The 461,373-nt window shown below is 55.5% G+C and carries 403 protein-coding genes, 17 tRNA genes, 1 pseudogene and 1 riboswitch (2 of these 422 cut by a window edge); of the genes and pseudogenes, 263 read left to right on the top strand and 158 right to left on the bottom strand.

Annotated elements, in window-relative coordinates; genetic code table 11:
• From EYR88_RS05255 to EYR88_RS05240, 4 genes are all read right to left on the bottom strand, one after another.
• On the bottom strand, positions 1-848 hold the 5' portion of the coding sequence (locus EYR88_RS05255) for an amino acid ABC transporter permease (RefSeq protein WP_131088646.1). Its footprint begins 67 nt before the window's first position; 848 of the gene's 915 nt are visible here — the first part of the coding sequence; the start codon lies at positions 846-848; its stop codon lies off the left edge, out of view.
• A complete protein-coding gene (locus EYR88_RS05250; protein WP_131088645.1) occupies positions 845-1,522 on the bottom strand; it encodes an ABC transporter permease subunit in 678 nt (225 codons plus the stop codon). Before EYR88_RS05250 ends, EYR88_RS05255 begins: the two co-directional genes overlap by 4 nt.
• A gap of 138 nt (positions 1,523-1,660) precedes the next feature.
• On the bottom strand, positions 1,661-2,488 hold the full coding sequence (locus tag EYR88_RS05245; protein WP_131088644.1) for a glutamate ABC transporter substrate-binding protein: 828 nt from the start codon (positions 2,486-2,488) through the stop codon (positions 1,661-1,663).
• Positions 2,489-2,519: 31 nt separating this feature from the next.
• Positions 2,520-3,251 (bottom strand): amino acid ABC transporter ATP-binding protein, encoded by a 732-nt coding sequence (locus EYR88_RS05240; RefSeq protein WP_207306504.1) that lies wholly within the window; start codon positions 3,249-3,251, stop codon positions 2,520-2,522.
• A 177-nt stretch (positions 3,252-3,428) separates the two neighbouring features.
• Between EYR88_RS05240 and EYR88_RS05235 the strand changes: the two genes are divergently transcribed.
• The 3 genes from EYR88_RS05235 to EYR88_RS05225 all read left to right on the top strand — a co-directional run bounded on the left by EYR88_RS05235 (position 3,429) and on the right by EYR88_RS05225 (position 4,849).
• A complete protein-coding gene (locus tag EYR88_RS05235; protein WP_131088642.1) occupies positions 3,429-4,205 on the top strand; it encodes a TIGR00730 family Rossman fold protein in 777 nt (258 codons plus the stop codon).
• A gap of 8 nt (positions 4,206-4,213) precedes the next feature.
• On the top strand, positions 4,214-4,558 hold the full coding sequence (locus EYR88_RS05230; protein WP_131088641.1) for a DivIVA domain-containing protein: 345 nt from the start codon (positions 4,214-4,216) through the stop codon (positions 4,556-4,558).
• 123 nt (positions 4,559-4,681) lie between these two features.
• The gene (locus EYR88_RS05225; protein WP_131088640.1) at positions 4,682-4,849 is read left to right on the top strand and encodes a DUF3117 domain-containing protein; all 168 of its coding nucleotides are present in this window, start codon (positions 4,682-4,684) and stop codon (positions 4,847-4,849) included.
• Between the two features lie 67 nt (positions 4,850-4,916).
• Here EYR88_RS05225 and EYR88_RS05220 read toward each other — a convergent pair whose 3' ends face one another.
• Positions 4,917-5,582: a class I SAM-dependent methyltransferase gene (locus EYR88_RS05220; RefSeq protein ID WP_131088639.1), complete on the bottom strand. Its 666-nt coding sequence runs from the start codon at positions 5,580-5,582 to the stop codon at positions 4,917-4,919.
• 140 nt (positions 5,583-5,722) lie between these two features.
• Between EYR88_RS05220 and sigE the strand changes: the two genes are divergently transcribed.
• Together sigE and EYR88_RS05210 are read left to right on the top strand one after the other, a co-directional pair.
• Entirely contained in the window at positions 5,723-6,340 is a 618-nt protein-coding gene (gene sigE, locus EYR88_RS05215; RefSeq protein ID WP_262197348.1) for an RNA polymerase sigma factor SigE, read from the top strand.
• Between the two features lie 78 nt (positions 6,341-6,418).
• Complete coding sequence (locus EYR88_RS05210; RefSeq protein WP_131088638.1) at positions 6,419-6,823, top strand: sec-independent translocase; 405 nt, start codon at positions 6,419-6,421, stop codon at positions 6,821-6,823.
• A 9-nt stretch (positions 6,824-6,832) separates the two neighbouring features.
• Here the strand turns inward: EYR88_RS05210 and EYR88_RS05205 are convergent, their stop codons facing one another.
• From EYR88_RS05205 to EYR88_RS05195, 3 genes are read right to left on the bottom strand one after another with little or no spacing between them, the layout of a single operon-like run.
• Entirely contained in the window at positions 6,833-7,936 is a 1,104-nt protein-coding gene (locus EYR88_RS05205) for an Mrp/NBP35 family ATP-binding protein (RefSeq protein WP_131088637.1), read from the bottom strand.
• On the bottom strand, positions 7,933-8,547 hold the full coding sequence (locus EYR88_RS05200) for a DUF1003 domain-containing protein (RefSeq protein ID WP_131088636.1): 615 nt from the start codon (positions 8,545-8,547) through the stop codon (positions 7,933-7,935). The genes EYR88_RS05205 and EYR88_RS05200 overlap by 4 nt, the downstream gene beginning before the upstream one ends.
• A gap of 42 nt (positions 8,548-8,589) precedes the next feature.
• On the bottom strand, positions 8,590-9,840 hold the full coding sequence (locus EYR88_RS05195; RefSeq protein ID WP_131088635.1) for a CBS domain-containing protein: 1,251 nt from the start codon (positions 9,838-9,840) through the stop codon (positions 8,590-8,592).
• Positions 9,841-9,972: 132 nt separating this feature from the next.
• Here EYR88_RS05195 and EYR88_RS05190 point away from each other — a divergent pair, with 132 nt between their 5' ends.
• Positions 9,973-10,857, top strand: coding sequence for a general stress protein (locus EYR88_RS05190; protein WP_207306463.1), 885 nt, complete (start codon positions 9,973-9,975; stop codon positions 10,855-10,857).
• 89 nt (positions 10,858-10,946) lie between these two features.
• Here EYR88_RS05190 and EYR88_RS05185 read toward each other — a convergent pair whose 3' ends face one another.
• Positions 10,947-12,494, bottom strand: coding sequence for an aminopeptidase P family protein (locus EYR88_RS05185; RefSeq protein ID WP_131088634.1), 1,548 nt, complete (start codon positions 12,492-12,494; stop codon positions 10,947-10,949).
• 65 nt (positions 12,495-12,559) lie between these two features.
• On the opposite strand from EYR88_RS05185, the gene EYR88_RS05180 reads away from it, so the two are divergent.
• Complete coding sequence (locus EYR88_RS05180) at positions 12,560-13,405, top strand: PHP domain-containing protein (protein ID WP_131088633.1); 846 nt, start codon at positions 12,560-12,562, stop codon at positions 13,403-13,405.
• Here the strand turns inward: EYR88_RS05180 and EYR88_RS05175 are convergent.
• The 6 genes from EYR88_RS05175 to EYR88_RS05150 all read right to left on the bottom strand — a co-directional run bounded on the left by EYR88_RS05175 (position 13,390) and on the right by EYR88_RS05150 (position 20,191).
• Positions 13,390-14,214 carry a site-specific DNA-methyltransferase gene (locus EYR88_RS05175; RefSeq protein WP_242632539.1) on the bottom strand — a complete coding sequence of 275 codons (825 nt, stop codon included), beginning with the start codon at positions 14,212-14,214 and terminating at the stop codon, positions 13,390-13,392. The genes EYR88_RS05180 and EYR88_RS05175 overlap by 16 nt on opposite strands.
• A gap of 138 nt (positions 14,215-14,352) precedes the next feature.
• Positions 14,353-15,978 (bottom strand): DEAD/DEAH box helicase, encoded by a 1,626-nt coding sequence (locus tag EYR88_RS05170; protein ID WP_131088631.1) that lies wholly within the window; start codon positions 15,976-15,978, stop codon positions 14,353-14,355.
• Positions 15,979-16,230: 252 nt separating this feature from the next.
• Entirely contained in the window at positions 16,231-17,682 is a 1,452-nt protein-coding gene (locus EYR88_RS05165; protein WP_131088630.1) for an RNB domain-containing ribonuclease, read from the bottom strand.
• A 121-nt stretch (positions 17,683-17,803) separates the two neighbouring features.
• The gene (locus tag EYR88_RS05160; protein WP_131088629.1) at positions 17,804-18,025 is read right to left on the bottom strand and encodes a DUF3107 domain-containing protein; all 222 of its coding nucleotides are present in this window, start codon (positions 18,023-18,025) and stop codon (positions 17,804-17,806) included.
• Between the two features lie 64 nt (positions 18,026-18,089).
• Entirely contained in the window at positions 18,090-18,713 is a 624-nt protein-coding gene (locus EYR88_RS05155) for a TetR/AcrR family transcriptional regulator (protein WP_131088628.1), read from the bottom strand.
• Positions 18,714-18,850: 137 nt separating this feature from the next.
• The gene (locus tag EYR88_RS05150; RefSeq protein WP_131088627.1) at positions 18,851-20,191 is read right to left on the bottom strand and encodes a glutamyl-tRNA reductase; all 1,341 of its coding nucleotides are present in this window, start codon (positions 20,189-20,191) and stop codon (positions 18,851-18,853) included.
• Positions 20,192-20,337: 146 nt separating this feature from the next.
• On the opposite strand from EYR88_RS05150, the gene hemE reads away from it, so the two are divergent.
• The 8 genes from hemE (at position 20,338) to hemL (ending at position 29,150) form a co-directional block, all read left to right on the top strand.
• Entirely contained in the window at positions 20,338-21,393 is a 1,056-nt protein-coding gene (hemE, locus tag EYR88_RS05145) for a uroporphyrinogen decarboxylase (protein WP_131088626.1), read from the top strand.
• A 97-nt stretch (positions 21,394-21,490) separates the two neighbouring features.
• Positions 21,491-23,047, top strand: a complete 1,557-nt coding sequence (hemG, locus tag EYR88_RS05140) for a protoporphyrinogen oxidase (RefSeq protein WP_165477280.1) — start codon at positions 21,491-21,493, stop codon at positions 23,045-23,047.
• A gap of 97 nt (positions 23,048-23,144) precedes the next feature.
• Complete coding sequence (hemQ, locus tag EYR88_RS05135) at positions 23,145-23,831, top strand: hydrogen peroxide-dependent heme synthase (RefSeq protein WP_131089795.1); 687 nt, start codon at positions 23,145-23,147, stop codon at positions 23,829-23,831.
• Complete coding sequence (locus tag EYR88_RS05130; RefSeq protein WP_131088624.1) at positions 23,828-25,033, top strand: ferrochelatase; 1,206 nt, start codon at positions 23,828-23,830, stop codon at positions 25,031-25,033. Before hemQ ends, EYR88_RS05130 begins: the two co-directional genes overlap by 4 nt.
• Complete coding sequence (gene hemC, locus EYR88_RS05125) at positions 25,030-26,004, top strand: hydroxymethylbilane synthase (RefSeq protein ID WP_131088623.1); 975 nt, start codon at positions 25,030-25,032, stop codon at positions 26,002-26,004. The genes EYR88_RS05130 and hemC overlap by 4 nt, the downstream gene beginning before the upstream one ends.
• 10 nt (positions 26,005-26,014) lie before the next feature.
• The gene (locus tag EYR88_RS05120; protein ID WP_131088622.1) at positions 26,015-26,833 is read left to right on the top strand and encodes a uroporphyrinogen-III synthase; all 819 of its coding nucleotides are present in this window, start codon (positions 26,015-26,017) and stop codon (positions 26,831-26,833) included.
• A 20-nt stretch (positions 26,834-26,853) separates the two neighbouring features.
• Positions 26,854-27,837 carry a porphobilinogen synthase gene (gene hemB, locus EYR88_RS05115; RefSeq protein WP_131088621.1) on the top strand — a complete coding sequence of 328 codons (984 nt, stop codon included), beginning with the start codon at positions 26,854-26,856 and terminating at the stop codon, positions 27,835-27,837.
• 5 nt (positions 27,838-27,842) lie between these two features.
• Positions 27,843-29,150, top strand: a complete 1,308-nt coding sequence (hemL, locus tag EYR88_RS05110; protein ID WP_131088620.1) for a glutamate-1-semialdehyde 2,1-aminomutase — start codon at positions 27,843-27,845, stop codon at positions 29,148-29,150.
• A 187-nt stretch (positions 29,151-29,337) separates the two neighbouring features.
• Here the strand turns inward: hemL and EYR88_RS05105 are convergent, their stop codons facing one another.
• The 4 genes from EYR88_RS05105 to EYR88_RS05090 form a co-directional block, all read right to left on the bottom strand.
• Entirely contained in the window at positions 29,338-30,186 is an 849-nt protein-coding gene (locus EYR88_RS05105; RefSeq protein ID WP_131088619.1) for a MetQ/NlpA family ABC transporter substrate-binding protein, read from the bottom strand.
• A 111-nt stretch (positions 30,187-30,297) separates the two neighbouring features.
• Complete coding sequence (locus tag EYR88_RS05100) at positions 30,298-30,963, bottom strand: methionine ABC transporter permease (protein ID WP_131088618.1); 666 nt, start codon at positions 30,961-30,963, stop codon at positions 30,298-30,300.
• Between the two features lie 3 nt (positions 30,964-30,966).
• Complete coding sequence (locus EYR88_RS05095) at positions 30,967-31,959, bottom strand: ATP-binding cassette domain-containing protein (protein WP_131088617.1); 993 nt, start codon at positions 31,957-31,959, stop codon at positions 30,967-30,969.
• Positions 31,960-32,205: 246 nt separating this feature from the next.
• Positions 32,206-32,889 (bottom strand): 3'-5' exonuclease, encoded by a 684-nt coding sequence (locus EYR88_RS05090; protein ID WP_131088616.1) that lies wholly within the window; start codon positions 32,887-32,889, stop codon positions 32,206-32,208.
• 88 nt (positions 32,890-32,977) lie between these two features.
• Here EYR88_RS05090 and EYR88_RS05085 point away from each other — a divergent pair, with 88 nt between their 5' ends.
• The 3 genes from EYR88_RS05085 to EYR88_RS05075 are packed head-to-tail and all read left to right on the top strand — an operon-like array spanning position 32,978 to position 39,890.
• Positions 32,978-33,367 (top strand): MGMT family protein, encoded by a 390-nt coding sequence (locus EYR88_RS05085; protein WP_131088615.1) that lies wholly within the window; start codon positions 32,978-32,980, stop codon positions 33,365-33,367.
• A 2-nt stretch (positions 33,368-33,369) separates the two neighbouring features.
• Positions 33,370-36,576 carry an ATP-dependent DNA helicase gene (locus tag EYR88_RS05080; RefSeq protein WP_131088614.1) on the top strand — a complete coding sequence of 1,069 codons (3,207 nt, stop codon included), beginning with the start codon at positions 33,370-33,372 and terminating at the stop codon, positions 36,574-36,576.
• Positions 36,573-39,890, top strand: coding sequence for an ATP-dependent DNA helicase (locus tag EYR88_RS05075; protein WP_131088613.1), 3,318 nt, complete (start codon positions 36,573-36,575; stop codon positions 39,888-39,890). Before EYR88_RS05080 ends, EYR88_RS05075 begins: the two co-directional genes overlap by 4 nt.
• A gap of 32 nt (positions 39,891-39,922) precedes the next feature.
• On the opposite strand, the gene EYR88_RS05070 is transcribed toward EYR88_RS05075, so the two are convergent.
• A complete protein-coding gene (locus EYR88_RS05070) occupies positions 39,923-41,290 on the bottom strand; it encodes a phosphotransferase (RefSeq protein WP_131088612.1) in 1,368 nt (455 codons plus the stop codon).
• 301 nt (positions 41,291-41,591) lie between these two features.
• Here EYR88_RS05070 and nudC point away from each other — a divergent pair, with 301 nt between their 5' ends.
• The 3 genes from nudC to EYR88_RS05050 all read left to right on the top strand — a co-directional run bounded on the left by nudC (position 41,592) and on the right by EYR88_RS05050 (position 45,202).
• A complete protein-coding gene (nudC, locus tag EYR88_RS05060) occupies positions 41,592-42,386 on the top strand; it encodes an NAD(+) diphosphatase (RefSeq protein ID WP_165477279.1) in 795 nt (264 codons plus the stop codon).
• A complete protein-coding gene (locus tag EYR88_RS05055) occupies positions 42,383-44,506 on the top strand; it encodes an ATP-dependent DNA helicase UvrD2 (protein ID WP_131088610.1) in 2,124 nt (707 codons plus the stop codon). The genes nudC and EYR88_RS05055 overlap by 4 nt, the downstream gene beginning before the upstream one ends.
• Positions 44,507-44,590: 84 nt before the next feature.
• Positions 44,591-45,202 carry a M48 family metallopeptidase gene (locus EYR88_RS05050; protein WP_131088609.1) on the top strand — a complete coding sequence of 204 codons (612 nt, stop codon included), beginning with the start codon at positions 44,591-44,593 and terminating at the stop codon, positions 45,200-45,202.
• Between the two features lie 65 nt (positions 45,203-45,267).
• Here the strand turns inward: EYR88_RS05050 and EYR88_RS05045 are convergent, their stop codons facing one another.
• Complete coding sequence (locus EYR88_RS05045; RefSeq protein WP_131088608.1) at positions 45,268-46,701, bottom strand: zinc-dependent metalloprotease; 1,434 nt, start codon at positions 46,699-46,701, stop codon at positions 45,268-45,270.
• A 180-nt stretch (positions 46,702-46,881) separates the two neighbouring features.
• Between EYR88_RS05045 and EYR88_RS05040 the strand changes: the two genes are divergently transcribed.
• The 5 genes from EYR88_RS05040 (at position 46,882) to EYR88_RS05020 (ending at position 51,773) form a co-directional block, all read left to right on the top strand.
• Positions 46,882-47,997 carry a S16 family serine protease gene (locus tag EYR88_RS05040; RefSeq protein WP_131088607.1) on the top strand — a complete coding sequence of 372 codons (1,116 nt, stop codon included), beginning with the start codon at positions 46,882-46,884 and terminating at the stop codon, positions 47,995-47,997.
• Between the two features lie 220 nt (positions 47,998-48,217).
• A complete protein-coding gene (locus EYR88_RS05035) occupies positions 48,218-51,163 on the top strand; it encodes a UPF0182 family protein (protein ID WP_242632455.1) in 2,946 nt (981 codons plus the stop codon).
• A 61-nt stretch (positions 51,164-51,224) separates the two neighbouring features.
• A tRNA-Met gene (locus EYR88_RS05030) sits at positions 51,225-51,298 on the top strand.
• A gap of 154 nt (positions 51,299-51,452) precedes the next feature.
• Positions 51,453-51,526: transfer RNA gene (locus tag EYR88_RS05025), tRNA-Met, on the top strand.
• Between the two features lie 173 nt (positions 51,527-51,699).
• Positions 51,700-51,773, top strand: a tRNA-Met gene (locus EYR88_RS05020).
• A 109-nt stretch (positions 51,774-51,882) separates the two neighbouring features.
• Here the strand turns inward: EYR88_RS05020 and EYR88_RS05015 are convergent.
• Positions 51,883-52,614 (bottom strand): PspA/IM30 family protein, encoded by a 732-nt coding sequence (locus EYR88_RS05015; RefSeq protein WP_131088605.1) that lies wholly within the window; start codon positions 52,612-52,614, stop codon positions 51,883-51,885.
• A gap of 69 nt (positions 52,615-52,683) precedes the next feature.
• Positions 52,684-54,750 (bottom strand): TPM domain-containing protein, encoded by a 2,067-nt coding sequence (locus EYR88_RS16350; RefSeq protein ID WP_278184782.1) that lies wholly within the window; start codon positions 54,748-54,750, stop codon positions 52,684-52,686.
• 260 nt (positions 54,751-55,010) lie between these two features.
• Between EYR88_RS16350 and EYR88_RS05005 the strand changes: the two genes are divergently transcribed.
• The 4 genes from EYR88_RS05005 (at position 55,011) to EYR88_RS04990 (ending at position 59,299) form a co-directional block, all read left to right on the top strand.
• The gene (locus EYR88_RS05005) at positions 55,011-56,573 is read left to right on the top strand and encodes a trypsin-like peptidase domain-containing protein (protein WP_131088604.1); all 1,563 of its coding nucleotides are present in this window, start codon (positions 55,011-55,013) and stop codon (positions 56,571-56,573) included.
• A 189-nt stretch (positions 56,574-56,762) separates the two neighbouring features.
• Positions 56,763-57,584: an electron transfer flavoprotein subunit beta/FixA family protein gene (locus EYR88_RS05000; RefSeq protein ID WP_207306462.1), complete on the top strand. Its 822-nt coding sequence runs from the start codon at positions 56,763-56,765 to the stop codon at positions 57,582-57,584.
• Positions 57,585-57,596: 12 nt separating this feature from the next.
• Positions 57,597-58,541, top strand: a complete 945-nt coding sequence (locus tag EYR88_RS04995) for an electron transfer flavoprotein subunit alpha/FixB family protein (protein WP_131088603.1) — start codon at positions 57,597-57,599, stop codon at positions 58,539-58,541.
• Positions 58,538-59,299, top strand: a complete 762-nt coding sequence (locus tag EYR88_RS04990) for a PIG-L deacetylase family protein (protein WP_131088602.1) — start codon at positions 58,538-58,540, stop codon at positions 59,297-59,299. The genes EYR88_RS04995 and EYR88_RS04990 overlap by 4 nt, the downstream gene beginning before the upstream one ends.
• 111 nt (positions 59,300-59,410) lie before the next feature.
• On the opposite strand, the gene EYR88_RS04985 is transcribed toward EYR88_RS04990, so the two are convergent.
• The 3 genes from EYR88_RS04985 to EYR88_RS04975 form a co-directional block, all read right to left on the bottom strand.
• Positions 59,411-60,037, bottom strand: a complete 627-nt coding sequence (locus tag EYR88_RS04985; RefSeq protein ID WP_131088601.1) for an anti-sigma factor — start codon at positions 60,035-60,037, stop codon at positions 59,411-59,413.
• 63 nt (positions 60,038-60,100) lie between these two features.
• The gene (locus EYR88_RS04980) at positions 60,101-60,562 is read right to left on the bottom strand and encodes a tRNA (cytidine(34)-2'-O)-methyltransferase (RefSeq protein WP_131088600.1); all 462 of its coding nucleotides are present in this window, start codon (positions 60,560-60,562) and stop codon (positions 60,101-60,103) included.
• Between the two features lie 44 nt (positions 60,563-60,606).
• Positions 60,607-61,506, bottom strand: coding sequence for a J domain-containing protein (locus EYR88_RS04975; protein ID WP_165477277.1), 900 nt, complete (start codon positions 61,504-61,506; stop codon positions 60,607-60,609).
• Between the two features lie 114 nt (positions 61,507-61,620).
• Between EYR88_RS04975 and EYR88_RS04970 the strand changes: the two genes are divergently transcribed.
• The gene (locus EYR88_RS04970) at positions 61,621-62,523 is read left to right on the top strand and encodes a diacylglycerol kinase family protein (protein ID WP_165477276.1); all 903 of its coding nucleotides are present in this window, start codon (positions 61,621-61,623) and stop codon (positions 62,521-62,523) included.
• On the opposite strand, the gene EYR88_RS04965 is transcribed toward EYR88_RS04970, so the two are convergent.
• Together EYR88_RS04965 and folP are read right to left on the bottom strand one after the other, a co-directional pair.
• Complete coding sequence (locus EYR88_RS04965) at positions 62,507-63,250, bottom strand: dihydrofolate reductase family protein (protein WP_131088597.1); 744 nt, start codon at positions 63,248-63,250, stop codon at positions 62,507-62,509. The two genes, EYR88_RS04970 and EYR88_RS04965, sit on opposite strands and share 17 nt — an antisense overlap.
• A 14-nt stretch (positions 63,251-63,264) precedes the next feature.
• Positions 63,265-64,191: a dihydropteroate synthase gene (gene folP, locus EYR88_RS04960; RefSeq protein ID WP_131088596.1), complete on the bottom strand. Its 927-nt coding sequence runs from the start codon at positions 64,189-64,191 to the stop codon at positions 63,265-63,267.
• Between the two features lie 113 nt (positions 64,192-64,304).
• Between folP and EYR88_RS04955 the strand changes: the two genes are divergently transcribed.
• Genes EYR88_RS04955 through mnmA form a run of 3 tightly spaced genes read left to right on the top strand, consistent with a single transcriptional unit; the run spans position 64,305 to position 67,512 of the window.
• Positions 64,305-65,123, top strand: a complete 819-nt coding sequence (locus EYR88_RS04955; RefSeq protein ID WP_131088595.1) for a hypothetical protein — start codon at positions 64,305-64,307, stop codon at positions 65,121-65,123.
• A gap of 20 nt (positions 65,124-65,143) precedes the next feature.
• Entirely contained in the window at positions 65,144-66,379 is a 1,236-nt protein-coding gene (locus tag EYR88_RS04950; RefSeq protein ID WP_131088594.1) for a cysteine desulfurase family protein, read from the top strand.
• Positions 66,376-67,512 (top strand): tRNA 2-thiouridine(34) synthase MnmA, encoded by a 1,137-nt coding sequence (mnmA, locus tag EYR88_RS04945; RefSeq protein WP_131088593.1) that lies wholly within the window; start codon positions 66,376-66,378, stop codon positions 67,510-67,512. Before EYR88_RS04950 ends, mnmA begins: the two co-directional genes overlap by 4 nt.
• A 109-nt stretch (positions 67,513-67,621) precedes the next feature.
• On the opposite strand, the gene EYR88_RS04940 is transcribed toward mnmA, so the two are convergent.
• Positions 67,622-67,981, bottom strand: coding sequence for a hypothetical protein (locus EYR88_RS04940; protein WP_131088592.1), 360 nt, complete (start codon positions 67,979-67,981; stop codon positions 67,622-67,624).
• Positions 67,982-68,208: 227 nt separating this feature from the next.
• On the opposite strand from EYR88_RS04940, the gene EYR88_RS04935 reads away from it, so the two are divergent.
• From EYR88_RS04935 to secA, 13 genes are all read left to right on the top strand, one after another.
• A complete protein-coding gene (locus tag EYR88_RS04935) occupies positions 68,209-69,837 on the top strand; it encodes an ABC transporter substrate-binding protein (RefSeq protein ID WP_131088591.1) in 1,629 nt (542 codons plus the stop codon).
• 142 nt (positions 69,838-69,979) lie between these two features.
• The gene (locus tag EYR88_RS04930) at positions 69,980-71,068 is read left to right on the top strand and encodes an ABC transporter permease (RefSeq protein ID WP_131088590.1); all 1,089 of its coding nucleotides are present in this window, start codon (positions 69,980-69,982) and stop codon (positions 71,066-71,068) included.
• A 2-nt stretch (positions 71,069-71,070) separates the two neighbouring features.
• Entirely contained in the window at positions 71,071-72,057 is a 987-nt protein-coding gene (locus EYR88_RS04925) for an ABC transporter permease (protein WP_131088589.1), read from the top strand.
• Entirely contained in the window at positions 72,054-73,751 is a 1,698-nt protein-coding gene (locus EYR88_RS04920) for an ABC transporter ATP-binding protein (RefSeq protein ID WP_131088588.1), read from the top strand. The genes EYR88_RS04925 and EYR88_RS04920 overlap by 4 nt, the downstream gene beginning before the upstream one ends.
• Positions 73,752-73,849: 98 nt before the next feature.
• Positions 73,850-74,221 carry a chorismate mutase gene (locus EYR88_RS04915; RefSeq protein ID WP_131088587.1) on the top strand — a complete coding sequence of 124 codons (372 nt, stop codon included), beginning with the start codon at positions 73,850-73,852 and terminating at the stop codon, positions 74,219-74,221.
• Positions 74,214-75,272 (top strand): hypothetical protein, encoded by a 1,059-nt coding sequence (locus tag EYR88_RS04910; RefSeq protein WP_131088586.1) that lies wholly within the window; start codon positions 74,214-74,216, stop codon positions 75,270-75,272. The genes EYR88_RS04915 and EYR88_RS04910 overlap by 8 nt, the downstream gene beginning before the upstream one ends.
• Positions 75,273-75,407: 135 nt before the next feature.
• Positions 75,408-76,088, top strand: a complete 681-nt coding sequence (gene mtrA, locus EYR88_RS04905; protein WP_131088585.1) for an MtrAB system response regulator MtrA — start codon at positions 75,408-75,410, stop codon at positions 76,086-76,088.
• The gene (gene mtrB, locus EYR88_RS04900) at positions 76,085-77,893 is read left to right on the top strand and encodes an MtrAB system histidine kinase MtrB (RefSeq protein ID WP_131088584.1); all 1,809 of its coding nucleotides are present in this window, start codon (positions 76,085-76,087) and stop codon (positions 77,891-77,893) included. The genes mtrA and mtrB overlap by 4 nt, the downstream gene beginning before the upstream one ends.
• Positions 77,893-79,596, top strand: a complete 1,704-nt coding sequence (locus EYR88_RS04895) for an LpqB family beta-propeller domain-containing protein (RefSeq protein WP_131088583.1) — start codon at positions 77,893-77,895, stop codon at positions 79,594-79,596. Before mtrB ends, EYR88_RS04895 begins: the two co-directional genes overlap by 1 nt.
• 288 nt (positions 79,597-79,884) lie before the next feature.
• Positions 79,885-80,454, top strand: coding sequence for a ComF family protein (locus tag EYR88_RS04890; RefSeq protein ID WP_131088582.1), 570 nt, complete (start codon positions 79,885-79,887; stop codon positions 80,452-80,454).
• Positions 80,455-80,622: 168 nt separating this feature from the next.
• Positions 80,623-81,318: a ribosome-associated translation inhibitor RaiA gene (raiA, locus tag EYR88_RS04885; protein WP_131088581.1), complete on the top strand. Its 696-nt coding sequence runs from the start codon at positions 80,623-80,625 to the stop codon at positions 81,316-81,318.
• Positions 81,319-81,342: 24 nt separating this feature from the next.
• The gene (locus tag EYR88_RS04880) at positions 81,343-82,518 is read left to right on the top strand and encodes a crosslink repair DNA glycosylase YcaQ family protein (protein WP_131088580.1); all 1,176 of its coding nucleotides are present in this window, start codon (positions 81,343-81,345) and stop codon (positions 82,516-82,518) included.
• A 133-nt stretch (positions 82,519-82,651) separates the two neighbouring features.
• Positions 82,652-85,300, top strand: a complete 2,649-nt coding sequence (secA, locus tag EYR88_RS04875; RefSeq protein ID WP_131088579.1) for a preprotein translocase subunit SecA — start codon at positions 82,652-82,654, stop codon at positions 85,298-85,300.
• Here secA and EYR88_RS04870 read toward each other — a convergent pair.
• Together EYR88_RS04870 and EYR88_RS04865 are read right to left on the bottom strand one after the other, a co-directional pair.
• Complete coding sequence (locus EYR88_RS04870; RefSeq protein ID WP_131088578.1) at positions 85,297-85,824, bottom strand: Rv3235 family protein; 528 nt, start codon at positions 85,822-85,824, stop codon at positions 85,297-85,299. The genes secA and EYR88_RS04870 overlap by 4 nt on opposite strands.
• Before the next feature lie 45 nt (positions 85,825-85,869).
• A complete protein-coding gene (locus EYR88_RS04865) occupies positions 85,870-86,589 on the bottom strand; it encodes a LysM peptidoglycan-binding domain-containing protein (protein ID WP_131088577.1) in 720 nt (239 codons plus the stop codon).
• Between the two features lie 122 nt (positions 86,590-86,711).
• Between EYR88_RS04865 and EYR88_RS04860 the strand changes: the two genes are divergently transcribed.
• The 5 genes from EYR88_RS04860 (at position 86,712) to EYR88_RS04840 (ending at position 95,686) form a co-directional block, all read left to right on the top strand.
• A complete protein-coding gene (locus EYR88_RS04860; RefSeq protein ID WP_131088576.1) occupies positions 86,712-87,272 on the top strand; it encodes a hypothetical protein in 561 nt (186 codons plus the stop codon).
• Positions 87,273-87,363: 91 nt separating this feature from the next.
• A complete protein-coding gene (locus tag EYR88_RS04855; RefSeq protein ID WP_131088575.1) occupies positions 87,364-88,026 on the top strand; it encodes an SAF domain-containing protein in 663 nt (220 codons plus the stop codon).
• A complete protein-coding gene (locus tag EYR88_RS04850) occupies positions 88,023-89,294 on the top strand; it encodes an AAA family ATPase (protein ID WP_131088574.1) in 1,272 nt (423 codons plus the stop codon). The genes EYR88_RS04855 and EYR88_RS04850 overlap by 4 nt, the downstream gene beginning before the upstream one ends.
• 86 nt (positions 89,295-89,380) lie before the next feature.
• The gene (locus tag EYR88_RS04845) at positions 89,381-94,189 is read left to right on the top strand and encodes an NAD-glutamate dehydrogenase (protein WP_242632454.1); all 4,809 of its coding nucleotides are present in this window, start codon (positions 89,381-89,383) and stop codon (positions 94,187-94,189) included.
• 9 nt (positions 94,190-94,198) lie between these two features.
• Positions 94,199-95,686 (top strand): PAS domain-containing sensor histidine kinase, encoded by a 1,488-nt coding sequence (locus EYR88_RS04840; RefSeq protein ID WP_131088573.1) that lies wholly within the window; start codon positions 94,199-94,201, stop codon positions 95,684-95,686.
• 76 nt (positions 95,687-95,762) lie between these two features.
• On the opposite strand, the gene EYR88_RS04835 is transcribed toward EYR88_RS04840, so the two are convergent.
• Positions 95,763-97,481: a LysM peptidoglycan-binding domain-containing protein gene (locus EYR88_RS04835; RefSeq protein WP_165477275.1), complete on the bottom strand. Its 1,719-nt coding sequence runs from the start codon at positions 97,479-97,481 to the stop codon at positions 95,763-95,765.
• A gap of 206 nt (positions 97,482-97,687) precedes the next feature.
• Here EYR88_RS04835 and EYR88_RS04830 point away from each other — a divergent pair, with 206 nt between their 5' ends.
• Positions 97,688-98,041, top strand: a complete 354-nt coding sequence (locus EYR88_RS04830; protein ID WP_131088571.1) for an Rv2175c family DNA-binding protein — start codon at positions 97,688-97,690, stop codon at positions 98,039-98,041.
• Between the two features lie 108 nt (positions 98,042-98,149).
• Here EYR88_RS04830 and EYR88_RS04825 read toward each other — a convergent pair whose 3' ends face one another.
• Complete coding sequence (locus EYR88_RS04825; RefSeq protein ID WP_131088570.1) at positions 98,150-99,256, bottom strand: polyprenyl synthetase family protein; 1,107 nt, start codon at positions 99,254-99,256, stop codon at positions 98,150-98,152.
• 162 nt (positions 99,257-99,418) lie between these two features.
• On the opposite strand from EYR88_RS04825, the gene dinB reads away from it, so the two are divergent.
• The 24 genes from dinB (at position 99,419) to nrdR (ending at position 127,795) form a co-directional block, all read left to right on the top strand.
• Positions 99,419-100,585, top strand: coding sequence for a DNA polymerase IV (dinB, locus tag EYR88_RS04820; protein ID WP_131088569.1), 1,167 nt, complete (start codon positions 99,419-99,421; stop codon positions 100,583-100,585).
• A gap of 181 nt (positions 100,586-100,766) precedes the next feature.
• A complete protein-coding gene (locus tag EYR88_RS04815) occupies positions 100,767-101,150 on the top strand; it encodes a DUF3040 domain-containing protein (protein WP_131088568.1) in 384 nt (127 codons plus the stop codon).
• A 532-nt stretch (positions 101,151-101,682) separates the two neighbouring features.
• Entirely contained in the window at positions 101,683-102,096 is a 414-nt protein-coding gene (mraZ, locus tag EYR88_RS04810; protein ID WP_131088567.1) for a division/cell wall cluster transcriptional repressor MraZ, read from the top strand.
• A 172-nt stretch (positions 102,097-102,268) separates the two neighbouring features.
• Positions 102,269-103,261, top strand: coding sequence for a 16S rRNA (cytosine(1402)-N(4))-methyltransferase RsmH (gene rsmH / locus EYR88_RS04805; RefSeq protein ID WP_131088566.1), 993 nt, complete (start codon positions 102,269-102,271; stop codon positions 103,259-103,261).
• Position 103,262: 1 nt separating this feature from the next.
• Positions 103,263-104,042 carry a hypothetical protein gene (locus EYR88_RS04800; protein ID WP_131088565.1) on the top strand — a complete coding sequence of 260 codons (780 nt, stop codon included), beginning with the start codon at positions 103,263-103,265 and terminating at the stop codon, positions 104,040-104,042.
• Between the two features lie 73 nt (positions 104,043-104,115).
• Positions 104,116-105,930, top strand: coding sequence for a penicillin-binding protein 2 (locus EYR88_RS04795; protein ID WP_242632453.1), 1,815 nt, complete (start codon positions 104,116-104,118; stop codon positions 105,928-105,930).
• Complete coding sequence (locus EYR88_RS04790; protein WP_131088564.1) at positions 105,924-107,516, top strand: UDP-N-acetylmuramoyl-L-alanyl-D-glutamate--2,6-diaminopimelate ligase; 1,593 nt, start codon at positions 105,924-105,926, stop codon at positions 107,514-107,516. Before EYR88_RS04795 ends, EYR88_RS04790 begins: the two co-directional genes overlap by 7 nt.
• 50 nt (positions 107,517-107,566) lie before the next feature.
• Entirely contained in the window at positions 107,567-109,024 is a 1,458-nt protein-coding gene (gene murF / locus EYR88_RS04785) for a UDP-N-acetylmuramoyl-tripeptide--D-alanyl-D-alanine ligase (RefSeq protein WP_131088563.1), read from the top strand.
• Positions 109,021-110,124 carry a phospho-N-acetylmuramoyl-pentapeptide-transferase gene (mraY, locus tag EYR88_RS04780; protein ID WP_131088562.1) on the top strand — a complete coding sequence of 368 codons (1,104 nt, stop codon included), beginning with the start codon at positions 109,021-109,023 and terminating at the stop codon, positions 110,122-110,124. Before murF ends, mraY begins: the two co-directional genes overlap by 4 nt.
• Positions 110,106-111,650 (top strand): UDP-N-acetylmuramoyl-L-alanine--D-glutamate ligase, encoded by a 1,545-nt coding sequence (gene murD, locus EYR88_RS04775; protein WP_131088561.1) that lies wholly within the window; start codon positions 110,106-110,108, stop codon positions 111,648-111,650. Before mraY ends, murD begins: the two co-directional genes overlap by 19 nt.
• Positions 111,651-111,693: 43 nt before the next feature.
• Entirely contained in the window at positions 111,694-112,944 is a 1,251-nt protein-coding gene (locus EYR88_RS04770) for a putative peptidoglycan glycosyltransferase FtsW (RefSeq protein WP_131088560.1), read from the top strand.
• Positions 112,945-113,035: 91 nt separating this feature from the next.
• Positions 113,036-114,157 carry an undecaprenyldiphospho-muramoylpentapeptide beta-N-acetylglucosaminyltransferase gene (gene murG / locus EYR88_RS04765; protein ID WP_131088559.1) on the top strand — a complete coding sequence of 374 codons (1,122 nt, stop codon included), beginning with the start codon at positions 113,036-113,038 and terminating at the stop codon, positions 114,155-114,157.
• Positions 114,158-114,161: 4 nt separating this feature from the next.
• Positions 114,162-115,559: a UDP-N-acetylmuramate--L-alanine ligase gene (gene murC, locus EYR88_RS04760; RefSeq protein WP_131088558.1), complete on the top strand. Its 1,398-nt coding sequence runs from the start codon at positions 114,162-114,164 to the stop codon at positions 115,557-115,559.
• Between the two features lie 61 nt (positions 115,560-115,620).
• Positions 115,621-116,355, top strand: coding sequence for an FtsQ-type POTRA domain-containing protein (locus EYR88_RS04755; RefSeq protein ID WP_131088557.1), 735 nt, complete (start codon positions 115,621-115,623; stop codon positions 116,353-116,355).
• Between the two features lie 219 nt (positions 116,356-116,574).
• Positions 116,575-117,768 (top strand): cell division protein FtsZ, encoded by a 1,194-nt coding sequence (gene ftsZ / locus EYR88_RS04750; protein WP_131088556.1) that lies wholly within the window; start codon positions 116,575-116,577, stop codon positions 117,766-117,768.
• Between the two features lie 20 nt (positions 117,769-117,788).
• Entirely contained in the window at positions 117,789-118,511 is a 723-nt protein-coding gene (locus tag EYR88_RS04745; protein ID WP_131088555.1) for a polyphenol oxidase family protein, read from the top strand.
• Positions 118,512-118,636: 125 nt separating this feature from the next.
• Positions 118,637-119,191 (top strand): cell division protein SepF, encoded by a 555-nt coding sequence (gene sepF / locus EYR88_RS04740; RefSeq protein WP_131088554.1) that lies wholly within the window; start codon positions 118,637-118,639, stop codon positions 119,189-119,191.
• 22 nt (positions 119,192-119,213) lie between these two features.
• On the top strand, positions 119,214-119,510 hold the full coding sequence (locus EYR88_RS04735; protein ID WP_131088553.1) for a YggT family protein: 297 nt from the start codon (positions 119,214-119,216) through the stop codon (positions 119,508-119,510).
• 229 nt (positions 119,511-119,739) lie between these two features.
• On the top strand, positions 119,740-120,507 hold the full coding sequence (locus EYR88_RS04730) for a DivIVA domain-containing protein (protein WP_131088552.1): 768 nt from the start codon (positions 119,740-119,742) through the stop codon (positions 120,505-120,507).
• A gap of 109 nt (positions 120,508-120,616) precedes the next feature.
• On the top strand, positions 120,617-121,186 hold the full coding sequence (lspA, locus tag EYR88_RS04725) for a signal peptidase II (protein ID WP_242632452.1): 570 nt from the start codon (positions 120,617-120,619) through the stop codon (positions 121,184-121,186).
• Positions 121,183-122,127: an RluA family pseudouridine synthase gene (locus tag EYR88_RS04720; RefSeq protein WP_131088551.1), complete on the top strand. Its 945-nt coding sequence runs from the start codon at positions 121,183-121,185 to the stop codon at positions 122,125-122,127. The genes lspA and EYR88_RS04720 overlap by 4 nt, the downstream gene beginning before the upstream one ends.
• Positions 122,128-122,238: 111 nt before the next feature.
• Positions 122,239-125,802 (top strand): DNA polymerase III subunit alpha, encoded by a 3,564-nt coding sequence (gene dnaE / locus EYR88_RS04715; protein ID WP_131088550.1) that lies wholly within the window; start codon positions 122,239-122,241, stop codon positions 125,800-125,802.
• 69 nt (positions 125,803-125,871) lie between these two features.
• Positions 125,872-127,224, top strand: coding sequence for a histidinol dehydrogenase (gene hisD / locus EYR88_RS04710; protein ID WP_131088549.1), 1,353 nt, complete (start codon positions 125,872-125,874; stop codon positions 127,222-127,224).
• Between the two features lie 82 nt (positions 127,225-127,306).
• Complete coding sequence (nrdR, locus tag EYR88_RS04705; RefSeq protein WP_131088548.1) at positions 127,307-127,795, top strand: transcriptional regulator NrdR; 489 nt, start codon at positions 127,307-127,309, stop codon at positions 127,793-127,795.
• Positions 127,796-127,875: 80 nt separating this feature from the next.
• Here nrdR and map read toward each other — a convergent pair whose 3' ends face one another.
• Positions 127,876-128,751 (bottom strand): type I methionyl aminopeptidase, encoded by an 876-nt coding sequence (map, locus tag EYR88_RS04700; protein WP_131088547.1) that lies wholly within the window; start codon positions 128,749-128,751, stop codon positions 127,876-127,878.
• Positions 128,752-128,885: 134 nt separating this feature from the next.
• Between map and EYR88_RS04695 the strand changes: the two genes are divergently transcribed.
• On the top strand, positions 128,886-129,080 hold the full coding sequence (locus EYR88_RS04695; RefSeq protein WP_131088546.1) for an SPOR domain-containing protein: 195 nt from the start codon (positions 128,886-128,888) through the stop codon (positions 129,078-129,080).
• Between the two features lie 123 nt (positions 129,081-129,203).
• Here EYR88_RS04695 and panB read toward each other — a convergent pair whose 3' ends face one another.
• On the bottom strand, positions 129,204-130,040 hold the full coding sequence (gene panB, locus EYR88_RS04690) for a 3-methyl-2-oxobutanoate hydroxymethyltransferase (protein ID WP_131088545.1): 837 nt from the start codon (positions 130,038-130,040) through the stop codon (positions 129,204-129,206).
• 137 nt (positions 130,041-130,177) lie between these two features.
• On the opposite strand from panB, the gene glnA (EYR88_RS04685) reads away from it, so the two are divergent.
• From glnA (EYR88_RS04685) to EYR88_RS04675, 3 genes are read left to right on the top strand one after another with little or no spacing between them, the layout of a single operon-like run.
• Positions 130,178-131,518, top strand: coding sequence for a type I glutamate--ammonia ligase (gene glnA, locus EYR88_RS04685; RefSeq protein WP_131088544.1), 1,341 nt, complete (start codon positions 130,178-130,180; stop codon positions 131,516-131,518).
• 53 nt (positions 131,519-131,571) lie between these two features.
• Positions 131,572-134,598 (top strand): bifunctional [glutamine synthetase] adenylyltransferase/[glutamine synthetase]-adenylyl-L-tyrosine phosphorylase, encoded by a 3,027-nt coding sequence (locus EYR88_RS04680; protein WP_131088543.1) that lies wholly within the window; start codon positions 131,572-131,574, stop codon positions 134,596-134,598.
• 6 nt (positions 134,599-134,604) lie between these two features.
• On the top strand, positions 134,605-135,096 hold the full coding sequence (locus EYR88_RS04675; RefSeq protein ID WP_131088542.1) for a DUF1990 domain-containing protein: 492 nt from the start codon (positions 134,605-134,607) through the stop codon (positions 135,094-135,096).
• A 33-nt stretch (positions 135,097-135,129) separates the two neighbouring features.
• Here the strand turns inward: EYR88_RS04675 and EYR88_RS04670 are convergent, their stop codons facing one another.
• On the bottom strand, positions 135,130-135,504 hold the full coding sequence (locus EYR88_RS04670; RefSeq protein WP_131088541.1) for a hypothetical protein: 375 nt from the start codon (positions 135,502-135,504) through the stop codon (positions 135,130-135,132).
• A 94-nt stretch (positions 135,505-135,598) separates the two neighbouring features.
• Positions 135,599-137,023, bottom strand: a complete 1,425-nt coding sequence (glnA, locus tag EYR88_RS04665; protein ID WP_131088540.1) for a type I glutamate--ammonia ligase — start codon at positions 137,021-137,023, stop codon at positions 135,599-135,601.
• Between the two features lie 285 nt (positions 137,024-137,308).
• Here glnA (EYR88_RS04665) and EYR88_RS04660 point away from each other — a divergent pair, with 285 nt between their 5' ends.
• On the top strand, positions 137,309-137,746 hold the full coding sequence (locus EYR88_RS04660; protein WP_131088539.1) for an RDD family protein: 438 nt from the start codon (positions 137,309-137,311) through the stop codon (positions 137,744-137,746).
• Positions 137,747-137,820: 74 nt separating this feature from the next.
• Here the strand turns inward: EYR88_RS04660 and EYR88_RS04655 are convergent, their stop codons facing one another.
• The 3 genes and pseudogenes from EYR88_RS04655 to lipB form a co-directional block, all read right to left on the bottom strand.
• On the bottom strand, positions 137,821-138,573 hold the full coding sequence (locus EYR88_RS04655) for a DUF4191 domain-containing protein (RefSeq protein ID WP_131088538.1): 753 nt from the start codon (positions 138,571-138,573) through the stop codon (positions 137,821-137,823).
• Between the two features lie 169 nt (positions 138,574-138,742).
• A complete protein-coding gene (gene lipA / locus EYR88_RS04650) occupies positions 138,743-139,741 on the bottom strand; it encodes a lipoyl synthase (protein WP_131088537.1) in 999 nt (332 codons plus the stop codon).
• Positions 139,742-139,773: 32 nt separating this feature from the next.
• Positions 139,774-140,427 (bottom strand): annotated as a pseudogene (gene lipB, locus EYR88_RS04645) (lipoyl(octanoyl) transferase LipB); the annotation flags it as partial.
• 12 nt (positions 140,428-140,439) lie between these two features.
• On the opposite strand from lipB, the gene EYR88_RS04640 reads away from it, so the two are divergent.
• Positions 140,440-142,038 (top strand): protein kinase, encoded by a 1,599-nt coding sequence (locus EYR88_RS04640; protein ID WP_131088535.1) that lies wholly within the window; start codon positions 140,440-140,442, stop codon positions 142,036-142,038.
• Positions 142,039-142,114: 76 nt separating this feature from the next.
• Here the strand turns inward: EYR88_RS04640 and EYR88_RS04635 are convergent, their stop codons facing one another.
• The 4 genes from EYR88_RS04635 to EYR88_RS04620 form a co-directional block, all read right to left on the bottom strand.
• Positions 142,115-142,465 carry a hypothetical protein gene (locus tag EYR88_RS04635; protein WP_131088534.1) on the bottom strand — a complete coding sequence of 117 codons (351 nt, stop codon included), beginning with the start codon at positions 142,463-142,465 and terminating at the stop codon, positions 142,115-142,117.
• A gap of 106 nt (positions 142,466-142,571) precedes the next feature.
• Complete coding sequence (sucB, locus tag EYR88_RS04630) at positions 142,572-144,302, bottom strand: 2-oxoglutarate dehydrogenase, E2 component, dihydrolipoamide succinyltransferase (RefSeq protein WP_131088533.1); 1,731 nt, start codon at positions 144,300-144,302, stop codon at positions 142,572-142,574.
• Between the two features lie 116 nt (positions 144,303-144,418).
• Positions 144,419-145,798 (bottom strand): dihydrolipoyl dehydrogenase, encoded by a 1,380-nt coding sequence (gene lpdA, locus EYR88_RS04625; protein ID WP_131088532.1) that lies wholly within the window; start codon positions 145,796-145,798, stop codon positions 144,419-144,421.
• A 285-nt stretch (positions 145,799-146,083) separates the two neighbouring features.
• Positions 146,084-147,595, bottom strand: coding sequence for a leucyl aminopeptidase (locus tag EYR88_RS04620; RefSeq protein WP_131088531.1), 1,512 nt, complete (start codon positions 147,593-147,595; stop codon positions 146,084-146,086).
• A gap of 259 nt (positions 147,596-147,854) precedes the next feature.
• Here EYR88_RS04620 and EYR88_RS04615 point away from each other — a divergent pair, with 259 nt between their 5' ends.
• The 4 genes from EYR88_RS04615 to EYR88_RS04600 all read left to right on the top strand — a co-directional run bounded on the left by EYR88_RS04615 (position 147,855) and on the right by EYR88_RS04600 (position 152,727).
• Entirely contained in the window at positions 147,855-148,817 is a 963-nt protein-coding gene (locus EYR88_RS04615) for a PAC2 family protein (protein WP_131088530.1), read from the top strand.
• Complete coding sequence (locus EYR88_RS04610) at positions 148,814-150,076, top strand: MFS transporter (protein WP_131088529.1); 1,263 nt, start codon at positions 148,814-148,816, stop codon at positions 150,074-150,076. The genes EYR88_RS04615 and EYR88_RS04610 overlap by 4 nt, the downstream gene beginning before the upstream one ends.
• Before the next feature lie 83 nt (positions 150,077-150,159).
• Positions 150,160-151,263 (top strand): DUF4192 family protein, encoded by a 1,104-nt coding sequence (locus EYR88_RS04605; RefSeq protein WP_131088528.1) that lies wholly within the window; start codon positions 150,160-150,162, stop codon positions 151,261-151,263.
• Positions 151,264-151,515: 252 nt separating this feature from the next.
• On the top strand, positions 151,516-152,727 hold the full coding sequence (locus EYR88_RS04600) for an RNA polymerase sigma factor (RefSeq protein ID WP_131088527.1): 1,212 nt from the start codon (positions 151,516-151,518) through the stop codon (positions 152,725-152,727).
• A 116-nt stretch (positions 152,728-152,843) separates the two neighbouring features.
• On the opposite strand, the gene EYR88_RS04595 is transcribed toward EYR88_RS04600, so the two are convergent.
• Positions 152,844-153,068: a hypothetical protein gene (locus EYR88_RS04595; RefSeq protein ID WP_131088526.1), complete on the bottom strand. Its 225-nt coding sequence runs from the start codon at positions 153,066-153,068 to the stop codon at positions 152,844-152,846.
• A 221-nt stretch (positions 153,069-153,289) separates the two neighbouring features.
• Here EYR88_RS04595 and EYR88_RS04590 point away from each other — a divergent pair, with 221 nt between their 5' ends.
• Positions 153,290-155,398: a DNA topoisomerase IV subunit B gene (locus EYR88_RS04590; protein WP_131088525.1), complete on the top strand. Its 2,109-nt coding sequence runs from the start codon at positions 153,290-153,292 to the stop codon at positions 155,396-155,398.
• An 88-nt stretch (positions 155,399-155,486) separates the two neighbouring features.
• On the opposite strand, the gene EYR88_RS04585 is transcribed toward EYR88_RS04590, so the two are convergent.
• Positions 155,487-156,449 (bottom strand): M56 family metallopeptidase, encoded by a 963-nt coding sequence (locus EYR88_RS04585; protein ID WP_131088524.1) that lies wholly within the window; start codon positions 156,447-156,449, stop codon positions 155,487-155,489.
• 23 nt (positions 156,450-156,472) lie between these two features.
• Positions 156,473-156,844, bottom strand: a complete 372-nt coding sequence (locus tag EYR88_RS04580) for a BlaI/MecI/CopY family transcriptional regulator (RefSeq protein WP_131088523.1) — start codon at positions 156,842-156,844, stop codon at positions 156,473-156,475.
• Positions 156,845-157,193: 349 nt separating this feature from the next.
• On the opposite strand from EYR88_RS04580, the gene EYR88_RS04575 reads away from it, so the two are divergent.
• Genes EYR88_RS04575 through cydC form a run of 3 tightly spaced genes read left to right on the top strand, consistent with a single transcriptional unit; the run spans position 157,194 to position 163,173 of the window.
• A complete protein-coding gene (locus EYR88_RS04575) occupies positions 157,194-158,786 on the top strand; it encodes a cytochrome ubiquinol oxidase subunit I (RefSeq protein WP_131088522.1) in 1,593 nt (530 codons plus the stop codon).
• Positions 158,787-158,809: 23 nt separating this feature from the next.
• On the top strand, positions 158,810-159,835 hold the full coding sequence (gene cydB / locus EYR88_RS04570; protein ID WP_131088521.1) for a cytochrome d ubiquinol oxidase subunit II: 1,026 nt from the start codon (positions 158,810-158,812) through the stop codon (positions 159,833-159,835).
• Between the two features lie 26 nt (positions 159,836-159,861).
• Complete coding sequence (gene cydC / locus EYR88_RS04565; protein ID WP_131088520.1) at positions 159,862-163,173, top strand: thiol reductant ABC exporter subunit CydC; 3,312 nt, start codon at positions 159,862-159,864, stop codon at positions 163,171-163,173.
• 84 nt (positions 163,174-163,257) lie between these two features.
• Here cydC and EYR88_RS04560 read toward each other — a convergent pair whose 3' ends face one another.
• Complete coding sequence (locus EYR88_RS04560) at positions 163,258-165,870, bottom strand: DNA topoisomerase IV subunit A (protein WP_131088519.1); 2,613 nt, start codon at positions 165,868-165,870, stop codon at positions 163,258-163,260.
• Positions 165,871-165,968: 98 nt separating this feature from the next.
• Here EYR88_RS04560 and EYR88_RS04555 point away from each other — a divergent pair, with 98 nt between their 5' ends.
• The 3 genes from EYR88_RS04555 to EYR88_RS04545 are packed head-to-tail and all read left to right on the top strand — an operon-like array spanning position 165,969 to position 170,454.
• A complete protein-coding gene (locus EYR88_RS04555) occupies positions 165,969-168,629 on the top strand; it encodes a GNAT family N-acetyltransferase (RefSeq protein WP_131088518.1) in 2,661 nt (886 codons plus the stop codon).
• 50 nt (positions 168,630-168,679) lie between these two features.
• Positions 168,680-169,267, top strand: a complete 588-nt coding sequence (locus tag EYR88_RS04550; protein ID WP_131088517.1) for a DUF5998 family protein — start codon at positions 168,680-168,682, stop codon at positions 169,265-169,267.
• 20 nt (positions 169,268-169,287) lie between these two features.
• Positions 169,288-170,454, top strand: coding sequence for a nucleotide pyrophosphatase/phosphodiesterase family protein (locus tag EYR88_RS04545; protein ID WP_131088516.1), 1,167 nt, complete (start codon positions 169,288-169,290; stop codon positions 170,452-170,454).
• A 77-nt stretch (positions 170,455-170,531) separates the two neighbouring features.
• Here EYR88_RS04545 and sepH read toward each other — a convergent pair whose 3' ends face one another.
• Positions 170,532-171,590, bottom strand: a complete 1,059-nt coding sequence (gene sepH / locus EYR88_RS04540; protein ID WP_131088515.1) for a septation protein SepH — start codon at positions 171,588-171,590, stop codon at positions 170,532-170,534.
• 260 nt (positions 171,591-171,850) lie between these two features.
• Between sepH and EYR88_RS04535 the strand changes: the two genes are divergently transcribed.
• Entirely contained in the window at positions 171,851-172,150 is a 300-nt protein-coding gene (locus EYR88_RS04535; RefSeq protein WP_131088514.1) for a DUF4193 family protein, read from the top strand.
• Positions 172,151-172,234: 84 nt separating this feature from the next.
• On the opposite strand, the gene EYR88_RS04530 is transcribed toward EYR88_RS04535, so the two are convergent.
• Positions 172,235-172,771, bottom strand: a complete 537-nt coding sequence (locus tag EYR88_RS04530; protein ID WP_131088513.1) for a DUF3093 domain-containing protein — start codon at positions 172,769-172,771, stop codon at positions 172,235-172,237.
• A 141-nt stretch (positions 172,772-172,912) separates the two neighbouring features.
• Between EYR88_RS04530 and dut the strand changes: the two genes are divergently transcribed.
• The 4 genes from dut (at position 172,913) to EYR88_RS04510 (ending at position 175,296) form a co-directional block, all read left to right on the top strand.
• Positions 172,913-173,368 (top strand): dUTP diphosphatase, encoded by a 456-nt coding sequence (gene dut, locus EYR88_RS04525; RefSeq protein ID WP_131088512.1) that lies wholly within the window; start codon positions 172,913-172,915, stop codon positions 173,366-173,368.
• Positions 173,369-173,409: 41 nt separating this feature from the next.
• A complete protein-coding gene (locus tag EYR88_RS04520) occupies positions 173,410-174,126 on the top strand; it encodes a DUF3710 domain-containing protein (protein WP_131088511.1) in 717 nt (238 codons plus the stop codon).
• A gap of 2 nt (positions 174,127-174,128) precedes the next feature.
• Entirely contained in the window at positions 174,129-174,503 is a 375-nt protein-coding gene (locus EYR88_RS04515) for a hypothetical protein (protein ID WP_131088510.1), read from the top strand.
• A 64-nt stretch (positions 174,504-174,567) separates the two neighbouring features.
• Entirely contained in the window at positions 174,568-175,296 is a 729-nt protein-coding gene (locus tag EYR88_RS04510; RefSeq protein WP_131088509.1) for a DUF3159 domain-containing protein, read from the top strand.
• Here EYR88_RS04510 and EYR88_RS04505 read toward each other — a convergent pair.
• Together EYR88_RS04505 and EYR88_RS04500 are read right to left on the bottom strand one after the other, a co-directional pair.
• Entirely contained in the window at positions 175,293-175,958 is a 666-nt protein-coding gene (locus EYR88_RS04505; RefSeq protein ID WP_131088508.1) for a TrkA family potassium uptake protein, read from the bottom strand. The genes EYR88_RS04510 and EYR88_RS04505 overlap by 4 nt on opposite strands.
• Positions 175,959-175,972: 14 nt before the next feature.
• Positions 175,973-176,650, bottom strand: coding sequence for a TrkA family potassium uptake protein (locus EYR88_RS04500; RefSeq protein WP_131088507.1), 678 nt, complete (start codon positions 176,648-176,650; stop codon positions 175,973-175,975).
• A 144-nt stretch (positions 176,651-176,794) separates the two neighbouring features.
• On the opposite strand from EYR88_RS04500, the gene EYR88_RS04495 reads away from it, so the two are divergent.
• The 3 genes from EYR88_RS04495 to acnA all read left to right on the top strand — a co-directional run bounded on the left by EYR88_RS04495 (position 176,795) and on the right by acnA (position 183,038).
• On the top strand, positions 176,795-178,789 hold the full coding sequence (locus EYR88_RS04495; protein ID WP_131088506.1) for an APC family permease: 1,995 nt from the start codon (positions 176,795-176,797) through the stop codon (positions 178,787-178,789).
• A gap of 26 nt (positions 178,790-178,815) precedes the next feature.
• A complete protein-coding gene (locus EYR88_RS04490) occupies positions 178,816-180,138 on the top strand; it encodes a class I SAM-dependent RNA methyltransferase (protein ID WP_131088505.1) in 1,323 nt (440 codons plus the stop codon).
• Positions 180,139-180,329: 191 nt separating this feature from the next.
• Positions 180,330-183,038: an aconitate hydratase AcnA gene (gene acnA / locus EYR88_RS04485; protein ID WP_131088504.1), complete on the top strand. Its 2,709-nt coding sequence runs from the start codon at positions 180,330-180,332 to the stop codon at positions 183,036-183,038.
• A gap of 93 nt (positions 183,039-183,131) precedes the next feature.
• On the opposite strand, the gene EYR88_RS04480 is transcribed toward acnA, so the two are convergent.
• Positions 183,132-183,746 (bottom strand): class I SAM-dependent methyltransferase, encoded by a 615-nt coding sequence (locus EYR88_RS04480; RefSeq protein ID WP_165477274.1) that lies wholly within the window; start codon positions 183,744-183,746, stop codon positions 183,132-183,134.
• Positions 183,747-183,826: 80 nt separating this feature from the next.
• On the opposite strand from EYR88_RS04480, the gene EYR88_RS04475 reads away from it, so the two are divergent.
• From EYR88_RS04475 to EYR88_RS04445, 7 genes are all read left to right on the top strand, one after another.
• Positions 183,827-184,366: a GNAT family N-acetyltransferase gene (locus EYR88_RS04475; RefSeq protein WP_131088502.1), complete on the top strand. Its 540-nt coding sequence runs from the start codon at positions 183,827-183,829 to the stop codon at positions 184,364-184,366.
• 196 nt (positions 184,367-184,562) lie between these two features.
• On the top strand, positions 184,563-186,530 hold the full coding sequence (dxs, locus tag EYR88_RS04470; protein WP_131088501.1) for a 1-deoxy-D-xylulose-5-phosphate synthase: 1,968 nt from the start codon (positions 184,563-184,565) through the stop codon (positions 186,528-186,530).
• Complete coding sequence (locus EYR88_RS04465; RefSeq protein WP_131088500.1) at positions 186,527-187,117, top strand: DUF402 domain-containing protein; 591 nt, start codon at positions 186,527-186,529, stop codon at positions 187,115-187,117. The genes dxs and EYR88_RS04465 overlap by 4 nt, the downstream gene beginning before the upstream one ends.
• A 41-nt stretch (positions 187,118-187,158) precedes the next feature.
• On the top strand, positions 187,159-187,728 hold the full coding sequence (locus EYR88_RS04460) for a hypothetical protein (protein WP_131088499.1): 570 nt from the start codon (positions 187,159-187,161) through the stop codon (positions 187,726-187,728).
• Positions 187,729-188,223, top strand: coding sequence for a GNAT family N-acetyltransferase (locus EYR88_RS04455; protein WP_131088498.1), 495 nt, complete (start codon positions 187,729-187,731; stop codon positions 188,221-188,223).
• Positions 188,224-188,237: 14 nt separating this feature from the next.
• Positions 188,238-188,573 carry a hypothetical protein gene (locus EYR88_RS04450; RefSeq protein ID WP_131088497.1) on the top strand — a complete coding sequence of 112 codons (336 nt, stop codon included), beginning with the start codon at positions 188,238-188,240 and terminating at the stop codon, positions 188,571-188,573.
• Positions 188,570-188,887, top strand: a complete 318-nt coding sequence (locus EYR88_RS04445) for a hypothetical protein (RefSeq protein WP_131088496.1) — start codon at positions 188,570-188,572, stop codon at positions 188,885-188,887. The genes EYR88_RS04450 and EYR88_RS04445 overlap by 4 nt, the downstream gene beginning before the upstream one ends.
• A gap of 85 nt (positions 188,888-188,972) precedes the next feature.
• Here EYR88_RS04445 and argG read toward each other — a convergent pair whose 3' ends face one another.
• Complete coding sequence (argG, locus tag EYR88_RS04440; protein ID WP_131088495.1) at positions 188,973-190,400, bottom strand: argininosuccinate synthase; 1,428 nt, start codon at positions 190,398-190,400, stop codon at positions 188,973-188,975.
• A 132-nt stretch (positions 190,401-190,532) separates the two neighbouring features.
• Here argG and EYR88_RS04435 point away from each other — a divergent pair, with 132 nt between their 5' ends.
• Positions 190,533-191,507, top strand: a complete 975-nt coding sequence (locus tag EYR88_RS04435) for an aldo/keto reductase (protein WP_131089788.1) — start codon at positions 190,533-190,535, stop codon at positions 191,505-191,507.
• A gap of 91 nt (positions 191,508-191,598) precedes the next feature.
• Here the strand turns inward: EYR88_RS04435 and EYR88_RS04430 are convergent, their stop codons facing one another.
• From EYR88_RS04430 to msrB, 9 genes are all read right to left on the bottom strand, one after another.
• The gene (locus EYR88_RS04430; protein WP_131088494.1) at positions 191,599-192,072 is read right to left on the bottom strand and encodes a Rieske (2Fe-2S) protein; all 474 of its coding nucleotides are present in this window, start codon (positions 192,070-192,072) and stop codon (positions 191,599-191,601) included.
• A 118-nt stretch (positions 192,073-192,190) separates the two neighbouring features.
• Entirely contained in the window at positions 192,191-194,314 is a 2,124-nt protein-coding gene (locus tag EYR88_RS04425) for a 3-hydroxyacyl-CoA dehydrogenase NAD-binding domain-containing protein (RefSeq protein WP_131088493.1), read from the bottom strand.
• A 10-nt stretch (positions 194,315-194,324) separates the two neighbouring features.
• The gene (locus EYR88_RS04420) at positions 194,325-195,575 is read right to left on the bottom strand and encodes an acetyl-CoA C-acyltransferase (RefSeq protein ID WP_207306460.1); all 1,251 of its coding nucleotides are present in this window, start codon (positions 195,573-195,575) and stop codon (positions 194,325-194,327) included.
• A 123-nt stretch (positions 195,576-195,698) separates the two neighbouring features.
• Positions 195,699-196,949: an HRDC domain-containing protein gene (locus tag EYR88_RS04415; protein WP_131088492.1), complete on the bottom strand. Its 1,251-nt coding sequence runs from the start codon at positions 196,947-196,949 to the stop codon at positions 195,699-195,701.
• Between the two features lie 50 nt (positions 196,950-196,999).
• Complete coding sequence (locus tag EYR88_RS04410; protein WP_131088491.1) at positions 197,000-197,638, bottom strand: DUF3000 domain-containing protein; 639 nt, start codon at positions 197,636-197,638, stop codon at positions 197,000-197,002.
• 60 nt (positions 197,639-197,698) lie between these two features.
• Positions 197,699-198,760: a low specificity L-threonine aldolase gene (locus EYR88_RS04405; RefSeq protein WP_131088490.1), complete on the bottom strand. Its 1,062-nt coding sequence runs from the start codon at positions 198,758-198,760 to the stop codon at positions 197,699-197,701.
• Between the two features lie 90 nt (positions 198,761-198,850).
• Positions 198,851-199,555 carry an SDR family oxidoreductase gene (locus EYR88_RS04400; protein ID WP_242632451.1) on the bottom strand — a complete coding sequence of 235 codons (705 nt, stop codon included), beginning with the start codon at positions 199,553-199,555 and terminating at the stop codon, positions 198,851-198,853.
• A 24-nt stretch (positions 199,556-199,579) separates the two neighbouring features.
• Positions 199,580-200,965 (bottom strand): DUF6421 family protein, encoded by a 1,386-nt coding sequence (locus EYR88_RS04395; protein WP_131088489.1) that lies wholly within the window; start codon positions 200,963-200,965, stop codon positions 199,580-199,582.
• Positions 200,966-201,123: 158 nt separating this feature from the next.
• Positions 201,124-201,561 carry a peptide-methionine (R)-S-oxide reductase MsrB gene (gene msrB / locus EYR88_RS04390; RefSeq protein WP_131088488.1) on the bottom strand — a complete coding sequence of 146 codons (438 nt, stop codon included), beginning with the start codon at positions 201,559-201,561 and terminating at the stop codon, positions 201,124-201,126.
• A 62-nt stretch (positions 201,562-201,623) separates the two neighbouring features.
• Here msrB and EYR88_RS04385 point away from each other — a divergent pair, with 62 nt between their 5' ends.
• The gene (locus tag EYR88_RS04385) at positions 201,624-202,847 is read left to right on the top strand and encodes an alpha/beta fold hydrolase (RefSeq protein ID WP_131088487.1); all 1,224 of its coding nucleotides are present in this window, start codon (positions 201,624-201,626) and stop codon (positions 202,845-202,847) included.
• 89 nt (positions 202,848-202,936) lie between these two features.
• Here EYR88_RS04385 and ybaK read toward each other — a convergent pair whose 3' ends face one another.
• Genes ybaK through EYR88_RS04370 form a run of 3 tightly spaced genes read right to left on the bottom strand, consistent with a single transcriptional unit; the run spans position 202,937 to position 204,846 of the window.
• Positions 202,937-203,440 carry a Cys-tRNA(Pro) deacylase gene (ybaK, locus tag EYR88_RS04380; RefSeq protein WP_131088486.1) on the bottom strand — a complete coding sequence of 168 codons (504 nt, stop codon included), beginning with the start codon at positions 203,438-203,440 and terminating at the stop codon, positions 202,937-202,939.
• 54 nt (positions 203,441-203,494) lie between these two features.
• Positions 203,495-203,935: a SufE family protein gene (locus tag EYR88_RS04375; protein WP_131088485.1), complete on the bottom strand. Its 441-nt coding sequence runs from the start codon at positions 203,933-203,935 to the stop codon at positions 203,495-203,497.
• Positions 203,932-204,846, bottom strand: coding sequence for a sulfurtransferase (locus EYR88_RS04370; protein WP_131088484.1), 915 nt, complete (start codon positions 204,844-204,846; stop codon positions 203,932-203,934). Before EYR88_RS04370 ends, EYR88_RS04375 begins: the two co-directional genes overlap by 4 nt.
• Positions 204,847-205,060: 214 nt before the next feature.
• Here EYR88_RS04370 and zapE point away from each other — a divergent pair, with 214 nt between their 5' ends.
• Complete coding sequence (gene zapE / locus EYR88_RS04365; protein ID WP_131088483.1) at positions 205,061-206,101, top strand: cell division protein ZapE; 1,041 nt, start codon at positions 205,061-205,063, stop codon at positions 206,099-206,101.
• A 24-nt stretch (positions 206,102-206,125) separates the two neighbouring features.
• On the opposite strand, the gene EYR88_RS04360 is transcribed toward zapE, so the two are convergent.
• The 9 genes from EYR88_RS04360 to EYR88_RS04320 form a co-directional block, all read right to left on the bottom strand.
• The gene (locus EYR88_RS04360; protein ID WP_131088482.1) at positions 206,126-207,310 is read right to left on the bottom strand and encodes a benzoate/H(+) symporter BenE family transporter; all 1,185 of its coding nucleotides are present in this window, start codon (positions 207,308-207,310) and stop codon (positions 206,126-206,128) included.
• Between the two features lie 132 nt (positions 207,311-207,442).
• Positions 207,443-207,664 carry an antitoxin gene (locus EYR88_RS04355; RefSeq protein ID WP_131088481.1) on the bottom strand — a complete coding sequence of 74 codons (222 nt, stop codon included), beginning with the start codon at positions 207,662-207,664 and terminating at the stop codon, positions 207,443-207,445.
• A gap of 163 nt (positions 207,665-207,827) precedes the next feature.
• Positions 207,828-207,903, bottom strand: a tRNA-Gly gene (locus EYR88_RS04350).
• Between the two features lie 18 nt (positions 207,904-207,921).
• A tRNA-Gly gene (locus EYR88_RS04345) sits at positions 207,922-207,997 on the bottom strand.
• Between the two features lie 23 nt (positions 207,998-208,020).
• Positions 208,021-208,092 (bottom strand) — tRNA-Val (locus EYR88_RS04340).
• A gap of 52 nt (positions 208,093-208,144) precedes the next feature.
• Positions 208,145-208,217: transfer RNA gene (locus EYR88_RS04335), tRNA-Gly, on the bottom strand.
• A gap of 48 nt (positions 208,218-208,265) precedes the next feature.
• Positions 208,266-208,337 (bottom strand) — tRNA-Val (locus EYR88_RS04330).
• A 26-nt stretch (positions 208,338-208,363) separates the two neighbouring features.
• Positions 208,364-208,434 (bottom strand) — tRNA-Cys (locus tag EYR88_RS04325).
• 54 nt (positions 208,435-208,488) lie between these two features.
• Positions 208,489-208,561: transfer RNA gene (locus EYR88_RS04320), tRNA-Gly, on the bottom strand.
• A 192-nt stretch (positions 208,562-208,753) separates the two neighbouring features.
• Between EYR88_RS04320 and EYR88_RS04315 the strand changes: the two genes are divergently transcribed.
• The 13 genes from EYR88_RS04315 (at position 208,754) to hisF (ending at position 219,981) form a co-directional block, all read left to right on the top strand.
• Complete coding sequence (locus tag EYR88_RS04315) at positions 208,754-209,596, top strand: PD-(D/E)XK nuclease family protein (protein WP_242632450.1); 843 nt, start codon at positions 208,754-208,756, stop codon at positions 209,594-209,596.
• 93 nt (positions 209,597-209,689) lie between these two features.
• Positions 209,690-210,253, top strand: a complete 564-nt coding sequence (def, locus tag EYR88_RS04310) for a peptide deformylase (RefSeq protein WP_131088480.1) — start codon at positions 209,690-209,692, stop codon at positions 210,251-210,253.
• A 3-nt stretch (positions 210,254-210,256) separates the two neighbouring features.
• A complete protein-coding gene (fmt, locus tag EYR88_RS04305; protein ID WP_131088479.1) occupies positions 210,257-211,189 on the top strand; it encodes a methionyl-tRNA formyltransferase in 933 nt (310 codons plus the stop codon).
• Positions 211,186-212,712: a transcription antitermination factor NusB gene (locus EYR88_RS04300; RefSeq protein ID WP_131088478.1), complete on the top strand. Its 1,527-nt coding sequence runs from the start codon at positions 211,186-211,188 to the stop codon at positions 212,710-212,712. The genes fmt and EYR88_RS04300 overlap by 4 nt, the downstream gene beginning before the upstream one ends.
• Positions 212,713-212,737: 25 nt before the next feature.
• Complete coding sequence (gene rpe / locus EYR88_RS04295; RefSeq protein WP_131088477.1) at positions 212,738-213,400, top strand: ribulose-phosphate 3-epimerase; 663 nt, start codon at positions 212,738-212,740, stop codon at positions 213,398-213,400.
• Positions 213,401-213,441: 41 nt separating this feature from the next.
• Positions 213,442-213,579, top strand: a riboswitch (FMN riboswitch).
• A 115-nt stretch (positions 213,580-213,694) separates the two neighbouring features.
• Positions 213,695-214,396: a nicotinamide riboside transporter PnuC gene (gene pnuC, locus EYR88_RS04290; RefSeq protein WP_131089784.1), complete on the top strand. Its 702-nt coding sequence runs from the start codon at positions 213,695-213,697 to the stop codon at positions 214,394-214,396.
• Positions 214,397-214,408: 12 nt separating this feature from the next.
• Positions 214,409-215,446, top strand: coding sequence for a bifunctional diaminohydroxyphosphoribosylaminopyrimidine deaminase/5-amino-6-(5-phosphoribosylamino)uracil reductase RibD (gene ribD, locus EYR88_RS04285; RefSeq protein WP_131088476.1), 1,038 nt, complete (start codon positions 214,409-214,411; stop codon positions 215,444-215,446).
• A 32-nt stretch (positions 215,447-215,478) separates the two neighbouring features.
• A complete protein-coding gene (locus EYR88_RS04280; RefSeq protein WP_131088475.1) occupies positions 215,479-216,102 on the top strand; it encodes a riboflavin synthase in 624 nt (207 codons plus the stop codon).
• On the top strand, positions 216,102-217,349 hold the full coding sequence (ribB, locus tag EYR88_RS04275; protein WP_131088474.1) for a 3,4-dihydroxy-2-butanone-4-phosphate synthase: 1,248 nt from the start codon (positions 216,102-216,104) through the stop codon (positions 217,347-217,349). Before EYR88_RS04280 ends, ribB begins: the two co-directional genes overlap by 1 nt.
• A 27-nt stretch (positions 217,350-217,376) precedes the next feature.
• Positions 217,377-217,868 carry a 6,7-dimethyl-8-ribityllumazine synthase gene (gene ribH, locus EYR88_RS04270; RefSeq protein WP_131088473.1) on the top strand — a complete coding sequence of 164 codons (492 nt, stop codon included), beginning with the start codon at positions 217,377-217,379 and terminating at the stop codon, positions 217,866-217,868.
• A gap of 71 nt (positions 217,869-217,939) precedes the next feature.
• Entirely contained in the window at positions 217,940-218,203 is a 264-nt protein-coding gene (locus tag EYR88_RS04265) for a phosphoribosyl-ATP diphosphatase (RefSeq protein WP_131088472.1), read from the top strand.
• A 138-nt stretch (positions 218,204-218,341) separates the two neighbouring features.
• Positions 218,342-219,190: an ATP phosphoribosyltransferase gene (gene hisG, locus EYR88_RS04260; protein ID WP_131088471.1), complete on the top strand. Its 849-nt coding sequence runs from the start codon at positions 218,342-218,344 to the stop codon at positions 219,188-219,190.
• Between the two features lie 20 nt (positions 219,191-219,210).
• Positions 219,211-219,981 (top strand): imidazole glycerol phosphate synthase subunit HisF, encoded by a 771-nt coding sequence (gene hisF / locus EYR88_RS04255; RefSeq protein ID WP_131088470.1) that lies wholly within the window; start codon positions 219,211-219,213, stop codon positions 219,979-219,981.
• 55 nt (positions 219,982-220,036) lie between these two features.
• Here hisF and EYR88_RS04250 read toward each other — a convergent pair whose 3' ends face one another.
• From EYR88_RS04250 to EYR88_RS04240, 3 genes are all read right to left on the bottom strand, one after another.
• Entirely contained in the window at positions 220,037-220,873 is an 837-nt protein-coding gene (locus tag EYR88_RS04250; RefSeq protein ID WP_131088469.1) for a hypothetical protein, read from the bottom strand.
• A gap of 86 nt (positions 220,874-220,959) precedes the next feature.
• Entirely contained in the window at positions 220,960-221,604 is a 645-nt protein-coding gene (locus tag EYR88_RS04245; protein WP_131088468.1) for a DUF6318 family protein, read from the bottom strand.
• 766 nt (positions 221,605-222,370) lie between these two features.
• Positions 222,371-223,030: a TIGR03085 family metal-binding protein gene (locus EYR88_RS04240; protein WP_131088467.1), complete on the bottom strand. Its 660-nt coding sequence runs from the start codon at positions 223,028-223,030 to the stop codon at positions 222,371-222,373.
• A 116-nt stretch (positions 223,031-223,146) separates the two neighbouring features.
• On the opposite strand from EYR88_RS04240, the gene hisI reads away from it, so the two are divergent.
• The 11 genes from hisI to pyk all read left to right on the top strand — a co-directional run bounded on the left by hisI (position 223,147) and on the right by pyk (position 238,499).
• A complete protein-coding gene (gene hisI, locus EYR88_RS04235; protein ID WP_131088466.1) occupies positions 223,147-223,548 on the top strand; it encodes a phosphoribosyl-AMP cyclohydrolase in 402 nt (133 codons plus the stop codon).
• Positions 223,549-223,582: 34 nt separating this feature from the next.
• Positions 223,583-225,154, top strand: a complete 1,572-nt coding sequence (locus EYR88_RS04230; protein WP_131088465.1) for an anthranilate synthase component I — start codon at positions 223,583-223,585, stop codon at positions 225,152-225,154.
• Positions 225,151-225,744 (top strand): Trp biosynthesis-associated membrane protein, encoded by a 594-nt coding sequence (locus EYR88_RS04225; RefSeq protein WP_131088464.1) that lies wholly within the window; start codon positions 225,151-225,153, stop codon positions 225,742-225,744. The genes EYR88_RS04230 and EYR88_RS04225 overlap by 4 nt, the downstream gene beginning before the upstream one ends.
• Positions 225,745-225,898: 154 nt before the next feature.
• Positions 225,899-226,147 (top strand): HGxxPAAW family protein, encoded by a 249-nt coding sequence (locus EYR88_RS04220; protein WP_131088463.1) that lies wholly within the window; start codon positions 225,899-225,901, stop codon positions 226,145-226,147.
• 1 nt (position 226,148) lies between these two features.
• Positions 226,149-226,970, top strand: a complete 822-nt coding sequence (trpC, locus tag EYR88_RS04215) for an indole-3-glycerol phosphate synthase TrpC (RefSeq protein ID WP_131088462.1) — start codon at positions 226,149-226,151, stop codon at positions 226,968-226,970.
• 106 nt (positions 226,971-227,076) lie between these two features.
• On the top strand, positions 227,077-228,423 hold the full coding sequence (gene trpB, locus EYR88_RS04210) for a tryptophan synthase subunit beta (RefSeq protein WP_131088461.1): 1,347 nt from the start codon (positions 227,077-227,079) through the stop codon (positions 228,421-228,423).
• Positions 228,424-229,206, top strand: coding sequence for a tryptophan synthase subunit alpha (trpA, locus tag EYR88_RS04205; RefSeq protein WP_131088460.1), 783 nt, complete (start codon positions 228,424-228,426; stop codon positions 229,204-229,206). It begins immediately after the preceding gene.
• Entirely contained in the window at positions 229,206-230,210 is a 1,005-nt protein-coding gene (lgt, locus tag EYR88_RS04200; RefSeq protein ID WP_131088459.1) for a prolipoprotein diacylglyceryl transferase, read from the top strand. The genes trpA and lgt overlap by 1 nt, the downstream gene beginning before the upstream one ends.
• Positions 230,211-230,826: 616 nt before the next feature.
• A complete protein-coding gene (gene gltB / locus EYR88_RS04195) occupies positions 230,827-235,440 on the top strand; it encodes a glutamate synthase large subunit (protein WP_131089783.1) in 4,614 nt (1,537 codons plus the stop codon).
• Positions 235,433-236,902: a glutamate synthase subunit beta gene (locus EYR88_RS04190; RefSeq protein WP_131088458.1), complete on the top strand. Its 1,470-nt coding sequence runs from the start codon at positions 235,433-235,435 to the stop codon at positions 236,900-236,902. The genes gltB and EYR88_RS04190 overlap by 8 nt, the downstream gene beginning before the upstream one ends.
• Before the next feature lie 85 nt (positions 236,903-236,987).
• Positions 236,988-238,499: a pyruvate kinase gene (pyk, locus tag EYR88_RS04185; RefSeq protein WP_131088457.1), complete on the top strand. Its 1,512-nt coding sequence runs from the start codon at positions 236,988-236,990 to the stop codon at positions 238,497-238,499.
• A gap of 183 nt (positions 238,500-238,682) precedes the next feature.
• On the opposite strand, the gene EYR88_RS04180 is transcribed toward pyk, so the two are convergent.
• Positions 238,683-238,767, bottom strand: a tRNA-Leu gene (locus tag EYR88_RS04180).
• Positions 238,768-238,956: 189 nt separating this feature from the next.
• Between EYR88_RS04180 and EYR88_RS04175 the strand changes: the two genes are divergently transcribed.
• The 4 genes from EYR88_RS04175 (at position 238,957) to EYR88_RS04160 (ending at position 242,000) form a co-directional block, all read left to right on the top strand.
• Positions 238,957-239,574: a response regulator gene (locus tag EYR88_RS04175; protein WP_131088456.1), complete on the top strand. Its 618-nt coding sequence runs from the start codon at positions 238,957-238,959 to the stop codon at positions 239,572-239,574.
• Between the two features lie 306 nt (positions 239,575-239,880).
• Positions 239,881-241,113 carry an inorganic phosphate transporter gene (locus EYR88_RS04170; protein WP_131088455.1) on the top strand — a complete coding sequence of 411 codons (1,233 nt, stop codon included), beginning with the start codon at positions 239,881-239,883 and terminating at the stop codon, positions 241,111-241,113.
• Positions 241,110-241,358 carry a hypothetical protein gene (locus tag EYR88_RS04165; RefSeq protein ID WP_131088454.1) on the top strand — a complete coding sequence of 83 codons (249 nt, stop codon included), beginning with the start codon at positions 241,110-241,112 and terminating at the stop codon, positions 241,356-241,358. Before EYR88_RS04170 ends, EYR88_RS04165 begins: the two co-directional genes overlap by 4 nt.
• Before the next feature lie 96 nt (positions 241,359-241,454).
• Positions 241,455-242,000, top strand: coding sequence for a dihydrofolate reductase family protein (locus EYR88_RS04160; RefSeq protein WP_131088453.1), 546 nt, complete (start codon positions 241,455-241,457; stop codon positions 241,998-242,000).
• Here the strand turns inward: EYR88_RS04160 and EYR88_RS04155 are convergent.
• The gene (locus EYR88_RS04155; protein ID WP_242632449.1) at positions 241,997-242,356 is read right to left on the bottom strand and encodes a hotdog fold thioesterase; all 360 of its coding nucleotides are present in this window, start codon (positions 242,354-242,356) and stop codon (positions 241,997-241,999) included. The genes EYR88_RS04160 and EYR88_RS04155 overlap by 4 nt on opposite strands.
• A 211-nt stretch (positions 242,357-242,567) precedes the next feature.
• Here EYR88_RS04155 and polA point away from each other — a divergent pair, with 211 nt between their 5' ends.
• The 3 genes from polA to rpsA all read left to right on the top strand — a co-directional run bounded on the left by polA (position 242,568) and on the right by rpsA (position 248,335).
• Positions 242,568-245,180 (top strand): DNA polymerase I, encoded by a 2,613-nt coding sequence (polA, locus tag EYR88_RS04150; RefSeq protein ID WP_242632537.1) that lies wholly within the window; start codon positions 242,568-242,570, stop codon positions 245,178-245,180.
• Positions 245,181-245,325: 145 nt separating this feature from the next.
• The gene (locus tag EYR88_RS04145) at positions 245,326-246,642 is read left to right on the top strand and encodes a GNAT family N-acetyltransferase (protein ID WP_131088450.1); all 1,317 of its coding nucleotides are present in this window, start codon (positions 245,326-245,328) and stop codon (positions 246,640-246,642) included.
• 217 nt (positions 246,643-246,859) lie between these two features.
• Complete coding sequence (rpsA, locus tag EYR88_RS04140) at positions 246,860-248,335, top strand: 30S ribosomal protein S1 (protein WP_131088449.1); 1,476 nt, start codon at positions 246,860-246,862, stop codon at positions 248,333-248,335.
• Positions 248,336-248,661: 326 nt separating this feature from the next.
• Here rpsA and EYR88_RS04135 read toward each other — a convergent pair whose 3' ends face one another.
• The 3 genes from EYR88_RS04135 to EYR88_RS04125 form a co-directional block, all read right to left on the bottom strand.
• The gene (locus tag EYR88_RS04135; RefSeq protein ID WP_165477273.1) at positions 248,662-250,404 is read right to left on the bottom strand and encodes an HNH endonuclease signature motif containing protein; all 1,743 of its coding nucleotides are present in this window, start codon (positions 250,402-250,404) and stop codon (positions 248,662-248,664) included.
• 63 nt (positions 250,405-250,467) lie between these two features.
• Positions 250,468-251,637: a methyltransferase gene (locus EYR88_RS04130; protein WP_242632448.1), complete on the bottom strand. Its 1,170-nt coding sequence runs from the start codon at positions 251,635-251,637 to the stop codon at positions 250,468-250,470.
• Positions 251,634-252,335 (bottom strand): YigZ family protein, encoded by a 702-nt coding sequence (locus EYR88_RS04125; RefSeq protein WP_242632447.1) that lies wholly within the window; start codon positions 252,333-252,335, stop codon positions 251,634-251,636. Before EYR88_RS04125 ends, EYR88_RS04130 begins: the two co-directional genes overlap by 4 nt.
• Here EYR88_RS04125 and coaE point away from each other — a divergent pair.
• From coaE to EYR88_RS04100, 5 genes are all read left to right on the top strand, one after another.
• Positions 252,334-252,918, top strand: coding sequence for a dephospho-CoA kinase (coaE, locus tag EYR88_RS04120; protein WP_131088447.1), 585 nt, complete (start codon positions 252,334-252,336; stop codon positions 252,916-252,918). The two genes, EYR88_RS04125 and coaE, sit on opposite strands and share 2 nt — an antisense overlap.
• 15 nt (positions 252,919-252,933) lie before the next feature.
• Positions 252,934-253,182: a hypothetical protein gene (locus tag EYR88_RS04115; RefSeq protein WP_131088446.1), complete on the top strand. Its 249-nt coding sequence runs from the start codon at positions 252,934-252,936 to the stop codon at positions 253,180-253,182.
• A gap of 74 nt (positions 253,183-253,256) precedes the next feature.
• Positions 253,257-255,344, top strand: a complete 2,088-nt coding sequence (gene uvrB / locus EYR88_RS04110; protein WP_131088445.1) for an excinuclease ABC subunit UvrB — start codon at positions 253,257-253,259, stop codon at positions 255,342-255,344.
• 243 nt (positions 255,345-255,587) lie between these two features.
• On the top strand, positions 255,588-256,625 hold the full coding sequence (locus EYR88_RS04105) for a TerC/Alx family metal homeostasis membrane protein (RefSeq protein WP_131088444.1): 1,038 nt from the start codon (positions 255,588-255,590) through the stop codon (positions 256,623-256,625).
• Between the two features lie 97 nt (positions 256,626-256,722).
• Positions 256,723-257,175 carry a MarR family transcriptional regulator gene (locus EYR88_RS04100; RefSeq protein WP_165477272.1) on the top strand — a complete coding sequence of 151 codons (453 nt, stop codon included), beginning with the start codon at positions 256,723-256,725 and terminating at the stop codon, positions 257,173-257,175.
• A 131-nt stretch (positions 257,176-257,306) separates the two neighbouring features.
• Here EYR88_RS04100 and EYR88_RS04095 read toward each other — a convergent pair whose 3' ends face one another.
• Positions 257,307-258,593, bottom strand: coding sequence for an alpha/beta fold hydrolase (locus tag EYR88_RS04095; protein ID WP_131088442.1), 1,287 nt, complete (start codon positions 258,591-258,593; stop codon positions 257,307-257,309).
• 2 nt (positions 258,594-258,595) lie between these two features.
• Entirely contained in the window at positions 258,596-259,081 is a 486-nt protein-coding gene (locus EYR88_RS04090; protein WP_207306459.1) for a GNAT family N-acetyltransferase, read from the bottom strand.
• A gap of 62 nt (positions 259,082-259,143) precedes the next feature.
• On the opposite strand from EYR88_RS04090, the gene EYR88_RS04085 reads away from it, so the two are divergent.
• Positions 259,144-259,896, top strand: coding sequence for a metal-dependent hydrolase (locus EYR88_RS04085; RefSeq protein ID WP_131088441.1), 753 nt, complete (start codon positions 259,144-259,146; stop codon positions 259,894-259,896).
• Here EYR88_RS04085 and EYR88_RS15990 read toward each other — a convergent pair.
• From EYR88_RS15990 to EYR88_RS04075, 3 genes are all read right to left on the bottom strand, one after another.
• Complete coding sequence (locus EYR88_RS15990; protein WP_165477271.1) at positions 259,893-260,048, bottom strand: hypothetical protein; 156 nt, start codon at positions 260,046-260,048, stop codon at positions 259,893-259,895. The genes EYR88_RS04085 and EYR88_RS15990 overlap by 4 nt on opposite strands.
• A 71-nt stretch (positions 260,049-260,119) precedes the next feature.
• Positions 260,120-260,530 carry an NUDIX domain-containing protein gene (locus EYR88_RS04080; protein WP_242632446.1) on the bottom strand — a complete coding sequence of 137 codons (411 nt, stop codon included), beginning with the start codon at positions 260,528-260,530 and terminating at the stop codon, positions 260,120-260,122.
• A gap of 6 nt (positions 260,531-260,536) precedes the next feature.
• Positions 260,537-263,068: a DEAD/DEAH box helicase gene (locus EYR88_RS04075; RefSeq protein WP_131088440.1), complete on the bottom strand. Its 2,532-nt coding sequence runs from the start codon at positions 263,066-263,068 to the stop codon at positions 260,537-260,539.
• 76 nt (positions 263,069-263,144) lie between these two features.
• Between EYR88_RS04075 and EYR88_RS04070 the strand changes: the two genes are divergently transcribed.
• The gene (locus EYR88_RS04070; protein WP_131088439.1) at positions 263,145-263,939 is read left to right on the top strand and encodes a methyltransferase domain-containing protein; all 795 of its coding nucleotides are present in this window, start codon (positions 263,145-263,147) and stop codon (positions 263,937-263,939) included.
• Here the strand turns inward: EYR88_RS04070 and EYR88_RS04065 are convergent.
• Together EYR88_RS04065 and EYR88_RS04060 are read right to left on the bottom strand one after the other, a co-directional pair.
• Complete coding sequence (locus EYR88_RS04065; protein WP_131088438.1) at positions 263,921-264,571, bottom strand: phosphatase PAP2 family protein; 651 nt, start codon at positions 264,569-264,571, stop codon at positions 263,921-263,923. The genes EYR88_RS04070 and EYR88_RS04065 overlap by 19 nt on opposite strands.
• Before the next feature lie 108 nt (positions 264,572-264,679).
• Positions 264,680-265,333 carry an MBL fold metallo-hydrolase gene (locus tag EYR88_RS04060; RefSeq protein ID WP_131088437.1) on the bottom strand — a complete coding sequence of 218 codons (654 nt, stop codon included), beginning with the start codon at positions 265,331-265,333 and terminating at the stop codon, positions 264,680-264,682.
• Positions 265,334-265,427: 94 nt separating this feature from the next.
• Here EYR88_RS04060 and EYR88_RS04055 point away from each other — a divergent pair, with 94 nt between their 5' ends.
• The 15 genes from EYR88_RS04055 (at position 265,428) to secG (ending at position 281,113) form a co-directional block, all read left to right on the top strand.
• Positions 265,428-265,805, top strand: a complete 378-nt coding sequence (locus EYR88_RS04055; RefSeq protein ID WP_131088436.1) for a GntR family transcriptional regulator — start codon at positions 265,428-265,430, stop codon at positions 265,803-265,805.
• 177 nt (positions 265,806-265,982) lie between these two features.
• On the top strand, positions 265,983-266,414 hold the full coding sequence (locus tag EYR88_RS04050) for a hypothetical protein (RefSeq protein WP_131088435.1): 432 nt from the start codon (positions 265,983-265,985) through the stop codon (positions 266,412-266,414).
• 27 nt (positions 266,415-266,441) lie between these two features.
• A complete protein-coding gene (locus EYR88_RS04045) occupies positions 266,442-266,981 on the top strand; it encodes a hypothetical protein (protein WP_131088434.1) in 540 nt (179 codons plus the stop codon).
• A 689-nt stretch (positions 266,982-267,670) separates the two neighbouring features.
• Positions 267,671-270,541: an excinuclease ABC subunit UvrA gene (gene uvrA / locus EYR88_RS04040; RefSeq protein ID WP_131088433.1), complete on the top strand. Its 2,871-nt coding sequence runs from the start codon at positions 267,671-267,673 to the stop codon at positions 270,539-270,541.
• Positions 270,542-270,628: 87 nt separating this feature from the next.
• Positions 270,629-271,333: an HAD hydrolase-like protein gene (locus EYR88_RS04035; protein WP_131088432.1), complete on the top strand. Its 705-nt coding sequence runs from the start codon at positions 270,629-270,631 to the stop codon at positions 271,331-271,333.
• Positions 271,334-272,005, top strand: coding sequence for a lysophospholipid acyltransferase family protein (locus EYR88_RS04030; RefSeq protein ID WP_131088431.1), 672 nt, complete (start codon positions 271,334-271,336; stop codon positions 272,003-272,005).
• A gap of 3 nt (positions 272,006-272,008) precedes the next feature.
• The gene (gene uvrC, locus EYR88_RS04025) at positions 272,009-273,955 is read left to right on the top strand and encodes an excinuclease ABC subunit UvrC (RefSeq protein ID WP_131088430.1); all 1,947 of its coding nucleotides are present in this window, start codon (positions 272,009-272,011) and stop codon (positions 273,953-273,955) included.
• Between the two features lie 9 nt (positions 273,956-273,964).
• On the top strand, positions 273,965-274,858 hold the full coding sequence (rapZ, locus tag EYR88_RS04020; RefSeq protein ID WP_131088429.1) for an RNase adapter RapZ: 894 nt from the start codon (positions 273,965-273,967) through the stop codon (positions 274,856-274,858).
• A 4-nt stretch (positions 274,859-274,862) separates the two neighbouring features.
• Entirely contained in the window at positions 274,863-275,885 is a 1,023-nt protein-coding gene (yvcK, locus tag EYR88_RS04015) for a uridine diphosphate-N-acetylglucosamine-binding protein YvcK (RefSeq protein ID WP_131088428.1), read from the top strand.
• Positions 275,886-275,912: 27 nt separating this feature from the next.
• On the top strand, positions 275,913-276,893 hold the full coding sequence (whiA, locus tag EYR88_RS04010) for a DNA-binding protein WhiA (RefSeq protein ID WP_131088427.1): 981 nt from the start codon (positions 275,913-275,915) through the stop codon (positions 276,891-276,893).
• A 61-nt stretch (positions 276,894-276,954) separates the two neighbouring features.
• Positions 276,955-277,584 (top strand): superoxide dismutase, encoded by a 630-nt coding sequence (locus tag EYR88_RS04005; RefSeq protein ID WP_131088426.1) that lies wholly within the window; start codon positions 276,955-276,957, stop codon positions 277,582-277,584.
• 182 nt (positions 277,585-277,766) lie between these two features.
• On the top strand, positions 277,767-278,774 hold the full coding sequence (gene gap / locus EYR88_RS04000) for a type I glyceraldehyde-3-phosphate dehydrogenase (protein ID WP_131088425.1): 1,008 nt from the start codon (positions 277,767-277,769) through the stop codon (positions 278,772-278,774).
• A 16-nt stretch (positions 278,775-278,790) separates the two neighbouring features.
• A complete protein-coding gene (locus EYR88_RS03995; protein ID WP_131088424.1) occupies positions 278,791-280,020 on the top strand; it encodes a phosphoglycerate kinase in 1,230 nt (409 codons plus the stop codon).
• A 3-nt stretch (positions 280,021-280,023) separates the two neighbouring features.
• Positions 280,024-280,839 carry a triose-phosphate isomerase gene (gene tpiA / locus EYR88_RS03990; RefSeq protein WP_131088423.1) on the top strand — a complete coding sequence of 272 codons (816 nt, stop codon included), beginning with the start codon at positions 280,024-280,026 and terminating at the stop codon, positions 280,837-280,839.
• Between the two features lie 22 nt (positions 280,840-280,861).
• A complete protein-coding gene (gene secG / locus EYR88_RS03985; protein WP_131088422.1) occupies positions 280,862-281,113 on the top strand; it encodes a preprotein translocase subunit SecG in 252 nt (83 codons plus the stop codon).
• 80 nt (positions 281,114-281,193) lie between these two features.
• Here secG and glgX read toward each other — a convergent pair whose 3' ends face one another.
• The 16 genes from glgX to tkt form a co-directional block, all read right to left on the bottom strand.
• Positions 281,194-283,296 carry a glycogen debranching protein GlgX gene (gene glgX, locus EYR88_RS03980; RefSeq protein WP_131088421.1) on the bottom strand — a complete coding sequence of 701 codons (2,103 nt, stop codon included), beginning with the start codon at positions 283,294-283,296 and terminating at the stop codon, positions 281,194-281,196.
• Entirely contained in the window at positions 283,293-284,741 is a 1,449-nt protein-coding gene (glgA, locus tag EYR88_RS03975; RefSeq protein WP_131088420.1) for a glycogen synthase GlgA, read from the bottom strand. Before glgA ends, glgX begins: the two co-directional genes overlap by 4 nt.
• 6 nt (positions 284,742-284,747) lie before the next feature.
• On the bottom strand, positions 284,748-286,082 hold the full coding sequence (gene glgC, locus EYR88_RS03970) for a glucose-1-phosphate adenylyltransferase (protein ID WP_131088419.1): 1,335 nt from the start codon (positions 286,080-286,082) through the stop codon (positions 284,748-284,750).
• Positions 286,079-288,271, bottom strand: a complete 2,193-nt coding sequence (glgB, locus tag EYR88_RS03965; protein ID WP_242632445.1) for a 1,4-alpha-glucan branching protein GlgB — start codon at positions 288,269-288,271, stop codon at positions 286,079-286,081. Before glgB ends, glgC begins: the two co-directional genes overlap by 4 nt.
• 110 nt (positions 288,272-288,381) lie before the next feature.
• Entirely contained in the window at positions 288,382-290,820 is a 2,439-nt protein-coding gene (locus tag EYR88_RS03960) for a glycogen/starch/alpha-glucan phosphorylase (protein ID WP_131088418.1), read from the bottom strand.
• A gap of 522 nt (positions 290,821-291,342) precedes the next feature.
• The gene (locus EYR88_RS03955; RefSeq protein WP_131088417.1) at positions 291,343-291,774 is read right to left on the bottom strand and encodes a hypothetical protein; all 432 of its coding nucleotides are present in this window, start codon (positions 291,772-291,774) and stop codon (positions 291,343-291,345) included.
• Between the two features lie 471 nt (positions 291,775-292,245).
• Entirely contained in the window at positions 292,246-293,055 is an 810-nt protein-coding gene (locus tag EYR88_RS03950; RefSeq protein ID WP_242632444.1) for a TrkA family potassium uptake protein, read from the bottom strand.
• A gap of 4 nt (positions 293,056-293,059) precedes the next feature.
• A complete protein-coding gene (locus EYR88_RS03945; RefSeq protein ID WP_315973672.1) occupies positions 293,060-293,803 on the bottom strand; it encodes a potassium transporter TrkG in 744 nt (247 codons plus the stop codon).
• A gap of 76 nt (positions 293,804-293,879) precedes the next feature.
• Complete coding sequence (locus EYR88_RS16345; RefSeq protein WP_262197560.1) at positions 293,880-294,161, bottom strand: hypothetical protein; 282 nt, start codon at positions 294,159-294,161, stop codon at positions 293,880-293,882.
• 411 nt (positions 294,162-294,572) lie between these two features.
• Positions 294,573-295,538, bottom strand: a complete 966-nt coding sequence (locus tag EYR88_RS03940; protein WP_131088416.1) for an FAD-dependent oxidoreductase — start codon at positions 295,536-295,538, stop codon at positions 294,573-294,575.
• A gap of 84 nt (positions 295,539-295,622) precedes the next feature.
• Positions 295,623-296,363 carry a 6-phosphogluconolactonase gene (gene pgl / locus EYR88_RS03935; RefSeq protein ID WP_131088415.1) on the bottom strand — a complete coding sequence of 247 codons (741 nt, stop codon included), beginning with the start codon at positions 296,361-296,363 and terminating at the stop codon, positions 295,623-295,625.
• The gene (locus EYR88_RS03930) at positions 296,353-297,294 is read right to left on the bottom strand and encodes a glucose-6-phosphate dehydrogenase assembly protein OpcA (protein ID WP_131089777.1); all 942 of its coding nucleotides are present in this window, start codon (positions 297,292-297,294) and stop codon (positions 296,353-296,355) included. The genes pgl and EYR88_RS03930 overlap by 11 nt, the downstream gene beginning before the upstream one ends.
• Positions 297,291-298,811 (bottom strand): glucose-6-phosphate dehydrogenase, encoded by a 1,521-nt coding sequence (gene zwf, locus EYR88_RS03925; protein ID WP_131088414.1) that lies wholly within the window; start codon positions 298,809-298,811, stop codon positions 297,291-297,293. Before zwf ends, EYR88_RS03930 begins: the two co-directional genes overlap by 4 nt.
• Before the next feature lie 7 nt (positions 298,812-298,818).
• On the bottom strand, positions 298,819-300,393 hold the full coding sequence (locus EYR88_RS03920) for a glucose-6-phosphate isomerase (RefSeq protein ID WP_131088413.1): 1,575 nt from the start codon (positions 300,391-300,393) through the stop codon (positions 298,819-298,821).
• On the bottom strand, positions 300,394-301,497 hold the full coding sequence (tal, locus tag EYR88_RS03915) for a transaldolase (protein WP_131088412.1): 1,104 nt from the start codon (positions 301,495-301,497) through the stop codon (positions 300,394-300,396).
• A 16-nt stretch (positions 301,498-301,513) separates the two neighbouring features.
• The gene (gene tkt / locus EYR88_RS03910; protein ID WP_131088411.1) at positions 301,514-303,628 is read right to left on the bottom strand and encodes a transketolase; all 2,115 of its coding nucleotides are present in this window, start codon (positions 303,626-303,628) and stop codon (positions 301,514-301,516) included.
• 753 nt (positions 303,629-304,381) lie between these two features.
• On the opposite strand from tkt, the gene EYR88_RS03905 reads away from it, so the two are divergent.
• The 3 genes from EYR88_RS03905 (at position 304,382) to EYR88_RS03895 (ending at position 306,796) form a co-directional block, all read left to right on the top strand.
• The gene (locus EYR88_RS03905; protein ID WP_131088410.1) at positions 304,382-305,329 is read left to right on the top strand and encodes a heme o synthase; all 948 of its coding nucleotides are present in this window, start codon (positions 304,382-304,384) and stop codon (positions 305,327-305,329) included.
• A 185-nt stretch (positions 305,330-305,514) separates the two neighbouring features.
• The gene (locus tag EYR88_RS03900; protein WP_131088409.1) at positions 305,515-305,865 is read left to right on the top strand and encodes a PadR family transcriptional regulator; all 351 of its coding nucleotides are present in this window, start codon (positions 305,515-305,517) and stop codon (positions 305,863-305,865) included.
• Entirely contained in the window at positions 305,849-306,796 is a 948-nt protein-coding gene (locus tag EYR88_RS03895) for a DUF1700 domain-containing protein (RefSeq protein WP_131088408.1), read from the top strand. The genes EYR88_RS03900 and EYR88_RS03895 overlap by 17 nt, the downstream gene beginning before the upstream one ends.
• Before the next feature lie 84 nt (positions 306,797-306,880).
• Here the strand turns inward: EYR88_RS03895 and EYR88_RS03890 are convergent, their stop codons facing one another.
• From EYR88_RS03890 to EYR88_RS03880, 3 genes are read right to left on the bottom strand one after another with little or no spacing between them, the layout of a single operon-like run.
• A complete protein-coding gene (locus EYR88_RS03890; protein ID WP_131088407.1) occupies positions 306,881-307,819 on the bottom strand; it encodes a COX15/CtaA family protein in 939 nt (312 codons plus the stop codon).
• A gap of 31 nt (positions 307,820-307,850) precedes the next feature.
• Positions 307,851-308,612: an ABC transporter permease gene (locus EYR88_RS03885; protein WP_131088406.1), complete on the bottom strand. Its 762-nt coding sequence runs from the start codon at positions 308,610-308,612 to the stop codon at positions 307,851-307,853.
• A complete protein-coding gene (locus tag EYR88_RS03880; RefSeq protein WP_131088405.1) occupies positions 308,609-309,565 on the bottom strand; it encodes an ABC transporter ATP-binding protein in 957 nt (318 codons plus the stop codon). The genes EYR88_RS03885 and EYR88_RS03880 overlap by 4 nt, the downstream gene beginning before the upstream one ends.
• Before the next feature lie 190 nt (positions 309,566-309,755).
• Between EYR88_RS03880 and EYR88_RS03875 the strand changes: the two genes are divergently transcribed.
• The 5 genes from EYR88_RS03875 (at position 309,756) to EYR88_RS03855 (ending at position 314,456) form a co-directional block, all read left to right on the top strand.
• Positions 309,756-310,541 (top strand): metalloregulator ArsR/SmtB family transcription factor, encoded by a 786-nt coding sequence (locus tag EYR88_RS03875; protein ID WP_131088404.1) that lies wholly within the window; start codon positions 309,756-309,758, stop codon positions 310,539-310,541.
• The gene (gene sufB / locus EYR88_RS03870; RefSeq protein WP_131088403.1) at positions 310,538-311,998 is read left to right on the top strand and encodes a Fe-S cluster assembly protein SufB; all 1,461 of its coding nucleotides are present in this window, start codon (positions 310,538-310,540) and stop codon (positions 311,996-311,998) included. The genes EYR88_RS03875 and sufB overlap by 4 nt, the downstream gene beginning before the upstream one ends.
• Before the next feature lie 2 nt (positions 311,999-312,000).
• Positions 312,001-313,281 carry a Fe-S cluster assembly protein SufD gene (gene sufD, locus EYR88_RS03865; RefSeq protein WP_131088402.1) on the top strand — a complete coding sequence of 427 codons (1,281 nt, stop codon included), beginning with the start codon at positions 312,001-312,003 and terminating at the stop codon, positions 313,279-313,281.
• 61 nt (positions 313,282-313,342) lie between these two features.
• Positions 313,343-314,101, top strand: a complete 759-nt coding sequence (gene sufC / locus EYR88_RS03860) for a Fe-S cluster assembly ATPase SufC (protein ID WP_131088401.1) — start codon at positions 313,343-313,345, stop codon at positions 314,099-314,101.
• A gap of 10 nt (positions 314,102-314,111) precedes the next feature.
• A complete protein-coding gene (locus EYR88_RS03855) occupies positions 314,112-314,456 on the top strand; it encodes a metal-sulfur cluster assembly factor (protein WP_131088400.1) in 345 nt (114 codons plus the stop codon).
• A 120-nt stretch (positions 314,457-314,576) separates the two neighbouring features.
• Here EYR88_RS03855 and EYR88_RS03850 read toward each other — a convergent pair whose 3' ends face one another.
• The 6 genes from EYR88_RS03850 to EYR88_RS03825 all read right to left on the bottom strand — a co-directional run bounded on the left by EYR88_RS03850 (position 314,577) and on the right by EYR88_RS03825 (position 319,965).
• Complete coding sequence (locus tag EYR88_RS03850) at positions 314,577-315,740, bottom strand: thiolase family protein (protein WP_131088399.1); 1,164 nt, start codon at positions 315,738-315,740, stop codon at positions 314,577-314,579.
• A complete protein-coding gene (locus EYR88_RS03845; RefSeq protein ID WP_131088398.1) occupies positions 315,737-317,173 on the bottom strand; it encodes a class I adenylate-forming enzyme family protein in 1,437 nt (478 codons plus the stop codon). The genes EYR88_RS03850 and EYR88_RS03845 overlap by 4 nt, the downstream gene beginning before the upstream one ends.
• 3 nt (positions 317,174-317,176) lie before the next feature.
• Complete coding sequence (locus EYR88_RS03840; protein WP_131088397.1) at positions 317,177-317,755, bottom strand: biotin transporter BioY; 579 nt, start codon at positions 317,753-317,755, stop codon at positions 317,177-317,179.
• A 46-nt stretch (positions 317,756-317,801) separates the two neighbouring features.
• The gene (locus tag EYR88_RS03835; RefSeq protein WP_165477270.1) at positions 317,802-318,407 is read right to left on the bottom strand and encodes an energy-coupling factor transporter transmembrane component T; all 606 of its coding nucleotides are present in this window, start codon (positions 318,405-318,407) and stop codon (positions 317,802-317,804) included.
• On the bottom strand, positions 318,404-319,093 hold the full coding sequence (locus EYR88_RS03830; protein WP_131088395.1) for an ABC transporter ATP-binding protein: 690 nt from the start codon (positions 319,091-319,093) through the stop codon (positions 318,404-318,406). Before EYR88_RS03830 ends, EYR88_RS03835 begins: the two co-directional genes overlap by 4 nt.
• 149 nt (positions 319,094-319,242) lie before the next feature.
• Positions 319,243-319,965: a LysE family translocator gene (locus tag EYR88_RS03825; RefSeq protein WP_131088394.1), complete on the bottom strand. Its 723-nt coding sequence runs from the start codon at positions 319,963-319,965 to the stop codon at positions 319,243-319,245.
• Between the two features lie 156 nt (positions 319,966-320,121).
• Between EYR88_RS03825 and EYR88_RS03820 the strand changes: the two genes are divergently transcribed.
• Entirely contained in the window at positions 320,122-320,568 is a 447-nt protein-coding gene (locus EYR88_RS03820) for an Lrp/AsnC family transcriptional regulator (protein ID WP_131088393.1), read from the top strand.
• Positions 320,569-320,582: 14 nt separating this feature from the next.
• Here the strand turns inward: EYR88_RS03820 and EYR88_RS03815 are convergent, their stop codons facing one another.
• Positions 320,583-321,782, bottom strand: a complete 1,200-nt coding sequence (locus EYR88_RS03815) for an MFS transporter (protein WP_131088392.1) — start codon at positions 321,780-321,782, stop codon at positions 320,583-320,585.
• 390 nt (positions 321,783-322,172) lie between these two features.
• A tRNA-Arg gene (locus EYR88_RS03810) sits at positions 322,173-322,246 on the bottom strand.
• A gap of 358 nt (positions 322,247-322,604) precedes the next feature.
• Here EYR88_RS03810 and EYR88_RS03805 point away from each other — a divergent pair.
• Both EYR88_RS03805 and ettA read left to right on the top strand, forming a co-directional pair.
• Positions 322,605-323,054 (top strand): single-stranded DNA-binding protein, encoded by a 450-nt coding sequence (locus EYR88_RS03805; RefSeq protein ID WP_165477269.1) that lies wholly within the window; start codon positions 322,605-322,607, stop codon positions 323,052-323,054.
• Between the two features lie 113 nt (positions 323,055-323,167).
• A complete protein-coding gene (ettA, locus tag EYR88_RS03800; RefSeq protein ID WP_131088390.1) occupies positions 323,168-324,850 on the top strand; it encodes an energy-dependent translational throttle protein EttA in 1,683 nt (560 codons plus the stop codon).
• Between the two features lie 71 nt (positions 324,851-324,921).
• Here the strand turns inward: ettA and EYR88_RS03795 are convergent, their stop codons facing one another.
• Positions 324,922-325,428, bottom strand: a complete 507-nt coding sequence (locus tag EYR88_RS03795; RefSeq protein ID WP_131088389.1) for a flavin reductase family protein — start codon at positions 325,426-325,428, stop codon at positions 324,922-324,924.
• 136 nt (positions 325,429-325,564) lie between these two features.
• Here EYR88_RS03795 and soxR point away from each other — a divergent pair, with 136 nt between their 5' ends.
• Positions 325,565-326,068, top strand: coding sequence for a redox-sensitive transcriptional activator SoxR (gene soxR / locus EYR88_RS03790; RefSeq protein ID WP_131088388.1), 504 nt, complete (start codon positions 325,565-325,567; stop codon positions 326,066-326,068).
• 47 nt (positions 326,069-326,115) lie between these two features.
• Positions 326,116-327,852 (top strand): 2Fe-2S iron-sulfur cluster-binding protein, encoded by a 1,737-nt coding sequence (locus EYR88_RS03785; protein WP_131088387.1) that lies wholly within the window; start codon positions 326,116-326,118, stop codon positions 327,850-327,852.
• A gap of 16 nt (positions 327,853-327,868) precedes the next feature.
• Here EYR88_RS03785 and EYR88_RS03780 read toward each other — a convergent pair whose 3' ends face one another.
• A complete protein-coding gene (locus EYR88_RS03780; RefSeq protein ID WP_131088386.1) occupies positions 327,869-328,762 on the bottom strand; it encodes an acyl-CoA thioesterase II in 894 nt (297 codons plus the stop codon).
• 174 nt (positions 328,763-328,936) lie between these two features.
• Between EYR88_RS03780 and EYR88_RS03775 the strand changes: the two genes are divergently transcribed.
• On the top strand, positions 328,937-329,596 hold the full coding sequence (locus tag EYR88_RS03775; RefSeq protein ID WP_131088385.1) for a hypothetical protein: 660 nt from the start codon (positions 328,937-328,939) through the stop codon (positions 329,594-329,596).
• A 70-nt stretch (positions 329,597-329,666) separates the two neighbouring features.
• Here EYR88_RS03775 and EYR88_RS03770 read toward each other — a convergent pair whose 3' ends face one another.
• From EYR88_RS03770 to pepN, 3 genes are all read right to left on the bottom strand, one after another.
• Positions 329,667-330,167, bottom strand: a complete 501-nt coding sequence (locus EYR88_RS03770; RefSeq protein WP_347559254.1) for a globin — start codon at positions 330,165-330,167, stop codon at positions 329,667-329,669.
• Between the two features lie 9 nt (positions 330,168-330,176).
• Positions 330,177-330,653, bottom strand: coding sequence for an OsmC family protein (locus EYR88_RS03765; protein ID WP_131088384.1), 477 nt, complete (start codon positions 330,651-330,653; stop codon positions 330,177-330,179).
• A gap of 91 nt (positions 330,654-330,744) precedes the next feature.
• Positions 330,745-333,285: an aminopeptidase N gene (pepN, locus tag EYR88_RS03760; RefSeq protein WP_131088383.1), complete on the bottom strand. Its 2,541-nt coding sequence runs from the start codon at positions 333,283-333,285 to the stop codon at positions 330,745-330,747.
• Between the two features lie 286 nt (positions 333,286-333,571).
• On the opposite strand from pepN, the gene EYR88_RS03755 reads away from it, so the two are divergent.
• The 13 genes from EYR88_RS03755 (at position 333,572) to EYR88_RS03695 (ending at position 344,088) form a co-directional block, all read left to right on the top strand.
• Entirely contained in the window at positions 333,572-334,045 is a 474-nt protein-coding gene (locus EYR88_RS03755) for a ribose-5-phosphate isomerase (RefSeq protein ID WP_131088382.1), read from the top strand.
• Positions 334,046-334,047: 2 nt separating this feature from the next.
• Positions 334,048-335,028 (top strand): DNA glycosylase, encoded by a 981-nt coding sequence (locus EYR88_RS03750; RefSeq protein ID WP_131088381.1) that lies wholly within the window; start codon positions 334,048-334,050, stop codon positions 335,026-335,028.
• A gap of 175 nt (positions 335,029-335,203) precedes the next feature.
• A tRNA-Gly gene (locus EYR88_RS03745) sits at positions 335,204-335,274 on the top strand.
• A gap of 578 nt (positions 335,275-335,852) precedes the next feature.
• Positions 335,853-335,927 (top strand) — tRNA-Pro (locus EYR88_RS03740).
• A 142-nt stretch (positions 335,928-336,069) separates the two neighbouring features.
• A tRNA-Pro gene (locus tag EYR88_RS03735) sits at positions 336,070-336,144 on the top strand.
• Positions 336,145-336,301: 157 nt separating this feature from the next.
• A tRNA-Pro gene (locus tag EYR88_RS03730) sits at positions 336,302-336,376 on the top strand.
• Positions 336,377-336,463: 87 nt separating this feature from the next.
• Complete coding sequence (gene tig, locus EYR88_RS03725; RefSeq protein WP_131088380.1) at positions 336,464-337,798, top strand: trigger factor; 1,335 nt, start codon at positions 336,464-336,466, stop codon at positions 337,796-337,798.
• 246 nt (positions 337,799-338,044) lie between these two features.
• Positions 338,045-338,641, top strand: coding sequence for an ATP-dependent Clp protease proteolytic subunit (locus EYR88_RS03720; RefSeq protein ID WP_131089775.1), 597 nt, complete (start codon positions 338,045-338,047; stop codon positions 338,639-338,641).
• Positions 338,642-338,687: 46 nt separating this feature from the next.
• On the top strand, positions 338,688-339,347 hold the full coding sequence (locus EYR88_RS03715; RefSeq protein ID WP_131088379.1) for an ATP-dependent Clp protease proteolytic subunit: 660 nt from the start codon (positions 338,688-338,690) through the stop codon (positions 339,345-339,347).
• Positions 339,348-339,515: 168 nt separating this feature from the next.
• The gene (clpX, locus tag EYR88_RS03710; RefSeq protein ID WP_131088378.1) at positions 339,516-340,808 is read left to right on the top strand and encodes an ATP-dependent Clp protease ATP-binding subunit ClpX; all 1,293 of its coding nucleotides are present in this window, start codon (positions 339,516-339,518) and stop codon (positions 340,806-340,808) included.
• Positions 340,809-340,856: 48 nt separating this feature from the next.
• Positions 340,857-341,465 (top strand): DsbA family protein, encoded by a 609-nt coding sequence (locus EYR88_RS03705; RefSeq protein ID WP_131088377.1) that lies wholly within the window; start codon positions 340,857-340,859, stop codon positions 341,463-341,465.
• A gap of 232 nt (positions 341,466-341,697) precedes the next feature.
• Positions 341,698-342,582 carry a hypothetical protein gene (locus tag EYR88_RS03700; protein ID WP_131088376.1) on the top strand — a complete coding sequence of 295 codons (885 nt, stop codon included), beginning with the start codon at positions 341,698-341,700 and terminating at the stop codon, positions 342,580-342,582.
• A 498-nt stretch (positions 342,583-343,080) separates the two neighbouring features.
• Entirely contained in the window at positions 343,081-344,088 is a 1,008-nt protein-coding gene (locus EYR88_RS03695; protein ID WP_131088375.1) for a hypothetical protein, read from the top strand.
• Positions 344,089-344,409: 321 nt separating this feature from the next.
• Here the strand turns inward: EYR88_RS03695 and valS are convergent, their stop codons facing one another.
• Positions 344,410-347,028, bottom strand: coding sequence for a valine--tRNA ligase (gene valS, locus EYR88_RS03690; RefSeq protein ID WP_131088374.1), 2,619 nt, complete (start codon positions 347,026-347,028; stop codon positions 344,410-344,412).
• Between the two features lie 244 nt (positions 347,029-347,272).
• Here valS and EYR88_RS03685 point away from each other — a divergent pair, with 244 nt between their 5' ends.
• From EYR88_RS03685 to EYR88_RS03635, 11 genes are all read left to right on the top strand, one after another.
• Positions 347,273-348,034, top strand: coding sequence for an SDR family oxidoreductase (locus EYR88_RS03685; protein ID WP_131088373.1), 762 nt, complete (start codon positions 347,273-347,275; stop codon positions 348,032-348,034).
• Between the two features lie 36 nt (positions 348,035-348,070).
• Positions 348,071-348,811 carry a CbiX/SirB N-terminal domain-containing protein gene (locus tag EYR88_RS03680; protein ID WP_131088372.1) on the top strand — a complete coding sequence of 247 codons (741 nt, stop codon included), beginning with the start codon at positions 348,071-348,073 and terminating at the stop codon, positions 348,809-348,811.
• 67 nt (positions 348,812-348,878) lie between these two features.
• On the top strand, positions 348,879-350,579 hold the full coding sequence (locus EYR88_RS03675) for a nitrite/sulfite reductase (protein WP_131088371.1): 1,701 nt from the start codon (positions 348,879-348,881) through the stop codon (positions 350,577-350,579).
• Entirely contained in the window at positions 350,576-351,298 is a 723-nt protein-coding gene (locus tag EYR88_RS03670; protein ID WP_131088370.1) for a phosphoadenylyl-sulfate reductase, read from the top strand. Before EYR88_RS03675 ends, EYR88_RS03670 begins: the two co-directional genes overlap by 4 nt.
• A gap of 10 nt (positions 351,299-351,308) precedes the next feature.
• Positions 351,309-352,232: a sulfate adenylyltransferase subunit CysD gene (gene cysD, locus EYR88_RS03665; protein ID WP_131088369.1), complete on the top strand. Its 924-nt coding sequence runs from the start codon at positions 351,309-351,311 to the stop codon at positions 352,230-352,232.
• Position 352,233: 1 nt separating this feature from the next.
• Positions 352,234-353,529, top strand: a complete 1,296-nt coding sequence (locus tag EYR88_RS03660) for a GTP-binding protein (protein ID WP_131088368.1) — start codon at positions 352,234-352,236, stop codon at positions 353,527-353,529.
• Positions 353,516-354,613: an ABC transporter substrate-binding protein gene (locus EYR88_RS03655; RefSeq protein ID WP_131088367.1), complete on the top strand. Its 1,098-nt coding sequence runs from the start codon at positions 353,516-353,518 to the stop codon at positions 354,611-354,613. Before EYR88_RS03660 ends, EYR88_RS03655 begins: the two co-directional genes overlap by 14 nt.
• On the top strand, positions 354,613-355,356 hold the full coding sequence (locus tag EYR88_RS03650; protein WP_131088366.1) for an ABC transporter ATP-binding protein: 744 nt from the start codon (positions 354,613-354,615) through the stop codon (positions 355,354-355,356). Before EYR88_RS03655 ends, EYR88_RS03650 begins: the two co-directional genes overlap by 1 nt.
• The gene (locus EYR88_RS03645; RefSeq protein ID WP_131088365.1) at positions 355,328-356,185 is read left to right on the top strand and encodes an ABC transporter permease; all 858 of its coding nucleotides are present in this window, start codon (positions 355,328-355,330) and stop codon (positions 356,183-356,185) included. The genes EYR88_RS03650 and EYR88_RS03645 overlap by 29 nt, the downstream gene beginning before the upstream one ends.
• Complete coding sequence (gene cobA / locus EYR88_RS03640) at positions 356,178-356,957, top strand: uroporphyrinogen-III C-methyltransferase (RefSeq protein ID WP_131088364.1); 780 nt, start codon at positions 356,178-356,180, stop codon at positions 356,955-356,957. Before EYR88_RS03645 ends, cobA begins: the two co-directional genes overlap by 8 nt.
• A 17-nt stretch (positions 356,958-356,974) precedes the next feature.
• Entirely contained in the window at positions 356,975-358,429 is a 1,455-nt protein-coding gene (locus tag EYR88_RS03635) for an FAD-dependent oxidoreductase (protein ID WP_131088363.1), read from the top strand.
• Positions 358,430-358,523: 94 nt separating this feature from the next.
• Here the strand turns inward: EYR88_RS03635 and EYR88_RS16340 are convergent, their stop codons facing one another.
• From EYR88_RS16340 to helR, 7 genes are all read right to left on the bottom strand, one after another.
• Positions 358,524-359,522: an exonuclease domain-containing protein gene (locus EYR88_RS16340; RefSeq protein ID WP_278184781.1), complete on the bottom strand. Its 999-nt coding sequence runs from the start codon at positions 359,520-359,522 to the stop codon at positions 358,524-358,526.
• Positions 359,498-359,758 (bottom strand): 3'-5' exonuclease, encoded by a 261-nt coding sequence (locus EYR88_RS16335; RefSeq protein ID WP_278184780.1) that lies wholly within the window; start codon positions 359,756-359,758, stop codon positions 359,498-359,500. Before EYR88_RS16335 ends, EYR88_RS16340 begins: the two co-directional genes overlap by 25 nt.
• A 142-nt stretch (positions 359,759-359,900) precedes the next feature.
• Complete coding sequence (locus tag EYR88_RS03625; protein WP_131088362.1) at positions 359,901-360,344, bottom strand: DUF2871 domain-containing protein; 444 nt, start codon at positions 360,342-360,344, stop codon at positions 359,901-359,903.
• Positions 360,337-362,433, bottom strand: coding sequence for an MMPL family transporter (locus EYR88_RS03620; RefSeq protein ID WP_131088361.1), 2,097 nt, complete (start codon positions 362,431-362,433; stop codon positions 360,337-360,339). Before EYR88_RS03620 ends, EYR88_RS03625 begins: the two co-directional genes overlap by 8 nt.
• Before the next feature lie 111 nt (positions 362,434-362,544).
• Positions 362,545-363,162, bottom strand: coding sequence for a response regulator transcription factor (locus EYR88_RS03615; protein ID WP_131088360.1), 618 nt, complete (start codon positions 363,160-363,162; stop codon positions 362,545-362,547).
• On the bottom strand, positions 363,159-364,406 hold the full coding sequence (locus EYR88_RS03610) for a sensor histidine kinase (RefSeq protein ID WP_131088359.1): 1,248 nt from the start codon (positions 364,404-364,406) through the stop codon (positions 363,159-363,161). Before EYR88_RS03610 ends, EYR88_RS03615 begins: the two co-directional genes overlap by 4 nt.
• A 29-nt stretch (positions 364,407-364,435) precedes the next feature.
• Positions 364,436-366,580 (bottom strand): RNA polymerase recycling motor ATPase HelR, encoded by a 2,145-nt coding sequence (gene helR, locus EYR88_RS03605; protein ID WP_131088358.1) that lies wholly within the window; start codon positions 366,578-366,580, stop codon positions 364,436-364,438.
• 451 nt (positions 366,581-367,031) lie between these two features.
• On the opposite strand from helR, the gene ileS reads away from it, so the two are divergent.
• The 4 genes from ileS to ndk are packed head-to-tail and all read left to right on the top strand — an operon-like array spanning position 367,032 to position 372,534.
• Positions 367,032-370,292: an isoleucine--tRNA ligase gene (ileS, locus tag EYR88_RS03600; protein WP_131088357.1), complete on the top strand. Its 3,261-nt coding sequence runs from the start codon at positions 367,032-367,034 to the stop codon at positions 370,290-370,292.
• A gap of 56 nt (positions 370,293-370,348) precedes the next feature.
• A complete protein-coding gene (locus EYR88_RS03595) occupies positions 370,349-371,644 on the top strand; it encodes a folylpolyglutamate synthase/dihydrofolate synthase family protein (protein WP_131089774.1) in 1,296 nt (431 codons plus the stop codon).
• Positions 371,644-372,078, top strand: coding sequence for a DUF4233 domain-containing protein (locus EYR88_RS03590; protein WP_131088356.1), 435 nt, complete (start codon positions 371,644-371,646; stop codon positions 372,076-372,078). Before EYR88_RS03595 ends, EYR88_RS03590 begins: the two co-directional genes overlap by 1 nt.
• 39 nt (positions 372,079-372,117) lie before the next feature.
• Positions 372,118-372,534: a nucleoside-diphosphate kinase gene (ndk, locus tag EYR88_RS03585; RefSeq protein WP_131088355.1), complete on the top strand. Its 417-nt coding sequence runs from the start codon at positions 372,118-372,120 to the stop codon at positions 372,532-372,534.
• Between the two features lie 62 nt (positions 372,535-372,596).
• Here the strand turns inward: ndk and EYR88_RS15985 are convergent, their stop codons facing one another.
• The 4 genes from EYR88_RS15985 to EYR88_RS03570 all read right to left on the bottom strand — a co-directional run bounded on the left by EYR88_RS15985 (position 372,597) and on the right by EYR88_RS03570 (position 376,018).
• Entirely contained in the window at positions 372,597-372,764 is a 168-nt protein-coding gene (locus EYR88_RS15985; RefSeq protein ID WP_165477267.1) for a hypothetical protein, read from the bottom strand.
• Positions 372,765-373,069: 305 nt separating this feature from the next.
• Complete coding sequence (locus EYR88_RS03580) at positions 373,070-374,353, bottom strand: AI-2E family transporter (RefSeq protein WP_131088354.1); 1,284 nt, start codon at positions 374,351-374,353, stop codon at positions 373,070-373,072.
• Between the two features lie 265 nt (positions 374,354-374,618).
• Positions 374,619-375,203, bottom strand: a complete 585-nt coding sequence (locus EYR88_RS03575; protein ID WP_131088353.1) for a GNAT family protein — start codon at positions 375,201-375,203, stop codon at positions 374,619-374,621.
• Between the two features lie 191 nt (positions 375,204-375,394).
• Positions 375,395-376,018: a vitamin K epoxide reductase family protein gene (locus EYR88_RS03570; protein WP_131088352.1), complete on the bottom strand. Its 624-nt coding sequence runs from the start codon at positions 376,016-376,018 to the stop codon at positions 375,395-375,397.
• A 602-nt stretch (positions 376,019-376,620) separates the two neighbouring features.
• Here EYR88_RS03570 and EYR88_RS03565 point away from each other — a divergent pair.
• The 13 genes from EYR88_RS03565 (at position 376,621) to EYR88_RS03505 (ending at position 392,523) form a co-directional block, all read left to right on the top strand.
• Positions 376,621-379,494, top strand: a complete 2,874-nt coding sequence (locus EYR88_RS03565) for an Rne/Rng family ribonuclease (protein WP_131089773.1) — start codon at positions 376,621-376,623, stop codon at positions 379,492-379,494.
• Positions 379,495-379,722: 228 nt separating this feature from the next.
• On the top strand, positions 379,723-380,031 hold the full coding sequence (gene rplU / locus EYR88_RS03560; protein WP_013349163.1) for a 50S ribosomal protein L21: 309 nt from the start codon (positions 379,723-379,725) through the stop codon (positions 380,029-380,031).
• Between the two features lie 48 nt (positions 380,032-380,079).
• Entirely contained in the window at positions 380,080-380,334 is a 255-nt protein-coding gene (rpmA, locus tag EYR88_RS03555; protein WP_022875303.1) for a 50S ribosomal protein L27, read from the top strand.
• 125 nt (positions 380,335-380,459) lie between these two features.
• Positions 380,460-382,049: a GTPase ObgE gene (obgE, locus tag EYR88_RS03550; protein WP_131088351.1), complete on the top strand. Its 1,590-nt coding sequence runs from the start codon at positions 380,460-380,462 to the stop codon at positions 382,047-382,049.
• Positions 382,050-382,052: 3 nt separating this feature from the next.
• Positions 382,053-383,210 carry a glutamate 5-kinase gene (gene proB, locus EYR88_RS03545; protein ID WP_131088350.1) on the top strand — a complete coding sequence of 386 codons (1,158 nt, stop codon included), beginning with the start codon at positions 382,053-382,055 and terminating at the stop codon, positions 383,208-383,210.
• Positions 383,211-383,220: 10 nt separating this feature from the next.
• Positions 383,221-384,513 carry a glutamate-5-semialdehyde dehydrogenase gene (locus EYR88_RS03540; protein ID WP_242632443.1) on the top strand — a complete coding sequence of 431 codons (1,293 nt, stop codon included), beginning with the start codon at positions 383,221-383,223 and terminating at the stop codon, positions 384,511-384,513.
• A 118-nt stretch (positions 384,514-384,631) separates the two neighbouring features.
• Complete coding sequence (locus EYR88_RS03535; RefSeq protein WP_131088348.1) at positions 384,632-384,844, top strand: hypothetical protein; 213 nt, start codon at positions 384,632-384,634, stop codon at positions 384,842-384,844.
• A 2-nt stretch (positions 384,845-384,846) separates the two neighbouring features.
• On the top strand, positions 384,847-385,452 hold the full coding sequence (gene nadD / locus EYR88_RS03530; protein ID WP_131088347.1) for a nicotinate-nucleotide adenylyltransferase: 606 nt from the start codon (positions 384,847-384,849) through the stop codon (positions 385,450-385,452).
• Between the two features lie 81 nt (positions 385,453-385,533).
• Complete coding sequence (locus tag EYR88_RS15980; RefSeq protein ID WP_165477266.1) at positions 385,534-387,174, top strand: hypothetical protein; 1,641 nt, start codon at positions 385,534-385,536, stop codon at positions 387,172-387,174.
• Between the two features lie 57 nt (positions 387,175-387,231).
• On the top strand, positions 387,232-387,612 hold the full coding sequence (rsfS, locus tag EYR88_RS03520; RefSeq protein ID WP_131088346.1) for a ribosome silencing factor: 381 nt from the start codon (positions 387,232-387,234) through the stop codon (positions 387,610-387,612).
• Between the two features lie 71 nt (positions 387,613-387,683).
• Positions 387,684-387,759, top strand: a tRNA-Ala gene (locus EYR88_RS03515).
• 416 nt (positions 387,760-388,175) lie between these two features.
• Positions 388,176-388,355, top strand: coding sequence for a hypothetical protein (locus tag EYR88_RS03510; RefSeq protein WP_131088345.1), 180 nt, complete (start codon positions 388,176-388,178; stop codon positions 388,353-388,355).
• A gap of 385 nt (positions 388,356-388,740) precedes the next feature.
• On the top strand, positions 388,741-392,523 hold the full coding sequence (locus tag EYR88_RS03505; RefSeq protein ID WP_131088344.1) for a hypothetical protein: 3,783 nt from the start codon (positions 388,741-388,743) through the stop codon (positions 392,521-392,523).
• Here EYR88_RS03505 and EYR88_RS16190 read toward each other — a convergent pair.
• Positions 392,520-392,957 (bottom strand): helix-turn-helix domain-containing protein, encoded by a 438-nt coding sequence (locus EYR88_RS16190; protein ID WP_242632442.1) that lies wholly within the window; start codon positions 392,955-392,957, stop codon positions 392,520-392,522. The genes EYR88_RS03505 and EYR88_RS16190 overlap by 4 nt on opposite strands.
• A 218-nt stretch (positions 392,958-393,175) precedes the next feature.
• Between EYR88_RS16190 and EYR88_RS03495 the strand changes: the two genes are divergently transcribed.
• The 3 genes from EYR88_RS03495 to EYR88_RS03485 are packed head-to-tail and all read left to right on the top strand — an operon-like array spanning position 393,176 to position 395,618.
• Positions 393,176-394,267: a magnesium and cobalt transport protein CorA gene (locus EYR88_RS03495; RefSeq protein WP_131088343.1), complete on the top strand. Its 1,092-nt coding sequence runs from the start codon at positions 393,176-393,178 to the stop codon at positions 394,265-394,267.
• A gap of 28 nt (positions 394,268-394,295) precedes the next feature.
• Positions 394,296-394,913 (top strand): GyrI-like domain-containing protein, encoded by a 618-nt coding sequence (locus EYR88_RS03490; RefSeq protein ID WP_131088342.1) that lies wholly within the window; start codon positions 394,296-394,298, stop codon positions 394,911-394,913.
• Positions 394,914-394,937: 24 nt separating this feature from the next.
• Positions 394,938-395,618, top strand: coding sequence for a DNA alkylation repair protein (locus EYR88_RS03485; protein ID WP_131088341.1), 681 nt, complete (start codon positions 394,938-394,940; stop codon positions 395,616-395,618).
• A gap of 50 nt (positions 395,619-395,668) precedes the next feature.
• Here EYR88_RS03485 and EYR88_RS03480 read toward each other — a convergent pair whose 3' ends face one another.
• The 3 genes from EYR88_RS03480 to EYR88_RS03470 form a co-directional block, all read right to left on the bottom strand.
• Positions 395,669-397,054, bottom strand: coding sequence for an amino acid permease (locus EYR88_RS03480; protein ID WP_131088340.1), 1,386 nt, complete (start codon positions 397,052-397,054; stop codon positions 395,669-395,671).
• On the bottom strand, positions 397,051-398,124 hold the full coding sequence (hisC, locus tag EYR88_RS03475; RefSeq protein ID WP_131088339.1) for a histidinol-phosphate transaminase: 1,074 nt from the start codon (positions 398,122-398,124) through the stop codon (positions 397,051-397,053). Before hisC ends, EYR88_RS03480 begins: the two co-directional genes overlap by 4 nt.
• A 212-nt stretch (positions 398,125-398,336) precedes the next feature.
• A complete protein-coding gene (locus tag EYR88_RS03470) occupies positions 398,337-398,843 on the bottom strand; it encodes an Lrp/AsnC family transcriptional regulator (protein WP_131088338.1) in 507 nt (168 codons plus the stop codon).
• A 136-nt stretch (positions 398,844-398,979) separates the two neighbouring features.
• Between EYR88_RS03470 and EYR88_RS03465 the strand changes: the two genes are divergently transcribed.
• The 3 genes from EYR88_RS03465 (at position 398,980) to EYR88_RS03455 (ending at position 401,427) form a co-directional block, all read left to right on the top strand.
• On the top strand, positions 398,980-399,828 hold the full coding sequence (locus EYR88_RS03465) for an SDR family NAD(P)-dependent oxidoreductase (protein ID WP_131088337.1): 849 nt from the start codon (positions 398,980-398,982) through the stop codon (positions 399,826-399,828).
• Between the two features lie 63 nt (positions 399,829-399,891).
• Entirely contained in the window at positions 399,892-400,767 is an 876-nt protein-coding gene (locus EYR88_RS03460; RefSeq protein WP_131088336.1) for a VOC family protein, read from the top strand.
• Between the two features lie 24 nt (positions 400,768-400,791).
• Complete coding sequence (locus EYR88_RS03455; protein WP_131088335.1) at positions 400,792-401,427, top strand: pentapeptide repeat-containing protein; 636 nt, start codon at positions 400,792-400,794, stop codon at positions 401,425-401,427.
• Here the strand turns inward: EYR88_RS03455 and EYR88_RS03450 are convergent.
• Positions 401,420-402,337 carry a LysR family transcriptional regulator gene (locus EYR88_RS03450; RefSeq protein ID WP_131088334.1) on the bottom strand — a complete coding sequence of 306 codons (918 nt, stop codon included), beginning with the start codon at positions 402,335-402,337 and terminating at the stop codon, positions 401,420-401,422. The two genes, EYR88_RS03455 and EYR88_RS03450, sit on opposite strands and share 8 nt — an antisense overlap.
• A gap of 77 nt (positions 402,338-402,414) precedes the next feature.
• Between EYR88_RS03450 and EYR88_RS03445 the strand changes: the two genes are divergently transcribed.
• From EYR88_RS03445 to EYR88_RS03410, 8 genes are all read left to right on the top strand, one after another.
• Entirely contained in the window at positions 402,415-404,139 is a 1,725-nt protein-coding gene (locus EYR88_RS03445) for an FAD-binding protein (protein ID WP_131088333.1), read from the top strand.
• A gap of 320 nt (positions 404,140-404,459) precedes the next feature.
• Complete coding sequence (locus tag EYR88_RS03440) at positions 404,460-404,762, top strand: urease subunit gamma (RefSeq protein WP_131088332.1); 303 nt, start codon at positions 404,460-404,462, stop codon at positions 404,760-404,762.
• A 26-nt stretch (positions 404,763-404,788) separates the two neighbouring features.
• Positions 404,789-405,151: an urease subunit beta gene (locus EYR88_RS03435; protein ID WP_131088331.1), complete on the top strand. Its 363-nt coding sequence runs from the start codon at positions 404,789-404,791 to the stop codon at positions 405,149-405,151.
• Between the two features lie 2 nt (positions 405,152-405,153).
• Positions 405,154-406,866 (top strand): urease subunit alpha, encoded by a 1,713-nt coding sequence (ureC, locus tag EYR88_RS03430; RefSeq protein WP_131088330.1) that lies wholly within the window; start codon positions 405,154-405,156, stop codon positions 406,864-406,866.
• Positions 406,867-406,903: 37 nt separating this feature from the next.
• A complete protein-coding gene (ureE, locus tag EYR88_RS03425; RefSeq protein ID WP_131088329.1) occupies positions 406,904-407,377 on the top strand; it encodes an urease accessory protein UreE in 474 nt (157 codons plus the stop codon).
• Entirely contained in the window at positions 407,358-408,053 is a 696-nt protein-coding gene (locus EYR88_RS03420) for an urease accessory protein UreF (protein ID WP_131088328.1), read from the top strand. The genes ureE and EYR88_RS03420 overlap by 20 nt, the downstream gene beginning before the upstream one ends.
• A gap of 53 nt (positions 408,054-408,106) precedes the next feature.
• Positions 408,107-408,718, top strand: coding sequence for an urease accessory protein UreG (gene ureG / locus EYR88_RS03415; protein ID WP_131088327.1), 612 nt, complete (start codon positions 408,107-408,109; stop codon positions 408,716-408,718).
• Positions 408,718-409,560 (top strand): urease accessory protein UreD, encoded by an 843-nt coding sequence (locus tag EYR88_RS03410; protein WP_242632441.1) that lies wholly within the window; start codon positions 408,718-408,720, stop codon positions 409,558-409,560. The genes ureG and EYR88_RS03410 overlap by 1 nt, the downstream gene beginning before the upstream one ends.
• Positions 409,561-409,564: 4 nt before the next feature.
• On the opposite strand, the gene EYR88_RS03405 is transcribed toward EYR88_RS03410, so the two are convergent.
• From EYR88_RS03405 to EYR88_RS03390, 4 genes are read right to left on the bottom strand one after another with little or no spacing between them, the layout of a single operon-like run.
• The gene (locus tag EYR88_RS03405; RefSeq protein WP_131088326.1) at positions 409,565-410,242 is read right to left on the bottom strand and encodes an ATP-binding cassette domain-containing protein; all 678 of its coding nucleotides are present in this window, start codon (positions 410,240-410,242) and stop codon (positions 409,565-409,567) included.
• Complete coding sequence (locus EYR88_RS03400) at positions 410,239-411,792, bottom strand: ABC transporter permease subunit (protein ID WP_131088325.1); 1,554 nt, start codon at positions 411,790-411,792, stop codon at positions 410,239-410,241. Before EYR88_RS03400 ends, EYR88_RS03405 begins: the two co-directional genes overlap by 4 nt.
• Positions 411,785-412,765, bottom strand: coding sequence for an ABC transporter permease (locus tag EYR88_RS03395; RefSeq protein ID WP_131088324.1), 981 nt, complete (start codon positions 412,763-412,765; stop codon positions 411,785-411,787). The genes EYR88_RS03400 and EYR88_RS03395 overlap by 8 nt, the downstream gene beginning before the upstream one ends.
• 2 nt (positions 412,766-412,767) lie before the next feature.
• Entirely contained in the window at positions 412,768-414,378 is a 1,611-nt protein-coding gene (locus tag EYR88_RS03390) for an ABC transporter substrate-binding protein (protein WP_242632440.1), read from the bottom strand.
• A 116-nt stretch (positions 414,379-414,494) separates the two neighbouring features.
• On the opposite strand from EYR88_RS03390, the gene EYR88_RS03385 reads away from it, so the two are divergent.
• On the top strand, positions 414,495-414,845 hold the full coding sequence (locus EYR88_RS03385; RefSeq protein ID WP_131088322.1) for a winged helix-turn-helix transcriptional regulator: 351 nt from the start codon (positions 414,495-414,497) through the stop codon (positions 414,843-414,845).
• A 112-nt stretch (positions 414,846-414,957) separates the two neighbouring features.
• Here EYR88_RS03385 and EYR88_RS03380 read toward each other — a convergent pair whose 3' ends face one another.
• Positions 414,958-416,640: an ATP-binding cassette domain-containing protein gene (locus EYR88_RS03380; protein ID WP_131088321.1), complete on the bottom strand. Its 1,683-nt coding sequence runs from the start codon at positions 416,638-416,640 to the stop codon at positions 414,958-414,960.
• A gap of 50 nt (positions 416,641-416,690) precedes the next feature.
• On the bottom strand, positions 416,691-417,539 hold the full coding sequence (locus tag EYR88_RS03375; RefSeq protein WP_131088320.1) for a 3-hydroxyacyl-CoA dehydrogenase: 849 nt from the start codon (positions 417,537-417,539) through the stop codon (positions 416,691-416,693).
• 176 nt (positions 417,540-417,715) lie between these two features.
• Between EYR88_RS03375 and EYR88_RS03370 the strand changes: the two genes are divergently transcribed.
• Positions 417,716-420,034 (top strand): esterase-like activity of phytase family protein, encoded by a 2,319-nt coding sequence (locus EYR88_RS03370; RefSeq protein WP_131088319.1) that lies wholly within the window; start codon positions 417,716-417,718, stop codon positions 420,032-420,034.
• A gap of 199 nt (positions 420,035-420,233) precedes the next feature.
• Here the strand turns inward: EYR88_RS03370 and EYR88_RS03365 are convergent, their stop codons facing one another.
• Positions 420,234-420,584: a hypothetical protein gene (locus tag EYR88_RS03365; protein ID WP_131088318.1), complete on the bottom strand. Its 351-nt coding sequence runs from the start codon at positions 420,582-420,584 to the stop codon at positions 420,234-420,236.
• A gap of 82 nt (positions 420,585-420,666) precedes the next feature.
• Positions 420,667-421,446 carry a hypothetical protein gene (locus EYR88_RS03360; RefSeq protein WP_131088317.1) on the bottom strand — a complete coding sequence of 260 codons (780 nt, stop codon included), beginning with the start codon at positions 421,444-421,446 and terminating at the stop codon, positions 420,667-420,669.
• A gap of 59 nt (positions 421,447-421,505) precedes the next feature.
• Between EYR88_RS03360 and EYR88_RS03355 the strand changes: the two genes are divergently transcribed.
• Positions 421,506-422,570: a PLP-dependent cysteine synthase family protein gene (locus EYR88_RS03355; RefSeq protein ID WP_131088316.1), complete on the top strand. Its 1,065-nt coding sequence runs from the start codon at positions 421,506-421,508 to the stop codon at positions 422,568-422,570.
• A 23-nt stretch (positions 422,571-422,593) separates the two neighbouring features.
• Here EYR88_RS03355 and EYR88_RS03350 read toward each other — a convergent pair whose 3' ends face one another.
• Positions 422,594-422,953 carry a cupin domain-containing protein gene (locus tag EYR88_RS03350; protein WP_131088315.1) on the bottom strand — a complete coding sequence of 120 codons (360 nt, stop codon included), beginning with the start codon at positions 422,951-422,953 and terminating at the stop codon, positions 422,594-422,596.
• 251 nt (positions 422,954-423,204) lie between these two features.
• Between EYR88_RS03350 and poxB the strand changes: the two genes are divergently transcribed.
• The 7 genes from poxB to EYR88_RS03315 all read left to right on the top strand — a co-directional run bounded on the left by poxB (position 423,205) and on the right by EYR88_RS03315 (position 431,833).
• Positions 423,205-424,929 (top strand): ubiquinone-dependent pyruvate dehydrogenase, encoded by a 1,725-nt coding sequence (gene poxB / locus EYR88_RS03345; RefSeq protein WP_131088314.1) that lies wholly within the window; start codon positions 423,205-423,207, stop codon positions 424,927-424,929.
• 74 nt (positions 424,930-425,003) lie between these two features.
• Positions 425,004-425,738, top strand: a complete 735-nt coding sequence (locus tag EYR88_RS03340) for a YggS family pyridoxal phosphate-dependent enzyme (protein WP_131088313.1) — start codon at positions 425,004-425,006, stop codon at positions 425,736-425,738.
• A gap of 556 nt (positions 425,739-426,294) precedes the next feature.
• Complete coding sequence (nrdH, locus tag EYR88_RS03335) at positions 426,295-426,525, top strand: glutaredoxin-like protein NrdH (RefSeq protein ID WP_131088312.1); 231 nt, start codon at positions 426,295-426,297, stop codon at positions 426,523-426,525.
• A gap of 42 nt (positions 426,526-426,567) precedes the next feature.
• A complete protein-coding gene (nrdI, locus tag EYR88_RS03330) occupies positions 426,568-427,053 on the top strand; it encodes a class Ib ribonucleoside-diphosphate reductase assembly flavoprotein NrdI (RefSeq protein ID WP_131089769.1) in 486 nt (161 codons plus the stop codon).
• The gene (nrdE, locus tag EYR88_RS03325) at positions 427,050-429,188 is read left to right on the top strand and encodes a class 1b ribonucleoside-diphosphate reductase subunit alpha (protein WP_131088311.1); all 2,139 of its coding nucleotides are present in this window, start codon (positions 427,050-427,052) and stop codon (positions 429,186-429,188) included. Before nrdI ends, nrdE begins: the two co-directional genes overlap by 4 nt.
• Positions 429,189-429,401: 213 nt before the next feature.
• Positions 429,402-430,376 (top strand): class 1b ribonucleoside-diphosphate reductase subunit beta, encoded by a 975-nt coding sequence (gene nrdF, locus EYR88_RS03320; protein ID WP_131088310.1) that lies wholly within the window; start codon positions 429,402-429,404, stop codon positions 430,374-430,376.
• Positions 430,377-430,612: 236 nt separating this feature from the next.
• Positions 430,613-431,833: an FAD-dependent oxidoreductase gene (locus EYR88_RS03315; protein WP_131088309.1), complete on the top strand. Its 1,221-nt coding sequence runs from the start codon at positions 430,613-430,615 to the stop codon at positions 431,831-431,833.
• A gap of 77 nt (positions 431,834-431,910) precedes the next feature.
• On the opposite strand, the gene EYR88_RS03310 is transcribed toward EYR88_RS03315, so the two are convergent.
• Entirely contained in the window at positions 431,911-432,114 is a 204-nt protein-coding gene (locus EYR88_RS03310; RefSeq protein WP_013349123.1) for a cold-shock protein, read from the bottom strand.
• A gap of 644 nt (positions 432,115-432,758) precedes the next feature.
• Positions 432,759-433,667: an NAD(P)/FAD-dependent oxidoreductase gene (locus tag EYR88_RS03305; protein ID WP_131088308.1), complete on the bottom strand. Its 909-nt coding sequence runs from the start codon at positions 433,665-433,667 to the stop codon at positions 432,759-432,761.
• A 77-nt stretch (positions 433,668-433,744) separates the two neighbouring features.
• Here EYR88_RS03305 and EYR88_RS03300 point away from each other — a divergent pair, with 77 nt between their 5' ends.
• Together EYR88_RS03300 and EYR88_RS03295 are read left to right on the top strand one after the other, a co-directional pair.
• Positions 433,745-434,320: an XRE family transcriptional regulator gene (locus tag EYR88_RS03300; protein WP_131088307.1), complete on the top strand. Its 576-nt coding sequence runs from the start codon at positions 433,745-433,747 to the stop codon at positions 434,318-434,320.
• 70 nt (positions 434,321-434,390) lie between these two features.
• Positions 434,391-435,209, top strand: coding sequence for a thioesterase family protein (locus EYR88_RS03295; RefSeq protein WP_131088306.1), 819 nt, complete (start codon positions 434,391-434,393; stop codon positions 435,207-435,209).
• 7 nt (positions 435,210-435,216) lie between these two features.
• Here EYR88_RS03295 and EYR88_RS03290 read toward each other — a convergent pair whose 3' ends face one another.
• Positions 435,217-435,822 carry a uridine kinase gene (locus EYR88_RS03290; RefSeq protein WP_131088305.1) on the bottom strand — a complete coding sequence of 202 codons (606 nt, stop codon included), beginning with the start codon at positions 435,820-435,822 and terminating at the stop codon, positions 435,217-435,219.
• A gap of 95 nt (positions 435,823-435,917) precedes the next feature.
• On the opposite strand from EYR88_RS03290, the gene EYR88_RS03285 reads away from it, so the two are divergent.
• Entirely contained in the window at positions 435,918-436,655 is a 738-nt protein-coding gene (locus EYR88_RS03285; RefSeq protein WP_131088304.1) for a lipoate--protein ligase family protein, read from the top strand.
• Between the two features lie 89 nt (positions 436,656-436,744).
• Here EYR88_RS03285 and EYR88_RS03280 read toward each other — a convergent pair whose 3' ends face one another.
• Complete coding sequence (locus EYR88_RS03280) at positions 436,745-437,023, bottom strand: mycoredoxin (RefSeq protein WP_131088303.1); 279 nt, start codon at positions 437,021-437,023, stop codon at positions 436,745-436,747.
• A gap of 123 nt (positions 437,024-437,146) precedes the next feature.
• Here EYR88_RS03280 and EYR88_RS03275 point away from each other — a divergent pair, with 123 nt between their 5' ends.
• Positions 437,147-437,875 carry an SOS response-associated peptidase gene (locus EYR88_RS03275; RefSeq protein WP_131088302.1) on the top strand — a complete coding sequence of 243 codons (729 nt, stop codon included), beginning with the start codon at positions 437,147-437,149 and terminating at the stop codon, positions 437,873-437,875.
• 100 nt (positions 437,876-437,975) lie between these two features.
• Here EYR88_RS03275 and EYR88_RS03270 read toward each other — a convergent pair whose 3' ends face one another.
• Together EYR88_RS03270 and EYR88_RS03265 are read right to left on the bottom strand one after the other, a co-directional pair.
• Positions 437,976-438,605, bottom strand: a complete 630-nt coding sequence (locus EYR88_RS03270; RefSeq protein ID WP_131088301.1) for an MBL fold metallo-hydrolase — start codon at positions 438,603-438,605, stop codon at positions 437,976-437,978.
• Complete coding sequence (locus EYR88_RS03265; protein WP_131088300.1) at positions 438,605-439,690, bottom strand: S-(hydroxymethyl)mycothiol dehydrogenase; 1,086 nt, start codon at positions 439,688-439,690, stop codon at positions 438,605-438,607. The genes EYR88_RS03270 and EYR88_RS03265 overlap by 1 nt, the downstream gene beginning before the upstream one ends.
• A gap of 306 nt (positions 439,691-439,996) precedes the next feature.
• Between EYR88_RS03265 and EYR88_RS03260 the strand changes: the two genes are divergently transcribed.
• Entirely contained in the window at positions 439,997-440,305 is a 309-nt protein-coding gene (locus EYR88_RS03260; RefSeq protein WP_347559253.1) for a DUF6504 family protein, read from the top strand.
• 37 nt (positions 440,306-440,342) lie between these two features.
• Positions 440,343-443,798: a DNA polymerase III subunit alpha gene (dnaE, locus tag EYR88_RS03255; RefSeq protein ID WP_131088298.1), complete on the top strand. Its 3,456-nt coding sequence runs from the start codon at positions 440,343-440,345 to the stop codon at positions 443,796-443,798.
• On the opposite strand, the gene EYR88_RS03250 is transcribed toward dnaE (EYR88_RS03255), so the two are convergent.
• Complete coding sequence (locus EYR88_RS03250; RefSeq protein WP_131088297.1) at positions 443,799-444,239, bottom strand: VOC family protein; 441 nt, start codon at positions 444,237-444,239, stop codon at positions 443,799-443,801. It abuts the gene before it with no gap.
• 323 nt (positions 444,240-444,562) lie between these two features.
• Here EYR88_RS03250 and thrS point away from each other — a divergent pair, with 323 nt between their 5' ends.
• The 5 genes from thrS to EYR88_RS03225 all read left to right on the top strand — a co-directional run bounded on the left by thrS (position 444,563) and on the right by EYR88_RS03225 (position 450,416).
• Positions 444,563-446,578 (top strand): threonine--tRNA ligase, encoded by a 2,016-nt coding sequence (gene thrS, locus EYR88_RS03245; RefSeq protein ID WP_131088296.1) that lies wholly within the window; start codon positions 444,563-444,565, stop codon positions 446,576-446,578.
• Between the two features lie 32 nt (positions 446,579-446,610).
• Complete coding sequence (locus EYR88_RS03240) at positions 446,611-447,174, top strand: HIT domain-containing protein (protein WP_131088295.1); 564 nt, start codon at positions 446,611-446,613, stop codon at positions 447,172-447,174.
• Positions 447,175-447,498: 324 nt separating this feature from the next.
• Positions 447,499-448,401 carry a pyridoxal 5'-phosphate synthase lyase subunit PdxS gene (pdxS, locus tag EYR88_RS03235; RefSeq protein ID WP_131088294.1) on the top strand — a complete coding sequence of 301 codons (903 nt, stop codon included), beginning with the start codon at positions 447,499-447,501 and terminating at the stop codon, positions 448,399-448,401.
• Positions 448,402-448,781: 380 nt separating this feature from the next.
• Positions 448,782-449,711 (top strand): TauD/TfdA family dioxygenase, encoded by a 930-nt coding sequence (locus tag EYR88_RS03230; RefSeq protein WP_131088293.1) that lies wholly within the window; start codon positions 448,782-448,784, stop codon positions 449,709-449,711.
• A gap of 144 nt (positions 449,712-449,855) precedes the next feature.
• Positions 449,856-450,416: a dihydrofolate reductase family protein gene (locus EYR88_RS03225; protein WP_131088292.1), complete on the top strand. Its 561-nt coding sequence runs from the start codon at positions 449,856-449,858 to the stop codon at positions 450,414-450,416.
• 81 nt (positions 450,417-450,497) lie between these two features.
• Here the strand turns inward: EYR88_RS03225 and EYR88_RS03220 are convergent, their stop codons facing one another.
• A complete protein-coding gene (locus EYR88_RS03220) occupies positions 450,498-451,262 on the bottom strand; it encodes a GNAT family N-acetyltransferase (protein WP_131088291.1) in 765 nt (254 codons plus the stop codon).
• Complete coding sequence (locus EYR88_RS03215; protein WP_347559252.1) at positions 451,262-453,259, bottom strand: M3 family metallopeptidase; 1,998 nt, start codon at positions 453,257-453,259, stop codon at positions 451,262-451,264. Before EYR88_RS03215 ends, EYR88_RS03220 begins: the two co-directional genes overlap by 1 nt.
• A 91-nt stretch (positions 453,260-453,350) precedes the next feature.
• On the opposite strand from EYR88_RS03215, the gene EYR88_RS03210 reads away from it, so the two are divergent.
• Positions 453,351-454,562, top strand: a complete 1,212-nt coding sequence (locus tag EYR88_RS03210) for a CapA family protein (protein ID WP_131088289.1) — start codon at positions 453,351-453,353, stop codon at positions 454,560-454,562.
• A 1-nt stretch (position 454,563) separates the two neighbouring features.
• Here EYR88_RS03210 and EYR88_RS03205 read toward each other — a convergent pair whose 3' ends face one another.
• The gene (locus EYR88_RS03205; protein WP_131088288.1) at positions 454,564-455,199 is read right to left on the bottom strand and encodes a DUF6226 family protein; all 636 of its coding nucleotides are present in this window, start codon (positions 455,197-455,199) and stop codon (positions 454,564-454,566) included.
• A 248-nt stretch (positions 455,200-455,447) separates the two neighbouring features.
• On the opposite strand from EYR88_RS03205, the gene pdxT reads away from it, so the two are divergent.
• The 7 genes from pdxT to secD all read left to right on the top strand — a co-directional run.
• Complete coding sequence (pdxT, locus tag EYR88_RS03200) at positions 455,448-456,059, top strand: pyridoxal 5'-phosphate synthase glutaminase subunit PdxT (protein ID WP_131088287.1); 612 nt, start codon at positions 455,448-455,450, stop codon at positions 456,057-456,059.
• A 3-nt stretch (positions 456,060-456,062) separates the two neighbouring features.
• Complete coding sequence (locus tag EYR88_RS03195; RefSeq protein WP_131088286.1) at positions 456,063-456,821, top strand: YebC/PmpR family DNA-binding transcriptional regulator; 759 nt, start codon at positions 456,063-456,065, stop codon at positions 456,819-456,821.
• Positions 456,822-456,824: 3 nt separating this feature from the next.
• On the top strand, positions 456,825-457,424 hold the full coding sequence (gene ruvC, locus EYR88_RS03190; RefSeq protein ID WP_131088285.1) for a crossover junction endodeoxyribonuclease RuvC: 600 nt from the start codon (positions 456,825-456,827) through the stop codon (positions 457,422-457,424).
• Positions 457,425-457,516: 92 nt separating this feature from the next.
• The gene (gene ruvA / locus EYR88_RS03185; protein ID WP_131088284.1) at positions 457,517-458,134 is read left to right on the top strand and encodes a Holliday junction branch migration protein RuvA; all 618 of its coding nucleotides are present in this window, start codon (positions 457,517-457,519) and stop codon (positions 458,132-458,134) included.
• A gap of 21 nt (positions 458,135-458,155) precedes the next feature.
• A complete protein-coding gene (gene ruvB / locus EYR88_RS03180; RefSeq protein ID WP_131088283.1) occupies positions 458,156-459,208 on the top strand; it encodes a Holliday junction branch migration DNA helicase RuvB in 1,053 nt (350 codons plus the stop codon).
• Between the two features lie 186 nt (positions 459,209-459,394).
• Positions 459,395-459,820 (top strand): preprotein translocase subunit YajC, encoded by a 426-nt coding sequence (gene yajC, locus EYR88_RS03175; RefSeq protein WP_131088282.1) that lies wholly within the window; start codon positions 459,395-459,397, stop codon positions 459,818-459,820.
• 59 nt (positions 459,821-459,879) lie between these two features.
• A protein-coding gene (gene secD, locus EYR88_RS03170) for a protein translocase subunit SecD (protein WP_131088281.1) crosses the window boundary here: on the top strand, positions 459,880-461,373 show its 5' portion. It continues 240 nt past the right edge of the window; the window shows 1,494 of its 1,734 coding nt (coding positions 1-1,494); its start codon is at positions 459,880-459,882; its stop codon lies beyond the right edge, outside the window.

The following is a 461,373-nucleotide window of genomic DNA, read 5'->3' as shown; positions in this document are numbered from 1 at the left end:
GGTGCACCAACCAATTCAGCAGGGGCATCCTTGGACTTCTTGACGCGACTGCTCAAACGCTTCGAAACCATCTCTGCGATCTTGCTCAAGGTGAAGTTGATCAAGATGAAGATGACCGCAGTAACGATCAAAGCCTGCAAGACGTTGCCATTAGGCGAGGAATAGGTGCGGGCGAAGAACAACAGCTCGTTGAAGCTGATGATGTAGCCAAGAGCCGAGTCCTTCAGGATCACGACAAACTGACCGATCAACGCTGGCAACATAGCCACCAGAGCCTGCGGAATCTCGATGTGACGCAACGACATGCCACGGGTCAAACCGATAGCGATGCCGGCCTCACGCTGCCCCTTAGGCAGGTTGTGAACACCGGAGCGAACCAGCTCGGCGACAACGGAGCCGTTGTAGAAGACCAGTGCGGCCACTACAGCCCACAACGCAGTATCGCCAGGTAGCTCCAGGGAGCGTGCGAAGAAGACGTTGAAGAACACGATCATCAGCAGCACTGGAACAGCGCGGAAGAATTCCACGATGACAGTACAGAAACCATTGATGAGTTTGTTCTGCGAGAGTCGACCTACACCGAAGACCAGACCAAAAATCACCGAACCGATGATGCCCAGGATGGCTGCCTTCAGGGTGTTGACCAGACCGGGCAACAGGTAGTTCTTCCAGGTGCTTGCCTGAACGAAGTCATCCCACTGCTCAGGCTTCATCTGGCCCTTACCAGCGAGGCCAAAGAAGATCCAAGCCACAACGCCCAACGCGATGATCGCGCCGACGATGTTGATCATCAGGATTCGGCGACGTGCTTTCGGACCGGGTGTATCAAAAAGAATTGATGCGCTCATCGTGCCACCGCCAACTTCTTAGATAGCCAGGTTGTTACTAGGCCAACTGGGATCACGATGATCACAAAGCCAATGGCGAAGGTAAGGAAGATCGGGATGACGATATCGGCACGGAACTCAATCATCGACTTCATTACCGAAGAGGACTCGGTAGCCACAGAACCAACGGCAGCCACAGTGGAGTTCTTGATCAGAGCGATCAGGGTGTTACCCAACGGGACAATAGCGCCGCGGAACGCCTGAGGAAGGATGATCAAGCGAGCTGCTGGCATGAAGCCTAGACCAATAGCGCGGGCCGCTTCTGCCTGTCCTAGCGGAACAGTATTCACACCAGAGCGGATAGCTTCACAGACGAACGCTGCGTGATACACCGCTAGACCGAGGACCGAGAGTCGAAAGAAGTTCGCTTGGAAATCTCCACCAAGGGTGAAGCCCAACTGGCCGTACAGTGCCAACACGGCGAACAAGATGATGATGGTCAGCGGGGTATTACGAACCAAGTTGACGTAGCTGGAGCCGATGGCTCGGAAGCTTGCCACGGGGGAGATGCGAAGCAACGCCAGGACGGTTCCAAGTACTAACGCTCCAATTGCTGCCCAGAACGTTAGTTGGATATTGACCCAGAATGCTCCGGGGATGTTGTACTCAGTGAATATGGATAAATAATTCTCCACTGTCAGCCTCTGTCTCGATGGCCAGTGAGGCGGCCAAGCGGCTATGGGAACGATGGACTGAAAAGTCGGTCATCGGAAAAACAAGAATGCCGCGGGGGCCAAGACAAATTGGCTTGGCCCCCGCCGCATCTGGTGCGCTTATGCGCAGGTGTCTGCGAGCTTTGGTGGATTAGTCTTCGAGTTTGGCTTGTAGCCGGTGCCCTCGGTGTTCTTATCCAGCGCCTTCTGCCAGTCACCGGAATCAATCATCTTGGTGATCGCTTCGTTGATGGCCTTGCACTTGTCGGTGCCATCAGGCAGGCCAACTCCGTACTTCTCTTCGGAGAATGGCTTTCCAACAACCTTGAACTTGCCCTTGTAAGCAGGCTGTGCGGCCAAACCTGCAAGGATGATGTCATCGGTGGTAACTGCATCGATGGTTCCACCACTCATCTGAGTGACACATTCTGCGTAGCCCGGAAGCTCCTGCAGGTTGGTGCCTTCAGCGTAGTTGTCCTTGACCTTCTTAGCCGAAGTGGAACCGGTGACCGAGCAAAGGTTCTTGCCGTTCAGTGCCTCAGGGCCGTTGATGTCAGAGTCAGAAGCAACCAACAGATCCTGGCCTGCAACGAAGTACGGACCAGCGAAGTCGATGACCTTGTTGCGCTCATCGGTGATCGAGTAGGTTGCGAAGATCATGTCAACCTGGTTGTTCTGCAACATGGTTTCGCGGTTGGCCGAAGGAGCTGAAACGAACTCAACCTTGTCCTCGGCGTAGCCCAATTCATTGGCTACGTACTTGGCAACGTCGACGTCGAAGCCGGTGTAGTTGTCACCATCCTTGAAGCCGAGGCCTGGCTGGTCAAACTTGATGCCGATGCGGATCTTGTCGCCGTCAGCTTCGCTGTCCGAGCCACCACACGAGGTTAGGGCCAGAGCTGCGATAGCTGCCATTGCGGCGACTTTACCCAAACGAGACTTACGCATAATTTCTCCTAATTGGATGCGGGTGATGAAATTAGTGGTTGGTGATGAGCTTGCCGAGGAAGTCCTTGGCACGGTCTGACTGTGGATTGGTGAAGAACTCTTCAGGAGTTGCTTGCTCCACGATCTGACCATCGGCCATGAAGATGACTCGGTCAGCGGCCTTACGAGCGAAGCCCATCTCGTGGGTGACCACGAGCATCGTCATGCCTTCCTTGGCCAGTCCCACCATGGTGTCCAGAACTTCGTTAATCATTTCTGGGTCCAGGGCGCTGGTTGGCTCATCAAAGAGCATGACCTTTGGCTTCATAGCTAGTGCGCGGGCGATTGCCACACGCTGCTGCTGTCCACCGGAAAGCTGAGCTGGAAGCTTGTCCGCCTGGTTGGCCACGCCAACTCGATCAAGTAGCTGCATGGCCAAATCCTTGGCAGCAACCTTTTTCATGCCCTTGACTCGAATCGGGCCGAGCGTCACGTTTTCAAGAATCGATTTGTGGGCGAACAGATTGAAGGACTGGAAAACCATTCCGACATCTGCGCGTAGCTTGGCCAGTGCCTTGCCTTCGGAGGGAAGGGTCTGACCGTCAATCTTGATGGTGCCTTCGTCGATTGTTTCCAATCGGTTGATGGCACGGCACAACGTTGATTTACCGGAACCCGAAGGGCCGAGAATGACAACAACCTCGCCCTTGGTCACGCTGAGGTTGATGTTGTTGAGCACGTGCAACGAACCGTAGTGCTTGTTAACCCCAGTCAGCTGGACGATAGCGTCCGAGGTAGCCGACTGAGCCTGATGATCGCTGTTCATGCAATAGACATTACTGGATGTGACGCGTCCAACGCGCCACATCGAACAAGTCACATCTAGATGTTACAAAACTGTCACTTAGCCGGTACATCGACACGGTCTGGGTTGCTAGTGAATAACAGATAGAGTGAAGACATGGTTCATCAGCGAAAGAGTGAAAAGAACGCTCGCGAAGGGCAAAAACGCCACATCGAATCGAGCTGGCCTGGCAAGCGTCCCGAGGATCAGCTTGACCACTATCTCTTGGAGAGCCCACAAGAAGATGTAACGCATACCGACGTCTGGCGCGTTCTGCGTATTCAAGCTGAATTCGTTAATGGCTTCGGAACCCTCGCGGGCACCGGACCGGCGATTGCCGTCTTCGGCTCGGCTCGCACCGATCCAAAGAGCCCGTACTACAAGATGGCACACCATATTGGAACGCGTCTGGCGCAGGAAGGCATTACCACCATCACGGGTGGAGGCCCCGGCGCCATGGAGGCAGCCAATAAGGGTGCTGCGGATAATGATGGCATCTCTATTGGGCTTGGCATCGAGTTGCCCTTTGAGACAGGTCTAAATTCCTCGGTGAATAAGGGACTGAACTTCCGCTACTTCTTCGTGCGCAAAACGATGTTCGTTAAATACTCCCAAGGCTTCATTGTCTTGCCCGGTGGTTTTGGAACCTTGGATGAACTGTTTGAAGCATTGACCTTGGTGCAAACCCAAAAAATCACCAGCTTCCCAATCGTCCTGGTCGGAACTGAGTACTGGGGCGGCTTGGTTGATTGGTTGACCAATACCGTTGCTGTTGAGCGGGCAATCTCGCCTAAGGACTTGAACCTCTTTACGGTCACTGATGACCCTGATGAGGCTGTTGATTTGGTGCTGAACGCCGGCAAGAAAAAGACTGATTCGAAAGACGCACTCTAGGGGAGTCCATGCCGTTCCTATTGATCCTCATTGCGCTGTTACTTATTGGTGCAGTGGCTTTGTTGCTTTCGAGCCAACGTAAAAAGCTTGGCGTTGGACGTCATTTTGAAGCTACGGGTGAACCGATTGTGGGGCTCACGGAGCATCAGGCATCGTTGCCACCGGTGCTGCTTCCAGAGAACCCGCGTGCTGAACACATTGAAAAAGTTCGCTTTTCGCTCGGGTTGCGTGGCTACCGTTGCGATCAAGTGGATGAGGTTCTCGACGTGCTCGCAACCGAAATTACTAGCCTCGAAAATACGATTCGTGACCTTGAGTCACGGCGTGTGATTAGCGACACGAGCGAAAATTAGTAATAATAGATGATAAGAGTCCCAACTCAGCCGGGAATCTTGGCAGAGTATGGACAAGGCAAGCGGTAGTGCGTGACGCAAAAGCACGTTGCGCGCGTTAGCCCAGACGAAGGGAACAGCTTAATGGCTGCAATGAAGCCACGCACCGGTGACGGAGCAATGGAAGTTGTCAAAGAGGGCCGGAGCCTGATCCTACGCCTGCCAATTGATGGTGGCGGACGACTGGTCGTTGAGCTGAATAACGCTGAAGCGGCCGAGCTGCGCGATTGCCTGCTCAAAGTCACTGACTAGACTTCCCTGATCGCCACGAGGCGATGGCACTCGAGGACCGACAATATTGTCGGTCCTTTTGGCTTACCTAGCGAGACTTGGAAATTGGTTGTGGCAGAACAGTAGCCACGAACAATCCCTGTTCGCTAGGGAATAGATGGGTCTGCAAACGTGGATCTTCGCGAAGCATCCGCAACGCATCGCGGGTCATCACCGTTGAGGTACGGCGAACAGCTGGCTTCGCTAGACGATGCTCATCAAAAGCGTTGTTCAGAATAATGACTCCGCCAACACCAACGATGCGTTTGGCCTCAGCAACATATTCCAGCAGTAAGTCTGCGCCAGCATCGATCAGCACCAAATCGTACGCATGATCGGCCAAGCGTGAGAGAACATTTTCAGCACGCTCGTTGATGATCCTGGCACGTGCCGACGGAATGCCCGACTCGCGTAGCCCCTGACGCATGGCATTGGCGTGCTCCAAGTCGGATTCAATGGCCGTCAACGTCAGTGAGGGGCCTACGGCTTCAAGCATGGCCAGCGAGGCGACTCCAACACCCGAACCAATTTCAACCGCGTTGCGAGGCCTACGCAAGGTGCACAACAGCTGCAACATGGAACGCCCAGCAGGATCGATGCACCGCACTCCCAGATCCTCTGCCCGTTCGCGAACCTGCGCCACATGCTCTGGCTCGCTGACGTGGTTCTGAGAGTAGGTCCAGCTCGCAAAGAGTTCTGGATTCATCGAAGGCATGGGTAGTGGTCCTCAATAGCGTTGTCTGATAATGGACACTTCTAATCGTACCCAGCGCGCGGAGCGAAGTTGTTCAACTTGATGGTTCTCCCGCAGGGGATTCTTAGCTTCAGCTCAGCTTGTCGACACATACTTGAAGAGTGAACAATGCACCAAGTGATTCAATCTCTGCTACCCCGGCACCGGAAACCACCACGCCTACATGGGACCAAATGGTCCAAGAACATGGCGAACAGGTTTTCCGACTGGCCTACCGCCTTACCGGTAACCGCCATGACGCAGAAGACCTCTCCCAAGAAGCATTCGTTCGCGCCTTCAAGGCGTTGGATAAGTACACTCCTGGAACCATGGGTGGTTGGTTGCACCGTATCACCACCAACATCTTCCTAGATCAGGCCCGCCGCAAGAGCAAGATCCGCTTTGATAGCTTTGCCGAAGGTGCTGAAGAACGTCTGCCGGGTAACGTGATTACCCCAGAACGCTACTTTGAATACAACAATCTCGACGTGGATGTGCAAGAAGCCTTGCGTTCTCTCTCACCAGAATTCCGTGCAGCCATCGTTTTATGTGACATGGAAGGCTTCTCTTACGAGGAAGTCTCACGCATTCTGGATGTGAAGCTGGGAACTGTGCGTTCACGTATCCATCGCGGTAGGGCCATGCTTCGAGATGCCCTTGCACACCGCAATCCGGCAAACCGTACGCCAAAGTCTTTGTCACTGCCAAAGCTTCCACGAGGTTTGCGTCCAGCGAATTAGTCTGTGCTGCTGGCAGGGCGCTTGGTTATATGGCGCGGTGACTTCGTGAGTTTGTCTGAGACAAGGTAATCTTTTTACGTGGATCTTTTTGGAATCAATGGTAGCGAGTTTATTATTCTCGCAGTGCTCGCGGTAGTCATTCTTGGCCCCGAAAAGTTGCCTGAATACGCCAAAAAGCTTGCCAATTTGGTCAAAGAAGTGCGGCGCATGGCCAACGGTGCCAAAGAGCAACTGCGTGAAGAGGTCGGCGATGAAGTCGCCGACATTGACTGGAAAAAGCTGGATCCTCGTCAGTACGACCCACGGCGCATCATCAAAGAAGCTCTCATCGATGAGTTTGATGACGCAGTAAACCTAGCCAAGGAAAAGCCGAACACCCCGGTCGCAGCAGCTCCGGTGCGAACGGCTATTGCACCTCAGACTCAGAAGCAAGCTCCACTGGCTGCAAATGAAGCAGCTCCCTTTGATCCACAGGCCACCTAAGGCTTCGAGCTAGAACGACATTGGCAGCGATCGCCCGGCTAGTCCGCGCGGTCGCTGTACTAGTTTGTTGACCAAATCATTCAGGGCTGTAGCCGCTGGTGCTTGGGCGTGGCTGAGCACCACTGGCTTGCCTTGGTCAGAACCCAGACGTACCGATTCCTCCAAGGGAATTTGCGCCAACAAATCAACGTCGTAACCCAACTGACTGGTCAGTGACTGGCTAAGCTTCGCGCCACCACCGGAGCCAAATACTTCCATGCGCGTGCCATCTGGCAACTGCAGGAAGCTCATGTTTTCGACAACACCGATCACCTTTTGATTAGTCTGCAAGGCAATGGTTCCCGCGCGCTCAGCAACCTCGGTGGCGGTGGACTGCGGAGTGGTGATAACCAACAGCTCACTGTTAGGCAAAAGCTGCGAAACAGAGATTGCCATGTCCCCGGTGCCGGGAGGCAAATCCAAGAACAAGTAGTCTAGGTCGCCGAAGTACACATCGGACAGGAACTGTTCCAAGGCACGGTGAAGCATTGGACCACGCCAAATAACAGGCTGGTTCGAATCCAAAAACATGCCGATAGAAATGACTTTCACACCGTGAGCTACCGGCGGCAGGATCATGTCATCCATCCGGGTAGGGTTCTGCGTAATCCCCATCAAAGAGGGGATAGAGAAGCCATGAATATCAGCATCAATCAGGCCGACCTTTAAACCCTGAGAGGCCAACTGTGTTGCAAGGTTTGCGGTGATTGAGGACTTTCCAACGCCTCCCTTGCCGCTGGCTACGGCGATAACTCGGGTCAGTGACTGCGGATCAGAAAAGGGGGTGCGTCGACTAGCTAGGCGCTCGCGCAAGTCTGCACGCTGCTGCGGATCCATGACGCCGAGGGTGACGTTAACGTCCTGAACTCCAGGCACGGTGAGTAACGCGGAGCTTACTTCTTGCTCAATGGTGGAACGCATCGGGCAGCCTTCGATGGTCAACAAGATGGTGACCTCTGCTGTGCTGCCCACAAGCTGAGCGCTTTGTACCATATCAAGCTCGGTGATGGGACGACGTAACTCTGGGTCGTTGACCTTCGCTAGGGCCGCAAGAAGTTCTGGCGAATTGCTCACTTGCTGTTGTTCTTCCGATTCTGTGACTGTGGGGCGTTGACCGAATCCATTAGTCCGGTCTGTGGGGAGGAACTCTTGCCGCTGCCCTTTTTCTTAGCGCGCAGGTGCAACTCTTCGCCTTCGGTGGTTTCGAGCAGTTCTTCTAGGACGTTGCGAAGTTCTGAACGCACATAGTCACGGGTTGCGACGTCGCGAAGAGCCAGACGCAACGAAGCCAGCTCGCGGGTGAGGTACTCGGTGTCGTAGAGGTTGCGCTCTGCACGGGCGCGGTCTTCAGACAAGGACACACGGTCACGGTCATCCTGGCGGTTCTGAGCCAACAGCAGCAGGGGAGCGGCGTAGGAAGCCTGCAAGGAGAGCATCAGCGTCAACGCGGTGAAACCGATCGTTGAGTCATCAAAGCGCCAACTTTGTGGCGCCACGGAGTTCCAAATCAGCCAGAAGGCACAGAACACCGTCATGTACAGCAAGAACTGAGGCGTACCCATAAAGCGGGCAAATTTCTCAGTGACAGAACCGAAAAGATCCGGGTTAGGGGAGAATTTCGGCCAGAATCGTTGTCGTGCTGCTAGTGGGGTGTCCAGGCCATTAGTTTTACGCTGCTCAGCCATAGCTGGAACTCCTCTGCTGATCTGTCTGTTGATGGTGCTCGTTTAGTCCTGAGAGCGCCAATCATCGGGAAGGATGTGATCCAAAATGTCATCGACGGTGATGGCTCCAACGAGCCGGCCCTCTTTATTGGTCACACCCACACTGGTGAGGTTATACGTGGCTAAATGCCTGACGACTTCCGAGATATCGGCGAGATCCGACATGGATTCAAGCTCAGTATCAAGGATGTCGCCCAATGGTTCGGGTGGTGCTGCGCGCAAGAGCGCCTGAATGTGAACCTGTCCCAAATATCGTCCAGTGGGAGTCTCCAGGGGAGGGCGCACCACATACACAGTGGAAGCCAACGCGGGACTCAGCTCTTCTAAACGGACGGAGGCCAGAGCTTCAGCCACAGTCGACTCCGGAGTCAAGATGACTGGAACGGGGGTCATGACCGAACCGGCAGTACCTTCGGGGTAGGCCAACAGACGGCGAACGTCCTTCGCTTCATCCTCGTTCATCAGATCCAAGAGCTGATGTTTGGTTTCCTCAGAAACACCGGCCAACAAGTCGGCTGCGTCGTCAGGGTCCATCTCTTCAAGCACATCTGCAGCGCGTTCAAGGCCGAGGGCTGAAAGGATCTCAACCTGCTCACGGTCTGGCAATTCCTGAAGCACGTCCGCAAGGCGCTCATCTTGCAGGTGCGCAGCAATTTCTAGACGACGCTTTTCATTCATTTCATGAAGAGCGTCGGCGAAGTCAGCGGGTTTCATCTCATCGTGGGTGGCCACGAAGGTGTCTGCTGACTGTGGTTCTTCTTGGGAGCCGTGACGCAGGTCCTGCCAGGAAACTAGTACCTTGTCACGCTTGCGCGAGCGTAGGCCCAGCAGTGAAGACGTAGGTACGCCGCGCTGTACGTAGTATTCATTGATTTCCCAATCCCCACGACGGGTCTGGGCCAATCCAATATCTTCAATAACACCGCGACCGGATCCATCAACAAAGGTGATGGTGCGGTCAAACATTTCGGCGACAACAAGGATTTCTTGGCCACGCTGTTGGAAGCGGCGCATATTTACCAGACCAGAACAAATCACCTGGTTGGCTTCCATCGACTGGATGCGAGTCATCGGTACAAAGACTCGACGTTTGCCGGGTACCTCGACCACCAGACCAACACAAGCAGCGGCCTTCTGCGGGCCGCGGGAAACGACGACAACATCGCGTAATCGGCCCAAGCGGTCGCCCAAGGGGTCGAAGACATCAAGCCCGAGAAGTCGGGCGACGAAGATTTTAGACACTGGTGCGCTCACCTCTCTAGACTATCGTGTCCCACTGGTCATCGCGGTGTGCAAAGCCACAGGATAGCCACTGTTTCTTTCACCGTCAGCGATAGTTACTTCACAACTAGGCAGGCTCACAGTAAACCTGTGCACAATATAGATATGACCTCGCCTCATAGAGTAAATTCGATCAGCCCCAACGGTTTGCCTCGCGGAGAACTGCTTGGACGTTACACCAGCTACCTCGACGCGCAGAAGCTCGTTGATTACTTAGCAGACAATGATTTTCCCGTTGCTTCGGTGAGCATTGTCGGTAATGACGTACGTACTGTCGAGCGAGTGACCGCGAAGCTTTCTTACCCAAAGGTGGCGCTTGCTGGTGCCGCCCAGGGTGGCATGATGGGCCTGTTTGTCGGCCTGCTACTTTCGCTATTCGGCGGCGGCGGAAACGGTCTTTACCAGATCCTTTCCTCCATCGGTCTGGGCATGGCCATCTGGATGGTGGCCGGTGTGGTGAGCTACTCAACTCGTCGCGGAAAGCGCGATTTTGCCTCCTCCAGCCAGTTTGTCGCTACCAGCTTTGACGTGGTGGTGGACTTCGAGCAGGCACAAGCCGCTCGCGCACTGGCTTCGAAACTTCCTATGCGTCCGCAACAGGGTAACGCGCAGCAGCCAGGGGCACAGCAGCCTGGCGCGCAGCAAGCACCCGGCACGCACCACGCACCAACCCAGGTTCAGCAGCAGGCGCCGGTGGCTACTACTACCCAGCCAAACCCAACGCAGGCTCCAGATACCGCAGAAGCAACTGATGCACGCAAGGGTCAGTTCCCGGACTTGCCTGATGGACGCCCACGCTACGGTGTGCGGGTGAACGAGCCAAAGTCAGCGGCGGCCGAAGAGCCTGCCACCAAGCCGGCCGAAGATTCATCAGCACAGAATAAGTCTTCTGAAGCCGAGAACGATGAAGATCTTTCAGCGGTTGAACCGACGATCAATCCTTCACAAGGTTCGCAGCACCGGGCCAAGGACGACGAGTCGGAAGCCTAAAAACTTAGAACAAAAACACTGAAGGTCTCGGTGTCATTGCTCATTGCAATGACATCGAGACCTTCAGTTTTAAGCATTGTCTGCCTAGATTAGCCGCGCAGCTTGGCCATCCATGACTCAACGTCCTCTGGGTTTCGAGGCAAAGCAGCGCTCAAGTTCTCGGCACCATCAGCGGTGACAAGAATGTCGTCTTCAATGCGCACACCCAAACCGCGGAACTCTTCAGGGATCGCAAGATCCTCGTCCTTGAAGTACAGGCCAGGTTCGATGGTGAAGACCATGCCTTCCTTGAGTTCTGCGTCCAGGTACAGCTCGGCGCGAGCCTGAGCACAGTCGTGAACGTCTAGCCCCAAGTGGTGGCTGGTGCCGTGTGGCATCCAACGACGGTGATGCTGACCTTCTTGGCTCATGGCTTCTTCTACCGAGACAGGCAAGATGCCCCACTCTGAGAGACGTTCGGCCAGAACACGGGTGGCGATCAAATGCAGATCGCGGAACTTCAGACCTGGCTTGACCGCAGCAAACGCTGCATCGGCGGCATCTAGAACGGCCTGGTAAACCTTGCGCTGAACCTCGGTGTACTGACCGGACACTGGCAACGAGCGGGTGATGTCTGCGGTGTACAGGGATTCTGCTTCGACACCTGCATCCAGCAACAGAACTTCGCCTGGTGAGACGGTACCGGTGTTGCGGATCCAGTGCAGGATCGTGGCGTTATTGCCCGAGGCTGCGATGGTGTCGTAGCCCAGTTCATTGCCTTCAAGGCGAGCACGTGCAAAGAACGCACCTTCAACAACGCGCTCACCACGCTCGTGCTCAATAGCCTTATCCAAGTTGCGTACAACATCTTCAAAACCATTGATGGTCGCTGCAACTGAACCGCGCAATTCAGTGATTTCGTGCTCATCCTTGATCAGACGAATTTCAGAGACAAACTCGGAAAGCTCGGTATCTAGGGCATCGCTGGCCTCTAGATCCTGTGCAGTGTTCATCCGTGAAGTGTCAACGAGAGCATCCATGTTCATGTCGACTTCGCGGACCAAACGAATGCGGATACCACCAAGCGCCTGCGGGCCAGCATTCTTGGTGACGGCCATTTCTAGCTGTTCCAGGGAATCGGTTGGCAAGCCGGTGCGTGCGGAGAGGGAAGACAGCGTTGGGCGCGGACCGACCCAGAACTCGCCGGAGCGGGAGTTCAGGTAGAAGTCGGTGGTGTCGCGCCCAGCCATCGGGGCGAAGTACAAAGTGGAAACGTGATTGCTGCCGTGCTCGCCAGCACCGTCATCGGTTGGTTCCATAACCAAAACTGCATCTGGTTCATGGTCAACACCGAGACCGGTCAGGTGAGCAAAGGCCGAATGTGGGCGGAAGCGGTAATCGGTGTCATTGGAGCGGACCTTCAATGGGCCGGCAGGAATGACAAGACGCTCACCAACAAAGTTTTCCGAAAGCTTGGCACGGCGGGCCACAGCGAACGGTGCAGCTGCATCCTGTTCTGGTAGCTGCGACGTGTCAGTTGCCCACGAGGAGGCCATGAATTCTTGGAATGCCTTGGACGTTGGACGCTGGGAACGGTTGTTCACTCGGTCTTCCAACGGCTGATTTGTGCCTGTGGCAGATGATTCTTGATTGGTCATAATCCAAGTGTGTCACCAACTCAGCTTTCCCAGCAAAGAATCAGCGCAAGGGATAATCTAGGAATATGCGAATTGACCTGCACACCCACTCCAACGTGTCAGACGGAACTCAAACTCCTTCCGATTTGATCCGTTCTTCTGCCACCGCTGGACTAGATGTGGTGGCGTTGACCGACCATGATCAAACCACTGGTTGGGCGCCGGCTGCCGAAACGGCAAAGGAACTGGGGGTCGGTTTCATTCCTGGCATGGAAATTACCTGCCAGGACCCCAACGGGATTAGCGTGCATTTGCTTAGTTATTTGCATGACCCCACCTATCAGCCACTGCTAGACGAGCTGGAATTATCGCGTAACGCTCGCATCATTCGTGCGCAGCGCATTGTTGAACGTCTGGCTGAGGACTACCCGGTGAGTTGGGATTTGGTCAGTGAGCATTGCCAACCGGGCGCAACCATTGGCCGTCCGCATATTGCTGATGCTCTGGTCTCTGCAGGGGTGTCAGAGAATCGCAATGAGGCCTTCGCTAATATCTTGTCTTCGCGTTCCAAATACTATGTTACCCACCCCGCAGTACGTCCGGCCGAAGCGGTCAAACTTGTCCGTGAAGCCGGGGGAGTCCCCGTGTTTGCCCACCCGAAAGCCTCGCTGCGTGGACGGACCGTACCCAACTCAACGTTCCACGAAATGATCGACGCCGGTCTGGGTGGGGTGGAAATTCATCACCGAGACAACAGTGAAGAAGGCAAGGAATGGTTGCTTGACCTTGCTGCCAAAAAGAACTTGATCATCACCGGTTCCTCGGATTATCACGGAACCGGGAAACTAAACCGGCTCGGTGAGAATGTCACCGAGCCGGAAATGTTGCAACGTATTATTCAGGAAAGCAGTGGAACTCAGGCCTCGGTATAGGTAGTCGACTCGGGCAAGCGTGAACGCATCACGTCGATTGCTTCCGAATTCTGATCTACCAAGACAAACTTTCGTCCCAGCTTTGCAGCTACCGCTCCGGTCGTTCCAGAACCGGCAAAGAAGTCCAATACCCAGTCGCCTGGGCGTGAAGATGCCGAAACTACTCGACGCAAAATACCTTCAGGCTTTTGTGTTGGGTATCCGGTTTTTTCCTTGCCTGTTGGCGAAACGATGGTGTGCCACCAAACGTCGGTAGGCAGCTTGCCCAAAGCTCGCTTTTCGGGAGTGACCAAGCCGGGAGCCATGTACGGTTCACGGTCTACTTCTGAAGAATCAAAGTGATACTTCTTTGGATCCTTCACATACACCAAAATGGTGTCATGCTTAGCCGGCCAACGGTTCTTGGCGCGGGCTCCGTAATCGTAGGCCCATATGATTTCGTTCAAGAAGCTGTCGCGACCAAAAATCTCATCGAGTAGAACCTTGACGTAGTGGACCTCGCGGTAGTCGAGGTGCACATACAAGGTGCCATCTTGGGTGAGCAGACGGTGCGCCTGACGAAGCCTTGGCTCAATGAAGCTGAGGTAATCGTCAAAGGTGTCCTGGTAAGAACGCGCAGCACCAAGTTCGGTGCTGTAGGCACGACCTTGGAAACCGGTGCGGTCACCTTCACCTTCGGCAGCACGAACCATCGTGCGCTGGGCACGAGTCTGTTTACGTCCGGTGTTAAATGGCGGATCCACGTAGATCAAGGTGAAGCTTTCATCTGGCAAAGCCGAGAGAATGCTTAGATTGTCGCCGTGGTACACGGTATTGGCTGACGCCGGAGCTGACGATGATGAATCATCATCAGCTCCGGTTTCAGGTATTGCTGATTCTTCGGGTTGAGCAAGCACCGCTGGCTTAGGTTCCTTTCGGAAGAACGAACGAACTGGTGGGACTTGAAACTAGTCCTGTCCACCTGCATCGGTGCTACGGGTACGACGACGCGAACGGCGGCGTGGTTCCTGTGCTGATGCATCCGTGCCGGCCTCAGCTGAAGCATTTGGCTGGTGCGATTCGCGATGCCGCTCGTTCTCACGTGCTGGACGGTCCTGCTTGCCCTTGGAGTGGCCGTGGCGTGAATTCTCCTGCTCGCCAACGGCTTCCTGACCGGCGCGCTGTTCGGTCTTCTGACCGTTGACGGTGCGGGTACGGGAGCGCGAGTTGTTGCGACGGCGAGGAGTGCGCTGTGAATCTTCACGACGCTCCGAACCTTCGCCCTCTGCAGGGGCAGCCTTCTTTGCGCGTGGCAAACGGCCCTTGGTTCCCTTAGGAATGTCCAGATCCGTGAAGAAGTGAGGGGAAGACGAGTAGGTCTCCACTGGCTCTGGAACGTTCAGTCCCAGTGCCTTGTTGATCAAGGACCAACGAGGAACCGAATCCCAGTCAACAAAAGTTACCGCGGTGCCGGTGTTGCCAGCACGGCCGGTACGACCAACACGGTGAAGGTAAGTGTTCTCGTCATCTGGGCACTGCAAGTTGACCACGTGGGTGACGTCATCAACGTCGATACCGCGGGCAGCAACATCGGTAGCAACCAGAATTTCAATCTTGCCTGAACGGAACGCCTTCAGCGCCTGTTCGCGAGCACCCTGACCAAGGTCACCATGCAAAGAACCGGCATTAAAGCCACGGTCTACCAGCTCATCAGAAAGTCGAGCAGCCGAACGCTTAGTCTGCGTGAAGATGATGGACTTGCCACGGCCTTCAGCCTGAAGCAGGCGGGCCACCATCTCGTCCTTGTCCATGTTGTGTGCGCGGTAGACCAGCTGACGGATGTTGCGCTTGGTCAGCGAATCGTCGTCTCCTGGATCCTGGGCACGAATATGTGTTGGACGGGTCATGTAGCGCCGTGCCATGGTGATCACAGCGCCCGGCATGGTGGCCGAGAACAGCATTGCCTGGCGTACCGGAGGCAAGGCAGCCAAGATGCGCTCTACGTCGGGCAGGAAGCCAAGGTCCAGCATTTCGTCGGCCTCATCCAAGACAACGGTGCGAACCTGCTTGAGGTTCAGCACGCGCTGACGGTTCAGGTCAATAAGGCGACCTGGGGTACCAACAATCACGTCGGTGCCGGCCTTCAGAGCATTGATCTGCTCTTCGTAGGGGCGACCGCCATAGATGGTGGTGATGGAGATGTTGGAGTGCTTTGATGCCTGTGCGAGGTCGGCGCCAACCTGGATAGCCAGTTCACGAGTTGGGGCAACGATCAGTGCCTGCGGGGCACCTGGGAATTCAAGATTATCGTAGCCTTTGTCGCCTGCACGGATCACGCGCTGCAATGCAGGGATACCAAAGCCAAGGGTCTTACCGGTACCGGTCTTTGCCTGGCCAATGATGTCATTTCCGCCCAGAGCCACCGGAAGGGTCAGCGACTGGATGGGGAAGGGATACTCGATCCCGGCTTCCGAAAGGGAAGCGACAATGTCTGAACGGACCTTGAGGTCTGCAAAGTTCTGCTTTGCTGGCTCTTCGATGGTCTGTGGGTCTTGTGGTTCGGCAGCTTCTGCCGTCAGAGTCGTGTCAGTCACGATATTAATATTCTCGTTTCATGTGGGCCCAGCTCCGGAGTGATTCCTCGGCATTTTCTGCCGTGGGTTCATCGTGCTGTGCTATTCCAGCGGAGCCGATCGCGTCGTTTCGCTTAGGAGAATCTCATTCACCTAGGGAATGGTGACCGCTGGGAAGCCACCAAGATACTGTTTTATTTCTCAGCCCATTGCGATCGGGCATCCTATTTTCTAATAGCCCAAGCATAACGGGTTCTAGTCAAAAACCTTGGGTTAGGAGTTTTGGGCCACGATTTCAAAGCTAATCTTTCGCTGTGTGGGATCAGCCTGGATCAACTTTGCGGTGACCAAAGTTCCCGGTTCGCCGTCTCCGGTGAAACTACCGGTGACCGGCAATTGCACTAGCTGTAGTTGTCCTTCGGCAGATTTCCCTTCGCCGCCGCGTGCACTTTGCACCACGATGGCTTGGAATTCTTCTCCAATACGGTTTTGTAGAAGTACTGCTTCCATCAGATCCAGCGCAGCCTTGTTGACCTTGTTGGCCGAAGCGGAGCTTGATTGCATCAGTTCTGGAAGCTGGTCCAGAGCGGTTTTCAGCTCATCAGGAATGCTCTGATTTGAGGTCAGCAAGCTGCAGGTGAGCAGTACAAAGCGGTCCACCAAGCGTCGCAGCGGTGCGGTGGTATGTGCGTAGGGCGCAGCCAAAGCGGCCTGAACGAGGTCGGTTTCGGGCTGACCATTAATAACTTGGTAGTCGGCCCCACGGAACAGTGATGCTGCGCGGTGCATAATCACCAGTTGTTGTGGGTCGCTGACATCTAGGGTGTGCAGGTATTGGCCATAGCTGATGCTCTGATCCCATGGATGACCTAGGAGCTGGGTTTGTGTGCGGAAGTCCGCTAACGCTTTGTCCTCGGGGGCAGACATGGTGCGAAGGATTCCGACGCCGGCATCGAGCATCAGCCGGGCTGCGGCAATGCCAGTCAACAAGGAGATCTGGGCGTTGTGATCTTCCAAAGGCAGAGGAACTCGGCTCACCAGCTTGTAGCCATCGTCCGTCGCCTCGACTTCTTGATCAGGCAGGGTCAGTGATGCGCCGCCGCGTAGCTGTTCCTGCTTGGTGCGCAGGGCGCCAATTTCGGCCAGTAACTCTAGCTGTTCGTTCCCGGAAGATTCGTCGAGGCTCTTTTGGGCGGAAACGTAGTCCAACTGCGCGCGGGATCTGATGCGTACCCGGCTCAGCTCAATCTCGCCAAGCGCGCCCTGAGTATCAAGGGTTATTCTCCAGTGGAAGGCGGGGCGAACCTGATCAGGTAATAATGAGCCTTGATCTTCAGAGATCAATGGTGGATGCAAAGAGATCTTACGGTGAGGAAGATAGTAAGTCTGTCCACGTTGGCGTGCTACCTCATCGAGCTTGCTGCCCAATTTAACAAACGCCGGTACATCCGCGATGGCATAGTTCACCACGTAGCCAGCTTCGTTCTTTTCCAGATACATTGCCTGGTCTAGATCCGTGGCACCTTCGGGGTCGATGGTGAAAAATGGCATGTCGGTGGCGTCGCGCTCTGGCAGTTCCAAGTCGGCCACGGCCGTCTCGGCTGCAGTGAGTGTCTGCTGATCAAAGGGCGCGGGAACTTCAAACTCGGTTTCAATTCCGAGCAACAGCTCGGCCAAGTCTTTGGTCGGTACTGGACGTGGGCTGCGGATACGTGGTTGAGTCACCCCTTAGCATTATCACAACACAGTGAACTAAGACACTATTTCGAAAAAAATGGCCGGTGTCCCGTCAACGGGAAACCAGCCATTCTTCGACAGGCGTCAAGCGCCTTGAATAATTTGTGTTCTACTGACCGAAGCCGACGCGGCGAACTTCTTCTGGGCCGATCTCAACGTAAGCGATGCCAGCAGAAGGCAGCAAAACCTCGCGGCCCTTTGGATCCTTAAGTGCCAAGACGGTGCCATCGGCGATGGCCTTAGCGACCTGCTCGTTCACTTCTGCGTTGCTGAGCTCGGATTCAAGTACAACTTCGCGGGCTACATTCTGAATGCCAATGCGGATTTCCATGATTGTCGCTGATCCTCTCAAACGATTTAGGTGTCCCGTATGGGTCCTCTGAAGACTAATTTAGCTAGTTTTCTTTGGGGAACTGTGAAATTCCGCGCCAAGCTAAACGCGAGATGAGATCTACGGCGGTTTCTTGGTCCACCGCATCATCGGTGGAAGCCCAATAACGAGCAGAAACTTGCGATAGGCCAGCCAGGGCTCGACCGGCAAGCAGGCCTTCAGCCTCGCTCATGTCGGTGTCCTGCACAACAACGCGGGCGATAGACGCAGCGAGCTTATTGTTGAAGCGTTCGATACGTCCGGCAATCAGCTGATCAGACAATACATCGGATTCAAAAATGAGACGGTAGGCCTGAGATTCGCCCTTGATGTAGCTGTAGTACGTGTTGATGGTGGCAAACACGCGCTGACGGTTATCGGTGGTGGAGCTGATGGCTTCTTCGAGCTTCTTGCTGAAGTCGGCTAAGTGAGAATCCAACAAAGCTAGGTAGAGCTCGCGCTTACCGGGGAAGTGTTGGTACAGCACTGGTTTGGATACGAGTGCCACTTCAGCGATTTCGTCCATGGAAGCGCCATGGTAACCGTGGGCAACAAAAACTTGATGGGCGGCCTGCAATAGCTGTCGGCGCCGTGCTTCACGGGGCATCCGCTGGGAGCGGGCACCTTTGCTATTTTCAAGTTCCGTCATGTCGAATCCGGCCTTTCCAGCTGCTGCGCGATGCACCGCCGATTCAATCTGGAAATTGAGCGCAGTGATCTACTTGGAAGTAGTATTCCATGCTTTGACTTGGAATGCAGAACTGTAAATCAAGAAACGAGGATTAATTATGCGGATTTTGATTCTTCGGTGACCGGGCAACTCGCAACCGGGCTCGCGGTACTTCGGACCGGCGGTACCTCAGCCAGTGGACTAACCTGTGGCTCGGATAGCTCTAATCCGTACAGGGTCTCCAACGCTGAGACGTATTCGTCGGTGCGTCCTTCGCCAGCTAATTCGCGGGCTCGTACGGTCGGAACATGCAGAAGCTGGCGGACCATACGACGCATTGCCATCTCTACTTCTTCAGCAGCTGCAGTACAACCATGCTGTGCGCGAACCTTGGCGATTTCCTGATCAAGGACGGCCTTGGTGTGCTGGCGCAGGGCCACAATCGCGAAATCTGCTTCACGCTCACGCTGAGCTGTAGCAAATTCGGTCGTGGCTTTCTTTACGATGCGACTAGCGGCGTGTACAGCCATAGCCTGCTCGGTGGGAGCAGCCATGCGGACCGATTCAAGGGTAATCAGTTCTGCGTCTGCCAGCTCAACCAAAGTTGGATCAAAGTCATGAGTTAGAGCCATGTCGATAGCGATCAACGGATGGTTTTTCACACGTAATGTTTCTAGCTCTGCACGCGAGATCTGGTGTCCGCCACCGGAACAACCAACAATCACGTCGGCTTCACGCAGTGCCTGGGGCAGAAGTTCATCGCTGAGCGGGAATCCTCCACGCTTAGCCGTGAAGTCAGCGGCACGGCCCGAATGCGAGTAAACAGAAACGCGCTTAACGCCACGTTCCTTCAGTAGAGCCATGGTTGCTCCGGCGTATGAACCGGTGCCGAAAAGCACAACGTCCTGTTCGGACCAATCGCGATCTCCGGACATCAGCTCTTCAGCTAGATCCAGTGCCACCGATACTACGGACTTGCCCTGAGTTCCCAGATCCGTATTCGAGCCGACATCCTTGGCTGCTCGGGTTGCGTTCTGGAACAAGCGGTTGAGGTTGCTTGTGGTGGTCTTTTCGGTTTGCGCTTGGGTCAGCGCTCGACGCACCTGGCCGGCGATTTCGCGTTCGCCAACAACGGCCGAGTCCAAGCCAGCGCCCACGGAGAAGAGGTGCTCAATGACCGGTTCACCTTCCAAGCTGGTCAGGTGGCGGGCCAAGAAGTCGGGGGAGAGGCTAGTGCTTTCTGCCAGTGCGTTCACCAGGTGATCGGTGGCGTCATCCACGTGGGATACGTCCGCATACACCTCGAAACGGTTGCAGGTTGCTAGAACGACGGCACCATTGATGGCCGCCGAACCGTTAACGGAGGCAGCTGCCAGCCCGTCGGCCGAAGCGCTAATTTGCGCGACGGTCTCAAGATCGAGCTGCGAATGCGAAGCGACAAGAGATAAGAAAACCACAGTGTCCCCAGAATAGGACGGAACGACCGAGCAAACAACGCAGGCGTGCCTAAATCGGGCCCTTTGGGTGGGTTAGGTTGCTCACCTTCGGCTGCTTGCGGACCTCCCGAATGGGCTTTAATCTCAAGACTTGGCAGAATTAGAGTATGACCCTGTCGCAGAACCATCCGATGCTCGATGGACGTACCCAAGATTCCGCTTTGATCCAAGCTTTGACGGGCAAAACTCCGTCGCACCATCCAGTGTGGTTCATGCGCCAAGCGGGGCGTTCCCTGCCGGAATACCTGAAGTTGCGTGAAGGCGTGAGCATGCTTGATTCATGCCTGGACCCAGCAATGGCCAGCGAAATCACCCTGCAACCGGTACGCCGACACAAGGTTGACGCCGGAATCTTCTTCTCCGATATTGTCATCCCACTGCGCTTGGCTGGAATCGGTGTAGACATCGTGCCAGGCGTTGGCCCGGTACTAGATACTCCTATCCGCACCGCGGAACAGGTCGCAGCACTTCCAGAACTCACCGAAGAGTCCTTGGAACCAATTCGTGAAGCTGTGCGCCTGACCGTTGCTGAATTAGGCTCCACGCCATTGATCGGTTTTGCCGGCGCACCATTTACCGTGGCCGCCTACATGGTTGAAGGCAAGCCAAGCCGCGACCACTTGGGTCCACGCACCATGATGCATTCAGAACCAGAAGTGTGGGAAGGACTCATGCGTTGGGCTGCCGACGCTTCAGGCAAGTTCTTGCGTGCACAGGTTGAAGCCGGGGCTTCTGCGGCTCAGCTATTTGATTCGTGGGCAGGTTCCTTGTCATTGCCTGACTATGAAAAGTTCGTCGCGCCTTATTCGTCGCAGGCTTTGGATTTCGTTCGTGACTTGGGTGTGCCATTGATTCACTTCGGCACCGGCACCGGGGAACTGCTAAGCGCTATGCGCGATATTGGCGTTGACACCGTGGGCGTGGATTACCGCATTCCACTGGATACCGCGATCGAACGGTTGGGCCAAGGCGTTTCGGTTCAGGGCAATATCGACCCTGCACTGCTGACCGCTCCATGGGAAGTGCTTGAAGCGCACGTGCGTGAAGTTGTTGAAGCTGGAAAGCAGGCCCGTGGACACGTAGTGAACCTGGGCCATGGTGTTCCGCCAACTACGGATCCAACTGTGCTGAGCAAAGTGGTAGAGCTCATTCACTCGCTGTAATTCAACGGGTCTAAGCTGGGAGTAGTGCCTTGGGCTTGTGCGTAATCCCGGTCCAAGGCAACCGCTTCAATGTGTGAAGGTAGAAGGTGCTAAGTACGTGAGCAAGGAATCATCGCCAGCTTCTGTAGAGCGTTCAGAGATCTCTTCGCAGTCGCCTGCCCACGCTTTGCGGTTGCTAGAAAAAGTACGCAAAGCCAATGAAACCCGACATAACAAACGCACTGCCACCGATGAGGCTAAGCCGAAGGCAGCACACGCGGTAGTTATCGGCGGTGGCATCGCAGGCCTGGTCGCTGCCCGAGATCTTCGTCAAACCGGATACGCAGTTACCGTCTTAGAAGCCAATGACAGCTTTGGCGGCAGCATGCGAACCACCGACGTAGCCGGACTGAAAATTGATGCCGGCGCAGAATCCTTTGCGGTACGTCAGGGTACGGTTGCCGCCTACCTAGATGAATTGGACCTGAGTGAAAAAATCGCTCAGACCTCGGGCCAGTCAGCCTGGTTGATTCAGGGGGACGAGCAAGAGATCGTGGCACACCCAATGCCTGCCACTGCCCTACTTGGCATCCCTGCGGATGTACGCACCGATGCTGTGCGCAACATTATTGGTCGCGCCGGCACAGTCCGTGCGGCTGCTGACCTGATCACGCCAATGAGCAAAAAGTGGGCTACCCAAAAACTTTCAGTGGCTGAAGTAGTGCGCACCCGTATGGGGCAAGCGGTTTTGGACCTGCTGGTCTCGCCGGTGATTAATGGCGTGTACTCCACCGACCCGGCTCAGATCTCTATTGACGCTGCCGCCCCTGGCCTGCGCCAAGCGATGCAGGAAACCGGATCGTTGGCCCGCGCGGTAGCTAAATTGCAGGCTTCAGCTCCTGCAGGTTCACGCGTGGGCGGACTTGAGGGTGGAATGTTTACCCTCGTTGAGTCACTCGTGAAGCAACTAGAAGACTCCGGGGCAACACTGGTTCGTAATTCGCCAGTCACTGCCGTCAGTTACGACGCTCATGCCCAGATCCCCTATACGGTAACTAGCCTTGGCCAAGAAATTCAGGCAGAGCGGGTCGTCATTGCCACACCGGCTGCACCTGCCTTAGAGCTGATTAACCCGCTGCTGGCTTCCGAGGCACAAATTAGTGCTGAGGACACGTCCAATTCCATTGCGCTAGCAATTTTGGTGGTGGACAAGCCTGAACTGGATGATGCACCGCGTGGTTCGGGAGTGCTGGTCAATAAGAACGCTCCACTGACCGCCAAAGCGCTGACCCATTCCACTGCGAAGTGGCCTTGGCTCGCAAATGAAGCTGGCCCTGGAACCCACGTGGTTCGACTGTCCTTCGGTCGTATCGGTGAGTCTGAGCCAGTGGTTGAATCCGGCAATGACGAAGCATTGATCGAGTTAGCTATCAAAGACGCTTCAAAGATTCTCGGTGTTCAATTGCATCGGGATGATGTCTTAGGAAGTTTCGTCTCGCGCTTCAGCGACATGGTGCCTTTGCAAGGTGAAGCCGCAGTGCAGCGTCGAGTCGACCTTGAACAAGCGCTGGCACCATTGGTCGGGCTTGATGTGGTTGGTGCCTGGATTTCCGGTACGGGCCTAGCCCGAGTGATCTCTCAAGCACGCCGCGCGGTGGCCATCAGCGCCCGCTAAGACTTCAGCAAGAATTTTGGATTCATCATCCATGAAAAGATCCGCAGAACAAGGAGAACATCACGTGAGCAACGCACCCGAGCACAATTCGCCCGTCATGAACGAACGCACGAATGCGGGAGAAAACCCAACTTTCTTCTACACGCTCTGGACCATCTTTAAGCGTTCCGAAATCGTTGAGCGCAGCGAAGGCGCAGCAACCGAGTTTGATGCGCTGATCGCAGAGCTGGCCACCGAAGGTGCCATCGTGCGAGGCATCTACGACGTCTCGGCCATGCGCGAAGACGCTGACATCATGGTGTGGGTCCACGGCCCATCTGCCGAGCTGCTTCAGGCTTCGCTGCGCAAGATCCGTCGCTCCGCGCTGCTGGAAGGCACAAAAATTGTGTACTCCACCATGGCTGTGCACCGCGAAGCAGAATTTGCTAAGAACCACTCTCCAGCTTTCGCCCGCGGCATCCGCGCCAAGGAATGGATGACGGTTTACCCGTTTGTTCGTTCCACCGACTGGTACACCATGGACCCAGCCGAACGTGGCAAAATGCTTCGTGACCACGGCATCCTAGGCCGCGAATTCCCTAACGTTCTGGCCAACACCGTCGCTGCGTTCTCCTTCGGTGACTACGAGTGGCAGATTTGCCTCGAAGCCGATGACATGATCGACCTTGTCGATATGATGCGTCACCTGCGCTACACCGAAGCCCGTCACCACGTACGTGAAGAAACCCCGTTCTACACCGGACGGAAGATCTCTGCTGCCGACGTGCTTGAGGTATTAAAGTGAGCCAGAGTTTTGATCCGCGCCAGGGATTCGACCAGAACGGTCAGATGATTCCTAAAGCGTATGATGCTTTGCTACTCGCCTCCTTTGGTGGGCCAGAAGGCCAAGACGATGTGCTGCCATTTTTGCGCAACGTCACCGGAGGCCGAGGTATCCCGGATGAACGCCTTGAAGAGGTGGCAGTTCACTACCGCAAAAATGGTGGTGTCTCACCGATCAACGGACAAAACCGTGAGTTGAAGGCCGCGCTGGAAGCCGAGCTGGCATCCCGTGGCATCAACCTGCCGGTGTACTGGGGTAACCGTAACTGGCACCCGTTTGTAAACGACACCTTGCAACAGCTGGCCGACGATGGTCACCGCAAAGTTCTGATGCTCGGCACCGGCGCCTACTCAGGGTACTCGGCCTGCCGACAGTACCGCGAAGACCTTGGCATGGGGCTGCTGGCCACGGGCCTAGACGGCGTGGTTGAAGTTGATAAGATCCGTCAGTTCTTTGATACTCCCGCTTTTGTTGAGCCTTTTGTTCAGAGCTTGCGGATTTCTTTGGCTAAGGTTCAGGCCCAGCTTGCTGAGGCTGGAAAAACTGACAAGCCAGTGAAGATCGTTTTTGTCACCCACTCCATTCCGATGGGGGATGCGCAGGCTGCTGGTCCGAAAGAAATTCGCGAAGCAAACAGCGAAAATCTCTACACCGCGCAGCACCGGGCCGTCGCGCAGTACATTCTTTCCCAGGTTGAAGAAGCCAAGGGATTGGACTACTCGTTGGTGTACCAGTCTCGTTCGGGTGCGCCGCACATGCCGTGGCTGGAACCGGATATCAATGACGCACTGGAAGAGGATGCTGCTGCCGGTGTCGGCGGTGTTGTTGTTGTACCGATCGGTTTTATCTCTGATCATATGGAAGTGCTTTGGGATCTAGATACCGAAGCCAAGGACACCTGCGCTCAGCTGGGTCTGGCCTTTGATCGTGTGGCCACCCCGGGTACCCAGCAACCTTTTGTTTCCGGTTTGGTTGACCTGATTGAAGAGCGTCTGCTCGGCGAAGATGGCAAGGCACGCCGGGCTGGTCGTGCCTCGGTGGTTCAGGGCGGTCCATGGTTTGATGTCTGCCGCCCAGGCTGCTGCGAAAAGCGGGCCTTGGACGGAACGCTGCGGCCAACTATTGCCGCCGTTGACTCTGAAGTTGGAGTGCCACAATCATGAGCGAATCGTTCCGAGTAGGTACTCGCGGTAGTGCGTTGGCCACCACCCAGACCGGTTGGGCTGCGCAGAAGCTCGCCGAAATTTCTGGTCTTGAAGTGCAGACCGTTCTGGTGAAAACCGAGGGTGACGTAGTGACCGGATCGCTGGCAACCCTTGGTGGTACCGGCGTCTTTGCCGCCGCTTTGCGCCAACGTCTACTGGATTCCGGATGCGACCTAGCCGTCCACTCACTCAAGGACTTGCCGACAGCGCAACCTGAAGGCTTGGTTCTGGCCTGCATCCCGGCCCGTGAAGATGTTCGAGACGCACTGTGCTCCCATGACTCACTGGGCTTGGATGATTTGCCGCAGGGCGCCAAGGTAGGCACCGGTTCTCCACGCCGAGCAGCCCAGCTCTTGGCCTACCGTAGCGACCTGCAGATTGTTGATATCCGCGGTAACGTCCCTACCCGTTTGGGTCGGGTCAAAGGCATCGGCGAGACCTTGGATGACGGCAGCGTTGGCCGAAGCACCCAGGGTGATTTGGATGCGGTCATTTTGGCCGCCGCCGGAATGCGTCGACTCGGGCTGGAAAGCTACATCACCGAGTACCTAGATCCCTCGATCATGTTGCCTGCCCCGGGCCAGGGTGCTTTGGCACTGGAAGTGCGTACCACCGGTAGCGGCCACCAAGCCTTGGATCAGGCCCTGGAATCATTTGATGATCTTCATACCCGAATGCAGGTTGTCGCCGAACGTTCCTTGCTTTCCACGCTAGAAGCAGGATGCGCCGCACCCATTGGCGCGCTGGCGCAGGTGGATGGTGCCGAGCTGGTGCTCGAAGCGGTGGCCTGCAACCCCGATGGATCTGAAGTGATGCGCCGTAGCGCTCGTACTTCCGCCGACTCCATCAACTCCGCTGTGCAGCTTGGCCGAGACCTGGCCGAATCCATGATTGCTGACGGCGCTGCCGTCGTTGCCGGTTTGGCCTGAACACCCGCTCATGACCTATCACGCCCTAATCCTGCGTAACCCGGCACGAGCCGAAGCTACGGTGCAGGAATTTGACCAGCTGGGTATCGCTTCGTGGTGTGCCCAGCTGATCGATACTATCTGGCCAACAGATCGTACGGAGCTAGTGCGCATGAGCGAGCAACTGCTTGCCGGTAAGTATCAGTGGTTGGTTGTTACCAGCCTGAATACGGTGCGAGTTGTTGATCAATTGATCGGGGAGCAGCGCTTACCGGCAAGTCTGCGTATCGCTTCGGTGGGTGAAAAAACCAGCCTTGCCATTAGCGAGCTCTGGGGGCGAGAAGTAGATTTTCAGCCCACACTGCAGTCAGCGGCAGGGATGCGAGACGAATGGCAGCCTGAAACTGATGCACACCTGTGCTACCCGCATGGGGACTTGGCCAGCCCCACCTTGGCGGACGCGCTTGCCTTGCTACCAGTGAGCGTGGATGAATTTGAAGCCTACCGCAGCGTCGCCGCGGGCAGCGGGGGAGTACCGGTAGATTCATCGGTGCCTACCCAGTCGCTGAATATTCTGCAGGCTGAGGCGATCAGTGAGAAACTGGAACTGATGGATCTGGTCGTTTTCTCGGCTCCCTCGGTGGCAAAACGCTTCGCAGAACTTGTTGCTGGCCCGCTGCCGCAAAGGATGCGAACCATTGCCATCGGTCAGCCCACGGCCAAGGCTATGGCCCGAGCATCCATCCCGGTGCATGCGATCGCCACCCAGCCGACCCCGCGTGGCCTAGCCGACGCGGCCAAAGATTTGCTGCTGCTCAACGGTACGACCGAAGCTGCAGATAGTAAGTAGTCAAGACAGAAAGTAGAGCTATGGGTTTCCCTGAGCACCGTCCTCGCCGATTGCGGCAGAATCCAGCCATGCGCCGTTTGGTGGCTGAAAATGAGCTGTCCGCTCGACAGCTGATTTTGCCAGCCTTCGTCCGTGAAGGATTTAGCAAGCCAAACGAAATCAGCTCCATGCCCGGCGTTGTTCAGCACTCCATGGACTCGCTGAAGGCTGCTGCCAATGACGCGGCAGAACGCGGCCTGGGTGGAATTATGCTCTTTGGCATCCCTGAAGAACGCGACGAAACCGGATCTGCCGGAATCGACCCACAGGGGATCTTGAATCAGGGTATTGCTGCGGTCCGCGCCGAGGTTGGCGACGAACTATTGGTCATGTCCGATGTGTGCCTGGATGAGTTCACCTCGCACGGCCACTGCGGTGTCCTTGATGCCAATGGCCAGGTGGACAACGATGCAACGTTGGACATTTACGCGCAGATGGCCCTGGCGCAGGCCGAGGCCGGTGCCCACATTTTGGCTCCATCGGGCATGATGGACGGTCAGATCGGTGTGATCCGCCAGGCCCTTGATCTAGCCGGACGCCAGAACATCGCGCTGTTGGCCTACAGTGCCAAGTACGCCAGCGCTTTTTACGGTCCATTCCGTGAAGCCGTAGACTCCCAGCTGGTTGGTGACCGCCGTACCTACCAGATGGACAGCGCCAACCGAAGCGAAGCCGTCATCGAGGCAGAGCTGGACATCGCCGAGGGCGCTGACATGATCATGGTCAAGCCAGCCATGAGCTACTTGGATATCGTGCGCGACATTGCAGATTTCTCCCCAGTGCCGGTCTCCGCTTACCAAATTTCCGGTGAGTACGCGATGATCGAAGCCGCCGCTGCCAATGGGTGGATCGATCGCAGGGGCGCGGTTCTTGAGTCCTTGCTTTCCATCAAGCGTGCCGGTGCCCAACAGATTCTCACATACTATGCAGCCGAAGTTGCCGGCTGGCTTAAGGAAGGTAAGTAAGACTGATGTCTAACTCAGAACAGCTCTTCGCCGAGGCCCGCGAGGTCATGCCTGGTGGCGTGAACTCGCCAGTACGCGCCTTCGGTTCAGTCGGCGGTATTCCACCATTTATGGTTGGCGCCAAGGGTGCTTACCTCACCGATGCAGATGGCAAGGAATATGTTGACCTGGTTTGCTCGTGGGGCCCAGCCTTGCTCGGCCACTCGCACCCAGAGATCCAAGCTGCGGTACACGCCGCCGTTGATCGTGGTCTGTCCTTTGGCGCGTCCACTCCGGATGAGGCCAAGCTCGGTCAGCTGATCAAGTCACGGATGGGCGGTGTAGACCGTGTGCGCATGGTTTCTACCGGTACCGAGGCCACCATGACCGCGGTTCGTTTGGCTCGTGGCTACACCGGTCGTGACCTGATCATCAAGTTCTCCGGTTGCTACCACGGACACCTGGACGGCCTGCTGGCTGATGCAGGTTCCGGACTGGCTACCTTGGCGTTGCCAGGTTCCGCTGGGGTTACCGCGGCCACCGCCGCAGAAACCCTGGTGCTGCCATACAACGATCGCACCGCCATTGAAGCTGCGTTCGCTGAGCATGGTGCCAATATCGCTGCGGTCATTACCGAATCAGCTCCATGCAACATGGGTGTGGTGACCCCTGAAGAGGGCTTCAACAAGTTTCTGAAGGAAACCACCGCCAAGCATGGCGCACTGCTCATCGTTGATGAAGTGCTCACCGGTTTCCGTGCTTCTTCCTCGGGCTACTGGGGCTTGACCGGAAAGGTCGAGGGCTGGACCGCAGACCTCTACACCTTCGGTAAGGTTATCGGCGGTGGCCTTCCTACTGCTGCGCTCGGCGGTCGTGCCGACGTCATGGACTACTTGGCGCCACTGGGTCCGGTGTACCAGGCTGGCACGCTCTCGGGCAACCCTGTAGCTATGGCTGCTGGTATCGCACAGTTGAGCAATGCGACCGAAGAGGTCTACGCGCACCTGACCAAGCAGTCTGATGCATTGCAGGCAGCTATCACCGAGGCGTTCAACGCCGAGGGCCTGAACCACTCGATCCAGCGTGCCGGAACGTTGTTCTCGGTTGCGTTCGGCACGGCCGAAAACGGCGTGCACAACTACGCTGATGCACAGGCCCAGGAAGTCTTCCGCTACGCGCCGTTCTTCCACTCCATGCTTGACTCAGGCGTTTACCTGCCACCAAGTGTCTTCGAAGCATGGTTCGTCTCGGCAGCTCACGATGATGCTGCAATGGAGAAGATCTTTGCAGCCCTTCCAGCAGCAGCCAAGGCTGCTGCCGAGGCGAAGGCCTAAACAAGAGTAATAGATCCCGGGGCAGGCGGAACCATATTTTCTGGTGCCGCCTGCCCCGGGCTTTCTTGTGCCCTGAAATCTTCTGATTATAGATTCTTCCGGAACGCAAAACAGCCCGAGTTCCGTGAGGAACTCGGGCTGTGGAATGCTTCGAACTAGGAGCGGTGCTCCTATTCAAAAGTGGAGATTAGAAAGCTGGGATGACGCTGCCGTCGGTCCAAGTCTTCTTGATGTAGGCGCGAACTTCATCGGAGTGCAAAAGCTCTTCAAGCTTCTTGATGGCGGCGGTGTCTTCGCCTTCACGCCAGGTCAGGAAGTTAGCGTTTGGGTTGTTGTCGCCGGATTCCTGAGCTAGCATCTCATCCTTGTTCAGCTTTGCCTGAACGATGAAGTTACCGTTGATCACAGCAACGCCAATGGACTTGTCGCTCTTGTAGTACTGAACTACCTGCTCAGCGTTGGCATCCTTGAGCTTGAGAGACAGAGGGTTCTTTTCCTTGTCGTCCTGGACGGTGAGGATTGAATCGTCATCAGCGATGTTCTTGAGCAGGCCAGCCGTTTCCAGAACACGCATGCCGCGGATCTGGTTTACTGGGTCGTTGTTCAGCAGAACGGTGGTGCCCTCGGTAACTTCCTTAGGATCCTTGAACTGCTTCGAGAAGACGGTCATTGGCTCTACGTGGATACCGGCACCGTGGGCGAACTTGTAGCCCTTTTCTTCGGTTTCAGTCTTCAGGTATGCCTCGGTCTGGAAGTAGTTGGCGTCCAGCGATCCATCTTCTAGCGAAGTGTTAGGCAGAACATAATCGTCGTATTCAACGACGTCCAGGTCGATGCCAGCATCCTTGGCTAGGTTCTCATCAACGAAGCGAAGAATGTCAGCCTGTGGAACTGGGCTGGCGCCTACCTTGATGGTGACAGGCTTTGCTGGGTCCAAGGTTGCATTCGCATCAGCTGATGGTGAGCTGCTACCGCAAGCGGTGAGTGCAAATGCGGTGGCAATGCCGGTGATTGCAAGTGTGAGCTTTTTACGCATAACTTGTCTTCCTTTGAGTTGGAGCCGTGGGGCTCGGTTGCGAGTGAGGATTGCCGTGTCATGACATAGTCCACGGCTCCACCGGTAGACCGATGGAAGTCTTTATTTGTTTTAGCGGTGATCGACTTTGCGGGCAATCAAGTCGCCAACGATCTGCACAAGCTGCACCATGATGACGATAACGATGATCGTGGTGATCATGATTGGCATGTTGTAGCGGGTGTAGCCGTAGGTGTAAGCCATGCGACCCAAACCGCCACCGCCGACCAAACCGGCCATTGCAGAGTAACCAATCAGCGTCACTACGGTTGTTGTAACCGCTGCGATGATGCCTGGCATGGCTTCGGGAACCAGTACCTTGCGGATGGTCTGCATTTTTGTAGAACCCATGACCAGCGCTGCATCAACCTTGCCGGAGGAAACGTCGCGAAGGGCGGTTTCCACTAGACGGGCGAAGAACGGAATAGTACCGATGGTCAGTGAAACCGAGGCAGCGATTGGGCCAATCGAGGTGCCAACCACCAAGGCGGAGAACGGAATCAAGGACACCATGAGAATGGCGAATGGAATCGAGCGGGTGATGTTGATGATGATTCCGGAAAGTACGACGTTCATCCAGCGAATTGGAGTCAATCCGCCCTTGCCAGTGACGTGAAGCAGAATGCCGAGAACTAGGCCAATAACGATGGTGATGACACCGGAGATAACAACCATCTCAAGCGTTTCAACGGTGGCGGTGCCCATGGCCTTGAGGACTGTTGGAGTAAAGAAATCCATGATCTACTTGGCTCCTTTCACGGTTACGGCGATGCCGTTGGAGGTCAAATGGTTCACGATGGCGTCCAAGTCCGCATCAGCGTTCAACTGCAAGCGCAGGTGCGCGTACTGCTGTTCACCAAGCTGCTCTACAGAACCGGCCAACACGTTTACATCAGTGTTGAACTGGCGAGCTACAGAAGAAATGACGGGCTCAGTGGCCTGCTGACCGGTGTAGAGCAGGTCCAGTACTGGGCCGGAACCTTCTGCGCGTGGTGCATCGCCTGGAAGTGGTAGCAACGTCGAGGCGAGGTTTCCGGTGGCGTTGGTGATGACCTGCTCAATGGAGCCGGTTTCAACAATCTTGCCGCGTTCTAGCAACGAGACAGAATCACAGGCCTGCTTTACCACGTGCATTTCGTGGGTGATGATCAGAACGGTGATGTTCAAACGGTCGCGGAGTTCTTTGACCAGTTCAAGAATCTCATCCGTAGTCTTAGGATCCAGTGCGCTCGTTGGCTCATCGCAGAGCAAAACGTCGGGGTCGGTCGTCAGGGCGCGGGCAATACCTACACGCTGGCGCTGACCGCCGGAAAGCTGTGATGGGTACGCCTTAGCGAACTGAGTCAAACCAACTAGTTCCAGTAGTTCAGCTACCTTGGCAGCAACCTGGTCCTTGGGGGTTCCAACCAATTCCAGTGGGTAGGCAACGTTTTGCTCGGTCGTGCGCGAGTCAAAAAGATTGGCGTGCTGGAAGACCATGCCGATGCGACGGCGAGCATTGCGCAGCTCGTTTGAACTGACGTTGGTCAGTTCTTGTCCGTTGACAGCTACGGTGCCAGAGGTTGGTTGGTCAAGCAGGGTCAAACAGCGAACAAGGGTGGACTTGCCAGCCCCTGAATGTCCGACGATGCCATGAATCTTCCCGGTGGGGACTTCAAGGCTGACACCATCAAGGGCAACAACATCTTTGCTGCCCTGCTGGTAGACCTTGCGCAGGTCACTAACTGTGATCACTAGGCGGGTTCCTTCAGTTCTCAAATGGGTAGAGAGAGTACCCTCCATTCAACCACCATCGAACTAAATCGCCCGAATAGGGCCGAAAATCGCCTCAAGATTCTTAGTCGAGAGTCATAAAGGTTGACATCTCGAAGATTGTTCTTCAAATTGTGACAGAAGATGAACTATTGACTTCCGCGGAATGACGCATCGGCACCTAAGGTATCTGTGACATCAGGCATAGGCGCTTGTCTTGTGTGTGAGTTACCTCTCCATGATGGGCCACGCACCGTCCACAACGGCTTCAGGCTTGGTCTTGCGCAAGTAAGTTTGGAAGCTTTCCGCCTGCTCGCGAGCCCAACCAATTTGCCATCCGTGAAGAACCTGCGGCTCGACGTGCAGCTGCGGGTAGCGCTCACCGATCTGTCGGGCCACCTCTACACAGGCAACCGCGTCAGCCAAGGAAGTGTGCGCGTTTTCTAGAACAACACCATAGAACTCGCAGGCCGCGCTCAACGTGCGCTTGCCCTTGCGGAACTTATCGACCTGCTTATCAATGATGAACGGGTCAATCACGTTGCCCGGGAAGAACGGTGGCAGATCATGACGCAGGGCCTCATTGTAAAGAACCGAAAAATCATAGGACGCGTTAAACGCGACGATCGGTGACTGCTCGGAGGCGAAAGACAACAGCTGGATGATTTCTTGAACAGACTGCTTGGCTGGTGCACCCTCAGCGCGAGCCTTTTCGGTGGAAATACCGTGAACCGCAGTTGCAGCTTCCGGGATCTCGACTTCAGGATTAACTAACCACTCACGACGGTTAACCACATTGCTCTGTGCATCTAAGAGCACCACTGATGCTGTAACGATCCGTGCGGTGTTTGTATCAACGCCGGTAGTTTCCAAGTCAAAGCCAATTGCAAGGCCCTTGTGCCATTCATTCATAGGCACAACGCTACAGGCTGAGAAGGACACAGCGGCGGCCACACGCGCATGTTGTGGATCAACGGCAGCTAGTTGGCAGAATAGGACTATGAATGAAGCTGGAGTTCAGGAACCAATCGAATATGGCCAGGCCGTCCATCAGCTGGCCCGATTGATTCCCGCGGGTGCAGTTCTGAGCTACGGCGATGTGGCCGAGCTGCTCGGCAGTGGTGGGCCTCGCCAGGTAGGCAAGGCGATGGCGCTGGCCCCTGGCGGAACGCCTTGGTGGCGTGTTTTGAGGGCTAACGGAAGTATCGCTGATCCGTTGATGCCTGTTGCGCTGGAACATTGGAATGAAGAAAAGCTGGCGCTTCCAGAGAAAAAAGTGGATATGAATAAGTTCCGGTGGAACCCAACCCCCGCTGCCTGGGATGAAATAGATATCCTCAGATCGTCGTTGGGCAACCCCAAAATGTCGGAAATGGATGATGAACTGTAACCATGGACGATGCACGAAGCGAACTTATGGCAGATCCCGAAAACATTGTGGATCAGCTTCAATTGGTGCGTACCCCGGTCTTAGTTACTGGTGCACCCGGTACGGGCAAAACTCGTGCGCTGATCGGCACCGCTGTTGCCCATCTGGATGCCGGCTTGGACCCGCAGTCCCTACTGATTATCGCGCCAACCCGTATGACGGCCGCTTCAATCCGTGATGAGCTAAGCCGACGTGCTGAACAGACCTTTACCGAACCGGTTGTTCGTTCATGGTCCTCCTACGCTTTTGATCTCATTAGACGCGCAAGAGTGGAAGGGCTATTGCCGTTCCTAGAGCGTCCGCCAAGATTGCTCTCTGGTCCCGAGCAGGACACCTTGATTGGGAACTTGCTTGAGGGACATTCCCAAGGACTGACTCTTGGACCGCAGTGGCCCGAGGAACTAGAACTAGCCGTTGAGACTCGTGGATTCCGCAAAGAGGTCCGTGAATTTTTTGACCGAGTCTCAGAACTTGGACTAGAACCTGCCGACGTTGAGCGCTTAGGTGAACAAGCTCAGCGGCCTGAATGGCTGGCAGCTGCAGGTTTTTATCAGGAATACAGGGATCTTCTAGATCTGGGAAGTGCCGAGGCTTTTGACCCGGCAGGGCTAATCACCCGCGCTGCCGAAATTCTTGAAGATAACCAGTCGTTCCTTCATGCCGAACAAGATCGGCTCCAATTGGTGTTGGTAGATGACTTGCAAGAAGCAACACTGTCACAGCATCGGCTTCTAGCGCTTCTGGGCAAGGACCGGGCATTAGTTGCGTTTGCCGCGCCCGACAGCGTAGTTCAGGGATTTCGTGGTGCACGCACCGATGAATTGCATCGATTTGAACAGAACTACACCAGCTCTACAACAGTCACCTATATTGAACTGACCCACGGATATCGAATGTCTGCCCTGATCACGCAGGCTTGGCAACGAATTGTACGTCGTGTACCCGTAGCCGCTGGCAGTCGTGGGCGAACGATTGAGCCACCGCAGAGTAGCGCCACCGATGTCTGTGTTGCCTTGACCTTTGAAAACTCAACGCTGGAAGAACGCTTCATCGCCCAGCGCATCGTTCAGCTCAACCTCTTTGAAAACCGCAGTCTCTCCGAGATGGCAATTGTTGTCCGTAACGGTTCCCAAGTCCGTTCCTTTAGCCGTTTCCTAGAAGGACAGGGAATCTCGGTCCAAATCCCACCGGCAGAGATTCCGCTTAAGGACGAGGGGGCGGTCCGTCCGCTACTGGACCTACTAGAACTGGCTCACAACAACTCCGTTGCTGACGATCCGTTGCTGATGCAAAACCTGCTGTTATCGCGTTACGGCATGAGCACGGCACTGGAAATCAGACGCCTGCGCCAGCTGCTACGCCAGCGCGAAGCCGCCAACGGTGGACGGCGTTCAAGCCAAGAGTTGCTTGAAGCCTGCCTCCAAGAACCAGAGCTGGCAGCTGAGCTAGGCAAGCCGGCCTTCGGACTTCAACGTCTGCTGAAAATGTACACAGCGCTAAATACCGAACTAGCGTCAGGCACCGCAACTCCCGAAACTGCGTTGTGGTCCATGTGGGAAGCCTCCGGTCGAGCCCAAGCATGGCGCGACGAAGCACTTGGTACAGGGAACTCAGCGCGTAGAGCAGACCACGACCTCGACGCCGTACTCTCGCTATTCCAAGCAGCAGAGCGATTTGTGGATCAGCTGCCAGGCGCCAGCGTGCCGCAATTTATTGACCACATCCTGAACCAGGATCTGCCGATGGACTCCTTGGCTACCCGCGCCGCGGGCGGCAACACGGTGACCGTGCTGACCACCGCTGCTGCCGCGGGCAGGCAATGGCCAGTGGTGTTTATCCCCGGTCTGCAAGAGGGGTCGTGGCCTAACCTGCGTTTGCGTGGTGAGTTATTAGGATCCAACGCCCTCGCAGACGCTGCCGAACATGGGGTCGGTTTCCTTACCACCCGCACACCCACACATTTGGTCCGCCAAATTCGCAATGACGAGTTGCGCAGCTTCAGCAACGCAGTTTCGCGAGCTTCAGAACAATTGATTTGCACGGCTGTCGATAACGAAGACAGTCAACCATCTTCCTTCCTCGACCTAGTTGAACCACCGGGGCCCGACGGACGGGAACCCACATCGGTGCCGCGTATCCGTTCGCTGTCCACACTGGTGGCCCAGCTACGCAAGAGCGCTGAACAAAGCAAGGCCGCACTGCTCGGTGCGATTGCTGCCCCAGAGGGAACTGACCCCCAAGCCCAGTACCAAGACGCGGTACAAGTTTTAGCGTTGTTGGCCGGAACCCAACAGCCTGTACGTGGCGCACGTCCAGATCACTGGTGGGGACTACGCCCGTTGTCTTCCAGCGCACCGGTGGTGCCAGAAGATCAGCCGCGCCGTGTCTCGCCGTCCAAAGTTGAAACCCTGGTTAAATCACCGCTTAACTGGTTTGTGCAAAGCGCCGGCGGCACAGCAGCACACGACTTTGCCGCATCACTCGGTACCCTCATCCACTCCATTGCAGAAGAGCACCCAGACGCCAGCGGACACGAATATCAACAAATCCTTGAGCAGCGTTGGCCAGAACTTGAAAAGCTCGATAACTGGGAAGGGCAACGAGACTTTGACCGCGCTAGCGACATGCTCAAGAAATTTGCCCAGTACTGCATTTCCATGCGGCAAGAAGGTAGAGAACTGGTGGCACGGGAGATGCCGTTCCAAATTGAAGTACCAACGCAAGATGGCACAGCGGTGCAGCTGCGAGGCATCATCGACCGTGTCGAGGCAGATTCGAACGGAAAAGTAACGGTCGTTGACCTGAAAACCGGATCGATGGCACCAAGCAAAAATGACACCTTGGAACATCCGCAGTTAGGCGTGTACCAAACAGCAATCCAGCTCGGGGCCCTACAAGAAAACCCGGACACTCAAGAGTTGTCCAACCAGCCTGCGGGAGCTTCATTGGTCTACGTCGGCACCAAAACCAAAAGTCCCACCATTCGAGAACAACCTTCCCTTGATGGCGAAGACTGGGCGAAAACCTTGATCCTTGAGGCCGCCGAGCTCATGGGGCACAGCGAGTTCATTACTCGCCACGTTGCAGGTGCCGCAGGAATCCTCGGCAACTGCACCCTGCCCGAAGTCTGCCCCCTCTGCGCCGAAGGACGACAGGTCACCGAACCATGAGCAACATCAAATACACCCCCGAAGAATTGTCCCTAGCCTTAGGCGAGAAGTTCCCACCCACTGGGCAGCAGGCTGAAATTATTGCTGCCCCGTTGGAGCCCATGCTGGTCATCGCCGGCGCAGGCTCAGGCAAGACCAAAACCATGGCGGACAAAGTTGTCTGGTTGGTCGCCAACCAGTTGGTGCGTCCCGAGCAAATTCTCGGCGTCACGTTCACCCGCAAGGCTGCCGGGGAACTCTCCGTTCGTATCCGCGCAAAAATTGCGCAGTTGGTAGCTACTGGACTGCTCAGCGAAGAAGAAACTCGAGACTTCCTTGACCCAGCCGTTTCCACCTATCACTCCTATGCCAACACCCTGGTACAGGATCACGGATTGCGTCTTGGACTAGAAGAAGACAGCGCACTACTTGGCGCAGCACAGTCCTGGCAGCTGGGGCATACAGTCCTTGAAAAGTACACGGGGGACTACCACCACCTCAATAGCGCCACGAGCACTCTGATCGACGCCATTGTTTCCTTCAGCTCCGAAGCTTCGGAGCACTTGGTCACCGCACCTGAAGCTCATCAATGGATTGATGATCTGGTTCTAAGATTGCGCGCTCTGCCGATGGACGCCGAAAAGGACAAGGCGCCGACTCAGGTAGCACTCAAACTCATCGACAAGCTTGCCTCCCGCGCCACTATTGCAGAGCTTGCCGAGGAATACACGCGCGAAAAGAAAAAGCTCGGGGTGATGGACTACGGGGATCTAGTCGCTCACGCAGCACGGATTGCCCAGGAGGTCCCTGCCGCTGCGCTCGCCGAAAGGGCTAGCCACAAGGTTGTCCTGCTCGACGAATTCCAAGATACTTCCCATGCCCAAATGGTGCTGTTCTCGCAGCTTTATGGCAAGGGACATCCGGTCACTGCGGTGGGGGACCCTAACCAATCAATTTATGGTTTCCGTGGAGCTAGCGCCGGTCAGCTTTTTAGATTCCCAGAAACATTCCCCATTGTTCGCGGTGAAGAGCACCAAATTGCCCACGTGAAGCATCTGACGATTGCTTGGCGCAATACCGTCAACGTGCTTTCTGCTGCTAACCAAATCACTGCCGGTGGATCGCCACACACCGGCCCGGTCACCGTTAAGCCATTGGAACCCTCTGCCTTTGCGCAGCCTGGTCGAGTCATTCTCAATCGTTGCGCGACAGTTCGCCAAGAAGCTGAAGCCATTGCTGATCAGATCATCTCGGAATCAAGAAAAGCCGTAGATGAGCCCAAAACGAGCGCAGTACTTTCGCGTAATCGAAGTCAGTTGAGCATTATGGGTGAGGTCCTCGCTGAGCGGGGTATCGCCTATCAGCTGGTGGGCCTATCTGGACTATTGAGCACCCCCGAGGTTACGGATCTGGTTGCATGCTTGCACGTACTGGTAGACCCGTTACGTTCGGACAAGCTCATGAGGCTACTTTCAGGGGCTAGATGGCGTATTGGAACTGCTGATCTGGCAGCCTTTGCTGACTGGTCACGTCAATTAGAACGACGCAGAGCCAAGGGACTTAGGCCAGCGGAAGTCTCTGACGAAGCAACTGGAGCACAGGAGATCGTCGAAGAGTCAGCGCGTGCTGAACTTAATGACGCAGCTAGCCTCATTGAAGCGTTGGACTTCCTTCCTGCCGAGGGATGGCAGAGCGCCGATGGTCGTAGCTTGAGCGCCGAAGGTCGATTACGGCTTACCTCGCTAAAAGAAGAACTAGCTGCCTTGAGATTGATAGCCAACGATGACTTGGAAACCCTCATCCGTGAGGCCGAACGGGCCATGAATCTAGATATTGAGGTGGCCGTACGTCCGTGGGTTGATCTAGCTTCAGCGCGGGCAAACCTGGACGCATTTGCTGACGTAGTCCGTGATTATTCTCGGAATGCACCCCGCGTGGAGCTGGCAGGATTCCTGTTGTGGCTAGAACAAGCCGCTGAGAAAGAAAAGGGACTGCCGCTTCCGAGTGAAGACGCTGACCCGCTCGCCGTCCAGTTGCTCACCGTGCATGCTTCGAAGGGCCTGGAATGGGACATCGTGGCCGTCATGTCCCTGAATGACGGTGTCTTCCCAGGAGCCAAATCAGATCGCTGGACTAGCGGTGACAAGGCTCTACCGTGGGAGCTGCGCGGTGACGCCAAGGATCTGCCTCAATGGGATACGGACCAACCAGCACTGAAGGAATTGCTGGAAGCAGAGTCCATTTTTAAAGACAAAGTTGAGGACCACCACGTAGCTGAAGAGCGGCGCTTGGCCTACGTAGCGGTAACGCGTGCTAAATCATTGCTCATCTGCAGTAGCAGCATTTGGACTGCCACACGAAGCAAGCCGACCGAACCGTCGCAGTTCTTTTCGGCTTTAGTCCCGTTGGCCGAAGGTAACGATCCCAAGGCAGAAATTGGTGTCTGGGTTAAGGACGAAGACGCTCCGGAACAAAATCCCAGCAGACTGACACCCTTGGAAGCCTTATGGCCTTACGATCCGTTGGAAGGACCACAGATTACCGGCGGTATGAACCGCACCGAATTCCCTTACTCGCGCCGCGAAGTCATGCAGGAAATTGCTCAAGACGTGCTCAAGGAAAGCGAGCAGTCCCAGTTGCTGACCGAAGAGGGGCAACAATGGGCGGATGAAGCGCGCAGGCTGCTTGCCCAGCGTGAATTCCTGTCCAATCGCGAACGGCGAGTTGAAGCACCCGAGCACGTCCGGGCCTCGCTATTTGTTGAGTTGGCTGAAGACCCGGTTTCGGTTTTGGAAAATCTCAGGCGCCCGGTACCGCGGCGTCCGGGACTTGCAGCGCGCCGAGGAACTGCCTTCCACGCGTGGATTGAGGAGTTCTACGAAAAGACTTCTATGTTGGATCTCGGCGAGATTGTCGAGCCCGCGGATGACTATCTTGACCAGGCTCTGGACTTGGAGTCCATGAAAGAGGCATTCCTGGCCAGCGAATGGTCGCAACTTCAACCGGCCTATGTGGAAGTACCCTTGGAAACCCGTGTCGGTCCGGTGGCCGTTCGAGGCAGGATCGACGCGGTGTTCCAGATGGAAGACGGCACGTGGTTGCTACTCGATTGGAAAACTGGGCGAGTTCCGCATGGGAAGGACCTGAAGAGCAAACTAGTTCAGCTGGCGGTGTACCGACTCGGCTGGTCCCGTCTTCACGGCATCGCATTAGAAGATATCAAGGCTGCGTTCTACTACGTAGCCGCCGGGATGACCATTCGTGCAGAACACCTCTCGGACGAAGCTGAACTCGAAGCGATGATCACCAACGCATTCGAGCAGCTCGACCGCTAGAGCCTGGCGACGCCAGAAGTGTCTTTGAAAGACTACTTCTTGGCGTCGTCTGGCAGTTCTGGTTCTTCTTCTTCTTCGACTGGCTCAAGCTTGGAGACGCGTGGAGCTACACCAGAGTCTTTAGACTCTTGATCTTCCTCCGGCTTGCTTTCTTTGGAGACTGACTCGGATTCACTCTTATCAGTGTCCTTTGCCGACGACTCAACAGCTGGTTTCGAAGCTGCTACCCCAGCACCAGTACCTTCAGCTGCCGGCTTCGCGAGACCCGTCGGCTGTGAAGTAGTGGCCTGATCTTCTGAATCCGAGAGCGCTGAGACCTTAGAAGTATTAATTCGTGGAGTTGTCGTGTCGTTGATGGCCACCGGAGCAGGAACCGATTCTTCTTCAGTCGAAGAATCCTGGACCTGCAGAGCTGGCTTCGCAACTTCAGCCGCAGGCTCCGCAGCAAGGGGACGTGGAGCTTCAACTACCGAAAGTGGCTGGCCACCGAACTCGGCGATGTTGTGATCCAATTCGCGAAGCATTTCGTCTGCTTCAGCAATGCGCTCAGGATCCTTGGAATCCAACGACTTCACTAGCCACTGAGCCAACGCAAATTCGGCGGCTAAAGCAGCACGACGCATGATGTGTGGATCTGCAGCCTTGCCGCGAGCTTCCATGTATGAGGAAAATACTCGGTCAGTAAAGCTCTGGTCTTCGATGGCAGACAACCATGCAAAATCATCGGCAGGGTCACCAACATGCAAATCAGTCCACCCCTTGACGGCGGTGATGCTGGAATGCGAAATCTGTAGTTGTTCCTCGTCAAATGCACCGTGCACAACGGCAGAATTGAAGCGCCAAAGCGCAACGTCTTCCATCGCGTGTTCCCAACGACGCAATAGACCGCTCGGAACCTTGCCGGTAGCAGCTGCGGTGTCTAATTCGTTGAGCTTGCGCTGTCGAATCTCATCAGCGGTGTAGGTGGGTAGGCCAGCAACTTCAACAGCTTCGTCTGGAATCTGATGTATTGCTGCCATGCACTGGCCCAGGGCCTTGGCTAGGTTGCTGCCCTTATCGACCAGCTCATCAAGTGTTGGCACACGTCCGGGCATGTCTTTGTAGACGAAGGTGCGCAGCGTGCCCTGACGGACGGTACCGGCCACCGAGGGAAGCGCAAATGGCAACGACGTACGAACTTTGGCAGAGAAGGCCCGTAAAGCGGAAAGTTCCGCTTCCAAGCGCATGCTTGCTTCATCGTGTTTTGGGGAGCGGACGCGCCAGCGGTGCTTTGCCGCATCGACAATCAGCGCTGAATCAAAATCTTCTGCGTCGTCTGACAGCGCCGCGAAACCAACCGGAGCTAATCCGGGTACGGCGGCTGTTGCAATTGCGGCGAGTTCCATGGCAGAGCGTTTCACATGTTCCACCGTATGCGAGATCGTGACCTTAGCGCTTGAATGACGCACAGAATATGGTGGGATTCACCGCGAACGTTCAGAGTCGAGGGTGATTCTTCTCCATCGTGGCTATCCACACCCGGTTTGAAGTAGGTCAGGTGCAAGGCAAGTGGACTAGATTAGAAGTATGGCCTTGGCAGACAAGTATCGAACTCCTTTAACCGGACTACCTTTTGCAAGTTCGCTCATTGAGCGTCCATTGACAGAACAACCGAATCCGGATCTTCTACGGGAAAAGCTTGCAACAGGCTCGACCAAAGTCATGCTGATCTCTGAGCGAGGCGCCGCAGCAGAGGGAGAAGAGCTCTTTTTCCTCGCCGGCCCTAGCTATGAACCTACCGAGTCAGAGCGTCTGGTCTATCTGGGCACTGCGCAATCAACGGACTATGTGCTTGCCATCGTTGATTCACAAGAACACGCGGACCTTGGCATCGAAAAGTGGTTCACCCTGCGCGAAGCCTTCACCATTCTTCCAACGCTACAAGCTGAGTTACTCGTTGAAGCCCAGGCAATCACCAACTGGATGCGTTCGGAACGGTACTGCCCTAAGTGTGGTTCCGAGGTGCAGTCTTCGAACTCGGGTTGGGGTCAGACCTGTGTTCAACATGCCCATGAATTATTTCCCCGCACTGATCCTGCAATCATCGCTTCGGTGATTGATAGTGAAGATCGTCTGCTTCTTGGCTCCAACGCGAACTTCAAATCCAAAATGTATTCGGTGCTCGCTGGTTTTGTTGAAGCAGGGGAGTCACTGGAATCTGCAGTACACCGCGAAATCTTTGAAGAATCCGGAGTACTAGTTGGCGACGTAGCCTACCGAGGTTCACAGCCTTGGCCATTGCCTCGATCCTTGATGCTTGGATTCGCTGCCGAAGCACTCAGCGAAGAACTGGTTCCTGACGGTGCCGAAATCAAGGACTTGCGCTGGTTCACCCGAGCTGAACTACGCGAAGATTTGGAATCGGGAACAATTGACATACCTCGTGGCGTTTCAATTGCACACGCGTTGATCCGTAGTTGGTACGGCGAACCCCTTCCGGAGGCCCTGAGCAAGTGACAGAATACGACGTTCCACCAGCACAAGATTTGCTGGCTGGACTGGACGCTGAACAACGGCAAGCAGCTGAGAGCCTCAGCGGTCCTTTGTGTATTCTGGCGGGCGCAGGAACGGGTAAAACCCGTGCGATTACCCACCGTATTGCCCATGGAGTGCACACCGGGATCTACAACCCGACGAGCGTCCTGGCATTAACATTCACCACGCGGGCCGCTGCCGAAATGCGCACCCGATTGCGTCAGCTCGGTGCATCAGGGGTACAGACGAGAACTTTCCACGCCGCCGCCTTGCGACAGCTGCAGTACTTCTGGCCCCAGGCCATCGGTGGAACCTTGCCGAACCTGGTTGAGCACAAAGCACCCATGATTGCTGAGGCAGCGCGAAGACTGCGCATTTCCAGCGACAGGGCCATGGTGCGAGACCTCGCCTCAGAAATTGAGTGGGCAAAAGTCTCTATGCATACACCTGAGAGCTATGCCAAGATTGCTTCCACCCGCGAGATGCCCAACGGTCTAGAACCGGTGAGTATGGCACGAATTTTCCAGACCTACGAGGAACTCAAAGACGATCGCGGAGTCATTGACTTTGAAGACGTCTTGCTCCTGACCATTGCCATACTTGAAGACAACGAGAAAGTCGCAGCCAACGTACGCCAGCAGTATAGGCACTTTGTTGTTGATGAGTATCAGGACGTTTCGCCGTTGCAACAGCGACTTCTTGACCTGTGGCTCGGCGAGCGAAACGAACTATGCGTGGTGGGTGATGCGTCGCAGACGATCTACTCATTCACTGGCGCCCGCCCGGACTTCCTACTGAATTTCGGCACTCGTTTCCCTGAAGCAAAAGTCGTCAAACTTGTTCGGGATTACCGCTCAACTCCCGAGGTGGTCAACCTCGCGAACAAGGTCCTATCCACTCGCCGAGTCGAATCCAACGTTCCAGACCGGAACGTAACTTGGCCTGAGCCGTTGGAACTGATCGCCCAGCGTGATCACGGAGTTGCCCCTGAATTCTTTGAATGTAGCGACGACGAAAACGAAGCCGAAGAAGTCGCTCAGCGTATCAAAAAGCTGCTCAGCGATGGACAAGACATTTCTGAAATTGCCATTCTGTACCGGACCAATGGGCAATCTCAGGCTTTTGAACAGGCACTGAGTGCACATTCCATTCCGTTTGTGATGCGTGGAGCTGAACGGTTCTTCTCCAGGCGAGAAGTAAAAGAGGGCATGCTCGCCTTGCGTGCTGCGCTGAGCGTGGCTGCAGATACCCCCGTTCCTCAGATGGTCCGTGACATCCTTTCATCTCATGGCTACTTAGCTACTGCACCAAGCGGAGGAACCGGGGCTGTACGCCAGCGGTGGGAATCGCTATCGGCCCTAGTTCGATTGGCCGATGAAGTAGTGGCCCTGAAAGCAGCGCAGGAGACCGAAGCTACTTTGCATGACGTGGTCAAAGAGTTGGAAGATCGTGCCGCGATTCAGCATGCACCGACTTTGGACGGCGTCACCCTAGCCTCGTTCCACGCCGCCAAAGGCTTGGAGTGGGACGCGGTGTTCCTTGTTGGTCTCAGTGAAGGTCTGGTACCGATTTCCTATGCGAAAGACCAGGCCGGCTACGACGAAGAGCGCCGACTGCTCTACGTGGGAATCACCCGTGCTCGCATCCACCTGTTCCTCTCGTGGTCGTTGGCCCGTACGCCGGGCGGCCGAGCTCACCGTTATCCCTCACGTTTTCTAGACGGCATCAAATCGGTTCGTCAGGCGAGCAGCAGGCAACAAAGCACTTACAAAAGACGCGAACAAAAGGTCACGCCCGCGGTGTGCACCAATTGCGGTACCTTCTTGACCAGCGCCAAAGAACGAAAGCTCAAACGCTGTGCTTCTTGCCCTGCGGCCTATGACGAAGCGCTATTTGATAGCTTGCGTGGTTGGCGTTCAGAGGTAGCACATTCCAATTCGGTACCCGCCTTTGTCATCTTCACGGATGCCACGCTCATGGCGATTGCCGAACACCAGCCGGACTCGCTGCAGGGCCTTTCCAAAATTGCTGGTGTGGGCCGCAGTAAGTTGGATCGCTACGGAGAAGCAGTTATTGCTGTTCTGGAATCTCATCGCAGTTAAAATTAGCTTTGGGCCGCATCGCGCAGTGCAAGGGCACAGCATGTAGTTTGGCACCCACGATTGATGTAAAAGGAGCAAGGTTAGTTGCCCGCTTATCCAAGCACCGTTGAATTCGTTGCAGCGGATAACATCCCAGTTCAAATCGTTCGGTCCAAAAAACGACGAAAAACTATTTCCTCGTACTGGCGTGAAAACAAGCTTGTAGTCCAAGTTCCTGCGACACTCGACGAGAAAACCGAACGCTCTTTTGTCGACGAGATGCTGAAGAAATACCGTCAGAAACAGCAGAAAAAAGAACTCGGACAATCCGACTCGGCGTTGGAACAGCGTGCCGCCGAGCTAGATCAGTTCTACTTTGACGGAGCCGCTGCAGCTCAATCTGTCCGGTGGGTTACCAACCAAAACAAGCGTTGGGGTTCGGCATCCTATGCACAACGAACCATCAGACTGTCTTCGAAGCTTCAGCAGATGCCCGCATGGGTGCGCGACTACGTTCTGGTCCACGAGCTAGCGCATCTGGCCGCACCACGGGCAGGACATGGTCCTGAATTTCAAAAGCTACTCAACAGGTTCCAACGTCGCGCAGATGCTGACCTATACCTTGATGCTTTCCATGCAGGCTATAACTCGCACGCCGCAGAACACGGACAGAATGCCGAAGCAATTGACGGATTTGGTCAGGACGACGAAAGCTAGTTAAAACACAATGTCGGGGATGAACGTTATTCGTTCATCCCCGACATTCGCTTACTACATACAAACTACTTCTGCGGATAATCATCCGCTTCAGGATCGGTTGGATCCATCGGATCGGTTTCCGGGTCAACATTGTCGAATTCTCCGGAGAGCAACTTATTCAGAGCTGCATCAAAGTCATCAAATTCTTCATTTGCCAATTCACGGCGCTGAGTGAAAGTTGATGGGTCTTTGAGATCTTCTTCGGTTGGCATCAGATCTGGGTGATCCCAGACTGCATCGCGACCGTCGATTCCACGCTCCTCGTGGAGGTGCTCCCACAATGTTGCTGCTTCACGCAGCTTGCGTGGACGCAGTTCCAGGCCAACCAATGAGGCGAATGCCGACTCTGCTGGTCCACCCGAAGCACGGCGTCGACGCATGGTCTCACGCAGGTGTTCAGCGAAAGGCAGGTTTGCGGCGGCCAACGAAACAACGTGGTCAACCCAGCCCTCAATCAGAGCCAGAGTCAGCTCAAGATTTTCTAGAGCCTTGTCCTGCTCGGCGGTCCGCTGTGGAGCGAACAGACCTTCACCGAGTACCGATTGCATCGCTTCAGGGTTTGAAGGATCAATATCTCGCACTGCTTCTTCAATACGGGACATGTCAATATGGATGCCGCGCGCATAGGATTCAACAGCGCCGATGAGCTTCGAGCTGAGCCACGGAACACGACTGAACAAACGGGTATGGGCGTTCTCCCGAAGGATGACGTAGAGCAGCACTTCCTGCTCCGGGATTTCTAAACCGTCGCCGAACTTGGCAACGTTAGTCCCGATAATTCCGGGAGTACCACCGGCCAAGGGAAGACCGATGTCGGTGCCGCCTAGGACGTCAGTAGCCAAACCACCTAAGGCCGTACCCAACTGCATGCCAAACATGCTGGCGCCGAGGTTCCGGAACATTCCGTCGGAATTGCCCAGCATGCCCTTCATCTCTTCAGGGATCTGATCTTTCATGGCTGCAGTGATGGCGGTAGCAACAGACTCAGCAACTGGTTCGGTAACCTGCTTCCACGTCGCCAACGTCTTGTCGTACCAACGCTTGCGAGTCCACGCTTCAGTCACCTGACCGTTGGACTCGAACGCAGTTGAATTGTTCAGCCAGAGATCAGCCAAATTTGATGCGTCGCTGATGGCGCTCAGGCGTGCTGGCGAGACTTCAGGATCATCGCTGGCGTAAGCCTGCAACGCAGTGTCTGAAGCGAGCTTCCAATTGACTGGTCCAGATGAGGCGTTGTTGCTCATCATTGCAGACATCATTGCTTGGGCCTGCTGCATCATTTTTTGCATTGTTTCAGGGTCACCCTGGGCGCCGAGCGCATCGCGCAACTGCGGAGGAAGATTGTTGGGATCAAATCCGCCACCGAAGAGCTGACCAAACATGGCAGAAAGTGGATCCTGCGGGTTGTTATCGTCGTCGTCGCCGTTGGGGCGGTTATTCGGGGGGTTCTGTGCCATGCCTTTAAAACTACCGTGCCACGCAAAAAGTTCCCATGAATCTTAGCTTCAGTTCGCTTTCGGCACACTGAATACGCCATATTGCTGATGCCTTTAGACCACAAGGTTCAGTAGGCTAAGAGTGGTGACGTCTGCAAGGCGGATCTACAGATATTTTGATAGTTGGCGGGAGCAAGACCAGTGCACGAACGGGAAGCACAAGACGCGATGGTGGAACGTGACGATAACAGTCATGAACCACGAGGTCCTAAGCCCCTCAAACGATCCAGCGCCGGTGTCATAGCTCTGTTGCTGGTTGGCGTAATGATGTTCTTGCCAACGAATTTTATGATTCGTTCGCCAGGCCCAGTCTTTAATACTTTGGGCAAAGACGAGGGTAAAGACGTCGTCTCTATCGAGGGCGCAAAGACGTACGCATCCGACAGCGAACTTGATCTGCTCACTGTTTACGTCCAGGGTGGCGGACAAAACCGCGTCACAATTCCGGTTGTTCTCGAAGCAATGCTCAATCCGACCAAAGATGTCGTGCCTGAAGAAACCATCATGGCTCACAACACCTCGTCGCAGCAGCAAAATGAACAGAACGACAGGATGATGACTTCATCCCAAGACTTGGCCATTGCTGCGGCCATGACCGAACTTGGCTACGACTACAAAACTTGGTTGTCCGTTGCTGACTTCTCAAATGAGCTCAACTCTAAGTTGTTGAAAAAGGGCGACCGATTGCTCAAATACAACGGCAAAGACATTTCGTCCCTTGAAGAGTTGAAAAAACAGCTCAACGCCAATGGTGAGAAGCCCGCAACGTTGACCGTGGGTCGAGCCGACAAGCAGGGCGACTACAAAAATGTTGATGTCACAGTCAAAACCGAAGCAGCCGACAACGGAGAACGACAGCTCGGCATCTTCTTAGGAACCGAACATAAGTTCCCTATCGGTGTGAAATTTGGACTCTCAAACGTTGGTGGACCAAGCGCAGGCATGATGTTTGCGTTGTCCATCATTGATCGACTGACCGAAGGATCTTTGGCGGGGGAGCACCACGTAGCCGGCACCGGCGAGATCGCGGCTGACGGAACTGTCGGACCTATCGGCGGAATCGCTCAGAAGATGGTCGCTGCCAAGAAATCCGGAGCAACGATCTTCCTAGCGCCGGCAGATAACTGCAATGAAGTAGTAGGACGTGTGCCCGATGGCCTGAATGTCCTGAAGATTTCGACTCTTTCAGAAGCACATACTGCTTTGGAAAAAATCGCAGATGGTCAAGATCCATCGACTTTTGCGACATGTGAATAGATTTAGCCCTGCGTCAGGGGAAGAATGTGACGCAGGGATCAAAAGCTTGTACTCGCTCGTTCAAGATTTAGGTATACGAGTTCTACGGCTCTCATCAGCTTGTGGGACCCAAAGTAAGGAATAGATAGTGTCATATGGATCGGATAGTCCGTTCGGGGGCCCGCCAAGGCCTCGTGAACCGCAACGACCTTCCAGCCCCTCAGGCAAGAAAATTTCGCCGTTGACCTTGACCATCTTTGCGGTGGTAATCATAGTTGCGGTGTTCGTCTTCTTGTCCAATTTCTATGCGGACATCCTTTGGTTCAACCAGCTTGGATTCTCGCAGGTCTACTGGACTGAGCGCGTTTCGAAGCTTGTGATTTTTGTGATCGCCTTGGCTTTCATGTCTATACCCATGTGGTTCTCCATGCGCAGTGCCTACAAGCACCGCCCGGTATATGCACCTAACGCGGGTCAGCCAGACACCATGTCGCGCTACCAAGCCCAGCTGGAACCAATCCGTCGCTTCTTGATGGTTGGCATCCCGCTGGTTGTTGGCATTTTCGCGGCGGTGGCTGTCGCCGGACAGTGGAAGACTGTTTTGCTCTTCTTCAACCAGGTCCCTTTTGGAAGTAACGACCCTCAGTTCAACATGGATCTGGGCTTCTTTATTTTCTCGCTTCCTTTCATTGCTCTGATCAACGGCTTCCTCATCTCTGTCGTTTTGCTTAGCGGTGTAGCCGGGCTGTTGACTCACTACCTTTACGGCGGAATCCGTGTAGAAGAACGTGGTGGCATCACTATCGGTAAGGCCGCTCGCGTTCACGCTGCGGTTGTTGCGGCAGTGTTCTTGGTCTTGCAGTCAGTGAATTTCTGGATTGGCCAGTATGAGACCCTGACTGATCAGTCCGGCCGTGTCGCCGGCGCACTGTACAAGGATGTACACGCTGTAATTCCTGCGAAGATGATTCTGGCGATTATCGCTGTCTTGATTGCGATTGTTTTTGTTATCGCGGCGGTTAACGGACGTTGGCGTTTGCCACTGATCGGTACTGCCATGCTGGTGGTCACCATGATTGTGGTCAGTGGCGTTTACCCATTCTTGGTTCAGCAGTACAAGGTTGTTCCATCCCAGCGTGAACTTGAGCGCAGCTACATTGATCGGAACATCGAAATGACGCGTCTTGCCTATGGGCTAGACGATGTTGAGACCACTGATTACGATGCCAAGATTTCCACGGAGAAGAACGCACTGGCCGAGGAAACCTCGACCACTGCCAATATTCGACTTCTTGATCCGAACTTGGTCTCCACCGCGTTCGCTCAGCTTCAGCAGTTCCGTGGTTACTACACGTTCCCAAAGAACCTGAATGTTGATCGCTACAAGGTTGATGGCAAGGTGGAAGACACCGTCATCGCCGCCCGTGAAGTTAACGTGGATCAGAACGACACCTGGGTTAACCAGCACATTAACTACACCCACGGCTATGGACTTGTTGCTGCCTACGGTAATCGTGTGGCCGCAGGTGGTCGACCTGACTTCATGCTCGGTGGTATTCCTACCTCCGGTGACTTGATCACCGATAAGGACTACGAACCACGTATCTACTTCGGTGAGAATTCACCTGAGTACTCGGTGGTTGGCGGGCCTGATGAGGGCTGGACCGATCAGGAACTTGACCGTCCAGGTACCGGTGGTGAAAACCAAGATACGCGTTACACCTTTACCGGCGAAGGTGGGCCAAACATTGGCAATATGTTTAACCGCCTGGTTTACGCACTGAAGTTCGCATCGACCGACTTGCTGCTCTCTCAGCAGGTTAATGAGGAATCCCAGATCCTTTACGATCGTGACCCTCGCGACCGTGTGAGCAAGGTAGCTCCATACCTGACCTTGGATTCCAGTGCCTACCCGGCCATCGTTGATGGGCGTGTTCAGTGGATTGTCGACGGGTACACCACGTCAAATGACTTCCCTTACGCACAGCAGAAGCAGCTGGATTCGGCGGTAGCCGATTCGCTGACCAACGCTCAGGACCTGTCCTTGAGTGGTCGTGTCAACTACCTGAGGAACTCAGTCAAGGCCACCGTTGACGCCTATGACGGATCGGTAAAGCTTTACGCCTGGGACACGGAGGATCCAATTCTGAAGTCTTGGCAGAAAGTCTTCCCAACCGCAATGCAGCCGCTGGAAGACATGTCAGCGGACCTGATTGAACACGTCCGCTACCCAGAGGACATGTTCAAGGTTCAACGAGAAGTACTGACTACCTATCACGTGGACAACCCTGACGCATTCTACGAATCTAACGATGCGTGGGCTGTTCCGGATGATCCAACATCCTCTACCGCGGGTGTAAAGCAGCCTCCTTACTTCATGTCATTGAAGATGCCAACGCAGGATCAGGCCTCGTTCTCACTGACCTCGACGTTCATCCCTGCAGCAGCGTCCAATGGGCAACAGCGAAACGTGCTCTTTGGATTCCTTTCAGCCTCGGCTGATGCAGGTTCTACTGCCGGCGTGAAGTCGGAGAACTACGGCAAGCTCAGACTGCTGGAGCTTCCACGTGACACTGCCGTACCTGGTCCAGGCCAGGCGCAGCAGAACTTCGATACCAACACCCGTGTCACGCAGGAACTGAACCTGCTGCGTCAAGGTGCTTCCGAGGTCAAGAACGGTAATCTGCTGTCCTTGCCTGTCGGTGGCGGTATCCTCTACGTTCAGCCTGTCTACGTTCAGTCTTCCGGCCAGACAAGCTACCCAACGTTGCGTAAGGTCCTCGTGTCCTTCGGTGACCAGGTTGGCTTCGCCGATACCCTCGCGGAGGCTTTGGATGAAGTCTTCGGCGGTAACTCAGGTGCAGTGACCGGTGAGAATGAAGGTGTCTCACCGGATAAGGATGCACCGGAAAGTGAAAAGGCGCCGACTCAGTCTGACGCTCAGAAACTTTCCACCGCGCTTTCGGATGCTAACAAGGCCATCACCAAGGGTCAGGATGCGCTCTCTAAGAGCGACTTCGCTGCCTACGGTGAAGCTCAGAAGCAACTGCAAGATGCTTTGAACCGCGCTATGGAAGCTGACTCGTCCATCAACGGCACGGACGTCGATGGAGAAGTGAAGCTGGACGACAACGCAGCCAGCGAATCTGCTGAGCCGTCGCAGCCTGCTGAAGGCTCGAATGGCTAACCAGTAGGTAAGCTCACCGATTTGCTTTCGCCCCTTGATGATGCAAGAATTGTCTAGTCATCGCGGGGTGGAGCAGTTCGGTAGCTCGCCGGGCTCATAACCCGGAGGTCATAGGTTCAAATCCTATCCCCGCCACGAAAGTGGAAATGGAGATCCGAAAGGGTCTCCATTTTTCGGTTTAAGCATCGGTGCTCTTTGAGCGGCTGGGTGCGGGAAAATAGCCTGCGATCAAGGTCACTTCGCTCGATTGGCTATTGAGTTCATCAGTTGGTAATGTTGTATTTACCGACGCGGGGTGGAGCAGTTCGGTAGCTCGCCGGGCTCATAACCCGGAGGTCATAGGTTCAAATCCTATCCCCGCCACGAAAGTGGAAATGGAGATCCGAAAGGGTCTCCATTTTTGGTTTAACGAGATTGACCTAATCTTGTTGGGGGCAGGGGAGCGGCCGTAAAAGCCCTCTTTTTAAGGGGTGACAAAGGCCACTGGCTCTCAATTGGCCAAGTCATTCACTGATTGGTATTGTTGTATTTACCGACGCGGGGTGGAGCAGTTCGGTAGCTCGCCGGGCTCATAACCCGGAGGTCATAGGTTCAAATCCTATCCCCGCCACAAAAGTGGAAATGGAGATCCGAGAGGGTCTCCATTTTTGGCTTAACCAAAGATGGTGTGTCACTGCGCAGCAGCAACACACCATCGGAACTAATCAGCTTGTCAGCGGTTAGCCTTCAATTGCTCCGGTCTGCTTAGACTTCAACGCAGCGAGGCGAGCTTCAACCTCGGTCTGCTCGCCTAGGTCCTCCAGAGATTCAAACTGGGCGTCCAGGCTTGATGAGGCAAGTTCAGCGGCACCGCGAACACGTGCTTCTTCACGACGGATCTTGTCTTCGAAACGTCCGATCTCGCTCGACGGATCCATGATGTTCACGGCCTTCACCGCTTCATTGACCTGATTCTGCGCCTGGGCTGACTTAGAACGGGCGATCAGTTCATCCCGCTTGCTAGCCAGCTCGGTGCGCTTCTCCTTCATCTGGTTCAAACCAGTCTTCAGCTTCTCAACAATTTCACGCTGAGAGTTGATGGTAGGTTCAGCGGACTTCATCTCCGACTCAGCCTGAATCTGACGCTGGATGGCAACCTTAGCCAGGTTGTCGAACTTTGAAGCGTCTTCGCTCTTGCCTGTTGCACGGAACTCATCGGCTTTGTTGGAAGCGGCTAGAGCCTTGTTGCTCCACTCGGAGACGGCCTGCTCATCTTCTCGGTAGTCATCCTCCAGCATGCGAAGGTTGCCGATGGTCTGCGCAATTGCTTGCTCCGCTTCAGCAATATTGTCGTTGTAGTCGCGGACCATCTGATCCATCATTTTCTGTGGATCTTCAGCTGAATCCAGAATTGAGTTGATGTTGGCCTTGGCCAGTTGTGAAATGCGTCCGAAGATTGATTGCTTGGTCATGATGTGACCTTTCTGTTCGTCAAAATATCGCTGGTACTTCATTACTGTGGTCAAACAATTCGGGAAGGACTAGAAGTCCCCTCCGCCACCTCCGCCGAAGTCACCTCCTCCGAAGCCGCCGCCATCGCCGCCGCCGAATCCGCCAAAGCCACCGCCGCCGAAGAAGCCGTCGTTGCCACCTGAATGACCGCCTCCGCCGTGCCCGCCACCGAGGATTGTGTTGATCAGGATGCCGCCCAAGACTGCGCCTCCGACACCATCAAACATTCCGCCGCCTCGACCGCCGCGGCCATAGCCACCCATGGAGCTAGCGTTGCCGAAGCCATCACCGAAGCCACTAACGTCGCTTTCGGCCATCTGCGCGGCCTGGTCAGCTAGCTGGATGGCCCGTTGTGCCGCAGCGACCGCTCGACCCGGATCGGTGTTAGCTATTGCGTGGGCTTCATCGAGTGTTCGTTGTGCCTCGGCAAGCCGGGTACGAGCCGATGATCGGACGCCTCCACGACGGGCACGAATGTAGTCCTCTGTACCGCCGATGCGAGATGTTGCGGTGTGCAGAAGTGACTGCAGCTGATCCCGGGAAGCTTGGTCCTGTTGCGCTTGATCTCGTAGTCGCAACAGCGACTGGTTCAAGGGCTTGGATGCGTCATCAAGCAAAGTGATCAGGGCCAGCGGGTTGTACTTGCCGCCTGCGACCGCTTGCTGAGCACTGGTCAGCGCGCTCTCTACGCCAGCAATAGGCCCAGCCAAATCAGAGCTAGTCCCAGTTGCGAAAGTGGCCTTGGCCTGTGCAAGATCGCGTTCAGCTAAGGCTATGGCTGCCTTGAGATCTTGTTCTGCTTGCTCCAAGCCCGCACCGGTTTTGGCAATTGCTTCAAGTAGTACGCCGGCCTGATCCTGTGCTTCCTCAGCGTTTTGCACTAAGACGGCGGCTTCGGAACGGCTACTCGACAACTTCTGTGAAGCCTGCTGCAGCGCTGAGGCCGCGAAGGTCAACCTTTCGGCAGCCTGATCAGCGTTGTCCTTGACCTGACTTACTGCGCTGGCGTCATACTTAGCGGACAACCGCTCAAGGTCACCGACTCGTGCCGAAAGACGCTGATTCAGCGGTTGCTGATTAGCCGTCAACTCTGAAATGCGTGACTCGGCGTTTTGCTCCAGCTGACGAAGTTGTTTGAACTCATCGGCATGCTCTTGCAAGGACTGATTGACTTCCTGGCAACGATTAATGATCTCGGTAAGCCAAGAACGCTGGTCAGCATCGGTATCCGGGATATCATCATCCAGCTGTTGTTGCAGCCTGAAGGATTCAGTCAAATGTTCCTTGGCCTTAGCTAGATCCTGAACGAAGACCTCAACGGACTGCTTTCCGTACTGTGCCTCTGCAAATCCGAGCTCTTGCTGTGACGAACGAATTGAATCATCGGCTGCAACCAGTAATTGGTCAGCCTGTAATCGAAGCTGTTCTACTGGAATCTGCGGCTGCTGCGCTGGAGCGCCGGGCATGCCTGGGTAATTATTCTGCTGCTGTCCGGGTAGTGAACGGGAGTTCTTCTTGCCACGGCGAGAAAGGAATAAGAATCCCGCGACGGCTACGGCGGCGACCAACAGCAAGACGGTAAGCAATGTGCCACCGAAACCAGTGCTAGCAGAGGACTCGCTTGAGCTAGTGCTGGCTCCGCTATCGAAATCGCGGATGGCCTCTACAGCTCCTTCAGTTGCGCCGGCCCAGTCAAGGTTGCTGAGCGCAGGAGCGATATCTGAACGGTAAAGGTCTTGATCGGCGGCAGCCAGCGGCCCGCCTTCAGCTCCACTGAAATACGCTTGGCGAGTTTCGGTCGCGACGACCAGAATGGCGGAGGAATTACCCATGCCCTTCTTTTCAGCCACAGCCTGTGCCCACTTCGCAGCTTCAGTGGGATTGGAAAATTCATCAACGTAGATGGCAAAGAGACTGATTCCGGTGTCGACCCGAAGCTCCTTGATTTCGCTTTCCAAGCGGGATTGGTCTGATCCGAGGACTCCGGAATTGTCTATGACAAAGTCGCCAGCTGGAATAGTAACCGGGGACTCGGCCATTGCCGGTGCGGTTACACCTAGCGAAACTATCGATGCGACAATTGCACCAGTGATCATTTGTCTAGCTTTTATACCCATGTCTTGTTCCCGCCCGAAAAGCTAAGTCAAACTAAGATCGAGTTGTACCCGACCTGGTGGATCCAATGATTGGATTCACACTTAGGATTGATTCTATTTGGCCTAATGAAGCACGTCTATGACATTCAGCTTGCAGATTACTTAACTCACAGGAGGCACAAAGTCATCACAATTCGATGCCACAGACCAGAGCAGAATAATAGAACTCAAGAGAAACGACAGTTCGAAAGAGGCAAGCCATGAGCCAGACCCCGAATGAGCCACGCGAAGACAACTTGGGTGATTCCGCTAGGCCATCAAATGATCCGAGCAGCGCGGGCGCTGGCTCCAGCGAGCCGACCGCTCGGTACCCACACGTAAACGAAGACGCAAATTCCAACGTGCCAGCGGATGACGGGAATCAAACCTCTGCTCCATACACTCAGCCAATTAGCGCTGCTCCAAGTAGCACCGCTGGCTACCAAAGCCAGCAGAGTGCAGGACAGTACGGTAGCAACGGTTCGGCCTACGGTGCACATTACGCAGGTGGCACCGGAACCCAAACAACCTACCCAGTTCCTCCGCAGAAGGATCCACGCGAAAAGAAGCGCTTTGCAGGAAGCACGCTAATCGCAGGCATGGTGGCTGCAGCTTTAGTCGGTGGCATCACCGCAGCCGGAACCACCTACTTGCTCGATGACTCTGGTAGCTCCTCCGCATCGTCGAATTCCGGCACAAATCAGGGTGTTGTTATCAACAATCCTGATAAGGTCACCGAAGTTACCGCGGCCGCAGCCAAAGCTAGCCCAAGCGTGGTCACCATCGAGGTCTCCGGAAACGGAAACAGCGGTTCGGGTTCGGGCATCGTTCTGGATAAATCGGGCAATATCCTCACCAATACCCACGTGGTTACCCTTGGTGGAGAAGTATCAGATCCCAAGATCACTGTTCAGATGAACGACGGAACAGTGCATTCTGCAAAGGTCGTTGGAACCGACCCAATGTCGGACTTGGCAGTAATCAACATTGAAGCTGACGGCCTCGTGCCGGCAACCATGGGTTCATCTTCTAAGCTGAACGTCGGCGACACTGCCGTAGCCATCGGTGCACCGTTAGGTTTGAGCGGAACCGTGACCGACGGAATCATTTCAACGGTCAACCGTACGATTTCCATTGCTTCCTCGGCCGTGCCTGATGACAGCAGTTCATCGGAAAGCCAGGACGATAACCAGTTCAACTTCCAGTTCCCTGGTCAAGAAGAACAGCAGCAACAGCAGCAATCCAGCGGTTCGATCTACGTCAACGTCATTCAAACGGACGCAGCGATCAACCACGGTAACTCCGGTGGCGCGTTGGTTAACTCCAGCGGCGAAATCATTGGCGTGAACGTAGCCATTGCTTCCTCGGGTTCTAGCACAACTTCAGGTGATGAAGGCGGCTCCATTGGTGTTGGCTTCGCCATCCCGATTGATTACGCAAAGCGTGTTGCCCAGGAACTGATTGATAATGGCTCGGCTACCCACGGTTTGCTTGGCGCTACCGTCACCGCTCAGGCTTCGGATACCAGTGGGGGACAGAACGCCTCGTCCTTCTCGGTTGGTGCTCAGGTAGTCAGCGTGAGCGACGATTCAGCCGCCGCTAAGGCCGGACTTCAAAAGGGCGATGTTATCACCGGTGTGAATGGTCGTTCGGTGAAGGATTCGCAGACAGTCACCGCGGCCATTCGAGAAATCCCCGCCAACGGCGAGGCTGAAATTCGCTTCACCCGTAACGGCAAGGAGCAGACTGCCAAGGTCAACGTAGGGACCTTGTCAAATAACTAAATAAAGTCGTAATGAAGACGTAGTGAATTCAGTGACGCAGGCAAGTGACCAACTTGCCTGCGTCACTTCCTGCATATTCGTCGATAAACAACGAGTCACCCTCGATGTATCGATACGATAGTTAGTGAATAAGAAAGTCCGTCGGTGCCAATGGCCCGATGGGCGCCATAGTTTTGTAGGAAGGCTCGAATGACCGAGGAAAACACGGCGCCGCTGAAAATAGTGGTGTTGGTCAAACACGTTCCAGATGTGCAATTTGATCGTCACATCGATTCTGGCTCATTACGCTTAGATCGCTCAGAATCCGTTTTGTCGGAACTGGACGAATACGCGGTTGAAGCAGCTGTGGCACTGGTTGAATCCCAGGGCGGTTTTGCAGCTGGGCACGAGGTCATCGCAGCAAGCATGGGTGGTAAGAGCGCCAGCAATTCCATCAAGAAGGCTTTGCAGATGGGCGCCAGCTCAGGCGTGCACCTTAACGATGAAGCGCTGATCGGTTCAGATACCGTGGTCACATCCAAGGCTTTGGCAGCTTTGGTGGAGCACGTGGGCAACGTTGATTTGGTTGTTACGGGAATGTCCTCCACTGACGCGGAAACCTCAGTCGTTCCAGCACAGTTGGCTGAACGGCTGAACTTCGCACAGCTGACCCACGCGTTGAGCGTTGACTTTGATGGTGCAAGCCGCGAATTGAGCATTCGCCGCGATCATGCGGAGAGCACGCTGACCTTGGCTGCTGCGCTTCCTGCGGTCTTGTCCGTGACAGATCAGGCAAACGATCCTCGTTACCCAAACTTCAAAGCCATCATGGCTGCCAAGAAAAAGAGCATCACTGAACTCAGCGTGGCCGATCTTGGGCTGGCCGCCGAAGCTGTAGGAGCTGCTGGTTCCCGCGTTGCTGTGCTTAGCGCTGAAGCTCGCCCTGCCCGCGAAGCAGGCACCGTCATCAACGACAGCGGCCAGGCTGGAATTGCCCTGGTTGATTTCTTGGCCGAACAAAAGCTGATCTAAGGAATTTTGAACATGCCTTCAGCACTAGTATTTTTCACTGAACTCGCCGACGCGCCTTCGAAGGCGCAGCGTGAGCTTCTGACCCTTGCCGCCAGCATTGGCGAACCAACCGTGGCTGTGGCCTCAGAGGTTTCGCAAGCAACTGCAGAACAGCTGGCTAGCTACGGCGTAGCCAAGCTTCTGGTCGCACCGGCTAATCATGCCTCGTTCCTAGAGCATTCACTTTCGGTTCTTGAAGCCGCCGTGAAGCAGTCCACCGCGGACGTAGTCTTGGTGGCTAACGATAACTTCAACCGTGAAGTTGCCGCCCGCATCGCCGTGCGCGTTGAGGGATCAATCATCACCGATGCCATCAACGTCAGCGCCGACTTGGTAGTCACCAAGGACGAACTGGCAGGAAGCTACAGCGCCCAGGCGCAGGCTACCGGCGGAGTCCTCTTTGTCACTCTCAAGCCAAACAGCATCGAGGATGCACCACAGAGTGCAGCCGCTGAAGTGTCCATCAACGAGCTGGCTACAGAGACCAGCGCCGCGGAAAAGGTTCGCATCGTGGGTACCGAAGAGAAGGTTGTCTCTGACCGACCTAAGCTCACCGAAGCTCGCGTGGTTGTGGCCGGCGGCCGCGGTGTGAACGGCGACTTCGGTGCCGTGGAGCAATTGGCTGACGCACTGGGCGGTGCCGTTGGTGCATCGCGTGCAGCAACCGATGCCGGGTGGATTTCACACGACGCCCAGATCGGGCAGACCGGTGTTACCGTTTCTCCACAGGTATTTATCTCCGCGGGCATTTCTGGCGCTATCCAGCAGAAGGCCGGCATGCAGACCAGCAAGTGCATCATTGCCATCAACAAAGACGTGGACGCACCCGTCTTCGAAATTGCTGATTTTGGAATCGTCGGAGACCTTGCCAAGGTCCTGCCACAGGCTGCAGAAGAGATTCGACGCCGTCAAGCATGATTGATACGACAAAATTCATTGGTGGCAACACCGAGCGAGTTCTCGCTTTCGGAGCCCATCCTGATGATTTAGACTTCGGCGCAGCCGGGACTATCGCAGCCTTCACCGCAGCCGGTGTAGAAGTTCAGTACTGCATCATGACGGACGGTGATGCTGGCGGATTTGATGATCGGGACCCAGCAGAAACTGCTGCCCTGCGTCATCAGGAACAAAAGCAGGCCGCCAGCAAAGTTGGTGTACAGACCGTACATTTCTTAGGTGAACGCGATGGCTTCCTGGAAGTCAATCAGGAAGTCTTGCGCAAGGTTGTCAGACTGATCCGTCAGGTCAAGCCGACAATCGTGATGGCCATGCACCCTGAACGTAGCTGGGATCGAATTCAACGCTCGCATCCTGATCATTTGGCCTGTGGTGAGGCAGTTACTCGTGCCATTTACCCAGCGGTGGAGAACCCCTTCGCCTATCCTGAGCTGCTTCGCGACGAAGGTCTAGATGCCTACAAGGTGCCGTGGCTGTGGCTCTATGGAGCGCCGAAGGAACGGGAGAACGGTTTTGTAGACATCACCGATTTTTTCGATCAGAAGATGGATGCTTTGCGTTCTCACTTCACTCAGCACCCCGATGTTGAGGCGATGGAGCGATTCGTTGTGCAGCAATGTACAGCGAACGCTCAACGTGCTGACTTCGCGGATGAAAAGCTTGCAGAGGCTTTCCACCTAGTTGCAGTTAATGCTGACGATACGATTGCTGGTTTTTAGCCGGAGCGTTTGAACCTGTAGTACCTGAACAAAAGACAGTGCCCGTGGTCGGTAGGGAATTTCTCCCACACCGTCCACGGGCACTGATTCGTTTAAAGCTTGAATCCTTGATTAGGAACCTTCGGTATTCTGAGCGTCAGCCTTTTTGGTGAAAGGTACGTCTACCGAGGCTTCAGTATCTTCAGAAGGAGCTGCTGGGATCTTTGAATTTTCTACCGTGATGTGAATAGCAATCACATCTTCTGCGGGGCTGAATCCAGCGGACTCGTCTTCTCCGGAGCTTGTAGTAATCACCGACACGCTACCCGATTCATGAACTGCCCAAGCAACGTACTTTTCTGATTCATCTAGTGGAGGCAACGAGGCTAGCTCCACGCCGATGGCGTCCTTTGACTCAGAGGTGCTCAGCGTAGCTTGGCCACCGCTCTTGAGCTGCACGTTCACGCTCTGAGCATCGCTAGCTTTGGACGCCTTAGATGCTTTAGGCCCGCCAGTGAGCAAGGAAATGAGGACGGCTGCCACGACGGCAATAACAAGAATTCCAACAACTATGAAAATCCAGCGCTTGGGCCTGGTCTTTCGCTCGGCTGGTGAGCTGCTGGCCACATGGCTCACCAGATCAAGTCCAAGGTCGTCGTCCTGAGGCTCATCGCGGTGCTGTGGTTCGCTACCGTTCATTGTCTTGGATTCTCCCGAAATGTTGTCGGCACAGTTCAATACTCGCAAAGCTGCAAGCACACTATGAGCCTACTTTATAAAGATTAGGTACAGCTGTATACGTGGCGGTTGAAGACTGGTAGCTTATGCGCCGGCGAAGCCGTGCTGACGCCACGCTTCATAGACGGCAATCGATGCGGTGTTGGCCAGATTAAGCGAACGACGTCCGGACAGCATGGGAAGGCTGACCAGATCGGTAACCCGCGGGTGCTTCTTATCCTCGGCGCTCAGTCCTTCCGACTCCTTGCCGAAAAGCAAGATGTCACCTGGCTCGTAGCTCACCTCGGTGTACACGGTTTTTGCCTCGGAGGTGAACGCAAAGACACGCCCCTCGCCTAAAGCTTCGAAGGCAGCGTCGAGGTTCTCATGCACGGTGACATTAGCCATGTCATGGTAATCCAAGCCCGCGCGACGCAGATTTGCGTCCTCGAAATTGAATCCTAGGGGCTTCACCAAGTGCAGTTCGGCACCGGTGATAGCGGATAGGCGAATGGCATTACCGGAATTACCCGGGATCTCTGGGGCGTTGAATACGATACGAAACACATAACCAGTTTAAGCGTTCTTCGCACGCTATTGCGCCATTGAGGTTAGTACATCGCCTCACGCAGGTGTGCCAAGGCCAAACGGTCCACAATATTTGGTGTTGGACCTGATCCCAAGAAGAGTTTTAGCTCGCGGATGAGTGCTGCAGCATTAAGAACATTCGGGGTGGTGGCCAGCGTTGGATCAGCGTTGCGGTGGTATTCGATGACCGGTTCATGGCGGTTCCCATTGGGGGAGAGCACCAAAGTAAAGGGCACCACATTCATCTGCATAAAACTTCGTTGAAGCGACGAGATTGAGAATTGTGGCGGTTGCGTCAGCTTGTTTCCATGGCGCAAAACGCTGCCATCAAACGAGTAGTAGCCCTCGGGCAGGGTCATCGTGTTAATGACGGCCATGCGGTATCCGGCAAGAATCACGTGGTCATACTGCCCGCCATGTGGGGAATTTAGGCCATTTACTAAGCGGGCGGCCGGGAGCACATTGAGTACGTTCTTATTGAGTAGATTGATCGTATTGGCCTCACGTACGAGTCGTGAGCGGTTAGCGAACAATCCACGTTTGCGTGGTTCACCGTGGATTCTTTGCTCTGAGAGTGTGCGGCTTAGCCAGGTGAATGATTCATCCGACAGCTCGGGGACGTAGTGTGTTGAGAGCTGTGCTTTGGGCTGCTGCGGTGTTGTACGAAGTCGTTCATCGTACGGGCGAGCGGTAAAGCCGGCGCGTGGTGCCTCGCCGGGTTTCTGGAAAGTCTGGTCGTGGCTGATTGGATTGTTGTACTCAGAGATATCCTGAAAAGCCTGCTGGACCTGTCTGAACTTCTCTTCACTGCCGCCAAGGTCGGGGTGGGTTGCACGCGCAGCCCGACGATAAGCTACTTTGATTTCTTCCAGGCTGGCCGAAGGAGCAACACCAAGGATTTCATACGGGCTCGGTATGCTCATGGTCCAGTGGGATCCTTTCGACGGCAACGGCCTCTTGCCGCTGCATCTCATTTTAGCTAATTGATTCTGACAAGTACTTGGGTTGTGTTGACTGCCTCAGTAATCTTTATGTACATGGCCCCCAATGACGCCCCAAGCATTGTCCGCATCGTCTTTCACCCGTCAACGGGCAATGGCAGAGCGCTGGCGCGTGCGCGCAAGGGCGCCGCGGCCTTGAAGCAGAGGGGCATTGGCTATGAGCTGTTGGACACCAGCTTCGCAGAACACGCACAACTTCCGGCGCTGACCGACGCCCACAAGGCGTTGATCATTGTTGGGGGAGACGGGCTAATTCATCGAATGATCCCTCAAGCGCTTGGTTCAACTGTGCCGGTCGGAATCATCCCCGCTGGCAGTGGCAATGATTTGTGGCGCATGACCGGGCACCGTAACTTTGAAGACTCGTTAGACAAGGTGATTTCATATTGTTCCTCTGGTACCGAAACTACGGGCGTTGATGTACTGGAACTTCAATTTGAAGTGGCTACCGATCCGCAGCCCAAGTACGCGCTGGGGGCGGTTTCATGGGGAGCCGAAGCCAAGATCAATGCTGCGGCAAATGCCTTGCCGCGCCAGCTCGGATCCTTCAGATACATTCTTGGAATTGCCTTGAGCCTCCCCAAACTTAAAGGGTTCCACACCGTAGTTCAGTCAGGACCATATCGATATGAGGGGTCCGCACTGGCAGCGAGCATCGCCAATATTCGTTCACTGGGCGGTGGCATTAGGCTCTTTCCAACCGCTGACTTCAGCGATGGCCAATTGGAATTGGCCATGGTCCGCGGCTTAAAATTGATTCCCGTTCTACCGCTGATTCCCAAGATCATTCTTGGTGCTAAGCATTCGCGGAAGGTGAGCAGGCAACTAACGGAAGCCCACATTCAGACGCGCGAGGATAGCTACGCAGACGGGGAATACGTTGGTACAGGAAACTTTCGAGTACGCGTGATCCCTGCGGCCATCAAGCTGATTTTTTGATCCGATAGTCGCTGAACAGCATGTTCTCTTCCTCAAAGAGGGAGTGCAACGAGAACTGCTGAAAGGTTTCCTTGTCGTGGGCGGTGATGCGTTTGCCTTCGCCAGCCACCAGAACAGGGGAGTAGCTCACGCAGGCCGAATCAACGGCGCCGGCTGTAGCAAACTGACCGAAAATATGAGGCCCGCCCTCGCAGTGGATGAATCCCAGATCATGTTGATCAAGGTAGGCAACAATCTCGGCGGCGTCGCAACCACCGTCGCGCTGTGCGACCTGGATCAGCTCAACGTCCTCTCCGAAGGACTGACGCAGTTCGGCGGTGACGTCAACCGTGGTGAATACCATGACCGGTACTGGAGACTGGGTAAAGGTGGGGGCGTCAGGATCCAAATTTAGGCCTGTTGAGATAATTGCCAATGCTGGGTGTGCGCGCAGCCCGTGAGAAGTTCTCCATTGGCTGTCTTGAGCAGAGACCAATGCTCCTTCGTAGCCTTCGGCACGAACAGTCCCGGAGCCCACCACTATGACATCGGCCAACCGACGTATTAGGGCAAAAATTCGATGGTCACCCTCTGAACCCAACGCTGCCGAGAGCCCATCAACCTGGGCGCTTCCGTCGATGCTGCTCACAAAGTTGAAGCGCACAAAGGGGCGTTGCTCGCTGTTGTAGCGTTCCAGAAGCTGTTCGTCGCTGATGTTTGTGATTGATTCAGGTAGCAAGGCTCGCATCGGTTGAACTCCTTCTAGTTGCTTTGACTGCGTTCCGGATGAGCGGGAGGATTTACGTCCCCCATATTATGAATTTGATACGCAGGTTCTCGCCAGCCGTGGGTGGCTTCAATCATGCGAACCATTTGTACCGACTCTGCGATGTTGTGCATACGTAAGATGCGCGCTCCGTTCATGGCGCAGATCGTCGCTGCGACCATGGAGCCGAGGGTGCGCTCCGATTTAGGCAGGTCCAACGTCTCTCCGATGAAGTCCTTATTCGATACAGCGGCCAAGGCAGGGTATCCCAAGTTGGCGAACTCTTCGAAGCGTTCGGTGAGCTCTAAAGTGTGTGCGGTGTTCTTGTTCAGATCGTGGCCCGGATCCACGATGATCTTGGACGGTGAAATACCGGCATCGAGAGCCACCTGAACCTTTTGACTCAGATACTCGCGCACTTCAGCCACTACATCGGTGTAGGTAGGGCGTGGGTAAATCGTTCGCGGTTTGGCCAACGAATGAGTAATCACCAGATGTACGTCGTTTTTCGCAACAACCTGCGCGAGCTCGGGATACGCCAAGCCGGTCGTATCGTTGATGACGTCGGCGCCGGCTTCGATGGCTGCCTGGGCCACTTTAGGTTGGAACGTGTCGGCGGAGATGATTACGTCGCTGGCTTCGCGCACCGCCTTGATCACCGGAACGATGCGTTCAGCTTCTTCTTCCCACGCTAGTTCTGGACCGGGAGAGAAAGGGACTCCGCCGATATCAACCCAGTCCGCACCGGCTTGTACGGCTTGAAGCGCCGCGTTCACTGCCTGATCCAAAACGAAGGTGGAACCTGCATCATAGAAAGAATCCGGGGTGCGGTTGATCACTGCCATGACGGCAATTTGACGGGAGAAATCGATGGTTTTCCGCGAAAACTCATGCACCGGAACCAACAGGTCAGGCTTGAACATCGATAACTTCTCCCTTGCAGTAAACGGTTGGTGCCAACAGGTCCTGACTCATTCATACCATTGAGCACCCGGGCAAGGCAGAATTCGGTGTCAGACCTCGCTAGGCTAAAGACATGCAGTTTTCACATATCCCAGCAGAACGTGGCCAGTGGGTAGCTTCTGCCTGCGCATCGGCCGACCCAACCACAGTGGTCGCCCAAGTTCCCGTAGGTTACGAACGTTACGTTCGGATCTTGCACCCAGCCCTGGACGAAGATGATCAACTGGTCAGCTGGGCCACTGCAGCGCAAAGTCGTAATCACATCATTACCGCTGCGGATCTGTTTGAAACCGTGGCGGGTTTGGACGCGCAAGGAAACCCCACCGCTGAAGACTCATGGGTGGATACGGATTTGCCTCTGGATCAACTTCCCGAAGGTCAGTGGCAGTCACTGGTTAAGACCTTGACCGGTACTGACGCGACAGACCAGCGATACGTTGCCGGTCTGTGGGCAGGCTACGCCTTCATCGAGGGTGGGGAGCGAATCCAAATTGATCAGGAACCCGACCCTCAGCTCAGTGAAGAAGAAAATCAGCAAGCCTTTGAGGCGGCACTGGCGCTGGCCCAGCAACCAGCCTTCGGCGCAGAAGTGCTGGAATCCGCACCATTGGAATTGGGTGGCGGCTACCGGAACTACCACCTGTTTGAAGTGGATAAAGAGTTCTTGGCCCGCCCAGTGTGGGCGCGGACCTCCGACGGTGAGCAGACTCAACGCCCGGCGTTGACCTTTGCCACTGATCACCGGTGGATGCTGTCCACCGAACCATTTGATGACTGCACCATTCTTGGTGGCCCCGCAGATTTGATCGAAGCGGTGCTGGCAAACCCTGATTTGGAAACCATTGAGGTCGGCCAATTCACACGGATTGGGCATTCAAACGAGGCTGACTAAAGCCGTACCATTAAAGAGCTATGAATACTTCCGCCGTTTACCTGGATCATGCGGCAACTACTGATCTAAATCCGGCAGCCTTGGCTGCCATCACCGAACAATACTCGCGTACTGGCAACCCTTCGTCACTGCATGGGGCAGGCCGTAGCGCCAACCGTGTAGTTGATGAATCACGCCAAGCGGTCGCGACTGCTGCCGGCGCTCACCCCAGTGAGCTCATTTTTACTTCAGGCGGCACCGAATCAGACAACCTTGCCATCAAGGGACTGTTTTGGAATCGTGTGGCAAAAAACGATCAAGCGCGCACAATTGCCTTGACCGGTATTGAGCACCACGCAGTACTTGATACTGCAATGTGGTTAGAAGAGCACGACAACGCAACGCTGCTCTGGCTGCCGGTAGACCACGACGGGGTTATTGATCTTGAAGCGGCGGCTGCACTATTTGCTGAACACCATGAGCACATCGCTGTAGCGACATTGATGTGGGCCAATAACGAAGTGGGTACCGTACAGCCGGTGGCGGCCTTTGCCGCCCTGGCTGCTCAGTACGGCATTCCGGTTCACTCAGATGCGGTACAGGCATTCGGCGCAGTTCAAGTGGAGTTCGCCAAGTCAAACCTAGCGACCATGGCCATTAGTGCGCACAAGATTGGTGGGCCGGTAGGCATCGGCGGGCTGTTGGTACGTCGCGACATTGTTCTCACCCCGGTACAGCACGGCGGTGGTCATGAACGAAAGCTTCGTTCCGGGACGTTGAATGCGGCCAGCGCCGCAGGATTTGCCGCAGCGGCCAACGCCGTGCGTGCACAGCTTGGTGACGAAGCCCAACGATTGAGTCAATTGCGCGAATACGCGGTACAGCGCATTACCCAGTTGATTCCTGAGGCACAGTTCAACGGACCACGTGATGCGGCCAACGAGGGCACCCGGTTGCCTGGAAATCTGCATTTCACTTTCCCTGAATGTGAGGGAGATTCATTGCTCTTCCTCTTGGACATGGTGGGTATCGCTTCGTCGACCGGCTCGGCATGTACCGCTGGCGTTCCACAGCCTTCTCATGTTTTGCTGGCTATGGGACGAGATGCGCGCAGCGCTCGCAGTGTGCAACGCTTCACATTGGGGCATACATCCACGCGCGCAGACGTTGACGCATTAATAGAAGCTTTGCCAGAAGCGTACGTAAAGGCAAAGAAGGCTGGCATGGCAGCCGATGAAAGCAGCATCCACACGGCAGGAACAGGGTTTACACGATGAAGGTACTAGCAGCGATGTCCGGAGGCGTGGACTCGGCGGTTGCCGCAGCTCGCGCAGTTGAAGCCGGCCATGATGTCGTCGGCGTCCACCTAGCCCTCTCACGCATGCCAGGAACCCTGCGTACCGGTTCGCGCGGTTGCTGCACGGTGGAAGACTCTAACGACGCATGGCGTGCCTGCGACAAGCTGGGGATCCCGTTCTACGTGTGGGACTTCTCCGACAGGTTCGCCGAAGACGTGGTTCAGGACTTCGTTGACGAATACGAGGCAGGGCGCACCCCAAACCCTTGTATGCGTTGCAACGAGAAGATCAAGTTTGCTGCCCTGCTTGAGAAAGCACTAGCTCTAGGCTTTGACGCAGTATGCACCGGTCACTACGCCAAGGTATTGCGTGATGACAACGGTGCACCAGAACTACACCGTGCCGCCGATTGGGCTAAGGATCAGTCCTACGTATTGGGCGTGCTGACTCATGAACAACTTGAGCACTGCATGTTCCCACTGGCAGAAACTCCATCTAAAGCTGAAGTACGTGCCGAGGCAGCTGCTCGCGGACTGACCGTGGCTAATAAGCCAGATAGCTACGACATCTGCTTCATTCCTGATGGCGACACCCGCGGATGGCTTGCTGAGCGAATCGAAATGAAGCCCGGCGAAATTGTTGACCATGAGGGCAATGCCCTGGGTGAGCACGAAGGCGCACAGGCGTTCACTGTGGGTCAGCGCAAGGGTCTGCGCTTGGGCCGTCCGGCAGCCGATGGTAAGCCGCGCTTTGTGCTCGAAATCCGTCCGAAGGAAAACAAAGTTATCGTCGGTCCTGAAGCATTGCTGGCGGTAGATCAGCTGCGCGGAATCAGGATCTCTTGGGCAGGTGTTCCGATCGCTGAGGTCTTCACCGGCGAAAAGTTTGACTGCATGGTTCAGGTGCGTGCCCACGGCGACCCAGTCGAGGCAGTAGCGCATATGGAGCGTTCCGCCGAAGGACGCGACGAGCTCGTAGTCAACTTGCCTGAGGGCATGCGTGGCGTGGCACCGGGCCAGACCATGGTCGTTTACCAGGGCAGTCGAGTGTTAGGCCAGGCGACCCTTGATTCGGCCCGTTCCAGTGCGTGGGATTCTGAAAAGGTCAACTAGTTCAAAGACAAAATCCTCGCCTTCCAGATGCAAAAATCTGAGAGGGCGAGGATTTTTTTGCCCAAAAACAACTAGCTACCCAATTGGCGGCTAGTAGTTCATTCTGTGCTTAGCCTTCGTCAACAATGCCAAACATGTGGGCGGAAATGTCTTGGTACTCCACGCGAGTCTTACCGGCTTCTAGTTTGGGAAGCTGAGCTGGGGAGTGGATGTGGCAATGGACAAAGTCAAAGGTAGGCCACCACTTTTTGGGGCGCTCGTATTCACTGAATCCACATACTGCGCAGACCAGATGGATCCACACCGGACGCTTGCCGGTGCGGTTTTCGCGCGATTGAGCCAGCCACGCCGGTGGATTGGTGTTCAACTCTCGGAATTCCGCTTCGGTCATCCGCGACGGAACTCCATGGCGCTTGGCCATCTCTACAGGGATATCTAACGCGATTGCCGCGTCTCTACGAGTCATCATTGACATCTAGCTTATGTCACCAAAGATTTCTGGTGGGAAGAATTTTTTCTAGGAGCATCAAACCGTGCAAAACGCCGTGGTCTCAAGCACATATTGATCCGTTGCCAGACGCAAATCTGGCCGGTAACCGTAGGTTTTGTTCGTATTTGGTGCGGTGCATCACTTAGGATATGTGAAACATGTGTTAATCATCACCGCACATGCGTGTACCTAGAAAAGGACCTTTCATGACTCGCACAAAGAACGGACTGCGACTCGCAGCAGCCGTTGTGGGTATTTCTGCCCTAGCTCTGACCGGTTGCACCTCAGCCGCAGAAGACAGCAACTCCGGTGACTCGGGCAATACCAGCGCCCCCATTACCCTAGGAACCACCGACAAGGTGACCTCCCTGGATCCAGCCGGATCTTACGATAGTGGTTCCTTCATGGTCATGAACCAGATTTTCCCATTCTTGTTGAATTCCGAGCCTGGCAGCCCAGATCCATCCAACTCCCTGGCTGAGTCGGCAGAATTCACCACTTCTACCGAGTACACGGTCAAGCTCAAGACTGGTTTGAAGTGGGCCAACGGACACGACCTGGATTCCAAGGACGTAAAGTTCAGCTTCGATCGCCAGCTCAAGATCGCAGATCCAAACGGACCATCCTCGCTACTGGGCAACGTTGACTCCATTACGGCACCTGACGCCAGCACTGTGGTCTTCAAGCTCAAGGTTGCTAATGACCAGACATTCCCACAGGTTTTGACTTCACCGGCTGGACCGATTATTGATGACGAAGTCTTCCCAGCCGACAAGGTTCTGGATGACCAGAAGATCGTTGAAGGCAAGGCCTTCGGTGGCCAGTACGTGATTGATTCGTACAACAAGAACAACCTGATCTCCTTCAGCGCCAATGATTCCTACGCAGGTGTCTTGGGCAAGCCAGCCAACGACAAGGCTGCGATCAAGTACTACGCGGATGCCAATAACCTGAAGCTCGAAGTTCAGCAGGGCAAGATTGACGTCGCATGGCGTTCACTGACCCCAACTGACATCGAAGACCTCGGCAAGGACGAGAAGCTGACCGTTCATAAGGGTCCAGGTGGCGAACTGCGCTACATCGTCTTCAACTTCGACACCATGCCATATGGTGCCAAGACCAGTGACGCCGATGAGAAGAAGTCTTTGGCTGTGCGCCAGGCCGCTGCTCACCTGGTAGACCGTGAAGCCATTGCAAAAAACGTCTACAAGAACACCTTCACCCCTGCGTATTCATATGTTCCGCAGGGATTCACCGGAGCTGCCGAGCCGCTGAAGGATCTGTACGGCACCGACGGCAAGCCAGATGCAGCCAAGGCTAAGAAGGTTCTTGAAGACGCAGGGGTCAAGACTCCAGTCAAGCTTGCCTTGCAGTACAACCCAGATCACTACGGTCCAAACTCCGGTGATGAATACGCATTGGTTGAAAAGCAGCTTGAAGCCGACGGTCTGTTTGACGTTGATTTGAAGTCCACCGAATGGGTGACCTACCAGAAGCAGCGCGTCACCGACTACCCTGCCTACCAGCTGGGTTGGATGCCGGATTACTCGGATGCCGATAACTACCTGTCGCCGTTCTTCGCCAAGGACAACTTCCTGTCGAACAACTACGACAACCCAGAGGTCGACAAGTTGATTTCAGATCAGCGTGGCATGACCGATGCGGCTAAGCGCACCGAAGCAATTGAGAAGTTGCAGACCATGGTGGCTGAAGACCTGTCGACACTGCCACTGTTGCAGGGTTCCCAGGTTGCCATTGCTGGCAAGGACGTCAAGGACGTGGACAAGACTTTGGATGCCTCATTCAAGTTCCGTCTAGGCGTACTGAGCAAGTAATTTAGCTCTGCTCAAAAACATCAAATCGAAGGGGATCTGACGTGTGCGTGAGTACCAGCGCAGGTTAGATCCCCTTGGCATGTTCCCAGATAACACCCAGTACTGGGCTCATGCCACGCATCCTGAACCATAAGGACTGACGATGACTATCACGTCACCACCCGGGCAAGAAGTTAGCCCGATAGCAGCACCTAAAGCCAAGAGCCAGGGCGGCGGATTCCTCCGTTACCTGATCACCCGATTCTTGCTGATTATTCCCACTGTTTTCATCCTCATCACAGTGGTCTTTTTCCTCATGCGCGTGACCGGAGATCCGATCACTGCAGCTATGGGTGGACGCTTGACCCCAGACCAGCTGGCCGCCAGAATCCATGAAGCCGGTTACGACCGACCAATGCTGATTCAGTACTTTGAGTACCTCGGGCAGATCTTCACCGGCGACTTGGGTCGTACGTTGAGCGATAACCGCGCCGTCACCGAAGTACTGACCACCTACGGGGCAGCGACCCTGGAGCTGGCCATCAACGCAGTGATTGTAGCCCTGCTTGTTGGTATCCCACTGGGACTAGTTGCGGCTAAATTCCGCGACCGCTACCCAGATGCCATCTTGCGCATCCTAGCGATCCTGGGCTACGCAACCCCGGTGTTCTTTGCTGGTCTGATCCTCAAACTTGTGTTTGGCGTCTGGCTGGGCTGGTTGCCAATTAGCGGACGCGCCGACTGGGAAACCGAACTAACCCTCACCGGATTGCAGAGCCCATCAGGCATCTACTGGCTAGATGCCCTGCGCAGCGGAAATATGGAAGCGTTCTGGAACGTCGCCATGCACGCGTTGCTTCCTGCCCTGGCCTTGGGACTGCTCACCGGCGGCGTGTTCTTGCGCCTGGTACGCACCAACGCCATCGGAACCTTGGGACGCGAGTACGTTGAAGCTGGACGTTCCCGCGGTGTTAGCGAATTCCGTCTGACCACCAAGCACGCCTACCGCCCAGCACTGATTCCGATTATCACCGTGATGGGCCTGCAAATTGCCATGCTCCTCGGTGGCGCGGTACTGACCGAAACCACCTTTGAATGGTCCGGTCTGGGCTTCAAGCTCGCCGAATACCTCACCGCCCGTGACTTCGTGGCAGTGCAGGGCATCGTGGTGCTACTGGCCATAATCGTTGCCGTGACCAACTTTATTGTTGACGTTGTGGCTGCATTGATCGACCCGAGAGTCAGGTACTAAACATGACTACACCAACTTTGCCTAGCTCCGCCGGCTCACGGTTCAAATCATTACCGGTCATTTCACACCTGCGTATGTCCTCTGGACTTCAACGTGGCATGCTCGTGGCTGGTCTTGTACTGTGCGCAGTATTCATTCTCAGCGCGCTCTTGGCTCCACTGCTGGCACCATTTGGCTTTGCCCAGTCCTCAGATGCATCTGGTGACTTCCCACGCCAAGCTGCCCCGGACGCAAAGTTCCTTTGGGGGACCACTTCCACTGGGTACGACGTCTTCTCACGCACCCTGTTCGGTGCACAAACTGCAATCTGGGTCATCCTGGCCGCAGTAGTCATGTCTTTGTTCATCGGCGTACTGCTGGGACTTATTTCCGGCTACCTCGGTGGCTGGTTTGATCGCATCATGGTGGTCCTTGCAGACGCTATCTACGCGTTCCCCTCACTGCTGCTGGCCATCGTGATGTCCATTGTGATTTCGCAAGGGCAATCCTCGCTCTTTGGCGGCATTATGGCAGCAGCAATATCCATTACTGTCGTATTCATTCCTCAGTACTTCCGTGTGGTCCGAGCCGAAGTGATGCGTCTGAAGGCAGAACCATTTGTGGAATCCGCACAGGTTATTGGCGCAAGCCCATGGCGGGTGATGTTTACCCACCTACTGCGTAACGCCACCCGTACCCTGCCATTGATCTTCACTCTGAACGCTACCGAAGCACTGCTGACCCTCGCCGGGTTGGGCTTCTTGGGCTTTGGTATCGAACCGACCGCCGCCTCCGAGTGGGGCTATGACCTGAACCGCGCGATGTCCGATGCGACCAGTGGTATTTGGTGGACTGGAATGTTCCCAGGACTGGCCATCGTGCTCACCGTGATGGGCCTGACCTTGGTTGGCGAATCCATGAATGATCTCAACGATCCGCGTTTGCGGCGCTTCAGCCGTAAAAAGGCAAAGCGAATTACCCAGTCCGCACAGGCAGGAGCAAGCAAGTGAAACACAGTTCTGCAGCTTCGCCGTCGAGTAATGACGCCGAGAACGTACTGAGCATTCAGGGCCTGAACATTGACTTTGTCACCGACGCAGGAGCAGTTCCAGCCGTGCGCGGCGTGGACCTGCACGTCAAGGCAGGGGAGATTCTGGCTATTGTGGGCGAGTCCGGTTCAGGCAAGTCCGTGACCGCTCGCACCGCGCTGGGAATCATGGCCGAAAACGGTGCAGCCCGCGGCGCGGTGTACCTGAACGGAAAGAACATGCTCACCCTTGGTGGGCATGAGCTACGTGCAGTGCGCGGACGCGACGTCGCGATGGTCTTCCAGGAACCTTCCACGGCACTGAACCCGGTGTACACCGTGGGTTGGCAGATCATGGAGGGGATTCGTACCCACAACAAGATTTCCAAGAAGGAAGCCAAGGCGCGCGCGATTGAAGCGATGGCTCAGGTGGGTATTCCAGATCCAGAGCAGCGCGTGAATTACTACCCGCACCAATTCTCCGGTGGTCAAAAACAACGTGTGGTCATTGCAGCGGCACTGGCGCTAAAGCCAAAACTGATTGTCGCCGATGAGCCAACCACAGCGTTGGACGTTACGGTACAGGCCGAGATTCTCTCCTTATTGCGAGACTTGCGCGAAGAACTGGGTACCGCCATTGTCATCATCACGCATAATATGGGCGTGGTAGCTGACATCGCTGACCGAGTTGTGGTGATGAACCAGGGAAAGATTGTCGAACAAGCTCCGGCCCTGGAGCTGTTTGAACGCCCACAAGAGGACTACACCAAAGCACTGTTGGCTGCTGTGCCTCACCTAGGCAGAGACAGCGCTTCGGCTGCGCTGACCCAGCGTCCGCACCAGGACGCGCCAGTCATTGTTGAAGCTCAAGGGCTAGGGGTGCATTTCCCGGGTCGCTTTGGCTCACCAGGTTTCACCGCGGTCAAAGATGTTGACCTGAAAATTCACGCAGGCGAGGTTTATGGACTTGTGGGTGAATCCGGATCTGGCAAAACCACCATCGGTCGGAGCATTGCAGGTCTGAATCGAATCAGCTCGGGTTCCCTGAAGGTGCTGGGCTATGAGATGGCATCGTTCAAGGAACGTAGCTTCAAACCCTTGCGCGAGCAGATCGGGTTTGTCTTCCAGGATCCTGCCGCCAGCTTCAATCCGCATCTGACCATCGGAGAATGTGTAGCCGAGCCGCTGGCTGTGCACCGCGAGCTGAATCCTTCCCAAAGTAGGAGCAAGGTCAACGAACTGCTTGAAGCGGTACAGCTTCCCGCAGGTTTTGCCCAGCGCTACCCGCATGAGCTTTCTGGAGGTCAGCGTCAGCGTGCCTCCTTGGCTCGCGCCTTGGCCTTGGATCCAAAGCTTCTGATTGCTGATGAGCCAACCAGCGCGTTGGACGTGTCAGTGCAGGCCAAGGTTCTTGAACTCTTTAGGGAACTGCAATCGGAGCTCGGCTTTGCTGCGCTGTTTGTGTCGCATGACTTGGCAGTGGTAGATCAGCTGGCTACCTGGGTGGGCGTACTTTACCGCGGTAGCTTGATTGAGGAAGGTCTTGGCTCCAAGGTCTTGGCGCAACCTCAGCACGCATACACACAGCGGTTGATTGCTTCACTTCCTGTGCCAGACCCACGTGAACAGGCCCAACGCCGAGCGCTGATTGAGGAACTAAACCAAGCCTCCAAGTAGCCCGGCAGTTTTGCCCATGCCCCAGTTGCGCGACCCGCCGCAGCTGGGGCATGTCACTTTGTGGTGGTTTTGAGAGGTGAACCCGTAAACTTGAGACCATGAACGAGCCGAAAAACCCTGCACAACACGAGTCATTCGACCCGCACGCCAGCTCGTTGCACGGCGAGGTAAAGAATGAAGTCCTCGACGAGTTGTACGCCATCCGGGGCAGCATCGATAACTTCGACGCACAGTTGGTTTACCTGCTGGCCGAACGATTCAAAGCAACCCAGCGCGTTGGACACCTCAAAGCTGAGCACAAGCTGCCACCAAGCGATCCAAATCGTGAAAAGGCGCAAATCGAACGCCTACGCGCCCTAGCCATTGAAGCGCATCTCGATCCAGAATTCGCAGAGAAATTGCTGAATTTTGTGATCTCTGAAGTCATCCGCCATCACCAGAATATTTCTGACTCACATAACGATGCCTGAAGAACACCTCGGCCAACGCACTGACGTTTTTGTCACCTCCTTCTGTCAATTTCCCGGCACGGAACCGCTGGAAATACATGAAGTAGTGCGCGGGGAACTGGGCGAACCCAACCTCGCTGTACTCCCACAACTCGTAGACCGCGGGGTAGGGGCAGACGCGGTAGGGCGCAGCGCCACGTTGCTCGCAGACCTCGGTTTTGACTTGCAGCCCCATGGGTGGCGAGTCGGAGTTAACGACGGCATCGACGCACGGCGCGCACGCAGCATTCTGCGCAGCGACGAAAACTTGCTGGCAGATGTCCTTGGCCCGGAGCAAAAACCTGCACAGCGGATCAAGCTCAGTGTGCTTGGCCCGTGGTCGTTAGTGGCCAGCGTGTACCTGAGCAATGGGGAACGCTCGATCAGTGACCACGGCGCTCGCCGTGACATCATTGCTGCGTACGCCCATGGAGTCAGGGAACACGTAGCGCGGCTCGCCCGAGCTACCACTTTGCGATCCTTCACCGTGCAGTTAGACGAATCCCTTATCGGTGACGTGCTTGACGGAACGATTAAGACTTCCAGTGGTTATCGAACCCTGCGTTCAATTCCTCGCTCAGAAGTTCGTAGCGCCTACCAAGAATTTCTCAAGGTGCTCACGGACGAATCCTCGAACCTTTCCGTTCAACCGGTTGTTAATCTGCCAACCGCCGACGAGCGGTGGATTGAGCGTATTGATTTGCTGAACCAGGCTGGCATCACCGCGATGATTGTGGACCCGCACGGACTAAACCACCGAAAGTGGGAGCGCATCGCCGGATTTGTTGAGGGCGCCGGGCAGATCTTCCTGCAGGTTCTCACCCCGAAGCTACCTGCCCCCGGCGTAGTTGACGCGGTGCATTCGATTCTTAGGCCGTGGCACCAGCTGGGACTCTCGGATGCGCAACTTGGATCTTTGACATTGATGCCTAGAGGCGATTTCAGTTCTTGCTCCAGCTCTGAAGCAGTGGACACTCTTCAGAAGCTCCAGACCTATGCCCAAGCGTTGGAGCAAACTCGCGTCGACGCGTAATCGATTGTGTTATCCCTGCCGGTCACAGCCGGAAATTACCGGTAAATCATGTATCTTTGAAAGAGTGGTAATGCTGATCTGCCCGGTTTGAACAGATGGTTGAAACCTCAGAGCTAGGTTGCAGGGGGATAAAGGATGAAAGCACGGATTTTAGTCGTTGACGATGATGAAGCATTGTCGGAAATGATTGGTATCGTCTTGCAAAATGATGGCTTTGACGCCGCATTTTGCTATGAGGGTTCAGGCGCCTTAGCGGCCTTCCGTGAATTCAACCCAGACTTAGTCCTGCTTGATCTCATGCTCCCGGGCATCGATGGCATTGAGGTCTGCAAGCAGATTCGTGCTGAGTCCGACGTACCGGTGGTCATGCTGACCGCTAAGTCCGACACCGCTGACGTAGTTCGCGGTCTGGAATCGGGCGCGGATGACTACGTTCCCAAGCCATTCAAGCCAGCAGAATTGGTAGCGCGCGTGCGTGCTCGCCTGCGACCTAATGAAACCCACGCAGCCGAAACGCTGCAGGTTGGCGAAGTCACCATTGATGTTGCTGGGCACCAAGTGACCCGTGGCAATCAAGCGGTTTCATTGACTCCACTAGAATTTGACCTCTTGGTCACCATGGCACGTAAGCCTAAGCAGGTCTTTAGCCGCGAACAGCTGCTGGAAGCTGTTTGGGGTTACCGCCACGCAGCAGACACCCGCTTGGTCAACGTTCACGTTCAGCGTTTGCGTTCAAAGATCGAGATTGATCCAGAGAAGCCTCAGATCATCCAAACCGTACGCGGGGTGGGATATAAGGCGGGTTCGGCAAGTTGAGTTCACACACGTCGACCGGTAAAGAGTTGGTTCCGCTCGACGTGTCTGCCCACTCTAAGCCGAAACGCTTTACCGTCGCTAAGCTTCGCTCGTGGATTCGGCGTCCTTGGACAGAATTGAAGCTGCGCTGGCAGCGGCATCTGATCTACCGCACCGTTATTTCCACGTTGCTCTTTACGACTCTTGCTCTGCTTGCTGCTGGCGCGTTCCTTTCTAATCAGATCGCTTCCACGCTTTACGATGAGCGAGTTAACCAGATCTCTAAGGAATCTGAGCGCGGCCTGACTCAAGCCCGTTCCATCCTTGAATCTGCGTCAACCACTGACCGCGCCTCGACTCAGGCCTTGGTGAATTCCACCTTGGCCTCCCTCGAAGGTGACGGGGCCACCGTAGTGCGCGACTTTGTGCTCATGCCCATTGCAGGAGATCAAAGCCTCTACGTCGGTCCCATGGCATCAGGGTCATTGACCACCCGCGTCATCCCGCAAGATTTGGCCGAACGTGTGGCCGGTGAACAGGGCATCTACTGGCGTTCTGTCGAACTTGGCAGCGCTGACCAAGCACAGCCCGGGTTGGTTGTCGGTACAAAGGTCTTGATTCCGCCAGGTCGTGAGTACGGGCTGTACTTGGTCTATGACCTCTCCAGCGTGCAGGACACCCTGGAATTCATTAACCGTGCACTGTCTTTCACCGGTCTTATTTTGCTGGTAGTAGTTGGCTTTGTTGCATGGTCGGTGGCGCGCACCGTCGTTCGACCTGTGGCTGATGCCGCCTACGTTTCTGAGCGCATTGCCTCAGGCGACCTGGACCGACGAATGAAGGTGGCAGGCAAGGACGAGGTTGCCCGACTGGGCACAGCCTTCAACCATATGGCCCAGTCTTTGCAGGAGCAGATTACCCAGCTGAATAATCTCTCTGCCATGCAGCAGCGCTTCGTTTCTGACGTGTCCCACGAATTGCGAACACCACTGACCACGGTGCGCATGGCCGCCGAAGTTATTCACGATGCCCGCGAAGATTTTGATCCACTAACTTCACGCTCTGCTGAGCTGATGTACAACCAAATTGAGCGCTTCCAGCACCTGCTTAATGATCTGCTTGAAGTCTCACGCTTTGATGCTGGTGTGGCGGTCCTTGACCGAGAATCAACGGACCTGAACGCCATTGCACGCAAAGTTGTTGATACTGCGACGCCGGTGGCCGACGAATACGGTTCGATCATCCGACTCAGCGCACCGGCCGAAGGCTGCGTAGCTGAAGTTGATCCACGCCGTGTAGAACGTATTATTCGTAACCTGGTGCTCAACGCTGTAGAACACGGTGAAAGCAATCCAATTGACATCACCATTGCTGAAAATCATTCTGCAGTAGCCTTGACCGTGCGTGACTATGGAATTGGCATGACTCCAGAAGCCAGCCTCCACGTATTCGACCGGTTCTGGAGGGCCGACCCCGCCCGTGCCCGCACCACCGGTGGCTCCGGGTTGGGACTATCGATTTCTATGGAAGATACTCGACTGCACGAGGGCCGCTTGGAAGCTTGGGGCAAGCCCGACGTGGGTTCGGTCTTCCGCCTGACGCTTCCCAAGTCTGAAGATCACGAGATTGATTCGTCACCGCTGCCACTGGAGCCTGCGGTATCTGAAGCCATCCTGAACACCACGGGAGACAGCTTCCCGTTGACTGGCGAGGTGCCCAAGATTGGTTACACACCGTTGATTCTTCCTTCCGAAGATGAACAAGCACACGACGATGTGGCCGATCCTCAAAGCAGCGGCCCGGAGTCCAAGAAGGAGAGAAACTAGTGAAAAACAAAGCCGTCTTCTTTCTTTCTTCGCTGCTCATCGGAGCAATGACCTTTACTGGTTGTGCAGCAATTCCGCGCTCTTCCGGCGTCCAGCAAATCGAAGCTGGCGCGGAAGATTCCAGCGGCGAAAGTTATAGCTACGCGGCCGAAGGCCCAGCCGAGGGTGCGGACGCACGCGAAATTGTTGATGGCTTTGTTGAAGCTGGCCGCTCAGTTGCCGAGGACTACGCAGTGGCCCGCGAATATATGAGCACTGACTTGCGCAACACCTGGCGTGGCGATACCCAGACTTTGATCTACGAAGCGTTCAACGTGGTCAACGGTGCCGACGCGAATCAATACACAATTCAGCTAGAGATCACCGGGGAAGTAGACGCCCAAGGTATTCGGACTAACTACCCAAACCACACCACGCGTGCGGTAGATATTAAAGTAGCCAAGATTGATGATCAATGGCGGATCGTCAAAGCGCCTAACGGCACCATGCTCGAAGCCTCGACCTTCACCAAGATTTTTGCTGCACAAACCCTCTACTTCTACGACGCTAGCTACTCCTACCTTGTCCCGGACATTCGATGGTTCACCTCGGGCTCAGGAACCACCACCTCCATGGTTGAAGCGTTGCTCAAAGGCCCAGCCCCTTATCTGCAAAATGCGGTGGTGTCAGCCTTCTCCTCGGCGAGCCAACTGGTGCGCTCCGCCGTTCCGGTGCGCGACCGTGAAGCCACTATCGACTTGAACTCGGATTCGTTTACCGACACCACAGACAACACGTTGTTGTTGATGAAACAACAGGTTGAAGCGACACTGACCGGGCTATCATCCGTGGATTCGGTCAAGATGCTGCGCGAGGAAAACGACGTGAACCTGGCGTCTGATGATTCCAAGATCGAGCCGGCACAGATCAACCCGAGCACTCAAGATACGTTGATCGGTGTTTCCGATCAGGACTTGGTCTACGTCAAGGGACGCTCGATCATTCCCGTGGGCGGACTGCCCGACGTTTCTGCATACGATCCGCGTGACCCTGCAATGTCTCCTGTGGGCAATAGCTACGCCTTCCTCAATGACCGTCGCACTCAGCTGTGGGGGATTAACGACCAAGGCAAGCTTCGTCTAGAGCTCAGCGGTCAAGATTTGATTCAGCCGTCCATGGATGTCGCAGGCTGGACGTGGACTGCCGATAATGGGGCGAAGACCCCAATTATGGCAATCCCAGAAGACACCGCAGCTAAGGGTGAAGCCCGTCCAATTGACGTGGCCTGGCTCGAAGGCGCCAATATCGATTCTTTCCGAATTTCCCGAGACGGCGCACGTGCATTGATTGTGGCCAGTGAAGGATCTTCCACATCCGTCTACGTTGCGGGCATTATTCGTGACGCTGAAGGTGTTCCGCGTGGGCTGACCGACACTCCAATGAAAATCTATCCAGAGGTTCCGGTGAACACTGCGCTGTGGGACTCGGATAGTTCCATCATCGTAGCCAAGTTGGAAGATTCCGAGGCCGTTGAAGCTGCCCAAATAACCTTTGAAGGTGGAAGTGAACATTTGCAGCTATTGCTGGGAATGATTGGCATTGCCACCGGAGTCGGCGGAGGCCGCGAGGTCTACGCACAAACCAAAGAAAAGCTCTACACCCGTGTTGGTAATTCGTGGCACGAATTAGATGATTTCGCCCAAGACGTTTCATATCCTGGCTAAGCTGGCACTTATTCCACAATTGGTCTTGCTGCCCAGTCACGATGCTGTGCAACGCGCCTACTGTGAAGCATGGGAACCTCGTGGAGCTGGTTGCGAACCATTGACGAATTCAGTCACCGAAGATCGGTGCGCTGGCTGAGCTTTGGCGGACGGGAATTTTTGAATTTTCTTGTACCCACCAGTTGCGCCGTGTGCTCTCGGGCAGACTTTCGTCTGTGTCCAGAATGCCGCCGAGAAATACAAACGCAGCTCTTCTTGCCTCCACTACCAGACGGGCACCATCATTACGTGGAGTTGCCACTACTGGCCAATCAGCTCTCGGTCAGTTCCTGCGGGATCTACGGCAAAGAACTGGCCCGCGCGGTCTTGGCGTTCAAGAACAAACAACGATATTTCCTTCGCGGTGTCTTTGCGCCTTATCTTGCGGCCGTCATCAACGCGAGCTGTGTCCCGCAACCAGGACAGTTAACTACCTTGATTGTTCCTGTTCCGAGCTCGCTGAAAGCTGTTGGGCAACGCGGGTATTCCCCGGTGCTTTCAATACTTGAACAAGGGATGCGCAGCGGGCTGTACTCCAGACAGCTGGTCTGTCGTTCTGTGCTGCATTACCGAGTTCGTTCAGCCTTTGGTGGGGCGCAGAAACTCAAAAGTGGATCTGCTCGACGCGGCGGCGGGGAACACTTCATTGCCGAACGCGCGAAGGTGCCAGGACAGCCGATCATCCTCATCGATGATGTCCTCACGACGGGTTCAACATTGCGCCACGCCGCAATGGCGTGTCATAAAGCCGGATATGACGTCACCCTTGCCGTTGCTTTGGCGCTGACTAAACCGCCAAATCAGGAGCCTGAACAGTGATTTCGCTGACCGCGATAGGAATTTTGGGCTCAGAGACTTGAATCTTCTGCGTGGTGGCCTAAGGTGAAGTATGGGTTGCATCACAGATGCAGCGAAAAGCCCATCTTCAGTCCGGAAGGATGGAATTTCCGGACTGTTGTGTCACCCGACTCCCTATTGGAGGACACCATGGAGCTGAATTACAGCGGACGCAATATCACCATTTCGGATCGTTTCCGTGAGTACGTGGATGAGAAGATAACCAAGGTTGACCAGCTGGCTACCAAGGTTCAACGCATTGACGTCAAGGTCCTCAAAGAATCACATGCCCGTGACCAGAGCACGGCATTGTCCGTTGAATTGACCGTTGTTGGACGTGGCCCCGCCGTTCGAGCTGAAGCTCGCGGAGCTGACAAGTTCGCCGCCTTTGACATCGCCTTCGCAAAACTTCTTGAACGACTGCGTAAGGCTCGGGACAAGCGTAAGGTCCATCGCGGAAACCACACTCCAGTGGCCGTGCACGAAGCAACCAGCACACTACCTACGGCCTCCAGCGACAAGTCGTTGGTTGAATCCACTCTTGAGGCTCAGAAAGCAGCGGAAGTTTCCGAGACTGAGTCCGAGGCCGAGTACTCGCCAGTGGTCATTCGCCGTAAGTCCTTCCCAGCCGAAGTGATGAGCGTTGATGACGCAGTGGACCGCATGGAGCTAGTCGGGCACCCGTTCTACCTGTTCATCGATGAAGCCACAGGAGAGCACGCCGTGGTCTACGGCCGCACACAGTACCAGTACGGTGTGATCAGCCTTGACCCGTCACTAGAATCTGATCAAGAAGCCACCACGGAAACTCGCGGGTACCGTGACAAGGCATTAGTAACCGACTGAGGGTAAGTCATCAGCGCACAAACTATGTTGGGCGGCCATCGCGTCCTGAGCCTCAAGCAGGCTCGTCGGATCGCGTTGGCCGCCCAAGGCCTGTCTCGTGGCAGGACTAATCAAGAGATTTCAGCACGAAAAATTATCAAGACCGTCCAGTCCATCTCGCAGCTGCAGGTCGATTCGGTCAATGTTGTTCGTCGGGCTCACTACATGCCGCTTTTTGCGAGGCTAGGGGAGTACAACATTGAAACCTTGGACAAGGTTTTGGCAACACCGCGTAGCCCGCTGACCGAGTATTGGGCCCATGAAGCATCCGTGGTGAGCGCCGAACTCGTTCCAGATTTGCAGGTGTGGCAACGCCGTACCTGGATCGACAAGTCAGATAATTTTTCTTCTGAGCAGCATGATCTCTCGGAACAGGTACTTGAATTTTTGGCGAAGAATCCTGGATCGAGTGCCAGAGAAATCAGTCAAGCCTTGGACGTCGCGCCGACCGCATCCAAAGAACACTGGGGCTGGAATTGGAACGACACCAAGTACGTTACCGAGTCACTTTTTGCGCGGGCCAAGATTCTTACTCTGGGCCGCAACACCCAGTTTGAACGGCGTTACGCCTTAGCCCAAAACGTACTAGCGACAACCGTTGACGTGAGTGAAGCTCCTCGGCAAGAAGCCCTGGAACGGCTCATCCACCGATCCCTTGAAGCCCAAGGTATAGCTACAGCGCATTGTGTTGCGGAGTATTTCCGTCTGCCAATCCGGGAAGTTAAAGCCACGTTGGCGCAACTAGCGATCGATGCCCATATTGAGCAGGTGCAAGTACCAGGGCTTAGCGAAGTTTGTTTCATGCCGCTGGGCACCAAAGTTCCCCGTAAGATCGAACAGGATTTGCGACTACTCTCGCCCTTTGATTCGATGGTATTTAATAGACGCCGTCTAGAACAATTTTTTGGCTTTGAGTATCGGATTGAAATCTATGTCCCTGAAGCGAAAAGACGGTATGGATATTATGTCTTTCCAATGCTGCTGGGGGATGAGTTCGTAGGTCGTGTAGATCTTAAAGCTGATCGTGCCCGCGGTGTTCTTCACGCCAAGAGTGTTCACTATGAACCAGGCTGGGAGAGTAGCGCCGAACTACCTTTACGCGCAGAACTTGAACGTATGGCTCGATGGCTGAAGCTGGAGAACATACAAATTGGCCTGTGAACGGCCTGTCCATCCTATTGTTGTTCGCTAGAAGAACAGCGGTCATCTACGGGAAATAGCCAGAAGCGCTGATTTCCTCACGTAGACTAAAGACGCCAGAAAATACTGTGCTTGAGATATTGGGAGCTACCACGTGGCATCATTGCTAGAACGTATTTTGCGTACCGGCGACAAGAAGACCTTAAAGGTTCTTCGTAAGTACGCCGACACAATCAATACGTTGGAAGTCGAAATTCGCGAACTTTCAGACGAAGAGCTCAAGGGCGAAACCGACAAGTTCCGCGAACGTTTGGCTAACGGCGAGACGCTGGAAGATTTGCTCCCCGAAGCATTCGCAGTGGTTCGAGAAGCGTCTGATCGTGTTCTTGGAATGCGCCACTTTGACGTTCAGCTGATGGGTGGAGCCGCCCTGCACCTGGGTAATATCGCTGAAATGCGTACCGGTGAAGGTAAAACTCTGGTGGCTACGGCGCCGGCGTATCTCAACGCCCTAAGCGGCAAGGGCGTCCACGTGGTCACCACCAACGACTTCCTCGCCCAGTACCAGTCCGACCTTATGGGACGCGTCTTCCGCTTCCTAGGTCTGACCTGCGGTTGCATCCTGGCCAGCATGAAGCCAGAAGAGCGTCGCAAGCAGTACGAAGCAGATATCACCTACGGTACGAACAACGAATTCGGCTTCGATTACCTGCGTGACAACATGGCATGGAGCAAGGACGAGCTCGTCCAGCGTGGCCACAACTTTGTCATCGTTGATGAGGTCGACTCGATCTTGATCGATGAGGCTCGTACCCCACTGATCATCTCCGGACAGGCTTCGGGCGACGTTAACCGCTGGTACACCGTCTTCTCGAAGATAGTCTCAACGCTCAAGCGCGAAGACGACTACGAAGTTGACGAGAAGAAGCGCACCATCGGTGTACTGGAATCGGGAATTGAAAAGGTTGAGGACTACCTCGGCATCGATAACCTCTACGAAGCCAACAACACCCCGCTGATCGGCTTCTTGAACAATGCCATCAAGGCCAAAGAATTGTTCAAGAAGGACAAAGACTATGTTGTAGTCAACGGCGAAGTAATGATCGTTGACGAGCACACTGGTCGTGCATTGCAGGGCCGTCGCTACTCCGAGGGCATGCACCAGGCTATTGAAGCCAAGGAAAGCGTCAGCATCAAGGCGGAGAATCAGACTCTGGCCACGATCACGCTGCAGAACTACTTCCGCATGTACGACAAGATTTCGGGCATGACCGGTACCGCGCAGACCGAGGCTGCCGAGTTCATGGGCACCTACAAGCTGGGCGTAGTGGAAATCCCTACCAATAAGCCAGCGATCCGTATGGATCAGTCCGACTACATTTACAAGAATGAAGTCGCTAAGTTCAACGCTGTTGTTGAGGACATCGCTGAACGTCACGCCACCGGTCAGCCAGTTCTGGTTGGTACCACCAGCGTGGAAAAGAGCGAATACCTCTCGCGTCTGTTGTCCAAAAAGGGCATCCGCCACGAGGTACTGAATGCAAAGCAGCACGCCCGTGAAGCGGCCGTTGTAGCTATGGCTGGTCGCAAGAGCGGCGTGACCGTATCTACCAACATGGCCGGTCGCGGTACCGACATCATGCTCGGTGGTAACCCAGAATTCTTGGCAGTCGCTGAGATGGAACGTCGTGGCTTGAACGCAGAGAACAACCCGGACGAGTACAACAAGGTTTGGGACGAAGTTTTTGCCAAAGCAAAACAAACCGTCGCTACCGAATCCAAGGAAGTTGCCGAACTCGGCGGCCTTTACGTGCTTGGTACCGAACGCCACGAGTCCCGCCGCATCGATAACCAGCTGCGTGGTCGTGCCGGACGCCAGGGCGACCCGGGTGAATCACGCTTCTACCTGTCGATGACCGATGATTTGATGCGTCGATTCAACTCCGGCATGGCAGAGCGCATCATGAACAACCCTTCAATGCCTGAAGATGTGGCACTGGAATCCAAGATGGTTTCCCGCGCCATTGAGTCAGCACAGGCTCAGGTTGAGGGCGTTAACGCCGAACAGCGTAAAAACGTGCTCAAGTACGATGACGTGATGAACCGCCAGCGTGAAGCTATCTACGCTGACCGTCGAGCCATCCTCGAAGGTGGTGACCTTGAAGAGAAGGTCGGCCACTTCCTAGAGGACGTCGTCAAGGCCATGGTCTTGGAAGCCACGCAGGTGGGCAACCCAGATGAGTGGGAACTCAAGTCCCTGTGGACTAACCTCAAGCAGCTGTACCCAATCGGTATCACCGTTGACGAAGTTGTTGAAGAAGCCGGTGGCATTGGCCACCTCTCCGGATCCTTCTTGGAACGCGAAATCCTTTCGGACGCGCAGTACCAGTACGAAGAGCGTGAAAAGCTTGTTGGTTCATCGACCATGCGAGATCTGGAACGCCGAGTGGTGCTTTCGACCATTGGTCGCAAGTGGCAGGAACACCTGTACGAGATGGATTACCTCAAGGAAGGTATCGGACTTCGTGCCATGGCGCAGCGTGACCCGTTGGTTGAATACCAGCGTGAGGGTTACACGATGTTCCAGACCATGATGGAAGGCATCCGCGAGGAAAGCATCGGTGCCTTGTTCAACCTTGATATCCCATCGGGTTCTGACGCCGTTGAAGAAGCAGCGCCTGTCGACGAATCAGCGAAGCCGAAGAACCTGCAGTTCACTGGTCCTGATGAAGACGGCGAAGCTAGCACCAAGCGTGCTCCAGCTACCAACGGTAAGAAGAAAAAGAAGTCCAAGCGTAACTAAATAAGTTCCACATCTGTGACTTGCCAACGTCCGTGCCATGGCTCAATCTTGAGAGCTACGGCGCGGACGCGGTCTTTAAAGCCGATGATGGCTGTGCATTCCCACGCCCCTGAAAAACAGTGATCCAGGTGCAAGGAAATGATTTGCCCATGTGCAGTGCCAGGTACTGGATCTACCGTGTAGCGGGAAGTCTCTAGTAGTGCCCTACGACGGAGCTTGTCGATGCAATTAGGCTCAACAACAAAGGCCAACTGGCTGACGCTGCGATAGCCAGCAACGATCTCAAAAACCGCACGGGCGACGGAGTACGAGATCTCAACGACAGCCCGACGTTCCGTTCGGTAGCCCTCGTTCCTACGGAAAATGTTGTCCATGGCCCTACTCAAATGGGCTGGACTATTGCACGGAGTTTCGGCGCTACCGCTTGGTGCTGAGCTTGCTTCAACACCAAAAGACGTGTCGGGGAATGCTGGGTCGTCGGAGAGTCGTTCCTTACCTAGGCTCCGTGGGGTGATGGTGCTCATGATGACTCCTAATGATCATTGATGGGTGGTTGTTTCTTTGTGGTGCTAACGCGTGGGTGGAAGCTCTAGGACGGTACCGATTTCTAAGTGATCAGGATCTGGACCGATGACTTGCTCATTGGCTTTGTAGATTTGCGGCCAGTAGGTTGATATTTCTTCGGCAGTGGCCTGGGCTCCGAGGCGTTTGGCTGAAATGCTCCACAACGTTTCGCCTTCGGCAACCACCACCTCAGCTCCCGACTTTGCCGGCTCCCGCTTTGGCTGTGGGGTCTGCGAGATCAAGTTGTTCATTGGAACGCTGACTTGTTCGGGGAACCACTGAGCATTGGGAACGCTTCGTTGTTTAGGTTCTGATCGTTGTGGATCCACGTTCTTCTCTGCGCTTTCAACGGAGGCGTGGTTTTCCAGGGGAGTCACCGGCGCGGCGTTAGCCGCGACCGCGGATGAAAGAACGATTGAGGTCCCGAGCAAAGATCCGAGTACCTTGCGTGTGAATCGTGGAGCAACTCGTTGGAAAAACCGGATGGTAGGAATGTGGCGGCGGGCCATGGCCCAAATAAGCAGCCGACGTGCCCCGTAGTGAATTGCGTACAAGGTGGCTAGGGACAAGGTTGCCAGGCTGAGTAACAGCACAATGTATGAGCTCGGATCCGAGGTAGCGCTGATCGCATGGAAGTCGATGATCCAGTGAATGCCAACAAAAACGAGGACTGACCCCGAGACGGCAAACAACAAGAAGATGGCGAATACCCTCGACAAGCTCATCCAAATCACTTCCTTAGCATCTGTTTAATACAATTTGATGTCATTTGGTAGCAATGATGACACTTTGCCGTGATTTTGTGAAGAGGGTGTTGAAACAAGTTTTTGTCTCGTACAGTTGCCACATGCGCTGGGATTCACTCTTTGACGATCTTGAAGCTCAACTGGATGAGCAAAACCGTGCTCAACTGCGCGACGAAATTTCTGAGAATGTCCGCATTGAAAGATCAACTGCTGAGCTCACTCAGACATTGGCGCGCTTCCAGGGCCTAGAACTGACAATCCGGTTATCCGGAGCAACTGAAATTCGTGCAACTCTCGGGCCCGTGTCTACTGACTATCTCTGCCTGGAAACAGACCGATCACAGTGGGTCATCAGGCGCCAAGCAGTCGAGTCAATTGCTTTGCCCCAGACCCAAGGCTCCGGCCTTAGCTGGCGGCATCAGAGCAAATCCATAAGGTTCGCCAGCGTCATTCGAGGTCTGCTGCGGGATAGGTCAAGGTGCCAGATTCACGGCCGCGACGGCAATGCACTGGCTGAAGGAACCTTGGCCCAAGTTGCCAAGGATTACCTGATTATCGACGTTCACCCGCGTGATGAATTTGCCCGCCCAGGACGAATCTCAGGCAATCTCTTGATCCCGCTGGAGTCCATCGGCTGGGTGGTTGCAACAACGCTTAATTGATCCACAGCCAAGAAAAGGTCTTTTCTAGAAGCCCAAGTTGTCGTAGGCTCACGATTCATAAGCACATCCACTGGCGGAGGGTTGAGCCTTGATGAGTGACCAAATAGTCCAAGGTGAGCGCACAACAAAAGCTGCGCGTGTCCGGCGTCCAGGGTGGAAAGACCCGAGGCTGGCCCTTGGCGCCATCCTTGTGCTTGCTTCGGTAGCCGGGACAATGTATCTCATCGGCGCAATGCACGAAACAACAACGGTCTACGTGGCGCGCTCAAACATTACCCTCGGCGAACAATTGACCGAAGAAAACCTGAAAACCCAAGAAGTTCAGCTCGGCGACACCGCGGGGAAGTATCTGCACCCGGCTTCCGGGTTAGACAAGAACTCTCGGGTGAACACCTTTGTCAGCGCCGGGGAACTGATTCCGGTCACCTCGGTTACTCAGAGCGAGCTCGGCTCACGACGACCGATCAATGTGGAGCTGCCAGCGGATCTAACCTCGTCAATCGCACCGGGAAGCTTCGTGGATGTATGGATTGCCAAAAAAGAATCAGGCGGCAATAGCTACGGCGTTCCAGAGAAGCTGTCCTCAATGGTTGAAGTCGCTGCACGCGTTGAAAGTGGCGGGGGACTAGTAGACAGGCAAGGAACCAACCTAGAACTCCTCGTGGAACCAAACCAACTTGAACCACTGCTCCAAGCCTTGGCCAATGATTCGAGGATCATCGTGATCTACAACCCGGCCGGGGCAGCAGAATGAGCATCTCAGTAGTGGTGTTGGGAGGTCAAGAATCCATCGTCAGGCAGATTGAGGGCTACCAAGGTGAACTCATTGTCACCCGTGTTTGCTCTGACATTGCTGAAGCTGTCGCCGCCTGCGCCACGGGAGCCGCGGACGTCTTGCTAGTAGCCGACTCGCATCTTGTCCCGCCCATGGAACAAGTTGATGACTTGCTGATCAACCGCACAGCGATAGTCTGCATGCTAGAAAACCCATCCGATCTCAAACCCACGCCAGATGTTCTACAAGTGCCAGCAGACATTGCGATTTCAGATCTTGAACAGCGAATTGCAGCTACGGTTCTTTCGCTGAGGCAACCTGAAAGCAGCAAGGACAAGGTCTCCCCACACCTGACCGAAAAGGAACCGCGTACCGCGGGAAAGATCGTTAGCTTCTGGAGTGCACCTGGCTCTCCAGGGCGAAGCACTATCGCGTTGAACTACGCGGTGGAGCTAGCAGCCGCAGGAAAAAACGTTGTACTACTCGATGCCGATACTTACGCTGCCTCGATATCCATTCAGCTGGGCCTTATGGATGAATCGGCATCGGTAGCCCAAATTTGCCGCATCATTGACTCGGGTAGCTCGGACATCGCTCGGCTCAATGCCGCTTGCTCGCTGGTCCAAGTCGGTGACACCACGATTCGGGTAGGTACTGGAATTCCTCGTTCGAGCAGATGGCCTGAAGTGCGGGCCTCGGCATTGCGGCGAGCGTCAATGACGTTCAAGGAACACTATGACGTGGTCGTCCTAGACTTGGCGCCACACATTGCCATGGACGAACAGCTGAGCTTTGACACCCAAGCACCTCAACGCAACGCAGTGACCGTTGAGATGCTTCAGTGTTCGGATGACATTTTCATGGTCGTGAATTCAGATAGCGTCGGCATTCCACGAGCCTTGCGTGCCATCGACGAACTTGAAGAATCCTATGGGGGTCTGCAACCAAAAATTGTTTTCAACAGGGTCAGCGTCTCCAGTAGCGGACGCAGTCCAAAACGCCGATTAATCGAAGCTTGGGATCGCTTTGGTCCAATGCACGACGTGGTTGGCTTTATGCCCAATGACAGCGCCGTCTGTAGTGCGTCAGTGTTAGCAGGAAGCCCTTTACTGGAGATTGCACCTAAGAGTTCATTGCGTTCTGAAATTCGGTCTTTGACCGGCATAAAATCTACGGATATCCCCAAGAAACGGGCAACTCGTCGATTTAGCAGGAATGCACGAACTCAGGACGTGAAAACCGGGTAGGGTTGATTAGACTAGTGACCCGCAACGGCGCGGGCACATCGAACTTTGTTCTTGGAGGCGTTCAGTTGAACTCGTCGGAATCCAGCATGTCAGAATCATTCATGGATGCGACTCTCACCCCAAAATTGGTGAGCGAGTACTATGGCCAGATTGCGACCGAGGACGTGGCGGCCTACCGGCCCGACGAACTCGAATCGCGAGTGGCGGCACACCTTGAAATCGGTTATGAGCGCGAAGCGGATACCCCTAACGTTGCCATCACTCGAAATAACGGAATCTCCGTAGTTCACATCGTCACCGATGACATGCCATTCTTGGTTGATTCGGTCACCGCAGCATTGGTTCAGCTTAATTCGCCAATTCAGCTCGTGGTACACCCGACTTTTGTGGTCTCTCGTGATGATCAAAGTGGCGAAATCGTCAAGATTAGCCACGCAGGCCTACAGCATGTTGCCAGTGGTGACACCGCAGCGCTGTCTGATCTCAGCACCCTGATCTCCGCAGGTTCGGCCACCCATGTCGAATCATGGATTTCCATCGAACTGGCTCGTGAGTTGAGCGATCAGCAGGCTGAAGAACTGGTGGAGCGACTCTACAGCGTTCTGTCAGATGTTCGCGTTGCGGTCAACGACTGGCCAGAAATGTTGGACCAGGCAAAAAACATCGCGCATACCCTGCCACAGACCGCGCACGCTGAACAGATCGCAGAGCTGTCCCAGGCAGCTGAGCTGCTCGACTGGATGGCAGATGGTCAGTTCACATTCCTCGGATACCGAGAATACGATCTGGAATGCGTTGATGGTGAAGAAGTTCTTGTTGCCCGTGCTGGTAGCGGCCTTGGACTCATGCGGGAAGTTGAATCTCAGGGCCCGCAGCATTTGACCAAGCAAGGTCGCATCACCGCACGCGATAAGAGCGCGCTGATCATTACCAAAGCTAACTCACGTTCAACGGTGCACCGTGGCGTGTACCTGGACTACGTAGGTGTGAAGAGCTTTGACGCTAACGGTGAAGTTAACGGTGAACGCCGCTTCATCGGTCTATTCGCCTCTAGCGTTTACACCTCAAGCGTCAAGACCGTTCCAGTAGTTCGCGAGAAGGTTCAGGCCGTCCTGAAGAGCACGGGATTCGCTGTGAATTCCCACTCTGGCAAGGACATCACCACCATCTTGGAAAGCTACCCTCGTGATGAGATGTTCCAGATTACGGTGGAGGACCTGACCCAAACCGCACTGGGAATCCTGCGTCTGCAGGAACGACGTCGCACTTCAGTCTTCGTGCGCACCGACGATTACGGTCGCTTTGTCACCGCAATGGTCTTCTTGCCCCGTGATCGTTTCTCCACCGCGGTACGACTGCGTGTTGAGCAGGAACTGCAGGACACCTTCAATGCGGACTCGGTTGAGTACGAAGCACAGCTTGGTGCCGGCGCATTGGTCCGACTGTTCTACCGCCTACGTCTGCAGCGCAACGGATCCAACCCGCAGGTGGACCGTAACGCTCTAGAGGAACGTATTGCTAAGGCCGTTCGCTCCTGGTCTGATGCCATCGTTGACACCGCGCGAACCAACTTGGAACTGGGCGACGCCAATACGCTCTCCAACGCTTGGGCCGAGGCCTTCCCGGCTGCCTACAAGGTTCAGTTTGAAATTGAGGATGCGTTCAAGGACGTCAACCTGCTTTCCAGCCTTGATGAAGATACTGAAAGCGGACCGGTCGTTTCCTTCTACGACCCGACCAGCCGTGATGAAAAATCACCAGTCTCAAAGCGCATGAAGATTTTCGTGACGCGTCCTTTGTTGCTCTCACGGATCTTGCCAGTACTGCAGGATCTGGGACTTGAGGTTGTTGATGAACGACCTTACGAGTTGAACCCAGAGGGCATCGGACAGCGCTACATATACGACATGGGTTTGAAGTTCGATGAAGCGATCGATTTCAGCTCTGTCGAAACCAAACTGGCTGAAGCTTACAGCGCGGTAGTTCGCAACGTAGCTGAATCCGACAGCTTGAATGCGTTGGTTTTGCGCGAAGGACTGTCCTGGGAGCAGGTGGCCATGTTGCGCGCCTACGCTCACTACCTGTTGCAGCTCGGAGTGCCTAACTCCACCGGCTTTATCGCCAACACCCTGGTGGACAACGCTTCGGTAACCCACAGCATTGTGGAGCTTTTCCAAGCTACCTTCGATCCTGCCTTGAGCAGTGAAGCATCCGAGGTAGCTCGTGAAGCTGCTAAGGAAAAGATTGCGCAAGCACTTGAAGCAGTGCCAACACTGGACGCTGATACCTTGCTTCGCCGCTTCGTCAAGGTCATTGAAGCTACCAAGCGAACCAACTACTTCACCGCTCATCAGGCGTTGGCCTTCAAGCTGGCTCCTGAGGAGATCGACTTTGCGCCGTTCCCACGTCCAAAGCACGAGTTGTGGGTTTACTCGCCACGCGTTGAAGGAACCCACTTCAGGTTCGGAGCCGTTGCACGCGGTGGCCTACGTTGGTCGGACCGTCGAGAAGACTTCCGTACCGAAGTTCTTGGGCTAGTCAAGGCTCAGATGGTGAAGAACTCGGTCATCGTTCCGACCGGAGCTAAGGGTGGCTTCTACGCCAAGCAGCTGCCTAACCCTGCTCAGGATCGTGGCGCCTGGCTTGAAGAAGGCAAGGGCGCGTACAAGGTCTTCATCAGCACCTTGCTGCAGCTGACCGACAACATGGTGGCCGACGCAGAGGGGGAGCACATCGTAGCTCCCGAAAACGTTGTGCGCCGCGATGGCGATGACTCGTACCTGGTTGTTGCTGCCGATAAGGGCACTGCAAGCTTCTCCGATATCGCTAACTCACTGTCCGCAGAAAAGGGACACTGGCTGGGCGATGCCTTCGCTTCGGGCGGTTCGGTTGGTTATGACCACAAGGGCATGGGCATCACCGCGCGAGGTGCGTGGGAATCGGTCAAGCGTCACTTCTTCCAGCTCGGTGTTGATACCCAGAGTGATGAGTTCAGCGCAGTAGGCGTGGGCGACATGTCCGGCGACGTCTTCGGTAACGGACTGCGTCGTACTCCGACCGTGAAGTTGCTGGCGGCCTTTGACCACCGCGACATTTTCTTGGACCCAACACCGAACGCGCAGGTTGCTTTTGACGAACGTCAGCGCCTGTACGACCTGCCTCGCTCCAGCTGGGCGGACTACAACAAGGAACTCATCTCGGCTGGTGGCGGCGTGTACTCGCGAAGCCTCAAGTCGATCCCGATTACTGCAGAGGTCCGCGAAGTCTTGGGACTGAGCGCTGGAACGGTCAAGATGAGCCCTAACGAATTGCTCAAGGCAATTCTGTCCGCTCCGGTTGACCTGCTGTACAACGGCGGCATTGGCACCTACGTCAAGGCATCCACCGAAACCAACGGTCAGGTCGGAGACCGCGCCAACGATGCATTCCGCATTGACGGCAAGGACCTGCGTGCCAACGTGGTCGGTGAAGGCGGTAACTTGGGCATGACCCAGCTGGGTCGTATCGAAGCTGCTAATAACGGTGTACTGCTCAATACCGACGCCATTGATAACTCTGCTGGCGTTGATACCTCAGACCGTGAAGTCAACATCAAGATATTTGTTGATCGTCAGATCGCAGCCGGAAACTTGAGCACTGAAGAGCGCACTGATTTCTTGCTGTCGATGACTGACAATGTTGGCGACCTTGTTTTGAAGACCAACTTCGAGCAGAACGTGTTGTTGCTCAACGAAAAGCATGCAGCGTTGGCGTGGGCTCCTGCCTATGAGCGCCTCATGCAGTGGCTTGAATCCGCAGCGGACCTCAACCGCGAGTTGGAATTCCTGCCAAGCACCGCACAGCTTGAAGAACGCCGGGCCTCGGGCGGAGCCATGACGACTCCAGAACTTTCGGTGCTCGCCGCATATTCCAAGATCCAGTTGGCTAATGCGTTGACTGAATCGGATATTGCTGATGATCCGTACTTCGCGCAGATCCTGCGCGGGTACTTCCCTGAAAAGCTCGTAGAGCGATTCGGAGATCAGCTGCAGAGCCATCCGCTGCGTAAGGAAATCATTGCCACCGTAGTTGCCAATGACGTAGTCAACGTCGGCGGTATCACCTACGTATTCCGCGCAATGGAAGAAACTGGTGCCAACGAAGTTCAGATCGCCAAGGTCTTCTGCGCACTGCGCGAGATCTACGGATTTGACCGTCAGTTTGATGCCATCAATGCCCAGCCTGCAGGAACTAGCCTGGATCACTGGGGACGTCAGCACCACGACATGCGTCGTTTGCTGGACCGCGCCACCCGTTGGTTCATCAACGGCGTCGATGAGCAGCTACTAGTCACCGAGGCGGTAAATCGCTTCAAGGACACCGTGACGCAGCTGCGTAAGGCCTTGCCTACTATCCTTCGTGGAAAAGACCTTGTGCGGTTTAACGAATGGCGTGACGAAGCGCTGGGATACGACATTCCAGAACTTCGTGCGAGCATGTGGGCTACGCAGTTCGAGTCCTTCGCTTTGCTGGACATCGCGCAGTATGTGCACCGCACTTCGATTTCTCCAATCAAGGTAGCGGAAACGTACTTCGTGCTTTACGACCTGTTTGGCGTGGACAGTCTGTTGAATCGGATTACGCGATTGCCTCGATCGGATCGTTGGCAGGCGCTGGCTCGTGCAGCGATGCGTGACGACCTGTACACAACAATCATGGATCTGACCGGCAACATCTTGGAAGCGCATGGGGATATTGCAGATCCATCAGAGCGTGTTGCTGCTTGGGAGAACGTAAACGCGGCTAACCTAGATCGTGCGAAGACAATGTTTGCTGAAGTGAACAGCCTCGAACGAGACGACATGGCGTCTCTGTCCGTTGCCCTTCGCCTGTTGCGTTCCATCGTACGAAGGTAAATACCGCCAATGGCACTCATCACCGAAGAATTACGTCAACGCGCTGCGCTAGCACCCGGTGATGAGGACTGGCTCCACCTGCTGGTGGGGGACTGGCAACTGGTCTCGGATCTCTCATTCTCTGACCTTGTGTTGTGGTTCCCCACCGGCGATGGCTCTTATGTAGCCTTAGCGCATGTGCGCCCTTCAACTTCTCACACTGCTTTCCATAGTGACTTTGTTGGAGAGCGCATTCGTAAAGATTTACGGCTCATGGTGGATCAGGCATGGGAAACCTTGCAAATTCAACGCTCCGCGGAGCAGGTCGGTAACGACATCATCTTGGGCCTAACCACGGTTCAAGCGATTCCTCTGGTCCGCCAGAATCGTCCCGTAGCCGTCATTACCTCGCACTTTGATCCGAACCAATCACGGACCCCGTCCAACCTGGAATTGGTGTACCGGCAAAGCGCAGATGACCTGCTAAAAATGGGTACCCACGGCCTCTGGCCAGAATTTGGCAGCCCCACCGGTTCACGTCGAGGTGCACCACGCGCCGGTGATGGTTTTATTCGACTCAGTGTTGATGGTGTTGTTGAATTCGCGAGCCCCAACGCTGTATCTGGTTTCCGTCGTCTCGGTGCCGCGGATGTCCTTCAAGGCCAGCCACTAGCCGACTTGACCATGGCTTTGGTCAGCGACCGCCGGGTGGTAGACGAAACACTCCCGCTGGTGCTTCAGGGCAAGATGCCGTGGCGTACCGAAGTTGAACACCGTGGTGTCACTCTTTCGTTGCGTGCAATTCCGTTGCGCAACGAATCCAAACGTTGGGGCGCACTGGTTCTGTGCCGCGATGTCACAGAGCTTCGTCGTCGCGAAAAAGAATTGGTCACCAAGGACGCGACTATCCGAGAGATCCACCACCGGGTCAAGAACAACCTGCAGACAGTCGCAGCCTTGCTGCGCATGCAGTCGCGTCGGATGACCTCTGAAGATGGCAAGCAGGGCCTGGAACAGGCAATGCGACGTGTCTCGACCATCGCGTCGGTTCACGACTTCCTGTCTAAGGGTCTAAACGAGACCGTGAAATTTGATGACCTGATGGACCGTCAGTTCCGGTTGATTGTTGAAATCGCGTCGCCTGAACAACGCGTCTCCACACGCCGAGAAGGCGAATTTGGTATGTTGGCCGCTGATCTAGCCACTCCGTTGTCGTTGGTTATCAATGAATTGGTTACCAACGCTGTGGAACATGGTTTGGCGCAACGCGACGGCGAGGTTTCGTTGGTCGCAGAGCGCTACATTGGTACGGACGGTGTGGACTGGCTGCGCGTGGTCATTGAAGACAATGGTCATGGCTTGCCCCCGGAGCCACGACGTGAGGGGCTCGGCCTGCAAATCGTTCGAACCTTGGTGACAAGTGAACTCTCCGGTGAGATCCGTTGGTTGCCCAGAGAGGGCGGGGGAACCAAGGTCCTCATCGACATGCCATTGGACCTGGAACGAAGAAACTCCTAAGCAAAAACAAAAGACCGCAGCTACAACGATGGTCGGCCAAGCATCTAAGTGCTTGGCCGACCATCGTTTTTGCAATTTAGCGGAAGTTCTTCATGTGCGCCTTTACGCTAGCAACATAGCGCTTGGTGTCCTCGTACATGCCGTACTTCTTCACGCCACCCAGGCCCTGGTAGTACGCTGCGATTGCAGTGTCCAGGTCGTCGGTGTTGTTCAAGTTGTAACGGATGACTGCAACACCGGCAACCACGTTGTCACGTGGGTTCAGCGGGTTGAGGTTCTGACCGATGCTGGAAGCAATCCAGTCGCTGGTGCTTGGCAAGACCTGCATAACGCCTACTGCGTTAGCTGGAGAGACCGAGCGCATGTTGAATCCGGATTCCTGATAAGCATGTGCCTGTGCCAAAGCCGGGTCCACACCCATGCTCAGAGCGGTGGAACGAATCAACGCCTGCATTTCTGCGCGGCTTGGAACGTCAACTGAGTCTAGGTAGTTCTTGTTCTCGTTGGCGCTGCTGACAACATGATCTTCGTAGGTGCGACCTTCAAAGGTGTTGCCGATCTTGTCTTTCTTGACATTGCTCGTCGGCGCTACGGTTGAGCCCGAGACCTTGATCTTGGTACCAATCTTGAGCGGGGAGCTGGTGCTCAAATTTGGATTCAGATTGAGCAAAGACTTCAAAGACATATCGTGCTTGACTGCGATTCCACCGAGGGTGTCACCGGACTTCACGGTGTAAGTGGAAGTCGTTGCCTTTGGCTTGCTCTGAGCGGTCGACTTCGAAGAGGAAGAAGAACCACCCGAAACCTTGATCTTGCTGCCTGGATAAATTGGCTTGCTGGCCGAGATGTCATTGATCTTAAGCAGCTCGGAGAGGCTCATGTCGTGCTTGACTGCGATTCCACCAAGCGTATCGCCTGACTTCACGGTATAGCTCGAGGTGCTCGACGAGGAAGATTCCTTTTTGGAGGAGTTGGACTCGTGGCTTGAACTCGATCCGCTGATCTTCAGCTTGTTGCCCGGGAAGATAACCTTGCTTGCCGAGATGTTGTTCTTGCTCAATAGCGAGGACAGGCTCATGTTGAGCTTCACCGCGATGCTGCCGAGGGTGTCTCCGGCCTTTACAGTGTACGTGGCGGAGCTCGAAGAGCTGCTCTTAGGCTTGGATGTTGAATTCTGGTCTTTCGAATCCGAGCTGGATCCGCTGACCTTCAACTTGGTACCCGGGAAGATGACCTTGCTGGCTGAGATGTCGTTCTTGCTCAACAGCGAGGACAGGCTCATGTTGTGCTTGCTGGCGATCGCGCTGAGCGTGTCGCCGCTCTTCACCGTATAAGTTTTTGTTCCCGAGGAGTTGCTGGACTTAGGGGAATCCTGTTTTGAAGACTTCGAGGATTCGGGCTTGCCGGAAACCTTGAGAGTCTTGCCCGCGATGATGACATCGCTCTTCAGACCATTGAGCTTTTTCAGCTCCGATACTGAGAGGTTGTATTCCTTAGCCAGTCCGGAAAGAGTTGCGCCGGCAGGAATCTTGATTTCCTTCACGTCGCGCTTTGCTGCTAATCCGAGGGTTGAAACTCGTGATGCGATCAAGTGAGCCTTGATCTGTTCCTCGGCAACCTTGATGGTTTCTGGGGTGATTGCCTTGGCTAGGCTGCCAGAGGCTTTGGGGAGGGATGCGGGAGCTGCCTGCGCTGCTGGTGCCAGCGCAAGGCTACCAATGACTGCGGCTGGGATAGCCGCGCCTGCTACTACGCCTAACGCATGCTTAGAGACATGTTTGGATTCGTGGGGCATGGAGTCAATCCTCATATATACGGTGAAAATAACGGTTTTTACTTCTCGGCAACCAGAAGGACGCAAGTTCCCAATGTTGTTCGTGATGCAATTGTTATCAAAGTGATACAAGGAAATTTACACTACTCCTGTGACGCATGGAAACTACTGAGGCCAGTTTTTCTAAAGTTTCTGCGGAGTTTGCGAATTTGTGGGAACCTTGAGGGGTGAAGGAAATCGTAGATCTCGTCGGCCAGTGGCTGACCTTGCCCGATGTGGCAGAAGAATTAGAAATCGACATTCGACAGGTGCACCGCCTCCTGGATGAGCGTGCAATCGTGTCAGTAAGAATTGGTGAGCGCAATGTTCGTTCCATCCCAGCTGATTTTCTCCAAGACGGCTCGGTAGTCGAGAGCCTGAAAGGTACGCTCTCGGTACTTTTGGATGCCGCGTACTCGGACGAAGAATCAATCGTGTGGCTATTCACCGAGGATGATTCGCTTCCTGGCACTCCAATGGACGCCCTGCGTTCGGGCCGCAAAACAGAAATCCGACGCCGTGCTCAAGCCCTGGGCTGGTAGTTCTCCCGTACATCAGTAGTTAGAGAAACTGGCAACAAAAAGGTCTCAACCATATTCCGAGCAAACGGATGGTTGAGACCTTTTGTTATGAAATAGAGACGGCAGTGGCTACTTTGAGCGCTTGGTGACCGCGTCGCTCAGTTGTTGTAGTCCGGCTAGGGCTAGGGGAGAGATCGTTAGTGCCTCGAGCGCTTCCTGGGATTGCTCGGTAAGTTCACTAATACTGTTCTCTGTTGCGGCCAAGGCGCCGCTGTCTCGAAGTATGTTGCTTAGTTGCTGAACTTCTTGGTCAGTCATATCGGCTGCGCCGAGTCGCGTCTGAATGAAATCGCGTTGTGCATCATCTGTAAGAAGCAATGCATGCGCAATCAGCTCCGTGCGTTTACCTTCCAAAAGATCGCCACCAGTTGGCTTGCCAGTTACATCGGCATCGCCGAATACGCCCAGTACATCGTCGCGCAGCTGGAACGCTTCGCCCAAAGGCAACGCGAAAGCAGAATATTGGGCCAGAAGCTCTTCGCTGGCGCCGGCTAGTGCACCACCTATTAGGAGCGGATTTTCCGTCGAGTACTTGGCGGATTTGAAAGTCACGATAGTTCGTGCGCGTTTGACGGCTTCACGGGGGTCGTAGGCAGGGCCAGCCGATTCCTCCAGTACATCCAGATACTGACCGGCCATAACTTGGGTTCGCATACGGTTGAAAATCTGACGCGCGTTGGCTGGCAGATCGCTGATTTCAGAGAAGGCTTCCTCACTCAGTGAAAGGCACAGGTCGCCCGTAAGGATGGCACTGGCTGTTCCATAAGCGGCGGCGCTGCCGGACAAGCCGAGTTGTTGGTGTTGAGCTTCGAACCGTTTGTGCACACTTGGTTGGCCCCGACGAGTATCCGAGTTATCGATGATGTCATCATGAATCAGCGCAGCTGCTTGGAAAAGCTCCAAGGCTACGCCAAGTCGGACGATGTCCTGCGAGTCCTTAGTTCCACCTGCTCCTAGAAATCCCCAGTAGGCGAACAATGGGCGCAGTCGTTTGCCGCCACGCGTCAAAGAGGTAATAGCGTTGACAATTTCCGTGGCACTGGTCGTGATTTGTCCAACCTCGACACTCTTGGTAGCCAGGAACTCCTCCAGTGCCTGCGCGACTTTTGTCGTATAGGCGCGGCTAAGATCGATGGCGTCGACCTCGAAGGAGGACAAAGAATCAGGCAATGACATGCAAAATCGTTTCTTTGAGTGAAGTACAGGTGGCAGGTACAACTCTACCGGTGAATGCTCGGCGCTGTCGGTCAACCAAGCGCTAATAATCATCATAGTGAAAACCGAACATATATTCGAGTATGGTAGTTGTGTTCGGGGTGGTTGAACCAGGAGGTCAAGATGGGGCATCGAGCGATATTGCATGTCGACATGGACGCGTTCTTCGTCTCTGTCGAGTTGCGTGACCGTCCAGAGCTGGTTGATAAACCGGTGATAGTTGGGTTCCCTGAAGGACGAAGCGTGGTGCTGTCCGCTTCTTATGACTGCCGGGCTAGGGGAGTGCATTCGGCGATGCCGATGAGCCAAGCGATTCCGTTGATGCCGGAAGCCACAATCGTTGAACCGAGCCATCACAAGTATTACGAAGCCTCAGAACAGATCATGGCCTATTTCCGAACCTTGACTCCACTGGTGGAACAGGTCAGCGTTGACGAAGCATTCTTGGATGTCACTGGTAGTGTGCGCATGCTCGGTGGGCCGGTGGAGATCGCACGAACGATTCGCCAGCACATTAGCCAAAACATGGGATTGCCTTCCAGCGTGGGAATCGCCAAGAACAAGTTTGTTGCCAAGTTGGCCTCAACCTATGCCAAGCCCAATGGGATGGCTGTTATTGCTCCGGAGCGGACCGAAGAGTTCCTGGAGGATTTGCCCGTGTCAAAGATGTGGGGCGTTGGGAAACGAACAGGGGAGCAACTGCATGCTTTGGGTATTGAAACTGTCGGGCAGCTATCGCGGGAGCCGGAGTCTCGACTCGTTGCACGGATGGGGGAGCACGGCCGATCTTTGCACCTCTTATCTAAAGGGATAGATTATCGACCGGTCGAGGTGACGCGAGAGGAAAAGAGTATCTCGGCAGAGCACACATTTGCAGAGGATATTTCTGACCCGCAAGTACTGGAAGGTGAGCTTCTTCGGCTGAGCCATCGGGTTGCAAAAAGATTGCGTGACCAAGGGCATGCCGCCGGTGGTGTGGGACTGAAAATCAAGTATCGCGATTTCACAGGACTAACACGAACAAAAACTCTTGGTGCCGCGACGGATTCATCATCGGCCATTGGTGATGCTGCGCTGTCTTTGCTTAATAAGCTTTCGCCTCTGGCCCAGCCTGTGCGACTAATTGGTGTTCGCGCGGAGCGACTGCAGGATCCTGAGTATGGATTGCAACTAAGTCTGGACCCGAAGGACGAAAAAGTAAGGGAAGCTGAACGAATGGCTGACTTGATCGGACAGAAATTCCCTCAGTCGTTGGTGACACCAGCACGTTTCTTGCGGCCGCGAGAATAATCCGTTTCTGTGTGCCAGGTGGGTATATGAACCAGTGGTGAAGATCAACTGGCAGGCTGGCAACAAATGAGACTATCCTAGTAGTAAGGCTCAAATGATTTGGGGAACTTTTTCCTCCTGATCCACGTTGAACCTCACGACGGTAAATGACCGTCAAGTTTGCCTTTGGAAGGAGAAGACGATGCCGCTATCGGAACACGAGCAGCGTTTGTTGGAGCAACTTGAAAAACAGTTGCACGAAGATCGTCGCTTCGCTTCTAGTATGAAGGGGCCTGCAAGCACAGGCCGCCTTTCCACGCGTAACGTCGCGCTAGGCATACTTCTGGTGATCGTCGGTCTTGCTGGCCTCATATTTGGCATCTCCCAGCACATTATTATTCTTGGTGTCCTTGGGTTCGTTGTCATGTTTGGTGGGGTTTTGTTGGCCTTGACCAAGTCCGCCTCTGGCAAACTAGGTCGAGCTGGAAATACTGGACAGAATTCCACTGCGAAGAATAATTCGCAGTTCATGTCGAGTCTTGAAGAACGCTGGAATCAGCGCAAGCGAGATCAGTCCGATAGCTAGTCGGACACGTAGTTGAGGTGTAGCCCCTAGGGTTACACCTCTTTTTTGTCCAAAAACTCATGCCGCCTTATTGATGGGCAAGCCTGAAGGTGACCAAGATTTCCCCCTGGATGCCACGTGACTGAGCGCATTTTCGGCCGTCCCTGCGGTGCGCGAGCAGTGCGTCATGCGACACGCCTCAAAGTGCTATTTCAAACTCTCGGCAGATTCCAAGCTTGGTTGTTCCAGCGGCGTTTTGGCGCCACCCCACTTTGCTCCCTAAGCCACTCCACTTTCCACCACTGGACTCAGGATTCCCTAGATTCCGCAGTATTTCACTGCAAAATCTCTGAAACAGTAGTGAAGTCTGTCTAGGATCCCCTCGCTCCCTCCACCTGCAATCAGTCTGAGAACCCGCTAGATTGCGCTGATTTTTTACTCCAGACCCTCGCGAAACCAGTGAAATCGCATTGACAGTGGAGGGTTGTGGAGTAAAGTGGAGGCAAGTAGAGAAGAATGGGGCTTCTGGCCGATTCGTGGAGAGGTGGTGTGCATGTTCCTTGGAACGTACACGCCCCGACTCGATGAAAAAGGTCGCCTAATTCTTCCGGCTAAATATCGTGATGAATTGTCCTTCGGGCTGGTTCTTACCCGCGGTCAGGAACGTTGCATTTACGTTTTCAGTCAGCGGGAGTTTGAGAAACAGCATGAGCAACTGGCTCAGGCGTCATTGACCTCACGACGAGCACGCGACTACGCACGTGTGTTCCTCTCGGGGGCATCTGATGAAGTTCCGGACAAGCAGGGACGAGTCACGATTCCGCAGGTACTGCGTACCTACGGTGGCCTTGACCGTGAAGTGACAGTAATTGGTGCGGGTAACCGCATTGAAATCTGGGACACGCAGGCATGGCAACAGTATCTGGATGAACAGGAAGACGTGTTCTCAGATACGGATGAGGACTAAGGGCTGCGGCCCAAGGTCAATCCGACAGCACAAGATGTTGGGATGAGATCTCCAGCCACCTAGAGGGGGAAGATCGTCTGGCTCCACTTCCCCGGAGCCAGAAGGTTGAACTGCCACTTGGTTGGAGGGGGATCTGATTCCAACAACACTTTGAACATCGAAAGGGGGCGCAGTGCCAAATCAAGATTCTCAACGACCAGCATCAGAACGCCATGTTCCAGTACTTCTGGACCGTTGCGTAAATCTCCTAGCACCAGGTATTGAACGGGCAAATGCTGAAGGCCGTCGAGCAATCGTTGTGGACTGCACCCTTGGTATGGGTGGCCATTCAGAAGCCATTTTGAAGCGGTTTGAAAACTTGCACCTTATCGGTCTTGACCGTGATGAGCAGGCACACGAACTAGCAGGCGCTCGATTGAAGCCATTCGAGGATCGCATCGATCTAGTGCACGCTGTCTACGATGAGATCGCAGACGTAGTCGAGGACTTGGGCTTCCCAGGCATTGACGGCGTGCTCTTCGATCTTGGTGTTTCCTCGCTGCAGCTCGACGAGCGTGAGCGTGGCTTCGCTTACTCCTACGACGCACCTCTAGACATGCGAATGGACACTTCCGTAGGGCCAACCGCAGAGGACCTAGTCAACGACTTGGACCGCGAGGAACTGCTGCGGATCATTCGACAGTGGGGCGAAGAAAAATTCGCCGGACGGATCTCGACCGCAATCGTTGAGGCACGTGCCGAATCGCGAATCACCACTACCGCCGAACTGGTCGAAATCATTCGTCGAGTCGTGCCGGCGGCGGCTGCTCGCAATGGCGGCCACCCGGCCAAACGAACTTTCCAGGCACTGCGCATCGCAGTCAACGAGGAACTAGACGTTCTTGAACGTGCTATCCCAGCAGCAATGGGCGCACTGAACGTCGGGGGACGAGTTGTTGTGATGAGCTACCACTCCTTGGAAGACAAGATCACCAAGCGCCACTTTGTCCAAGGTGGCACATCTTCGGCCCCTCCGGGATTCCCGGTAGAGCTTGAAGAACATAAGGCTGAATATAAGGTCCTTACCAAAGGCACCGAAAAGCCGAGCGACCAGGAAATTGCAGAAAATTCCCGCGCAGCCTCAGCTCGTTTACGAGCTGTGGAGCGAGTGTTGAAGAGGAGCTAGGATGAGCCAACGAGCCCCGCGTCGCGTGCAGAATGCTGCAATCGTGAACAACCAACCAGTTGTCCAAGGCAACACTGCACGAGCCTTACGCCCAGAGCCCGTGCTCGCTAGCGAGTTGCCAAAGAGTGATTTGCGACAGCGAGTGACTCTTTCTTTGGTCCCACGGATCAGAGAAACAAACCGACGCTCCATGGTCACCATGTCAGCAGTCCTCGTTTTGCTCGCCTTCAGCGTTATCGTCACCCTGGTGTTGCTCAACACTTCTGTGGCACAGCGTCAGTACGACATCGTCTCGCTGCGCAATCAGGAACGTGCTCTTTCGCAAGAGAATCAATCATTGCTCAAAGAAGCGCAGTCCCTGGGTGCACCTCAGGCACTGGCTGCCAAGGCTAAAGATCTGGGTCTGGTTTCACCAGGTGCTCCTGGATTGATCAGCCTTTCGGAGAGCAAAGTGACTCAGGACGCTGAAGTAGCAGTCAAGGCTAAGGACAGCAAGCAAGAGTACGGCACATTGCCTCTGCCAGGCTCAACGACCAGCGAGAGCAAGAAGACTGAGTCAAAGGCTAAGGAAGAAAAGTCCTCGACTCCAAAGACCACTGTGGGTAAAACCTCACAAGAAGCAAATGCGTCCACTGCTTCGGCTCAGGATTCCAAGGAAACCGTGGTGACTACCGCAAAAAGCAACCGCGAGGTAGCTGATAACGGTCGCCCGGTATTCCAGGAATCAGAGCTCAATGGCGGCACGATCCCGGCTCCAAGCACCAAATCCCCAGCAGGGTAGCCAGATCTTCCTAAGCTAGATAAGAGCTAGCGGATACTGCTGGAAACCACGCTGAGGGAAAGTTAGGTTCATTGTGAGCTCGACGGCAATCGACACTGTGAAAAAGCGGATGCGCTTCGTACTGCTTCTCTCGGTAATCTTGTTGGTGGTGATCCTGGGCCGGTTGGTTTGGGTCCAGGGCATCAACGCAACTTCCGTCGCCAACGCAGCCCAGGAAAATCGCGAACGCCAAGAAACCATTGCTCCGACCCGTGGCTCCATTGAGGACCGCAACGGAACAACTCTGGCCGTCTCAGTTGATCGCTACGATCTTGTCATCGACCAGCGCCAGCAGGATGAAAACATCCGCCGCGCAAAACGCGATGGTTCCAACGGCCACGAGATGGTCTCTTGGGATCAGGCCATTGATGAACTAGCTGATGCGTTAGATCAAGACCGCGAAGAACTGGCAAAAAAGGTTCGCCCGCAAGGAGATGCAACTCCTAAAGGCTACGTAGTCCTTGCCAAGAGCGTGACTCCAGAAGTACGCAACGAAGTTAACGAAATCGGCATTCCTCGCCTGTCTTCCTTGCTACGCAGCGAGCGCCAGTACCCACAGGGCGTCATTGCCGGACCACTTTTGGGGTTCGTCAAAAACTCTGAAGACCAGACCTCGGTAGTTGGTGCCGAAGGTTTGGAACTGAGCCAAGAAGATCATTTGGCTGGAACCGAAGGTAGTCGCAAATACGAGATCAGCGCCGACGGCGTTCGTATCCCGGTGACCGAGGTTGAAGAAACTCCTGCAGTTAATGGTCAGGACGTTTTGCTGACCATCGACTCAGATATCAACTACGTGGCTCAGCGCGCTGCTGAAAAGAAGCGCGACGAGTTCAACGCCGAGTGGGTTTCCGTGGTTGCCATGGAAGTTAAGACCGGCAAGATTCTGGCTATCGGTGACTCTGCCGAGCTTGATCCCAATGACCCGGGCGCGACCGATCCTGAGTTCCGTCACTCCACATCCATTACTCGTGCCTTCGAGCCAGGTTCCACCGGTAAAGCAGCAATCTTCGCTGCGGCCATTGATCAAGGTGTTGTTAAGCCCACCGACGTGATGACCGTGCCGAACAAGAAGACTTTCACCAAGGAGACCATCAACGACTCCTTGCGGCACCCAACCTACGACATGACTGTCGCCGGTGTCTTCGCCCGTTCATACAACACCGGTACGGTGATGATCGGTAGCAAGATGAGCAAGCAGACCCGCTATGACTACATGAGGGCCTTTGGACTGGGAACTCCCATCCAGGTTGGCCTCAATGGTGCTAGTGCAGGCCAGCTGGCCAAGCCAGAAAATTGGGACCGTCGTCAGCAGTACACCACCATGTTCGGTCAGGGCTACTCGCAGACTGTGCTCCACACTGCCTCGATCTTCCAGACCTTGGCCAACGGTGGCGTGCGACTTTCTCCAAGTCTGATCGAAGGCTACCGAAACGATGATGGTTCGGTCACTAAGATTCCTGACCCAGAGCAGAAACGCGTGGTCAAAGAAACCACAGCCAAAGAGATGCTTAAGGTCATGGAATCCGTGGTCGACTACGGAACCGGCTACAAGGAAGCCATCCCCGGATACCGCGTTGGTGGTAAGACCGGCACCGGTCAGGCCGCGGGTGCTAAGGGCTACGACGGCTATACTTATTCCTTTGCAGGTGTAGCACCTTTGGAAGACCCACAGTACGTAGTTGTCGCAACCATGTATCGCCCTAAGGGTGACTGGAAAGCCTTCACGGTCGCTGACACGTTTACCGACGTGATGAGCCACACGCTTAACACATTCAACGTGCCACCGAGCACAACAGATTCAGAGGCGTATGACGTCTTTGCAGGTAAGGAACAAAAGAAATCTTGGTAGCCCAGAATCCCGGAACTCCACGCGAGTTGGAGCGGTACCTTCGTCCAGAGAACATGGCCGGCTTGGGCTTTGAACAGGTCTGCGGCGCTGCTGGCGCGGTTCGAACGCGAACTGCGTTCAACGCTACCGTGCAGGTTTTCGGAGTAAGCCTGAACCCGCAAGTTATCCAGCCAGGCGATGTCTTCCTTGGCATCTCCGGGGCGAAGCGTCACGGCGCAGAATTTGTTGACACCGCGATCTCCAATGGCGCCGTCGCGATCATCACCGATACCGCCGGACTGGAGTTACTGCCCGAAGACCTGTCCATTCCGGTCGCCGTGGTTGCCAACGTACGTAAATCTGCAGCGCAGATTGCCCAGGCTGTGTATGGCACCAAGGACAAGAGCCCAACGCTGTTCGCAGTCACCGGGACCAACGGCAAAACCACCACCACCTTCATGATTCGTTCGATTCTTGAAGCGCTCGGTGAGGTGACCGGACTGATCGGCACCATCGAAATGTCTGCGCGGGGTCAAATTATCCCCAGCGTTCTAACCACTCCTGAATCAACCCAGCTTCACGGAGTACTGGCGCGCATGGCGCAGCAGGACGTCACCAGCGTGGCCATGGAAGTCTCCAGTCACTCCTTGAGTTATGGACGCGTTGACGCGCTGAACTTTGCGGTGGCCGGTTACACCAACCTCACCCAGGATCACTTGGACCTTCACGGGACCATGGAAGATTACTTCCAGACCAAGGCCGAGTTGTTCACTGCTGAACACAGCCAGAGCGCGGTCGTGATGGTTGATGATCAATACGGGGCACGGCTAGCAGACCAAGCCCAGATCCCTACCTTGTCGCTGAGCTTGGATGAAAGCAATACCGCTGCACATTGGCGAGTCATCGAGTTGGAGCACTCTGGGCTCGGCCATAGCTTCACCTTGGCACACCGCGACGGACAGGTACTGCGCACCCGCACCGCGTTGCCCGGCATGTTCAACGTAGCTAACGCCGCGCTAGCAACCGTCATGGTGCTCGCAAGCGGAGTAGAACTTGACGCTTTGCAAAAGGCGCTGGATGCCAAGGATCCGCTTTCGGTGGCCGTTCCAGGTCGAATGCAGGTCGTGGCCGAGTCACCGGTTGCAGTCGTCGACTTCGCGCACAACTCTGATGCCTTGGCCAAAGCCTTGGACTCGATCCGTCCTGGTGCTAACGGGCGACGCATTATCGTCTTTGGCGCCACCGGTGAACGAGATAAGACCAAGCGCCCAGATATGGGAGCCGTGGCAGCGCGTCACGCGGACATTGTCATCGTCACCGATGATGATCCACACGGTGAAGCACCAGAACCGATTCGTGAACAAGTGGCGGCCGGAGCGCAAGAGGTCATCCGCAACGAACGCGGCGAAACGGTGCTCTACAACATCGCGCCACGCGCCAAAGCCGTGGAATTCGCTGTGAGTTTAGCCAAGAGCAACGACGCAATCCTCGTAGCCGGTCGTGGCCACGAAGTAAGCCAAGACGTTGCGGGAATTGATGTAGAACTCGACGATCGTGTGGAATTAGCCAACGCGCTAAATCTTCATGGATTTGTGACCAAATCCTAGATTGAACAAGACCACTATCGCCTCCGCACGAGTGTAAAGTCCTTAATGCCATGATTGAACTGTCTTTGACTGACCTACTGAAGATCACCGGGGGAGAAGCGAGTGCTACAGTCGCTTCCGACACGCTGATCACTTCCGTGACCACGGATTCGCGTGAAGTTACTTCAGGCTGCTTATTTGTAGCCAAGCCCGGAGAATTCTCCGACGGACACGCGTTTATTGATCGCGCTTTAGCCTCCGGAGCCGTACTAGCTCTGGCAGAACGGCTGACCTACGACGACGCCCGGAACGTACATCCGGCCATCATCGTTGATGACGCTGTTGAGGCAATGGGCAAGATCGCCGCTCACATTGTTCAGTACCTGAAAGCCAAAAACGACGCCAAGGTGGTTGGCATTACCGGTTCGGCCGGAAAAACTACCACCAAGGACTTGCTAGCGTCGATCCTTTCGGACGTGGCACCGACGGTATCACCCATCGGCTCCTACAACGGTGAAGTTGGCGTACCGCTGACGGTGTTCACTGCGACGGAACAAACTAAGTACCTTGTGATCGAGATGGGCGCTACTGGCCTTGGCCACCTCACCTACCTCACCGACATGGTGCACCCGCAGGTCGGAGTGGTGCTCTGTGTTGGTACCGCCCACGCGGGTGAATTTGGCGGCGTGCAAAACATCGAGAAGGCCAAGGGCGAACTTGTTCAAGCTTTGGACACCGATGGCATCGCAATTCTGAACGCTGATGATTCCCGTGTGGCTCGCATGGAAGACCGGACCTCCGGTGAAGTGCGTTTCTTTGGCACAAGCGAGCACAAACCAGAACGGGCAGGGGTCTGGGCCAGCGACATTGTGGTCAATTCTGCAGGACAGCCGCAGCTCACCCTTGAATTCCCTAACGGTTACAGCCAGCGGATTACCTCCGGGCTGCTCGGCCGACACCACGTCAGCAATATCTTGGCAGCTGCTAACGCGGCCTACGCACTAGACATCGACCCTGAGGCCATCGCCTCAAGCCTAGACGGACGGGCCGCCGGTAGCCGTTGGCGCATGGAGCGTATCGAACGCGCCGACGGGGTGAGCATCATCAATGATGCCTACAACGCCAACCCTGAATCCATGCGTGCCGCTCTGGTAACGCTGGCAGAACTGGGACTGGGCGAAGACGGTGCACCGGGTCGACGCACCTGGGCCGTACTGGGTGAAATGCTTGAACTCGGTGATGAACGAATTCACCAACATGACTTGCTCGGACGCTTAGCCGTTCGAATGAACATTAAGAAACTGGTTGTTGTTGGATCCGGCGCTAAGCCGGCTTACAACTCGGCCGTGCTTGAAGGTAGCTGGGGCGACGAGGCGTACTACGTTGAAAGCGTGGACGAAGCTCGTGAACTGCTGCAAGCTGAACTTCAACCAGGGGATATTGCCCTATTCAAGTCCTCTAATGGGGCCGGTCTGCGCTTCCTTGGCGACGACATCGCAGCATTCGTGAAGGAAGGCGAAGACGCGTGATCGCATTGATCTTGGGGGCTGGCATTGCCCTCGTTTTGACCATGGTGGCAATGCCGCTGTACATCAAACTGCTTACTGCTAAGCAGTATGGCCAAGTGGTTCGTGATGATGGACCAAACTCCCACGCCGTAAAGTCAGGCACCCCAACTATGGGTGGCGTGGTCTTTGTGCTCGCGGTATTTGTTGCATACTTCGCCACTCACGGCATCCTTGCCTTGATGGGACGCTCATCCTCTGGCATCACCGCCAGCGGATTACTTGCCCTGCTGCTCTTTGGAGGCATGGGTCTGGTCGGCTTCCTAGATGACTTCATCAAGATCTTTAAGAAGCGTTCCCTGGGTCTACGCGCTTGGCAGAAGATCGTCCTTCAGGCGATTTTTGGTATCAGCTTTGCGGTGATGGCCTTGCAGTTCCCTAACGAACGCGGCCTGACCCCGGGCTCCACCGCGATCTCATTCCTTCGCGACTCCAACATTGATCTGGCATTTGCTGGACCGTTACTTGGACTCATCCTGTTTGTGATCTGGGCGAACTTCATCGTTACCGGTACCACTAACGCGGTGAACCTCACCGACGGTCTGGACGGGCTAGCAACCGGTGCGGCAATTATGGTCTTTGGTGCCTACACCCTGATGGGGATCTGGCAGCAGAACCAAGCGTGCGCCAACATCAGCTCGATGGATGTTTGCTACTCGGTTCGTGACCCACAGGACCTGGCCCTGCTTGGTGCCACCCTCTCCGGTGCACTGATCGCTTTCCTTTGGTTCAACGCCAAGCCGGCCAAGATCTTCATGGGCGACACCGGCTCGTTGGCTATTGGTGGCGCCATTGCCGCGTTCGCGATCCTCTCGCGCACCCAGCTGTTGCTTGTAGTCATTGCCGGTCTGTTTGTCATCGTTGCACTCTCGGTGATCATCCAGGTGGGCTACTTCAAGATCTCCGGTGGTAAGCGTGTGTTCAAGATGGCACCGTTGCAGCACCACTTTGAACTTTCGGGCTGGTCCGAAGAAAACGTCGTAATTCGATTCTGGATCCTTGCCGGCCTCTTTGTGGCTGCCGGTTTGGGACTCTTCTACTCTGAATGGGTTGTCGCACTGTGAGCGCAGATGCCAAAGAACTTTTGGACTCACTAACTAGCTGGGATGCTAACTGGAAAGGTTTGCGTGTTGTTGTTGCAGGCATGGGGCTTTCCGGCTTCTCCGCCGCCGACACACTGATCGAGCTGGGCGCCATCGTCACCGTCATTGACGGCAAAGATGATGAGAAGAACCAGCAGCGTGGCGAAACGCTCAAGATTGTTGGCGCCCACGAAGTATTGCTTGGTGCCGAACACGTTACCTCCCTGCCATTGGTAGCTGGAGAACAAGCACAGCTGGTGATGGTTTCACCAGGCTGGAATCCACGTAACCCAGTGATCGCGCAAGCTGCGAATCTGGGAATTGCTATCTGGAGCGACATCGAGCTGGCCTGGCGTGTGCAAAACCGTGCCGGCCATGTGGCCCCAAAGTGGTTGGTGATTACCGGTACCAACGGTAAAACCACCACGGTGGGCATGACCGAATCGATCTTGCGTGCAGCCGGACTGAAGGCCATCGCCGTAGGTAACGTTGGCACCCCGATTCTTGATGCAGTTCGCGAACCGGTTGAATACGACGTTTTTGCCGTAGAACTTTCCAGCTTCCAGCTGCACTACACCCACAGCATCTCGCCGTTGGCCTCCGTGGTTCTGAATATCGCAGAAGACCACGTTGACTGGCACGACGGCTTTGAGAACTACAAGGACGCTAAAGCGAAGATCTACGAACGCACTCAAGTTGCTGCGATCTTTAACGCTGAAGAAGAAGTCACCATTTCGATGGTGGAAAATGCTGACGTCATTGAAGGCTGCCGTGCTATTGGCTTCACCACTGATACTCCAGCAGTATCCATGCTTGGCATCGTGGAGAACCTGTTGGTTGACCGTGCTTTTGTTGAAGATCGCAAATCGAGTGCCGCTGAACTGATCCCGCTGGATCAGATCGGTGAGATTGTTCCTCGGCACACGGCAGCCAATGCTGCCGCAGCAGCGGCACTGACCCGCGCCTACGGTGTTGAACCAGAAGCCGTGTTTAACGGTTTGAGCGGTTTTGATGCTGGTGAACACCGCATCCAAGCAGTAGCTCGAAAGAACGACATCCTCTGGATCAACGATTCTAAGGCGACCAACCCACACGCCGCGGACGCCTCCTTGGCTGCCTTTACGCGTGTTGTCTGGATCGCCGGCGGCCTATCTAAGGGTGTTGAATACGAAGAGTTGGTCGCTAAGCACGCACACCGCTTGGCTAAGGTGCTGGTGATCGGAACCGACACCGCGGCACTGATTAAGGCTCTGGCTGCCAAGGCTCCGGATGTTGAGGTCATCAACATCACCGCTCTGGCACAGTCGGCACAATTGAGTGAACCAACCGGCACCGACGTCATGGCTCAGGCCGTGGCGAAGGCTGGCGAAATCGCTGAGCCAGGGGACACCGTGCTCATGGCACCTGCGGCGGCTTCGATGGATCAATTCAGCTCTTATGCCCAGCGTGGCAACGCGTTTATCAGCGCCGTCAGTGATCTGATGGATAAAGCTGGCGAAGAGAACTAAGCAACCGTTTACCGTACAGATGACACCAAGGCAGGAGGCACCGATGGCGACAGAGCAACATCAGCCAGCCACGGGGGCCGCAGCAAAAACTCCCTTGTTGACCAAACTGATTGGCACGGTTGAAAGTGCCAGCGGACGCATGGCGTCCATGGATTACTGGATGGTCCTTGCGATCTCGGTAGTACTGGCCATCTTCGGAGTATTGATGGTGCAGTCCTCCGCCTCGGTGGAAGCCATCGCCAAAGGCAAAGACGGCTTCACCGTAGCCCTATCGCAGGCGATGTTCGCCGGCGTGGGCATCCTGTGCATGCTAGGTATGCAGTTCCTCAAACCAACCAAGCTCAAAGCTCTGGCTTGGCCGGCAGTTTTTGGTGCACTGTTGTTGCTGTTCATGGTTGCCTTTACCCCGTTGGGTCACACCGTGCTGGGTAACCGAAACTGGATCAGGATCGGCCCTTTAGGCTTGCAGCCAAGTGAGTTCGCAAAGTTGGCTTTGGCCGTTTTTGCCGCCTTCATGCTTGAGAAGAAGCAGCACATGCTGCACGACATCAAGCACTTGGTCATCCCGGTCGTCGCTCCGGTTGGCATCGGCATTGTTGGCCTGGTGGTTGTCGGTAAAGACGTTGGTACTGCACTGGTGCTGCTGATGGTGATCGCCACAGCGATGTTCCTTGGCGGAATTCGCATGAAGTGGTTGGCCGGCTTCGGAGCCGTAGGCCTTGTTGGCATGGCCATCGCCGTTATGGGATCTTCCAACCGACGTCAGCGTGTGCTTGCGTGGCTGGATACCGATTGTGGTCCTAGCGACCAGCTTTGTTACCAGGCAAGTATGGGTCTGCACGCTTTCGCCTCCGGTGGCTGGTTTGGTGTGGGCGCCGGGCAGTCCCGCATGAAGTGGTCTTATGTGCCAGAAGCTCAGAACGACTTCATTTTCTCCATTTTGGGTGAAGAGTTTGGTCTGATTGGTGTGCTCTTCGTACTTGCTATGTTCATCGTCTTGGCCCTGGCTATGTACCGCATTGCGATTCGAGCCAACGACATGTACACCAAGGTGCTCATGGGTTGCTTGATGGCGTGGGTCGTTGGCCAGACGTTCGTAAACTTAGGTACGGTTACCGGAGTGCTTCCGGTCATTGGTGTCCCGCTACCGTTTATCTCATCCGGTGGTTCGGCCATGCTAGCCATTATGTTGGCCATGGGCTTTGTCCTGTCATCTGCTCGGGCTCAGAAGCTAGCTTTTGAAGCCAGCGCAGAGAAGAACCTGGACAAAACCAAGCCAACTAAGCAAAAGTAGCGCACCGTTCGCCACACAAACGTTGACGCCCTGAATTCATATTGAAGGGCACCAAGCCCGTACGTTCGGGGCCAAAGGAGTAGAAGAGCAGATGAGCGAAGCAATGCGTCTTGTCGTCGCTGGCGGAGGAACTGCTGGCCACATCTCACCCATGCTGGCGATTGCCGATGCGGTGAAAGTTGAACAAGCCGGTGCACAGATCACTGCCTTGGGTTCCCCTGGCGGTCTGGAAACCAAACTGGTTCCAGAGGCCAGCTATCCCTTGGAGCTGATCCCTAAAGCACCCATGCCTCGCAGCCTGAATCTTGACCTGTTTAAGTTCCCGTTCCGTTTCCTCACGGCACTGAACCAAGCTAAGCGTGTGCTTAAAGAAACCAAGGCTGAAGCGGTACTCGGGGTGGGAGGCTACGTCTGCACCCCGGCCTACCTAGCTGCCAAGCAGCTACGGATCCCGATCTTTGTTCACGAGGCTAACTCCGTGGCAGGTATGGCCAACAAGCTCGGCGCAAAATCAGCCGTCTTTGTGGGAACCACTTTTGCGCAGACCGGACTTCCCGGCGAAGTCCAAGTTGGTATGCCAATGCGCTCCAACGTGGCACAGATGGATCGTCACGCGTTGCGCGATGAAGCTCGTGCGTACTTCGGCGTTCCAGATGCCAAGCCGATCCTGTTGGTCACCGGTGGATCCTCGGGTGCGCAGAGTATCAACACTGCTATCGCCGACTCGCTTGATGAGCTTCATGCAGCCGGAGTGCATACCGTGCATATCACCGGACGAGGCAAGCAGATTCTTAACTCCGAGGGCCAGCTTTTGGAACACGAGGGTTACACCCAGGTTGAGTACGTTGACCGTATGGAGTATGCCTACGCCGTGGCCGATCTGATGGTCTGCCGTTCCGGTGCAGGAACCGTGTGCGAACTAGAAGTTGCCGGCACCGCAGCCGTTTTGGTCCCACTGCCAATCGGCAACGGAGAACAAAAACTTAATGCCCGTGCTTTGGTCGCTGCTGGGGGAGCGCTCTTGGTCTCTGATGACGAATTTTCCAAGAGCTATGTCACCGAAAATGTCATCACATTGCTCGGCGATCAGCATAAACTTGAACAGATGTCTCAAGCAGCTGCCTCGTTAGGGCAGCGCGACGCCGCACAAATCATGGCGCGTCGAATTATTGAAGAAGTTTCAACCCGCCGTGGTGCGGGTCAGGAAGGCTAGAACCATGGCACTGCGCGCCAACGAACTGCACACTGAACTCGGCAAAGTACACCTCATGGGCGTTGCCGGGGTCGGAGTATCTGCGGTGGCTCGATTGCTACTGGACTACGGGCTGGAAGTTTCGGGCACCGACGCTAAGGACCTGCCGGTTCTGGACGGATTGCGTGAACGCGGAGCTCGAATCCATATTGGCTACGATCCTGCCAACTTGGGTGACGCCCAAACTGTGGTGATCTCTTCGATCATCAAGCCGGGAAACCCAGAATACGATGAGGCCGTACGTCGTGGCCTGAAGATTCTGCACCGTTCACAGGGCTTGGAAGCTACCATGCGAGGCCACGAGAAGGTCGTGACCGTCGCCGGTACTCACGGAAAAACCACGACCACTTCGCTGACCGCTCACATGCTCAAGGCTGTTGGCACACGCCCCAGCTTTGCAGTAGGCGCAAATATCCCAAGCTTGGGTACCAATGCGGAGCTTGGTGCAGGCGGATACTTTGTTGCCGAAGCCGACGAATCCGATGCGTCGTTCCTGAACTACCGACCTGACGTGATCATCGTGACCAACGTCGAGGCCGATCATCTGGATCACTACGGAACCGCCGAAGCAGTACACCAAGCCTTTGTGGACTTCGCTTGGTTGCTGCCAGAAAATGGTCTGCTGATTTGTTGCGCGGATGATCCAGGCGCTAACGACCTGGCCAATAAGATGCGCGCCGAACGCAGCGACCTGCGTGTGCGTACCTACGGGTTTAGCGAGCATGCTGATCACCGTCTCTCTGCGGCGCAGGCCACAGCAGACGGACGCTTTACCGCCAATATTGACCTAGGTGACGGTCAGAAACACACCATGGATCTGGCTGTACCTGGCCAGCACAACCTACTCAACGCTGCCGCAGCACTGAGTGTTGCGCTGGACGCAGGCCTTGACGCTGACCAAGCACTGCAGGCGCTCGCAAGCTTCTCCGGTGCAGCGCGCCGCTTTGAGTTCAAGGGAGAAGTCGGTGAAGTTCGGGTCTATGACGACTACGCGCATCACCCAACTGAAGTTTTGGCCGCTTTGTCCGCGGGGCGCACTGTTGCCGGTGAAGGCAAACTTCACATTGTTTTCCAGCCGCACCTGTTTAGCCGCACCAAGGAGTTCTACCGAGAATTCGCGCAGGCACTTTCGCTGGCGGATTCAGTGGCAGTCTTGGAAATCTACCCGGCTCGCGAAGAGCCGATCGAAGGCGTGACCAGTGAGCTGATTTCCTCGCGGATTGAAGTTCCTTCACACGTCTTTGAACCTGCTGCTGCGGTCGCACACGTGATCGAGAAGGCAGAACCCGGAGATGTCGTGATGACCATCGGCGCCGGTGATGTCACCGCGCTGGGTCCTGAAATCGTGAAATCACTGAGCTAACGCAATCAGGCAATAGTCGTAGGCCAATGACATTGGTCGTACCAACCACACAAGGCGTTCCATGGGTGAAGAATCAAAAGTCGTAGTACTTCCGGAAAGTCCGGAGAAGAAGCGACGTAAGCTGCTGATCATTATCTCGGTGAGCATTGTGGTGCTCAGCCTCGTTGCAGTGCTTATTTTGAGTTTTTCTCCTTTGCTGGCAGCGAAGAAAATTGAAGTCTCTGGCACCAAGCTGACTGACGCTAAAAAGTTGACGCAATCTTTGGAGCCGCTGAAGGGCACTCCCCTTCCACGAATTTCGGAGTCCAAGGTTCAGGAACTGATCGGTGAGCAGCCAGCCATCGACAGTGTGGTCGTTAAAGCACAGATGCCAAATACCTTGGTGGTAGAAGTTATCGAGGCGGATCCGGTGGCCATCTTGGTTGATGGCGACAAGCAGTATCTAGTCTCTGAGACCGGCAAGAAGCTTCGTACCTTGGGCAAAAAAGACAAGACGAAACTTCCGAAGATCAAAGCCAGCAATGAAACCAAGGACCCTGAGAAGTTTAAGTTGTTGACCAGCATCTTGAGCTCAGTGGATCAGGAAGTGTTGAAGGAAGTTACAACAGCGACCCTGTCCAAAGCAGGCTTTGCAGAACTTGCCCTTCCCAAGAAGCGCACGCTGATTTGGGGAGACAATACGAAGTCTGCACTAAAAAACCAGGTAGCGAAGATTTTCGTGAAAGAGCTTGGCGACAAGGATTCAGCCAAGACCACCATCGACGTTACCAACCCAGAGAATCCAGTGGTTTATTAAGTCTCGGCCTTATGGGCGCGGGAGGACGAATAAGCCGACAAATTCTGGAAAGATAGTTTTGAACAAGCGACACGCCTCGGCGGTCGTTGCACAAAGACCACACGACTCATAGCGTTTCTTATAACGACAGCTTGACAGAACCTAAAGCTTAAGGCTAAAGATGAAGGTTTTGAGCTGAAGTCGTGACATATGTAGCACATCTAACAAGGGAAGCGGGACGTGGCAGCTCCACAGAATTACCTCGCGGTCATTAAAGTCGTCGGAATCGGCGGTGGCGGTGTAAACGCAGTCAATCGAATGATCGAAGTCGGTCTTAAAGGCGTAGAATTTATCGCCATTAACACCGATGCTCAGGCTCTGCTTATGAGTGATGCCGACGTCAAACTAGACGTAGGACGCGAACTTACTCGCGGCCTGGGCGCTGGTGCTAACCCTGATGTGGGACGCCAGGCAGCTGAAGATCATGTAGAAGAAATCGAAGACGTCCTACGTGGCGCAGACATGGTCTTCGTTACCGCTGGCGAAGGCGGTGGCACCGGTACTGGTGGCGCACCAGTAGTTGCACGCATTGCGCGTTCGCTTGGTGCACTGACCATCGGTGTTGTCACCCGTCCGTTCACCTTCGAAGGTCGCCGTCGTGCGAACTCCGCCGAGTCGGGCATTGAAGCTCTGCGCGACGAAGTAGATACTTTGATCGTGATTCCGAATGATCGACTGCTCTCGATCTCGGATCGCAACGTTTCGGTTCTGGATGCATTCCGCCAGGCCGACCAGGTCCTGCTCTCCGGTGTGCAGGGCATCACCGACTTGATCACTACCTCCGGTTTGATCAACTTGGACTTCGCCGACGTTAAGTCTGTTATGCAGGGTGCGGGTTCCGCACTCATGGGTATCGGCTCGGCGCGCGGTGAGGATCGTGCAGTCAAGGCTGCCGAACTCGCAATCGCTTCGCCACTTCTTGAAGCATCCATCGATGGCGCACACGGCGTGTTGCTCTCCATCCAGGGTGGCTCGGACCTCGGTCTGTTCGAAATCAACGAAGCCGCTCGCCTGGTGCAGGAAGTTGCTCACCCGGAAGCTAACATCATCTTCGGTGCCGTCATTGACGATGCCCTGGGCGATGAAGCACGCGTCACCGTGATTGCTGCTGGTTTTGACGAGCCAGATGTAACCAGCAAGCCAATGGCACCGGTTGCAGCAAAGCCAGCTGTATCTTCGCGTCCAGTTGAGCCAGTACCTGCATCAGTACCTGAGCGCCAGGCCCCTGCGGCACCTGCAGCTGCAAAGCCAGCTCCGGTTGCTGAAGAAAAGCCTGCTGAGAACAACGGCTCGTTCCAGGATCTTCCTGACGTTGTCGATTCGGACCTCAACGGTTCGAACGACGATCTGGATGTTCCTGACTTCCTGAAGTAAAAACAGCGAGAAGCTGAGCAGTGCTACATTTCACGTCGGAGCTCGATCCGAGTATTCAGTTGGCGTTTACGTCGCAAGAAGAGGGAAACCTCGCCTTGCACGTGGATGACGATCCCCGCCTGGTAGCGGAGAATCGTAGCCGGGTGGAAGACTCGATCGGGGTTCGGCGTTTCTCGCTTAATTTCATGAACCAGGTGCACTCAGCCGATGTCTTCAAAGTGCAACCGGTGGAGCGTAGCTCATGGCTTGAACCGCCGGCACCTACTTGTGATGGATTGGTTGATCCTACGGGCAAGCAGCCATTGGCTGTAATGGTCGCTGATTGTCTTCCGGTGCTCTTTGTTGGCACAGATGCACAAGCTGATCGCACGTTCACCGCAGCAACGCATGCAGGACGTCGCGGACTGCTCGATAATATTCTCACTCGTACGGTCCAAGAGCTTCGGTCGTTGGGTGCAGATCAAATCGAAGCGATTATTGGACCTTCTATATGCGGACGATGCTACGAAGTATCAACCGAAATGGCGGAGGAGTCCGAGTCGCTCCGGGCGGGTATTCGATCTGAAACTCGCTGGGGGAGTGCAGGACTTGATTTGCCGGCTTCGGCCGAACGAGAGCTTGTTGAGCTCGGGGTTCAGGTACGCCAAAGCGAGGTCTGTACCTTGGAAAACGAAAGCTATTATTCGTACCGTCGCACACCAAGTGCCGGGCGACTTGCTGGACTGATTTGGTCCGCAGCGTAGGCGTGCGCGACACACCGCGCAGAATTGAACGAATAAACGATGTCTGCAGAAATTTGTACGGTAGCGTCGGAGTAGCGGAAGCATGCAATGGGGTTGCATGCAAGGGATAAACGAGGAGAAACATCGTGGCTGACGGTCTACGTAAGGCAATGGTATATCTCGGCTTGGCGGACGCCGTCGAGCAAGAAGAAACCCAATCAGCATACTCCGAGCCTAAAAGCCAGGTGCGTGTTGTTGAGGATGCTGCTCCATCGCAGCGCCCTGCAGAAACCCCACGTCCGCAAGCTGTCGCAAGGCCAGCTGCAGCGCAATCACAAGCTAGAGAACCAGAGACGGAATACCGTGCTCCGGTCACCCCAATCAAGCGTGCCCCTTCAGTACGGGATGAGGATTCCGAATTGCGTCAGATTACAACCGTTCACCCACGTTCTTACAACGATGCCAAGATCATCGGTGAGAACTTCCGTGACGGAATCCCGGTGATTATGAACGTCACCGATATGGGCGAGACCGATGCCAAGCGCCTCGTTGATTTCTCCGCCGGACTAGTTTTCGCCTTGCACGGCTCAATCGAGCGCGTGACTAACAAGGTCTTCCTACTTTCTCCTTCAACCGTTGAGGTGCTGGGAGAAGACCACAAGAAGTCTGAAGCTCAGGCTACTTTCTTCAACCAAAGCTAAGAGCCCAGGAGCACACACACAAATGGTGTTCGGGATCATCTATCTCGCTTTAGCAATTCTGCAGATTCTACTGCTGATGCGAATTGTGCTGGATATTACTGAAAGCTTTGCTCGCCACTGGCAACCCAAAGGCATCGCATTGATTGCAGCTACTGCAATCGTGTCGATTACTGATCCTCCACTGCGCTGGTTGCGCAGGAGAATCAAACCACTAGATCTTGGCGGAATTCGTCTTGACCTGTCGTTTCTGCTGTTGTTCATCGTTGTAATGCTTGTCAAAGCAGTGGTGTACAGCGTAGGTACCAGTACAGGGATCTGATTAGGCGGTTTTCGTCTAGAACAGGGATTGTTCTGTGAGTCCAAACCCTGTAGATTCAAAGAATATGAGACACGAGCGTAAGCTTGATTTCGTATTTAGTGTCCAAATCGTTATATCCTTTAGGAAATAGTGCTCCGACTTCACCGGTCGCGACACTGACAACAAAGGTAAGTGTTTCGCAAGGCAAGACATGGTCGTGCGGAAATGATCCCAGTATTGAGGTGACCCAATGGCTTTAACGCCAGAAGACGTAGTCAATAAGCGGTTTCAGCCGACCAAGTTCCGTGAAGGCTATGACCAAGACGAGGTAGATGACTTCCTCGACGAGATCGTAGTGGAGCTGCGTCGCCTGACCGGTGAGAACGAAACTCTCCGCAGCCGACTTGCTGAGCTTGGTGAAGATGCCGGTTCGGTATCGAAGGAACAGACCGTTCCTGCACCAGTTTCGGCAGCTCCAGCAGCAAAGCCTGCTGAGGAGAAGAAGACCGAAACTAAGCCAGCAGAGCCAGCTAAGGCTGCAACTCCAGCTGCAAAGCCGGTTGTTGAAGAGAAGAAGGCTGAAGCAAAGCCTGCGGTTGCAGAGAAGCCAGCCGCAGCACCTGCTGCCGCTCCAGCACCTGCTGCTTCGACTGCATCAGCTGCCGCTGCAACTCCAGCAGCCGCTCCTCGTAGCGAATCCGCAGAGTCGGCAGCCAACGTGCTGTCGATGGCTCAGCGCTTGCACGATGAGTACGTTGCCTCCGGTGTTGAGCAGCGCGACAAGATCATCTCGGACGCAAAGACCGAGGCGAACACGCTGGTTACCTCTGCAGAGGAAAAGAGCCGCAAGACCTTGTCGGCTCTGGAACAGCAGAAGTCGGTTCTCGAACGTAAGCTTGAGCAGCTTCGTGGATTCGAGCGCGATTACCGTGCTCGCCTGAAGACCTACATCGAAGGACAGCTGCGTGACCTTGAGTCCCAGGGTTCGATCGATGCAGACGCAACCAAGTCGAACTAGTCGCTGACAGGTCAAAACCTGATCTAGCTATCTAGTAAGATCAACGGTGGTGCACGGATAATATCCGGGCACCACCGTTGACGTTTAAGAGGAATCAATAGGTATTACTGTGGACGCAGTTCAATCGGGGAACAAATCCCTGTCACCCAAAAAGTTTCTGGGCCTGGGCCTAGTTATTGCCCTGATCGCCTTGGTACTGGACCAAGTCGTGAAGATCGCGGTGGAGCAGAACATGCATCTTGGTGAATCATTTGAAGTCATTCCAGGCTTCTTGAGCATTCACTATATTTTGAACCCTGGTGCAGCATTCTCCATCGGAGAAAACTTCACCATCATCTTTGCCATACTCCAAGCAGCAGTAGCGGTCTTCGTCATTTACCTACTCAGCCGCAAAGTACTAGTACGCAGCTGGGCGATCGCACTGGGCGCTTTGCTCGGCGGAGTCCTAGGGAATCTAGGGGACCGCATTTTCCGCGACCCAGCCTTTGGATTTGGTCACGTAGTAGACATGTTCTCCGTGAATCACTTCGCAATCTTCAATGTTGCCGACTCCTTTATCGTCTGTTCGATGATCGCCGTCGCTTATATGCTCATTCGCGGTCGAAACCTTGATGGAACCATCGGAGATTCGCCAGCAGAAGAGGACCACGGGTTGGATGAAACGGAGCCTAAGCCTTGATTTCCTCAGAGACGACAACGTACGAACTACTTGTGGACCCGGACGACGTAGGGGCACGGCTAGATGCCTACTTGGCACGTAGCCTTCAGATTCCTCGAACGCTTGCTCTAAGCCTGTGCAAGGACTCACAGATACAAGTGAATGGCCGCACGGTTTCAAAAGCTGTGAAGCTTAAAGCCGGTGACCAGCTATATGTGACCATCCCGCCACAACGTGATCCATTAGAAATTAAGGTTGAGAAAGTGGAAGAGCTGAAGATCATCGCTGATGACGATGACTATGTAGTCATCGACAAGCCGGTCGGCGTAGCAGCCCATCCTTCTCCTGGGTGGGTTGGCCCCACTGTGGTGGGCGCTCTCATGGCGGAGGGCTACAACATTTCTACCTCGGGTGCAGCAGAGCGTCAGGGGATCGTTCACCGTCTGGACGTTGGAACTAGCGGACTGATGGTGGTCGCAAAGTCGGAGCGTGCCTATACCGCCCTGAAACGAGCTTTCAAGGAACGCACCCCAAAAAAGATCTATCACGCTGTCGTCCAAGGGTTACCTGATCCGCTGGAGGGCACCATCGATGCACCCATCGGACGCCACCCAGGGCATGACTGGAAGTTCGCCGTCCTTGAAGGCGGACGCCAATCGGTGACCCACTACAAGGTCATCGAAGCTTTTAGTCGTGCTTCACTGGTTGAAGTTCATTTGGAGACCGGTCGAACACACCAGATCCGTGTGCACTTCTCCGCCTTTGGACACCCCTGCGCCGGAGACCAAACCTACGGTGCAGATCCCAAGCTCGGGGCAGCTCTGGGCTTGACTCGGCAGTGGCTACATGCCAAGCGATTGGGCTTCAGTCACCCCGTGTCTGGGCAGTGGGTTGAATACGAAAGTGACTACCCAACAGACCTTGACGGTGCTCTTGAGTTGCTACGCGAAGGCGACTACTAAGGCAGATCGCATGGCACCTCACCGTGCCAGAGGCAACCTGTCGGGATAACCACAGCCACCGGGTGGGCTGTGGTGACCCAAAGGGTCCCGAAGAGTCGTTAGACTGTTTGGGTGAGTGCTACACGCGACGGATTTGTTCATCTTCATACCCACACCGAATATTCCATGCTGGACGGTGCTGCCCGACTCGGCGAACTTTTTGCTGAGGCTAATCGTCAAGGCATGGAGTCCCTGGCGATTACGGATCACGGCTATCTCTTCGGGGCCTTCGACTTCTGGAGGCAAGCCACCGGCGCTGGGGTCAAGCCCATCATTGGCGTCGAAGCGTATGTCACTCCGGGCACTGCCCGTAACGATAAAACCCGTGTGAAGTGGCGTACCGACGAGTCGCAAAAAGGCGACGACGTTTCCGGTGGTGGTCTGTATAACCACATGACGCTCCTGTCCTATAACAACGTAGGCATGAACAACCTCTTTAAAGGTTCATCGCGGGCATCGCTAGACTCCGTATTTGGTAAATACCCACGCTGGGATCGAGAGCTTCTCAACGAACACCACGAAGGCATTATCGCCACCACCGGTTGCCCTTCGGGTGAAGTGCAAACCAAATTGCGTCTGGGCCAGTACGACGCAGCCAAAGCTGCAGCTGCTGAGCTGCAAGATCTTTTTGGTAAAGAGAACTACTTCTGCGAGATCATGGACCACGGGCTGGAAATCGAGCGGCGCATTACCAAGGATTTGCTTCGTCTTGCCAAAGAACTGGACATTCCGCTCGTTGCCACCAACGACCTGCACTACACCCATGAAGAAGACGCTAAGGCTCACGAAGCCTTGCTGGCCATCAACTCGGGCTCGACCCTTGATGAGCCGACCTATGATCAAGGCGGTAGCCGCTTTGCGTTCTCCGGCACCGGCTACTACCTCAAGAGTGCGCGAGAAATGCGCGAACTTTTCAAGGAATTCCCCGAAGCCTGTGACAACACCCTAGCTATCGCAGACCGCGTTGAAGTCGACTTTGATACCAACGCCAACTACATGCCAAAGTTCCCTTGCCCGCCAGGCGAGGATGAAACCAGCTGGCTGATCAAGGAAGTCGACAGGGGTCTTCACTACCGGTACCCGGACGGAATTCCCGAAGCTTCACGCAAGCAGGCGGACTACGAGCTTGATGTCATCATCAAGATGGGTTTCCCGGGTTACTTCCTGGTTGTTGCGGACTTCATCAACTGGTCCAAGAGCAACGGAATTCGCGTTGGTCCAGGACGTGGTTCTGGTGCAGGTTCGATGGTTGCTTACGCTATGCGTATTACGGACTTGGACCCACTGGTCCATGGTTTGATCTTCGAGCGTTTCTTGAACCCTGAACGTGTTTCCATGCCCGACTTCGACGTCGACTTCGATGATCGCCGCCGTTCTGAGGTCATCAAGTACGTGACCGAGAAGTATGGCGATGAACGTGTATCCATGATCGTTACCTATGGTTCGATCAAGACCAAACAGGCGCTGAAGGATTCCTCGCGTGTGCTGGGCTATCCCTTCAGCATGGGTGAAACCCTAACCAAGGCCCTACCGCCAGCGGTGATGGCCAAGGATATTGCCCTGAACGATATTGAAAACCCCGAAGCTAAGCGTTATTCCGAAGCTGGGGATTTCCGTAACCTGGTCGCTAATGACCCGGAAGCTGCCCGCGTCTTTGAAACTGCCAAGGGCCTTGAAGGTCTAAAGCGACAATGGGGCGTGCACGCGGCCGGCGTCATCATGAGTTCTGATCCCATCATTGATGTGGTCCCAATTATGCGCCGTATCCAAGACGGACAGGTCATCACGCAGTTCGATTACCCAACCTGTGAAGGCCTAGGCCTGATCAAGATGGACTTCTTGGGTCTGCGTAACCTCACCATCATTTCCGATGCTTTGGAAAACGTCCGGTACAACACCGGCGACGAAATCGATCTGGAAACCCTGGGCATTGAAGATGTCGAGGCTTATAACCTGCTAGCTCGCGGTGACACGCTAGGCGTGTTCCAGCTTGATGGCGGTCCGATGCGCTCGCTGCTGAAAATGATGCGCCCGGATAACTTTGAAGACATCTCCGCAGTTATCGCGCTTTACCGTCCAGGCCCCATGGGTGCTAACTCGCACACCAACTATGCCTTGCGCAAAACGGGTCTGCAGGAAGTTACCCCGATCCACCCTGAGCTTGAAGAGCCACTGGCCGATATCCTCGGTGGAACCTATGGCCTGATCGTTTACCAAGAGCAGGTTATGGCGATCGCGCAGAAGCTGGCCGGGTACTCCCTGGGTCAGGCAGATATTTTGCGCCGTGCCATGGGTAAAAAGAAGAAGTCTGAACTGGATAAGCAGTTTGCAGGCTTCAAACAGGGTATGAACGACAACGGGTATTCCGACGCTGCGGTGAAGACGCTGTGGGATATTCTGCTTCCATTCTCGGACTACGCCTTCAACAAAGCCCACTCGGCCGCCTATGGTGTGGTTTCCTACTGGACCGCATACCTCAAAGCGCATTACCCTGCCGAATACATGGCGGCGCTGCTGACCTCGGTTGGTGACGACAAAGACAAGCTTGCGCTGTACCTGAACGAATGTCGCCACATCGGCATCACCGTTTTGCCACCGGATGTTAACGAATCGGCGCTGAACTTTACCCCAGTGGGTAAGGACATCCGCTTTGGTATGGGCGCTATTCGAAACGTTGGTACCAACGCCGTGGCCGGCATCGTCGAGGCCCGTAAAGAAAAGGGAAACTACAACGACTTCAGTGACTTCCTGAGCAAGGTTCCAGCAGTAGTTTGCAACAAGCGAACCATTGAATCACTGATCAAAGCCGGCGCCTTTGACTCGCTGAAGCATCCGCGTCGAGCCCTGGTAGCGATCCACGAAGAAGCCGTCGACTCGGTGATTCAGTTGAAGCGCAACGAAGCAGCCAACCAGTTTGACCTCTTCAGTGCGTTGGGTTCTGACGAAGCTTCAGAATCGATGAATGTTGCCATCCCGGACCTGCCGGACTGGGACAAGAAGGAAAAGCTCGCCTACGAGCGTGACATGCTCGGACTATACGTATCTGATCACCCGTTGCAGGGTTTGGGCTCAGCGCTTGACCAATATGCGGATATGCCTGTCACCCACGTACTTTCTGATGATGGACCTCAAGATGGGCACATCATTTCCATCGCGGGCATGATTTCCGGATTGCAGCGTCGAATTGCCAAGAAGAGTGGCAACCCGTACGCGCGCTGTGAAATCGAAGATCTTTCGGGCTCGATGGAAGTGATGTTCTTCGGGCAGGCCTACCAGCCGATTGCCGAGATCCTAGCCGATGACCTGCTCGTGGTCATCAAGGGACGCGTCCAGCGACGCGATGATGGATCAATCACGCTCAACGCACAAGAGATGATGATCCCGGAAATTTCCGAGGACGCCAACGGCGGTCCAGTGGTCATTGGCATTCCAACGCACAAGGCTACTGAATCACTGGTGCAACGACTGGGCGATGTACTTCGCACCCATAGTGGCAATACCGAAGTGCGCGTTAAGCTCACCGGTAGCCGCGGTACCTCATTGATGCGACTGGGAATGAACTTCCGAGTTAATCCGAATCCAGCCCTGTTTGGGGACCTCAAGGTGCTGCTCGGCCCGCATTGTTTGGACGTGTAAGCACAGTTTTAGTGACCGGGTGAGGTAATCAATAAAACCTCGCCCGGTCATCGGCGTTAAGCTTGATGTGTGAGCACTATTGAAGACACCGAATTTTCAGACCTCGCCACTATCGACTGGCGCAATGAAACCCTGAGCTATGCGCAGCTCAAGGCACACCTTCCACGCCCCGAAATGAACACGCAGACGGCAACCGTTGCGGTTCAAGGCATCATCGATGACGTTCGAGCTCGTGGCATGGAAACGCTTAAGGAGCTTGCCAAGCGCTTTGATCATGTGGAACTGGAACACACCCGCGTGCCACAGCATGAGCTGGATCGAGCTCTTGCAGAACTGGATCCTCTGGTTCGTGAAGCACTGGAAGAATCCATCGCTCGCGCACGCGTCTTTGCTGCTGCCCAGCGCCCGCAGGATATCGAGGTCGGTTACTCAAATGGTGCCACCGTCACCCAACGCTGGGTTGCTGTGCGTCGTGTAGGACTCTACGTACCTGGTGGTCTTGCGGTGTACCCATCGTCAGTCATTATGAATACTGTGCCGGCGCAGGCCGCAGGGGTTAGTTCACTAGCTTTGGCCAGCCCACCACAAAAAGAATTTGGTGGCTTGCCACACCCAACCATCTTGGCTGCAGCTAAGTTACTGGGCATTGATGAGGTTCACGCAATGGGTGGCGCCCAAGCTGTTGCGGCTTTCGCCTATGGTGTGGAGGTTGAAAATGATCAACGCGGTGGTATCGAACCTGTTGACGTGATTTCCGGTCCGGGCAACGTTTTTGTCGCTACCGCAAAGCGACTGGTTAAGGGTGTTGTGGGTATCGACGCCGAGGCTGGTCCTACGGAAATTGCGATCTTGGCTGATGACACCGCCAGTGCAAAGTTTGTTGCCGCCGACATGATCTCGCAGGCTGAACACGACGCTAACGCGGCAGCAGTATTGATTACTGATTCCGAAAAGTTGGCCAGTGCAGTTCGTGGTGAACTAGTAGGCCAGGTAGCGAACACCAAGCACTCGCAGCGAGTCCGTGAGGCACTGTCGGGAACCCAGTCCGCCATTATCCTGATCAAGGATTTGGAACAGGGCATTGAAGTTGCCAACGCTTACGCGGCCGAACACCTCGAAATCATGGTGCAGGATCCGCAAGCCACGGCAGCGCGCATTACCGCGGCCGGCGCCGTATTTGTCGGCTCCTACGCGCCAGTGTCTTTGGGGGACTACTGCGCCGGTTCGAATCACGTACTGCCTACCAACGGCACCGCTGTCCACGCATCGGGACTGAACGTGAATACCTTCTTAAAAGCTATTCAGGTCATTAATTACAGCGAGGCCGCGCTGAGCGATGTCGCTGCCCACGTGATCAATCTGGCCAACGCGGAGGACCTACCAGCGCACGGTGACGCGGTAGCAGTACGAAACGCTCATTAGGCGCTAAACTTGTAGGTGACATGAGTGGATTCTCGTCGCCCGCGTAATCGAGAATGCTTCACTGGCCAAAGACGGAGGTGCCATGAATTGCCCGTATTGCCGTAACGCAGATTCCCGCGTGGTCGACAGCCGAGTTGCTGACGACGGCGTGTCAATCCGTCGCCGTCGCCAGTGCACAGCGTGTTCTCGACGCTTCACCACCACCGAGACCGCGAGCTTGAGTGTTCTTAAGCAGTCAGGTGCTGTGGAACCGTTCTCCCGCAACAAGGTGATCAATGGTGTGCGTAAGGCTTGCCAAGGGCGCCCAGTTACTGACCACGACCTTGCCGTTCTGGCACAGGAAGTGGAAGAGGCCGTGCGTACCTCAGGTGCGGCAGAAATTCCTGCGCACCAGGTTGGGCTTGCAATTTTGGAGCCGCTCTCGCGTTTGGACGAAGTGGCTTACCTGCGCTTTGCCAGTGTTTATCACAACTTCCAGTCGCTCTCGGACTTCGAAAGCGCCATTGGACGTCTGCGCGATCGACGAAGTACTACGCCTCAGGGTACTCAGCGTCCATTGACCGCAGAATAGACTCAACGCTTATTAACGCGAATGCCGGTATTCAAACCTTGGTTTGAATACCGGCATTCGCTTTTTCTTAGACAGAGACCTTACGGCAGGGTTAGGATCTCTGCACCGTCGTCGGTCACCAGCAGCGTGTGCTCAAACTGAGCGGTGCGCTTCTTGTCCTTGGTGGTGACAGTCCAATCATCGGCCCACATATCCCAGTCAATGGTGCCCAAGGTCAACATTGGCTCGATGGTGAAGACCATGCCCGGCTCAATCAACGTGTTGTAGGCAGGAGCCGCATCATAGTGCGGGATGATCAGGCCGGAGTGGAAGGATTCGCCCACACCGTGGCCGGTAAAGTCTTTGACAACCCCGTAGCCAAACCGCTTGGCGTAGGTCTCGATACTGCGGCCAATGACGTTGATTTCACGTCCTGGCATCACAGCCTTGATGGCACGCTTGAGTGAATTTTCAGTGCGTTCTACCAATAGACGCGATTCTTCATCAACGTCACCAACGAGGAATGTCGCGTTGTTATCGCCGTGAACTCCACCAATGTACGCAGTGATATCAATGTTGATGATGTCACCATCTTGCAGCACGGTGGTATCAGGGATGCCATGGCAGATGACTTCGTTCAGTGAGGAGCAAAGGGACTTGGGGAAGCCGCGGTAACCCAAGGTGGATGGGTAAGCGTTGTGGTCCATGAGGAACTCGTGACCGAGTCGGTCCAGCGCATCGGTGGTAATTCCGGGCTGGCAGGCCTTACCAACTTCTTCAAGAGCTTGAGCCGCAATTCGAGAAGCAACACGGATACGTTCGATAACCTCGGGGCTCTTCACTTCTGAAGCGGAGTTCTCCGAAGGCTCTTTTTTGCCAACGTACTCAGGCCGTTCGATGTGTTTGGGCACCGGAAGCTCGGGGGAGACGGTGCCAGCGGTCAAGTTTCCAATTGGTGCAGTTGCAGCAGTAGCCATGAAACTAATTCTAGCTTCATGCAGGTTTTAGCCTGGCGCGTTTCTGGCCAACTTGTAGGTGGTGTTCCACCTATTTTCTGGTTGGTGGGCTAACGTGTAAGTGGACGTACGAACCTAGAATTAAGGAGTTTGCGATGAGTTCAGCTGGCACCCCTGATGAAGGACAATACTGGTACAACGTTTCCACCAAGAGCGTGGAAAAGGGACCACAGTCTGATTGGTCGCAGTTGTTGGGCCCTTACGAAACTGCTGCCGAAGCCGAAGCTGCTATGACCAAGGTGCAGGCACGCAACGAAGCGTGGGACGAATCCGAGGAAGACGAGCAGTAGTCGTTCGCTCCTAACGGATGCAGCGATCGTGCACAACTAAGGCGGTGGCGGAACAAGTGAGTAATCACCTGTTCCGCCATCGCCTTAGTTAGTTCTAGGCATAGATAGTTCTAGGCCGCGATACTACTCTTTGAATTCGTATTCATCGGACGGGAATGATCCGTTCAGGACGTCCTGGTGGTACTCGCTGACAGCCTGTCCAACTACGCTGCGAAGATCTGCATACTTTTTGACGAAGCGCGGAGTGCGTCGCTCACCTAGGCCCAGCATGTCCTGCCACACCAATACCTGTCCGGTAGTGGCTGAACCGGCGCCAATGCCGACGGTCGGGACGCGCAACGCGGCATCAACTTGCGCTGCCGCATCACTTGGCACCATTTCGATGAGGATGGCAAAAGCTCCAGCGTCTTGGAAAGCCAATGCATCGGTTTTCATCTGTTCCACAGCATCACCGCGACCTTGTACGCGGTAACCACCCAATGCGTGCTCTGCTTGCGGGGTGAAACCGATATGACCGATGACCGGAACGCCAGCGAGGACCATGGCTTTCACATGTGCAGCGTACTGCGCGGTTCCCTCCATCTTCACGGCGTGGGCGCCGCCCTCTTTCAAAAGGCGCACTGCGGACTCGACGGCCTGTGCGGGGGATTGCTCGTAACTTCCGAAAGGCAGATCGGCGACAACCATGGCACGTTTGGTGCCGTTGGCAACGGCCTTGGTGAACACCAACATTTCATCCAGCGTGATCGGCAACGTTGAACTGTAGCCAAGCACGGTATTTGCTGCAGAATCGCCAACCAGCAGGATCTCAATTCCTGCTGAATCAAAAATTTCGGCCATCATTACGTCATAGGCAGTTAACATCGCGAATTTTTCGCCGCGATCTTTTGCCTGCTGAAGGTGATGAATTCGGATGCGGGACGGGCCTTTATCAGGATTCCCTAGGTATGGTTGAGGCATAAAATGACTTTATCGCACTTGGACTGGGCGATGCTTGTCCATCGGCCCGGCCGGAACCGATATAGTGTTGCCACAGGTCAATTTTTCTTACCGGCCGTGATCAGGTCCGGATATCAGAAATCCAAAGGTGGTGGATAATGGATCGTCAGCAGGAATTTGTGCTGCGCACCATTGAAGAACGTGACGTTCGATTTGTGCGAATGTGGTTTACCGACGTAGTTGGTTCACTGAAATCCGTTGCGTTGGCGCCTGCTGAAGTTGAAGACGCCTTTGAAGAGGGTCTGGGCTTCGACGGTTCGTCAATTGACGGCCTGTCACGAATCTCAGAATCCGACATGTTGCTTCAGCCGGATCCATCAACCTTCCAGATCTTGCCATGGCGCGGTGAAGTCGAACCGACTTCCCGAATGTTCTGCGACATCCTGACCCCAGAAGGTCAGCCGTCCAACGCGGATCCTCGTCAGGTTCTCAAGCGACAGCTCACCGAAGCGTCCAACATGGGCTTCACCTGCTATACGCACCCTGAAATTGAGTTTTACCTCCTCAAGGACGATCAGCTTGACGCCAATGGGCGTCCGCAGCCAATCGACACCGGTGGCTACTTTGACCACGTGCCGGATGGCGTTGGCCAGGACTTCCGCCGTGCTTCGGTAACGACGCTTGAAGCTTTGGGTATTTCCGTAGAGTTCTCGCACCACGAGACCGGCCCAGGCCAGAACGAAATCGACCTTCGTTACGCGGACGCATTGCAGACTGCAGATAACATCATGACCTTCCGTACCGTCATCAAAGAGATGGCGATGCAAAAGGGCATTCACGCAACCTTCATGCCGAAGCCGTTCTCAGAACATCCAGGTAGCGGCATGCACACTCACTTCTCGCTCTTTGAAGGAGACAGCAATGCCTTCTTCGAAGCCGGTCGTGAATACCAGCTCTCTGACGTAGCACGCTCGTTTATTGCGGGTATTTTGCACCACGCACCAGAGATGACCGCGGTGACCAACCAGTACGTGAACTCGTACAAGCGCCTGTGGGGCGGGGGAGAAGCTCCGAGCCACCGCTCGTGGGGTCACAACAACCGTTCGGCACTGCTACGCGTTCCGCTGTACAAGCCAGGCAAGGGTCAGAGCGCTCGCGTTGAATACCGTGGCATTGACTCGGCAGCCAACCCATACCTCGCCTACGCTTGCCTGCTTGGTGCAGGTCTGAAGGGTATCCGCGACGGCTATGAGCTGGAGGAGCCAACCGAAGATGACGTGTGGAACCTGTCCACCGCAGAACGTCGCGCCTCAGGGCACGTCCCGCTGCCAGGTAGCTTGCACGAAGCACTGCGCGTGATGGAGGAATCCGAGCTGATGGCCGAGATCCTCGGCGAGCAGGTTTTCAACTCCTTCATCTCTAACAAAAAAGCTGAATGGGAAGAATACCGTCAGGTAGTCACCCCGTTTGAGCTCACCAAGAATCTGAGTACCCTCTAGAGAAATCGCCGCGTGCTTGCACGCGGCGATTTGTGGAAGACATAAGAATCACCATGCCAGACGTATCCTCACGATCATTGATCAACGCTGGTTTCAGCGATATCGAACGGGCCAAAAAGTTCCTGCAATCACCGGAGCTCGCCCCGATTGATCCGAAGCTGATCGTGAGCAAGATGGCCCATGCTCCAGATCCTGATCAGTCATTGCTCTTGGCGTTGCGCTTAGTGGATCGTCATCCCGAGGCAATCAAGATTTTCTCGGATCCTGAAACCTGCCAGGGCTTGGTTAGACTGCTTGGCAGTTCCTCAGCGCTTGGTGAGTTCCTGATTCGTTGTCCCGAGGCACTGGAGACGGTGCGCACTGCGCCTTCCACTGAGTTTGAGCAAGCTACGCCTGAACATCTAGTGGAGAGCATGCTGGCATCAATTGATGCCAAGCGTACAACCGGTGGTCACTGGGTTTCCTCATTCACTGGAGCCGAGGGCCGCCAGCGATTGCGCACCAGTTACCGCAAGGCATTACTTGCGCTAGCCCATCGAGATCTTGGAGCCAGCAACCCGCAACGGATCCTACCCAACGTGGCCGCCGAATTAGCCGATATGGCTGGGGCTGCATTGGAAGGCGCGCTGGCTATAGCCCGCGCTGAAGCTGCCGAACAGTACGATGCGCAAGACGTGGACCGCGTGAAGGTCTCCATCATTGGGATGGGTAAATGTGGCGCTCGCGAACTGAACTACATCTCTGATGTGGACGTCATTTATGTGCACGGTTCTGCCCCGGGTATCGAAGATGATCTAGCTTCCGCTATCGCCACGGTCCTGTGCGGCAATACCGCACGAGCTTTGATGGTTCCGGGCCCGGAACCAATGCTCTGGGAAGTCGACGCCAACCTGCGTCCCGAAGGCAAAGACGGCGCGCTAACCCGCACCTTGTCATCCCACGAGGCTTACTATCGTCGCTGGGCTCATTCGTGGGAATTCCAGGCACTGCTCAAGGCCCGTTGCATTGCCGGGGTCCAGGAGTTGGGTCGCTCTTATGAGCGCATGGTTTCCCCCATGGTGTGGTCTAGCTCAGAGCGTGATGGATTTGTTGAATCAGTACAGGCGATGCGTCGACGAGTCAGCGACAATATTTCCAAAGATGATATTGTCTGGCAGATCAAGCTCGGCCCTGGCGGATTGCGCGACGTGGAATTCACCGTGCAGTTGCTGCAGCTGGTGCATGGGCGAGTCGACCGGGACATTCAAATTCCGACGACCACACTAGCAATTCACGCACTAAGCCATATTGGTTACATTGGCCGTGAAGATGCGACAAACTTTGATGATTCCTACCGCTTTTTACGTTTATTAGAGCACCGTATCCAGCTCAGCCAGCTACGCCGTACGCACCTAATGCCACGGGCCGAATCTGCGCAGCGAATTCTGGCGCGCTCCATTCGAGGCGCAGGGGACCTTCAGCCGACCAGCCCAGAAAAGTTGATGCGCCGCTGGAACGAGACCAAGCGTATGGTGCGTTCGCTTCATGAGCGCATCTTCTACCGTCCACTGTTGGTCAGCGCCTCCAACCTCTCCGCTGATGACGTCAGGCTGACTGCCGAGTCGGCCCAAGCACGCTTGCGTGCACTAGGTTATCTTGACCCTAAAGCCGCTATGCGCCACATTGAGGCGTTGACCGGTGGAGTGTCGCGCAGGTCCTCGCTGCAACGACAGCTGCTACCGGTGCTCTTGGACTGGTTTGCTCGTGGTGTTGACCCTGACGCGGGGTTACTTGGATTCCGCCGACTCAGTGAATCCTTAGGCAAGACGCACTGGTTCTTGGGCATGCTGCGTGATACCAACGCCGCAGCCGAGCGCCTGAGCCATTTATTGTCCAACACCCGCTTCCTGACGGACCTGCTTGCCAATGAGCCTGCAGCGGCCGCCTGGCTGGGTTCGGATGCATCCTTGGCACCGCAGAGCCTTGAGAGTCTCTTACAGCAAAACCAGTCGATCATTCACCGCACCAAGCAGCCAGAGAGCGCAATCAGGATGATTCGCATGGTGCGCCGGCGTGAGTTCTTGCGTGTGGCTCTGGCCGATGGCGCAGGACTGCTCACGGTTGACGAGGTCGGTCAGGCACTGTCGAACATCGATGGAGCGATGATTGACGGCGTGCTAAGGGTTCTGTTGAGCGCGGATCAAGAAAAGCACGGTGAGCAGGCGGTTATTTCGGTCATTGCGATGGGTCGACAAGGTGGTCGAGAAATTGGTTATGGATCTGACGCAGATGTCCTATTTGTCCAGCGTTCCGTTCCTGGTGCGCCAGCTCAAGCTGCTCAGGAACAAGCACTGCGAGTAGTCACTGAGTTGATCTCGTGGACCTCGAAGCCGCTGAAGCCAGCAATTCCTGCTGAGGTAAAACTCAAGGTGGATTCTGACCTTCGTCCCGAAGGACGACAGGGGATCTTGGTGCGTTCCATCGACGCCTACGCTTCCTACTACGCACGATGGGCAGAAGTATGGGAACGCCAAGCTTTGCAAAGAGCGCGTCCCTTCGCTGGCGATGCTGAGCTGGCAGACGACTTTATCGCGTTGATCAAACCTGTTCGCTACGGCAAGGGACTGGAAGAGAGCGAAATTCGCGACATTCGTAAGATCAAAGCACGTGTTGAATCTGAACGACTTCCTCGCGGTGCAGATCCCAACCGGCATCTAAAATTGGGTCGCGGTTCACTGTCGGATATTGAATGGCTGGTGCAGTTCTATCAGCTGCAGTATGCCTGGCAGCACGAGTCGCTGCGCACAACCTCAACCTTGAAGGCACTAGAAGAGCTGGCAAAGATTGAACTGATCACGGAAGATGATGCTGAACAGTTGGCGAATGCCTGGCGTTTAGCCACGCGTATTCGTAGCGCTGAGATCATTACCTCCGGGCGTTCAAGCGATGTTCTGCCAAGCTCGTCGCGGGACATGGAAGCCGTGGCCCGCTGGTGTGGTTACGAGCCGCACTTCGGTGTAGAGCTCGAAGAAGATTACCTTAGGGCTACTCGTCACGCGCGAAGTATTTTTGAACTGCTCTTCTACGGTTTTGAAGACTAGCTCAAAGTGTCTTTGACCCAGATCCAACTGAATCAGTGGACAACTGCTTCGGCCGGCTATCGACGCTGGGAACGCAAGGTCTATCTTGGCTCTGGTGAAACGCTCTGGGAACGCAGTTGTGATGCTTTACTTCACTGGGAAATCAAGACACGAAGCGGGTTTGCCGTTACCGGGCAACCACGAGTAGCTATCGGTGCACACCCTGAATTACGTGTCAGGCTGGGACCGATGAGCATCGACGAACCTATCGAAGTCGTGGATGTCATCGAGGAAAGCTCACGTGTTGGCTTTGCCTATAAGACGCTGTCAGGCCATCCTGTCAGTGGGGAAGAGGCGTTCATTCTCGTTCGTGAACAGGCCGGCATCTTCCTAGTGATCCGCTCACTGACAGCGCCATCAGATCGACTGCGCTGGCGAATAATATTCCCGTTACTGTTGCTTGCGCAGAAGTACACACGCCGTCGCTACGCCACAGCGTTGCTTAGAGAACCTTCATAGGTCAGAGGGGAGTAGGGGCAAAAGCCTCTTTGGCTACCGGTGGCTTTTTGTTGTAACTGTGAGCCTTTGCTCCACGTCTGGCCACATCACGTGGATCCGTTCGGTAGCTTCCAAAGCTTTGACTCGCAGAGCGTTAGCCAACACAATGCCGAGAGGTGAGACCTCTAGGATTGTGAGTTCTTCTGTCTTCTCTTGTTCTTGAGCATCAAGTCTCCAGTTACTCATCAGCTCAGCGATGCCGCGTTCTTCCAAAAGGTATTCAGCTGCAGAATATTCGTGTGGTTCAGCGATTGCGTGTCCCAAGATATTGCGGGGGATCACTAGAGAGTAGTCGGGCGTGACAGGTTGGAGGTAGCCTACCGTCTCGCCGTCTTCACGTTGTACGCTCACCCAATCGGAAATATCCATGTTTACAGACTAACAATGACAAAAAGCTGGGTCCCACCAAAAGTGGTGGGACCCAGCTTCGACTAATCAGTCTGCCCTTATGGCAGGAGCGTGATTAGCAGCCGTAGTACAGGTCGAACTCGTATGGGTTCGGACGCAGGCTCAGTGGCTTGATTTCGTTTTCGCGCTTGTACTCAACCCAAGTGCTGATCAGGTCTTCGGTGAATACTCCACCTTCGAGCAAGAACTCGTGATCTGCTTCCAATGCCTTCAGGGCCTCTTCAAGGCTCTCAGGTGCACGCTGGATGTCCTTGGCTTCTTCTGCTGGAAGCTCGTAGAGATCCTTATCGATTGGCTCAGCTGGCTCGATACGGTTCTTGATGCCGTCCAGGCCTGCCATCAGCTGTGCAGCGAATGCCAAGTATGGGTTTGAGGAAGCATCTGGTGCGCGGAACTCGATGCGCTTTGCCTTAGGGTTCGAACCGGTGATTGGGATACGGATACCAGCCGAGCGGTTACCCTGCGAGTAAACCATGTTCACTGGAGCTTCGAAGCCCTTGACCAGACGACGGTAGGAGTTCACGGTTGGGTTGGTGAATGCAAGCACAGCAGATGCGTGCTTCAGCAGGCCACCGATGTACCAGCGAGCAACGTCGGACAGGCCAGCGTAGCCCTTCTCGTCGTAGAACAGTGGCTCGCCACCGGTCCACAGCGACTGGTGAACGTGCATGCCCGAACCGTTGTCGCCGAAGACTGGCTTTGGCATGAAGGTTGCGGACTTGCCCCAAGCATCGGCTACGTTCTTGACGACGTACTTGAAGAGCATCAGTTCGTCAGCAGCGTGAACCATGGTGTTGAACTTGTAGTTGATCTCAGCCTGGCCGGCTGCGCCAACTTCGTGGTGGCTACGCTCAACTTCGAGGCCAGCCTTGTCCAGCTCAACGCAGATAGCGTCACGCAGGTCAGCCTGTTTGTCAGTTGGAGCAACTGGGAAGTAACCGCCCTTGAAGGCAGTCTTGTAACCCTGGTTGCCACCCTCTTCCTTGCGGCCGGTGTTCCATGGAGCTTCGTCAGAATCGATCTTGTAGAACGCGCCTTCTGGCTTCGATTCGTAACGAACATCTTCGAAGATAAAGAATTCAGCTTCTGGAGCGAAGAATGCGGTGTCAGCAATGCCGGTCGACTCGAGGTAAGCCTCGGCACGCTCTGCAACGCCACGTGGGTCACGGTGGTAAGGCTCACCGGTACGTGGGTTGATGATGGAGAAGTTGAAAGCCAAGGTCTTCTCGATACGGAATGGATCGATGAAGCCGGTGGTGACATCTGGGATCAACTGCATGTCTGATTCAGAGATGCCAGCGAAGCCGCGGATGGAAGAACCATCGAAAAGCTGGCCGTTGACGAAGAAGTCGGCGTCTACGGACTTTGCAGGCACGTTGAAGTGCTGCTGTACGCCTGGCAGGTCGGTGAAACGGATATCGACGAACTTGATGTCCTCATCGGCAATATATGCCAAGACTTCTTCTGGACTGGTAAACATGTGCAGGTGACTCCCTGGTGAGATATGAGTTTTGGTAAACAGAACGATCAGACGGGATGGCCCCGCTGGTTCCCTTGCTTACGTATAGAGCTTACCCACAATCCGTTTCTGAATGGTGTCTCTATTGTTTCCAGCCTGTTACAAGGACGAAACTCGGGCATGTCGTATCGCTCTGATCTGGCACGATGCAGTTCGTAATAATCTGACTCGGACACTTAGCGTACTTTTTTGCGGTCAATTCACACCTTGTCACGACGCACAGAAAGGCTCGATAGACTTGAAGATGTGGAAAGAAAAGACTTCGGTTCGTGGCTTGAGGGCCCGCCACAGCACAGCACGCAACAATGGCCAGGACAAGATTTGGGCCGACCAGAAAAAGGCCCTGGGTCAATAGGACGCTTCCCTAAACGGGTCGGTGCATTGTTTATTGACTGGGGGCTGTCAATGCTCCTTAGCTGGTGGCTATTTGATCTAGGTGACCTTGCCACGCTGTTGCTGTTCTGTGCAGGACAGATTATCGGCGTAGGATTCACCGGCCACACCATTGGCCATAGAACTTTTGGGCTTCAGGTACAGTCCATGGATGGCTCGGCGCTAAGGCCCTTGCAAGGCCTGATCCGGTCTTTGCTCCTTTGCCTAGCAATTCCGGTATTCGTTACCGATAAAGACCAGCGCGGATTGCACGACCGGTTAGCCAAGAGCATTTTGGTCAACATCCGATGAGTGAAAAATTGTAGAGAAAACAAAGAAGCCGCAACAGGAAAAATTCCTGTTGCGGCTTCTTGCATGTCTAGTTCTTAGCGACCACGGGTTGCACGGCGGTTTGGCCGTACGCGGCTAGGGTCAACGCCCTTAGGGATAGGCAAGCGATTAGCAGTCAACGTGCTTAGACGCTTATCGATCGCGCTTACCTCAAGTTTGGTGATGGCCTTAGGAAGCTTCTTCATTTCCTTGCCGACGTTCACCAAGCTGGTCTGGTCTTCGTCCTGTCCAGCGTTGATGACGTGGATTGGGACGTTTGGAAGAACGCGAGCAATACGCTTGCGTTCGGAGCTAACGAGTTCGCGAACACGAGTCTTAGGACCTTCGGTAACCAGCACAACACCGGGACGACCGACGGCGAGGAAAACCAAATCCTGGTGGCGGTTGTAAGCCACTGGTTCCTGCTTCAGGATCCAGCCACGACGCAGCACGCTCATCGCGGCACCGGCAGCACCGGGACGACCTTCAAGCTGTGAGAAGGCGGCTCTTTCGGCACGACGGGACATGATGAACATTGCCGCAAGAAGAGCCAGTGGAATGGCGATGATCAACATGGTGATCCAGTTGTTGATCAAGATACCGATGACCAAGCAGACTGCAATTACAGCCAAGGCTGCCAGTGCCATCCACCAAACGACCATAGGGTCGTTGCGGCGGGTCATCTGGAAGACTTGTCCGATTTGCTTCAATCGGCCTGGTTCTTTGTTCTTCTTCTCAGCTTTTGGTTTACGCGAAAACAGGCCACGCTTTGGTTGCGCGGCTGCTTCGTTGTCGGAGTTTTTGGCCATAGTGCCTTAATTCTACGCGATATTGATCAGAGTTCTAAGCCCAGAGCGGGCGCGCGGGAAAATCATCTGCATGTGACGATCAATTGATATGTCAAAGGCCTCGTAGCCGTTGTTCAAAATTGAACTAGGGGACTACGAGGCCTTCGCAAATGTTCACAACCGAGAAGCTTTACTTGATCAGTGAAGCGGCTTCCTGACGGGTGTTGCCTGAGGATTCGATGTGCGAAAGTTCTTCTGGAATCTCGCGACCCTTCTTGCGCATGGCGCCTGCCCAGAGGCGACCGGCACGGTATGAAGAGCGGACCAATGGACCAGACATGACGCCAGCAAAGCCGAGCTCTTCAGCTTCCTGTTGCAATTCAACAAATTCCTGAGGGGTAACCCAACGATCCACCGGCAGGTGAAGATCGGTTGGGCGCAGGTACTGCGTCAAAGTCAGCAGGTCGCAACCGGCTTCATAGAGATCGCGCATGGCCTCGGAGATTTCCTCACGAGTTTCGCCCATGCCCAAGATCAAGTTCGACTTAGTGATCAATCCGCGCTTACGACCGTGGGAAATGACATCCATGGAACGGTCGTAGCGGAATGCTGGGCGAATACGCTTGAAGATACGTGGCACGGTTTCAACATTGTGCGCGTAAACCTCTGGAGCGGAGTCGCAGATAACGTCAAGATTCTCTGGCTTTCCTGAGAAGTCAGGAATCAGCAATTCAACACCGGTGGTTGGATTCATCTTGTGAATCTGACGGACGGTCTCGGCGTACAGCCAGACACCTTCGTCTTCGAGATCATCGCGGGCGACACCGGTGACGGTGGCGTAACGAAGATCCATCTTCTTTACGCTCATGGCGACCTTGAAAGGTTCCGAGCGATCGATAGGGGATGGCTTGCCGGTAGCGATCTGGCAGAAATCGCAACGACGAGTGCACTCGGATCCACCGATGAGGAATGACGCTTCGCGGTCTTCCCAGCACTCAAAAATGTTTGGGCAGCCTGCTTCTTCGCAGACAGTGTGAAGTCCTTCGGACTGCACGAGGTTTTTTAGGCCAACGTATTCGGGCCCAATGTTCAGCTTTGCCTTGATCCATTCGGGCTTACGTTCCACTGGCACTGCAGCGTTTCGCTTTTCAACGCGAAGCATGCGGCGGCCTTCTGGTGCGACGCTCATTAACGGCTCTTTCTTTCGGAGGGAATGATTGTCTAAACGATTTGAGGGGTAAGAAGTCGTTCGAGTTCGACCTGCACGCGGTCGACGATGTCTTCTGGGGTAACAGTACGACCTAGCTCAGCTGAGATGGTGGTGACACCTGCATCGGTAATACCGCACGGGATGATCTGCTCGTAACCGGTGAGCTCATTCGAGCAGTTTAATGCGAAGCCGTGCATGGTCACACCGTGACTAATGCGAAGGCCAATGGCAGCAATTTTTCTGTCTTGCTCGCCATCCTTACCGGGAACCCACACGCCGGAGCGGCCCTTGATCTGGGCTGTGGGGATACCGAGTTCACTGACAACGTTGATCAGTGCTTCCTCGATGGTTTCAACGTAGAGACGTATTGCGCTCATTTTGCGAAGCTTAACGATGGGATAGCCGACCAGCTGTCCCGGTCCGTGCCACGTGAGCTTTCCGCCTCGGTCTACGTCTACAACGGGTGTGCCGTCTAACGGAAGATCCTCCGGTTCGGTCCTCTTGCCTGCGGTATAGACCGCTTCATGCTCGAGGAACAAAACTCGCGGAGCCTGTTCGTCCGCGGCTACCGCATCATGCAACTGGATTTGGTAGTCCCAGGCTTCCTTATAGGGCACAAATTTTGAGCCTAGTCCGACTCGTTCGAATTCGATCGCCATGAGGGTTACCCTACGCCGATGTCTTTGCTGTCGCTAATTCGCTTGACGAGCCAAAATCTGTGGATAACCAACTTGTGTTTCTGGTTTTTGGACTACAACGGAGACATGAATGAATCAACGAATGTCTTATCGTGGCCAATCAGTCCCGGGTACGTCACGGTTAGACCATTAAGTGCCAAGTCACCGTGCAAAGTTTGGTTGCTGCGCCGGGAAAGTGATCAGTCTTACATGGTGCTAAAACTGAGTTTGACTATGGAGAACGTCACCTCGTTGAGGCAAAACGCCATCACTGAATCGAGGAAATATGTCGTCGATTTTTACGGGACGTTATCGACACAATTGGGTGATGGGTTGATCATGGAATACTGTCCCGGCGGAAGCGTCGCCGAGCTGGTCCATAGCCGTGGTGTCTTCAGCCTTGGAGAATGTATTACTGCGCTGGCCCCGGTCGCTCAGACATTGTCGGTGATGCATTCCGCAGGCACGAGGCATGGTGATCTGTCGCCAGCCAATGTCCTGCTTACTGCCAGTGGAATGCCTAAAATTATTGACTTCCAGGAAGCTGCATCAGAGACACAAATCCCCTCAGGTGCAGGCACACCCGGATTTATGGCCCCTGAAGCCAGTTCTGGAGAACTAGAACCCCAAGTGGGGGCGCAGGACGTTTACTCTTTGGGTGCTTGCCTATGGTTCTTGCTCTCAGGTCGGCCACCGGATCCTGAATGGAGTCGGGCTCCGGCCAGCGTCATGTTCCCAACCATCCCCGACATTGTCCACGAGCTACTGATTGAGTCATTGAGCGTTGACCCGCACAGCAGGCCTACGGCTGAGCAATTCGCCAGAACGCTATTTTCTAGTAGCGCGGCTGAGCCGATTCATTGGGAAGGGCACGTATCTGAGGATGCTACCCATTTGATGGAAACTATTCATCCGGAGATTGATCACCGGGGTCTGCGCAGTCGAAATCAGCACAGACGAGATCGAGCAGAGTCGAAGATATGCGCGGGATCCGACAAGAGTACAAATATGCACAAGCTTCGCCGCACACCCGGAGCTCTTAAAGTTGCGGGGACTGTGGTGCTAGGAATCGGAGTTTTGCTGGGAAGTTTGGTGGGTGTCAATCACCTTCGTGCTGCCACAGCATCGGACCCCAGCGCTGAATTGGTAACGCCATTGGCAGAGCCAAGCTGTCGAATCGATGATGCAGGACAGGAACCTGCCTGCGTGCTTCAGCAGGACACGGTAACTTCTGCGTTTCTCAGTCTTACTAAAAAGCGTGATGCGGCCATGGGCGCGATGAATACCAAGGCGTTGAAGGCTATCTACGCTCCGGGATCGGAGCAATTGAAACGCGATTTGGAAACAATCAAAGCGCTAGAAGAGATGGAACTGAGATTTGAAGGTCTGGAGACCCATCTTCAAGATGTGAAAGTGACTGCGCGCGGGCAAGGAAACTCGGTAATGCTGGCGGCCACTTCAACCCAGCCTGACTATAAGTACAGGGATCTGGAGGGCAAGAACGTGCATACAGTTAAATCTGCAGAACCTCAACGCGTTGAGATTGAACTGGTGCTCATTGATGAACAGTGGAAGCTCGGTAAGGTGATCCGTCATTAAACGCGCAATGGCAGGAACTGTAAACCAGCACGAGTAGTGCGCCAGTTACTGTTCCTGCCAAAGGTCAGAGTCTTGTTTAGACCCAGAGGGTGGCAACGGCAATGTTGATGAATGCCATTCCGCCTACGGCGTGGGCAAGGCCAGTCGAGACCTCTTCGCCAGCCTTGATCTTCTTGCGGCCGAGGAATGCGGCTACAGCGATCACGATAGCGATGACAATCTTCACGGCAATTTTTGCGTGGTTCACTGGATCGGTGCCAGCCTCAGCGATGCCTACCAGCGCAAGTCCGGTGACAAGCTGTGCCAGGGCACCGTACCACTGCCAGACATTGACAGTTGGCGTTTTGAAGTTGGCTAGCCAACCACCGAAGATTGCTCCAGCTCCGAGGATGTGAACAAATACCAAAATGACTTTAAGGATTTCCATAGTCCTAGCCTAATCTAAATTCGACGTAACGTAGAAAACAAAGATCGTCCCTGCTGAAAGGTCAGCAGGGACGATCTTTGTTGCGGCTATTGGTCTAATCTAAGACTTAGAGTCCTAGATCGCCTTCGAATGCGCCACCCTCAAGGCGAGCCTTGACGGTCTGCAGGAAGCGACCTGCGTCAGCACCGTCAACCAGACGGTGATCGTAGGTCAGGCACAGGTACATCATGTGACGGATTGCAATCGAATCGTTGCCATCTGCATCGGTGATGACCATTGGACGCTTGACGATCGCACCGGTGCCCAGGATTGCTACCTGTGGCTGGTTGATGATCGGGGTGTCAAACAGTGCGCCGACCGAACCAATGTTGGTGATCGAGAAGGTGCCGCCCGACAGCTCATCAGGACCGATCTTGTTGCTACGGGTACGTGCAGCAACATCGGCGATGCGCGAAGCCAAACCGGCGAGGTTCAGATCTCCTGCGTTCGATACAACTGGAACCAAAAGGCCCTTGTCGGTATCGACTGCAAATGCCAAGTGCTCGGCATTGTGGTAGGTGATCTGCTGAGTCTCTTCGTTGTACTCTGCGTTCAACTTCGGGTGAGCCTTCAAGCCTTCGGCAACAGCCTTAGCGATGAATGGCAGGTAAGTCAGGTTCACGCCGTTGGTGGCCTTGAAGCTGCTCTTAGCCGAACCGCGCAGCTTGACGATGCGGGTCATGTCGATCTCGTGGACCTGGGTCAGCTGAGTCGAAACGTCCAGCGACTCGCGCATACGACGGGCAATAACCTGACGGATGCGTGGAGCCTTTTCGGTGGTTCCGCGTAGCGAGGAAGCCTCGACAGCCGGGGCAGCTGGCTTGGCTGCTGCAGGAGCAACAGCTGGTGCGGACGATGCGGCAGGAGCAGCTGCTTCCTTAGCGGAAACGGCATCAAGCACGTCCTGCTTACGGATGCGACCGCCAACGCCGGTGCCCTTGACCGATGCGATGTCGATTTCGTGCTGGTTAGCAAGGCGGCGAACCAGTGGGGTTACGTAACCCGACTCGTTGTTCGACTCTGCAGCAGGAGCTTCTTCCTTAGCTGGAGCAGCTGGAGCAGCAGGTGCTTCTTCCTTCGCAGGTGCAGCTGGAGCAGCAGGTGCAGCCGGAGCGGCAGCAGGTGCCTCTTCCTTCGCAGGAGCCGCAGGAGCTTCTTCCTTAGCAGGAGCAGCAGCGGCGCCAGCGGCACCGATCACTGCGAGAACTGCGCCAACTTCAGCGGTCTCGTCTTCTGGAACACGGATTTCCAGAAGGGTACCGGCAACAGGGGAAGGAACTTCGGTGTCGACCTTGTCGGTGGATACCTCAAGCAAAGGCTCGTCGACGGCAACTTCTTCGCCAACTTCCTTCAACCAACGGGTAACGGTACCTTCGGTAACCGATTCGCCCAGAGCTGGCAGGGTAACTTCGGTGCCCGAAGCGGAACCGGCCGATGGAGCAGCAGCTGGTGCTTCTTCCTTAGCTGGAGCTTCTTCCGCTGCAGATGCAGCCGGAGCTTCTTCCTTGGCTGGTGCTTCTTCAGCAGCTGGTGCGGCAGGAGCGGCGTCGCCGGATCCCGAACCGTCGCCAATGCGAACCAGTGGAGCGCCAACTTCAGCGTCCTCGTCCTCAGCCACGAAGATTTCCTCAATGATGCCAGCAACTGGCGAAGGAACTTCAGTGTCTACTTTGTCGGTGGACACTTCCACCAACGGCTCGTCTACCTCTACGCGGTCGCCGACCTGCTTCAGCCAGCGAGTTACCGTACCTTCGGTAACGCTTTCACCCAGTGCGGGTAGGTTTACGGTTTCAGACATCGTCCCGTATCTCCTTGGTTTTTAAATCTTGAATTGTGGGTGGAGGCCGAGCCTCCGAGCTTTGTGCACTAGGCAGCGCGTTCGTCGAACGCGCTGCCTAGTGAAATCAAAAGCTATTAGCCGTGTAGTGCAGCGCCGGCCAGAGCCATAGCTGCTTCGCCCAATGCTTCGTTCTGAGTTGGGTGAGCGTGGATCAGCGGAGCGATGTCCTCTGGGTATGCTTCCCAGTTAACAATCAACTGTGCTTCACCGATCTGCTCGCCGATGCGACCGCCGATGCCGTGAACGCCCACGATTGGACCGTTCTTGACGCGAACCATCTTGATCAGACCGCTGGTGCCCAAGATTGCGGACTTACCGTTACCAGCGAGGTTGTACTCGGTGGTTTCGATCTGGTCTGCTCCGAACTTCTCTTTAGCCTTAGGCTCGGAGTAGCCGACCGATGCAATCTCTGGTTCGCAGAAGGTGACCTTCGGGATGTTGATGTCCTCGATGATCGCTGGCTTCAGACCGTTGATTTCCTCGATCACGAAGCGACCGTGCTGGTAACCGCGGTGTGCAAGCTGTACGCCTGGGACAATGTCGCCAATTGCGTAGATGTTGCCAACGCCGGTGTGCAGACGCTCGTCGGTGATCACGAAGCCGCGATCGATGGTGATGCCCTGCTCTTCGAAGCCAAGACCCTCGGTAACTGGACCGCGACCCACTGCAACCAGAACGATGTCTGCTTCCAGTACGTTGCCGTCAGCCAGCGAAACCTTGACGCCGTTGGCGTTCTGCTCGACCTTTTCGAAGAAGACACCAGTGTTGAACTTGATGCCACGCTTCTTAAAAGCGCGCTCCAAGGTCTTGATGATGGCTGGATCTTCGTTAGGAACCAGCGACGGCAGGCCTTCAACGATGGTGACGTCGACGCCGAATGAGTTCCATACGGAAGCGAATTCAACACCGATAACGCCGCCGCCGAGCACGATGGCGCTCTTTGGCATGTCTTCCATGTTCAATGCTTCGGTGCTGGTCATAACGCGGCCACCGATTTCCAGACCGAAGGTCTTGGAAGTGGAGCCGGTTGCCAAGATGATGTTCTTGCCCTTGTAAACGGTGCCATCAACATCGATGGAATCCTGGGAGACAAGACGGCCGTTACCAGTGATAACGTTGACCTTCTTCATCTTGAGCAGGCCCTGCAAGCCCTTGTACTTTCCGGCAACAATGCCTTCTTTGTACTTGCGCACGCCACCCAAGTCGATTGACTCGAGCGAGGAGTTGATGCCGAACTTGGCACCCTCGCGAGCGTTTTCAGCCAACTCTGCAGCGTGCAGGTAAGCCTTGGTTGGGATGCAGCCGGTGTGAAGGCAAGTGCCGCCCAGCTTTTCCTTTTCAATCAATCCAACGGTGTAGCCCAGCTGGATGGCACGCAATGCTGCCGAGTATCCAGCGGATCCACCGCCGAGGATGAGGACATCAAATTCTTGCGTTGCTGCCGAATCGGCCACGTGAACGCTCCCTCGTATTCGCTAAGTGAGGCCGGCTTTGGCCGACCAGGGGATCGGTCGCAGATCTTTGGGAGCATTACGCTGGTTGGCGCGCACCATAGATCCACGGTGATGTTTCAAAACTTACCTTAGTACCGCATACCTGCCAGAGTCACCTTCGAGGGCGTAAAAGTCAGGCATGTCTCTTATTTTTAATCTCATCCCGGCATCCGATTGCCATCGGCAGTGATACCGGGATGAGATTAAGAGCTAAAAATGCTGATGAAGCAGACTGCTCATCGGTGCCTAATTTGCGGCGAGCTGCTCCGCGTAGGCAACCAACGTACGAACCTGTGAGCCAGTTCCGTTCTTCGGGGTGTAGCCCCAAGCGCTACCTTCATTAAAGGCAGGGCCAGCAAAGTCGATGTGTGCCCATGGGATCTTCTTGCCGTCAACTTCGCCGACAAATTCCTCAAGGAAGACGGCTGCGGTCATCATGCCACCCATGCGCTCACCGATGTTCGCCAAGTCGGCAACTTGGGATTCGATGCTTGGACGCAGCTCTTCTGGCAGCGGCATTGCCCAAGCAAGCTCGCCCACCTGATCGGATACTGCAACAAGATCGTTGGTGACCTGTTCGTTGCCCATGATGCCAGCGGTACGCAGACCAAGCGCCAGCATCTGTGCACCGGTAAGGGTAGCGATGTCGATCATGACATCTGGCTTTTCCAAGCTGGCAGCGGCCAAACCGTCGGCCATAACCAAACGGCCTTCAGCGTCGGTGTTCAAAACCTCTACGGTTTTGCCACCAAACATGGTCAGGACATCGCCCGGACGCGTCGAAGCGCCACCTGGCATGTTTTCAGCCAAGCAAAGCCACGCGGTGACCTTGACGTTGAGACCCAGCTCGGACACTGCGGCCACAGTCTGGAACACTGCTGCGGCTCCGGACATGTCAGACTTCATGGCGTGCATGCCAGCAGCTGGCTTTAGCGAGGTGCCACCGGTGTCAAAGGTGATGCCCTTGCCGATTAGCGCAATGTGCTTGGTTGCCTTAGCGGGGGAGTACTCCACCTTGACCATTCGAGGCTGACGTACTGAACCGCCACCAACTCCGATCAGACCACCGAAGCCATCCTTAGCCAGGCGCTTCTCGTCAAAGACCGTGACCTTCAGCGGAAGCGACTTGGAGTAATCCTTCACTGCGGTAGCAAATGATTCAGGGTAGAGAACATTGGCTGGTGCATTGATCAGGTCGCGGGTGCCGCGAACAGCACGTCCGAGCACAGCCGCACGCTTCAAGACCGCAGGAAGGTCTTTGGAAGTGGCCACCGAAGTTGCAATCTGCGCTTCGGCCAAGACTGGCTTGTCGCTCTTCTTTGAGCGGTGGTTCTCGTAGCGGTAGCTGCCCAGGGCGATACCTTCGGCGATGGCTGCGACACGTTCGACCGTCTCGGAAGGCAACACGAAGATGGCGGTTTTGGTATTGGTCAGCTGGCGTGCAGCGGATCCGGCGGCACGACGAAGCTTCTCTTCGGTGAGTTCAGCTAGTTCTTCAACGCCCAGACCAATGAAAAGCAGAACCTTTGCCTTGGACCCCTCAACGCCTGGAAGCAAGGTGGCTTCGTCAGCCTTACCCGAAGCTCCTAGCGTGGTCAGCGACTGCTCCAGCGAAGAAGTAGTTTCCGAAGTGAAAGGCGAGGCAACGATGGTTGCTTTACCGTCATTCTTCAATACGCCCAAAACGAGGGTATCGGCGCTCTTGCGCTTAATGTCAGTGCCAATGGCGCTCAAAGTGAGATCACTTGAGTTGATCACAAAATCATTCCTTCTGTGCCTTTGTAGGGTCTGAGGTCCAGTGCTCCGGAATGGTAATCCGAAACGTAGTGCATGCTGTTGAGCAAAACACTTGCTACCTCTGATGTTATCCGAGGAAAAGGTTCATCGTGCGTCACTTCACAGCGAGCGTAAGCATCGAAGCGATAGTATGTAATATCGCGGTTAAATTAGGGTGAATTGGAAGATTACGAACGCCCGAGGTCCGCTAACAAGCAAGTCGGCACTGAATGAGGAGAAAATGTCCAAGGAATCGTTGATGACGTTGGTCGCAGACGACTTGGATAATTCACGCCTCCAAGGCCTCGGAATGTACGTTTTGCTCAAGAGCATGAGTGATGCGGGACAGAGCCAATCTCAGGTCACCAACGAACTATTTGGTCGTCTGGACTCTGAACTGTTTGCAACTTTTGATGCTGATGAACTGGTTGCCTACACCTCCCAGCGTCCACGGTTGACCTTCCTGGGTGATCACTTTGCCGCCTACCAAGCGCCCCGTATTGAGATTTACTTGATGACCGATGGGATGGATCGAAAATTCTGGTTCCTCACTGGAGTAGAACCTGATCTCAAATGGGAACGCGTCATCGCAGAGATTCTCGGATTTATCGAAGCCTTTAACGTGGCTCTAGTTGTTGGCTCTGCTTCGCTTCCGATGCCGGTTCCACACACCCGCCCGGTAGGCGTGACGGCTCATGGAAACCGCAAAGATTTGATCGAGAACATTTCAACGTGGAGCCCCACCGTTGAATCGCCGGCTGGAATTACGTCGTTACTCGAAATTCGGATGACTGAAGTCGGCCGCGACATTGTGGGTTATTCTCTGCACACCCCACACTATTTAGCCGAATCCGAATATCCAGCGGTAGCGGTAGCGACCCTAGAGTACGTCGGTGCCGCCCTGAAGCTCGCGCTTCCCACAGACAAACTTCGCGAGGCTGCTCGACTTCTTGAACAGCAACTAGCGGAGCAACTTGAAGCTAACAATGATGTTCGCCAAATGGTGGATGGATTTGAAGAACGCTTTGATGCCCACGTGAAGGAGCATGAGCCGCGCTCGTTGCTTCTTGACGAGGACAAGCAGATGCCGGGCGCGGAGGAACTGGGCGCAAGCGCCGAACACTTCCTCTCGCTAATCGAAAATACCAATGATTGGTTAAGGAACGGGCGCGAAGAGCCCCAATCAGGTGATCAAGACCAGTGAGTCAATCGCATTTGAATTCGTCGAAGTCCTGGTTGGTTTTCGGATTCGCAATTCTTGCTTATATATCCGCAATTTCACAACGCACTAGTTTTGGTGTGGCCGGCATTGAAGCCACTGAGCGCTTTCATGCCAGTGCGCAGATCCTAGCGACATTCTCAGTAGTTCAGTTAGTTGTCTACGCTGGGGCCCAAGTTCCAGTCGGCCTACTTCTTGATAAGTATGGGCCGCGCATACTGATCACCTGTGGTGCGTTACTAATGTCCGCTGGACAAGCGTTTCTCGCCATGTCGGTCAACGTTCCCATGGGTTTGATTGGGCGCGTCATGGTTGGCATGGGCGATGCGATGGTTTTTGTTTCCGTCCTCAAACTCTTGCCCCTGTGGTTCTCCGGATCAAAAATTCCCGTGCTCACACAGCTCACCGGTACCTTCGGTCAGCTTGGTCAATTGATCAGTATTTTCCCGTTCCACCTGATGCTGCTCAACGCCGGCTGGTCGCCAGCGTTCTCGGTAATGTCCGGGTTTGCCTTCGCTACGTTCATTACGACGATTGCATTTGTGCGCAACGGCTCTGGCTGGGAGGGTTCAGCCCACAGCTCGCATCCCAAGGATTCACGGATCGCCCTTGCACTGAAGCAGCCAGGTACCCGGCTGGGGTTCTGGACCCACTTCACTACCGCATTTATGGCGAACACCTTCATGATGACGTGGGGCTACCCGTTTCTGGTTGAAGGACAAGGCTTAGACAGCACGTTGGCCTCCGGGCTTATGTCCGTCTTTGTTGTCGTCGCGGTTGTCTTGGGTCCTGTGCTTGGAACGCTCACCGCACGCCATGCGCAACATCGTTCCAATTACGCGTTGAGCATTATTGGCCTCATGCTGCTTTTGTGGGCTGTTGTGCTTCTTTGGCCGGGACACGCGCCGTTGTGGATACTGATTATCTTGATGATCAGCGTCGCAGCCGGTGGTCCTGCCTCGGTGATCGGGTTCGATTTTGCCCGCACCTTCAACCCGCCACGCATCTTAGGCACCGCCACGGGTCTGGTGAATACCGGTGGTTTTATCGGTGCATTCGTCACGATCTACGTCATTGGGTTCATTCTCGATTTGCTCAACAACGCCAACGGCTCCACCGGCGAGTTGTACAGTCTCGGATCATTCAGAATCGCACTGTCGTTCCAATTTGTCATGGCAGCAATAGGCATTACTTTTATGCTGATCGAACGACGCAAAGCTCGCCGATTCCTAGCAGAGCAGTAGTCCATCGCCACTAGTGTCCTAGGTTCTCCACAACTGGCCAGTTCTAAGAAATAAAGCTAGTAGATGCAGTGCACGGTAAGTGCATGACAACTACACCAGAACGCCAGCCGCTATCGCTGTCCAGTTACAAAGACATTTTGGCCTATGTGCCGCATGCCCTTGGGTTCCATCCTCGTAATTCAGCGGTATTGCTACTTATTGACGATGATCGTCTTGAAGCCACGTTGCGGGTTGACTTACCGCCATCTACTCGGCGCGAAGACGAGGAGAATTGGTCCAGCCAGGTCAACCGACTCCTTGAACGGATCCCTAGCGTCCAAGACGTCGCTCTGGTGATCTACGCTCCGGAAGATCGCCTCGCTCAGCTTGACGCGCCCTACTCATCGCTGGTGAACCATCTCGAAACCACCCTGAGTCGCAGAAGAATCCGCCTACGCCACGCGTGGTGCTTACGCGGCTCAATGATTTGGGACTACGACCCAGAAGAGGGTAACTGCGCCAAGGCCGTACCGTCACTGGTCACTAATGAAACTCACCTATCGATGGTCCTGGCTGGATCCGCACCGATGGACACGCCATGGGATGGAACCGGTATCGCAAAATGGTCAAATTCCAAAGATGTTCTCCACCTTGTTGTAGATCAAGGTGGCAACGTCATGGAGTGCCTCGAAGCATGGAATCGCACTCTAAAGATGACGCAGAAAGATTCAGAGTCATCCTTGCGCGATGATCCGAGATTGGCTGCTTTACTTCTTGGATCCTTACAGACGAAATTCGTTCGAGACCTCTTGCCGTATCTGGCTGGCCAGGGACTAGAAGACACCCTGGACATCATTTTTGGCGTTTCGTTTGACGCGCAGGAGGGTGCCATCGCCCCGTTATCTGATTATCTGCTTGGTCGGGGCTGGTATGCACCAGATTGGCGCAGGGTGGATCGACTGTGGGAGGTTGCTCGTGACCTTTTAGGTGTAGCGTGCGACGATAGCCGACACGCCTTACTGTGCATTCTGGCTTGGATTGAATGGGCAAGAGGGCGAGGGTCAATGGCGTTGGCACTACTGAACCAGGCGGTGGAAGAAAACGAGAAGTATGAATTAGCAGCGTTGCTTCAGAAACTCATGTCTCACGGCATTATGCCCTCGTGGGCAACGGATCAACTTCGTGCCTGGCGTGCGAACTTCGCGTGACACGGGCTCACCGGGGTGTCTCAAGTGGTGTCTGGGTGGTAATTCATGGATAATGAAATTACAGACCCGGTTAGGTTCGAATTGCCTTGGCCTGAAATCTCACGATTTTGGGAACATAAGGCGGGCTTGAAGCGTTGTTATCAATGTGCCAGCCCCGGCGTTTAGTCACTGATTAAACGTCTTCGGACTTGACAGGGTCATAGTGGTGTTACCGGCAGGTGCATCCGGAACGCATCGTTAGAAAGGTTATTCGTGTCATCTTCTGAGACGAACGCTAATCGTCAAGCAACTGAGGCCACTGAGGCCGAGGTCCCCGAGGCAGAGGTATCAGCAGAAACTCCTGCGGCGAAGAAGCGTGCAACCAAGGCTAAGCCTCGGACCAAAAAGGTAGCTGCAGATACTGCAGCACAGGACGAATCAACCCCAGCTGTCGCAGAAGGCGACGACGATGCTGAAGAAAGCACCGATTCGAAGTCTGACGACAATTCGAAGGGCTTCACCCTCTCCAGCGGTGACGACGACGCTCCTCAGCAGCAGGTTATGGTCGCCGGCGCGACGGCTGACCCGGTCAAGGACTACCTGAAGCAGATCGGTAAAGTTGCCCTGCTGAACGCAGAGCAGGAAGTCGATTTGGCTCTGCGCATCGAAGCGGGTCTTTTTGCTACCGACAAGCTGGAGAAGGACACCGGCGCCATTGACCAGCGTTTGCGCTGGGACTATGAGCAGATCATTCACGACGGCAAGATCGCAAAGAACCACTTGCTGGAAGCAAACCTCCGTCTGGTTGTTTCGCTGGCTAAGCGTTATACCGGTCGTGGCATGCTCTTCTTGGACTTGATCCAGGAAGGTAACTTGGGTCTGATTCGTGCCGTTGAAAAGTTTGACTACACCAAGGGCTTCAAGTTCTCGACTTACGCTACCTGGTGGATCCGTCAGGCTATTACACGAGCCATGGCTGACCAGGCTCGTACCATTCGTATTCCAGTACACATGGTTGAAGTCATCAACAAGTTGGCGCGAGTACAGCGTCAGATGTTGCAGGACCTCGGTCGCGAACCAACTCCTGAAGAGTTGGCCAAGGAACTGGACATGACTCCTGAAAAGGTTGTCGAAGTTCAGAAGTACGGCCGCGAACCAATCTCACTTCACACTCCACTGGGTGAAGATGGCGATTCCGAATTTGGTGACCTGATCGAAGACTCTGAAGCAGTTGTGCCAGCAGACGCTGTGTCATTCACTTTGCTCCAGGAACAGCTTCACTCGGTTCTCGACACGCTCTCCGAGCGCGAAGCCGGCGTAGTGGCAATGCGCTTTGGTCTGACCGATGGTCAGCCGAAGACTTTAGACGAAATCGGCAAGGTTTACGGAGTTACACGTGAGCGTATCCGTCAGATCGAATCCAAGACGATGTCTAAGCTACGTCACCCATCGCGTTCGCAGGTTTTGCGGGACTACCTAGACTAAAACTGAAAGCAAGATAGCCAGTTGAACTTTCGTTCAACTGGCTATCTTGCTTTTAAGACAAAAATTGGCGGCCCACAAATAGTGGGCCACCAATTTCGAGCTAGACGAAAACGAGATTAGTCGTTCGCGTCAACCTTTGGCTTTTCGTAAAGTCGCGAGGATTCGTCCTGCCAAACTGAGGACTGTGGGCGTAGCTTAGGTTCCACATCGCGGGCGTGGTGAGCGCAGAACAGCAGCTCACCGCCGGTTGAAGCCAGCACGGCTCGCACGTAGGCCTGTGCACCACAGCGGTCGCACCGGTCAAGGGCGTTCAGTTCACGACTAGCGGTCGTAGTAGTCATTGCCAGCCTCCTAAAGTTGATGGTTACTCAATAGAACCAGTTTGGGCTTCGACTTTATCCCTAAAATGGCCGTCTTTCGCTCACCGCGTAGTTGATGTGGACAAGGTCATAGCTGTCATCGGTGGCGCCGACCGGCGGAAAATGACAGGTATTCGAACACATTAACGATTAGAATGGAAGACAAGACGTTCTTTCTTATGTAGGTAGGAGACTATAGCCCAGTGGCTTCATCCGACAATTACAGCGCGCGACATCTCTCTGTCTTGGAAGGCCTGGAAGCGGTTCGTAAACGTCCAGGCATGTACATCGGTTCAACCGACTCCCGCGGGCTAATGCACTGCCTATGGGAAATTATCGACAACTCTGTTGACGAAGCTTTGGGCGGCTTCGGTCAGGCAATCAACGTAATCCTGCATGCCGACGGATCAGTCGAGGTCCATGACGATGGCCGAGGCATTCCTGTTGATGTGGAACCCAAAACTGGTCTGAGCGGTCTGGAAGTTGTCTTCACTAAACTTCACGCTGGCGGTAAATTCGGTGGTGGCTCCTACAGCGCTTCCGGTGGTTTGCACGGTGTTGGCGCTTCGGTCGTTAACGCGCTATCGGCGCGACTTGACGTTGAAGTTGATCGTGGTGGCAAGACCTACAGCTTGCAGTTCCGCCGTGGAGAGCCAGGCAAGTTCTCGGACAAGGGACGCAAGAAGGCTGAAGCTCCCTTTACGCCGCACGAAAAGGCCACGATTCCCGAGGTCATCGCCAAAGCTAAACGTGGTGTAACCGGAACTCGAATTCGGTACTGGGCAGATAACCACATCTTTACCCCGGACGCCAAGTTCTCTTATTCGGACCTGCAGGATCGTGCTCGCCAGACCTCATTCCTCGTGCCAGGATTGCGCATTACTCTCCGCGACGAGCGTGGCCTGCCTGGTACACCCGGCGCTGAGGGACCGCATGAGGAAGTGTTCCAACACGACGGTGGTATCAGCGAATTTGTTGACTACCTCAGCAGTGACTCTCCAGTTACTGATATCTGGCGTTTCCAAGGCAGTGGTTCATTCCACGAAAAAGTTCCAGTCATTGATGACAAGGGGCGCAGCCACATGGAAGACGTGCAACGAGTTTGCGAAGTGGACGTGGCCCTGCGCTGGGGGATTGGCTACGACACTTCGGTGCGCAGCTTCGTCAACATTATTGCCACTCCCAAGGGCGGTACTCACAGTGCTGGTCTAGAGCAGGCGTTGCTCAAATCTTTCCGCAAGAATGTTGAAGCTAACGCCCGCAAGCTCAAGTTTGGCCAGAAGGACAAGCTGGAGAAGGACGACGTTCTTGCTGGCATGACTGCAGTGCTTACTGTTCGTCTTGCGGAACCACAGTTTGAAGGGCAGACCAAAGAGATTCTGGGTACCCCTCAGGTGCGCCAGATTGTCACCAAGGTGGTTGAGAAAGCGCTCAACGAACGCCTGGGATCCAACAAGCGCGCAGAAAAAGCAGAAGCAGCTACTTTGCTCGAAAAGGTAGTCAACGAGATGAAATCTCGTGTCTCTGCGCGTATGCACAAGGAAACCCAGCGTCGAAAGACCGCGCTGGAATCTTCGTCCCTACCAACCAAGCTGTTGGATTGCCGGAGTAAAGAGGTCGGGAAATCCGAGCTATTCATCGTTGAGGGCGACAGCGCATTGGGCACGGCTCGCTTGGCCAGATCAAGCGAGTATCAGGCTTTGCTTCCGATTCGCGGCAAGATCCTCAATGTGCAGAAGGCATCCATTTCGGACATGCTTTCGAATGCTGAATGCGCTGCCATGATTCAGGTCATCGGCGCCGGCTCGGGTCGAAGCTTTGACATTGAGCAGGCACGCTACGGAAAAATCATTTTGATGACGGATGCTGATGTTGACGGTGCGCACATCCGCACGCTGTTGCTCACGTTGTTCTATCGCTACATGCGTCCAATGATTGAGCATGGGCGCGTCTATGCGGCGGTTCCACCTCTGCACCGAATTGAAATCATCAATGCGGGATCCAAGCAGAACGAAGTGGTTTACACCTATTCGGAAGCGGAAATGAACCGTCTGCTTGCAAAGATCGAAAAAGAGGGTCGGCGTTACAAAGAGCCAATCCAGCGGTACAAGGGCTTGGGCGAGATGGACGCAGACCAGCTGGCAGAAACGACGATGGATCAGCGCCATCGGATGTTGCGCCGCGTTGGTATCGAACACGCGCAGGCCGCCGAGGAGGTCTTTGATCTGCTCATGGGCTCCGACGTCGCACCACGCAAGAAATTCATCATTGACGGTGCCGATGATTTGGAACGTGAACGTATCGACGTTTAGCGTTTAGAGCTCAAGAGTCCTTGGATGCAGTTCAATTGTGAACCGTATCCAAGGACTTTCTTGTTGCCTGCAAGTTCAGATTTGAAAGCTACCAAGCTAGCAGAGTTGGTGCGACTAACAAGATCGTGGGACAGGCTAGGAGCAGGACCGTGCTGGCAAGTACGAGGAAGCGAGCGAGCTTGTTCAGGGCAGTTTCGGGTGAGAGTAGACGCTGCAGTCGGCGTGAGGAAACCTCACCGCCGGGCATTCCGACCAACTCAGCATTGGACGAGCTTTTGATCATAGAAGCATCATCAACGGCTGCCGCGGTGGCGACGGTAACGATGGCTTTGAGCAGAGTCTGACGGTTGACCTGTTCCAGAGCTTTATCGTCGGCCAGCATTTCGATCAATTGACGCACGGCTTCTAAAGCCAGCTTGGAGGTTGGAAGCCAGGGGAGTGCCTCATTCCAAGCGGTAAAGGCCAAGATGAGCAAGTCGTGTCGTTGGTCCAGATGTGATCGCTCGTGCGTGATTACAGCCTGTTGTTCCTCTGGCGTAAGTTGAGTCAGCAGCCCGCGTGAAAGGACAGTAACTGACCTCGAAATGCCCGGCACACAGTAGGCCACCGGCATGTCATGATCAATGACTAATGTGTTTGGTCGAGTCTCTGAAGGATTACTCAGCAGTCGAAGTAACTGACGGTGCTTTGCTCGTTGCCTTGAGGTCCGCCATGCTGCTCGGATGAGGGTGAGCACCAGGTGGAAGCCAAATAGGAAGGCTGTACTGAGCGCAAAGAGGTGCACAACGCCTGGATATTGCACTTGCGGGTCGCCCATAAGCAGTCGCCAGCCGGCGTGCAACGCAGAAATGAGATTGTCGCCTAGAGGGGATAGCCCCCAGACCAGCATGGAGCCGATCATCGAAAGGCCACCGCCCAAAGCGATTGCTTGCCATAGAAGAACGGCCTGCACCGGCGCGCGCGTGATCCATTTAGCTTTTGATAATGCCAACGGCGTCGGCCACGCCAATGCGATAGCCAACGCCGCTAGGAAATATGAGGTGAGAAGCACTCAGTCCCCGAAGTTTGTCTAAATTATGCGGACTTTACTGAGTCCAAGATAGCACGCAGAGAAGCTGCTTCATCTGCTGTTATGCCGCCAATGAAACGGGCTAGGACTGCTTCGCGGTCCTGCGCGGTGCCAAGAGCCTCGTTGAGCAAGCCAACGGTGTGGTCTTCGCGCGAGGAGCAAGCAGCATAGCGATGAGGGCGTGTGGAGCGTTCACGTTCCACGAGCCCTTTCTTTTCTAGGCGGGCAAGCACCGTGAGCACCGTAGTAACTGCGAGTTCCTTCGCATCGGCGCCAAGTGCCGCAAGATCATCGCGAAGGTCATTCGCGGTGAGCGGTTCTGCAGAGTCCCACAGAAGGTCCATGACGGAACGTTCCAGGTCGCCAAGGCTGGCCACTAGGTCTTACCTCACTTGCTTTTAGTTCTTTCGCTGAACATGTTGGCCCAAGGCCTAGGTGTACAGCTTGAAACACCAATTGTAGCGATTTTTGCGCTAGATTTCTACAACGCGTAAAAGAGTGGTGATTCGTGTTGGTGACTCAGTGGGCTACGCGCGCAGTCAGGATTTCCCGAGCTGCAAGTCGAGGGTTTGATTGGTTGATGCGGTCGTTTCTTGGATGTGCGATGGATCTCGGAATCTTGACTTCTACAAGCTGTCGAAATCGTCTATGGTGATACGTGAAGGCACTTCTACGGTTCGTAGAAAAAGTCTCCCAAGCTCCTACAAAGCGAAAATTGAGGAATCAATGGATGCATTGGAAATTGCCCGCTGGCAATTTGGCATAACCACGGTCTACCACTTTCTCATGGTGCCCTTAACGATCGGTTTAGGACTGACCGTCGCAGTATTGCAAACCATCTGGCACCGCACCGGCAATGAACACTGGCTGCGCATGACCAAATTCTGGGGCAAACTGTTCCTGATTAACTTCATCATGGGTGTGGCCACGGGTATCGTGCAAGAATTCCAGTTCGGCATGGCTTGGAGCGAATACAGCCGCTACGTCGGAGACGTTTTCGGCGCACCACTAGCTATGGAAGCGTTGCTGGCGTTCTTCGTCGAATCGACCTTCCTCGGACTATGGATCTTTGGCTGGAAGAAGTTGCCAAAGCTCGCGCACCTAGCCACCATCTGGTGCGCTTCGCTAGCGACCATGCTCTCGGCGTACTTTATTCTCGTAGCCAACTCTTGGATGCAGCACCCGGTAGGCACCAAGATCGTTGACGGACGTGCTGTCATGACCGACGCGTGGGCGGTCTTCACCAACAACACTGCCTTGATCACCTTCCCTCACACGCTCTTCGGTGCTTTTGCCGTGGCAGGCGGATTCTTACTTGGCATCTCTTGGTTCCACCTATACCGTCGCCGGAAAGAAGGAATCGATACCGTTGATTCCAACGGCTACGTCATCGTCGGCGAAGACTTGAGCAAGGGTAAGAACCGCGACAAGACCGATTACCAAGTGTGGATCAAATCGCTAAGGATCGGCGCCGGTATTGCGGTAGTGGCCTTCTTGGGCGTGGCCCTAACCGGCCACGAGCAAGCAAAACTAATGTTCGAGCAACAACCCATGAAGATGGCCTCGGCTGAAGCTGCGTGCCACGATGGCACCGGATTCTCCGTGCTTTCACTCGGTGACATCAACGCTCATGGAGCTACCGATTGCAACGATGTTGTAGCGGTCTTCGAAGTACCTGGCCTGTTGTCCTTCCTTGCTAACGGAGACTTCACTACCGAAGTAAAAGGCGTTAATACTCTGATTCCTGAATACCAGCAGAAGTACGGTGAGTACTACCCGGATGACGAGTCCTTCGGGCAGTACGCAGGTCAAAAGATCGACTACCTTCCAGTCATGGAAGTGACCTACTGGGGCTTCCGCCTGATGATTACCTTCGGCGGTCTGTCCGCGGCCGCTGCTGCGCTGGCCCTCTGGATTACGCGCAAGGGCACGGTGCCCGAGAACAAATGGATTTCACGACTGGCTGTCTTGGGTATTGCGGCTCCTTTCGGTGCCAATGCCACTGGATGGATCTTTACCGAAATGGGACGCCAACCATTCACCGTGGCACCTAATCCGCAGATGGGTGGGGTTGACCAAGTCTTCATGTACACAGCTGCCTCGGTCTCTCCGACTGTCACTGCTGGAGAACTGCTCTTTTCACTCATCACCTTGACGTCGATTTATGCAGTCCTACTCGTTGTTGAACTGGTGCTGTTGACCAGATACATCCGGGGTGGGGTGGCCTCAGCAATGCCAGAACTCGACGCAACGGGTCACGATGATCATCCTGATTCTGACCACCACGACAACGACGACGTTTTGGCGTTCGCTTACTAGCGGCGCACTCAAAGGAGAAAACCATGGAATGGCTACCAACACTTTGGTTCATCGTCATTGCACTACTTTGGTGCGGCTATCTATTTCTTGAAGGATTCGATCTCGGGGTGGGCATGCTCATCGGTCTGGGTCGGCCTACCGAGAAAAGAAAACGACTGCTACTCAATACCATCGGACCGGTATGGGACGGGAACGAGGTGTGGCTACTAACCGCTGGTGGCGCGACGTTTGCTGCCTTCCCACATTGGTACGCATCGCTATTCTCAGCCTTGTACATTCCACTCACTGTGGTGTTGGTGGCACTGATCTTCCGTGCCGTGGCCATTGAATACCGCGGCAAGGCGATCACCGTGCCCACACGTAAGCTCTGGGATCTAGCCTTGGGAGTCGGATCGCTGGTGGCAGCTTTCGGTGTGGGAGCCCTGTTGGCTTCAACGACCATCGGCCTACCGCTGAACGAGAACGGAGACCGGATCGGCGGGGCCTTCGCGTGGCTTACCTGGCATGCCGTCCTGGGTGGTGTGGCAGTAGTTGCCTTCTGCTGGATTCATGCGCTGGCTTTCTTGCGTCTGAAAACTGACGGCCCGGTACGCCAAGAAGCAGGCAAACTAGTTGGACGCTGGCTATCAGTGGCCGTCCTTCCATTGCTGCTCTGGACGCTTTGGGTTCTGCTAAAGAACGAATCAGCATTCGCGTGGGCAGCCCTAGCGGTCGCCCTGATAGCGGTAGTGGTTGCACTGATAGCAGGTCGAGCAGGTAGAGAAGGAATCTCCTTCCTGGCGCTGGGGATCATGTTATTAGCTGCGGTTGCTGCGATCTTCTTGGCTGCTTACCCAGTAGTTCTGCCGTCCACCATTGACTCGGCATTTGACCTTACCGTCGAGAATGCTTCAAGCACTGCGTACACATTAAAACTGATGAGCGTTGTTGCGGCGTTTGGTGTTCCTCTAGTAGTGGCATATCAAGCGTGGAGCTACTGGGTATTTCGCAAGCGGTTGCGCGAAGAACACATCCCAAAAACTCACCGCGTTACCTCGATCGTCAACTAACCATTTGCACAACCGAAAGTTGAGCTATGCCAGCCCCACGTTTTCTTCCTAGAGAACTGATCTCACCCCGGCAGTTCGCCTTGCTGACGTGCTTTTCTGTCATCAAGGCCGTGGGGCTGGTTCTTGTCGCCTATGCACTCGGGCGCTGGATTGCCACCATGGCACAAGGCGGGAACCCTGATACCAGCCTCCTATACGTGGCAGTAGCAGGTGCCGTGGTGCGAGCCTTGGCAGCGTGGGGACTGAACGTCGGGGCGCGGCGCATGGGACTGGGCGCCAAAGAACGAATGCGGATGAATCTGCTTGAATCCGAAGCAGCTCAGCCAACGATTGTTGCGGCCAAGCAGAATCCAATTCCCGTGGTCGCAACGCTTGCCAGTCACGGAATTGAAAAGCTAGACGACTACTTTACGAAATTCATTCCTGCGCTGATCGGCGCAGTAGCGGTCCCGCTGCTACTCGGCCTGTTCATTTTGAAAGTTGATTGGGTCAGCGCAGTCATTTTATTGCTGACGATTCCACTCATTCCTGTGTTCATGGCGCTGATCGGAATGCACACCCAAGATACCTTGGACCAGTCGCAAGCGGCCCTAGACCGTCTTGCAAGCCAACTGTATGAGCTGGCCCAGGGGCTTCCGGCGCTGATGGGACTAGGACGTGCCCGAGCGCACGGCAACGCCATAGCCAAGGTTGGCGCCAAATATCGCACCGCGACCATGGCGAATCTCAAGACCGTGTTTATGTCCAGCTTCTGGCTGGAGCTCATCTCGACACTTTCTGTCGCGGTGCTCGCAGTCTTTATCGGTGTCCGGCTCGTCAACGGTTCCATCGAGCTATCGGCGGGGCTGACCATCTTGATTTTGGCCCCCGAACTCTTCTCCGCTCTTCGGGAAGTTGGGTCTTCCTATCACGTGGCAGACGACGGACTAGCTGCCTACGGACGCTACGTGAAGCTCAGCAGCTCCACTCCTACCGCCGGCATCAGACAGTCCACTCCACCAAGCGGCGACAACGTGCTTGAAATCGAAAACCTGAACCTGCGCTATGAGCAGGGTGCTTACGTCTACCAAGACTTTAGTCTCACCCTGGCTGCGGGGCAGCGCCACATCGTGGCCACACCCAGCGGTACCGGAAAGACAACCCTGCTCTCCCTCGTTGCTGAGGCCTACAGCAGTGACAACACCTTTGACCCCGAGCTGGTGCAGGGCAGCATCCGGTACTCAGGTTCAATGGCGGTAATCAGTCAGCATCCACGGTTTGACGCGAGCACTGGCGCCGAACAACTAGCCCAAGACGCGCCACTTGCCAGCCCGGCCATGATCTCCGAGTTGGCCAACCGTTTGTCGCTCACAGCCCTATTGGAGCGCAACATCTCCGAGTATTCACCGGGCGAATTACGCAGGCTAGAGGTCATGCGTGCGCTATTGCGCATCCACACCGATACTGAATGCAGGCTACTGCTGGCCGATGAACCTACGGCACATCTTGATCAGGGCAATGCGGCACAGGTCCGCCAGCTTCTCGAAGAGCTTCCCGAGCGTTGCGCCGTACTTATTGCCAGCCACGACCCACTGATCGATCAGACGCTGCGCACAAACCAGGGTGCTTCAGCACTGCCTGCACGGGTGCCAGAACAGCTCGAAACCACACAGCACAGCGACCAGAGCGAGCACTTCGCAGAAGTAACGACGCGAACCTTTACTCCTCGATCTGAGCTGCTGCGCCACTACCATAGCGCACCCAAGGCCGTGCTGTGGGGAACACTCAGCGTCCTATGCGCCGTAGCGCTAGCCGCACTGAGCGGCTGGCTCATCGTTGAAGCCAGCTACCAGCCACCCATCCTGCACTTGAGCGTCGCCTTTGTTATGGTTCGAGCGCTGGGAATTGGCAGGGCAGCATTCCGCTACCTGGAACAACTGGCAATTCACGACGCGGTGCTCGGCTACGCCGGTGACCTTCGCGAAAAAATGTGGAATGCCATGATTAAAGACCCCGCACGATGGGGCTTGTTCAGCCGTTCATCGGTGGTGTTGCGCTTCCTGCTAGCTGAGGTAGACGAACTGCGGGACCAGCTGGCACGGGTCCTGTTCCCGCCGCTCTCAGCAATTGCCTTGTGGGTCCTGGCCACGATCACCCTGTTCATCATCCAACCTGAATTCGGATGGGTAGCGCTAGTTGCTGGTTTGGCGCTGGCTTTCCCTGTCCGCTGGCTAGTAAAACGCGTGGAAGGCCAACAACTTGTTGAACAGATGAATCACCGTTTTGCCATGAACCAATCTGTGCTGAACGTCCTGCGTCATAAGTCGGCGCTGCGAATCAATCAGTCCCTTGAACCAGCGATTCAAACGCTGCATGCGGAACAACAAGCCAATACTCTTGCCGCACGTCGACACGCACTCGGGCAAGGCAGCGCATCGGCGCTCGCCGTATTGTTCAGCGTTGCGATGGCAGTTCTCGTCACCTCGCTCTCGCAGAGTTCAGCTTCCCTGACCGCTCTAGCAGTACTTCTGTGTCTTGCTCTGGGGGATAGCGCAGGCAATGCACTGCTGGCGGTGCAGCAGGGGCAGTCGCTCAAACAACTCACCAAACAACTTGAACGCCACGGTCTGACCAGCAATGAAGACCACAAGGCCGCAGAGGACAATCACGCCGAATCACTAAGCGGTGACGTCGTGGGCTTTGAACTGGACGCTGTGGGCTTGGGATATGGTGCTGGCCCGGACGTTGTCTCCGGGGTGGCAGCGAAAATTCCACAAGGTCAGTGGACAGCTATCACCGGTCCGTCTGGCTCAGGCAAGTCGACTCTACTGACGGCCTTACTCGGTGCGTTGCCGACTCGACGCGGTGCATTGAACGTAGTTGATGAGTACGGTCAGCGTCAGCCTATCGATCGCGCGGATCTGTCATCGGTGGCATGGTGTCCTCAAGAAGCGCACCTCTTTGACTCGTCCATCCGTCAAAACCTGATGCTGGGCGTGCCCGAGGAGCAACAACGTACAGAGGATCAGCTCATTGACGTCCTCAAACAGGTTAACCTGTACGCCTGGTACCTGAAACAACCTTCCGGACTAGATACCAAAATTGGTTCCGGCGGGCATAACCTTTCGGGCGGACAGCGTTGCAAGCTGGCTGTGGCTAGGGCAATCCTAGGCGGGCACCAAGTTGTTCTGCTCGATGAGCCCACCGCTCATTTGGGTGTTGACGAAAGCGAAGAGCTAATGCGAACACTACGTGAGTCTTTAGCGACTCGCACCGTAGTGCTCATTACTCATGATGAACAATTGGCACAACACTGCGAGCAGCAAATAGACCTTGGCACCAAAGCGTTAATGCGCTGAAACAACTGGCTGAAACAATCAAAGGTGCCTTAGCGAATCGAAGTATCGATTCACTAAGGCACCTTCAGTGCATTTGTCTCAGGACTAGAGAATGACTCCGCCGTCGTCAAAAGGCAAAGTGTCTTCGCCCGGGGTGAAGGTTGGAGCAACCTTTGGCTGCTGCACTTCAACAGGAGAGTCCGGCTCGTCCTGTACAACTGGCGCAGGTTGTGCACCATTGACGCTTAATGTGCCGCCGAGAATGTTGATCGACTGTGCCAGCGGTGCACCTGATCCATCACGCTTTGCATACTCGGTTGGCAATGCACGAACGATGCCCGCAGTGGAGCTAGCTCGGGCCGGTCCCTGACCGGCAAAGCCAAGCTGCAAATGATCCTCGCCCTTAACAAATCGGTGCGCACGAACGCCCGCGGTGGCACGACCCTTTGACGGGAATTCAGCAAACTCGGTCAGCTTCACGGACTGACCGGACGTCCCCGGCAAAGTCTGAGAACCGGCCGCGATGGTAGCCACAACAGTGTGCTCCGCGTTGGCCGGCACCACACCAAAGAAGATCACACGATCATTCTCGCTGAGCTTGATTCCGGCCATACCCCGGCCGGTCCGACCCTGTGGGCGGACCGCGGAGGCTGAGAAGCGCAAGAGCTGGGCATCGCGAGTTAAGAAGACTAACTCGTCTTCTTCGCGTGCCACGGCAGCAGCGATAACGGCGTCGCCGTCCTTGAGCGTAATGGCCTCAAATTCATCACGGTTCAGCGGGTATTCAGGCGTAACTCGCTTGACCACGCCCTGCTGTGTACCGATAGCAATCACTTCATTGAGCGGTACCAGCGCGATCGCCGTTTCACTCTTGGCGAGCTTGAGGAACTCAGTAACTGGCACACCCTGAGCCAACTGCGGGAAGCCATGGGATTCAGGCAGGGCTGGCACGTCGATTAGCGAAACACGAATGATTCGACCGGTGCTGGTCAGCGCTCCAATTTCACCGCGTGCGCTGGAAGGTACCTGGGATACCAACACGTCGTGCTTGATTCGCGCTGAGTTGAAGTCCACTTCGGTTCGATCGGCAGTACGTGCGATCTGTCCGGTGGCAGAAAGCAGAACCCAGCATGCACTATCAGAGATTTCCAAAGTGAGCTTGGCCTGCTTGCCGTTACCAACGGCCTCCGGAAGCGCGGTGCCCTTCAACGGGGCCAACTGTGCAGACTTGAGCAACTTGGTACGTCGAGGCGTTCCGAAGGTTTCCGCCATGGTGCCAAGCTCTTCGGAAACGAGGGAGCGCAGCAGCTGATCCGATGCCAAAATCGCGCGTAGCTGTTCGATTTCTTCGCGCAGCTGTTCAGCTTCGGTTTCCAATTCCAACTTGGAATACTTGGTCAGCTGGCGCAGACGCAGTTCCAAAATGTGGTTGGCTTGCGGCTCGCTGAGGTCAAAGACCGTCATCAGTCTTTGACGAGCTTCATTAGTCTGTTCCGATGAACGGATGATGGCGATGACATCGTCGATATCAACAATGGCAATCAACAAACCCTCAACCAGGTGCAAACGATCTTCGCGTTTTGCCAGACGGTGAGTGGTACGACGGCGGACTACGTCCAGTCGGTGATCAACGTAAACAGTGAGCAGCTCGCGCAAACCCATGGTTCGCGGCTGGCCGTTGACCAATGCCACGTTGTTGATGCCGAAGGAATCTTCCATCGGTGTGTATTTGTAGAGACTTGCCAAAACTGCGTTGGGGTTAAAACCGTTTTTCAGTTCAATAACCAACTTGAGGCCATGGTGGCGGTCAGTCAGATCAACAACGTCGGAGATGCCAGAGATCTTCTTGTTGTTCACACCATCCTTGACCTTCTCGATGACCTTTTCCGGGCCCACACCGTAAGGAAGCTCGGTGACTACCAAGGCGGACTTACGGGCGGAAAGTTTTTCTAAAGCGACGGTGGCACGAGTGCGGAACAAGCCACGACCGGTACGGTAGGCATCCTTCACGCCGTCCAGACCAACGATGCTGCCACCGGATGGCAAGTCAGGGCCTGGAATGAACTTCATCAGTTCTTCAACGGTGGCTTCGGGCTCAACTAGCAAATGCTGGGCGGCGGCAATAACCTCACCCAAATTGTGTGGGGCCATGTTGGTGGCCATACCCACGGCAATGCCGGTGGTTCCGTTGACCAAAAGGTTAGGGAAGGCAGCAGGAAGAACCTCTGGCTGCATGAACTGATTGTCGTAGTTAGGGATGAAGTTCACGACGTCTTCATCCAAGTTGGCCGTCATTGCTACAGCAGAGGCGGCCAAGCGTGCTTCAGTGTAACGAGGTGCAGCCGGACCATCATCGAGAGAACCGAAGTTTCCGTGGCCATCAATCAAAGGAAGGCGCAGCGAGAAATCCTGGGCCAGACGAACCATCGCGTCGTAAATTGCGGCATCGCCGTGCGGGTGCAATTTACCCATGACTTCGCCGACCACGCGGGCAGACTTCACGTGACCCTTTTCAGGGCGCAAACCCATCTGCGCCATCTGGAACAGGATTCGGCGTTGGACTGGTTTGAGTCCATCGCGTGCGTCGGGTAGAGCACGTGAGTAAATCACCGAGTAGGCGTACTCCAAGAAGGAGGATTCCATTTCATTGGTCACGTCGATATCGACGATGTTCTCAACGAAATCCTCGGGAATCTCTTCAGACTTCTTTCGAGCCATTACTCTATTTGTCCTTCACATACTCTCTTGCGGCCTGAGCGGTCGATACTTCGTGTTGCGTCTGGGCACAACGCGAAGGTCACGACTATCCTAAGCCTATGGTGGATCGTAAACTTTCGGCGGCATATCCGGCACATTGGGAAGCTGATGTTGTGCTTCGCGATGGGACGACAGCGCATTTGCGGCCTATCACCCCGCGTGATGCGCAGGCGTTGCAGGAGATGCACAAGCATCAGTCTGAAACCTCGGTCTACCTACGCTATTTTACGTACAAGTCGTCGCTGACCCCTAAAGAGCTAGAGCGTTTCACCAACGTGGATCACACCAACCGTGTGGCATTCACTGTGGTGCGCGGTTCAAAGATTATCGGTGTTGGAAGATATGACCGTTTAGATAATCCGCGTGAAGCTGAAGTGGCGTTTAACGTCTCTGATGAATACCAAGGCACTGGTATCGGATCAATTCTGCTTGAACACCTCGCAGCGGCAGCCCGAGAAAAGGGCATTGAAAAGTTCGCTGCTGAAGTTTTGCCGGAGAACCGCAAGATGCTCACCGTCTTCTCTGAAGCCGGCTATGCGGTAGCTCGCCATTTTGAAGATGGCGTGGTGATGCTCGAATTCTCCATTAGTCCTACCGAGAAGGCACGAGAAGTCACGGAATCCCGTGAGCACCGTGCCGAAGCCAGCAGTGTGGCCGGGCTTCTGTCACCAGATTCCATTGCGATCGTTGGTGCTAGCCGGACGTGGGGAAAGCTTGGCCATGATGTTCTGGAACGACTTATCGAATCCAAATTCGCCGGCATCGTCTACGCGGTTAATGATGCAGCTTTGGAAGTCGGGGGACTAGTCTCTTACGGCAAGGTCAGCGAAATCCCGGGACCAGTGGATGTGGCGGTGCTCTGCATTCCACGCGAACGAGTATTGGAAACGATCAAAGACTGCGCCGCCCACGGTGTAAAGGCGCTCGTGATCATGTCGGCCGGATACGAATCCGCCGAAGGTCTTGGCGCCCAACGCGAGCTAGTAGCCCTGGCGCGCGCTAACGGGATGCGGGTTGTTGGGCCGGCCTCATTGGGCCTGATCAACACCGATCCTGCCGTGAACTTATACGCCTCGGGCAGCGCCGGCTCACCACAACCTGGCAACGTCGGCTTCTTTAGCCAGTCAGCAGCCATGGGAATGATTCTGCAGGGCGTAGCCATCCAGCAAGGAATCGGTGTCAGTAGCGCGATCTCAGCAGGCCTGCGTGCCGACGTTTCTGGCAATGACGCCATGCAATTCTTTGAAGACGACACACGTACCGATGTCGTTGCCATGTATCTTGAGTCCTTTGGTAATCCCCGTAAATTTGCTCGCATTGCCCGCAGGCTGGCGCGACGTAAACCAGTCGTCGTTGCCAAGACCGATGTGATGGGGCGCAGATTGCCACCGGGCCATTCGGTGCGAGTAGGACAGGCACCGGCCGGCGCAATGAACGCGATCTTGCGCCAATCAGGGGTGATCCGCGTTCGGTCCTCCGAAGAGCTACTCGACGTGTCCTCATTACTCTCAGTTTTCCCGCCACCTCAAGGGCCGAACGTTGCCGTCCTTTCGAACTCCGTGACGATTGCCGAAGTGGTTTGCGATGTCGCAGAAACACGGAATCTGAATTCCGTGATCCATGGAGGCGAGCTCGATTACAGCGTGGGCCAATCTCGTGCCCTCCCGATGTTGCGCCGCAGAATTCAGCAGCTGATTGACGACCCTCAAGTGCACACTGTCGTGCTGGCACATTTGCCATATTCCGGATTGGAAACCTCTGCTGTTCTCAAGGTTGCTCGTGAATTCTTAGACCAACCCAAACCTGTTTTGGCTCTCGTCCCTGGCTTGGCCGATACCAAAATTACCGGTGGGCTCAAACAAGGCGTGCCGTTGTACACCTCGCCCACCACAGCGATCGGTGCGTTAGCCAAGGCCTACGGTTATCAGCAATGGATCGACGTGCCCTATGAGGCCATCGAAGAGCCGGAAGGCATCGATGTTGACGGTGCCGCCGACTTCCTCAAAGAACTGGGAAAATCCGTCTCGGGTTCCAACTTGTTAGAACTCACCGAATCTCAGGCGCAAAAGCTGCTTGGTTTCTACGGCATCGAAATTTTTGGATCTCGCGTGGTCAACAGGGTTTCCGAGGCCATCAAAGCGGCCGACGAATTGGGCTGGCCGGTAGCACTGAAAGCCAATGATCCAGACTTGCGTCAGCGTCTAGATCTTGGCGGAGTACGGTTGAGCATTCCGGACCGTGCCAGCCTGGAATCCAATTTCACCCACATGAAGTTACTGATGGAAACCTACGGAGTGGATGCCCTTGAAGTTCAGAGCATGGCCCCGGCTGGTCAAGCTTGCGTGCTTAAGGCAGTGGAAGACCCGTTGCTTGGGCCCGTGATTTCCTTTGGCCTCAGTGGAGATCCGGTAAATCTCTTAGATGACTGGGCTCATGGGGTAGCGCCGCTGTCCGCTCACGATCTTGAACAACTCATTAGGCGTCCGCGAAGCAGCGTTCGGTTGTTGGGATATCAGGGGCTCGCCGCAGTGGACCTCGAAGCACTGAAGGACTTTATTACTCGCGTGTCTCTCTTCAAAGACAATCACCCCGAAATCACGGTGGCAAAGTTTGCGCCCATCTCGGTGTCAGCAGATTCGCTGAGCGTCTTGTCGGTGAATATTCAGATCAGCAATGCTGAGCAACGAATTGATAGCGTCCGCCGGGCGTTACGAAGCTGAGCGCAATCGCCCAACGTGAATTGACCTCGTCAACTGAGTAGAATCGAGTTATGAGTTCTCCAACATATTCGACTGCTCCTGGCGCTGAGCTTCAAGACGATCTGGTTCGTGCAGGTTTTTACCCGCAGATGGTCCAGGATGTACTTGCTGAAGCAATGATGAATCAGCCAGTGCTTGACCACTATGTTCATCTGGAAACTCATTTCGACAACACTGAAGTTCACCGACACATTACGGTCATGGTGATGAGTGAAAAAGTTCTGTTTATCTTGCATGTTGATGACCAGCAGCTCGATGATCATGGCAAAGATGTCATGGCTCAGGTTTCGGTCGAAATGATTGCACTTGCACGCATTGCATCGGTCGCAACCAGCTTTGTGTACCATCAGCCGCAGCACTATTCGGCAGCGGATCCAGTCAAGGAACTGACCTTCGGAATGTCGTGGGGTGGCACCAAACGTATCGATCTGGCTCCCGCTGATTGCGGTGACCCACAATGCGAGGCCGACCACGGTTTGAACGGTACTTCACAACCAGAGGACTTAGTGATTCGGGTGAGCGCTGAAGCTGATGGGCAACGTGCGGTCAACAAGGCGCGCGAATTTGCTGTCCGACTACGTTTGGCTACGATCTCTTGAGCCATAATGACGAGGTAAATGTGTCTGAACTTGCGGTCCCATCAACCAAAATTCCTGATGCACCGAAGTACGGGCAAGCCACCCTCTCAGAGATCCTGCCCTCTGCGGCTACTGCCTTGGGAGTACCGGGATTCGCCAACGCTTTGGGCTTGAAAAAGACCAAGCGCGTTGTAGTGATCATGGTGGACGGTTTGGGTTGGAACCAGCTCAAGAGCCACACAGGGCATGCACCTTTCTTGCGATCTTTATTTGCCGATGGGCAAAAATTGGGCACCGGTTTTCCCTCAACCACTGCAACTTCCCTGAGTAGCTTGGCCACCGGTGTCACTCCAGGGGAGCACGGCATGCTCGGATACGATGTGGTGGATCCGGCGCAACGTCGAGTAGTCAACCAACTAGGTGGCTGGCCGGCAGACCTGAATCCGGAAGCTTGGCAAACTCAGCCAACCGTATTCCAAAAAGTAGCCGAACACGGCGTACACGTGGCCACGGTTTCAATCCCAATGTTCGCCAAATCAGCATTGACCCGTGCTTCTCTGCGCGGTCCTGTGTTTGTCGCAGCGAACCAGCCAATGGCACGAGCCAAAGCCACCCACAACGTATTCGATTCACATCGTAGTGCGCTGGTCTACACCTACTTCAACGAGCTAGATAAGACCGGTCATAAGTTCGGTGTTGACTCCAGTCAGTGGCGAGACACCCTTGAGGAACTCGACTACGTCATCAAGTCGCTGGTGTCTCGACTGCCTGAAGAAACCACGGTGCTGATTACTGGGGACCATGGAATGGTCGACGTTCCCGAATCGCAGCGCATCGACTACAGCCAGTACCCAGAACTTGTTGAGGGAGTGGAGCTAACCAGCGGTGAACCTCGCGGGGCACAACTAACCTTTGCCGTCGAAACAGACGAGGCCGGCAGGCAACGAGTCAAAAATGCCTGGCACAAAGAATTTGGTACCAAAGCTTGGATCATGACACGCCAAGAAGCGGTGGAACGTGGTTACTTTGGCCCGATCACCGATGAGCACCAGGCACGTCTGGGAGATCTGATGATCCTAGCGGCAGAGTCAATAGCCTTTTACGACGGTCGTCGGGTTGCTCCGATGGCTTTCGACATGGTGGGACAGCACGGTTCGCTCACAGCGGGGGAGCGCTTCGTTCCGCTGTTAGTGCACCGAACCAAATAAGAATTTGATAAAAAATATGCGATTGGGGTAGCACCAGAAGGTGCTACCCCAATCGCATATTGTCCCTCTACTGAGGGCTAAGAATCTGTATCCTTCTTGCGCTTGCCAAACATGATGTCGTCCCAGCTAGGAACCGACGAACGCTTGGCCTTGCGAGGTGCAGAGTCATCGTTCTGCTCGGACTGCTTGTCGTCAGCGTCAGAATCATCATGATCTGAATCGGTGACAACCATCAGCTGAGAAGTGCGAGGCGAGATACCCTGCGGGAGGTTCGGCAACGAGTCATCTTCTTCCGCATCGTACTTGCTCATGCCGCGCTCAATGATGTCGTTGAAGCGTGACTCGCGCTCAGGATCCTGATCCTTGGGGCGCTGTCCACGACGAGCGTTGAGGAGAGTTACCAATTCCTCGGTCTCGTCAGCTTCAGGAGCGTTGGATGCAGGTGGCTCAGGCTCAGCCTGGCTTACCGCAGCGACCGGGCGGAAGTACTCAGGAGCTACTTGCTCGCTCAAGGTCTGTGCCCAGCGGTTGAGGTTCTTCAAAGATTTGCGTGCTGGGGAGAACGACCAGCGGGCAACGTTTCCAGCGGCACTCTGCGCATCGGTACCGAGGGATTCAACGTTGTCGCTAGGCAACGGAGAATCAAATTCAACGGTAATGATCCACTGACCCTCAGGATCTTTCCAAGAGTTCCAGCGCGCAGAATCGCTGTCGATGTGCAACTGGTTAAAACGGTGCACAACCATCGAGCCCAAGTCTGCTGGTTCTTCACCAAAGACTTCGCGGTATTCAGCATCGGTCTGTGGACCGGACACCTCTACACGACGAGCGAGTTCAGCCATGTGCTCACGTTCAGCGAGTACAGGGCCCTCATACTTAACGATGTCCTCGACTGGGATGTCCCATTCGAGCGACAGATCATAGGCAGAAGCACCGGCGCGAACTCGCGCCTGAATTTCACGCGGCGAGTGGACAGAGGATTCCTCACGGTTCCTTGGAGCCCGCGAACGGGCTATTTCTGCCATTGCACTGCGCAGTGCATCGTCAACGGGGAGCTCGTAGCTCATCCCGTCGTCACTGCTGACCTGCAGGCTGGAACCATTTTCATGAATTCCTACCAGTCTCAGCTGACGCATTAATACCCTCCACACGCTCTATTTCCTGAGTAAAACTCTGCCACCTTGAAGCCTGAATTCCTACCACCGCCCCGGGTGTGGCGCAAGAATAGTCATCAACTTCACGTCTTATTTCGTGTTCCTTCAGCCTGTGGCATACCAAGTAGCCCGAGGGAATGGATTTTGCGTAAAAACGTTATACTTCTATGCCGGTATGAGTTTTCACCCAGTGATGCTGCCGGCATCGACGAAACACCTGCAGGAAAGAGCAAAAAACGATCATGACATTTGAATCTGCTGCACCAACGATGCTCTCAGAAGAGGACCGCGCCAAGGAAATTGCATCGCTCAAGGCCGGTAAGACTGTCGAGATGGCGAACCTCATCGATGAATCGGAAACCTCTTTGGCTGAGGACTTCGTTTTGCCTGGTGGAGAGACGGCTCAAGAAGAAGCAAGCATCGAGGTCATGGCCGAGCAAGCTGACGAGTTCACTTGTGCATCCTGCTTCATGGTTCGACATCGCACTCTGCTCGCTCGTGAAGACAACGGGCAGAAATTCTGCAGCGAGTGCGAAGGATAGATCCCCAACACTTTTGCTAAGCGTTGAGGATCTAAGGGTGCTACGTAGAGCTACGGGTCAGTGCTTCCAATAGGTAGGGAAGGACTACTGGTCTTCGTTGACCTCGTGAGCCTTTTCTAGTTTCTCGGCTTCGAGTTTTCCTTCTTCGGTGAATTCGTACATAACGCCGGAGAGGGCCGCGGCCAGTTCTTCGGGGCGGCGAGTAGAGATCAGCCAGTACGGGGTGGTGTCACGTTCGTCGGTGACTTCCATCTTCACAACGCCGTCGAGCCAGCCTCGAAGCACCATATAGGCCAGCCCATGAAGCTTCTGTCCACGCTGCTTAAACGCATCGTTGCCGCGGTAGCCGGTGACTTCACCGATGAACTCTCGTTCAATGCTGGCTCGACCAGCCGAGACGGTGCTTTCGGTAACTTCGATTGCCGGTACGCGCACGAGGAAAATCACTACCAGGGCGATCAGGAAAGCAGCTCCAACGCTCCACCCAAGAATGACGTTGATTGGCGCCACCGCAACACCGGCAGTTATGGCAATAATGATTGGCCAAATCCAGGTGCTGGCTGAAGGCCAGAGTTTTTCGGTGTACAGAACGCGCGAAGCCTCAGGGCTGGTATTACTCATGATTCCAAGTTTAGGCAATATTTCTTTGAACGAGGACAGCGCCGGTGTGGACAGCTCATTCTAAGATCTGCGCGATAGAGTTAAGCCAAAGAAACAAGCGAACCACCAAGTCACAAAACACCCCGGGGGACTACCAAACCGATGAGTGAGCCAACAATCTCGATTGCCATCAAGATGCTCGATAGTGAACTGCCCGTTCCGAGCTACTCGCATCCTTCAGATGCAGGCGCTGACTTGCACGCCCGCGAAGGTGCAGTGCTTGAACCGGGTGAACGTGCCTTGGTGCGAACCGGTATCGCTCTGGCAATTCCTCACGGTTACGTCGGACTCGTGCACCCGCGAAGCGGCCTCGCTACCAAGCACGGAATCACAGTGGTCAATGCACCGGGTACTGTTGATGCTGGCTACCGTGGTGAGATCATGGTCACTCTGCTAAATACAGATAAGGCTGAATCCTTCACTATCAACCGAGGCGATCGCATCGCCCAGCTGGTTATTCAGAAAGTTGAGCAGGCGGCCTTCACGCCTGTCGATTCACTGGAGGAGACCGCACGAGGAGCCGGCGGCTTTGGATCTACTGGCGGATTCAACGCCTAACAAAGACCAGCGGACAGTAAGCCCAGATTTTTAAGGACACCATGATTTTCAAGCGTAAAAAATCCAAAGAGCAGGAACCGGCCGTCGAATCCAACGACGTCGCTACTGAAACTTCTGAAACCACTGAATCCTCTGAGCCTAATGAGCCTAAAGCCGGCCCATTCGACATTAATGATGTTGAGAACACGGACGAGTATCTAGACTTCGGGTCGATTCTTATCAAGCCGGTGAGCGGTTTGAAGGTGCGCATGGACGTTGAAGAGTCCAACCAGCGTGTGATCGCAGTGTCGCTGGAAGTTGCTGAGTCGCGCGTCCAGCTGATGGCTTTCTCTTCCTCCAAGTCGCAGTCGCTGTGGCCTGGCATCAAAGACAAAATCAAGAGTGACATCACCGCCCAAAATGGTGAGATCTTTAAGCGCGACGGTGCCTACGGTGAAGAACTGCTGGCGCGCGTTCCACAGCAACTACCCGATGGCCGTGACGGTCATGTAGCGCTACGTTTTGTCGGCATCGACGGACCTCGCTGGTTCCTGCGTGCAGTCATCGGTGGCAGCGCAATTTCTGATGAAGAAGCAGCCCAAACCGTCGAAAACGTCCTGCGCGATGTCATCGTGAACCGTGGCGACAAGCCACTGCCTCCGGCCGAATTGTTGCCACTGAACGTGCCAGCGAATGCGCAGACCCGCCCGGTAGGCGAGGAAGCAGAACCAGAGCTAAAGCGTCCCGAACGCGGCCCTGAGATCACCCAGATTGGCTAGAGATGGCGCTCAACGGTAAGCCCGTTACCCCGCAACTGGGGCCAGCGGATCCGACACTGGACTACTTGTGCTTGGATAACCTGTCCCAGTTACCGGCCAAGGGCAGAGTGAAGCACACCGGTTACGTTCAATCGGTGAGTTACTCGCCTTCAAATCAGGCACCGTTGCTCAAGGCCGTGGTGGTGGACAAGCTAGGCAGCGTTGCTGCCCGTCGAGGCACCGTCGCGCACGTGAGACTGGTGTTTATGGGACAAAAATCTGTTCCTGGCATCAAGCCTGGGGTGAAGGTGCAGTATTCGGGAATGGTCGCGCCCGTAGAGCAAGTCCCGACGATTTTTAATCCGCGCTACATCATCGTTCCTGTCGCCCGAGGGTAACCGGAGCAAGTTTCCGCCGACGCGGGGCAGTGTCAGTGCCGTTGAACCAATGGAAGTGAGCAGGATGCACAACGAGGATTCAGAGCCGCAGGAGCAACCTGCGCCTGCGCCAAACCAGCAACAAAGTTTTGCCGCGATGATCGGCGCAAATTCGAAGATTGCTCAGAACGCAGATGGCGGAATCGACCTGCTGTCCACCGTGGGTGGTGTGCGTGGCATCTTAGAGACCGTCGTGCCAGGTTTTGTTTTCATCATGGTTTTTGCGCTGAGCTCCAACTTGACCTGGGCTCTGATCTCTTCGATTGGCCTTGGCGTGATCTTCATGGTCATCCGAATGACCAAACGCTCTAGCCTGATCCAGTCGGTGTCAGGCCTGATCGGAATCTTGATTTGTGCCTTTGCCGCTCGCCATTCCGGTAATGCCAAGGACTACTACATTCCCGGCTTCTACACCTCTGGCGCCTACCTGCTGGGCCTCATCATTTCCGTGGTCATCCGTTGGCCACTGATCGGATTGTTGTTCGGCTTCATTCGCAATGAAGGCGTCGAATGGCGCAAGAAGGCCGATCGCCTGCGTCGCTACCAGATTGCCACGTGGATCGTGATTGCGGTGTTTGCCGCACGCCTAGCGGTGCAGCTACCGATGTACTACACCGACCACGTTGTGGCCTTGGGGCTAGCCCGTGCACTAATGGGTGTACCCCTGTATGCAGCCGGTCTGTGGTTCGCCTGGTTACTTTCCAAACCAGCCGAGACCACAAACGTTGCGACCCAAGATCCGTCCGTAGGTTAGCGGGTCGCGTCGCGCAAGGTGCGGCGCAGTAGAGGTTCTGCTTGTGGGGTGGTGATGAAGAAGATTTCATCGCCACCCTCAACTACATCATCGGCACTTGGTGGGAACGGCGTCTTATCACGTACTACAGCCATCAAGGTGGTGTCCTGCGGCCAGCTGATACGGCCGATAGCGCGGCCAATCAGCGCCGAATCATGCGGAACCGTGAACTCGACCATGTAGACCTCACCGGTCTTCAAAGTCAGCAGACGCACCAAGTCACCAACTTCCACCGCTTCCTCGACCAGAGCAGTCATCAATCGCGGAGTGCTCACCGCGACGTCAACGCCCCATGCGTCATCAAACATCCACTCATTTTTAGGATTATTGACGCGTCCGACGGTACGACGAATTCCGAACTCACTCTTAGCCAGCAGTGAGACCACTAGGTTGACCTTGTCATCACCACTGGCAGAGACTACAACGTCATAGTCCTCAAGATGAGCTTGTTGCAACACGGCAAGCTCGCAAGCATCGCCAATCAACCACTTGACGCCTTCAAGATCTTCGCGCTGTGCCATCTCTGGCTGGATGTCGATCAGCAAAACTTCGTGACCGTTGATCACAAGCTCTCGGGCGATAGAGGAACCGACTGAGCCGGCTCCGGCAATCATGACCTTCATGGAATGCCTCTCAATTAGTCGTTGGACAGGGGAGCAGGTGGGCTTGCAAGAATCTTTTCGACGTCCTTGCTCTGATCCAGACGCATCATCACGTGGACCAAATCGCCACCCTGCAATCGTGTGCGGTTTTGCGGGATCGTTCCCTCGCCAAAGCGAGTCAGATAGGCGACACGAACCCCAGAAGCTGCTTCTAAGTCCTTAACGAGTCGTCCGTACCAACCTCGATTCAGCGCCACTTCTGAGAGCACTAATCGGCCCGAAGGCTCGCGGTAGTCACCACGCATCGAGTAGTCCGGCAGGATGCGTCGTAATACCTGGTCGGTACTCCAACGCACAGCGGCCACCGTAGGGATACCCAAACGCTGATAGATTTCGGCGCGTCCTGGGTCATAAATGCGAGCGACTACATGTGGCACGTTGTAGGTTTCGCGGGCTACACGGGTAGCAAGAATGTTGGAATTATCACCGCTAGATACAGCGGCAAAAGCGTACGCGCCATCAATTTTGGCTGCTTGTAATGTGTCGCGGTCAAAACCGCGTCCGGTGACAGTAAAACCAGAGAAGTCTTTACTCAATCGGCGGAAGGCATGAGCATCCTGATCAATGATGGCTACTGAATGCCCCGCTGAATCCAGTGTATGGGCCAACGAAACGCCGACGCGTCCGCACCCCATGATCACAAAATGTGCCACCGAGAACTCCTTGGATTGCTGCTTGTGGTGATTGACCGGCGCACCGCCTAAGTGTGCTCCGAATGCAACAATAGCGCTGTTCGGGTCAAGATTATTGGCGGTGAACCTCCCGTGTGGTTTGCACACCTGCGATAACGTTATCTCGTGCCTGCATTATTTGATGGTCTCAAGAGGATTCTTGTGGGTCGGCCTTTCAGCACTGAACAGCTGAAAAAGAAGCCGCTCCCACCAAACGTAGCGTTGCCGATTTTCTCCTCCAGCGCCCTGTCCTCTTTGGCGTACGCGCCAGATGAAATCCTGCTGACGCTGGCTATGGCCGGTGTCGCGGCAGCGATGCTGTCCCCAGCAGTGGGATTGGCAGTCCTCGCCGTTCTGGTGGTGCTGGTGCTCTCGTACCGGCAATCGGTTGTTGAGTACCCCTCCGGTGGTGGCGACTATGAAATCGTCAAGAAGAACTTGGGTGCGCGTCCCGGTACAGCGGTGGCAGCGGCGCTGTTGGTGGACTTTGTCTTGACCGTTGCGGTGTCTAGCTCCTCGGCTGCTGCTTACCTGAGCGCCATTTTCCCGGTACTAGGCGAACACAAAGCCTGGGTTGCTGCCGCGCTGGTGGCACTGTTGGTAGTTGGCAATTTGCGTGGCACCGGGCAAGGAAAATGGACCCTAGCAATTCCGGTGTACCTCTTTGTTGCGGGAATGCTGGCCCTTGTCGCCATCGGCGGCGTGATGGCATTGACCGGAAACCTTGGCCACGCGCCAAGTGCTGAGTTCACTATTGTACCCGAAGCACAGTTCTCCAATGGCCTGCACGGCGTGGTTGGAGCATTGCTGATCTTGCGTGCCTTCAGCACTGGATCTGCCGCACTAACGGGTATTGAAGTCCCCATCTCCAACGTTCAAACTTTGGCTAAGCCGCGAGCAAAAAACGCCGGAAGAATCTTGTTGGTTCTTGGCCTGCTATCGGGCGTATTAACCTTGGGAACATTGATGCTGGCGCGTGCCACCGGGATTAAGGTTGTCACCGATCCTCAGGCGTCGTTCTTGCTTGATGGTCAGCCAATTTCGCCGAACTTCGTGCAGGTGCCGGTATTGGGACAGCTGGCCCAGGCGGTCTTTGGTGACTACACCTTGGGTCTGATCGTAGTGTCCGTGTTGACCATCGCCGTCTTGCTTTTGGCTGGTAATCAGGCCTTCAACTCTTTCCCATTGCTGGCCAGCCATTTGGCCACCGACGGGTTCTTGCCTCGACAGCTGCGAACACGTGGCGATCGTCTTGGCTTCTCCAACGGCATCCTCTCCTTGGGCGTTGCCGCAATTATCTTGGTGCTGCTCTTCCACGGTGATGTCACTTCGATGGTGCAGCTCTACGTCGTGGGCGTCTTTGTTTCCTTCACGCTGAGCCAGCTGGGCATGCTGACCCACTGGAAGCGCGTCCTTGTCCCCATCTCGGACCGTAAAATTCGAGCTGTTAAGCAACGCAAACGCCTGCTGAACCTGGTTGGTTTGGTCCTGTCAGCGTTGGTTCTTGTTGTTGTGCTGGCCACCAGATTTGTTCATGGTGCATGGCTGGCGCTGCTGGGCATCCTCGTATTGATGTTCATCATGCATGGCTTGCAGCGCCACTATCAAAAGGTTGATGACGAACTCGAGGTCGACGAAGACTACGCCGTCACCGCACTGCCATCGCGTGTTCACGCGTTGGTTCTGGTCTCTACCGTGCGCAAACCGGTGCTTCGCGCTCTGGCCTTCGCGCGGGCTTCGCGGCCCTCAAAGTTGGAAGCGATCATCGTTGACGTGGAACGGGAAAAAACCGAGACCACCCTCGAAGACTGGGACCGACTGGGGATCCCCGTTCCGATTACGGCCTTGGCTTCCCCCTACCGCGATATTCCTGGAGCGCTGATCGAACATATTCGTTCCATCAAGCGCGAGTCCCCGCGAGAACTCATCGTTGTCTACATTCCCGAGTATGTGGTGGGCCAATGGTGGGAACAGCTGGTACACAACCAAACTGCGCTCCGCGTAAAGAACCGCCTGCACTATGAACCGGGCGTTGTGATCGCTTCGGTGCCGTGGCGTCTGCGCAGTGCCTCAAACAACCTAGGCGGCGGAGCGACCGAAGAGTCTTCCGCACACCGCTAAAAATGCTTCCTACGAAAGACGAAAAAATGACTGAATCATCAACGTTGCAAGTACGTTTGGGCAATATCGCCCACGGCGGTCACACCGTCGCTCGCCATGAGGGGCGCGTGATTTTTGTGCGTCACGGTATTCCCGGAGAACTTGTATCGGTGCGTTTGACTGACTCGGCCCGGGAAGCGAAATTTTGGCGTGCAGATGTAGTTGAGGTCCATGAAGCCAGTGAGCACCGAGTGCCACACTTCTGGGATGCGGCTGATGCACTCAAGCACCGTGATCCCGTGGGTGGTGCTGAATTTGGGCACATTTCCTTGGCTCACCAACGCGAGTTGAAGTCACAGGTAGTGGCCGAACAGTTCACCCGCTTGGGCGGCATGAAAGCTGAGGATTACAACTTCCCCCAGGTCCAAGAAGTTGCTGGTTCAACTGACGGTTTGGGCTGGCGCACACGCATGTCCTATTCGGTTGATGCCTCCGGCAACTTGGCCATGAGTGGCTTCCGAAGCAACCAGCTCACCGCCATTACTTCGATGCCATTGGCTCATCCAGCCATCGAGGCTAGCGGAATCTATGCGGTGAACTATTCGGGTATTGACCGCGTTGAAGTAGCGGTGTCCAGTTCGGACGATCGTACGATTTTGGTTTTGCTCTCCGAGGCAAGCTCCGGTGCTGCGCTGAAGGTGGCCAAGCAATTCCCAGAAGGCGTGAACGTCGCTTCGTTCACCCAGCGTGGTGGTTCCGCCTCTGACGGCAAGGGTTCATTGGAGATCTTGGCTGGCTCGCCCTGGCTGAATGAAAAAGTGCTGGGGGAGAAGTACCGGATTACCGGCGAAGGCTTCTGGCAGGTGCACCGCAGCGCCGCGACCCTGCTTTCGGAACGAGTAGTGGATCTACTTGATCCTGTTCGTGGTGAACAGCTGGCCGATCTTTATGCAGGCGCTGGCTTGTTCTCCGTTCCCTTGGCCAAGGCTGTGGGACAAGAAGGACGGGTCTTCTCCATTGAGGGAGCACCAGGCACCCACGCGGACGCTAAAAAGAATCTTCGCGATTATCCTCAGGCCACCGTCATTCGCGGCCGGGTAGAGCACGTACTACGTCAGGTCTCCCGTGACGCGAAGCTAGATGGCGTGGTCCTTGATCCACCGCGTACCGGTATCGACAAGCAAGTTGCTGCTGAATTGGGTAGCAGTGGTGTCTCACGTATTTGTTACGTCTCCTGTGACCCTGCATCTTTCGCCCGAGATATCTCGCGTTTGACCGCTCGCGGCTACGAATTAGAGCACGTGGAGATTCACGATTTATACCCACATACTCACCACATGGAGTCCATTGGCCTCTTCGTGCGCCGTTAATCACCTGAATTTGTCCGTTGAGACACGAATTTTGGTCAAAGTTTATTCCGAGGAGTCTTTTTCTGGCAGTTGGCGATAGACTGTTTTTAGCTCTGCCGCGCTAGGAACCTGACTATCTCAGTTAGGAACTCCTAACTGGAATTACAGTGTGCGCGTGCAACAGTATGAGTGTCTGGCGAGAGGAGTCCCACGTGAGCAATGTGGACAGCTTCGGTGCCAAGGGCGTACTTGACGTCAATGGAACCGAATACGAAATTTACCGACTGAATGCGGTCGAAGGCTCAGAAAGCCTTCCCTACAGCCTTAAGGTTCTGCTTGAGAACCTGCTTCGTACCGAAGATGGCGCGAACGTAACTAACGAGCACATCAACGCACTGGGTCAGTGGGATGCGTCGGCGCAACCTAACACTGAAATCCAGTTCACCCCAGCGCGAGTCCTGATGCAGGACTTCACTGGCGTGCCTTGTGTTGTTGACTTGGCCACCATGCGCGAGGCCGTCAAGGAACTCGGTGGCGATCCAACCCGTGTTAATCCATTGGCACCTGCCGAAATGGTTATTGACCACTCTGTGCAGATTGATACCTTCGGTTTCAAGGGCGCTGTAGAGCGCAACATGGAAATCGAGTACCAGCGCAATGGTGAGCGTTACCAGTTCCTGCGTTGGGGCCAGACTGCGTTTGACGACTTCAAGGTCGTTCCACCAGGAACCGGCATCGTGCATCAGGTCAACATTGAGTTCCTGGCACGTACCGTAATGACCCGCGAGGTCGACGGCGTACTGCGCGCTTACCCAGATAGCTGCGTAGGCACCGACTCCCACACCACCATGGTCAACGGCCTAGGCGTGTTGGGTTGGGGCGTTGGTGGCATTGAGGCCGAGGCAGCAATGCTTGGCCAGCCTGTCTCCATGCTGATCCCACGCGTTGTTGGCTTCAAGCTTGCTGGCTCGATCCCAGCTGGCGCCACCGCAACCGACGTGGTTTTGACCATCACCGAAATGCTGCGTAAGCACGGCGTTGTTGGCAAGTTTGTTGAATTCTACGGCGAAGGTGTCGCACAGGTGCCGCTGGCAAACCGCGCCACCATCGGTAACATGTCCCCAGAATTCGGCTCCACCGCCGCAATGTTCCCAATCGACGATGTTACCCTCGACTACCTGCGCCTGACCGGCCGCAGCGACGAGAACGTGGCACTGGTTGAGGCTTACGCCAAGGAACAGGGCATGTGGCACGATCCAAGCCGCGAAATCCGTTTCTCGGAATTCATCGAGCTGGATCTTTCCACCGTTGTTCCATCGATCGCTGGCCCGAAGCGTCCACAGGACCGCATCGAGCTGACTTCCTCGAAGGAACAGTTCCGCAAGGATCTGCACAACTACGTTTCTGACGCCGAAGATACCCAGGGTATCGGCCGTCCGTCGACCGCAGTTGAGGTCACCAAGGAAGATGGGACCAAGTTCACCTTGGACCACGGCCTGGTTTCGATCGCTTCGATCACCTCTTGCACCAACACTTCGAACCCATCGGTCATGCTGGCCGCAGCCGTACTGGCTCGCAACGCAGCCGAAAAGGGTCTGTCCTCCAAGCCATGGGTTAAGACTTCGGTTGCACCAGGCTCGAAGGTTGTCACCGATTACTACGAGAAGTCCGGCCTCATGCCATACCTGGAGCAGCTTGGCTTCTTCATCGTTGGCTACGGTTGCGCAACTTGCATCGGTAACTCCGGTCCACTGGATGCTGAGATCTCCGAGGCGATCAACACCAACGACCTCGCAGCCACCGCGGTGCTCACCGGTAACCGTAACTTCGAAGGTCGCATCAACCCAGACGTAAAGATGAACTACTTGGCTTCCCCGCCACTAGTTATCGCTTACGCACTGGCTGGCACCATGGACTTCGATTTCGAAGCTGACGCACTGGGTCAGGACTCCGAGGGCAACGACGTCTTCCTGAAGGACATCTGGCCATCGCCAGTAGAGGTCCAGGAAATCATGGACTCGTCGATTGACAAGGAAATGTTCGCCAAGGGCTACGAAACCGCTTTCGAAGGCGACGATCGTTGGAAGGCACTGGACACCCCAGAGGGTTCAACCTTCGCATGGGACGAAAAGTCGACCTACGCACGTAAGGCACCTTACTTCGACGGTATGACCGCCGAGCCACAGCCAGTGAAGGACATCGACGGCGCTCGTGTTCTGCTCAAGCTGGGCGACTCGGTCACCACTGACCACATCTCGCCTGCAGGTTCGTTCAAGTCGGAGACCCCGGCTGGCCGTTACCTGATCGAGAATGGTGTGGATCGCAAGGACTTCAACTCCTACGGCTCGCGCCGTGGTAACCACGAAGTCATGATCCGCGGTACCTTCGCAAACATCCGCATCAAGAACCAGATCCTGGACGGCGTTGAGGGTGGCTTCACCCGCGACTTCACCCAGGAAGGTGCTCCGCAGGCTTACGTCTACGACGCTGCTGAGAACTACAAGGCTGCCGGCACCCCGCTGGTCATCCTTGGTGGTAAGGAATACGGTTCGGGCTCCTCGCGTGACTGGGCTGCTAAGGGCACCGCACTGCTGGGTGTTAAGGCCGTCATCACCGAGTCATTCGAGCGTATTCACCGCTCGAACCTGATCGGTATGGGCGTTCTGCCACTGCAGTTCCCAGAGGGTGAGTCCGCTGATTCGCTGGGTCTGACCGGTACCGAAACCTTCGCAGTTTCCGGTGTGACTGAGCTGAACAACGGCACCACCCCGAAGACCCTGAAGGTTACCGCAACCGCACAAGACGGCAAGGTTACCGAGTTCGACGCAGTTCTGCGTATCGACACCCCAGGTGAAGCTGACTACTACCGCAACGGTGGCATCCTGCAGTACGTACTGCGCCAGATCGCCGCTGCTAACTAGTAGAGCCACCCCGGTGTATACCGGAGTGTTCCACTAGTAGTTACGCAACACGCAAAGTTGAAGACCCAAGGCAATTGCCTTGGGTCTTCAACTTTAAGACTTCAACTGCGCCACAACATGACCGTGCAGCCGTGCCGTCGGGCGCGAGCGGGTCTGGGAGTCGAGAAGTTCAAAACCCGCGTTTTCTAGTAGCCCGACCAAGAATCGAGGTGGCAAGTACCAGGCGGGTGCGACTTTGTGGGCAAACGGTTGAACTTTGTCGCCCGCAAAGAAGCCCATGAGTAATTGACCACCAGGATTTAGGACTCGTGCGAACTCAGAGAAGATTGAAGGCAATTGTTCTGGGGGAGTATGGATTACCGAATACCACGCCAGCAGCCCAGCAAAGTGATTGTCGCTGAAACTCAGATTCGACAAATCGCCCTGCTGAAAAGTGCATTCACTGTAGCTCTTGGCCGCATGAGCCAAAAATTCTGGAACCATATCAACGCCCGTGGCGGGGCGTTGGGGACCAGAGATAAATTGAGTCCACTGGCCAGGGCCGCATCCGGCATCCAAAACGGGTCCGCGCACACCTTCGGCCCACGTAGCGATCAGCTCACGATCTTCTTTCTCCGCCTGCTCAATGGCACCGAACAAGTCGATATAGCGCTGGGCTATCGACGAGTATTCACTGGCAGTTTGGACCGAGGGTTCTACGCTACTCATTGCACCAGCATAGGCGCAGGGCAAGAGCATCAAAGATGTTGCTAAGCTCTGGATAAATACTGCGATGTGGAGAGCCATCAATGAAAGAATTATTGACCCAGCGACTGCACTTGCGCTCATGGACAACTGACGACGCACCATTCTTGCTGGACCTAGAGTCGCGCGCTGCAACCATGCGGTATCTCGGTCCGGGCGCAACTTGCATGACAACCTTGGATCAGGCACTAGCTTCCATCGCTAGACGTCGGGGAATAATCGCCAAAGGGCAAGGCATTTGGGCTGTAGCTGATCGTGAGACTGATGCGTTGGTTGGAAATGTTCTTTGCAAACCGTTGCAGGGTGAAACTCAACAGAGCATTGACCTGAATTTCCTGCAGACACCAATCGAGGTTGGGTGGCACCTGCACCCGAGTGCTCAAGGCCAAGGATTTGCGACGGAAGCGGTGAGGGAGGTCCTGAACTACGTCCGTGAATCTGGCGGGGAATCGGTCTTCGCGATCGTAGATCCAGGCAACGTCCCCTCGCAGAAAGTTTGTCAGCGCCTAGACTTTGCCCGCATCGCCGAAACCAATGGGTACGCTCAACCGGAGCATTGCGTTTTCCGGCGACTGTTGAGCTAAAGGTCGGACTTGAAGGCGCTCCCGGCATGCGCACCTTCGAAATCCACCGGCATTGCCCATGGTATTGAACCTCATTGCCCGCAAATTCGCACTAACTGGAACGGTGGCGGATAATGAGAGAAGGTTCCAACGCGGTAGACTAAGTATTTCGCATGGGCTCACAGCCACCACGGGCGAATTTGTAAAGGGGACGAGCGTGTCTTTGCTTAAGACCATCAAGAAACCAAGCGATCTTCGGGCGCTGTCCTTAGAACAACTAGACGATCTTGCAGAGGAAATCCGTACTTTCCTGATCGATAATGTTGCCCGTACAGGTGGCCACCTTGGCCCCAACCTTGGTGTTGTCGAGCTAACCTTAGGCATTCATCGAGTCTTCGATTCGCCGCAGGACTCCATCATCTTTGATACCGGGCACCAGTCCTACGTTCACAAGCTGCTGACCGGACGCCAGAACTTCGAAACCTTACGCCAGCAAGGCGGGCTCTCAGGCTACCCTGATCGAGCTGAATCAGAACACGACGTCGTGGAATCCTCACATGCCTCTGCATCCTTGTCGTGGCTCGACGGAATTTCTCGCGCCAATAAATTGAGGTCCAACAACGACCGTTATGCCGTGGCCCTAGTCGGCGATGGTGCACTAACTGGTGGCATGGTCTGGGAAGCGGTCAACAACATTGCCGCCGATAAAGACCGCAAGGCCGTCATCGTGGTTAATGACAATGGTCGGTCTTACGCCCCAACTATCGGTGGTTTGGCCAATCAGCTTCTGGGCCTGCGTCAGCAACTGGATAAGTTCCGCACCCACCCGGCGTACGAAAACGCCATGGAAAAGCTCAAAGACAAGCTCAAGGGATCCGGCGCCGTCGGCGGATTCACCTATAAGTCCCTTCATGCCACCAAAAAAGGCATCAAAGACTGGTGGGCTCCACAGGGATTGTTTGAAGACTTGGGTCTGAAGTACATCGGCCCTATTGACGGACACAACCAGCGTGCCGTCGAAGAAGCTTTGCAGCAAGCCAAACAGTATTCGGGACCAGTGCTAGTGCACGCATTGACTGAAAAGGGACACGGCTACGCTCCAGCCCGCGCCGATGAAGCTGACCAGTTCCATGCCGTGGGAATCATTGATCCCGTGACCGGTCTGCCCGTTTCCAAGTCGAGCGCGCAGAGCTGGACCAGCGTCTTTGGCGAGGAAATCGCCAAGGTAGCCAACGAACGTGATGACATTGTCGCCATTACCGGTGCCATGTTGCAGCCGGTGGGCTTGAAGAAGATGGCTCAAGAGCATCCTGAACGCGTCATTGACGTTGGCATTGCCGAACAGCATGCGATGACCACCGCGGCAGGATTAGCCTTCGGCGGGCTACACCCAGTGGTTTGCGTGTATGCCACCTTCTTGAACCGCGCATTTGATCAGCTGCTCATGGATGTTGCCTTGCATAAGGCCGGCGTCACCATCGTCCTTGACCGCGCTGGCGTGACCGGTCCTGACGGCGCCAGCCACCACGGCATGTGGGATATGGCGTTGACGCAGATTGTGCCAAATCTTCATCTGGCTGCACCACGTGACGCTGATCGACTCCGCGAAGAATTACGTGAAGCCCTGGAAATCAGCGACGCACCAAGCGTTGTTCGATTCTCCAAGGGATCAGTTGGGGAACCCATCGACGCCATCGATCGCTTGCCCGACGGTGTGGACGTGCTCGCTCGGTTGGGGGACAAGTCCGCTCCGGATGTCTTGATCGTTTCGGTTGGTGCGATGAGCGAATTGTCTTTGGACGTCGCGCAACGCCTGAACAGCCAGGGCGTTTCGGTCACCGTTGTTGATCCTCGCTGGGTATTGCCCATGCCAACCTCGGTGATTTCGTTGGCCGCTCGCCATCGCATCGTTGTCTGCATCGAAGACGGCGTCCGCGCTGGTGGTGTTGGTTCGCGTCTTCGCACCGAAATGCGTGCCGCTGGTGTTGATACTGCTCTTAATGAAGTTGGTTTGCCTACCGAATTCCTGGCTCACGGTACCCGTGCTGAAGTTCTGGACCGTGTGGGACTGACCGCGCAACAGGTGGCCCGCGACACTTTGGCTCAGGTGCTCGGAACCAAGGTCCCGTTCGCTCGTCCACTACCAGGGCAGGATCTTCCTACAGGACAGATTCCAAAGCTATGAGCTCAGTTCAGGCATGCCCCCAAGGACTTCCTCGCACACCAAAAGTGATCGCAACTGGTGAGTTGGTAGTCGCCCGTGCCTGGAAATTTGATGGCACGCCACACTGGGTAGTTCCGGGTTTCTACCTCGGACAAGACGAGTACGGGCACTGGCTCCATCAGCCCAAAGGCTCACTCGTAGCGCGTCCCGGCGTTGCCCACCTGGCTCAAAGTGATGCGTTGTGCCTCATTCCTCACGAGGGTCCGTGGATTGCCACGTTGTACGCACAGCCCACGGAAGACTTTGATGTCTATATCGACTTGTCGCACCAGATCGGTTGGCAGGCAATGAAGTCTGGTGGCTGGGAAGTGAATTCGATAGATCTTGATCTGGACGTTATTCGCTCTCGTAGTCGGGGGACATTCTTGGATGACGAAGACGAATTCGAAGAACACTCTGTGGCTATGGGCTATCCAGAGCAGCTAAAAACGGAAATGAGCGGAGCGGCGCGAGAGTTGTTGGACCTCGTCGCAACAGATGCTTCACCTTTTGACCGGTCCTATCGAAACCAATGGTTAGCCAAAGCCGGCGACCTGCCCACGACCTAAACACTTTTACTGATTTTTTACTGACCTGAAAAGGGAAAACAATGGCGATTATTCGCACCTATCGTTTAGACGACAAGAACGTACTGCACTTCCGCGAAGCGTGGTTCCAGCAGTTTGAAGACGGCGAGCTGGGTCAGTTTGTCATCAACCATGGCAGCGTTGGGCACATGTCCACCACCAGCGATGTTCAGGACGTGAACAACGACCGTGCCGACGAGCTTTTTGCGGGTTTCCTGCAGGCATGCACCGATGAAGGCTACGCCGAAATCAAGGATGAAGACCAGACTTGGGTCATCGTTCAGTACACGCTGAAGTCAGCTGCAGGTACGGAACGTGACCAGTACTTGGAGAAAAAGGTCAAAGAGGCGCTCACCGGTCACTTGGCATGGCGTGGCCTGGGCACCGTTGAGTCCAGTGATTTTGCTCCACGTAAGTTGAATATCCGTGTTCTTTCGCCGGCTCCAAAGCTCGCTGTTTCAGCTATCAAGACTTGCATCCGCGAAGCCAAGCTCGATTTCACCAAGATGAGCATCGGCACCGCTGATTACGCGACTCCAGAAAAACTCAAGCAGGTTCACCCGTTGCCAGCGAAGCCAATGACCCTGAGCTAATTGGTTTTGCCTTCTCTTCTTCCGCAACCAATGCAGGAAGCGGACTATCAGGCCGTACATGCACTCTCACGCTCATTAGGCCGAAACGCCGAACCTGCGCGTTTTGGCGTGGAAGGTTGCCAGTTAGTGCTGAAGGATTCCCAAGATAAGCTGCTTGGCTGGGCTAAGGCAAGCTGGTGGGATCCCGACGATGAACTGGCACCGGCAGGGTTCTATCTGTCCGGCGTGGAGATTGCAGCTGACTTTCAGCAGCACGGGTTGGCCTCAATCTTGACCACCGCGCGACTGGAATGGATAGCCCACCGTGCCGATCGGGCATGGTGTGTTGTGAATGCGCAAAACACTGCGTCGCTCGCGTTGCAGCGGTCTTTTGGATTTAGAGAAATTTGTAGAGCACCACAGTTCGGTTCTGTGCAGTTCACTGGCGGAAGTGGCCTTTTGCTGTGCAAGGAAGTCACCCCCAGCAACCGTGCTTCCGCCGACCGCAAGAAATAAGGAACTTAGTAGAAATGATTCCACAGGAAGATCGGGACGAGACTCCCGGTGCCCAACGCAAGGCGCCACCGATGGGTGCCACTCGAACGCCACTGCATTTGGTGTTCCAAGCTTGTGTTGGCGTGATTATCGGTCTGGGTATCGCTTCGGTGTTCTCCGGAGCTGCCCCGGCAAAGCTTGCACTGGCTGGTGTGCTGGTGATTGTTGTTGTTTGGATCGTTGAGCAGGGCTTCCGACTGCCTGCGCCTAACACCAAGCCCGGTGCCCGAGTTCGTTTGGTGTTGCGCCTTGTATCCCTAGTGGGCTTTACCCTTGCCGTTAGCCCATTGCTCACGCTGATTGAAGCATGAGCCAAGAACAACTTTCAGCTCAGCCCAAGCAGCGCCGGAGTATCAAACAATGGCTTTGGATGCTGTTGCAGGTCATTGCCGGTGTAGGAATCGGTACTGCCATGGCCAAAGCCATGTCACTACCCGAAGAACAAGTTGCGCTCATTGGTACGATCATTACGCTGGTCACCTGGTTGGCGGATGAAGTCATTTCATTGCCTTCAAAAGATAGCAAGCGGGGCGCAGTGATTCATGGGTCGATTCGTTTTCTAGCCCTCGTTGGTTTCATCATGGCGTTACAGTCCTTGGCTGCGCTGAATGGATTCTCGCGCTAGCAGCAGCCCAAACGGGCACAAAAAACCGGTCGAAGCATTCTCTAAAATGAGAAGCTTCGACCGGTTTTTGTTTAGCCGTCAGATACTAGTCTGTACCAGCGTCGAATGCTGCAGATTCGATGGCACGATCGGTAGCGAGATCGTCGCTATCAACGCGGGTTGCGTTGACGATATCGTCAGCGCCACCTTCCTCAAGCGAGCCAACCAGCTCAGCGGTGGTTCCACCGACAAGACCCATTCTGGCGTACTGTTCTAGGCGACCGCGCGAGTCGGCAATATCCAGGTTTCGCATGGTCAGCTGACCGATACGATCCACTGGACCGAAGGCTGCGTCGCCCACGCGTTCCATGGACAGCTTGTCTGGGTGGTAACTGAGCTTCTCGCCCTCGGTGTTCACGATCGTGTAGTCATCTCCACGGCGCAAGCGAACGGTTACGGTACCGGTAATGGCAGAGCCAACCCAGCGCTGCAGCGACTCGCGCAGCATCAGAGCTTGTGGGTCCAACCAGCGACCTTCATACATCAGGCGGCCCAGACGGCGGCCTTCGTTGTGGTAGCTGGCAACGGTATCTTCGTTGTGGATCGCATTAACCAAGCGCTCGTAGGCGATGTACAGCAGCGCCATAGCTGGTGCTTCGTAGATGCCGCGCGACTTAGCTTCGATGATGCGGTTTTCGATCTGGTCGCTCATGCCCAGACCGTGGCGCCCACCGATGATGTTCGCTTCATTGACCAAGGCAACCGAGTCGGTGAATTCCTTGCCGTTGATGGCAACTGGACGTCCAGCGACGAAGGAAACCGAAACGTCTTCGGTCTTAATCTCTACGCTTTCATCCCAGTACTTAACGCCCATGATTGGCTCAACGGACTCGATGGAGCTGTCCAGCAGTTCCAGAGTCTTAGCTTCGTGGGTTGCACCCCAGATGTTGGCATCGGTCGAGTATGCCTTCTCGGCGGAGTCGCGGTAAGGGAAGTCGTGTTTCTGAAGCCACTCCGACATTTCCTGGCGGCCACCGAGCTCGGTGACGAAGTTTGGATCCAACCATGGCTTGTAGATGCGCAGCTTTGGGTTTGCCATCAGGCCGTAGCGGTAGAAACGCTCGATGTCGTTGCCCTTGTAGGTCGAACCGTCGCCCCACACGTCCACGCCATCTTCGCGCATTGCGCGAACCAGAAGGGTGCCGGTAACGGCGCGGCCCAATGGGGTGGTGTTGAAGTAAGTCTTGCCACCGGAGCGGATGTGGAAAGCGCCGCAGGCCAGTGCTGCGAAGCCTTCTTCAACCAGTGCTGGCTTGCAGTCAACCAGACGGGAATTCTCGGCACCGTATTCCAGCGCACGGCTTGGAACGGCGTCGATGTCCGGCTCGTCGTACTGGCCGAGGTCGCCAGTGTAGGTGTAAGGAATGGCGCCCTTGTCGCGCATCCACGCTACTGCCACCGAGGTGTCGAGGCCACCGGAGAACGCGATTCCGACGCGTTCGCCTACAGGAAGATTGGTAAGAACTTTAGACATGTTTCCATCCTAATGGATAAATATGCAATGCAGTGAATTGTGTCTTGGACTCTTTGCTTTTCAGACCTACCAGATAGCCTATGGGTATAAGGTCGCGCAGTGAAGCGGCAGATGAAAAACAGTGAGGTGCACATGGAGTTCCGTCAACTAGGCCGCAGTGGTTTGAGCGTTTCAGTCGTTGGTTTGGGATGCAACAATCTGGGACGCTCGGGGACCGTCACGCAGAGCCAAGAAGGTACCGACGCCGTGGTTCATGCAGCATTGGACGCTGGAATCACGTTCTTCGATGTTGCCGACAACTATGGCAAAACTGCTGGGCTCTCCGAACAACGCCTGGGTAAAGCGCTGGGCAAGAACCGCGAAAATATCGTGTTGGCCACTAAATTCGGCATGGATGTTGCCGGAGCTAACGGACCAGATTTTAACGCCCGCGGATCACGTCGCTACATCATGAAGGCTGTGGAAGCGTCATTAAAGCGTCTGGGTACTGACCATATTGATCTGTACCAATTCCACACTCCTGATGCGAACACTCCGATCGAGGAAACCCTCCGTGCGCTGGACGACTTAGTGACCAGCGGCAAGGTCCGCTACATTGGCCACTCAAATCGTGCCGGATGGCAGATCGCCCAGGCAGAGTACGTGGCTCGCGAATTGGGAACCGAACGATTCATCTCGGCGCAAAATCATTACAACTTGATTGATCGCCGCGCCGAGTTGGAAGTCCTGCCAGCCGCCCGCGAAATTGGCCTCGGCGTGCTTCCGTACTTCCCATTGGCTAACGGCCTGCTCACCGGAAAATATTCAAAGGGCCATGCACCTGCTGGTAGCCGCCTCACCCATGCTCGACAGCAATTGGTCGAGACCTCCGACTTTGAACAGCTTGATCGCTTCGCCCAGTTCGCCCAGCAGCGCGATCTGGCACCAATCGAGCTTGCCTTCTCATGGTTGGCCGCACAGGAACCAGTCACTTCTGTGATTGCTGGCGCCACTCGTCCCGAGCAGATCCAGATGAATGCTCAAGCTGTACGTTGGGTACCGACAGAAGAAGAGCGCAAGGAACTTGATGAGATCTTCCCGGCGCCGACCAAAGTGGCCTTGTTCTAGTCTGAAGAACCACTAGCTCGGACCAATAATTAAACTGAGAGGTTGCGACCCTAAAGAGTTGCAACCTCTCAATTTTTGCGCTGAAGCTTTTTTACTTGCTTTCAGTTACGTACACAACGACCTGACCGTCGGTGATTTCGGTAGCGTACCTGGCCAACGGGGCGACGGCAGGACCATCAAGAACGGTTCCATCAGCCGGCTTAAACCGAGAGCCATGGCAAGCGCAGAAGAAATCATCTTTGCTTGAATCGGGGGTGACTACACAACCTTGGTGTGTGCAGACGCTGGAGAAGGCCAGTACAGACTTTTCATCTGGGCGGAACAGTAGTACTGGTATTTCCGCGCCAGAGGGATGTTTTGCCTGAACGGAAGTGCGTGCACCGACTTCAAGATCGGACAGCTTGATGACTTTCTGCCCTTCACCGGTTGGCTTCGGTGCGGCAGAGGCCTCAGGGGTATCAGCTTCCGAATGTCCGTCACCGCAAGCGGTCAACAATGCGGCGGAACCAAGGGCTGCAGAAGCGCACATGATGGTGCGGCGTGCTGGTAAGGCGAAGTCAGTCATGGGTTTATTCTGACAGAAGTCGCTGTGACGGTGCTAAGGAATTGGAAATTAATTAATTGCTGTCACTACGACGTTGGGCCCCAACCCTAATGGATTGAGGCCCAATGTTCGCTAAGTTCTAGCTGTTGAACTTCTTGCCGTTCACTCGTTCCGCGGCTCCAACCTGGTCAAGGTAAGGAGTGATTCCGCCGAGGTGCATTGGCCAGCCGGCACCGGTGATCATGCAAAGATCAACATCGGCCGCTTCGGCCACAACGTTTTCTTTGAGCAGCAGTCCGATCTCTTCTGCCAGAGCATCCTGCACCCGAAGCAGAATCTCTTCCTTGGTCGAGGGCTTCTCTCCCTGATTCAACAATGGTGCTGCCTGAGGGTTCAGTTCCTGCGAGCCATCCTCATTCTTCACCCACAGTGCAGTGATCTTTGCATCAATCAATTTCTGCAGGTTTTCAGAGACAGCGAAACGGTCTCCAAAAGCAGCGTTCAAAGATTTGTTCACATGCTGAGCCACTGGCAAGCCAACCATGGCCAACAGGGTGAACGGACTCATTGGCAGACCCATAGGTGCCAAGGCAGAATCCGCAGTCTGTGCGTCGGTACCTTCATCGAAGGCAGCCTGGACTTCGCTCATCAGTCGAAGCAATACGCGGTTGACCACAAAGGCCGCCGAATCTTGGGTCTTCACAGTGGTCTTCTTCAGTGCCTTGCCGACCACAAACGCCGTGGACAATGACGTCTCGTTGGTCCATTCGGTGGCTGCGATTTCCAGCAACGGCATCAGTGCTACCGGGTTGAAGAAGTGGAATCCAACCAGGCGCTCTGGGTGTTTAAGATCGCGTCCCATCTCGGTCACGGATAGTGAGGACGTATTGGTGGCCAAGACGCAGTCGGGGGAGACCACGGCTTCAACTTCGGCAAAGACCTGCTTCTTAACCGAGAGCTCTTCGAATACGGCTTCAATAACAAAGTCAGCATCGGCAAACGCTTCCTTGGTTACCGATCCTGAAACCAGTGCCTTGTAGCGATTGACGCCATCTTGGCTCATGCGACCTTTGCTGTGCAGCTTGTCGATCTCACCATGGATGTAGGCAATACCCTTGTCTACGCGTGACTGGTCCAAGTCGGTGATGACCACCGGTACATTGAGTCGACGGACGAACAGTAGCGCGAGCTGGCTTGCCATCAGGCCGGCACCAACAACGCCCACCTTGGTCACCGGGCGCGCAAGCTTGGCATCCGGTGCGCCTGCTGGTCGCTTGCCACGCTTCTGTACTAGATCCAAGAACGCGTAGACAGTGTTCTGGAACTGAGGTGTACGCATCAGACCGGTCAGAGCTTCAATTTCAAGCTTGGCGGAGTCAGGCTGGGAAAGAGTCAGACCCTTTCGGAATACTTCGAGCACCTTGTATGGTGCCGGTGCTGCCCCGGAAAGCTTGGCATCGACAAACTTTTCTGCCTGATCGGCGGCTTCCAACCAGCGGCGGGCCACCTCGGGGTCGCTCGGATCCACGGCGTTGGGACGCTGGACCTGCGTGGTTCCAGTGAGTACTGAATCAACAAAACCGGTTGAGTGTTCGATGAAATCTGCTGGCTCGAACAACGCATCAGCCACGCCCATCTTGTATGCCGCAGGGCCTGAGAGCGTGCGGTTGTTGTTCAGTGGATTCTCGATCATGACCTTCAAGGCATTTTCGGGACCGACCAGACGTGGAAGGCGGTAGACGCCGGCCCACCCTGGAATCAATCCGAGGAATCCTTCAGGAAGACCCAAAGCGCCAGCTGCTGTGCTCACCGTGCGGTAGTTGCAAGCCAGTGCAATCTCTAGACCGCCACCGAGGGCTAGCCCGTTGATGAAAGCGAAAGTTGGAACGCCCAAATCGGCAAGTAGCTCATAGGTGTAGTGACCCAAAGTTGCCATGGCCGTGGCCTGATCTGGTTCGCTCAGTCGGGTGACCGCGGACAAATCGGCACCGGCGATGAGGAAGTAGGGCTTTCCCGTAATGGCCAAGGCATGGATTTCGCCGGCCTTGGCACGTGCAGCTTGAGTCTCAAGGGTCGCACGAAGTTCCAGCAGGCCGTTGGGGCCCAGGGTGGTTGGCTTTTTGTGGTCAAGGCCGTTATCTAAGGTCAGTAGGGCGAGAGTCTTGCCGCTGGGCAGAGCAACGTCCGTGACATAGGAGTGAGTGACGGTTTCGTCGTGCATCATTTCAGCGACGGCCGCGAAGTTTTTGGTGTTTGCAGTCATTGTCTCTTCCTTATGCCTTGCTGCCAAAGTCTGCATGGTTTGGGTTTTCCCAAATGACGGTGCCACCCATGCCCAGACCGATGCACATGGTGGTGATGCCGTACCGTACCGAGTGGTCTTCAGAGAACTGTCGGGCAAGCTGGGTCATCAGGCGAACGCCGGAGGAGGCCAGTGGGTGGCCGACGGCGATCGCTCCACCGTAGCGGTTTACTCGATCGTCATCCTGCTCGATTCCGTAGAAGTCGAGGAAGGAGAGTACCTGGACGGCAAAGGCTTCATTAATTTCGAATAGGCCGATGTCCTTGATGCTCAGTCCGGCCTTGGCTAGAGCCTTTTCTGTGGCAGGAACGGGACCGTAGCCCATAACGTCTGGTTCAACGCCGGCGAAGGCGAAGGAGACCATACGCATTTTTGGCGTTAGACCGAGCTCGCGCGCTGCTTGTCCGCTGCTTAGCAGGGCTGCGGTGGCGCCGTCGTTCAGGCCAGCGGCGTTGCCGGCGCTGACTCGTCCGTGGGCACGGAATGGGGTGCGAAGATCTGCCAAGGATTCCATGGTGGTCCCTGGACGTGGTGGCTCATCGGCGGTCTTGACCGACCAGCCCTCGCCTGGACGCTTGGCAGCGACGGGAATCAGATCGGGCTGGATCTGCTGGTTTTCGTATGCCTTGGCTAGCTTATTTTGGGAGGCCACGGCGTAGCGGTCAGCGCGTTCCTTGGTGATCGCCGGGAAGCGGTCATGCAGGTTTTCCGCGGTGTTGCCCATGTTCAGGGCCTGCGGATCCACGATCTTTTCGGAAAGGAAGCGTGGGTTTGGATCGGCCCCAGCACCCATCGGGTGGTTGCCCATATGTTCTACGCCGCCTGCTACAACGATGTCGTAGGCGCCAAAAGCAATGCCACCTGCAGTCGCGGTTACCGCGGTCATGGCGCCGGCGCACATGCGATCAATGGCAAAGCCTGGAACGGATTTTGGGATTCCGGCCAGAAGGCCCACGGTGCGGCCCAAGGTCAGGCCCTGATCGCCGGTCTGCGTGGTGGCGGCGATCGAAATTTCGTCGATCTTTTCTGCCGGCACTTCTGGGTTGCGTTCGAGTAGTCCGCGAACGGCCTTGACCGCCAGATCATCGGCGCGGGTACCGTGGTAGATGCCCTTCTCGCCGGCCTTGCCGAACGGGGTTCGGACACCGTCGATGAAGACTACATCGCGGTCGTTGAGCGAAGGGTGCACGTTATTGGGCACGGTCGAAGCGTTGGCACTCACCGTCGGGCTCCTTGGGGTTGGTTCATGCTGCCCAGCATAGGGCAGTGGCCAGCATCACTGTGACCTAAACCATACGTTACTCAGTAGTAACTTGAAGTGCAAGTGCAACCCATCACACTTTGCTTATACCTCGGCAAATGCCTGCGCAAAGCTGGTTACAAGCAACTCTCGCTGCCAAGGGCGAGCGCCCAAACCAGCCAGCTTTTCATCAATGCCCTCGGCACTGATCAACACCGGTGGATTCCAGCACAGTTCCCGAAGATATTTAGGGGTCAGCAAGTTTTCTGCCGGAATGTTCCAGTGTTCGCTGACTTCAGCGAGCACAAGCTTTGCCGCTTCAAGCCGAGCCGAAGCCGCCGGATTCTTCTCAGCCCACGACCGTGGATGAGGCAACCCGGCCTTGCTGGCGCGCAGCTCAGGCAAGTCTTTGGTCAGTCGTCCGCGCTGAATGGCATCCATCCAGCGTGGAGCATCTCGTTTGGCGTGGCGGGTATGGAAACCGGGGATTTGAAGCAACGCGGGAACGCTCGCAGCACGCTGCTCCACGGCTGCCATAATTGCTCGATCAGGCAAGAGTCGGCCTGGGGCGACGTCTTGGCTTTGGGCCAGAGACTCGCGGGAAAGCCATAGCTCGCGGGCGATAGCTAGGTTGCGTCGGCCCTTGAGCTTATGGACCCCGGACAGCTTGCGCCACGGTTCCTCGGCTCGCTGTGGGTCAGGCAGATTGCGTTCGTATTCAAACTCTTGGATGGCGAAGTCTATCTTGCCTTGCTCTTCAAGAATTTTGCTGATTTCCTGACGTAGCTGCTCAAGAACTTCTACATCCAAGGCCGCGTAGTTTAGCCATGCTTCAGGCAATGGGCGGGTGGACCAGTCAACGGCTGAGTGTTCTTTGGCCAATTGCAGGCCAAGTAATTCGGCCACCATAGTGCCAAGTGAAACTCGTGGAAAACCTGCCAATCGGCCAGCCAGTTCGGTGTCAAACAACGAGGTCGGGGACATGCCCAGTTCGTGAAGGCAAGGAAGGTCCTGCGTGGCAGCATGCAGGATCCACGGCTGCTGGTTCACAAAGTCACGCAGGACGCTCAGGTCATCAAGCTCTTCGGGATCGATCAACCACGTGCCAGCGCCCTCGCGACGGATTTGAAGCAGGAAGGCTCGTTGACCATAGCGGAATCCACTGGCTCGCTCCGTGTCCACTGCCAAATCCCCGGTGCCAGCACTGAGTTCACGCACGGCACGCCGCAAGGCGGCAGGGGTGTTGATGACCTCAGGAATACCGTCTCGCGGATGCGTGAGCGGAATCAGCTGAGGTTCAGGCGACTGTGAGTCTGCGGGGGAGGATGCGGAAGCGGTGGCGTCAGAATTCGGCATGATACTTCTATTCTAGATCTAACCGTCCGCCTCTAATGTGCTTGTGAGACTTAACTAAGTCGACGGTGTGGCAGTTGCTCAACACCTTCGGGCAACGGTGGTAGTCCGGCAAAGGTGCATACCAGGTCGGCCCACGCACTCAAATGCGGTCCGAGGTCCTCTGAATCCGGCGACCATGAAGCGCGCAGTTCGATGTCAATGTGGTCTTGTTCCCCGCGCAGGTTGCCAAAAGATTCTGAAATGACCCGGGTGGCAGTCCCTCCGGCCAAATGGTGGAACGCTTCACGCTCACGCAGGGAATCTTCCAGCCACGACCAGGCGACCGACGCCAGCATCGCGTCCTGCCCCATGTCGTGATCTAAGCGTGCACGCACATAGGTGACGATGCGGAACTGGCCATCCCATAACTCTTGGCCGGCCGGATCAAATAAGAGGATGAATCGTCCGGTAGCTAGTTGCTCCTGCGACTGCAGGAACGGGGTGCGGCCGATCTCTTGTCCGTGGGGACCGTGATCGGGCGAAACCGTATCGACCACGTCGCCGCTGAGCGCCAGGGCAAACGGTGCAAGCCGACCGGGGGCCGGGATTTCGGTGAACTTCAGTTCTTTGCGTACCTTGGCGTGCGACAGCTCTTCCAGGGCCTTGGCGAAGGCGCTCGGGATGGCTGAGGCAGGGCGATCGTTGGTCACAATTTGAGTCTAAACGTGCCGTACCTTGGGTTGGGTACGGCACGCCGATCCGCGCTCAGCCTAAGCAGGGACGTGGGAACCCATGAGCTCACGAAGTTTGGTGATGAACGCTGCCACGTCTTCTTCGGTGGTGTCGAAGGAGCACATCCAACGCACTTCGCCAGCTGCGCGGTCCCAATCGTAGAAGCGGAAGTGCTTGCGCAGTTCATCGCTGACAGCGGTGGGAAGCTTGGCAAAGACCCCGTTGGCTTGTGTTGGGTAAACCAGTTCCACGCCGTCGATCTGTTCAACCGCTTGAGCCAGCTTGGCAGCCATCGCATTTGCGTGGCCGGCCAGTTCCTTCCACAAACCGGTTCCGTAGAGCTCGATCAGCTGGGCAGAGATGAAACGCATTTTGCTGCCCAGCTGCATGTTCATCTTGCGCAGGTATTTCATGTCCTCGGCGAGCTCCTTGCGCAAGGTCAGGATGCCTTCGCCGAGCAGGATGCCATTTTTGGTTCCGCCGAGGGACACGATGTCGACCCCTGCATCGGTGGTCAGTGCGCGCAAAGGGACGTCAAGCGCGGCCGCGGCATTGGACAATCGTGAACCGTCCAGGTGCACCTTCATCCCCAGCTTGTGCGCGTGATCGGTGATGGCCTTGATTTCCTGCGGGGTGTACAAGGTGCCAAGTTCTGTGGCCTGGGTGATGGACACGGCTAGTGGCTGTGCGCGGTGTTCGTCGCCGTAGCCCCACGCTTCCTGATCAATCAGTTCAGGGGTGAGCTTGCCATCTGGCGTTTGAACCTGCAACAGCTTAAAGCCGCCGACTCGTTCCGGGGCACCGTTCTCATCCACGTTGATATGCGCGGTGCTGGCACAAATCACTGCACCCCAGCGTGGCAACAACGACTGAAGCGCTGTGACATTGGCTCCGGTGCCGTTAAAGACGGGGAAGATTGTTGCCTCGTCGCCAAAGATTTCGCGCGCCGTCTTACCTAGCTGCTCGGTGTATTGGTCTTCGCCGTAGGAGATTTGGTGTCCGCCGTTGGCGCGGGTGATCGCCTCAAGGATGCGAGGGTGAACTCCCGAGTAGTTATCGGATGCGAAGCCGCGTACGTTGGCGTCGTGAAGTGAAGTCATAATGTTTGGATCCTTGGACTGTAGTAAAGGTATGAAGTGCGGGTGGCCGCGAAGCTTCAGAACAGCGTTCTGTATTTATTCGGGCAGTACTCAGGCGCTTGGCAGCACCATGCGCGTGCCGTTGTGTGCCACCGCATCATCGGCTAATAGATCTATGGCGCTTTGGGCCAGGTAGCTCACCGGTGTGTGTCCCGCCGGGGCATCTTCGGCCGACTTTTCGCTCAGCGCCTTCACCACCCAACTGACCGCGGCAGCATTGGGCGCGTTTTTGCTAAACAGGCGTGCGATCGCGTTGACCCAGTGTTCGGCGGCGGCCTTGACTGCACCATAGTTGGCGTTCGACGGCGTTGGGTTAGTGACTGCCTGCGCACTGACGATCGCCAATCGCCCGGATGGTGAGTCCAGCAGATCCTGGACAAACGCGCGGGTGGTATTACGCAGTGTTGTCAGCACCATGCGTTGCAGGAAGTCCCAGTCTTCATCACTCTGACCGACGATGGACTTGCCGCCCCGCCAGCCCCCAACTAAATGGATGAGCGAATCAATAGGACCGTGGTCCTCATGGATGCGTCGAGCCAATGCTTCGACGGCCGCAAAATCAGTGAGGTCGCATTCGTAGCGGGCTTTGGCGAAGGCCAGCCGTTCATCGAGGCGAGTCTGATTGCTACCCACCGCCAGCACCTGTGCTCCGGCCTCCGTGAGCGCGCGAGCGCAGGCGATCCCGGAAGCCGACGTGGCGCCAGCGATGAGCACTAAACGTGGTGTTTGATTCAAGAAGAGTCTTTCTTTGCTCACAATTCCTAGCCTAAGGCAGGAGTCCTAGATTTCCGATGCTCCGGTCATGCCCTTGGTCGACTCGATGACGCTGGCCATCTTCTTATTTAGCGCCTCGTAGAACATGGACAAAGGGAACTCATCATCCATTACTTGGTCCGTGATTTCACGAAGGGGAGCAGTCAGTGGCAGGGCCTGTGGTCCCTTGGCCCACTGTGAGGCAGGGTTTGGAGTCACGGTGTTCGCAACCAGTTCGTACGCCGCTAGCCAATGGGCCACCTTCGGGCGGTCGATGGACTTCCAGTACAGTTCGTCAATTGCATCTCCGAGCGCAGCGACGACTTCTGGAACCTGGTCCCAGTCGATACGTAGTTTGGTATCGGTCCAGTGTAGAACGTGGTGCTGGTGCATCCACGCGAAGAGCAGCTGGCCACCCAAACCGTCGTAGTTACGAACGCGCGATCCGGTGATGGCAAAGCGGAAGATCCGGTCAAAGATCACCGCGTATTGAACCAGCTTAGCCATCTTGGCAGTCTTGGGATCGGTGTTGGGATCGTTGTTAATCTTCATGGACTCACGGAATGCGGTGAGATCACAACGCAACTCTTCAAGGGAGTACAGGAAGAACGGCATGCGCTGCTTGATCATGAAGGGATCAAAAGGAAGATCGCCACGCATGTGAGTGCGATCGTGGATTAGATCCCACATGATGAAGGTTTCTTCAGTCAGATGCTGGTCCGACAGTAGCTCAGCTGCATCATCCGGCAACTGCAAATTGGTGATGGTTGCAGCTTCTTGCAGAACCTTGCGGAAGCGTGCGGCCTCACGGTCTTGGAAAATTGCGCCCCAAGTAAATGACGGTGTTTCGCGAATGGCTACGGATTCCGGGAAGAGCACAGCGGAATTGGTGTTGTAACCCTCGGTGAAGTCAACAAAACGTAGGGGAACAAAGAGTGCGTTGGTGTAGCTGGTGCTTTCGAGCTCTGCGATGAACTCGGGCCACATGACCTGAACGAGTACCGCTTCCAGATGGCGATTGGTGGAACCGTTCTGCGTGTACATCGGGAAGAGTACTAGGTGGATCAGACCGTCGATCCGCTGGGTTTGCGGTTGGAACTGCACCAGCGAGTCCAAGAAGTCCGGAACATCAAAACCGCTCTCGCTCCACTTTTCGAGGTCAGCGACCAGCTGTTCAAGGTATTCGTTGTCATGCTCGAAGTGGACCTTGAGCGCATGAACCGAGGCGATGATCGAATCGACCAGTTCGGTGGCGCGAGGAAGCGCAACCTCGTCGGATAGAGACCCATCTTTCGCCTGCAAACCTTGGAATTCTGTGGCGGCTGATTTTAGGGTCAGCCATGCTTCACTGTTTGCAATCTGCAGAACCTGCGCATCGCTGGCCGGCATTGGCTTGGCAGAAATCTGAGTCATTTCAATACACCTTCTTCTTTTCATGTTTGGGTAGCGCTCATGTGCTTGACATGAACGCTACGCCCAAACAATAGAAAAGTTGGTGCTGAGTGATTGGTGAATAAGTAAGTCTTATTCTTACTGTGACGCGGACCGCGCTACGATCAGAAGAATAACCCCTAAGCGTTACGCAACGTCAAGCTCAATGAGTTCATGCAAAAGCGCAGATCGGTAGGAGTATTAAACCCCTCACCTTCAAAGACGTGGCCCATATGCGAATCGCACTTGGCGCAACGAACTTCAACGCGCTTCATACCCATCGATTCATCGGTGATGTACCGAACGCGGTCTTCGGCCAGTGGGGCGTAGAACGAAGGCCAACCACATGAGGCATCAAACTTCGTGGCACTAGCGAACAGCTCAGCGCCGCAAGCTCGGCAAGCGTATACTCCCTCGGTGGTGGTGTCCCAATATTCGCCCGTGAAGGGCCGCTCCGTGCCGGCCTGGCGCAGCACCCGGAATTCGTCCGGCGAGAGAATCTCTTGCCACTGCACTTCTGTTCGTTCCGTTGCGTCGTCGGCTATTTGGTCATCATGGTTAACAGGTTCATTGCTCATACTCATAGAAACGTACAGCACCAACAGATGATTCCCACGGCACATCATGGAAAGATAAAAGTATGGCTCGGAATATCGTAGATACCTTGGAACCACGCAAAACCGTCCCAGCGACCCTGCTCGGCATCTCATTGGGTGTGGGCGCCGGTTCACTAGTTGCCGCCAGCGTTTCGGCGCTCGCCGGTTATTTCGCTCGACGGGTGGTTACACCCGAGGAACGGCGTACCGGCAACAGTATGATCCGTGAAGTTGTCACCGATCATGAGGGAAAACTCTGGGTTCATTTTGCCAAGGATGCAGAAACCAACCAGCCAGGCCCCTGCATTTTCCTGACCGAATTTGATGCGTGCTCCATTCGGCTTTCAGCGCCCGAAGAGGTTCCGGGCAAACCGAAAATCGTCGCGCGCAAAATTGAACGCGTCTACCGCGGCAGCCTCGAAGGGGTGCGACGCGGCTATCTCTCCGGAGCTGTGTACGAGCACCCTGCAGATCTCGGCTATGTCGCCGAAGACGTCGTGGTGCCGTTGGAAGGTGGCGACGGGCCTGCATGGCTAGTTGAAGGCACCGAGAATAAAAACGTGTGGGTTATCGGCGTGCATGGCCGAGGCGCTAGACGCAATGAATCGATCAGGGCATTGCCAGCTCTGACTGCCATGGGCGTAACCACCTTGCTCATGAGCTACCGCAATGACGGCCTCGCTCCGAGTGCTGCTGATGGCCGCTACGGATTGGGCGATACTGAATGGCACGATGTGCAATCGGCGGTGCGTTTTGCCAAGGAGCACGGCGCTCAACAGATCATCCTGCTCGGTTGGTCCATGGGTGGAGCCATCAGCCTGCAAACCGCCGATCGAAGCGAACTGGCGTCCGAGATTGATTCGTTGATGCTCGTTGGGCCGGTCATTAACTGGGTTGACGTCCTGTCCCACCAGGCCCGCAGCAACCGCATCCCTCAATCGGTCGGTCGATTTGGCCAGTGGCTGCTGTCCAACAAGGCTGGGCGCTGGGTTACCGGACAGGCAGCGCCGGTCAACCTCAAACGCCTGAACTGGGTCGATAGGGCTAGCGAGTTGAAGCACCCGACGTTGATCATGCACAGCCGTGATGACGAATTTGTTCCGAACGGACCAAGCCTGAAACTAGCGGCTCTTCGTCCCGATTTAGTCACGCTGCGCACCTTCACCAAGGCCGGACATACCCGCGAGCCCAATGTTGATCCCCAGGGTTTTGAGCAAGCAGTCACCAACTTCCTGACCAAGCGCATCGCCGCCCGCGCCACACTCTAGGCAAAACAACTCCAGGCAAAACAAAGGACCCAGTCTGCGCTTCGTTCAATAAACGAAGTGCAGGCTGGGTCCTTTGTATACCTCGAAAATCAGCCGGTGGCTATCGGTGCCCAGATTGCAGAAGTGGCCTTGGCAGCATCATGGGGAGCGATCTCTAGGCTGAAACCACGTCGACCGCCGGAGATGAACACCGTCTCAAATTGCTGTGCACTGCTATCGATCACCGTGGCCGAAAGTTGGCGTTGTCCGAAGGGAGAAATCCCGCCTAAGACGTAACCGCTTCGGCGTTGGGCCGCGGCCTTGTCAGCCATTTGGGCTTTCTTTTTTCCTAGGGCTAGTCCCACCGCTTTGAGGTCCAACATGGCCGCGACCGGAACCACGGCCACTGCTAGATCCTCGCTAGCGTTGGAACCGGTGGAAACTATCAGGGTCTTAAAAACCCGTTCACCGTTCACACCCAGTTGTGCTGCCGCTTCACCACCGTAACTTTCGGCTGAATCGCTGTGTGTATAACTATGCGCAACATAGCTAATGCCAGCAGCATCCAACGCGGCGGTTGCCGGGGTGGACGCGGACTGCTTCTTCTTGCCCACTTCTCAGTTTTCCTTAGGTTCAAAAATTACTGCGTTGTGCAGGGATAGCGCTTCCTAGGCTTCCAGCTGCTCGGTGATCTGACGCTTGATACGGCCCAGCATCGCGGTCATGCCGCGCATGCGCAATGGCGAAAGCGCGCGAGTCAGACCCAACTGCTGTGGCATATCATCGGGGACAGCCAGGATCGATGCTGCATCTGCACCATCGAGGCCAGTAGCAAGCACCGAAGCAAAACCACGGGTGGTTGGTGCCTCTGGGGGAGCGGAGAAGAACAGGTTAACCTCTCGGTTGCCTCCGGCAGCCACTTCAACCACCAAAAACAGTGGTGACTGGCATTCGACGACCTGCTCAAAAAGTTCCGGGTGCTCCGCTAGGCGCGGCGGAAGCTCGGGCAAATCTCGCGAGTAATCAAGTAGCAACTCTAGGCGGTCCGCTTCAGGAACCTCAGTGAACTCTTCGACGATCTCTTGCAGTTCGGAAGGCAGCTGGCTCATGCGCGAACTCCACGCTTGGCAGGAACCTCGCCCTTAGCTTCGCCACGCACGATCGGCACGCCAACTGCATTGCCCCACTCGGTCCAGGAACCGTCGTAGTTACGCACACTTTCGAAGCCGAGCAGGTGCTTAAGTACAAACCAGGTGTGGCTGGAGCGTTCACCGATGCGGCAATAGGCCACCACATCGTCGCCCGGCTGCAACCCGGCGCCCTCAAGGTAAATGGCTTCAAGCTCTTCACGGGAACGGAAAGTGCCGTCCTCGGCAGCGGCCTTGGCCCAAGGCACCGACGCTGCGCTAGGAATGTGCCCACCGCGCAGGGCGCCTTCCTCAGGGTAATTAGGCATGTGGGTGCGTTCGCCGGTGTATTCCTCGGCCGAACGGACGTCGATCAGCGGGTTGCCCAAGTGATTAAGTACCTGAGGCAGGAAGGCGCGGATTTTCTCATCTTCGCGTTCGATCACTGGGTACTGGGTGGCTGTCACCGCTGGCTTGTCGGTGCTCAGTTCACGACCTTCGGCGATCCATTTATCACGCCCGCCGTCCATCAAACGCACATCTTCATGGCCAAAGAGGGTGAAAACCCACAATGCGTAGGCTGCCCACCAGTTGGACTTGTCCCCGTAGATCACCACGGTGCTCTCGCGGGTGATGCCCTTGGCGGCCATCAACTTCGCAAACCCTTCACCGTCGACGTAGTCGCGGGTGACCTCATCGTTCAGCTCGGTGTGCCAATCGATCTTCAACGCGCCAGGCACGTGCCCGGTGGAGTAGAGCAAGATGTCCTCATCGGATTCGAGCACAACGAGGTTCTGCGATCCCAGATTCTCGGCGACCCACGCGGTGGATACCAACCGCTCTGGGTGGGCGTACGCGGCGTACTTCGGGTTGGACTCAACAGGCAGCGACATTAACAATCACGATCCTTGTAGTTCTAATGATTTAGCCCGCTGGGTACAGCAGGCTTTGGGCTTTACTTCTACCCTAGTCCCGAACGCGGATGATCACAGTGTGGGCTTCGACATTTTAGGCAATCATCACGAGCATTCAAGGTAAACTGACCGTTGGGCTTGCCATGGCAGGCTGCGAATTATTGAGTAATCAACTGAAGGACTCTCACAGCCAATGGCGACGATCACCCACCTGAGCGAGACCAAGCCCAACGTTTCAATCGAAGACTTGTTGGCCGGCTTCCACCCGTCCTACCGCTTTGGTGAAGTGTCCTTCGATACCTACCGTCCAGACCCGACCCAGCCCTCGCAAGCCGAGGCAGTTAATAAGCTCAAGGCTTTTGCGGAAACCGTCGGCAAAAACGGTTCGGGATCATTCTTCTCCAAATTGTTCGGGAAGAAGAAGGAAACCAAAAACGGTATCTACCTTGATGGTGGTTTCGGCGTGGGCAAGACCCACCTGCTTGCTTCGCTGTGGCACGCCGCCCCAGGTCGCAAGGCCTTCGGAACCTTCGTGGAGTACACCAACCTCGTTGGCGCTTTGTCCTTCCGCCAGACCGTTGAAGTACTCAGCCAGTACTCGCTGGTATGCATTGACGAGTTTGAATTGGACGATCCGGGGGACACCGTGTTGATGTCTCGCCTGATGCGCGAACTCTCTGACGCTGGCGTGAAGCTGGCCGCGACCTCCAATACGCTTCCTGGCGCCTTGGGCGACGGTCGATTTGCCGCGGTGGATTTCCAGCGCGAAATCAAGACCCTCTCCGAGCAGTTCGACGTTCATCGCGTTGACGGCGAAGACTTCCGCCACCGTGGTTTGCCTGATGCGCCAGTACCACTGGACGATGATCAGATCGAGGCTTTCGCAACGCAACGCTATGCGGAGAAAACCTTGGCCGTGGATAATTTCGACGATCTGGTCGCCCACCTCTCGCAGGTTCACCCTTCGCGTTACCGCCAGCTGCTGGCCGAAACCGATGTTCTGGTTCTGCACAACGTAGGTACCATTACCGATCAGGCCATCGCCCTGCGCTTCGTTGTTCTTGCCGACCGCCTGTACGACAAGGATGTTCCTATCGTTGCTTCGGGCAAGCCGTTTAGCGAACTGTTCACCGCAGAGATGATGTCTGGCGGTTACCAGAAGAAGTACTACCGCGCGGTGTCACGTTTGACTGCCCTAGCCCGTGAAGGTCAGGCCGGCGAAGAGGTCAGCTAGCGCCTAGAGCCACGTAACTTTTCTTCATCGCCGAGCACTGCGCTCGGCGATGAAGTGCGTTAACAGCCCGGCCACCAGTGCCCAGAAGGCACCGCCGATTCCGAATAAGGTCAAGTTCCCGGCTGCGACCAACACGGTCACCAGGGCGCTTAGTCGCCACGTGGGATCGCTCATTGATCCGAGCAGAGCGCTGGTGAGCGTGGCGAGTAGTGCCAGCCCTGCGGCGGCTTGGAACAGTCCTTCAGGGGAGGTATTGGCCAGCGAGACGATCAACGCGCTCAGTGCACCGAAGATGAGGTAAAAACCACCTGAGCTGAAGGCCGCTCGCCAGCGTAACTTCGGATTGGCCCCGGCTTGTTCTCCTGCTGCCAATGCCGCAGTGATGGCCGCTAGGTTGATGGCATGACCGCCGAAGAATGCACCGAGTGCCGAGCCGACACCGGTGAACAGCATTGAGGGCCGCCATGGAAGCTGGTATCCGAAGGAATTGAGCACCGCGACGCCCGGGATGTTCTGCGAGGCCATGGTCACGATAAGCAGCGGCACACTAATGCTCGCGATCGCTTGCCAGGTGAATTCGGGAGTTACTAAGTGCAGTTGCGGCAGCACCTGAAGTTGATCCCACGATCCGTTGCGCCAAATGTGGAAGATTCCGAAGCACACCGCTGCGAGCATACTCAACGCCACCGCAAATTTTGGTAGCAAACGCAGCCCGATCAGGAACACCAAAAGGATTCCCAGCGCAGGTACGGTAATAGTTCCCAACGCCGTGAACGGTTTGATGCACAGCGGAACTAAGACTCCGGCCAGCATGCCTTGAGCCAGCGGAACCGGGATTTTGGTCAGCAACTTGTGCAGCCCGGGGAGCAGACCGGTGAGAATAATCAGTACACCGCTGACGATGAACGCGCCGATGGCCTGTTCAAAACTGAATGCGCCTGGTGCCAGTGAGGCAAGCATCGCCGCTCCCGGTGTGGACCAGGCAATGCTGATCGGCATCCGGTGGCGCCATGACAGGGCGATCGTGCACAGCCCCACGCAGACCGACAACGCCAGCAATCCGGAGGCTGCTTGAGATGGTGTGGCCCCTACCTGAAACAATCCTGCGAGTACCACTGCGAAGGAAGCGACAAAACCCACCATGGTTGTTATCAACCCGGCAATGATTGATTGACTGAGGTGATCTTCAGAGGACGTGCGTGGAACCATAACTCATTTTTACAGGTACAGCCGGCTTGGGGATAATCACTTCCGTTTGTGAAGATAAACAGAAAAGGTACCGACCTTAGTCGGTACCTTTTCGGGATGCTCGGGCAAGGCCGAGGGGAGTAAACGAAGCAATTAGCCTTCGTTGTTCTCGCCTTCGCCACCCTCAGCGCCTCCGCCGAGTCCGTTGACGTAGTCGTTAGCACCACCCTGGATGCCGTCTACCTGGTCAGCGAACTTGCCACCGGTCTTGTCGTCGATGAAATCGCCGACCTGATCGATACCCTGCGAGACCTGATCTGGGTTCTCCTGCGCGAATTCCTCTGCCTTGCCACGCAGATCATCAAATCCTGCCATGCTGCACCTCCATTCGTTTGTGGGAACCCCTTTAGCTCCACAATTGTTCTCCACCCTAAATCGAAAAACCTAAACATGGAAGAGCTAAGCGAAACTCGGGCGTGTCGAGTCACAAAACTTAAAGCAAAAATGGGAACCACTTGGAGTGATTCCCATTTTTTATTGGAGCGGTCAACGAGGTTCGAACTCGCGACCTCAACCTTGGCAAGGTTGCGCTCTACCAGCTGAGCTATGACCGCAGGATTTATATGAAGTTATGGAGCGGTCAACGAGGTTCGAACTCGCGACCTCAACCTTGGCAAGGTTGCGCTCTACCAGCTGAGCTATGACCGCATGAACATCACAACGATGTTCAGTGCGCGATACTGGGATCGAACCAGTGACCTCTTCCGTGTCAGGGAAGCGCGCTACCGCTGCGCCAATCGCGCCGAAGATTCACGAATGAATCTCGACAAAATTCAAAAAATAATGAATTCACTGAGCGGTCAACGAGGTTCGAACTCGCGACCTCAACCTTGGCAAGGTTGCGCTCTACCAGCTGAGCTATGACCGCATATATTTATTTATAACTGGATTCATGGTCTGGTGAACCATAATTCCGTGCGCGATACTGGGATCGAACCAGTGACCTCTTCCGTGTCAGGGAAGCGCGCTACCGCTGCGCCAATCGCGCAAAAAAGATCTGCAATCTTCATTGCGAGGTGGGGACGGGATTCGAACCCGCGTAAACGGCTTTGCAGGCCGCTGCCTCGCCTCTCGGCCACCCCACCATACTGGTCGAAACCAGAGTGACTAGTTTTACCTAGTCGGTGAATCTTTTTGCGAGCGGACAACGAGGTTCGAACTCGCGACCTCAACCTTGGCAAGGTTGCGCTCTACCAGCTGAGCTATGTCCGCAAAATGTGTTGTTTTCTGAACGTTTCCGTTCTTTCCAACGAGTAAAAACTCTATACGAGAATTCGCATCCATCCAAATCGAAACGCTGAGATCTGGTTCACAGGGCTTAAAAACCGCGGATCTACGGGGGAAATTCATATTTCCCTCACGACTAGGAGCGAAGCGGGGTAGCTGCGTGCCATGATCGTGTGCATGACCTCTCCAAAATTAGCTATTCAGACGGACTCCGGTCGCATGTACAGTCGCCAAGTCGGCGGACCGGGGATTGTCCCATCCATCACCACAGTCATCGGCACAGATGCCATGGACCTAACTGGATGGGCTGGGTACATGGCGGCGAAAGCCCTTTCTGAGGATCAGCGTTTGGGGCAGGCCTTGGGGGACCAGCGACAAATGCGCTCGCTAATCCGCGCTGCCGCCAGCGCTTCCGAGAGCTATCGTGACCAAGCCGCCGCTCGCGGGGATCGAGTACATAACTACGCGGAAGCCTTTGCACTTCGAGCCTTGGGTATGGAGCACGATGTGGACGCGGCCAAGGCTGCGCTGGAGCAGAACAATGAGCTTGGGTACTTGCAGCACTTTGAAAAGTGGTGGGCTGATTACAACGTTGAGCCGCTCGCTGCAGAGATCACCATTTGGAACGAAAGTGTTGGCTACGCGGGAACTATCGACCTGGTCGCAAAGATCGGCGGTCGGGTGTGCATCGTGGATTACAAAACTAAAACCTCGGATCGTGACGGGATCGTCAAGCGTCCCGATGACAAGGCCATCATGCAACTAGCCGCGGCCTGCAAGGCTGAAGAACAAATCGTGGACGCCGAGCAAGGGCAGTGGAAGCCGTGGGAGTACGGCACCGACGCAATGCTACTCGCCGTGGCATTGGGAGACGCCGGCACCAGGACATTTATGGCGCCTGCACCGGCGCTTCCTGACTATTGGGCGAAGTTCTACGCGTTGAAGCGGAATTGGGAAGCGTCGTACAAGATTTCCCAGTCTCGCGCTACGCTGGCCGAAATCACGCCGCCAACTCAATAATGCCCGGTCGTGACCGCGTAGACTGGAACGGTTAGCATTCGTGAAAACGAAAGCTAATACCAATGTCAACGGCAGGGAAGGTACCAGCGGATAATGGCGATTTTGGGAATTCGGATCATCGGAGACCCCGTTCTACGCACGCAAGCGCAGGAGGTGACCGACTTTGGCCCGGAGCTCCAGAAGCTCGTCGAAGACATGGATCAGACGATGGAAGACGTCCATGGTGCTGGCCTCGCCGCGCCACAAGTGGGCGTTTCTCTGCGAGTATTCACCTACCAAATTGGCGAAGAACGTGGCCACATCGTCAACCCAGTGCTGGAACTAAGCGATGATTTTCAGGACGATCAAGTTGAAGGTTGCCTGTCCATCCCAGGTGTTGCCGCACCGGTGCCTCGTCGTCGGTACGTAAAAGCTAGTGGTTTTGATAAGTTCGGCAATCCGGTGCAGCTTGAAGGCGCCGACATGCTAGCCCGTTGCTTCCAACACGAAACGGACCACCTAGACGGGATCCTTTTCTTGGACCGTCTAGCACCAGAGGAAAAGAAGGCGGCCTACCGCACCCTGCGCGCAGCCAACTACTCACAAACCGCCAACGCTACCGTGCAAAAACGCGCTGGTGCCTTGGGGTCCAGCTTCGGCGCAGGGTTGGGGAACTAGAGCATGCGAATCCTTTTTGCCGGTACGCCGCAAGTGGCGGTTACTTCGCTTAATTACCTGCACGAAGCAGGTTTTGAGATCGCCGCGGTATTAACCCGCCCAGACGCACCTTTGGGGCGTAAGCGTGTGCTGACCCCTTCTGCGGTGGCAGCGCGTGCTGCTGAACTTGAAATACCGATCATCAAGGCAGCAAAAATTACCGAGGAAACCACCGCCACACTACGCGAGCTAAACATCGATGCTGCAGCCATTGTTGCTTATGGTGGCCTGGTCCCAGAGGCTGCCCTCAACGTACCAACGCACGGGTGGATCAACCTTCACTTCTCGTTGCTGCCTGCATGGCGTGGCGCGGCCCCGGTACAACACTCGATCATCCACGGCGATGACATCACCGGCGCAGTGACCTTCCAGCTTGAAACCGGGCTGGATACCGGTCCGGTCTTTGGCCAAGTAACCGAGCAGATCCACGAATTAGACACTGCCGGCATCATGCTCGATCGGCTCAGCCAGTCCGGCTCCACCTTGCTGGTTCAGACCCTGCAGGCCTTGGATTCCGGGCAGGCGCTGGCTGTCGCGCAGTCCGGCTCGCACACCTATGCGCCGAAGATTACCGACGTTGACGCGCAGCTGGACTTCACTCGTCCAGCCACCGAAATCCGTCGCCGCGCGCACGGAACCACGCCGTTCCCAGGAGCCTGGGTTCAGGTTGAAGACAAACGCTATAAGTTCGGCCCACTGCGCGAGCATCGCGACCTGACCGATTTGGCGCCCGGCGAAGTACGCATCGAGGCGGGCAAACAGCCAAAGGTGTATATCGGCACCGCAACTTGGGCTCTTGAGCCCACCCAAATTCAGCCTCCGGGCAAAAAAATGATGAACGCCTCCGACTGGGCACGTGGCGTGCTCACCCAGGGAACGAAAGTGAGCTTCGCATGAGCGGGCAAGAACAACGCGGGGGATACCGCGACAACGAAGCACGTCGTAATGAGCAAGGACGCACCCGAAACCGTGGCGGTTCCGGGCCGCGTCAGTTCTCAGCGTCGGCTCCAGGCCAGCGCAAACGTCAGGCCAACCCTGCTCGACTGGTAGCCTTCAAGGTCTTGCGCGAAGTTTCCGGCGCCGATGCTTACGCCAACTTGGTGCTGCCAAAGCTGATTCGTGAGTATCAGCTGGACCGCCGCGACGCAGGTTTTGCCACCGAACTGGCCTACGGCGCATTACGCGGCCAGGGCTTCTACGACGCGATCTTGGCTACCTTGGTGGACCGCCCGCTCAGTGAGCTCGATCCGGCCATCCTAGATGCGCTTCGAGTCGGTGCACACCAGCTTTTGGCGATGCGCGTGCCAAAACATGCCGCCCTTGATGAGACCGTTTCCTTGGCCCGTGCACAGATTGGTGCCGGTCCATCCGGGCTAATCAACGCGGTGCTACGCCGTGTCTCAGCCCAAGAAGCCGACGCATGGATCCAGCAGCTGACCAAGGATGCAAGCTCGGATTCGCAGCGACTTTCCATCGAGCACTCACATCCGGACTGGATCGTCCGCGCCTTGCGTGGTGCGTTGATCGCTCACGGCCGAGATGCTGGCGAGCTCGAAGCGTTGCTGCAGGCCGATAACTTGGCCCCTTTGGTGAATCTGGTGGCCTTGCCAGGTCTTGGCGATCTTGAAGCTGCTCTTGAAGCTGGCGCTGAACCGGGCACCCTGCTCGCCGATTCTGCCACCTACAAGCACGGCGACGTGGCACGAGTCCCCGGCGTTAAAGAGGGCACGGTCCGCGTTCAGGATGCCGGCAGCCAGGTCATGGCCCGCGCCTTGGCCGGGATCGAATTGCCCGAAGCTGGCGAGGATCGCTACTGGTTGGACTTGTGCGCCGGCCCCGGCGGTAAGGCCGCACTGCTAGGCGCTCTTGCCGTCCAGCGTGATGCTCGACTGACCGCCAACGAGCCAACCACTCACCGTGCACGGTTGGTCGCCAACTCGTTGGATGCCGTACCGCACGATTACTGGATGCTGACCGAAGAAGACGGACGCACCTTCGGCGGGGCGGATTACACCGGGGACTACGACCGAATCATGGTTGATGCCCCCTGCTCAGGCCTCGGTGCACTGCGTCGTCGTCCCGAATCTCGTTGGCGCAAAGCCCCCCGCGATATTCCTGAGCTGACCGCGCTGCAGGGCGAACTGCTGGACGCGGCGTTTAACGCGGTGCGCGTTGGTGGCGTCGTCGGTTTTGTCACCTGCTCGCCACATCAGGCTGAAACCCGCTTGGTGGTTGAGGACTTCCTCAAGCGCCACGAGAATGCTGCCCTGCTAGATACCGGATCGGCCGTGTCCAAGGTGATGTACCCTCAGGATGCCGACGCGTCCCATGCCCTGGGGGATGGAACCACGGTGCAGTTGTGGCCACATATTCACGGCACCGACGCCATGTTCATGGCCATCATCACCAAAAAGTCCTAGTTCACCCGAGTCACAAGGAGTACCTATGGGTCACCCACGGATTAATCCTTCGATCCTGTCCGCCGATTTTGCCAACCTCGCCAGCGAATTAGAGCGGATCCACACCGCCGACGGGGTGCACGTGGACGTGATGGACAACCACTTTGTACCTAACCTCACGCTCGGCTTGCCGGTAGTCCAGGCCCTGCACTCGGTAGCCAAGCTGCCCATCGATGTGCACCTGATGATTGAAAATGCCGATCGTTGGGCGCCAGAATATGCGCAGCTCGGGGTGGATTCTGTCACATTCCACGCTGAGGCTTCCGCCGCTCCGATCCGGTTGGCCCGTGAGCTGCATGCCGCTGGTTCCAAGGCCTCGATGGCGTTGCGCCCAGCAACGCCGATCGAGCCCTACTTGGACATGCTCGGGGAATTGGACATGGTTCTACTGATGACCGTCGAGCCCGGCTTTGGCGGTCAAAAGTTCCTTGACTTGGTGCTTCCTAAGATTAAGCGCACCCGTGCGGCGATCGAAGGCACCGGAAAGCCCATCGCGCTTCAGGTGGACGGCGGCATTTCGCGCGATACGATTCTGCGCGCAGCTGAAGCTGGAGCCGACGTATTTGTCGCCGGATCCGCGGTCTACTCAGCGCCTGAGCCATCGGCCGAGATCGACGTATTACGCAACCTTGCACTCGGTGGACACTGAGCCGGCGCAAATGTGCCACAATAACTTGTAGTAAACACGAATACGTGCTCCGGGGTCGGTGTAAGTCCGAACCGGCGGTGATAGTCCGCGACCCGCGTCCAAGGCCACAAGCCAAGGAAGCGGTTGAACTGGTGAAATTCCGGTACCGACAGTTAAAGTCTGGATGGGAGAAGCACGAATTTGATTTGCCTATTGGTACTGCTGATGACCCGTCAAGGGGCATCTGTCTAAAGCAGAGCCACAGGCCCATCAAATGCACACCCCCGGAGCCGCCGCTTCGAGAAGGGTGAAATGATGGATTTCCTGCGGTGGCTCATTGAAGCTTTTAACTCACAAATTGCGATCGGCTCCTCGGCACTTTTGGTGCGCGAAGTTGTTGGCAATATCTTTGGTCTGGCCAGCGCCGTTGGCGGCATGCGCCGTAAAGTCTGGGCCTGGCCGATCGGCATTATCGGCAACCTGCTACTGCTCACGGTCTTTTTGGGCAGCCTCTTTGATACCGGCTACACGGCCAACCTCTGGGGACAAGCCGGCCGCCAAATCATGTTCATCGCTGTGTCGATATTCGGCTGGTACCGCTGGAAACAGGCCAAAAATGGCACCGGTAACGCCGTCACCCCACAATGGGCATCCAATAAATCCCGCGTGGCGCTGGTAGCAATTTTGTTGCTGGGCACCGTGGCGCTCACTCCACTGTTCCGGGTCCTCGGATCCTACGAACCAGTGTGGGCCGATGCCTGGACCTTTGTTGGTTCGATGCTCGCCACCTACGGCATGGCCAAGGGTTGGGTCGAATTCTGGCTGATTTGGGTGGCTGTGGACGCCGTAGGTGTGCCATTACTGTTCTCCGCCGGCTACTACGCCAGCGCCTTTATGTACCTGTTCTACGGTGCTTTTACGCTGATCGGATTCTTCGTTTGGGCCAAGTCCAAACGCGACGAAAAACCCCAGATCGCCACCGACATGCCTGATCCGACGATCAGCACGCAACGCTAGGGGCACCAAGACATGGTGAAACCACAACAGCTTGAAGCGGCGCTACGTACCGCGCTAGAAACCGCGGGGCGAGGACATCGAGGCGCCAATCCCTTGGTCGGTGCCTGCATTCTTGACGCCGGAGGCAATATCATCGCCACCGGCTACCACCTAGGTGCCGGCCACCCGCACGCCGAAGTTGATGCACTGCGTCGACTAGGCAAGATCGACCGTGCAATCGCTGCCGAACTGGCGATGATCGTCACCCTTGAGCCGTGCAACCACACCGGTCGCACCGGTCCCTGCGCGGAAGCGATCGCAAAGGCGGGCATCGGCCAGGTCTATTACGCGGTCAGCGACAATACCGCGGCCAGCGGGGGAGCGGACTACCTGCGTAGCCGTGGCATTACCGCCACCCAGTTCAGCGACGATAGCGCAGCGCGAAACCTCAACCATCGCTGGTTTATGGCCAAGGAAGCGCAGCGACCGTTTATTACGGTCAAGCTCGCGCAGTCCTTGGATGGACGAATTAATGCGCCCGATGGCACCAGCCAGTGGATCACCTCGGACGCTTCGCGCAATCACGCCCACGCCCTGCGCGCCCGAGTTGACGCGATCCTGGTTGGGACAAATACTGCGGTGCTGGATAACCCACGGCTCAGCGCCCGAACCCGCGATGGTCAGCTGCATGCAAAGCAGCCGTACCGATTGGTCATGGGCCGCCGCGAGTTGCCTGCGGGTTTGGCGCTGGCTGAAACCCCGCAGTGGGAGCAGATCGCCACGCACGACGTGCATGAAATCATCGCCCGCGCCAATGAGCTGGGCATCGGGCACCTGTTGATCGAAGGCGGGGCGACGGTGGCTTCGGCCTTTATCGCCGCTGATCTGGCCGACGAACTGTACTGCTACCAGGCGCCGTTGTTAATTGGCGCCGGGAGTAATTCGGTGAACCTGCCCACCACCACCTTGAGCCAGGCCCATAGCTACCGACTAGATGTTGCCAGCAACGAGTCGCTGACCCGGCTGGGAGATGACATCATGCTTCATCTTGAGCCATTGCCCCGGTCCTAGCGATCGCCCCACCAAATTTTTCAGGAGAAATAATGTTTACCGGAATTGTCACCGGCCAAGGCACCATTGAAGGAATCGAATCCTTCCCCGAGCAAGACCTGGCCGTACTCACCCTGCGCGCACCAGGGCACACCGAAGACCTAGGGCTCGGAGGGTCCTTGGCAGTTAACGGTGTCTGCCTGACCGCAACCGAACTTGATGGCGAAAAGCTGCGTGTGGACGTGATGGGTGAAACCCTGCGCCGCACCTCCACCGGTGATCTGGCCACCGGGGATCAGGTCAACCTTGAGCGCTGCACTCCAGCCGGTGCGCGCTTGGATGGCCACGTTGTTCAGGGCCACGTTGATACCGTTGGCCAGGTGTTGGCCCGTGAGGACCACGGACAGTGGACCACCTTCCGCATTTCGATCGACGACGCCTATGCACCGCTCACCGCCGAAAAAGGCTCCATCGCCCTTGATGGTATTTCGCTGACGCTCACCGGGGTGTCACCGGCCAGCAGTGCAGGTGAACATTGGGTCGAAGTGGGGATCATCCCGATCACCCTGGCCGAGACCACCATGGGCTCACGCCAAGTCGGCGACAAAATCAACATCGAGGTTGACGTGCTGGCCAAGTACGTCGCGCGCCTGAACCAGTTCGGGGGCCAGCAGTAATGACCGGCTCTACCCTTGATTCCATCCCGACTGCGCTCGCGGCGCTGGCCGCCGGATCAGCGGTGGTGGTCGTGGACGATGAGGATCGCGAGAATGAAGGCGACATCATTTTTGCCGCCCAGCACGCCACCCGCGAACTGATGGCTTTCACCATCCGCTACACCTCCGGGGTTATCTGTGTTCCGATGCCCGCCGAGCGCGCCGACGCGCTGGGTCTGGGTCCCATGGTGGGCATCAACCAGGATGCTAAAGGCACCGCGTTTACCGTCACCGCCGATGCCGCCCAAGGCATCACCACCGGAATTTCGGCCGCTGATCGTGCGCTGACCACCCGTTTGCTCGCCGACCCGCACACCACGCCAGCTCAGCTTTCGCGCCCCGGGCACATTTTCCCGCTGCGCTCTGCCACCGGCGGGGTACTTAATCGCCGTGGTCACACCGAAGCTGCCGTGGATTTGTGCCAAGCTGCCGGGCTGGAACCGGTGGGCGTCATCGGTGAAATCACCAACGACGACGGCGAAATGATGCGCCTAGATGATTTGCGCACTTTTGCCGCCGAGCATCACCTGCCCATCATTTCCATCGACGATCTGGCACGCTGGCGCCGAGTTAACGATGAAATTGAACTGACCGATCCGACCAAGCTGCCCACCGCATTTGGTGATTTCACCGCACGAGCTGCCACCGCTGAAGGCCACGAACATATGGTGCTCAGCCACGGGGGACCAAACGGTTCTGCGCCGAGTAACCTAGTGCGGATCCATTCCGAATGCCTGACCGGCGACATCTTTGGCTCCTACCGTTGTGATTGTGGCGAACAGCTACACGCTTCGATGGCACAGATCGCCGCCGAAGGTGGGCACATCATCTACATCCGCGGACACGAAGGTCGTGGCATCGGCCTGGCCAACAAACTGCGCGCCTACGCCCTGCAAGAAGCCGGCATGGACACCCTGGATGCCAACCTGCACCTCGGCTTCCCGGCCGACGCTCGTGAATACTTTGCGGTGGCCGCCATCCTGCGCTCCATGGGGATCGACACTATTCGGCTGCTGAGTAACAACCCGGACAAACAAGAAAAGCTCACCAACGCCGGCATCACCGTGGACGAGCTAGTCGCCCTGCGCATCACGCCACGTGAGCAGAATTCCGCCTACCTGCACACTAAGCAGAGCAGGTTTGGACACCGCTTGGATCTGCCGGATGTACTGACTGAAACCGAAGACAACGCCTACCACGGCGCCTAATTTCACTACTTGCAAAGGACGAAGTTCATGAGTAAGCACGGAGCACCAACCAACGTTACCGATCAGCTAAAGGATCTGGCATCGAGCAAGAAGTTCTCCAGTCTTAAGGTCGCGATCCTGGCCGCAAGCTGGCACGAAGTCATCATGGACGGGCTTATCAACGGCGCGCAACGGGCGGCCAAAGACGCGGGACTAGAACAAAGCACCACGCTGATTCGTGTTCCTGGCACCTTTGAGTTGCCGGTTGCCGCAGCGAGTCTAGCCAGCGACTACGACGCGATCATCGCCCTCGGTGTGGTCATCCGCGGTGGCACCCCGCACTTTGACTACGTCTGTTTATCCGCGACCAACGGCTTAACTAATGTGAGTGTTGACACCAAAACTCCTATTGGGTTCGGCGTTCTCACCTGCGATAACGAAGAGCAGGCACTGGAGCGTGCAGGCTTGGAAAACTCCAGCGAAGACAAGGGATACGAAGCGTATTCGGCAGCGGTCATGACCGTCGCGGCGCTGGGGTAGCTATCGGCTGGCCCGTCACAAAGGGGCACGCAAATGTAGCTACCGACATGAACGGGGCTAAGATTGGTAGCGTGAAAACTTTTGACGAGCTCTTCAGCGAACTATCGCTCAAGGCACAAGAACGCCCGGAAGGCTCTCGTACCGTCACCGAACTCGACTCTGGTGTCCACGGCATCGGTAAAAAAGTTGTCGAGGAGGCCGCCGAAGTTTGGATGGCTGCGGAGTACGAAACTGACGAGGCCGCTGCTGAGGAAATCTCCCAGCTGCTCTACCACCTTCAGGTTCTCATGATCGCCAAGGGAATGACCTTGGCCGACGTTTACAAGCATCTATAGCCGTAGCAGGTGCTCGACCGGGTCGCACTAGACCCGGTCATCCACCTTGCACGGCAGAAACAACGGCCAACGAATCTAATCCTTGGCGCTTGTTTATGGCTGAACGCCGCAGCGCCACACTGACGAAATGAGTCAACAATGCTCCGCGTAGCCCTACCCAATAAGGGTGCCCTGTCTGAAATTGCTTCCACTATGTTCAAGGAAGCCGGCTACCTCCAGCGCCGCGATACTCGCGAACTGGTCCTAGTCGACGAGGAAAACCAGGTTGAATTCTTCTACCTGCGTCCCCGCGATATCGCTGTTTATGTTGGTCGCGGCATCCTCGATGTTGGTATCACCGGTCGTGACTTGTACCTAGATGCTGACGTGGACGACGACGTCGAAGAGAAGCTGTCCCTCGGCATTGGCAAGTCCACTTTCCGCTTTGCCGCTCCGATCGGTTCCTTCAACGACGCACAGCAGCTCAACGGCAAGCGCATCGCCACAAGCTACGACATCCTCCTGCGTAACCTGCTCAAAAAGGCCGGCATCGAAGCATCCATCGTTCGCCTTGACGGCGCTATCGAGTCCTCGGTCCGTCTTGGCGTGGCCGATGCTATCGCCGATGTTGTCGAAACTGGCAACACCATCAAGGCTGCGGGCATGGAAATTTTCGGCGATCCGCTGCTGAAGTCTGAAGCCGTCTTGATCGGCCGAGTTGGCCACAAGCCATCCGGTCTTGACGTGCTGATCCGACGCCTCAACGGTGTGCTTGTAGCCCGCCAGTACGTCATGCTCGACTACGACGTGCGCCGTGAACAGGCCGAAGAAGCATGCGCCCTCACCCCTGGTCTGGAGTCGCCAACCGTCTCGGATCTGGCCAACTCTGAATGGGTTGCCGTTCGCGCGATGGTCAAGAAGTCGCAGACCAACAACATCATGGATGAACTATACGACGTGGGCGCTCGCGCCATCTTGGTCAGCCAGATCCACGCCTGCCGCATCTAGTAGATAAGGAACGTACTTCGATGAGCGTTGCAATTCGTGTTATTCCTTGCCTCGATGTTGATGCCGGTCGTGTTGTTAAAGGTGTGAACTTTGAGGGTTTGCGCGATGCCGGGGATCCTGTGGAGCTTGCTCGCCGGTATAACGATGCCGGTGCTGACGAGCTGACCTTCCTGGATGTCACCGCGTCCAGCTCGGCCCGCGAAACCACTTACGATGTGGTCCGTCGTACCGCAGAAGAGGTCTTTATCCCGCTGACCGTCGGTGGTGGCGTTCGCGCTGCTGAGGACGTTGACCGTTTGCTACGAAATGGCGCTGATAAGGCGTCCATCAACACCGCTGCGGTTACTCGTCCGGAGGTCATCAACGAGATCACCGAGCGCTTTGGCTCTCAGGTGCTTGTACTTTCGGTTGATGCCCGTCGCACCGACGATCCGAAAATTGCTTCGGGATTTGAAGTGACAACTCACGGCGGCCGTACCGGCACCGGAATGTGTGCCGTTGCGTGGGCCAAGGAAGCGGCCGAACGCGGCGTGGGGGAGATCCTACTCAACTCAATCGACGCCGACGGCACCAAGGACGGGTTTGATCTGGAAATGATTCGTGCGGTGCGAGCTGCTGTCTCGGTTCCTTTGATCGCTTCTGGCGGAGCTGGCAAGCCTGAGGACTTCCCGCCGGCGATTGAAGCTGGCGCGGATGCAGTCCTCGCCGCGTCAATCTTCCACTTTGGTCCGAAGGACATGATCGCTCAGGTGAAGCAAGCGATCCGCGATGCGGGTTATCCAGTTCGCTAGTTTTTGATCGTCAAGATGCCCAGTCCATTCGGACTGGGCATTTTGGTTTAAAATTCTAGTCGTTGGCGATGAGTTCTTTCTTTGTTCGCCACACATCCATGGGCAACGTGTTGCTCGGCACCGCTGCCTGTCCCGGAATGGCTTCCCAAGGACCTCCGTCGACACTGAATTCGCCGCGGTAGAGCGTTGTTACTCTGACCCCAAATTTGCCTGTTTTAGTGTACGAGTGACTAGTTTTTGTTTCTTCGCGTAGTGTATGCGACGGCATGGCCTCGCCAGGGAAATTCAGGTTCCTAGTGGCACCATCGCCATAGTTCCAGTTCCATTGGATCGGGATTGCTTTGATCCGAACGTCTGATCCCGATAAATTGGAGTTGAATTCTTGTGTCTCTTCACTGGCCCAGAAATGCGTATGACCGTTACGCAGCGAGAACTTGTTCGGACTGCTTTGTACGTTGGAACCCTTGATTGGGAAGGACCTGAATTTTTCGAGGGTGATACGAATTTGTTCGACAAATCCCTCCTTAGGCAGATCTTTCGGTGGTTCGTCCCCTGGGCAATATTGGTATTGTCGAACAAAGACGTTTTTAGTTGAATAGATCTGCCGCGTGATAGGTCTGGAACCATCAGGGCAGGCGGGAACATCTGGATTTACATCGCATCCCGCGTGGTCGTCATGCCCAGTAAAGCATTCATAAATATCACGTACCTTGAATTTTGGCTTTTTCTTCGGGCCGTTCTTGGTCGGCGTACGGTTGGGGTTCTCTTTGTAATATGTAGACGGTAGATCGTTCGTTTCTTCTCGGGGACTCTTGTCCGGGCATCCACCGGTATTATGTCCAGCTTCCTTTTCGTGGAGCTCTGCTTCATCTTTTTCGGGGCAAATTGCCATGGAAGCGCTCGGGGCTATCGCCTGAACAGGATAGACAGGAAGTAACAGAGTAGAGACCGCTAGTCCGAGGATTAGCCTTGTCGCAATCATGACTTCGGGTCGTCAAGGTCGATCAAGTAGACGCTCCAGCTATCATCGAACTCCATTCCAAGCGCTGCGACTTGGGACGGTCTCTTCTTTTTCTCGGAGTCAGGGTCGTTTGCTTTTGTGTAGAAAGTAGCGGAATCGATTTCAAATCTAACCGACACGATTGCGGTTTTCTTGTCTGGCATGTAACTATCGAATATTTTTACGTGGTGTCGCCCTCCAACCTGCCATTTTCCGCTGGTTTTAGCCTGGTCCGTCGGATCAATGATTGTGGTCGCACAGACGTAGCATTCCCGCAGCGTGTGCTTTTTTAGAGGTTCGGAATCATTTGTTTCTATGCTGTAATTGATCAATTCAAAATAGTATTCTGCGAAGGCAGAAGCTCCATCCGTGGATTTTTCTTTGGCCGCTGCAGGCATCTTTGGTATTGGTACATTTTTTGCAGGACCTTCGGCGGAACTTGGTTCATAACGACGAGGGTCGGACGACGTATCAGGTGCAGCTGATTGCTCAGATGATCTTGTCGGAGAAGCGGTCTGCTCTGTTGTGGCTCCGCCCTCCGTTGGACTGGACGAGGCGCCCGAGCTGCATCCCGCGAGTACGAATATGATCGATACCATGACAACTAACTTCGGAGTTCTCACAGCAATCCTCCTTATGGCCTTCGTGACTTCGGTTGGCGCTATCCTATGTCTGCGATGCCCTTGTTAGGGAGGTGTTTGCTGGAAATTGTGGAAAAATCGTTGAATTCGTTGGCTTGCAGGTGCCGGATTGACTGTAACGGACGGTCTTTTCGTAGCAGCGAGAGGTTAGGTTGAAATTTGGCAAGTTGGTTTCGTCTTTGCTTGTCATGGCAGGTGTCAATCAAGATGAGGGCAAATCGGATCTCATTCTTTGAGTCCTGTGGCGAAGAAAAACGATCCCACGCTTGATGGGTGCGCCAAATGGCATCCGGATTGGGTCCGAAGGAACAAAAAAGTAACTCAAGCGAACGGCCAGACCGAACGTAGGCGTAGTCTCGGAAAGAAAATAAACCGTCTAGTCGTCGCCTGCCAGACAATGGCGCAACTTGCAGGCGCTTCTGCCTCAATATTTTTCTTGCCGTTATCAATTTGCCGCGAGGAAACTAATACACGTAAAGGCTGGAATGGCATACGTTGATGACGAGAATCAACGCTCCCGCTAGGCGCCGAGGATTCAAAACCTGGCCTTTTCATGAGCTGCTTTTTGGAGCCGGTGACTGATTTCTTACGGATCTAGTGCTGGTGGTAAAGGCACCTTCGTTTTGGCCGTTCTAACCAAGATTGCCTAGTCATGAAAGTGCTGGAGACATCTAAATAGAATCTCGTTGCGTCATTAGTGCAGACGAGTGGCCTCAGAGGCTGAAGAGGGAAAGTCCCTGGTCTGTTACTAGAACCCTGGCTTGAAACCCTTGACGATTTCTAACGCGGTTTCTCCGCCTTCGAAGAGCACGAGGCTCTGATCGATGCGGCCGAATCCGTAGAGCATTAATTCGGTGACTGGACCGGTGATCGACACGGCGTTAGGTGCCTTCTTAGCCACGTGGCGCTGTCCATCGGGACGGGTCAGGATGATGCCGACCGGTGCCTTTCGGAAGAGCACACGCGACATGCGGGTGAGGGACTGCCAGAGCATCTCGGTGTACTGCTTGTCCAACACGCGAGGAGCCCACTGGCCACGAGCACGTCGAACATCTTCGGTGTGGATGAAGTACTCGGAGAGATTAGCGGCTTGATCGAACTTGTCGATAACAAACGGGGAGTACTTTGCCGGACCGGCGCGGAAGGTGCGAATCAGCGAGGCATAGCGTTCGGGGGACTGCGCGGCATTTGCCAGCTCGTCCACCTTGGCCTCAAGCTTCTTCGACAGCGGTTTGAACACAACCCCTGCGGCAAGGACGGATCGCTCGCGAATCACAAGGTGCGCGGCAAGATGACGGGTTTTCCACCCGTCACAAAGAGTGTCGGCGGTAGGGCCCGCGGCAAGCAGGGTCTCGGCCAACGCAAGTCTGGAAGCTTGAACTAAGTGCATCACTTTCGAAACTAGCACGCAGTGAGCATCGAATTGTGCAATGCGCGAGTAGTGTCGCCCAAGTCCTGCGATGTGTCCAAGAGCAGTACGTCATAGGGAGCTGGAACACAGTCAAAACCAGTATGCTAAGAGGGATGTCTACTTCTAACGACGGCTCGAGTCTGAGCCCCGAATCCCAAAGCCTGGATCCAGCAATCGCCGATCGACTTAAGCGCGACGGCAACGGACTGGTTGCGGCCATCGCACAGCAATATGACACCGGCAAGGTGCTCATGCTTGGTTGGATGGACGACGAGGCACTTCGCCGCACCTTGAGCACCGGACGCGTGACCTTCTACTCGCGCTCGCGACAGGAATATTGGCGTAAGGGAGATACCTCCGGGCACTACCAGTTCGTCAAATCTGTCGCGCTGGATTGCGACGGCGACGCCTTATTGGTGCAGGTAGATCAAGTTGGCGCTGCCTGCCACACCGGAACCGAATCCTGCTTCACCGATCGCGGCCTAGATGCCGTGGTCGGGAACCGTCCGGAATAAACTTCCCGGCTGAACACGTAGAAGAAGAACACAGATGAAAACTCTCGGCAAAATTTCCTTATCGCGCGAACAATTTGCCACCATGGCTGTGGACCGTCGCGTCATTCCCGTAACGATCACCGTGCTCGCTGACTCGTTGACCCCGATCGGGCTGTACCGGACCCTGGCCCAGGGCCGCCCGGGCACCTTCCTGATGGAATCCGCCGCTCCGGGCGGCGTGTGGAGCAGGTACTCGTTTATCGGCGTCAATTCGCCGGCGACCCTGAGCACACGTGGGGGAGAAGCGTACTGGCAGGGCCATGCTCCCGAAGGGCTACCCAACGGTGGCATCGGCGTTGAAGTTCTGCGCGACACCGTTCGCACACTCAAAACCGAACCAGTACCCGGGATGCCTCCGCTGACCGGTGGCATGGTCGGATTTGTCGGCTGGGACTGCGTTCGACACTGGGAGAAACTGCCTGCGCCGCCCGTGGATGACCTTAAACTCCCTGAGCTGAGCATGAACCTCGTGGCGGATATGGCCGCGCTTGATTCTGCTGAGGGCACGGTGACGCTGATCGCCAACGCCATCAACTTCGATGGCAGCGACGAGCACGTGGATGAGGCCTACGATGGTGCCGTCGCTCGCCTGCAGGCCATGCTTGATCAGCTCGCGCAGCCGGTAGAAGCCACCGCCTCGGTGCTTTCTGGCACCGATGTGCCTCGCGAAAAGCTGATGGATGCGGTGACGCATTCGTGGGCCGAAAACGAGTACTTGGAAGCGCTGGCTAAATCTAAGACGGCGATCGTCGACGGTGAAGTCTTCCAAATTGTGGTCTCCCGCCGTTTTGAGCTTGAGACCCAGGCCGATGCGTTGGACGTGTACCGCGTGCTGCGTGCGACCAATCCGAGTCCGTACATGTACCTGTTCAATTTTGAGAACGAAGATGGCGAAGCGTTCGAAATTGTCGGCTCCTCACCCGAGGCACTGGTGACCGTCAACGATTCTCATGTGGTGACACACCCGATTGCCGGATCTCGTCCGCGTGGGGCCAACTACGAAGACGACCAGCTCTTTGAGAAGTCGCTGATCAACGACGAGAAAGAACGCGCCGAGCACCTGATGCTGGTAGATCTTTCGCGCAACGATCTGTCCCGGGTCTGCCAAGCTGGCACCGTGGAAGTCACCCAGTTTATGGAAGTTGAACGCTTCAGCCACATCATGCACCTGGTCTCCAACGTGGTGGGCAAAACACGCGATGACATCGACGCCTACGATGTGCTGGCCGCAACTTTCCCCGCCGGAACACTCTCCGGGGCGCCCAAGCCCCGCGCACTGCAGCTACTCGATGAGTATGAGCCGTACCGCCGCGGAATTTACGGTGGTGTGGTTGGCTACCTCGACTTTGCTGGGGATATGGATATGGCCATCGCCATTCGTTCGGCACTGCTTAAAGGCGGGCGAGCCTATGTGCAAGCCGGAGGCGGCATCGTGAACGACTCAAAGTTCGAAGACGAAGCGCTGGAAACCGTGAATAAGGCAGCCGCACCACTACGCGCCGTCTGGGCTGCGCAGTCGATGAACGCCGCACACACCATCAACACCGAACTAGGTGAAAGCAAGTGAAAAAACTAACGAGCGCCCGATACCTGGCCCTACTGGGTGTACTGGGAGCGCTGCTGGGCTTTTGGTCCGCGACCCGCACCTGGATCACGGTGGACGTGAAGGCAACCTCGGTGCAGATCCCGCAGGTGGTGATTGATGGTGCTGACGCTGCGGCGTCGGTGACCGCCGTTGCTGTGGTGGTTTTGGCTGGTTCGCTCGCGCTGCTGATTGCCGGCAAAATTTCGCGTTACATCATTGCCGCGCTGAGCCTGTTGGCTGGTGTGGTGGCGATTACCGCCGGTATCGGTGCTTTGACTGATCCACAGTCCGTGGCCGCCACGGCGGTTTCTGAAGCCACCGGCCTGGCCCAAAATGCCGGAGATTATGCACTCACTCCGTGGCCAGCGGTCGCGATCTTGGCTGGTGCGGTAATGGCCTTGCAAGCGGTGCTGATTTTTGTCTTCGCCGCTCGTTGGCCAGCCAAAGCCAGCAAGTACGATCGCCAAGTCGCTAAAAAGGCCGACATCGCCGACGATGATTCCTCCCGCAACATCGCCAGCTGGGAACAGCTTTCGGTCGGTGAGGACCCGACATCTGAACCACGCTCGTAATCTTCGGTGGTGATTCGCGCCACCGATTTGAAACGAAAGCCCGCGCAAATAGGATGTGACCGGGCACTGATGGCAGAATAGTTCTTGAAGACCATCGCCGCCGGCCAGCATCCAAAGGCCGCGGCGCAGTAACAAACATGAGGAGAGCGCGAGAATGTCGCAGAACACCGAGATCGATCCGGTCTACGCCGAAGAGATTGGCCACGGTAACTCCATTGCAGCGTGGAGCTGCGTGCTGATCATGACCCTAGGTTTTGTCGTTGGCGGCATTGCTTTTGCGCTCCTAGCTTGGCCAATTGTTTGGGTCGGCTGCGGCATCGTAGTTTTGGGCCTGATTGTCGGCGCTATCTTGAAGGCAGCCGGTTTTGGTGTGGGTGGCGCCCGTAGCGGAGCAGCACACTAAATTGAGCGTTCTTGATGACATCATCGCGGGCGTCCGGGAAGACCTGGGCGCCCGTCGCGCAATCAACGACCTAGCTTCGATCAAGGCCGCTGCCGCGCAGGCTGCCCCTGCCCTCGACGCCTTTGCGGCTTTGGGCGGTGCTCCGTCGGGCGCGCGAGACACCACACTGCGGGTGATCTCCGAGGTTAAGCGAAAGTCTCCATCCAAGGGCGCACTGGCGGACATCGCCCAGCCTGCGGTCCTCGCGGTCGAATATGAAGCCGGCGGCGCATCGGTAATTTCGGTACTCACCGAAGCCCGACGCTTTGGCGGTTCGCTAAAGGATTTGGACGCGGTCCGCGCCGCGGTGCAGATCCCGGTGCTACGCAAGGACTTCACGGTCGACGAGTACCAGATTTATGAAGCTCGCGCCCACGGGGCCGACCTGATCTTGCTGATCGTTGCGGCCCTGGACGATCAACAGTTGGCCACGTTCCTTGAGCTGACACATCAGTTGGGCATGAACGCGCTAGTGGAGACGCACACCGAAGAAGAGATTGCGCGTGCGATCAAACTCGGTGCCAAAATCATCGGGGTTAACGTGCGCAATTTGAAGACGCTCGACGTTGATCCGGCAAACTTTGCACAATTGGCTCCGCTGATTCCCGCCGACGTGGTGATCGTCGCCGAATCGGGGGTTGAATCCACCGAGCAGGTCACGCAGTACGCCAGCGCTGGAGCCGACGCGATCCTGGTGGGCGAGGCACTGGTGAAACACGCCGAACCGCGTGCCACGGTCGCCGAATTCATCACCGCTGGGACCCAGGCCAAACCGCAACGCTAAAAGCCGCGGGGCAACCAGCACAAACTTTTTTCGTGCCCCGTTGGATCTTCCGACGGGGCACGAGACATACCACGAATCAAGTTTCGTTCAAGAAAAGAGGGAATCGATGAGCACCCCGGAGAATTCCGCGCAAGGCCAGTCAATCGATGCACAGTCGCTCAGGCACGCCAGTGGCCCTTATTTTGGAGCCTATGGTGGACGATGGATGCCCGAGTCCTTGATGGCCGCCATGGACGAACTGAACGAGACCTTTGAAGCCGCCAAAAAGGACCCTGAGTTCATCGCGGAGGTCAAAGACCTCAACAAGAACTATTCCGGTCGACCTTCCCTGCTCACCGAAGCCAAGCGCTTCTCCGAGCAGTACTGCGGCGGCGTGCGGATCTTCCTCAAGCGTGAGGACCTGAACCACACCGGTAGCCACAAAATTAACAACGTGCTCGGCCAGGCACTGCTAGCCAAGCGCATGGGCAAGACCCGCATCATCGCTGAAACCGGTGCGGGTCAGCACGGTGTCGCCTCGGCCACCGCGGCAGCGCTGATGGGACTCGAATGTGTGGTCTACATGGGCGCTGAGGACACCCGTCGTCAGGCACTAAATGTCGCCCGCATGCGCCTACTGGGTGCCACCGTTATCCCGGTGACCGTGGGCAGCCAGACGCTGAAAGACGCGATCAATGAAGCATTGCGCGACTGGGTAGCTAACGTGGAGAACACCCACTACCTGTTGGGTACGGCCGCTGGTGGAGCACCCTTCCCGGCGATGGTTCGCTACTTCCACGAGGTCATCGGCGACGAGGCACGTGAGCAGATCCTGGCTCAGACCGGGCGCCTGCCGGACGCGGTCACCGCATGTATCGGTGGCGGCTCCAATGCGATCGGCATCTTCCACGGGTTCCTTGATGACCCGAGCGTCGAAATCTACGGTTTTGAAGCCGGCGGCGACGGGGTGGATACCGATCGCCACGCTGCCACCATCACCCTGGGTCGTCCCGGCGTGCTGCACGGCGCCAAGTCGTATTTGATGCAGGACGAAGATGGGCAGACCGTTGAGTCCCACTCCATCTCGGCCGGTCTGGACTACCCAGGTGTTGGCCCCGAACACGCCTATCTCTCTGACATCGGACGGGTGAGCTACGAGCCGGTCACCGACACCGAAGCGATGGACGCGTTTAAGGCGCTATGCCGCACCGAAGGCATTTTGCCGGCGATCGAATCCGCCCACGCACTGGCCGGAACCATCCGCCTGGCGCAACGCAAGGTGGCTGAAGGTGTGGTCCCCGAAGAAACCATCATCATCGCGAACCTCTCTGGTCGCGGTGATAAGGACGTGGGCACCGCTGCAGCGTGGTTCAACATGATCGACGAACAAGACGCTGAAGCTGAAATCAACGCTGCCAATTCGCAGAACTCCGGCGCACAGAACTCCGGCTCACAGAACTCTGAGGAGAAGTAAATGACCCGCGTGATGAGTGCCGCGAAGATCGCCGCTGCCCGTGCCGAGGGCCGACCAGCCCTGATCGGTTACCTGCCAGCTGGCTTCCCCGATGTGCCGACCAGCATTGATGCTGCCGTCGCACTGGCCGAAAATGGCGTGGACATTATCGAGATCGGCATTCCCTACTCCGATCCGGTGATGGATGGCCAGGTCATTCAGGAAGCCACCGTGCATGCTTTGGCCAATGGTTTTAAGGTGTCGCAGATTTTTGACATCGTGCGTGGCATTACCGAACGTACCGACGTCGCAGTGATGGTCATGACCTACTGGAATCCGGTGTTGCGTTTGGGCGTGGACGAATTTTCCCGTCGTTTTGCCGAAGCTGGCGGCGCGGGACTCATTACCCCGGATCTGGTTCCCGACGAGGCCACTGAATGGATTGAGGCGAGCACCAAGTACGATCTGGAACGCGTCTTCTTGATCGCACCATCGTCCACCGAAGCCCGCGTGCAGCGCACCGTTGACGCATCCAGCGGCTTTGTTTACTGCGTATCGCTGATGGGCGTCACCGGCGCGCGCTCCTCGGTCTCTTCGGCCGCCCAAGCGGTAGTCGAGGCAGCGCACAAGGCCGGCGCAGAAAACGCCTGTGTTGGCTTGGGCGTTTCGCGCCGCGAGCACGTTGAACAGATCGGCGCCTATGCGGACGGCGTGATTGTCGGTACCGCCTTGGTTGCCGCTCTGCGCGACGGGGGAGTAGCTGCGGTAGGAGAACTCGCTGCACAGTTAAGTGGTCGAGCCTAATGTCCTTCGCTGCACAGCTGGCACTAGCGGTGCCAGCTTCCATCCCCTCGCCACCGGCGGAGTTTTCTAAGTTCAGCATCGGGCCGCTGACCATTCACGCCTACGCGCTATGCATTTTGCTGGGCATTCTTGTCGCCCTGTGGCTGACCAATAAGCGCATGCAGGCCCGTGGTGGCAACTCCGATATGCTCTGGGACATTGCCATCTGGGCGATCCCCTTTGGCATCGTGGGCGGCCGGCTGTACCACGTGTTGATCACCGACCCGATGTACTACTTTGGGTTGGGCGAGCAACAAGCGCACTTGGCCGAAATCCCGCAGCTCTGGCTCGGCGGACTAGGCATTATGGGTGCGGTATCACTCGGCGCCCTCGGTGCGTGGATCGGCTGTCGACGAACCGGTGTGCGGCTTTCGGCCTTTGCCGACGCGGCAGCTCCGGGCCTGCTCATCGCCCAAGGAATCGGACGCTGGGGCAACTGGTTTAACCAAGAACTTTTTGGTTCACCAACCACCCTGCCATGGGGACTACAGATCGACCCGAACAGCTACAACTTCCCTGCAGGACTGCCCGCGGACACACTGTTCCACCCGACTTTTTTGTACGAGTCGCTGTGGAACGTGGCCGGCGCGTTGGTGCTCATCGCGCTGGATCGAAAGTTCAAGCTGCGTCGCGGTGCGCTGTTCTGCTGCTACATGATTTGGTACGGCATCGGACGTACTTTCACCGAATCCCTGCGTTTGGATCCGGCCGAAATTATTCACATCGGCCCATTGGGACTACGTGTTCACCAGTGGTTGGCGATCGCTTTGGTGATCGCCGGTGCCATCGCGCTCAGCCTCGTGCTGGCCAAGCTGCGCGGGCAGAACGTTAACCCGTTCTTCCTGCCAGGCCGCGAACCGAAGGCAGAAGTGGCGCAAGACCAAGATGTAGCCGGCGAAGAACCACCGGCAGCAACAACCGAAGTAGCTCAAGAGCCGAAGCACCTGGGCAAGGACCCGCAGTAGTCGCACTGCCTAGGGCATTTGGTTCGTCGGGCATCAATAGGTGCCATTGAGTGGCCGGCAAGCACATACTCTTGCCGGCCATTGCCATACCGTTTGGCGCCACTGAACTTCGACCAACGGTTTCATGACGCGCGAAGCGTGAAGTATGGCGAAATCTAGCAAAAAAGTTAGAGCCAAATTTGCCCGGGCCCGCGATAAGGCTCGGCAACATGTTCGAAACATTGCCGATACCCGAAAAACGGTAGACAACAACGGGTTTTCGGCTCCCGATCGGCTTTGCAACCGGGCCGAAAAGTGTGGCGTACACCCTAGTTTTTAACATTTTCGAAACACAAACGGTCGCACTTGAGAAACAAAAATTGCGTAACGTGTGATGTTGGCATCGTAGCGGGCCCTCAACCCCCTGGAGCGGACCTGCGATGCAGCACCACAATGAGGTGGGATATGTTCCTCCCTGGAATCTCGACGTGCCAGCATACCCCGCTGCGCGTTGTCGACGAGTTCCAGTTCGATGAAACATCAAGGCGGCCGGTCGCCCTTTTAAGGAATTATCCTCATGAGCAAAGGGTTCGGCGCGCCCATCCTGCATGAACCACAGAAAGGCACGCTCATGAGCATGACCGGAGTCCCACTGAACGCCTCGCCAGGCTCCGGCGAGAACGTCCTCTCGCCATATACACGCTTCTCTGCAATGCCTAGCGCACAGGGTCTATACGATCCTGCCGCCGAAAAAGACGCTTGCGGTTTGGCAATGATCGCGTCGCTGAAGAACGAATCCAGCCACGAGATCGTCGCCCACGCACTAACGGCACTGCGCCGCTTGGAACACCGTGGCGCTATCGGCGCCGACGAAGGCACCGGCGACGGTGCAGGCATCCTGCTGCATATGCCCGACGCATTTTTGCGCAGCGCCACCAACTTCGCGCTCCCATCTGCCGGCGCCTACGCCGTAGGTATGGGCTTCCTTCCTGCCGAGACCAAAGAGCGCGAATTTGCTCAGTCCGAGCTGGAAACGCTGGCCGCGGAAGAAAACCTTTCGGTGCTCGGCTGGCGCGAAGTGCCCGTTGACTCCTCCGTGCTCGGCGCCTCAGCACGCAAGGTCATGCCATACATCACTCAGTTCTTCGTCGCCGGTCCGACCGGTGCACCAGCACTGAGCAGCCGCGAACTAGACGCCGCCGCCTGGCGCATCCGTCGTCGCGCGCACAACAAGATGGGCATCTACTTCGCTTCGTTCTCCGCGCAGTCCATCGTGTACAAGGGCATGGTTTCTACCGCGCAGCTTGAACCGTTTTACCCGGATCTGTCGAACACCGACTTCGCCAGCCGTTGTGCGATCGTGCACTCACGCTTCTCCACCAACACCTTCCCATCGTGGCCGCTGGCTCAGCCCTTCCGCACCATCGCGCACAATGGCGAGATCAACACGGTTAAGGGCAACCGCAACTGGATGCGCGCCCGCCAGTCAACTCTGGAATCCGAATTGCTCGGCGAGGTCCCCGAAGAGCTGTTCCCGATCTGCACCCCAGGTGCATCGGACTCCGCTTCCTTCGACGAGGTCGCTGAAATGCTGATGCTTTCGGGACGCAACGTCACCGAAGCGATCATGATGATGATCCCGCAGCCGTGGGAAAACGACACTCAGATGGACGCCGATCTGCGCGCCTTCTACCAGTACCACTCGATGCTCATCGAGCCTTGGGATGGTCCGGCGGCCGTTTGCTTCACCGACGGCCAGATGGCCGGAGCGGTGCTGGACCGTAACGGTCTGCGCCCGGCTCGCTGGTGGGTTACCGACGATGATTTGGTTGTGCTTGCCAGTGAGGTCGGCGTGATCGACGTTGCCGAAGAGCACATTGTGTCCAAGGGCCGTGTGGCTCCGGGCAAGATGTTCGCCGTGGATTTGAATGCCGGTCGCATCGTTGAAGACTCCGAAATCAAGGCCGAGGTTGCCGCCTCCAAGCCATGGCGTGAATGGGTTTCGCAGAACCTGAAGACCCTTGCGGACTTCCCGGATCTGGAACACGTACGCCACAACTCGGCCTCGGTGTTGCTGCGCCAGCTCACCTTCGGTTACACCACCGAAGAGCTACGCGTGCTTTTGGCGCCGATGGCCACCACCGGCGCTGAGCCGCTGGCCGCCATGGGAACTGATACGCCCATTGCTGCACTGGCCGATCGCGCGCGCCTGCTCTTTGACTACTTCACCCAGTCCTTCGCACAGGTCACCAATCCACCGCTGGATGCCATCCGCGAAGAGTTGGTCACCTCCATGCACACCACCATCGGCCCAGATGGCAACCTGCTGAGCCTGGATAAGGTGCCGCAGTCGCAGATCGCACTGGACTACCCGGTATTGACCAACGACCAGTTGGCCAAGATCGTAAACTTGCGCGATGCCAAGGGTTCCAAGCTGTCGCTGAAGGTCCGTGGCCTGTACCGCCCGGTCGGTGGCGAGTCTGAACTGCGCGCGCGCCTGCAGGAAATCTGCGAAAAGGTCTCCGCTGCGGTCAACCGTGGAGTGCGCTACATCGTGCTCTCGGACCGTGATTCGTCGGCTGCCTGGGCGCCGATCCCATCGCTGTTGCTGACCAGCGCCGTCCACCACCACCTGCTCAAGAGCTCCAACCGCACCCGTGCGTCGCTGATCATCGAATCCGGCGACGCCCGCGAAGTGCACCATATTGCGGTATTGATCGGTTACGGCGCCGCCGCGATCAACCCATACCTGGCTTTGGAATCGGTCGAGCAGATGGCTGAAGAAGGCGAACTGCCCGGCATTGACGGCGCTACCGCCAGCTCCAACTTGATGAAGGCCCTGGGCAAGGGCGTACTAAAGATCATGTCCAAAATGGGCATTTCCACGGTCTCCAGCTACTGCGGCGCCCAGACCTTCGAGGCGGTCGGCCTCTCCCAGCGCGTGGTTGACCAGTACTTCACCGGTACCACCACCAAGCTTTCTGGCATCGAACTGGATGTGGTGGCCGCCGAGGCTGCTGAACGCCACGCTCGTGCCTACCCAGAACTCGACGGCAGCTCGCAGGCCAATGAGTTGGAAACCGGTGGCGAGTACCAGTGGCGCCGCTCCGGCCCGCCACACCTCTTTGACCCACAGACCGTCTTCCGCCTGCAGCACTCCACCCGCACCCGTCGCTACGACGTGTTCAAGGAGTACACCAAGGCTGTGGACGATCAGGCCGCTGAGCTCAAGACCCTGCGCGGTCTGATGAAGCTGAAGACCGAAGGCATCACCCCGATCGACATCGATCAGGTGGAGCCGGTCTCCGAAATTGTTAAGCGTTTTGCCACCGGTGCGATGAGCTACGGCTCGATCTCCGCCGAGGCACACGAGACGCTGGCGATCGCCATGAACCGGCTGGGCGGCAAGTCCAACACCGGTGAAGGCGGCGAGGATCCGGAGCGTCTGCTTGATCCTGAGCGTCGCAGTGCGGTCAAGCAGATCGCCTCGGGCCGCTTCGGCGTCACCAGCTTGTACCTGACCAACGCCGATGACATCCAGATCAAGATGGCTCAGGGCGCCAAGCCAGGCGAGGGTGGCCAGCTGATGAGCCAGAAGCTGTACCCTTGGGTGGCTAAGACTCGTCACTCCACCCCGGGTGTTGGGCTGATTTCCCCGCCTCCGCACCACGACATCTACTCGATTGAGGACTTGGCGCAGCTGATCCACGATGCAAAGTGCTCCAATCCGAGCGCGCGTGTGCACGTGAAGCTGGTATCCGAGTCCGGTATCGGTACCGTGGCTGCCGGTGTAGCCAAGGCCAAGGCCGACGTAGTGCTGATTTCCGGGCACGACGGCGGCACCGGTGCCTCACCGATGAACTCACTGAAGCACGCGGGCACCCCGTGGGAGCTCGGCCTGGCTGAAGCTCAGCAGACGCTGATCCTCAACGGTTTGCGTGACCGCGTCACCGTGCAGGTTGACGGCCAGCTGAAGACCGGCCGCGACGTACTGATCGGCGCCCTATTGGGTGCCGAGGAGTTCGGCTTTGCGACCGCACCGCTGGTGGTTTCGGGCTGCATCATGATGCGCGTCTGCCACTTGGACACCTGCCCTGTGGGCGTGGCCACGCAGAACCCTGTGCTGCGTGAACGCTTCAGTGGCAAGGCCGAATTTGTGGTGAACTTCTTCGAGTTCATCGCTCAAGAGGTCCGCGAACTGCTCGCTTCCTTGGGTGCACGCACCCTGGACGAAGTGATCGGTCGCGTTGAACTGCTCGAAACTGACGCTGCCCAGGTTGGTGCGCACCGCAAGGTGACCGGGTTGGCGCTGGATGCCATCACCCACGAACCAGCGGTAGAAGTTGCTGCGCGTCGTCGCCGCATCAGCCAGGACCACGGTTTGGATAAGCACCTGGATCAGCGTTTGTTGGCTGCTGCCGCTCCGGCACTAGCCGATCGCATTCCGGTAACCATCGATGCGGACATCGTAAACACCGACCGTTCGGTGGGAACCCTGCTTGGCCACCATGTCACCAAGACCTTCGCACTGGAGATCTTGGACGAGGACACCATCACGGTGAACCTCGCAGGACGAGCCGGTCAGTCACTCGGCGCCTTCCTGCCAGCGGGTATTACGCTGAGCCTGGATGGCGACGCGAACGACTACGTTGGCAAGGGCCTGTCGGGCGGCAAGATCGTCATCCACCCACCAACGAGCACCATTTCGGCTCCTGAGCAGCAGGTGATCGCCGGTAACGTGGTTGGTTACGGCGCCACCAGTGGTTCGATGTTCATCAACGGTATGGTCGGCGAACGCTTCGCGGTGCGTAACTCCGGGGCGAGCATCGTCACCGAAGGCATTGGCGAACACGGTTGTGAGTACATGACCGGCGGTGAAGTGCTGATCTTGGGGGACACCGGACGTAACTTTGGTGCTGGCTTCTCCGGCGGTGTGGCATGGGTTGTGGACTTTGATACGGACAAGATCAACCCATTGGCCGCAAGCCAGGGGGATCTGTTGATCAACCCGATTTCCGATGCCGAAGCACAGCGCATTCACCAATTGCTCACCGAGCACATCGCACACACTGCTTCGCCACTGGCGCAGCGCCTGGTGCTGAATTGGGAAGACACCCGTACCCGCATCACCAGCATCACCCCGCGCGACTTTGCTGCGGTACAGCAGGTGCGTAGTGACGCGGAAGCCAACGGGCAGAACCCAGATTCGCCACAGGTATGGAACAAGATTTTGGAGGTGACCCGTGGCTGATCCACGCGGATTCCTGAAGGTGACCGAGCGTGTCACCCAACCCAAGCGCCCGGTACCGGTGCGATTGATGGACTACAAAGAGGTTGTTGAACGCCAGAAAGACGGGACCCTGCAGCAGCAGGCTTCCCGTTGCATGGACTGCGGCATCCCGTTCTGCCATCAGGGCTGCCCACTGGGCAACCTGATTCCAGAGTTCAACGATCTGACCTACCGTGGTCGTAAGGATGAGGCGGCAGCTCGACTGCTTTCCACCAACAACTTCCCGGAACTCACCGGTAAGCTGTGCCCGGCCCCTTGTGAGTCATCCTGCGTGCTGGGAATCAACCAGCCAGCGGTGACAATCAAGCAGGTTGAGGCTGAACTTGCAGGTCACCTGATGGACCAGGGCGACTTTGTACCGCAGCCACCAGCTCGCCACACCGAACACCGTGTCGCCATTGTTGGTTCGGGCCCAGCCGGTCTGGCCGCTGCCCAGCAGCTGACCCGCGCAGGTCACACGGTTGCCGTGTACGAGCGCGACGAAGCCATCGGCGGTCTGCTGCGCTTTGGTATCCCAGACTTCAAGCTGGAAAAGCAGGTGATCGACCTGCGCCTGGATCAGATGCGTGATGAAGGTACGATCTTCCGCACCGGCATCGAAATCGGTAAGGACATCACCTGGGAGCAGCTGCGTCGTGACTACGACGCGGTGATTGTCGCCACCGGTGCGACCGTTCCGCGTGAACTGCCCATCGAAGGAAACCAGCTCGACGGCGTGCACCACGCCATGGAGTTCCTCACCGAGAACAACCGTGTGGTTGCTGGTACCTCCAGCGTGCGCACCATCGACGCCAAGGGCAAGCATGTTGTTGTCCTTGGTGGTGGTGACACAGGTTCGGACTGTATCGGTACCGCTCTGCGTCAGGGCGCTGCCAGCGTGACGACCTTGGCGATCGGCAAGCAGCCGGGCACCGAGCGTAGCGAACTGCACCCTTGGCCGACCATGCCGGTGCTCTTTGAAGTGCAGTCATCGCACGAAGAAGGTGGCGAGCGCACCTATTTGGCTTCCACTGTGAACTTTGTCGCCGGTGAGGGAACTAAGCAGAATAAGGTGATCGGTGTTACAGTTGCAGAGACAGAATTTGTTGCTGGCAAGCGCCTCCCGAAGTCTGGAACCGAACGCGTAATCAAAGCTGATTTGGTTCTGCTTGCCCTCGGGTTCACCGGTCCGGAAGCTTCCGGACTGGACGAACAGGTCAGTATCGAATTCGACAACCGGGGCAACGTCGCCCGAGATGGCTACTACATGACGAATACCGAATCGGTGTTCGTCGCCGGAGATGCCGGTCGGGGACAGTCGCTGATCGTGTGGGCTATCGCTGAAGGTCGCGCTTGCGCCGCCTCGGTCGATAAATTCCTCATGGGCTCGACAATTCTTCCAGCACCGGTAGCTCCAACCGATAGGGCCATCAGCATCATTTGAGTGACGTAGGCTTAAATGCGGCGCATCCGATTGTGGATGGGCCGCATTTTGCCTGTGTGGACAAGAAAGGCATTTGGCTGACGGAATGAGACGCGCAAAGATTGTAGCAACCTGGGGTCCAGCCCTAGCAAGCTACGAAAACACTGTAGCGGTACTAAATGCGGGCGTAGACGTCGCGCGCTTAAACATGAGCCATGGAGATCACTCCATGCACGCACAATCGTTGGCGAACGTGCGTAACGCAGCGGCTGAGATCGGCCGCGCGGTCGGTGTTTTTGCCGACCTGCAGGGTCCTAAGATCCGCTTGGGGCGCTTTAAGGGTGACGCGAAGTACATCCTGGAGGCGGGCGAAGAATTCACCATCACCATTGATGACGTGGAAGGCACCCGTAACCTGTGCTCGACCACCTTCAAAGGTCTGCCAAACGACGTGAAGGCAGGGGACTTCCTGCTCATCAACGATGGCAAGGTAAAGCTCAAGGCCATCTCGGTCGATGCAACCTCCGTGCATTCCGAGGTAGTCGTCGGCGGCGAAGTGTCCAATAACAAGGGCATCAACCTGCCAGGCGTTGCAGTGAACGTTCCTGCACTGAGTGAAAAGGATGAGGACGACCTGCGCTGGGCACTGCGTGCCGGCATCGACATGGTTGCACTGTCCTTCGTGCGCAACGCCGAAGACATTTCGCGCGTGCATGAAATTATGGACGAAGAAGGTCGTCGCGTCCCAGTGATCGCGAAGATCGAGAAGCCACAGGCTGTGGCTGCCCTTGAAGAAATCGTCGACGCTTTTGACTCCATCATGGTCGCCCGCGGAGACTTGGGTGTAGAACTGCCACTGGAAGAAGTTCCACTGGTGCAGAAGCGCGCCGTTGAATTGGCTCGTCGCTGGGCTAAGCCAGTGATCGTTGCTACCCAGGTGCTTGAGTCGATGATTGAGTCGCCAACTCCTACCCGCGCTGAAGCATCTGACTGCGCTAACGCCGTGCTTGACGGTGCCGACGCTGTCATGCTTTCGGGGGAGACCTCGGTTGGTGCTTACCCGGTCGAAACCGTGGAAACCATGTCGCGCATCATCTCTTCCACCGAAGAGCATGGTCTGGATCGTATCCCACGCTTGGGTTCTCAGCCTAAGACCACCGGTGGCGCTATTACCCGTGCTGCTGTGGAGATCGCCGATCAGGTTGACGCAAAGTACATCGTTGCGTTCACCCAGTCCGGTGACTCGGCACGTCGTCTTTCGCGACTGCGCCCAAAGAAGCCGGTTTTGGCTTTCACCCCGTTGCAGCAGACCTACAACATCATGACCCTGATGTGGGGCGTTCAGGCACGTTTGGTTGCCTACGCTGACCACACGGACAAGATGACTGCTCAGGTGGACGAAGCGCTGCTTAGCGAAGGTTTGGCCGAGGTCAACGACGTTGTCTGCATTGCTGCCGGTTCCCCTCCGGGACAGGCCGGCTCGACCAACTCGATTCGTGTACACAAGATCGGCGATCTGGCAGACGCTGGACAGCTGGTCGACGGCAAGCCAATGCCTGCCCGCGAAAAGGTTGGACCATGGGCACCGGAGAATGTTTCAACTCCTGAGTCCCTCTAGCATCTAGCTTTTACGCTGATGCCTTAAAAGTTCCGCTTCTGTTCACCTTCCGGTGGGCAGGGGCGGAACTTTTTTGTGTCAGCGGTGCAAATTGAACTTTGTGCAGTCGCTCACACTTACCCTAATTTTGGGCAGAAAAAAACCGCTGATCCGGAATATTATTCCGAACCAGCGGCCTATCTTTGGTGCCCAAGGTGGGACTCGAACCCACACATCTTTCGATACCGCATTTTGAGTGCGGCGCGTCTACCGATTCCGCCACTTGGGCTGGCACTTTGACTAGTTTACTAGAGGTTTTCCAGATTTCCTAATCGGGAACCTCGCGTCATCGCGTGAACTACAGTACATGCAAGTAGGCTTATATGTGAAACCGAGGCAACGTAGCTTCGCTGACGGAAACCATCTAACTGCCCTCCACCGCACGGGCAGGATTTTTTGATCATGGAGGAAGGCGCCAATGAGCGAACTACCCGAAGTCACCCGAATTCCATCCGAGGTGCAATCCACCCCGCGTCGTGTGGTTGTAGCCGAGGACGAAACCCTCATCCGCCTCGATATCGTCGAGATCCTACGCTCCGAGGGTTATGACGTTGTTGCTGAGGCAGATAACGGACAGACCGCATTGGAGAAGGCTCGTGAATTGAAGCCCGATCTGGTTCTGATGGACGTGAAGATGCCAGTCATGGACGGCATCACCGCCGCTGAGGCGATTGTGAAGGAACGCATCGCCCCGGTAGTACTGCTCACCGCGTTCAGCCAAAAGGAATTGGTGGAGCGCGCGCGTGAAGCCGGTGCCATGGCGTATGTGGTTAAGCCATTTACCCCTGCCGATCTGACTCCGGCCATCGAGATCGCTATTTCTCGTAATGACGAGCTGCGCGCCTTGGAAGAGGAAGTCAGCAACCTCGCTGAGCAGTTTGAGACTCGCAAGCTGGTAGATCGCGCTAAGAGCTTGCTGATCACCAAGATGGGTCTGACCGAGCCAGAAGCATTCCGCTGGATCCAGAAGACTTCGATGGATCGCCGCCTGAGCATGCGCCAGGTTGCCGAAACCGTCGTCGATCAGGTCAAGTAAGTACGAACTGCTCGTTGGTAGAATCTGTGGATGTGCACCAAAACGCCGTGTGTTTTGGTGCACATTTTCATGCGACGGCTAGCTGTTGTGCCTATCCAACGAGCAATAGTGCTTACTGAGCACGGCAAGTTATTAAAAAATTAGCCGCCCGTTAGTTGACTTCCTAGATTGACGAACCGCTCAGTACGCCTAAGATTGAAACTGCGCCAAGAACCAAGTCCTGCATGCCTAAAAATATTTCGCAGATTAGCTTGTTCGAAGCCCGTACACTTTCCCTTGCCGTTCGACCTCTCAGGCTGGTACTAAATGGATTTGACGCTGATCGTCGTCCTAGTCATTGCCTTGGCGTTGTTTTTTGACTTCACCAATGGATTTCATGACACGGCCAATGCGATGGCCACCCCGATCGCAACCGGTGCAATTTCCCCTAAGAAGGCCGTTGCCCTCGCCGCAATTTTGAACCTTGTCGGTGCTTTCCTCTCCACCGAGGTAGCCAAGACAATTTCTGGCGGCATCATTAACGAAGACCCCTCCACAGGTGTAGCCATCGGGCCAGCAATGATTTTTGCTGGACTGATGGGTGCGGTGATTTGGAACCTGCTCACTTGGCTGCTGGGTCTGCCATCGAGCTCGTCGCACGCGTTGTTCGGCGGACTGGTTGGTGCCGCTATTGTCGGTGCCGGCGTGGCTTCGGTGAACTACGGCGTGCTGCTCTCCAAGGTTTTGCTGCCTGCGCTCTGCGCCCCAGTGATTGCCGGTGTCTCCGCGTACCTGTGCACGAAGCTGGCTTACGCCATCACCAAGCGCCAAAACGGTGCCTCGCCTAAACGCGGCGGCTTCCGCTATGGGCAGATTTTCTCCTCCTCGTTGGTCGCGCTGTCGCACGGTACCAACGATGCGCAGAAGACCATGGGCATCATCACCCTGACCCTGGTGGCCTCCGGCTTGCAGGATTCAGGATCAGGCGTACACCTTTGGGTGGTTACCGCTTGTGCTCTGGCGATCGCGTTGGGAACGTACACCGGTGGCTGGCGCATTATCCAGACCATGGGTTCGGGACTGACCGACGTGAAGCCTGCACAGGGCTTCGCCGCAGAGGTCTCCACTGCTTCAGCCATCCTGGCTTCCTCGCACTTGGGCTTTGCCCTGTCGACCACTCAGGTCGCTTCCGGGTCGGTTATCGGTTCCGGTTTGGGCCGCAAGGGCGGCGAGGTCCGTTGGGGCACCGCCGGCCGTATTGCCTTGGGCTGGCTCTTCACCTTGCCGGCAGCCGCGATCGTCGGCGGTCTGGCAGCCTGGATCGTACACTTTGGCACCCCAGGTCTGGTTATCGTCACCATCCTTGGAGTTGGCGCGATGCTGACCATCTGGTTCGCTTCCCGAAAGCAGTCGCACGGCTCTGACGGGACTATGTCCGACATCGATAACTCCGGAGCTGCGGTCAACATTTTGACCAAGAAGCAACGCCGCGCCAAGGCCAAGGCTGAAGCCGCGCAAGCTAAGCTCGTCGCCACGCAGAAGGATGCTGATAACTCATGATTGACTGGGTTGCCTTTGCGATCGTTGCGATCGTCACGTGGATTGCCGCGATGCTCATTGTTACCGCTTACTCTTTCGGAGTTCGCCTGCTGGCTGTAGCTAGGGACGAAGGAAAAAGTACGGGCCTTAGCAAGACTGGCGCGTATGCCTGCTTCACCGTGGCCGGCTTAATTGTGGCCTTTGGCGTGGTGCTGATCGTTCCGCAACTTAGCGAAGCGATTTTGGGCATGTCCTCAAGCCACTAAACGCTCACTATCGCTGATAGTGCTCAGCACGCTCAACATCGGCTGGGAAGTAAAACTGCATATTGCCTTCGACGGAGGCACCCCTAGACTGGAGCCATGACTAGCTTCAAGTACTACGTGGGTGCCTCCGTTGATGGTTTTATTGCCGACGGTAGCGCCGATGCGCATTGGTTCACCACCTTCGCCAAACAGCCTGGCGTGAAAAAGCACTTTGATCAGTTCTTTGAAACCATTGGTGCAGTGGTGATCGGCGGGAAAACCTACGAGGGTATCGCCAAGGAAGTCGCCGACGGGAACATGAGCTGGATGTTTGCGCACCTCCCAGTCTGGGTCTTAACCCACCACGAATTACCGACCCTGCCCGATACCGACCTGACGTTCATCCGCGGAGAAATCGGTTTCTGGAGCCAAGACATTGCGCGAAGCGCGGGGGCCGGTGACGTGTGGGTTGCCGGCGGCGCGGATCTAGCAGGCGGATTTGTTCAAGCGAACGTATTGGACGAGCTGTTGTTAGTGACCGTGCCGGTGGTCTTCGGCGAGGGCACCAGCATTTTTGGGCGTTCGGTGCGCGCCCAACTCTCAGCGATGAGCGTTGAAGACTTGGGCAACGACATCACGCTGACGCGCTACGCGGTGGGCTAGTTTTCTACCGGGAGCATCATGTTGGTGATGCGCGCGGTGGCAATGCGTGCCCCGTCCTCGTTGCTGATCACGATCTCGTGGCTGGTGCTTCTGCGTCCTAGGTGCACCGGGGTGCATACTGCGGTGACCAAACCGGTGCGGCCAGCCTTGTGGTGTGTGATGTTTAGGTCGACCCCCACGGGTTGAGTCGTCCCGGCGCCGTGCAACGCTGCAGCCATCGAACCTAGGGTTTCGGCTAGGGCTGCCGACGCGCCGCCGTGCAAAATCCCGTAGACCTGAGTGTTTCCGGCGACCGGCATGGTGGCCGTGATCCGATCGACGGTGAACTCGGTGAAGACGATCTCTAGCTTTTCCACTAGTTCACCTACGCCATTGGAGCGCAAAAAAGACCACGCACTGTGAGGTAGGCCGTGGCGCGTGAGCTGCTGCGCGAACGGATGTGCCGAATCTTGCGTGGGTTGAGTAGTGAAATTGTCGTTCATGGGAACTAGGCTTTCAGGTGTGAGCGAAACTACCAAGCCGACACCCGCGTCGGACAAGAGACTGCTGATTATTGACGGACATTCGATGGCGTTCCGCGCGTTTTACGCGCTGCCAGCGGAGAACTTTGCGACGAGCACGGGACAGCACACCAACGCGGTGCACGGCTTTGTATCCATGCTGCTGACGATGATCCGTCAGCAGAAGCCCACCCACGTCGCTGTCGCATTCGACCTGGATACTCCAACCTTCCGGTCGCTGGAGTACACCGAGTACAAGGGCGGGCGCAACAAGACGCCCGAAGAGTTCTACGGGCAGATCGACCTCATCCAAGAGGTGATGAAGGCGATGAACATCCCGTCCATCACCCTGGAAAGCTTTGAGGCCGACGACATCCTGGCCACGCTGGCCACCATGGGCGAGGACGCGGGCTTTAACGTGCTGGTGGTTTCCGGTGACCGTGATGCCTTCCAGCTGATCACCGACAAGACCCTGGTTTTGTACCCGAAAAAGGGCATTAGCGACATTCCGCCGATGGACGCTGCCGCGGTGGAAGCCAAATACTTTGTTCCACCACAGCGTTACTCGGATCTTGCTGCACTGGTCGGCGAAACCGCCGATAACCTGCCAGGAGTACCGGGCGTCGGCCCGAAGACCGCCGCAAAGTGGATCAACCTCTACGGGGACCTGGCCGGTGTGCTGGAAAACATTGACTCGATCAAGGGCAAAGTGGGCGAGTCCCTGCGTGAGCACGTGGACAACGTGACCCGCAACCGCCGGCTCAACCAGCTGAAGCACGACCTAGAGCTGCCGGTGACCTTGGAGCAGATGGAGCTTGAGGCACCAAACCGCGAAGAGATCGAGAACCTGTTTGACGCGCTGGAGTTTAACACCCTGCGTAAACGCCTCTTTGACCTCTTTGCAGCGCAGGAGGAGGAAGTTGCCCCCGAGGTAGCTGCCTTCACCCGTGTGGTGACCGACAACGCCCAAGCATTACGCGACTTTATCGATGCCGGTAAGTCCGCGCCGATCGCCGTTCAACCTGCCGTGGTTGGCGATGAAGCTGTGGGCCTTGCATTGTTCCGTGGGGCACAGGCCGTTTGGCTTGATCTTGGCGAACTTCAGGAAGGCACCGAGAACGAACTGGCCGCATTCCTTGCTGACGCCAACGCGCCCAAAATTTTCCACGACGCTAAAGCCACCATGCACCTGCTGATCGAACGTGGGCTGAAGATCGCGGGCATCAAGGACGACACGTTGATTAGTGCGTACCTGATTCAGCCAGATCGGCGTAGCCACGACCTAGTGGACGTGGTGCAGTACCACCTGAAATATGCGGTGCCGGTGCATCAGGCGAAGAAGGGCGAATTGGATCTGGGGCTGACCGCTGATTTGGTCGAACCCACCCTGGCCCAAGCTCAGGCAATCCACGACCTGTCCGCGTTCCTTGCCACCAAGCTGGCTGAGAAGCACGCCGATTTGCTGGCTGCAGAGATGGAATTGCCGCTGATCCCGGTCCTCTTTGAGATGGAACGCGCCGGCGTGGCAGTGGACGTGGATCGGCTGAACGAACTGCGCGCGCACTTCACCACGCAGGTTGATCAGGCCACCAACGACGCTTTTGCTGCGATCGGCCACGAGGTAAACCTTTCTAGCCCGAAGCAGCTGCAGGTAGTGCTGTTTGAAGAGCTGGATTTGCCGCGTACCAAAAAAATCAAGACCGGTTTCACTACGGACGCTGAATCACTTCAAGACCTGCTGGTCAAAACCGGGCACCCGTTCCTGGTGGCGCTGATGGCTTACCGCGATGCCATCAAACTACGCCAGACCGTCGACGGTCTGCTGAAAGCTACGCACGACGATGGACGGATCCACACCACCTACGCGCAGACCGTGGCAGCCACCGGTCGACTTTCTAGTCTGAACCCGAACCTGCAGAACATCCCGGTCCGTTCAGAAGAGGGCCGACGCATTCGCGACGTGTTCATGGTGGGCACCGGGTACCAAACCCTGCTGACCGTGGACTACTCGCAGATCGAAATGCGCATTATGGCGCACCTGTCCGAGGATGCCGGGTTGATCGAGGCTTATCAAAACGGCGAAGACCTGCACCGGTTTGTCGGTTCGCGCGTGTTCAACGTCGAGCCAGAAGAGGTCAGCTCTGAAATGCGCTCCAAGGTGAAGGCGATGAGCTACGGCTTGGCCTACGGTTTGAGCAGTTTTGGGCTGTCCAAGCAGCTGAAGATCGGCGTGGACGAAGCGCGCAAATTGATGAAGGACTACTTCGATCGTTTCGGAGCGGTGCGCACCTACTTGCGTTCGGTCGTGGACCAAGCCCGCAAGGACGGCTACACCGAAACCATCTTTGGCCGTCGTCGTTACCTGCCAGAGCTGAACAGCTCGGATCGGCGTCTACGCGATATTGCCGAACGCGCGGCACTGAATGCACCTATTCAGGGATCGGCCGCCGATCTGGTTAAGGTGGCCATGCTCAAGATCTCTGCGGGGCTCGAATCCGGGAACTTTACCTCCCGCATGCTGCTCCAGGTCCATGACGAACTCATTTTGGAGATCGCCGAAGGGGAACTGGAAGCAGTGCAGGAGTTGGTGACCCACGAAATGGGCCAGGCCGCTGACCTGTTGGTGCCGCTGGATGTTCAGCCGGGCATTGGCCGGACCTGGCACGAGGCGGCTCACTAACGGGCGCAAATCTCTACCCTGATGCTGCCGGGCGCGAAGTACACTGAACTTCACGCCCGGCAGCACAGTACTATCTACCGCACTACCTACCGCCGAGCAGCATGGGGCGTGCCTGTTGAGCTTCAACGATGAAGGGTGCAAAACAGTGGCAAAAGCAATCCCTAGCCAACTCAAGTGCGTTAGTTATGACGCTGCGCAATTGGACGACGATGGACAGCGCGCCCTGAGCATTTTTCAACGGGCCACCGCGCTCGGGTTTTATGAAGAGCTGCCCGATGAAGCGGGCGAGTCCACCTACTCTCGGCTGGCAGCAGCGCAAAAACTGCGCTTTACGATGGTGTTCGATCAACAGGCGCCGGCCGAATCTCGACATGCCAGCCAGCCGGTGCACACCTATGCGAGTTTCCCGGGGTTGCTCAACGCTGGGGGAGCGCGACCGGTGGCGGTGCATAAAATTACTGCGGTGACCGTTTCGCCCACCCATCGTCGGCAGGGTATTTTGACTCGGCAAATCACGGAGGACCTGAATTATGCGCGCAGAGGTGGGTTCGCGCTGGCAGTACTGACCGCTTCTGAGGCGAGCATCTACGGTCGCTACGGATTTGAACCGGCCACCTATCAGACTCGCTTCACGCTCAAATGTGAGGGCGGTCTAAAATTGCTGGTTGCGCTTCCCGGCGCTGTGATCGACGTCGATCCCGAGCCGTTCGCAACGAAGCTTGAAGCATTGATTCGCAGCGCCTTGGCGCAGACTTTCGGTTCGGTCGATGGCACGGAATTTGATGTGGGCTATGCACTGGGGCGTTGGGAAGGGTGGGATTCTCTGGCGAAGGCCAAGAACATGCGCCATGCTGCCTACTACGATGAAGCTGGCGAACTTGGCGGATCCATTACCTATAAGTTCGGTGGTTGGGATGATGCGCAACCAAAGATGGTCGTACACAAACTTGTTGCCCTCAGCGACGTGGCGAGGTTGAAGCTGCTGGAATACGTGGCCAATCATGATTTGGTGCAGCAGGTCCATGGGCAAGGAGCATTGGATGATCCGATGCGTTTGGTATTGCACAACGTTCGGGACTACCAGGTGCGCTCCACCGACGACGTCCTGTGGTTGCGTGTACTGGATGTCATCGCCGCCTTTGAAGCTCGCGGTTACCAGCGATCGGGCCAACTGGTCATCAGCGTGACAGATCGCTTGTCGCTGATCGACGGCACGTACCTTTTTGAGGTCGCCGATGGTTCGGCAACTGTAAAGCGTGTGGCAATTGATGCGGAAGAACTGACCGGTGTAGCCCATGTGGTTCTGGGCGAACGAGAGCTGGCGGGGTTGTACTTGGGTACGGTGCAGCTCTCGCAGCTGCTGGCAGCGGGTCGGGCATCGACGAAGTCGGAGTCGGATGTGAGCGCGAGCCTGCGACTTTTTGAAGTTGATCGCGCACCCTTCACCCCTCACACGTTCTGATCAAGTGTCTGCTGAACACAGGTTTATGACGAAGTTCACAAAATGCTGACGTGGATGTTAGTGGGTTACGCTTTGACCCGCACTCTGGTATACGCGTAGACTTGTCAAGTCGTGCCATGGCACTAGTTATGGCCGCAATCAAGTTTTACCCGTTCGAAATTCCGGGACTTCCGGGGTTTCGACTGACCAAATCTATCCACATCGGAGTCCCTACTACATGACCATCACCTCGAACGAGAACAACAGCGCACCAGTTGTCGCAATTAACGACATTGGATCTGCTGAGGACTTCTTGGCCGCAGTCGATGCCACCATCAAGTACTTCAACGATGGTGACCTCGTCGAAGGCACCGTCGTCAAGGTTGACCACGACGAAGTTCTGCTCGACATCGGTTACAAGACCGAAGGTGTCATCCCTTCCCGCGAGCTTTCCATCAAGCACGACGTTGACCCAGGCGATGTTGTCGCCGTTGGTGACAGCGTTGAAGCCTTGGTTCTGACCAAGGAAGACAAAGAAGGCCGCCTGATCCTGTCCAAGAAGCGTGCTCAGTACGAGCGTGCTTGGGGCGACATCGAAAAGATCAAGGAAGAGGACGGCGTCGTTACCGGTACCGTTATCGAGGTTGTCAAGGGTGGCCTCATCCTGGACATCGGCCTGCGTGGCTTCTTGCCAGCATCGCTCGTCGAGATGCGCCGTGTGCGCGACCTGGCTCCATACATCGGTCAGGAAATCGAAGCCAAGATCATCGAGCTGGACAAGAACCGCAACAACGTTGTTCTTTCCCGCCGTGCATGGCTTGAGCAGACCCAGTCTGAGGTTCGCTCGACCTTCCTTAACAAGCTGGAAAAGGGCCAGGTTCGTCCGGGCGTTGTTTCCTCCATCGTCAACTTCGGTGCATTCGTGGACCTTGGCGGCGTAGACGGCTTGGTACACGTTTCCGAGCTGTCTTGGAAGCACATCGACCACCCATCCGAGGTTGTCGAGGTTGGCCAGGAAGTAACCGTAGAGGTTCTCGAAGTCGATCTAGACCGCGAGCGCGTTTCGCTGTCGTTGAAGGCTACCCAGGAAGATCCTTGGCAGACCTTCGCCCGCACCCACGCACTGGGTCAGGTTGTACCGGGCAAGGTTACCAAGCTGGTTCCATTCGGTGCGTTCGTACGCGTCGAAGACGGCATCGAAGGCCTGGTTCACATCTCCGAGCTTGCAGTTCGCCACGTTGAACTGGCTGAGCAGGTTGTCTCCGTTGGTGACGAACTGTTCGTCAAGGTTATCGACATCGACCTGGAGCGTCGCCGCATCTCGCTGTCGCTCAAGCAGGCTAACGAAGGTGTTGACCCAGAGGGTACCGAGTTTGACCCAGCACTCTACGGCATGGCTGCAGAGTACGACGAGGCCGGCAACTACAAGTACCCAGAGGGCTTCGACCCAGAGTCGAACGAATGGCTCGAGGGCTTCGACACCCAGCGCGCTGCATGGGAAGCACAGTACGCTGCTGCTCAGGAGCGTTGGGAAGCACACAAGAAGCAGGTTGCTGCCGCAATCGTAGCTGACGCAGAAGCAGAGCCTGCTGCTGCAGGTAGCTCCGAGCCAGCTCCAGCTTCGTACTCCTCGGAGGCTCCAGCCACCGATGCAGGCACCTTGGCTTCTGACGAAGCTCTTGCTGCACTGCGCGAGAAGCTGACCGGCAACTAATTTCGCTTTCTGCCTCGTGCAGGAATCGTGATTAGCTTTAGCTGAGCTACGAAGGCCCAACCCGAAAGGGTTGGGCCTTCGTGCATTTAAGCGGGTATTGGTGTCCACGTCGAGTCCTGCACGAGCGGCAGTGACCCTGACGGTACTCAAATTGGCGAACAGTAAGCGTCGTTGGGGCAAGGGCGGAGCAGATGCGAATGTTCGGACGCACACTAGAGACGACAGATGGATTACTTGAGGGTCTCAAGTTCAAAGACCTGAGCCCGAGGGGAGCTTAGCGATTTAGCTGTGCACATTTCTACGCTCCGGTGTGCAGATCCAGTGGCTTAGGTGGTGGCCGCAAAATGGTACTGGTTGCGGACCGGCGTTTGGGTTGGATCCATAAAGGCCGGCAGGATCACCTGAGGCACACCATCATTGGGGATGACCTTGATCAACCCGGCGTGAACATCGTGATGGTGCGTATCGCAGAGCATCGCGCTCCAATACACTGCCGTGACTCCACCTTCGGACCAGAACCAGACGTGGTGGATATTGCAGCGTTCCGGATCCATGGTGCAACCAGGCACGAGGCAGCCGCGATCACGCACTGCGACCCCTAGGCGCATGTAATTCGGATGCTTTCGTTGGGCTCGACCAATATCTAGGATTTCGCCTTTGCCCCCCAAAACTATGGGAATGATTCGGGCTTTGGCTAGGGTTTGCCGTAGATCGGTGGCGCTGAGCTTAAATCCGTGGGAGGTAATACCGAATGTATCTGCTCGACCTTCAAGTTCCGCCAAGGAAATCGTGACGACGACCTGGGGTTTGATGACTGGCACCTTCAGCTCTTGCGAGCCGGCGGTGGCCTGTGCGTCTTCTTGCGCTCCGTGAAGAGTTGCATCAAGTAGTCGCTGGAGGAGTTTTGAGTTGAGCTCGAGCAATGACATCAACCCATTCAGGCGTCGAGCGGCAGGGGTGATGGGAGCAGTGTCCGTGGCCTCGCTCGCTGCTGCTTCTTCATCGGTGACAAAGTCGGGATGCTCCGTGGTCGCGTCGGACGCGTCGGACGCGTCGGACGCGTCGGACGCGTTGGTTGGGTTGGCTGCGTCGGCCGGATCGGAGTTGTTATCGGTGAACGCCTCACGTGCAGCTTGACCAGCGTCGGAGCGCGGATTGTCACTTTGGGCGATGCCAGACTCGAAAAGTTCGGCTCGGGTGGGGCGCAGGGCAAGTTCGTAACGCACCAACCCATGACGCAGACCGCGCCGGAAAATTCCTTCTTGGGCCTCGGGCTGTTCTTCAGATTGCTGTTCCTTGGCGGACTTAATAACGGCGTTGATGCCTTTGCGCCGGGTGGCCGGGTCTGCTTCTCCTAATTCGTGATCGAGCATGGCTTCAAGCAGCTGACCGTCGGCACCGCGCACCGTAGAGGTGGTGGGGGCGTCGAACTCTTCACGAACCGGTTCCAATGCCCCCAGCCGGCGTGCCACCGATAGTGCTTCGGCAGGCGGAAGGGTCGGATCGTTGAACCGCTGGGTCAGCAAGGGAAACTGTGCCGGATACTGCTGATGCTGGTAATCAAACTGGGCAAAAACATGGTTGGCGCTGGCCACGCGCCGCAGTGCCTCGTGATGCTCAATGTGTAGCCAAGAGGACAGCAAGGCAGACGTGCCGGTGAAGGTGGCACGCTGGCCGGTGCGCTCGGCGGGCCGGGTGAAATCAATGGTGCCAGCTTGTTGGGCATTTAGCTCGTCCACGGTGAGAGTATGGGCGCTGGTGGCTTCGAGAAGGTGGGCGGCGTAGATCTGGGTGCGGAGCGCGTGATGGGCGGCGGACTCGGCGATTGATGCCAAAGCCAGAGCAAAACGCGGATCCTCACGGAAGGACTCGGCCGGTTCAGCGGTGAGCACGGAAGGTTCAGCGGTGGGTTCAGTCGTTTCCGGCGTGAGATCCTCTGGGGCGCCGACGGCCTGATGCAAAACGGGAATGAGCTCGGCCAATGCCAGCGCCTCGTCGACGGATAGTCGCGAGGTCTGCTGCAACGCTTCGGATAGCTCGGCTAACGCCTGGCTCATGGTTTGGCTCATGAGCACAGAATGCTCTGTGCCGATGCGCGGGCAAGAGCGCATCGTGCGAAGTGTGGAAAAGTTCTAGTGCGCTGCGATGGAAGAGGTGACCGTGAAGGTTTTGTCGCGTGCTAGCTGGGTGGTGGGGCCGACACGTCGGACCAATTCATTGCGATAGCGCAGGTGGGAGTTAAAAACGCACAAGAGCTGACCGCCGGGGGCCAGCACGCGGGCAGCATCGTCGATCAGTTTAAACGCGATGTCAGCGGTGACGGTATTGCCGATGTGGAATGGCGGGTTCAACGTGATCAGGCTGGCCGAGTGATCCGGAAGCCGGGACAACGCGTCGTCTTGCACGGCGGTGAGGCGGGCGGACAGGCCATTAGCCTCGGCCGCGGCCAGTGTGGATGCCACCGCGGAGGCCGAATGATCGGACGCATCAACCGTCAGGTGCCGGTGGGTGAGCGCAGCAAAGACGCCGATGGACCCGTTGCCACAGGCCAAATCCACCAACCTGTGGTGTTCGGTTAAGTCCGGCAGGTTCTCCAACAACAGCCGGGTGCCCGGATCCAATCGTGCCGCACCAAAAGTGCCAGCGCCGGCGTGCAGGCTAAAGCTGGTGTCGTTCACCTCATGGGTTGCGGTGGCCGGGAATTTGCTGGCGGGCTGGGATTCCAAGGGGAGACTGGCGGTGAGTACGCGTGATTTTTGGCGTGCCAACGAGACGTCGAGCTGGGCAAAACGCGAGGAGAGTACCTCGTTCATTGAGCGGCTCATATGTTTGATGCGCCCGCCGGCAAAGAGTCGGGCCTGCGCAGATGCCACGGCGGTGATGGCGGCAACCTGCTCGTCCAAAACATCCAGACCGCGGGGTAGTGCCAGCAAAATGTGGGTAGCCGACGTTGCTGCTTGAGCCAGCGGGTAAAAGGTCAGTCGCGCGGCCAGCTCGGGCAGCAAACGCTGCACATTGGCTTTGATGGCTTGGCGTGCGGTGAGCGAATCGCAGTGGACGCGTACCTGCGTGCTACCCAAGGCCAGTGCGCCCAGGCTCAACGCACCGTAGTGATCGCCGATGATCGTGATGGAATCGGGCCACGAGGTGCCCGCCTCGCGGTGCCACATCGCGCAGGTGTCCAGAATCAGCCGATCGGCAGCGTCGGCGGCAAAAAGGTTCGGTGCCTGCACATCGGGCCAGCGCCGAAGATCAGCCAGCAGGGTCTCAAGCTCGGCGTCGGAAAACGATGCGGGATTCAAATCAGATCAACCCATTGGGTGTTGGCGGCGACCAGTTGCCCAGCGCCGGAGGTGAGTGTGGCGATGTGGGTGTGCAATTCTTCGACGGCTTCGGGGGTATCGGGGATGCCGATCTGGATCAGCGCGGCCGTTGACTGCCACTGTGTGGGCTCGATCTGGTAACCGGCGGCCCGTAGCTCGTTTTCGTAGCGCGCGGCCGTTGCGTGAGCCGCGGGCAAGGTGAAGATGCGTAGGCGTTGGCGGCCTATTAACGTGGTGTGATCCAACGCGCTGGACACCGCTTCGGAATAGGCGCGGACCAGACCGCCGGCGCCAAGTTTAATGCCACCAAAATAGCGCACGACCACGGCGAGCACGTCGGAGAGGCCACCGCCCTGTTCTGTATCGCGCTTAGCTAGCGCGTCGAGCATCGGAACCCCCGCGGTACCCGAGGGTTCGCCATCGTCATTGGAACGCTGGGTCATCCGGTCAGGGCCAAGGATGAAGGCGGTGCAGTGGTGCCGGGCGTCAAAATGGGTTTTGCGCAAGGTCGCGATGTGTTCGCGCGCGGCGGCCTCCGAATCAACGCGGTACAGGTAGGTGATGAAGCGCGAGCGCTTGATTTCCAGCTCGTGCACGCTGTCCCCGCTGAGCGTGGTATAGCTGGTCGCGACCGATTCGTTGGTGTTCATCGCTAATAGTTTATAGGCTGGGAGCATGAAGCATGTTGGACTGACCGGGGGAGTAGCCTCCGGAAAATCTGCCGTAGCGGCTAAATTGGCCGAACTCGGGGCGGTAGTGATCGATGCCGACGCTTTGGCGCGCGATGTGGTTGCCCCTGGCACACCCGGCTTAGCTGCGATTAAAGACGCATTTGGGTCCGAGGTTTTGTTGCCCGATGGCGCTCTGGATCGCAAGGCGTTGGGTGCGATCGTCTTCGCCGATGAACAGCAACGGCAGACGTTGAACAACATTGTGCATCCTCTAGTGCGCGAGGCCGCTGGCGCGCTTCGTGCAAAGGCGCCCCAGGACGCGCTGGTGGTAGAAGACATCCCGCTGTTGGTTGAATCTGGGCAAGCTGACCGGTTTGACGCGGTGATCGTTATCCAAGCCCCACATGATGAGCGGATCCGTCGCATGGTCCAAGACCGCGGGTGGAGCGTCGAAGAAGCAAAGGCACGGATGGCCGCGCAGGCCAGTGACGAGCAGCGTGCCGCCGTCGCAGATTTTGCGCTGGACAATTCCGGCAGTTTAGAAGAACTTGAGGCACAGGTCAGTGTTCTCTTCGCGCAGTTGACGTAGGTAGTAGGAGAAATAATGCTCAAGATTTCCAAATGGACGATGCTTGCGAGTTTCGCAGTAGCTCTGGTGCTGTGGCTAGGCTTTGGCGGTCGTGCCGAGTTTGTCGGCCAGGAGCAAGGCCCATATTCGCCGGTGGTCTACATTTCCGGCTGGCTAGCACTGCTGGGCGTTGTTGCAGCGACCGTGGTAACCTGTGGCTTTTTCAGCAACGCCATTGGCCGCACCGTGCGTCGTAATGCCATCCGCTACGGTATGCGCAAGTAGTGAGTTATCCCTTTAAGCTGAAAGCTGGCTAGGGCAAGGCTCAAACGGTGGGGGCAAGTGGATATGCTGGAACTATGAGTCTTGCACAGCCGATTAAGCGGGTCGTCGCTCCCTTCGAAGTGATCAGCGAATATGAGCCAGCCGGTGACCAGCCGGAGGCCATCAAACAGCTGACCGAGCGGCTAAACAACGGCGAGAAGGACATTGTTCTGCTCGGCGCCACGGGTACCGGTAAATCTGCCACCACCGCCTGGCTGGTGGAGCAGGTACAACGCCCTACCTTGGTGCTGGTGCAAAATAAGACCCTGGCCGCTCAGCTGGCCAACGAATTCCGCGAGCTGATGCCCAATAACGCGGTGGAGTATTTCGTTTCCTACTACGACTACTACCAGCCCGAGGCCTACGTCCCGCAGACCGATACCTTTATCGAGAAGGACTCCTCGGTCAACGAGGAAGTTGAGCGTTTACGCCACTCGGCCACCAATTCCTTGCTCACCCGGCGCGACACCATTGTTGTTGCCACCGTTTCGTGCATCTACGGCTTGGGCACGCCAGAAGAGTACGTGGCCGGAATGGTCACCGTGCGAACCGGTGAAGAGCTGAACCGCGATGCCATGTTGCGCCAGTTTGTCGCCATGCAGTACACCCGAAACGACATGGACTTCCACCGTGGCACCTTCCGGGTGCGTGGCGATACGGTCGAGATTATTCCAATGTACGAAGAGCAGGCCGTGCGCATCGAGTTCTTCGGCGACGAAGTTGAAGCGATCTACACCCTGCACCCGGTCACCGGTGAAGTGATTCGTGAAGAAACCGAGATGTACATCTTCCCGGCCAGCCACTATGTTGCTGGCGCCGAGCGCATGGGCAAAGCCATCAAGCGGATTGAAGACGAGCTGGCCGGACGGCTCAAAGAGCTGGAATCGCAGAACAAGCTCGTTGAAGCCCAGCGGTTGCGCATGCGCACCACCTATGACCTGGAAATGATGGAGCAGATGGGCTTCTGCAACGGCATCGAAAACTACTCGCGGCACATTGATGGCCGCGAAGCCGGCAGCGCTCCACACTGTTTGATCGACTATTTCCCAGACGACTTCTTGCTGGTGATCGACGAGTCGCACGTGACCGTGCCGCAGATCGGCGCCATGTATGAAGGCGATATGTCACGTAAGCGCACGCTGGTTGAGCACGGTTTCCGCCTTCCCAGCGCGATGGATAACCGTCCGCTGAAGTGGGATGAGTTTTTGCAGCGCATCGGGCAGACCGTCTATCTTTCGGCGACCCCGGGTAAGTACGAGCTGGGCAAGTCCGATGGTTATGTGGAACAGATCATTCGCCCCACCGGCCTGATCGACCCGGAGATTATCGTGAAGCCCACCAAGGGACAGATCGATGATCTACTCGATGAAATCCGTCTGCGCGTTCAGCGTGATGAGCGCGTCTTGGTCACTACCTTGACCAAGCGCATGTCCGAGGACCTGACCGACTACCTGACCGAGCACCAGGTCCGAGTGCAGTACCTGCACTCGGATGTGGACACCATTCGTCGTGTGGAGCTGTTGCGCGAATTGCGTATGGGTGCCTTCGACGTGCTGGTGGGAATTAACCTGCTCCGTGAGGGTTTGGACCTGCCTGAAGTCTCCCTAGTGGCAATCCTCGATGCTGACAAGCAGGGCTTCTTGCGTTCGGCGACCTCGCTGATTCAGACCATTGGTCGCGCCGCACGTAACGTCTCCGGCCAGGTGATCATGTACGCGGATAAGATTACCGATGCCATGGACAAAGCGATCGACGAGACCAATCGTCGCCGGGCCATTCAGGAAGCGCATAACAAGGAGCACGGGATCGATCCGATGCCGCTGCGCAAGAAGATCGCCGACATCACCGATCAGTTGGCTCGTGAAGACGCCGACACGCAGGAGCTACTGAACAATAACCGGTTGGCCAAGGACGCTAAGCGGTCCAAGGCCTCAGCGAGTGTGCGTAAGGATGGGTTGGCGGCTGCGCCGGCCGAAGATTTGTTGACTCAGATCGGCGATATGACCGAACAGATGCATGCTGCGGCCGCAGAGCTGCAGTTTGAGCTGGCAGCGCGGATTCGTGATGAGGTCTCCGAATTGAAGAAGGAGCTGCGCCAGATGAAGGCCGCCGGTCACGCTTAATCCTCGACCAGTTTGTGACAGGTTGGTGTGATCAAAAAGTCTGTGCAGATGCTGTGCGCTACAATGGTTTTTTGGACGTAGGGGAGTATCCCAATGCTGTGAACGTCAACACGCGAACCAATGATGCTTCGCCGGGCGCAGCAGCCGATCAATAGACAAGCATTCAATTAACTTGTTTGCCTGGATGACGGCGGAGAGACTTGCGGCGATTTTCCATACCCTCCAACGAAAGGTCGCTCGTCTGTGGGCACTCATGGGTTAACCATTCAATTCGAGATCATCGCGCTGGTCGTGCTGTGTGCGGTGCTAATCGCAGACTTGCTGTACGTCACCAAGCGACCTCACATTCCCTCCATGAAGGAAGCTGGCATCTTTGTCGGCATCTACATCACCTTAGCTTTGATCTTCGGCGGAATCCTCTGGTGGCAAGCCGGACCGCAGATCGGCCAGGAGTTCTACGCCGGCTGGATCACCGAATATGCGTTGTCGGTAGACAACTTGTTCGTCTTCATCATCATCATGGCGCGCTTCTCGGTACCTCGTAAGTACCAGCAGGAAGTGCTGATGTTCGGCATTATTATCGCGCTGATCCTGCGTGCAATCTTCATTGTTCTCGGTGCTGCCATTATTGAGCAGTGGTCGTGGGTCTTCTACATCTTCGGTGCCTTCCTGCTGTGGACCGCATGGAACCAGCTCAAGGACGAAGATGAGGACGAAGAGAGCGGTCTAGTTAAGAAGCTGACCAGCCGTATGCCGATTTCCAATGAGTTCGACGGCGCAAAACTGCGCACCGTGATCGACGGAAAGAAGCTGTTCACCCCGATGGTGCTGGTCTTCGTGACCATCGGTATGACCGACTTGCTGTTCGCCTTTGACTCGATTCCTGCCATCTTCGGTCTGACCAAGTCTGCGTTTATCGTGTTCACCGCGAACATCTTCGCCCTGATGGGTCTGCGCCAGCTGTACTTCCTGCTGGGTGGATTGATGAACCGTTTGGTCTTCCTGAAGCACGCACTGAGCTTCATCCTGGCGTTCATCGGCGTGAAGCTGGTCTTCCACGCTCTGCACGAGAACAACCTGCCATTCATCAACGGTGGCAAGCACCTGGATTACCCATGGTTGGATATCTCGACCGGTCTGTCCTTGCTGGTGATCCTGGGCGCGATTATCGTTGCGACCGTCATGTCCTTGTGGACTCCATGGGGGCGACGTGCCGCCGAAGCTGCTGAAGGCGACTCGATGACGTCGTCCTCTGACAGGGCTTTGCGCGACGACATCTAATAAGCAGAATGAGCCCGCCGGTTCGCCTTCCAAGGTTGATCGGCGGGTTTTCTCTGGCTCGATGCAAACTAGCGAACTTATCTTGGAGGTAAATTTCATGAGCGATGCACCAACTGATTCCAAATCTGTAGCTGCTGACGTTGCGCACGCTTCAGGAACAATGTCTCGCCTCCTGGGTCAGAGCGCAGGCCAAGGCCGCTCTGTGACCGCTTGGCGGGTGCTCTCGTCCTTGGACCGTTTGGGCGCTCAGCGAGTGGGCGACTTGGCCATTGAACAACGAGTTGCCCAGCCAACGATGACCGGGCTGGTCATACGGCTTGAAAAAGATCGTATGGTCAAGCGTCAAGATGATCCGAAGGATCGCAGGGTCAGCCTAGTGAACCTCACCAAAGCTGGACGCAGGGAAATCGAAGGCTATCGTGAACGCGCAATGAACGTTCTTTTGGGTGGCATCGAAGGCTTTAGCGAAGAAGACCAGCGAGTTCTGGCCCGCTCTGTAGCGTTGTTGCAGCAGCTGAACAATCAGATTGCTGCAGGTTTAGATAGCTAGATCAGGCTCTCTGGCCGCACGTCCTAGTGATCGTGCTGGCCAGAGACATGCATTAAACACACAGTATTAAACAAAGAGGCGCGCCGTTTCCAAACATGTTTGGAAACGGCGCGCCTGTGTGTTTCTAGAAATCAATCGCCCTTTGCGGCCGCTTCAGGATCTTCACCGTTGGTCATGGCCAACAGGCGGCGGAAAATTGCTGGACCGTCATCGCCGATGCCATCGTGGTGGTACTCATCAGTGACCCACGTCTGTAGACCCGCAACCTGCGAGGCCGTACGCAAGGAGAGCTCGCGGTCGACGTAGACGTCGTCGTGGTACACCGCAGCGGCCACCGGGACGGTGTTCTCGGCTAGTACATCCAGGTCGTAGAGTGGCGCAAAATGCTCGTGTTCGGCCAAGATCCGCGCAACATCTTCCAGCGGGCGCAGTGCTGGATCTTGGGCAAAGTGCCAACGGAAGATCATCTCGCCGGTCAACAATGGAGTTTTCGCGTGCTCGGTGAACTCCTCAAATTCACTGAGCACGTCTTCGGCGGCAAAGTTCGTCGCCTCGCCTTGGGCATAGATACTTTCGTGCATCAACGCATAGAGCGGGTTCGACGCAAACGATGACTGCGCATATAAAGCGTCAAGGAACGTATCGGAAAGTCGTAGGCCACCAGGAGTCGGGCTAAAGGCTTCTTCGAAGATATGGTGAAGCAGGTGCACGCGGGTATTTCCACCCAGGTACATGCCCAACATCTGCACCAGTGGCACAGTAACTTGCTGTCCGTTGGGCAAAAACTCGTCATGGTTTTCACGCACGTGCTGGTAAATCTGGTGCAACTTGTCGAAGTCTTCTGGATACCAGGAGAAAAATTCACGATTACGTTCGGCCATGCGTGCATAGGTTGCCCGGTACACGGTCCGTGCATCCTGATCCAACGACGCTAGCCCGCCGGTAACAAGGCAACGCGATAGTGACGCGGGGAAGAGCGAAAGATAGGTCAGCGTGCAGAACCCGCCGTAGCTCTGGCCAAAGGTGCTCCACTTTTCCACGCCCAGATGCTCACGAAGCGCTTCAGCATCTTTGACAATGGAGTCGGCGCGGAAATACTCCAAGTACCGTGCTTGTGCTGCTGAGTCTCCGCGCAGTGCCAGGGTCTTGCGGTTGGCCGGCGTGGAAAGCCCGGTGCCACGCTGATCGAGCAAGAGCACTCGGAAGTGCTTGGTGGCTTCGGCGAGCCAACCCGAAAGGGAAGCTGGCCGTGGCGACTTGCCACCCGGGCCGCCCTGTAAGAACAGCAACCACGGCTTAGTTGAGTCGGTGCTGACTTCTCTGGCAAAAACCGAGATCTTTTCACCTTCTGGGCGCGAGTAGTCCAGCGGAACATCGATGCGATGATCGGTGACGTCCATGCCGCGGTAATGTGCCATTTTTATGCTCCTTGCGATCCGAGTTCTTCAAGTGCGGCGCCATCTAGCCGTCGAGTTGTCCAACCGTTCTGTGAACCTGCGCCAATCGAGTCGTAAAACTTGATCGCAGGTTCATTCCAATCTAGGACGTCCCACTCTAAACGCTTGTATCCTCGCTGAACACAAATTTCTGCGAGCTGACGTAAGAGCGCGGTGCCGGTGCCAAGCCCGCGCTGGCTGGAGCGAACGTAGAGATCTTCCAAGTGGATCCCATGCCGGCCCTCCCAGGTGGAGTAGGTCAAGTACCAGATGGCAATGCCAACGACCGAACCCTGATCATCCTGAGCCACATGGGCGAAAGCCTGTGGGTTAGGGCCGAACAAGTGCTCTTCCAGATCCTTCACGGTGTTGCGCACCGCATCCGGTTCCTTCTCATACACAGCAAGTTCTTTGATTAGTTCCAGAATCATCGGGCAGTCGTTGATGACTGCTTCGCGCACAATACTCATGTGTTCTAGCTTACCGCTGTCATACAGCTAAAACGTCGGTGACCAGTCCTAAGGTTGAACTCATGATGGGTGGACACCACGCGGTGAGCGGCGCAGCCGCATGGTTGGCAATTACAACTCCAGTGACCGTTGGGACTGTAAACCTCGGGCTGGGAACATTCCAGATGGACCGTTGGGAGACACTCGCCGGAGCAATTGTGTGTGCCGGAGCCGCCTTGCTACCTGATGCTGACCATCACGGCGCCACGATCGCGCGCTCACTTCCGCCGTTTTCATCCATTTTTGCTCGGGTTATCGGCGAAGCCTCCGGCGGCCACCGAAACGGTACCCACTCGATTATTGGAATGGCGTTTTTCATCTTCTTGGCATGGCTGGCCAACGGTTGGGACGTGGCCACCGCGGCCCTCGGAACTATCTATCCCGGAGCAGCATTATTCGCGATTCTGCTTATATCTTTCGCAGTGAAGTCGGTTAAATTCATGCCGCCCATGCTCTGCTGGATCATCGCCCTGGCCACGGGTGCCTTTGTTGGGGTGAATGCGCCCGAAGCGAATCAGTGGTTCCTATTGGCCGTGGCAGTGGGCGTCATTGTCCATGTTGTGGGGGATATGCTCACGGTCGGCGGATGCAATTTGATCTGGCCGATCAAGATCGGGTCCCCACGATGGTTCCGCAAAATTCCTGTAATTGGCGGCTGCTGGAAGTCCAACGGTCGACTGGCAGTCCCCGTGCTGGCGGAGACCGGATCGACCGCGGAATGGTTACTGGCCACGCTTCTGACGACCTATGTTGGAATTGCGCTCATCGTTGCCTAGCTAGCTTCACCCAGCGGTGCAAGGTTCTCGCCGCAGTAAACAAGCGCGGTTCCTAGGATCAACGAGCCAATCTGCACCGTGGTGGACATCAAGGCGTCAGGGCTGAAAAGTGCCGACCAGCCACTGAGTAGACCAACTACGGTTAGCAGCATGAGGCATGCTCCCGTGACACGGAGTCTGAATCCATTCATGGCCATACCCTACGACAACGTCGCTATCTTGGCTACTCACTGCCAACAAGCCGACCCAGTGCCAGCAATTCGTGGGGGACTGTGTTTGAAGGTAGCTTCCCAGTCCCAAACCAGCGCAGCTCTGCGGCCCTTTGCGGTTCCCGGATCAATGGTGTTCCCGACCAATTCCGGGCGACGAAAAAGTGATCTTCGTAAGTCTTGGCCGAGCCGTCATGGTTCTGGTGACGCGCCGAAACGGTCAGCAGACGCAGATCCGTAGGCTCAATGAGCACTCCGAGTTCTTCACTAGCCTCTCGAACAGCTGCAGCTGCCGCAGATTCACCTGGTTCTACATGCCCAGCGGCGGCTGCGCTCCAATATCCGTCCATGAAACCAGTGCCTTGCCGCAGTTGCAGCAAGACCTGGTCATCACGAACCATCAACGCGTAAGCGATCGCTTTCACCCGAGATTAGTCCAGCCGGCCAACGGAGGTTACGGTCACGACCGGCGCTCCGACCTCATCGGAATCATCCAAGGAGATCGTGGCGCTAATACCCCAGTCATGATGTTCGGCTGGGTCCGCAAAGATCTGACGAACTTCCCAGACACGATTGGGCAACTCGTTGACGATGAACAAGGCGCTGCTGCGACCGGTGGGACCGTCGTCGATGTCCTCGTGCTCGTCAAAGTATCCGTCCAAGGCATCGGCCCAAGCGTCGGCATCAAACCCGTTGTGGCCATCAAGCTCACCGAGGGCTTGGTCTTGCTCGTCGGCGAAGAGCTTAACCCTGCGGAACATTTCGTTGCGGACCATCACGCGGAAGGCACGCTTATTGCTGGTCAGCTTTTCCGGAGCTGGAGGTGGGGCAGTTTCGGTTTCCTCGCTCAGCTCGCCACGCGACAACTCTTCCCATTCGTCAAGCAACGAGGAGTCAATCTGGCGGATCATCTCTCCGAGCCACTCGATCAGATCTTCAAGGTCTTCGCGCAGTGAATCTTGGGGAACTGTTTGGCGCAGGGCCTTATACGCATCGGTGAGGTAGCGCAACAACACACCCTCGGAGCGCGCCAGCTGGTAGTACTGGACAAAATCGGAGAAGCCCATGGCACGTTCGTACATGTCACGAACGATCGACTTGGGCTGCACCTCAAAGTCGGCCAGCCACGGAGCACCCGAACGATATTGTTCAAACGCGGCCTCAAGCTTTTCCGCCAAAGGCATCGGATAAGTAATCTCATCCAGCGCGTTCATGCGGTCGTTGTAGTCCATGCCTTCGGCCTTCATCGCGGCAATGGCTTCGCCCCGAGCCTTTTTCTCCTGCCCGGAAAGTATCTGGCGCGGCTTTTCTAGGGTCGCTTCGATCACCGAGACGACGTCGAGGGCGTAACTGGCAGAATCTGGATCCAACAGATCCAAGGCAGCGAGTGCAAAAGGCGAGAGCGGTTGGTTCAGCGCAAAGTTCTGCTGCAGGTGCACGGTCAACTCGTAGTAGTTACCGTACTGATCTGGTTCGTCTCGGCGGACAACAACTTCGGTGGCGATCAGCTCACGTAAGATGCCCAGTGCACGCAGTTTCAACTTTCGCTGGGCGGCAGGTGTCTCATGGTTTTCGCTGAGCAAACGGACCGCGGCCTCGAAGGCGTTGTCTTCACGTTCCAAAAGGTTCAGCAGCATCGAGTGCGAAACCTGGAACGAGGACTTCAGCGTTTCTGGGGCAGCAGCAACAATCTTGTCGTAGGTCTTTTCGCCCCAGGTGACAAAGTTCTGTGGTGGCTTCTTCTTAGGGATCTGTTTGAGCTTCGAGGAACCTTCGCCGTGCTTCTTCAGCGCCTTTTCCATGGCCTTGTGATTTTCGATGGCATGCTCAGGGGCCTGAACTAGTACGGTACCAGCGGTATCAAAACCAGCGCGTCCGGCTCGACCAGCAATCTGATGGAACTCGCGGGCATTAACGATGCGTGTACGGGTGCCGTCGAATTTGGACAGCGCGGTGATGACCACCGTGCGGATAGGCACGTTGATGCCCACGCCCAAGGTGTCGGTACCGCAAATGACCTTGAGTAGACCTGCCTGCGCGAGCTGTTCCACCAGGCGACGGTACTTAGGGAGCATGCCGGCGTGGTGGATGCCGATGCCGTGGCGGACCAAACGGTTCAGCGTCTTGCCAAAACCAGCGGCGAAGCGGAAGCCACCGATCATCTCGGAGATCTTTTCCTTCTCCTCACGCGTGGCTACATTAACGCTCATCAACCCGGTGGCGCGATCAATGGCGTCGAGTTGGGAGAAGTGCACGATGTAGATCGGGACTTGCTTGGTCTTGATCAGTTCCTCGACGGCTTCCTGCACAGGCTCCATCGAGTAGTAGAAGTGCAAGGGGATCGGGCGTTCGGTGTGTGCGACCGTGACGGTCGGCGTTCCGGTGCGCTCCTCGAGTTCTTTCTCAAAGCGGGTCACATCGCCCAAGGTGGCGCTCATGAGCAGGAACTGAGCCTGTGGAAGTTCGATCAGGGGAACTTGCCAGGCCCAGCCGCGCTGTGGGTCAGCGTAGAAGTGGAATTCGTCCATGATCACGCATCCGACATCTGCGCGGGAACCTTCGCGCAAGGCAATGTTGGCTAAGATCTCGGCCGTGCAGCAAATGATCGGAGCGTCGGCGTTGACGGAGGAATCTCCGGTGACCATACCGACGTTTTCTGCACCAAAGATTTTGCAGAGGTCAAAAAACTTCTCGGAGACTAGTGCCTTGATCGGCGCAGTGTAGAAGCTGATCTGATCGCGGGACATGGCATAAAAATGCGCTGCGATGGCGACCAAAGATTTGCCGGAGCCGGTCGGGGTGGCAAGGATGACGTTGTTGCCGCCGGCCAGCGCCATCGACGCTTCATCCTGGGCAGGGTAGAGGTTGATACCACGGGTGGTGACCCATTGGCCGAAAGCCTCGTAGATTTCGTCGTCGGAAACGTTTTTACTGTCTGCTGGCAAATAATCGGTGAGCAACATGATGTTACTAGCCTATCGGTTCAACGCCATGTCTCGGTGCCTAGTAGCCCGTAGAACAAAGGATTAGGCTGAGGGCATGAAATGGGATCCAGCTAAGTACACAGAATTCTCCGATTACCGCGGACGTCCATATAAAGACTTGCTCGGGCAGCTAACCGAAATTGAGCCGAAAAATATTGTCGATTTGGGCTGCGGACCGGGGAATATGACTCGGCTGTTGGCGCAACGATGGCCCGATGCTCAGGTGACCGGTCTGGACTCTTCTGCGGAAATGATCGCGAAGGCTAAGTCTTCGGAACATGAACCGAACCTAGATTTTGCCTTAGCTGATGCCACCACATGGCGACCCGCCGAAAACCTAGATCTGTTGTTCTCCAATGCGATGTTGCAATGGCTTCCGAATCACCGCGAGCTACTGTCCTCATGGTTGGGCACTATGAAACCCGGAGCCTATGTAGCGATCCAGATGCCAGGGAACTTCCGTTCACCTTCTCATGCGCTGATGCGCGAAGTGGCCGAAAGTCCAAAGTGGATTCAGAAGCTCGGGGGAGTACTACGCGACGGCCACGTTGTGGGAGAACCAGAGGAGTATCAGCGGCTATTGCTGCAGCAAGGATTCCAAGCAAATGTCTGGGAGACAACATTCCAGCAATTGTTGCCCGGCGATGACCCCATTGTGGATTGGGTTCGCGGTACGGCACTATTGCCGGTGAAAGCGGTATTGGACGCAGAGGACTATCTAGAATTTGAGGATGACTATCGAGCGGTAGTCAGCATTCACTACCCATCGGTGCAGACCCCGGACGGTACGAAGCTAACAAACTTCCCATTCCGTCGAATATTCGTGATCGGTCACAAACTGACCCAGTAGCGGGCAGGCACTAGTTTCTGCAGCAATTCAGGCAGAACTTTCACTGCGATGATCACGCTCAAGGTGCCTAACGCCAGCCCCGAAACTACATCGTGGAAGTAGTGTGCCCCGACGCCGACCCTAGACAGACCGATAACTATAGCTAGTGGGATCGCATACTTGGCCAGCTTCGGGACCACCAGAGTGCACGCCGTGGCGATAGCGGCCGCGACTACAGAATGATTGGACGGCCAAGACCAGTCTCCCGAGGCCGGGCAAGCCATCGCGGTGAGCACATCAAGAGAATTGCACGGTCGTTCCTCGCGGAAAATTGCTTTGATGAGTTCACTGAGCACATAGCCAATTCCAGCGCCAATGCCACCGGAGGCTAGAGACAAAAAGGGTGGACGATCCCGAAACCAGCAAGTGATGGTGAGCGCAACGGCGCCTAGCACTAACAGCTTGAGCAGGGCGTCGGAGCAAAAAATCACGATAGCCGACAGCAAAGATGAGGAAACGACGACGCCACTGATGCCCGAGTACAGGACATCACGCAGCGGGAAAGATAGCGCGGCGATGAGGACCAGTGCGACAACTACCATTGCTGGTCGAGTCGGTCGGATCTTATATTTCGCGGTGGGGGAAAGACTCACGAGTGGCGATTATACGGATCCGGGCTGTGCGCCAAATTCAGTGAGCTATCACCGAACTGCCAGTGCGAGATGCCCACAAGTAAACCTTGGGGCATCCGGCGACACTGTTTACCAGCCGCGTTCGCGCCACTGATCAAGATGCGGGCGTTGTTCACCTAGGGTCGTTGTGTCTCCATGCCCGGGCAATACTTTGGTTTCGTCTGGGAAGCGATCGAAGATTCGTTCGGAGACGTCGGTAATCAGTGAGAGGAAGCGCTGTGGGTCTTTCCACGTGTTGCCAACGCCGCCGGGGAAGAGGCTGTCACCGCTGAGTACGACCGGCTGTCCGGAGGAATCAACTAGCGCATAGCCAATGGAACCTGGCGTGTGTCCGCGCAGGTGGATGGCTTCAATAATTACGTCGCCGAGCTTTAACTGATCACCATGGTTCAACCCGTTGGTGATTTGAACACCAGATTCTTCAGCGATGCCGGTCATGTCCTCGGCGCCGGCATAGGTAGTAACAGGGTATTTTTCGACGATGTCGGCCAACGCACGAATGTGGTCCCAATGCTGGTGTGTGGTGGCAATACCAACAATTTGGGGATCTTGCGCATCACCTTGCGAGGCCTGAATGAGTTCTGCAATTGCAGGGACGTCGTCGGCAGCATCAACAAGCAGCTGCTCGCCGGTCCCTCGGTGAGTAATGAGGTAAACATTGTTTTCCATGTCGGAAACGGAGGTCCAGCGGATGGTCACGTCATCTAGCAATAGTTCGTTCATACCACTCACACTACGACGGAATATATGGTCAACGCGACCATTAAAGATAGGCTCGGGACAACAGAAGATACAGTTCCAACGAATGGAGCACAGCATGAGCGAACTAGCATTCATCAAGATTGACCCCAACTCCACCGTGGCGCCGTACCAGCAGGTCCGGGAACAAATACTCTCCGCCATTGCTAAGGGAAAGCTTGCACCAGGTACAAAGCTGCCTTCAGTTCGGGCGTTGTCCGGGACGCTGAATCTGGCGGTTAATACAGTAGCCAAGGTATACAAGGAGCTAGAACTGCAGGGGGCCGTCGTCACCCGTGGTCGTCACGGCACCGTGGTACAGGCGGCCGACGATCGCGGTGAGCAGGAAGTCAGCGATGCCGCAGCAGACCTGGCTCGGATTGCGCAGCTATGGTCAGTGGATGAAGCGACCGCCGTGAAATACCTGCGTGCCGCTTTTAGCTCTTTGCCACGCTGAGAAATGACGAGCTTGATGTAGCGCGAGCTACCTAGTAGTGCGCCACTGGGCGCCATAGCGCTGTGATGTTCCGTATCAAGGAACGGTTCTAAAAGTTTGTGGATAACCCTCTTGGGCCTTTGAAATCTGGGTTTAGACTCTGGAACTAAATCAATGTTCCCGGGGCAGGAAAACACCATGAATTCGACTGCACATCGCCACGTAACTTCGAAAAGCATCACCGCAATTACCATCAGCGCACTGATCCTCAACGGTGCCTTGGCCGGTTGTACTGCCAACAAGACTGAATCCAGTCCCGCGCCTGCCGAGCAAGCCGAGAAAGCCGAGGAACAAGTTCCCGTTCCCGCGAGCTTTGCGTGGAAAACCGAAGAAGTTCTCGTATCGGATCCAACCGTAATTGACGATGTGGCCATTGCCTATCGACGTGTTGGCCCGCAGCTGGAAGTGATCGCGCGGAATCTGAAAAACGGTAAGCAAGTGTGGAAGGACGAGGCACTCGGTGCAGCCGATGCGCGAGGCATCAGTCCAAGTATCGAAACCGTAGAACATGATGGCAAGAACTACGTGGCCTATACCGGAACAAGAACGGACGCCGTGGGGACACTCTAGATCGTCGATGTTGCCACTGGTAAACCAGTGAAGATCAACAACAATTTTGAACTTTGGGGAAACCGGCCAAATGTCTGCGGCAAGACTTTCTGCACTGAAGGTTCAAAGGTGCGTAATGAGCAGTATCTTGACCATCAGCACATGAAATTTGATTGGTCCAGCAAGCAATGGTTCACGGTACCTGAGAACAAGCTCGAATTCGGGTACCAGCAAGGTGGGCGCCATCTGGGCGAAGGCATCTTCTCCTACTGGGACAAGAACGACAAACAGATGCGCAATTTCTCCAAAGGAACCAAGACGTTGTGGGAACGGCCCTACGAAGAAGTCTTCGCTAAAGGGTATTCAACATCCGGCGGCTGGAACTGGACAAGCGTAGAAAAAACAAAGAAATTCTGCTCGGCTCTGGCTCACACAGCCAGGGCGATTTCTTTGAAACCGATAAAAAGAGAGCTGAATACCGGCTTGCCGATCTGTCGAAACTTGTTGCGCTTGATGCGAAGACCGGAAAAACCTTGTGGTCCCAAGCGGGTATCTCGCCACGGTGCGGATTCGACTCGCCCCAAATAAACGAAGCCAATGACGACACAATCGTTATTTGCTACTACGACGGGGCAATCAAACACTGACGGCGAGAAAAGATGACTACTACTCGGTGGAAATAGACGATGCTGCGTGGAGCGCGGTTGCATTGGATGTGAAGACCGGCGGCAAAAAAGTAGCAATACAAACTTAGCGATCCTTACGACTACGATGCCAGGGTAGAAACGGCTGGAATACCGCGCGTCGACGATAATACCTCGATACTTCCACTCAGGGGTGGCGACAAAGCGGTTAGTAACGCCGATGGCACCGTTGTCCCATTGGCGGATGTTGTGGGAGAAAACGCAATTTGTTCGGAAGATCGCGAGCCATACTTTATTTACTCCGCGACCTTAGGTACTGAAGTACCAACGGAACACAAAGCATCGGGGGACACCAGCTTCGATGAGGCCGAAATAGTGTGTAAGCGCGGGACATGGAAACCGAGTAAGGGCATGACGACGGTACAAGAATTTCGACGGGCAGGGTACGACGAGAAAGAAGTTGTTGTACTCAACGGCTTAGAAGGCATGATGGCTTACCGAATGACGGCTACGGACGGGCAGTAAGGCGCAGATTGGCGCTCGCCGAATGCGTTGGTGAGCCTGTGAAAAAATTTCTGTGAGATAGAACCACTCGTACACTTATTCGAAGTAGTTTTCGATTAGTATGGGCTCGTGGCTACTACTGCAGACAGCAATAAAACAGATCTTACGCGCCTGATCGTCAAGGGCGCGCGTGAGCACAACCTTAAGAACGTAGACATTGATCTACCGCGTGACGCGATGATTGTCTTCACCGGGCTTTCCGGTTCCGGCAAATCCTCGCTCGCTTTCGACACGATCTTTGCCGAAGGTCAGCGTCGTTATGTCGAGTCACTTTCTGCGTACGCCCGCATGTTCCTCGGGCAGGTAGACAAGCCGGACGTGGACTTCATTGAGGGCCTTTCTCCAGCGGTGTCGATCGATCAGAAGTCGACCAGCAAAAACCCTCGTTCAACCGTCGGTACGATTACCGAGGTCTACGACTACATGCGCCTGCTCTGGGCCCGTGTTGGTCACCCACATTGCCCGATTTGTCATGAGCCGATCTCCAAGCAGACTCCTCAGCAAATCGTGGATCAGTTGATAGAGCTACCTGAAAAAACTCGTTTCCAGATCCTCGCTCCGGTTGTTCGTTCACGCAAGGGTGAGTTTGTTGACCTCTTTGCGGAGCTTTCCTCAAAGGGCTTCTCGCGTGCCCGAGTTGACGGCGAAACGATCCAACTTAATGATCCTCCGAAGCTTGCCAAGCAGGTTAAGCACACCATTGAGGTAGTGGTTGACCGTCTAGCAATCAAGGAAGATGCCCGACAGCGTTTGACGGATTCCATCGAGACGGCTCTGGGCATCGCCGATGGTCGAGTATTGGCCGACTTTGTTGACCTGGATGCCGATGATCCCAAACGTGTCCGCTCGTTCTCCGAAAATCTTGCGTGCCCTAATGAGCACCCGCTAGCCATTGATGAGATTGAGCCTCGCACTTTCTCCTTCAACAACCCATTCGGTGCTTGTGCTGCCTGCTCTGGTATCGGTACCAAGCTCGAAGTTGACGAACACCTGATCGTTCCCGATCCGGAGGTCACCTTGGCTGAGGGTGCTATCGCTCCGTGGTCACTGGGTAAGGCAACCACCGAGTACTGGAACCGTCTTATTGAGGGGCTCGGCCAAGAACTTGGCTTCAGCATGAGCACTCGGTGGAAAGACCTGCCAGCCACGGCTCGCGAAGCGATTCTCAGCGGTAAAGACCACAAAGTTGTTGTTCAGTACAAGAACCGTTTTGGCCGCGAACGCAAGTACTCCACTGGTTTTGAAGGCGTCATCTCCTACGTGCATCGCAAGCATGAAGAAACCGAGTCGGATCACGCTCGCGATCGTTACGAGCAGTACATGCGTCAGATCCCATGCCCTACTTGTGGTGGCGCGCGACTGAACCCAGCTTCCCTTTCGGTGCTCGTCGGCGGCCGTTCCATTGCAGAGGTTTCTGCCATGGACCTGCGCAGTGCAGCAAACTTCCTATCTAACATTGAGCTCTCAGCGCGTGAAGCGAAGATTGCAGCTCAGGTGGTTAAGGAAATCGACGCCCGCATGAAGTTCTTGCTGGACGTTGGACTGGAATACCTGACTCTAGAGCGTGCCGCCGGAACACTTTCAGGCGGCGAAGCGCAGCGTATTCGACTTGCCACCCAAATTGGTTCAGGCCTGGTGGGCGTGCTGTATGTTCTCGATGAACCTTCGATCGGTTTGCACCAGCGAGATAACCGACGCCTGATCGATACCCTTCTGCGCCTGCGCTCATTGGGTAATACTTTGATCGTCGTGGAGCACGATGAAGACACCATCGCTGAGGCCGATTGGATTGTTGACATCGGTCCAGGTGCGGGCGAGAACGGTGGCGAAGTTGTCCACTCCGGATCTGTCGAGGGACTCAAAGCCAATACACGCTCTTTGACCGGTGACTACCTGTCGGGGCGCAAGCAGATCGACATCCCTACCAAGCGACGCAAGGTTGATAAGGATCGCAAGCTCAAGGTCGTTGGCGCCAACGAGAACAACCTGCAGGACGTATCGGTTGAATTCCCGCTGGGTCTGCTTACGGCAGTGACCGGTGTATCTGGTTCAGGTAAATCGACCTTGGTCAACGACATCCTGTACAAGGTGCTGGCCAACAAGCTCAACGGTGCCAAGCAAGTGCCAGGTCGCCACACCCGAGTGTTGGGTTTGGAGCACTTGGACAAGGTCGTGCATGTTGACCAGTCGCCAATCGGTCGTACTCCACGGTCAAACCCTGCCACCTACACCGGTGTCTTTGATCATGTCCGTAAGCTTTTCGCGGAGACCAATGAAGCGAAGCTACGCGGTTACCAGCCAGGGCGCTTCTCATTCAACGTGAAGGGTGGACGTTGCGAATCTTGCTCCGGCGACGGAACGCTCAAGATCGAGATGAACTTCCTGCCTGACGTCTACGTTCCGTGCGAAGTTTGCCATGGGGCACGCTACAACCGCGAGACCTTGCAGGTGCTCTACAAGGGCAAGAACATCGCTGACGTTCTGAATATGCCAATCGCTGAGGGTGCAGAATTCTTCAGTGCATTCACCCCGATTGCGCGCCACCTTCGCACACTGGTTGATGTGGGCTTGGGCTACGTCCGCCTTGGACAGCCTGCCACCACTCTGTCCGGTGGTGAGGCTCAGCGCGTGAAGCTCGCCGCCGAATTGCAGAAGCGTTCCAACGGTCGGTCCATCTACGTTTTGGATGAGCCCACCACTGGTCTGCACTTCGAAGATATTCGAAAGCTGCTGCTGGTCTTGCAAAGCCTGGTCGACAAGGGCAACACCGTTTTGACCATTGAGCACAACTTGGACGTCATCAAGTCTGCCGATTGGGTGATTGATCTAGGTCCTGAAGGCGGATCCGGTGGTGGAACTATCTTGGCGACCGGAACCCCGGAAAAGGTAGCCAAGGTCAGCGAGTCGCATACCGGAAAGTTCCTCGCGGAAATCCTGTAGAACACGGTGCGCGGATCAGGGAAATATGCCTTTTCAGTCATGGATTCCTGACCCGCACCCGCTTCGTGGGAAGATAGCTAAGTGAATATGTCGGTAACAAGTGCGCTCTTCGATCTTGACGGGACTCTCGTGGACCCCGCAGGTGCCATTACTTCGGGAATTCGCCATGCCCTTGTGGCTCACGGATTAGCCGATCCGGGGGAGTCACGAGTTGAAGCTTTGGTCGGTCCACCGTTGCAAGTGGGACTTCGAACCATTGAAGGCGTCACCGACACAAACATCGATCAAATCATCGCCACTTACCGTACGCGCTACGAAGAAGCCGGCATGGATGAGTCGAAGGTGTATCCCGGGATCATCGAGCTGTTGCAGGCACTGCGTCGCGCGAATATCTACGTTGCGGTCACGACGGCAAAACCGGTGAATATTGCCCGGTTGTTATTGGACCGCAAGGGATTGACCGAACACCTTGATGCAATCCACGGTAACGACGGTGAACACGGCGCCATGGGTTCAAGCAAGACACATATTGTTGCTGCCGCATTGAAAGACGCCGAGTTGGACGCGTCGTCCAGCGTAGTGATCGGCGATCGATACTACGATGTGGATGCGGCACGAGAAAATTCGGTCTCATCCGTCGGCGTAGCTTGGGGCTTCGCTCAAGGGGACGAACTTTCCCATGCTGACCTACTAGTAAACACCACGCAGCAATTGGCCGTAGCTCTGCTAGGGAAGCAGGCAGCTAAATCATTAGAACTTGAACCAAACGTCATGCAGGAAGGTGCAAAATAAATGAGCATCTACACCATGACCCGTTCTTCGATTCGCGGCGTCATCCATGGCGTGTGCCGTGCCGAGGTTACCGGACTTGAAAACGTCCCCAAGGAAGGCGGATTTATTGTCGCCTCCAACCACCTCTCCTTCTTTGACTCGCTCATTATCCAAGCCTTGACGCCCCGCGACGTGGCATTTTTTGCGAAGGCAGAATATTTCACAACTCCCGGAGTCAAAGGAAAGTTGATGAAGACTTTCTTCGAATCCGTAGGCTCAATTCCAGTACAGCGTGGTGAGCAGGCTGCCTCGGTGGCTGCCCTGGATTCACTAGTGGAGATCATCGAAGAAGGCGGGGGCATCGGAATCTATCCCGAGGGCACCCGCTCGCGCGACGGTAAGCTCTACCGCGGTCGAACCGGTGTGGGTTGGCTTGCGCTAACCACTGGTGTTCCTGTGGTTCCTGTCGGACTGATTGGTACTGAAAAGTTACAGCCTGCAGGTTCTAAAGGATTTAGGCCCGCAAAATTCCAGATTCGTTTTGGTGAACCACTGCAGTTTGACCAGCTGGGGCGCAAACATCCGCTGCCGCAACGTCGTCAGGCAACTGACCAGATCGTGGATGCGATTGCCGCTCTGTCCGGTCAAGAACGCGTGGATTCATACAACCAGTTACCTCCAGACGCGAAATGACCCATGGCTGATCCAGCAAGTTACCGTCCGAAAACTTCGGACATTCCAACTAACCCCGGTGTGTATCGTTTCCGTGACGAACACGGCCGGGTGATTTATGTTGGCAAAGCCAAAGTTCTCCGCAATCGACTGACGTCTTACTTCGCCAATCCAGATCGGCTCACGCCCAAAACACGGACCATGGTCTACACAGCAGGCAGCGTGGAATGGACCGTTGTTGGTTCAGAGCTTGAAGCTCTGCAGCTGGAGTACGTCTGGATCAAGGAATACAACCCGCGGTTTAATATCGTCTTCAGAGACGACAAGTCTTATCCCTATCTTGCGATCACGCTCAACGAGAAATACCCTCGTGCGTTGGTCATGCGTGGAGATAAGCGCAAGGGCGTTAAATACTTTGGCCCCTTTTACCCCGCCAAAGCAATCCGCGAAACTCTAGATACCCTGCTGCGTGTCTTCCCTGTGCGCAGTTGCGCCCCTGGTGTCTTTAAACGAGCAGAAGCCTCGGGGCGCCCGTGTCTGCTCGGATATATCGACAAGTGTTCCGCACCCTGTGTGGGCCGGATCTCCCAGGAAGACCACCGCCAGCTCGCCGATGATTTATGTACCTTCATGGGTGGCGAAGCAACCAAGTTCACCAGGGCACTAACGGTGAAAATGCAGGATGCTGTAGCGGAATTGGAATACGAAAAAGCCGCCCGCTACCGTGATGATATCGCCGCATTGAAGCGAGTCTTTGAACGAAACGCAGTGGTTTTGGACGACCGTACTGAAGCCGATATTTTCGGTGTGCACGGCGATGAATTGGAAGCATCCGTTCAGGTGTTCCATGTTCGAGACGGTCGAATCCGGTCACAGCGCGGTTGGGTTGTTGAGAAGGTCGCGGACGTAACCGACGCCGAATTTGTTGAGCAATTGCTCACCCAAATTTATGCTGACCACGCGGACCGCATTCCTCGTGAAATTCTTGTGCCATCCCTACCCGATGACATTAACGACGTGACGCAGTGGCTTTCAGAGCTACGCGGTTCCAAGGTTTCTTTGCGCGTTGCCCAACGCGGCGACAAGGCTGCGTTGGCCGGGACTGTGAAAGAGAATGCGGAACAGGCACTTCGACTTCACAAGTCCAAGCGTGCAGGGGACATCACAACCCGTTCCTTGGCCATGCAGGAACTCCAGGAAGCACTGGGTGCCCAACAAGCACTACTGCGTATTGAGTGCTACGACGCGTCGCATACTCAGGGAACCAACGTGGTTGCCTCCATGGTGGTCTTTGAAGATGGGCTTCCGAAAAAGAGCGAATATCGTAAGTTCTCGATCACTGGGGATGCCGCACGCGACGATACCGCGAGCATGTACGACGTCATTTACCGACGCTTCAGCCGCTACCTCAAAGAGAAGGTTGACCCTGCCTCCTTTGCAACTGGTGCGGTGACCGAGGATGAGATAGGGGAGAGCACCAAAAAGAAGTTCTCTTACCCGCCGTCATTGGTGATCGTGGATGGTGGCCCGCCTCAGGTTGCTGCCGCGCAAAAAGCCATGGACGATCTGGGGATCGACGATATACCTGTAGTTGGTCTAGCTAAGCGCTTGGAAGAACTGTGGCTACCGGATGATCCGTTCCCGGTGATTCTTCCGCGCGCTTCTGATGCGCTGTACCTGGTCCAACGATTGCGCGATGAGGCGCACCGATTCGCCATCACCTTCCACCGTGAGAAGCGTGCCAAGTCCATGATTGCCTCTGATCTGGACGCTGTCCCAGGTCTTGGCAAAGCTAAGCAAGCAGCGCTGCGTAAGCACTTTGGCTCCATGAAGAAGATCCGTGCAGCAAGTATTGCTGAACTGGTTGAAGTCCCAGGGGTGGGAGAGAAACTTGCGACAATCATCAAAGACTCCCTCGAAGATGCTTCACTTACTGGTGTGAATATGACGACAGGCGAAATTGTCGACTAGCCTTGGAATATGACCGCTGAGTATGAAGCCGTAAAACCGCCTGAGTCTGAACTGGTGATCGTAACTGGCATGTCAGGTGCCGGTCGAACCACCGTTGCCCACGCCTTGGAAGACCAGGGCTGGTATGTGGTGGAGAACCTGCCACCGGCCATGCTTGGCCCGCTGACTGAAATGATGAGCCGTTCGCAGGGATCCATCCCCAAGATGGCCGTAGTCATGGACGTGCGTTCCAAAGAAATGTTCCCGGAGATTCGCGACGCGCTAGCCAACCTGACAGCTAGCGGAGTGAAATTCCGACTGGTCTATCTCAACGCCAGCGATGAAGTTCTGATCCGACGATTTGAACAGGGTCGCCGCCCGCATCCGCTACAGGGTGACGGTCGAATTGTTGACGGGATTACCAAGGAACGCGGTATCACCGATCAGCTGCGCGAAGCCGCGGAAATCGTCTTGGACTCTTCAACGATGTCGGTGCACGATCTGGCGCGTTCGGTGACCGAGCTCTTTAGTGAGTCCGGTCCGATCATCCTACGCATCAATGTCATGAGCTTTGGCTTCAAATACGGTCTTCCAACCGATGCCAACTACGTGGCCGACGTGCGCTTCATCCCTAACCCACACTGGGTTCCAGAGTTGCGCCCCCAGACCGGACAGGACAAAGAAGTTTCTGACTACGTCTTGAACCAAGAAGGCACTAGCGACTTCATTGAGAACTACCTCAAAGCTCTTGAGCCTGTATTTGAGGGCTACCGCCGCGAAAATAAGCACTATGCCACCATTGCGGTAGGCTGCACCGGAGGAAAGCACCGCTCGGTTGCCACCACCATTGAACTTGGCCGACGATTGGCACAGTTCCCTAACGTTCGCGTGAGCATCAGCCACCGCGATCTAGGACGCGAGTAAAAACATGGCCTTTGCAACCGGTCCCATTTCGATTCAGGGACTAACCCGAGGCGACGATCAGCGCAACCCTTCAGTTGTCGCATTGGGCGGAGGGCACGGTCTGTCCTCCTCACTGTCGGCACTACGCCGACTGACTACCGAGCTCACCGCCGTTGTAACCGTGGCCGATGACGGTGGAAGTTCAGGGCGCCTACGTGGCTCCTTTGACGTGTTGCCACCGGGGGACTTGCGGATGGCTTTGGCTGCGTTATGTGACGACACCGATTGGGGCCGAACCTGGCGCGATGTCATGCAACACCGCTTTGCATCAGACGCGAACCTTGAAGAGCCACTGAACGGTCATGCGGTAGGAAACCTACTGATTTTGGCCCTGTGGGAACTTTTGGATAATCCAGTGGCAGGACTACGTTGGGCTGGAGCGTTGCTTGGCGCACGCGGCCAGGTTCTGCCGATGAGTACCATGCCGTTGTCCATCCATGGGGATGTGCTCGAATCCGATGAGAATGACTCGTTGGTTCGTCGAAGAATTGAAGGTCAAGCGAAACTGGCACGCGCCGGAGCCGGTGGTTTGGTCACCAATGTTCGTTTGGAACCAGCCGATGCGCCGGCATGCTCCGAGGCTTTGGAATCCATTGAGCTGGCCGACTGGGTCATCCTAGGTCCGGGATCTTGGTACACCTCGGTGCTGCCACATTTACTGTTGCCCGATATGCGTCAGGCAATCGCGTCAACTACAGCAAAAAAGCTGCTGACGATGAACTTGTCGATGGATACCGATGAGACCAACGGGATGGATGCTGCAGCGCATCTTGAAGTGCTCAGCCGCTATGCGCCAGAAGTAAAATTCGATGCGATTATTGCTGATGAATCCAAGATTGTAAATCGTCAGAGATTTGAGCTGGCAGCGCAAAAACTGGGTGCACGCGTCTTTTTTAGTACAGTAGGAGTATCTGACGGTCGTGCAGTGCACGACCCGTTGCGACTAGCGGCGGCCTATCACGAGGTGTTTACCGCGATCGGATCTTAGGAAGATCCTAGTAAGGGAGTTTGATTCATGGCATTGACGGCTTCCGTCAAAGACGAGCTGTCGCGAGTAGAGATTCGCAAACCTTCGGTACGTAAGGCCGAGGTTTCGACGATGCTGCGCTTCAGCGGGGGACTTCATATTGTCTCCGGGCGAATTGTCATTGAAGCTGAGGTGGATCTCGCTGCAACTGCCCGTCGGCTTAAGATGGCCATCGGCGAGTTGTACGGCCACGAGGCAGAGATCGTTATGGTCTCAGGTTCCGGCATCCGTAAGGGTAGTCGTTACATCGTCCGCGTCGCCAAAGACGGAGAAGTGCTCGCTCGGCAGACTGGGCTACTAGATCAGCGAGGTCGACCTGTTCGAGGTTTGCCTTCGGTGATCGTTAACGGTTCCACGGCCGATGCTGAAGCAGTCTGGCGCGGCGCCTTCTTATCGCACGGTTCCTTGACCGAACCCGGGCGCAGTTCTGCATTGGAAATTACTTGCCCCGGCCCAGAGGCAGCATTGGCGCTTGTTGGCGCGGCTCGACGTTTGGGTCTGACGGTCAAGGCCCGCGAGGTGCGCGGCGTTGACCGTGTGGTGATCCGCGACGGCGACGCAATTGCGCAGCTTTTGACCCGCATGGGTGCCCACGATGCCTTGATGGTGTGGGAAGAACGCCGCATGCGTAAAGAAGTTCGTGCCACGGCCAACCGGCTGGCAAACTTTGATGATGCCAACCTGCGTCGCAGTGCCCAGGCAGCAGTTGCTGCTGGCGCTCGCGTAGAACGCGCACTGAGCATTCTTGGCGAGGAAGTTCCTGAGCACCTTCGCTACGCTGGGCTGCTTCGCTTGGAGCACAAACAAGCTTCCCTCGACGAGCTCGGTCGTATGGCTGAGCCCCCAATGACTAAGGACGCCATAGCTGGTCGAATTCGTCGCTTGTTGGCCATGGCTGACAAGAAGGCCAGTGATCTGGGAATACCAGGCACGGAGTCCAGCGTTCCAGTAGACGAACTGGAACATTAAAAATGTCCCCGTGGGAGCCCTCCTACGGAGATTCATCCGAAAGAGAAAATTGAGGAGAATCATGGCTGTATATTCACTGCCAGAACTGCAGTACGACTACGCTGCACTCGAGCCAAACATCTCGGCTCGCATCATGGAGCTGCACCACTCCAAGCACCACGCAACTTACGTCGCTGGCGCTAACTCGGCACTGGAACAGCTGGCTGAAGCCCGCGAAAAGGGCGAATTCGGTAACATCCCGAAGCTGTCCAAGGACCTGGCATTCCACTTGGGTGGACACACCAACCACTCGATCTTCTGGAACAACCTGTCCCCAGAGGGTGGCGACAAGCCAGAGGGCGAGCTGTCCGCAGCAATCGATGAGTTCTTCGGCTCCTTCGATAACTTCCGCGCTCACTTCACCGCAGCAGCAATGAGCCTGCAGGGCTCGGGCTGGGCTGTACTGGCGTACGACGCACTTGGTGGCCAGCTGGTTATCGAGCAGCTCTACGATCAGCAGGGCAACATTCCAGTGGCAACCACCCCACTGCTGATGCTGGACATGTGGGAGCACGCCTTCTACCTGGACTACGTCAACGTGAAGGCTGACTACGTTAAGGCTTTCTGGAACATCGTGAACTGGGCAGACGTTCAGGCACGTTTTGAAGCAGCTCGTAAGGGTGCAGCTTCGCTAATCGTTCCCGGTAAATAAGTAATCTGGTAAGTTAGCTCACATTCTGCGCTTAAATAGCGTAGTATGTTTCAAGTGTGTTGCGGATCCCGGTGATCCACTGGGATCCGCAAAGCACGGCACAACGGAGTGTCCTTCAAAGAAGGCCACTTCCGTTTGCGGACGGTCGTGGCACAATCATCCCGTTTAGAGGAGATAGTCACGTGACAACTCGTGTTGGTATCAATGGTTTTGGCCGTATCGGACGCAACTTCCTGCGTGCAGTATTGGCACACAAGGCAGACATCGAAATTGTCGCCGTCAACGACCTTGGTTCAATCGATTCGCTTGCTCACCTGGTGAAGTTTGACTCTGTACTCGGCCCAGTGGGCGAGGCAGTATCCGTAGATGGTGACACCATCGTTGTCGGAGAACGTCGCATCAAGGTACTTTCCGAGCGCGATCCAGCAAACCTTCCATGGGGTGAATTGAACGTCGACGTCGTCATCGAGTCGACTGGTTTCTTCACCAAGGGTGCAGACGCCGGCAAGCACATCACCGCCGGTGCAAAGAAGGTCATCATCTCGGCTCCGGCCTCCGATGAAGACATCACCATCGTGATGGGTGTTAACCAGGACAAGTACGATCCTGCAAACCACAACATCATCTCGAACGCATCATGCACCACCAACTGCTTGGCCCCACTGGCCAAGGTTCTGAACGATGAGTTCGGCATTGTTGATGGCCTGATGACCACCATCCACGCATACACCGCTGACCAGCGCCTGCAGGATGCACCTCACAGCGACCCACGTCGTGCACGTGCTGCTGCATTGAACCTGATCCCTACTTCGACCGGTGCTGCTAAGGCTATCGGCGTAGTAATGCCAGAGCTCAAGGGCAAGCTGCACGGTTACGCAATGCGCGTTCCAGTTCCAACCGGCTCGGCAACTGACCTCACCGTCAACCTTGCTCGCACCGCAACCGTTGAAGAAATCAACGCTGCATTCGAAAAGGCTGCTTCTGAAGGTGCTTTGAAGGACGTTCTGGAGTACTCGACTGATCCACTGGTTTCCACTGACATCGTCACCAACCCACACTCCTCGATCTTCGACTCCGGTCTGACCATCGTTATGGGCAACAGCGTGAAGGTTGTTTCGTGGTACGACAACGAGTGGGGCTACTCCTCACGACTTGTTGACCTTGTCGGATTCGTGGGATCAAGCCTCTAGTCGATAACCTAGAGATATGTCTTCTCACACTATTGACGAATTGATCGCTGACAACGGTGTCCGCGGACGGCACGTTCTGGTCCGCAGTGACCTGAACGTGCCGCTCGACGGTGCAACTGTGACCGATGACGGCCGCGTACGCGCATCTTTGCCGGTCATCACCAAGCTAGTTGAAGCAGGTGCAAAGGTCATTGTTATGGCGCACCTGGGCCGCCCTAAGGGGCAGTTCGATGCGAAGTACTCGATCGCACCTGCAGCACAGCGCTTGAACGAACTTGCCGACTTTGATGTAACGGTTGCCGAGGATGTTGTGGGCGAATCCGCTCGCAAGGCCGCGGCAGACCTTGCTGAAGGTTCTGTACTGGTTCTTGAAAATGTTCGCTTCGATGCTCGCGAAACCTCTAAGGTTGACGCAGAACGCGAAGAGTTCGCCAAGGAATTGGCTGCTCTGACCGGCGAAAACGGCGCTTACGTGAACGACGCTTTTGGCGCCGTACACCGCAAGCACGCTTCGGTTTATGACATCGCAAGCTTGCTCCCTAGCTACCAGGGTGACCTGGTTGCAACCGAAGTCAAGGTTCTCAAGACCTTGACTGAATCTCCTAAGCGCCCCTATGTGGTGGTTCTGGGTGGTTCTAAGGTTTCGGACAAGCTTGCAGTTATTGACAACCTGCTGGGTAAGGCCGATCAGTTGCTGATCGGTGGCGGCATGGCTTTCACCTTCCTCAAGGCTCAGGGCTACGCCATTGGCGGCTCGTTGCTTGAAGAAGACCAGATTTCCGTCTGCGAAGATTACCTCAAGCGCGCTGAGCAGCTCGGTTGCGAGATCATCGTTCCTGTTGACGTTGTAGTCGCCGAGAAGTTTGGTGCCGACGCCGCACACGAAATCTTGCCAGCTGACGAGATCGAAGAAGCGAGCTTCGGTTCCAACGGATTGGGCCTGGATATCGGACCTAAGTCGGCAGAGCAGTTTGCAAGCTACATCACCAGCGCAAATACCGTGTTCTGGAATGGCCCAATGGGCGTATTCGAGATCCCGGCATTCGCTGAAGGTACCCGCACTGTTGCTCAGGCACTGGCCAACTCGGAAGCGTTCAGCGTTGTCGGCGGTGGCGATTCAGCCGCAGCCGTACGTGCACTGGGCTTCTCGGAGGACGACTTCGGTCATATCTCCACCGGTGGCGGAGCATCCTTGGAGTACCTCGAAGGCAAGACCCTGCCGGGCGTTGCCGCATTGGAAGGTTAAGAAATGACCATTTCGCAGAACGGCGCCTTTGTGCGCCAGCCGCTGATCGCTGGCAACTGGAAGATGAACATGGACCACGTCCAGGGCATCACCCTAGTCCAGAAGCTTGCGTGGACCCTCAAGGACCACGAGCACAACTACGATCGTGCGCAAGTTGCAGTATTCCCGCCATTCACGGACATCCGTGGTGTTCAGACCTTGGTTCTGGGCGACAAGCTGGACGTCGTTTACGGCGCTCAGGATTTGTCTGCACAGGATTCGGGTGCGTACACCGGCGAAATTTCGGGCCAGTTCCTGAAGAAGCTCGGTTGCACCTACGTTTTGGTAGGTCACTCCGAGCGTCGTGAATACCACAACGAAACGAACGACGTAATTGCTACCAAGTTGGCGGCTGCTTACCGTCACGAGCTGACCCCAATGCTTTGCGTTGGAGAAGGCTTGGAAGTTCGTAAGGCTGCGGAGCACGTAGAGTTCACCTTGAACCAGTTGGCTGAATCGCTGGAAGGCGTGAGCGCTGAACAGGCAGAAAACCTGGTCATCGCTTACGAGCCAGTGTGGGCCATCGGTACCGGTGAAGTTGCAGGTCCTGCAGATGCTCAGGAAATGTGTGCAGCAATTCGCGGTGCACTTGCCCAGCGTTACGGCCAAGAAATCGCTGAGAAGACTCAGCTGCTCTATGGCGGTAGTGTTAAGGCTGCGAACACGGCAGCGATCATGCGCGAGCGTGACGTTGACGGCGTGTTGGTTGGCGGAGCCAGCCTCGACGCTGAAGAGTTTGCTAATATTGTCAGGTTCGAGCAACACCTCGTAACCGACTGAATCTAGCTAAGGAACCGTCGACTTGGATATTATCAAGATCATCCTGCAGGTACTGCTGGGCATCACAAGTGTCCTGCTAACCCTCCTGATCCTGCTTCATAAGGGTCGTGGTGGCGGTATGTCGGACATGTTCGGCGGCGGCATGACCAGCTCTATGGGCTCTTCAGGCGTTGCCGAGCGCAACCTGAATCGCATCACCATTATTCTTGGTCTTGTCTGGGGCGCCGTGATTATCGGCCTAGCCCTAGTCCTGAGGTTCAGCGCCGAGGCCTAAGCGAACCTTAGATCATCAGCTGCCAATGGGCGCCTTCCACATCATGTGGAAGGCGCCCATTGAGTTTAACAACGTGCGCGCTAAAGACCGGTACTGAGCACCACAACGCTATGAGCCTTGGCAGCGTAACTCTCTGTCACTGCGTCCACCGCGTCCGCCGAGTGTTCAGGCTCGGCGCTGTCCAACTCGATCTTCCATTGAGCTTCGCCCTCCGCAGGAAGCGCAAAGTCGCAGTGGTCGCCAAAGTTGAAAATGATCAGCACACTACCGGTGAGTTCTTCACCGCGTGGATCCTGGGCGCAACCGCGAAGCTGGAGAGCCAACGAACGGAAGGCCGGATCTTTCCAGTGCTCGGCGGTGGGAGCAGATCCACCCGGGCATAACCAACGCACGTCCTTAAACCCGTCGGCGCGCACCTTTCCGTGCAAGAAGCCACGCTGGCGCAGCAACGGGAGTCGCCGGCGTACATCAATGAGCTGACGTACATAGCTGATCAGCTCCCAGTCTGGTTCAGACCAGTCGATCCACCCCAACTCATTGTCCTGAGCGTAGGCGTTGTTATTGCCCGACTGGCTATTGCCCAGTTCATCGCCCGCCAGAAGCATAGGCACACCCTGTGCCAAAAGCAGGGTGGCGAGCATCGCGCGCACACGCAAGCTGCGCGCCGCAACGATCTCCGGGTCGTCGGTCGGTCCTTCTACTCCATGGTTATCGGAGTAGTTCTCACCGTGGCCATCCCGATTCTCCTCTCCATTGGCCTCGTTATGCTTCTGCGCATACGAGACGGTATCACGCAAGGTGAACCCGTCATGGGCGCTGATGAAGTTCACTCCCGCGAGGGTAGTGCGACCGGAGTCATCAAAGAGGTCCGCGGAACCCAATAGTAAGGAACCGAAGTTGGCTTCACCGAGCACTTCGCCACGCCAAGCCCGACGTACCCCATCGCGGAAGCGATCGTTCCACTGAGCGAAGGGGGCAGGGAAGTTGCCCAACTGGTAACCGCCCGGACCAAGATCCCACGGTTCGGCAATGAGCTTCAGCTCGGCGAGCACCGGATCTTGGGCGATGGCCTGCAGGAAGCTGCCTTCCGGGTTAAAGCCTTCGGGGCCTCTCGCTACCGCGGTGGCCAGGTCGAAGCGGAAACCGTCAACGCCGAAAGTTTGTGCCCAGTAGCGCAGGCTGTCCATCACCATGCGCAGCACTATCGGGGTATCAACCGCCAGCGTATTGCCGGTTCCGGCGTCGTTAATGTAGTGGCGCTGATCTTCGGCTAACCGAAAGTAGCCAGCATTATCCAGACCACGAAGATTCAGCGTTGGACCTTGATCTCCGCCTTCGCCGCTGTGGTTGTACACCACGTCAAGAATGACTTCGATGCCAGCTTCATGCAGGGTATAAACCAGTTGGCGAAGCTCAGCGATCGCATTATTTTGGGCATAGCGCGGTTCCGGAGCGAACCACGCCACCGGCTGATAACCCCAATAGTTGCGCAGCTCTTTCTCAACGATGTGTGCATCGTCGAGGAAGGTCTGCACCGGCAGAAGTTCCACGGCATTAACACCCAAGGAAACGAGGTGTTCAATCACCGCTGGATGGCCCATGCCGGCATAGGTTCCACGTAACTGCTCGGGAACGCTTGGATGCGCAGCCGAGATGCCTTTCAGATGAGTCTCGTAAATCACCAGATCAGCCAGGTCGTGGCCTGGGCGGTTGCTGGCAGGCTCCGGTCCCGTGGGCGTCGCGGTAATGATGCCGTGAGGTACCACCGTGGCACTGTCGCGCAGATCCAGCACAGGTTCGAGCTCTTCGTTTTCTGCCGGCTCGGTGCCTTCCATCAGTTCGTGATAGCGCACCGGACGGTCCAACGACCGAGCATAAGGGTCGATGAGCAATTTGTTGACGTTAAAGCGCAAGCCATCGTTCGGCCGGAACTCACCGTCGGCGCGCAGCCCATAGCGCGCGCCCGCCCCTAGACCGCCAAAATGGGCATGCCAAATGCCATCTTGACAGTAGGGGAGAGCAAGGCGCTGCTCGGGCTCCTGATCATTATCGGAGAACAGACAAAAGTAAAGCGCGGTGGCCAAAGGCGCGTAGACGGCAACGTTAATCCCGGCAGAATCCACGGTGACACCTAGCGGCCAGGAGCGGCCGGGGGACGCCGTGCCCGCCGGGGTTCTGGTCATGAGATGAGTTCCGTAAATAGCTGAGCATAGACGGCCGCCGATGTGCCCCAGTCCACCGGGGTGTGCAACCCCTGATCGCGCAGGCGCTCCCAGGCTTGAGTATCGGCATACAAGTCCACTGCTCGGCCTAGGGCAAAGCCCAAGCCTCCGGCATCGATGTCACTGAAGGTGAAACCGGTGGCAGTCCCATTTGCCAGATTCTCTGGCGTGGCATCCACGACGGTGTCACGCAGACCACCGGTCGCGGCCACCAACGGAATAGCGCCGTAGCGCAGCCCGATTAGCTGGGTCAGCCCGCACGGTTCAAAGCGTGAAGGAACCAACACTAAATCTGCTCCGGCATATAACCGGTGGCTCAGCCGTTCGTCATAACCGATGTGCAATCCCACCGAGCCTGGATAGCGGGCCGCTAGCTCGCCCAGGGCATATTCGTAGCCGGGGTCGCCGGAACCCAGTACGATGACTGCACCACCGGATTCGATGAAGGTCGGTAGCTTCTCCAGCAACAGGTCTACACCCTTTTGATGGGTGAGTCTGGTGACCACCACAGCCAACGGACCAGAAGGATTTTCGAGAGAGAACTCGTCGAGCAGCGCTTGACGGTTTTCTGCCTTGGCCGTTGAATCCACCGCGCTGTAGTTGGTAACCATCGGATCCGTGGCAGGGTTCCAGACTTCGGTATCAATGCCATTGAGGATGCCCTTGAGCTCGCCGCGCTCGCCCCGCATGGACACTACACCCTCAAGCCCAAAGCCGAACTCCGCGCGGGTCAGCTCCTGAGCATAACTCGGGCTCACGGTGCTCACCTGTGAGGCATGAACCAGTCCCGCCTTCAGCGTGCTGACCAGCCCGTGGTACTCCAAGGCCTCCGAATGGAAGTCCCAGGTGGGAAGGTGCAGTGCATCGAGTTGATCGGGACCAAAAACGCCTTGGAAGGCAATGTTGTGGATGGTCAGCAGGCTTGGGATCGAGGAGCCGGCATACTTCAGGTAGGAAGGCACCAGCCCGGCCTGCCAATCGTGGGCGTGCACCACATCGGGGCGCCAACGATCACTCGTTCCCTCGATTGCAATCCGCGCAGCCACCCAAGACAGTGCGGCAAAACGTACATGGTTATCGTGATGGTCGTGCCCATCAACCACGTACGGGCCGCCGGGCCGGTCAAAGAGATGCGGCGCATCCAGCAACAGCAGGTCTAGGCCTTCGTAGCGACCGGTCCGGACTGAGGCTGGGCCGCCAAAAAGGTTCTCTTCTCGCCAAATTCGTCGGGTACGCCCTACCTGCTCCAGCACGCCAGGATAAGCGGGCATCAAGATGCGGGTGCGCCATCCCAGCGGTAGTAGGGCAGCGGGCAGGGCGCCAACTACATCGGCCAGACCGCCGGTTTTGACCAGCGGTGCACATTCGGAAGCAACAGACAGCACACGGCGTTGTCGTTGAGCCATCGGTTCTTATTCTCCCTTCAGCTGCTCTGGGCTCAATTTCAAGGCCCCGTCGAGCACTGCAGCACGGCGGTCGAGCATCGGCTGGGTGATCAGCACAACCCCGGAATCTGTGCGACGGAACCATTTTGAATCCTCGACCGGATCCTGGCCAACGACCAGACCCTCAGGAATGTGCACCCGGCTGTCGATCACACATTTGGTCAGATCGGCGTTGCGGCCCACATCGACGTTTGGCAGGGAGACCACTTGATCCAGCTTCGAGAAGGAGTGCGCTCGGTTTCCGGTAAACAACAGCGAACGGTGAACATCGGCCCCGGAAAGGATGCAATTTCCAGAGATGAGCGACTCGATGGCTTGCCCACGTCGCGCTTCATCGTCGTGGATGAATTTTGCAGGCGGGGTCAACTCGGCGTAGGTCCAGATGGGCCAGGTGTTGTCGTAAAGATCCAGCGAAGGGACGACCTTGGTGAGATCCAGATTCGCCTGCCAGAAGGAATCGATAGTACCGACGTCGCGCCAGTACGGCTCGGTTTCCAGTCCGCCCATGACGCAAGAATCGGTGAACTTGTGGGCGTACGCACTGCCGTTGCGCACCACAGAGGGAATCAAATCGTGGCCAAAATCGTGGCTTGAGCTTGGATCTTCGGCGTCGTTGAGCAACAATTCGCGCAGGAATTTCCAGTTGAACACGTAGATGCCCATGGAAGCCAGTGCCATATCTGGATTCTCCGGCATGCCCGGAGGATTAGCCGGCTTTTCGAGGAAGTCCACGATGCGCCCATTGCGATTAACATGCATCACGCCAAAGCCGGTAGCCTCCTCGCGTGGCACCGTTAGGCAGCCGACTGTCACGTCGGCTTTGGTATTCACATGCTGGTGCAGCATGACCTCGTAGTCCATCTTGTATACGTGGTCACCGGCCAAGATGATCACGTACTCGACGTCGTAGTCATCAACAATATCGATATTTTGGGTGACCGCATCCGCGGTGCCCAGGTACCACTTGTTTTCCTGCACGCGCTGGCTGGCTGGCAGGATATCCAGGTACTCGTTGCGTTCGGAACGGAAAAAGCCCCAGCCTCGCTGCATGTGGCGGATCAGCGAGTGTGCCTTGTACTGGGTGGCCACCGCCATTTTACGTACCCCAGAATTTAGGGCGTTGGACAGCGGGAAGTCGATAATCCGCGAGTTGCCACCAAAGTGGACCGCCGGTTTGGCCCGGCGGTCGGTGAGCTCTTCGAGCCGGCTTCCACGGCCACCGGCAAGAACGAAGGCCATCGCCTGGCTGGAAAGGCGCGGTGGTGCACCGGTCAGGTGACGAGTATCAGGTGCTGAATTCATGAGCGTTCCTCCACAAAATAGATTGCCGATAAAGGTGGGAGTGTGAGTAGTGCGGATTGTGCTTCGCCGCCCGCGGGGACGGCTTCGGTTTCGATCGCCCCGCCGTGGCCGCGGTTGGCCCCGTGGTAGCTCTCGGAATCGGTATTGAGGGCCTCAACCCAGCGTCCGGCCACCGGGAATCCGATACGGAAACCGGTGCGATCAACCGGGGTGAGGTTCACGACGACAACTACGTGCGCGTCGCCTGGCTCGCCACGGCGCAGCCATGCGAACACCTGGTGTTCAACGTCGTCGACCAGCAGCCATTGGAACCCTTCGGCACTTGTATCGCGCCGATGCAGGGCGGGTTGCTCGCGGTAGAGCTTATTCAAATCGCGTACTAGGGAGAGCACCCCAGCATGACCGGGATCGTCAAGCGCATCCCACTCGAGTTGCCCCTGGAAGTTCCATTCGCTGCGCTGCCCGAACTCTTGGCCCATGAACAAGAGCTTTTTGCCCGGGTAGCCCCACATGTAGCCGTAGAAGGCCTTGAGATTGCCAAGTTTGTCGGCGTGGTTTCCGGGCATCCGCGAGTACATCGAACCCTTGCCGTGCACCACCTCATCATGGCTGATGGGCAGCAGGAAGTTCTCGCTGAAGGCGTAGGTGATGCCAAAGGTCAGCTGGTTGTGATGATGTTTGCGATAGACCGGATCCTTGCCGAAGTACTCCAGCGAATCGTTCATCCAGCCCAGATTCCACTTGTAACCAAAGCCCAGACCGCCGGCATCCACCGGGCGGGTGACTCCGGGGTAGGAGGTGGAGTCTTCAGCGATCATCGTGATGCCTGGATGTTGTCCATAGCTGGCCACATTGGTCTGCTTCAGGAATTCGAGCGCCTCATAGTTTTCGTTGCCGCCGTCCTTATTGGCAATCCACTCGCCGTCCTTACGCGAGTAGTCGCGGTTGATCATCGATGCGACCGCGTCTACGCGTAACCCGTCGAGGTGGTACTCATCAAGCCAGTACAGCGCGTTGGCCACCAGGAAATTGCGCACTTCTGGGCGGCCGTAGTTATAGATCAGCGTGTTCCAGTCCGGATGGAACCCTTCACGCGGATCGAGGTGTTCGTACAGTGCGGTGCCATCAAATCGGCCCAGTCCGTGCTGGTCGGTGGGGAAGTGCCCGGGTACCCAGTCGGCAATGACCCCGAGCCCGCGGGCGTGGGCGGCATCAACAAATGCCGCGAACTCCTGCGGCGTGCCGTAACGGACGGTGGGGGCGAATAACCCGACCGGCTGGTAGCCCCAGGACCCGTCAAAGGGATGTTCGCTTACCGGCAGCACCTCGATGTGGGTGAAGCCCAGGTCCGCCACATAGTCCACAAGTTGTGTTGCCAGCTGCAAGTAGCTTAGTGACTTATTGGTGTTGCCATCGCGACGCCACGAACCTAAATGCACCTCATAGATGCTGATCGGGGCATCAACCGCGTTGATCGACTCGCGCCGGGCGACCCATTGTTCATCGTTCCAATCATGGGCGTCTAGAGTGCGAACCACTGAACCGGTGGCGGGCGGATGCTCGGAGCCGAAGCCGACCGGATCGGCCTTTAAAGGCAGCACTTGCCCGTCCTGGCCAAGTAGCTCGTACTTGTACACCGTGCCCTCATTAAGCCCGGGTAGGAAGAGTTCCCAGACGCCGGTGGCCCCACGCAAACGCATCGGGTGGACGGTGCCGTTCCAGGAGTTGAAGTCGCCGACCACGGAGACTCGGGCAGCGTTGGGTGCCCAGAGGGCAAAGTGCACACCGGGCACTTGCTCGTGGGTGATCAGGTGCGCGCCGAGCGTCTTCCACAGGCCATGGTGCTCACCTTGCCCAATTAGATGTTCATCAAATTGGCCTAACACCGGGCCAAAGCGGTAAGCGTCCTCGCGTTCCTCCACGTAGCCCGAGGGCCAATGGATGCGCAAACGGTAGTACGGCAAGGCTGGCCCGGTGAACAGCGCCGGATCGCTAGGGTGTGCCTTCAGCTGCACTTCGTCGGTGGCGTTAAACAACCACAGTTGCTCAGCCCCGGGAATGCGCACCCGAACCTGCTTGCCATCTTCGGTGGGACCGAGCATCGCAAACGGGTCCGGGTGCCGCCCCTGCGCCAACAGGTGAACCTGTTGCACGTCGAGCACCGAAAGACTCTTGCCTTCGTTAGTCACTGGGACTCCTAGTCGATTCAATTGCTCTCATCCAAACACACTGAGAGCACGCTCAATTCAAGATGACGCAGGTCACGACAGTATTACTCATCGTGTCGTGGAGGCGCGGCCTAAAGTGCGGATTCCACGTCCCAAATTTGCGTCATATATTCGCGAATTGAGCGGTCAGAGCTGAAATACCCCATACGGGCGATGTTCAGGATCGCCATGCGCTGCCAGCGTTCAGGATCGGCGTAGCAGGTGGCCACCTCACCCTGCGCCCGGTCGTAGTCCTCAAAGTCTGAGGCCACCAAGAACCAGTCACTGTTCCACATCGAGTCGAGCAGCCCGTCATAACGATGGTGATCCTCGGGGCTGAAGGTGCCCTCGGCAATAGCTTGAAGCACATCGCGCAGGGTTTGGCTGGCTTCCAGAGCGGTGCGTGAGTGATCGGGTTGAGCCCGGCGTTCGGCGACCTGTTCGGTAGTGAGCCCAAAGAGGAAGAAGTTTTCTTCTCCCACGTGCTCACGGATCTCAACGTTCGCCCCGTCCAGGGTACCGATGGTCAGCGCACCGTTAAGCGCAAACTTCATGTTGCCGGTGCCAGAGGCTTCCATGCCGGCCGTGGAAATCTGTTCGGATAGATCCGCGGCCGGGATCAGTTTCTCAGCCATCGAGACGCCGTAGTTTGCTGGGTACACCACGCGTAACAGGTGCGAGGTCTCAGGGTCGTTGTTAATAACGTCGGCAACGTCGTTGATCAGCTGAATGATCAATTTGGCCATGTGGTAGCTCGGGGCTGCCTTGCCGCCGAAGATCTTGACACGCGGGACCCAATTGGCCTGCGGGTCGCGCTTGATCCGCTGCCAGTGCGCAATGGTCCACAAGATGTTCAGCAGCTGACGCTTGTACTCGTGCAGTCGCTTCACCTGGGCGTCGTACAAGGCGTCGGCAGGCAATTCGATGCCGTGTTCCTTGGCGAGCCAGCCGGTGAAATGTTCCTTGGCTTGAAGCTTGCTACGGCCGAAGGCGGCGCGGAAGGCTGGATCCTCGACGTAAGGCTCCAGATCACGAAGTCGTTCCAGGTCGGTTTCCCAACCGGCGCCAATAGTATCGGTAATCAACGCAGCCAATGATGGGTTGGCTAGCTTAAGCCAGCGACGCGGAGTGATGCCGTTGGTGATGTTCACGATGCGCCCGGGGTGCAGGGCGTTGTGTACCGGGAACAGGTCCTTGCTGACCAGTTCGGTATGCAGCGCCGAAACGCCGTTCACCTTGTGGCTGGTGGCGAAGGCCAGGTCGCCCATGCTGACCTGGTCGTGGCTGATCAGGCGCACTGGGTCCGGGGATGATCCCTGCAGTTCAACAAACTGGGTGTCCAACGTTTCGATGATCTGCAAGTGGCGTGGAAGCACCTTGCGCATCAAGCCCACACTCCAGCGCTCCAGGGCCTCGGGCAGCAACGTGTGGTTGGTGTAGCCCAAAACTTCGGTGGCAGTCTTCACTGCCGAATCGAAGTTCACGCCGTGCTCGTCCACCAGCAGGCGGATCAGTTCCGGGCCGGCAATCGCTGGGTGGGTGTCGTTCATCTGGATGGCAACAAACTCCGGGAGCTTGAGCAAATCCTGATGCGTGGCGAGGTGGCGGCGCAGGATGTCCTGCACGGAGGCGGAGGTCAGGAAGTATTCCTGGGAGAGCCGTAGCTCCTTGCCGCCTTCGGTGGTGTCGTTCGGGTAGAGCACTCGGCTCAAGCTTCGCGCCAATGCCTCGGGCTCGGATGCAGCAGCAAAGTCGCCGGCGTTAAAGCGGTTCAGGTCAAAGAGGTCGGCGCTTGGCATGGCCGCCCAGAGGCGCAGGGTATTGGCCCACTGTCCGCCGTAACCAACCACTGGTGTGTCGTGGGCGGAGGCGAGCACCTTGGAGTTTGGTGACCAGATTGAGGCGCCGTCGTGTTCGGAGAGTTCGCCGCCAAAGCCCACTGGGTAGGCGGCTTCAGGGCGTGTGAAGTCCCACGGGTTGTCGGTAGCCAGCCAGTTTTCTGGGGTTTCGATTTGCCGCCCGTTTTCAAAGTGCTGGCGGAACAGTCCATGTTCGTAGCGCAGGCCGTAGCCGTACGCCGGACAGCCCATGGTGGCCATGGATTCCAGATAGCAGGCAGCCAAACGACCCAACCCACCATTGCCCAATGCCGCATCAGGTTCGCCCGCGGCCACTTCATCAAAGCTCAAACCGAATTCCGCAAGTGTCTGAACCATGACATCGCGTAGTCCCAGGTTGATTGCTTGGTCTTCAAGCAGTCGGCCGATCAGAAATTCCATCGACAGGTAGTAGACCCGTTTGCGGTCTTCGTCCCAGGTGCGGCGGGTCGCACCAAACCAAGGATCCACCGCGTAGTCACGGACCGTGTGGGACAGGGCCATCCGCCAGTCGAAGAGTGAAGCTTGTTGCGGACTCTTACCGACTGTGTACTGCAGGTGACGTAACAGTTGTTGGCGGAACTGTGCGGGTGTCGTCACCGGATTTGCGGCATTGGTATCGCGGAGATCTCGGGCATCAATTGGTTGCGACATGTACTGCTCCCGTTGGCTTAAGTGGAACGTGAGTTTCGAATTGTGGCGCCTGAAATGTGACATTACTATAGGGCGCGCAATCTGTCTGCGGTGGTTACTTCAATGAGTCAAAAAACGTGTCGGACGTCATATTCTTCATCGTCGTTCCGGACGAAATACACGCCAGCATTTTCGGACTGTCACTAGGGGAAAGGAAGTTCGCTGAGAACGTTCAGCCAAATAGTTCGCTGAAGACAATCGCGGTACAAGAGGTGCGCCTCGTGCGCTGGCCTACCTCGCCAGAGATAAACCGCGCAGCTTTGCGTATCCGGTCATCCAAGTCCAAAAAGTCCGCCTACCGGTTCGTGGTCGGTAATCTTCTTCCTTCTCCTGCATTGCTGGCTGCTTGGCTCAGCCACGGCGGCGAAATCCGTCCAAGCAACTCGCGCAATTTAGAAAGTTGCATCTATCGTTGCCGCAATTTCGCCAGATTGTGGTGGTTTGTTGACTCTGAAAGGGCATCGAAGGCTCTCTAGGGAGGTATCAAGCGGCAGTCCTAGCGGCGATTGCTCTTTCGCTAGGTTGAAAAATGTCCTTGTCGGAAACTAATAGATGCGATAACATCTGGTGTGTAATATTCGACACTCGCAATGTCGATGGAGATTTTTTGAAGAAAATAACAGTGCGCTTGACGGCAATTATCGCGACGTATGCGGTTTTGTTCTCGTTAGTAGCGGTACCAGTGCAAGCGGTCGAATCTGTTAAGAGTGTTGGGTTACCTGCTGCGACGACGCCTTGTTCGTTCACTCCTGAAACTACTGCGGTTGACTTAGCGGAAAGTTCGACCGCTGCCGTTGATTCGGGGCCAGTTGTCGCGAACCCAGCATGCGCTGCGGTTGCAGGTTGGCAGAGAACATGTTCCGCGACGGGAAAAGTATATTCCAGAAATATCTGGGTGAACTTCAAATCAGGCACGAATCCGTGCAAAGGAGCGTATCTGGTACTACGCCGTAACGACGGAAAAATGAACAGAGTAGTAGATACACGTACCTATAAGAGTCTCAACGAATGGTGTGGCAAGAGACCTTTCGACTGTGCAGTCGCGACTGGAGGATTCTTTTTCATTGCCGGATTACTGATTGGTCCGTGGAATTCGTGACTAGGCCTCATTCTCTAATCGTGTTGGCTCTTCTTCTGATACTGTCGCTTGCTTTGGTAAACCTTCCCGAATCCATAGGTGCGTTTTCGCGAAATTGGTTGGCTGGTCTCTCGGGTTTTGTCCTTTGGCTAATCATGTTTGGCTCGCTGCGGAGGAAGAACAAGTAGTACCGAGCGGATTCTAGGGGTCTACGTATCACCAGTATTCATGGTCACGTCAGCCTGCCGTGCTTACAGGTGTGGCCTTCGTACCGAAACTGAGTGCTGAAAGCTAGCTAAAACCTAAGGTCAAAAGCCGCCAATGGGCGCCTTCCATGATGAGTTGAAGGCGCCCATTGAGTTTTGGGAGCTATGAAAATTGGGCGACGGCGCCAATAACGCCTCGGCCGCAGCTGGGTTCTTACGGGAGCAACGGTTAGGCAAGTTGCCCAAAGGCTTCGTTATCGGCAACTGAACCGAGTACCAAGAGCTGATCACCAGTGTGTAATACCGTATCGCCCTCGGTATTTTCCATTCACCGTCTGCGTTTGTCGTTGCAGCGATGGTGACGCGGTACTTGTTGCGCACGCCGGCATCGCTGAGCTTAGTACCCTGCAGAATTGAAGGTGCGTCCATTTTGACCATTGCGTAGCCGGGATCGATTTCAAGGAAATCGATCAGCGATCCGCGTACAAGGTGCGCAACAAGCTTGCCCATGTCCTTCTCTGGGTACACGATGTGGTGGATACCTAATTGTTCAAGGACTAGACCATGTCGGTCATCTTGCGCTTTAGCCCAGATCTGCGGGATTCCCATGCTGGCCAGCAGGGAACAACACAAAATTAATGATTGCCAGTGGCTGCCGACGGCAACAACAACTCGATCAAATTCATGAATCGATAATTGTTCCAGGGTCTCTCGGTTGGAATCATCTGCACGTACTACCTGAGTCAGTTCGCCGTTTAGGGCCTGAACGGTATGCTCCGGTTGATCAATGCCTAACACATGCGTGCCCGACTTCATCAGTTCTAGGGCCAAGGATTCGCCGAAACGACCCAATCCAATAACTGCTACAGAATCGGCATTAGCCAGTTGATTGTTCGTGTTGTGGACGTTCAATAGCTTAGCCGATGGCTGGTCTTTCTTTAGGTAGTTCGTAAAGAGCTTTACGATCGCGCATGGCTAGGGCTGAGACTAGTGAGAGTACGCCCACTCGGCCCAGATGCATGAGCACAACCAGCACCATCTTTGTGGGGGACGATAGTTCCGGGGTGATACCGGTTGATAGTCCCACGGTTCCAAATGCAGAAGTTGCTTCGAGGAGGCACCGATGAAGTGAGTATTCTGTGAGCAAGTTCAGGGCCATCGTTCCTGCGAAGACTGTCGCTACACCCAAAAGGGCCACGGTGATTGCTTGGCGGTGTACCGCGCGGGACAGACGCTTACCCATGGCATTCACGGCTGTTTCGCCACGAAGCTCGGTGATGATGATGAACAGTAGGATTGCCGCAGTAGTGATTTTGTTAGCATCAGCCGTACCGGCCGGTCTGCCACCAACAAACAACACATCCATGCCATGCCATGTAGCGGAATGCATGGCACCAATATCTATTGAATTGAAGCCTGCGGTACGTGTTTGAACGGACTGAAAGAAGCCGGCCAAAATCCGTGATTCTGGATTGAGTTGGCCAAGAGTTTCTGGGTTGTTCCACTCCATGACGGTGATGAATACCGTACCAACGACCAATAACAGCACCGTCATCAACACGACTAAACTGGTATTCATGGCCCACTTCAGCGCGTTTCTCCAGTGGTGCTTGAGCTGTACTAAAACTGGGAAGCCGAGGCCACCGAGGATTATGGCCACACTGATGGGAAGGCAGAGCTAGGGGTCAGCGACAAAATCCATCAAGTTATTGGTGTGCAGGGCGAAACCGGCTTTATTAAACGCAGAAACGGCATGGAAAACGCCCTGCGAGTAGCACAGCAACCGCCAGTTCAATTGTCAGGGACAACTTGATAATCATGATTGCTGCGGTGCGCACATCTGACCAGCTGACCGCGCTACTTTCTCGCTGTGTTGAGAGCCGGGTGAGATAACCTATTCGACCCATCACCAACATGCTGAGCACCGAGTCGACCAGCATTAATCCAAGTCCGCCAACCTGAATCAATATCAGGATCACGATCTTGCCGAATAAGGTGTAGGCAGTAGCCGTATCCACGACTGTTAAACCTGCAACGCACACCGCGGAGGTTGCGGTGAAATTCCCATCCATCAGTGATGTGAACTGCCCCGATGTAGTGGCCCATGGTTTTGAGAGGAGGAGTCAGCCGAAGAGCATCGCGGAGGCGAACATTATGGCCACAAGGCGTTCGGGTCTAGCCGAGGCGCTGCGACCCAGCGGGTCGATGCGCCAAGCAAGGGTAGAGTGCATATCCATCGCAATGGAAGAAGCGAGGTCGCGCATCGACGCTCGACCAGAAGCACGGATGAAATACTTAGCCTCGGCTGACCCAAGCCAAAGTGATCTGAGGCACTGTGAACTGTTGGTTTGAGGACGCCAACACGGTGCCATTGAAACTCCCATTTGCGTCGATTTTTACACTTGCAACTCGATGGTCGCTTGCGTCGCTTAGGAGCCCATCAACTCATGTACGCGCTGCGCGGTGCCCCATGACATGGTCACGCCACCGCCACCATGTCCGTAGGCAGCAATCACCGAAACCCCTTGAACATCCAGGCGTTCGAGCCGGATTGTTTCACGGGCAGGTCGTAAGCCAACCTTGTGCTCCAATACCTCGCAGTCTGCGAGGGCAGAGACTAACGTGGTCGCTCGTTTGAGAATATCGATGGATGTCTGTGGATCTACTTCAGGATTAGAATCATGGTCTACATCGATACCGCCGACGATAATGTCATCGCGGCGTGGAATAACGTAGATAACACCGTCTGGATGGTCATCGTCGCTGATCCACTCGGTGAGTCCAACGGTATTGGCTAGTCGCACTACTTGGCCGCGAATGGGGTAAACGCTGTCGTCATCACCCAATAACTCGCCGCCACGTAAACCTGCTGCTAGAACGACCACATCAGCTTCATCGGTGAATTCAGAGAGCGACTTAACTGTTCGCTCGATGAACCGTACCGAAAGATTTGTGCATTGGCCACGCAGCCAAGAAAGATATGTCGGCATGGTGATCACCGGAACTGTACCTGCCATGGCAGCCAAAGCGCCTTCGGGCAATATTTCCGGCTCAGCTGGAGCCGAGTCGGCTACAAAATTTGTCCAGGAACGGTCAGCATCGGCCCGGCGTTCAATGTCCATACCAAAACGTAGATCAACGCCGGTCTCTGGAATCAGCGACAAGGCTTGGAAGCGGGACAATGTGCGCGAGAGTAGCAGGTCGGCTGCCGGAGAGTTCTCTGAGTGGTAAGGGAACCAAATGGCCGCCGATACCGAAGAGACAGTCTGCAAGGTGTCTTGATCGCTGACCACAGTCACTTGGTAGCCATGGGAGGCCAGTTCGTGAGCGGTGGACAGCCCAATGACGCCGGCGCCAATGACGGTGACTTTTTGTGAGGATAACAGTTGCGGCATGTATTTCCTTCAAGGAGTTTGATGGTTAGCGAAAGGCCGGCCCCACGAACCAAGAGGTTCAAGGGGCCGACCTTGCGGTGCTATTTAGAGCAGGGTTGAGGCGGCGCGATCCACAATCCAGCGGGTTGCTTCTGTGCCATGCACAGCGCTGGCCGGAACTGCCACTTCATTGATTTCATGGGAGGCTGCAGCCAAGGCCGGAGCCTTGTCCGCACCGGCAACAATCAACCACACTTCACGGGCGGTGTTGATGGTCCCCATGGTCAGGCTCACTCGATGTGGTGGCGGCTTGGGGGAGTTGTGCACCGCAATGGCACCCAACTCCTCAGAACGCGTGTGATTCGGGAACAAGGAAGCGACATGAGAGTCGGGACCCATACCCAGCATCAATACGTCAAAGACCGGGGAGGCTGCGCCTTCACTGGCTTCGGCGGCGAGCAACGCCGTGTAGGCCACGGCTGCTTCTTCAGCAGTCTCAAACTCATCAGTTGATCCCATAGCGTGCACCGTGGCACGATCCAAGCCCAGCTGATCTAGAGCTGCGAAGAGTTCCTCCGCCTGCAAAACGTTGCGATCCGGTGAATCAGCGGCAACAAAACGCTCATCTCCCCACCAGAAGTGCACCTGAGACCAGTTGACCGAAGCCTTTGCTGGGTTCTGTGCCACTGCAGCCAACGCGGCGATGCCCAAGGTACCACCGGTGACAACAATGTGAGCGACCCCGCGGGCCGTCACCGCATCGGTGATCGAAGTGATCAACCGTGCGGCGATGGCTTGCGCCGTAGCAGAAACATCATCATGGATGGTGATTTGCCTAGCGATCACTGGGAACAACGCTCCTGAGCTCAGTCATCTTCAAACCCTTGGTGATGACGTCACCGAAGACCTCATCGGCGTCCAGGCGGCGCATTTCTTCAGCCAAGCAGTCAGCGACTGAGCGACGTGGAAGGGAGATGCGCTGTGGGGCAGATCCAGGCTGGTACAGGTGAGCCACTGCGCCGGAGGGACGGGAGAGTTCCACATCTCCTGCCTCGCGGGACAAACGTACGCTGGAGAGTCCACCGGTCGTATTATCCGCAGCAATGGTGACCGGAACATCCAAGGTCATGGTCAACCAGGCGGCCAGCAAAGCGGTGGACGGAGAGTTCTCCGAGCCCTTAACCGTGATGCTGGTCAGATCTTCGGTGCCAACCAGATCAATGATGCTGGCCAGCTGTCCGCGCCAGTAGGTCAAACGGGTCCAAGCCAGGTCGGTATCGCCAGCATGGTAGCTGTCGGTACGACTGTAGAGCGAAGCCACCGGATCGGCTTCTTCCGCAGAGTCGGTAATTCGACGGTGCGCAAGCTTGCCCAGGGCCGTAGCGTATGGATCCTTTGGCACACCATGTGGCCACCAAGCCACGATCGGTGCATCTGGCAACAACAGGGCCGAGATCAGTGCTTCGTCAGCCACAACATCTGGACCGAAGGTGCGCATGACGATGACCTCGGATGCGCCGGCGTCGCCGCCAACACGGATCTGCACGTCAAGACGGTTCTTGGCACTGGTATTGCCGCGCACCACCACGATGATGCGGCAAGGGTGCTCGCGACTTGCCAGGTTGGCTGCCTCGATTGCGTTCTCGGCGAAACCTTCACGGGTGATGACCACAAGGGTCAGCACACGAGAAAGCGCAACAACGCCGTGGGTTCGACGTGAGGAAATCAGCTTCTTGGCCACCTTCGAGGTGGTGGTGTCGGGAAGATCAATCATCATGGGCGGCGCCATGTCCTTCCATCTTTGGCCATCAGCTCATCGCTGCTGGCTGGTCCCCAAGAACCCGGTGCGTATGGATCAGGCTGGGTTGGCTGCGAAGCCCAGTATTCCTCAAACGGATCCAGGATCCGCCAGGACTGCTCGACCTCTTCGTGACGTGGGAACAGCGGTGGCTCACCCAAGAGCACATCCAATATCAGTCGCTCGTAAGCTTCTGGGGATGACTCGGTGAACGCGTTGCCGTAGCCGAAGTCCATGGTGACATCGCGAATCTCCATCTGGGTGCCAGGCACCTTGGAGGCCAAACGGATGGTTGCACCTTCATCAGGCTGCACACGGATCACAAAGGCGTTCTGACCGAACTCGTCGGTATCGTGATCACCAAAGAGCAGGTTAGGAGCCTTCTTGAACACGACCGCGATCTCGGTGACGCGACGGCCCAAGCGCTTGCCTGCACGCAGGTAGAACGGTACTCCGTCCCAGCGGCGGGTCTTGATGTTCAAGCGAACCGCAGCGTAGGTTTCGGTTTTGGACTTCGGGTTGAAGCCTTCCTCATCGAGGAACCCAACAACTTCTTCAGCACCCTGCCAACCGGAGGTGTACTGACCGCGTGCGCTGGCTGCTCCCAGATCCTCAGGCAGTTCAACTGCGGTGAGCACCTTCTCCTTCTCGCTGCGCAGGTGATCGGCGTTGAAGGAGATTGGCTCCTCCATGGCGGTCAGCGCGAGCAGCTGAAGCAGGTGGTTCTGGATGACGTCGCGGGCAGCGCCCACTCCGTCGTAGTAGCTGGCACGTCCACCAATGCCGATGTCCTCGGCCATGGTGATCTGCACGTGATCCACGTACTTGTTGTTCCACAGTGGCTCGAACATCTGGTTACCAAAGCGCAGAGCCAACAGGTTCTGTACGGTCTCTTTGCCCAGGTAGTGGTCGATGCGGAAGACTTGATCTGCTGGGAAAACGGACTCCACGATTTCGTTCAGTTCGCGGGCGCTTTGCAGGTTGTGGCCAAACGGCTTCTCGATGACTACTCGTTCCCAGCCTGGGTTCGAGTCGTTGGCCAGGTGGTGCTCGGAGAGCTTCTGGCAAACAATTTCGAACCAGCTTGGTGGGATCGAGAGGTAGAAGGCGTGGTTGCGTCCGGTGGAACGCGTCTCAGCGAGCTCGTCCAAGGTTGCGGCGAGCTTCTGGTACGCGTCATCGTCGTCAAAGGCACCGGAAATAAAGCGCATTCCGGAGGCCAACTGGGCGAAGACCGTCTCATTAAACGGGGTTCGTGAGCTGGCCAGGATCCATTCGCGAGCCTGAGCGGTGAATTCTTCAGCGCTCCAGTCGCGACGGCCGAAGCCGACGATGGCAAAGTTTGGGGGCAAAAGTCCGCGGTTGGCCAGGTCATAGACCGCTGGCATCAGCTTTTTGCGGGCAAGGTCGCCGGTGATTCCGAAGAACACCAGCGCGCCCGGACCGGCGATGCGGTTAAGCCGCCGGTCGCGAGCGTCGCGTAGTGGGTTGTTCATTAGTGCCTTACTTCGCAGCCTCTAGTAGGGCGGCGATGCCGGCTGCGCGATCCGTGAGGTTTACGCGCAGCACAGGGCGGTTGTGTTCGGCATCCGAGAGTACTGCACCGTCGCCAATGGCCTGGGCAGTGATCAAAGAACCGAAGGAGTATGGACGATCTGGGATCTCCAGGTCATCATTGTGGTCCGCGGTGATCTGCAGGAAGACACCCTGTGCCGGGCCACCCTTGTGGTACTGGCCGGTGGAGTGCAAGAAGCGTGGACCCCAGCCGAAGGTGACCGGGCGACCGGTCTTTTGTGCGAACACATCGCGCAGTTCTTCCAACGCAACATCCGAAGTGCGGTTCAGGTACGCCTGGATGGCGAAGTAACCGTCTTCTGGCAGCTGTGCGGTGAGCTGATCCAGTGCCTCAGCCAGGGTGCTGGCGGTGCTGCCGTACAGCTGTACGGAACCATCGGTAGCATCTGGAGCACTCTGTGCTGGAGCATCAAGCATGGAGCGTGCTGCGACCTTCGCGGCCTCAACGTCTGGCTGATCAAATGGGTTGATACCCAACAGGTAGCCGGCGATTGCGGTGGCGTACTCGAAGATCATGAAGGCGGTGCCCAGTGGTGCACTGAAGTGCACAGCGGTAGCGTCTTCGTCTAGTTCTTCAGCAAGTTCGTCGTAGACAAACAGTGGCAGTACGTCGGCTGCGACGTTTTTCAGCTCTGGAGCGTCAACGTGCGCGGCCACTGGCAAAATGCCTTTGCCCAGCTTGCCGGTGGATTCAGCGATGAGCTGTTCAGCCCAGTCACCAAAGCCTGGCAGTGCGTCGCCAACACAGGAGATCAGCAGCTTGTCGCGACCTGCGGTAGCCATGGCGGCACCTAGGTGCAACGCAATGTTGTCCTCGTCGTCGGCGGCCAGGATGTCGTTGATCAGCCCTGCTTCTTCAACCAGTGCCTCGATGTCCGCGCCGGCCAGACCAGAAGGTACCAGTCCGAATGCGGTCAGTGCCGAGTAACGTCCACCCACGTTGGGGTCGGCGTTGAATACTGCACGCACACCTTCAGCCTTGTCCATTGGCGAACCCGGATCGGTGACAAGCACCAGACGGGTAGCTGGATCAATACCGGCGGCGGCGAACGCTGCGGTGAAGGCACGACGCTGCGAGTCGGTTTCAACGGTGGAGCCGGATTTGGAAGAAACGACCACAACGGTGCGCTCCAAGTCGGTTCCAACGATGTCCCTGACCATCGATGGATCGGTGGTATCGCAGATGACCAGTTCGATCTCATCGTTGGCCGCGATGACCTCGGGGGCCAGCGAGGATCCACCCATGCCACAAAGCACGATGCGGGTCAGGTTTTCCTTGACTAGTTCTTCGCGCAGGGCCAAGATTTCTGGAATCAGCTTTGCCGCAGCATCAAAAGGGTTCACCCAACCGAGACGGATGGAAGACTCAGCTTCAGCATCTGGACCCCATACGGTGGAATCCTTAGCGGTGATGCGGCTGGCGATCTTTTCTTCGATCAGCTTCGGAAGTAGCTGATCAACGGAGGCAAGAGCAGCTCCGGTGGTTACTAGTCCGAGTTCCATTTACTTAGCTCCCTTGAGAGCCACCGACATATCTTCGAGCAGTTCGTTCCAAGCAACATCGAACTTCTCAACGCCTTCAACCTCAAGCAGGTTGACAACCTCGTTGTAATCGATGCCCACAGCTGCCAGCTTGTCCAACACGTGGTTGGCTGCATCGTAGCTACCGGTGATGGTGTCGCCACGAACCTCAGCCTCAGCTGCGGTAGCGTCCAAGGTCTTTTCTGGCATGGTGTTCACGGTGTTGGCAGCGACCAACTCGGTGACGTACAGGGTCGATGGGTAGGCAGGATCCTTCACACCGGTCGAAGCCCACAGCGGACGCTGAACGTTGGCGCCAGCGGCAGCCAGCACCTCGAAGCGTGCCGAAGCAAAGGTCTCTTCGAAGACCTGGTAGGCAAGGCGAGCGTTAGCAACGCCGGCCTGGCCGCGCAGAGCGGTAGCAGCATCGGTGCCAATAGCGGCAAGACGATTGTCGATTTCGCTGTCAACGCGGGAGACGAAGAAGGAAGCGACCGAGTGGATCTTGGACAGGTCCAAGCCCTTGGCGTGCGCCTTCTCCAGACCGATCAGGTACGCGTTGATCACTTCGCGGTAGCGCTCAAGCGAGAAGATCAAAGTGACGTTCACGGAGATGCCTTCGGCAATGGTCTCGGTGATTGCTTCCAAGCCCTCAAGGGTTGCTGGGATCTTGATCAGTACGTTTTCGCGGTTTACGCGCTCGTACAGTGCCTTGGCCTGAGCGATGGTTGGTGCGGTTTCGTGAGCCAAGCGAGGGTCAACCTCGATGGACACACGACCGTCGAAGCCCTTGGAGGACTCGTAAACACCCTTGAACAGATCGCAGGCTGCAGCAACGTCGTCGCTGGTGATCTCGGTGATGGCGTCCTCTACGGACTTTTCACGCTGTTCGGCGATAGCTTCGCCGTACACTTCAGCCTTGGACAGTGAAGCGGCGAAGATTGCTGGGTTGGTGGTTACGCCAACAACGTTCTTCTCTTCGATCAGCTTGGCCAACGAGCCGCTGGTCAGTCGTTCACGGGAAAGGTCATCAAGCCAGATGGAAACGCCGGCGTCGGAGAGGGCCTGGGTATTTGGGTTGCTCATAATGTACTTCGAATCCTTACTTTGCGGCGTTCTGAACGGAGGTTTCGGCTGCGGCAACTACGGCCGCGGTGGTGATACCGAACTCTGAGTACAGCTTCTTGTAATCGGCGGAGGCGCCGAAGTGGTCCAGGGAGATGATCTCGCCGTTAGCGCCGACCAGCTCGCGCCAGCCCTGTGCTACACCGGCTTCAACCGATACGCGGGCGGTGATTGCTGCCGGGAGCACCTCTTCGCGGTAAGCCGCATCCTGCTTGGCGAACCATTCGAAGGAAGGCAGCGAAACTACGCGAGCTGCGATGTTCTTGGCGGCCAGCTCTTCACGAGCCTCGACTGCCAGTTCCACCTCGGAACCGGTAGCCAGCAAGATGACATCTGGGGTGACCTCTGCGCCGTCACGAACGGCTTCAGCCAGGATGTAGCCACCCTTCAAGGTGCCCTCTGCGCCGCGGAAGCCGGTGGCTGCACGGTCGTAGATTGGCAGGTTCTGACGGGAGAGCACGATGCCCGAAGGGGTATCGGTCAGCTCCAACATGCCACGCCATGCGTAAGCAACTTCGTTGGCGTCCGCTGGGCGAACGACGTCGAAGTTAGGGATCACGCGTAGCGAAGCAAGCTGCTCCACTGGCTGGTGGGTTGGGCCGTCTTCGCCCAGACCGATGGAGTCGTGGGTCCATACGAAGATCGAAGGCACACCCATCAGGGCAGCCAAGCGGATCGCTGGGCGCTGGTAATCCGAGAAGATCAGGAAGGTGCCAGAGAACGCGCGGGTTGGGCTCGAAAGCACAATACCGTTCACGATCGAGGCAGCTGCGTGCTCGCGGATACCGAAGTGCAGTACACGACCGTATGGGCTTGCATCCCACGAAGCGGTGGAGCGACGCTCGGGAGCGAAGGACTTCGCGGTATCGATGGTGGTGTTGTTGGAACCGGCGAGGTCAGCGGAGCCGCCCCACAGTTCTGGCAACTCATCAGCGATCGCGTTGATGACCTTGCCCGAAGCCGAACGGGTGGCCATGGTGGAACCTGGCTCGAAGACTGGAAGCTTTTCGGTCCAGCCTTCTGGAAGCTTGCCAGCCTGCAGGCGCTCAAGCAGAGCAGCCTCTTCTGGGTTAGCGCTCTTCCACGAGTTGAAGGTTTCGTTCCAGGACTCGTGCAGGTCGGCGCCACGGGTGACAACTTCGCGTGCGTGATCCAGTACTTCCTGGTCGATGTGGAAGTTCTTTGCTGGGTCGAAGCCCAGAACTTCCTTCAGGCCTGCAACTTCGTCGGTTCCCAGCTTGGAACCGTGGATGCCGCCGGTGTTCTGCTTGGTTGGTGCTGGCCAGCCGATCACTGTGCGCAGGGCAATGATCGATGGACGGGAAGTCTCAGCCTTGGCAGCGCGGATGGCCTCATCCAGTGCCTTGAGGTCTTCGACGTATTTGCCGGTGACGGTCCAGTCAACGCGCTGGGTGTGCCAGCCGTAAGCGTCGTAGCGACCCAGTACGTCTTCGGTGAAGGCGATGTCGGTGTCGTTCTCGATGGAAATCTTGTTGTCATCGTAAATTACGACGAGGTTGCCAAGTTCCTGATGACCAGCCAGCGATGAAGCCTCGGAGGTAACACCCTCCTGCAGGTCACCATCGGAAGCGATGACGTACACGGTGTGGTCAAACGGGCTGGTTCCAGCTTCAGCAGCTGGGTCCAGCAGGCCACGCATGCGGCGCTGCGAGTAGGCGAAACCAACGGCGGAGGCCAGTCCCTGACCCAATGGGCCGGTGGTGATCTCGACGCCGGCGGTGTGGCCAACTTCTGGGTGACCCGGGGTCTTTGCGCCCCAGGTGCGCAGTGCTTCGATGTCTTCCATCTCTAGGCCATAGCCGGAGAGGAAAAGCTGCAGGTACAAGGTCAAAGAAGTGTGACCAGGGGAGAGCACGAAGCGGTCGCGGCCGATCCAGTTAGGATCCTTAGGGTCGTGGCGCAAGTGCTTCTGGAAAATCAGGTAGGCGGCCGGTGCCAAGCTCATTGCGGTACCGGGATGGCCATTGCCAACTTTTTCAACAGCGTCGGCTGCCAGGACACGGGTGGTGTCGATGGCCTTACGATCCAACTCAGTTAGTGAAAACTCTTCTACTAAGGCTTCAGTCGCCACAGCGGCGTTCCTTCCATTCAGGCTCGGACGGGAGCTATCTCCCGCTGACACGCAATACGCCGTCGCCTCCCACAAGTTCCTGACATTTCTTAGCTCAGGAAGATCTAGGTTGCGACGGCGCAATCTCGCTCAACTCTATCGCGAAAATAAAGCTTCGCGTGTTGGTTATAGCAAGATGACGCGCAACTTTATTTCCGCAACGTAACGCTTGATTCACCACAGATAAAAACAAATGCCCGGATCCCTTTGGATTGGAGCGATGTTTCGTTTGTCACAGGGGCACGAAGCGAGGTCGGGCAGAGCTGAACGAAACATTCGGCCGGGTATCACCGCAAATGAATTGAACAAGGGTAGGTGCTTGTGCATTGGCCTAATACAGGACTTATTACCTGTTGAATGGATCATGAGTAGACTCAATGAAGTCAAAGACCCTGAAAGTTTCAAAAAACTAACATTTTGCGGCGGTCCCAGTCGGTGATCGAACCGAGCTCCAGGAGGCCTTGTCCAGATATTGAGACTTCGTGACGCTGTTCGCTAAGAGGTGAGGTGACCAAGCGAGCCATTGAGCAAGCGCGGTAAGCCGGATCAAACTTTTGTGGAGCAGGTTGACCGAGATCACCAAGATTTGCCGTGGAAGAGCCTGCTAAGGAGTTTCAAAGAATTTCTATCGGGCGTAGAATGATTTTGTCTATCTTGTACCCGTGAAGAACTGAGTGCGTTTAATTGAAGACTCAAAGTGTCGCCGGAGCATCAGTGCCGCGCGCGTCGCGTCAGCCTGGTGAGAGCACCTCAGATTTTGTGAAGCGTAAGGCCAGCGCCTATTTCTCGCTGACCAAGCCTCGCGTTATCGAGTTGCTGCTGGTAAGCACCCTTCCGACCATGATCTTCGCCCAGCGAGGATTCCCTCCGCTCTGGCTCATGATCTCCACCCTCGTTGGTGGCGCAATGGCAGCCGGTGCTTCGGGTGCATTCAACTGCTATATCGATCGGGATATGGACAAGTTGATGAAGCGTACCAAGGGACGCCCTCTGGTAACTGGAGACCTGACGCCAAAAGAAGCGTTGATCTTCTCGTGGGTCTTGGCCATTGCGTCGCTTGTTGTTCTCTGGTTCGGCACCAACCCGCTGACCACTGCCTTGGGTCTCGCTGCGATTCTTCTCTACGTTGTCTTCTACACGATGATTCTGAAGCGACGCACTGCTCAGAACATTGTTTGGGGTGGCATCGCCGGCTGTATGCCAGTTCTGATTGCTTGGGCGGCCGTTACCGAAAAGATTGAGTGGCCAGCTGTCATTCTCTTCTTGGTCATCTTCCTTTGGACTCCGCCTCACTACTGGCCACTGTCCATGAAGTACGCGGATGACTACAACGCAGCCTCGGTTCCTATGCTTGGCGCAATTGCCAACGCCCGCCGGGTATCCGTTCAAGTTGTTCTCTACGCATGGGCAACCGTCGTATGCTCAATGCTGCTAGTTCCTTTGGGCCACGCTGGCATTCTCTACACGGCCATTGCCGGTGGTGCTGGCATCTGGTTCGTCATAGAGTCGCACGTTCTGTATCGCGAAGCTCAGGGCGATCACAAACCAGCAGTAGTCAACCGCAAGGCTATGAAGGTCTTCCATATCTCGATCACCTACTTGACGATTGTCTTCCTAGCATTGGCTTTTGATCCGTTTATCGGAAGTCCACTGTTCGGCTAAAAGCCGTTTTGGAGTTCATGATCCGCTAGCCCCTTCGCAAACAATCTTTGGATTGGCGGAGGGGCTTTTGCATGCCCGGTGCCAGGACGTAGTTAGTGCCCGCTCTATGGTCCACCTAATGTCGGTCTGCATCGTGCAAGTTAATCTTGCTATGCAAGTCTTGTTATGCAAGGTATGCTCAATTCATGCTCGAACAGCGCGAAAAGATAGCAACCAATATACGCAAGGGTGTTCTCGAATATTGCGTCCTAGGATCACTGGCTAACGACGACAAGTATGGGCTAGAACTTGCTGAGGAACTGACGAAACGTCATTTGACGGCAGGGGAAGGCAGCCTGTATCCGCTACTTGCCCGAATGAAAACTGCAGGGTTGGTCGAGACTCGTTGGGAAGAAGGCGGGGCAGGCCGAAAGCGAAAATACTACTCAATCACCGGCCACGGGCAGATCATGCTCAAGGAGTTCCGCGCCGTGTGGGCCGACATTACGGAACAGGTTGAACAATTGCTTGGAGGGCAAGATGGCGAAGGCAGCTGAGAACCAAAGCGTGGAGGCCTATCTGCGGTCGTTGGATCATCAATTACGAAATGTGCCGATAGAGGCTCGACGAGAGCTCGTTGAAGATATCGCGGAGCACATCGATGAAGGTCGCGAAAGGGGGCGTAGCGAAAGCGAGATCATTGCCGCCCTCGGAACTCCGCAAGCAGTAGCGGCACCGTACCTAGAAGACGTGCTGCGTGACGGAAACTCGCCTCGACTGCGTCGCATCCGCCGGGTACTGGGCATCGTCGCGTTGGTGACGGGTCTGTTTTCCGCGATTATTTCGCGATCCTCGGATTCAACCATTGTGAACATGGCTTTTGGCCCTGTAGAGCTTCAAGGACTGAGCATCAATTACGACTACTCCGATGTCTTTGCGGCAATACAGCTTCTAATTTTCTTGGCACTTGCCTTGATGGTTGCAGCGTCAGCCGTCATGAAGCCGACTACTGCGCGAAAATACAGCATTGCGGCCGCCATTGTCATGACGGTTGTCGTGATTATCTGCGGGACCGGGCTGGGAATGTTTTTCGTGCCTTCGATGGTCACCGCCTGGATGCTCGCCGGTGCAAATAATCTAAAGCTCAGCCATGTTGGTAGATCCAAGCGGTCGCGCACCGTTCAAGCTATCGGTGGCGTCGTGTTGTTGATCCCGGTGTTGCTTTCCTTAGCTGGGCTGGCCACCGGTGGCGTTCAGGGAGCAGGCGCCTACGTCTATGCAGCGCTCGGACTCCTTTGCGGCGTAGGGTTCGTTCTCAAATTCAGGCTGGCGCTCTGGGCAACTTGCATCATTGGAGCAGGGGTGTCCATCGGTTCCATCCTTGATCAAGGGATGTTGATGGCAGCGTTATGGCTAGCGGGTATTGCGTACTTCTACTTTGGCTTATATGGCCTGCTGTGGTTTGAGAAACGTAAGCTGGCAAGTTAGGCCCCTGGCGGTTGTCAACACATTTTAAACAGTTCGGGTGGCAATGCATTTTAGTTGCATGGCCACCCGAGCGTTACGCCGAGACTAGTTGTCGACTCGCTGATACTTCGGAAGAAGCGAAGTTCGATCCCAGGTATCTGTACTGGATACCAGCAACAGGCTGGCCCCAAGCATATGCAGGAGAACCAAACCGATTGGTAGCCCGGTGAAGTGTTGGGTATATCCGATAGCGGCTTGGATAAGGATGACTACCACCAGCCACCAGACGGAAGTGCGCAGGCGCCGGTTCACATCCGACTTACGAGTCATGATGATCAGGGCGATTGTCGCGATAACCAGCAGGTAGACCGGGGCAGTGTGCATCCGCGTCACCAACGATGGATCAAACATGTGTCTTGGCGCAGTTGCGTCACCTGCGTGCGGCCCGGTGCCGGTGACGATGGTGCCAAGAATGACTGAAACGATTGAGAAGATCCAGGCAGCCGTCGAAACCTGTCGAAGGCTCTTGGTAGCCGGGGGACTTACTTGCTTCTTGAGCTCGGTACGAGTGCGGTTCACCAGGAGCGTGGCCAGCATGACTAGCGTTCCGGAAAGCAAGAAGTGCAAGGAAACTATCCATGGATTCAGCCCGGTCAGCACCGTAATGCCACCAATGACGCCCTGAGCAGGGATACCCAGAAGCAGAATCAGGCCCAACTTAAAAATGGTTGAGTGGCTACGACGCATCGACCAAACCGAAAACAGGAACGCGATGGCAATGAACAGCAAAACGAAAGTCAGCGTGCGGTTTCCGAACTCGATGATGCCGTGAATTCCCATTTCAGGAACGGGCGTCATGGATCCTGGAACACAATTCGGCCAACGTGAACAACCTAAACCAGACTTGGTCAGGCGGACAGCCCCACCGGTGACGATGATGCCAACTTGCGAAACTAGAGAAGCGATAGCTAGGCCGTGCACCAAAGGCGTGATTTTTGTTGGCAACCTGCTGGCCCAGCTTTGTGCGGATAGGTCTGAAGACATGGGAATCTCCCTTAGAGACTAATTCGGTAGCTTAGTTCCACTTGAACAGCTTGATGGCGGCGAAGGATGCAGCTGCGGACCACAAGAGAAGGAAAATCAGTCCAGCAATGCTGAAGTGTCCTGAAATTAATGCGTCGCGCATTGCATCGCCCAAGGCCGCAGAGGGCAAGGCGTTCAAGGTGGGCTGAATCCACGCCGGCGCCATGCTCAGTGGATACAAGACGCCACCAGCGCCAGCTAGCAGGATCCAAGCGAGGTTGGTGATCGCCAAGGTTGCTTCTGGCCTAACGGTTCCGGCAATCAGCAGCCCCAGAGAGGTGAATGCGGCCGCGCCTAGGAGCAAGAACAGGATTCCTGGGGCGATACCCGCAAGGTTTGGATGCCAGCCCATGAACAGGCCCACAGCGGTGATCAGCACAACCTGAATAACCAAGACGGTCAGCACGGCAATAACCTTGCCGAAAATCAGACCAGCTTTACCCAGGGGAGTAGTGGAGAACATCGTCAACACACCGTAACGGCGATCAAAGCCGGTACCGATGCCCTGACCAGTGAAGGCTGTTGAAATAACGCACAGTGCCAACACGCCGGGGACTGCGGCGTCGATATTTCGTTCCGCTACACCCTCGATCAGATCGGTGACGTTCAGAACGATCAATGCAATCAGCGGCATAACCACGGCAAGGATGAGCTGCTCACCATTGCTGAGCATCTGAATGGACTCGTACTTACCCTGAGCGAGAATACGTTTGAGCGGCGATGTGGCGTTTGACGTTGCTACTGGCTGGCTCATGCGCGTTCCTCCTTTTGTGCGAATTCGAGGAACACATCTTCGAGGCTGCGTGATTGAAGGTTGAGCTGCGTGGGCAGAATACCTTCTTGGACCCACCAGGTGGTTAACCAGTTCAGGTGTTCGGGGGAGCTGACACCGTCCAAGCGGTATTCGCCGAGAGAGATTTCTGAAAGGTGTAAACCAGCAGGCGGTTCTGGAAGGACTAGGCCAGCCGGTGCCGCAAAGGCAATTGGCCGGGTGTCTTGATCTTCGGCAGCTCGCTCGATCAGTTCGGCAACGGTGCCTTGGGCGACGGTGCAGCCCTTATCGATGATGTAGACGTAGTCGCTTAGGCGCTGGGCGTCATCCATCAGGTGAGTGGTGAGAATAATTGCCTTGCCGGCATCACGCAGCTCAGAGATCAAATCAAAAACGACTTGACGCGACTGTGGGTCCAACCCGGCGCTGGGCTCATCAAGGAAAAGAACTTCTGGATCGCCAGCTAGCGCAATAGCCATGGCTACACGCTGCTTTTGGCCGCCGGAGAGTCGGCGAATAGTTCTGGTCCCAAAAGACTCGAGATCTAGTCGTGTGATCAACGCATCAATGTCGATGGGGTTCTTATACAAGGATGCGACGTGTCGCAGCAACGGCACTGGCCGCATCGAGGGGGGAAGTCCACCGTCTTGAAGCATAACGCCCACCCGCGAACGAAGGTCGGGGTTGTCTCCGAAGGGATCCTGACCCAGTAGCTCGACCGTGCCACCGTTGGGTTGCAGGAGGCCTTGGGCGCAAGCCAGGGTGGTGGATTTGCCGGCGCCATTTGCCCCGAGCAGCGTGGTGACCTGGCCGGGGTAAGCCTTCAGAGTCACTGACTCTAGGACGCGCAACATGCGGTTGTCCAAGGCTGGGACTGGCCCTAAATCTTTGGCCAGCTCATTGATGATCAGACTGGGGGTTTGGGAAGACACCAAAACATTCTACGACATGTCGAAGTTGGAATTTTGAGGATTGTGTCACCAAGACTCGCGGTCACCGACTAGGGGCGAGAGAATGGAGAGAGAAGTTCTTATTAAGAGGTATCGGATGACGAGGTGGGCAAGCTCTCACTTAGTAAGCCCTTCCTTACTAGACCTAGAGCAAAAATTTACGCATGATTGTGTTGTGTATTCATCAAATTTAGACTCAGCTAGTGGCTCCACTGCCGAAACAGTTGGTGCAGTTGGGGATACCGAAGAACGCACGCGCGATCGTGTTCTCTACGCAGTACTAGAGGACGGACCGGTGAGTGCAGCGGAGCTGGGCAACAAGCTTGGCTTCACTCCGGCAGCAGTACGCCGTCACCTTGACGCTCTCTCGAAGTCGGGACTCGTTGAAGTGAAACTGGTAGCAAACCAGAAGTCGGGCGCCGGACGCCCGTCACGTCGCTACGTGCTTTCGCACCGCGGCCAGACGAAGCTCGGCAACGACTACTTGGAAATCGCTACCGACGCACTAAAGATGCTCGGCGATGCGGCAGGAGACGATGCGATTCGCACCTTCGCGCGTAATCGTTTCGCACAAATGGAGACCCGATACGCGAAAGCGTTGATCGGTGTTGAAGGACTGGAAGCACGAGCCGAAGTTCTAAGCAATTTGCTTAGCGCGGACGGGTTTGTGGGGTACAGCCGAAAAGTTGATACAAAAGTGGCAACCGCTTTGATGCATAGCGTTCAGCTGTGCCAGGGCCACTGCCCAATACAAGACTTGGCACGAGAGTTTCCGGTGTTTTGCGACATGGAAACTGAAATGTTCGCCAGATTGCTTGGAGTCGACGTTCGACGATTGTCGACCTTGGCTGGCGGCGGACACGTGTGCACGACCCACATCCCTGTGGGGCGTGAAAAGGCGCCAATGCGCGCCGAGAAGAGAACTCGAATTCAGTTCACGAAGCAGGAGAGGCCGCGATGACGGATCAGATTGCACAGGAGTCAGCAGACCCAGGTGTAATTTCCGAAATTCTGGAGAAGAACCCCGAACTCCAAGGAATCGGCAATTACGAATATGGCTGGTCAGATAAGAACGACGCGGGTGCTAACGCTCGCCGCGGCGTTGACAAGGACGTTGTGGCGAACATTTCCGCCCTCAAGTCCGAGCCAGAATGGATGCTGGACCGCCGCCAGAAGGCGCTGAAGTACTTTGACCGCAAGCCAATGCCAACCTGGGGTCCAGACCTCTCGGGCATTGACTTCGACAACATCAAGTACTTCGTGCGTTCCACCGAGAAGCAAGCAACCACTTGGGATGAGCTTCCTGAAGACATCAAGAACACCTACGACAAGTTGGGTATTCCTGAGGCTGAAAAGCAGCGCCTAGTTTCCGGTGTTGCCGCTCAGTACGAGTCTGAGGTTGTTTACCACCAGCTGCGTGAGGACCTTGAAGCTCAGGGCGTCATCTTCCTTGATACCGATACCGGTCTGAAGGAACACCCAGAGATCTTCCAGGAGTACTTCGGCTCGGTAATCCCAGCAGGCGATAACAAGTTCGCTTCGTTGAACACCGCAGTATGGTCCGGTGGCTCTTTCGTTTACGTTCCTAAGGGCGTACACGTAGAAATCCCACTGCAGGCCTACTTCCGTATTAACACGGAGAACATGGGTCAGTTCGAGCGCACCTTGATCATCGCTGATGAAGGATCTTACGTTCACTACATCGAGGGTTGCACCGCCCCGATCTACCAGTCTGATTCGCTGCACTCGGCAGTTGTGGAAATCATCGTGAAGAAGAACGCTCGCGTTCGCTACACGACGATCCAGAACTGGTCGAACAACGTGTACAACCTGGTGACCAAGCGCGCTATCTGTGAAGAAGGCGCAACCATGGAATGGGTCGATGGCAACATCGGTTCCAAGGTCACCATGAAGTACCCTGCGGTCTACCTTGTTGGCGAGCACGCCAAGGGCGAGACCCTGTCCATCGCTTTCGCAGGCGAAGGCCAGCACCAGGACACCGGTTCCAAGATGGTTCACATCGCTCCGAACACCTCCTCGGCCATTGTTGCAAAGTCGGTTGCTCGTAACGGTGGACGCTCGGCTTACCGTGGTCTGGTTCAGGTTCAGGAAGGTGCCAAGGGCACCAAGAACTCGGTGGTCTGTGACGCGTTGCTGGTTGACCAGATTTCGCGTTCGGACACGTACCCATACATCGACGTTCGTGAAGACGACGTCACCATGGGCCACGAGGCGACCGTTTCCCGCGTTTCCGAAGAGCAGCTGTTCTACCTCATGTCCCGCGGTATGGCCGAGGACGAGGCAATGGCGATGATCGTGCGTGGCTTCGTTGAGCCAATTGCGCGTGAGCTTCCTATGGAATACGCGCTGGAACTGAACCGCCTTATTGAACTTCAGATGGAAGGATCGGTCGGTTAAGAATGTCGGAGACCACCACCCACATCCCAGAGGAGAAGGTGCGCATTGGCGCTCCATCCATTCCTGGTTTCACCGAAGAGGGCGAAGATCTTTCGCCGATCAACGATAATGACAGCTCGCCACTAGGCGGTGCCTCCACCAAGGCACACAGCCACGGTGGCGGAGTTGCTGCTCCGGATTCTTCGCGTGCCGGTCGTTTGACCAGCACCAACGTTGAGGATTTCGCAAAGCTGACCGGTCGTGAAGAAGACTGGCGTTTCACCCCTTTGAAGCGACTTAAGGGCCTGCACAGTGATGACCTCACTGGCGCAGCTCCAAAGGTTGAACTCACCGGAAATGACATCGCCAAGCTTTCGGTTGTGTCTGCAGATGATTCCCTCAACGGTGTAGCGCATACTCCGGATGATCGCGTTTCAGCCAATGCTTGGAAGTTCGCGTCCGAGACTCAGGTTGTGACCATTCCGAAGAATGCTGAAGGCGCTAACGCTAGCCTTCGCATCACCGGCGAATCGTTGGTTCCTGCCGCTCAGCACCTGATCATTGTTGCTGAAGAAAACTCAGAAGCTACCGTGATCTTGGATCACGTTGGCTCGGCAGTACTGGCACAGAACATCGAATTTGATGTTCGCGCCAACGCCCGTTTGACTGTGATTTCACTGCAGGCTTGGGAAGATGACGCAGTGCACGCTTCCTCGCAGCAGGCACTGGTTGCCCAGGGCGCTAAGTTCAAGCACATCGTTGTTTCCTTCGGTGGCGACTTGGTTCGCGTGAACCCGTCGGCTCGCTTCACCGGCGAACGTGCGGAAGTTGAGCTTTACGGCCTGTACTTCGCAGATCCCGGCCAGCACCTTGAGCACCGTCTGTTCGTCGACCACGCAGTTCCTAACTGCAAGTCGAACGTTCTTTACAAGGGCGCGCTACAGGGCAAGGACGCACACACTGTTTGGGTTGGCGACGTGCTGATCCAGAAGGAAGCTGTGGGTACCGATTCCTACGAAGCTAACCGCAACTTGGTTCTGACCGACGGCGCTCGCGCTGACTCGGTTCCAAACCTGGAAATCGAAACTGGTTTGATCGATGGTGCTGGACACGCATCGACCACCGGTCGCTTCGATGATGAGCACCTCTTCTACCTGATGGCTCGCGGTATCGACGAAAAGACCGCACGCCGCTTGGTAGTCCGTGGCTTCCTGAACGAAATCGTTCAGCAAATCGGCGACGAAGCTCTCCAGGAGCGACTGACCGACACCATCGAAGAAGAATTGGCTGCTACCGAGCACTAGGTAGTACTCGCTTCACCAGCTTTTTAGCCTTAGAGCTTTTTAGAAAGAAACGGAACGACGTATGTCTACTCTGGAAATCAAAGACCTGCACGTCTCTATTGACACCGAGCAGGGCGAGAAGGAAATTCTCAAGGGTGTAACCCTGAGCATCAAGACCGGCGAGACCCACGCAATTATGGGTCCTAACGGTTCGGGTAAGTCGACCTTGGCTTCGACCATCGCTGGCCACCCACGCTACAACGTCACCTCCGGCTCCATCACCCTCGACGGTGAAAACGTGCTGGAAATGAGCGTTGACGAGCGCGCTAAGGCTGGCCTGTTCTTGGCTATGCAGTACCCAGTTGAGGTACCAGGCGTAACCATGACCAACTTCCTGCGTACCGCTAAGACCGCAATCGACGGAGAAGCTCCGAAGCTGCGTACTTGGACCAAGGACGTCAAGGAAGCTATGGGCAAGCTCAAGATTGACGCCGACTTCGCTGGTCGTAACGTCAACGAAGGCTTCTCCGGTGGCGAGAAGAAGCGTGTTGAGATCCTTCAGCTGGAACTGTTCAAGCCTAAGTTCGCCATTCTCGACGAGACCGACTCGGGCTTGGACGTTGACGCACTGAAGATCGTATCTGAGGGCGTGAACCGCGCACAGGATGAGAACAACATGGGTACCTTGTTGATCACCCACTACACTCGCATCCTGCGTTACATCAAGCCTGACTTCGTTCACGTGTTTGTCGACGGTCACGTTGCTGAACAGGGCGGCCCGGAGCTTGCTGACCGTCTGGAAGACGAAGGCTACGACCGCTACCTGAACGTCAAGGCCTAAAGGTATTTCAATGACTGAATCAACCGAGCAGAGCGTAGGAGCCGTTTCGACTCCTCTGGAAGATGTTGAGGAAGCTCTTAAGGACGTTATTGACCCGGAACTGGGAGTTAATATCGTTGACTTGGGGCTGCTCTACGGTTTGAAGTACGCAGAAGATGGCGTGCTAATTCTTGATCTCACGTTGACCACCGCAGCTTGCCCGCTCACCGACATTATCGAGGAGCAGGTTTCAAAGGCGTTGGAGAACATCGTTGATGATCACCGTCTGAATTGGGTTTGGATGCCACCCTGGGGTCCAGAACGCATTACTGATGACGGTCGCGATCAGATGCGAGCCCTTGGGTTCAACATCTAATTTCGACCCCTAAAACGCGAGTCGCTACAGATCTGAAAGGATCCGTAGCGACTCGCGTTTTTTGCTTGAGCTGTAGAGACTGTGCTGAAAATACGGGTTACTGTACGACGCGAGTAGAGATCAATTGATGACTGTTTCAAACCCGATGGCACTACCTGTGCCGCCGGCCGCAGCCATCAATGCGAAAGCCCGTTGCCCAGACAGATTCATTCGCCGTGCTTGAGAAAATAGCCGCGTGATTAGAACAGCCCCACTAGCGCCGTAGGGGTGCCCAAGTGCTAAGGCACCGCCTTCTCGATTGACTGACTCGGGCGCGATCCCCAATTGGTCAAGACAGGCCAGCGCTTGGACGGCGAAGGCTTCATTAAACTCAATTAGTGGCTCGTGCTGCTGTGGTGCGTGCTCCAGAAGCTTTGAAAGTTTTTGATAGGCAGGTGCGGCGGCCATCCCCAAAATTTCAGGATCACATCCGGCAGAGGACGATGCGAGATAACGCAGGGCAAACTGCGGCTGCAGCTTCTCAAGAACCTTCTTGCTGACCAAGAGCACAGCGCTTGCCCCGTCATTGATCGGGCAAGAATTTCCTGCCGTCACGCTTCCGCCTTCCACAAAGGCGGGTTTGAGCGTAGCCAGCTTCTTGGCACTGAGCGTGGATCTAGGACACGTGTCTTCCTCGATGAGTCCAGAGGCGGTCTTCACTGGAACTAGTTCATCGCGAAAGACGCCATCCACCGCAGCTTGCACTGCGCGTTGGTGGCTTTGCAAGGCAAAGACATCCTGCCGAGCCCGACTCACACCGAATCGTGCAGCAATGTTTTCTGCAGCGGTACCCATATCTGGATCGGGGTCTGGATACGGAGTGAATCTTGCTCGTGAATAGAGTCTTGGCGGCGAGATGGAAGACGTCTGCTTTTCGACCCGCCAGGGCGCGGTGCTGACCGATTCCACACCACCAGCAAGTACAACCTGAGCCTCGTCACAACGAATCATGCGTGCGCCGGCTGCAATGGCCTCTAACGCGCTAGCGCACTGTGCATCCAGAGATGTAGCTCCAACTGATGAAGGTAGGCCCGAAGCGAGCGCCGCGACGCGCGCAATATTGCCGCCCGGTCCTGCGGCATTTCCAACGAACACGTGATCAACGCTCGCCGGCGACAATCCACAGCGTTCGAGCAGGGCATCAAAAACCGGTGCCAAAAGTTGTTCGGCGTTTGTGCGGGCGTACTCTTTACCTGCCCTAACGATCGGCGTGCGTAGTGCATTAGTGACAAAGGCGTCAGTCATCGTAGTCGCAATCTTTGTAGGAATTCTTCGGAGCCTTCGTCCAGATGCAATAGGGTCGCCTTGCCGCTGAAAGTTTGCGGCCAACGGCTCATGAATATGACTTCGTGGGGGATTTTGTAGGTGGGCAGGAATTCTCCGAGCTCGGATAAGAGGTCCTGGCCTTCAACAGGTGTGGAGCAGACGAAGGCGACGAGGCGTTCATTTCCGTCACTGCCCTGGACCTGGATCTTTATCTGAGGCAATCCGACTCGGACAAAAGCCTGTTCTATTTCTTGGACGTAGATGTTGTTGCCGTGCAGATTCAGCATTCCGTCACCGCGCCGCAAGAAAGTTATCTCGCGATTACCCGATACCTTTGCCATGTCGCAGATGCTTGTCGAAGTGTGGCATCTGGCCATGGGTGGGGCGGTCTCGGCCAAGTAATCAATCGCGTTAAACGGACTTTGAACAAATACGCGTCCCGTGCCAGTGTGCAGATCCTTGTCGTGCAGGTGAACTTCCACCTCTGGGAACAATGTCCCAACGAAGTTGTTGGAAGCCACACCTCCGGGGATGCGTTTCGCATAGGCAATCAGACTGTGTTCGCTGCTCCCAAAGTATTCAACGCAGTGCCTCAAGGAGACAAGACTATGTAATTGGTTCACGACTACGGGACGTAGTGATTCTCCGCCGCTAACCACGCAGGTCACGTGGCCAAGCAGGTTGGCATCTATGCTGTTGAGCATCAGTTCCAGAATGGTCGGAACGCTGACAATTCTGTTGCACCTGAAGCGCTTGAGAAGCGTGCGGGTTCCGTCCACATTCCATCGACCGGTGCCCACGAATGTTCCACCGGTGTGTAAGGATTCCACCAGCGAGTACAGTCCGAGACCATGGGATATTGGACCGGGAGAAAGCGTGATCGAATCTGAGGTTGCTCCCAATATGTCTGCGCAGGAAGCTATGGATGTGGTCCAGGATTCAGCGGTCCTGACAATTGCCTTGGGTCGTGATGTTGTACCCGAAGTGCAGATGATCAGTAGTTCACGTTTGGGTGAATTGGCACGGGTGATCCGTGGGCCAGTTGAACCACTCTGGGGGAGTGGAACCAGCTTGAAGGTGTCGGCATCAAGACATTCCGGTAAGTCCTGGGAGATCAGATGGGTACACTGAAGCAGATTGATCATTGAACGCAGGAGCGCTTCAGGCCAAGCTGGGTCGAGCACTACTAAGGTCTTGCCCGCCAGCGCAGTTCCTTGGAAGCCGACAGCCATCTGAACGGGGTCGCTGGTCAGTATTCCAATTCGTTGATTTGGAACAGCATCCAGCGTTGTAGCCAGTTGCTGGGCGTAGTCGGCTAGCTGAGAATAGGTCAGCTGGCCGACGGTAGAAGCAACGGCTAGATGATCGGGGCGTTGTTGGGACCAATGATTCAGAGCGGTCCAGTAATCCATGGCTTACTTCATCAGCCCACGGTAACTGCGGTGCACGGTTAGGGCCACCAAGGTGGTCACGACTGCCTTGAACAGATCGCCAGGTAGGAACGCCGCTGAACCAAGCAGCGAGGTGCCTAGGTCCAGTCCGGTAACCATTGCAGTCCAAGGGACACCACAGAGATAGATGCCTCCGATGCCGCCGGCGATCACGGAGAGTAATCCTGCAAAGAACTGGGCCGTCTTGCCGGTAATCCGCAACACCCAGTACTTGAACAGTGCACCGATGATCAGGGACCCTAGAATCCATCCCAAGAGGTATCCGCCGGTTGGGCCCAAGAATACGCCGAACCCGCCACGTCCTCCCGCGAGCAAGGGCAACCCAGCCAAGGCCAGAACAACCACGACTAGTGAAGCCATAGCACCACGCCATGGACCGAGCAACGCTCCGGCCAACATGACTCCGAGAGTTTGCAACGTGATCGGCACGGGAATGATTCCAAGCGTGATCGGAGGAAGCAAACCCATGGCGGCGATCATCGCGGCGAAGACGGCAATGTAGACAGTGTTCTTGGTTTGTGAGGTGGAAGTTGAAGAAGTCATAGATTTTCCTAGGGAGAGCAAGAGTAAGGGAGTAATCGGTGTGAAGCTAGCGCCGTGTCGGTGCCGAATCGTAGCCGCGGGCATCGAGTGCCTCCGCAGTTTCGTCTGCGATTTTTAGTGAACGTACGACCAGTGGGACCGTGACGGCCAGCGGGTTGTTAGCCAAGCCCCGAGCATGTTGCGCTTCTCGGACCTCAATGTAGACCTTTTTCAATTCAGGAATGAAGCGAATAGTCATTGAGAGAGCCAATGCGATTTGATCTGGATTTCCGCCCACGTAGCGTAGTGGCGAGGCAACTTGCTGAAAGAGTTCCAGCATCTCTGAAAAGCGCGTGGTGAGACTGACCGAATAAGCCAATAGACACATGGTCAACAGGCGTAGAACCGAGCGAAGAGCGTTTAGCCAGTCCGTTTGTATCCCTAGCAGGATAAAAACGACACCAAGAATGATGGTGATGGAGATCAATGGTCCGCGAAGGAATTTCATTGGTACACGTGCGGAGGCCAGCAAGAACACACTGAGCACGAATGCCACCAGCAGGACCTGCCACGAAGTAATCATGTAGAGCGCGATGCTCAGTACCAGCAGGCTTCCAAACTTCCATCCGGGCTTTATGCGCGAAAGGTACGAGGTATTGTGAGCCGCGATCATGCGTGACTCCATGCCCGGTAGTGGTCGATTGCGGCATCGGCGGGCCCGTCGAACGCAATGTGTCCATCGGTCACGACGAGCACACGTTCAAAGTCTTCGAGGATTTCCAGGTCATGGGTAATCACGATGGCTCTTTGTGAGAGCCTGGATACTTCGCGTTGAAAGCCAAGCCTGTTGCGCAAGTCGAGCATGGTTGTTGGCTCATCAAAAACGATGGTCCGAGGGCGCATCGCTAGGACTGAAGCCAGTGCCACCATTTGTTGCTCGCCACCGGAGAGCGTATGGCTTTCACGATCTGAGAGGTGGGAGATGTTCAGCTCGGACAAGGTTTCCGCGACGCGTTGCTGCCGCTCATTTTTACTCATCCCCAGGTTCTTTAGCCCAAAAGCAATATCTTCGGAGACGATCGGCATGATGATTTGATTGGCGGGATTCTGAAAAACAAATCCCACTTGACGCCTGATCTGCTTGGAGTGTTGCGTGGTGTTCAGCTCGCCGATATGAACCGAACCTTGGGTGGGAAGCACCAGTCCGTTGAGCAACCGTGACAACGTGCTTTTGCCGGCGCCGTTGGCGCCAATGATGCCAATTCGCTGTTCGTTCAGGGTGAGACTGACGTCTGTCAAAACGTCTCTGTCCTCATATCGAACAGTGACGTTCTCGATGCGGATTGGGGGTAGTTCCACAAAAGCTCCAGCGTGATGCTCTGAGCCAAACCGAACTTGCACGTCATTGTGGCGTTGGTCTGACTAACGGATCGGATGGTTGAAATACCATCGATAAAGAGCATACTTGATCACTGTTCAATTGTCTTGATCAGCGTTCAATAAATTAGCTATGCGACAAAAAATTGTTCGTAGATCAAGCCAAGCGCGAGGCACACCATAATGACACCCGAGCATAATGTGACGCCCCGAGCTACCTTTGGACGTGAGCGCAACAACGCCCTTGCTGCCATCGCGACGCTGAAGTAGACAACAATCGAAACGCCCACATGTGTTAGACCGTAGGTGGCGGTCTGAACGGAGATTGGCGCTGTTGCTGAGGTGTCCAGGTACTGCGGAATCAAGGCAACGTAGAGTAGTAACGCTTTGGGATTTGTTCCACTGGTCAGTAGGCCACGCAGGTACGGGCTTCGTGAAGTTATGGAACCTTTGGGCTTGGACATGACCGCAACGGAACCCTCGCTCAGCGGTGTGCGACTTTCTGCTGGTACAAAATCTGCAGAGTTGACGCTAGAAGGACTGGAAGCCTCGGCTGGATCATAAAACTTCGCACGTTTGAATGACGCCAGCGTGGAGATGCCGAGCCAGAGTAGGTAGAAGGAGCCGGCAACGGTTAACCACATCAAAGCAGTTGGTGAACTGGCGACCAAAGCTGCGATTCCGCAAACCAACAGTGCCGTGTGCAAAAGGTAGCCGGAGATGAGACCCCAGATTGCTGGCCGGTAGCTGCGCTGGCCGAGGGCTGCCGAAATGATGTATGCCCAATCGGCTCCTGGGGTGCACGCCAAAGTAACTGAGACTAGGAGAAATCCTGCAATTTGAGCGAGGTCCATAAGTCCGTCTCCTAGGTATCAATCAGCGTTGAATCAACCATAGGAAATTTCACTCAAAATGTGTTTGCTGATTTTTGGGAGGAATCCGAACTTTGTGCAAGAAAAGCGTACTTTCTGACGAGTTGGCGCAAACTATTTGTGCGCTACGCTGGCATCATGGACAGATTGGATCGCGCGATACTCGCTGAACTGCAGATTGACGGTCGAATCAGCGCAACGGCGTTGGCCACAAAGATTGGTCTGTCCGTAGCTCCGTGCCATCGACGTATTCGTGAGCTTGAGCGAACCGGAATCATTACGGGATATCAAGCCGTGATCGCTGCAGATCGGGTTGGTCTAGGTTTTGAAGCGCTCGTGTTTGTCACGCTCAAGGATCGTGCGCAGCTCAAAGATTTTGAGCTAGCCGTCGAAAAGGTGGATCTCATCGTTGACGCGCAACGACTTTTTGGTGAACCTGACTTTTTGCTCCGAGTTTTTGCCGAAGACCTCAGTCATTACCAGCGCGTTTATGACGATGTCTTGGTCGGACTACCTGGGGTTGAGAAGCTCACCAGTACCATCGTGATGCGTAACATCAAAGAGCGCGCCGTTATCCCTGTCTAGTTGCGCGAAGAGCTCTAGCGCGGGCGTCGGCTGACTCGGGGAGTCAGTAGAAGTGACATCACCAAGACGATCGCACAGATCCAGAGTGCTTGAGGCAGTCCGGTGCTGTCGACGATGAGTCCAATGAGTGGCGGGCCGCCAAGCATTGCACCATATCCGAAGGCGCTGATAATGCTTACAGCCTTGGGGCCCAGGCGTTCACTCCTGGAAGCTGCGATACTCATGCCGACGGGGAAGCCCAAAGAACTGCCAAGTCCCCACATTGCCGAACCCAAACCGATGAGATACGGATTGGCTCCGATGATGAACAGGCAAACGCCAACTAGTCCGATAGATCCCATGAACAGCAACGTGTTCTTGTGCCCAAGTCGGTCTACGAGCTGACCGCCAACAAAACGGCCCAACGTCATAGCCCCCACGAACAGCGTAAACATGAGCGCACCGTCCTGGTGCTTCAACCCGTGGCCGTCCACGGTGGCAACGGCTATCCAGTCGTTGGCAGCACCCTCTGCGAAGCTCAGCCCGGCAACCATCAGACCCAAGAGCATAAGTAGTCCGAGCTTGCGTGGTGGTGCCGAGGACTGCGCAGATTTCTCTTTGGCACGGTTTGCGAAGTTCTCGTTTTCCCACGAGGACAGTCCAAGATGGGCGACAAATGCCAACACGAGAATGGCTACGGATACAACACTGAAATGCCAGATACTCGGGATGTGCAGTGCGATCGATGCTGTTGCCACGCCGGCTCCCAACAACGAGCCTAGGCTGAAGTAACCGTGTAGCGAGGGCATGATGCTCCGCCCGAGTTCACGTTCAATTCGTGCACCGCTGACGTTCATCATGATGTCGAGGCAACCAAAAATGATGCCGTTGATAAACAAGGCAATGTAGGCCAGTGCCGTACTTTGAGTGATTGAGATGGCGATGCCGAGTATCGGAAGGCAAAGCGCAAGCCCCAGAGGCAGAGAACACAAGAGTCGTTTTGTGGGAACGTATCGACTGATGGTTGGGATGATTGCCAAGCCAATAAGTGTTCCGACGGTCATGCAAAGCAGGAACGAGCCGAGACCTAACCCGGAAAATCCTAGTACTGCATCAATAATCGAAAGCCGGCCGGCCCACGAAGCGAAGGAAAGTCCTGCAAGCAGGAATATTAGGTTGATACTGGTGCGCTCAGAGGGGACGAGCCGCTCTCGGATGGCGACCGGTTGAATCATGAGAAAATGTTGCCTCTCGGTTTCTATATTCCCTAGAGTTTATCGCAAAATTCGCCGCTAAGTTACCGTTCAGTTGCCCCATGTTTTGATTCAGCGAGGATGCGTGGCTCCTGTTAAGCGCGCGCACAGGAAACTGGCTGATCTCAGGCCATCAGGCGACAAAACTTATGAAGCTAGAAGGCGATAGTTGCCCCTACGCGAGTCTTCAATTATTGCCAAATGAGGGCAGGGAATCGGTGCCGGAACATGCCGTGAGCCCTGTCTAGCAACTGCTAGACGCCAGGTTTTTCGAACGCTGTCCCATGGACTAAACCTGTCTAGCGAAGCAGGTATTCTCTCCACAAGAAAAACCGCTGCTCACTTATTTTCAAAGTGAACAGCGGTTAAATGTGCCCCCGACCGGATTCGAACCGGTGACCTAGAGATTAGAAGGCTCTTGCTCTATCCAGCTGAGCTACGGAGGCTTAGCCGAAAAATAGTTTAGCTCATTGCCTACTAAAAATACGACTTGAGGCTACTAGGGGGAAGTCATCCATTTCCGCCTAATCAGGCAAGGTTATTTCAATTGACCAAAATCTCGGCCTACTTAACTGCAACGGCGTCTTCGCGATTCTAGGCACATCGCCTAGATCGGTGAGCCAGCCACTTCTAGTTCGAACGTCGCCGAAGCAGAACTTGGATCACCTCGGGCAACAAGGAGGGGCGATTGACTGGGTATCCACAATTCGCGGTCGTCGCTCTCTTGGGTAATCGAGCAGGCAGCACCATGAGGACTAACGCCGGGAACAGTCCTCGGTGTCCGGATTATAAGGAGTGGGTCCAGTGAGCGATCTAGTGACTATCCGTGCCATCGTTGGCACGGATCCGCAGTTGACCATTACCCAAAAAGGAGTTTCTGTTCTGAAGTTCCGAGCTGCTACTCACGAAAGGAAGCGAGATCTTGAATCAGGCCAATGGGTTGACGGGCCAACTAACTGGTATTCAATCTCGGCTTTTCGAGGCTTGGCGGAGAACACCATGGAGTCACTGGCCCAAGGTGATCATGTGGTGATTTTCGGCAAGCTGCAGATCAGAGAATTCGAGAGAGCAGATGGTACGCGCGGAACAAGCGCCGATGTCGAAGCCTTCAGCGTTGGTCACGATCTTCGTTTTGGAACAAGCACCTTCACAAGAGTCCGTACGGACACCTCAGAAATTGAACGAGTATCGCATTCTGAATCTCAAACGGACGCAGATGCGAGTTGGCCAAAAGACCAGGGTCAAGCGGCCTGAATATTCATTGTTGGGTGGTGCTTGGCTCACTTAAGTGAATCCGAGCACCACCAAGCCAAAATAGTTGAGTTCGGATTCGGTTTTGCCCCCTATCACCGACTAGCCTTAACAACATGGCGGAATTCATTTATACGATGACCAAGGCTCGCAAGGCCGTTGGTGACAAAGTCATCCTTGACGATGTCAGCATGTCGTTCTTCCCAGGCGCCAAAATTGGTGTTGTGGGACCGAACGGTGCTGGTAAGTCAACGATCTTGAAGATCATGGCGGGTATCGACACCCCGTCCAACGGTGAAGCGCGGCTTTCACCAGGATATTCGGTGGGCATCCTGCTTCAGGAGCCACCACTAAACGAAGAAAAGACCGTCCTGGGCAACGTCCAGGAAGGCGTAGGAGAGATCTACGAAAAGATCACTCGCTTCAACGAGATTTCCGAAGAGATGGCTCAAGAAGGTGCTGATTTCGACACCCTTCTTGAAGAAATGGGCAAGCTCCAAGAAGCTATCGACGCGGCCGATGCATGGGATATCGACAACCAGCTAGAACAGGCAATGGATGCATTGCGTTGCCCACCTGGCGATGAGTTGGTAACCCACCTCTCCGGTGGTGAGCGTCGTCGTGTTGCTCTTTGTAAGCTATTGCTGCAGAAGCCAGACCTGTTGCTGCTCGATGAGCCTACTAACCACTTGGACGCCGAGTCCGTACTTTGGCTGGAGCAGCACCTAGCTGCTTACCCAGGCGCAGTATTGGCAGTTACTCACGACCGTTACTTCCTCGACCACGTCGCCGAGTGGATTTGTGAAGTTGACCGAGGCCGTCTGCACCCATACGAGGGCAACTACTCCACTTACCTGGAGAAGAAGCGCGAGCGTATGGAAGTTCAGGGCAAAAAGGATCAGAAGCTTGCTAAGCGTCTGGCCGAAGAACTCGAATGGGTTCGCTCGAACGCGAAGGGACGTCAGACCAAGTCGAAGGCTCGTCTGGCTCGATATGAAGAAATGGCTGCGGAAGCTGAGCGCACCCGCAAGCTTGACTTTGAAGAGATCCAGATTCCACCTGGCCCACGTTTGGGTCAGCTTGTTATTGAGGCCAACGACCTCAAGAAGGGTTTCGGCGAACGTGTATTGATCGACGGACTATCCTTCTCGTTGCCTCGTAACGGCATCGTTGGTGTCATCGGTCCGAACGGTGTTGGTAAGTCAACTCTCTTCAAGACCATTGTTGGCATGGAAGAGCTAGACGCTGGTTCGCTGAAGATTGGCGATACCGTCAAGATCTCGTACGTTGACCAGAACCGCGAAAACATTGATCCGACGAAGTCCCTGTGGGAAGTTGTGTCGGATGGCATGGACTACATCCAAGTTGGACAGGTTGAAATGCCTTCTCGCGCTTACGTCTCGGCCTTCGGTTTCAAGGGCCCAGACCAGCAGAAGAAGGCCGGCGTGCTTTCCGGTGGTGAGCGCAACCGTCTGAACTTGGCATTGACCCTGAAGCAGGGTGGCAACCTCTTGCTTCTCGATGAGCCAACTAACGACTTGGACGTTGAGACTCTTTCCTCATTGGAAAATGCTTTGCTTGATTTCCCAGGCTGTGCCGTCGTGGTCTCGCACGATCGTTGGTTCCTGGACCGAGTGGCAACCCACATCTTGTCCTACGAGGGCACCGAAGAGAACCCATCGAACTGGTACTGGTTCGAGGGCAACTTCGAGTCCTACGAAGCGAACAAGGTTGAGCGCCTGGGCGCCGATGCAGCTAAGCCTCATCGCGTGACTCACCGTCGACTGACTCGCGACTAGGAAGCTGTACAGCAATGGCCGCCACTTTTGTGGCGGCCATTGCTGTATAACGAAGAAGTTCAGTAGACGAGCTATTGCCGCGACGTCGAAGCGTTCAGGAATTCTGAGATACGCAGGTACTCCCGATTTTGGTGGAGCAAATGTTGTTCTGAAAGCCCATGAAGAATCTCGTGAACTTCCGCCGCGATTAGTCGTGACCCGCCTACGCTGACCGATGAGTGAAGCGTGGCGCGGAAGGCTACGGGCGCATCGATGAAATGCGGTTCACCCGTAGGCAAGATACGAAATTTTTGCTCAGGCGTGAAACGCGGGGCTCCCGGTCGGGCGAAGTTGGTGGCCAATTCGTCCTGCTGTTCGCCGAGCATGTGAATGACGAAGCTGGAAGCGGCAAGGACCGCGCCGGCAGCTCCTGACTCTTTGGCTAGCGAAAATGAAACGGCTACCGGCTCAATGGACAAGGAAGCCAAGGAAGAAATAGTCAATCCGTAGGGAACGTCATCTACCGTTGCGGTAATAAGTGCGACACCAGCTGGATGGTGGCGGAACGCCGTACGAAATTCATCTGACAATTGACTCATCCAGTGGCTCCTTTGCCTGAACCCGAGAAATAAGGTTCAGCAGCTGATGTGGAAGTTTTACAGGCTCCCACCAACGATATTGATTACTTCCACACTAAGACCTCAAGTAAACTTGAGGTCAAGGAGGGGAGTCGTGATGATTCGCACAACAAGTCCGCAGGAACCTTCAGAAGAGATACCCGCGCAAGAATTGCTCACCATCGGACAGGTCAGCGACCGTACCGGAGTTGCCCGCTCAGCCCTTCACTATTACGAAGAGGTTGGGCTCATCTCGTCATTACGCACAGGCGGAAACCAACGTAGATACCCAAGGCATCTGCTTCGGCGGATCTCACTCATTACCGTAGGCCGGCAACTGGGCATTGCGCTCAAAGACATCAAGCACGCTTTAGCCCCAGTACCTATGAGTCGTGTCCCGTCGGAAACGGACTGGCTCAGGGCCACCGAACAGTGGAAACAGGTATTGGCAGCTCGTCGCAGGGCAATCGAGGAGCTAGAAAATCGGCTTATGGGATGCATCGGATGCGGGTGCCTCTCGATGCAAGCTTGTGGGCTACTTAACCCCGAAGATCAACTGTCTAAGGATGGATCAGGGGCCAGAAGGCTGGAGGTAATCGAAGGAGCTGAACAGGACGACTGATCTTCACGATGTGGTTGAGACCTGACGAGATTTACTAGACTGAATCCATGAAGATTGCTCAGCTATTTCGTTTTCCGATCAAGGGCTTGCCCGGCGAAGCAATCGACGCTGGCGCTGTCAGCGTTGGCGGTGGAATACGCGGCGATCGCAGTATCGCATTCACGAACGGAACGGTTGAGGTTCTTGATGGACAGTGGGGCAGCTGCCACAGCTTCACCATCCTAAAAAACAATAAAAGCCTGCAAAAATGGTCTGTGGAATCCAACCCTCCATTTATTACCGTCGCAGCGCCAGATCAAGTGAATGCGTCTTCACTGACATTCGACTCGTCAACGCCTGACGGCGTGGCGGAACTTGGTGCGTACTTGTCAGAGCATCTTCCGACTCAGGGTGCCATCGAGCGCCGAGCAGTATCTATGCCGAAGGGAATGTTCGATTCTCAACGTTCGGGCATTTCCATCATTAATCCCAGGACAGTCGAGCGTCTATCGGTCGCGGGGCAGATTGAGATGGACCCGCGCAGATACCGCGGCAATATATTAGTGGAAGGACTCCCGGCCTTTGCAGAATTTGGACTCATCGGCAAGGTAATACGCATTGGCGAGGCAAGGATTGCAATAACCAAGTCGATTGAGCGGTGTTCGGCCACATCGGTGAATCCGGAAACCACTGAAGTGGATATCAATGGGCCACGGTTGCTTGCCACGCACTTTGGTCATTTGCATTGCGGTATCTACGGAACGGTTCTCGAGCCCGGAACGCTTGAAGTGGGCGACGAGATTAAGATTGAAATGCCAAGCGAGGATATTTCAAACCTAGTTCCCGCGAAGCGTTCGCCTCGATATGCGACAGTCCAAAAAACCACCAAGGTCTCTTCAGACCTAGTCGAAATTACTTTGAGCGACACATTCGGTTGGTTCAAGGAGCGCGACGAGGCTGGAACGTATCTTAGGGTTCACTTCTCGGATCCTGCTTGGCGAAACTACACGGTCACCGCCGTTGACGAGCAGAACGTCACCATAGCCGTAAGGATTCAAGGAGCAGTCTCTGCGAAACTGTCGCAACTTGAACCAGGAGAACAACTACTGATATCTGGACCCTACGGGTCGGTGACTGCTGCCAAGGTCCTGCGAGAGCGCACGGCCTTGGTCTCAGCGGGAATTGGGATCACCCCTGTTCTTGGGCTGCTACGTGATCATGAAGCTGCCGCGCAGGTACAGGATCTCCGACTGGTGCACGTTGAGCGTGGCGCCCCGAACGCGCTGTTCTCGGAGGCAAGAGCACTAGCTGGCCGAGGGAATGCTGCGCCTACGGTTCAATATTTTGATAGCACCGTGGCACGTCCGAATCCTGAAGACATCGCCCGCGTAGTCGCAGGCTGTGACAGCGTGGTGATTTGTGGACCTCAATCGTTCACGCAGATGGCTCAGGAGATCTGTCGAGCCGAAGGTATCGAACCGCAGAACATTCACTGCGAGGCCTTTGTCTCACCGCACAAAGATTTCAGCGAGCTATTTCAAGACTTCGCTAACGCAGAGATCAATTGTTTTGACTCTGGAAAACACTTTGAGTGGCAACCAGAACAAGGTGTACTTCTGGATGCGTTGCAGGCTCAAGGGATCGACGCTCCAAGCTCATGCCAAGCCGGATCCTGCGGTCAATGCGCGGTCAAGCTGCTCAAGGGGAGCGTGAGCTATCCGATGGAGCCCAGCGCCACGATACCTGACGGTCACGTTCTAACGTGCGTAGCCGTACCAAGGGAGAACGTGGAGCTGGACATCTAGGAAGCCAAAGCCAAGATTATTTCTTGGTCCCAAATTCCGGAAGCCGGACCATGCCTTCTTGCGCGACTGTTGCTACGAGCTGACCATCGCGGTTGAAGAATTGCCCGGTGCCAAGTCCTCGTGCCGAGGAAGCCGAAGGGGAGTGGAGGACGTAGAGCAGCCACTCATCAACTCGGAAGTCCCTGTGCCACCACATGGCATGGTCTAGGCTAGCGATGCTCAACCCGGGATGGATCCAGGCTAGTCCATGTGCCTTGAGAATTGGTTCGAGCAGCATGTAGTCGCTGGCGTACGCCAACGCTGCACGGTGCATCGTCGGATCGTCTGGCATCGCCGAAGTCGTCCGCAACCAGACTGCCGTATCGGCACCACGAGTCTCGTCGCCGGAAAGGTAGATGGGCTCGGAGACATGACGAACGTCGAATGGGCGTTCAAAAGCCCATTCCCGGGCTACAGGATGATCCAGATGACCCACAAGTTCAGCTGTGGTTGGCAGGGATTCTGGATCAGGTGCGTTCAGCGGTGCTGGGTCATGATGCTCTAAACCCTGCGCTGGTTCTTGGAACGAGGCGATCATCGAAAGGATGGGATCGCCGTTCTGGTAGGCATGAACTCGGCGTGCGGAGAATGAACGACCATCGCGCAGGCGCTGTACCCCGAAGGTAATGGTCTGCTCAGGGTCGCCGGGGCGAAGGAAATATCCGTGCAAAGAGTGGATAGCGCGAGTGGAATCTACGGTGCGCGATGCGGCCATGACAGATTGAGCCAATACCTGGCCACCGAATACGCGTTTCCGGTTCTGTTTGGGCATGCGACCGACAAAGATATCTTCGTCGGTTCGGGCCTGATTTTCCCCATCCAGATTTAGCAAGTCCAGTAGTGCCTGAGTGGTACCAAGGTCTCCGGTCACGGCATAAACTCCTTGAAGTTCTTTGTAGTGCAGATCTTTACCCAATGTTACTTGAAGGTACCCTCTTCATTGGGCGGACCTGCTTGTACGTAAACTATACGATTACCTGACCAGACTTCACGCCATGAGCTAATTCGTGGAAATTGGGCATGCTCGTCGTGAGAACATTAATCCATGGCAAGCGACGTACTGATTTTTGACGATGTAAATTCCGTCAGTGACCTTTCGAACTTTATTAGTCGAGCCAAGACTATTGAAGATGACGCGGCGCTATTTGTTGCCCGAGGAACCGCGCTGGCCGTTTACGTACCTGTTCTAGTTCCTGCTGAATTGGGCCAGGGTCAATACACCGTTCTAGGCATGCGCGTACACCGGCTGGCTCAGCCGGCTGAGCTAGATGCGAGTTACTCATTGTCTTCAGTGCAGGATCGACTGGCAAGAATGGGGGATAGTTCGGTCGAATTCACCGTGCCACCGGTCGAAGCTACAGCTCGTTGGGCCGGCATTTCTGTGCCGATGTCGCAGTGGGAAGACTCAGGCTCTATTGCCGATGCTGACCTATCCCGGGCCGCCCAAACCGGAATTGATGCAGTTGCTCAAGCGCTGCCAGAGAATCCGGGAAAGCCTGTCATCTCGCAAATTCGCCAACGTGTATGGTCCTCCGAAATTGAGGGACAAGATTCACCCTTGCCACTGGGCGCGGCCTTTGCGATGCATGCGTTGGGCTTCCTGACCAAAGATGGACAGAGCCGAATATTGCGCAGGGGTAGTTGGTACCGCGTGAGCAACGGACGTGGGCACGCGGTAATGCGCCAGTCCTCGTTACTGGGTTAGATCCTCGAAGTTTAAACTAATGGTCTGAAACCAATATTGGTTTCAGACCATTAGTTTTTGAAGCTCCGGATTAGTCCGGTGTATTCAGCATTGAGTGTGCAGCGCGTTCGAAGTAATCTCGAAGCGTCTCAGCGTGCAGTGGAGGCAGGTCCAACTGATCAATGGCCTTGTTCATATGGCCCATCCACACATCGCGGTAGTGCGAGTTTACGATGAAGTTACCATGGCGCATTCGTAGGCGCGGGTGTCCGCGGTGCTCCGAATATGTAGTCGGGCCACCCCAGTATTGTTCAAGGAACAACTGAAGCCGTACCTGTGCTGGATGCAGATCCTTTTCCGGGTACATGGTGCGGAAGTCTTCATCCTGAGCTACAGAATCATAGAAATTCTTGGTCAATTTTGCGAATACTTCTCGGCCGCCTACCTCGTGGTAAAACGTTCCCGGGTACAAAGATGCGTCTACAGGTTGCTCTGCTAGGTCAAGAAACTCTTGGCTTGATGCACCTAAAACGAGAGGTTTGCTGAAAGGATCCTGCTTAACGCTGTGCGGGATTTGCGGGTTTTCACTCATATTCATTCCTCAAGAATTGCTTGGCAGGACCGGTTCATGAAGTACCGGGAAGTTAACAGACCTAGCAATGAAACAAACTTTGTTGGCTTGTTCATGCAGTGAGTTCGCGAGTTCGCGCTGAGATTCATCAGCCAGTCTGACCGCGGGCTTCAGAACTGCTTGCGTGAATTCGCCACTGTTATCAGCATTCAGGCGCAAAGTACCTTGCGCGGTGTCGGTGTAGCCAATAACTTTCAAGCCGTTATTCACCGCAATGTGTAGATACGAAAGCATGTGGCATTGACTCAATGCTGCAAGCAGTAATTGCTCTGGATTCCACCGGTCCTTGTCGCCATGGAAGGTCGGGTCGGCCGTTCCTGGTAGATCTGGAAGACCCGGCGAGCTGACAATATGGTCCCGTCCATAGCTTCGGTAGCTATCAGTTCCAGTTCCGCGGTTGCCGGTCCATTCGAGGCTGACGCGATACTCATGATGCGAAAGATCCATGAAATTATTGTCGCATCTTTAACCAAATGGGGATGCACACATGAGCTTTGAGAGCTCAGCGTGCATCCCCACCTATAGTTCAGCGGTTGTTTTAGAAATCTGCCTGGCGTGCAGCTAGAGCGCGTCGGACATCAGCAGCGGACTCGGTCAACAAGCGGCGTAGTGCTGGATGCTTGTCGCCCAAAGATTCCAAGAAGGCCTGCGTCGTGTCCAAGGTAGCCTGTGACACCTGCGAGCTTGGGTAGAAGCCCAGCACGATCTGCTTAGCCATTTCGTGGGAGAAGTTTTCCCACGCATGGACCAACAATGCGAAGTACTTCTCACCGTATTCAGCGATCAGGGACTTGTCATGAGTGTTGTTGAACCCTGCGATGACGGCGCTTTGCTGATCATTGGACAGCTTCGCTGCGGTTGCCGCTTCAAAGGCTTTGGCCTTGGCTTCTGCTGTTGGGCGTGAAGCTCGGGCGGTGTACCAAGAGGCCTTACCCTTTGCGGTGTCGTCCGTGGCAAGAACTGCATCAATTTGTTCATCGGACAAACGTCCACCGGCACTCAGCGCGATGGTCAAAGACCACTTCAAATCGGTATCAATGACCAGACCGTCCAGTGTCTTGGATCCGTCGAACAGGCTTTGAACTGTATCGAGCTGTTCAGCGCTACGGGAACGGTGCGCAAAGGCCTTGGCAAACTGCAACTGGGCATCTGAACCGGCCTGAGCTTCAGTGGCCAGCTGCCACAAACGATCCGCAGCCTGAATCGAGAGCTCACTGCTATTTTCTGGGGTCACATAGCTATCCAGTGAGGTGTTCAGCTGGCGCAAGAGCACCATGATGACGGACGAGTCAAACTCGTGCCCGATGTTGTTCAGAAGCAACTGGACGTAGGTGCTGGCAGGGGATTCAGCATCACGCACGGAGTCCCACGCAGCGGACCAAACTAGGGTACGAGGCAGGGACTCTTGGAAGTCCTTGAGGTGCTCGGTTGCGGTCGCTAGTGAGCGTTCATCCAGACGAATCTTCGCGTACGTCAGATCATCATCGTTGAGCAGCACCAAGTCAGGCTGAGCGAGCCCAACCAAAGACGAAACCGGGGTCGAGGCACCCGAGATGTCTAGTTCTTCTCGGTGCACATGCTGCAAAGATCCATTTTCGTCAAGGCTGTAGAACCCAACCGCAAGTCGGTGCTGACGCAGGGTTGGGTAGTCGGAAATTGCACTTTGAAGGATGCTGAAGTCGGTGATGATGCCAGTATCATCGGTGCTGATCTGTGCAGTAAGCGTGTTGACACCTGCAGTCTCAAGCCACTGTGCGCCCCAGCCGCTGAGATCGCGACCGCTGGAGGCTTCAAGCTCGGAGAGCAAATCAGGAAGCTCCGTGTTAGACCATGCGTGCTTAGCAAAGTACTGGCGCACGCCTGCCATGAATTCTTCCTGGCCGACAAACGCAACAAGCTGACGCAGGACGCTGGCACCCTTGGCGTAGGTGATGCCATCAAAGTTGACCTCAACATCTTCGAGATCGTTGATTGGTGCCACAATCGGGTGAGTAGAAGGCAACTGATCCTGGCGGTAAGCCCAGTTCTTCTCCAAGGTATTGAACGTGGTCCACGCGCTAGTGAACTCGGTGTTCTGAGCCGCAGCCAAGGTCGACATGAATTCGGCGAAGGACTCATTGAGCCACAGGTCGTTCCACCATTTCATGGTGACGAGGTCGCCAAACCACATGTGCGCCAATTCGTGCAACACGGTGATGGCACGGCGTTCTACCATCGCTCCGGTTGGACGAGAACGGAACACATATTCTTCAAGGAAGGTTACAGCGCCGGCATTTTCCATGGCACCTGCGTTGAATTCAGGCACGAACAGCTGGTCGTACTTCTCAAATGGGTAAGGGGTGCCGAAGTTCTTTTCGTAGAACTCGAAACCTTGACGGGTGATCGTCACGATATTTTCGACGTCCAGGTATTCCATCATGGATGCGCGAGCAAAAACGCCGAGTTCAACGGTACGTCCGCTAGAGGAGACCAGCGAGTCACGGGCTACTTGGTAGGGGCCAGCGATAAGCGCGGTGATGTAGCAGGAAATTCGCTGAGTCGGGGCAAAGGCCCAAGTCGCCGCTTCGCCCTGCTCTTGTGGAGCTGGGGTTGGAGCATTGGAAACAACGTTCCAGTACTTCGGCGCGGTCACCGTGAACTGGAAGGTCGCCTTAAGGTCTGGCTGCTCGAACACGGCGAACATGCGACGGCAATCGGCAACTTCAAACTGGGTATAGAGGTAAACCTCTTGGTCCACTGGGTCGACGAAGCGGTGTAGCCCTTCGCCGGTGTTCATGTACAGCGCGTCTGCATCAATAACCAGGACGTTTTGCTCGGCAAGGTTGGGAAGCTGAATGCGGATGCCATCGGAATGGGTTGCTGGATCTAGCTCGACCCCATTGAGGTTGATCGAGCGCACATTGTCGGTGACAGCATCAATGAAAGTTGAAGCACCTTCGGTAGCGCTAAATCGTACCGTGGTTTTGGACGTGAATACCCGCTCACCGCGGGTGAGGTCCAGGCTAACCTCGTAGCTGTCGACGTTGAGCAGTCGTGCGCGTTCGGTTGCCTCAGCGCGGGTGAGGTTCATTCCTGGCATTGGGTCTCCAGTTCTTGATGAAGTGTGCGTCCGAGACAGTTATGAAACGGATACTGAATATTTGTATATTGTGTCACTTCTGGCGGGGTGTAAAGCAAGCCATCTCTGGAACAATTTACGCAAATGCCCCATATCGCCTAGAAACCTGGTGGCTTGAGTCTCAATCCGTGAGAAATCCTGCCGATATTACTGCCAGATCATCGGAACATGGCAAGGAGCTCATCGGACCTCGCTAAGCTGTATAGGAAAGTAAATGACCCCTCCAAGCTAAAAGAGGCCACAGACTATGCGCGTGCATATTGCTACAGACCATGCCGGATTAGAGCTCAGCGACTACTTGGTGAAGTACTTGACTGGCAAAGGCTATGAAATGGTCAACCATGGTCCAGAGTCGTACGATCCTGAGGATGACTACCCTGCGTTCTGCATCAACGCTGCCAAGGCCGTAGTCAAGGAACAGCGCGAAGGATTGGATTCCCTAGGCATCGTTCTTGGTGGCTCCGGCAACGGTGAGCAGATTGCGGCAAACAAGGTTGAAGGCATTCGTGCCGCCTTGGCCTGGAACTTGGATACCGCCAAGTTGGCGCGTGAGCACAACGATGCCAACGTAATTGCCGTTGGCGGACGCCAGCACTCGGTTGAAGAAGCCGCAGAACTAATCGAAGCTTTCTTGGCTGAGCCGTTTAGCGATGCAGAACGCCACGTACGACGAATCGGCAAGATTGCCTCGTACGAAACCACTGGCGAGGTTATTGACTAGTCGTGCCTGAAGGCCACTCCCTGCACCGACTTGCCCGCCAATTTGACGACGTCTTTGGTGGGCAAGTGGTGCACGTTTCTTCTCCGCAGGGCAGGTTCGCATCTGATGCAGCGCGTATCGATGGCTACGAACTAGAAGTCGCCTTTGCCAAGGGGAAGCAATTGTTCTGTCGCTTCTCCAATGACTTGTACCTCAGAGTTCATCTCGGACTCTACGGTGCGTTTAGCTTTGGGGGAGACGAACACTTCAGCGGTGCTTCTTCCATTGGCGCACCTCGGAAGATTGGCGAGACGGAAACGCGCTCAGAAGTTTGCGCGAGGCAGTATCTTGGACCACCGGAACCTGTGGGTGCAGTCCGAGCGCGGATTGTTTCTGAGCACGGTTGGGCTGATCTGCGAGGACCGACTGCTTGCGAGGTGCTTGAATATCCGCAGGTTCAGAAACATCTAAATAACTTGGGACCGGATCCGCTAGCCCGTGCGGCAAATGAATTTCGGGCCACCAAGTCAGCTGAAGCGCTGCTGGACTCGGACACCGTATTAGCCAGTGGCTACTCTGAGTTTCGGGAGAACCTCTCGAAGACCAAAACGCCCATTGCTGTCGCTTTAATGAATCAAAGCCTGATTAGCGGGGTTGGCAATATCTACCGTGCCGAGTCGTTGTTCCGCAACCGCATCGCCCCCGAGCTACCTGCCAATCAGCTGTCTTCGCAAAAAGCTCGAAAGCTCTGGTACGACATAGTCGCGATCATGGAAGACGGTGTGCGTGATGGAAAAATCATCACGACCTACCCCGAAGATCGACAAGCCGGAATTCCCCTTTGGCCCGATAACGCGTACTACGTATATCAACGCCAGGGACTCGGATGCCGTCGCTGCAGCGGCAACATTGCTTTGACTGAGGTTGCCGCCAGGAAACTTTATTGGTGCCCGAGATGCCAGAAAATGCCGAGAAAGAATTTAGCTCAGTATTGGACGACTTAGGTTGATGAGACGAGCAGAATAGTTTTTCTTCGCCGTGTCGGCGTGTATTGCTTTGAGATGCACAATTCAGATGCTATTCGAGTGCCTCCAAGTGAGAACGGGAATCCCCGATTTGCAAAGCGCATCTTTTATGGTCTAGACTCAATCTTGTTCGAAGCGAGAAAAGCTTCGAAATGGGGATGTAGCTTAATGGTAAAGCCTCAGTCTTCCAAACTGATTACGCGGGTTCGATTCCCGTCATCCCCTCGGACCAAATGCTCCGGCTCTCAATTGAGAGTCGGAGTTTTTTGTCGTGTCGAAGTTTCCGCCTGTGCTGCAGAGTGACTAATCGTGGCTCGTTTTTTGCAGTGCCTGAACCGGCGCCTGTCTGGGTCCGCAGGAGCTGGTGCTAGATCTGACTGCTGTCGGTGCACACGGTACACACGGTGCGCATGGTGCGATCGCCATTACTCTCGAGCCTATTGGCCGGGGGATTGGTGGCACAGCTCAAACTATGAGGCCCCGGGTTCATGCGGTGCATTGGTTATCTAAGGTCCAGTTTGCGAAACATGTCGCCTCCAGCTCCAGCCGGCTGAAGAACTTTTTGCGTCAAAATTCTGTTATTCAACTCACGTGAACCACCTAAGTTTGGCTTCTGACATAAGTAATCACCGTATATCCGCGGATTCACGCGGATATGAATCTTCGACATGCGTGGGTTTCGATTTTGCTTTTGGTTCGAACCCGTGTAACTTAGTTTCTTGTGATCAGCACGGGAAATAAATGATTCCTGAGTTGAACACAGGACGGAAAGTCCAGATGAAGTCGGGTTTTCCAAACTTTATCGGGGTATAGCTCAGCTTGGCTAGAGCGCGCGCTTTGGGAGCGTGAGGTCGCAGGTTCGAATCCTGTTACCCCGACTTTATGGCTGAAGATAATTCAGCCATGAAAATAGATCTGAGTAGTCAGATCACCAGAATCCACAGGATTTACTTCTTGGGTGGATTCACAACCTATCAGTTCGATGCAGCTCACAATGAAAATTGTGAACCAACGGACTTTCGGGGTATAGCTCAGCTTGGCTAGAGCGCGCGCTTTGGGAGCGTGAGGTCGCAGGTTCGAATCCTGTTACCCCGACTTTATGAGTAGAAATTCTTGGATTTCAGCTCATGAAAATTGAGAGCTAAATATTATTTAGATCTTGTGATCACTAGGAACTGTCAAAGGCAACTAGTAAGCATCACAAACGATTAGTGGATACAGGATGACTCGGGTTAGACTGTTCACTGCTAATCGGGGTATAGCTCAGCTTGGCTAGAGCGCGCGCTTTGGGAGCGTGAGGTCGCAGGTTCGAATCCTGTTACCCCGACTCTGTCGAACAACCCCGCAACGCCACCATGTTGCGGGGTTTTTTGCAGATAAAACCTAATCCTTAGACACTCAGGAGTACAACGCTGTGAAGAGCGCCGTTGAAAACGTCAACCCGACTCGGGTGAAGCTAACCGTTGAGGTTCCTTACGAGGAACTGAAGCCCCGCGTCGATGAGGCGTACAAGACCATCGCACAGCAGATCCAGGTTCCAGGCTTCCGTAAGGGCAAGGTTCCAACTCGCATGATCGATCAGCGCGTTGGCCGTGGCTACGTCATCGAAACCGCTGTTAACGAAGGTCTGAACGACTTCTACCAGCAGGCAATGGTTGAGAACGAGCTGACCCCACTGTCCCGCCCAGAGGTTGATATCACTGAGCTTCCTTCCATCGAGAAGGAAGGCGAAGGCCAGCTGGTCTTCACCCTCGAAGTTGATATCCGTCCGAAGGTTGAACTTCCGGACTACAAGGGCCTCGAAGTTTCTGTTGAAGCCAAGGAAGTTGCTGACGAGGACATCGAGAAGGCTCTCGACGACCTTCGCGGTCGCTTCGGCACCCTGAAGGAAGTTGAAGCTCCAGCAGCTGCAGACTCCTTCGTCACCATCGACCTCACCGCAAAGGTTGAGGACGAAGAGGTTGACTCCGCACAGGGCCTGTCGTACCAGATCGGTTCCGGCAACATGCTTGAGGGCATGGACGAGGCTGTTACCGGCCTGTCCGCTGGCGAAGATGCAACCTTCGAAACCACCCTTGCTGGCGGCGAGCACGCTGGCAAGTCCGCAACCGTCAAGGTTGTTATCAACGCTGTCAAGCAGCGCGAACTTCCAGAAGCTAACGATGATTTCGCTCAGCTTGCTTCCGAGTTCGACACCATTGCTGAACTGCGCGAAAACCTTGCTAAGGACGCTGCAGAAGGCAAGACCGTTGAGCAGGGCGTAGAGGCTCGCGAATTGGTTCTGGACAAGCTTGTTGAGCTTGTTGAGGTTCCTGTTCCAGCTTCGGTTATCGACGAGCAGATCGAGCAGCACTTCAACGCTCCTGACGCTGAAGAGGGTCACGACACCGAAGAGCACCGCACCGAGGTTCGCGAAAACACCGAGCGTGCTTTCAAGAACGAAATCATCTTGGATGCAGTTGCAGATGCTGAAGAAGTTGGCGTTGAGCAGTCCGAGCTGATCGATTACATCGTTCAGACCGCAGGTCAGTACGGCATGGAGCCAAACCAGTTCGCTCAGATGCTGGACGGCGCCGGCCAGGTTCCAATGCTTATGGGCGAGGTTCGTCGTCGCAAGGCACTTGCAAAGGTTCTTGAGTTCGCTAAGGTCACCGATTCCAACGGTGAAGCAGTGGACCTGACTTCCTTCGTGAAGCCAGCTGGTGAAGACGAAGCTGCTGCTGAGGTTGAAACCGAAGAAGCAAAGTAGTTTTCACTACTCTCCAATGGCCATTGGCCGCCTCTAAAAGGCGGTCAATGGCCATTTTTGTTCGCTCCCGGCGTGCATCATGCGCCGTGAGCGAAACACGGGCATGAAACGTCCCATGAAAGCCTTGAAGTAAGTAATCTCAAAGTAACCAGTTGCAGCTTTGGGATTAGAAATAAAAATTCCAGAATCTGATCTACACGTTTGGAAGAGGTAGAGAACATGTCAAATGATTCGCGCACTCCTACGATGGCCGCCGTTGACCCGGCCAGCCGCGACGACTACATTTACAACCGCTTGCTCAAGGAGCGCATCATCTGGCTGGGCTCCGAAGTCCGCGATGACAATGCGAATGCCATCTGCTCGCAGTTGCTCCTGCTCTCTGCAGAAGATCCTGAGAAGGACATCTACCTGTACATCAACTCCCCAGGTGGTTCGATCACTGCAGGTATGGCCATCTACGACACGATGAACTTCATCCCGAATGATGTTGTCACCGTAGCAACCGGTTTGGCTGCTTCGATGGGACAGTTCCTGCTTTCATCGGGTACCCCAGGCAAGCGCTTCGCGACTCCGAACGCACGTATCCTGATGCACCAGCCTTCCGGTGGCATTGGCGGTACCGCTTCGGACATCAAGATCCAGGCTGAACTGATCATGCACATGAAGAAGGTCATGAGTGAACTGACCGCTGAGCAGACCGGTCAGACCGTGGAGCAGATCCTGATTGATAACCAGCGTGATAAGTGGTTCACCGCTGAAGAAGGTCTGGCATATGGCTTTGTTGACAAGGTTGCTAAGCATGCCGGGTCTGTCACCGGTGGCGGCGGCGTAGAGCCTAAGTAGCCGAGCCCACCACTTCATTCCCAAAGATTTGTCCAAGGAGAAAACCATGAACTTCAATCCTGAAGCCGTAAGTGGCCAGATGCCATCGGCTCGCTATATTCTTCCTCAGTTCGAAGAGCGCACCCCATACGGGTTCAAGCGCCAGGATCCATACGCAAAGCTATTTGAAGACCGCATCATTTTCCTCGGTGCACAGGTCGACGATGCTTCTGCTGATGACGTAATGGCTCAGCTGCTGGTCCTGGAATCCATGGATCCAGAACGAGACGTTACCCTTTACATCAACTCGCCAGGTGGCTCGTTCACCGCGATGACAGCAATTTACGACACGATCCAGTTCATCCGTCCAGAAGTTCAGACGGTTTGCTTGGGTCAGGCAGCTTCCGCAGCTGCAGTGCTGCTGGCCGCCGGTACTCCAGGCAAGCGCCTTGCATTGCCAAACGCTCGTGTGCTGATCCACCAGCCATCAATGGGTGGCGGCGAACGCGGTACCGCTAGCGATCTGCAGATTCAGGCAGAAGAAGTCATGCGCATGCGTTCATGGCTAGAAGAAACTCTTGCTTCGCATTCGGGCCAGGCAGTAGAGAAGGTTCGTGACGACGTTGAGCGTGACTTGTTCATGACTGCTTCGGAAGCTAAGGCCTACGGCATCGTGGATGAAGTACTGACTCCACGTAAGCTAAACCGTGCTCAGCTGGGTAGCTAGCACTTAAACGGAATAATCCCCGATGAATGGCGGTTTACCCAAGGACGCCACTTTACGAAGGTGAAGTGGCGCAACACAGGTAAACCGCCATATTCATCTAATTTGGGGTACAACTAGCCTAGAATTGAGTAAGTCCACAGCTACTCAAGTAAACGGGAGAATGGTGCGATGGGACGCATGGGTGAAGGCTCAGATCTACTGAAATGCTCTTTCTGCGGGAAGAGTCAAAAGCAGGTTAAGAAGCTAATTGCAGGCCATGGTGTTTACATCTGTACTGAATGCATCGAGCTTTGCAACGAAATCATTGCGGAGGAGTTTGCAGAGGAGCAGGTGCATGAGGAATTCTCCTTAGCCAAGCCTCGCGAAATCTTTAATTCGTTGCAGGAATACGTGATTGGTCAGGAGAACGCTAAGCGCGCTCTCTCGGTGGCTGTTTACAACCACTACAAGCGAATTCACGGAAACCAGGACCATGGTCCCGTGGCTGCGCTGACCAATGATGACCCACTGGACGAAGTTGAAGTCTCCAAGTCGAACATCATGCTCATTGGCCCAACTGGTTGTGGCAAGACTTATCTAGCGCAATCGTTGGCCAAGAAGCTCAACGTGCCTTTTGCTGTAGCCGACGCCACAAGCTTGACTGAAGCTGGCTATGTTGGCGAGGACGTTGAAAACATTCTTCTGAAGCTGCTTCAGGCTGCCGATTACGATGTTAAGAAGGCCGAAACCGGCATCATCTACATCGATGAAATCGACAAGATTTCCCGTAAGAGCGAGAATCCGTCGATCACCCGAGACGTTTCGGGTGAAGGCGTGCAGCAGGCCTTGCTGAAGATCCTCGAAGGAACCATTGCAGCTGTTCCACCACAGGGCGGGCGCAAGCACCCGCATCAAGATTTTATTCAGTTGGACACGACCAACATTCTCTTCATCGTTGCCGGTGCATTCGCCGGACTAGAAGAAATCATTTCTTCCCGCGCCGGTCAGAAGGGTATCGGATTCGGTGCACCCCTCAAGGCACTGAAGAGCGAGACCGCATCGTACTCTGATGTACGGCCTGAAGATCTGCTGAAGTTTGGTTTGATTCCAGAATTCATTGGTCGACTTCCAGTCATCACTACTGTTGAGCACCTGGACAAGGAAGCTCTTGTCAGAGTATTGACCGAACCAAAGAACGCGCTGCTCAAGCAGTACCAGAAGATGTTCCAAATGGACGGCGTCGCTTTGAGCTTCGATCAGTCTGCTCTTGATGCAGTGGCTGAGAAGGCCATCGAACGCGAAACTGGTGCACGTGGTTTGCGCTCAATTCTCGAAGAAACGCTTGGGGGAGTCATGTTTGATCTTCCTAGCCGTGAAGACGTTGCAGAAGTTGTTGTCACCCGTGGCACCGTTCTCGACGGCGAAGAGCCAGCAATGCTCTCACACGCTATGGTGGCCAAGCGCGACAAGAAGTCCGCGTAGTCCGCTAGACAATCGTTAGATTATTTTTCTCAGGAAAGTTGGGATTCCATGGCCGAACGCCAGCACGTTGATTTTTGGTTTGACCCAATCTGCCCATTCGCGTGGGCAACTAGCCGTTGGATCAAAGAAGTAGAAAAAGTACGCGACATTGATGTTACTTGGAACGTCATGAGCCTCTCGGTACTCAACGAGGGCCGCGACCTTCCAGAGGATTACCGTTCCATGATGGACTCCTCGTGGGGCCCAGTGCGCGTTGTCATCAAGGCAGCACAGGAGCATGGCCAAGAAGTTGTTGACGGGCTTTACACCGCAATGGGCGAGCTTCTCCACTATGAGAAGATCACCGATCGAGATGAAGTCATCAAGAAGGCTCTCGAAAAGACTGGTCTTCCTGCTGAACTTGCTGAAGCGGCGCACACTGATGCCAACGACGAGGCCTTGCGTGCAAGCCACGAAAACGGAATTAGCAAGGTCGGCCAGGACGTTGGCACGCCGGTCGTCGCAGTTGATGGCGTAGCGTTCTTCGGTCCAGTAATCACCCGAATTCCAACTGGCGAAGAGGCAGGCAAGCTGTTCGACGCTGCCGCTCAGCTAGCCTCGTTCCCGTACTTCTTCGAAATGAAGCGTACTCGCACCGAGAGCCCAGTTTTCGAGTAAGTCTGACTACCTAGTCATTTGAAGGACGTTTCCTCTTAGCCAGGGAGCGTCCTTCAACGCTTTAGCGAGTTACCGACCATTGCTAAAATGTGTCACTAGTCTTCGGCTTATCAGTGTTGCTAACTGCCGATTCGATCAGCCAAGTCTCCTCGCGAAGGAATTCATCGTGGTCTTTAGCTCGCAGCCTCCACTCTGGCGCCGGGTAGCATCCAGCATTTGTATCATTCTTGGTGTGCTCATTGCTCCCATCTCAATAGGTGGCCTTTGGGCGTCAACTCATATCACTGACACCGATGGGTTCGTAGACACGCTTGGACCGCTGGCCGAGAACCAGGGCTTACAGGATCTCGTGGCGGAGCAAGTCACGGCGTCGATCTCGGATCAGTTGCAGGTTGAAGATCGAATCAAGGCAGTGACCGGTGATGGTCTCTTGTCCCAGTTGATTCCTGCAGAACAATTGGCAGACAAAGCCGATCAGGCGATCGAAGACAGTGCCTTGCGCGTAGTGCAATCCGACAGCTTTGCAGCAACTTGGCAGACGGCATTACGAAGTAGCCATGAAACGACCGACCGGGTATTTACAGAGCCGGATGCCGGAGAGATAGATCAGGCCGGCAAGCTCACCTTCCAGCTCGACGATGTTCTCTCCGGAGTAACAAAGACGCTCAGCGGCATAGGGATTCCGGGCTTGCCCTCGGTTGGGAATTTCTCATGGACCCTGGATCTGGTTCAACAAAACGCCTTACCCGCCCTGCAGAAGATCTATCTCATGATCCAGACACTTGGCCCGTGGGGCATTTACATTAATGCTGCTGTACTTCTAGCTGGAGTTGTTTTAGCTCCCCGGTACTTTTCTAAGGCATGCCTTTGGCTGACCGTGACAACAGGCCTTAGCTACATAGCCCTTAGGACCCTTATCCCTGATTATGTACGAGAACGACTTCTCTCGCACTTCAGTCGGGAGCTAGCGCGGGGAATTTTTGACCAGGTGAGTCACGGTTTATCTATGGCGCTGTTGGTGACCGCAATTGTCTCCGGGATTATTGGTGTCGCCTCTGTGCCGCTCGTTCGGTCTTATAACCGCCACCAGTCAATGGCTCAGATACAGGACCGATAGGCGCTGCTCAGTACGGATCTTGTTCGGTTGTAGGTGCGTGTGGCCGGGGGATGGGTAGTGGTAAGTGTGAATAAGTCCGTTTTTGAACACTAAATCAGGATATTTTTTTCGCTCAGGATCTAGCCCCGACTGACAACAAAGTACCCGATACCGAAGTTTTTGTTTCATAATTCCAGCACAAGGGTGACTGCCACCAATGGTGCCGCGTTGCGTGGCGGTCTAGCAGCGAAAGATCCGGATTTTCGGGCTGAAGTTACCTTGACTCGAAATATCGCAAAGTTTATTTACCGGATCATGGGCCTAGAACAGCGCGATGTCGATAGCTGTGACCAGCATGAGTTACTTCACAATCTGACGCTAATTCGTTGATGTGTCAGTTTTCAGCGGAGGAAAAGATTCCTATGGAATTTGTGTGAAGTGTGTGTTTGACTAATTTGCACGAGTGCTAAAGCACCCCCATCGTTAGTGGCCATGTGCCACTGGACAAGGAGTTATATCGTGCAAGTTCGTACCCTAAAAGCGGATTCATCGAAACTCAAAGGCCGACACAAGTTGGCTGGAGCCGCACTTTTCGCCGGAGCATTGATGCTCTGCACCGCACCGATGGCCACCGCAGCCCCTCACGGATCCAACGACGATATCCAGTCGATTAAGATACCTTCTCAAAAAGCAGATACCGCGATTGATTACTGGACTGCCGATCGAATGAAAGCTGCAAAGAGCGCCGATTCACTCGTCAAAGGAAAATCAGGATCCGCTGCGAAGGTAGACACGGGTAACGCAGCCAAGGTTCCAGGCCATGCAGCCAAGGCCAACGCCGGATCTTTGAAGAGCACCACTGGTGGCAAGACGCGTGCCAACCAGGAGACCCCAGTTTCGCACATCGGCAAAGTCTTCTTCACCCTCGGTGGGGTTGACTACGTTTGCTCCGGCAACGCTGTCGTCTCGTCAAACGAATCCACGGTATCCACTGCCGGTCACTGCTTGAACGAAGGCCCTGGAGCTTTTGCCACGCGTTGGGTCTTCGCACCAGCCTACGAGAACGGCAAGACTCCGTACGGCACTTTCGCTGCGACAGAATTGGTCACCACCTCGCAATGGTCCGGCAGCGGTGACATCACTTACGACACTGGCTTTGCAGTGGTCTCCAACAGCAGTGGAGTCACCCTGACTGACACCGTAGGTGCTTCAGGTGTCGCCTTCAACCAGCCACGAGGTATGGCCTACAAGGCCTACGGTTACCCAGCAGCTTCACCATTCAACGGTGAAACTCTCCAGTCCTGCTCAGGCACCGCAACTGATGACCCATTCGGTCAAACTCAGTCACAGGGTATTTCTTGCACCATGACCGGCGGTTCTTCCGGTGGACCATGGTTCTTGGGATCCGGTTCTTCGGGTTACCAGAACTCTGTAAATAGCTTCGGCTACAACACTGTTCGAAACACCATGTTCGGACCATACTGGGGTTCAGTAATCCAGCAGGCTTACCAGAACGCACAGAGCTAAGCGACCAACCGCCGGCGAAAGGAAGCGATGGGGCCTTTCGCCGGACTAGGTCAAAGGAAGTAGGGATGATGCCAAAAGAACACTCGTCAAAGGATGGGAACCAAGTCCCCGCCCAAAGGCATCGCCTAGAAGAAAGCGTCGACGAACAGAAGAAGCACTTCACGGAAGAACGACGTCGTGTTGCTTTGCCCAGAGAGTTGATTCGACCTTCTCCCTCAGGAGACTCGGAGTCCTCATCAGGGGAGTAGTAAGGGCAAAGAAAAGTCCGGTTGTCATTTCCACTAATAGTGGGAATGGCAACCGGACTTTCTTGGCTTGAGACTAAGCTTCTTCGGTTTCAGCCAACTCTACGTTGGTGACGGTAAGCTCGCCTTCAGCTTCAACCAAGGTCAGCTCGCGAGCGTTGGCTGCGGACTTCAAGTCCTCAAAACCAGCACGAAGCTGAGCTACCTGAGCGGCTGGAGCGTGAATTTCTCCGGAGAGAACTTCGGTGCGCTGCTTAACCTTGGCATCGGACTTTGCCTTACGGATACCCGACAGAGCAACGCCAACTAGTGGCAAGATCGCAGGATCCGCGCCTTCAACGGCCGAAGCCAAGTGATCGGTGCTTGGCCACTGGGTCAGGTGAACCGACCCGGTGCGCCACCAACCCCAAACCTCTTCGGTAGCGAATGGCAAGAACGGTGCAAACAGGCGCAGAACGGAGTCCAGTGTGGTGGCTAGAGTTGCCAGCACGCTGGCCTGCTCAGCTTCACCGTGACCGCCGTAGGCACGATCCTTGACCAGCTCAACATAATCGTCGGTGAACGACCAGAAGAATGACTCGGTGATGTCCAACGCACGAGCGTAATCGTAATTATCGAAGGCACGCTTGGCGTCCTCGATCACGGTGGACAGTCGAGCCAACAGTGAACGGTCAAGACCATTGGTGACTACTGCAGCATCGTCGGTGAGGACGTTAGCGTCGGTGGCACCCAAGTTCAGTACGAACTTCGAGGCATTCAGGATCTTGATCGCCAGACGGCGACCGATCTTCATCTGGTTGATCTCGTACGCGGTGTCCGCACCAAGCTTGGCACTGGCAGCCCAGTAACGCACAGCGTCGGCACCAAACTTGTCCAGAACTTCGTTTGGTACTACGACGTTGCCCTTGGACTTGGACATCTTCTTACGGTCTGGATCCAAGATCCAACCCGAAATCGCAGCATGCTTCCACGGTGCGCTATCGTGCAGTGAATCTGCACGAACCGCGGTGGAGAACAGCCAGGTACGAATGATGTCGTGACCCTGTGGGCGCAGATCGAATGGGTAGACCTTCGAGAAGAACTCGTCGTCGCGACCCCAACGGCCAACAATCTGTGGAGTCAGCGAGCTGGTAGCCCAAGTATCAAGAACGTCTGCGTCGCCAATGAAGCCATTGGCCACACCGCGCTGATCCTCGGAGTAACCAGTCGGAGCATCGGCGGCCGGATCAACCGGAAGCTGCTCGATGGTTGGCAGGATTGGAGCGTCGTAGTTTGGTTCGCCATGTTCGTTGACCTGGTACCACACTGGTACTGGGACGCCGAAGAAACGCTGGCGGGAAACCAGCCAGTCACCATTGAGGCCCGAAACCCAGTTTTCGTAGCGCGAGCGCATGAACGACGGGTGGAAATCAATTTCCTTGCCGCGAGCGATCATCTGGTTGCGACGCTCTTCGTCACGGCCACCATTGCGGATGTACCACTGACGTGAGGTGACGATTTCCAAAGGCTTGTCGCCCTTTTCGAAGAAGTTCACCGGACGGGAAATCTTCTTAGGCTCACCGTCAAGTAGGTCTGCTTCGGAGAGCATCTCTACAACGGTTTCCTTAGCCGAGAAGACGGTCTTAGTCGAAATCTGAGCGTAGGCTTCCTTGCCAGCTTCGGTGGTGATCCACTCTGGGGTCTCTGAGAGGATGCGGCCATCACGGCCAACGATCGGACGAGTTGGCAACTGCAATTCACGCCACCAGGTTACGTCGGTCAAGTCGCCGAAGGTGCAAACCATGGCAATGCCTGAACCCTTATCGGCCTGAGCCAATGGGTGTGGATGCACGGTGACTGGAACACCGAAAATTGGCGAGGTAACGGTCTTGCCAAATAGGTGCTGGTAACGCTCGTCATCGGGGTGTGCAACCAAGGCAGCACAAGCAGCAAGCAGTTCCGGGCGGGTGGTCTCGATGAAGACCTGCTCGCCATCTTCTGCATTGAAGGCGTAACGGTAGTAAGCGCCAGGCATCTCGCGGTCTTCGAGTTCTGCCTGTGCCACTGCGGTGCGGAAAGTGACGTCCCACAGGGTTGGAGCTTCGGCCATGTAGGCGTCGCCCTTGTTCAAGTTGTCCAAGAAGGCGCGCTGTGAGGCGGCGCGTGAGTTGTCGTCAATGGTGCGGTAAGTCATGCGCCAGTCCACGGACAGGCCAAGGGTGGTGAAGAGCTGCTCAAAGACCTTTTCGTCTTCAACGGCTAGTTCTTCGCAGACCTCAATGAAGTTCTTACGGCTGATGACATCCCAGTCACGCTGGTTCTTCGCCGGCTTTTCTGGTGGGCGGTAACCCTCGATGTACGGCTTGGTCGGGTCGCAACGGACGCCGAAGTAGTTCTGTACACGGCGCTCGGTTGGAAGTCCGTTGTCATCCCAGCCAAGTGGGTAGAAAACATTCTTGCCAGTCATGCGCTGGTAACGAGCCAAGACGTCGGTCTGGGTGTAGGAGAACATGTGTCCTACGTGCAGGGAACCGGACGCCGTTGGTGGGGGAGTGTCGATGGAGTAGACGGCCTCGCGGGTCGTGTCCTCGTTGAAGTGATAGGTGCCCTCGGTGCGCCACCGGGACGAAAGACGTTCTTCCAAGCCTTCCAAAGCGGGCTTTTCAGGAACGGTAACTGTTGCGGGCGTGTCTGTGCCCAAGTTGTCTTCTGCCATATCCCTATTCTTTCATGTTTTGAGCAGTGCCTTGGCATTCGTTGTCATGGCCTGCGCCACGAAGACTAGGAGTACTTCCGCCCTTTGTTCGCAGGGCTTTGCGCCTAAAGGTAGACGCTTGGTCTACGGCACGTTGATTTGGGCATTTTCAAACTGTGTAACAGAACAAATAATTACCGTGTTGAAACGTAAGAGAAATTCATGCCTTACCAACTGGTAATCAACTAGTCCTACAGTTAGAAGCATGGATAACTTTGAAACTAAAACTCCTCGTTCCGCCGTGGTCACTGGTGCCTCCAGCGGAATTGGTCAAGCAACTGTTCGAGCACTTCGTGATCAGGGGTGGACGGTATTTGCCGTGGCACGCAGGGCTGATCGTTTGGAGGCCCTGGCCAAGGAAACCGGAGCAGTTTCGGTACCTGCTGACGTGAGCGTCCAAACAGATGTTGATGTTCTAGCAAAAACTGTGCAGGTAGCAGGTGGTGCAGACACACTGATTAACTGTGCTGGTGGCGCACGCGGCACCGAGTACTGGGCCGAAGCAGTGGATGAAGATTGGGAATTCATGTGGCAGGCAAATGTCATGGGAACTATGCGCCTGACCCGTGCGTTGCTTCCGCAACTACGCCAAGCTCGTGGCACCGTGCTGAACGTGACCTCAACTGCGGCGTTGGCCAGCTATGAGGGTGGCAGTGGGTACAACGCAGCCAAGGCAGCCGAGCGTGCCATGACCAAAGCGCTCCGTCTTGAGGAAGTTGAAAACGGTATTCGAGTCATCGAAATCTTGCCTGGTCTTGTGCAGACCGAGGAATTTTCGCTTCGACGCCTTGGCAACCAAAGCGCCGCAGACAGTGTTTACGCCGGTGTGGAAAATCCGCTGTCCGCCGAAGACGTTGCCGAGGTGATCCGCTACGCGGTGAGTGCACCAGCCCACGTGAACCTGGATGAAATCGTGATTCGTCCGCAGGCGCAGGCTGCTAACCACAAGCTAATTCGCAACGCGTAACAAACGTTTCGCATCCCACCGGTGAGGACCAACCTAATGAGCCAATCAACCCCGCGCACGATTCACGTTCTTGCAACATCTCATGGCACCGACAACGCCAATGGCCAACAACTGATCCACGATTTACGAGATCAGCTTGAAGCGCTAGCCAAGGAAGAATTGCAGGTTAAGCTCGCTTGGCATGAAGCATATGTCGACGTGCAACAACCGTCGCTGGACGATGTAGTCGCCGCCTTGCCGGATTCCGAACCAGCAGTGATCTTGCCGCTGCTGGTCTCGGACGGAGTACACACAACCTCAGATATTGCACAGGCAGTGCAATCCCGTGAAAACACGGTTGCAGCCGGTCCACTAGGGCCTTTGCCACAATTGGCACAGGTGCTGGCCAGTCGCGCACGACAACATTTGGACAATGATCCGGTACTCGTCTTGGCCGCAGCCGGGACCCGTTTAGAAGTAGGTCAGATTCAGGCGCAAGACCTTGCCAGCCAAATCGCGCAGATTCTGAATCGTGAAGTGCTGGTCGGTTATTGCGCCGGGGCCAAACCACAAATAGCTCAAGTGGTGGACGACGCAATGAAGCGACCGGTGGTTGTACTTAGCTCATTGCTGGCCGACGGGTACTTCCAGCACAAACTCGCTAGCACGGGTGCAGACGTTGTGACAAGACCGCTGTTACCTGACGTAACTATTGCTCAATGTTTCCTTATGCGTCTTAAAGAGACGTTAGAAACGGCCGGTTATGTGACGCCAAATGACGAAGTTCTAACTTCTTAGTCATTGAGCGGTCATATGACCGCACGCGCTTGCTGACCCCATGGGGTAGGTTTCTACGCTTGAATACATGACGCAGACAACCACACCCGCTCGTCCAAAACGGGCGTCAAAGCCCAACGGCCAATGGAAAATCGACGGCACCACGCCGCTGAACGCCAACGAAGAGATGAAGGCCGCCGATAACGGCCTGAATGTGCGTGAACGTATCGAGAACGTTTACTCCAAGCAAGGCTTCGACTCCATTGATCCTGAGGACCTGCACGGACGCTTCCGCTGGTGGGGCCTTTACACCCAGCGTGCCCAGGGCATCCCCGGTGGCAAGACTGCAACGCTGACCCCTGAAGAACTTGAAGATCGCTACTTCATGCTGCGCGTGCGCATCGACGGTGGCGCGCTAACCACTGAGCAGTTGCGCGTCATCGGCCAGATCTCCGTCGACTTCGCCCGCGACACTGCGGATCTGACCGATCGTCAGAACATTCAGCTGCACTGGATCGACGTTGTTGACGTCCCAGAGATCTGGCAGCGACTTGAAGCTGTAGGCCTACACACCACCGAGGCCTGCGGCGACGTGCCGCGCGTCATCCTCGGTTCTCCTGTAGCTGGCATCAGCAAGGACGAACTTATTGATCCAAGCCCGGTGATTGCTGAGATTTCCCGTCGCTACATTGGTCGCCCAGAGTTCGCGAACCTTCCTCGCAAATTCAAAACCGCCATCACCGGCCACCCAAGCCAAGACGTTGTGCACGAAATCAACGACATCGGTTTGATCGCTACGGTTCACCCTGAATTGGGCGCGGGCTATGACCTGTGGGTTGGCGGCGGCTTGTCTGCAAACCCACGCCTAGGCGAACGATTGGGTGCCTTTGTCACCGAAGAGCAAGCTCCCGATGTTTGGGAAGGCGTTGTTTCGATATTCCGTGACTACGGTTTCCGTCGCCTACGCAACCGTGCACGTCTGAAGTTCTTGCTGGCCGAGTGGGGCACCGAAAAGTTCCGTCAGGTGCTGCAGGACGAATACCTCGGATATGAACTTCCTGATGGGCCGTTGCCGGTTCAGCCTGAAGAAGCAGGGGACCACAGCGGAGTACACGAGCAGAAGGATGGCAAGTTCTACATCGGCCTGACCGCTCCGGCCGGACGCGTTTCGGGCTCGTCGCTGATCGCTTTGGCAGATCTGGTGCAGTCCCATGGCTCCACCCGACTGCGCACCACCCCACACCAGAAGATCATTGCCTTGGATATTCCTAAGGACAATGTGAAGGACTTTGTCGGTGCTGCCCGCGAACTGAAGCTTGAGGCCTATCCAAGCCTGTTTAAGCGTTCGGCTATCGCCTGCACCGGCATTGAATTCTGCAAGCTGGCCATTGTGGACACCAAGGACACAACGATTGATGCCGTAGCAAAGATCGAAGATCGTCTTAAAGACCACGAGGGCAAGCTGCCACGTGCACTGAGCCTGCATGTTAATGGTTGCCCGAACTCTTGCGCCCGTATCCAAACCGCTGACATTGGGTTTAAGGGACAGCTGATCACCAATGACCAGGGCGAACAGGTTTCCGGATTCCAGGTACACCTAGGCGGTACCCTTGCCGGTTACGAAAATGGCGAGGCCGCCTTGGGCCGTACCGTGCGAGGCCTGAAGGTCGCCGCCGATGAATTGCCCGAATACGTTGAACGTGTTGTGAAGAACTACTCGGAAACCGCCACCGAAGGTGAATCATTCGCCTCGTGGGCACACCGAGCAGAAGAGGATGAACTGAAATGAGCGAACAGACTCCAACCCGCGCCCGTACCGAAGCCGAACTGCGCGAAATCGCAAAGCTCGGCGCCGAAGAACTGGGATGGGACGCCACCGCGGCCGAGGTTATCGCCTTTGCCGCTAAGCACCTAGATGTTAATGAAGTTGCTGTCGCCTGCTCGATGGCCGATGCGGTTCTTCCACACCTAGTGGCCGAACAACTACCTAAGGTAGATGTGCTCTTCCTCGATACCGGATACCACTTTGTGGAAACCCGCAGCACCCGAGATGAAGTTGCCCGCTCTTTGGACGTCAACGTCGTAGACGTTTTTCCAGAACTCAGCGTTGCTGAACAGGATGAAAAGTACGGCAAGGATCTCTTTGCTAGCAATCCTGCGGCCTGCTGCCAGATGCGCAAGGTTGATCCGCTGGCCAAGTCGCTGGCTGGCTACAGTGCATGGTTTACCGGCGTACGTCGTGACGAAGCGCCAACTCGAACCAACACTGAGCTGATCACTTTTGATGAAAAGCACGGCCTGATCAAGTTCAACCCGCTGGCACCGTGGACCTTTGACGAGCTCATTGACTACGCCACCGAAAAGCAGGTTCCAGTGAACCTCTTGCTCTCTAATGGCTACCCATCCATCGGTTGTGAACCCTGCACCAAGCCAGTTGCTGAGGGCGAAGACCCTCGCGCCGGCCGTTGGGCAGGACTAAACAAGACCGAGTGCGGCATCCACATCTAAGGAAAAGGCCATGACTATTATCGCTAACGCCCCGACAGGCACCCAGCGCAGCGTCTTGGACGCTCTGGAAGCCGAATCCATTCACATCATCCGCGAAGTACTTGCCGAATTTGAGAAGCCAGGTCTGCTCTTCTCCGGCGGCAAGGACTCCGTTGTAGTCCTGCACCTGTTGGCTAAGGCCGTGGCACCACTGCGCGTGCCAATCCCAGTGGTACACATCGACACCGGCCACAACTTTGACGAGGTCCTGAGCTTCCGTGACTCCGTCGTGGAAAAGTACGGACTGAACCTCGTGGTTGGTTCCGTTCAGGAATACATCGACCGCGGTGAGCTCACCGAACTGCCAGACGGTACCCGTAACCGCCTGCAGACTCGTGTTCTGCTGGACACCATTGAAAACAACGGCTTTGACGTTGTCTTCGGCGGCGCACGCCGTGACGAAGACAAGGCCCGCGCCAAGGAACGCATCCTCTCGCTGCGCGATGAATTTGGTGTGTGGGATCCACGTAATCAGCGCCCAGAAATCTGGAGCCTCTACAACGGACGTCACGAGCCGGACTGGCACGTACGCGCGTTCCCGATCTCCAATTGGACCGAACGCGACATCTGGGCCTACATCGAGCGCGAAAATATTGAACTGCCTCCGATCTACTTTGCCCACACCCGCGAAGTTTTTGAACGCGATGGCATGTGGCGTGCGCTGACCCCGGTCAGTCAGCCCAACGAGGACGAGCCAGTGATCCTCAAGCAGGTTCGTTACCGCACCGTTGGTGACGCTAGCTGCACCGGTGCGGTGCTCTCCGCAGCTGACACCGTTGGCAAGGTGCTGGACGAATTGGCCATCGCCACCGTGACTGAACGCGGCGCTACCCGTGCCGATGATCGCATTTCCGCCGCGGGTATGGAAGACCGCAAGACCGAAGGGTACTTCTAAAATGACGACCACACTATTGCGCATCGCCACCGCTGGTTCGGTGGACGACGGCAAATCAACTTTGGTTGGCCGCCTGCTTCACGACGCCAAGGCAATTCTTGCTGACTCGCTGGATGACATCGCACGTACCAGCGCCGAACGCGGCTTTGGCGGTGCCGACGGAACCCTGGATCTAGCTTTGGTCACCGACGGTTTGCGTGCAGAACGCGAGCAGGGCATCACCATTGATGTTGCCTACCGCTACTTCTCCACCGACAGGCGTTCGTTCATCCTGGCCGACTGCCCGGGCCACGTTCAGTACACCCGTAACACCGTCACCGGTGCGTCCACCGCTGATGCGGCGATCGTTTTGGTTGACGCACGTAATGGCGTATTGGAACAGACCCGTCGCCACCTCGGTGTGCTCGCCTTGCTGCGTGTGCCACGCCTGGTAGTGGCCGTGAACAAGATGGACCTAATCGGTTGGGATGAAAAGGGCTTCGGCGACATTGAAGCTGAAGTACTATCCCTCGCAGCTGAGTTGGGCGTCCAATCCACCACCGTTATTCCAGTCTCTGCACTACAGGGCGATAACGTCGTTGAGCCTTCGCAGGCAGCTAGCTGGTACACCGGACCAACCCTGCTCGGTCTGCTGGAAGACATCGAACCAAAGCTTAACGGCGGCGTTGCACGACTGGACGTACAGTACGTGATCCGTCCGCAGGGTGCACTTGCTCCAGGGCTAGATCCAGAACAGTACCGCGATTACCGTGGCTACGCGGGCACCTTGGTAGATGGCGTCCTGAATGTGGGGGACACCGTACAGGTGCTCTCCAATGGTCATCCTGTCACCAGCCGGGTGAAGGGGATCAGTACCCCAGCAGGCGAATCCACGCAGGCTCAGGCCGGCGACGCAATTGTTGTTGAACTTGATTCCAACCTGGACATTGCTCGAGGCGACACGATCGTGGCCGGTGAGCTGCCAACCCCACAGCGCGAATTCCAAGCGAATATCTGCGTCTTGGATCCGGTGAAGCTAACCAACGGCCAACGCCTGCTGATCAAGCACGGTACCAAGGTAGCTGCAGCGAAGCTTTCCACCGTTGACTATGTCATCAACGTGGCCGACTACTCGCAGCATCCTGCCGATAGCTTGGAGCTCAATGACCTGGGTCGCATCACCCTGCGTAGCCAGGCAGCATTGGCCATCGAGCAGTATGCAACTTCGCGTACTGGCGGTAGTTTCCTGTTGATTGATCCTACCTCCGGGCGCACCCTGGCTGCGGGGATCATCGAGGAAAACAATGAAGCAGCCTGATCTGCCAGAGCCCGCAGAAAACAAAGACCGCGTACGTTTGACCGCACACAGCGGCAAGACCGGGTACCGTAGCCGGTTCCTAGGCCTAGCCGCTGTGGGGGTCTTGGCAGCCGCAGCTGTTGTGACCACCTTCCTGCCAGGGCCAAATGAGATTCAGGCCAACGCCGCTGATAAAGGCCCGGCCGAAGAACTGAAGATTGGTTACTTCGCTAACCTCACCCACGCGCCAGCGCTCATTTCACAGTCCAAGGGAATTCTCAAAGACCAGCTGGACTCGGACGGCACGAAGATTGAAAGCCAGATCTTCAACGCCGGACCGGCTGCAGTGGAAGCCTTGAATTCCGGGGCTATTGACGCCGCATATTTGGGGCCAAACCCAGCGCTGAACAGTTACCTGTCCAGCCATGGTGAGTCGCTGAATGTGATCTCCGGTGTCGCTTACGGTGGCGCAAGTTTAGTTGTCAACGACAAGATCACCAATCCAGAGCAATTGGCGGGGACTAACCTGGCAAGCCCACAGTTCGGCGGAACCCAGGACGTGGCCCTACGCAATTACGTCAAAGGCCTAAAACTGAGCCAGGATGCCACCGTGACACCAAGCTCGAATGGCACAGTCGCTCAGCTCTTTGGCCGCGGTGAGATTGACGGCGCATGGGTTCCAGAACCTTATGCCTCATTGCTTGTTGAAAAGAACGGCGGTCACCGATTGGTGAATGAAGCTGATCTGTGGCCTGAGGGTAAGTTCCCAACCACCGTTCTTGTGGTTTCAAAAGATTTCATGGCAAGCCACCCGGAAACTGTTCAGAAATTGGTGGATGCCAATACTGAAGCAATTGATTGGCTGAACACCGCTGACGACAAGGAAAAGTTGAAGGCAGTGCAAGAAGCGTTGGCCAAGGCCAACGGCAGCACCTTTGATGAAGCGGTTATTGCCGCTGCACTGAAGGAAGTCAACTTTAGTTCTGATCCGCTTCCGGAAACTTACCAAGAGCTGGTTGACCACGCTCTGGCCGTAGGCGTTGGAACCGGCGGAGACGCTGACGGACTGGTTGACACTCGTTTTCTCGACAAACAGGAGCGGTAATGGGAGTTCTGCTAAATGAAGTTTCCCTGAGCTACCCGGGTACCGGGCTGGTTATCGACCGGCTCAGCACAGAAATTGAAGACGGCGAATTTATTGCCGTCCTCGGTGCCTCGGGCTGTGGCAAGTCCTCGTTGCTGAACATGATTGCTGGTCTCCTTGCACCAACCTCGGGCTGGCTCGAAGTTCCCAAAGATGGCGCAGCATTCATGTTCCAGGACGCGAACCTGCTGCCATGGCTCACCGCGAGTGAAAATGTCGATTTGGCGTTAAAGCTTGCCGGACATCCGGCGGACAAACGCGGAGCGCGAGTTGAAGAACTGCTCAAGCTGGTCCAGCTAGGACATGCCAGCAACAAAAAACCGCATGAGCTGTCAGGCGGTATGCGTCAGCGAGTGGCCCTAGCCCGAGCCTTGGCTCAGGACCGACAGGTTCTCTTGATGGATGAGCCATTTGCGGCTCTTGACGCGATAACCCGTGACATGTTGCACGAACAACTGCGCTCGTTGTGGGAACAGACGGGCAAGACCATCATCTTCGTGACTCACAATGTACGCGAAGCGATTCGACTCTCCGGTCGAATTCTGGTGCTCTCCTCCCACCCGGGACGCATCCTGGAAACCCGGCGCATCACCGATGAGCTACGCAATAACCCGACCCAAGCAGCGGCCCTGGCCGATGAACTGACCACGATCCTAAGGAAGGAGCAACGGAAACATGAGCTCAATGACCGAATCTCGAACTAAGTTGAAGCCCGTGCTTGCCCTCAAGCTGCGCCCTAGTGGCCGGCTCGATGCACTGGTTGCTCCGTTGCTTACCGTGGTAGTACTGGTGAGCCTGTGGCAGATCGTTTCGTGGGTTAGCCCGCTGCGTGAAGACTTGTTCCCAGGTCCAATATCTGTGGCGCAAAAGCTTCCGCAGCTGCTTGCCGACGGTTCGCTTGTATCGGCTGTGGGCAATTCACTCTTCCGCGCAGTGAGCGGATTTGTGATTGCCGTGGTGATCTCAACACCGTTAGCTTTGCTCCTTGCGCACCAGCCATTGCTGCGCAAGGGCGTGGGCCCGTTGGTTTCGGCTATGCAGGTTTTGCCGTCTATCGCGTGGGTGCCAGCAGCCATTATTCTTTTTGGTCTCAGCGACGCAACCATTTACACGGTGCTGTTGCTGGGTGCGATTCCATCGATTATCAATGGCTTGCTTTCGGGCATTGACATGATTCCTTCGCAGTACAAGTCGCTGTCCAAGGTGCTCGGTGCTTCCAAGTGGGAGCACATGCTGCACATTGAGTTACCAGCAGCTATGCCTGGGTACGTAGCTGGTCTACGTCAGGGCTGGGCATTTGCTTGGCGTTCATTGATGGCTGCAGAACTCATTGCCGTTGGTGGTTCGTTGGCCCTGGGCGTTGGCTCATTGCTTCAACGAGGACGCGACTTGGCAGATCTTTCGCTGGTTATGCTGGTGATTCTCACCATCCTGTTGGTTGGTGTACTCATTGAATTGGCCGTCTTCGCTCCTATTGAACGCAAACTATTGCGTGACCGTGGCATGAGCCGTACGGGGGAGAGCAATGGCTAAAGGACATATCACCCTTATTGGTGGTGGCCCGGGAGATCCAGAGCTGATCACCGTAGCCGGATACAAGGCTTTGCTTTCCGCAGATGTTGTTCTGGCAGACCGTTTGGGTCCCACCGCATTGTTGGCAGACCTCTCAGATGATGTTGCCGTCATCGATGTGGGCAAGGGCCCGGGCTGTCACGTGAAGACCCAAGACGAGACCAACGAACTGCTGGTCAAATACGCGCTGGAAGGCAAGCACGTTGTTCGCCTCAAGGGCGGGGACCCATTTGTTTTGGGCCGTGGCGGCGAAGAAGTGCTTTACGCAGCCAAATACGGAATTTCCACTCGCGTGATTCCTGGTGTCACCAGCGCGATTTCGGTGCCGGGTGCTGCAGGAATTCCTGTCACTCACCGGGGGATCGCCACTGGATTCACCGTAGTTAGTGGTCACACTGAACTTGCAGATGTTCCGGTTCGCTCTGATCACACCCTGGCGGTGCTGATGGGCGTATCTAATTTGCCACTAATTGTTGAGACATTGCTTACCCGAGGTTTGCCGTCAAGTACGCCGATTGCGATAGTTGAGCGAGGTTACTCACAGACGCAACGCACAACTATCGGTACGCTAGAAGAGATTGTAGTGCGCGCCCGCAAGGCCGCAGTGGCGAATCCGGCCGTCATCGTTATTGGTGATGTCGTTCGGCTAGCCCCGGAAGCCTCCGACCAACTGGTAGACCTCCTGCCGCTAGAGAACGCCGATGCCACCGAGCCGGCCTCATTCGTTGACTAAGAAAGAGAAGTTGTTTGATGAGTGAAATTATCGTCCCAGAGCACCTAAACTCCCGCGCACTGCGTGTAGCCATTGTTGGCGCCGGTCCTGCTGGCATCTACGCCGCGGACCTGCTGAACAAGAGCCAGCCAGTCGCCTCGGGTGAACTGAAGCTACATGTAGACCTCTTCGATGAGTTGCCTACTCCTTTCGGTCTGATCCGCTACGGTGTGTCCCCGGATCACCCGCGCATCAAGGGCATTATCAACGCTTTGCACAAGGTGCTTAATAATGACTGGATCGATTTCTACGGCAACGTTGGCCTTGGCCGCGACATCAGCCTAGAAGATCTACGAGCACGCTACGACGCCGTGATCATCTCCACCGGCGCCCAGAAGGATGCGGACCTGAATATCCCAGGCATCGACTTCGAAGGATCCTTCGGCGGTGCAGACTTCGTTTCTTGGTACGACGCACACCCAGATGCTGATAAGAACTGGGATCTTTCGGCCAAGGAAGTTGCTGTTATCGGTAACGGCAACGTTGCCTTGGACGTGGCACGTATCCTCTCCAAGCACGCTGACCAGCTGTTGGAAACGGAGATTCCTGAGCACATCTACGAGCAGCTCAATGACTCCGCCGTGACCGACGTGCACGTCTTTGGCCGTCGTGGTCCAGCTCAGGTGAAGTTCACCCCACTGGAATTGCGCGAACTTTCGCACTCCAAGGATGTAGACATCGTCCTTTACCCAGAGGACTTTGAGTTCGACAAGGCTTCGGATGAAGCTATGAAGAGCAACAACCAGACCAAGACCATGGTCTCCACCTTGACCAACTGGCTCATTGAGCAGGAGGAACGTGAAGAGGAACCAAGCGCTTCACGTCGCCTGCACCTGCACTTCTTGCAGTCCCCAGTTGAGGTTCTCGGCGAAGACGGCAAGGTTACCGGTCTGCAGGTAGAGCGCAACGAACTTGATGGAAACGGCGGCGCCCGCGGCACCGGCGAGTTTGTTGACTACCCACTGCAGGCTATCTACCGTGCAGTTGGTTACTTCGGCTCCGCAGTTGAAGAAATCGAATACGACGGCGCCAAGGGTGTTCTTCCAAACGTGGAAGGCCGCGTTCTTGACGCAGCAGGTACCCATGTAACTGGCCTGTACGCTACTGGTTGGATCAAGCGTGGACCTATCGGCCTGATCGGTCACACTAAGGGCGACGCTCTTGAGACCATCACCCACCTGCTTGAAGATTTGGGCAACCTGGCTCAGCCAGAGTCGACAGAGTCGATTTCTGAGCTGCTTGAAAGCCGCGAAGTTGCTTACTCGGATTGGGACGGCTGGAAGACCTTGGATGAGCACGAGAAGGACCTGGGCGCGTCCGCAGGCACCGTCTCCACTCGCTTCGGTGACATCACCCGTGACCGCGTGAAGGTTGTAGAGCGTGAAGAGCTCTTGGAAATCTCCCGCGCAAAAAAATTAGCTGAGAGTCTGTAAGCTTTACCCCAGACTCTGGTGCTCAATGGCGGTGGCCGCTAGCAAGAAATTGCTAGCAGTCACCGCCATTGGTGTATTTGCCTACGTTCGTGAGTTACAGCAGCGTCTTCCATAGATAGTCCTCGCCGACTACTGGTATTCCGTAGTCCCGGGCCTTTTTGGCCTTACCCGAAAGCGAGTCAGGGTCAGCGGCAACCAATAACGCTACCTTTTTCGTTATCGCTCTGTGTGGCGTGTATCCAGCGGAACTAAGCTTTGCCTCGATATCCGAGCGCGGTTGACTCATGTCTCCAGTTAAGACGACCAAGGATCCGGGTGCGATTCCTGCGCTCTGGTGTCCAAGCGGAGGACGCTTGTTGGATTCGAACTCAGCTGGCCGATCTCGAACCGAATCGATCAGTGTCTGCGGCAGTCCAAGCAAAGTGATGACCTTTTCGAGATCCTTGATTTCCTCATCGGTGAGAATTCCGTCTGAACAAGCGGTATCAACGAGCTGCTGAAAATAGATTTTGTGCAGTGCCAGAGCACGATCTTTGTCTAATCCGATTTCCTGAGCAGCTTGAATCAATTGCGATTCTTCGTGAGCTGAGAGGTATCGATCCATGAGTGCCAGATCTAGTAGCGCTAGATAGTTTTCTTCTGATCCAGTCCCGAGAAACTCGGGAAGTTCACCCGCCAGCTTTTCGAGAAAATGCTCTGTGGGTTTCTTGGAAGTCGATTGGCGAATCACGGGAACGATTCGATTTTGGGGTTCTGAAGAAAACCAGGCAGCGGCCGATGCAAATTGTAGTTTGGTGTCCCATTCGCGTTCGTCAGGATCTAGTTCCATGTAACGAGCCAGTAGCACCGCGGTAGCTGCGGCGTCACCTGCAGCGCTGTGGGAGTTTTGCAGTTCGATGCCAAATGAGTCGCAACAGTCCTGCAGAGACCGGCCAGCGCCCTGCAAATATCGATGCGACATTCGCATGGTGCAAATACCCTGGTCTAGAAAATCAACTGGAACAGGTACGGAAGTATTTCGGAATTCCGTTTCAAGGAATCGAGCGTCAAACGAAAGGTTGTGAGCGACTAGAACCGTACCGAGAGCCTCCAATGGAGTTCTTCCGCGACTTGTTGGAAGGTCGGAGCGGCCAGTATGTCGCGACTCTGGATTCCATGAATTGATTGTTTGCCAAGGTCGCGCTGGGGATTTATCAGCGTTTCCCATCGTTCAACGATCTCTCCCGACCGAGTCATGGTGACAATCGCAATTTCGGCGATGCGATCGTTGCCTCCGGGAAAGAGCCCTGTGGTCTCTGTATCTACAATCGAGAATAATGCGTTGTTCAATTTTGCCCCTCCGGAGAACGCTGTTGCCTCAATTTATAGCAGGGACACACCCCAGTATGGGAAGAAAACGTCTCAGGAAAGACAACAGCTCAGGCACTAAGTGCCTGAGCTGTTTCAATAGTCGCTTTTCCTTGGTTACCGTCTAGCTCGCAACCGCAGCCTTTTCGATGGTTTTGTCTTCGGTCACGTTACGGCGAAGCATGATGAACAGCAGGATCATGCCCGCAGTGATTGACATGTGGCCTAGACCCGCGATGCCAGAAATCATGGCAGATGATTCAATTCCTAGCACGGTCATGATGCCGTGGGTTAGCTGCATGCCGGCGGTCAGAACAACACCGACGTTGTAGGTACCCATGAACCATGCAAACATCTTGCGGTGCTTGCTCAGCGTGAACGCCTTTTCCAAAAGTAGGACCAACAGGAGCATCATGAAGCCGAGTATCAGCAAGTGTGTGTGCACTACCGAGAGCTGGGTTGCCTGGCCTTCGGGGAAGTGATTGATTTTGGTGAATTCGCGGTAGAACAATCCTGAAGCGACGCCGAGGATCATGTAGATGAAGGAGAAGTTGACGAGCTTACGCATTGATTTCACTTTCTTTGAGAGCTGATGAATATGCAGTAGCTTCTGCAGAGGACGATGATTTGCCGAATATTGGTCGCTTGGCTGAACCCAATACGGAGAAGAGCGCTGGGAGCAATAGCGTTCGGACAACAAAGGTGTCGAGTAAGACGCCAAGTCCGACAATCAAGCCCAGCTGACCCAGCACGGTGAGCGGCAAGGTAGCCAACGCTGCGAAGACTCCCGCCAGAACCAAGCCTGCGCTGGTGATCACTGACCCGGTGCGGCTTGCTGCCTGCACTACTGCTTTGCGGAGTTCAAGGTCTTGAGCGTCTTGTTGGACCCGATGAGTGAAGAAGATCGTGTAGTCCACACCCAACGCCACCAAGAAGACGAAGGCGAGGAGTGGAACCTGAACGTCCAGGGCCTTGGCGTCAAAGACGAGTGAGGAAACCAGTGAGCCTAACCCATCGGCAGCGGCGGCACTGAGCAGGTTTACCAACCCTAGTGCTAAGGCTGTACGCCACGACCGAGTGAGCCATCCGAGCATGACCAAACAGATGATCATGATCAATGGGGCAATCACATACAAATCACGCAAGTGCATTTGATGTGAGTCCAATTGCGCAGCGGTTTGTCCGCCAATGAGTACTTGCTCTTGATCTGCGGTAAGCGTGCGAAGCTCGGTCACTAGCTCCTTCGCCGCAGCTGAGTTTGGATCAACTTCGGGAATGACGGAAATCTGCTGCCAGTCCGAGGTTCCTACCTGCGTTGCAGCGCCCACACGCTTCACGTTCTCTACTCCAGCGAACTGACTGTTCAGCGCATCAACTTGATCTGCATGAGCAAGGACCGTAATTGGTTGGGCTTCGCCGGCCGGGAAATGAGCCGAGAGTTGTTCCATCGCAGTAGCCGACTGTGTTGGCGTACGGAATTGTTCCGTCTGCGACAAACCGATTCGAGTTCCGGCCAGCGCGCTAGCAAGTACCAGCAAGAGAACTACCAAGGCAGTCAGGTTCAGTCCGGGACGAAGCATTACTACTCGTGCTGCACGTCCGAAGAAATTCTCTTTTTTGATTTCTGTTCCGGGGCGAGGGATCAATGGCCAGAAGGCTTTGCGTCCGCTCATTGCAAGTGCGGGAGGCAGAAGTAATAGAACAAAGATTGCAGCGATCAATAGTCCGGCCGCGCAGACAATACCTAGTCCACGAGTGTCGTCCATGACGGCTAGGCCGAGGGTCAATAGCGCAACGACGACGGTGAGGTTTGAAGTCAGGATGGCTACGAGGCTGGAAGTCCATGCCTTGCTCAGTGCCTGGCGATGGTCTTCGGTCTTGTGCAGTTCGTCGCGGTAGCGCGAGATCAACAACAGAGCGTAGTTGGTACCTGCACCGAAGACTAGGACACTGAGCACGCCTGAGTCGAAGCTTAAGCCCCAGAGGTTGCCCAACAGATTAGCTACCAGCGAGGCGCTACGGTCGGCTATGCCTACAACGGCTAGCGGAAGCAACCACAGCACAGGCGAACGGTAGGTGAGGATGAGCAGCACAGCAACGATGCTTACGGTGACTGCCAGCAAGGTGAAATCGGCCCCTGCGAACGCATTGGTGATATCTACTGCGAAGGCGGTGGAACCAGTGACTCGCAGATCAAGACCCTGAACTGGATTTTGTTGAATCCAATCACGGATATCCTGCAGTGTTTGTTTGTCTGCCTCGGTAGACACCGTGCTCCAGGAAAGCGGGAGCATCGCTGCTTGCTCATCATCGCTGAACAAGAAGCGACCACCGGTAACCTTTGCACCCTCGGACAGTGCCTTGCTTTGGCTGTCTAGGGCGCTCTTGTCTTGATTAGTGAGAGCAGAACTATCAGCCTTCGTGGCGACCAATAGGGCGGTGGTGTTGTTGGAGGTGGTGTTCTCATCCAAGATCTGTTGAACCTTGGCCGAGTCTGAGCCGTCTACTAAGGAACTGTCAGAACGGGCTGGAGCTTCAAGACTGCTAAGCGCTCCAAAAAGAATTGCGATACAAACGATTATTGCGCCGACCCAAATGCGGGCGCCGCGGCGGCTGGTCAATGACTGAGCAACCCGAGATATAACTGAAACTTTCATAGTTCCAGTTAACGAGAATTTGCCGTTCGATCCATCGTGGAATGAGCTGAATAAAAGATCAACCGAAAGGTTGAGACGGGCATTGGCGTGTTGTTCTGCCCCAGGGGCGAACTAGAGCAGACCGTGGTCCTTAGCCTTATTGATTGCGTCGGTTCGTGTGGTTGCCTGGAGCTTGTCGAAGATGTGAACCAAATGCGTTTTGACCGTAGCTTCGGAAACAAAGAGCGCTTTGGCGATCTGTTTATTGCCCGCACCGGTAGCGAGTTGTAAAAGCACGTCGCGTTCACGAGCAGTGAGTTCCACTTTGGGTCGGCGCATCCCTTCAACAACACGCAGCGTCATTTCTGGGGCTAGCACCATGTGACCGGCAGCGGCTTGTCGAAGGGACTCGACGATGGTCTGAGCGCTGACGTCTTTGAGCAGATAACCGCAGGCCCCAGCTTCAATACAAGCTAATATCTCTGAATCTTTATCAAAGGTCGTCAAGATCAATACTTGCGGAGCCTTGGGACGTTTACGGATGGCAGCGGTAGTTTGTGCACCATTCATGCCGGCGCCTAAACGCAGGTCGCACAGCACCACATCAACCGCCGTGTCTTTGACGAAGCCCACGGCTTGCTCGCCGGTGGAGACCTCGCCGACAACGTGGATATCCGCATAATTATCAAACAATGCGCGAAGGCCAGTGCGAACAATCGGGTGGTCATCAACGAGCAGGATCTTGATCATGAGTTGTCCTTTGCAAAGTGCAGTGGAAGGTGAGCGCAGAGGGCAGTACCCTCGCCAATGGCGCTCTCTACGTCCAATCCTCCGCCAAGTTCATTAAGCCGACGGTTCATGGCGGTGAGCCCGAAGCCACCTACGGGCGTATTGTGTTGCAGTTTGCCAGTCGGTGGGGTGAAGCCGCGCCCATCATCGACGATGTCTAGGCGTACTTCGTCGTCACTGTAGCTCAAGCTGAGCACCACAGTGGTGGCCTGTGCATGGCGTCGAACGTTGGACAGGGCTGACTGCGCGGTACGAAGCAGGGCAATCTGCAGGCTTGGATCGAGCAGGGGTAAACCAGGCTCAATATCTACTCTGCTCTTCACCCCGGAATCTGTTGCGAAGTCATCAAGGATGCGGGAGAGGGCTCCGGCGAGCGCTTGGGAATCAAGTTCTGCTGGAGCCAGCGCGGCGATGATTCTGCGGAGGTCTGTCAGGGACTGCCCGGAGAGATGGTCGATCCGTTCCAAAGCCTCGTTGGCAGCATCGAGGTTGCTTGCAGCGCTTGCGGCTTTTGCATGTAACCCGATTGAGGAAAGCTGCTGAGCAATGGTGTCATGGATTTCTCGGGCCAGCCGAGTACGCTCGGCTGCTATGCCTGCTTCATGCTGCGAACGGGCCAGCTCCTCTTGTAAGGCTGATGTCTCTTCTTGAGCACGCATCAGGGAGTTGACCAATGAGGTGCGCTCCTGCGCATCGCGTTCCATCTGTAAGTAACCACGCGAGATGCCCCAAGCGAAAAGGCCACCGACCAGTGGGCCCGCCGCCGCGGCAACGCTGAGTTCCCCGTGGTGTAGAAAGGGTGCGATCAATGTGAATGCGTAGACCACAACGGACCACAGTATGGACGGTACAAATGGAAGCTGGTGTCCCAGCAGGAGCCAGAGGCTAAAAGCTAGCCACATGAATTCTGCAGAGACAAACAGGCTGACTATCCAAATGGTCAGGAGGATTGCTAACCACCAAGCGGGCCTGTTGATGATCTTGTTGTTGGTTAATGGAATGAACCCCATGGCGTACCAGCAAGCAAAAAGTACCGAGACCAGGACGGCCGCCCAAAGATGCTCTGGCGTTGAGACTTGTCGCAGCATCGCAATCACCAGCAGTATGGCCGTGACTAGATGCTGACCCCACAACAGCACCCTTGGCGATGCCAAGGAATGCTGCTGGATCTCTAGGTCCAGTCGTTGTGGCTCATTAGTACTCATGAATGCCAGCCTACTAAAGCTGTGGCTGACTACTGGTCTGTGAGCACTACCAACTGGGCAGTTGCCCGGGTCATCGAAACGTACCGCCGAACTGCGCCCGATAGACCGGTGCCAAAGTTTTCGGGTTTGTAGACAGCCACAAAATCGAATTCAAGGCCCTTGGCATTTTCTGGCGAAAGCGAGCTAACCCGGTTGGATGCAATGTAGGCAGGGTGGCCGATAACAGCTGCTGTACCTTCTGGATGATTGGCCAGCCATTGCTCAAGAATCGACGTCAGCTGTGTTGGGCTGGCGAAGCGAACCGACTCTCCATCAGATCTCAGGGAGTCAGGAACGTTGGCATCGGGCATCTGACTGTGTATCTGCGTGGCAGCAACTTCCATGATTTGTGCGGTGCTACGGTAATTCACCCGTAGCTGCGAGACCGTGGCATCTCTGATCCCGAGATGACTCAGGCGTTCCTCCCACGAACCGGTGAAGCCTCTTGATGCCTGGGCCCGATCTCCAACAATCGTTAAACTGCCCGAGGGGCATCGGCGCAAGATCATGGCCCACTGGACGTCAGTCAGATCTTGTGCTTCATCAATCACGACATGTGAGTAGGGTCCATCGAAAATTTCCGTTTCGGAGTCGGCTTCAAGATGTTGGTTCAGTAGTTGCTCTTGAAGATCTTCGTGGATCAATTGAGAACTCAAGTCCTCTTTATCGTCAGCGGACTGCACTAAATCACTGATCACACTTTTCCACTGTTGACGTTCTGCCCGCACCGTCGCTTCACGGCGCTGCCGCTTTGATTCGTTGGCGGGATCACCGATCAGCGAGCGAGACAAGTCGATCAGCGGAATATCGGCATTGGTCCACGAACGTGTTGAGGGAGCGGCGAGTAACTTCTTGATGTCGTCATCGCCCAGCTCTACACCGCTATAGCGCAGCAGCGCTGGTGTCGTATACAGGCTGCGCAACAGATTCATTGGATCTAGTAGTGGCCAGTACTCATTGAGGTGGGCAGCGAGGTCGGTATTTCTTTCGAGCTCATGGCGCAGGGTCTGGTGCAATGATGCTTCGCTGGCTAGGTGTGGCAGAAGCAGTTCAATCAGTGCCTCGCGTAGTTGAACTCTTGCTTCGTTATGAGGCGTAGCGGAGTCAACCATCGATACCGCGTTGCGCCACAGCTCAGGCGAAAGAGTAACTTGGCCGTCAGTGAGTTGAATTTCCAAGCTGGTATTCGGAGGTAATTGGAAAACCTTCACCGCTCTCTGGACAGTATTGAGCATCGAGGTACTGGCCTTGATACGAATGATGTCCGGGTCTGTCTCGGCAAGCACCTCACCCTCAATCGAAACTATGTTCGAAAGCGTTGAGATTTGTACTTCCTCCTCGCCAAGGTTGGGCAGGATATCGGAGACGTAGGCTGAATAGGCTTCGTGTGGACTGACAACCAAAATCTTGCCGCCTTGGCTGCGCAAGCGCGGATCCGCATAGAGCAAATAAGCCGCCCGGTGAAGAGCGACTACGGTTTTCCCGGTTCCGGGCCCACCATCAACTACCAGTGCACCTTTCGAGCTGGCGCGAATGATTGCGTCTTGATCCGTCTGAATGGTTGAGAGGACATCTTGCATCTTTGATGTCCGAGTGCTTGAGAGCGAAGCGAGGAAGGATGAGCGATCATCTAGTTTTTGATGCTCGGACAGTAGCGATGAATCAAACACTTCATCCCAAAAATCGGTGATGACCTGACGGCGCCACCGATAACGCCGGCGTAGAGATAAGCCACAAGGATTTTCATGTGTCGCTGCGAAAAATGGTTCTGCAGCCGGTGCGCGCCAATCGAGCATCAGTTGCTTGCCTACGGCATCGCTTAGCCCAACGCGGCCGATGTACTGGCGCTCGCCGGTAGTCGTGTTTTGCATGAACCCCAGGCAGGCAATGGGCCCCATGCGGTCAAGCTGGCGAAGCCTTTGACCTAACTCGTTGAGCTCAATGTCGCGTTCTAGGGATTGTTGCAAGTTGCCGGCGTGGTCTTTCCCGCGACGGGCGATGCGCTGCACGGTTTCGTTGCGCAGTTCTTCTACGCGTGCGGCGATCTCATCTAAGCGTTGCTGATCTTCGTCGAGGGCGGTGAAAGGTTCGGTGTCGGATGATTTTTCGGAAATCTCAAAGTAGCTGATGCTCATGGCTCTTTCTGGCACGGTGACTCCCGGATGTGGGTGATGCTCAAAGGGGAAGTTATTGATTATGAATCATGGGTAGGGCCTTGCGGCAAGGCCCCCTCAACGCGCTATTCTGAAAATGTAGGAAGTGGCGCAATGGGTTTTACTAGCTATTGGTTGTGAGCCTTAACTCACTTCACGCCATGGTGATCAGGGGAATTTTCACCACAACAATGACACGGTAGGATAGAACTACTCAGGTATTGATCCGGCTATCACCGGGGAGCCTTCGGAAGAACGGCGGTACTGGCTTGCCAGCACCACCTAGTAGAACCGAACGGGACCAGCCCGTCATAGCTGATGACAAGTGGTTCTTCACCAGTAGGTGAGGAATAAGCGGGGTGGTACCGCGGCATTTCTGCCGTCCTCGTAGGCAAGGAATTATCGACCCTACGCTTGAAGGATGGCCCATTCGATGAGCTTTTACCCGAAGGTCACCACTGACCCAACCGGTTCGACCCCGGCTTCACCGCGATTCCCAGAACTTGAGAAGCGCGTCCTCGAATACTGGAAGAACGACGACACTTTCCAGGCCTCCATTGATCAGCGTGAGGGTGAAGAATTCGTCTTCTACGATGGCCCTCCGTTCGCCAATGGTCTGCCACACTACGGCCACCTGCTTACCGGCTACGTCAAAGACCTTGTAGCTCGCTACCAGACCCAGCGGGGCAAGCGCGTTGAGCGTCGCTTCGGTTGGGATACCCACGGCCTGCCAGCCGAGCTGGAAGCCATGAAGCAGCTGGGCATGACGGACAAGAAGCAGATCGAAGCCATGGGCATCGATAAGTTCAACGATGCCTGCCGCACCTCGGTGATGAAGTACGCCGACGAGTGGAAGCAGTACGTCAACCGCCAGGCTCGCTGGGTAGATTTTGAGAACGACTACAAGACCCTGAACGTTGAGTTCATGGAGTCGGTTATCTGGGCTTTCAAGCAGCTCTCGGACAAGGGCTTGACCTATCAGGGCTTCCGCGTGCTCCCGTACTGCTGGAAGGACGAAACCCCACTGTCCAACCACGAGTTGCGTATGGACGACGACGTTTACAAGAACCGTCAGGACCAGACCGTCACCGTTGGTTTCACCATCCTTGCCGGCGAAACCGAAGCCTCCAATGCTCTTGCTGGTGTGCAGGCACTGGCCTGGACGACCACCCCGTGGACCCTGCCAACCAACGCCGCACTGGCAGTGCACCCATCGATCGAGTATGTTGTCGTTCCAGCAGGCGAAGCTGGAGTTAAGGCTTCAGCCGCCGCGGGCCCATTCCTGCTGGCCAAGGACCTTTTGGGCTCCTACGCCAAGGACCTGGGCTATGAGGATGCCAAGGAAGCTGCCGCTGCGATCACCGCCACCTTTGCTGGTGCTGATCTTGCTGGCGTACGTTACCAGCCACTGTGGGATACCTACACCGACACCGAAAAGTACGGCACACAAAACGCATGGCAGATTGTCACCGCCGACTACGTCACCGTAGCTGACGGTACCGGCATCGTTCACCAGGCTCCGGCCTACGGTGAAGATGACCAGAAAGTCTGTGAAGAAAACGGCATCCCTGTCATCATCTCGGTAGATGAAGGGGCCAAGTTCCTCTCCGTCTTTGCCGGCGGCCCGCTGGCTGACATCGTTGGTGTGCAGGTCTTTGACGCCAACAAGACCATCACCAACGTGCTTAAGGATGAAGCCAAGCTGATCAAGCAGGCCTCCTACGAGCACTCCTACCCACACTGCTGGCGTTGCCGTACCCCGCTGATCTACCGTGCGATCTCTTCCTGGTATGTTGAGGTCTCCAAGTTCAAGGACCGCATGGTCGAGCTGAACGAGCAGATCAACTGGATCCCAGGCAACGTGAAGCACGGCCAGTTTGGCAAGTGGCTGGAAAACGCTCGCGACTGGTCCATCTCGCGCAACCGCTACTGGGGTTCACCTATCCCAGTGTGGGAATGCACGGGAGCAGAATGCACCCACCGCGAAGTCTTTGGCTCATTGGATGAACTGAAGAACTTCTTCGGTCGCCTGCCACTGAACCACGAAGGACAGCCAGATCTACACCGCCCATTCATCGATGAGCTGACCAAGGCTCACGAAGGCTGCGCCGAAGGCGGCACCCTGGTGCGCGTAGAAGACGTACTGGATGTCTGGTTCGATTCCGGTTCGATGCCATACGCCCAGGTTCACTACCCATTCAACAACCAAGACTGGTTTGATTCCGGACACCACCCGGCTGACTTCATCGTTGAGTACATCGGTCAGACCCGTGGCTGGTTCTACACCATGCACGTGCTTTCCACCGCGCTCTTTGACCGCCCTGCCTACACCAACGTGATCTCCCACGGCATCGTGTTGGGCTCAGACGGTCAAAAGATGTCCAAGTCCTTGCGCAACTACCCGGATGTTAACGAGGTCCTAGACCGCGATGGCTCCGATGCGATGCGCTGGTTCCTGATGGCTAGCCCAATCCTGCGCGGCGGCAACCTCGTTGTCACCGAACAGGGCATCCGTGATGGCGTGCGTCAGGTACTGCTGCCACTGTGGAATGTTTGGCACTTCTTCAACCTCTACACCAACTCCGCGAACAACGGGGCCGGCTACGAGGCTAAGCGCTCAACCAGCTCCACCGACCCGCTGGATCAGTACATGCTCGCCGCGACCGGCCAGCTCGTTCGTGATGTCACTGTTGCTCTGGACACTTACGAAGTCTCTGACGCCACCGAAGCTGTACGCCAGTACATGGATACCTTGACCAACTGGTACGTACGCCGAAGCCGCCAGCGTTTCTTCGATGAAGATACCCAGGCCTTCGACACCCTGTACACCGCACTGGAAACCTTGGTGAAGGTCACCGCTTCGCTGCTGCCTCTGGCCAGCGAAGAGATCTACCGCGGACTGACCGGTCAGCGTTCGGTGCACTTGACCGATTGGCCAGATGCCAACGAGTTCCCAACGGATGCCAGCTCGCTGGAAACCATGGAAACCACTCGCAGGATCTGCTCGGTAGGCTCCTCACTACGTAAGGCTAAAAACCTGCGTGTGCGTTTGCCACTGGCAGAACTGAAGATCGTATTGGCTGGTGCTGCACGTTTGGACGGTACCTACGCTTCGATCATCAAGGATGAACTGAACCTGAAAGCCGTGACCTTGATCGACGCTGAAGGTGTCGACGCAGCTAGCTACGGCATCAGCCAGCAGCTGGTAGTCAACGCTCGTGCCGCCGGTCCACGCTTGGGCAAGAATGTGCAGCAGGCCATCAAGGGCGCCAAGTCCGGTGACTGGTCAGTGACCGATGGCGTGGTGACCGCTGGCGGTCTGGAACTTGTTGAAGGTGAATACACCTTGGATACCGTCGTAGATGCAGAAGGCGATATCGCTGCCGCAGTGATCGACGGCGGCTTCTTGGTATTGGACACCGAGGTGACCGAGGCGCTGGCTGCTGAAGGCACCGCACGTGACATGGTTCGTTCCATCCAGTCTGCCCGTAAGGATGCAGACCTGCAGGTTTCGGATCGCATCCAGACGGTGATCACTGCTAACGCGGCCACCATCGCAGCGCTAGAAGCTAACCGCGAATTGATCTCCGGTGAAACTCTCACCGCGCAGCTTGAATTGCGTGTTGATGAAAACGCCAAGGCTGAAAGCGTAAGCGTACAGAAGCTCGACACCACCACAGCAGAGGCTAACTAGTGAGCGAACTAAATCGGGTTTACGGCCAGTTGCTGGCCCGTGCTCCAGAAAACAAGATGGAACCTCGGATGGATCCGATGTTCCGTGCCATGGAGTTCCTGGGCGAACCAAACAAGTCTTGCCCGGTCATTCACATCACCGGTACCAACGGCAAAACCTCGACTGCACGCATGATCGAGTCACTGCTCGGTGCCCATGACCTGCGCACCGGGCGGTATTCCTCGCCGCACCTAATTTCCGTCACCGAGCGAATCAGCATTGACGGGGATCCTGTTGATGATGAAACTTTCGTTCGCGTCTGGGACGAGATCTTGCCCTTCATCGAACTTGTTGATGCTGAGCTTGTCGAGCGCGGCGAAAACAAGCTGACCTACTTTGAAGCGGTCACCATCTTGGCCTTTGCCATCTTTGCTGAGGTACCAGTGGACGTTGTGGTGCTAGAGGTTGGATTGGGCGGCATCACCGATGCCACCAATGTTGCCGATGGCGATGTCTCGGTTTTCACCCCTATCTCGCTGGATCACACCGACCTGCTGGGGGACACCACCGAGCTGATTGCTGAAGAGAAGGTGGGGATCCTCAAGCCAGGCGGATACCTAGTTTCTTCGGTGCAGCCTACCGATGCCGCTGACGTATTGCTTGCCCGTGCGCGTGAGCTGGAAGTTCCTGCAGCTTTTGACAGCTTGGACTTCAAGCTTTTGGAGCGTAAGTCTGGTGTGGGTGGACAGCTAATTTCCATTCAGGGACAGGCTGCTCGTTACGATGAGATCTTCCTGCCACTGCTTGGTGCCCACCAGGCACAGAACGCAACCGTGGCCCTTGCTGCTGTTGAGGCGTTCCTTGGGGGAGGCCAGCGCGAGCTGAACGCGGATCTAGTGCGTCAAGGCTTTGCCGCGACCTCCAGTCCGGGTCGCCTTGAATTGGTACGTAGCGCACCAAGCATCTTGGTAGATGCTGGACACAATCCTGAGGGAATTCGCGTTTCTGCAGATGCAATCAAGGAATCATACGGGTTCACCCGACTGGTACTCATGGTTGGCATCCTGCAGGAAAAGGACGCAGAAGCAATGCTCTACACCATGCGTGAAGAGTACGGCGATATGGTTGAGGACCTTTGCATCACCCAGTCTTCCTCGCCTCGTGCCATCCCAGCCGGTGAGCTGGCCACCCTAGCCATGAACGCTGGATGGCCTGAAGAAGACATCCACGTCACTGAAGATCTTGAAGATGCCGTGGAATGGTCGGTGGGTCGCGCTGAAGCTGGAGAAGATCTCGGCGGCGGCGTCTTGGTCACCGGTTCGATTACACTGGTGGGCGAGATTTCATTGTTGCTCAAGGGAAGTGAATCGTAATGGCCAAACTCACCCGTGCACAGCGCGAGTGGCGTCCTGGTATGAAAAAGAAGCAACGTTCTACAAAAACGATGTTTGCTTCCACCGTGTTGGTCTGTGAAGCCCTGCTGGCAGTATTTGTCACCTTGGCTGCATTTGGTCTCAAGCGTGGGGGAGAACCTGCTGTGGTGCTCGGCCTTGGCGCCGTCATCGCGTTACTGTGCATTCTTAACTGTGCGTTACTCGGAAAGAAGATCGGATTCATCATCGGATGGGTCTTGCAGTTGGTCTTTTTCCTCAGCGGATTTATCTTGGTCGATATGTTCTACCTCGCCGCGGCCTTCGCCTTGTGCTGGTGGTACGCCCTATCCAAGGGTGAAGAAATTGACGCTGAGAATCGACGTCGCGCCGCAGCCCAAGAAGCTTGGGACCAAGCGCACCCCGAACAAGCCTAATAACCTAGAAATACATCAACGATACGAAGAGGTAGTCAAATGACTGAACGTACACTGATCTTGGTCAAGCCAGATGGCGTCAAGCGCGCCCTGACCGGACAGATCCTTGCCCGCATTGAAGCCAAGGGCTACACCATTGTGAAGCTGCAGCAGCTGGAAGCTACTCGCGAGCTTTTGGCCGAGCACTACGCAGAGCACGAAGGCAAGCCATTCTACGAGCCACTGGTTGAGTTCATGCTCTCCGGTCCTGTTGTAGCCATCGTTGCTGAAGGACAGGGCGTAATTCCTGGCTTCCGTTCGCTAGCTGGCACCACCGATCCAACCGCCGCAGCACCTGGCACCATCCGTGGCGACTTCGGCCGCGACTGGGGCCTGAAGGTTCAGCAGAACCTCGTGCACGGTTCGGACTCCGTTGAGTCAGCAGAACGCGAAATTGGTATCTGGTTCGGCAAGTAAGCTGAACATGAGAAATCCCGGCAGATCGATGATCTGCCGGGATTTTTTGCCTTGGCGAATTTCTAGAGCCAATCGTCGAGGCTCTCAACGCTTGGAGGGGCAGTGCTGCCGCCTTGATCTAACTGTTGCTCCTCAGGTATTCCAATCATCACGACCTGATGATGCTCGGCCAAGGAGTCGGCTAGATGCGGGAAGTCATCATCTGTATTCCCGTTCTCAAAATTCAACATGCACAATCCTTCCAGTGGCTCTTGCCGCGTTATCCCGAAGCTGACTGAATCTGGATCAGGAACTGCAATACCGTGGTTTAAGTGAAGCATCCTGGGATGGAAAGCCTACCTCACATAAGTCACATTAAACACAAAGCCTAGTCTCGTGACAACGATACTCAGGGAAGAAAATGACTATCAGCGTGATTAGTTGACGTTTTGCGTAACAAATCGACCCAGTCAAGATCAGGGTAAAGAAAAGCTCTCCGGAAGATTTCCCTGATTTTTCAGGGATGATCTTCCGGAGAGCTTGTCAACAAAAACGGCTACCCTTTGGCCTCTTCGGACGAGGTGTCTTCAGCGCGATCGGCCTTAGCCAACGCTGCATCCTCTTCCTCGATCTCAGCTTCCGTTTGGATATCGGCGCTGGCCGCAGCAACCGGATTGGATTTGTCTCGCCCTGTCCAAACCTTGATCACAGCCCACGCTGCAGCTACCAGGGGAACAGCTAGTACCGCACCGATAATTCCAGCCAGCACGGTGCCGCCGGTCAATGCGAGCAGTACGACTAGTGGATGCAGGTTCAGTGCGCTGGCCATGACAACCGGCTGTAGGAAGTTACCTTCCAGCTGGTTCACCACGACTACCGCAGCCAAGACGATCAAAGCGACTACCGGTCCATTGGTCACCAACGCGATCAAGGTGGCAAGAATGCCGGCCACAGTGGCACCGACCATCGGAACAAATGAACCGAGGAAGACGATGACACCTAGCGGGATTGCCAGCGGTACACGGACAATCAGCAAGGTCGCGGTGATACCAATGGCGTCAACGGCAGCAACCGTTGCGGTGCCTCGAATGTACCCGCCGAAGGTGCGCAAGGCGCGGTCACCGGACTGGATCCACTTGTTGCGGTAGTGATCAGGAGTCCATGAAACGGCGAATGCCCAGATACGATCTCCGTCCTTCAGGAAGAAGAAGAGGATCACCAAAAGTAGAACTAGCCCAGTCAAGAAGCTGCCGGCAGCACTAAGCGTATTTAATGCGCCCGTGCCGAACTGCGAACTGGTCATGAAGCCAGTGACAGTCTTTACCGCTTCATCAATTTGGGTCTGATCAATTGTGATTGGCAGATTGCCAACCAAGCCTTGAACCATATCGTTGAGCTGGTTGAAACCCTGTACGGCCTTATCTACCAACTTTGGCCATTCGTTAATGACAGAGAAGACTAGCCCGGTTCCGATGCCACCGAGAACCAGGAAGGTCCCAAGGAAAACAATCCAGGCCGAAAGTAATGGCGAAAAGGTCTTGCGCAGTTTCACTACGAGAGGCCAAAGTGCACAAGAGATGATCACGGCCAACAAAGTTGGGATCACGATCATTGTCAGGCGCAGCATGCCCACAATAAGGAAGGCGGCAAGTGTACCGACGATGAGTAGCTGGGCACTGCGAATACCTAGTCGTCCTAAGAGATCACTCCAAAGTCCACTGACAGTAAAGTCAGGCTCGGTATCTTTGGTGACTAGTTGCTGGGCTCCGGATGCTGCTTTTGCTGGATTTGTTTGCTTCTTCTTTGGCGCTTGGGCTTTGCCCTTGCCGAAAAAAGCCATTGTTGCTCCTCGTAGCTTGTACTAAGTAGTTCTAACAATAGGCCAACGAGTTGACGAGCACCTAGGCCGACACCTCAGGGCAGGCTGAATCATATTCAGCCTAGGTTTTAGCCGAAAAATAAGGTACTGAAGGCTGTCGATTGATTATCCGTGCGGGGTAACCGTGCGCTGGAATCCGGGGTTAGCGGACAGTACGTAGTTAAGGCAGTCAGGTGACCGTCCCAATGCGGGCTGATCACCTGATGAAACCTATAGGCTGTGACTTTTAGGCCTTGAAGTATTCCTCGGCCAGTAGCCCCATGACTATCTTGTCGTGGAACGAGCCATCGTGGAATCCTGCCTGGCGGATTCGGCCTTCCTCGTGGAAACCGGTGCGAACAAAAGTGCGTAAGGCTCTCTCGTTGTATGCCCAGACGTTCAGGCCGATCCGGTTAAGACCCATCTCGCGGAAGCCGTAATCAATGATCATCTTTGTTGCCAAAGTTCCGTAACCCTGACCTACGTTAGACCCACCGATCATGATCATCAGCTCAGCGGATCGTGCTGGAGCGTTGTAGTCATACAGTGCGGTGTGGCCAATTAGCGTGTCATCGGGAAGCGTGATCGACAGGCCAACGCCGTCGGTGGTGCCCCGGTTCAGGCTTCGTGACTTGAAAAGTGTGGCAGCTTCATTGACCGGGTGGGGGAGTACGAGGCTTCCTTGGAGAGCCATGAATTCTGGACTGTTCCACCATTGGGTGAGGAAAGCGAGATCATCCTCTTGTAGCTCACGCAATCGCAATTGGTCTGAAATCAGTAGATCGATTCCATAATTTTGGGCATTCTCTGTGTTCCATTTGTCACTTGCCATGTACCTAATCTACCGGTCTTTGCTGTGGAGAATTTGAAAAAATCGCGGAGCGCGAAGTCCTGCACATGCGTAGTTGAGTTATGTCACTGAACTCAACACCACCAAATCAACAAGGCAGTTAAAAGCCAGCCGGGTCGTTGCTAAGGCAACGACCCGGCTGGCCAAGACTATTCGAGATGGCTAAAGGCGGATTAGCCGAAGAACGCGTTAGGGAAGCGCAAGACGATGGAAGCGGCAACTAGGATCCACAGAACTGCGGTAATGATCCAGCTCCACTCGGTGAAGAATCGCTTGACCGCTGCACCTGCCGGAATAACGCCGGTGACTACGTTGCGCGCTGTAGTGAAGACAAAGAGTGGAATCACCATGACCCACACAATCATGCAGTAAGGGCACAGGGCATTGATTTCATAAAGAGCCTGGGACCAGAACCAAATGACCAGACCCGTAGCTGCAGTTACGCCTACTTGGAAGCAGATCCAGAACCAGCGTTTGAAGTTTGTTGCACCCGCCAGTAGTACGGCACCAATAGTGAGTACAATAGCGAAGCAGACAATACCGAAGAATGGGTTGGGGAAGCCGAAGATTCCGGCTTGCGCAGATCGCATCACAGTGCCACAAGAAATCCATGGATTGATGTCGCAGCTGGTGACGTAATCCGGGTTCTTGTACAGCTCCAAGCGCTCTAATACCAAGATTCCGGCAGCTAGCCATGAGATGAATCCGGTAATTACCAAGAGCAGCCCGAAACCGCGTTCTCTAGCCCACCAAGGCAACACGCCCGGGTTTTGGCTCTTTTCTAGTGATGAAACCATGTTTCGACTATTCCATAAATTTGTAGGAAAGCGGGAGTTTCCGCTTTGAGCCTTTTCATCTTAAGGAGCAATTCTGTGGAACTGATGAGAAGCGGTGAACGCGGTGTGAACTATATATGAGAGAATAGTGATGGTTGCTCGCGGATCCACAGTCTGCTTTCAACCCGACGACAGACTTTTGAAACAACAGATCGCCTGGCGATGCATCGCTTCGGTTGAGTGCCCAATACGTGCGCCTCCCGAGGGAATACCGCGGATCGTAGGGCTGCAAAGGAAAGCAGCCGGTTTTCATAGGCCACGTTGATCCGCAGGAATTGCGTCCAGTTCTATTTCAGAGCTAGTGGCAATCTTGCGGAAAATAGCGAGCTTTTGTGTCTGACCGATAGTAACTAGTCGGCCAAGAGACACGTGATGACTGTAGTTTCAGCGGTGGCGCCGTCTGTGGAGGATGCCTAAGCGGGACAAAGTAGGAGTACGCGAATCTAATGAGCGCAGCAAATCAACGAAAGGGCGGGGCGCAAGGTAACAAGCGAGGCAATCGTTCAACACGTGCCCGTCGAACCAGCGTTTCAACCACACCAGCGCGACCACTGCGTCGTGCAATGACCTTGGCAGAACTCAACGCCGCAGCTGGCGTTGAAGAAAGCCCATACCGCTGGCGAGCGACTCGCCGCACCCAGGTCTCAACCCCTGATTCAACCAAGCGGGCCAACCGTCAGGCTGAGCGTAAAGCTCAGGTTGCACGCCACGCTGCCAGCGACGAAGCAGTCGAGCAAGCAGCCACCCGGCAAGAAACTGCGGATCAGCAAGAACTAGCTAGCGCTGTTGTTGCACCTGCAGAAACTGCCGAGACTGCGCAGACTGAAGAAACTGCAGTGGCTGATGCTCCGGCTCCAGTAGTAGAAGACCACACCGGTCAGCTACTTGCTGAACACGGCAGCTCCATGATCCTTAACCCATTTGCTGTTCCGGAAACCGCTCAGGCAGTTCTGGCTCAGGCCGTGGCTAAGAAGCATGAACCAGCCCGCCGTGAAGCGCTGGACTCCGATGCTGAGGCCGATGACGTAACTTCACGTCGTCGCCGCCGCCGCCGTCGCGGAGATGTGGACTTGGAACTTGAAGGTGGCTCACAAGATGATCCACCCAACACGGTCACCCGAGTTCGTGCCCCACGTGCCAGTGTGGAGAGCCACGGCGCAGCCAGCGACCAAGTAACCTCGGTGCGCGGTTCAACGCGTCTTGAGGCAAAGCGTCAGCGTCGCCGTGAATCCCGCGAGACCGGCCGTCGCCGTCAGGTAATTACCGAGGCAGAGTTCTTGGCACGTCGCGAGTCGGTAGAACGCAAGATGATCGTTCGCCAGCGCGAGGACCGCATTCAGATCGGTGTCCTGGAAGACGGTGTGCTTGCAGAGCACTTCGTTTCCAAAACTCAGCAGGATTCGCTGATCGGCAACGTTTATGTTGGCAAGGTGCAGAACGTCTTGCCATCCATGGAAGCAGCTTTCGTGGATATCGGACGCGGCCGTAACGCTGTGCTGTACGCCGGTGAGGTTAACTGGGATATCGCTGCCCTTGAAGGTCAGCCACGTCGCATCGAAAACGCGCTGAAGGCCGGAGACTCGGTACTCGTTCAGGTCACCAAGGATCCAGTGGGTCACAAGGGTGCACGCCTGACCAGCCAGATTTCCTTGCCAGGACGCTACTTGGTCTACGTACCAGGTGGTTCCATGACCGGCATCTCGCGCAAACTGCCAGATGTTGAGCGCCAGCGCCTGAAGAAGATTTTGAAGGATCACCTGCCAGAAAACGCCGGCGTCATCGTACGTACCGCCGCTGAAGGTGCCTCCGAAGAGGAGCTGACCAACGATATTAACCGTCTGCGTGCGCAGTGGGAAGGTATCGAAGAGCAGGCCAACTCGACCAAGACCCTGGCTCCGGAGCTTCTGTACTCCGAACCAGATCTGACCATCAAGGTAGTCCGCGATGTCTTCAACGAAGACTTCACCAAGCTGATCGTCTCCGGCGAGCACGCTTGGGACACCATCGAGGCCTACGTCATGTACGTAGCACCAGATCTGATGGGACGCTTGGAAAAGTGGGAATCCGACGAGGATATCTTCGCTAACTACCGTGTTGATGAGCAGATTGCCAAGGCGCTGGACCGCAAGGTCTACCTGCCTTCGGGTGGTTCGCTGGTTATTGACCGCACCGAAGCGATGACCGTCGTTGACGTGAACACCGGTAAGTTCACCGGCTCCGGTGGCAACCTTGAAGAGACTGTGACCAAGAACAACTTGGAAGCAGCCGAAGAAGTTGTTCGCCAGCTGCGTTTGCGTGACATCGGTGGCATCATCGTTATCGACTTCATCGATATGGTCCTTGAGTCCAACCGCGATCTTGTCTTGCGTCGTCTTGTTGAGTGCTTGGGTCGAGATCGCACCAAGCACCAGGTAGCCGAGGTGACCTCCTTGGGTCTGGTCCAGATGACGCGTAAGCGTATGGGCACCGGATTGCTGGAAGTCTTCGGTGAAGAGTGCGAGCATTGTGCTGGCGCTGGTGTGATCACTCACGAAGAACCAGTTGAGTCGCGTCGCACCTTCAACTCGGCCGGCGAAGTTCAGGTAAAAAAGTTTAATGAAAAGCCTGCTCGTAATTCCCGTCGCCGTCGTGGTGGCGAGAAGGACGAGACCAAGCCAGCTGCAAAGCAGGAGAGCACCGTAGACGGTGAGAAGGATGAAGCCGCGCGTAACGCGTTGGCAAGCATCGCTGCTGCCTCGCACCTCGAAGTACACGCTGAAAATGCGGTGAACATCGAAGGTGAGCAGATTCCTGTGATCAAGACCAGCGTGCAGCCTGACGGCGACATCTCGGTCACCCTTGAAGCTCTCGAAGCGGCCCTACCGGGCAAGGGCGAGTCCGATGAGGATAATGAGGGCGGGCGCAAGCCACGTCGTCGTTCACGCTCACGGGGACGTAACCGTTCCCAGTCGGAGAATGAGACGCAGGACGCTAAGGTTGATGAAGCTGAATCGAGCACCGAAGAGGTACAGTCGGTAGCGGTTGAAGTTCATCAGGAGCCAAAGGCTGCCACGCAGCCTCGCAAGCGCTCACGCCGTGCTTCACGACCACAGGGCGCAGGAGCAGCGCAGTCGCAGCAGGACCAGCCGGTATTGACCGGTCTGGCCATGCCGGCAGCAAACGCCCCTATCGCCTCTGAGATCAGCACCCCTGCTGAATCAACGGCCACCGTTAGCGCGGTAGCCCCACAGAGTTCCACGAAACCGAAGCGACGCAGTCGTCGAGCCACCTCGGCTCAAGGCGACGCGAGTGCAGAAGTTCTCGTGGCTGAGGTATCCGAAGCTACCGGTTCGGTAGTTCAAATGGATGTCTCCAGTTCGCACAAAGAAAAGCCATCTGAGCCTGCCGGGCAACCGGTAATGCTCGGAGTGGGTGTTCCGGTACGCGAGCTGAAATAGATGAACTTGGTCACGCTTCCCCCGCTGGGGCACTTTGTATTTGCCCCAGTGGTGTGGACTAGCGTAATCTAGTTGATCGGTGCTAAACGCCAAGATCACGGACTTTCCGTCCGCTCGGCGTCAAGGCACAAGCGCATGAGATCCCCGGGATTCGCATCCTTTATTGGGTGTTCGGGTCGATATCTGCGCCGGTAAGACAATAAACGTCGAGTAGAAGTGAGTACCCACGTGGTGTACGCAATTGTCCGCGCAGGCGGCCACCAGGAGAAGGTTTCCGTTGGAGACCTCATCACCGTTGACCGTCTTCAGGCTGCCCCAGGCAGCTCCATCGAGCTTCCAGCTTTGCTGTTGGTAGATGGCGAGAAGGTTACTTCCGCAGCTGCTGATTTGGCTAAGGTCACGGTCACCGCTGAGGTTGTAGAAAACCTTCGCGGCGAGAAGATCGTAATCCAGAAGTACAAGAACAAGACCGGTTACAAGAAGCGCCAGGGCTTCCGTGCCGCTCTGACCAAGGTCAAGGTCACCTCGATCGCCTAATTGGGCCGATCGTAATATCCATTTTTGTAGCGAAAGAGGCTAAAAGGCATGGCACATAAGAAAGGTGCGAGTTCCACTCGCAACGGTCGCGATTCCAACGCACAGTACCTAGGCGTAAAGCGCTTTGGTGGTCAGGAAGTCAAGGCTGGCGAAATCATCGTTCGTCAGCGTGGCACCCACTTCCACCCAGGCGCCGGCGTAGGCCGTGGCAAGGATGACACCCTGTTCGCCCTGGCTGCTGGCGCAGTCGAGTTCGGCACCCGTCGTGGTCGCCGCGTGGTGAACATTGTTGCCGCAGCCTAATTTAGGCAACAGGCAAATTTTTTAGTACACAAGGGGTGGGCCGTTATTCGGTCCGCCCCTTGCGTGCATAGTTAGACTTTTCTGCGAGCACAGCTCGCAACCCCGTACTAGGAGAAGATGGCCCCGTGGCTGCATTCGTTGATCGCGTAACCCTTCATGTCACCGCAGGTAATGGTGGCCACGGTTGTGTGTCCATCAAGCGCGAGAAATTTAAACCGCTTGGCGGACCCGATGGCGGCAACGGCGGCAAGGGTGGCGACGTCATCTTGCGCGTTGACCCTCAGGTCACCACGCTGCTGGACTTCCACCACCTGCCACACCGCAAAGCCGGCAACGGCGAGCCAGGCAAGGGTGGACTGCACCCAGGCAAGCACGGTGAGGACCTGATCCTTGGCGTGCCTGCAGGTACCGTAATCAAGACCAAAGATGGCGACATCCTTGGTGACCTCATCAACATCGGGGACGAGTACATCGCGGCCCTTGGTGGCATGGGTGGTCTGGGCAACGCGGCAATCTCTTCGGATAAGCGCAAGGCTCCAGGCTTCGCATTGCTGGGTATTCCAGGCACCGCTCAGGACATTGTCCTTGAACTGAAGTCCATGGCAGATATTGCTCTGGTGGGTTACCCATCGGCTGGTAAGTCTTCGTTGATTGCCGCTGTTTCTGCAGCGCGTCCAAAGATCGCCGACTACCCGTTCACCACCTTGGTTCCTAACCTAGGCGTAGTCCAGGCCGGCGAAGTTCGCTTCACCGTAGCCGACGTGCCAGGACTGATCCCAGGTGCTTCCGAAGGCAAGGGCTTGGGACACGAGTTCCTGCGCCACGTAGAGCGCTGTGCAGCCATTGTGCACGTCTTGGACTGTGCCTCGCTGGAATCAGATCGTGATCCACTGACCGATCTGGATATCATCGAAGCCGAGTTGGCCAACTATGAAGCCGACTCCACCTTTGCTGGAACTGACGGCACGATCGTTCCACTGATCGAGCGCCCAAAGCTGATCGCCCTAAACAAGATTGACATGCCAGACGGCGCCGAAATGGCTGAATTTGTCCGTCCAGAGCTGGAAAAGCGCGGATACCGTGTCTTTGAGATCTCGGCACTCTCGCGTAATGGATTGCGTGAACTGTCCTTCGCTATGGCTGAATTGGTAGAACAGGCGCGAGCCGAACAAGTTGTCGAGGCACCAGTTGTTGAGGTGCCAGTGATCCGTCAGCGTTCTTCGAAGCAGGAAGAGTTCTACATCCGCCGCGAAGAGCAGAACCTTGAGCCATTGTGGCGCGTTATCGGCGAAAAGCCTGAGCGCTGGATCATGCAGACTGACTTCCGTAATGATGAGGCAGTTGGCTACCTAGCCGACCGCCTAGCAAAACTGGGGGTAGAGAACAAGCTATTTAGGGCCGGTGCCAAGCCTGGTGACGCTGTCATCATTGGCTCCGAAGAAGATTCCGTGGTCTTTGACTGGGAGCCAACTATGGCTGCCGGTGCTGAACTACTCGGCGGAAGCCGACGTGGTGAAGACATCCGTCTGGAAGACCGCGGAGATCGCAAGACTCGCGAAGAAAAGCGCGCCGATCACGAAGAGCGCAAGGCCGCGAAGGCTGAAGCTCGTGCAGAGCTTGAAGCTGAACGCAAGGCCGGCATCTGGACTGAGTCGGTGAACGCAAAACGCAACAAGAAGGCTGCACCACCGAAGGCAGCCCAGGAGGAAAATTAAAGTATGAGTGAAAGTGCCACTAAGACTATTTCAGCCATTACCTCTCCTCACGAACTGCCCGAAGCACGGCGGATCGTAGTCAAGGTCGGATCAAGCTCGCTAACCACAGTTAGCGGGGGGATATCGCATGAAAGACTGAAGTTCTTGGTGGACACTCTCGCCGAGACCGTGAATAACGGGACCGAGGTTATCCTTGTTTCCTCCGGTGCAATTGCCGCCGGACTGGCCCCGCTGGGTTTGCCAAAACGTCCAAAGGACTTGGCAACCCAGCAGGCCGCGGCCGCAGTTGGTCAGGGTCTGCTGCTGGCCGAATACACGCAGCTATTTGAAGAGCATGATTTGCGAGTGGGTCAGGTCCTACTGACCGCAGATGACCTGATGCGTCGCTCCTCTTACACCAACGCGTTGCGTTCTTTGGTTCGATTGCTGAACCTGGGCGTGCTACCTATCGTGAATGAAAATGACGCGGTAGCCACCCGTGAAATTCGTTTTGGCGACAATGATCGCCTCGCTGCCCTGGTAGCTCACTTGGTGAAAGCCGATGCCCTTCTGCTCTTCTCCGATGTTGATTCCGTCTATGACGCACACCCTGCGGACGGCGGAAGCCGAATCAGCACCATTGAGCACCCCGACGAGCTTGAATCCGTTGATCTGGGTACTCCAGGAGCTGCGGGAGTGGGCACCGGTGGCATGATCACCAAGGTTGATGCCGCAACCATGAGCTCTTCTGCAGGTATCCCAACCCTCGTTACCAGTACCGACAACGCGGCTAAGGCCTTGCGCGGGCAGGACGTCGGCACTTGGTTTGCCGCACGTAATTCACGCCGCTCGGCACGAGACGTATGGTTGGCTTACCTAGCTGGCATTGAAGGCCGGCTGATTCTTGATGACGGTGCAGTCAAGGCCATTGCGCGGGGAACTAACTCGCTGCTTGCCGCCGGCATCATTGCGGTTGAAGGTGCATTTGAAGCTGGGGACGCCGTGGAACTCTGCGGACCTGACCGAGTTCCATTTGCCCGTGGCCTGGTTAATTACGGGTCAGATGAGCTACCTGACATGCTGGGGCAGAACACCGGAGACCTAGTGGATCAGCTCGGCGAAGGTTACGACAAGTCAGTAGTGCATGTCGATGACCTAGCTTTGATCGAACCTATTTTCTAGGATGGGAACTATGAGTATCGACGCCGTACGAACAGAAGAACAGATCACCGACGTCACCAATTCGGTTTATCAGCTCGCTGATCGAGCTCGCCGTGCATCGCGAGTTCTCAAACGAGCCAACCGAGATTGGAAAGACCGCGCGCTGTTGGCCATCGCCTCCGGGATTGACGCGAACCGCTCCAAGATCATTGAAGAAAACAAAAAGGACTTAGAAGTTGGCCGTGGCAACGGAACTTCTGTGGCCATGCTGGACCGCTTGAAGCTGGACAATAAGCGCATTGACGGTCTGATATCCGCCTTGCATGAACTTGCCGGCCTGCCAGATCCTGTCGGTCGCGTAGTTCGCGGCGAGACCCTGCCTAACGGTTTGCGCATGCGTCAGGTCAATGTCCCAATGGGTGTCATTGGAACTATTTACGAGGCTCGTCCCAATGTGACCGTAGACATTGCTGGGCTGTCGCTCAAGAGCGGCAACGCCGTGTTGTTGCGAGGTGGAACCGCTGCCTTCAACTCAAATCAGGCACTGGTCTCGACTATTCGTGACGCACTAGAATCTGTGTCTCTTCCACGAGACCTCGTGACTTCCATTGATCAATATGGTCGCGACGGGGCAGATGCGTTGATGGGCGCACGAGGCAAGGTTGACGTCTTGATTCCTCGTGGTGGCCGAGATCTGATTCAGCGTGTTGTCACCACTGCAAAGGTTCCAGTGATTGAAACCGGTGAAGGCAATGTGCACATCTTCTTGGACGCAGATGCTGAACAGCAGATGGCCATCGACATTCTGACCAACGCCAAGACTCAGCGACCAAGTGTGTGCAACACCGTGGAGACGCTGTTGATCCATAAGGATTCCACTGCCGCTGTGGCTGTGCTGAAGGCCCTGTCGGCTGCTGGGGTCACCCTGCACGTTGATGAGCGTGCTGCAGCGTTGGTTCCTAGTCTGGAAACGGTGGCTGCCCAGGAAGAGGACTGGAGCACCGAGTACATGGATCTGGATATCGCAGTCAAGGTAGTAGATGACATTGACGCGGCGCTGGATCACATCCGTGAATACTCGACCGGCCACACAGAAGCTATCTTGACTTCATCTCTGGCGAACTCTGAGCTTTTCATTGCTGAGATTGAATCGGCTGCGGTCATTGTGAACGCTTCGACTCGTTTCACCGATGGTGGCCAGCTGGGCCTTGGAGCCGAAGTTGGTATCTCGACTCAGAAGATGCACGCTCGTGGTCCCATGGGTCTGACTGAGCTAACCACTACCAAGTGGATTGTTCAGGGTGACGGTCACGTCCGTAAATAGTTTCTGACGGCGCTTTTCGGTAGGATGTAGAAGAAACGTACCGTTACTTTTCGGGCCGTTGAACCGTTGGCTTTGGCCGACGGCTCAATCGGTACCGTGGATACGACTGGAGAATTACTTGAACGCGCTGATTCTGGCCTCTGAAGCCTCTACCACTGGCATCAGTGGGCACACCTGGTCCCTGCTTATCGGTGGCGGCATCTTCGTTGCATTGATGATCTTGCTTTTGATCACCGTTTCCTACACCAACGTAGGCAACCGTCATCCTGCCAAGGAAGAAGAGCAGGATATTCACCGTCAGTTCAAGACTCACGAACCACACAGTCACTAGTCTTGGCTGAGCGTCAGCATCGTGATCGCCCATTACGCCTCGGCGTGATGGGCGGTACTTTTGACCCTATCCATAATGGCCACTTGGTCGCCGCCAGCGAGGTGGCAGCTGAGCTGAATTTGGATGAGGTAGTTTTTGTACCTACCGGCCAGCCGTGGCAGAAGGCAGACAAGCAAGTAACGAGCCCAGAGCATCGTTACTTGATGACTGTCATTGCGACGGCGTCGAATCCCCGCTTCACTGTAAGCCGGGTAGACATTGACCGTGAGGGTGCAACTTACACGCGCGATACTCTCTTGGACTTACGCGCCCAGCGCCCGGAAGCAGAACTCTTCTTCATTACCGGTGCAGACGCGATGAGTCAGATCATGAGTTGGCGCGACATCGATCAAGTTTGGGACCTAGCGCATTTTGTTGGTGTTAGTCGTCCGGGTTACGTGATGAGTGATTTGGGACGTGAAAATGTCTCACAGCTTGAAATTCCAGCACTAGCGATATCCTCTACGGATTGTCGTGAACGCGTCGCCCAAGAGAAGCCAGTTTGGTACCTTGTGCCTGACGGTGTGGTGCAGTACATTGCAAAATATGGGCTGTATACCGAGTCGTAACCTCACATTCGGTGACGTAACACGGCATAATCTCTAGGTAAGGGTGACGGTATTTGTCTATGCGGTCGGGAGAAGTACAGGATGAGCGATAACTCGCAGCCGGTTTCTAGCAGGCGAGCTCTGCGAGAAAAGCGACGCGCCGAAATGGAAGCTTTGCTAGCTAATAGCAAGGCTGAGCAAGACGCTAAAGAACTCGCAGATCAGAAGAACACAGGGGAGTCCGAGAAGTCGGCCAAGCCTGCGAAAACTGAAGCGAGCCCTGAGGCGAAGCCGGATGCAGTCAAGCCGAAGGCGTCACAGCCCGAAGCTAAAGCAGAGGCTAAGCCCGCTGCTTCTCCAAAACCTTCGACTCCAGCCGCTAAGCCGGCTGTCAAGCCGTCGACCCCTGCCGCGCAAGCTACCGCTAAGCCAGCACCTGCTGTTGCTCCGAAGCCTGCCGCCGCAAAACAGCCAAGTGCAGCCAAGCCAGTTCCTGCTAAGCAGGATGAGGCTAAGGTCACCCCAGCATCCGCTGCAAGCAAGCCCGCGGACAAGCCTGTTGCAGCTCCTGTTAAATCTGCACCGCAAAGTCAGGCTAAAACAGCTGCACCTGCACCTAGCAAGCCAGAGCAGCCAAAGAACGATTCTTCAAAAGCACAGCCTCAGGGAGCAGCTTCGGCCAAGCCTGAGACCAGCGAAAAATCCGCTGAAGCTGAACACACTCCTGAAGGATCCACGGGGGAGCGCACCTCGTTACGCCGGGCACGCAACCGTGAGGCACTGCGCGAGCGTCGCCGCCTAGAGGGCGAAGTTGACGCTTTGACCAGCCACATTCCAACCGTGGAACCTGGCGATGATCCTAAGCCACTTACTCGTCGTCAACTGCGCCTACAAGCATTAGCCGAGCAAGGTCAAGCCGCGCCAGCTACTTCGCCAAAGCCTGTAACCAAGACAGCGAAGAAGCCGGCAGATCATGATGATTCACCTGAAACTACGGTGATGAGTGTTGAGCAGGCCTTGGCAGCACGTCGTGCTCATGCACCGAAGACTCCAATTGATCCAAACCTGCTGGGGGAGGACGACTCCGAGATTGATCTCGAAGTTCTTGCTCACCAGCGCGAAATGGCTGCACGTGCAGCGATCATTTCTCGTCGAGCAGCTGAACGCGAACGTCTGCGTGTGGAGAATGCGAAGCAGGGCAAGGACGACAAGTCCTCTGATCCATTCACCGGCGCGATGGGCAACATTCGCGAGGTTGAGGACCGTATCGCCAAGACTGGCGTTCAAGGTCCAAAGACACAAAGCGTTTCGCTGAACCTGGATGCTGACGGCAAGATCAGCTCGAAGAAGAACCAGGCCGCTCCTGCAGCTAAGAAGCCAGCTGGCAAGTCTGGTGTTACGGCAAAGCCTGCTCCAAAGCAGACTGCTATGCCAGCACCAAAACCAGTGGCTAAGCCTGAGGCAAAACCAGAAGCTAAGCCAGCTGCCAAGCCGGCCGCAAAACCTGCGGTGAAGCCTGCAGATAAGTCAGCTGTTGAGCAGAAGAAAGCAACACCTGCTGGTGATTCGGCAGCAGTACAGATGCCTCGCATCAACGCGGTAAATGCTCAGGGTCTGGAACCGTTGGACGTACAAACCCACGGTGTTCGACGTGCCAACAACATGCTGATTGCCATGATTGTGGCCCTTAGCCTTGGCGGCGCAGCACTGATCGCAGGACTGATCATGTTGCTCGGCAACTAATTTCATAGCAAAATAAGATTCTCGATCTACACCTCTAACAAGGAGACACCCCACTCAATGGGAGCACACGCAGATTCAATTGCCCTCGTGAAGATTGCAGCTCATGCTGCATCTGACAAGATGGCAGAAAACATGGTCGCGCTCGACGTAGCCGATCGCTTGGGCGTCACCGACGCTTTCTTGATTGTCTCTGGTGGATCAGAACCGCAGGTGAACGCAATCGTTGACGAGATCCAGGCAAAGGTTCTCGCAGAGTACAGCATGCGCCCGGTCCGCCGTGAAGGCTTCGGCATGGGTCGCTGGGTACTTTTGGATTACGGCGACGTTGTTGTCCACGTTCAGCACCAGGAAGATCGTATCTTCTACGCTTTGGAACGCCTCTGGGCCGACTGCCCAGTTATTGAGTTGCCTGAGGAATTGTCCCAGAACAACCAGTAATCTGGAATTTGCATCCTGATCAGTTAGTCCTCTATGATAATGGAGTTGCCTGATCAGGGTAGCAATCCTTTGGGGGTATGGCGCAGTTGGTAGCGCGTCTGCATGGCATGCAGAAGGTCAGGGGTTCGAATCCCCTTATCTCCACCAAAGAAATTACCTTTTTCATTAAAATGGAAAACTAACAGAGGTCAGCATGTACCGGTGCTGACCTTTTTAGTGCCAAAATATGTGCAAAACACATAAGCCTTAAATTTAGATATTCCCGCCACCCCTGTTAATTGGTTCGAATTGCATTAGGTAGCTTGAGTACCGGTACGACATGTCGGGTCGGTAACTCACCCCTGTTCGTGGCGGCCAAAATGTACCGGTGCTGCAAAAACGATACTGCCCAAAATGGCACGAAAATAGCGACTGGACGGGCGATGAGACGGGCGACCGGACGCCCATTATGCACTCGTTTTCGGCACCAAGCCGTGACCGGTACATGCGTTCGATATTGCTCATGCTCGTAAAGCCTGCTCCTTTATGCCATAGTGCGACTCAGAAAGTTGAGCTACTGTGCAATGCCCCGAGTCACCTACGAGATGTACCGTCAACGCCACCTGCAGCTTCGCACGCTCTGGCAGGAGCAAGAAGGCCTGTTCGTGCTGGTTGACCCTAAAGATCAATGGGCGCTTCACGAGTACTATCTCTGCGCCGACCAGCCAACCAATCCGAACTCCAAGCGCATTACGAGAAGTTGAAACGTGATGGCAGCTCGCTACCGAACCGTGCGGGCAAGGCCTACGCCGAGCTAATGCGCCGACTGCAGACGGGGCGACCCGTTCAGTCAAGCTCCAAAGGAACCGATGCTCGGGAGGGTAAGGTTTTGATGACTCGTCCGCTCGTGCAACCGCATATCAATCTCGATTTATATATTGCTACGGCCATGCAGATCGTCGACCGACCAGCCGTCGATGATCCTGATCGATTGCGGAGTATGGTGCATAGTCAGAGGCTTGACCGATAGAAAATTGATGTCACAATAAGTGACAGAATGCCTACGATGAAATGCAATAAATTTGGGGGTACCTTGGCAGGCCGAACGCGGATAGATCTAAGTTGCGCACGTCGATTCGGAGTTACCTGGTGAATTATCGGCTCCCGCATTTAGCTGGTCAGCTCCAAATCGAAGAGTGGGCGAAGAGTCAGCCAGCGCAATCGAAGCTGCCGAACCTTGTTCGCAATCTCATCGTGGCGACAGCCCCGCAGGTGACAGAGCTGACTATGCCCGGGGATGAGCACGTCAATCTTTCCGGGTATGACGGCCTAGTGACGTCGCCGATCGAGACTCCATTTGTGCCAGCTGGGCGCAGCGTTTGGGAGTTTGGTGCCAGTAATGACCCGAAGAAGAAAGCGAATAGGGATTACGACGAGCGAACTAAGGACTCTCGAGGTATCGATCGAAGTGTGACGACCTTTGTGTTTGTGACGCCCCACCGCTGGGCGGGTGGTCACGACTGGGCGACGGAGAAGGCTGCGCTCAATGAATGGAAGAATGTCAAGGTGCGCACAGTTGCTGATCTTCTTGCGACACTCGAGACTTCTCCCCGGACCCACGTTTGGTTCTCTGAAGAGATCGGTGTGCCGGCCAATGGTGTTCAGACTCTGGGCAGCTGGTGGGAGAGCTTTACGAGCGGTACGCGGGGGTTGCTATCTCCAGAGCTCCTGATCGCGGGCCGTAGAGATCAAGCCACGCAGCTCCTGATGGCGATATCTAATGATGCATCAAAGCGTATGTGGATCGCTGCGCCGGATCCTGACGATGTTTTGAGTTTTGTTGCGGCAGTAGTTTATTCGGCTGATCCAGCGACACGGCAGGATTTGCTCGATCGCTCTCTCGTCGTCTTCGAGCCTGGAGCTTTGGCATATTTAGGGCGGACGGAGGGTTTACTGATTCTTGTTCCCTTTGAGGAGTCCTTGGTCCGTCAAGCGGATCTGATCAACGGACACCATATCGTTATGCATACTTCCGTTGGTCAATCTGCGGATATTGAGCTGCCTCCTGTTCCGATTGGCGACGCTGAGAAGCTACTTGAGGCGAACGGCGTGGAGAAAGGGCGGGTTAACAAGCTGGCCAAAGCTATCAACAAAAGCGTACCTCTCTATAAGAGGCAATTGATCGGGGTCTCGAGTCTCGCAATCATTACTGTTGCGGGTTTCTCAGACACGGCTATTGCGCGAAAGTCCTGGTTGCTAGGTTCCTGGAACCTGGGCTTCGCTGGGGACATTGCCGCGATTGAACGTATCTCCGGGACCGTCGATGCCTTTCACCACGAGATGGATCGGTGGCTGAATGGGGCTTCGCCTGTCTTTACGCGCGTAGGGGCGGCGTGGAAGGTTTTCGATCACACGGACTCCATAACGCAGGTAATTAATCGGATTACCGGAGATGATTTGCGGACCCTTGAGGCCATTGCGCAGGAGGTTCTTGCGGCTGTTGATCCAAAGCTTAACCTACCGCGTGAGGACCGATGGAAGGCTGCTATCGACGGGAAAGTGCGCAGTCATTCAGCTGATTTACGCAAGGGGCTCGCCTCTATGTTGGCCGTCTTGGGTTCTTTAGAGAGTGACGCTGATCGACGGGTTGACGGCCAGACGCTCAGCGGTTGGGCTCAGTTGGTCGTCCGGGCATTGCTCCTACGGGCTAACGAGGATGAAACAGGTAAGCTCTGGGAATCTCTTTTCGATGTGTTGTCGCTTTTAGCAGAGGCGGCGCCTGATACGTTCTTGGATGCACTAGAGCTTGCAATGAAGCCTGGCGGTCCATTGGCAGAGGGTGTCTTTGCTGATGCCGATCATGGATTTCTTTCGCCGACAAGCCCGCACGTTTATTTGCAATGGGCGCTTGAGGTTCTTGCTTGGTCATCACAGTATTTTGGTGCAGCCTCATCGCTGATTATGACGTTGGCGCAAAGAGATCCAGGGGGTGCGCTATCGAATCGACCAGTGAGTGCCTTGATTGGACTATTTCTTCCCTGGCGCCCCCAAACAGGGGCTTCACTAAAATCGCGAAATGCCGTCCTGTCGAAGTTCGCCAAGAGCTATCCGGAGAAGACTTGGGACCTTCTGCTCGGCCTCTACCCTGGATCGCAATCCTCGATAGTGGAGTCCGGCGGCCCTGATTTCCACGACTGGAAGGAGCGTGTAGCAAGTTCTAATGTTTCGATGACCGAATACGTCGATGCAGTCAACCATGTCGTTGCCTTAAGCCTTGGACTTGCAGAAGCTGATCCGCGCCGACTGGTAGATCTCGTGGAGAAGCTGGATGACCTCACGGTGGAGTTGCGAGATCGCGTGCTGGTGCTATTCAAGGACACTGCAGCAAAAGAGCTTGACCCGGAAATCTCCGAATCGATCTGGAATGAGCTGACGTCGCTGATTCGGAGGCATCGCGAATTCAGCGACGCCCAATGGGCATTAGATGAATCAATCCTCTTAGCTCTGGATTCTGTAGCTGAATTGTTTGAGCCGCTTAATGGGACAGGAAGGGTCGAGTGGCTCTTTGAACATATGCCTGATCTGGGCGACGTAACCCGCCGCGACGACCATGAGAAGTACCAAGAGGAGCTGACGCGCCGTCAGTTGGTAGCTGTGGAGGAGGTTTACGAACAGCTAGATCTGCTCGGACTGTGTGAGCTCGCCCAAAGGGTAAAAACTCCATGGAGTGTTGGCTACTCCGCGGCATCCTCGTCAAAGATCGCACTTGACGTTGATTCATTAGCGCCGCTTGTAATCGATACTCGCCCTGGGGTGCCGGAATTTGCCCGCGCGGCGATCGCCAAAACTCTCGCTGGTAATTCGGATAACATCATTGCTCTTGCTCGACGCCACGTCGAGACGCCACTTGTGGCAGCTAGGGTGTATCGATTAGCGGAAAATCTTCCGACAGTATGGGGGAGCCTCGCCGAAGTCGGCGAAGAAATAGAGGACCTATACTGGTCAGAATTTGAGATCTATGGCCGAGGTGATTTTAAACTTATCAACGAAACGGCTGAGCAACTTGGAAAAAATGGACGCTACGCCGTCGCATTGGATCTCTTGGCGATGTATTCACATAATGCAAAGTTCAAGCTGGACGTGGAGCTTATTATTCAACTGTTCGAGGCATTCTCTTCGGCAGAAGATCCGGAGCGGCGTGTTCTGTCCCAGTACGACATTGGCGCCCTACTCGACTACGTTGAGCAGGCTAACTTTATCGAGGTTGAGCGGCTGGGGCTTCTACAGTGGAGGCTCTTGCCGGCACTTGATAGTTCGGCAAGTGTTAAGGCGCTGCAATCTTGGCTCGCAACGTCTCCGGAGTTTTTCGTCCAGATCATCAGCTTTATGTACAAAGGTACTGATGAGGACGAAGACATTGAGCGACCTAAGGGCATAGCCGAGAATGCATGGAATCTCTTGCACCGCTGGAGAATGATTCCAGGTACATCCTTGGAGTCCGGTGAAATTGATGAAAGCGCGCTGGAGCATTGGGTACTGAGGGTGCGTGAGCTTCTGGCTCAAACTGGTCGACTTGCTCCTGGCGAAGCGTACATAGGTCAAGTGTTAGCATTTGCAAAAGTTGACGGAGATGGTGTGACTTGGCCATGCCGTCCTGTTCGTGATTTCTTGGAAAATAATAGTTCCGAGGTCATTGACCGAAACTTCGGTGTAGCTATTTACAACAAGCGAGGGGTTACGTCGAGGGGTATGACCGACGGCGGAGCGCAAGAACGATCGCTGGCTGAGCAATATGAGGGCTATGCCGCAAATATTAATGACGAATGGCCGAGGACGGCCAGGCTGCTTCGCAAGGTTGCCGAGGGGTATAGGAACGAGGCAAGGCAACATGATGAAGAGGCGCAGCGCGTCGAAGAGGGGTTTGATTTTTAGGGTTTGAGTAGATGTTCATATGAACTCCGCATCGCCACTCCCGTCTCAATCAACCGTGACCGCACCGTCTGTGCGCTGACACCCATCCTTTTGCCGATCGTCGCGAGCGAATCGCCCTGGTCGTAGAGTCTGGCGGCTTCCTCGATCTGCTCGTCATCCAGTCCGACCGTGCGCGGGGTGACTGTCTGGCTGCGTAGGTGTTTGCCGACAGTTTCTCGGCTGACTCCGTACTTGGCTGCCACGTCTTTGACTCGCATTCCCGTTTCGTAGTCGGCCGCCATCATCTCGGCTTGCTCGTCGCTGATTTGAATGAAGCGGCGGGGGATTGGTTGCTCCGGTCGAGCCTCTTTAGGGTTGGTCAGGATGCCGTCTATCAAGGAACGAAGCTTGACGGGTTGGCTACTTTGTTTCGAATAGGCTTGCAGGACGCCCACCAATTAAATCCTGAAATTCTTGGAAAAGAATTTCAGGATTTTCTCGTTTATAGGCTCATTGATTTCATCAATAGATACGTGTCTTTGAAGGACCAGAGCAGCGGGGACCTCACGCAGAGAGCAGTTGCACAAAACTCGTTGTGTTGCCGAAAGCTTTGTGCACCACTATTTTGATTCTCCTTGCGATACTGGAACAAAGTCATTCAACCAGGAGCACCATGGCACGAATTCAGCGACGCAGCTCACGAGCAAAATACACCGCCAACAACCAGGCATCGACTCATAGCCTGAAGCGAGTGCGATTCATTGATGACGGTGCTGTGGAGACGGCTCCAGCGGACATCACCGCAACTCAAGCTCTTGAATTCAGCCAAACTGGTGACAACAGGATCGCTCTTTCGCTGTACCCAACGCCGAACGAAGCCGATATCCAAGAACTGACCGAGGCTTGGAACCTGCATCCGGTACTCGTTGAAGACCTCTTGCATGCTCGGCAGCGCCCCAAGCTTGAACGCTATGGCGACGTGCTCCTCATCGTTGTTCGTTCCGCGCTGTATCTTGATGAAGCCGAGACAGTTGAACTTTCTGAGTTCCATATTCTCGTCAGGCCTGGCTCCGTTGCGGTCTTTTGCCAAGATCACCGCTGGATTGATGGAACCGACGGTCACGAATTTGCTGAGTCCATCAGTAATGGAAACCTTCAACAACATCAGATGTTGCTCAAAGACCCTAAGCTCCTGCGGCTAGGGGCGGAGGCTGTGCTCTATCGGATATTGGATGAAATTGTTGACGGATACGCTCCAGTTCTTCGCGGACTAGGCATTGATAAGGAACAGATCGAAAGCCAGGTGTTCGGCGGTGATGCAGCCGTCACCGAACGCATCTATCGACTAAGCCAAGAGGTCGTTGATATGCAGCACTCCACGGCGTCCCTGCTTGAGGTAGTGCGTTCACTGGACGACGGGTTCAGTAAGTATCCAGTTCCTGAGGAGCTGCAAACCTATCTACAGGACGTCACTGACCACCTAACTCGCGCTAATACCCAAGCGCTTGAGTATCGAGAAGCCTTGTCCCAGATTTTGAACGTGAACGCCACATTGGTCGCCCAACGGCAAAACGAAGACATGAAGAAGATCTCTGGTTGGGCCGCAATTCTCTTCGCCCCGACGCTGATCGCGGCCATCTATGGCATGAATTTCGATAACATGCCGGAACTTCACTGGTCCTTTGGGTATCCCGGTGCGGTGCTGTTCATGGTCGTATTTGCTGCAGCACTATATGGTGTATTCAAATGGCGTAAGTGGTTCTAAGTAGTCGTGGAACTAGGGGAGCGAAGTATTGGTCGAGAAGATTGATTTCAAAAAAGTTAGCCCCGGTTATCGTGCGAAGACTTCCGAATTTCAAGTACTAACCCTTGAACCCACTCGTTATCTGATGGTTGACGGAACCGGAGATCCCAATACATCCACGGCCTATACCCAGGCGGTGGAGTCGCTATACCCAATTGCTTACAAGCTGAAATTCGCGAGTAAGCAGATCGGGAGGGATTACGTGATGCCACCGCTTGAAGGGCTGTGGTGGGCCGATGATCTGACTAGCTTCACTGATCATAGGGATAAGTCTTTGTGGCACTGGACGCTGATGTTGATGATTCCGCGGTGGTTAGACGACAGTGACGCGCTGCAAGCTAAAGAAGCCGCACAAGCTAGCAAGAACTTGCCTGCCGCCGACAAGGTGCGCATAGAAGTCTTGGATGAAGGTCAATGCGTTCAGACCTTGCACGTTGGTGCTTACGATGACGAGGGACCGGTGCTCAAGAGCATGCACGAGGATTTCATCCCAAAGCATGGATTGCAGATGACCGGCAAACATCACGAAATCTATCTTGGAGATCCTAGACGAGTGACCCCGGAGAAGTTAAGAACAATACTTCGACAACCTGTTCAATCGCTTTAGCAACTACTAGATGTGGAGCAGAAATTGAGCCAGCAATTAGGACCAGACAGTTTGGTCAAGGACGTCCAGCAGGCGCTGGCCGAGCTGGAAGACCCCAAAGCTAGGGCCATCAACGAACGCCACGGCGATGACTTTGGCGTTAACTTGAGTAAGTTGAGGGCTTTAGCGAAGTCGTTGAAGTCTAATCAGGAACTTGCCGAGCAACTCTGGAACACGCAGGACACAGCAAGCTCTTTGGTTGCCATCTTGATTGCTAAGCCACGTAGCTTCACCCTTGAACAGCTTCTTCAATGGAGCAAACAAGCCAGCACGCCTAAGGTGCAGAGCTGGTTCCTTAGCTACATCGTCAAAAAAACTAAGCTCCTTGAACAGCTTCGATGCGCGCTAATGCTCGAGCAAGACCCAGTCCTAGAAGCAGCAGGTTGGGAGCTGACAGCACACCAAGTGGCCAAGGACCCCGACAAGCTTAATCTTCCAGAACTGCTGGATGCCATCGAGCGACGGATGGTCACGGCACCGGACCGCTTGCAGTGGGCAATGAACAATACCTTGGCAAATATCGGAATTGAACATGCCCCGCTTCGTGCCAGGGCTTTGGCAATTGGCGAGAAACTGCAGGTACTCGCGGATTATCCGACGTCACCCGGGTGCACCTCACCATTCGCTCCAATCTGGATCAACGAAATGGTGAAAAGAAAAGCCTAGGTTCAATTCACGGATGAATTGAACCTAGGCTTCGATCTCGACTGCAGTCGTTAACTTTCGTTGCTGACCAACTCGTCGGACTGTTCACGTAAGACTAGTTTGGAAACTAGCCAGATCGCTGCGGTGAGTCCACCGGTCAGTAGCAACTGGGTGCGTGCTGCAGGATCAGTCACGGCGATAACTACGATCACCGCGAGAACAACCAGAGTTGCGATGCTCAGTGCTGGGAAACCCCACAGGCGCAAAGGCAATTTCTCGCCATTCCTATCTGCCCGGCGTCGCAAGATCAACTGAGTTACCGCGATAAACGCCCAGATGATGATGATCGTTGACCCGACTACATTGAGCAGGACAGGCATGACGGTCTCAGGCCAAATCCAATTCAGACCCACCGCGAGGAATGAGAAAGTGACCGAACTGAGCACGGCCTTGGATGGCACGCCCTTGCCAGTCACGTGGGTGACAGCTCGTGGAGCCAACTTGCGCTGACCCAGCGAGTAGAGCATGCGCGAAGCCCCGTAGATATTGGCGTTCATTGCCGAGAGCAATGCAACGACGACCACGGCGTTCATCAGTAGTCCGACACCCGGGACGTTCATAACACCCAAAGCGGCAGCAAAAGGACCGTCGGCAATAGCCGGATCGTTCCATGGCAGCAGTGCCACAATGATGAGGATCGAGCCGAGGTAGAAGAAGAGGATGCGAAGCATCACTGACTTCACAGTTCGCTTGATGTTGCCAGCAGGATCACTCGACTCAGCAGCGGCAATAGAAACAACTTCGGTGCCACCGAAGGAGAAGATCACGATGAGCAGTGCGGCAGCGATCCCGGGCATTCCGCCCGGTGCGAATCCACCGTGAGCAGCAAGATTGCCAAATCCTACGGATGCGTCGGTAGGGATAACGCGTGTAAGAACCAAGACGCCGAAGACCAAGAACGCGAGAATCGCGGCAACTTTAATGACCGCAAACCAGTATTCGAACCGTCCATAGTTCCGAACACCCAATAGGTTCCCGGCGGTCAGGATGACTACAAAGCCGAGCACCCATGCCCATTGGGGGACTGCAGGGAGCCAAGTGGCCGTGATGGCTGCTGCACCGGTAGCCTCGGCGGCGATCACAACGACTAGCTGAATCCAGTACAGCCAGCCTAAGGTGCTCCCGGCGCTTCGACCCATGGCCCTGTGGGCAAAGGTACTGAATGCGCCGGAGGATGGGTGTGCAGCAACCATTTCGGCGAGCATCGCCATGATGACGATGATGACCGCCCCGGCGATCAAGTAGGAAATCAATACTGCCGGGCCTGCGATGGAGATCGCCTGGCCGGATCCAACAAAAAGGCCAGCGCCGATAGCTCCGCCCAGACCCATCATGGAAATCTGGCGTTGAGTCAGCGAAGAGTGGAGCTGGGAAGTCGGAGTTTTTATTGCGGTCATGCGGTGGCCGCCTCTGCGGGTTTGATTGCTGGCAAAGCTGCCAGCACACGATTGACATCTTCTTCGGTGCCGGAGGAAATACGTAGTCCATCACCGGCGAATGCGCGGACAATGACTCCGCCGGAAGCAAGCTGGGCTTCCAACTCGATGGTTTGCTCACCGGCATCAACCCAAACGAAGTTTGCCTGCGACTTCACAACTGGGTATCCAGCGGCCGCTAGAGCCTCATACATGCGTTCGCGCTGAGTCACGACCTCTTCGATGCGTACGGAGAGCTCATCGATGGCAGCTAGGGAAGCTACTGCGGCACGCTGTGCTAGGTCAGAGACACCGAAGGGCACTGCGACTTTACGCAAGTTTTCTGCTACTTTCAAAGGGCTGATTGCATAGCCGATTCGCAGGCCGGCAAGTCCGTAAGCCTTGGAGAACGTATGGAGTACGGCCACGTGTGGGTACTTGCGGAAGAGGGCAAGTCCATCAGCGCGTACGGTGGAACGGTCAAAATGCACGTAGGCTTCGTCGACTACGACAAGGACATCGCGTGGCACAGCATTGATGAAATCATCGAGTGCCTGGGCCTGAACAACCGTTCCAGTCGGGTTGTTGGGATTGCAGATAAAAATGAGGCGTGTTTTTTCGGTAATCGCGTTGAGCATGGCCGGCAGATCGTGACGTGATTCGCTGTCGAGGGGGACTTCAACCGGAGTGGCGCCAGCAATTCGGACCAGTGATGGGTAGGCCTCGAACGAACGCCAGGCGTACATGACTTCGTCACCTTCTGCGGCGACGGCATGAATGATCTGGGCCGCGACTTCAACTGAACCTGCCCCGAGGGTGATGTGCTCAGGGGCGATATCGAATTGGTCGCTGAGTGCATTGGTGAGCTGTGGAGCTGCAATGCTCGGGTAACGATGGATAGTTGCCAGCCCCTCCTGGATGCTGGAGAGCACAGAGGGAAGTGGGCTGTGCGGGGATTCGTTGGAGGAGAGTTTAGAAGCTCCAGCGGGTGCGGGCTTACCCTGCTTGTAAGCGGGTACTTTCTGCAAGGAGGGGCGCTGGTGAAGGGTCATGAGTTTCCTCTCTGATTGCCAAAACAACTTGAGGCTGGCAATCGTTCAAACAGCAAGACCCTTGCAACGACACTCCTTGCAGTGGTCTCGCTCATATTCTCGCGTGTCGCGATTCACAAGCAATGACTGTAGGTTGAACGATTGAACCGTGCAATCGGAGTCTGAGTACCTATGCAGGCTGCATAGTGGTCATTGCCCACCTGACTATTTTACTAGTCATTCTGCTTAGCCTTTTCCGTCTCGGCCTCGGCCCTAGCGCAAGCGGAGACTAATGGAAGCGTGCGCCCTTGAAAATGTTCATGCAGGGCAAATGAGGATGAGGTCCTTGCCACACCGGGCACGCGGTTGATCCTGTCAAAAATTTCTTGCAGGTCTTCAGCCGTGCGTGCAACTACACGTAATTGCAGATCCGAGGTTCCGGTGACCGTGTACATATCTACGATCTCGGGGATGGACTCTTCTAGGGCCGAAGCGACCGGACCATGCCCGTATCGCTGAATAATTTCTACTTGGCAGAACGCCACCAAAGAGTAGCCGAATCCCGCAGGTTCAATGCGAGGGATAATTCCTTGGATCACACCGGCATCGTGTAGCCGGGTCAACCGACTACTTACTGTCCCTCGGGCAACACCAAGGCGCCGTGCGCATTCCATGACCGGCAGCATCGGTGATTCGGTCAGTAACTCAATAAGGTCCGCGTCTAGGCGGTCAATGCGCACGATAGTCCCTCCGGGGTGTGTTTTTGATATTTCAAGGCTAACTGGCAAACGCGATTGTCTGACTCAGGATGTGCGTGGTTGTAACCCGCGTCACAGGATATGCTGAGCCCAAGAAAGGATCTACGGGAGGGTAACCATGTCAAAGCCAGCATTGGAATCAGTCGCAGGGAAACAGGTATTGGTCACTGGAGCGGCTAGCGGGATGGGACGATTGTTTGCCCGTAAGGCTGCTCTCGAAGGCGCATCCCGAGTGATCATCTGGGACGTTAATGAGGCAGGCTTAGAAGAGGTAGCTGCAGAACTCCGGTTACTCGAAGTTAATGTAGACGCTCAAGTGGTTGACTTGGCTCAGCTGGATCAAATCGAGAGTGCTGCAGCCCAGGCCATCAGCTCCGGCGGTGTGGACATTCTGATCAATAACGCGGGCGTTGTTACTGGATCTCCATTTGAACAACACCGCACCGAGCAGATCACCACCACGATTCAAATCAATACCTTGGCTCCGATGTACATCACTCACGAGTTGTTGTCTCAACTGACGCAACGGGGCACCGGACGCATTCTGACGATGGCTTCTGCAGCAGGGCTGGTGTCCAACCCGAATATGAGTGTCTACTGCGCCTCAAAGTCGGCAGCTTTGGCATGGAGCGACTCGTTGAGGCTGGAGCTTGAAAGCGATCCAGAGATTGCAGTCACGACCATCTGTCCCACCTACGTTTCAACGGGGATGTTTGTGGGAGCGAAACCCATGTTGCTCACCCCAATCTTGCGACCAGAGCAGGTCGTTGAGCGTGCATGGAAAGCCATGCTCTCAGGTACCCCATTGGTGCTCCTACCGTGGACCAGCAGGCTGGGTCAGTTCCTACGCGGTGTCTTGCCTCGCGTCGCCTGGGACTACGTGGCTGAGAACGTCATTGGCGTCTATAACTCAATGGACGAGTTCAAGGGTCGTGATCGAGAGACTACTGATCTGAAAAATCGCTGATTGCTCTTCCAATAATGGAAGCGAGTTCGTAACTTGGAATGACAGCGAGGGATAGGGGACGCAATGCAAAATCTGACGGTAAATCTATGGATGCAAGGAAACGCTGAGGAAGCCGGAGATTTCTACGCAGCTGCGTTGCCCGAAGCTAGATCTGAGGTGGAATCCCGATATCCCACCGAGGGGCTGTTGGACTTTCAGAAACCCTTTGCGGGAGAGGCGCTGACGGTCTCCGTGTGGGTTCGGGGCACGAAAATTACCCTCATTAATGCCGGAAATGAGTTTGACCCGAATCCTTCGATTTCGATTATTCTCAATTTCCGGGCCTCGGAACGAGAGTTGCTGGACAGTACATGGGCGGCGCTCAGCGATGGTGGCCAGGTCATGATGCCACTGCAGCAGTATCCTTTCAGCGAGCACTATGGATGGGTCACTGACCGTTTTGGTGTGTCGTGGCAACTGATGGAATCAGCCCAAGAGATTCAGCCCGGTGCCCAGGTATTGCCAAGCCTTATGTTCTGCGGCCAGGCACAGAATCGTGCAGCGGAGGCCTTGGAATTCTACTCAGACGTCTTCGGGGCAAAGGTCCATATGCAAGTGCCGTATGGGCAGGCCAATGAAGTAGTACATGCCGAATCAATCATGTTTTCCCAATTTTCGTTGGGTGAGGATGTTCTCTCAGCAATGGATTCAGGGGTGAGTCAACCCTTCACCTTTACCCCCGGTGTTTCTCTGCAATGGGATTGTGAAGGTCAGGCAGAGATTGATCGACTCTGGGATGCATTATCCGCCGTTCCAGAGGCGGAAGCCTGCGGTTGGCTCAGCGACAAATTCGGCGTTAGCTGGCAAATCGTCCCTGCCAACATGGACGAATTGATGAAACGACCAGATGCTTTCCAGCATATGCTTGGGATGAAGAAGCTGGTGATCGACGAGTTCTAAAGTTGGTCAAAAAGAGGAGAGTTGATGCACGCGCCGAAAATCAGACCGTTTACACTGCCCCAGCTGGCGACCGGATACAGCGGTGATTTAGATGGCGGCGAGTACCTAGAACTTCTCCACTTTGACAGGCTTGTAGAACCGCTGCAGGCCCGTGAAGCGCGCCTAGAAGAATGCCTGATCAGTTCGCTGCAACTTGAACAGATCAGCAACGCTCGGTTGATCCAGTGCGAATTGAGACAGATCGACTCACCAGTCATGCAGGCCGCCGGAACGTACTTCAATGACGTACGAGTTGGATATTCACGGTTTGGATCAGCTGACTTTGCGGACGCCGAATTTGATTCCGTGGTTTTTGATAACTGCAAATTTGGTTGGTTGAATTTGCGTGGAGTGAACGCTCGCGATGTTCAGTTTCGCAATTGTCAGTTTGATGAGCTGGACCTGCAAGGAGCAAAGATTCAGCGCATGTCATTCGTGGATAGCCGCGCTGGGCAGCTGTCGAGTTCTCAGGCGACGCTTCGCGAGGTTGATTTTCAAGGATTGGATTTCGGCTTTGTTGATGGACTCGAGGGGCTCCGCGGCGCGCAGATCAGCACAATGCAACTTTCTATGCTGGCCGAACAAATGGCCTCGCACTTGGGGATCAAGCTAGCTAAGTAATTTGTTCGTGGCGCTCTGATAATTCCTTGGCCGTATCTGCAAGTAAGTCTTGCATAGCCGTTGCGGCCCTGGTCAAGGCGACATCTTTACGATGTGCCAGTCCAACGGTTCGTGACAACTGCGGCGCGCGCAACGCAATGGTGCGCAGCCCTGACGATTCAAGTGCAACGGTCGCGGGGACCACCGCAACGCCTAGTCCCTGCTTTACGAACCGCAATACGGCATCCATTTCCCCGCCTTCAACAACGACATTTGGATGAAGGCCTGCGTCTCTATAGGTGCGCACGGTGCTAGCTCGAAGATCGTAGCTGCGCGAGAACGCGATCTGTGGAACAGGGGCTAACGCGCGTAAATCTAGTTCTTCGAGTTCCGGCAAATGCGGATTTGTCGTTGAATCAACAACCACTAGTTCTTCTTTGAATAATGCCAAGCTGTCCAAGTTACTTCCGTTGATCGAGTGCTCTGAAGTGACGATCAGGGCCAGATCCAACAGGCCGCCGTTGAGCTGATCTAGTAACTCTCGTGACCCGGCCTCCGATATCTGTAATTGCACCCCAGGGTATCGATCATGGAACGTACCGAGAGCCTGGGCCACCACTGACACACAAAGTGTTGGCGGCGCACCCAGACGCACCCGACCTCTACGTAAGCCCGCGAGGTCGGCCATCTCGCTTCGGATAGATTCTTCATCGGCAAGCATGCGCCGCGCGCGAGGAAGCAGCGCTTGGCCAGCAGAGGTGAGTGAAATGTTTCCCCTAGCACGGTGGAACAGTTCTGACCCTAGCTCCTGCTCCAACGTCGAAACTTGGCGGCTCAACGAAGGCTGAGTCAGGTGCAAAAGCTCGGCAGCGCGTGTGAAGTGCCCCACCTCGCTGATGGTGACGAAGCCTCGTAATTGCTCTAAATTCATATGCATAGCCTATCGCTATTGAAAGCATGATTATTATTCATTGGACGTATTCTCGGCAAAGGTCGAAGCTGAGAAATATGAGAACAGAAAAGCAAATATCAACTTCAGTCCTCGTCATCGGCACCGGTGGTTCAGGACTAAGAGCCGCGATCGAACTGGCCGAACTGGGCACCGACGTCCTCGCCATGGGAAAGCGTCCAAAGAATGACGCTCACACCTCACTCGCCGCCGGCGGCATCAACGCCGCACTCGGAACCATGGATGAAGAAGACAGCTGGCAGCAACACGCTGCGGACACCATCAAGGAAAGCTACTACCTGGCGGATCCGCGGACCGTGCAGGTCGTGGCTCAAGGCGCAACCCGTGGCATCGAGGACCTTGAACGCTACGGCATGAACTTTGCACGGGAACACGACGGCCGAATTTCACAACGATTCTTCGGAGCCCACAAATTCCGTCGCACCGCGTTCGCCGGAGACTACACCGGACTAGAAATTCAACGCACACTCATCAAGCGTGCCGAACAATTGCAGATCCCGATTCTGGACTCGGTCTACGTCACCGAACTCTTGGTCGCCGACGGCGTGATTTTTGGAGCGTACGGCTTCGACGTCAACGATGGTACGGGCTACCTGATTCAAGCCGACGCAGTCATCTTGGCCGCCGGAGGACACAACCGCATCTGGCGTCGCAGTAGTTCACGGCGAGATGAAAACACCGGAGATTCCTTCCGTCTTGCCGTAGAGGCCGGCGCCCGTCTGCGCGATGCCGAGCTGGTGCAATTCCACCCCTCAGGCATTATCGAACCCGAATCCGTCGCTGGAACATTGATCTCTGAAGCAGCCCGAGGCGAGGGCGGAATCCTCACCAACGCCTTGGGCGAGCGCTTTATGAAACGCTACGATTCCGAACGCATGGAACTGTCCACCCGCGACCGAGTTGCGTTGGCCGCCTATACGGAAATCAGCGAAGGACGCGGAACGGACAAGGGCGGTGTATGGCTTGATGTCTCTCACCTGCCACGCGAAACCATCATGTCGCGACTTCCACGGGTCTATCAGACCATGCTTGAAGAACAGATGCTCGATATCACCCGAGAAAAAATTGAGATTGCACCGACAGCCCATTATTCGATGGGAGGGGTGTGGGTTGATCCGTTGACTCATGCCAGTGAGGTTCCAGGACTGTACGCCATCGGAGAAGCCTCATCCGGACTCCACGGAGCCAACCGCCTTGGCGGCAACTCATTAATTGAGTTGCTTGTATTCGGCCGAATCGTTGGGCAGGAAGCTTCCGATTATTCACGCTCACTGTCGGTGCACCATCGGTCGCATGAAGCCATAAACAAGGCACGCAGCACTGTGGATTCGCTAGTGAACGCCGACGGTGAGGAAAACGTTCGTTCCTTGCAACGAGCAATTCGGGATGTCATGACCGAACATGCCGGGGTCGTTCGCAACGAAGAGAGCCTAAATCGCGGACTGGAGAAACTGGCGGAGATCGAAGAGAGAATGCAAAACATTGGTATTCATCCGGACATCGCTGGCTACCAAGACCTCTGTCATGCCTTTGATCTCAAGTCTTCTGTTCTAGCTGCCAGGGCAACATTGGAATCCGCCGTGGAACGCAAAGAGACACGCGGTTGTCATAACCGTAGTGATTACCCAATGACGGATCCAAGGTTGCAAGTGAATCTGGTGTGGTCGCCAGAGGGAATTGTTCGTGAAGCGATTCCTGCAGTGCCTGAAGAGATCGAAAAACTGATCACCGAAGTCTCGCAAATCGGCAAGCTGGTCGAATAGGTCTTATTGGACGCGAGAAATCGACATGCTCCTGCTCCTCGGAACGAATAAAATGGCGTAACTTGCCAGTGGCGTTCCGGGGAGCAGACTGCGTTCATTTGATAGTAATTCTCCTTCTTTGAACCGCTACTGACCTGGAAAGGCAACAGCCGTAATGAAGTCTTAACTTCATAGAAATAGACACGTGGGGGAGCCGACGCGGTCGATGGGTAAAATCAAGATTGTCTAGGGACAATGAATTTTGTCTATGAGTGTTTCGCGGCCGTTTATCGGTCAGAGTACGAAAAGCTCAGAGCAACTGTTGAATGGGGAATCTGTCGATGCATCTAACGCCGCGCGAGCACGAAAAGCTCATGATCGTTGTCGCCGCGGACCTGGCGCGCAGGCGTCAAGGACGCGGACTGAAGCTCAACTATCCAGAAGCTACGGCCATCATCACCTATGAGCTGATGGAAGGCGCCCGTGACGGTCGCACCGTGGCGGACCTGATGAGCTACGGAACCACGATCCTTCGACGTGAGGACGTGATGGAAGGAATCGCCGAAATGATGCATGACGTTCAGGTCGAAGCAACTTTTCCTGACGGCACCAAGCTCGTTACGGTCCATAATCCCATCCGTTAGCATCGACGGTTAGAAAGGCACTGATCATGATTCCCGGAGAATACGTACTTCGCGACGAGCCGATAGCTTGCAACCAGACGCAGAAGACCCGAACGATTAATCTCGTGAACCGTGGCGACCGCCCGGTGCAAGTGGGCTCCCATTTTCACTTCGCTGAAGTCAACCCAAAGCTTGAATTTGACCGTGATTCCGCTCGCGGATTCCGCCTCGACATACCCGCCGGAACAGCGGTGAGGTTCGAACCAGGGGACGCACGCAGCGTTAGGTTAGTCGAATATTCCGGAGCACGAGAGGTTCACGGATTCCGAAATGCGGTTGGCGGTCCACTAGAGAATACCGCCGATCAGATCACAGCCAACGAAGCATCGCAGAATGAGCAGGAGCTGTAATCATGGGCTTCGAAATGACCCGCAAGCAGTACTCGGAAATGTATGGCCCAACCACCGGTGACGCAATTCGCCTGGCTGACACGGAACTGCTTCTAGAAATCGAAAAGGACTACACAACCTACGGAGAAGAAGTTGTCTTCGGTGGGGGAAAAGTCATTCGTGACGGCATGGGACAAAATGGTCGCCTAACCCGAGATCAAAACATTCCCGATACCGTGATCACCAACGTCGTGGTTCTGGATTACAGCGGTATCTACAAAGCAGACGTAGCTTTGCGCGATGGACGCATCTTCAAAATCGGAAAGGCTGGCAACCCAGATATCTCTGACGGCGTCGACATCACTATTGGTGCCGCAACCGAGATCATTGCCGGTGAACACAAGATACTGACGGCCGGAGCCATCGACACCCATATTCACTTCATTTCTCCGGGTCAGGTAGAAGCGGCTTTAGCCAATGGCACCACCACTATGATCGGTGGCGGTACTGGACCAGCTGAAGGAACCAAGGCGACCAGTCTGACCCCTGGTTCGTGGAATATCGCACGGATGTTGCAGGCAGTGGAAAACCTTCCGGTCAACATCGGATTTTTGGGTAAAGGGCACGCCAGCGATACGGCACCTCTAGTCGAACAGATTCGAGCCGGAGCCATTGGGCTGAAGATCCACGAGGATTGGGGCGCAACTACATCCTCCATCGACACATCGCTGAAGGTAGCCGATGAATATGACGTTCAAGTCGCGATTCACACCGATACGTTGAACGAATGTGGCTTTGTCGAAGACACCATTGAGGCGATCGCTGGGCGCGTTATTCATACCTTCCATACCGAAGGCGCCGGAGGTGGTCATGCTCCGGACATCATTCGCATGGCTGGCCTGTCCAACGTCATCCCTGCTTCGACCAATCCCACGCTGCCGTATACAACCAATACGGTTGATGAGCACCTGGACATGCTCATGGTGTGTCACCACTTAAATCCCGATATACCCGAGGATGTCGCCTTCGCCGATTCACGCATTCGTCCTGAAACGATTGCTGCCGAGGACGTCCTGCACGACATGGGAGTATTTTCCATTACTTCCTCAGACTCGCAGGCCATGGGCCGCGTGGGCGAAGTGGTGCTACGTACCTGGCAGGTAGCGGATTCCATGAAACGCCAGCGCGGTAAATTAGCCGGGGATCCAGAGATTGGCGACAATGCGCGGCTGAAGCGCTACGTTGCCAAGTACACGATCAATCCTGCAATTGCGCAAGGAATTTCAGATTCCATCGGTAGCGTTGAAGAAGGAAAGTTCGCTGACCTGGTGCTGTGGGATCCTGCGTTTTTCGGTGTGAAACCAGACCTGGTGATCAAGGGTGGCATGGTCGTGCAATCGATTATGGGCGATTCAAATGCTTCGATTCCAACCCCACAGCCGCGCACGCTCCGCCCTAGCTTTGGTGCTATGGGTTCGGCAGTTCATTCCAGCTCCATCACCTTCATGTCCCAGGCGGCCATTGATGACGGGGTCCCGGAGCAGTTGGGACTTCGCAAGATCATTCGACCTTGCCACGGCATCCGCAACCTCACCAAGGCTGATCTGAAGCACAACGGGCAGACCCCAGAGATCAAGGTTGATGCTCAAACCTATGAGGTTTTTGTTGATGGTGAACTGGCCACCTGCGAACCGTCCAAGGAACTGCCGATGACTCAACGGTATTTCCTGTTCTAGCAGAGCTATCGCATGAAAGTTTTTGAGAAGGAGCACAATGATTATTGAAAAACTCGTGGGAAACATCCATGAGGAATCCGCCGATCTGCTTGCCGACAGGCATCACGAGAAGGTGGTTCTGCCCAGTGCGGATCTGGTCAAACGAATCCAACGGGTTAGCACTGACCATGGGCGAGAACTAGGGCTTCGGCTAGCGCCGGGACCGGATTTGAAAGACGGTGATATCTTGATGATTTCAGATTCCGAGCTCATCACCATTTCTGTCTTGCCTACAGACGTTTTGGTTATCGCTCCACAATCAATCTACGAGATGGCTTTCATCGCTCATTCACTGGGCAATCGTCACCTGCAGGCACAATTCTTCGATATTGAATCGGAGTACACGGCTGAGGTGATGGTGGTGCAATACGACCATACTGTTGAGGACTTCTTGAAGCATCACCACGCTCCATACGAACGTCAGGAACGTGTTATGCCTGTTCCTTTCCGACATGCAGAACACACCCACTAGCTCTGGGCATCTGCTGACCTTATTGCAGCTTTCGGATTCTGCTCTTCCCACGGGCGCCTTCAGTCACTCGTTTGGAATGGAATCCTATTTGGAATCAGGTCAGGTTCAGGATGAACATAGTTTTGCCCTGTGGCTTCGGCAGTTTCTAGCGCAATCGTTGGCCTATACAGATGGCTTGCTACTTCGCTTTGCTTTCGAAGCTGAAGATAAGGAACGCATTATTGCGCTGGACTCAATGATCCATGCTTCGGCACTGCCTAAGCAGCTACGTCTGGCGGCTCAAAAAATGGGTGGGCGGATGTTGGCCGTATCCTTGGCAGGATTTGAGGTGCCTGAGCTGCGAAGCTATGAACAAGCGATACGTTCGGGGCGGTGCGTAGGGCATCCGGCCATCGCTTTTGCGTTGGCCGCTCGCGGAGCCGGAGCACCGCTGGCGGATGCGCTGAGCAGCTACTTGTTTTCGACAGCGATAAGCCTGACACAGAACGCAATTCGTGCCATTCCGCTGGGGCAAGATGCCGGGCAACGGGTGATCCGTTCGATGCACGAAGCCGTTGGTGAAACAGTTACCAAAATCTTCACCCTGGATGACCAAGATTTGGGTGTGGCCGCACCGGGACTCGAGATCGCACAGATGCGACATGAGCACCAGCGCGCACGCATGTTCATGTCTTAAAACATCTGCCAAAGACCGTTGACGCGGTCCGAACTAATTTGAGGAACACACTTATGGAACCGATTCGTATTGGTATCGGAGGCCCCGTGGGCGCCGGAAAGACCCAACTAATTGAACGCATCACCCGTGCACTTGACGGGGAGATCTCGATGGCGGCGATCACCAACGACATCTACACCATCGAGGACGCAAAAATTCTGGCAGCCAACGGAGTGCTGCCGTTGGACCGAATTGTTGGGATTGAAACTGGCGGTTGCCCACACACCGCTATCCGTGAAGACACTTCGATGAACGAAGCGGCCATTGAAGACCTGAAAGCAAAGCATGAGGACTTGCAGGTCATCTTCGTTGAGTCTGGTGGCGATAACCTTTCAGCCACGTTCTCGCCAGAGTTGGTTGATTTTTCTATTTACATCATCGACGTGGCCCAGGGGGAGAAGATTCCCCGCAAGGCAGGCCAGGGCATGATCAAGTCGGATCTTTTCATCATTAATAAGACAGACTTGGCCCCTTACGTTGGAGCAGACTTGTCGATTATGGAATCTGATTCCAAGCAATTTCGAGGCCACAAGCCGTTCTGCTTCACTAATCTGAAGACGGATGACGGACTCGAAGAGGTCATCACTTGGCTCAAGCGCGACGTTTTGATGACGGATCTTGCCTAGTGGACCAGTCTCGACTCACCGGTGAACTGGCGCTGCGTATTGAGCGCAGGGCGGGTAAGGACGTCGCCACCAGCCAGTTTCATCAAGGTGCCCTGCGGGTTTTGCGACCCCACTATCTCGATAGCACCCCGCAGGTCTGCTACACCGTAGTTAATCCCGGAGGCGGGTATCTTGGCGCCGATACGTACGGCGTTGACGTGCAGGTTGCGGCTTCGGCCAGCCTTCTATTAACTACGCAGTCTGCAACAAAGATCTACCGCACGCCACAGGGCGAAGCGCTCTCACGTATGAGCGTTGAGCTAGAGCAAGACGCAGTCCTAGAGTATTTGCCCGATCAGCTCATCGCTTATCAAGATGCAAGTTATCGGCAAGAAACCGTCGTGAAGATGGACAGCTCCAGTTCACTGGTCATCTTCGAAGTAATTACGCCTGGCTGGAGCCCTGACGGACAGTTATTTCGTTATGATCGAATCCGTTTGCGCACTGAAATTCATGTGGACGGTGAGCTGGCAGTACTCGACAATCTATTGGTAGAACCGGGAGCCCAAGCCGTAGAGTCGCTCCTGTATTTGCAGGAGTACACCCATGTGGGAATGCTTCTGGCGGTGGATTCACGGATCGATTCTCAGATGGTTGAATCCTTGAGAGACGTTGCCTACGAGGTTGCTGAGAAACAAAGTGAGCCCGTGCATGTTGGGGTTTCCGAGACTGCTACCTCAGGGCTGTCGGTACGAACCTTGGGCACATCAACTGAAGGTGCCACCGCAGTGTTGATGAGTATCGTCAACGAGTTGCGTCAGCGTTTGCGCGGTCAGGCAGCTGTACAACTGCGTAAGTACTGAGTCCTTATCGTCGTTGTAATTGATCTAGGGCCAGAACCTCATCGCAGGTATTGGCAAGTGAACTAAGGTCATGCGACGCGATGATGACTGCGGCACCCCTCGACGCTCGGGCACGCAGGACCTCAAAAACGGCACCTGTCGTTTTTGGGTCTAAGGCGGACGTCGGCTCATCACAGAGCAACACCTTTGGATCTAAACTGATCGCTCGTGCCAGCAGTGCTCTTTGCAACTGACCATCCGAGACTTCCGCCGGACGCCGTTCCAAAAGGGTTTCGGGTAGTTGGGCCTCGGCACAAAGTTGGAGTATATGGTCTCGATAGCGCTTTTGATTAGGTCTCGACCGGCCGTCCCGGAAAGACAAAGGTGTACAGATCGTTTCGGCCAAGCTCAGGCGAGGATCTGCATAATTCCTAGGATTTTGGGGGAGCAAACCGATGTTCTGGCGCAGTCTTGCAGGGATTTTCGATTTGTTGGTTCCTGCCGAGACCACCGTTCCGCTGATCACAACGTTTCCCGAGTCCGGCAAGTGCAGTAGAGAGGCCACGGACAGCATTGTCGTTTTGCCCGCCCCAGAAGGCGCCGTAATTCCAACGACTTCTCCGGCGGCCACAGTCAGTGACGCTGACGACAAGATCATTTGTCCGCCACGACTTACAGTTACCTTTTCAAGAGTCAGGCTCAACGCTTTGCTCCTACACTGTCGGCCTGGATGGTGACGAGTTGCCCGTGATCCATCACGTGCACAACATCAGCCATGTTTTCGGCCAGATCATGGTCGTGGGTAACGATGAGGACGATCGCGCCCCGTTGAGCTGCGCCGCGCAGAATGTCAGCCACAATCGTTCGGGTCGTGTTATCCAGTGCGCTGGTTGGTTCATCGAGCAAGATGCATTTCGGCTCTGAGACCAGTCCGAGAGCCAGAACCGCACGTTGAGCCTGTCCACCGGATAGTTGGTGCGGATACAGATCTAGTAGGTGTGGCTCTAATCCGAATCCTTGCCAGTACCCAATGAGGTCAGGATTGCTGGTTGGGCGTAACTGCTGACGGAAAGTTCGTTTGAGCGCCGAACGCAGCGTACGTACTGGATTGAGGGCGGTGGCCGCCGAGCCGGGAATGAATACCAGTTCTTTACCGAGGAGCTTTCCTTCGGCGGCATTTTTGTACGATTTTCCGTGGAAGGTCAGCCTGGAACTAGCCTCCAAATTTTCGGGAAGTAGTCCTGCGATGGCTCGCAAGAACACGGTTTTTCCGGCCCCTGATTCTCCGGTGAGCGCATGGATAGTTCCGGGGGAGGCACAGAGCGAAGCCGAATGCACTAGATGACTTGTTCCGGCTGTAACCGACGCCGTGATTTGTAGCCCGGGCGCGGATATCTGCTTTTGGAATTGCCCGGATGATTCGTTTGATAATGCCGCCGGTGCCTTGTGGCGAGCACCCTGTTTTGGTTCGTGGAGATGATGCGATCCGGTCGTGGCCGTCCAACTGGCCAGGATCAACGCTATGGACGGGAATACGAGCAGCCACCACGCGCCGGAGAGAATCCCGCTGCGGGCGTCTTCGAGTAGCAGCCCCAATGAAGCTGACTGTGCAGGTAGCCCCACGCCGAGAAACGACAGTGCGGACTCATGCCACATGGCGTGCGGTATCTGAAGGGCGAAAGCGATTGTGGCCTGCGGTAGCACGGCCGGGATGAGGTGAGTTCGCCACAAGGCTAGTGGCCGTGCACCTGTTGACAGACTCAGCTGCACAAATCCACGTTCGCGCTCCGAGAGGAGCTTGGCACGCAGTAGCCTGGCGGTTTGAGTCCAATGGGTGAGTGCAATGGACAGCACAATGGCCCAGATCTGCCCTGGCCACAAGGCCAAAATGACTACGGAAAGTAAAAGGTGCGGAATCGCATTGAGTACATCAATGAGCCGCGTGATGATTCGGTCGGCCCATTTACCGGAGGTGACCGCCACTACCGCAGCAAGAATCCCCAAAAGCGTCGAGAAAACTGCAGCGCCGATGGCCATCACCAGCGAGACGCGCAATGCAGCGGCTGTGCGGGACCAGAGGTCGCGTCCAAGTTGGTCTGTACCAAACCAATGACTGGGGCTTGGGGGCTGATACACCGAGGCGAGATTCACTGTATTTACCGCTGCGGGATTCAGTGCCGGAACCAACAGCGCGTATGTCAGCAGCGCAGCCCCAATGATTGCTACAAACCAGGAGTAACTGGACTTAGTCATTGTTCACCCGGGCATCCGCTAGTAGGTATGCGGCATCGGCTAGGGCATTGCCTGCAAAGACCGCCAGTGCAGAACAAGCAGTGACCGCTGCCAGCAGAGCGAAGTCTCCTGCTATGGCTGAACCAACAACTGCTGAGGCGATACCTGGCCAGGAAAAGATGGTTTCAATTAGTAGGGCGCCAGTGATCAATTCGCCTAGACGAGCACCAATGACCGTAATAAAAGGAAGTAGCGCTTGGGGCAAGGCTTCGGCAAGTAACACCTGTTTTGCACCTCGACCGCGGGCAGCTAAGACCGAATCAGAATCCACTGCTTCCAGCAGCGAAGTGCGCAAGTTTAAAAGCAGCCAGGGCAACAAGCTAATGGCCAGAATGACTGCCGGCAGGAATAAGTGCGACAGTATCGATGCGGGCGTCGGGGTCATGCCTGCTGCCGCTACACCTGAGGTGGGCCAGCCTAGCGGCAAAGCAAATACGGCGATGGCTACCAGCGCCAGAACAAATACTGGAACCGACTGCGCCAGCTGCCCGATGGCCTGAACCAAACGATCAATTAGTTGGTTGCGATAACAAGCGGCTGCCAAAGCCAAAATCAGGGATAAGAGGATTGCTAGGATCAGGCCGGTGCCGGTAAGAAGCAACGTGTAAGGAATGCGTTCAAGTAGCACCTGGCCTACCGGCCGAGAGGCCGTGATGGAAATGCCAAAGTCACCGCGGATCGCATGCGTGATCCAGTGAGTCCAGACTTGAAGCCAAGGCTTGTTGAATCCTAGTTCGTCTCGAAGCTGTTCACGCAGTTCGGGGTCGGTATGCGCATAGCTGGAGCCAAGGTAAGTTGCCAAAGGATTAAACGGTGCAATGCTTGCTAGCGCGAAGACCACGGCGGTTAGCCCGGCTGTGACCGGAAGGGCTACGAGCAGGCGTCGCAGAACCAGCTTGCCAGCTAGAGCCCACCGACTTGAATGAGTCGTCATCGTCATTTTTTGCTCCACGCGCCGATTTTGGCCCAAGGTCCCCATGCGGTGCCGTGCTCATGCGGTTCAAGAAGTGTGCCGGTGGTGTTCCACGTATTGTGGACGTCGCTGCGCTGTACATAGCTGTGATCAATGAAAGCGATCAGGAGCATTGAAGGATCTTTAACGTAAAGATCCTGAACGTCTTTGTACGCTGTAGCGCGGGTTTTTGGATCAGTGCTGGTACGTCCTTGATGAAGCGCCTGATCCATTTTTGCATTTGAGAAGTGAGTCGGATTGTCGTAGTACGCTCCGGCCTCGGGATAGCTGGAGTGCAGCATTTTGTAGAGCTGCGTATCTACGTCGTATGGAGTGTCTCCGCCGCCGAGCATGATGGAATCTGTACCCACGCGTGGTTCAGCCTGGTCAAAAGTCGCTGGCTGGACTGAAATCTTGATGCCAAACTTTTCGAGTTGGGAAGCCAGCGCCAAAGATAGGTCTCTGCGTAATGTGTCGCCAGGATTGTAGAGCAAGGTGAATTCGGCCCGTTGCCCATTTTTGTTCCGTATGCCATCTTTGTTCGAGACCCAGCCGGCATCATCTAGTAGTTCTTCGGCTCGCCGCGGGTCACGGGTGAAGACTGCCTTGGAATTGTAGAACTGCCCATATTCCGGTGGCACAAAGGTGTAGGCAGGGCGGCCTGCCCCCGCCAATACACCGGAGATCATTTCTTCCCTGTTGATCGCCAGGTTCAGGGCTAGGCGAACCTTTGGATCCTTGGTAAACGGGTGATCGGCCGGGAGCGAGATGCCGCGCCAGTCAGCGCTGGAGGCAGTAACGACTTCGTATCCTTCACGTTGGGCAAAGCTGGCTGCGAGGCGAGGAGGTAAAACGGTGCCAGTGAAATCGGAACTAGCCATCGCTTGAGTTCGAGCGTTGTCGTCTTCCGACTGAGTGTAAGAAACTTTTTGAACGTCCGGCGGTCCGTCACGGTAATTCTTATTGGCGCTCAAGGTGAGTGACGAGCTGTCGAAATGATCGAGCACATAGGGACCGGTGCCTACTGGCGATCGGTTCAGTGAAGACTCACTGATTGGTGTACCTTCATGGATCAGTTCAGAAGGGGCAATACCGACGAGCAAGGAAGTCTTAAACGAGACTTGCGGTTCATGGAGGGTGAAGCGCACACCGTCTTTGCCATGGGTTTTGACCGTTGCAAGATTTTCCAGCGTGCTCGCTAGGGGAGAGGCAGTGCGTGGGTCTTTGATTGCCTGATAACTAGCGACGACGTCGGCTGGATCCAGCGTTGTCCCATCGCTGAAGTTGATGCCATTTCGTAGCGTAATATCCCAAGTTAATCCGTCGGCGGAAATCTTAGGATCTTTCTGGGCCAAGAGCGGAACGATTTGCGGCAGCGTGTCAGATTCGCCCTCTAGAGTGAATAAGGATTCGTTGATTTTTCCCACGCCATTGTTATCAAAACCTGCCAGTGGATTCAGTGAGTCCGGTAGTGCTGGAGTGAGCAAATTTACCGTTGGTTTCACCGATGCATCAGAAGTAATTGCTTGGCAGCCGGTGCATGCAATTACGATGGGAAGCAGAATCGCTACGGCGCGGGACACGGGCTTGCGCACGGGCACAGGTCCTTTCCAAGCAAAAGGGTGTTTGATGATCTCAGAATACATGTGTTCAGCTGGACAGATGTCTGTGTTACTCGGAGTCGTAGCGCCCTTTGAAACGATGGTGAACCGTGGCTGAAGAAGAATTAGAAAGAATTGGCTCTGACGCGCTCGCGAAGGTGCATCAGACGATTCCGGAATGGATCGAAGTTTTTTCTTTATGTGCCGACGAAACGCGTATCAGGATACTTATCGCCATGCACGCAGCGCCGGGTTCGTCGGTTAGCCAGCTAGCCGAGGCGACGCAACTTTCGGCCAACACGGTCACCCAGGCACTGGCTACTTTGCACCGCGCTGAAGTGGTGCAGGTGCAACGTGACGGCAAATACCGTAGGTGGCAGCTGATTCATCCCGGAATCCATCAACTCTTACATCAGCTTGAAGCGCCGCATTCGAAATTGCATCCCGAACATCAGGTTTAGCGTCTTTCAGTAACATGCCGGTAAGCGCGTGAATGAAGACAGCCGGTGAGCTTAGTTGATTTCGTCTTTACGAAAGCAACCAAACTCACCGGCTGTTTTATGTCTGTGGTTCTTAACGTTTGCGTACTACACGCTGTTCATCCCACACTGGTTCAGCAGACTCATACACATTTCCGTCTGAGCCAAAGACCAAGAATCGATCAAAGCCGCGGGCAAACCAGCGGTCGTGCGTGACAGCAAGAACGGTTCCTTCAAAAGCGTTAATGGCCCGTTCCAAAGCTTCACCCGAATGCAGGTCGAGGTTATCGGTTGGCTCATCAAGAAGCAGCAGTGTGGCACCAGAAAGTTGCAATAACAAGATCTGGAATCGAGCCTGCTGGCCACCGGAGAGAGACTCAAATTTCTGTTCCGATTGACCGGCCAACCCGTACCCGTCCAACGCGCCGGATGCGGCTTCGCGTGCCATGCCTGAGCGGTGTTCGTCGCCTCGGTGCAAGATTTCCAGAAGGGTCCTACCAAAAAGATCTGGTCGCGTGTGCGTTTGGGCAAAGTACCCCGGGCGGATTCGAGCCCCGAGCTTGACCGTACCTTCATGCTGAACCTCGGCAATCACCACATCTGAGACGGGAAGATGCTCACGTTCTGGATCACTGCCACCGGTGGCTAGTAAGCGCAGGAAATGGGACTTACCTGATCCGTTGGAACCTAGAACGCCGACTCGGTCACCGAACCAAATTTCTGTTGAGAAAGCCTTCATTAGACCGGAGAGTTCAAGCTTTTCGGCTACTACGGCACGTTTTGCGGTTCGCCCGCCCTTCAGGCGCATCTGCACGTTTTGTTCCAGGGGGATTGCCTGTGGAGGGCCAGCTTCTAGGAACTTCTCCAAACGAGTGGTTGCCGCATGGTAGCGGTTGGCCATGTCCGAGCGGAAGGCGGCTTTGGTCTTATACATATTGACCAGTTCCTTGAGCTTGGCATGCTCTTCATCCCAGCGTTTGCGTAGTTCCTCAAACCGCTCGTTGCGCTCTTGGCGTGCCTGAATGTAGCTGCCGAAGGCACCGCCATGAATCCAAGCGGTAGCTCCGCCATGGCCTGGCTCAAGTGTGACGATACGGGTGGCAGCGTTATTCAGTAGCTCGCGGTCGTGGCTAATAAAAAGTACCGTCTTTGGCGAGTTGAGCATCTTCTCTTCAAGCCAGCGTTTACCCGGAACATCAAGATAGTTATCTGGCTCGTCCAGCAGAAGCAGTTCGTCGTTACCTTCAAAGAGCGCTTCGAGAACCAAACGCTTTTGCTCGCCGCCCGAAAGTGTGCGGGCGAGCCTACTGGAAGCGGCATCAAATTCCACACCAAGGGCTGCCATGCAGACCTTGTCCCACGTGGTTTCTAGCTCGTAACCACCGGCGTCGCCCCATTCAATAATGGCTTCGGCGTAACGCATGTGGACTTTTTCGTCCTCGCTGGTGAGCATCAGCGTTTCGTATTTTGCGACTTTCTGTGCGGCCTGAGCAAGTGCTGGGGCGGCGGTGGAAAGCAACAATTCTTTGACGGTTGTTTCATCCCGGACTTGGCCAACAAACTGGCGCATGATGCCCAGCGTTCCGGTGCGGTTGATGGTTCCTTCATCGGCTTTGAGGTCACCGGCAATGATCTTAAATAAGGTCGTCTTGCCGGTACCGTTGGGGCCAATCAGTGCGGTCTTGGTGCCAGCTGAGACCTTGAAGGTGACGCCGCCCAGCAATTGGGTGCCGTCGGAGAGGAAGTATTGGATGTCAGTAACGTCGATATGAGCCACCAAGCCATCCTATCCGAGCGGTTGCACCCATTAGTGCTCAGGGTCGCGGACTACTTGTTGTACTTGTAGAATCCTTCGCCGGTTGCGACGCCGAGCTTGCCGTGATCGATGTATTCGCTTTTGAGTAGAGCGGCGAATTTCTTGCTGGTCTCGTCGCCGTTGCTGGAGATGTGATAGGCGGTGTTTAGCCCGACGATGTCATAGATTTCAAACGGTCCATAGGGTGCACCGGTTCCTAGCTTCCAGGTGGTGTCGATGGTGGCAGCGTCAGCCACTTCGTTGACTAACAGGTGGCTCGCCGATTCCAAGAATGGAACAAGCATCGAGTTGAGGACGTAGCCTGGCTGCTCCTTCAGAACTCGAATGGCTACCAAGCCGGTGCGTTCGGCAAAATCTACGACTGCCTCGTAGGCTTCCTTGCTTGTCTGGGCGGTGCCCATGACTTCACCGGTGTTGTTCTTCCAGATGTTGTTCGCATAATGCAGTGCCAAGAATTGTTCTGGTCGTCCGGTGAAGGGGGCGATGTCGGACGGCAATAGTGTGGAGGAATTGGTAACAAAGATCGTCTCCGGGCGTGCGGCTTCCGCGAGCTTGCTGTAGGTCTGTTCTTTGACTGCCAAGCTTTCTGGTACCGCCTCTATGACTAGATCTGCGTGCTTCACTGCTTCGTCTAGATCGGTGGTCAGTTTGATTGAGTCACGGGCGGCCTGGGCCTTGTGCTGATCGCCAAAGAAGTTGGCATATTCCAGGACCAGTGCGTCCAGACGTCCTGCGGCAACGCGAAGTGCCTCCTCGTTGATGTCGAAGCCGACAGTTGGCAGTCCGTGGTAGGCGGTCTGGAAAAGGATCTGTGAGCCGAGGACGCCGGTTCCTAGGACGGTGGTATTGGTTAGTTGCATGATGGATCTCCTTGAAAATTGAACTTACAATCAGAGTTTGCGCTTTTAGTTGAAAGCATGCAACTAAATGTGAGGAGCGGAACCATTCGACTTGAACAGTCTGGTTTACCGTTGCTTTTCGTTCTGTACTGAGAATCTTGGGAGGAAAAGTCTGGAAATACTCAAGGGAGAAACGCGTGTCTCGCGCTGCAACAAAGAGTTTTGGATTGATGGCAGCAGTTTTACTGGCATCGGCCATCGCACCACCGGTAATGGCGGACAACGCCGAGTACTTCGAACGGGTCGCTACCTATCCTGTTTATCAAAACCATCCTGATGGAGCCCAAGCGACGACGGCAGCGGAAATTTCGACGGTCTCTTCCGACGAAAACACACTGATCTACTCAGATGCACTCTCTGGCAGCATCGGCTTCCTTGATATTAGAGACCCCTCCAGCCCTCGAGGACTTGGCCTGCTCGGTTTGCATGAATTAGGAAGCGCCGAAGACGAGCCCACGAGTGTTGCCGCCTACGGTCAATACGTGCTTGTGGTCGTCAATAGCTCCGCTAGCTATGGTGATCCCTCTGGACGAGTAGACGTAGTTCGAATTTCTGACCGCAAATTGGTACACAGTATCAAACTGTCCGGCCAACCTGACTCCATAGCAATTTCTAAAGATGGAGCTTATGCAGGCATTGCCATTGAGAATGAACGTGATGAGGAATTAGGCGAGGGCGGTCTACCGCAAGCGCCAGCTGGGGCAGTTGCCATCATTGACTTCAAAGATAAAAACCCTGAGTCGTGGCGGCTTCGAGAGGTACCCCTCACCTCCGGAACACGCTCCGATCCTAAGCTCCTGCCACTACTGGCCAAGGCAGGGCTGGATACTCCAGAAGATCCGGAGCCAGAATACGTCAGTATCAACACCAAAAATCAGTTGGCGGTAACCCTCCAAGAAAATAACGGAGTTGTGCTCATCGACTTGCGCACAGCAAAACTCAAGCGGGCATTTAGCACCGGCACCGTTGATCTTGAAGGCATCGACACAAAGGACGATGGGCAACTGGATGTCAACGGATCACTGGACGCCGTGCCTCGTGAACCTGATGCGATTGCATGGCTTCAAGACCGATATCTAGCCACCGCCAATGAAGGCGATTGGAAGGGTGGAAGCCGAGGTTTCACGATCTTTGATTCACGCACCGGGAAAATCGTCTGGGACGCCGGTAATTCGCTAGAACAACTCGCGCTGTCTCAAGGTCTGTTCCCAGAAGGCCGGGCTGATAAAAAAGGTACGGAGCCTGAGGGTCTGGCCATCGCTAACTACAACGGGGTGGACTACGGCTTTGTAGCAACAGAGCGAGCTAACTTCGTGGCCGTTTATGACTTGTCTGATCCAAAATCGCCGCGTTATGTGCAGACGCTACCTACTACCAATGGCCCCGAAGGTCTCTTGCCAATCCCAGGACGAAATTTGTTGGCCGTGGCCTCCGAAACGGATGAAGATCAAGTCCGCTCGGCAGTGAGCCTGTATTCCTTTGGCGCGGATCAGCCACAATTCCCGCAGCTGGAATCAAATACAAAATCGTTGGTTCCATTCGGCGCCTTGAGCGGTCTGAGCTCTGATCCAAAAGATCCAAATAAGCTCTATGCGGTCAGTGACAACGCCTACGCGTCACGGATCTACTCCATCACCACAGGCAATCCCGCCACTGTCGATAGCTCGATTCCCGTGACCGGTGCAAGTACCGACTTAGACCTCGAAGGAATAGCAGCGCGTGAAGAAGGTGGGTTCTGGGCCGCAAACGAGGGATCGACGGGCAAGAACAACAAGCTGGTGAAGATTGACGAAACCGGTAAGGTGCAGCAGGAAGTTGCGCTGCCCTCAGAGGTTGTGGGCTCCTTGCAGAAACAGGGCCTTGAAGGTGTGAGCGTTCGTGGCACCGGTAAGGACGAAGAAGTTGTATTCACCCTTCAGCGAGAAGTTCCAGGTGAATCATTTGTGCGTATCGGCACGTACAAACCCAGCACGGGAGATTTCAGCTGGTTTGGATACAAACTGGATCCCGCGGTTGAGGGAACGTGGAATGGCCTCTCGGAAATTACCGCGTTACCTGATGGGTCTTATGCTGTCATCGAACGCGATAACCAGCCAGGACCTGCGGCCAAGCACAAAGCGATCTACCAGTTCGAGGGGCCGCTGGCCCAGCAGGGTGACTCAGGCGAGTCGGTACCAATGGTGCACAAGAAACTCGCTGTTGATGTATTGCCGGTGCTTGAACAATCTCACGGGTGGACCCACGAGAAGCTGGAGGGACTGGCGGTAGCCGGTGACCAGGTTTACGTAGTGACCGACAATGATGCTGTGGATGAGGCTACCGGCGAAATAGTCTTTGCCAAGCTGGGGGCAGTAGCGAACGTATTTGATCTGCAGGATTCGCCATTACCTGATGCAGCGAGCCAAGGACCGATCTCTGAGAAACCTGGCCACGCAGAACTGGTGCCACTGGCCTAGGCACAGCCACGAGTAAAGGAAGTCAGAACTGGCGCCGATAGCTTGTGGCTGATTCCTGTGAGTCTGGTGGTTGCGGTTCTAGGAGCTGCAGCTGCAGTCAAATCAGCACGAGAGCGCCGAACGAAATAGCTGTCAGCTCCAGGTACTGGGCATGAATTAGGGCGTGGCATCCATGGATGCCACGCCCTAAAAAATATGCTTATTTCTTCTTCTGAACCTGGGAAACGACCACAGCAGCAACGGCTGCGATTACCAAGGAAATAAGAAGGAACTTGCCGCCCTTATTGGACTTCTCCTTCGGAGCCAAGTTCTTCTGAGCCGACTGTACGGCGCTCTGAACCGAAGTTCGAGCACGCTTAGCAGCCTTGGAGTTACCACCGACGTTGTCGATCAAGTTGGAGCCAGCCTTGCTGATTGCTTCAACATTGACACCGGAAACAGCCTCATTCCAGCCGCCACGGATTTCCTTTGGCAGTTCTTCTTTGGCAGCCTTGGCGAGTTTCGCCAATGACTTCTCAACTTCTTTAAAGCTCTTAGCAGTCTTCGACATGTTTTCCTCTCTGGTGGACCTTTAGGTCTCATTCACTAGCCTAGCCAGCTAGCCGTTAGCTCTCAAGCGCACGGCGTTGCGCTCAGTGCGAACCGAGGATCTTCCGGATGCGTGTGCGTAGCGCACTGAGCAGACAAATGAGCATCAGTATGGCGGCAACCAGGCTGGCGGTGGCAAATAACGGCGAGGAATCTCGGCCCGTGTATCGATCGATAATGATCCAGACCAAAACCCATAGTGCTCCGGCGTTGAGGTAAATCCCGATGGGATTTTTGAAACTAATAGCGCATAAGAACAGTGCGAGCAGAACGAGCACCAAAGCCGTGGCGCCTTTGAACATCAGAGAATTCGGGTCGCCGTGATGGATGGCGACGAAGGCGATGGTTTGAGCCAGGATAATGAGCGCCAACCAACCGGCAAATAAGCCGAAACACGCTCTGGTTAACCAGCGATCAATCTGGTGGACCAAGAAGCTGCGATCGATCATGATGGCGATTCGAATAAGAATTGCTAGCAGGACGTAACCGCAAAGCAGGCTCAGGCCAATCATTTCCTGCTTCAGGCACAGCACCCACAAGGCGTTAAAGAGCACTACAGCAAGAACCCAGAGTCGCATACGTCGATGTAGCTCAAGGCGCCACCGCGCGATACCTTGCCAGATGGCATAGAGGCCCAAGGCCGCCATGAGCCCGAGCCACGGAAGCAGTCCAGGCAAGGGAACAGAACTGACAAAAGCGTCCCGTTCCAGCCAGCTACCGGCCACGTCAACCAGGTTAGACGCCGCGAGTACTGCCCATAAGGCCCAGCTCAAACCAAGGAGCATGAGTGCGCTGTAGGCGCCGGATACCAACCTTATTTCCACAGTTTTGAATTTATCACGGTTGACGTGTGCAAACTGCAAGCCACGGTTAGAGTTGAGATATGACTGATCTTTGGGTTCGACAGGCAATTTCTCAGCTCAACGCCGACGCCAATCGCAGCGCTGACACACACCTGTTGGGGTTTGAGCTTCCGGCGCACTGGGGGATTGAGCTGTACCTCAAAGACGAGTCGGTGCACCCCACCGGTTCGCTCAAACACCGACTAGCCCGTTCACTGCTGCTCTACGGACTAGTTAATGGACGAATCAAGGAAGGTACCACCTTGGTGGAGGCTTCCAGCGGATCAACCGCGGTATCAGAAGCCTACTTCTCGCGCATGCTCGGACTGGAATTCATCGCGGTGGTACCCGCCTCCACGAGCACCGAGAAGATTAAGCTCATCGAGTTTTACGGCGGTCGATGCCACCTTGTTGACGGTGCTGGGCAATTAGATGTTGCAGCCCGCGAGTTGGCAGCCCAGTCTGGTGGCTACTATCTTGACCAGTTTACCTACGCTGAGCGGGCCACCGATTGGCGAGGGAATAACAACATTGCTGAATCGGTCTATGCCCAGATGTCTGCCGAACCGCACCCAATCCCAAGCTGGATTGTCGTAGGCGCCGGAACCGGCGGAACCAGTGCAACCTTTGGCCGCTACGCTCGTTATAAGCAGCACGACACCCGCATCTGTGTTGCGGACCCAGAAGGCTCCGCATTTTATGAAGGCTGGAAAACCGGAAACCCCGATTACGTCTCCGGTACGGGTTCAAGAATTGAAGGTATCGGGCGACCGACGGTTGAGCCTTCTTTTATGCCCGGCGTGATCGACCATATGATGCAGGTCCCGGACGCAGCCTCCTTGGCAGCCATGCACTTGCTGCGTGCCAAGACTAGGTACTTTGCTGGCGGTTCCACCGGCACCAACCTTTACGCCGCGTTTAAGACCATCTCGCAGATGCTAAAAAACGGTGAGCAGGGCAGTGTGGTGACCCTGCTCTGCGACTCCGGCGAGCGCTACACAAACACCTATTACAACCAGCAGTGGCTTGATGATCAAGGCTTGAACCTTGCCCCGTACACCGAAGCGATGGAGCAGTTCCTCGCCACAGGTACGTTCGAGCACTAGTTTTTGCTTTTTAGCTTTTTGCTTTAGACAGCTGGTGGTGTGGGCATCAAACCCTGGGTGCGTTTACGCTGGTGCACCGAGAAGTAGGCCAAGCCAGCTGACCCAGCGATAAATTCTCGTTGTGATCGAGCGGGCAGATAAATGATGTCGCCGAGAGTTAACTCGATTCGCGAGTCCTCGGTGACCAAGGTGCCCGAGCCGGCAAAAATGTGGAGCAGCACATCGAGCGCCGGGCCTTGATGTGCCCCGATGCTCTGGTCTGGCGCCAAGGAGATGACGTTGGCATCAAGGTCTCGTTCTTCTGGTTCCAGCTTCCAAATCGCCCCGTTTTTCACCCCAGCAGGTAGTTGGTTGGTGTTGGCCATGCGGCGCGGTTGAGTCATTAGCTTGCCTCTTGCTCCTGTATTGGTGCACTTGTTGGTGCACTGCCTTATTAGTTCAGCCTAGCTAAGTGCTGGCCTGTCATGGCTTTGGTGCACGCTGAACATTAAGAAGTGTCAGCAGATGTGTTCTGCGGCACTAGTTGTTGTGCTCAGCGGAACCATGTCAACTGGTGCGTAGCCATGGCACAAGGTAGATGGGCGCAGTACTGTGAGCAGTAGACCCGCAAAAAAATGTGTGCAGGAGGAATGTTTTGCCTAATGTAGCCGACCACCTGATTGAACAGCTTGATGCCCAAGGGGTTCGCCGTATTTACGGTATCCCGGGGGACTCGCTAAATGGACTCACCGATGCACTACGCGAGAACGGTCGAATGGAGTGGGTTCACCATCGACATGAGGAAGCCGCCGCCTTTGCCGCCGCAGCTGAAGCAGAAATTACCGGCGAGCTGGCCGTCTGCGTTGGCTCCTGTGGACCTGGCAACCTTCACCTGATCAACGGCCTGTACGACGCTAATCGTTCGCGAGTTCCGGTGTTGGCCATCGCCGCACAGATCCCCACCGAGGAAATTGGCTCCAACTACTTCCAGGAAACCAACCCGGTGGAAGTTTTCCGTGGGTGCTCCGTTTATGCTGAGCAGGTTTCTGATCCAAAGCAAATGCCACGCATGCTTCGCATCGCCATCCGTGAGGCCATCGAAAAGCGTGGCGTCGCCGTATTGGTGATTGCCGGAGACGTTGCCCTGTCGGAAATGGAGCGCACTGCAACTCAGCTCATCGCTAAGACCAACCCTCGTGTTCTGCCCAATGAGCAGGAGCTCGAGCGTGCCGCAGAGATCCTTGAGGGTTCGCGTAAGGTGACCATCCTTGCTGGCGCCGGCGTTGCTGGTGCCCATGACGAGGTCGTGGCCCTAGCCGATAAGCTCGCCGCCCCGATTGTCCACGCCATGCGCGGTAAGGAACATATCGAGTACGACAACCCCTTCGACGTGGGCATGACCGGCCTGCTGGGCTTCGCCTCCGGCGCTAAGGCCATCGCCGAGTGTGATGTGCTGTTGATGCTGGGCACAGACTTCCCGTACCAACAGTTCTACCCACAAAACGCCACGATCATCCAAGTGGACATCCGCGGCGAACAGATTGGGCGACGCACCAAGGTTGACGTGCCATTGGTGGGTACGGTCAAAGACACTGCCGCTGCGCTGAGCGCACTATTGCCGGTGCAAACGCATCGTAAGCACTTGGAGCACGCCCTAGAGCATTACCGTAAGACGCGCACCAAGCTTGACGAGCTCGCTGAGCCTTCGAAGCCTGGCTCGGCGATTCACCCGCAGTACCTTGCACGACTTATTGATCAAGCGGCCGATGAGGACGCGGTCTTCACCGCCGATGTTGGCTCCCCGGTGATTTGGGCTGCCCGCTACCTAACCATGACCGGCAAGCGTCGGGTGCTCGGGTCCTTTAACCACGGTTCGATGGCTAACGCGCTGATGCAGGCTCTGGGTGCCCAGGCGGTGGATCGTAGCCGCCAGGTGATTGCCTTTGCTGGCGACGGAGGGCTAGCCATGATGCTGGGCGAACTGCTGACCGCCACGCAGAATAAGTTGCCGGTCAAGGTAGTGGTCTTCAACAACTCGTCCTTGAACTTTGTTGAGCTGGAAATGAAGGCCGCCGGCTTTGTCACCTATGCCACCGATCTGCAGAATCCTGACTTTGGTGCAGTGGCCACCGCGGCCGGACTCAAGGGCTACCGGGTGGAGGACTCGGCTCAGCTGGAGTCCACAGTCAAGGAATTCTTGGCTCACGATGGCCCTGCAGTACTTGATGTGATCACGGATCGCCAGGAAATGTCGATGCCACCAAATGTGAAGCTCGAGCAGGCTAAGGGCTTTGCGCTCTATGCCATCCGTACGGTCCTGTCGGGTCGTGGAGATGAGTTGCTGGATCTGGCCAAGACCAACTGGCGTCAAGTGTTCTAAGGATTTATGCATATGCTTGTTGCTGGCGCCTTTGGCGCCAGCAACATTTTTGTGAGAGCTAGAAAGTAGGCGTCTTGACTTCGCAACCTGCTGCCGCGCACGCGGCTACCACCGAAGACTTCGTTAATAACCTTGCGGCGGTGAACCAGCGCATTGCTGCGGCCACCAGTGCTGCAGGCCGTGAAGCGGACTCTGTGCGATTGTTGCCGGTCACCAAGACCATCGATGTTGATCGGTTGTCGCTGGCCATCGCGGCCGGGGTCAGTACCTTGGGGGAGAACAAGGTTCAAGAAGCTCAGGGGAAGCACGAAATTTTCCGCGAGCAGTTCCCTCACCTGCGCTACGCCATCATTGGCCCGTTGCAAACCAACAAGGCAAAATTTGTGGCCCAGTTTGCTGATGAGTTCCACGCATTGGATTCGTTGAAGCTGGCTGAAACCCTACAGCGTCGTCTAGAACTAGAGGACCGCACCCTTGAGGTGTTCATCCAGGTAAATACCTCGGGTGAGGAAAGTAAGTCGGGAATTTCTGCCTCAGCTGCTGCAGAGTTACTTGATGGTCTGTCGTCGTTGGATCGGCTTAATCCGGTAGGGCTGATGACTATGGCCGCCCACACCACTGATGAACAACAGATTCGCGCGAGCTTCTCCCTGTTGCGTCAAACCCTAGAGTCCTTGCAGCCGGATGCGCCGGCGGGCTTTAAACACCTGTCTATGGGCATGAGTGGCGACTACGAACTGGCTATTGCCGAAGGTGCCACCGTGGTGCGGGTGGGCCAGGGAATCTTTGGCGCTCGCAACTACGCCTAACACGGTGAGCAACTAGCGACTAGCGGCCGGTGACGGATCCATAGGAGGGCAGCGAGCTAATTTGGCTTGCTGCCCTTTCCTCTGCCCCGTGCTCGCCGGTTGAGGTTCTCCGGTTGTGCACAGCGCGTGGGCTAGAAGCTGAAGTGTCGGCATTTGGAGCCACACTATATGTAGTGGGGCGAGGGCACACGGCGGACTAGATGTAGCAATGAGAACACGCCGAGAAACTTGTCACAGAATAATTTTTAACCCACATGCTGTGGCGACGAAGCTGTGGAAAAAGTTTGACAGACCCCGAAAAATCGCGGTTTAAACGGGGTCGAATATCCACAGTTCCTGTGGACGTAGCGGGGGAAGAATGACATACTTGTAATACATCATCTTGTGGCTGCTTGACCGACTAAACACAACATGTAGTATTGAACTCGTTGGTGCGGCTCGCACCAGTAGCACCTCAAAGACCCTGTTTTTGAGGCATCCGAGAGGACAGCTGGGAATTTCCATCAGCAGATGGAATCCGGCCAACATCAAGAATTTTCTAAAGGGGATCAGGGACATGGCCATCACCGTTTACACGAAGCCTTCCTGCGTTCAGTGCAACGCTACTTACCGCGCGTTGGATAAGAAGGGCGTCGAGTACAACAAGGTCGACATCTCGCAAGATGCCACTGCGTTGGAGCACGTCCGTGGCTTGGGCTACATGCAGGCACCTGTCGTCGTTACCGACGATGATCACTGGTCGGGCTTCCGTCCAGACAAGATCGATCTGCTGGCTCCAGCTAACTAAGCACCAGCCCAATCCGCTCACTTTGTAGTGGAGGCAAAAAAGATGTCACCCACAGCACTTGCCGACAAGCAAAACGCTGAGGCCCACGAATCAGTTAACCTCACCAAATCGCAGTTGATTTATTTCTCTTCGGTTTCGGAGAACACCAAGAGGTTCGTGGACAAACTAGAGATGAATGCGGCTCGGATCCCGGTCTTTGCCACCGAGCCGCCGCTCATTTCCGCCGCACCGTACGTATTGCTCATCCCCACCTATGGGGGAGAGCGAGGCAAACACTCCATCGTTCCGCAAATCATGAAATTCCTGCGGTATGACGAAAATCGAGTAAATCTTCGTGGAGTGATCGGTGCGGGGAACACAAACTTCGGCGAGTACTACTGCATCGCGGCTAAGCGAATTGCTCAGAAATGCAACGTACCCGTACTTTATACATTCGAACTTATGGGGACGTCGGAAGACGTTCTCAAAGTCAAAGAAGGGCTTGAAACCTTTTGGACACCAGCGTCGCCGAATTGGCAGGAACGATGACGAGCTCAAAGGAGCTCCCAGCCCAGTTCCAGGGCTTGAGCTACAACGACCTGAACGCCATGCTGAACCTTTACGGTCCAGATGGAAAGATCCAGTTTGAAGTAGATCGCTACGCAGCCCGTCAGTACTTCTTGGATCACGTGAACAACAACACCGTGTTCTTCCATGATCTTGACGAGAAGCTGGCTTACCTCGTAAAGCACGAGTACTACGAGCGCGAGACTCTTGATCAGTACTCGATGAACTACATTCGTGATCTGTTTAAGCACGCCTTCGACAAGAAGTTCCGTTTCGAAACTTTCTTGGGCGCCTTCAAGTTCTACACCTCTTACACGCTGAAGACTTTTGACGGCAAGCGTTACCTAGAGCGTTACGAAGACCGCGTATGCATGGTTGCACTGCACCTTGCTCGTGGCGATGAAAAGTTGGCAACCCAGCTCGTTGACGAGATCATTGACGGTCGTTTCCAGCCTGCAACTCCAACCTTCCTCAACGCTGGTAAGGCTCAGCGTGGCGAACTAGTTTCCTGCTTCTTGCTTCGTATTGAAGACAACATGGAATCCATCGCCCGTGCGGTCAACTCCTCGCTGCAGCTTTCCAAGCGCGGTGGCGGTGTTGCACTATCACTGACCAACCTGCGTGAGCACGGTGCACCGATCAAGCAGATTGAGAACCAGTCCTCGGGCGTCATCCCAGTGATGAAGCTTCTTGAAGATTCCTTCTCCTACGCCAACCAGCTTGGCGCACGTCAGGGTGCTGGCGCGGTCTACTTGAACGCACACCACCCAGACATCTACCGGTTCTTGGACACCAAGCGTGAAAATGCTGATGAGAAGATCCGTATCAAGACCCTGTCTTTGGGCGTTGTCATCCCAGACATCACCTTCGAACTTGCTCGCAAGAACGAAGACATGTACCTGTTCAGCCCTTACGATGTAGAGCGCGTTTACGGCGTACCGTTCAGCGAAATCTCGGTTACTGAAAAGTACTACGAGATGGTTGATGACTCGCGTATCAAGAAGGCGAAGATCAGCGCTCGTGACTTCTTCCAGACTCTGGCAGAGATCCAGTTCGAGTCCGGTTACCCGTACATCATGTTCGAAGACACCGTGAACAAGGCAAACCCAATTGCCGGCCGTATCACCATGTCGAACCTCTGCTCGGAAATCTTGCAGGTTTCGTCAGCCTCTGAATTCGGCGATGACTTGAGCTACTCAAAGGTTGGCAAGGATATTTCTTGCAACCTTGGTTCCATGAACATTGCCAAGGCTATGGACGGCAAGAACCTGGCAGCTTCTGTAGACATCGCGATCCGCGCACTGAGCGCCGTGTCGGATATGTCCTACATCGGTTCGGTTCCTTCGATTGCAGACGGCAACAAGAAGTCGCACGCCATCGGCCTAGGCCAGATGAACCTGCACGGCTTCCTCGCTCGCGAGCACATCTACTACGGTTCTGAAGAAGGCATCGACTTCACCAACATCTACTTCTACACGATTCTGTTCCACGCATTGACTGCGTCGAACAAGATCGCCATGGAGCGCGGTGAAACTTTCGATAACTTCGAGAACTCAAAGTACGCGTCGGGAGAATTCTTCGACAAGTACACCGACCAGCAGTGGGTTCCAGCAACCGAGCGCGTACGCGAGCTCTTTGCCGACATCCACATTCCTACCCAGGAAGACTGGAACGCTCTGAAGGCGTCGGTTATGGAGCACGGTATCTACAACCAGAACCTGCAGGCTGTTCCACCAACCGGTTCGATCTCGTACATCAACAACTCGACTTCCTCGATCCACCCGGTCGCAGCGAAGATCGAGATCCGCAAGGAAGGTAAGATCGGCCGCGTTTACTACCCGGCTCCTTACATGAACAACGAGAACATCGACTTCTACGAAGATGCTTACGAGATCGGCTACGAGAAGATCATTGACACCTACGCTGCTGCTACCCAGCACGTGGATCAGGGCTTGTCGTTGACTCTGTTCTTCAAGGACACCGTAACTACTCGTGACATCAACAAGGCACAGATCTACGCATGGCGTAAGGGCATTAAGAGCCTTTACTACATCCGCCTGCGCCAGATGGCCTTGGAAGGTACCGAAGTTGAAGGTTGCGTTTCCTGCGCACTGTAATGCCTGAGATTAGTAGCCACTCAATAGGGCGCTAATATCACAAAGCAGCTGCCGTTTGGTCCGAACCAACGGCAGCTGCTTTGTATAAAAACACACGTCAGATCACATGAGATCTGACGCTAGATTTAAGTTTTGCTGACTCTGTACAGTTTGAAAGAACGGTAGAGTTGGTAGCAAAGTTCGTTACACGATTTAGCTTTTCGATGAGGGGCAATGACCGAGAAGATTCAGCTGACCAATAAGGTTGAAGCGATCAACTGGAACCGTATCCAGGATGACAAAGACGTTGAGGTTTGGAACCGTCTCGTCAACAACTTCTGGCTTCCTGAGAAGGTGCCGCTGTCCAACGACATCCAGTCGTGGGCTACCTTGACCGAAGACGAAAAACTGCTGACCATGCGTGTATTCACCGGTCTAACCCTGCTGGATACCATTCAGGGAACCGTCGGTGCAGTGTCGTTGATTCCAGATGCAATCACCCCTCATGAAGAGGCCGTGTACACCAACATCGCGTTCATGGAATCGGTGCACGCAAAGAGCTACTCCTCGATCTTCTCGACCTTGGCATCCACCAAGGAAATTGATGAGGCTTTCCGTTGGTCCACTGAGAACGTGAACCTGCAGAAGAAAGCTCAGATCATCGAAGGCTACTACCACGGTGAAGATCCACTGAAGCGAAAGATCGCTTCGACTCTGCTCGAGTCGTTCCTGTTCTACTCCGGCTTCTACCTGCCAATGCACTGGTCCTCGCACGCAAAGCTGACCAACACCGCTGACTTGATCCGCTTGATCATTCGCGATGAAGCCGTCCACGGCTACTACATCGGCTACAAGTTCCAGAAGGGCTTGGAAGGCGCTAGCGAAGAACGCAAGCAGGAGCTGAAGGACTACACCTTCGAGCTCATGTACGAGCTGTACGAAAACGAAGTTCAGTACACTCACGATCTTTATGATCCAGTTGGTTTGGCTGAAGATGTTAAGAAGTTCCTGCACTACAACGCTAACAAGGCGCTGATGAACTTGGGCTACGAAGCGATGTTCCCATCGACCGTAACCGACGTATCCCCAGCAATTCTGGCCGCGTTGAGCCCGAATGCTGATGAGAACCACGACTTCTTCTCCGGATCGGGTTCCTCCTACGTCATTGGTAAGGCAGTCAACACCGAAGATGAGGACTGGGACTTCTAGTCCGTCAACTTCGAGTCGCCTGAAAAGGTATAAATGAGCCAGGGCCTGCAGATTACTGCAGGTCCTGGCTCGTTTCTATCGTCTCCAAATTCATTGCTACGTCGGTGAACACAAGACGTGAACTTTCCTGAATCGAGAAACTAGCAAGTCCTGGTGATCAGCTTTACAAGCACTATTCATGTGCGAGCATTGGTGACAAGCTGGAACTGGCAGATCATTCCCGAAGGGAAACGACGATGGAGTTCGACACTAGATGTGTAATTGCCGGGGGAGGCCCTGCCGGCATGGTGGCAGGTCTCTTGCTGGCCCGCTGTGGTGTGCCAGTGACCGTACTGGAGAAGCACGCAGATTTTCTCCGAGATTTTCGCGGTGACACAATCCATCCATCAACGCTGCAGTTGCTAGATGAGCTTGGCTTGATGAGCGAATTTGAAAAGATCGATTTCAGCAAGGTTAGCGGTGCACAGTTCCCTACCCGCGACGGCAAGGTAACTACCGTGCTGAACCTAGCGGCGATCAATCATCCCTATCCATATATAGCGATGGCGCCACAGTGGGACTTCTTGAATCTGTTAGCTCGTGCCGGGGAAGCCGAGCCGAACTTTGATCTGCGGATGAACTGCGAAGTCCTTGACGTCTTGAGTGTGGGCGACAGGATTGTCGGTGTTCGATATTCAGGACCAGACGGGGTCAAGGAGATCAGAGCCCTGTTAACGATCGCAGCAGACGGGCGTTGGTCGAGGATTCGGGATTCCGCAGGGATTGTGATGAAAGACTTTGCAGTTCCGATTGATGTCTGGTGGTTCAAGGTACCAGGCCAATTGGATCGCCCGAATGTTTTGTCCCCAGCATTCGCTCGAGATAAGTCGTTCGTCATGATTCCCAGAACTGACTATGTGCAGATGGCGATGTTGCTGCCTAAAGGCATGGATTCCGAGCTTCGAGCCCAAGGAGTTCAGGCGTGGCGCAGTTCAATCATTGAAGCCGCTCCAGAACTTGCCACCGGTGTTGGCGATCTGAGCTTGGATGATGCCAAACTTTTAAACGTCAAGCTTAATCGTGCCCGACGGTGGTGGCGCTCCGGATTATTGTGCATCGGAGATTCGGCGCATGCGATGAGCCCGGTTGGTGGAGTTGGCGTCAACCTTGCGGTTCAAGACGCGGTGGCGACCGCCAGAATTCTGGCTGAACCCTTACGGAAATGGACGATCTCCGACAGAGACGTTCAAAGAGTTCAGAAGCGACGCATTGTCCCAACGATTATTGTCCAATCAGTGCAACGCATCATGCATCGTGGGCTGCGGCGGATCATGCGGAGCAACGAAGAAGTCACTTTACCGCTGCCGGTAGCTGTGTTGCTTCGACGTTTTCCCAAGCTGGCTTCAATACCTGCCCGTTTGCTTGGTGTTGGTGTTATTCAGGAGCACTCACCATTGGCAGCGCGACGAACAAAATGAGTTGAACTTCCGGGTTAAACACATCGAAGGTGCAGTTCCAACCTTTGCGGGGGAACTGCACCTTCGAAGGAAGTCTCTTAGCGAGCCTGGATGTTGGTAGCCTGTGGGCCCTTTGGACCAGCTTCCAGGGTGTACTCAACGGTCTGGCCCTCTTCGAGGCTACGGAAACCGAAGCTCTGGATAGCGCTGTAGTGTGCGAAAACGTCAGCAGATCCATCAGAAGGAGCGATGAAGCCGAAGCCCTTTTCAGCGTTGAACCATTTCACGGTGCCAGTGGCCATAGTGTTATTTCCTTATTTATTGATTGGCCACGATGTGGCCTGGTTGCCGATTCGAAGTTCCGAACCGGAAAATTTTGGGTTACCTCGAGCAGAGCTGCCGAGAACGATTCGCCTGCCGTCGATACGGACTATCGAATACTGATTTTGCCGGTATCGGCCAAAACGGGAGTCGCTGCACTAGCTTAAACATCGTCGGAATCCAGGCTGCTAACGGGTAATGACCCCACGCTAGCGGAGTAGAACAAGGAATCCACAGAGATGTGACGTTGAAAGTCGTCGAGATGTTTTATCTGCAGTGAAGAAGAGAAGATGAAGAATTCGTTTCGGTAGGAGTTCAATCAATCCGAAGATCGGTGAACCGATTTGTAATGCACAGACGATTTGTTGGCCGTGCTACAAATCCTACTGCTAACGTCTGTCGGCGGGTGAGTCACACCTGCAGGCGTCGAGGTAACAACTAAAGCGTACCATTGATTCGGCCAACCCGCGAAGTGATTGACACTACGTTGGCGCGTCGTAGCGAAGAAAGCCCGGAATTCCGGCGATTTTTACCATGAATGTTCGTGTTGCGTCGCGCGGCGTTGCACTGTTCTCTCCTGCTGCTGAGGAATGAATCGCAGGGCAGTAGAAGAGTATGAACAGTTTTACAGTGCGGCGGTGAGTAGCTCAGCGTTGATTGCGGCACCGGCCAAAGTTCCAGACGCCGCCGCTGCCATGACCATTGCGCCCAGATTGCTTGCGTTGCCTACAGCGTAGACACCTGGGATCGCGGTGGCCCCGGATTCGTTGACGGCGATAAATGTTCCCAACGGATGTTCGCTCAACTCGCCGCCTAGAGATTTGTAGAGTTCTGCGTTGGCGCGCATTGCACTAGCAACGATCACTGCCTGAGCGTGCAGTTTCTCATTGTTATCTAGGCGTATAGCTTCGAATGTGCCTGACTGATCAAACTCCAGCGCTTGCACACTCTGGTTCACTATCGGAATGGCTAGGGCCTTGAGGATCGACTTTCCTTCTTCGGTGAGCTCGGCAGGTTCGTGGTTGACGAACGTGATGTTGGAACTCAGCTGCTTAAACATCATTGCTTGATGTGCGCTCATTGGGCCGCAGCCAATGACAAGTATCTGTTGGTCGCGGACTTCCCAGCCGTGGCAGTAGGCGCAGTGGATAGCGGAGGTTCCCCATGCACGATCAAGCCCTGAGATCTGCGGAAGCTGATCCTTCAGCCCGGTGGCCAGGATGATACGTTCCGCAGTGAAGTTCCGAGCATCAACCTTGACGCTAAACCCCTCTGTCAGGGTGCCTGATAATGAACTCACGGTTCCCTCGGTGAGATGAACTCCGTAACTCGCTGCTTCCTGCCGACCACGTTTGAGGAGTTCAAGAGGATTGCTGCCTTCTTGGCCTAGAAGGTTGTGGGCATGTAGTGCTGAGGTGTTGCGCGGTTGTCCTTCGTCGATGAGCAGTACTGAGCGCATCGACCGTGCCAACGCAATTGAAGCTGCCAGGCCGGCGCTGCCGCCTCCGATAACGATGACTTCAAAGTGTTCCATGATGGTTCCTCTCGAATGGTGAAGCTGAGATTTTTACCTTATCGACGGTTTGCGTTAGAGGGTGTAGCGTTTTGCGCATGACGCAAGAATTGGAAGTAGACCAGATCATCCGACAGCGCATCCGCACCTTACGGCAAAACCATGGCTGGTCGTTGGAGTCATTGGCGAGTAAGGCCTCGCTCAGCGTTTCAACACTGAGCCGAATCGAAACCGGAAGCCGTCGGATTGCGCTGGACCAGCTGGTGCCGATCGCCAAAGCCCTAAGCACAAGCCTCGATGAACTTGTTGCCACGTCGGAAGCTGAGATCATCATTCGGCCCGAACCGATTTCACTGCCCGGCATTACTCTGTGGAAGCTCTCGACGGATGATGCCGTTAATGGGGTCAACGTTTCTAAGATGCGTATTGATCCTTCTAAAGCGCCGGCGCCTAGCGAATTACGTATCCATCCGGGGAAAGAGTGGTTCACCGTTTTGCTTGGTGAGATTCAGTTAAAGCTGGGGGAGCGGACGTATCACGTGAACGCGGGTCAGTCGGCGCAATTCGATACGATGACGCCGCATGCCATCTGGGCGAAAGACGGTGTTGCAGAAATTTTGGGCATCTTGGACAGCGCTGGACAGAAAGCTCATCAGCATGACAGTGGCAACTAGTCTGTTGGTTTTAGTCGCTCTTGGATAACCTGAGGGCAGTGCAACATTTTCAAACGCCAGGAGGACAGCGATGACGCATCAGCTCACTGAGGAACTCGAGAAGATTCTCGCTAAAGGTGACTACTATTTCGAGTCTTTGGGGCAGGGGCGCTACCGTTCGTCATTGCACGCGCAAGGAGCCTGGAATGAACACGAGCAGCACATGGCTCCGGCGTCAGGAATCTTGGCTTACGAACTGGAAAACTTTCAGCCTCGTGATGACATGCGCATTGCCCGGCTGAGTTTTGAAATCCACGGATTGATCCATGCAGGTGAATTTGAGATCACCACGCGAATGGTTCGACCGGGACGAACCATCGAGCTGATCGAAGCTGAGATGACAGCCAAGGGCCGAACCAGCATCGTGGCACGGGCATGGAGAGTGATTAAAGGCGATTCGAGCCAGGTCGCTGGTATCGAAGATGCAACAATTCCTGGTCCAGATGAATGCGAAGTACAGCAAGTTAGCCAGCGTTGGCCAGGCGGGTACATTCGTTCGCTCGAAATGCGGGCAGGCAAGGATTGGCGACTTGGCAAGGGAATCGCTTGGTTGCGCACCAAGTACGCACTTGTTGATAGTGCAGATGCTTCAGATATGGCTAGGCTCGTAGGTTTGATCGATACCGCCAACGGTGTCGCCCCACGCGTCGAGCCCAGCGAGGGGACTTGGGTCTACCCAAACTTGGATCTGCAGATTCACATGTACCGACAGCCTGAAGGTTCGTGGCTCGGGTTAGAAGTGCAACAGAGCTTCGGCGCCGACGGAATTGGGCTCACCTCGACGGTACTGCACGATCTCACCGGTCCGTTTGGTCGAGCCGAACAGATTCTGACTGTACGTTCGCGCTAGAAAGCGTTCAGGATGCAGAAAGTTGGGAAAGTAGCTTTTTGAGTTCCGGCTTGGGCATAAGAACAAACTGACGCTCGCGATACTTCTCGCGGTCAGCGCCATGAACACGGAACAATGCGTAACCCCGTTTGAGCAGGAAGGTCACTGGCTTTCGCCGCTGGGCGACGTCGCGGACAAAGCGACGAATGCCAGTGACTAGCGCGGGCTCATCAACGTAGTATGCCTGTACGTTGATTCCCTTTGCCTTCAGTGGCTCGAGCAGTTCGTAAAGAAAAATTCCTTCAGCGACAATCGGTCCGGCAGCTGACCTGATTTCTCGGTGCCCGTCATAGCTGGAAGTTGAGATCGAATAGTTCGGAACCATGGTGCTGCCGTTTTCCAACAGCTCATCGATCGCTTGTAGCGCGGCTTCCTTATTCCAGGTGCCCGAATGATCCCAGTCGACTTCGCCGTACGCGGTACGCGGGAACGGGACAGGATTGCCATCTTCACTGAGCTGTCGGTAGTACTCGTCGAGCGGCAGATGCGGATTACCGTACTTTGACGCGAGATAGGACTTTCCTGAACCGGAGGGTCCGCCGATCAGGATGACAGGAGTAGAAGAATTTGGCACGCCTATAATTATGGCGCAGATTTCTCAGCTGACTACATTCCTGCGTTGTGACATCAACTCCACTGGTAGCCAATGCCTGAATTAGACTCATTGTTATGAGTTTGTTCAATCCTCAGTCGGATGCTCCGCTAACACTAGAAATCGAAGATCCTAGCGGTGATCCTGCTGCAGATTTGGAACGCGGGGTTCAGTTACTTCGCGAAATTCAATCTGGAGATCGTGGGCCGACCCTGCGGTTGTATCGTCCGGATCCTACGTTGGCTTTTGGCCAGCGCGATGTTCGTTTATCTGGATATGAAGCAGCTCGTCAGGCCGCAGAAGACCGAGGCTTCATGCCTCTGGTGCGCAAGGCTGGCGGCCGTGCTGCTGCCTACCACCGTGGATCATTAATTGTTGATCACCTCGAGCCACAACACGAAGCGGTATTGGGACAGCAAAAACGCTTTGAAGTTTTTGCTGATATTTATGCTAAGGCCCTTGCCCGTTTGGGTGTTGATGCTCGGATCGGCCCCATTCCGGGAGAATACTGCCCGGGGGAGCACTCCGTTCATGGACTACCAACCTCAGCTTCGCCACGAAACTATCCGGTAAAACTCGTGGGGACAGCCCAGCGCGTGGTCGCCGGAGCATGGCTTTTCTCCTCGGTGTTTGTCATTGAGGATTCAGAGCCACTGCGTCAGGTGCTGAACGCTGTCTATCAAGCAATGGAAATCCCGATGGACCCGACGACGGTGGGTGCCGCCAGCGATCTTGTCGCCCCCGCAACTACTGAAGCCTTCATCGCTGCGCTCCTTGAGGAATACCGGGAGCATGTCAGCTTGATCGGCGCATGAGCTAACAACTCTGGGCAACAAAAAATCGGTACCTGAAATTCAAGTACCGATTTTTTATTGGGGTCAACGCTGATACTTGGTGTAACTAATTAGGCGCCGATGCGCTCTACAACTTCTTCGATTCGTGGGTTGGTGGCAGCAGTGCCATCAGGGAAGATCAATGTCGGAACCGTCTGATTGCCGTTGTTGAAGGACTCCACAATCTCAGCGGTACCTTCAACTTCTTCGATGTTTACCTCGGTGTATGCCACACCCTTCTGATCCATCAGACGCTTGAGGTTACGGCAGTATCCGCACCAGCTAGTGGTGAACATGGTGACGCCACCTGCGTCAGGAACGTACTGGTCAAGGTTCAATTCGTTGCTCATACAGGGTATAACCGTGACCCTATTGTGTTTGTTCCCAAAGTGGCCCAGAATTTTCTCTGATTTCCTTGAACTTGATGGTTAGACTGGGAGCAGATTTCCCCCGGGCGGTACGAGGAGCAGAAAATGTGTGGACGGTACGTGATGGCCAAGGCAATCGGTGATTTAGTTGCTGAGGCCGAAGCTGAGGCTGACGAAAACCTTGAACTGCGACAGTCGTGGAACGTAGCCCCAACCACTGATGTGCCGGTAGTGCTAGAGCGTCTGATTGATGATCAGTTGCACAGGCAAATCCATGTTGCTCGGTGGGGACTGGTTCCTGGATGGGCGAAGGAACTGTCCGTAGGCGTTAGAGCTTTTAACGCACGTAGCGAAACTGCGGCCAGCAAGCCGACCTTTAGAGCAGCGGTGAAAAAACGTCGGGCTGCGGTTCCCGTCCAGGGCTATTACGAGTGGAAGAAAGAGGGGAGCAAAAAGCGTCCCTTCTTTGTGCACCGTGAAGATGAGAAGTTGATCTTTTTTGCTGGACTGTACGAGTGGTGGAAGGACGAGGATGACACATGGATCCTCTCCACCTCGATTCTGACTATGGAGTCGCCTTCCGCCGATGAGCCCGGGGTGCTTGGTGAGCTTGCTGGGCTGCATGACCGATTGCCGATTCCGATGGACCATCAAATGATGGCACGGTGGATGAACCCTGCGGAAGCAGACGGTCAAGGGTTAATCGAGGAATTGCGGGCTCAAGCTTTTGACGTCGCATCAACTTGGACCATGCACGAGGTTGATAAGGCGGTTGGTAATGTGCGCAATGATTCTCCGCAACTTATCGAAGCGCACAGCAACGCACTGTTCTAGCCAGCGACGCCAGCGGCTAAGAATGTTTCAAAAAGCACCCTTTAAACATTTCGGCAGCCAACCACTGATGGTTGACTGCCGAAAGTGTCTAATGAGCCTTTTAGTGGCCGCGCTTGATCCACTCGTCCAGATTCGGGGCTTCCGCACCGATGGTGGTGGCGTCACCATGGCCGGTGTTCACTACAGTCTGTTCAGGCAGGGTCAGCAACTTGGTCCGAATCGATTCGATGATCGTTTCGAAGCTCGAGTAGCTGCGCCCGGTCGCGCCCGGGCCACCGTTGAACAGGGTGTCACCACTGAAGAGCACACCCAGATCTTCTGCATAGAAGCTGGTGGACCCCGGCGAGTGGCCCGGGGTATGTAGCGCCGTGAGGGTTGTACCAGCGATGGTGAACGTGTCACCATCGTTGATTTCAGCGTCTACGTCGCGCTCTGGGTAGACAGCATCCCAGAGCATGCGATCTTCCATGTTGAGGAAGAGCGGAGCATCCACGGCGTCAGAAAATTCGCCGGCTACTCGGATGTGGTCGTCGTGTCCGTGGGTGAGCACAACTGCCATCACTTCGCGTTCGCCGATGACTTCACGAATCTTCTCAATATCGTGGGCAGGATCAATGACTAGTACCTCTGAGTCATCACCGATGATCCAGACATTGTTATCAACGTCCCACGTGCCACCGTCGAGAGAGAAGGTACCTGAGGTAACTACGTTTTCGATACGAGCGGTCATTAGATTTCCACCACCGAACGCAGCACGGTACCTTCGTGCATCTTGTTGAAGGCTTCCTCGATCTGGTCAATAGAGATGCGCTCGGTGACAAAGGCACCGAGGTCAAGACGTCCGAGCTTGTACTGCTCAACCAGCATCGGGAAATCATGGCTTGGCAAGCAATCGCCGTACCACGAGCTCTTTAGTGATCCGCCGCGGCCGAAGACATCAAGCAATGGCAGTTCCAGCTTCATCTCTGGGGTTGGGACACCCACGAGCACAACGCGGCCGGCAAGGTCACGAGCGTAGAAGGCCTGCTTGTAGGTTTCTGGGCGGCCTACTGCGTCAATGACAACGTCGGCGCCGAAGCCACCGGTCAGTTCCTGGATAGCCTCAACAGCGTCAACCTTGGAAGAGTTAACGGTGTGGGTGGCGCCGAACTTCTTTGCGCCTTCCAGCTTGTCTGCGTTGACGTCCACGGCGATGATGGTGGTCGCACCGGCTAGCTGCGCGCCGGCAATGGCAGCTGCGCCAACACCGCCACAGCCGATCACGGCTACCGACTCGCCACGCTTTACTTCGCCGGTGTTGATAGCTGCACCGATGCCAGCCATGACACCACAGCCGAGCAGGCCTACAGCTGCTGGATCAGCATCTTCGTCAACAATGGTGCACTGACCGGAGTGAACCAGGGTCTTTTCGGCGAAGGAACCAATGCCCAGTGCTGGGGATAGTTCGGTGCCGTCCTCAAGGGTCATCTTCTGGGTGGCATTGAAGGTATTAAAGCAGTACTTTGGCTGACCCTTGGCGCAGGCGCGGCACTGGCCACAGACTGCACGCCAGTTCAGGATAACGCGGTCGCCAACTTTGACGTTGGTGACGTTCTCGCCAATCTGGCTGACTACTGCGGTGGACTCGTGGCCCAACAGGTAAGGATATTCATCGCCGATGCCACCGAGCTTGTAGTGCAAGTCGGTGTGGCAGACGCCGGTAGTGAGCACGTCGACAACTACTTCTCCGGGACCTGGGTCCGGAACGATGATATCGACGACCTCAACTGGTGCGTCCTTAACACGGGAAATGACGGCTTTGACCTTATGAGGCATGGGATTTAACTCCTGAAACGATTGAGTGTTGCTGTTTCGATGCTATCGGTGTGTTCGGTACTAATCGAGCATTCGCGGCACAATGACGCACCCGGTTTCGCCCAGAGCCAAGTCGTCAGTGACTTTCACATCTTTTGTTGCTCTGCGGCTGGCTACTAGTGAAGCTGCGCAGAGATTTATTTTGCTGCGCAAGGTGCCCCAGTTCCCCTCGGCGCCAAACTGTCGGAGCCGATGACTAGTGTAACTATCGTTCGAACAAGTATTCGAATAGACTGGTTCTACTAAGTAAGGAGTGCACACGTGGGGATGTTCACCGAGTCAATTGAGGTTGCCCGTGCAGCAAACGGAATGCCACTGCGCGTGAAGTGGCAGGGGCGGGACTACCGACTGGTTGCTGAACCTCAGCGTTGGTTTGAACGTCGCAAGTGGTGGGACGAAAACCTGCGGATTCCTCGGGGGATCGGGGCAGGGCTCGCTGACTATGAGATGTGGCGCCTGCAGTTGGTTGCGGTGAGCGGATCCAAACAAGAGCACACCTTTGATGTGAGCTTTGATGCGCAAACCGAGAGGTGGCGGCTGGTGCGCGTGCACCAAGAGCTGGCCCAAAGCGCCTGAGCTTACGGGCAGGGGAACATATTTTCGAAGGACCATTATGAGCTTTACCCATCTGAACGTCAGTTCTTCCTATAGCGCCCATTACGGGGTGTCACATCCGCGCACCCTGGCTCAAGCAGCCAAAGCGCAAGGAGCACCTATGCTGGCGCTTACTGACAGGGATGGGCTTTACGGGACGGTCAAACATGTAGCTGCCTGTATGACAGAAGGTATAGCTCCCATTCTCGGAGTGAATCTGGCTGTACTCGATGACAATGGGGCAACTCTAGGCAGGATCGTTTTACTGGCGCAGGGACACAGCAATGGTCTTGGATATGCAGCACTCTGCCGAGCTATCAGCCTCGCACACAATACTGCTCACGGCGTGCCTGGGCTCAGTGCTAATCAGTTGGATCAGCTAAGCAAAAGCGGAAACCTGATGCTCCTGCTAGGTGGTGAATCAGACGTAGCTCGAGCAATCCTGAAAGGGAATTACGCTAAAGCCCGCGGACTGTTGGTCGAGTGGAAAAAACGAGTTGGAAAAATGCTGCGGGTAGAAATCACCACGCACCTCTCCGCTCCTGGTTCGCGCCACAGCTTAGGTGAAGCATCACGCCTACTGCGCTACGCCTACGAACGTCAGATCAAAGCGGTACTGTCCAACGCCGTGCGCTACGTAGACCCCGACGGGGCAGTCACCGCAGACATTTTGGACTCGGCGCGGGCTCTACATAGCCTGAAAAATCTGGATTTCTGCCAACCCAACGGGCAAGGGTGGCTGAAAACACCGCATGAGATGTTTCAACTGGCTACCGAAATCGGCCAAGCTACCGAAAGGAGCTGGGCGCACCAGATGCTGCGGGAAACCGAAGCGGTGGCACACTGGGCGGCAATAGATCCCGTAACGGACCTGGGGTGGAAGTCGCCGGTCATTCCGGAAGCCAGGGTGATCGGCCTGTATCGACCGGCCATGCAAGAACTCACCGATCGTGTATACGGGGCCGTGCCCACCCTATTAAGAAACGAAGCACCAAACGTAGTAGAAGAACGCCTAGCCCTAGAGCTGGGCGTGATCGAACGGTTGGACTTCGCCGGCTACTTCCTCACTGTGGCGGAGACCGTAAACCTGATCACCGAGATGGGCGTACGCGTAGCCGCCCGAGGCTCAGGCGCATCCTCGTTAGTGAACTACCTTTTAGGTATTAGCCAAGTAAACCCGTTGGCCCACGACCTAGTGTTCGAACGTTTCCTCTCCGATACCCGCACCACCCTGCCCGATATTGATATTGACGTTGAATCCGCGCGACGCCACGAGATCTATCACAAGATTTTCTCCAGCTTCGGTGAGGAACGCGTCAGCCTGATGAGCATGCAGAATGCTTACCGCGCCCGTGGCGCTGTCCGCGACGCAGGTGCTGCCTTGGGTGTAGAGCAGGAGCAAGTGGACGAGATCGCCAAACAGCTCTGGCGCTTCTCTGCCTCCTCTTTCCGTGAAGCGCTGGTGGAGAAGCCAGAGTTAGCAGCGTTAGCACAGCGCATTACCGATGACACTCAGCTCGATATTCTCATTGACGCCACCGAACGATTGGACCGACTGCCAAGACATATCTCCATGCACCCCTGCGGGGTGATCCTCTCTGATGCGAGCTTGCTGGACCGTACCCCGGTGCAGCCCTCAGGCATCGGATTGCAGATGAGCCAGTTCGACAAGCACGATATGGACCTGATGGGGTTGATCAAGCTCGACGTGCTCGGGGTGCGCATGCAATCAGCCATCGCCTACACGCTTGAAGAGATCGCTCGCATGCACCCAAGCAAGGAGCAAGCGTCTCGTGCAGGCGGACACACTAACGACAGTTACATCGATGCCAGTGGAGCGATTGACCTAGCCAAGGTGCCACTCGATGATGAACCCACCTTTGATCTGATCCGCTCCACTCACACCCTGGGCTGCTTTCAGATTGAGTCCCCAGGACAGCGTGAACTGGTTGGCAAACTCGCTCCCCGTGAGTTTAACGATCTGATCATCGACATCTCGCTCTTCCGTCCCGGGCCCATGCAGTCGAATATGGTCAAGCCCTATCTAGAACACCGCCACGGATTCGCTCCCGCCCAATACCTGCACCCAGACCTGATCCCTGCGCTCGCCGAAACCCACGGGGTTACCGTCTTCCACGAGCAGGTGTTGCGCATGCTTGATGTGCTGACCGGCTGTGGTCTAGGGATGGCTGATGTCTACCGGCGCCTGCTTGGCAACCCAGAGAAAGAACCAGCCGTTGAACGCTACGTGCGTACCGAGGCAACCAAGCGCGGCTACAGCCAGGAAACTATTGATCAAGTCTGGGAGGTGCTCTCTGGGTTCGGGTCCTTTGGCTTCTGCAAAGCCCACGGGGCTGCCTTTGCCGTACCCACCTATCACTCGGCTTGGCTCAAAGCGCATCACCCCGAGGCTTTCCTCGCTGGGATCTGGGAACACGACCCAGGCATGTACCCCAAACGATTACTGGTTTCCGAAGCGCGGCGTATGGGCGTCCCTATCCTCCCGCTAGATATCAACCGCTCCAACGGACACTATCGAGTCGAACGAGTATTCGAATACGCTCCAGCGAAGGTTCCCATGGTGCCCAGAGCCGTAGGATCACAACGCCCCGGACGCTACGGAATCCGGTTAGCCTTCCGTGACATTCACCAGATGAGTGAACGCGAAGTCCAGCGACTAGTGACGGGCCAGCCATATGAGCACCTCGCAGATGTCCGCGCCCGCGCAGGGCTCTCACGACGTACCTACCAAAACCTTGCCGCGCTTGGTGTCTTTGACTCTTTACTGGCAGGAACCTCTCGTGCCGATACGATCGCTCACACTCAATCGATGGTGCACAGCTCTCTGCCGGCCAAATACCGTCCCGGCCCCGGCCAACTGGCACTGGACCTCGGGCAGATCGAACACATCAAAGCCACCGGAACACAGCTGGACCCGGCCGAGGTAGTACGCACCGAACTAGACCTGATGCACCTAGATGCCAGTGAGCATTTGATGACTTCCTATAGGCGCAGGCTCTCACACCTGCCTATTACCCAAGCAGCGGAACTACTACACCTGCGTAACGGCACCGAGGTACTAGTCGCCGGAGTGCGCATAGCCACTCAAACACCACCTATGCGTGGCGGTAAACGCGTGGTCTTCATTTCCGTGGATGACGGGACCGGCTGTATCGATGCCACCTTCTTCGATGACACACAACAACGCACCGGGCCTTTACTCTTCTCTACCCGCATGTTGCTCATCCATGGAGTCACCCGACGCACCGGACCACGTGGCATCTCACTACAAGCACTGAACGCTTGGGATCTGCATCAGTCAGAATCGTTGCCGGTCGCCGGATACCTTGAAGAACAAGGACGACCGCAAATTAGTTACCGACCAAAGTTCGGCGAGGGCGCACGCAAGAGCGAGAGCGTCGGCGAACTCGCCAAACGTATGGAGGCCGAAGGGCTTGATCAGCGTGGGGCGTGACTAAACCGAAGAAATATGCCCGTTGGCATCGATAACAAACGAAGGGTTATGCACAAAGTCCCAGCGGAAACCATCCGGATCAGCTACGCACGCACTCTTGCCACCCCACGGCTGCACCGTTGGCTCAGAGATCGAGCTAGCGCCCGCATCCAGCGCTCGCCGGTAGTGATGATCCACTTCATTATCCGAATGCACGTTATTCCCCAAAGAAAGTGGGGGAGCCATTTTGCTGTGACCGACATTTCCGTACTCGGACGGCATCTGTTTTACATCCCAAAGGGCAAGCATCAGACCATAGCCTGCGCGGACAAAAGCGATCTCCGGGTGAGCTGGTTGAACCAGTTCGAACCCCAAGCCCTCGGTGTAGAACTTGGTGGAAATTCCGACATCGCGCACACCGAGGGTGATGGCGCTGATTACCGGGGGAGCAGGTTTGTTCATGACATAAGCCTAGGCTTCTGAGATAACAGAAGCCATGGATGATCGAGCTTTCCACGAATTTTCGAGTCCCACTGGTGCACGGGTTAGCGGAGTTTGTTCTAGGAGTCTTGACCAGTGGGCCCAAAGAGTTTGGGTATGTCATGAGCCTGTTTAATGCAGACTCGTTGTTGAACGAATCACATGTGGGTCAACAATCCTCCCGAAACCCGAAGTGAACGCGCGCTGAAGTGAGGTCCTGAACTAAACTGGATTCTGGCTGGCTGTGGCCAAGGTATGCCACAAGCTATGAAGCCATCCCAGATTGAAAGGTAGAACCCGATCTCATGAGCGAGCAGCTGACTCTCACCATTGACGGCGAGCAGGTACAGGTGGACGCGGGAACAACCGGTCTGCAGTATTTCACCAATGATAAAGACGTGGTTGTTATGCACGTCGATGGTGTCCTACGCGACCTGGCCCGCGAACTTGTTGCTGGAACCACTGTCACCCGCGTAACCATCACCGACCCAGAAGGGTTGGAGGTGCTGCGTCACTCCACTGCCCACGTCATGGCTCAAGCTGTGCAGCAGTTGCGCCCCGATGCCAAGCTGGGCATTGGACCGTACATCACTGACGGTTTCTACTTCGACTTCGATGTCGCTGAGCCATTCACCCCAGAAGATCTGAAGCAGCTGGAAAAGATGATGCTTAAGATCGTCAACCAGAACCAGCTCTTTGCCCGCCGCGAAGTTTCGCCAGAAGAAGCCAAGGCAGAAATGGCTGACGAGCCATACAAGTGCGAGCTGCTGGCCAAGGCTGACTCGGCCGATACTTCAGGTGAAGGCGTGACCGTTGAGGTTGCTGCCGGCGAAACCACCATCTACGACAACGTTGATCGCAAGTCCGGCGACACTGTGTGGAAGGATCTGTGCCGTGGCCCGCACCTGCCAAACACCAAGCTGATCAAGAACGCTTTCTCGCTGACCCGTTCGGCCGCCGCCTACTGGTTGGGTAGCGAAAAGAACAAGCAGCTGCAGCGCATCTACGGCACCGCATGGCCAACCAAAGAGGACCTCAAGGCCTACCAGGAGCGTCTGGCTGAGGCTGAGCGTCGCGACCACCGCAAGCTCGGTGCCGAGCTGGACCTGTTCTCCTTCCCGGATGAACTTGGCTCGGGCCTGCCGGTGTTCCACCCTAAGGGCGGCATCATCAAGCGCGAGATGGAAGACTACGTGCGCGATCGCCACGTAGAAGAAGGCTTCCAGTACGTGGGCACCCCACACATCTCCAAGGATGGGCTCTTCCACACCTCGGGTCACTTGCCTTACTACGCGGACACCATGTTCCCGCCACTTCATATCGATGAAGAGCGCGACGAAGATGGCAACATCACCAAGCCGGGTCAGGAATACCGTCTGAAGGCAATGAACTGCCCGATGCACAACCTGATCTTCCGTGGCCGCGGACGTTCTTACCGCGAACTGCCACTGCGCTTGTTCGAATTCGGTCACGTCTACCGCTACGAGAAGTCCGGTGTGGTCCACGGCCTAACCCGCGTGCGCGGTTTCTCCCAGGATGACTCGCACTCCTACGTCACCAAGGAACAGGCACCGGCTGAAGTTGAGCACCTGCTGAACTTCATGCTTTCGTTGCTGCGCGACTTCGGTATGGATGACTTCTACCTGGAGCTATCCACTCGCGATCCTGAATCGGATAAGTTCATCGGTTCGGACGAGCAGTGGGAAGAAGCCACCGCCGTGCTAGAACGTGTCGCCACTGAAACCGGTGTTGAGCTGGTTGCTGATCCAGGTGGAGCCGCATTCTACGGTCCGAAGATCTCGGTTCAGGCTAAAGATGCCATCGGCCGTACCTGGCAGATGGGTACCGTTCAGTACGACTTCAACCAGCCTGCACGATTCGGTCTGGAGTACCAGGCTGCTGACGGAAGTCGTCAGGAACCGGTCATGATCCACGCTGCGAAGTTCGGATCCATCGAGCGTTTCTTGGGCGTACTGACCGAGCACTACGCTGGTGCTTTCCCTGCATGGCTTTCGCCGGTCCAGGTTCGCGCCATCCCAGTGGCTGAGGCTTTCAACGATTACCTTTCCGAGGTTGTCGCCAAGCTCAAGGCTCAGGGTGTTCGTGTTGAACTGGACGACTCAACGGATCGTTTCCCAAAGAAGATCCGCAACGCGTCCAAGGACAAGATTCCGTTTGTACTCATCGCCGGTGGCGAAGATGCCGATGCGAATGCAGTGTCCTTCCGCTTCCGCGACGGAAGTCAGGAAAACCAGGTGCCAATCGACGATGCAGTAGCTCGCATTGTTGAAGCCATCAAGAGCCGCGATAACAACAACTAGTTGCTACTAGTGCCGATAGGGAGCCCATAAGTATGCAGGAATCAGATCAGTCCGTCACCGACGATTTTGAACTCGCCGGTGTGCCGGATTCGTTCCAGCGCCTATGGACTCCCTATCGGATGGCTTACATCAAGGGCGGCCAGGACCAAGTCAAAGATGAGGCTAGCTGCCCGTTCTGTGCTGGTCCCGGTCGCACGGATGAAGAAGCGTTGATCGTGCACCGCGGGGAAACCTGCTACGTGATTTTGAATCTCTTCCCGTACAACCCGGGGCATTTGCTGGTGTGCCCCTACCGCCATGTGCCTAACTACACCGACATCACGGTGGAAGAAACCGCAGAAATGGCGGCGCTGGCTCAGCAGTCAATGCGGGTTTTGCGTAAGGTCTCGAACCCAAGCGGTTTTAACTTGGGCATGAACCAGGGTGAATCCGGGGGAGCGGGAATTGCTGCTCACCTGCATCAGCACATTGTGCCTCGATGGAGCGGAGACGGGAATTTTTTCCCGATCATTGCTCAAACAAAAGCGATCCCGCAGACACTTTCTGAGGTTCGTGAGGCCATCGCTGCGGCATGGGACAGCGAGAACCCGAGCTAAACACACATCAGTGTTGTGTGGCGGTAGGAATATCCAATTATTCCTACCGCCACTTTCTGTTTAACCCCGGTGATCAGCCGCCACGCACACCCAAGGTGCATTAACCCGAAGAAGAAGCTCTGACTAGGTAATTGAGGGCGAAACGCTATGTTACGCACTAATCTGCATCTAGGCGACTAATCTCCTAACGTAACAATATGACGAAACACCTAAGGTAATAAAGCAATCCACTCCTACGATTACTGGCGTACCACCTCGCTTTAAGCCTTATAAATACTGGTCCAAAGCGAATCCACGCAGTGTCGAGAGGAACTACTTTTCACCATGTCTACGAACAACCAGAACTCCGTCGTCGGATCTGACCGCGTTAAGCGCGGTATGGCCGAAATGCTCAAGGGCGGCGTCATTATGGACGTAGTCACTCCAGAGCAGGCGCGCATCGCTGAAGATGCCGGCGCCGTTGCAGTTATGGCTCTTGAGCGCGTTCCAGCCGACATCCGTGCACAGGGTGGCGTCTCACGCATGAGCGACCCAGACATGATCGATAGCATCATCAGCGAGGTCTCCATCCCAGTGATGGCCAAGGCTCGTATCGGTCACTTTGTTGAAGCTCAGATTTTGCAGTCCCTCGGTGTTGACTACATTGACGAGTCAGAGGTCCTTTCGCCAGCAGACTACGAGAACCACATCGACAAGTGGCCATTCACCGTTCCATTCGTTTGCGGTGCTACCAACCTTGGTGAGGCTCTGCGCCGCATCAATGAAGGTGCAGCCATGATTCGTTCCAAGGGTGAAGCTGGAACCGGCGACGTTTCTAACGCCACCGGTCACATGCGCAAGATCCGCTCCGAGATCGCCAAGCTTGCAGCCCTTCCAGAAGACGAGCTGTATGTAGCGGCGAAGGAACTGCAGGCTCCATACGAACTGGTCAAGGAAATCGCACACACCGGCAAGCTACCTGTCGTATTGTTCACCGCAGGTGGCATCGCTACTCCGGCCGACGCTGCCATGATGATGCAGCTGGGCGCGGACGGTGTGTTCGTAGGTTCCGGTATCTTCAAGTCCGGCAACCCGGTAGAGCGTGCCGAAGCAATCGTGAAGGCAACCACCTTCTTCGATAACCCAGACGAACTGGCCAAGATCTCCCGCGGTTTGGGTGAAGCCATGGTTGGCATCAACGTAGATGAACTGCCAGAGCCACACCGCCTCTCCGAGCGCGGCTGGTAAGAACTTCTCACCTCAGCATTGCTGGCCTTGATTCTCAAACTAGACACGAGGCGCATCAAAGCGGTCCGTCAGATTTTTCTGGCGGGCCGCTTTGCGTTCTACGGCAAGATTGTAGATTCCGACGAGCGATGCTGGAGAGCCTATTCATGAGCATTCATCTAGGTCATTCCAAGACATCTGCGACCAGTTGCTCTTCCTTCTCGACGCTTTTCGCAATGTTCGGTCGGGCGCAAACGACACTCGAAGCAATACTTATCGCCGTGTGACGGGCCTATTTTGCCGGAGTTTTTTCGCCCCTAGGCTGAGGGTGTGTTCCACAGATGGAGCATCATCGAAGAGATCAACGCAGCCGCGTCAACACTGCTGCTTAGGAGGCCAACATGACTACTACCACCACCGCCACCCGCCTGAAACTTACAAAGCTCGGCGAACATATCGGTGCTCGCATTGAAGGCCTGGACCTTTCCGGACCCTTGGACTCCCAGACCGTTGATGCGATCCGATCGGCGCTGAACGAACACAAGGCGCTAGTTTTCAGCCAGTCGGGAATCGAAACGGACGAGCAGCAAGAACTCTTCGCCTCGCACTTTGGTCCGTTGACTACTGCCCACCCGACGGTGACCTTCAGCGAGCAGGAAAAGAAGACGGTACTACCGGTAGATAGCGAACAAACCATCGCCAATCAGTGGCACACCGACGTCACGTTCATTGTTAATCCACCTCAAGCTTCTACGCTTCGTGCAATAACGTTGCCTCCGTACGGCGGAGAGACTCTGATTGCTAACGCGGCTGCCGCGTACCGCAGCCTACCTGCGGAGATTCAAAAACTTGCTGACGGGCTGTGGGCTGAACACTCTAACGATTCCGACTACGTGAGGCCGCGGACGGTAAACACCGATAAGGAGAAGGCGTACCAAGAAGCCTTCGTCTCGGAAAAGTACCGTACGATCCACCCGGTAGTTCGCGTTCACCCGCTGACTGGAGAGAAAGGGCTGTTCATCGGTACCTTTGCCAGGCACCTGAAGATTGTTGGCGTCTCACCATACGAGTCCCACGACATCCTGCGTTTGCTCCAGAGCCACGTGACTCGCCCGGAGAACGTACTGCGCGTAGCGTGGGAGCCGAACCAGTTGGTGCTCTTTGATAACCGCATCACCCAGCACTACGCTATCGACAACTATGGCCGCGCACCTCGCAAGCTCAACCGCATCACCGTTGCTGGCGACATTCCACGCAGCGTTGAAGGAAAATCAAGCTACTCGGTTGAGGGTGACGCTTCGCATTACTCTCCGATTGTTGACCCTGCCTAAATCAGGGGAGCAGTAAGCAGCCGAACTCGTTTGTTCCGCTCGTTCGATTGCCGATCCTTCGTCGAGGTCGAATTCCAACTAGGTGCGATCTCGACGAAAGAGAAGAAAGAGTTCGGGGCAAGCCGCTGTAGTAAATTGAAGTGCATGAGCGAGATCATTTTTGATGCAGCAGTGACCCTGAACGGCTACCTGGCCGACGAGAGCCACAGCTTGCAATGGCTCTTTGACGTCCCTGGAGCACAAGAACCAGACCCGGACTTGCTTCCGCAGAACGTGCGCGTCCACGTTGAAGGTGCCAATACGTATATGTGGATGCTTGAAAATGAGCAGCTAATCGAAAATCCACAAAAGTGGCAGGAATTCTATCCGGGTATCACGACCTACGTGTTTACCTCGCGGGATCTTCCTATCCCGCAGGGCGCCGATGTACGACTGGTTAACGCGTCCGTTGCTGAGATACTGCCACACATTCGAGAAGTCGCCGGCGAACAGAACATCTGGGTGCTCGGTGGTGGCGAACTTCTTGGACAATTCTTCGATATTGACGCCATCGATACGTTGGCCCTGACCGTCGCGCCAGCCGCACTGTCCGGTGGGGCCGCCTTACTACCTCGCACCATTGGTAGCGAACGGTTAGAACTTTCCGAGGCAAGGAAGGCGGGCGCGTTTGCTCGCTTGGTGTATCGAGTGCTTCGCTCCGAATAAACAAGAAACAAACAGGTGCGCGGTGCACAGAAAATATTTTCTGTGCACCGCGCACCTGTTTACCTGGCTATAGTTTTGCTACTAGTTCCAAGACCGAAGAACCAAGTGGCGACCGCGACCAAGTAATTTCAGACCGTTGGCCGTGAAGAAATCAGCGCTTGACGGCGTCGCTGCAGCAAGCAGCTCCACCGCAGTCTCTTCGTCAGGCGGTGAGAGCGGATTGATCATGGAGCGCGAAAGCCCTTGAAGCAGTGCTGTGCCAGCACCCTGACGGCGGTATTCCTTGCCCACTGCCAGCGAATGAATCATCAGCTGACCGCCCAAACCCTGCTGAGCAAAACCGCGACCAACGATCTCGCCTTCATCGGTTCGTGCCAAAGCGTGCTCTACACGGCGTAAGGCCGGATGCCCGCTAGAAAGCTGGCTGCTGAGATCTCGCCACAAATTAGTGACGTTCAGCTCGGAAGCATCGGCACCGGTGGCTTCAGGAACGTTATTGCCCAGGCGAATTTTGCCGGCCCAACGATCCATCGGAATAGCCAACGGTCCAGCGTGCCAAGATACTTGTGCGTTGTCAGAGAAACCTGTGGCCTTCAGTTCAGCGGAGTCAGACCCAGCATTAACCCAAGCTTCCACCCGGCGGGCGCCTAAACGCTGGCCCTCGGCCAGTGCTGGGCGCAACCCTGAGGGCTCCGGGTTCTCCGGGAACAGCAAGATCAAGCGCTTGCGCACCGGTTGCCATGCCCATGAGCACCCGTGGGTGGTAAAAATCTTGCCGCCTGTGGCAACTGCTAGTGCCTGATGCCAGTGGCTCAGTGCTTCCTGTGCGGAGGCAATCGTCGTCATTATTCTGCGTTCACCAATCCTCGACGGCGCAGCAACGGCTCTACCCGAGCGGTGCGGCCACGGAACAATTCATAGGACTTTAGGGGATCGCGCGTGTTACCGCGCGAAAGTAGTTCCTGACGGAACCGACTTCCATTTTCGCGCATCAAGCCACCATTTTCCTCGAACCACTGCACAGTGTCGGCGTCGAGTACTTCACTCCATATGTAGGAGTAGTAGCCAGCTGAGTATCCGTTGGCGAAAATGTGCTGGAAATAACCGGTCCGGTAGCGTGGCGGAATCAGTTCTGTATCAAAACCAGCATCGTTGAGAACCTGCTGTTCGAACTGCAGTGGATCTTCGATGACGGCACCAGCGCGAATCGTGTGCCATGCCCAATCCAGCACGCTGGCCGCGAGATATTCGGTGGTAGAAAAGCCCTGACCCCATAGCCCGGCGTCGCGCACCTTACTAATGGTTGCTTCATCCAGCTTCTGACCTGTTTTATGATGCAAGGCATAGCCGGGTATGACCTGCTGATCCAAAACCCACATCTCGTTGACCTGTGAAGGGAATTCGACAAAATCGCGGGGGACTGAGGTGCCTGAAAGGGAAGCGTATTTACCGTTGGAGAACATGCCGTGCAGCGCGTGACCGAACTCGTGGAACAACGTATTGGTTTCATCCAGTGACAGCAAGGCGGGTTCACCGTCAGCTGGAGCCGAGATATTCAACGTGTTAGTCACAATGGGCAGTTCGCCAAAGAAGGATGCCGCATCACGCAGGCTTGTCATCCAAGCGCCACCCTTTTTGGTTTCACGAGCCAAATAGTCACCGGTGTAGAGAGCCAGCGGGCTGCCATCAGCGTCGAAAACCTCGAAGACACGAACTTGCTCGTGATACGTAGGTAGGTCAAAGCGTTCCGTGAAGGTGATGCCATACAACTTGGTAGCGGTAGCAAAGACGCCATCAATCAGAACTCGATCAAGCTCAAAGTAGTTCCGCAGCTCCTCGGAATCCACCGCGTATTCATCACGCAACACCTGGTTAGAGTAAAACTTCCAGTCCCATGCGTTGAGCTCATGGCCAGCAACCTTGGCAAGAATTTCGGCTTCTTTACGAGCATTGGCAGTGGCAGCTACGGTAAGTTCAGCCAGTCGTTCTTGGACTGCCGCAGTTGAAGGCGCGGTTGCCTGGGCGAGAACTGTTTCGGCATGGTTGGCAAAGCCGAGTAGCTCAGCACGTTCGGCGCGAAGAGCAGCCATCTGTGCAGCAAGATGGATCGTTGGGTTCTCGTCGGTTCCACGAGAGATCGAGGCCATGAAGACCTTACGACGAGACTCGCTAGAGGTCAGCGATTCAAGCAGTGGCTGCTGGGTCGGAGAGACCAAGGGCAGAAGGTAGCCCTGAGCATGCCCGGCTTGTTTGGCAGCCTGAGCCGCCGAGTCGATGGCTTGTGTGCTCAACCCGGCAAGTTCGTCGGTGGATTCAAAGAGCACCGCATGTGCGTTTTGGTTCTCCAACACACGATTGCCGAATTGGCTCGAAAGCTCCGATAGCTGTGCGTTGAGTTCTTTGAGCTTTTGCTTTTCGGATTCGTCCAGCGCCGCGCCGGAGAGTTCAAAGTCCTTTAGGGTCTGTTTCGCTAGACGAGCGTCTTCGCCCTCCAGCTGTGAACAATTAAGGGTTTGTAAACGCAAGTACAAGGTTTTATTTAGGTAAATCTCGTCTTCTTGCGCACTGTAGATTGCCGACATCTGGGATTGGATGGCTCTGATTGGTTCAGTTCCATGAGCGGACAAGACGCTGAAGTACGTCATCATTGCCCGACGCAGGGTTTGTCCGCTGCTTTCAAGCGCTTGGAAGGTATTGGCGAAGGTTGGCTCGCCAGGTTCAGAGGCAATGCGCTGTAATTCTTCGCGTTGTTCCGCGGCACCGAGTTCGGCCGCTTCCAAGTAGTGATCGGCAGTAATCGAGTCAAAGGCCGGCCATTGGTAAGGGCGGGTACTTGGTGTCAAGAGCGGATTTTGCATAAGCATAGGCTTTCATAAACAACGTGATTGAGCTTGCATTAACACCCCTGAGGTCATACTGGGCTAGGCTCAAAGCATGCATCAGCGTGTGGCCCTCGTTACTCGATCCCTGACTGCCGGCTTGCTTGGTATTGCTCTGCTCTCGGGCTGTTCGGCTACCGACACCCCGAACCAGAACAGTCAGTCTTCCGCGCAGCACACGCCGTCAGGCACTGCATCAAATCCGGACAGTACCGGTGCGGAGAATGCCGATGTTGATCGTGATCAACCAAAAGACTTCTCACTGATGGTCACCGGCGATGTCCTCTTGCATCCTGCGCTTTTGGACGAGGCGAAAACATCCGCCCAAGCACAATCGGGCAACGGTGAAGATTATGATTTTTCCCCGCTACTAGCCGGGCTCAAGCCATACGCTCAGGACGCGGACGCAGCCCTGTGCAATCTTGAAACACCAATAGGAAAGCCACCATATTCGGGCTACCCGCGCTTCACTGTCCCTGAACAGATTCTCGCTGATTTGAAAGACGTGGGGTACGACGGTTGCACCACGGCGACCAACCACACCGTGGATGCCGGAACCTCCGGAGTGAACCGGACGCTGGATGCGCTAGAGGAGCATGGACTTTTTGCCACTGGCTCCTACCGCACACACAAGGATTCTCAGAAGCCACCGATTATGGAAATTGATGGCGTGAAGCTCGGGGTAGTGACCAGTACCTTTTCGCTTAATGGATTAGCTGCCGATGCAAACTGGCAGGTCGATACCGGTGTTGACGCACAAAGGTTAATCAACCGGGGCAAAGCGGCGAAAAAGGCCGGGGCTCAAATTGTTGTGGCCGCGATTCACGACGGAACCGAATACACCAACCGACCCACCGCCGAGCAACAAAATCTTGGCCATGCGCTGGCTGACTCCGGGGCCTTCGACTTCATCTACATGCACCACACGCATTCGGTGCTTCCTATTGAAAAGTACGACGGCACCTGGATTGTTTACGGGCTGGGAAACTCGGTAGCCAAGCACGCGACCAAGACCATCCTGAACCGCGAAGGCATCAGCGTCAAAGCGACATTTAGCGAAGGCAAAAAGTCCGGGGACTGGGAAGTTAGCAAGCTTGAATGGGTTCCGCATCAGCTCTCTAAGTCGCCAGTGAAATGGTGCGAAGTTTTTGACGTCTCCGATTGTCTGCCTGCTGCTGATTCCAAAGCGTCTTTAGCAAGGACCAAGGCCACGATGAACGCGTACGGTGCCATTGAAGATGGGCTTCAGCCATGGCGTCTGGATTAAATTAGCGCACTGGCCAAGGAGCCCAGCGGCCATCGTGCGGAAGAATTTCACGGGCCCTGGCCAAGCGTGCGGGCGAAATATCTTCGAAGCTGCGCGATTCCTCGGCGAATCCCAGTGCCTTGACATGAAACAGATGCGTTACTAGTTGCTGATCCCAGTTCATGATCTCGACGAAGGCCCCGGAGACTACTGCGTCGATCCATTCCTCAAGCTCGTCAAGCATCTCGGGAACTGACTCATCACAACCATCGCAACCGCAGTTAGGAGTGATTCTCCGGAATAAGGCTCCGAATTCAAGATGCACGCTAGGAAAGTTAGTGAAAACCAAAGCCATCGGTGCACACCGTGAATCCTCAGGAAAAAGTCGAACCGAAGCAATCAGATCTTGATCATTCACGCGAAGCAGCCTAGCTAGTCCGGGATCTTCGTAGCGACGCACTTTGAAACGCGCGCACATCCATTCCAGCAGCGCCTGAGTCACCTCATGCACCGGCGCAAAACGGTGCGGGTGGGCGACCTGGGTATACGCGTCCTCCGGTGGCTGGGAATCCCAGCGGTTTCCATACTCAATCGGCAGACCGCGAGCGTCAAGAAAATCGGCAATGGTGATCTGCGGTCGTTGGTATCCGTGGAGCATTGGCAACACCCTTGCTTTGACGTGGTTAGTAACAGGCTATCGCCTTGACTCGCCATGCGTGGCTTCTGGCCGGTTGGCCACAACCAAAAACTGGGAGTGATGATGTCAATGGATGGCGTCGCCGTCGAATCATGGCGTAGGAAAAGGCGACACACCGTGCAACAAAATTAGCTGGTACGAGCAAGGGTACTAACGTTGTTTCGGCGCGAAGTGCGCCATGTAGCCCTCGAACTCTAAAGGTCACACCCATGCCGAAATTTGGCGTCCTCGCCCTTCAAGGGGATTTCCGTGAACACCTTGCGTCTTTGGAACGTTTGGGCCAAGCAGCACAGATAGTACGCACCCCTGAGGATCTTAAGCAGGTCGACGCGTTGGTCATCCCTGGGGGAGAGTCCTCTGTCATCGACCGGCTGTCACGTAACTATTCGCTGGCCGAACCGATCAAGGAACGCATAGCGGCAGGAATGCCGGCGTACGGCTCCTGTGCCGGAATGATCATGCTGGCTGACCGGATTGAAAACCCTGCGGTCTCCAGTGCCGGCGCAGTACAGCAAAGCTTTGGTGGAATCGACATGACGGTGCGTCGTAATGCCTTCGGCCGACAAGTGGATTCCTTCGAATACCAGCTGGACTTCAACGGTAAAAATCTCGAAGCGGTCTTTATCCGTGCACCCGAAGCGGTGCAAGTAGGACCCGAGGTGCAGGTGATCAGCATGGTTCCGGCTGAGGATGAGCGCGAACAGGGTAGAATTGTTGCAGTACGTCAGGGAAATTTGTTGGCAACCAGCTTTCACCCGGAAGTCACCGGCAGCACGGCGATCCACGAATTTTTCATCCAACTCACGCGAGGAGACGCTTAAAGCATGTCAGGCCACTCCAAATGGGCAACCACCAAGCATAAGAAGGCTGCAATTGACGCCAAGCGCGCCAAGGCCTTTGCAAAATTCATTAAGGGTATCGAAGTTGCAGCCCGTGCCGGCGGCGCCGACATGTCCGGCAACCCGGCACTGGAACTTGCTGTTAGCAAGGCCAAGAAAAACTCCGTGCCAATCAATAACATCGACCGCGCAGTCAAGCGTGGCGCTGGCCTGACCGGCGAAGTTATTGACTACACCGAGATCATTTACGAAGCACGTGGCCCACAGGGCTCGGCTTTGCTGATCGAGTGCCTTACCGATAACAAGAACCGCGCAGCTTCTGAGGTTCGTGTTGGCATCACCCGCAATGGTGGAACCATTGCAGACCCAGGTTCGGTTTCGTACCTGTTTAACCGTCAGGGTGTAGTCCGCCTGCCAAAGGGCGAGCTGAGCGAAGACGACCTGTTGATGATCGTTCTCGACGCCGGCGCGGACGAGATTCTGGACGAGGACGACAGCTTCGCTATTGTCTGCGATCCATCGGATCTGCGTGCTGTTGCCGCTGCGCTGGACGAGGCAGAAATTGCCTACGAGTCCGACGAAATGGAATTCATTCCTTCGATGAAGGTTGATCTGGACGTTGAGGGTGCTCGCAAGTTCCTTCACCTCTTCGACGCTCTCGAAGAACTTGACGATGTGCAGAACGTTTACACCAACGCTGATCTATCCGACGAGGTTCGCGCCGCGCTGGACGAAGAGCAGTAGGACTTGACCCTTCGCGTTGTCGGCGTCGACCCCGGACTGACCCGTTGTGGTCTGGCCGTGGTCGACGTCGCCGCAAACAGACAAGTTTCGCTGGTTGATGTCACCGTCGCCGGCACCCCACCAGGAACTCCACTGGACGCCCGACTGCTAAAGATCGCCAACGCCATTGATGAATGGCTTGATCTTCACAAGCCGGACGTATTGGCCATCGAACGCGTTTTTGCTTCGGCCAACGTATCCACCGTCATCGGCACCGCTCAAGTTACTGGGGTAGTGATCACTGCAGCGGCTCGTCGTGGAATCCCCGTTGCCCTGCATACTCCCACCGAGGTCAAGGCAGCGGTCACCGGTTCTGGACAAGCAAGCAAGGCAGCCATTGGCAAAATGGTTGCGAAGATTTGTCGCCTGGAGGAAGCTCCAAAACCTGCTGATGCCGCCGATGCGGTGGCCTTGGCTATCGCCCACGGATGGCGTGGTGCAGCTTCTGGATCCAATGCTTCAGCCTCTGCAGCTGGTGCGACCGGCTCATCGCAACTCACCGGTGCGCAGCAAGCCTGGATCGCCGCCGAGGCATCGGCCAAGCGACGAGCGGTCCGACGGTAGTAGCTGCGACCCACCGGCGCATTGCGCACGTCGCTATTCGTAAGTATCTTCGATAAGCTAGGTTCGATCGAACATATATCCCAAGGAGTGGCATGATCAGCTCATTGACCGGCACCGTTCAACTGGTGTCCCTGAATACCGCGGTAATTGATGTCAACGGCTTCGGCATGCTGATCAACGCCACCCCCGGAACGCTGGCAACTTTGCACGTTGGACGTGAAGCTACCGTCTTCACCTCCATGGTGGTCCGCGAAGATTCAATGACACTCTTTGGCTTTGCCGGCGCCGATGAACGCGACGTGTTCGAAGTTCTCATTTCGGTCTCCGGTATTGGTCCTCGCACCGGTTTGGCCATCCTTGCCGTGCATAGTGCCGAAGAAGTGCGCATTGCTGCAAACACCAAAGACACCGCCGCTTTCACCAAGGTCTCCGGCATTGGTCCCAAGGGTGCCAGCCGAATTGTGCTGGAACTGAACGGCAAGCTGGTGCCAACCGGTGCTCCCGTGTCATCAACGACCACCATTGGTAACGCCAGTGTTTGGGAGCCTCAGGTCATTGCAGCGTTGACCGGTCTGGGTTGGAGCGAGAAGGATGCCACCAGCACGCTTAATTCGCTCACCAAGGCTGAACCTGAAATTGTTTCGGGCGGAAATGTCGCCGAAATCCTCCGCGCTGCTCTGCGCAGCATGTCTAGCGGGACCCGGGCCTAACCGGCGGTCGAGAGGACCATCATGAAGAATGACTCCACTGGGCTAACCAATGCGGGCAGCGAGCCTGAGGAACGCGTCCTAGAAGCGGCCCTTCGCCCACGAAATCTCGACGATTTTGTTGGCCAGTCGCGGGTTCGCCAGCAGCTTTCGCTGGTTCTTGAGGCTGCAAAAATTCGCGAACGAACTGCAGACCACGTTCTGCTTTCTGGTCCTCCAGGGTTGGGAAAAACCACCCTGTCCATGATTATTGCCGCCGAGATGAACGCACCTCTACGCATCTCATCGGGACCAGCTATTCAACACGCAGGTGACCTCGCAGCAATTCTTTCCTCGCTGACCGAAGGTGAAGTGCTCTTCCTGGACGAAATCCACCGCATGTCGCGTCCCGCCGAGGAGATGCTCTACATGGCGATGGAGGATTTCCGCGTAGATATCATCGTTGGTAAGGGCGCCGGAGCAACGGCCATTCCACTGGAACTGCCACCCTTCACGCTCGTTGGCGCAACCACGCGTGCCGGTCTGCTGCCTGGTCCTTTGCGTGACCGTTTTGGATTCACCGGCCACCTAGAATTTTATGCAGCCAAAGAGCTCGAGTTGGTGTTGCGCCGTTCGGCGATGATGCTCGACTTGAGCGTGACGTCGTTAGCGTTCACCGAGATTGCCGGTCGATCGCGTGGAACACCGCGTATCGCCAACCGCCTGCTGCGCCGAGTCCGCGACTGGGCCTTGGTGCACAAACTCGAAGAGATCGACCACAAGGCTGCGGCCGCTGCCCTTGATATGTACGAAGTTGATGCCCGCGGCCTGGACCGTCTGGACCGCGGCGTATTGGAAGCGTTGTGCACAAAGTTTGGCGGGGGACCGGTAGGACTATCCACCCTAGCTATTGCCGTGGGTGAAGAGACTGAAACCGTTGAGACCGTTGCCGAACCGTATCTAGTGCGCGAAGGGCTGATGGGCCGTACGCCTCGTGGACGTATTGCAATGCCGGGAGCATGGGAGCATCTGGGCCTAAAAATGCCCAAGGATGCAATCTTCGCCAACGCACAAAGCTATGAAAACGATGAGGATTAGGCAAGCAAAGCTTCACTGCTCGCGTAAATGGTCTGCCGGTAGACAGTAACCGATTAGACTGAAGACGCCCGACCTATGCCCGTATACGGGTCAGGTGGGCGTCTTTGTCGTTAACGTGCGCAGTAGGGCGTTTCGGCATCCCAGAACTTTTGATTAAAACGCAACGAATCGTTAGCAGGTAAATACGTGAATTCCCTCGTAATCGCTCAGGCCGCCGGTGGCGGCTTCAACCCATCGCTGATCCTGATGGTGGCGCTGTTCGCAGTGCTGATCTTCATGATGTTCCGCGGACGTAAAAAGCAGGCAGCTCAGCAGGAAAAGCTGAAGACCAACACCGTGCCAGGTGCCAAGGTCATGACCAACTCGGGTATCTTCGGTACCATCGTGGGCGTTGACGCAGAAGATCACGTACAGGTTGAGGTTGCTAACGGCGTTGTGCTGACCTTGCACCGCCAGGCCATCTCCACTTTCTTGGACAACGAGCCAGCTGCAACCGCAACTGATGCCGCTCCTGCCGTAGAAAATGCTGATGCAACCAGCGATGTCGCTGAAACCCCTGAAGAGTCCCTGCGTCGTCTTAACGACCAGGGTAAGGACGAACGCAACTCCTAAGTCCGGGGTTGGCAGCGGTGGCCCGAATGTTCAGCCACCAAAACGAGAAAGCACAATAGATGTCATCAATCAGACCAGTAAAGCAGGCGCGCAAGGCGTTGCTGTGGTTACTGATCGTCTTCATCATCGCAACCGGCGTGCTGGTGGCTGGTGCAGCGACAGGTAAAACCGCGTGGGGGCCCAAGCTGGCCCTCGACCTTGAAGGCGGCACCGAGATGATCTTGGCCCCCCGGGTTCAAGGTAATCAAACGATTAATCAGGAACAGCTGGACCAAGCGGTAGAAATTATCCGCCAACGTGTGGATGGATCTGGTGTTTCAGAATCTGAAATCACCACCCAGTCCGGTCGTAACGTTGTAGTCTCCATGCCTGGTACTCCTGATCAGGCCACGCGTGACCTGATCCAAGCATCTGCCGCAATGGAGTTCCGCCCAGTTTTGGTTTCGGGCGCTTACGAGGCGACCCCTAAGGACAAGCGGACTGCTAAGGCGGAGCTGCCAAACCCGAAGGATGAGCCGAAGAATGCTTCGGATACCAGCTGGGTCACCGCGGATCTGTACAAGCAGTTTGAAGCCTACGATTGCAAGACCGAGCTGGCCAAGGGTAGCGGCGAAGACGCTGATCCTAAAAAGCCAATGATTTCTTGCGATACCGGCACGCAGGCGAAGTACATTCTTGGCCCTCAGGAAATCCCTGGCGACCAGATCTCTGACGCTTACGCTCAGTTGGCACGTGGATCCAATGGATCGGTGACTGGTGAATGGGTTGTTGTTATTGAATTCAACCAGCAGGGCACCAAGACCTTCGCAGATACCACTCAGCGACTGGTGGCACTTCAGGGTGCACAGAACCAGTTTGCGATTGTGCTTGATGGCGAAACCATTTCGGCTCCAACCACCAACGCCGTAATTTCCGATGGTCGCCCCCAGATCTCTGGCGGCTTTACGCAGGAGACTTCCCAGGCGCTGGCCGAGCAGCTCAAATACGGTGCGCTTCCGATCAGCTTTGATATCCAGTCCGAGCGTCAGGTCTCTGCTACTCTCGGTGCTGACCAGCTGAAGGCTGGCCTCATTGCCGGCGTCATCGGTCTAGTTCTGGTCTTCATCTACTCGCTGTTCCAGTACCGCGCACTGGGTCTTGTCACCATTGCGTCCCTGTTGGTTTCAGGCATCCTAACCTACTTGGCCTTGGTCTTGCTCGGTTGGGGAATGAACTACCGGCTTTCGCTAGCTGGTGTTGCAGGTTTGATTGTTGCCATTGGTTTGATCGCTGACTCGTTCATCGTTTACTTCGAACGTGTCCGAGATGAATTGCGCGACGGCCGTCCGTTGGCAAGCGCCGTGGATATTGGTTGGGGACGTGCCAAACGCACCATCCTTGCTTCCAAGGCAGTGAACCTGTTGGCCGCTGTGGTGCTTTACATTGTTGCTGTTGGTAACGTGCGAGGCTTCGCCTTCACCTTGGGCCTAACCGCACTCATCGACCTCGTCGTTGTTTACGGACTAACGCACCCGACCTTGGTATTGCTGGCCCGTACCCGGTTCTTCGCTGAC

It is taken from the genome of Arthrobacter sp. S41 (assembly GCF_004320535.1).
In the GTDB taxonomy this organism is placed as follows: Bacteria; Actinomycetota; Actinomycetes; order Actinomycetales; family Micrococcaceae; genus Glutamicibacter.
This window is presented reverse-complemented; position numbering and strand designations above follow the sequence as displayed.

Coding starts and splice junctions, on each gene's coding strand:
- EYR88_RS03220 (WP_131088291.1), bottom strand. CDS start 451,262: ATGACGACGATTGCCTCCGCACAGGAAGCACTGAGCCACTGGCATCAG.
- coaE (WP_131088447.1), top strand. CDS start 252,334: ATGAAGCATGTTGGACTGACCGGGGGAGTAGCCTCCGGAAAATCTGCC.
- EYR88_RS04605 (WP_131088528.1), top strand. CDS start 150,160: ATGACAACTACACCAGAACGCCAGCCGCTATCGCTGTCCAGTTACAAA.
- EYR88_RS04075 (WP_131088440.1), bottom strand. CDS start 263,068: ATGTTGCTCACCGATTATTTGCCAGCAGACAGTAAAAACGTTTCCGAC.
- EYR88_RS03580 (WP_131088354.1), bottom strand. CDS start 374,353: ATGGCTTTTTTCGGCAAGGGCAAAGCCCAAGCGCCAAAGAAGAAGCAA.
- EYR88_RS04955 (WP_131088595.1), top strand. CDS start 64,305: ATGCAGTTTTCACATATCCCAGCAGAACGTGGCCAGTGGGTAGCTTCT.
- msrB (WP_131088488.1), bottom strand. CDS start 201,561: ATGAGCAATGAACCTGTTAACCATGATGACCAAATAGCCGACGACGCA.
- EYR88_RS04385 (WP_131088487.1), top strand. CDS start 201,624: ATGGCTCGGAATATCGTAGATACCTTGGAACCACGCAAAACCGTCCCA.
- EYR88_RS05190 (WP_207306463.1), top strand. CDS start 9,973: ATGACCTCGCCTCATAGAGTAAATTCGATCAGCCCCAACGGTTTGCCT.
- EYR88_RS03420 (WP_131088328.1), top strand. CDS start 407,358: ATGCAGAACACACCCACTAGCTCTGGGCATCTGCTGACCTTATTGCAG.
- EYR88_RS04300 (WP_131088478.1), top strand. CDS start 211,186: ATGAGCGGGCAAGAACAACGCGGGGGATACCGCGACAACGAAGCACGT.
- EYR88_RS04990 (WP_131088602.1), top strand. CDS start 58,538: ATGATTGATACGACAAAATTCATTGGTGGCAACACCGAGCGAGTTCTC.
- EYR88_RS04100 (WP_165477272.1), top strand. CDS start 256,723: ATGAGCGATGCACCAACTGATTCCAAATCTGTAGCTGCTGACGTTGCG.
- EYR88_RS03635 (WP_131088363.1), top strand. CDS start 356,975: ATGAGTGAAATTATCGTCCCAGAGCACCTAAACTCCCGCGCACTGCGT.
- EYR88_RS03285 (WP_131088304.1), top strand. CDS start 435,918: ATGAGTTTGTTCAATCCTCAGTCGGATGCTCCGCTAACACTAGAAATC.
- murC (WP_131088558.1), top strand. CDS start 114,162: ATGGCACTGCGCGCCAACGAACTGCACACTGAACTCGGCAAAGTACAC.
- EYR88_RS03685 (WP_131088373.1), top strand. CDS start 347,273: ATGGATAACTTTGAAACTAAAACTCCTCGTTCCGCCGTGGTCACTGGT.
- EYR88_RS03720 (WP_131089775.1), top strand. CDS start 338,045: ATGGCCGCCGTTGACCCGGCCAGCCGCGACGACTACATTTACAACCGC.
- EYR88_RS05075 (WP_131088613.1), top strand. CDS start 36,573: ATGAGCAACATCAAATACACCCCCGAAGAATTGTCCCTAGCCTTAGGC.
- EYR88_RS05105 (WP_131088619.1), bottom strand. CDS start 30,186: ATGCGTAAAAAGCTCACACTTGCAATCACCGGCATTGCCACCGCATTT.
- EYR88_RS05185 (WP_131088634.1), bottom strand. CDS start 12,494: ATGACCAATCAAGAATCATCTGCCACAGGCACAAATCAGCCGTTGGAA.
- EYR88_RS03785 (WP_131088387.1), top strand. CDS start 326,116: ATGAAGATTGCTCAGCTATTTCGTTTTCCGATCAAGGGCTTGCCCGGC.
- cydB (WP_131088521.1), top strand. CDS start 158,810: ATGGAATGGCTACCAACACTTTGGTTCATCGTCATTGCACTACTTTGG.
- EYR88_RS04670 (WP_131088541.1), bottom strand. CDS start 135,504: ATGGATATTTCCGATTGGGTGAGCGTACAACGTGAAGACGGCGAGACG.
- polA (WP_242632537.1), top strand. CDS start 242,568: ATGGCGTTCCGCGCGTTTTACGCGCTGCCAGCGGAGAACTTTGCGACG.
- EYR88_RS03705 (WP_131088377.1), top strand. CDS start 340,857: ATGGCCGAACGCCAGCACGTTGATTTTTGGTTTGACCCAATCTGCCCA.
- EYR88_RS03655 (WP_131088367.1), top strand. CDS start 353,516: ATGAAGCAGCCTGATCTGCCAGAGCCCGCAGAAAACAAAGACCGCGTA.
- EYR88_RS04250 (WP_131088469.1), bottom strand. CDS start 220,873: ATGGCAATTTGCCCCGAAAAAGATGAAGCAGAGCTCCACGAAAAGGAA.
- EYR88_RS04910 (WP_131088586.1), top strand. CDS start 74,214: ATGCCTGAAGAACACCTCGGCCAACGCACTGACGTTTTTGTCACCTCC.
- mraZ (WP_131088567.1), top strand. CDS start 101,683: ATGTTCCTTGGAACGTACACGCCCCGACTCGATGAAAAAGGTCGCCTA.
- dnaE (WP_131088298.1), top strand. CDS start 440,343: ATGAGCTTTACCCATCTGAACGTCAGTTCTTCCTATAGCGCCCATTAC.
- EYR88_RS03755 (WP_131088382.1), top strand. CDS start 333,572: ATGCGCGTGCATATTGCTACAGACCATGCCGGATTAGAGCTCAGCGAC.
- EYR88_RS15990 (WP_165477271.1), bottom strand. CDS start 260,048: ATGCTGCTAACCGTAGTTGGTCTACTCAGTGGCTGGTCGGCACTTTTC.
- pdxT (WP_131088287.1), top strand. CDS start 455,448: ATGCCGAAATTTGGCGTCCTCGCCCTTCAAGGGGATTTCCGTGAACAC.
- EYR88_RS03960 (WP_131088418.1), bottom strand. CDS start 290,820: ATGTCGCAACCAATTGATGCCCGAGATCTCCGCGATACCAATGCCGCA.
- EYR88_RS04115 (WP_131088446.1), top strand. CDS start 252,934: ATGCTCAAGATTTCCAAATGGACGATGCTTGCGAGTTTCGCAGTAGCT.
- EYR88_RS04135 (WP_165477273.1), bottom strand. CDS start 250,404: ATGAGCCAAACCATGAGCCAGGCGTTAGCCGAGCTATCCGAAGCGTTG.
- ruvB (WP_131088283.1), top strand. CDS start 458,156: ATGAAGAATGACTCCACTGGGCTAACCAATGCGGGCAGCGAGCCTGAG.
- EYR88_RS04850 (WP_131088574.1), top strand. CDS start 88,023: ATGAGCATCTCAGTAGTGGTGTTGGGAGGTCAAGAATCCATCGTCAGG.
- EYR88_RS04975 (WP_165477277.1), bottom strand. CDS start 61,506: ATGAGCATACCGAGCCCGTATGAAATCCTTGGTGTTGCTCCTTCGGCC.
- EYR88_RS04940 (WP_131088592.1), bottom strand. CDS start 67,981: ATGATGACTCGTAGAGACGCGGCAATCGCGTTAGATATCCCTGTAGAG.
- EYR88_RS03820 (WP_131088393.1), top strand. CDS start 320,122: ATGGACAGATTGGATCGCGCGATACTCGCTGAACTGCAGATTGACGGT.
- whiA (WP_131088427.1), top strand. CDS start 275,913: ATGGCATTGACGGCTTCCGTCAAAGACGAGCTGTCGCGAGTAGAGATT.
- EYR88_RS03930 (WP_131089777.1), bottom strand. CDS start 297,294: ATGATGATTGATCTTCCCGACACCACCACCTCGAAGGTGGCCAAGAAG.
- EYR88_RS04560 (WP_131088519.1), bottom strand. CDS start 165,870: ATGGCTCGAAAGAAGTCTGAAGAGATTCCCGAGGATTTCGTTGAGAAC.
- ileS (WP_131088357.1), top strand. CDS start 367,032: ATGAGCTTTTACCCGAAGGTCACCACTGACCCAACCGGTTCGACCCCG.
- EYR88_RS03770 (WP_347559254.1), bottom strand. CDS start 330,167: ATGAGTGAAAACCCGCAAATCCCGCACAGCGTTAAGCAGGATCCTTTC.
- EYR88_RS03855 (WP_131088400.1), top strand. CDS start 314,112: ATGACTGAATCAACCGAGCAGAGCGTAGGAGCCGTTTCGACTCCTCTG.
- valS (WP_131088374.1), bottom strand. CDS start 347,028: ATGGCAGAAGACAACTTGGGCACAGACACGCCCGCAACAGTTACCGTT.
- EYR88_RS03565 (WP_131089773.1), top strand. CDS start 376,621: ATGACCTTGGCAGAACTCAACGCCGCAGCTGGCGTTGAAGAAAGCCCA.
- EYR88_RS03205 (WP_131088288.1), bottom strand. CDS start 455,199: ATGCTCCACGGATACCAACGACCGCAGATCACCATTGCCGATTTTCTT.
- ureE (WP_131088329.1), top strand. CDS start 406,904: ATGATTATTGAAAAACTCGTGGGAAACATCCATGAGGAATCCGCCGAT.
- EYR88_RS03845 (WP_131088398.1), bottom strand. CDS start 317,173: ATGGATTACTGGACCGCTCTGAATCATTGGTCCCAACAACGCCCCGAT.
- EYR88_RS03825 (WP_131088394.1), bottom strand. CDS start 319,965: ATGGACCTCGCTCAAATTGCAGGATTTCTCCTAGTCTCAGTTACTTTG.
- EYR88_RS03660 (WP_131088368.1), top strand. CDS start 352,234: ATGACGACCACACTATTGCGCATCGCCACCGCTGGTTCGGTGGACGAC.
- EYR88_RS05230 (WP_131088641.1), top strand. CDS start 4,214: ATGCCGTTCCTATTGATCCTCATTGCGCTGTTACTTATTGGTGCAGTG.
- nrdE (WP_131088311.1), top strand. CDS start 427,050: ATGACGAGCTCAAAGGAGCTCCCAGCCCAGTTCCAGGGCTTGAGCTAC.
- EYR88_RS03775 (WP_131088385.1), top strand. CDS start 328,937: ATGGCAAGCGACGTACTGATTTTTGACGATGTAAATTCCGTCAGTGAC.
- EYR88_RS03400 (WP_131088325.1), bottom strand. CDS start 411,792: ATGACTAAGTCCAGTTACTCCTGGTTTGTAGCAATCATTGGGGCTGCG.
- EYR88_RS03300 (WP_131088307.1), top strand. CDS start 433,745: ATGACGCAAGAATTGGAAGTAGACCAGATCATCCGACAGCGCATCCGC.
- EYR88_RS04030 (WP_131088431.1), top strand. CDS start 271,334: ATGAGCATCTACACCATGACCCGTTCTTCGATTCGCGGCGTCATCCAT.
- sucB (WP_131088533.1), bottom strand. CDS start 144,302: ATGTCTGAAACCGTAAACCTACCCGCACTGGGTGAAAGCGTTACCGAA.
- EYR88_RS03210 (WP_131088289.1), top strand. CDS start 453,351: ATGCATCAGCGTGTGGCCCTCGTTACTCGATCCCTGACTGCCGGCTTG.
- EYR88_RS03850 (WP_131088399.1), bottom strand. CDS start 315,740: ATGACTGACGCCTTTGTCACTAATGCACTACGCACGCCGATCGTTAGG.
- EYR88_RS03445 (WP_131088333.1), top strand. CDS start 402,415: ATGAGAACAGAAAAGCAAATATCAACTTCAGTCCTCGTCATCGGCACC.
- EYR88_RS04355 (WP_131088481.1), bottom strand. CDS start 207,664: ATGGCAGGATTTGATGATCTGCGTGGCAAGGCAGAGGAATTCGCGCAG.
- EYR88_RS15985 (WP_165477267.1), bottom strand. CDS start 372,764: ATGTTGAATTTTGAGAACGGGAATACAGATGATGACTTCCCGCATCTA.
- hisC (WP_131088339.1), bottom strand. CDS start 398,124: ATGACCCTTCACCAGCGCCCCTCCTTGCAGAAAGTACCCGCTTACAAG.
- EYR88_RS04125 (WP_242632447.1), bottom strand. CDS start 252,335: ATGCTCCCAGCCTATAAACTATTAGCGATGAACACCAACGAATCGGTC.
- EYR88_RS05180 (WP_131088633.1), top strand. CDS start 12,560: ATGCGAATTGACCTGCACACCCACTCCAACGTGTCAGACGGAACTCAA.
- EYR88_RS04005 (WP_131088426.1), top strand. CDS start 276,955: ATGGCTGTATATTCACTGCCAGAACTGCAGTACGACTACGCTGCACTC.
- glnA (WP_131088544.1), top strand. CDS start 130,178: ATGGATCGTCAGCAGGAATTTGTGCTGCGCACCATTGAAGAACGTGAC.
- EYR88_RS04870 (WP_131088578.1), bottom strand. CDS start 85,824: ATGAGCACCATCACCCCACGGAGCCTAGGTAAGGAACGACTCTCCGAC.
- cobA (WP_131088364.1), top strand. CDS start 356,178: ATGGCTAAAGGACATATCACCCTTATTGGTGGTGGCCCGGGAGATCCA.
- EYR88_RS03895 (WP_131088408.1), top strand. CDS start 305,849: ATGGCGAAGGCAGCTGAGAACCAAAGCGTGGAGGCCTATCTGCGGTCG.
- EYR88_RS04530 (WP_131088513.1), bottom strand. CDS start 172,771: ATGAGTAATACCAGCCCTGAGGCTTCGCGCGTTCTGTACACCGAAAAA.
- EYR88_RS04165 (WP_131088454.1), top strand. CDS start 241,110: ATGATTGACTGGGTTGCCTTTGCGATCGTTGCGATCGTCACGTGGATT.
- EYR88_RS03890 (WP_131088407.1), bottom strand. CDS start 307,819: ATGTCTTCAGACCTATCCGCACAAAGCTGGGCCAGCAGGTTGCCAACA.
- EYR88_RS04970 (WP_165477276.1), top strand. CDS start 61,621: ATGGCCCCCAATGACGCCCCAAGCATTGTCCGCATCGTCTTTCACCCG.
- EYR88_RS04220 (WP_131088463.1), top strand. CDS start 225,899: ATGTCGCAGAACACCGAGATCGATCCGGTCTACGCCGAAGAGATTGGC.
- rsfS (WP_131088346.1), top strand. CDS start 387,232: ATGGGAGCACACGCAGATTCAATTGCCCTCGTGAAGATTGCAGCTCAT.
- EYR88_RS05085 (WP_131088615.1), top strand. CDS start 32,978: ATGAATGAAGCTGGAGTTCAGGAACCAATCGAATATGGCCAGGCCGTC.
- EYR88_RS04170 (WP_131088455.1), top strand. CDS start 239,881: ATGGATTTGACGCTGATCGTCGTCCTAGTCATTGCCTTGGCGTTGTTT.
- EYR88_RS03765 (WP_131088384.1), bottom strand. CDS start 330,653: ATGGATCTTTCGCATCATGAGTATCGCGTCAGCCTCGAATGGACCGGC.
- EYR88_RS04925 (WP_131088589.1), top strand. CDS start 71,071: ATGACTACACCAACTTTGCCTAGCTCCGCCGGCTCACGGTTCAAATCA.
- EYR88_RS04915 (WP_131088587.1), top strand. CDS start 73,850: ATGAACGAGCCGAAAAACCCTGCACAACACGAGTCATTCGACCCGCAC.
- map (WP_131088547.1), bottom strand. CDS start 128,751: ATGGCTACTGCTGCAACTGCACCAATTGGAAACTTGACCGCTGGCACC.
- hisG (WP_131088471.1), top strand. CDS start 218,342: ATGCTCCGCGTAGCCCTACCCAATAAGGGTGCCCTGTCTGAAATTGCT.
- rpmA (WP_022875303.1), top strand. CDS start 380,080: ATGGCACATAAGAAAGGTGCGAGTTCCACTCGCAACGGTCGCGATTCC.
- glgC (WP_131088419.1), bottom strand. CDS start 286,082: ATGAATTCAGCACCTGATACTCGTCACCTGACCGGTGCACCACCGCGC.
- yvcK (WP_131088428.1), top strand. CDS start 274,863: ATGGCCTTTGCAACCGGTCCCATTTCGATTCAGGGACTAACCCGAGGC.
- EYR88_RS03260 (WP_347559253.1), top strand. CDS start 439,997: ATGTTCACCGAGTCAATTGAGGTTGCCCGTGCAGCAAACGGAATGCCA.
- EYR88_RS03900 (WP_131088409.1), top strand. CDS start 305,515: ATGCTCGAACAGCGCGAAAAGATAGCAACCAATATACGCAAGGGTGTT.
- EYR88_RS03835 (WP_165477270.1), bottom strand. CDS start 318,407: ATGATCGCGGCTCACAATACCTCGTACCTTTCGCGCATAAAGCCCGGA.
- glgX (WP_131088421.1), bottom strand. CDS start 283,296: ATGACCAGAACCCCGGCGGGCACGGCGTCCCCCGGCCGCTCCTGGCCG.
- EYR88_RS04615 (WP_131088530.1), top strand. CDS start 147,855: ATGTCCAAGGAATCGTTGATGACGTTGGTCGCAGACGACTTGGATAAT.
- dut (WP_131088512.1), top strand. CDS start 172,913: ATGAGTGAGCCAACAATCTCGATTGCCATCAAGATGCTCGATAGTGAA.
- EYR88_RS04575 (WP_131088522.1), top strand. CDS start 157,194: ATGGATGCATTGGAAATTGCCCGCTGGCAATTTGGCATAACCACGGTC.
- EYR88_RS03715 (WP_131088379.1), top strand. CDS start 338,688: ATGAACTTCAATCCTGAAGCCGTAAGTGGCCAGATGCCATCGGCTCGC.
- EYR88_RS03885 (WP_131088406.1), bottom strand. CDS start 308,612: ATGAGCCAGCCAGTAGCAACGTCAAACGCCACATCGCCGCTCAAACGT.
- hisF (WP_131088470.1), top strand. CDS start 219,211: ATGAGCGTTGCAATTCGTGTTATTCCTTGCCTCGATGTTGATGCCGGT.
- EYR88_RS04865 (WP_131088577.1), bottom strand. CDS start 86,589: ATGAGCTTGTCGAGGGTATTCGCCATCTTCTTGTTGTTTGCCGTCTCG.
- ribH (WP_131088473.1), top strand. CDS start 217,377: ATGAGTAAGCACGGAGCACCAACCAACGTTACCGATCAGCTAAAGGAT.
- EYR88_RS04800 (WP_131088565.1), top strand. CDS start 103,263: ATGAGCCAACGAGCCCCGCGTCGCGTGCAGAATGCTGCAATCGTGAAC.
- tal (WP_131088412.1), bottom strand. CDS start 301,497: ATGAGCAACCCAAATACCCAGGCCCTCTCCGACGCCGGCGTTTCCATC.
- trpA (WP_131088460.1), top strand. CDS start 228,424: ATGACCCGCGTGATGAGTGCCGCGAAGATCGCCGCTGCCCGTGCCGAG.
- EYR88_RS03295 (WP_131088306.1), top strand. CDS start 434,391: ATGACGCATCAGCTCACTGAGGAACTCGAGAAGATTCTCGCTAAAGGT.
- EYR88_RS03920 (WP_131088413.1), bottom strand. CDS start 300,393: ATGGAACTCGGACTAGTAACCACCGGAGCTGCTCTTGCCTCCGTTGAT.
- lipA (WP_131088537.1), bottom strand. CDS start 139,741: ATGAGCGTCGCACCAGAAGGCCGCCGCATGCTTCGCGTTGAAAAGCGA.
- sufD (WP_131088402.1), top strand. CDS start 312,001: ATGTCGGAGACCACCACCCACATCCCAGAGGAGAAGGTGCGCATTGGC.
- soxR (WP_131088388.1), top strand. CDS start 325,565: ATGATTCGCACAACAAGTCCGCAGGAACCTTCAGAAGAGATACCCGCG.
- EYR88_RS04840 (WP_131088573.1), top strand. CDS start 94,199: ATGGCACTCATCACCGAAGAATTACGTCAACGCGCTGCGCTAGCACCC.
- sufB (WP_131088403.1), top strand. CDS start 310,538: ATGACGGATCAGATTGCACAGGAGTCAGCAGACCCAGGTGTAATTTCC.
- cydC (WP_131088520.1), top strand. CDS start 159,862: ATGCCAGCCCCACGTTTTCTTCCTAGAGAACTGATCTCACCCCGGCAG.
- EYR88_RS03195 (WP_131088286.1), top strand. CDS start 456,063: ATGTCAGGCCACTCCAAATGGGCAACCACCAAGCATAAGAAGGCTGCA.
- EYR88_RS16350 (WP_278184782.1), bottom strand. CDS start 54,750: ATGATCACTGGTGCAATTGTCGCATCGATAGTTTCGCTAGGTGTAACC.
- EYR88_RS03350 (WP_131088315.1), bottom strand. CDS start 422,953: ATGACTCAACCGCGCCGCATGGCCAACACCAACCAACTACCTGCTGGG.
- EYR88_RS05235 (WP_131088642.1), top strand. CDS start 3,429: ATGGTTCATCAGCGAAAGAGTGAAAAGAACGCTCGCGAAGGGCAAAAA.
- pyk (WP_131088457.1), top strand. CDS start 236,988: ATGAGACGCGCAAAGATTGTAGCAACCTGGGGTCCAGCCCTAGCAAGC.
- EYR88_RS03440 (WP_131088332.1), top strand. CDS start 404,460: ATGCATCTAACGCCGCGCGAGCACGAAAAGCTCATGATCGTTGTCGCC.
- EYR88_RS03365 (WP_131088318.1), bottom strand. CDS start 420,584: ATGTCGAAGACTGCTAAGAGCTTTAAAGAAGTTGAGAAGTCATTGGCG.
- EYR88_RS03940 (WP_131088416.1), bottom strand. CDS start 295,538: ATGCCGCAACTGTTATCCTCACAAAAAGTCACCGTCATTGGCGCCGGC.
- EYR88_RS03375 (WP_131088320.1), bottom strand. CDS start 417,539: ATGCAACTAACCAATACCACCGTCCTAGGAACCGGCGTCCTCGGCTCA.
- EYR88_RS04935 (WP_131088591.1), top strand. CDS start 68,209: ATGACTCGCACAAAGAACGGACTGCGACTCGCAGCAGCCGTTGTGGGT.
- EYR88_RS04435 (WP_131089788.1), top strand. CDS start 190,533: ATGGAGTTCCGTCAACTAGGCCGCAGTGGTTTGAGCGTTTCAGTCGTT.
- hemB (WP_131088621.1), top strand. CDS start 26,854: ATGGGTTTCCCTGAGCACCGTCCTCGCCGATTGCGGCAGAATCCAGCC.
- EYR88_RS04085 (WP_131088441.1), top strand. CDS start 259,144: ATGATGGGTGGACACCACGCGGTGAGCGGCGCAGCCGCATGGTTGGCA.
- EYR88_RS04360 (WP_131088482.1), bottom strand. CDS start 207,310: ATGGTTCCACGCACGTCCTCTGAAGATCACCTCAGTCAATCAATCATT.
- argG (WP_131088495.1), bottom strand. CDS start 190,400: ATGTCTAAAGTTCTTACCAATCTTCCTGTAGGCGAACGCGTCGGAATC.
- EYR88_RS03250 (WP_131088297.1), bottom strand. CDS start 444,239: ATGAACAAACCTGCTCCCCCGGTAATCAGCGCCATCACCCTCGGTGTG.
- murF (WP_131088563.1), top strand. CDS start 107,567: ATGATTGAACTGTCTTTGACTGACCTACTGAAGATCACCGGGGGAGAA.
- mnmA (WP_131088593.1), top strand. CDS start 66,376: ATGAAGGTACTAGCAGCGATGTCCGGAGGCGTGGACTCGGCGGTTGCC.
- EYR88_RS04730 (WP_131088552.1), top strand. CDS start 119,740: ATGGCTTTAACGCCAGAAGACGTAGTCAATAAGCGGTTTCAGCCGACC.
- EYR88_RS03225 (WP_131088292.1), top strand. CDS start 449,856: ATGAGCGAGATCATTTTTGATGCAGCAGTGACCCTGAACGGCTACCTG.
- EYR88_RS05225 (WP_131088640.1), top strand. CDS start 4,682: ATGGCTGCAATGAAGCCACGCACCGGTGACGGAGCAATGGAAGTTGTC.
- EYR88_RS03465 (WP_131088337.1), top strand. CDS start 398,980: ATGTCAAAGCCAGCATTGGAATCAGTCGCAGGGAAACAGGTATTGGTC.
- EYR88_RS03230 (WP_131088293.1), top strand. CDS start 448,782: ATGACTACTACCACCACCGCCACCCGCCTGAAACTTACAAAGCTCGGC.
- helR (WP_131088358.1), bottom strand. CDS start 366,580: ATGAGCATCAGCTACTTTGAGATTTCCGAAAAATCATCCGACACCGAA.
- ureG (WP_131088327.1), top strand. CDS start 408,107: ATGGAACCGATTCGTATTGGTATCGGAGGCCCCGTGGGCGCCGGAAAG.
- EYR88_RS03240 (WP_131088295.1), top strand. CDS start 446,611: ATGCAGGAATCAGATCAGTCCGTCACCGACGATTTTGAACTCGCCGGT.
- ndk (WP_131088355.1), top strand. CDS start 372,118: ATGACTGAACGTACACTGATCTTGGTCAAGCCAGATGGCGTCAAGCGC.
- murG (WP_131088559.1), top strand. CDS start 113,036: ATGAGCGAAGCAATGCGTCTTGTCGTCGCTGGCGGAGGAACTGCTGGC.
- EYR88_RS04415 (WP_131088492.1), bottom strand. CDS start 196,949: ATGCCGAATTCTGACGCCACCGCTTCCGCATCCTCCCCCGCAGACTCA.
- ettA (WP_131088390.1), top strand. CDS start 323,168: ATGGCGGAATTCATTTATACGATGACCAAGGCTCGCAAGGCCGTTGGT.
- ruvA (WP_131088284.1), top strand. CDS start 457,517: ATGATCAGCTCATTGACCGGCACCGTTCAACTGGTGTCCCTGAATACC.
- EYR88_RS03480 (WP_131088340.1), bottom strand. CDS start 397,054: ATGACCGCAATAAAAACTCCGACTTCCCAGCTCCACTCTTCGCTGACT.
- nrdR (WP_131088548.1), top strand. CDS start 127,307: ATGAATTGCCCGTATTGCCGTAACGCAGATTCCCGCGTGGTCGACAGC.
- EYR88_RS04050 (WP_131088435.1), top strand. CDS start 265,983: ATGAATTCGACTGCACATCGCCACGTAACTTCGAAAAGCATCACCGCA.
- trpB (WP_131088461.1), top strand. CDS start 227,077: ATGAGCACCCCGGAGAATTCCGCGCAAGGCCAGTCAATCGATGCACAG.
- EYR88_RS05000 (WP_207306462.1), top strand. CDS start 56,763: ATGACCGAGGAAAACACGGCGCCGCTGAAAATAGTGGTGTTGGTCAAA.
- EYR88_RS05220 (WP_131088639.1), bottom strand. CDS start 5,582: ATGCCTTCGATGAATCCAGAACTCTTTGCGAGCTGGACCTACTCTCAG.
- EYR88_RS03615 (WP_131088360.1), bottom strand. CDS start 363,162: ATGATCAAGATCCTGCTCGTTGATGACCACCCGATTGTTCGCACTGGC.
- EYR88_RS04640 (WP_131088535.1), top strand. CDS start 140,440: ATGTCTTTGCTGTCGCTAATTCGCTTGACGAGCCAAAATCTGTGGATA.
- EYR88_RS03995 (WP_131088424.1), top strand. CDS start 278,791: ATGTCTTCTCACACTATTGACGAATTGATCGCTGACAACGGTGTCCGC.
- ureC (WP_131088330.1), top strand. CDS start 405,154: ATGGGCTTCGAAATGACCCGCAAGCAGTACTCGGAAATGTATGGCCCA.
- EYR88_RS04825 (WP_131088570.1), bottom strand. CDS start 99,256: ATGTCATTGCCTGATTCTTTGTCCTCCTTCGAGGTCGACGCCATCGAT.
- EYR88_RS04430 (WP_131088494.1), bottom strand. CDS start 192,072: ATGACTGACTTCGCCTTACCAGCACGCCGCACCATCATGTGCGCTTCT.
- EYR88_RS04695 (WP_131088546.1), top strand. CDS start 128,886: ATGAGTTCAGCTGGCACCCCTGATGAAGGACAATACTGGTACAACGTT.
- EYR88_RS03460 (WP_131088336.1), top strand. CDS start 399,892: ATGCAAAATCTGACGGTAAATCTATGGATGCAAGGAAACGCTGAGGAA.
- EYR88_RS04595 (WP_131088526.1), bottom strand. CDS start 153,068: ATGACTACTACGACCGCTAGTCGTGAACTGAACGCCCTTGACCGGTGC.
- EYR88_RS03680 (WP_131088372.1), top strand. CDS start 348,071: ATGAGCCAATCAACCCCGCGCACGATTCACGTTCTTGCAACATCTCAT.
- EYR88_RS04515 (WP_131088510.1), top strand. CDS start 174,129: ATGGCGCTCAACGGTAAGCCCGTTACCCCGCAACTGGGGCCAGCGGAT.
- EYR88_RS05045 (WP_131088608.1), bottom strand. CDS start 46,701: ATGGCACAGAACCCCCCGAATAACCGCCCCAACGGCGACGACGACGAT.
- EYR88_RS04490 (WP_131088505.1), top strand. CDS start 178,816: ATGACTGAATCATCAACGTTGCAAGTACGTTTGGGCAATATCGCCCAC.
- EYR88_RS03840 (WP_131088397.1), bottom strand. CDS start 317,755: ATGACTTCTTCAACTTCCACCTCACAAACCAAGAACACTGTCTACATT.
- nrdI (WP_131089769.1), top strand. CDS start 426,568: ATGTCACCCACAGCACTTGCCGACAAGCAAAACGCTGAGGCCCACGAA.
- raiA (WP_131088581.1), top strand. CDS start 80,623: ATGGAGCTGAATTACAGCGGACGCAATATCACCATTTCGGATCGTTTC.
- EYR88_RS04370 (WP_131088484.1), bottom strand. CDS start 204,846: ATGTCGCTGCCTGTTGAGTCCAACCCGAAGTACGCCGCGTACGCCCAC.
- pdxS (WP_131088294.1), top strand. CDS start 447,499: ATGTCTACGAACAACCAGAACTCCGTCGTCGGATCTGACCGCGTTAAG.
- sufC (WP_131088401.1), top strand. CDS start 313,343: ATGTCTACTCTGGAAATCAAAGACCTGCACGTCTCTATTGACACCGAG.
- cysD (WP_131088369.1), top strand. CDS start 351,309: ATGACTATTATCGCTAACGCCCCGACAGGCACCCAGCGCAGCGTCTTG.
- EYR88_RS04995 (WP_131088603.1), top strand. CDS start 57,597: ATGCCTTCAGCACTAGTATTTTTCACTGAACTCGCCGACGCGCCTTCG.
- EYR88_RS03610 (WP_131088359.1), bottom strand. CDS start 364,406: ATGAGTACTAATGAGCCACAACGACTGGACCTAGAGATCCAGCAGCAT.
- glgA (WP_131088420.1), bottom strand. CDS start 284,741: ATGGCTCAACGACAACGCCGTGTGCTGTCTGTTGCTTCCGAATGTGCA.
- uvrB (WP_131088445.1), top strand. CDS start 253,257: ATGAGTCTTGCACAGCCGATTAAGCGGGTCGTCGCTCCCTTCGAAGTG.
- EYR88_RS04445 (WP_131088496.1), top strand. CDS start 188,570: ATGAGCCAAGAACAACTTTCAGCTCAGCCCAAGCAGCGCCGGAGTATC.
- EYR88_RS04860 (WP_131088576.1), top strand. CDS start 86,712: ATGCGCTGGGATTCACTCTTTGACGATCTTGAAGCTCAACTGGATGAG.
- EYR88_RS03815 (WP_131088392.1), bottom strand. CDS start 321,782: ATGATTCAACCGGTCGCCATCCGAGAGCGGCTCGTCCCCTCTGAGCGC.
- EYR88_RS03275 (WP_131088302.1), top strand. CDS start 437,147: ATGTGTGGACGGTACGTGATGGCCAAGGCAATCGGTGATTTAGTTGCT.
- EYR88_RS04855 (WP_131088575.1), top strand. CDS start 87,364: ATGAGTGACCAAATAGTCCAAGGTGAGCGCACAACAAAAGCTGCGCGT.
- pepN (WP_131088383.1), bottom strand. CDS start 333,285: ATGCCAGGAATGAACCTCACCCGCGCTGAGGCAACCGAACGCGCACGA.
- EYR88_RS03270 (WP_131088301.1), bottom strand. CDS start 438,605: ATGACCGCTCGTATCGAAAACGTAGTTACCTCAGGTACCTTCTCTCTC.
- EYR88_RS05015 (WP_131088605.1), bottom strand. CDS start 52,614: ATGACCAAGCAATCAATCTTCGGACGCATTTCACAACTGGCCAAGGCC.
- EYR88_RS04520 (WP_131088511.1), top strand. CDS start 173,410: ATGATTTTCAAGCGTAAAAAATCCAAAGAGCAGGAACCGGCCGTCGAA.
- EYR88_RS03265 (WP_131088300.1), bottom strand. CDS start 439,690: ATGCCTCATAAGGTCAAAGCCGTCATTTCCCGTGTTAAGGACGCACCA.
- EYR88_RS03795 (WP_131088389.1), bottom strand. CDS start 325,428: ATGAGTCAATTGTCAGATGAATTTCGTACGGCGTTCCGCCACCATCCA.
- EYR88_RS05080 (WP_131088614.1), top strand. CDS start 33,370: ATGGACGATGCACGAAGCGAACTTATGGCAGATCCCGAAAACATTGTG.
- rpsA (WP_131088449.1), top strand. CDS start 246,860: ATGACCATCACCTCGAACGAGAACAACAGCGCACCAGTTGTCGCAATT.
- EYR88_RS04095 (WP_131088442.1), bottom strand. CDS start 258,593: ATGGCACATTACCGCGGCATGGACGTCACCGATCATCGCATCGATGTT.
- EYR88_RS04835 (WP_165477275.1), bottom strand. CDS start 97,481: ATGCCCCACGAATCCAAACATGTCTCTAAGCATGCGTTAGGCGTAGTA.
- EYR88_RS04950 (WP_131088594.1), top strand. CDS start 65,144: ATGAATACTTCCGCCGTTTACCTGGATCATGCGGCAACTACTGATCTA.
- EYR88_RS03570 (WP_131088352.1), bottom strand. CDS start 376,018: ATGGTTTCATCACTAGAAAAGAGCCAAAACCCGGGCGTGTTGCCTTGG.
- EYR88_RS04965 (WP_131088597.1), bottom strand. CDS start 63,250: ATGCGAGCCTTGCTACCTGAATCAATCACAAACATCAGCGACGAACAG.
- sepH (WP_131088515.1), bottom strand. CDS start 171,590: ATGCGTCAGCTGAGACTGGTAGGAATTCATGAAAATGGTTCCAGCCTG.
- EYR88_RS04070 (WP_131088439.1), top strand. CDS start 263,145: ATGAAATGGGATCCAGCTAAGTACACAGAATTCTCCGATTACCGCGGA.
- mtrA (WP_131088585.1), top strand. CDS start 75,408: ATGAAAGCACGGATTTTAGTCGTTGACGATGATGAAGCATTGTCGGAA.
- pnuC (WP_131089784.1), top strand. CDS start 213,695: ATGGATTTCCTGCGGTGGCTCATTGAAGCTTTTAACTCACAAATTGCG.
- EYR88_RS04450 (WP_131088497.1), top strand. CDS start 188,238: ATGATTCCACAGGAAGATCGGGACGAGACTCCCGGTGCCCAACGCAAG.
- zapE (WP_131088483.1), top strand. CDS start 205,061: ATGGCGACGATCACCCACCTGAGCGAGACCAAGCCCAACGTTTCAATC.
- hisI (WP_131088466.1), top strand. CDS start 223,147: ATGTCTACTTCTAACGACGGCTCGAGTCTGAGCCCCGAATCCCAAAGC.
- EYR88_RS04555 (WP_131088518.1), top strand. CDS start 165,969: ATGGTGGATCGTAAACTTTCGGCGGCATATCCGGCACATTGGGAAGCT.
- EYR88_RS04550 (WP_131088517.1), top strand. CDS start 168,680: ATGAGTTCTCCAACATATTCGACTGCTCCTGGCGCTGAGCTTCAAGAC.
- gltB (WP_131089783.1), top strand. CDS start 230,827: ATGACCGGAGTCCCACTGAACGCCTCGCCAGGCTCCGGCGAGAACGTC.
- EYR88_RS04735 (WP_131088553.1), top strand. CDS start 119,214: ATGGTGTTCGGGATCATCTATCTCGCTTTAGCAATTCTGCAGATTCTA.
- EYR88_RS04655 (WP_131088538.1), bottom strand. CDS start 138,573: ATGGCCAAAAACTCCGACAACGAAGCAGCCGCGCAACCAAAGCGTGGC.
- hemC (WP_131088623.1), top strand. CDS start 25,030: ATGAGCGAATCGTTCCGAGTAGGTACTCGCGGTAGTGCGTTGGCCACC.
- EYR88_RS03280 (WP_131088303.1), bottom strand. CDS start 437,023: ATGAGCAACGAATTGAACCTTGACCAGTACGTTCCTGACGCAGGTGGC.
- zwf (WP_131088414.1), bottom strand. CDS start 298,811: ATGAACAACCCACTACGCGACGCTCGCGACCGGCGGCTTAACCGCATC.
- thrS (WP_131088296.1), top strand. CDS start 444,563: ATGAGCGAGCAGCTGACTCTCACCATTGACGGCGAGCAGGTACAGGTG.
- EYR88_RS04465 (WP_131088500.1), top strand. CDS start 186,527: ATGAGCTCAGTTCAGGCATGCCCCCAAGGACTTCCTCGCACACCAAAA.
- EYR88_RS05120 (WP_131088622.1), top strand. CDS start 26,015: ATGACCTATCACGCCCTAATCCTGCGTAACCCGGCACGAGCCGAAGCT.
- EYR88_RS04425 (WP_131088493.1), bottom strand. CDS start 194,314: ATGACTGCAAACACCAAAAACTTCGCGGCCGTCGCTGAAATGATGCAC.
- EYR88_RS04535 (WP_131088514.1), top strand. CDS start 171,851: ATGACATTTGAATCTGCTGCACCAACGATGCTCTCAGAAGAGGACCGC.
- EYR88_RS03645 (WP_131088365.1), top strand. CDS start 355,328: ATGAGCTCAATGACCGAATCTCGAACTAAGTTGAAGCCCGTGCTTGCC.
- EYR88_RS03670 (WP_131088370.1), top strand. CDS start 350,576: ATGAGCGAACAGACTCCAACCCGCGCCCGTACCGAAGCCGAACTGCGC.
- EYR88_RS04815 (WP_131088568.1), top strand. CDS start 100,767: ATGCCGCTATCGGAACACGAGCAGCGTTTGTTGGAGCAACTTGAAAAA.
- EYR88_RS03355 (WP_131088316.1), top strand. CDS start 421,506: ATGACTGATCTTTGGGTTCGACAGGCAATTTCTCAGCTCAACGCCGAC.
- EYR88_RS15980 (WP_165477266.1), top strand. CDS start 385,534: ATGAGCGATAACTCGCAGCCGGTTTCTAGCAGGCGAGCTCTGCGAGAA.
- EYR88_RS03495 (WP_131088343.1), top strand. CDS start 393,176: ATGGCACGAATTCAGCGACGCAGCTCACGAGCAAAATACACCGCCAAC.
- EYR88_RS04230 (WP_131088465.1), top strand. CDS start 223,583: ATGAAAACTCTCGGCAAAATTTCCTTATCGCGCGAACAATTTGCCACC.
- def (WP_131088480.1), top strand. CDS start 209,690: ATGGCGATTTTGGGAATTCGGATCATCGGAGACCCCGTTCTACGCACG.
- nrdH (WP_131088312.1), top strand. CDS start 426,295: ATGGCCATCACCGTTTACACGAAGCCTTCCTGCGTTCAGTGCAACGCT.
- EYR88_RS05100 (WP_131088618.1), bottom strand. CDS start 30,963: ATGGATTTCTTTACTCCAACAGTCCTCAAGGCCATGGGCACCGCCACC.
- ribB (WP_131088474.1), top strand. CDS start 216,102: ATGACCGGCTCTACCCTTGATTCCATCCCGACTGCGCTCGCGGCGCTG.
- glnA (WP_131088540.1), bottom strand. CDS start 137,023: ATGTTTACCAGTCCAGAAGAAGTCTTGGCATATATTGCCGATGAGGAC.
- EYR88_RS03510 (WP_131088345.1), top strand. CDS start 388,176: ATGCCCCGAGTCACCTACGAGATGTACCGTCAACGCCACCTGCAGCTT.
- EYR88_RS04635 (WP_131088534.1), bottom strand. CDS start 142,465: ATGGAAATCCTTAAAGTCATTTTGGTATTTGTTCACATCCTCGGAGCT.
- EYR88_RS04395 (WP_131088489.1), bottom strand. CDS start 200,965: ATGACTCAGATTTCTGCCAAGCCAATGCCGGCCAGCGATGCGCAGGTT.
- EYR88_RS05245 (WP_131088644.1), bottom strand. CDS start 2,488: ATGCGTAAGTCTCGTTTGGGTAAAGTCGCCGCAATGGCAGCTATCGCA.
- EYR88_RS04510 (WP_131088509.1), top strand. CDS start 174,568: ATGCACAACGAGGATTCAGAGCCGCAGGAGCAACCTGCGCCTGCGCCA.
- EYR88_RS04770 (WP_131088560.1), top strand. CDS start 111,694: ATGGCGACAGAGCAACATCAGCCAGCCACGGGGGCCGCAGCAAAAACT.
- EYR88_RS03450 (WP_131088334.1), bottom strand. CDS start 402,337: ATGAATTTAGAGCAATTACGAGGCTTCGTCACCATCAGCGAGGTGGGG.
- EYR88_RS03675 (WP_131088371.1), top strand. CDS start 348,879: ATGACGCAGACAACCACACCCGCTCGTCCAAAACGGGCGTCAAAGCCC.
- rpe (WP_131088477.1), top strand. CDS start 212,738: ATGGGTCACCCACGGATTAATCCTTCGATCCTGTCCGCCGATTTTGCC.
- hemQ (WP_131089795.1), top strand. CDS start 23,145: ATGAACGAACGCACGAATGCGGGAGAAAACCCAACTTTCTTCTACACG.
- dinB (WP_131088569.1), top strand. CDS start 99,419: ATGGGGCATCGAGCGATATTGCATGTCGACATGGACGCGTTCTTCGTC.
- EYR88_RS04315 (WP_242632450.1), top strand. CDS start 208,754: ATGACCTCTCCAAAATTAGCTATTCAGACGGACTCCGGTCGCATGTAC.
- rapZ (WP_131088429.1), top strand. CDS start 273,965: ATGACCGCTGAGTATGAAGCCGTAAAACCGCCTGAGTCTGAACTGGTG.
- EYR88_RS04175 (WP_131088456.1), top strand. CDS start 238,957: ATGAGCGAACTACCCGAAGTCACCCGAATTCCATCCGAGGTGCAATCC.
- EYR88_RS03625 (WP_131088362.1), bottom strand. CDS start 360,344: ATGCGTAAGCTCGTCAACTTCTCCTTCATCTACATGATCCTCGGCGTC.
- EYR88_RS03305 (WP_131088308.1), bottom strand. CDS start 433,667: ATGGAACACTTTGAAGTCATCGTTATCGGAGGCGGCAGCGCCGGCCTG.
- EYR88_RS04375 (WP_131088485.1), bottom strand. CDS start 203,935: ATGAGCCAGCTGCCTTCCGAACTGCAAGAGATCGTCGAAGAGTTCACT.
- EYR88_RS04460 (WP_131088499.1), top strand. CDS start 187,159: ATGGCGATTATTCGCACCTATCGTTTAGACGACAAGAACGTACTGCAC.
- EYR88_RS03395 (WP_131088324.1), bottom strand. CDS start 412,765: ATGACGACTCATTCAAGTCGGTGGGCTCTAGCTGGCAAGCTGGTTCTG.
- EYR88_RS04055 (WP_131088436.1), top strand. CDS start 265,428: ATGAGCGAACTAGCATTCATCAAGATTGACCCCAACTCCACCGTGGCG.
- EYR88_RS03650 (WP_131088366.1), top strand. CDS start 354,613: ATGGGAGTTCTGCTAAATGAAGTTTCCCTGAGCTACCCGGGTACCGGG.
- EYR88_RS05200 (WP_131088636.1), bottom strand. CDS start 8,547: ATGGCTGAGCAGCGTAAAACTAATGGCCTGGACACCCCACTAGCAGCA.
- EYR88_RS05160 (WP_131088629.1), bottom strand. CDS start 18,025: ATGGAAATCCGCATTGGCATTCAGAATGTAGCCCGCGAAGTTGTACTT.
- EYR88_RS05090 (WP_131088616.1), bottom strand. CDS start 32,889: ATGAATGAATGGCACAAGGGCCTTGCAATTGGCTTTGACTTGGAAACT.
- hemE (WP_131088626.1), top strand. CDS start 20,338: ATGACCCTGTCGCAGAACCATCCGATGCTCGATGGACGTACCCAAGAT.
- EYR88_RS04060 (WP_131088437.1), bottom strand. CDS start 265,333: ATGAACGAACTATTGCTAGATGACGTGACCATCCGCTGGACCTCCGTT.
- panB (WP_131088545.1), bottom strand. CDS start 130,040: ATGCCTCAACCATACCTAGGGAATCCTGATAAAGGCCCGTCCCGCATC.
- fmt (WP_131088479.1), top strand. CDS start 210,257: ATGCGAATCCTTTTTGCCGGTACGCCGCAAGTGGCGGTTACTTCGCTT.
- EYR88_RS03590 (WP_131088356.1), top strand. CDS start 371,644: ATGGCCAAACTCACCCGTGCACAGCGCGAGTGGCGTCCTGGTATGAAA.
- EYR88_RS05155 (WP_131088628.1), bottom strand. CDS start 18,713: ATGACGGAACTTGAAAATAGCAAAGGTGCCCGCTCCCAGCGGATGCCC.
- EYR88_RS03620 (WP_131088361.1), bottom strand. CDS start 362,433: ATGAAAGTTTCAGTTATATCTCGGGTTGCTCAGTCATTGACCAGCCGC.
- EYR88_RS04755 (WP_131088557.1), top strand. CDS start 115,621: ATGGGTGAAGAATCAAAAGTCGTAGTACTTCCGGAAAGTCCGGAGAAG.
- EYR88_RS04475 (WP_131088502.1), top strand. CDS start 183,827: ATGAAAGAATTATTGACCCAGCGACTGCACTTGCGCTCATGGACAACT.
- EYR88_RS03455 (WP_131088335.1), top strand. CDS start 400,792: ATGCACGCGCCGAAAATCAGACCGTTTACACTGCCCCAGCTGGCGACC.
- murD (WP_131088561.1), top strand. CDS start 110,106: ATGGGTTGTCGCACTGTGAGCGCAGATGCCAAAGAACTTTTGGACTCA.
- EYR88_RS03595 (WP_131089774.1), top strand. CDS start 370,349: ATGGAACCTCGGATGGATCCGATGTTCCGTGCCATGGAGTTCCTGGGC.
- uvrC (WP_131088430.1), top strand. CDS start 272,009: ATGGCTGATCCAGCAAGTTACCGTCCGAAAACTTCGGACATTCCAACT.
- EYR88_RS04880 (WP_131088580.1), top strand. CDS start 81,343: ATGTTGGGCGGCCATCGCGTCCTGAGCCTCAAGCAGGCTCGTCGGATC.
- EYR88_RS04480 (WP_165477274.1), bottom strand. CDS start 183,746: ATGAGTAGCGTAGAACCCTCGGTCCAAACTGCCAGTGAATACTCGTCG.
- EYR88_RS04680 (WP_131088543.1), top strand. CDS start 131,572: ATGCCAGACGTATCCTCACGATCATTGATCAACGCTGGTTTCAGCGAT.
- EYR88_RS03575 (WP_131088353.1), bottom strand. CDS start 375,203: ATGGCAAGTGACAAATGGAACACAGAGAATGCCCAAAATTATGGAATC.
- EYR88_RS04090 (WP_207306459.1), bottom strand. CDS start 259,081: ATGAGTATTGTGCGCGAAGCAGTCATCAACGACTGCCCGATGATTCTG.
- EYR88_RS03540 (WP_242632443.1), top strand. CDS start 383,221: ATGAGTATCGACGCCGTACGAACAGAAGAACAGATCACCGACGTCACC.
- EYR88_RS03315 (WP_131088309.1), top strand. CDS start 430,613: ATGGAGTTCGACACTAGATGTGTAATTGCCGGGGGAGGCCCTGCCGGC.
- EYR88_RS04505 (WP_131088508.1), bottom strand. CDS start 175,958: ATGAAGGTCATGATTGCCGGAGCCGGCTCAGTCGGTTCCTCTATCGCC.
- EYR88_RS05005 (WP_131088604.1), top strand. CDS start 55,011: ATGAGCCAGACCCCGAATGAGCCACGCGAAGACAACTTGGGTGATTCC.
- EYR88_RS04160 (WP_131088453.1), top strand. CDS start 241,455: ATGACTAGCTTCAAGTACTACGTGGGTGCCTCCGTTGATGGTTTTATT.
- EYR88_RS03310 (WP_013349123.1), bottom strand. CDS start 432,114: ATGGCCACTGGCACCGTGAAATGGTTCAACGCTGAAAAGGGCTTCGGC.
- EYR88_RS04405 (WP_131088490.1), bottom strand. CDS start 198,760: ATGACTTCACTTCACGACGCCAACGTACGCGGCTTCGCATCCGATAAC.
- proB (WP_131088350.1), top strand. CDS start 382,053: ATGAGTGAAAGTGCCACTAAGACTATTTCAGCCATTACCTCTCCTCAC.
- EYR88_RS04845 (WP_242632454.1), top strand. CDS start 89,381: ATGTCAGAATCATTCATGGATGCGACTCTCACCCCAAAATTGGTGAGC.
- folP (WP_131088596.1), bottom strand. CDS start 64,191: ATGTTCAAGCCTGACCTGTTGGTTCCGGTGCATGAGTTTTCGCGGAAA.
- ribD (WP_131088476.1), top strand. CDS start 214,409: ATGGTGAAACCACAACAGCTTGAAGCGGCGCTACGTACCGCGCTAGAA.
- tpiA (WP_131088423.1), top strand. CDS start 280,024: ATGACCATTTCGCAGAACGGCGCCTTTGTGCGCCAGCCGCTGATCGCT.
- lgt (WP_131088459.1), top strand. CDS start 229,206: ATGTCCTTCGCTGCACAGCTGGCACTAGCGGTGCCAGCTTCCATCCCC.
- clpX (WP_131088378.1), top strand. CDS start 339,516: ATGGGACGCATGGGTGAAGGCTCAGATCTACTGAAATGCTCTTTCTGC.
- hemL (WP_131088620.1), top strand. CDS start 27,843: ATGTCTAACTCAGAACAGCTCTTCGCCGAGGCCCGCGAGGTCATGCCT.
- EYR88_RS04930 (WP_131088590.1), top strand. CDS start 69,980: ATGACTATCACGTCACCACCCGGGCAAGAAGTTAGCCCGATAGCAGCA.
- EYR88_RS04280 (WP_131088475.1), top strand. CDS start 215,479: ATGTTTACCGGAATTGTCACCGGCCAAGGCACCATTGAAGGAATCGAA.
- nudC (WP_165477279.1), top strand. CDS start 41,592: ATGCTGATCTCTGAGCGAGGCGCCGCAGCAGAGGGAGAAGAGCTCTTT.
- EYR88_RS03435 (WP_131088331.1), top strand. CDS start 404,789: ATGATTCCCGGAGAATACGTACTTCGCGACGAGCCGATAGCTTGCAAC.
- nrdF (WP_131088310.1), top strand. CDS start 429,402: ATGACCGAGAAGATTCAGCTGACCAATAAGGTTGAAGCGATCAACTGG.
- EYR88_RS04035 (WP_131088432.1), top strand. CDS start 270,629: ATGTCGGTAACAAGTGCGCTCTTCGATCTTGACGGGACTCTCGTGGAC.